This is a genomic window from Bacillus sp. K2I17, assembly GCF_002209985.1.
Lineage (GTDB): Bacteria > Bacillota > Bacilli > Bacillales > Bacillaceae_G > Bacillus_A > Bacillus_A wiedmannii.
Genome location: NZ_NJGF01000001.1, coordinates 1 through 461,373 on the forward strand (window position 1 = coordinate 1; position 461,373 = coordinate 461,373).

The following is a 461,373-nucleotide window of genomic DNA, read 5'->3' on the forward strand; positions in this document are numbered from 1 at the left end:
GAGATTCATTATTTTTATTCAGTATGTTTTTTACTTTTTTTCTTGCTTCAGCTTCTCCATATCAGAGTATTGGAAGGTTTGACCACTGAAAATCTGAAATACAACTTGGAAAATATCAGGTAGATCATACAGAGGAATTGCATTTTTCATTTCTTCTGGTGTACATTCTGTACCACCACTTCGAATCATTGCGTAAATTAAAGAACGCATAAGTTTAGCCTCTTTTTCGCCTAAACTAAATTGTCCCTTTTTCATCATTTCATTCATTTCTTTTTCGAACTCATGATATTCTGTCCCATAAGATTCTTCCACATAAGGGAATGATTCAAATGTAAAGACAACCGGAATTTCTACACCTTGAATCTTAATTGTATTTACATTTATATTAACGTTAACTAAATCACTTAAGCGCGCCATAGTATCCCTCCTACTGTTATTCTGTTTATGCCGCTAATGTAGCCACTTGAGACTCATCACAAATAACTTGTTTTAAGAAGTCTTCAACTTTAATTCCTTTAGCATCAGCTGCACCAGTATCTAATTCAGCTTGTGTAACATCGTTGTATAACAATGGATCGGCTGTAATTGTGTAAGCAATGTCATCCACAGTCATCTCATCACCTTGTGTTTTCCAAGATTCTTCTACGGGTGCTATTGTACATTTTGGATACCAACGTACAAGTTTTGTTCCATCATTTAGAGGAAATACAACACCGACTGCAAATTTAGGATACTCTCTCGCTTTAGCTGTTTCGAAAGAAACACCTTTTGTTCTTTGTTTAGCAAAGATTTTATCCTTAACTTCACGGTTTAGACCAGCAAGATTAAAAGCCAATCCAAATGCCGTATTTTTTACGATGTTAATGATTTTTTTATTTGAAGCCCATTTTGTAAAATTAGTAGATGTAGTAGAAATCGTTAAATCTGAAATATTTGTTTGTTTATAAATTTCCTCTTCATAAGTAGGAAGTTTATCAGTGGATTCATCTCCTGCCATCATGCATAGATATAAATCTTCCACGCCTACACTATATTGAATCTCCTTATTTGTGACTGTCATTTCTATCATCCTCCCATTTTGTTTACTATTTTTTGAGCTAGTATTTCGGCTATCTTGTCGCCCTCTGCATCAAAAGTGTTTTGTACAAAGTGTTTACCTTTCACACGACCTTTGCCACTTACTTTCTTATGGCCATTTTCATATAGATACCAATACCAAGCCTCATCTTCGAATTCCACAGATACAAGATCATTTTTCACAAAGACTTTCAAACTTTCTCTTAAATGAGTTTTCTTGTTTTTATTGGATAAATTAATTTTGGGTTTTAATTTGCTTATGAAATATTCTGCTGCCTCTTCTAAAAACTGCTTTTCTACCTTTTGGTTAACCCTGAGTAATGTATTAATATCTTCCAAAGCTTCAGCAAAACCATTATTATTAGATGCCATTATTGAATACACCTCACATACGTTATAAACTGCGTTATGGTATCATCGTTCTCGTCATAACCCATTCCATCAAATTGAGAATAAGAAACGCCTGCTTCATTAAAAACAGCCTTTAACGGCTCATAATCTTTTTCAGTTCCATTTGTGATAACTGCAATTTGATAAAGCGGCATATCCTTTAGGACCTTATTAGAAGCTCTCTTATGCTGCTCATTCACAAATTCATACACAATATAAGGGTAATCTGTATTAGTAGGAGCACTATCACGAGAAACTGGAATACCAGATTTCTTCATAAGGCTTCGCAATTGTTCAAAATTAATTTGCATAAGACAGTGACACCTCCATCAATCGGTCTTCTTCTTTTACATAAATGCGCTCAATGTCGTAAATACGGCCACCAACTTTTACACGGTAATCCTTTTGATTATTTTCAATGTCACGATCAATCCGGACCTCAATTTTCTTTACAATTTCATTCGTATCTTTTGTCGTGAATTTATCAGTGGCCGTAACCCCAATATTGTTATAACGAATCTTGCGTTCTAATGGATATCCCATCACAACACGGTCTGTTTTTGGATCAATGGTCTCCCCTAATTTAAGTAGCTCACCCATCCATTTGAGTTTATTCGTCTGTCTCTTCGGCATCATAAACCTCCTGGATAAAGAAAGGTGTCATTGCATCAAGTGCCTGACCTAATTCTTTTTCAGCTACACGATATTCATAAAAAATACCTGCACACATAATGACTAGGTATTCTACTTCTCTTCCACATGCTTTTTTTACATATCGTTGACCTTGCTTAATATAAGAAGAGAGCATAGATTCATCCATGCCCTCTTCCCAATGAATATGAGATTTTAATTTCTCAATTAATTCATCCATATTAAACTCCAGTTGTTGCTTTTAAAACATACTTGTAAACTGGATTTTCAAATGGTGAATGAATCAGTTGTGCATCTAGTAAGTTCCAAATACGGAAACCAACACGGTTTGTACGTGAGAATAACTCAACTAGCTTTTGCACTTCTAATGAGCCAATAACATCTTGAATATAGAATTTAGAGAAGTCACCAAAGTAGAAGACTGGCGTATCTGGTTCGCCTGGAATGTCAATTGCATCTTCTACCTCAACAGGGAATCCTAATAATGTATAGCCAATTCCACCTTCTGCTTGATTAAATGGTCGGAGTAATGGGAAGCCATCATCTGTTTTCATTGTTTCAATTTTTGTTAGTGCTGCTGTATTTAGCACCCATCGTGCTTTTTTACGGACTTCTTTAACAGGTGTATTTTTCATTTTCACTAATGCATCATAAAGATTTTTTTCATCCGTTTTAAATTCAACGGCTTTCTTTGCCAATGCACCATCATTTATATTATTAGCTTCATCACCATTAACCATATATTGAGTTTCTTTACGAACATAAGCTTTTTTCAGCTCGTCCATAACAATTTGCTCAATCGGTAAACCTGTACGTGCCAATAACTTTTTCGTTACTGTAGCAAGCGCATCAAACTCTGTTGGAGACAGCTCGATTTCATCGAATTCAATATCCGTTTCTGGAATTTCGTTATTTGTTCGCTCATTTTTATGACCTTGAGCTTCTGCCTTCTTAACTAAAACAGGATACTTAATGTTTTCCTTTGTTTTTACTCCCGTTCCTAATCGACGTAAGAAGTTTTCTTCTTGAGCATACGTAATAATTTCTTTACTCAAGAAATCTGGAATCGTAACAGAACCATTACCAGTAACTAATCCTAATGCACGGGCTTCTTTTTCATCAATATTACCTACAATATAGTTAGCAAATACGGAACGAATTTCTGTTTCTTTGTTTGTATGATGACCTTTAGTAGAAAGAGCTGCTGCGATAGATGCTGAAATAGCTGAACGTTGTTCTTCTGACAGTTCCGTTTTTGCATCTGGATTTTCTTTTGCTGCTGGATTTTCTTTTTTCTCTGGATCCTCATCTTCCTTTTTGTCTGGATCTTCTTCCTTTTCGGCTGCTTCTAATTTCGCTAATTCATCAGCAAGAGTTTTCGCTGCTTCTGTTAATGCTTCTACTTCAGCCTTAACTGCTGCTAATTCTTCCGAACGAACTTCACCCTTCTCTACTTTCCCTTGCAATTCTGCTAATCGGGCTTTATTTCGTGCTTGAGATGCTTTTAAGATTTCTTTTAAATTCATTTTAATTTTCCCCAGGACTTTTTTTATTTGTTTAATAATGTTATTTCTTTCTCCTGTATCATCTTCCACAACTGTTTTTACAGCTGCCTCTTCACTTCTCATTTCAATCATGGCTGTATTTTCTCCCCTGGTTTCAATGGAAGTTGCGACATAGGCTGGTGTCATGTCTAAAATAGAAACTTCTAAAAGCTCTAATTCTTCAATAGATCGCTTTTGAATACCAGATTCACCCTCTTCCCATGAATCTTTTTCAGAAACAAAACCAAATGACCAACCACGTAATTCTTTATTCCTTGCCTTCTGAATTACTTGTTCATCTGTAACTGTAGCAATGGCTCTTACTCCAATACTGTCTTCGTACAATTCCAGATTTCCATTTTTAATAGAGCCAAGATTTCTATTCTTATTGTGGTTAAACAGCAAGTCCACATTCTTTGCCTTCTTTAACGCCTTTTCAAACGCCTTAGGGACAATCTTCTCTTTGAAATATCCCCTTGGTGAAGGAAGCATCCGACTTTCTCTGTCCACAACATTTACATAACCATCAAGTATGACTTGATTCCCTCGGACCTCAATTTTCATTCTCTTCACCTCCTCCCACCGAACCATCTGCCGCTTCTTTCTTACCGATTTCGGTTAAGTCATTTGAAATGTATATAGCTTGTGATTCCTTTGTATTTTGTTTAGGGAATCCAAGCATATCGGCAACATTATCAGGTGAAGTAATAGCTGTACGAACAAGGTTATAACCGATATTTGTCTTGTTGCTATAAGTAACAAAATCAAGAATATTAATTTTGAATTTAATTCGTTTCCCCGAATTCTGGCCATAAAAAAGAAGACTCAAATGGTCTTCAAAATTTTTCATTATCGGTCTCACTGCTTTGTTATGGATATACATCATTGCTTTCTCAATATCTTCTTTGATTAGCTCCGTGTATGTATCCACATTTATGCCTAAAAACTTACCCAAATCCTTCTTATATACATTTAGATATGCCAAGGTCTTTTCATCGTCTAGCGGGCTTTTAAGCGTTTCAATTGAGTATCCTTTTCCAAGTGGAATCATCTTTACAGACCTTGCTTCATCAATTGATTCCAGTTGATCTAAAATTGCATTGATTAACTTTGACTGTGCACCATTCTGTGGATTGATATGAGCATCCAAATTTAACAAGAATGCTAATAGTCCACCCTTTTTATATTTGTCAGTTAAAGTTTTCTCAGCTGACATAACACCCTCGAGTGTATCTCTTCCCAAATCAAGGAGACCTTTTCCTCTTAAATGATCTGCGCCTATATTTTTTACATGCCGAATCATAAAAGGTGGAATCTCGTGACCACCAATATTAAAGTGCTCTACCAAATTATCATCTAACTCTGTAAAAACATTTGAAGCTAAATGTATTTGAGCACCATTTAATATTGGGAAGGTTTCTCCCTCGAGTAAATAGGTATTTGTCATTAATTTAATAAATTCAGATTGTGTTAGATAGTTATTAGGATTCTTTAAAATACGAAGTGCAATATCATCTTTAATTTCATTCCCAAATTCATCTTCCACAACAATATCAGCCAATACCATTTGATTACTAATATCTTGTAGCAATTCGTAAACATCGCTAGATTGCAAAATGTTTGAATCCGTAACATACACACCGCCGTAACGTATGCTTTTTCCTAAAACATCATCGAGATAACCGCGCTTTTCAGCTTTTTTAAATAAAAAATTTGAAAACCTATCTCTTAAACCCAATTTCTCACCGCCTTTTAGGTATAAAAAATAAGCCGTTTATCGCCATGCTTAGGGCGTTTTAGTTTATAATCTTTGTGGCATTCCCTTGTAATATTTATCAATTGTTTTTTCATGTTTTTTCAAATGACTACTAAAGATCTCCATAATTTTCACATATGCTTTATGCTTTTCAAGATAGTCTTGAAGGTTCAACTCATCAATTTCTCCATTAGCTCTTTTCCACTCGGCCTTCAAATAAATCCTTAAAAAATCCTTTAACGCCATAATCTTATCCGCAAGCATAGTTGCATCTATTATTGTGTACCATTGAGAATTAGTAGTTAATGGTTCAACTATACTCGTTACTAAATATACAATTAAATCATTATTCTTATTTGAATCCGGCCCAAAATATAAAATTAATAAGTTCCCATTTTTTTGAACTTCATCTTTTAATCTATTTAACTCTTTTTCCGTTTCACCATCCAAGTTTCTAAAATCATCGTTAGATTGAATAAACTGAACTAAGTTATAACTTGCAGACATAAAATCGACACTCTTTGTTCTTACTTCCTGAATCCATTCAATTCTGGCTTTAGCAACTACATTTCCTTTGAAATTACTTATATTCATCTGTTCTTGTTTTTCTAAAGTTTTTTTGTTGTTATAAATAGATATAAATGGACCTATAATGCCAACAATAAGGGCTGCAAGTGCCGTCATACTTACCCATTGAAAATTCCCATTAACATCATAAAAAATATTTACCAAGTACATTCCTAAACCAGCTCCTTTACTACATCATAGCAAAGGAAACAATGAAAAAATATACTTTTCTATTTTCTATCTGTATATTTCACTAATTAAATTATCCATACCCTCTTCTGTTACGTTATCCATTACCATCATCGTTTCTTTATGAGCAACTAAAAAAGCAACAAATCCATCAATCTTCTTTTTGGACTGTCTTTTACTCGGAGCTTTCATTCCGTTAATATTTGTTACAACTACAACATTAAGAGCGCAATAAACAAATAAAGGATTGTCTGTAATTAAACGCTTTTCATATATTAGTATTTCTGAATCATCAAGCATTGCATTCATAACATTAGGATACTGATTTACCGCAATACATTCTAAACCGAGATTTTCAAGCTTTTCTATTAACTTTTGAGACATCGCTGGGTCATAGTTTATTTGTTGCACATCGTACAAATCCATACATTCAACGATATATTCCATAACTTGATCCTGGTCAATCATTTTCCCGTCACAAAACGTAGCAAAACCTCGTTCAACCATATCAGTGTACGGAACATTATCTTCTTTTTCTTTAAAATCAATATTTTCATTAGGAAGGAAATACATCTGTTTCACTCTCAGAAGTGACTTTCCTTCATCATCATGTGAAGGGAAGTTTAAGCTTACACATGTTAAGTCTGTTGTTTTAGATAAGTCCAATCCTAAATAACAAATTTCACCTGTAAGATCACCCAAGTCTTCTACAAGAACATGTTGTACTTGATCATGCTCAAAATAATTATCAGCACCATTTACGAAAACATTTAAGTGTTTGGAAAGGAACTCAGCTTTTGAATGTGCGGACTGTTTCGCTTTTTTAAATTCAATTTCAAGTTGCTCCATCGTAACGGAAACACCAATATTCGGGTTAACCATTTCCCAAACTTTACGATCTTCCCAATCATAATTTTTATTCGGTTCCCAGATTGCAACAAATAAGGAATCGTCATCATCATTTTCAAGAACTAGTTTCGCATACTTATAAACACGCATACCAACAGACGAAGCGCCCTTACCGGCCGTTGAAATATTAAGCATCATTGGTTGCTCACGAGAAATCTGTGCAGACTTCAAATTATCGTACATGTCCATATTTTCTTGTGCATGAAGCTCATCATTCAACACAAAATAAGGGTTCTTACCTTCAAGACCCTTAGTGTTTTTCGTTAATACTTTAAATTTATTTTGATATGCAATTCCGTTGATGCTATATCGATACATAGCACCACTAACTGTACCATTAACACCTTTATAAATTTGTGTAGGTCGTGCCAGAGGTTCAGAGTTTTCTATTGCTTGTGCAATCGGTTCAGCTGCGTTTTGCGCTTGTTCATAGTCTGATGCCGCACAATAACAATCCGCTCCAAGTTCAAGTTCTCCATACATAGCATAGAGCAATGCACCTGCTGCAATAATTGTTTTCCCGTTCTTCTTTGGTACTTGAACATAGGATTCACGAATAACACGAACTGTCTTTCCCTTTTCATTTTTATGATACCAACCATACATATTTGCAAAAACAAACATTTCCCAAAGCTCTAATTCCATCAATTGACCTGCAAGTGGACCTTTAACATGACGAATAAAAGACTGAACGAAATCCAACATTTCATTTGCGCAATCTACATCAAACCAAATATCCTTACGCTTTTTCCACTTCTTATAACGTTCTACAGCAAGAATGATTGATTTCGGGTATTTCTTTTTATTGCGCATGACGTTGTTCGCATATTTATCAGCAAAGTTAACGCCTGGTGTAATAATCATTTAGATTTCCGCCATTTATTTCGATGAGCTGCTAATTCATCTTTAGGCTCGTTTGATTGAATGTTTTCTGCATTTTTAGACGTTTTTTGTACACTTTTCCCCTTATTCGTCATCCCAAGAGATTCTAACATTTTATTCTTCTTATCATTCCAAGTTTCAACTTGTTGAGCAAGAGGATGCTTCATTTCATTTTTAGCTCCAGCCTTATTCTCATGCGTTTTTGTAGGAGCGAATCCATCATCTTTCCAAGCATCAAACATGTTTTTATAAATAATAAAAGCATCTAAGTAATTTTCAATTAATGGTTCGAGTGAAGGTGTGAAATTACCCTCATCAGTCAATAATTTTATGATTCTATTTCGTTCTTCATCCCTTGCTATATCTAGCATTTCCATCTTTTTCTTCTTTGACATTCGAGCCATTTTCACACCCCCCTTCATTTTTTAAAAATGGTGCAACTATTGACGTGCCCCCTACGCTACCTATCCTCCCCAGAGGACAAATTTTATTTTTTGACAGGGGGGCTTCCAAAATAACTCGGAAAAACTTTTTTTGGTTTGTCTTCATTTTCTTCGATTGTATGGCAAACTGGACAAAGTAATCTGAGGTTATTCTCTTCTAATTTAAGTGTTTCATCTTCTTTAATTGGTATTACATGATGAACATGAGCACGCCTACCAAAGACGAACCTTCCACATCGTTGACAGCAGCCATTCTCTCTTTCATATACCTTTGACCTAACATACTTCCATGCATCAGTACGATAGAATGGTTTGTTCTCGTGATGATAGATGTTCTTCTTATCTTTCTTCTTCCTTGGTCTGTTACGCTTATGTTCTTCACAGTAACGTCCCTTGCTTATCTTGTTATGGCAGCCGTTAAAGTCACAGTACTTCATGATAGTAATTCAATGATGTCTTCTTTCTTTTTAACATCAGCTGGAATCTCAATCTTTAATTCAACAGCATACTCACGTAACTCTTTCACAGTCTTGTTACTCAAGATAAGTTCAGTACCTGATTCACCAATCACTTGTCCCTCATTGTTTGCAGTATAATATCCACCTGTTGCTAATTCTTTATTGGCAATCATACTCTCAGGATTTTCAGTTACTTCGAATCCTGGCTCTTTACCAGTCGGAACAAATAGACTCTTCTTTTTTTCATTATCCCAATACTCTGTACCTGATATTGTTTTTCTTACTTCAGTAATCATTTGTTAACACCACCTATGTAATTTTTGCATAATAAAAAAACACCCAAAAGGATGTTTTTTAAATGCTAAATATTATCATTATCTATTTCTCTTAATTGGTTAGGGTATAAATGCTTTGATATAATTCTTAACGTTTGTTTTTTTTCTTCTAAAATGTTTACATATAATCTATCAAAATGACTTTTAGCTTGGATTATATCGCCTAATTTATAAGCATCCATACTCACATTATATTGTTTAATAGAATTTACTAATTGATGATTAATTTCTTTAATTGAGCCTAAAATCTTATCTATCATTTTTTCATCATCATTGTTTAGATATATTTTTGTCAATTCTAGCGTTTCTTGTAGTTCCGCTACCAACAATTCCATTTCTCTAGCTTTAGAAGTAGTCAATTCAATATAATCCTCTTTATGCTTCTCCGTAACTTCATTATATCTAAATTCCCACATTCTAGGTTCTTGATGTGGATTTAGATATTTTAAATTTAAAGATTTTTTCATTTCAAATCTACCTGTATCTCCACAAAAATATTCCATAGCATGGATAGTTTTTGCTAAGTTTAATTGACACTTACTCATGATATCAATCTTATTTTGAAGCAAAGAACTATTGTACCACTTTATTCTGTCATTCTTACTATTAAGCTTAGCATTCTTATTATTCATATAACCCGTTACATACACACCACCAAGAGCCGCGCCTGCAGTAATAAGAGTCGTGCCCACAGTAATTAGACCGACTACAATTGTATTATCCATTTTGCATTCACCTACTACTCATAATTTTTGTTAGTTATAGGTTTATTATATCGTCTAAATCACTTTCTATAAAAATTACTTTTATGACAAAAGTAAAAGAGCAACCATGCATCAGTTGCCCTTTCGTCAAAATCTTATGTTATTACTATAAATACGGTAAATGAAGTTTTATTCTTCTTCCAATCACCTAATGGCACTGCATCAATCTGTTTGTACATTATTAAGTAACTGGAAGAAGAGCAAAAGCTCTCCCTAATAACGGTATCATTCAATCTCTACCATCTGCTGGTTTCGGATTTTATGTGCCGTCATTACGAACCGTTTAGAATTTCAGAAACAACATAGTAAGTTGTGTTTTCCGCCACTCCTCACAATACAAATATACCACGTTGATTCCAAAACAACCGGCACATTTACTGCCAAAAAGCGGTCATGACTCTGCCATTATACCTTAGAAGCTACACTTCTCCTCTTTGAAATAGCATTGTTTTCCTCAAAAATATTTTTATTAACACCATTATGTTCTATAAAATCTATAAGAGCGCCATCAATTCTTGTTTTCCAATAGCCAGTATAGGATTTTGCAAAATATTTCTCTGCATCTACTATAAGCATTAACCTTCTTAAAACACTGTTAAAACTTTTGGCCTTATGACCTTTTTCTCCATGTATTTTAATTTTTTCAATTAACTCATTTTCATTTATTAAGTTATCTAAATCTAATAAAGTCATTATTCCAAAGTTTAAAACTTCCTTAACTATTAATTTTGAATCACGCATTAATTCGTTTTTTTGAATATATTCCGAAATAGGTTCCAATTTATTAGATAAATACTTTGATAGCGAAATACTGTCAATTGGAATATCAAGTTTCCCCTGCTTTGTATCTTGAATTACTTGATTGCTATAAAGATCTATATCCTTCACAATAGAATCAAACTCCCTATCCGCTAATTCAAGTTGCCCTGCCAATAATGCGAATCTTCTTTTAATTTTCGCATGTTCAGGTAATTCAATTCCTTCAAATTTGTAATTCCGATCATGCTCGATCTCCGCCCAAGCATGCTGAAGTATCGTTCTTACCTGAATTTCAAAAGGAGCATCTAACCTTTTATATTCAGGTAGTTTCGCTCTATTATCATTTAATTTAGCAACATAATGGACAGACCTATATCCGACTTCATTATAATTTAATACATCCGACTTATTAGATGAGTGTTCAGGTATGATTTTAAACTCTTTTTCTAGCACTTCACATATCTTACTGACATCAGATTCCACATAAGCTGTTACTCTAATAGCAGCTAAATCTAATATTTCACATTTTGGATCCGAGTATTTATCTTTGGAGGCTTTCTTTCCAAAACTTTCTATATCTTTTGCTCTCGATGTAACACTATGAAAAGAAATCTTACTACAATCTAAGATTTCTTTAATTATTAGCTCAATTTTCAGTGCGAGTCTCTCATAATAATCTTTATTTTTTCTGTACCATTCAATTGCAGAATCCACTTTTTCATTTGCCTCTTTTTTTACAGCGTTTCTAACCATATACATTACCACCCATTTTGCAATTTTTTATTATTATATTATATTTTACCAATTATTCATATCTTATATTTTGTGTAACTGCCCCTGTCGCTGAAACCCTTGATATTCATAGCTTCATAATACTTTCCCTTTTGAGTTACACAACGTATAAAAAATGGGTAATTATAATGAACAAAAAAATAGAAAGGATATTACTATATTTTAAATCGAGTCATAGCCTTATCCATTGCATCTTGGTTTACACCGATATATCTAAGTGTTACTTTCTCGCTTGAATGATTGAATATCTCCATTAGCAAAGCAATATTCTTCGTTTGCATGTACATATGATATCCAAATGTCTTTCTTAATGTATGAGTCCCTATCTCCTTTAAGCCAAACTCTGCTGCTGTGCTTCTAAGTATCTTATAAGCCATACTTCGTCCAATTGGTCTATTAGTACCTTCGCGGCTCTTAATTACATACTCACCGTCATCTCTTTCTTCAATATACCAACGTAATTCTCTCTTTAACGCTGGAGTTAATTGAATCCGTTTCTGTTTTCCTGTCTTTTTTTCTCTCATTGAAATATGACTACCTTTTAAATCACCTATCCTCAATTTAAGAATGTCACTAATACGTAAACCCGTGTTGATTCCCATTACAAATAAAATATAATTACGTTCATTGTTTTCCTTCAAATATTCTTTAATCTGTTTTATTTGCTCTGGATCTCGAATAGGTTGAACAAAGTTCATAGATTATTCCCTCCATTACGATCTTCTACTTCATATATCTCTAATCTAAGAGCAAAAGCTAAATTATAAAATGCTCTGGACTTCCAACGGCGATAAGTACGTTCAGCCATGCCAATTTCGTTATAAATCATATAATCACATATGTCTTCTTCTTCTAAATAACGCTTATTAATGATGTCTCTCTGAATCTTCCCTGCACGCCCATTACCTAAACGGCTTAAAAACTGATCAATACGAAATGACATATTTTTAAGGTATTGCTCACGTTCACTACGTTTTATATTTTCTAAAGCTACATCTTCTAATGGATTTCCTACTGTATTTGTAGGGCCATGATATCTCACTTCATACGAAGGAGTCACTTTCATTTCTTCTCGAACCATTCCGAACTGTTTGTAAATGCGCACTTCCTCTAGAAGACTCTCTAATTTCTCCTGTGTTGCTGCGCGATCAATTTTAGATAAAAAGGTTAATTGATTCATATATAAACGCTCCTTGTCTATTTTCTTAATAAAATACAAAAAGCGGACACCAAACTACAGAGCAATATTCCTAATGCTCTTTGTAGTTCAGTGTCCGCCGGTTCTTCCAGTAGGACAAAATGTTTAATTGCTACTATTATACCATCTTCTTACGATTTTTTACTTTTAAAAGGATCTTTGCTGGATAAGTCGTTATTTTATCTACCAATTCACAAATCCCTTAAATTCCCACAAATTAATTGACGTCACAAAATAACAGTAATATCATAATATAGTGATGCAAACCTTTATATGATTATCACATAAAAATAATCTATATAATACTACTATTAAATTTTACCTAGGAGGAATAGTAATGAACTTTAAAAGCGTACTTGCAACCGGCTTAATCACAGCAACTTTATTCGGAGCAACAACTACCCACGCACAAACCAAACATTTTACAGATGTACCAATTGGACACTGGGCTGAAAATCCCATAAATTATTTAAATGATAAAGGAATAGTTAATGGATATGGAGATGGGATTTTTGGATTTGGAGATAACGTAACTCGTGGACAAGTAGCTTCCATTATGGCTCGCTACTTCAATTTAAAAGATAACGGAACACAAAAGACGTCTTTTAACGATATTAAGAATCACATGTTTGAAAATAGTATCAAAGCCGTTGCACAAGCAGGAATCATGGTTGGTGATGGGAGTGATAAATTCCGACCAGATGATACATTAACTCGCTATGAAATGGCGGTAATCTTAAAACATGCATTTAATTTAGAGGTAAAAAAGGGTACGCCATTCAATGATGTTCCAAATAATCACTGGGCTAGAGAAGCTATTAAAGCTTTATATTCAAATGGTGTAACAGATGGGGTTGGATTGTATGAATACGGCGGAAAATTCAATGTAACAAGAGAACAATTTGCTACATTTATGTATAAATCTATCTTCAAAGACCAAAACCCAACACCTGAACAAGAACAACAAAACAATGCAAATAAATTAAAACATGTAGCTGAAGAAAATGGATTCTTCCTTAATGACCTTCGTTATACATATAACCCATATGGAAAAGAAGGGAATCCCACGTCTAATATAATGGATTTATTTATACAAGATGGAAGTGTATGGGAAACAAAAATATTTATTCATAATGATGTTTCCGCTGTTGAAAAACCTATAAAAGAATTTTTAAATATCCTTACTCCTACACAAGGTGATGAATTATTAAAAATCATTCATAGTGAAGGACCAATACATGAAGAGCTTGAACTGGATAGAAGAACAGTTGTAATTGAAAGGTATCACACTCTTAGCGTTTTATTTGGTTACAAAAAATAAATAACTTACAAATGAAAATACAAGGTATTAGTAAGGGTGATTTATATGAGCAAGTTCCAAAAGAAGATGATTAAATATTTGCAAACATTTTGGGGATGCATAGCATTCGGTGTATTAATGTTTGCTATCTTCTTAATTATGGATTTAACAGATACACCTTTAAATACATTAGACTGGAGAGACTGGCTAGGTTCTGCAGTAGGCGCAGCCATCTTATCTGTCGGAATGTTTACTTTAAGTAAATTGGATTTAAAATAAATATCCCGTCAATACTATAGATATACCAGTCTCCATTTCCCCTGGAGATGAGCAGTTAGCTTTTGCTAGCTGCTCTTTTATTTGTGACCAAATGAAATTTTTATAGAAAGTTTATTTTAAAACGAAATAATAGAGCCTTTCGGCTCTGAATATTTTCATATATTCATTTATAACTCCTGTCTACTGCTTTAATAAGCTCCCAATCATCTCTCAACCTCTTTTTCTTTGTTTCAATTTCATTCACAGAGTGATTTAGTTCTTTTCGTAAATACTCCAAATCCTCAATCGCTTTCTTTCCAGCTCCATTTTGCGACCAACCTGCTTGTATAAGATTATAAATATCATTTACTCTCTCTTGATTTTTATTTATATCTATAATCAAATTCGTTAAACGCCCTAATGCTGCTTCTATATGTTCCTCATTAAAATACATTTGTCTCATTTTTTTAACCACTCAAATCCTTGAAAATTTTCATCTGCTGCCTTATATTCATCAGCTTTTCTCTTAATAAAAGCTGATACTTCCCCGGCTTTTGTCGCATATACTCTACTGGTTTGATCTAAGCAATGATACAATTCTTCAATCCTTCTCTCCAGACGTTGACTCTTAGTTGAACTAAGATGCTGCATTACTTCTGAAACTACTCGTGGTATCTGATTTTGAAATTCTTCCGCACTTTGTTGCATTTTTTTTGCCGATTCTTCTAAGTATTCCATGAGTACCCTAACTTCTCCAACACCTCCAATTGAAAATCTAGGTGATCTATATATTTTTTCACCTGTATTAGCATCTACTAGCATAGAATTATCTATATTTCCAAACGCATCGACGTGGTAATTCTTTATCCCGTGAAAATCTTTTGCTCCTATTGAATCTAGAAATCTGTCAAATTGATGCATTCCATAATCATTATTTGCTGTTTTAAAATCAGAGTTTACCATATATGTATCACCAATATGTGTTTTATCTTCTCTAAGAGCGCCACCAGAAATTGTATCTTTCGGATTAATATAATTAGTTATTTGTCCTTTATATTCTCCTGCATCTACTTTTTTCTGTATGTCCTTTGGAAGCATATCATAAACACCTGGAGCACTGTAAGTAACAGCGGGCACACCGCATATTGCACTGGCAAATTGAGCATTGGCGCCACCTAAAGAATGACCTGTAGTTGAAATCTTCTGATTAGGATATTCTTTTTTTACTATTTCTAAAAGTGATACTGATTGCGTAAACTGGTTAGCCGCTATTACTTGACTTTTATCATACGGATCTATTTTCTCTCCATCTTGTATGGGATTCTGCCCCATTAAAATATATCTTGCATCAGTTATAAAATCAGGTACTGATCTATCTAATGATTCTCCCCCTTCCGTTCCTCTATAAGCAACAACAACATCACCAGTCACTGTATTTTGATATACTGTCGCATCAAAACCAGTTTCCTTATCATGGAGTTTTGCTCCTTTAGGATGTATTGGTTCCCACACTTCGCTTCCTCTTTTATTATTAATTTCTTTTCTTTCATCACTTTTATATGCTCCATTGGCTAATTCTCGATATGCTTGATCTGAAATCTCATTTGCCATAACATTCCCTCTTTTCTAACTGTTGTTACATCTATTATAATATCAATAGAGGTGATAAGAAATGAAAAAAATCCTTTTAATAACATTATTGGTTGTTTTAGGTTTAGGTTCGTGCACTATATATCAAATTTATAAGGCTACCCACCCTTATAGTGAAAAAGAACAAAATGAAATGAAAGAAAAAGCATCACAAGCCGCTATCGAGTATTTTAAAAAGGAGAAAAATTGGGATATTACAGTGACAAAAGTAGAATTTTCTACAGATATCTCTCGTAGTAGGCTTGAGGTATCTGGCAATATATCTGGTGACAAAAAGAAGAAGGTTTCTGCAAGTATAGATTACAGTAATGATTATACAGTTGGTAGTATAAGTTATTAACATTACAAATTGACTTTTTTCTCTAATAGCATTTTCACCCTCTATAATATCAAATACATAGTCAAAACCCAGATAAAGATTATAGTTAAACTTTGTCTGGGCCTTGTGTTTCATACTCTCCCATTAATTCAATTGCTTTACAATCAAAATAAACGATTATACCCTCTATCTCATATCAATTCGTATAGACCTTTTCACAGTCCTATCATCCTCGCAAATTAAAACATACTTTTTTGAAAATAAAAAACTCATAAAATTAGCACTCCAAGACTCCTTTAAATCTCGATTTTTTCTTAAATCTTCTTTTCTAAAATAGTATTAAAGTAATCTCGTCTTCCGCTCTTCCATCCGAATTACTTTTCCACTTTGATATACAAATGATTGTTCACCAAATCCACTTTGAGGTGGTTCTATTAGCTGAACCTGACCATTTTTAACAATATATATTCCGTTTATTTTCAAATCTATTTCAGCTGTCATTTCAACAAGATTTTCTTTTCTAATTCCCACCAAGATCACTCCCATATGTTATAATTACTTTGTCGAAGTAAGTTGAGAGTAATCTCAGCTTTTTTTATTTGTCTATAGATATTGCACAACATTTTCTGGGACAAATGATTGTTCAAGTGGCAAATGGAGCCGTATTGGAATCGGCTTTTTTTCATCCCTTGCTTGCTTACACATTTTTTCTGCCTCTTCCCATACAAATTGTTTATCCTCCGCTCGTTTGTAACGCCAAATCCCTATTACGTAATCTTCAAACAACTCATACCGCTCATCAGGTGCTGTTGTCGGTTTTAATTCATCAATCGCTTTGGCTTGACGTGGTATTTGCACAACCACATCTGCATACCGTAATTTTGAATTTAAACGTTGAATATGAGCTTTCTTAGGATCAAATGATGCAACTGGTTCCACGTCAAAAATTGTTAATTGCTTTGGCATTGTTTTTCCCCTCCAATACCTGCAAGCTTGTAACTAAGATTCCTTCAAGTTGCGTCAACGTTAGTCGATCTAATGCTTGTCCGTTAATTTCCGATAATCCCAGACCTAATAGTTTGCGAATAATTACTAGTTTTCTACGTTCTACTTCCTGACGTAACAACATGATTAAGCCTCCTGTTGATGATTGAACTTTCTCTCTAAATTTACAAACTTACTAAACTCTTTAATGAATGCTAGTTCAACCACACCAACTGGGCCATTTCTCTGTTTCGCTAAAATAACTTCCGTTATGTTTTTATTTTCTGTCTCGCGGTCATAGTAGTCTTCACGGTATAAGAATGCTATTAAATCCGCATCTTGCTCAATTTGACCATTTTCACGTAAATCTGATAGCAACGGTCTCTTATCTTGCCTACTTTCTACAGCACGGCTTAACTGTGATAATGCAACTACACATACATTTAATTCTCTTGCCATCAGTTTTAACTTACGACTAATCTCACCTATTTCTTGCATGCGGTTCCCTCTATGCTTCGGATCCCCTACAATAAGCTGCAAATAATCAATTGCAATTAAAACCTTTTTATCAGTGTACTTACGCTTTAATTTCCTAGCCTTTGCATAAATCTCTTGCATCGTTACATTTGCTTTATCGTAAATTTCTAATGGCAAATCATTAATTAACCCCATCGCTTGACTAATCTTTTCCCAATCCTTTAAATTACATAGCTTCTTAGGATTCTTTAATTTCGTAGCGTCAATATTTCCAGTACTTGAAATCATCCTCTTAAGTAACTGTTCCTCCCCCATCTCGAGCGAAAAGATTCCTGTTGCTGTATGAGCACTTGCTGCATGAAAAGCAACGTTTAATACAAATGCTGTTTTCCCCATTGAAGGTCGGGCACCAACAATAATTAAATCGCCTTCTTGTAACCCTGCTGTCATTCTATTCAAGTCGTCATAACCAGTTGGAATACCGGTTAAATCCCCTACATCAACTTGCATTTTCTTATACAAATCAACAAGCGTATCTTTCAAGTTAAATTCATCTGAGTAACCCGTTTCTTCAATGGCGCTTAATTCATCAATTGACGTACTAATAGCACTCATATCCCTATCTTGCTGAAGGCGATTATATAAGTTACCAGCAACCTCTTGAGCATGTCGCATTTTCCAGGCTTCGATAACTAAGCCTTCGTGATACGAGAAGTTTTTAGTAGTCGTAACAACTTCTGTTAAGTTTACAAAGAATTCAATTCCGCCAATTTGGTGCATAAAGCTTTCATCGAATTTTCCAATGAGAGCAACAAGATCTATCGGAACCTCAGCATCCTCTAATTCTCTCATCGCCTTGAAAATCACTTGATGCGTTGGTGAAGAGAACTGTTTTACCTTTAGCTGACAATCTTTAATTAAATCGCCTTCTTGGATAATGCTACCTAAAACACTTTGTTCAGCTTCTACATTACGAATCATATCGTTACTCATTGGGCCAACCACGCATTCTGTTGGTTAAGTACTGCAAGTTCTTCTTCTGTTGGAATGTTCTGCTCCCATGCTTGTTGCTGCTGTATTACGCTTTTAGTAGATTCCGATAAGCCTTTTTGTCGATAAGGTGCTTGTGTCTGTTGCTGCGCTTTTGTTAATCGCTGAGTACGAAATGCTTTATCAGCTGCTTCAACGTCCATTATTGTTTTCAATCCCTTAAGGTGCCAATCCCTTAAAATTGTATTTACGTAATTCATGTTTCTTGTATTTTTCTCTAAAGCGATTTCCATAGCTTTTACAACAAGCTCTGCATTTAAATCATCTATCCATGCATGAATACCATCTGCAATAAAAGGTGTAATCAGTCCGAAGTTTTGTTCGTAAAAAGAAATTGGATTAACCTCAACAACTTCTTCCGCGCTTGCGTGTTCTTCTTGTTGTTGTTCTTTTTCTTTTTCTTCTTCCTTGCTAGGGTCTTGGAAGCCCCTTATAAGCCCCTCCAAACGGACTGATAAATACTCCTTAATGCGAGGGATTTTGAAATCTTGTTCACGTTCTAATTGCAAACATGTTTCATAGAAATCAGCTAAAAAATCTTGGTCCTTCACAGATTGAATCTCTTTTAAAACACACTTTTCAATGTTTACATTTTTAATCGGATTGAATTTCAACCAGTTAATTAAGAACAACTCTTTTGTTTTTTGGTTGTAATTAATTTTCCCGTACTCAGCAAAACGTTCTAATAACTTCATAACAGTTTCACGGTTATATCCTGTATCAGTTTCAATGATACGAAGTGGAAGCTCATAGATTCCTGATTGAGATGTCTTACTGTTTGTCATTAAATATAAGTAGAAATACTTTTCCTCAGGTGTAAGATCTAAAACAAATGAATCCTGCCAAAATGAAACGTGTACTGGTCTATAAACTGCCATATTATTCATCCTCCCGTTTACATATCGCGAATCCGTCCTCTACACGTAATAAGCGATAATTCTTGTATCCTATTTTGAGATATTGTTTTACTAAGTAAATTAGTTGTTGCTCTGATGTTGCTTGTTGAGACACTTTAGGATTCAACAACACTCTATATAATGATTTGTTTAAAAGCATGTAGCACACTCCGTTGTTATACGAATGCTAATTTGATATAATTAATCCTAAGATCTTTTGCAAAACCGTTTGTCTATCACTCTGCCAAGTGATAGATCTTTTTATTTTCTACGTGTTACTAACGAAGCGTTAACTCCTCTTGCTCTTAAACCTTTAATCACTACACGATAACTCATCGATGCCTCATGTTCCTCTTTTGTATCACGAAGCATTTTAAATTCCCTCATACATCGCTCCAGCTCTTCTTCCCAGTGATTTGATTCTTCGGTTGATTCTGCATTAAACATGTTATGAACGCATGCAACCATACAATTATGAAGTTTATCCGCAAATGAAAAATCTCCTGGAAGAACTAGATCATGAAGACGATTGTATTTATCATTCATGAATTACATCTCCTTTCTAATTAATTTGATGCTGTACGCATCGTTACAACCAGAAAGGAACATTGTAGGGGTATGGGAGGAACAATCCCCTTTCTGGTTGTAACGACAAGCACAGTGGCTTGTCCAAATGATTTATATAATGTTATAATTGCTTTACGATGTTTTTCAGAGCTACTGTTGTCTAGGCGGTAGCTTTTTCTTTTGCCCATTTATGTTTCAAAATAAATGATGCTTCAATAATTTTGATTCGAATCCCCAACAATTTCTTCTCTTGCTTTAATTCAACTGTTTTTAAATCCTCATTAAGTAATTCTGCTATTTTTATTTCACCAGTTAATTTTGCGTCATATCGAATTAATTCCTTATATTCTTTTAAACTAGGTTTCTTATAATCTACTGTCATTTTTCTTCCTCCTTTACAGCATCTTCGTTAAAGTCATTAAGCTATCCACCGATTGAATAATAACGTTTTCCGCCATAGCCTTTTGCAACCAACTTCTTTGTATTTGTTCCATAATGCCAAAATGAACTTGCTCAAGAGCTTGAACTACACATTGAGTAGCTTGGATTGTATCGAAGATTTCTTTTGCATGAACTGTGTATTCATGTTTCTTCTTTTCATCCAACTTCCATGACCTGGTTGCAACTTGTAAGTTCATGATTTCCTTTGCTGCCGCAATCCCCTCTTCAGCCTGTTTAATGTAGTTCATCAATTGTAGATTTACATCTTGAGTTAAACGTGGATCTGTAGGCGGTAATCCAACACCATAAATATGTTTAATCGCTTGTTGATTCAACTTTGCTCCTGTTGCATGGCACCAATCCATCGCAAGCTCAAATTCTGGTTTAGAAAGTCCAGATTCAATACGGGTTAATCTTTCATGTGTAATACCAAGGTACTTAGATAACCCTTTTTTCGTTTTCAGCTGAACATTATCACAACATTCTCTAGCATTCTGTAATAATTCTCCTATGGCTGAATTGCAGTATATGCTTGTTCCCATATCTGTTCGCCTCCATATTTAGTTTTCAAATGGTTACAATGTATTTAGTACATATGTAACTTGTCTATTTTTCATGTAAAAAGAGAGGAACTATTCCTCAATGTTTTCTTTCACTTGTATTTCTTTGATGATGGCCCAACCAGCCTTGTAATATGCTTGACGGATTTTATCAATATCCTTTTGTGATTTTGGCTCAGGAGCCACAACATGGACTTTCGTTTTTCCAAACTCATAAGTCGCCGCATATTCTTCTTGTTGGCTCATGGTGTCACCTCTTGAAGTGCTTTTTATATGTTTATGCGACGATTCTGTTGGTACTGCCATGTTAGTTGATGGCATTTTCTCACCTACTTTCAACAATATATAATTTTGTTCGTTTTTCGCACGTTTCATTTAAAAATTTTTTCTACGGTACTCTCTAATATTTCTGCAATCCTTAAAGCTACTTCTAAAGATGGCTTATGTTTTCCATTCTCTAAATTTGATAAATATGCTCTAGTTATTCCAACCTCTAGCGATAGTTTCTTTTGAGTTATCCCTTTTTCTTTTCTTAGCATTGTTATCTTATTCATTTTTCTCACCACTCAATGTTCGTTTTCCGCACCTTATAAACATATAATATGTTTTAAAAACACACTTGTTAATAATTATGTTCGTTTTCCGCACTGTTTTTTTACGAACATAACATGATAAAATTTTATTTATAATTAAGGGGGGATAGACTTGTCATTTTCAACCAAATTAAAAGAGTTAAGAGAATCTAAAGGACTTTCACAGGAAGAATTAGCAGCCAAACTAAATATCCCTCGTTCTTCTATTACACATTATGAAAATAGCGATGACCGCTTACCAAGAAAATCACGTTTACTTGAAATCGCAAACTTTTTTGATGTTTCTATAGATTTCCTACTCAATGAAAAATCTGTATCAATAAAAAAAGAGAAAAAAGATATAGATATTGATTTAGAAAAAACACTTAATGATCCAGAACTCGGTCTTTGGTTCAAAGACATTAAAGATGCTTCTCCAGAAAAACAAGAGGAATTAAAACGTTTTTGGGATTTTATTAAATCGAAAGAGAACAAACGAGAACCTGGAGATAAACAATATTAATTTTTGTATAAGTTAGAGTAATTACACGCTTTATTGCGTGTTTTTCTTTACAACACCATTGGTTAATTCTACCTTAGATTCATATATTTCGGCGAAATTTAAATAAACTCAGCATATATAAATGAGTATGTAAGGAAGGGAATCATCATGGGCAAATCTTATTTTATTTGCAAGGCAATTAAATTTTATACTGAAGAATTTAATACCGCTAATCAATTACAATTAGTAGAACCCGATGGAACATCTTTACTAGAAGGAGAACCACGGACACAGCTTACCCCCAACCCCAATGAATATTTACAAAATTTCCGTACATTTGACTGTTATCACGAAACAAAAGAAAAAGTTTTAGGTAGGGTTTTTGGACGAGAATTTGCTTATTATTTAAAGCCTCATAAATTCTATACATTCTGTAATTTAGAGCAGGAATTAGCACTTTTACGCCTTAACACCGATTCATCTGAAGAAGTCATAAAAACATTAAATGAACAAAAAATATATAAGTTATCTAAAATTGATGTAGACTTTTCTAAAATCATTACTAAAGTACCTGAAATATCTGGAATGTGGTTAAAAATACTTAATAGTTTAAATCTAGATTCCGCTGCATATTTCGGGAAAGATGTTGATAGAGACCCTAGAGTAAGAGAAATGATTGAAAAAGGGGAAGTCTCTTATGTACAAATGAAATATGTGAAAGACTTTCAAGAACATTCAATAGGAATCTCTAAAAGAGGGTCTATTACCCTACATAATTCTTACCAAGATATAGAAACAGAATTAGATATAGCTATAGACATATATAAAAAGCTACTTGCTTAACCACCTAATTAATTAGGCGATAAAGCTAAGTAGCTTTTCGCTGTACTTTTTAAGTTCTCATAATTCCCACTACTAATCTCAATTTGTTTTTTATATACATTAATTTGACTATCCTGCATATGAAAACTAACATTAAAACCATCAATATTTTTCGAATCTATTTTCTTTAAAAATAAACCAAAGTATGGGTTCAATTCTTTAAATTCAATACCGACATGATACCTTTCATTATATGGTTGAAATACTCTTCTTAAATCATTAATAAGGATGTCTAATTTATCATCAAAAATTCGCTTACTTCCACGATAACTTACTTCCATATCTTGAATATCAAAAATAAATTCTTTTTTATCTTCATTATAGTTTACTTCAAAACGAATCGCACCTAATTTATAATCCCTTCTGACCATACTGATTTGCCTAATTTTCAATTGATCTGTAGTATAAATCTGCGCTAATTTTAAATCTAATTCATCTAATGAATTTCCTGATGCATTCGTCATCATATACATTCTCATATTCCACACACAATCTGGATTCTGTATCTGAAACTTCATTCTTTTTACAAACATAAAAAATATATCTAAATTATTATAAGTAGTTTGAATGGCTAATAATATCCATCCCAATATTATAGTTCCATTTGTCCAAAAATTAACCCATGATTTTGAAGGTGGGGTTATAAAATTGAGGATAATTAATCCAATAGTCATTAACCAGACCGATATAATAATTATATATCTTTTCATAATACCTCCCCCCTCTTTTTATAATTCTATTAGCTTAATTATATAACAGAACGTACGTTTTTTCATCCATGATTCATAATTTAGCTTTTACTTACTATAACTCAATTCTACAAAGAACTGTTCTAAATGGGTTTACGTAATTAACTATTTCGGTTTAAAATTAGAACAAATGTTCCAATTCGAGATGGAGTGAATAATATGCATAAAACACAGTCCTACTATACAACACAAACCGAAGACTATATAAAAAAATTGTACTATTCTCTATCTATCTTTATTCCTGAACAACTTGATATGATAACTATTTCTCAAAAACTGAATATCTGGTTACATTTTGCTCCGTTTGGTAGTCGCGCTATTTGCAGAAATAATTTGCCCAGTATCATTATTGACAATAGAATCGCTTCTTACCATCAATGGGAGGATTTCGGTCATGAACTTTGTCATGTGCTGTTTCATGCAGGAAATCAACTATGTATACCGAAACTATTTTTAGACTATCAAGAAAACAAGGCTAAGAATTTCATGCTACAGTTTTGCATTCCCACTTTTATGCTAAGAAAACTAGACTTCCCTGAAACAAGAATGGAATCGATACATTTCATTGCACAAACTTTTAACGTTTCATTTCAGATCGCAAGACAACGTTTGTTACATTATGAGAGTCAGTTGTTAGCTAGTCACTTACAAACCGTTTTTTCACAAACATACCTAACTACATAAAAAAACTTCTGATACTCTTTAATACAAAATATCTTAACAACTATTTATAATTTATTCCACTTTCTATTCGTATTATAACTAATAACAAGGAGGTTCCTACTATGAAAACTGCAATCTACCTAAGAAAATCTCGTGCCGATCTCGAAGCTGAAGCACGTGGTGAAGGTGAAACATTAGCAAAACATCGAACTACCCTGCTGAAAATTGCCAAGGAAATGAACTTAAATGTTTTATCTGTCCGTGAGGAAATCGTATCTGGTGAGAGCTTAGTAAAACGCCCTGAGATGTTAGCGCTGCTTGAAGAAATTGAAGATAACAAATATGATGTTGTTCTTTGTATGGATATGGATCGTTTAGGTCGTGGTGGTATGAAAGAGCAAGGAATCATTTTAGAGACGTTTAAACGCTCGAATACGAAGATTATGACACCTAGGAAGACTTATGACCTTAATGATGAGTGGGATGAAGAATACAGCGAATTTGAAGCTTTTATGGCTCGTAAGGAGTTAAAGATTATTACACGCCGTATGCAACGAGGTCGTGTCGCCAGTGTAGAGGCTGGGAATTACCTTGGTACACATGCACCATTCGGATATGATATCCATCGCTTAAATAAGCGAGAACGTACTTTAACGATTAATCCAGAAGAAGCTTCAGTTGTAAGAATGATATTTGATTGGTATGCAAATGAGGATATGGGAGCAAATGCAATTAGAAGCAAGTTAAATGACCTTGGCTACAAAAGTAAGCTAGGTAATGAATGGAACCCCTACAGCATCTTAGATATATTAAAAAATAATGTGTATATCGGAAAGGTGACTTGGCAAAAGAGAAAAGAAGTAAAACGTCCTGACGCTGTGAAACGTAGTTGTTCAAGACAAGATAAATCAGAGTGGATTATTGCTGATGGCAAACATGAGCCTATCATACCCGAGAGCTTATTTGAGCAAGTACAAGAAAAATTAAACTCAAGATATCACATTCCCTACAATACGAACGGAATAAAAAATCCATTGGCTGGTATTATTAAATGCGCTAAATGTGGTTACAGTATGGTACAACGTTATCCAAAGAATCGAAAAGAAACGATGGATTGTAAACACCGTGGCTGTGAAAACAAATCAAGTTATACTGAATTAATTGAGAAGCGTTTACTCGAGGCATTAAAAGAATGGTACATCAATTATAAAGCTGATTTTGAAAAACATAAGCAAGATGACAAATTAAAAGAAACACAAGTTATTCAAATGAATGAAGCTGCATTACGCAAGCTTGAAAAAGAATTAGTGGATGTCCAAAAACAAAAAAATAATTTACATGATTTATTAGAACGTGGCGTTTACACAGTCGATATGTTTTTAGAACGCTCGAATGTAGTTTCTGACCGTATAACTGAAATTACTTCCACTATGAAAAACTTAAAGAAAGAAATTAAAACCGAAATTAAGAAGGAAAAAGTCAAGAAAGACACAATACCTCAAGTGGAGCATGTTCTTGATCTGTACTTTAAAACAGATGATCCCAAAAAGAAAAACAGCCTCCTAAAGTCAGTTTTAGAAAAGGCTGTTTATAAAAAGGAAAAGTGGCAAAGGCTCGATGATTTTGAACTTGTGCTTTACCCTAAGCTTCCTCAAGATGGCGACATATAAGCGTTTATGCTTTGTTGTCACCTTGTTGGTGTAATTAGATTTACTCCATTCAGCCCTAAAGCATCATTCGTCGAAACAGCCAATACGACAGGCTTGCCGTTTCTTAACGTCGCTTTCGCTGCCATTAGTACTGGAGAGTCTGTCATTGCATTTGCAAATTTACTCATAGAATTTCCTGTTAGTGGTGCAATTACCATACAATCTAGTGGAATTTTAGGTCCTAGTGGTTCTGCGCCAACGATTGAATTAATTGCTTTAAATCCTGTTACTTCTTCAATCTTTTTAATCCACTCTGCTCCTTCTCCAAATCTCGTGTTTGTTGATTGAACAGTGTAAGAAACAACGGGGCGTACTTCTGCTCCCTCAGCAATTAATTTTTCTAAATGAGGCATTACTTCTTCGTACGTACAATGTGAACCAGTAAAACCAAACCCTATTCTTTTCCCTTTTAAATTCATTCCCCATTCTCCTTTCTTGCTATTACATCTTCTGCTAGTAACTGAGAAAGAACGTTCGCTAAAATTTGTCCTGCTGTTTTTGGAGCAACAATACCTGGTAATCCAGGTGCTAACAGCGCTTTGACTCCTCTTTTTTCCGCATATCTAAAGTCGGTACCGCCTGGTTTAGAAGCTAAATCAATTACTAACGTATGAGCCGGCATTTTCGAAATAACATTCGCTGTCACGACGAGATGCGGAATTGTATTAATGACAATATCGATATTTCCTACTTCTTTCTCAATATTTTGCATATGAAAAGGAGAAAACATCATTTCTGTAATACGTGCAATATGTTCCGATCGTCTTGCTCCAACTTTGACATGGGCTCCTAATGATTGAAATGCTCTGGCAACACTCATCCCTGTTCTACCAAATCCTAAAACCATTACATTGGAACCATGAATTGTATAGTCGGTATGTTGAATTACCATCATTAATGTACCTTCTACAGTTGGTATAGAATTGTAGATTGCCACATCATCACGATCAAATAATTTAACAAGTTTGCGGTTTGTAGTAGATACGAGATTTTCCAAGTAAGGCGTACCAATACCTGAATATATAGTAAAGTGTTCTGGTGTATTTTCAATTTGTTCTTTCGTTATAGAAACTTTTTCGTTTGAAAAAATAGTATCTACTTCTCCCTTGGCATTTGTACCTGCAACTGGCAAAATAATTGCATCTACAGAAGTGAAATCTAAATTTTGTATACATTCTTTTGCTGCCCCTGTGAAGCCATGATCTAACTGATCAAACCCTATCAATGAAAGTTTCGCATCCAATTCAACTAGCTTGCGAATTACTTCTAGCTGTCTTGCATCTCCTCCTATGACAGCAATATGCATCTCAGTCAACATTCCCTAATTCACCTTCTTTTTCTGTCATTTATAAGAAAAGTGCCTACTTTTTCTTTTTCCTCCACATCATATGTAATGTACGAGTTTTAGGTGATTGAAAAACAAAAGCACGTATGATTTATCCCGCTATTTGTATGCAGTTAGACCTCCATCTCAACATTCGACATATGAGAGGATATTATACGGGAAATTGATTTCCGGTAAACGCTCGATTCATGTGAGCTTTTACTCAGAGGAGAATGAACAAAAAAAGATGACCAAAATGGCCACCTTTCACTTCGAATTTGAATGATCCGTAATATCACAAAGGATCATATCGTGCCCTACTTTCTTAATTTGGCTCCACGTGACTCTTACTTCTTGTGGTTCCTTTTTAAAACCTCCCCATTTCCCAGCCGGTATGATAAGAGCCTGTATTTGGCCATCCTTCTCATCAATCTCTAAATCAACATAACCTAAAACTCCCATTTTTTCTGCTCTTTCTAAATTTACAATCTCTTTGCCACTTAATTCACTTAATCGCATACACTCTCCCCCTACCGAATTATGAATTTAAGTTATCTATAATTAGTACCTATTCTGTATATCCCAAAAAAATAACCGTATCTCATTTAAAAGAGATACGGTTATTTTTACATACTTCATATAAAGCAATTATAGTTTTATTCCTTTTGGAAGTTTTCCATCTGGACTAATTAATGCTGCAGAGAATTCATCTGTAAACATGTTACGAATTAACTCATCAACATTTTCTTTTGTTACTGTGTTTACACTTTCAATAATCTCATCAAGTGAACGATGCTTACGAAGTAGCAATTCATTTTTACCATTACGGCTCATACGGCTATTCGTACTTTCTAAACTTAACATTAAGTTTCCTTTTAATTGCTCTTTACTATTAATAAGCTCTTTTTCTGTAATACCTGTATTTTTCAATGTTTCTAATGTTTCTTGCATTGTTTCATACAGTGTATCTAATTGTTGGCTACCTGTTCCACCATACAGCGTTAACATACCTGTATCTTCATAAGAAGAATGGTAAGAAAATACTGAATAGGCTAACCCGCGTTGCTCACGTACTTCTTGGAATAAACGGCTACTCATACTACCGCCTAAAACGTTATTTAATACAATTAAGTTATAAATATCTTCGTGTCCCATTTGTAAGCCTTTATATCCTAAACATAAATGAGCTTGTTCTGTTTCCTTTTTACGTGCTACCTTATTAAAATGGAAAATTGGGCTATGTACTTGTTCACGATTTGTTGTTCCTTCATAACTACCGAAATATTGCTCTACTGTTTGTAAAAAGGCTTCATCAATATTTCCTGCAACTGAAACAACGACATTTTCAGGTGTGTAATGATCCTTGATATATTGGCGTAGCGTATCACCTGTAAACGTATCAAGCGTTTCTTCTGTTCCTAAAATAGGATATCCAAGCGGATGCGTTTCATATGTTGCTTTCGTTAACATATCATGCACAATATCATCTGGAGCATCTTCGTACATTTTAATTTCTTCACATACGACATTCTTCTCTTTTTTCAGTTCTTCCTCATCAAATGTTGAATTAAAGAACATATCTGCTAATACATCTAAAGCATATTTAGCATGCTCATCTAGCACTTTTGCATAATAACAAGTGTATTCTTTTGAAGTAAAAGCATTCACTTGCCCACCAATGCTATCAAATGATTCTGCAATTTCGCGTGCACTACGTGTTTCTGTTCCTTTAAAGAACATATGCTCTAAAAAGTGGGAAACCCCGTTATTTTTTTCATTTTCATTTCTTGATCCCGCATGGATCCAAATACCAATCGCAACCGATCTTACAGTTGGTATATTCTCCATAACAATTCTTACACCATTTTTACAAGTATATTTTTTAATCAAAAACTTTCCTCCTACTGCCAGTTTCTCTAAATAAGTGCTATTATTTAATGATAACAAGTTTAAGGATGAATGTCATGCAAATGTATTTAATCCACACGTTTTTCATCCAGTAATTCTGTTATATTCCCTACTTTATATCCTTGTTCCTTCAATTTTGTAATCATTGTATCTAATGCTTCTGCTGTAGATGACGTTGGATGCATTAATACGATAGCACCTGGATGTATTTTTCTCATCACTCTCTGCAATAGTACCTCTGGCTCAGGTCGCTTCCAATCAATTGTATCTACAGTCCACATAATCGTTCCCATTTGGAAATCATCTGCAATTTTCACGACTTCATCCCGAAAACTTCCACTCGGCGGAGCAAACCATCTTACCTTTTGATTCGTAGCTGCTTCGATCATTCGATTTGTTTTTTGTAACTGATCTCGGATTTCATCAGAAGATAGCGTTTTCATATTAGGGTGTGTGTAAGAATGATTTCCGACTTCTTGATTTGCATCAACAATCATTTTGGCAAATCGCAAATTTTCCTTCACCCAACGTCCTTCTAAAAAGAAAGTCGCTTTCACATCATGTTTTTTCAATATTTCTAATATACGAGGCAAATACTCGTTTCCCCACGCCACATTTATTGTTAATCCCACCATCTTTTTATTTGGATGTCCCCTATAAATTGGGGCTGGTGATAAATCTTCTAAGTGGACACTCGGTGATACTTCCTTGAATTCAAGATTTCTTTGATCAAATTTCTTTAGTTTCTTCATATTATTATAGGATGCTTCGATATCAACTTGTCTTCCATTATATCCTGGTGTTGATTTCCATATCTTATCAATCATCGCATTTTGAGGTGCAATCTCATATTGTTTTGCATGTTTTTGAATTTCTTCATATAAGTTATCCTGTGCAAAAACGGAATAAGAGCCTACACTGACATATAAAAAGAATATACATATGTATGCCAATAAACGAGCTTTCATATAAACCCTCCCATTAACTATATAAAAACCTTTTTTCTTCTTATCTTTGTTAATTTGAGCGTTATAATGAAAACTATACCTATACTGACATAAAAATATATGTAAATCATATTTTTTACATAACAAAAAAAGCCAGTTTAACTGGCTTTTACTTATTGCTGCTCTTGTTTGTTTTCTTCTTTAGCAGCTTCTTTTTCTTGCTCTTCTTTTAGCAATACTTTTCTAGATAGATTCACGCGACCTTGCTTGTCAATCTCGATAACTTTAACTGTAATTACATCACCGATTTTCACAACGTCTTCTACTTTACCTACACGCTCAAGTGCAAGTTCAGAAATGTGAACTAATCCGTCTTTACCGCTGAATAATTCAACGAAAGCACCGAATTTCTCAACACGTTTCACTTTTCCTTCGTAGATTTCACCTACTTGTACTTCGCGAACGATATCTTCGATAATTTTCTTAGCTTTGTCATTCATTTCTTGATTTATTGAAGAAATGAATACTGTACCATCTTGCTCGATGTCAATTTTAACGCCAGTTTCTTCAATAATTTTATTGATTTGTTTACCGCTCGGCCCAATAACGTCACGGATTTTATCTGGGTTAATTGTCATTGTAATAATCTTTGGAGCATAAGCTGATAATTCAGTACGTGGCTCTGCAATAACAGATAACATATGATTTAGAATGTGCACACGACCAACTTTTGCTTGTTGTAATGCCTCTTCTAAAATTTCACGAGATAGACCATCTATTTTAATGTCCATTTGCAGTGCAGTTACACCTTTTGCTGTACCTGCTACTTTAAAGTCCATATCACCTAAATGATCTTCCATACCTTGAATATCAGATAAAATTGTGTAATGCTCACCAGTTTTAACTAGACCCATTGCAATACCTGCAACTGGAGCTTTAAGCGGAACACCAGCATCCATCATTGCTAAAGTACTACCACAAATACTTGCTTGTGAAGTAGAACCATTTGATTCTAAAACTTCAGATACAAGACGTACTGTATATGGGAAATCTTTTTCAGATGGAATTACAGGCTCAAGAGCACGTTCTCCTAGTGCACCGTGACCAATTTCACGACGACCTGGTCCACGCATCGGTCTTGTTTCACCAACACTAAATGATGGGAAATTGTAATGGTGCATAAAACGTTTTGATTCTTCTACACCAAGACCATCTAAAATTTGTACATCGCCTAATGCACCTAATGTACAAATACTTAATGCTTGTGTTTGTCCACGTGTGAATAAACCAGAACCGTGTGTACGAGATAAAATACCAACCTCTGATGCTAATGGACGGATTTCGTCACCTTTACGGCCATCTGGGCGGATTTTTTCAACTGTAATAAGACGACGTACTTCTTCTTTTACAATTTTATATAAAATCTCACTTACTTGTCCTAATGTATCAGCGTCAGCTTCCTGCGCTTCGTAATGCTCAATTACACGCTTTTTCACTTCGTTAATTGCATCTTCACGTGCATGTTTCTCATGTACTTGAATTGCAGAATGCATATCCTTCTCAGACATTTCACGTACAGCTTGATTAAGATCAGCGTCAACTTCATAAAGTTTCACTTCTGATTTCTCTTTACCTACAGCTTGTACAATCTCTTCTTGGAATGCAATTAGACGTTTAATTTCGTCATGTCCAAACATAATTGCTTCTAACATTGTTTCTTCAGGCACTTGATCTGCTCCTGCTTCAACCATGTTAATTGCATCTTTCGTACCAGCTACAACAAGGTGAATATCACTTTGTTCTTGCTGTTCTACTGTTGGATTAATAACGAATTCGCCGTTAATACGACCAACTGTTGCACCCGCGATTGGGCCTTCAAATGGAATATCTGAAATCGATAACGCTAATGAAGAACCTAGCATAGCTGCCATTTCAGAAGAACAATCTTGATCAACACTCATTACTATGCTGACAACTTGTACTTCGTTACGGAAACCATCTGCGAAAAGCGGACGAATTGGACGGTCGATTAAACGACTTGCCAAAATTGCTTTTTCACTCGGACGACCTTCACGTTTAATGAAACCGCCAGGAATTTTTCCGACTGCATATAAACGCTCTTCATAATTTACTGTAAGTGGGAAGAAATCTACATTTTTTGGTTCTTTTGATGCAGTTGCTGTAGATAGAACCGCTGTATCGCCATATCTTACTAATACTGCTCCGTTCGCTTGCTTCGCAAGCTGACTTGTTTCAACTGTTAGCTGGCGACCAGCTAAATCTATCGAGAAGACTTGCTTTTCTTGACTCATTTAAGTACCCCTCTCAATTTAAAGTATTCAATTCTTCTATGTAAATGGATAGTATATCACAATATTCTACCTCTAGTATTACCGAAAATGAAGTAAGCTATAAAGGGTAGAAGATATATTTTTACCTAACAAAAAAGCGGGAATATTCCCGCTTCTTTGACTATCGACGTAAGCCAAGCTTTGTGATTAATTCACGGTAACGTGTGATATCGCTATTACGAAGGTAAGTTAGTAAGTTACGACGTTTACCAACCATCTTTAATAGACCACGACGTGAATGATGATCTTTCTTGTGAGTACGTAAGTGCTCGTTTAGAGTGTTAATTTGCTCCGTTAGGACAGCAATTTGAACCTCTGGAGAACCAGTATCAGTCTCATGAGTTCTAAATTGTGCAATGATTTCATTTTTACGCTCTTGTGTTAAAGCCATCCTATTTCACCTCCTATTAATTAAACCCCCAATTACCTAGCAAGCGTCGGTGAGTCGCAATGCCAAGCAATGGTTGTCATAAAGTACATAACATAGAATACTACTTTTCATTTGAAAAAGCAAGTATATTCTTTTCGTTCGCAAAATATTCTTGTGCTATTTTCTTATCTTTTGCAATTTGTTCAACTAACTCATCGATGCCATTGAATTTCTTTTCTTCTCTTATACGCATATGCCACTCTACTGTAACATTTTGATCATATATGTCTTTGTTAAATTCAAATAAGTGCACTTCAATAGATAATTGACGCTCATCTTCTTTAAAAGTTGGTTTATATCCAATATTACATACACCATCGTACCATTCATCGTGAACTTTTAATCTCACTGCATAAACACCTACAGGTGGTAATAGATACTCATCACTTAAACCTATATTAGCTGTGGGAAAACCAATTTGACGTCCACGCTTATCACCGTGTACAACTGTTCCCCCTACTGTATATGCTCTACCTAAAATAGATGGAATTTGTTCCATTTCGCCATTTCGAATTAACTTTCGTAATGCTGTAGAACTTACTTTCTCTTCTTGAAATTCAACTTTTTCAATCACAGTCTGTGTAAACTCCCCTCTTGCATGAAATGGTAAAGTCTCCATCTTTCCTTTTCCTAAACGTCCATATGAATAATCAAACCCTGCTACTACATGCTTTACATTCAAACCAATAATATAATCATCTACAAATTGTTGTGGCAATAAGCCTGCAAACGATTCATCAAATTTAATAACATATAATATATCGATCCCTAAGTTTTCGACTATTTTTTCTTTATCACACATTGGTGTAATATACTCCGCATGCGCTTCCTTTTTTCCTAAAACAACAGATGGGTGCGGATAAAATGTCATAACTGCACTTTTATATCCTCGTTCATCAGCTATTTGTTTCGCAGTTCGAATCACACATTGATGTCCTAAATGAATGCCATCAAAAAATCCTAATGCCATTACAGTAGGTGGTAATTCTAATTTATTTTGTTCATGTGGATGAGTTAAATGAATAAGTTTCACGCTTGAATTCACCTTTTTCTGTAATAATCCTTCCAATAATTCATTATAGCTTTAGTTCTTGATTATTCACAAGTACTTTCATCGGCTTTAGCATACCAGGGTGTTTTGGATGGTGCTCATAAATTGCAAGGCAACGATTATTTGTATCAAACACTGTTATAAATGGCGCCGTTATTTGCAATTCATTTTTTAAGAACATACCATTCTTTATTTTCTCTGCTTGCTTTTCATCTACAACCATTTTCGGAAACTTACTTAATGCTTCATCAATTGAAATGAAGATAGACTCTACTGTTCCATTTTGCACGTTTTCTTCAATTTCTTCAAATGATATGCAATCTTCTAATAAAAACTCACCAGAAGCTGTTCTTACAAGGTGAGACATATGTGATGGGAAACCAAGTTTTTCACCAATCATTACTGCTAACGTTCTTACATATGTCCCTTTACTACACGTTACACGGAAACGGAATGAAATATTTTCTCCCTCAAACACTTCACGGTCATCTAGTAATACAAATTCATGAATTGTAATTGTACGAACTGGACGTTCAACTTCTTGTCCTGCTCTTGCATATTCATATAATTTTTTTCCGTTAACTTTTACAGCTGAAAACATCGGAGGCATTTGTTCAATCGTACCTGTTAATGCAGCAAGAGCCCCTTCTACTTCCTTACGAGTAATAACACGATCTACATTTTTCCTTTCAACAACTTCACCAGAAGCATCTTCAGTTGTCGTTGAAAATCCAAGTGTTACTTCACCTTCATATGTTTTCGTCTCACTTGTTAAAAATTGTGCAATCTTCGTTGCTCGTCCTACACAAATAGGTAATACTCCTGTTACATCTGGATCTAATGTTCCTGTATGACCAATTCGTTTCTCACGCAATATCTTTCTTAATTTAAATACACAATCATGTGATGTCATGCCTTTTGGCTTATGTAATAATACTACACCTTCCATATATGTTCACCTCATCATAATTCTTTCATAGTAATTATCCAAAATTAATTTTGCATTGAAAAAATGGATAGACAAATGTCTATCCATTATTCTTCACGTTTACCGTCTTTATTAATTTGATGTAAAAGTGTATCAATTCGATGACCATATCCGATAGACTCATCAAACTCAAAGGAAATTTCCGGTGTTTTACGAAGACGAATACGCTGGCCAATTTCTGAACGAATGAAACCTTTTGCCTTCGCTAAACCTTTTAATGTACTTTCTTTCTGTTCCTCATCACCTAAAACAGAAATATATACTGTAGCAATTTGTAAATCTCCACTCACTTGTACATCTGTTACTGTAACAAATCCAACACGTGGATCTTTAATTTTACGACTGATGATGTCGCCTAATTCTTTTTTCATTTGCTCGCCTACACGGTTTGCACGTAATTTCATAACTCTTCACCTCATTCAATACCATTCCAATTGTGTTATTGTACGTTCAATTTCAGGAAATGAATCGATGTACTCGAGTACACGATTCATTTCTTTTTCACAAATAACACGATTAGAGGATACAGAAACAATTGCAATTTCTGTACGTTGCCATACATCTTGATGCCCTACTTCTGAAACAGCTACATTATAACGCTGCTTCACACGAGTTAGCACCCGTTGCAAAATTGCTCGTTTCTCTTTTAAAGAATGCACATCGTAAATCATACACTCGAATGAGAGTGAAGCGATAATCATCGCTTCACTTCTTCCATAATGTACGCTTCAATGATGTCCCCTTCTTTAAGATCATTATATCTCTCAATTGTAATACCACACTCATAGTTTTGTGCAACTTCTTTTACGTCATCTTTGAAACGTTTTAACGTATCAAGTTGTCCTTCGAAAATTACTACGCCATCACGGATAATACGCACGCCACTATCACGTGTAATTTTACCGTCAATTACGTAACAACCTGCGATTGTTCCAACTTTTGTTACTTTGAATGTTTGGCGTACTTCCGCTTGACCGATTACTTTTTCTTCGAATTCTGGATCCAGCATACCTTGCATTGCTGATTCGATTTCTTCGATTACTTTATAGATAATACGGTGTAAACGAACATCAACATTCTCTAATTCAGCTGTACGCTTCGCATTCACATCAGGGCGTACGTTAAATCCAATTACAATTGCATTAGATGCAGAAGCTAAAATAACATCAGATTCTGTAATCGCACCTACGCCTGTATGGATAATTTTAACTTTAACACCTTCAACATCAATTTTACGAAGTGACGCTGCCATTGCTTCTACAGAACCTTGTACGTCTGCTTTCACAATTAAGTTAATTTCTTTTACATCGCCTTCTTGGATTTGTTGGAATAAATCTTCAAGGCTTAATTTAGATTTTTCACCACGCTGAGCAAGTAACGCTTCTTGTGCACGTGATTCACCGATTTGACGAGCTTTCTTCTCATCAGCGAATGCCATGAAACGATCTCCCGCTTGTGGTACTTCGTTTAAACCTGTAATTTCAACAGGAGTTGATGGACCAGCAACTTTTACACGACGACCAATATCACTTACCATTGCACGAACACGTCCGAATGAAGTACCAACAACGATTGGATCTCCAACTCGAAGTGTACCGTTTTGAACAAGTAATGTCGCGATAGTTCCTTTACCTTTATCAAGCTGTGCTTCGATTACAGTACCAGTTGCATAGCGGTTTGGATTTGCTTTATATTCTTCTACTTCACTTACAAGAAGAATCATTTCTAATAAGTTGTCAATTCCTTCACCTTGAATTGCAGAAATTGGTACGAAAATTGTATCTCCGCCCCAAGCTTCTGGAACTAATTCATATTCTGTTAATTCTTGCATTACACGATCAGGATTTGCCGCTGGTTTATCCATTTTATTCACAGCTACAATAATTGGTACTCCAGCTGCTTTCGCATGGCTAATTGCTTCAACTGTTTGTGGCATAACACCGTCATCAGCTGCAACAACAAGGATTGTAATATCCGTTACTTGCGCACCACGAGCACGCATCGTTGTAAATGCCGCGTGACCAGGCGTATCTAAGAATGTAATCTTCTTGTCATTTACTTCAACTTGGTATGCACCAATATGCTGAGTAATTCCACCTGCTTCGCCTGCAGTTACTTTTGAATTACGGATAGAGTCAAGTAAAGTTGTTTTACCATGGTCAACGTGCCCCATAATTGTAACTACAGCTGGACGCTCTTTTAAGTTCTCTTCATCATCTTGCTCATCGATGAATGTTTCAAATTCAGTTTCACTTACAACTACTTCTTCTTCTACTTCAATACCATAATCAGTAGCAATTAACTCAATTGTATCTTTATCTAAGTCTTGGTTAATTGTTGCCATAATTCCAAGCATAAAGAGCTTCTTAATAATTTCAGATGGCTCTTTGCTTAATTTTTTAGCAAGCTCACCTACTGTAAGACTTCCAGAGAAAGTAACTTTATCTGGTGTTTCTACAGTTTGTGTTTGTTGTCTTCCAGCAAAGTTATCTTGACGTTTGTCTTCATTTCCTTTGCCTTTTTTCTTTTTCTTATTGCTGTTCTTTTTACTACGAACAACTTTTTCTTCTACTTCAAACTCATCTGCAACAGAAGGTTTTTCAGTTTGATACGCATTATCTAATTTATTTACTACTTCATCTTCTAACATTGTCATATGATTCGAAACCTCGATATTCATTTCTTTTAGTTTTGTCATAAGATCTTTACTTGAGATATTATGTTGTTTTGCATATTCATGCACTCGAATTTTACTCATACCTTCACCCCCGGTAATTTGTATCGAGCATGCTACGCAGCTTTTTCGCAAAGCCCTCATCTAACACAGCTACAACGACTCGCTCGTCTCTCCCAATCGCATGCCCTAATTGTTGTCGATTTTCGACCTTTCTCATTGGTACGTTGTAATACGTCGCTTTATCCGTGATGCGTTTTGTAGTATTTGCTGACGCATCTTCAGATAGCAATACAAGTTTTGCTTTGCCACTTCGTACTTCTTTTAAAACAAGTTCTTCACCCGAAATAATTTTCCGAGCCCGGTTTGCTAGTCCTAAAAACGATTTCCAATCGGACACTTATTTCGACTCCTTCTCAACAAGCTCAAGAAGCTCTTCGTATAGAGAACCGTCGATTTTCGCTTTTAGATGATGTTCCAAAACATTTTTCTTTTGGGCTTGAAGAATACTTTCTTTATCTTTTGATAAATAAGCACCTCGTCCTGATTTCTTTCCAGTTAAATCAATGGACACTTCTCCCTCTTTGGAACGAACAATGCGAACGAGCTCTCGTTTTGATTTCATTTCTTGCGTTGCAACACATTTTCGTAACGGAACTTTTCGATTGCTCATACTCATCACCTCTATTCGATTTCGTCTTCAACTGAATCGAATCCGAATGCGATTACGCTATCTTCTTCTGTTACAATACCAAGTTGTTTCGCATCAGACTCACTCTTAATATCAATTTTCCAACCTGTTAATTTAGCTGCAAGACGTGCATTTTGTCCACGCTTACCAATAGCTAATGACAGTTGGTGGTCTGGAACAACAACTGTTGTTGCTTTTTCTTCTTCATCTACAAGCACTTTAACAACTTGTGATGGGCTTAAAGCATTTGCAACATATTCTACTGGATCATTTGACCAGCGAACGATGTCAATCTTTTCGCCTTTTAGTTCGTCTACAATGCGTTGTACACGTTGTCCTTTCGGTCCTACACAAGAACCTACTGGATCAACATCAATGTTCTCTGCATGTACAGAAATTTTAGAGCGATCGCCTGCTTCGCGTGCTACAGAACGAATTTCAACAGTTCCATCATAAATTTCAGGAACTTCCATTTCGAATAAACGTTTTAAAAGACCAGGATGTGTACGTGATACGTAAATTTGTGGTCCTTTCGTTGTTTTTTCTACTTTCGTAATGAATACGCGAATACGATCATGTGGTTTGTACTGTTCGTTTGGCATTTGCTCACTTACAGGTAATAAAGCTTCTACTTTCCCTAAGCTTACATAGATGAAACGAGCATCTTGACGTTGTACGATACCCACCATGATATCTTCTTCACGGTCACTAAACTCAGAGTAAATAACACCACGCTCTGCTTCGCGCACTCGTTGTGTTACAACCTGTTTTGCAGTTTGTGCTGCAATACGACCGAAATCTTTTGGTGTTACTTCAATCTCTAGTACGTCACCATCTTGATAGTTTGGATTAATTTGTCTTGCTTCTTCAACAGAAATTTCAAGACGTGGATCAAACACATTATCAACAACGTCTTTACGTGCTAAAACTTGAATTGTTCCCACTTCTGGGTTAAAGCTCACACGAACGTTTTGTGCTTGGTTAAAATTGCGTTTATAAGCAGAGATTAACGCTGCTTCAATCGCATCAATAATAATATCTTTGCTAATTCCTTTTTCTGACTCTAATACGAGCAAGGCATCTAACAACTCAGTGCTCATGAAGATCCCCCTTCTAACTAAAACGTAACAGCAAGTCGCGCATTTGCAACTTTATCCATTGAAATTTGGATTTCTTTTTTACGTGTTTTAATTGTTAATAATAATGTAATTGTAGTACCATCGTAGGAAAGTAGCTTTCCTTCAAACATTTTTTCACCATCAATCGGCTCATATGTTTTAATTGCCACTTGTTTTCCTACCGCTTGCTGGAAGTCTTTCTCTTTCTTTAATGGGCGTTCCGCTCCAGGAGATGATACATCCAAAAAGTAAAGATGAGGAATTGGATCCTCTTTATCTAAAGCTTCGCTTAAACGTTCACTTACCGCACCGCATTCTTCAATGTCGACTCCCTTTTCAGAATCGATGAATACGCGTAAGAACCAGTCTTGTCCTTCTTGCACATACTCTACATCTACAAGTTCAAGATTTAACTCTTCAACGATTGGCTGCGCAAATGCTTCTACAACTTCTGTGACTTTCTTATCCATAAACAGCCTCCTTCCTGCCGCCATGTACCATTTACAAGAAAAGACCCCGTCCATAAAAACGGTCCATCTTATTCTTTCTCGTTAGCTAACAAAAGCCCCTGCCGTTAAGCAGGGAATATCTGTCTTAGTATTACCAAATTTAAGAAGTAAAACTTGTAACAAAATATGTATATACGACAGAAATTTCTTACCTCTCCACATCAATAAAACGTAGATAGTAACACGAAAGAGTGGGTTTCCCCACTCTTTTTTTTACACAATATACATGACATGGTTATCTCGGTTAATAGTATACCATAGCAAATGTTGATTTGCAAAGAATTTTCCTACCTATTAGAACAGTGATAACTGGTTTTGATCAGGTAGATCGCCTAAGCAACCTTGACTATCTAAATACTCAATAATTGTTTTCGAAACCTTACTGCGCTGCTGTAAATCTTCTTTTGATAAGAAATCTCCATTTTTGCGTGCTTCTACAATACTTAAAGCTGCATTTGTACCAAGTCCAGGCACTGCATTAAATGGAGGAATTAAAGTATCCCCATCAATAATAAATTCTGTTGCATGCGAACGGTATAAATCAACCTTTTGGAATGAGTATCCACGCTCACACATTTCAAGTGTCATTTCTAGTACTGTTAATAAACTTTTCTCTTTCGGCGCTGCATCCAAACCTTTTTGCGCAATTTCATCAATTCTTACACGTATAGATGCTGAACCTTTCGCCATCGCCTCTACATCAAAGTCATCTGCACGAACTGTAAAGTATGCCGCATAGAATAGAAGCGCGAAATGTACTTTAAAGTATGCAATACGTACAGCCATAAGTACGTAAGCAGCCGCATGGGCTTTAGGGAACATGTACTTTATTTTCTTACATGAATCAATATACCAACCTGGTACATTATTACTTTTCATGTCATCTTCCCATTCTTCCGGTACACCTTTACCTTTACGAACTGACTCCATGATTTTGAAGGCTAATGATGGGTCTAAACCTTGATAGATTAAATATACCATGATGTCATCACGACAACCGATAACTTCACTCAGCGTACATGTACCGTTATAAATTAACTCGTTTGCATTACCAAGCCATACGTCTGTACCATGTGATAGTCCAGAGATTTGGACTAACTCAGAGAATGTCGTAGGTTTCGTCTCTTCTAACATCTGCCTTACGAATTTCGTACCAAACTCTGGTATACCAAGTGTACCTGTTTTACAGTTAATTTGTTCTTCCGTTACCCCTAACGATTCCGGGCCTGAGAAAATTTTCATTACTTCCGGATCGTCTGTTGGGATTGTTTTCGGATCAATACCACTTAAATCTTGTAACATACGAATAACAGTAGGATCATCGTGTCCTAGTATATCAAGTTTCAATAAATTATCATGAATGGAGTGGAAATCAAAGTGTGTCGTTCTCCACTCAGCCCCTATTGAATCTGCCGGAAACTGAATTGGTGAGAAATCAAAGATATCCATGTAATCTGGCACAACGATAATACCACCTGGATGCTGTCCGGTTGTACGTTTTACGCCCGTACATCCTGCTACTAAGCGGTCAATCTCTGCATTTCGAATCGTTAAATTATGATCATTTGCATAACCTTTTACATATCCATAAGCCGTTTTTTCCGCAACTGTACCTATTGTACCCGCACGGTATACATAATCTTCACCGAACAGTACTTTCGTATAGTTATGGGCACGTGGTTGGTATTCCCCGGAGAAGTTCAGATCGATATCGGGTACCTTATCTCCTTTAAATCCAAGGAACGTTTCGAACGGAATATCATGTCCATCTTTCACGTATGGAACATTACATGCAGGACATTCTTTATCCGGCAAGTCAAAACCAGAACCTACAGAACCATCATTAAAGAATTCTGATTGCTTACACTTCGGACATACATAGTGTGGTGGTAATGGGTTTACTTCTGTAATTTCCATCATCGTTGCAACGAATGATGAACCTACCGATCCACGCGAACCTACTAAATATCCGTCTACTAACGATTTTTTCACAAGCTTATGTGAAATTAAATAAATTACGGCAAATCCATGCCCAATAATACTTTTTAATTCTTTTTCTAAACGTGCTTCTACAATTTCAGGTAACTCTTCACCATAAATGCTACGCGCCATTTTATAACTCATATCACGCGTCTCATCATCTGCACCTTCAATTTTCGGTGTATATAGATCATCTTTCACTGGATGAACATCACCAATTAATGATGCAATCTTTTGTGTATTCGTTACAACAATTTCTTTCGCTACGTCTTCACCTAAGAATGAAAAACACTCTAACATTTCATCCGTTGTACGGAAATGTACAGGTGGTAATGAATGTCGGTTTAACGGATTGGCTCCGCCCTGCGAACTGACTAAAATCTTGCGATACATTGCATCCTCTGGATCTATATAATGCACGTTTCCTGTAGCAACAACTGGTTTATCTAACGTCTCACCTAGTTTTACTAAGTTAGAAATAATTGTTTTTAATTGTCCCTCATCTCGAACAAGTTCACGCTCTACTAAATGACGTAACACCTCTGGAGGCATTACTTCAATGTAATCATAGAACTGCGCAATTTCTTCTACCTCTTCAGGAGCTTTTTGCATCATCGCCTCAAACACTTCACCTTTATCACAAGCCGTTCCTACTAAAATTCCTTCACGATATTTTTTTAATAGTGACCTTGGTACTCGTGGTACACGGTAAAAGTAATTTAGATGAGAATAGGAAACAAGTTTATATAAATTTTTCAACCCTACATCTGATGTCGCAAGTAACGTCATATGACTTGGACGTCCACGCTTATACGCATCCCCTTGCCCCATGCTATCATTTAATTGATCGTGATATTCAAATCCCTTTTCAATCACATCTTTTAACATTTTCACAAGTAAGTATCCCGTTGCTTCTGTATCATAAATCGCACGGTGATGTTGCGTTAATTCAATATCAAGCTTTTTACACATCGTATTTAATCGATGGTTTTTCATTTCCGGGAATAAGAATCTTGCAAGTTCTAACGTATCAATAACAGGATTATTCGTTTTTTCTAATCCAGCCTTTTTAAAACCTACGTTAATAAAGCCCATATCAAAACTTGCGTTATGAGCAACAAGTGTATGGTCGCCCATCCATTCTTCAAACTTTTTAAACACTTCGTCCACTTCTGGTGCATCCGTTAACATATCATCTGTAATACCTGTTAATTCAATAATCGTCGCAGATAATGGTTGATGTGGATTTGCGAAAGATTCAAAGCGGTCAATAATTTCGCCACCTTTTACTTTTACAGCCGCTAACTCGATAACAGTATCATATACAGCTGATAAACCTGTCGTCTCAACGTCGAAAACAACATAAGTTTCCTCTGCAAGTAAACGATGCGCTTCGTTATATGCAATCGGTACACCATCATTAACTAAATTCGCCTCTACACCATATATAACTTTAACCCCAGCCTTTTTACCCGCAGAATATGCCTCTGGGAAAGACTGCGCAACAGCATGGTCTGTAACAGCGATTGCCTCATGTCCCCATTTACCTGCTTGGGCAACAAGTCTAGAAACAGGAGTAACAGCGTCCATTTGGCTCATCGGTGTGTGAAGATGCAGCTCTACACGTTTTTCACCTTCTGGCGCTTTATCTTTACGAGACGGTCCTGTTATTTCATTTATATCATTTGCAATCATTACTAAATCTCGAACGAATGTATCATTTTGAACAGAACCACGCGCTTTCACCCACATTCCTTTTTTCAAGGATTGCAGCATTGGAATATCTTCTTTGTCACGCGAGAACATTTTGATCATAATTGAATCCGTATAGTCTGTTATTTTTAAAGTTAATAACGTACGGCCACTACGTAGCTCTTTCGTTTCTACATGGAAGACATACCCTTGAACTGTTTTTCTTCTTTCTTCATCTTGAATTTCTCGCATCGGTGTAATCTCTTCATCCGGCTTAATAAGATATCCGAGTACAACCGGTCCTTCATGCACAACGCTACTTTCTTCAGCTTGCTTCTTTGCCATTTCTTCCATAGCTTGTATAACACGTTCACGATCTTCTTGCTGCGTTTGCTCACGAAACTTTTGCATTTCTTCTGTATTTTGCTGTATATGTGTGTCTAACTGAAAACGCGGGAATCCAAAAGTTTCGTATTGATCCCCTACTGGTTTCGCAACGTTTTTCTTTAAAGCAGTAGATTCCAGCTCATTATTCACATTTATTAGCAACTTCACTCCATTCACCTGCGGAAGCTGCTTTTTTAAGTAAGCAAACATAGGTGAAAATGTAATTCGTTCCGTACAAAGTGGCCAATACGCCCTCACTTCTTCTTCTGTAAATTGTTTATTCTCTGTTTCTAATGCAAATGTTGTTCTTGCAATATGAGAAAATGATTGCTTAAGCTTTGTTTCTAGCAATTCATATAATTCTGTAGGCAAAATTCGTGGCACTTGTAAATCAAAATGCCAACTTTTATTCGTTTTATCAATAACGAGCCTTTCAATGCCACCACCTTGTAAATATTGATTTATAAGGTCGTCTGGTATTTGCAACTGCTGGAGCAAAATTTGAAATCGCTCTTGTTGTTCATTTGTTAAAGACATAAGCACTCTCCTTCCATTTGCTATTATAAATTGAAACGTACTACAAAGAAAGATTTCTCCCTTCTTCTTTTACAAAATACGTTTACAAAGAAAGAGAAGGTACCTCATTACGAGGTACCTCTTCTTATTTTAAAATATTTGCAATATATGTTTGAAGTTCTTCTACTTTCACTTCTTCAGACTCGCCTGTAGCACGTACTTTCACTTCTACAATACCTTCGTCTGCTTTTTTACCAACTGTCACGCGAACTGGAAGGCCGAATAAATCTGCATCTGCAAATTTAACACCTGCACGTTCTGCACGATCATCTAGTAATACTTCGTACCCTTGCTCTTGTAATGAGTTGTAGATGTTTTCACCCATTTCACGTTGCGCATCAGATTTCATATTTACTGGAATTACATGCACATGGAACGGTGCAACAGCTTTTGGCCAAACTAAACCGTTCTCATCATTAAACTGCTCTGCGATTGCTGCCACTGTACGAGATACACCGATACCGTAACAACCCATAATAAGTGGTTGTGTTTTTCCGTTTTCATCTAGGAATGTTGCGTTCATTGCTTCACTATAACGAGTTCCTAATTTGAATACATGGCCAACTTCAATTCCGCGTGCGAAAAGAATTGTTCCATTTCCATCTGGAGACTGGTCTCCTTCTTGAATGAAGCGTAAATCTGTATATTGACTTACTTTAAAGTCACGTTCTGGATTTACATTTACATAATGGAACCCTTCTTCGTTCGCTCCTGAACATCCGTTAACAATTGATGCTACAGCATGGTCTGCGATAATTTCGATATCACCTGTTACACCAATCGGTCCTAAAGAACCAACTTCACAGTTTAATAACTCTTTCACTTCTTCATGAGAAGCAAGCTCAACAACTGAAGCGCCGTATACATTTTTCACTTTTACATCGTTTACTTCATGATCACCACGAACAAGTACAACTACTAATTTCTCATCTACTTTAAATACCATAGACTTAATGCACTTGTCAGCTTCAATGTTTAAGAATGCAGATACTTCTTCAATTGCTTTTTGATCTGGTGTTGCTACTTTTTCAAGTGCCTTTTCTGCTTCATCACTCTTCGTATACGTAGCTACCACAGGAGCCATTTCGATGTTTGCTGCATAATTAGATGTATCAGAGTATGCAATTGTATCTTCACCAACTTCAGATAATACCATAAATTCATGCGTATCTTTTCCGCCCATTGCTCCAGAGTCAGCAATAACTGCACGGAAATTCAAGCCACAACGAGCAAAAATGTTAGAGTATGCTTTGTATAAGCGATCGTATACTTCATCTAAACTCTCTTGTGTAGCATGGAAAGAGTATGCATCTTTCATTAGAAACTCTCTTCCACGTAATAAACCGAAACGAGGTCTTTGTTCATCACGGAATTTCGTTTGAATTTGGTACAATGTTAACGGTAATTTTTTATATGATTTCACTTCATCACGTACAAGATCCGTAATTACTTCTTCATGTGTCGCTCCTAATGCGAATTCACGAGCGTTACGATCTTTCATACGCATTAATTCAGATCCGTAAGAATACCAACGGCCTGATTCTTGCCATAATTCTGCAGCTTGCATCGCTGGCATTAATAATTCTACAGCTCCTGCGCGCTCCATTTCTTCTCGAACGATACGTTCTACTTTGTGTAGTACTTTTAATCCAAATGGTAGAAAACTATAAATACCAGAAGCATTTTGACGCATAAAACCTGCACGAAGTAATAACTGATGACTCTTAATCTCCGCATCAGCTGGAACTTCACGTAATGTAGGACTGAATACCATACTTTGTTTCATTTATTCGCACCTCTTCATTTTACTCTTACACGCAGTAAAACCCCTCACCTCGAGTTAGGTGAGGGATTTTATTCTACGAGCTCTATTTCATTATAAGTTTCACTTTATTTTACAAGAAAAACTTACGAATGTCATTCCAAGTTACAACTAACATAAGTAACATTAATAATGCAAAACCAATAAAGTGAACCATTCCTTCTTTTTGGCGGTCAATTGGTTTCCCTCGTAACGCTTCAATTAAGAAGAAGAACAAACGTCCACCGTCTAAAGCAGGGACTGGTAGTAAATTAAATAAACCAAGGTTAATACTTAAAACTGCTGCTAAACTTAATACACGCGTAAATCCATAATCTACGACTTGATCTGTTAGATTATAAATTCCTACTGGACCTGACAACTCATTAATAGAGAATTGACCAGTTACTAATTTCACAAGTGAATCAAAAATTAGTTTTGTCCATTGGTATGTTTGTTCAAATCCTGATTTAATAGAACCCATTACTGTTTTCTCTACTGGAGAGTAAACACCAATTCTACCTACTTCGTCTTTTCCTTCTTTATCGAGTGTTGGCGTTACTTTTACATTAAACTGTTCATTATCACGCTTTACTTGTAACGTAATTTCTTTATTTGGGTTTTCACGTACAATGGTAACAACATCTTTCCATGTACTTGTGTTTTTCCCATCGATTGCTTGAATTGTATCATTTTCTTTTAATCCGGCTTGCTCGGCTGCACTATTCTCCATTACTTTTCCGACCATTGGCTTGTCAACAGGAACACCTTGTACAAATCCAAGAATCACAAAAATAACAAATGCTAAAATGAAGTTCATTGCAGGACCTGCAAAGATTGTTAAGGCACGTTGACCCAATTTCTTGGAGCCGAATTGCCTATTATACGGAGCAATTTGTATTTCTTCACCAGCAGTAATAATACGAGCCTTTTCATTCACTCGGAATGTTTGAAGCTCTTCCTCGTACTCTTCATAGCCCGAAATTGTTAAATTATGCTCTAAATCAGCTTGTTCGACTTCAATGACACGAACATTTGGATACTTTTCATATCCATCAAAAACTAATTTCGCAACTTCGTCTTTTTCATTTAATACAAGGCCAACCTTTTTTCCAGGCTTTAACTCAACTGTGTCTGCATCCTCGCCAGCCATTCTTACATAGCCACCAAGGGGCAGTAATCGAATCGTATACACCGTTTCATTCTTTTCAAATGAGAATATTTTCGGACCAAAACCAATCGCAAACTCACGGCATAAAATACCTGCTCTTTTTGCGAAATATAGATGCCCTAGCTCATGGAAAAATACGAGTGCACCGAAAATTAATATAAAGGCAATCGCTGTATTCAATTCCATACCACCTTTGCTAAATTTGTTCCATCACAAACCGTCTTGTGGTTGCATCAATTTCCAGAATTTCCTCTAAGCTCGGACGTGCAATGACATTGTGATGGTTCATTGCTTTTTCAATGAGGTCTTCCACTGTTAAGAAACCAATTCTCTTTTGTAAAAACGCTTCAACAGCTACTTCATTCGCTGCATTCATTACAGCTGGCATACTTCCACCTGTTTTTCCAGCTTCATACGCAAAACGCAAACAACGGAAACGTTCTTGGTTCATTTTCTCAAAATGCAATGTTCCCATTTCCCATAAATTTAACTGCTTTGTGTCTGAAAGAGGTAATCGATCAGGATATGTAAGTGCGTATTGAATTGGTACTCGCATATCAGGTGAGCCAAGCTGTGCCATCACACTACGATCTTCAAATTCAACCATAGAATGAATAATACTTTCTTTATGTAAAACAACATCGATTTGCTCATAAGGGATACCAAAAAGCCAATGTGCTTCAATTACTTCTAGCCCCTTATTCATCATTGTAGCAGAATCAATTGTAATTTTCGAACCCATTGACCAGTTTGGATGTCGAAGCGCATCTTCTACGGTCACATGATGCAATTCATCTCTCGTTTTATCACGGAAACTTCCACCAGAAGCCGTAATAATTAGTCGAGAAATTCTTTTTTCATTTTCACCATTCAAGCATTGAAAAATAGCTGAATGTTCACTGTCTACTGGAAGTAACGAAACATTATGTTTTCGTGCTGCTTCCATTACAAGATGCCCTGCGGTTACTAACGTTTCTTTGTTTGCAATTCCGATTGTTTTTTTCGCCTCAATTGCACGAAGTGTTGGTAACAACCCTACGCTACCTACAACAGCATTTACTACAATCTCTGCATCTGGATGTAATGCTACTTCTAAAAGCCCTTCACTACCATATACAATTTTTGTATTACCAGAGACAGCTTGTAATTTTAAAACATCTTCCTCTCTTTGCACAGAGACAATTTGCGGAGAAAATTCTTGAATTACCTTTACTGCGTAGTCAATATTTTTCCCTACAGAAAAAGCAACGAGACGGAATTGGTCTGGGTGCGAGCGTAATACATCTAAAGTTTGTGTACCAATTGATCCGCTTGCACCTAATAAACTAATGTTTTTCATGACTCCAACCCCTCGTTCATTTATTAATTGTATTGTAATAAGAAGTAGAGAATTGGTAAAACAAATAACCAACTATCTGTTCGATCTAATATACCACCATGTCCAGGTAAAATTGTACCTGAATCTTTTACGCCATAATGACGTTTAAATGCAGATTGTACTAAATCACCAATTTGTCCAAAAATAGAAATGATAATTGTCAACACAATTAAAATCCCTACATTAGCCTCAACTGGGAAGAACATATTGTAAACAAGTGCCACAACAATCCCACAAACGATGCCGCCTAATGAACCTTCAATCGTTTTATTCGGACTAATTTCTGGCCATAATTTTCTTTTTCCTAATGCTTTCCCTACGAAATATGCGCCTGAATCGGTAGCCCATATAACAAATAATGCGCAAAACACATATTTAATTCCTAAAATTCTCGTTTCATTCAAATATAAGAATCCCATTGCAACATATGTTGTTGCCATTAGTAAAAAGGAAGCATGGTCAAAAGTAAATGTATTCTTAGAAAGGACTGTATATGATAAAAGTAATAAAACAATCACAAATGTGATTTCTAATTTACCTAATCCAATCCAAGTAAACAGTTCTGATGCACTGCTTGGAATTAAAATAACCCATAATAATACTGCAGCTAAAACTGTTGGTATTGAAATAAGCGTAAGCTTATTCATACGAATTAATTCATATAAACCTATAGAAGCAAGTGCATACACTAAAACCGTAAAAGGCACGCCACCGTAAATTACGATGGGAATGAATAGCGCGGCAGCAACCACTCCAGTAATAATTCTCTGTTTCACTACCAAACCCTCTCTTTCTACACGCCTCCGAATCTGCGCCCTCTATGTTGAAAGTCTGTAATCGCATTTAGCAAATGTTCCTCGGTAAAATCTGGCCAATACACATCTGTAAACCAAAACTCCGAATATGCAATTTGCCATAACATGAAATTACTAATACGTAGCTCTCCGCTCGTACGAATTAACAACTCTGGATCAGGTAAAGAACTCGTCATTAAGTAGGAAGAAAGCATTTCTTCACTTACATCTTCAACACGAATTTTTCCTTCCTCACTATCTTTCACCATATGTTGCACAGCAGAAACGATCTCATCTCGACTTCCATAGTTTAACGCGAAATTAAGAATTAATCCCGTATTCTCTTTCGTATCTTCCATGGCCTTTTCCATCGCTCTGCGTGTATGCGTAGGAAGACGATCTTGTTGTCCTATCACTCGGACTTGTACGTTCTCTTCAATCAATTCTGGTAAAAATGTACCTAGAAATTCTTCTGGAAGCCTCATTAAATAGTCAACTTCCTTTTTCGGTCTTTTCCAGTTCTCAGTTGAAAAAGCATAAAGAGTTAACACTTTCACATTAAGTTTGCTTGCAAATTTTGTGATTTTCTTTACAACTTGCATGCCTTCATGATGTCCCGCAATACGAGGCATCGCTCTCCTCTTTGCCCATCTTCCATTACCATCCATAATGATGGCAATATGTTCTGGGATGTATCCTTTTTTCACTTTTTCAACGAGATGATCAAACGATGCGACCTTTTTACTTTTAAAAAAAGGAAAGTTTTTAAACATCATTCATACCCTCCAGCAAGCAGACGTATGCCTAAAAGTGTAAAAAGACCCCCTTAAGAAGAGGGTCATATTTGCGAAGGTATCGCTATTACACTTCCATGATTTCTTTTTCTTTGTTTTTTGCGATTTCGTCAACTTTTGCAATATATTTATCTGTTTCTTTTTGGATATCTTCAGTATATCCTCTTAAATCATCTTCTGTAATATCGCCAGCTTTTTCAAGCTTCTTAAGATCATCGTTACTGTCACGACGTACGTTACGAACAGCAACTTTTGCTTCTTCAGCATATTTTTTCACAACTTTTACAAGATCGCGACGACGCTCTTCTGTTAATGCAGGGAATGCAATACGAATTACAGTTCCATCATTAGAAGGATTTAAGCCTAAATCTGCTTTTAAGATTGCTTTTTCAATATCACCGATAGAAGTTTTATCATAAGGTTGAATTACAAGTAAACGTGCTTCTGGAACTGTAATGTTCGCTAATTGCACAACAGGTGTTGGTGCACCATAGTAATCAACTTGTACCTTATCTAATACAGACGAGCTTGCACGACCTGCGCGAACTGTTGCCAATTCACGAGAGTAAGCAGCAACTGCTTTTTCCATTTTTTCATTTGAAGACTTCAATACTTGTTGTCCCATATTTATTTCCCCCTTACAACTGTTCCGATATTTTCGCCTAAAACGGCACGTTTAATGTTACCTTTTTCCATAACCGAGAATACAATTAATGGAATATCATTGTCCATACATAAAGAAGAAGCTGTTGAATCCATTACACCTAAACCTTCTTTTAATACATCTAAGTAAGTAAGTGTTTCGTATTTCGTAGCTGTTGGGTCAAGAGATGGATCTGCATTATATACGCCATCTACATTGTTTTTCGCCATTAAGATAACGTCTGCTTCGATTTCCGCTGCACGTAGTGCTGCCGTTGTATCTGTAGAGAAATATGGGTTACCTGTACCTGCTGCAAAGATCACAACACGTTTTTTCTCTAGATGACGAATTGCTTTACGACGAATGTAAGGCTCTGCTACTTGACGCATTTCGATTGAAGTTTGAACACGAGTTTGAATTCCAATGTTCTCTAGGCTATCTTGAAGAGCTAATGAGTTCATAACTGTTGCTAACATACCCATGTAATCTGCTCCAGCACGATCCATTCCCATTTCACTTCCGATTTTTCCACGCCAAATGTTTCCGCCACCAACAACAACAGCAACCTCTACATCAAGTTCTGCAATTTCTTTCACTTGTTCCGCAACTGATTTAATAACAGACGGGTTAATTCCAAATCCTTGTTCGCCAGCTAACGCTTCTCCGCTTAGCTTTAATACGACACGATTATATTTCGGTTTACTCATAATGAACCTCCAATTGCTTACATCTTTATTTTAAAAAAGGGAACACAATGTGTTCCCTAATCTTTATTAGTTGCTACCTTTTACTTGGTTCATTACTTCTTCAGCAAAGTTGTCTTCGCGTTTTTCGATACCTTCACCAACAGCGTAGCGAACGAATCCTTTTAATGTTCCGCCTTTAGACTCAACGAACTGGCGAACTTTCATATCAGGGTTTTTAACGAATGCTTGGTCAAGTAAGCAAATTTCTTCGAAGAATTTGCCTAGACGGCCTTCAACCATTTTTGCAACGATTTTTTCAGGCTTGCCTTCGTTTAAAGCTTGTTGTGTCAATACTTGACGCTCATGCTCAACTTCTTCAGCTGTTACAGCATCGCGGTCGATGTATTTAGGGTTAACTGCTGCGATGTGCATTGCTACATCTTTAGCAGCAGCTTCGTCAGTAGAACCTTCAAGAACTGTTAATACACCAATACGTCCACCCATGTGTAGGTAAGCGCCGAATGCATCAGCATCAGTTTTTGATACGATTTCGAAACGACGAAGTGTAAGTTTTTCACCAATTTTAGCGATTGCTTCGTTGATGTGCTCTTCTACTGTTTTGCCGCCTTCGATTGTTTGAGCCATAGCTTCTTCAATGTTAGCTGGTTTGTTAGTTAATAAGTGTGCAGCTAATTCTTTAATTAATGCTTGGAAACCTTCGTTTTTCGCAACGAAATCAGTTTCAGAGTTTAATTCTAAGATTAAACCTTCGTTACCGTTTGTTTCGATGAAAGTTAAGCCTTCAGCAGCGATGCGGTCTGCTTTTTTAGCAGCTTTTGCAATACCTTTTTCACGTAAGAAGTCAATTGCTTTCTCCATGTCGCCATTAGTCTCAGTTAAAGCTTTTTTGCAGTCCATCATACCTGCGCCTGTTTTTTCACGAAGTTCTTTTACCATTTGTGCAGTGATTGCCATATTTTTCATCCTCCTAAAATATGTATTTATACCTTTTATAAAGGTGTTTATACCTTAAAAAAGGTGATAAAAGGCCGAACCCCTTATCACCTTTCCAAATTTGTTACGCAGTAACAGTTTCTTCACCTTGTTTTGCTTCAAGGATCGCGTCTGCCATTTTAGATGTAAGAAGTTTTACAGCACGAATTGCATCATCGTTTGCTGGGATAACGTGATCGATTTCGTCTGGATCACAGTTTGTATCAACGATACCGATGATTGGAATGTGTAATTTGCGTGCTTCAGCAACTGCAATACGCTCTTTACGAGGGTCTACTATGAATAATGCACTTGGAAGACCTTTCATATCTTTAATACCGCCTAAGAATTTCTCAAGACGCTCTAACTCTTTTTTAAGTTGAACAACTTCTTTCTTAGGAAGTACTTCGAAAGTACCATCTTCTTGCATTCTTTCGATGTCTTTAAGACGCTTGATACGCTTTTGGATTGTTTGGAAGTTTGTTAAAGTTCCACCTAACCAACGTTGGTTAACGAAGTACATACCAGCACGAGTTGCTTCTTCTTTAATAGCTTCTTGTGCTTGTTTTTTAGTACCTACGAATAAAATGTCTCCACCTTCAGCAGCGATGTCGCGCATCGTTCTGTAAGCTTCCTCAACTTTTTTCACAGTTTTTTGTAAGTCGATGATGTAGATACCGTTACGCTCTGTGAAAATGTAACGCTTCATTTTTGGGTTCCAACGACGAGTTTGATGTCCGAAATGAACACCAGCTTCAAGCAATTGCTTCATAGAAATTACTGACATAATATAGTTCCTCCTAAATGGTTTTTGATATCCTCCGTTTACTTCATCTCTAAGCGAAACTACAAACGTAGCACCAACACTTAAATCAGCAAACGTGTGTACTTTGTACTGACACCACTGCTTACTATATCATACTGAAATATTACAATCAAGTCGAAAATGCGAACAATGTAAAACTTTCTTTGTTCACACTCGAATTCTAGTATTACCAACCTGCATTTCTTTTAAGCAAAAAAGTGAAATTCAACTCATAGCTTTTCCAAAGAACACGATTATGACGCTTTTTACAGACACCATTAATCTTTTACACACAAAAAACTCTCCTCAAAAAACGAGGAGAGTTTTATAAATTAGTTTGTTTTTAATTTAGCAAGTTCCTGTAGAAACTTGTCGTTTAGCACTTTAATGTATGTTCCTTTCATACCTAAAGAGCGAGACTCAATAACACCAGCACTTTCTAATTTACGTAGTGCATTTACGATTACAGAGCGAGTAATTCCTACGCGATCAGCAATTTTACTTGCAACAAGTAAACCTTCTGTTCCATTTAATTCTTCGAAGATATGCTCGATTGCTTCTAACTCACTGTAAGATAATGAGCTAATCGCCATTTGAACAACAGCTTTACTACGTGCTTCCTCTTCGATTTCTTCTGCTTTTTCACGTAAGATTTCCATACCTACTACAGTTGAACTGTATTCAGCAAGGATTAAATCATCGTCTAAGAACTCTTGACCAAGACGAGCTAACACTAATGTGCCTAGACGCTCACCACCACCAACGATTGGTACGATTGTAGTTAAACCTTGACCGAATAATTCTCTATTTTCTACTGGGAATGCTGTGTAAGCACTGTTTACATCTAAGTTTGAAGATGTTTCTGTAATGTTGAATAAGCTTTGCGTGTACTCTTCCGGGAATTGACGCTCTGCAAGCATTTGTTTCATACGCTCATTCTCAATTTGTTGGTGAATTGCATAACCTAGTAATTTACCACGACGACTTACTACGAATACGTTCGCTTCAATTACTTCACACATTGTGTCAGACATTTCTCTAAAGTTTACAGGCTTTCCTGCTGCGCTCTGTAATAACGCATTTAATTTTCTTGTTTTTGCTAATAATTCCATTTCAAAAGTTCCTCCTACATGTTACTTACATATTTTTTCATCACTTGGAAACTAGGGCGAGTCACCTGATGACACTATTACAAAATAAACTGGCTCACATCTTTATTTTTAGCAATCGTTGCTAATTTCTCCTCAACGTATTGAGGTGTTATCGTTATTTTCTCTAACGTAATTTCAGATGCTTCAAACGATAAATCTTCAAGGAGTTTCTCCATAATCGTATGAAGTCTTCTTGCTCCAATATTATCTGTATCCTGATTAACTTGATAAGCAATCTCAGCAATCTTACGAATAGCTTCGTCTGAAAATTCAATTTCTATACCTTCAGTCGCTAATAAAGCCATATATTGTTTAATTAACGCATTGTCAGGCTCGATTAATATTTTAACAAAATCATCTGTCGATAATTTTGTTAATTCTACTCGAATCGGAAATCTCCCTTGCAGTTCCGGAATTAAATCCGACGGTTTAGACATATGAAACGCTCCAGCTGCAACGAATAAAATATAATCCGTTTTTACTGATCCGTATTTTGTCGCAACATTCGATCCTTCTACAATTGGTAAAATGTCACGTTGCACACCTTCACGTGATACATCTACGCTATTCGACTGCTTACCAGCAATTTTGTCAATTTCATCGATAAAAATAATCCCGAGCTGTTCAGCACGATAAACAGCCTCTTGTGTAACTTCATCCATATCAATTAAGCGCTGTGCTTCCTCATTTGTCAAGAGTTTTCTTGCTTCTTTCACAGAAAGTTTACGTTTTTTTGTTTTTTTCGGCATAAAACTTCCTAATGCATCCTGGAAATTCATTCCCATTTGTTCCATACCAGTTCCTTGTAACATATCGAACATGGAAGACTGTTGCTCAGTCACTTCAATCGATACAATTTCATCTTCAAGAAGTCCTGCAGCAAGCTTTCTTTCCACATCTTGACGTTTCTTTTCGATTTCACCATCTTCCTGTGCATCAGATGTTTGATTCGAATTTTGAGCACCGCCAAATAGCATTTCTAATGGGTTTTTAAATCCAGATTGTTTCTCCGGACTCGGCACTAAAATTTCAACAAGACGTTGGTTCGCTTGTTCTTCTGCTTTGTCTTGTACTTTAATTACCATTTCTTCTTTCACGATACGAACTGACGTTTCCACAAGGTCACGTACCATCGATTCTACATCTCTACCTACATATCCAACTTCTGTAAATTTGGTAGCTTCAACCTTAATAAAAGGTGCTCCAACGAGTTTCGCCATTCGTCGTGCTACCTCTGTTTTACCAACACCTGTCGGTCCAATCATTAAAATATTTTTAGGCGCAATTTCATCACGTAGATTTTCAGCTAATTTACTTCGACGATATCGATTTCTTAAAGCTACAGCAACCGCTTTCTTCGCATCTTTTTGACCGATAATGTATTGATCTAATTTTTCCACAATTTGACGCGGAGTAAAATGTAAATGCATATAAAATGCCTCCCTTACGATTCTACAATTCTTCCACAATTATATTGTGGTTTGTATAAACACAAATATCGCCAGCAATGTCTAAACTCGCTTTCGCAATTTGCTTCGCTGTTAAATGTTCACTTGCATATTGCTTTAAAGCACGACCTGCAGAAAGCGCATAATTCCCACCAGATCCAATCGCTAAAATCCCATCATCTGGTTCAATCACTTCTCCTGTACCTGAAACAAGAAGCATAGTTGTTTTATCCATGACAATGAGCATCGCTTCTAGCTGACGTAACATTTTGTCGCCACGCCATTGTTTTGCCATCTCAACTGCAGCACGCTGCAAGTTCCCATTGTACTCTTCTAATTTCCCTTCAAACATTTCAAAAAGAGTAAATGCGTCAGCAACGGAACCTGCAAAGCCAGCTAAAACTTTCCCTTGGAAAAGTTTACGGACTTTACGAGCTGTATGTTTCATTACAACTGCATTTCCCATTGTCACCTGACCATCTCCAGCCATTGCACATTCTCCATTATGATGAACTGCAAATATCGTTGTAGCGTGGAAATTTCCCATAGAAAAAACTCCTTTATATGTTTTTATAGCTTTAAAAGCAATTTATGCCCGCGGGTGATGCTTCATGTAGACCGAACGCAATCTTTCTTTAGAGACATGCGTATAAATTTGTGTCGTCGACAAATTCTCATGACCGAGTAGCTCCTGTACAGTACGTAAATCTGCCCCTTCATCTAACATATGTGTAGCAAATGTATGCCTTAACATATGGGGACTTATCCGCATTGTCAGTGAAGCCTTCTTAATGAGTTCGTTTAATACATAGCGTACCCCTCGACTTGTTAGCGGCGTGCCTTTCGCATTTAAAAATACCATATGAGAGTGTTCTTCAGTTTTGTGAGCCAACTGTTTTCTCCCGTTCTCTATATAAGTAATTAAAGCATCTTGCGCATAGCTTCCGAACGGAATATACCTTTGTTTTTTTCCTTTTCCCATTACTAAAATTGTTCCCACCGCGAAGTCAATATCGGTAAGTTGTAAATTGACACATTCACTCACACGGATTCCAGTCGCATACATCAACTCTAATAAAGCTTGATTCCTTTGACCTAGCGGTGTTTCCGTATCAGCAACTTCAAATAATTCCTCTAATTCTTCAGCATATAAAAACTTTGGGATTGACAATTCTTTTTTGGGGAGTGACGCAAGTGCAAACGGATTATCTTTCCGATAACCTTCACGCATCAAAAAACGATATAAACTTCGTAAGCTTGATACTTTTCTTGCGACAGATTTACGGGCTAACTTTTCATCGTGCAACGTCGTTAAGTACAAACGAACATCCGCGTATGTAACATCTAAAAAAGAGGATATGCCTTCTCGCTCCATAAATTGCACAAAATGTTCTAAATCATTTTGATAACTTGCAATTGTATATTTTGAATAATTTCTTTCAATTTGTAAATATCCAACGAATAATTGTAACAATTTCTTCACATTCACACAATTCACCTCAATAAAGGCTACTAAATCGTATCACAACTTAGTAGCCTTTGCAAGAAATTTAACTAAATATTTACAAAATTTTGAATTGTTTCTAAAGCGCGTGTTGCATATGCTTCATTTCGTTCTGCTTTCCTCTTAATTTTCTTCTCTAACGGTGCAAACAAACCGAAGTTTGCATTCATTGGCTGGAAGTTTTTCGCGTTTGTCGCAGTAATATAATTCGCCATACTTCCCATTGCAGTTACAGGCGGTAATACAACCGGCTCTTCACCTTTCACAAGTCGAGCAGCGTTAATACCCGCTAGTAATCCTGATGCCGCCGATTCAACATATCCCTCTACTCCAGTCATTTGGCCAGCGAAGAATAAATCATCACGTTGTTTATATTGATATGTTGGACGAAGCAAGTTAGGTGAATTAATAAACGTATTACGATGCATTACACCATAACGTACAATCTCTGCATTTTCCAGTCCTGGAATCAACTGTAACACTTCTTTTTGTGGTCCCCACTTTAAATGCGTTTGGAAACCTACGATATTGTATAACGTTCCTGCTGCATCATCTTGACGTAACTGAACAACAGCATATGGCGTTTTTCCTGTTTTCGGATCTTCTAATCCAACAGGTTTCATCGGTCCAAATACTAGCGTCTGTCTTCCTCTACTTGCCATAACTTCTACCGGCATACAACCTTCAAAGAAAATTTCTTTTTCAAATTCTTTTAAAGGTACTGTTTCAGCAGCAATTAATGCCTCGTAAAAACGGTCAAATTCCTCTTCCGTCATTGGGCAGTTTAAATATGCAGCTTCCCCTTTATCGTAACGAGACTTTAAATATACTTTATTCATATCAATGCTATCTTTCTCAACAATCGGTGCTGCAGCATCATAGAAATAAAAATAATCTTCACCTGTTAATTCTTTTAATTGTGCAGCAAGATCAGGAGACGTAAGTGGACCTGTCGCGATAACAGTAGGCCCTTCTGGAATTTCAGTAATTTCTTCATTCATCACAGTTACGTTCGGATGTTTTTTCACATACTCTGTTACCTTTGCCGCAAATTCATGACGATCTACAGCTAAAGCTCCTCCTGCTGGTACAGAGCACTCATCAGCTGCACGAATAATAACAGAGTCCATTAAACGCATTTCTTCTTTAATAACACCAACAGCGTTTGTTAATGTGTTTGCGCGAAGCGAGTTACTGCATACTAACTCTGCAAATTTATCTGTGTGATGAGCTGGCGTTTGCCTTACTGGTCTCATTTCATATAATTTCACTTGGACACCACGTTTTGCAATTTGGTAAGCTGCTTCACTTCCTGCAAGACCTGCGCCAATGACGTTTACTACTTGTGTTGTCATATTTATCACCTTTCCTTTTCTTCCCGAAAAAAATGTGAGCAGTTACGCTCACATTTGTTGTTCTTCTTCATAATCACACGAAATACATTGTACTTGCACGCCTTTTTTCAACTTCTTCTCTACAAGCATACCTTCGCACTTCGGACATTTACGACCAATTGGTTTATCCCAAGATACAAAGTCACACTCTGGATACGTACCGCATCCATAGAAAAGACGTTTCTTTTTATTACTACGGCGTTCAATAATTTGACCTTTATCACACTTCGGACAAGTAACACCGATTTCTTTCACAATCGGTTTTGTATTACGACAATCTGGGAAATTCGAACAAGCCATAAATTTCCCGTATTTACCCATTTTAAAGACCATTGGGTGATTACACAATTCACAGTCTTCCCCAGCTGGTTCATCTTTAATTTCCACTTCACGCATTTCTTTTTCTGCTTTTTCTAAACGCGGTTCAAAGCCTACGTAGAAATCATCAACAATTTTTACCCAATTCGCATTTCCTTCTTCTACTTCATCAAGACTTTGCTCCATGTTAGCAGTAAATTCAATGTTAATAATTTCTGGGAAAAACTCTAAAATAAGTTCAATTACTATTTCACCAAGTTCAGTTGGAACGAAGCGTTTATTATCCAAACCTACGTATCCACGTTTTTGAATCGTTTCAAGTGTCGGTACGTAAGTCGACGGTCTTCCAATTCCAAGCTCTTCAAGTGTTCTTACTAGACGAGCCTCTGTATAGCGCGGCGGAGGTTGTGTAAAGTGTTGCTTCGGTTCTAAATCCTTCGAAAATACCGTTTCCCCTACTTCTAAAGGTGGCAACATTTTATCCTTTTCTTCAGCCCCGTCATCTTTCGACTCTACATACACTTTCATAAATCCTGGAAACTTTACAACCGATCCACTTGCACGGAACTGAACATTGTTATTAATGAGTCTAGCTGTCACAGTATCCATTATAGCAAACGCCATTTGACTTGCAACAAATCGCTCCCAAATCAGTTTATACAACCGAAGTTGATCACGACTTAAGAAACTCTTTAGTTCCTCTGGCCTTCTCATTACCGAAGTAGGACGAATTGCCTCATGCGCATCTTGCGCGTTCGACTTTTTCGTTTCTTTCTTCTTTTCTGTCCCTATGTATTCCGCACCAAACGCCTCAGTAATGTAAGTACGCGCCTCTGTTTGAGCTGTTTCTGAGATACGTGTTGAGTCAGTTCTCATATACGTAATAAGACCTACAGTCCCTTGCTTTCCAAGATCTATCCCTTCATACAATTGCTGCGCGAGCATCATTGTTTTCTTTGCTCGCATGTTTAACTTACGAGCTGCCTCTTGTTGCAAGGAAGATGTTGTAAACGGTAATGCAGGATTACGTTTTCGCTCTTTTCGCGTTACATTTTCAACTGAAAACGCATTATCTTTCATCTGTTCAATTATTTCATTCACTTGCGTTTCATTCGTTAATTGAACTTTTTCACCATCTACACCGTAAAAACTTGCTTCAAATGTGTCTTTCCCTTTCACAAATTCTGTCTTAATTGTCCAGAATTCTTCAGGCTCAAAGATTTGAATTTCTTTTTCACGTTCGATAATTAAACGAACTGCTACAGATTGTACGCGTCCTGCACTTAATCCTTTTTTTACTTTCTTCCATAATAAAGGACTAATATTGTAACCAACAAGACGATCTAGTATACGCCTTGCTTGCTGTGCATCTACTAAATCCATATTAATCGCACGAGGATGTTTAAATGATTCTTTTATTGCATCTTTTGTAATCTCATTAAACACAACTCGGCAATCTGATTCAACGTCCACATTTAACGTATTGGCTAAATGCCAAGCAATCGCTTCCCCTTCGCGGTCTGGATCGGCCGCGAGATAGACTTTCTTTGCTTTTTTGGCCGCTGATTTTAAATCTTTTAAGACGGGACCTTTACCACGAATGGTAATATACTTCGGGGTGAAGTTGTTCTTTACTTCTATCCCCATTTGGCTTTTAGGTAAATCGCGAACGTGTCCCATAGACGCGACAACTTTGTATTTTTTCCCTAAATATTTCTCAATGGTCTTCGCCTTAGAAGGCGACTCCACGATTACGAGGTAATCTGACATGCTAGTGCCTCCTTAAGAGGTGGATTCAAGTCTTCATCAATCTTATTGATTTCTCTTGTTTTTGTCAATCAAGAATGAATATACCATACAGTGCCTATCTACCATTTGTCAATAATTGTTTAATAAAAACATAAAAATATAAAGTTAATTTAAAACTTCTTCCAAGATATCTTCTGCATTTCTTACTAGTTTTGCTCCTTGTTGAATCAGATGATTCGTTCCTGATGCACTATCTATAAATATAGGTCCCGGAAGTGCAAATACCTCTCTATTTTGCTCTAAAGCAAGGTCCGCAGTAATAAGTGTTCCACTTCTTGATTTCGCTTCTACAACTAAAACACCCTTACTTATACCACTAATAATCCGGTTCCTTTTTGGAAAATACCATTTTTTCGGTGCATAGTGCGGCGGATACTCTGTTAATAACAATATATATTCATTCCACGTTTCATATAAATGTCTATTCTCTTTTGGATACATATACGATAATCCATGTCCTAGTATTGCAATAGTCGGGCAATGCCGTCTTACTGTAATTTCATGAGACATTGTATCTATCCCTCTTGCAAACCCACTGACAATAAGCCATTCCCTTTCTAATAATGGGTGTAAAATAAATTTTAAACTCTCATGTCCATATAAAGTCGGTTCTCTCGTTCCAATAACCGCCAATTTATTCGATTTATTGAGAAAATACTTCTCTCCTTTTCCATATAATACAAATGGGGGATCTTGTATTTCACGTAATAATTGTGGATAATCTTCATCCCATATAGTCATATAAAAAATTCGATTTTTCTCTAAATAAGATATATATTGCGAGAGATTTGAACTTTGAAGAAAATTTACTAATTCTGAAGATTTTTCCGAGGATATTCCAGTGTAGTATTCCATTTGTTTCGTATTAAAAGTGTATATTCCCTTCAATTCAGGATCGACATATAGTAGTCTTTCCATCGCCTTCCAATGATCTGCTAAAAAATAATGAAGATGTAATAATCGTTCTCTTTTCATCTTAATTCTCCTTACCCATAATTTTTATTATGTAAACAAGAATTGCGTAAAAAGACACCTTCAAGCAAGAAGGTGTCTTTCAACAGATTAGTAGTTTTTACAAGTCTCAAATAGCCCTTTTTCTTTTAAGACAGAGATTAGCGTTTCGCCCATAACCGCTGGAGTTTCCGCTACTTTAATACCACAAGCTTCCATCGTTTTAATCTTTTCTGCAGCAGTTCCTTTACCACCAGAAATGATTGCACCAGCATGGCCCATACGTTTGCCAGCAGGCGCTGTTTGGCCACCAATGAAGCCGACAACAGGTTTTGTCATATTAGCTTTCACCCATTCAGCCGCCTCTTCTTCCGCTGTACCACCAATTTCACCAATCATAATTACAGCATGTGTTTCTTCATCTTCATTAAATGCTTTTAACGCATCTATAAAGTCCGTACCGTTAACTGGGTCCCCGCCGATACCTACAGCAGTAGATTGGCCAATACCTTCTTGTGTTAACTGATGTACAGCCTCATACGTTAATGTACCAGAGCGAGATACGATACCTACATGGCCTTTTTTATGAATGTACCCTGGCATAATACCAATTTTACATTCATCAGGCGTAATAACACCAGGACAGTTTGGTCCAAGTAAACGTGTATGTTTACCTGCCATATATCTCTTTACATTTACCATATCTAATACAGGAATACCTTCAGTAATACATACTACTAAATCGATTTCTGCATCAACTGCTTCCATAATTGCATCAGCCGCAAAAGCGGGTGGAACGTATACAACTGAAGCGTTTGCGCCTGTTGCTTTCACTGCATCTTCTACAGTATCAAATACTGGTACACCTTCAATATCAGTGCCACCTTTACCTGGCGTTACACCACCGACAATTTTCGTACCGTATTCAATCATTTGTTTTGTGTGGAATAAACCTTGAGAACCTGTAATACCTTGAACAATAACTTTTGTATCTTTATTAACTAATACGCTCATTTTTCTCCCCCGCTTTCTATTAGCCCACTAGTGAAACAATTTTTTGTGCACCGTCTGCCATAGATTCTGCTGCAACAATATTTAAGCCAGACTCATTTAAAATTTTCTTACCTAACTCTACGTTTGTACCTTCAAGACGTACAACTAAAGGCAATTCAAGACCTACTTGTTTCGTCGCTTCAATAACACCTTCTGCGATAACATCACACTTCATAATGCCACCAAAAATGTTAACGAAGATACCTTTTACATTTTTGTCAGAAAGGATAATTTTGAATGCTTCTGTAACTTTTTCAGCTGTTGCACCGCCACCAACATCTAAGAAGTTAGCTGGATCGCCATGGTAATGTTTAATGATATCCATTGTAGCCATCGCTAAACCTGCACCATTAACCATACAACCGATATTTCCATCTAAAGGAATGTAGTTTAAGTCATATTTAGAAGCTTCAATTTCTTTTGAATCTTCTTCATCAAGATCACGAAGTTCTAAAATGTCTTTATTGCGATATAAAGCATTAGAATCAAAGTTTAATTTCGCATCTAATGCCATAACTTTACCGTCACCTGTTGTAACAAGTGGATTGATCTCCGCGATAGAGCAATCTTTTTCGATAAACGCACGGTATAAGCCCATCATAAACTTCACAGCTTGTCCTACAAGCTCTTTTGGAATATTGATGTTAAACGCGATTCGGCGCGCTTGGAAGCCTTGTAAGCCTACTGCTGGATCAATATATTCTTTAAAGATCTTTTCAGGTGTTTGCTCTGCTACTTCTTCAATTTCTGTTCCACCTTCTTCAGATGCCATTAAAACAACTTGAGAAGTTGCACGATCTAAAACTAGACCAACATAATATTCTTTTTTAATATCGCAACCTTCTTCGATAAGTAAGCGTTTTACTTCCTTACCTTCAGGACCTGTTTGATGTGTCACAAGTGTAGTTCCTAAAATGCTCTCTGCATATGTACGAACTTCATCTAAATTTTTTGCAACTTTTACTCCGCCAGCTTTGCCGCGTCCACCAGCGTGAATTTGTGCTTTTACTACACATACATCCGTTCCTAATTCTTTCGCTGCTTCTACAGCTTCTTCTACTGTAAATGCAACCTTCCCGTTCGGAACGCTAACCCCATAGCTTTTAAGGACTGCCTTACCTTGGTACTCATGGATATTCATGGTCCCATCCTCCCCTGTTTTCCTGTTTTACTCGAAAAGTTTTTAAATGTTTAAAAAACATTACATTGCCATTGTATAAGATGATTGGCACGCTGTCTACAATAAAGTGTCAGAAAACTGAAATCGCTTTATTCTTTTTTAAAAATAATAATGTTCATATACCAAAATAAAAAAATAAGCTGCATATTCGCAGCTTATTTGTGAATCGTATCTTTAATTGGTGCAAACGATTTGCGATGTTCTTCTAATACTCCATGCGCTTCAATCGCTTCTAAATGTTGTTTTGTGCCATATCCCATATGTTGTTCAAATCCATATGCAGGATACTTTTCTCCAAGCTCTTTCATCATACGATCTCTCGTTACTTTCGCAATAATGGATGCAGCTGAAATAGAAATACTTTTCGCATCACCTTTAATAATGGATGTTTGCGGAATTGGTGTAGGAAGTTTCATCGCATCAATTAATAAATGTTCTGGTGCACAAGATAAATTCGCAACAGCATCTAACATCGCTTGTTTCGTCGCTTGATAAATATTTATCTCATCAATAACTTGTGGTGATACAATTCCAACTCCAATTGCAATTGCTTGTGCTTTAATTTCATCATAAAAACGCTCTCGCTTCGCCTCACTCAGCTTTTTCGAGTCATTTAACCCTGGAATATAAAAATCTTCCGGAAGGACAACAGCTGCCGTCACGACAGGCCCAGCTAGCGGCCCACGCCCTACTTCATCTATACCTGCAATAAATGTGAGCCCTTTTTCACGTAATGCAATCTCATACTTGGACATTTCGAAAAACTTTTCTTTTTCTTTCTGCGCTAACTCTTTTTGTTTATGCCACTTCAAAATGAGCTTTTGTACCCCTTTTCGCTCATCTTTCATTAATATTTGAAAGCGGTCGTCCTCTTCACTCATAATTTTTTGCAGTAAATGTTCCGCTTCTTGAATAGTCACTTTTTGCATTCACGCACACTCCTTTTATATACAAAAAAGAAAAGACGTACAAACGCACGTCTTATACTTCTTCTACTTTTTCAACACCTTCTACTTGCTCCGCAAACTCTTCTGGTGTTTCAAACGTCATTTTCCCAAGTTTCCCACCACGAAGCTCACGAAGTATAAGCTCAGATGTTTTATCATAATCAATCATTCCGCCGCCCATTAAACAGCCTCTATTTTTTCCAATTGCATCGAATAACTCCACAATATCTTCTGGAATTTCATTTAAATTATATCGATCTTTCAAACGTTCTGGATAATGTTTTTCCATAAAACGTAAAGCGTAAACAGCAACATCTTGTAAATTTAAAATTGAATCTTTAATTGCGCCTGTTGTCGCTAAACGAAGACCCACTAATTGATCTTCAAATTTAGGCCATAAAATACCCGGTGTATCTAACAGTTCCATTTCCTTCCCAACTTTAATCCATTGTTGAGCTGTTGTTACACCAGGACGATCTCCTGTTTTAGCAATATTTTTCTTCGCCAACTTATTAATTAACGTAGATTTACCAACATTCGGTATACCTACAATTAATGCACGAATTGCTCTCGGTCTAATACCTTTTGCAACCATTTTATCAAATTTTTCTTTCACCAACACTTTACAAGCCGCTGCAATTTCCTTCATACCTTGTCCAGCTTGTGCGTTAATTGAAATTGCCATTTGGCCTTTTTCTTTAAAATATGCAATCCACTGCTTTGTTAAACGATCATCTGCCATATCCGCTTTATTTAAAACAACAAGCCTCGGCTTATGTGTAATAATCTCATCGATCATTGGATTTCGAGAAGATAAAGGTAATCGAGCATCTACAAGCTCAATTACAACATCAATTAACTTTAATTTTTCTGTTACTTGGCGTCTAGCCTTTGCCATATGTCCCGGGAACCATTGAATTACCATGTTGCCACCTTCTTTTTCTTTTATTTCACAATACGAGCATCTTTTAACGGCCAATATAGTATATTTGCTTTTCCAATCACTTGGTCCATTGCAATTGTACCAATCGAACGGCTATCTTTACTAAAACGACGATTATCGCCTAAAACAAATAATTGACCTTCTGGAACAGTTTTCTTCCCTGTCATTTCTTCAAGAGTAAAATCATATGTAAGCGGTCCGTCAGCAATTTGTTTTTTTTGCTTGTCTAAATACGGCTCCTCATAAGCCTTTCCGTTAACATATAGTTTATCATTACGATACTCTATTTCATCGCCTGGCAGGCCGATAATGCGCTTAATATAATCTTTATCTTCCGTTGCTCGGAATACGATAATATCAAATCGTTTCGGATCTCCTATGTGATAACCAATTTTATTGACAATCATTCGATCGCGATCATGTAAAGTAGACGCCATCGATACTCCATCTACGAGAATTGGAGCAAAGAAAAACTGTCTAATAACACCCGCTAATACAACAGCAATCAAAATTGCTTTGATCCATTCCCAAAGTGAACTCTTTTCTTTTTTCATGCATTTCCCCTCCACGATTATGTAAGCTGCTCGTATTATATCAAAATTTTATATAGATTGGAAAAAGGGAGCTTGTGTATTTACAAGCTCCCATACATGTCTTATCGAATTTCTTTAATACGTGCTTTTTTACCGCGAAGGTTACGTAAGTAGTATAACTTAGCACGACGTACTTTACCACGACGAAGTACTTCAAGTTTCGCGATTCTTGGCGTGTGAACTGGGAATGTACGCTCAACACCTACACCGTAAGAAATCTTACGAACTGTGAATGTTTCACTGATTCCGCCACCACGACGTTTAATTACAACACCTTCGAAAAGCTGAATTCTTTCACGAGTTCCCTCAACTACTTTTACGTGTACACGTAAAGTGTCTCCAGGACGGAATGAAGGAAGGTCAGTTTTTAATTGGCCTTGAGTAATTTCTGCGATTAATTGTTGCATATTAAATTCTCTCCTTTAAACAGATGCTCTTATAAAGTCTTAATAAATTACAGCGGAACATCGTTAATACGGCCACTGATTTCAGTAGCACAAGTGTTATAATAGCATATTGCTAGGACTGTTGCAATAGAAAATATATCAAGCCCTTACTTGTCTTCTTTAATTTGTTCTAGCCATTTCGCTTCTTGCTTAGATAATTCTCGTTCTTCCAGTAAATCCGGTCTACGCGTGTACGTACGACGTAGTGATTCTTTGTGTCGCCATTCATCAATATTTTTATGATTTCCTGACATTAGTACATCCGGTACCTTCATACCACGAAAATCAGCTGGACGTGTATAATGAGGATGTTCTAATAAACCTGTACTAAACGAATCCTCGACTTGTGAAGCATGATTTCCTAGCACTCCCGGGAGGAGACGCACGACACTATCCGTAATAACCATAGAGGCTAACTCTCCGCCGGTTAATACGTAGTCACCGATAGAAATTTCATCCGTTACGAGATGCTCACGAATTCGTTCATCGTACCCTTCATAATGACCACACACAAAAATAACATGCTCTTCTTCAGCAAGTTCTTCTGCCTTCTTCTGCGTAAAACGCTCTCCTTGTGGACACATTAGGACAACTCTCGGTTTACGGTCTGTTTCCTTCGTTAACTCTTCCACTGCATCAAAGATAGGCTGGGGGGTTAATACCATCCCAGCGCCACCACCATACGGATAATCATCTACGCTATTATGCTTACTCGTTGTATAATCGCGGAAATTGACAACACGAAGCTCTACCGCTTCTTTTTCTTGCGCTTTCTTTAAAATTGAAGATCCAAACACACCCGTAAACATATCTGGAAACAATGTTAAAATGTCAATTTTCATTATAATAGCCCTTCCATTACATGAATGGTTACTAATTTATTCTCAATGTTAACTTGAAGTACAACATCATCAATATAAGGAATTAATAGATCTTGACCTTTTGGACGTTTAATTACCCAAACATCATTTGCACCAGGAGATAAAATTTCTTTTATTGTTCCTAACGCTTCTCCTTCTTCCGTTACAACACTGCAACCAATAATTTCATGGTAGTAGTATTCGCCTTCAGCTAGTTCACCTAACTGCTCTTCTGGTACTTTTATTAAAGAACCTTTAAACTTCTCTGCTTCATCTACATTGTTGTATCCTTCAAATGTTAATAGATCAAATGTCTTATGTTGACGATGAGAAGTTACTTTCACTGGAAGGTAGTCTGTACTTTTCTCATTACTTATGTATAACGTGTTTCCTACTTTATATCGCTCTTCTGGAAAATCAGTACGAGAAATAACACGTATTTCTCCTCTTACGCCATGAGTATTTACAATTTTCCCTACGTTAAACCATTTTGTCATAAATAGTATGTCACCCCTGGTTTCTATATAAATTAAGCATCTCCATTTCACATATGGAACATGCAACTTCTCTTTAAATGTTAAAAAAGGGAGAGGAAATAACTCCTCGCCCTTTTTACGTTTATTGAATTTCCAGTGTTACTTTTTCATCATTATGATGTCCCACTGAATACAAGAGCATTCGAATTGCTTTCGCAACTTTCCCTTGCTTTCCAATGACTTTTCCAACATCCTCAGGATGTACAGTTAATCGATACTTTATCTCTCCGTTGTAAAGTTCCTGTGTAACTTTTACATCTTCAGGATGATCGACAAGAGGCTTGACAATCGTCTCGACTAACTTCTTCATAGTCATTGCCTCAATTACTTACCTTGTTTAGATAAGTGGAATTTCTCCATGATACCTTGGTTAGAGAATAAGTTACGAACTGTATCAGATGGTTTAGCACCATTTCCTAACCATTTTAATGCTGCTTCTTCGTTGATCTTAACTTCAGCTGGTTGAGCAACCGGATTGTAAGTACCGATTTCCTCAATGAAACGTCCGTCACGAGGAGAACGAGAATCTGCAACAACTACACGATAGAAAGGAGTTTTTTTAGCTCCCATACGTTTTAAACGAATTTTAACTGCCATTTATAAAGCACCTCCGAATTTATTTCACACAGATAATTATATTAGCAAAAAGACTATTGCTTTGTAAAGTATTTTTTCTTAACAGAGCCATCTTTTTTCCTTACATGAATGGAAACTTCAATCCACCTAGTCCTTTTTTCTTACCTTTTTGCATTCCCGTCATCGTTTTCATCATCTTTTTCATATCATCAAATTGCTTGATTAAACGATTGATTTCTTGTACCGTTGTACCGCTACCTTTGGCAATGCGCTTTTTGCGACTAGCATTGATTATTTCCGGTTGTTCTCGCTCTAATTTAGTCATAGAACGAATAATTGCCTCAATATGCCCAATTTGTTTTTCATCAACTTGCGCATTTTTCAGCCCTTTAATTTTATTTGCACCAGGAAGCATTCCTAACAATTCATCAAGCGGTCCAAGTTGACGCACTTGTCCAAGTTGTTCTAGGAAATCGTCAAGCGTAAACGAAAGCGTACGCATTTTTTGCTCAAGTTCTTTTGCTTTCTCTTCATCAACTGTAGCTTGCGCTTTTTCAATTAATGTTAAGACGTCTCCCATCCCTAAAATACGGGATGCCATACGCTCTGGATGGAACGCTTCAATCGCATCTAGTTTTTCACCCATACCAGCAAATTTAATCGGTGTATTTGTTACCGCCTTAATAGATAATGCCGCACCACCGCGCGTATCACCATCTAATTTCGTTAATACAACACCTGTTAAACCTAACTGTTCATGGAAACTTTGTGCAACATTTACCGCGTCTTGTCCCGTCATCGCATCGACAACAAGGAAAATTTCATCCGGTTTCGCAACTTCTTTCACTTTCGCTAATTCATCCATTAGTTCTTCATCAATATGCAGGCGACCTGCTGTATCAATTAAAACATAATCGTGATGATCTTCTTTTGCTTTTGCAATCGCTTGTTTCGCAATTTCAACAGGACTTACTTGATCTCCTAAAGAGAATACAGGCATGTCCAATTGCTTCCCTAATGTTTCAAGCTGTTTAATCGCTGCTGGACGGTAAATATCCGCTGCAACAAGCATTGGTTTACGATTATGCTTTTTACGAAGCAAATTCGCAAGCTTACCTGTCGTCGTTGTTTTACCCGCACCTTGCAGACCAACCATCATTATAACAGTCGGTGGCCTATTAGCAACAGCAATTTTGCTTTGCTCTCCGCCCATCAGTTCTGTAAGTTCTTCCTGTACGACTTTAATTACTTGTTGTCCAGGTGTCAAACTTGTCATTACATCTTGTCCGACAGCACGTTCAGACACACGCTTTACAAAATCTTTTACTACTTTAAAGTTAACGTCCGCTTCTAAAAGAGCTAGACGAACTTCTCTCATCATTTCTTTCACATCGGCTTCAGAAACTTTTCCTTTGCCGCGGATTTTTTGCATTGTCTGTTGAAGTCGGTCGGCTAATCCTTCAAATGCCATATTGCCGCCCTCCTAATCTAATTTTTCGATAGCTTCAACAACTTGTTTCATTTCTTCATTCACATGCTCTTCTTCGCTGATTAGCTGTTTTAGCTTTGCAACAAGTCGCTGTCGCTCTTGAAACTTTTGAAGTAATACTAATTTATCTTCATATTCTTCAAGCATCGCTTCAGTCCGTTTAATGTTATCATACACGGCTTGGCGACTTACATCAAATTCTTCCGCAATTTCACCAAGAGATAAATCATCTAGATAATAAAGCGACATATAACTTCTTTGTTTTTGCGTTAACAACGATTGATAAAAATCAAATAAATAGTTCATTCTCGTTGTTTTCTCGAGCATGTTGGATCATCCTTTGTTAAGTGATTTCCCTTTACATGAATTAGTTTACATGGAGTACAAAAGAGTGTCAAGTTTTTTTCTTAACATCACATATTTTTATAGAAAAAGAAGCGGAAAATACCGCTTCTTTCACTTACACTTCTTCTGTTTCTACTAAGTTCGCAAATAAACCATACACATATTGTTCTGGATCAAACTGCTGCAAGTCATCCATTTGCTCTCCTAATCCAACGAATTTCACCGGTACATCCATTTCGTTACGAATCGCTAATACAATACCACCTTTAGCAGTTCCATCTAACTTCGTTAAAACAATACCAGTAACATTCGTTGCTTCACGGAATGTCTTCGCTTGACTTAAACCGTTTTGTCCTGTTGTTGCATCAATAACAAGTAATACTTCGTGAGGAGCCCCCGGTACTTCACGCTCAATTACACGCTTCACTTTCTCTAACTCTTTCATTAAGTTTACTTTATTTTGTAAGCGTCCTGCTGTGTCACATAGTAATACGTCTACTTTACGTGCTTTCGCGGCTTGTACAGCGTCATACATAACCGCCGCTGGATCAGATCCTGACCCTTGTTTAATCACTTCTACACCAACGCGATCGCCCCATACTTCTAATTGTTCAATCGCTCCTGCGCGGAATGTATCTCCTGCCGCCAATAGGACAGACTTACCTTCTGATTTGAATTTATGTGCTAGTTTACCAATCGTCGTCGTTTTCCCTACGCCGTTAACACCGACAAATAAAACAACTGTTAATTGATCCTCTTGCATATTAATTTCGTTACTAAACTCACTGTCGCCTTTGTAAATTCCTACTAACTTTTCTGAAATAACAGCTTGTACTTCTTTTGGATCTTGGATGTTACGACGTTGCACTTCTTCTTTCAATTGATCAATTAATTCCATTACCGTCGAAACTCCGACATCTGCACCAATTAAAATTTCTTCTAATTCCTCAAAGAAATCTTCATCTACTTTACGATAACGATAAACTAAATCATTTACTTTATCTGCAAACGAATTTCTCGTTTTTTCTAATCCATGTTTAAATTTCTCTGTTACCGTATCTGTTTGTTTTGAAATTTTTTCTTTTAATTTTTTAAAAAAACTCATACTGTCCCATCCTTCCTAATTACTTGCAACTAATTCTTCTCCATCATCCAAACGAACCGAAACAAGTTTAGATACCCCTGACTCTTGCATTGTTACACCGTACAATACGTCAGACTCTTCCATTGTACCTTTTCTATGTGTAATAACAATAAACTGTGTCTCATCACTAAATCTCTTTAAATACTGCGCAAAACGGGCAACATTCGCCTCATCAAGAGCCGCCTCTACCTCATCTAATACACAGAATGGGACTGGGCGCACTTTTAAAATACCGAATAACAGCGCAATTGCTGTTAAAGCACGCTCCCCACCAGAAAGTAAACCTAAGTTTTGCAGTTTCTTCCCTGGCGGTTGCGCTACAATATCAATACCAGTATTTAATAAGTCCTCTGGATTCGTCATGACTAAATCCGCTCTACCGCCTCCAAATAATTCAGAGAATACCGATTGAAACTCCATTCGAATTCCTTCAAACGTAGTAGAAAAACGTTTTTTCATTTCTTCATCCATTTCGGTAATAAGTTGGTGCAATGTCGCTTTCGCTTCTTCTAGGTCATCTTTTTGCTCTAGTAAGAATGTATGACGCTCTGCTACACGCTCATACTCTTCAATTGCCCCTAAGTTCACTGTGCCTAGCTCTTCGATGGATAATTTAATTAGTTTCACCTTTTTACGTGCATCCTCTGCAGGCATCATCATTGTATACTTCAGTTTTGCTGCTTCAAATGAAATCGTATATGTTTCACGTAAATGTTGTAATCTATTTTCTAACTCTACATCAAGTCGGTTTATTTTTACTTCTTGATTTTTCAGCATCTCAAGAATGTATTTATGTTTACCTGTTGTTTCTTTCAGATTACGTTCTAAATGTTCTACTCTCTCTTGTAACGATACGCGTTGTTCACGACGAGAGCGAATTAACTCTGAAGTTTGATTACGATCATATGCTTTCTTCTCAATCATATTCGTAATCTGTTCTTCACCACTTGAATTAGATGTCATTTCTTGTTTTAAGAATGCTAAATCCTCTTTCGTTTTGACAAGCGTTGCATCCGTTTCTTCTTTTTCCTTCGTCAATCGTTCAACTTTTTCTTTTTGATTAGATAAGCGTTGTTGCTTTTCAGCCGCCAACACTTTTAACTCAGTCATTTCTTTTTGCACTTTTTCCTTCGAAGAATGCTGCTCACTTTTTTGTTTTGTTAAAGCGACAATTTTGCTATCTAATTCCGTAATCTCCGCTTGAAGCGTTGCTAAAATCTTTTCTAGCTCTTCTTTACGTCCTTGTATTTTCACTTGATCTTGTAAGAATCCTTCAATCTCTAAATCGTAAATAGATAAACGATCATTAATACGATGTTCTTCTAATTCTAAGCGACTAATTTCTTCTCTTAATTTCTGTTCATCTACACGCTCTGCTTCTACACTTTGCCTTAGTTCCCGTATTTTCACTTCTTTTTCTTGAATCTCTTGCTTTACTGCTTTAACAAAGTTTTCTAACTTTGTCGTTTTTTCTTCCATATCAGTTAACTTGTTCGTCCACTCTTCTAGCTCACGTTGACGTCCTAATAAAGAAGATTTCGCCTGTTTTACCGCTCCACCAGTCATAGAACCACCAGGGTTCACTACATCACCTTCGATTGTTACAATGCGATAACGGTATTGCAATTGTTTCGCCAACTCATTCGCCCCACGTAAATCTTTCGCAACAATAACAGTACCTAATAAATTTGAAACTACATTTTCATATTTATTGTTATATTGCACAAGTTCTGCCGCCACACCTACAAACGATGGGTGTTGATTTACAATACGTAATTGTTCAAATGATAACGATCTACTTTTAATAACAGCTTGTGGTAAAAACGTTGCTCGTCCATGTTTATTTTGTTTTAAAAACGTAATTGCATTACGAGCATGTTCTTCTTTTTGTACGACAATATGCTGCATCGCTGCACCTAGAGCAATTTCCATTGCAATTTCATATTCTTTCGGTACCGTTAGCAGTTCTGCAACAGCACCCTCGATACCTTGCAACCTATCTTCTCTAGCTTTTAATACTTCACGTACCCCTTGATAGAAACCAGAGTAATCCTCTTGCATCTCTTCTAGCATTTCTTTTCGAGAACGTGCCTGTTGTACAAATTGATACGCTTGATACAGTTTTGTTTCATTTTCACTATACTGCGTCTTGCATTTCCCAAGTGCCGCTTCTGTCTTTTGTATATTCGAAAGGATACCAGCTACTTTTTCTTTCACTTGTTCATAACTTTCCACAAGTTTCGTCTTTTTCGCTGTAATTTCCATGCGTATTTCTACATATTTCGCATTTTCTTCATCGAGGCGTTCATTTTTTGAGTTTTGTTGTTTAGATTGTTCTTCAATCATAGATAACTCATTACGATGACTAGCTTGTTGATTTAAAAGTTCAATATAGTCACCTTTTAAATTCTCAATTTGTTCCTCTAAATTGTCAGCAAAAGTTGCAAGCAGTAGCTCATTATCATGCAATTTCGTCTCCAACTCTTTTACTTGATTTACAAATTGCATCAACACTTCTGTACTGGATTCAATTTCACCATCATAACTTGTAGCTTTCTCTGTTAATTCAACAATTAACTGTTCGAGTTGTGCACAATGCGTCGTTGCATTTTGTTTTCTCTCTTTTAATAACTCACGCTGTCCTTCTAACTTTTCTAGCTCTTTACTAGAAAGAAGCAGCACTTCTTGTAAGGAATCTACAGACTCATCTACTGCTTGTAATTGTCCTCGTAATTCCTCAAGCTCTTCTTCACCTTTTTGTAAATGCGTTGACATTTTAGCTTCTTCGTTTTTATTATGCCCAAACTGATTTCGAAGCGCTTCCCATTTCTCATGTAATTCTTCAATTTCATGTACAATAAGCGCCGCTTCTACTTTCTCTAATTCTTCTTTTTTCTCGAGATAATCTTTCGCAATAGAAGCTTGTCTTTCTAAAGGTTCTACTTGACTACTTAATTCGTGAATGATATCTTGTACACGATTTAAGTTTTCTTGTGTGTCTGCTAATTTCACTTCAGCTTTCTTTTTACGAAGTTTGTATTTCAGCACTCCCGCAGCTTCTTCAAATACACCACGACGTTCTTCTGATTTACTACTTAAAATCTCTTCAACTTTCCCCTGGCTAATAATCGAAAAAGCTTCTCTTCCCATACCAGAGTCCATAAATAAATCGATAATATCTTTCAATCTACATGATTGTTTATTAATATAAAAATCACTATCACCAGAACGAGATACACGACGCGTTACACACACCTCATTATATTCAATCGGTAAACGTTGATCTTCATTATTTAAAGTTATTGTTACTTCAGCAACATTAACTGCTCTTCTCGTATCACTGCCTGCAAAAATAATATCCTCCATCTTTGCACCACGTAATGATTTTGCAGATTGTTCACCAAGTACCCAGCGAATCGCATCAGTAATATTACTTTTCCCACTTCCATTAGGTCCTACTACGGAAGTTACACCTGGGACAAAATCAACAGATACACGCTCAGCAAAAGACTTAAACCCTGCTATTTCTAATCTTTTTAAAAACACGAAAGGCCTTCCTCCTATTCTCCGTTGTTATAACTGTTGTCTATACAAAAACAAGCTATTATACGGATTTCCCTTCCCTTTATTCACAAACAAAAAGAAAGTTTCATTCTATGCATAAGGAATCCCCCTCATTCAAAGGGGGATTCCTTATAGTTGTTCTTTTAATTTTTTCAATGCTTCTGCAGCAGCTTGTTGCTCTGCTTCTTTTTTCGACTTGCCACTACCAAGACCTAAAGCCACGTTATTTAACGTAACACGTGACACAAATTCTCGATTGTGGGCCGGTCCTTTTTCCTGCAAAATTTGATACTCAATATTGCCACTACCATCACGCTGAATCAACTCTTGTAATTGACTCTTATAATCCATCACATGAGAAAAAGCACCTTCATTAATTTTAGGGTATACAATTTCTTTTAAGAAGCCCCATACTGTTTCTAACCCTTGATCAAGATAAAGGGCACCAATAAACGCTTCAAAGACATCCGCTAATAAAGCTGGTCGTTCACGTCCACCTGTCATTTCCTCACCTTTTCCTAATAAAACAAGGCTACCAAATGACAACTCGTTTGCAAAACGAACAAGAGATGGTTCACATACAATAGCTGCACGTAGTTTCGTTAACTCTCCTTCGCTCATTGTCGGATATTTTTGAAACAGATACTGTGACACAGTAAGTTCCAATACTGCATCTCCAAGGAATTCGAGACGCTCATTGTCTTCATGCGGTTTTTTTCGATGCTCATTCACATACGATGAATGCGTAAATGCTTGAATCAATAATTTTTCATCTGAAAACGTAATACCTATCTCTTCTTGAAATACTTTAAACGCTTCACGATATTTTGTTTCGTATTTTTTTTCTCTATGTTTTCGGTACGGCATAAGTCCCTCCAGATATAAGCCGAGAAGCCCCGCTAAAAAAACGGGACTTCACTTAAGCATTATAGATGACTCTCTATGTAAGTCACAGCATCGCCAACAGTAGCAATCTTTTCAGCATCTTCATCAGAAATTTCCATTTCGAATTCATCTTCCAATTGCATTACAAGTTCTACTACATCTAGGGAGTCTGCGCCTAAATCTTCTTTAAAGCTCGCAGCTGGTACTACTTCAGTTTCTTCTACACCTAAACGATCAACGATGATTTTTGTTACACGCTCTAAAACATCTGCCATTCCATTCACCTCCCCTCAAATATTATATTAAATATTGGCCAAAAAAACTAGTTGAAATCAATTCTTTTATTACATTACCATTCCGCCATCAACATTTAACGTTTGCCCTGTAATATATTTGCTTTGATCAGAAGCAAAAAACGTTACAGTATTTGCGATATCTTGCGCTTCACCAAACTGAGCTGCAGGAATTAACTTTAACATTTCGGCTTTTATATTTTCATCTAATATATCCGTCATATCAGTCGCAATAAAACCTGGAGCAATTGCATTTACAGTAATATTACGGCTCGCTAATTCTTTTGCTGATGTTTTTGTTAATCCAATTACACCCGCTTTAGCAGCAACATAGTTTGCTTGTCCTGGATTACCTGTCACCCCAACAACAGAAGCGATATTAATAATACGTCCATGACGCTGGCGCATCATGTATCGAGATACTGCCTTCGTACATAAGAATACACCTTTTAGGTTTGTATTAATAACTGTATCCCATTCTTCTTCTTTCATACGCATTAATAAATTATCTTTTGTTACACCTGCATTATTTACAAGAATATCAACTTGTCCAAATGTATCTACAGTTTGTTTCACCATATTTGTAACGTCTTCAGCATTTGCAACATCTGCTCTTACTGCAATTGCATCCGAACCTAATTTCTTTATTTCATCAACTACTTCATTCGCCTTTTGCTCATTACCAGCATAATTTACTACAACATTTGCCCCTTGTTTCGCTAAATCAATCGCAATCGCACGACCAATTCCACGTGAAGCGCCAGTTACTAATGCTACTTTCCCTTTTAACATCAGTTTTCTCCTCTCAAATTTGAAATGGTATCTTTTAATGTCTCTTCATCGTATATCGCATATGCTTTCACTGATGAATCAATTGACTTCATAAGCCCAGCAAGTACTTTCCCAGGTCCAATCTCAATAAATGTATCTACCCCTTGATTCACCATGTTTTCAATGGACGGGTACCATAAGACAGGCGAATAGAGCTGTTCAATTAGCTTTTCTTGAATAAGTGCACCACTTGTAATAACGTCTGCTGTTACATTTGCGATAACAGGAATATTCGTATCTTGAATTGTAATTTCTTTTAAGACACTTTGGAACTTCTCCGCTGCTGGCTTCATAAGCGAAGAGTGGAACGGTCCACTTACCTTAAGCGGAATTGCTCTCTTTGCACCATTTTCTTTCGCTCTTTGAGAAGCAAACTCAACTCCTTGCTTTGTTCCAGAAATCACAATTTGCTTCGTACTATTCATATTAGCGATTTGCACTGCATATCCTTCACTTGTTACTTCTTCTGTAACTTGTTTCAGCATATGTGGATCAGCACCTAAAATAGCCGCCATTGCACCTTCTCCACCAGGAACAGCTTCTTCCATATATTCCCCACGTTTTCTTACAGCATATACAGCGTCTTCAAAAGTTATTGCACCCGCTGCTACAAGAGCGCTATATTCACCTAAACTATGCCCTGCAACAAAGTCTGGTGTAATATCATACTCTTTCAAAGCTGTCAAAATAGCAAAACTCGTTGTTAATAAGGCCGGCTGCGCATTTGTCGTTAACGTAAGCTTTTCCTGCGGCCCTTCAAAAATCACTTCTGAAAGTGAATCTTGCAACACCTCATCTGCTTTCGCAAACACATTTGCAACCTCTTTATTATTCTCCGCTAACTGTTTACCCATTCCAACTGCCTGTGAACCTTGGCCCGGAAAAAGAAATGCTAGTTTTCCCATTTCAAATCCTCCTCTTATTGGAGTGGCTCTTTCTCCATTACGCTTGAAATAGTAGGAATAACTTCTTTCGCTACCATTTCTCTCGTTTGACGAATCGCACTAAATATTGATTGGTCATTGGAAGAACCGTGAGCCTTAATGACTGGAGCTTTCAATCCAAATAATGCCGCTCCTCCATACTCCGAATAATCCATTTTATCTTTTAATACCATAAGTTTTGGCTTTAATACCGCTGCTGCTAATTTGCTCGTAAACGAACTCATTAACTGCTCTTTTAACATAGAAAATAACGCAAGTGCTGTTCCTTCTAATGATTTTAGCGCTACATTCCCTGTAAAACCATCACATACAACAACATCTGCTACACCTTGCAATAAATCTCTTGATTCAACGTTCCCAACGAAATTAATTGGGGCATCCTTAAGCATTGCAAAGACTTGTTTTGAAAGCTCGTTCCCTTTGCCATCCTCTGTTCCAACGTTCAAAAGTCCAACGCGAGGATTTTTAATTCCTCTTACTTTCTCAGCGTATACAGATCCCATTACTGCATATTGATATAAATGAATTGGTTTTGCATCAACGTTCGCTCCAACATCTAACATAACAAAACCTTCTCCATCAACCGTCGGCATTGTAGGGGATAAAGCTGGTCGCTCAATTCCTTCCATACGACCTACAACGAACAATCCAGCCGCCATTAAAGCTCCTGTACTACCAGCTGATATACAAGCATCCGCTACGCCGTCTTTCACTTGCTGCGCTGCTAGTACCATTGAGGCTTGTTTTTTTCGACGAACGGCTCTTACTGGTTCATCTGTCGATTCTATTTTTTCATCTGTATGAAGTATAGTAATTCGTTCTTCACTCGTTAAGTATTGACGAATTTCCTCTTCTTTCCCTACTAACGTAATATGTAAATCAGAATATTCCTTAATAGCTTTCATTGCTCCTAATACGACAGCCTTTGGAGCATGATCGCCGCCCATTGCATCTATTGCGATTTTCATAAGTTGTTACCTTCCTCACTATAATTACTAGATCGATACATTTCAAAAGTGCCTGTAAAAACAAGTTCTTCTCCAACAAAGCTACGCACTTTGACAACGGTCCGTCCTTTATCATTCTCTACATCTTCAACGCGCGCTTTTGCAACAACACGCTCTCCTAATTTTACAGGACGAATGTATCGAATGGTAGACTTTGCAGTTAAAGCTAATTCTTCATCAATAACCGCAACAGCTAGTGAGTTTGCTTGTGCAAACAAATGATGCCCACGGGCAATCTGATTTCTTTTAAATACGTGTTCTACCTTCACTTCAAAGATAGAAATCGCATGTCTATCTAATTCTATATCGATAATTTCTCCGACAACCTCTTCTAACGGTAAAGATTTCACATCTTCTTCATGTTGCTTTGTAGCTACATGTTTAATTCTTTCTCTTAATTCAGGAATAGATAATTCCATACGGTCAAGACGTACGGTTTGTATACTCACTTGAAATTTTTCTGCTAAATCTTCATCCGTAATAAAAGGATTCGTTTCTATTGTTTGTTGTAATAATTGTTGTCTTTCTTTTTTACTTCTTCTTTTTTTCATACCGCACCATCCATTTTTATGACTAGGTACTAACAGTAGTATATAATCATTAAAAGTAGAATGCAACAAAAACTTTCGTTGCCTCCCTTTAATCGAGCTTCTCTCCTTGGAACACACCTGTCCCGTCAAGATAAGTACGCAGCGAAGCATACTGATCATTATGCCAAAACGCTTCTGATTCTACTAGTAACGCCGCATCTTGTCTAGCTGTTTCTAACGCTCGATAATCATGTACCATATCAGCAACCTTGAATTCTGGTAAACCACTTTGCTTACTTCCAAAGAAATCTCCAGGACCTCTTAACTCTAAATCTTTTTCTGACAATACAAATCCATCATTCGTTTCGGTCATAATACGCATTCGCTCTTTTCCCGTTTCCGATTTTGGATCCGCGATTAATAAACAATATGATTGTTCACTACCACGCCCAACACGTCCCCTGAGCTGATGGAGCTGCGATAAACCGAAACGCTCTGCATCATAAATAACCATTACAGTCGCATTCGGTACGTTCACACCTACTTCAACAACTGTTGTCGACACAAGAATTTGCACTTTATTTTCACTAAATTGTCCCATTATCTCTTCTTTTTCTTGAGATGAGAGTCTGCCATGCATTAATCCGACTTGACATTTCCCTTGATAATGATGAGTCAGCATACTATGTAAGTCAATCGCATTTTGTACATCAAGTTTCTCAGATTCTTCAATAAGGGGACAAATAACATATGCTTGCCTTCCTTTTTTTATCTCCTTCTCCACAAAACCGAGAACTCGATCTAACATATCATGTTTTGCCCAGTATGTTTCAATTACCTTTCTACCAGCTGGCATCTCATCGATTATAGAAACATCCATCTCTCCAAATGCAGTAATTGCTAACGTACGCGGAATTGGCGTCGCCGTCATAAATAAAACATCCGGACTTTCACCTTTCTCCCTTAAAACTCGTCGCTGCGCTACACCAAATCGATGTTGTTCATCAGTAATAACGAGACCTAACCTATGAAAGATAACTTCATCTTGAATTAAAGCATGTGTTCCAACAAGGATATCTATTTCTCCTTGTTCTAATTTTGCCAAAATCTCTCGACGCCTTACACCTTTAACAGAACTGGTTAACAATTCAACATTCATACCAAAGTGCGAGAACGTCTCTGCAAGCGATTGATAATGTTGCTCTGCTAAAATTTCTGTAGGAACCATTAAAGCACCTTGATAATGTGCTAACTTCGCTGCATAAAGGCCAATCGCTGCAACGACTGTTTTCCCAGAACCTACATCACCTTGCAACAGACGATTCATCCGATAAGGAGATGTCATATCTTTCATAATTTCATCTACTACCCGACGCTGTGCACCAGTTAATGGAAACGGAAGTGCATCAATAAACTCTTGCAATTCTGCTGAAGGAATTTCTTTTTTCGTCCCTTTCGAATTTTCCCTCTCCATTTTCCGTAATGTTTGCATTTTTAGCTGAAATAAGAAAAACTCCTCATATACAAAACGGCGACGTGCTTGTTTTAAATCTTCCTGTCCTGCTGGAAAATGCAACGCCCGAAGCGCTTCATAACGCGGCAATAATTTATATCGACTTAGCAATCCATCAGGTAACACTTCAACTATAGATTCTCCATACTCCTTGAACGCTTGGGCAATAAAACGGCGCATCTGTTTTACTGTAAGTTTCCCTTTCACTGAGTATACAGGCTCTACTTCTTGTTGACGTACAACTGGTCCAAAATGAAGCTCTGATACCGCAATAGTTTGACGGTGCTGATCCCATTTACCAGTAATCGTTACTGTTTCATTTAAATTTAACTTCTGCTTATAGTACGGCCTATTAAAGCATACAGCTGTAATTAAATAACGACCGACGAGGACACGAACCGTAAGACGCGACTTCTTCTTCCCATAATATTGCAGTAAAGGAGCACTATGAACCTTTCCCTCAACTGTTACACGTTCATCGTGCTTTACTTCAGCAAGATCTTTCATCGCATAATCTTCATAACGGTACGGAAAATGTTCTAATAGATGAGAAACTGTATAAATCCCCATCTCGTGTAGTAATTCAGATGTTTCTCCTCCGATTCCCTTTACATCCGTAACAGGAACTTGTACAACTTCATTCAAGATTCTCACGCTCCGTCACATTATTTTCTTTGATTCATTCATACTATTGACATCTGTAATCGCTCTCTTTCACCCTATATATTCTATCATAGGCATTCTTAGAGAAACTACTCAAATCCCTCATAAACAATACGAAAGAAAAGAGCCTCACTATTAGCAGCAAGGCTCTTTTTTATCTTCAATATGCTAGCCTTTTGAATAAAAACTAGTAATAAACTTCATATTACTACTTCTTATCCATTAGCAAGTAAGTAATCCATTTATTTTCAAAACGAATTTCTTCTTATTCTACAGAGAAGATGAACGAATACACCGGTTGGTTTCCAGCATGTACTTCTACTTCTGCATCTTCAAAATTCTCTTCTACAAATGCAACTAACTCAGCTACTTCTTCGTCAGTTGCATCTTCACCTTGTAGAATCGTTACAATTTCAGAATCTTCATCAATAAGTGCTTCTAGTAATTGCTTTGCAGCTCCTACTTTTGCAGCATTTGTTGATACAATTTTTCCATCTGCAATACACATGAAATCATCTTTTTGAATCGCTACACCATCAATTTCCGTATCACGTACAGCATACGTAATTTGACCGGTTTTCACATGAGATAAAGCTTCTTTCATGTTTTCTTCGTTCTCTTCTAACGTTCCAACTGGATTAAATGCTAACATTGCAGCCATACCTTGAGGAACTGTTTTTGAACGAATTACAATCACTTCTTGATCCACAACTGAAGCTGCTTGTTCTGCTGCCATCACGATATTTCCGTTGTTCGGTAAAATAATGATTTTTTCAGCATTCGCTTCTTCAATCGCCTTCACAATATCCTCCGTACTTGGATTCATCGTTTGGCCACCTTCGATAACTTTCGTCGCGCCAATGCTCTCAAATAAAGTTTTGATACCAGATCCCATAGCAACCGTTACGATACCGTACGGTTGTTTCTCTTTAGACTGGCTAGTTGGCTCAGGCATCATAGTAGGCTCATCTAATAAAGCAGTATGCTGTTCACGCATATTTTCTACTTTAATCTTAATTAAACTACCATAGCGTTGTCCATAATTCATAGGATCTCCAGGATGTTCCGCATGAATATGAACCTTAACAACCTCATCATCTGATACAACAAGTAGTGAATCTCCGTACACACTAATATCTTCACGGAATTTTTGTTCAGAGAAATTATGTTCTTTCATTTTTTCAGGCTCTAATTTCACCATGAATTCCGTACAATATCCATACTTAATATCTTCTGTACTCAATTGGCTTTGTACACTACGGTGATGTTCTGCGCGTACCATGTCATTCATAGATGGTTGGGCAGACACATTAGAAGAAATCGTTTCTCCTTTTAAGTCAGCTAAAAATCCTTCGTATACAACAACAAGACCTTTACCACCGCTATCTACAACGCCAACTTGTTTTAATACAGGTAATAAATCCGGCGTACGATTTAACGATGCATTCGCTTCTTTCACAACGTCTTCCATAAACAAAACAAAGTCGCGCTGTTTTTTCGCAACTGTCACTGCATATTTACCCGTTTCTCTTGCAACCGTTAAAATCGTTCCTTCAATCGGTTTCATAACCGCTTTGTAAGCCGCTTCTACCCCAGCATCTAAAGCTGCAGCAAAATCAACTGTTGTTAATTCTTCTTTTTGTTCAATGGATTTAGAGAAACCACGGAACAACTGAGATAAAATAACTCCAGAGTTACCACGTGCTCCCATTAATAATCCTTTGGCTAAACTTACGCCGACTTTACCAGCATGCTGTGAAGGATTTGCTTTCACTTCACGTGCGCCTGAAGTCATTGATAAGTTCATGTTTGTACCGGTATCGCCATCTGGAACCGGAAATACGTTTAATGCATCAACAAGCTGAACATTATTTGTTAAATTATTCGCTCCTTGCATGATCATTTGTGATAAACGTTTCCCATCAATTTTTTGAATTGACACAGATTTTCCTCCTTAATGCACATTACAAGTTTATTACTTTAACTCCTTGTACGTAGATGTTTACAGAATCTACTGCTAGTCCTACAGTTTGATCTAATGTATATTTCACTTTCGTCTGCACGTTATGTGCTACTTCTGAAATTTTCGTACCATAGCTCACAATAATATACATATCAATATGTACTTCATCTTCATCTTTACGAACAATAACACCTCTAGTGAAGTTTTCTTTTCGTAAAATGTCTGTTAAACCATCTTTTAACTGATTTTTTGATGCCATACCTACGATACCGTAGCAATCTACTGCGGCACCTCCAGCAATTGTTGCAATTACATCTGTACTAATATCAATTTGACCATACTTCGTTTTAATTTCAATTGACATCTCGTTTCCCCCTTCATAAATGGTGAAAGTGAGCTAGACTACTTTAGTTACTATCATATAATCTTTTTAAAGAAAATTCCATCGTTCTTTCTTTTCACTCTCATATTTTATGTTTTAAATCACATTTTTTATGATGAGCAAAATAGTCCATTGTTATTATACAACATGTACCACTATAATATGTCAAGCAATTTTTCTTGATTTCAACTTTTCATCATCGACATATGGTGTCAAGTAATTTTTCTTGATTTCTTTTTTCTACGGTGTTGCATTCTCTTTTTAGTTGTGTTAAATTATAGTAGTGTTTTTAGCATCGCAAAAAAGACTAACATTGAAAAATTACGTATGGTAAGGTATCAAGGGAGGGAAATATAAATGGCTCGTGTTTGTGCTATCACTGGAAGAAAAGCTCGTTCTGGTAACTCTCGTTCTCACGCAATGAACGCTACAAAACGTAAATGGGGCGCTAACCTTCAAAAAGTTCGCGTACGCATCGACGGAAAAGTTCAACGTGTTTACGTTTCTGCTAGAGCATTAAAATCTGGCAAAATCGAACGTGTTTAATAATAAAAAAAAGAGCCGCTAGGCTCTTTTTTTACTATGACAATGGAAAAAGCACCGGTAATAGGTGCTTTTTTTAATCTTTTTTGAAGGTATTTAACATGGCACGAACAATTCCACCAAGAAATTTAGGTAACTTAATTGTATAAAATCTCATGGTTTCCCTCCTAATCCCCATTACTCCACTTGTTCACTATATGATGTAAGGAGCAAAATTGTTTCTTTAATCAGTGCTTCTTATCACCATTAATATGCCAGAAGTAAATGAAAAAGTACCTTTTTCCTCAACGAGTTCATTACTAATACAAAGTGTTGATCCCCATTCTATTGTTTTATTAGTTAGAGGATACTTAAAACCAAGTAATGTAATCCCTTCTACTATTTCAGTAACCGGCACAAAAGATACATAAGGGAAATTTTTATTTTCTTCAATTATATGTGTACCCACTTTTTTCACGCTTATTTCATTTTTATTGTCTACAATACACATTTCTATCCCTACTTCTAACCCTCTTAAAAGCATCTGTATATTTGCTAAACCGTGATCCAGCCTTCCACCGGTGGCACCAAAAATACGAATCAATGTCGGATTTTGTTCTAACGCCCAGTTAATCGCAATTTCTAAATCTGTTTGATCTTTTTCACGAGGAACAATATGTAAGTCATTTGTTTGCTGGCCCATCCATACTAATTCCTCTTCAGTAACTGAATCGTAATCTCCAAATGCAACAGCTGGAGTAATCCCTCCTTTTAATAGACGATATACTCCTCTATCAACTGCCGCCCACACTACTTTCTCATTTTCATATCGAGAAAAATCTGCACAATATTCCGCAGGTCCACCCGCTAAAATATGAATAATCATGTTTCCTTCCCCTTCTATTGTAAAAAGGCAATCTGCCATTCGGTAGATTGCCTTTTTACATATTTTTTCTCTATCCTTTATAAATAGTGAAAACTTACTACACTAGCAGTTTCACTAGGATAAAGACTCGTTCATTCATTATCCACGAATGACACGAATTGCTTCACCACGGTCTTTTTGATTGTATACTGCTGATCCAGCTACAAGTACATTTGCTCCTGCTTCAACACAAAGTCTTGCTGTTTCAGTGTTTACACCACCATCAACTTCAATTTCTACTTCTAGATTGCGCTCTTTAACCATTTCTGCCACTTGTTTAATTTTCGGTAATACAGAATGGATAAATTTCTGTCCACCAAATCCAGGGTTTACTGTCATAAGCAATACCATATCGATATCTTCTAATACATGCTCAATCGTCGAAACTGGCGTATGCGGATTTAATACAACTCCCGCTTTAATGCCATGAGACTTAATTAGCTGAATTGTACGATGCAAATGAGGGCACGCCTCTACATGAACAGTAATAATATCTGCTCCCGCTTTTGCGAAAGTCGGGATATAGTTATCAGGATTTTCAATCATTAAATGTACATCTAATGGTAAAGATGTAATTGGACGGATAGCTTCTACAATTAATGGTCCAATCGTAATATTTGGTACGAAATGTCCATCCATTACATCGACGTGAATGTAATCCGCTCCACCTTTTTCTACATCTTTAATCTCTTCCCCTAATTTTGAAAAATCTGCTGATAAGATCGATGGTGCAATTTTAATCATAACTAATACCTCGGCTTTCTCTCTCTAATTTCTTCTACGAATTGTTTATAATTTTTATAACGATATTCTGTAATCTTCCCTTCTTCAACTGCTGTCTTCACAGCACATTTCGGTTCAGAAAGATGTGTACACCCTCTAAATTTACAGTATTGGCTCGCTTCTTTCAACTCTGGAAAACAATATGTAAGATCTTCTACCTCTATATCTATGAAATCCAGTGAACTAAAACCAGGTGTATCTGCAACTAGTCCGCTTCCAACCGCAATTAATTCCACGTGTCTTGTCGTATGTTTCCCGCGTCCTAAATGCGAGGAAATATCATTCGTTTTCAGTTCTAACTCTGGACGTAAAACGTTAAGCATAGAAGATTTCCCAACACCAGATTGCCCTGCAACGACAGAAATACACCCTTCTAAGAATGGTTTTAAAATATCAATACTTTCCGATGTATTTATAGAAGTAAATAATACATCATATCCCATCTCACGATAGTCATTTGCATAAGATTCAACAGTCTCTCTCATTTTTTCATCCACTAAATCCATCTTACTAATGCAAATAATCGGCTTAATGTTATGATATTCAATCAGCACTAAAAATCGATCTAATAGTCCCGGATTAAAATCTGGTTCTACTGCAGAGAAAACGAGAATCGCTTGATCAACATTAGCAATAGGAGGCCTAACAAGTTCATTTTTCCGATCAAATACTTCAAGCACATATCCTTCAGTTGGATTATCTGCTTGAAAGACAACTTGGTCTCCTACCAGTGGCGTAATTTTATTTTTTCTGAACACACCACGCCCACGGCATTGTGTAATCCCTTCTTCATGCTGCACATAATAAAATCCACTTAGAGCTTTTACAATTTTTCCTTCTGGCATATAATTCTCCTTTATTTTGTATAAAGTGAAGCTGTCATTAATATTAAATGGTTTAAAATTCTTTAAATACTTATTTCAAAACCCGTCATATATACAAGTTAATATATTTAATCTACCATCAAATTTAAAATATTATTTATAACAGTATCACTTTTATAGCTTTTTGAATCATATATTTTTGCCTGTTATACAGTCCACTATATGTAGACAGCATAACAGGCAAGAGTAATACATTCCATCCCCTCTAGAAAGAAAATGGAAGTCATTATTATTGAGTTGGGTATGGTACTTCTTTGTCGATAATTGTTACACCATCTCGTACAATTTTATAGTGTCCTTTTGTACCTTCTTGAATTACAAATTCTAAAGAAATAGTTGCCGACTCTGAAATTGTTCTAGTTTCAATTGGTCTATCCATTTTTTGTTGCATATCTTCTTTATAAATTTCTATTGTTTGCGGTTTTTTCTCACCAATTATAGAAGACTCATACGGAATAGAAATATTATCCACCTTCACTGTTTTCGTTACTTTCGGCTTAGGCCCCTCTGAGATGATAATCGTCACTTTATCTCCTTCTTTTAACGGCGTTCCTGGTTTTGGAGATTGCGAAATTACAAGTCCTTTATCAACAGTATCGGAATACTCTCGTTTTATATCTGGAGTTAGTTTTCTCTCATTCAAATAACCATTTACGCTATTTTCAGTCCATCCTGAAAAATCACCTGGTCTAATTTGATAAGGACCTTTACTTACCCAAATTTTCAGTTCTTGTTCCGCCTCTACTACCATTTGATCAGGCGTCGGAATTTGCTCTACGATTTCACCTTTTGGCCTATCATTTTCAATATAATTTATTGTAACTTGCTTATATTTTTCTTCTAATTCATTCCTTATACTCTCAAAATCTTTTCCTGTGAGATCACTCATCTTACTTTTCTTTTTTCCACCTGATTGATAGATAGTAATTTTAGAGTTTTCTTTCACGACTCTACCTGCCACAGGGTCTGTTTTTATCACATCACCGGTTTCAACATCATCTGTATATACAATATTAGGTTCCGTAACCTCAAAACCCTTTTCAACTAATGTATTTACTGCTGTCGTATACTTCATACCAGCCACATCAGGGACTTTTACATCTTTTGGAATAAAGAATCCCGGAATAACAGTAAGCGCTAACGTTATTCCAATTGCTAAAAGTAAAAATGTCGTAATTAAAACTTTAATCCATTTATTACTTCGTTTTTTCTTCTTATATAATTCCGTTTCTTCTTTTCTTTTCTGTTCATCCACTTTACTTCCTTTTAAAACAATTGTTTCATCAGTTACATTTTCGAATAATTGTTCTTGTTGAATAATCGGAATCGCTTTTGTCGCTTCCATATCTTCCGGTATGTAAAATGGTTGCTCATTTATCCTCTCTGGATATAGCGCAGTTTCAATATCTCGTTTCATCGCATTGGCAGATTGATATCGGTGAAACGGATCTTTCGCAGTTGCCTTTAATATAATATTTTCAACACTTTGCGGAATATTTTCATTCCATCTCTTTGGAGACGGAATTTCACTTTGTAAATGTTTTAAAGCTATAGCAACAGCAGATTCGCCAGAAAACGGTTGTCTTCCTGTTAACAACTCAAACATAACGATTCCTAGGGAATAAATATCTGATTGTTTATTTGCTATCCCGCCGCGTGCTTGTTCTGGTGATAAGTAATGTACCGAACCGAGTACCGAATTTGTATGTGTAATTGTTGTTGCACTTGTAGCTGTCGCAATTCCAAAATCTGTTACTTTTATTACTCCATCAGCTCGAATTAAAATATTGTGCGGTTTAATATCACGGTGCACAATTTCAAAATGATGGGCATGTGCCATGGCGGATGTTAACTGCTCCATAATATCAAGAGCTTCTCCTATAGGTAACATCCCTCGCTCAATTATGTATTGCTTCAATGTTTGTCCTGGTACATACTCCATTACAAGATAATATATACCATCTTCTTCTCCGACATCATACATATTCACAATATTTGGATGCGACAACGTTGTAACAGACTGCGCTTCTCGATGGAAACGTTTAATAAACTCTTCATTATTTGAATAGTCGAGTCTTAATATTTTTACCGCTACATCTCGGCCAAGTATATCATCATGAGCTAAATACACATTGGCCATTCCACCACCACCAATCATTTTCAGCAGCTTATAACGGTCATTTAAGCGTTTTCCAATCAGCACGTTGCACTTCACCTACTTTCGTTTGTCGAACCCGCATAATCAATAAGAACAAGGGTGATATTATCTTCCCCGCCACGATCATTCGCCAATTGAATGAGACGTTGTCCCTTAGTTTCAAGCTGTTCATTTAACTGTAAAATTTGTTGCATATCAGCAATAGAAACTTTGTTAGATAACCCATCCGAGCAAAGAAGTAACTGATCATCTTCCTCAAGCACCAATGTTTTAACATCTAATCCGACTTTTTCTTCTGTTCCTAATGCCCTTAACAAAACATTCTTTTTCGGGTGATATTCTGCGTCTTCTTTTGAAATTTCACCATGTCTTACAAGTTCATTTACAAGTGAGTGATCTTCCGTTACAAGCGAGATTTCTCCCTCTGATACCATATAACAACGACTATCTCCTATATGACCTATTGTCACAAAGTTTGGCGTACAAATCGCTATTATAAGTGTTGTTCCCATACCATTACATTCTACATGTTGCTTAGAGTACTCATATATACGCTCATTAATAATCCCAACACTCGTATGTAACCACTCTTCTACTTTTTTTGGTTCATTCATATTATGCGTTTGCTTCCAATAATCATGAAATAATTGAATGGTCATCGAGCTAGCTACATCACCAGCTCGATGACCTCCCATTCCATCTGCTACTACCGCTAAAATATTTCCATCTAAATTGTGAAAAACTCCCGCACTATCTTCATTATGTTGACGAACTTTTCCTTTATCTGATAGAAACACGGCTTTCATCTCGTCACCTCGTCTCTTCTTTACGCTCCTTCGCACGTAACTGACCGCAGGCTGCATCAATATCATGACCTTGTTCACGGCGAATTGTTACATTCACTCCACGATCTTTTAACGTTTTTTCAAATAAGAAAATTTGTTCACGTGGCGTACGTACATAATCACGTTCAGGTACGTAGTTTACCGGAATTAAGTTTACATGACATTTTACACCTTTTAAAAGCGCAGCAAGTTCTTCAGCTTGCTCAACTTGGTCATTTTCTCCTCCAAATAAGCCATATTCAAACGTAATACGACGCCCTGTTCTATTTACATAGTATTTAACAGCTTCCATTAAGTCTGGTAGCTTATAAGCACGGTTAATCGGCATTAATTTTGAACGTAACTCTGTATTTGCAGAATGCAATGAAATCGCAAAATTAATTTGCATATCTTCTTCAGCGAACTTATAAATTTTTGGAACAATTCCACTTGTTGAAACTGTCATATGTCTTGCACCAATATGAATTCCTTTTTCATGGTTTACAATGCGTAAGAATGACATTAAGTTGTCGTAATTATCAAACGGCTCTCCAATTCCCATAACAACAAGCGAACTTACACGTTCTTCTGTTTCATCAAGTGCACGTTGCACTTCTACTACTTGCGCTACAATCTCTCCAGCCTCTAAGTTTCGTTTTAACCCACCAAGTGTAGATGCACAGAACGTACAACCAATACGGCATCCAACCTGTGTTGTTACACAAATAGAATTTCCATATTCGTGTCGCATTAACACTGTTTCAATAGAATAACCATCATATAATTGGAATAAAAATTTAATTGTTCCATCAGAAGATGTTTGTTTTACTAATGTATTTAAAGTAGTAATATCAAAGGAATTCGACAATTTATCGCGTAATCCTTTAGAAAGATTCGACATGTCGTCATAATTTTTTACACGTTTTTTATATAGCCAATCAAAGATTTGTCCTGCACGGAATTTAGGTTCTCCTTGTTCCTTTAACCAATCTTGCATTTCATGAAGTTGTAAAGAATAAATTGATGGTTTCTTCGTTTCTAGATTTTTCTTTTGTTTTCTCACAGTCGTTTCCACGATGCTACACCTTCTTCCTTAAACAAGCAATATAAAAGCCATCTGTTGCAAAATAATGCGGTAAAATTCGCACTTGACCTTCATCAATATACGGATTTAACTTTTCTGGCATGCGATCTTTTATCGTAGTATCCCATTCAAATTCAGGATGCTCTTGTAAAAATTGCTTTATTACTTGTTCATTTTCTATTTTTTCTATTGTGCACGTACTATAAACAAGGCGACCACCTTGTTTTAATAACGGTGCTATTTTTTCTAGTATCGCAAGTTGAATCGTCGATAATCTTTCACTATCGCCTTTATTTTTACCTAACTTAATATCAGGTTTACGTCTAATCACACCAAATCCAGAACATGGTGCATCTACTAATATTTTATCAAATGTTTCATTCGCAAAGTGTTCTTGCACTTTTCTAGCATCTAGTGCTTTTGTTTCGACATTTTCTAGACCAAGTCTCTCCGCTTGTTGTTTAATTAAACGTACTTTGTGTGCATGTAAATCAAGAGACATAACTTGACCTGTTCCTTTTAATCGCTCTGCAATGTGCGTTGTCTTTCCGCCCGGAGCAGCACAACTATCAAGAACTTCATCTCCCTCATTCGGTTCTAAAGCGCGTGCTACAAGCATAGAACTTTCATCTTGAATAGAAAGAAAACCTTTTTTGAACGCATCTGTATGCGCTACATTCCCTCTTTCAATTTGAATTGCATCCTCTGATAAATCGCCGCGCTTCGCTTCTATACCTTCACCAGCCAACAACTCTATTGCTTCTTCTACTGTTATTTTATCAACATTTACACGCGCTGTTGGTACCGGGGGTAACATGTTCACTTCACACATTTTCTCTGCTGTCTCTAAACCATATTCAGAAGCCCAGTCTTGCACAAGCCACATTGGATGACTTGTTGCAATTGCCAAACGTTCTATTGGATCCTTGATTTCATCTAAAGAAGGTACCCCTTCTCTCTGAATCGAACGTAATACCCCGTTTACCATACCAGCAATCCCTTTATGCCCGCGACGCTTTGCAATTTCAACTGCTTCATGAATAGCCGCTCTTTCTGGCACTCGGTCTAAATAAATCATTTGATATAAAGATAAGCGAAGTAATACTCTTACCCACGCCTCAACCTTCTTTTTTAAAAAAGGCTGTAAATAATAATCTAATGTGTCACGACGTTGAATCGTTCCATATACAATTTCAGTTAACAAACCAATATCTTTTCTATCAATTGCATTTTTTTCAATTAGATTATTTAAAAGTAAGTTACTGTATGCACCACTTTTTTCTACTTGAATTAAGCCATCAAGAGCTAACTCACGAACATTTTGTCTCATGCATTTTCTCCTAACTTCGTTCCAATTTCAGGTTTTGTGCCACGTAAAAATTGCGAACAACTCATACGTTTTTTACCAGAAGGTTGCAATTCAGTGATTTTAACACCTGTCTCATTCCCTGTTGCAACAACAAATCCATCTTCTTCAAGAGCTACTATTGTACCTGGTTCAGCTTTCTCTGTAATAGAGACCTTCTCTCCCCACCATACTTTAATAACTTGTCCTGCCAAAGTCGTATAAGCGACTGGCCATGGATTCAATCCGCGAATGTGATTGTATACTTCTTCACCTGTTTTTGTCCAATCAATTTTCTCTTGCTCACGTTTTATATTATATGCAAACGTTACTTCTTCTTCGTTTTGTTTAATTGGTTCTAACTTACCTTGAATTAATAAAGGTACTGTTTTAGATAGAAGGTGTGCCCCTGCTTCACTTAACTTATCGAATAAAGAGCCTGTCGTTTCACGCTCTTCAATCTCGACTTCTACTTGTGTTAAGATATCACCAGCATCCAATTTCTCTACCATATACATAATTGTAATACCCGTTTTTTCTTTACCTTCCATAATTGCATAATGGATTGGTGCACCACCACGAAGTTCAGGTAGTAAAGACGCGTGGACGTTAATACATCCATACTTCGGTGCTTCTAAAATTTCATTTGGTACAATCTGACCGAAAGCAGCTGTTACAATTAAATCAGGCTCTAATGCCAAGACTTGTTCATATTCGTCTTTTTCACGAATTCTTAACGGTTGTAACACCGGAATACCATGTTTTTCTGCTTCAACTTTAACAGGCGTAGGTGTTAATACTTTTTTTCTACCTACCGGACGATCAGGCTGCGTCACAACACCTATTACATCATAGCCATCTTCGATAAGACGACGAAGCACCGGCACTGAAAAGTCCGGTGTTCCCATAAATACTACTTTTATCATTCAAAAACCGCTCCTTTTAATACCTATTCTAATTCGTTTTCCTCATAATATCTTGTCACTTTCGATGTAAATAACACACCGTGTAAATGATCGATTTCATGTTGAATTGCACGTGCTAAAAATCCTTCTGCTTCTAGTAAAAATACTTTACCTCGGCGATTTTGAGCACGTACTTTAATATAATCCGCACGTTCCACTTCACCATAAAGTCCCGGGAAGCTTAGACAGCCTTCGGGACCTACTTGTTCACCACGTTTTTCTAGTATCGATGGATTGATTAACTCGATTTTCCCCGTATCATCACCGATATCAACTACCGCAACTTGCAAGCTTACACCTACTTGAGGCGCAGCTAAACCGACTCCGTCCGCAATTAACATTGTTTCATGCATATCTTTCAACAATTTCACTAACTTTTTATCAAAGTTAATTACTCTTTCGCATGGTGTTTCTAACACTTCATTTGGATGCTTTACTATTTCTAAAACTGCCATATTTCCCTCCGCTACATTAACATTGTTGGATTAAAATCAATTGAGATTTGTAGCTCTTTTTGCATTTCTGCCTGATAATGTTCATTTACCATTTTGAGCACGTTCTTTAAGTTTGGTTCCCGTTTGTATTTTATCATGCATTGATAACGATATCTATCTTTTATCCTTGGAATTGCTGAAGCAACCGGTCCTAACACCATCGTTTGCTCTGTGCAGTGCGCCCGTAAATGACCGACAATTTTTTCCGTCACTTGCACTGCCTTTAATAATTCTGGATGAGATACTGTTACAAGTACAACATAGTAATAAGGTGGATATTGTCTTGTTCGTCTCATTTGCATTTCTTGGTCAAAAAACACATCATATTGTTGGTTCTTTGCTAACTCTATACTATAATGTTCTGGCGTATACGTTTGAATTATAACTTCCCCTGGCAATTCATGTCTGCCTGCTCTTCCACTTACTTGCGTCAATAACTGATACGTCTTTTCACTCGCTCGAAAATCAGGCAAGTGAAGCATCGTATCTGCAGTTAAAACCCCGACAAGCGTTACTTTAGGAAAATCTAATCCTTTCGCAATCATTTGTGTTCCAAGTAGTATATCTGCTTTTTCTTCCCCGAACGCCTTTAATAATTTTTCATGCATTCCTTTGCGACTTGTCGTATCTACATCCATTCGAATAACTCGTGCCTCTGGAAATAGTTTTGTAATTTCTTCTTCTACCTTTTGTGTACCTGTACCAAAGAAACGAATATATGTACTTTGACAAGCAGGACACGCAGTCGGCATATTCTCTTCGTGACTGCAGTAATGACATTTTAAACGATGGTTCATTTTATGATATGTCAGCGAGATATCACAATGCGGACATTGTACAACATACCCACAATCACGGCACATAACAAATGTAGAATGACCTCTTCTATTTAAAAAGAGCACCATCTGTTCTTTCTTTTCTAATCGATCTGCTATTTTTTCATGCAATGCCTTCGAAAACATGGAACGATTCCCGTCACGAAGTTCCTCACGCATATCAACAATCTCTACTGTTGGTAACGCTTGTTTATTCATACGTTTTTCCATCGTTAGTAATTCATACACACCTTTTTTCGCTCTTGCAAACGATTCAAGTGTCGGTGTTGCACTACCAAGAACGATAGGACATTTATGATATTGCCCCCTCCAGACAGCTACATCCCTTGCATGATACCTCGGATTATCTTCTTGCTTATAGCTCGATTCATGCTCCTCATCAATAATAATAATCCCTAAATTTTCAAAAGGAGCAAATACAGCTGAACGTGCACCAACTACAACTTTCACTTCTTTTCTTAAAATCTTACGCCATTCATCATATTTTTCTCCAACAGACAGCGCACTATGAAGAACCGCAACTTGCGAGCCAAATCTGCCTTTAAAACGATCTACCATTTGAGGCGTTAGTGCAATTTCAGGAACAAGTACAATAGCTTCTTTCCCTTTCGCGAGCACCGCTGCTATAGATTGTAAATATACTTCTGTTTTTCCGCTTCCTGTAACACCATATAGTAAAAATGGATTGTAAGTTTCATTTGTAATTGATGATAAAATCGGTGCAATAACTTGCTTTTGTTCCTCCGTAAGTGGGAATGGTTTCGTTTGTTCAAAATCATCATCGTCATACGGATTTCGGTACACTTCCACATACTTTTCTGAAATTAGCCCCTTTTTAACAAGTGCTTTAATCGGAGCGTCTGTTATTTGCAACTCTTCTGTTATCACTTTCAACGGCACACTTTTATAATTTTCCACAAAATAATAGAGTACATCTTGTTGTTTTTTACTTTTCAGTTCAAATGCTGCTAACTCCAATTTATCTTCTGACAACTCCGGTTGAACGACTCTTTGTTTCTTCTTTTGCACTTTATCTTTTACCTGATAAACAACTTCAATCGTGCCATTTTTAATTTCTTGTTGAATCGTGCGGTATAGATGCGGCTGCGTCTCAATAGCTTCCCAATCTATCGCTTCTTTGTCCTGAAATAAAAACAGTAGTTCAGGTGCTACTACTTCTTGTTTACGAAGTTGTAGACGCTTTTTATACGTAGCTTTTATCGCCGTTGGAAGCATGACTTGAAAGGCTGAAATCATATAACATAACGTTTCGCTTGTAAGCCAATATCCAAGCTTTAATAATTCCTCGTTTAAAACTGGTGTTACATCTAATATTTCATGGATTGTCTTTAGCTTCTTACTTTCTACTTCAGCCGAATCTTTGATCCCAATAATAAAGCCTTGCAATTTCCTTGGGCCAAATGGAACTACTACACGCATGCCTGTCTGGACAATATCTTCCCACTTTTTAGGGATAATATAATCAAATGGTCGATCTGTCTGACGTGCAGGTACATCAACAATTACACTTGCAAATTTCATAGACGATCATCTTCTAACATCATTTCAATTTGCTTTAATATTTCACGAGCAACCTCTTTCTTCGTTAAAAGTGGTAACTCGATGACTTCTCCATCTTTTCTATACATTGTTACAATGTTTGTATCTGTACCAAATCCAGCTCCTTGTGCCTTTACATCGTTCGCAACAATCATATTCGCATTTTTCTCACGTAATTTTTTTGTTGCGTATTCTTCTACCTTTGTCGTTTCAGCCGCAAAACCGATAAGTAACTGTTGATCCTTCATCTCACCTAACGTTTTTAAAATATCTACTGTTCTCTCGAGTTCGATTACAGCATCTCCATTTTTCTTTTTCATTTTATTATCATGAACATATTTCGGGCGATAATCTGCAACTGCTGCTGTTTTAATGACAACATCTACGTTTTGATACTGTTGCAGAACTACTTCTAACATATCTTGTGCAGATTCCACTTGTACCGTATTTACATGTAATGGTGGGTTTAATGCTGTCGGTCCCGAAACAAGTATGACATCAGCACCTAAGTTCGCTGCCACTTCCGCAATTGCATATCCCATTTTCCCAGAAGAAAAATTGGTCATAAAACGCACTGGATCAATCTTTTCACGAGTTGGGCCAGCAGTTATTAATATTTTTTTTCCTTGCAACGGTTTTTGTTCGGAAAAAGCCTCTTCTAACCGTGCAATAATTGCTTCCGGTTCTTCTAGTCTTCCCTTCGCAACATAACCACACGCTAAAAAACCTTCTCCAGGCTCAATAAATGTATATCCTAACGTTTTCAACGTCATCATATTTTTTTGTACAATTTTGTTTTCATACATATGCACATTCATAGCAGGTGCAATCCACACTGGGGCTGTAGTAGCTAACAAAGTAGTTGTAATCATATCGTCTGCAATACCACCAGCTAACTTCCCAATACAATTGGCAGTAGCAGGTGCAACAAGTACTACATCTGCCCAATCTGCTAAATCGATATGTGCAATAACAGCCGAGTCTTTCTCATCGAATGTATCTGTATATACATCATGGCGAGAAAGTGCTTGAAATGTAAGAGGCGTAACAAACTTCATTGCCGACCCACTCATCATTACTTTTACAATAGCACCAGCTTGTGTCAATTTACTAGTTAACGCAGCCGCTTTAAAGACCGCAATGCCTCCTGTTACACATAGAAGTATCTTTTTCCCTTTTAGCATATGGCTCGTCCTCTTTCTTTTTCAAACTTATAATACTGAAACAGAATTCCCAGCTCATCAGTACCAATATTTCTTCCCTATCGTAAAAAAATAACAACCTACTTGTAAATAGGTTGTTACCGTTACATAGAAAATTATAAAGTCTATGTTTTAATTTGTCGAAAAGAATGTCTTAATCGATGATTTTGCCTTCGCTTGGTACATATTTTAATACTTCTGCATCGATTTCTTCTAATGATTTACCTACACATTTATGAGAAACAGGTTGCTCGATAACACAGTTATCAGCAAGTTGCATTTCACGCGCACGTTTTGCAGCTACTGTTACAAGTGTATATTTAGAATCGATTTTTGTTAATAATGAATCAATTGATGGATTTAACATAATTATAGACCCTCCGTCATTTCTTTATAATATTTTGCTACTCTTTCGCGGCGGCAATGTTCACCAACCACAATTGCTTTAATTCTTTCACAAGCTAATTCAACTTGATCGTTTTCTACAACATAGTCGTAAGCGTCCATCATTTCGATTTCTTCTTTCGCTACCGTTAAACGATTTTCAATAACATCTTCAGTTTCTGTACCACGGCCGACAATACGGTTCTTTAGTTCAGATAAACTTGGAGGTGCTAAGAAAATAAATACACCTTCTGGGAAAGCTTTCTTAACTTGAATTGCTCCTTGCACTTCAATTTCTAAGAATACATCTTTTCCTTCTTGTAATGTTTTTTCAACATAGTCAATCGGTGTTCCGTAATAATTACCTACAAACTCAGCCCACTCAAGTAATTTTTCATTACGAATCATTTCCTCAAATTCTTCTCTCTCTTTAAAGAAATAATCCACACCATCTACTTCACCTTCACGTGGCTTACGTGTCGTTACTGAAATGGAGTACTGAAAACGTGTATCCTCATGACTAAACAGCTCTTTTCGAACCGTTCCTTTACCAACCCCAGAAGGTCCTGAAAGAACGATGAGCAATCCTCTTCTACTTCTCATAAATATGTAAAACCTACCCTTCCTCACTTAAATCTTCTTTATTATTCAAACGATGTGCAATCGTCTCTGGCTGAATTGGACTTAATACCACATGCCCATCATCCATAACAATAACCGCCCTTGTTTTTCTCCCATACGTAGCATCAAGCAAAGCATTATGTTCGCGTGCTTCCTGTACTGTTCGTTTAATAGGAGCTGACTCCGGACTTACAATAGCAATAATTCGATGAGCAGATACAATATTTCCGTATCCAATATTTAAAAACCGCATGGCCATAGTTTGCGCCTCCTAGTAAGTCTATCCGATTTCTCCACCACGTATAACTTTATATATTTTTTGAAAGCTACTCAATATTTTGTACTTGTTCACGAATTTTTTCAAGGTTATTTTTCATTTCTACAACATATTTTGAAATTGTTAAGTCATTTGCCTTAGAACCAATCGTATTAATTTCTCTATGCATCTCTTGCACGATGAAATCCATTTTCCTTCCAACAGGCTCTTCAATCTGCAGTGTTTCACGAAATTGCTCTAAATGACTTTGCAAACGAACTAACTCTTCGTGAATATCACAACGCTCTGCAAAGATTGCGACTTCTGTTAACAATCTTTGTTCATCTAGATCTTGATTATGTAATTCTTTTAAGCGATTTTCTAATCGTTCACGATATTTTTGTGTAACAATCGGTACATGCGGAATAATTGCATTTACACAATTGTGAATCTCTTGTAAACGATACGCTATATCTTTATGTAATCGTTCTCCTTCGCCATCTCTCATCGTTTTTAACATATGAGCAGCTTGGCGAACAGCCTCATATAAACCGTTCTCAAATTGTTCATTTACATTTTCTACTTCTTCAATCGCTGTTACTTCTGGCATTTCCATTAATTGCTGAAGTGTAATAGAATCTTGTAATTGAAATTTTCCTTTTATATCTTCCATAATCGATTGGTACTGCTCAAGAAGCGACCAATTCACACTTAATTTTCTTTCAACAAGCCCTTCACCCGTTATACTAATAGACACTTCAATGCGTCCACGCCGAACTTGTTCTGCAATTATTTTACGAATTTTTTCTTCAAATATCATCATTTGCTTCGGAAGTCGAATACTCATCTCTAGGAAACGGTGGTTCACCGATTTCATTTCTACTGTAATTTGAAAAGTATCATTTTCTACTTTCGATCTTCCAAATCCTGTCATACTACAAATCATTTTTATCACATCCAAGCCATGAAATAACTCAATGAAAAAGGTAATAGAGACAAGGCTCTACTACCTTCTGTAAATTATATCACATTTTCATATCATTGACTATTTCAAGTTTAATCCCTTCTTATATAATACTGGCTTTTCCTTCTTCCCCTTTTTCCCTGTTAATAAAGAACCTACTAACAAGAAGGTCGGAATTGATGACAAACCTCCAATTAACAACCAATCTCTCGCTTGTATTGGCATTGTACTAAAGATCGGTTGTAGCGGTGGGTAATATATAACCACTAACATTAACAGTAAAGAAATAATAACCGCTCCTACTAAATACACGTTCCCAAACGGATTACGGTGGAAGATAGAATGTTCACTCCGGCAATCAAATACATGAATAAGTTGTGCAAGTACCAACGTCGCAAACGCCACAGTTTGTGCATATTTCAGTTCATTTGGATGTTGATTATATGCAATAATAAACGCCACTAACGTCACTGCTCCAATTAGAAAGCCACGGCTTATAATTTTCCAGGCAAGCCCTCTAGCAAATACCCCTTCTTTCGGATGACGCGGCGTTCTCTTCATAACGTCTCCTTCCGCCTTATCCAATCCTAATGCCATCGCCGGTAATCCGTCAGTCACTAAGTTCACCCATAAAATTTGAATGGGAACCATCGGCAGCGGTAATGCAAGTAACATTGCAAATAACATGACTAAAATTTCTCCTACGTTCGATGCTAATAAATAACGAATAAACTTACGTATATTCTCGTATATATTTCTACCTTCTTTAATTGCTGATTTAATCGTAGCAAAATTATCATCTAGCAAAACAAGAGAAGAAGCTTCTTTCGCAACATCTGTCCCTGTAATTCCCATCGCTATCCCAATATCCGCTGTTTTTATAGCCGGAGCATCGTTTACTCCATCACCTGTCATCGCTACTATATGCCCTTTATTTTGCAACGCCTTAACAATTTTCAATTTATGTTCAGGTGATACTCGAGCAAATACATACGTGTCTTCTACAACACTTTCTAGTTCCTCTACATCCATATTCGCGAGTTCTACTCCTTCAACAACACGTCCACCAGGTGGTAAAACCCCTAATTGTTCCGCAATTGCCATTGCTGTCACTTTATGATCTCCTGTAATCATCACTGTTCGAATACCAGCTTCTCTGCACTCTTTTACAGCCTGTTCTACCTCTGGTCTTGGCGGATCAATCATTCCCTGTATCCCGACCAACATAAAATCTTTTTCAACGTCTCTTTCATGTTCAATAGAATCTGTTACTTTTAATGGCTTAAATGCAACTGCAATTGTTCGGAGCGCTTGACTACCTAAACTATGAATAGCCGCCTGTACTTCTTTTCTATACAACTCACTTAACGGTTGTTGCTTATCCCCCCATAAAATCGTTTGACTCATTTGCAGGAGGACATCTGGTGCTCCCTTCGTAACAAGAAACTTTTTCCCCTCTCTATCTCGCACAATAACACTCATCATTTTTCGAGTTGAATCGAATGGAAATTCACGAATAATTTCAAATTTCCCTTTCAGTGCCTCACGCGTTATCCCCGCTTTCATTGCTGCAGCTACAAGTGCTCCCTCAGTTGGATCTCCATCTAATACATACGCCTTTTTCTTTTGAATAATATTTGCGTTATTACAAAGTGAACCAAATGTTAGTAGTTGATACAGTGCTTTTGTTTTAGCTGGATCGCATTCTTTTTCACCTTTCAAAAAAGAGCCATTAGGTTCATATCCTTGACCCGTAACTTTCCATAATTCCCCACCTGACCACATATGTGTTACCATCATTTTGTTTTGCGTCATTGTTCCTGTTTTATCAGAGCATATAACAGAAGCGCATCCTAACGTTTCTACCGCTGGTAACTTCCTTACAATTGCTCTCTTTTTAATCATACGCTGTACACCAAGCGATAAAGCTACTGTAACAATTGCTGGTAATCCTTCAGGAATAGCAGCAACAGCTAGCGACACGCCTGCTAAAAACATATGATACACTTCATTCCCTTGATATACACCGGCTAATACAACAAGCGCTGTCAAAATAAGAGCCACAATAATTAATATTTTCCCGAGTTGCTCTAATCTTCTTTGCAGTGGTGTTTCCATTTGCTCTGCATTTTGTAACATATTTGCAATTTGGCCCATCGCTGTATTCATACCAGTTGCTACAACGACCCCTGTTCCAGCTCCTCGTGTAATCATCGTACCCATAAAAGCCATATTTTTTTGATCACCAATTGAAACATCTTGCCCCTGCAGAGCTTCTACCTTCTTCTGCACCGGTACTGACTCTCCTGTCAAAGCTGATTCTTCGATATATAAACTTGATGCCTCAACAAGACGTACATCCGCCCCAATACGATCACCACTAGAAAATTTAATGATATCACCTAAAACAAGTGCTTTAGACGGTGCTTTTACCCACTTTCCATTCCGCATTACAGTAACTTGCGGGGCGGCTAGCTCTTTTAAAGCTTCCAGTGACTTTTCAGCCTTTCTTTCTTGAAAAAAGCCAAGAATACCATTGATAATAACAATCGCAACAATCGCAATAGAATCAATGTATTCACCTAAAAAAGCTGAAACTATTGTTGCACCAAATAAAACAAGTACCATAAAATCTTTAAACTGCGCCAAAAATACCATCAGTGCAGAAGGCCTTTTGGCTTCATCTAATTCATTTGTACCAAATTTTTTTATTCGCCCTTCTGCTTCCTTCTCTGTAAGCCCAACCTTCACATTCGTATTCGTTCTTTCTTCCACTTCGTGTGCGCGCATTCCATACCAGTTCATCCCGCTATCGACCTCCTGATTCCAGACATACTCTATTGAAAGCTTATTCAGCCTCGTCCAAAAAAATGCTATAATTAACTTTTAGTTAGAAAGGAGTGTTCATTTATGGCATTCGATGGATTATTTACAAGAGCAATTACACATGAAATTGCAAATTCTCTTTACACAGGAAGAATTTCCAAAATATATCAACCTTCAAAATACGAGATTTTATTACATATTCGAGCAAACGGAAAAAATCAAAAACTAATTCTTTCCGCTCATCCGACATATGCACGTTTACACTTAACAAATCAAAATTACGATTCACCTGCACTTCCGCCAATGTTTTGTATGCTTCTTCGTAAGCATTTAGAAGGTGGGTTCATTGAAAAAATTGAACAAATTGATTTAGAGCGCATTATTCAAATTACCGTTCGTAGCAGAAATGAAATTGGTGACGAATCGCTAAAAACATTAGTAATTGAAATAATGGGACGACATAGTAACATCATTTTAGTAGACACAAAAACAAACAATATTTTAGATAGCTTAAAACACGTTTCTTTAGCGGTAAACCGACATCGAACTGTATATGCTGGAGCGGAGTACATTGCACCACCAGCACAACATAAAATTAACCCACTCCAGATTGAAACAAATGATGAATTTATTAGACCGCTAGACTTTCTATCTGGAAACATGGATAAACAGCTTGTCGGCACCTTTACGGGAATTTCGCCGTTATTCGCAAAAGAAGTAGTGAAAAAAGCAGGTATGGTAAATGAAAAGGCATTAGCGGACGCATTTTTCTCCATACAAAAACCATTACTAACTCATACATATTCACCAACAATGACTACTTCAAATGGGAAAGAATTCTTTTATCTTTTCCCTCTTGCACACTTGCAAGGAGAAGACAAGACATTCTCATCTGTTAGTGAATTGCTAGACCGTTTCTTTTTCGGAAAAGCAGAGCGCGACCGTGTAAAACAACAAGCTTATGATTTAGAGCGCTTTATGCAAAACGAAAAAAATAAAAATGAGAAGAAACTCATTAAACTAGAAAAAACATTACAAGATGCCGGAAAAGCAGATAAATATCAACTATTCGGAGAACTACTTACAGCCAATATGTACGCTTTGAAAAAAGGTGATAAAGATATTGAAGTCGTTAACTATTACGACGAAAATGGCGGAACTGTAAAAATTACATTAGATCCTTTAAAAACACCATCTGACAATGCGCAACGCTATTTCCAAAAGTACCAAAAAGCGAAAAATTCAGTTGTTGTTGTAGAAGAACAAATCGAAAAAACAAATGAAGAAATTATTTATTTTGATAGCTTACTTCAACAAATGGAAGCTGCTTCTTCAAAAGATATTGAAGAAATTCGCGAGGAATTAGCTGAAGAAGGTTATATGCGCAATCGTAAAGCAAAAAATGCTAAGAAGAAACCAACTAAACCGGTATTAGACAAATATTTAGCTAGTGACGGAACAGAAATTTTCGTCGGTAAAAACAACAAGCAAAATGATTATTTAACAACGAAGTTTGCCCGTCGTGATGAAATTTGGTTACATACGAAAGATATCCCTGGGTCTCATGTTGTCATTCGTTCTCTTGAACCTACCGAAGAAACCGTGTTAGAAGCTGCTAAAATCGCTGCCTATTTCAGTAAAGCAAAAGATTCTAGTTCTGTTCCTGTAGATTTCACCAAAATACGCCATGTCAAAAAACCGAGTGGTGCAAAACTTGGTTTTGTTACGTACGACAATCAGCAAACCGTATATGTAACACCTGATGCTGATACTGTAATGAAATTAAAAGCGTAAATAAAAAATGCGTTGCTTATAAGCAACGCATTTTTTACATTCGTTCACACTAGTTCATATACCCATTCACTAATTCATAACATCTTTCTTTTGTCATCTTGTATTTTTCATCTGCTGCTTCAATATATTTCATCGTTCCATTATTTTCATCCGTAGCAATTGCTTTAACCTTACTTTCCTTTTCTTTAACCCATGCAACTTGTTTCTTTTTCAACGACTGAAACGCATCAGCTGACATCGTATTTTTTAATGTGCTGTAAATTTCATTTAGTTTATTATCCCACAGTTGATAATTTCCTTCTATTTCATTTACTATGTCATTTGTTGACATAACATTTGTATGTTTTTCTTGGTTTTCTAGAGCTGCTAACTCATTTAAAACCTTAGTTTTCCCCACCGCTGACGAAGTTTCTTTTTTTGAACTAGTAGACGTACTAGAATCATTCCCCTTAACTGTTTCTTGCTCTTGAACAAAATCTTTTTTCGTTACCTTTTCTTGCTCTTCATCATCTACATTGTGAGTAATAACCGAGTTTTTTGCGTCGACAGCAACTACTCCGTTACTTTCTTTAAAAATATATTTTTTATTTCCACTATTCTCTTCTCTAACGAAAGAGACATTCTTGAAACCTTGTACTCTAAGAAGTTCTTTAGCTTCTTCTTTAGTTAACTTTAAATCTACTGACGTATTTGATGACCATCTATCCATTAACCATTTTCCATCGGTATACACTAAGACAAATTCCCACATCTCCGCTTCATTACCCATATCATTTGCAAGAGTAAGCGTCTCAATCTTTAAGACATCATTTTTCTGTGAATAAGTTGTCCTCACGTCCGGCTCAATATGAATCGGAAATGGTAACATATCTGTTTCCCTTGATCTATTAAATGTATCAAGCAATCCTGGAAGCTCCTTCTCCACAAACTTATCTGAAACTAGCCCCTCAACGCCTTTTTTAGCTGTAGCTAAATCTCCAGGATTATTTCGGCTCCATCCATTTTCTTTTTCCATCTCACTAAATGCATTTGCTATTGCATCTACACTCTTTCTTACAATCTTTTTCGCTTCTTTTTCTTTCACTTCTGGCGCTTCATCAAGCTGTTCAATCGTTTCATTTACTTGAACTTTGTTTTCACCTTTTTCACAACCTGTTACAACTAGCATACTAGCAGCCAAGCAAAATGATATTACTTTACTTAATTTCTTCATGTACTCACAATCCTTATTCCTTCATATTCGTTACGTTTCCCTATTTCCGAGAGAAATCCAACAATTACCTATTATATCAATAACAGTTATTTATTTATATATTAAATTTTATATCAGAACGAAACAAAGGACATACTTTCAAAATATATACTAAAAACCTCTTATCCTTTTCTTCCATATTGTCAAAAAAATTGACAGCGCTCTTTCGAATTTGTATAAATTTTTTGACACCTTGTAAAGAAACTGAAATTGTGATCGATATTTTTCTCATTCTCCCACTGATAATTGAAATAATCTGTATTTCACGAGCAGCCCACCACCCACAAATAGCGGGATAAAGTGAAACTTTAATCAGTGGGGGTTTTCTTCATCCCCCACCTAACTCCTTTGCTTTCGCTGAATTTTGAGGTGTGGGTCTTACTGCCCATTAAAGCGGGATAAATTCCCTACCTAAAAGATATGCAATTTCTGTTATCTTTTCTCTAACAATATTTTTTGGCACGCTATTTGCTTTATTCAATACTGTGAATAGGGGGAATTAACATGACTTTAAAAATTAATAAAATCCAAAATCAACTACAAAATTATGAAATTGACGGATTGCTTATTACAAAAAAAGAAAATCGCCAATATGCAACAGGCTTTACAGGTAGTGCTGGCGTCGTCTTAATCTCTGCGGATAAAGCTGTTTTTATAACTGATTTTCGCTATGTAGATCAAGCAAAATCACAAATAAAAGATGCTGAAATTATTATGCATAAAGGAAATTTAGAAAAAGAAATTGCAAATCAAGTATCAAAATTAAACATTCAAAAACTCGGAATTGAAGAGAACAACATGACATTGCAACAATATAAAAACTTACAAAAATACGTACATGTAGAAATGGTTCAAGTGTGCGAAATCATCGAAAATATTCGTATTATTAAAGACATGCCTGAAATAGAAACAATGAAAATCGCAGCTAATATTGCTGACGAAGCATTTCACCACATCCTTACGTTTCTAAAACCAGGAATAAGTGAAAATGATGTACGAGATGAGTTAGAATTTTTCATGAGAAAAAAAGGAGCTACATCCTCTTCATTCCAAATCATTGTAGCTTCTGGCGTTCGTTCTTCACTTCCTCATGGAGTTGCATCAAATAAAATAATCGAACGAGGCGACGTTGTTACATTAGATTTCGGTGCACTTTACGATGGATATTGTTCCGATATAACTCGTACTGTAGCAATCGGAGAACCATCAGAAGAATTCAAAAAGATATACAATGTTGTACGAGAAGCGTTAAAACGTGGGACTGAAGCAATTAAGCCTGGAGAAACTGCGAAAAGTATCGATGATATAACGAGGGATTACATTACAGAACATGGATACGGTCAATATTTTGGACACTCTACTGGTCATGGGCTTGGATTAGAAATACATGAACCTCTTCGTCTATCCCAAGAAAGTAAGGCTACTTTAGAAGAAGGTATGGTTGTTACCGTTGAACCTGGTATTTACATACCAAACTGGGGCGGTTGTAGAATTGAAGATGATATTGTCATCACAAAAGACGGATATGAAGTTATTACAAAATCAAATCGGGAACTAATTGTTATCCCTTGTTGAAATCATAGAAAAAAATGCCACCGAATAAGGTGGCATTTTCTTTTATTCATTAGCGAATAGCTTTTCATTTACTTTTTTAGCGACTACCGCTACCAACATTAAAATGCATATTAAATATATCGATTTCGCAATAAATAACCAGCCTTGAAACATTACAATTCCATCTATTATCTCATTTCCTTTCAATAACAAAAATGGAATCGTGCTTATTACAATGACAAACTCGATGCTGAAAACAATTTTCTTTTTTCGGCTATATGCCTTCCATTCTTTCCAGCGATACATAGGTGCAAAAATCAATACTCCTATACATATGCCCTGAAACAACTGATAATAGTAAACAAACGAGCACACCATAATAACCTATTTTCTCTCTCATTCGTACTCCCCCATTCTACTTCTCCTTTAATATGTAACTTACTACGCTTATAACAATTCTTAGAAAAACAACAACGACAATTACAAGATAAAGACCTTTTGCAGAAGACATCCATTCTTGAAAAATAGACATTTTCTCCATTTGCTTCTGCCCTTCTATTAAAATAAACCCTACGAAAAATGAGCAAATAACAATGATACCTATCATCATTCCGATACTTTTCTTACTATATTGTTTCATATCTTCCCAGTTATATAAAAGTATAAATACAAACCCGAAAACAGGTATAATACTGATCCATTCATTACTTGTAAACAGATTCAAAATGATTAATAGACTACAAGAAAGGATGAATCCCCAAAACCCAATTTTTTTGCGCATAAACCCTCCTCGAATTCCATTTTTAGGATTAATTGTATTGTAACATCCATTTCTACTTCTTACCATTACAGTACATGAAATTTCACTTTTTTCTTTTTCCTATACTCACATACTTTTACTGCTTTCATACAATAAACTACACGAATGCCTAAAGGATGTGAATGTTATGGGAGTTGAATTAACGCTGTTGCATGCTCTCTATATTCTTTGTTTACTCACTATTATTACTTTTTTTATTCTCCGGAAAGATACGACGATTATTTGTATCGTTTTTATCTTTTTATTAGCATTAACCGCTACAAGTTCTATCCCTCTTGCCGTTAGCGGTATTTTTCAAAGTTTCATTTACGCTATTACTGAACTATTACCAACTATATTAATCATCTCCATTATCGTATCAATGAGCAATCTACTCGTTCATACTGGCATAAATGATACGATGATTTCACCATTTACAAAGATGATTCGTACCCCTACCCTCGCCTACTGGATTATCGGCCTTTTAATGATGACAATTTCTTTCTTCTTTTGGCCTTCTCCAGCTGTCGCTTTAATGGGAGCTATTTTATTACCCGTCGCTGTACGCGTCGGCCTTCCACCAATTGGAGTTGCCATTGCTATGAACTTGTTCGGACACGGCATCGCCTTATCTGGTGACTTCGTTATTCAAGGTGCACCGAAATTAACAGCGGATGCTGCTGGTCTTCCTGTTTCCAGCGTTGTTTCTGCCAGTGTTCCCCTCGTTATCGTTATGGGTATTGTGACAACTTCCGTCGCATTTTTCTTCTTACGAAAAGAATTCCATACAGGCTTATCTATACAAGAATCTATCCCATCAACTGAGTCTTCTAAAACGCTCACTTCATTATCTCCTCGGACAAAAAAATGGCTCGCTATTTGTATTCCGATCGTATATGCCATCGATATCCTTTGCATGATTCAATTTAAACTACAAGGAAGCGACGCAACTGCACTTATCGGCGGGACGACTGTTATTATGATTATCATTATTTCCCTCATCGCTTACAAAGGAAATGGACTGAATAAAACGACCGATTATTTTATAGAAGGGCTCCAATTTGGATTTAAAATTTTCGGCCCAGTTATTCCAATTGCTGCACTCTTTTATTTAGGAGATAGCGGTTTTGTAAAAATTATCGGAGACTATTTACCGAAAGGTTCACATGGAATCATTAACGACTTAGGGATCGCCTTATCTCAAACTGTTCCTTTAAACCAATATGTATCGGCGGGAACATTAACTATCGTTGGTGTCATAACAGGCTTAGATGGGTCTGGTTTTTCCGGTATATCACTTGCTGGTTCAATTGCCAATCTTTTCGGAACAGCACTTGGGCATGGAACAGCTACATTAACAGCACTCGGGCAAATTGCTGCAATCTGGACCGGAGGCGGGACTTTAATTCCTTGGGCGCTTATTCCTGCCGCTGCCATTTGTAAAGTGGATCCATTTGAACTTGCAAGACGAAATTTTTTACCGGTTGTGATTGGCTTAATTGTCACCACAATCGTTGCGATGTTTATCCTATAACATAAGCAAGTGTTCTCTTGCTTATGTTTTTTTATTGTAAAATTCATCATGAATTACTGGCTTTCAAAAGGAGTTATGTATATGTTAGCGAAATTATATTAAGAGAGTATTTATTCCAAAACGTTTACGAGAAACAGATTACTTCCATTAGAAAAGGGGACATAACTATGAATGAATTGATTTTCGTCTTATTAATTTGTCCATTACTTATCTTTATCGTTTCTGTTATTGGAACGCGCAAGACGAAAACGTATTACGTAATGCCGATTGTAACGTTTGCTAGTTTTTTAATAATAGGTGTTATCGCCTTTACTCCAAAATTTTTCTTTTGGGTTGGCATGTATAGCATTTTCTCATTTATTGTTTCTTATATGACGCTATTGTTTGTAAGAGGATATGAAGTTGCGGAAAATGCTAAATAGTTGTTAGCAAGGAGACAGGAATATGGTTTTCTTTGATATTGATGGAACTTTACTTGATTATGAGGCCGCTGAAAGAAATGGTATTATAGATTTTTTTCAAATATATAATAATATTTTTTCAGGCAATGAATTAGAGGCAACGAAAGTCTGGCATGAATTATCAGAAGAATATTTCAACAAATTTTTATCCAAAGAATTATCTTTTCAAGAACAACAAAGTATGCGAATGTATCATTTATTTAAAGCATATGGAGTAAACTTATCTCCCGAGGAATCTCAGCATAAATTCAATCAATATATAGAACTATATAAGAACAACTGGACCGCGTTTGAAGATGTAAACTATACATTACAGACCTTGCAGGAAAAAGGGCACTCATTAGGTATCATTAGTAATGGTGAATATGAGCAACAAGTCGAAAAGTTAACTACTCTAAACATTCTACAATATTTCAAATACATATTTACTTCTAGTGAAATTGGGATATCGAAACCAGACCCTAAAATTTTTCAAAGAACTGTATTACAATCAAATCTTGAAATGAAAGATTGCTATTATATTGGCGATCGATTAGAAACAGATGCAATTAGTAGTACAGCAGCTGGAATGCATGGGATATGGTTAAATCGGGATAACTTGCAACTCAAGTTTGATGTTCCTACTATCTGTTCTTTACATGAAGTTTTAACAATAATATAAAAAGACGACCGCGTTCCCCCGCGGTCGTCTTTTTCGTGTTACGCTGTGATCCAAGCTTCATTAGCTGGATTTTTACGCCACTCTTGTAATTTTTTCGTTTCAGCTTGTCCGATCATACCTTTTTCTGCTGCTACTTCAGTTAATGCACTGTAGTCGCTTAAAGAGTATGATGCTACGTTAGCTGCTTCTAGTTTTTCTTTTCCTGCTTCTAGCTCGTATGTGAAGATTGATACGATTCCTAATACTTCACATCCAGCTTCGCGAAGTGCTTCTACACATGTAATTGCACTACCGCCAGTTGAAATTAAGTCTTCTACTACTACTACTTTTTGACCTTTTTCAGCTTTTCCTTCAATTTGGTTCCCTTTACCGTGACCTTTTGCTTTACTACGTACGTAGCACATTGGTAAATCCATACGATCGCTTACCCATGCAGCGTGCGCAATACCAGCAGTTGCTGTTCCTGCAATAACTTCTACAGTTGGGAAGTGCTCTTTAATTAAATCTTCTAATCCAGCTGCAATCGCTTGACGTACTTTTGGATAAGATAAAGTTAAACGATTATCACAATAAATTGGTGATTTCATACCTGAAGACCAAGTGAATGGATCATTCGGTTGTAAAAATACTGCTCCAATTTCTAATAAATGCGATGCGATTTCTTTTTTCATACTGTTACACCTTCCCACTGTTGTTTTACTATTTTATACGCTTCAAGCGGATTTTCCGCTTTTGTAATACTACGTCCAACTACGATGTAGCTTGAGCCAAGTTCCCTCGCACGTTTCGGTGTTGCTACGCGCACCTGGTCATTTACATCATCGCTTGCAAGACGAATCCCCGGTGTTACTGTTACAAATTCATTTCCGCATACTTCACGTAATTTCGGAACTTCAAGTGTTGAACAAACAACACCATCAAGTCCACTTTCTTTCGTTAGTTTTGCATAATGAGCAACCGCTTCTTCTAACGTTTTCTCAATGCCAATCTCTTTTTTCATCATAGCTTCCGAAGTGCTTGTTAGTTGTGTAACTGCAATACAAATCGGTCTCTCTTTTCCTTCTTGCTTACCTTCCTCTAATCCCTCAATCGCAGCTTTCATCATACTGCTTCCCCCAGCAGCATGAACATTTACCATATCAACATCTAGACTAGCTAGGCTACGCATAGCGCTTTTTACTGTATTCGGAATATCATGAAGTTTTAAATCTAGGAAGATCTTATGCCCTTTTTCTTTTAAGTACGTAATAATCGCAGGGCCTTCTTTGTAAAATAACTCCATACCCACTTTGACAAATAACTCTTCCCCTTCAAAGTGGTGTAAGAATTGTTCTACATCTTGTTTCCCTGGAAAATCTAGTGCAACGATTAACGACTGTGACATGTTTGCTTCCAGCTCCTTCCTTGACATTCCGAAATGTGATCAAATCCTAATTCATCTAGTAATGCTGGTAATTCTTCAATAATTGTCGGACATACGAACGGATCGATAAAGTTCGCTGTTCCAACTGCAACCGCGCTTGCGCCAGCATAGAAGAATTCAATTACATCTTCCGCAGTTTCAATACCACCCATTCCGATAATCGGAATGTTAACCGCTTGGCTTACTTCATGTACCATACGAATTGCTACTGGCTTAATCGCAGGACCTGATAATCCGCCTGTACGGTTTGCTAAAATTGGTTTAGCTGTTTTTAAATCTAGACGCATACCAAGCAATGTATTAATCATCGTTAAACCGTCCGCACCCGCATTCTCAATTGCTTTTGCAATCTCCACAATGTTTGCCACGTTCGGTGACAATTTCACATATACCGGTACTTCAGAAACCTCTTTTACTCGCTTCGTTAAATCAGCAGCAATTTCAGGATTCGTACCAAAAGCGATACCACCCGTTTTTACGTTTGGACAAGAAATATTTAATTCTAGCGCATGAACATTAGGTGCCTTTGAAATTTCTTTCGCAACTGCTACATAATCCTCAGCTTGTGAGCCAGCAACATTCGCAATAATCGGAAGATCAAATTGCTCGAGAAAAGGTAATTCAGAATTCATTACCTTTTCTAATCCAGGATTTTGAAGCCCGATTGCATTTAGCATTCCGCCTGGTGTTTCCGCAACACGAGGCGTTGGGTTTCCGTAACGAGGCTGTTCTGTTGTCGCTTTAATCATAATTGATCCAAGTACACTTAAATCATAGAACTGTGCATACTCACGACCAAATCCGAAGCAACCAGATGCTGGGATGATTGGATTTTTTAATGATAACCCTGGTAATTCAACTTGCAATCTGTTCATAGTACAACCTCCCCGATTGGAAATACTGGTCCGTCGCTACACACCTTCTTGTAAGAATGTCCACTCGGATCTGCTTGTAAATGGCATACACATGCAAAACATGCTCCAATGCCACAGCCCATACGCTCTTCTAATGAAATGTAGGCTTTTCTCTCTTTATAGCGTCCTTCTAATGCACGAAGCATCGCTAAAGGTCCACATGAGTATAGAATGTCAAAGTCGATTCCATAGCTATCAATTACATCTGTTACAAAGCCTTCTGTACCATGCGTACCATCAACTGTTGCAACATACGTATCACCAAGCTCTGCGAATTTCTCTTCATAGAAGACAACATCTTTCGTTTGGAAACCTAAGATGTGAATAACGCGTACTCCCTTTGCTACAAGACGCTGTGACAATTCATATAGTGGTGGTACACCAATTCCCCCTCCAACTAATAGAGCCGTTTGTCCAGCTTCCGCTTCTTCTACAGGAAAACCATGTCCAAGTGGTCCTAACACATCTACAAGTTCACCTTGTTTTCTTTTCGCTAATGTTTTTGTTCCTTGTCCTTCCGCACGATATAGCATTGTAAATTCGTTCTTGTCTTGATCGACATTACAAATACTAATTGGGCGGCGCAGAAGGGGCGTAATGCCCTCTGCTACCTTAATGTGTACAAACTGCCCTGGATCGTTCATTTGCTGCACTAGATCCCCTTGAAGCACTAATTCGTAAATGTTTTTTGCGATTTCTTTTTGGTTAACGACGATCATATTTTGCTTTTGCATCATGCATGTACCACCTCGTGACGCTTCGTTTGCGTAATTTCTTTCATTGAATGAGCTGAGAATGTCATAGATTCTAGTACTCGTAAGATTGCTCTCGTTGTATCAAGTGATGTTAAGCAAGCCACACCATTTTCTACTGATTCACGACGAATGCGGAAACCATCACGCGCTGGTTGTTTGCCTTTTGTTAATGTATTGATTACAAACTGTGCTTTTCCTTGACGGATAATATCAAGTAAGTTGTATTCTTCAGAATCAATTTTATTTACAACTTGCACTGGAATGTTTTGCTCTGCTAACGATTGTGCTGTTCCAGCTGTTGCTAATAAGTTATAGCCGATTTCGTGGAAACGTTTTGCAATTTCCATTGCTTCTTCTTTATCTTTATCCGCTACAGTGATGATTACTGATCCGTGCGTTGGGATGTTAATTCCTGAAGCAACTAACCCTTTGTATAATGCTTTTTCAAGTGTTAAGTCTTTACCCATTACTTCCCCTGTTGATTTCATTTCAGGTCCTAATGTTGTATCAACTGAACGTAGCTTCGCAAATGAGAATACCGGTGCTTTTACATACACTTCTTTCTCTTCTGGGTGATAACCAGTTCCATATCCTTGTTCTACAAGATCTTGACCTAAAATAACTTTCGTTGCAACATTCGCCATCGGTACGCCTGTAATTTTACTTAAGAATGGTACTGTACGACTCGCACGTGGATTTACTTCAATTACATACACTTCATCTTTGAATACTACAAACTGAATGTTTAGTAATCCAACAATGTTTAAACCTTTTCCAAGTGCAATTGTATGTTCAATAATTTGTTCTTTCAGTTTTGCAGATAAGCTTTGCGGTGGATATACTCCGATTGAGTCACCAGAGTGAACTCCAGCGCGTTCAATATGTTCCATAATACCTGGAATGAATACATTCTCACCGTCTGAAATTGCATCTACTTCAATTTCTTTACCAACCATGTAACGATCGATTAATACTGGGTGATCTGCGTGAACTTTAACCGCATTTTTCATGTAGTGCAGCAGTTCTTCTTGACGATATACGATTTCCATCGCGCGTCCACCTAGTACGTAAGATGGTCTTACTAATACTGGGTAACCAATTTTGTCAGCGATTGCTACCGCTTGCTCTACAGTCGTTGCTGTTTTACCAACTGGTTGCGGAATACCAAGTTGTGTTAGAGCTGCTTCAAACTTATCACGATCTTCTGCACGGTCTAAATCTTCAAGTGATGTTCCTAAGATTTTCACACCGTGAGCCTCTAATTTAGCAGCTAAGTTAATTGCCGTTTGTCCACCGAATTGGACGATAACACCTTCTGGTTTTTCTAAATCGATAATGTGCATTACATCTTCGATTGTTAATGGTTCAAAGTATAATTTGTCAGAAATACTGAAGTCTGTTGAAACTGTTTCTGGATTGTTATTAACAATGATTGCCTCATATCCCGCTTCTTTAATTGCCCATACAGAGTGAACTGTTGCATAGTCAAACTCAACACCTTGACCGATACGGATTGGACCAGATCCTAGAACTACTACACTCTTACGATCTGTTCTAACTGATTCATTCTCGTCACCATATGTGCTGTAGTAGTATGGTGTTGCAGATTCAAACTCTGCCGCACAAGTATCTACCATTTTATAAACAGGAGTTATGTTGCTTTCTTTACGCATATCGTAAATTTCACGCTCTGTTTTGTTCCAAGCATTGGCGATGTAATGGTCACTGAAGCCCATTTCCTTCGCTGATTGTAATACTTCCATATTTCCTACATTTGCTTTTACTTCGCGTTCCATGTTTACGATATTTTCAACTTTTTGTAAGAAGAAGAAGTCCATTTCACACCAATTGTTGATTTCTTCTTTCGTTACACCTTGACGAATTGCTTCTGCTACAATAAACAGTCGCTCATCATCAGCTTTTATAATGCGTTTTTTCATTGTCTCTTTATCAAGCTCTTTTAAATGCTCTAACTCTAAGTGATAAACACCAAGTTCTAAAGAACGAATCGCTTTTAATAATGATTGCTCTAAGTTACGTCCGATTGACATAACTTCACCAGTTGCCTTCATTTGTGTACCCAGTGTTCTGTTTGCTGATTCAAACTTATCAAATGGCCAGCGTGGAATTTTTGAAACAACATAGTCTAATGCTGGTTCGAAACAAGCATATGTTTTTTGTGTTACTGGATTTATAATTTCATCTAATGTTAAACCGACTGCAATTTTTGCCGCTAGCTTCGCAATTGGATATCCAGTTGCTTTAGATGCTAGTGCAGATGAACGACTTACACGCGGGTTTACTTCGATTACATAATATTGGAAGCTATGTGGATCAAGTGCAAGCTGAACGTTACATCCACCTTCAATTCCTAATGCACGAATAATTCGTAATGAAGTGTTTCGTAACATTTGATATTCACGGTCACTTAATGTTTGGCTCGGTGCTACAACGATAGAATCACCTGTGTGAACCCCAACTGGATCGATATTTTCCATGTTACATACTACAATCGCGTTATCATTTGAATCACGCATTACTTCATATTCAATTTCCTTACAACCAGCAATGCTCTTTTCTAATAAACATTGTGTTACCGGACTATGTTTTAATCCACCTGATACGATTTCAATTAGTTCTTCTTCATTACTACAGATTCCGCCACCTGTTCCCCCCATTGTAAATGCTGGGCGAACAATAACTGGATATCCAATTTCTTTTACAAATTCATGTGCTTCTTCTAGCGTATGAATAATGGTACTAGATGGAATTGGTTCATTTAATTCCTGCATTAAGGTACGGAATAAATCACGATCCTCCGCTTGCTCGATTGCTGATAATTTTGTTCCTAAAATTTCAACTCCGCACTCTTCAAGTATGCCTGATTTCGCAAGTTCAACAGCCATATTCAGGCCTGTTTGACCACCTAATGTTGGTAAGATTGCATCTGGACGTTCTTTACGAATGATACGGCTTACGAATTCTAGTGTTAATGGTTCTATATATACTTTATCTGCCGTTGCAGTATCTGTCATAATTGTTGCTGGGTTAGAGTTAACAAGGATTACTTTGTAACCTTCTTCTCTAAGAGATTGACAAGCTTGTGTACCAGAGTAGTCAAACTCTGCTGCTTGCCCAATTACAATTGGTCCTGATCCGATTACTAAAATTGTGTTAATGTCTAGGCGTTTTGGCATAACTCTTCCCCTTCTTTCTTGAAGTTTTCAATCATTGCTAAGAAATCTTCGAACAAATCGTTTGCATCTTCTGGTCCTGCAGAAGCTTCTGGATGGTATTGTACTGTAAATGCTGGGAACTTCGTATGACGAAGACCTTCTACTGTTCCATCATTTAAAGCAACATGTGTAATTTCAAGTTCTGTATTTTTAACTGATTCTTCTTCTACTGCGTAACCATGATTTTGAGATGTAATTGCTACTTTTCCAGTTGCAAGATGTTTTACCGGATGGTTTAAACCACGGTGACCGAATTTTAACTTACTTGTATTCGCACCAGATGCTAGAGCGAATAGTTGATGTCCTAAGCAAATTCCGAATAAAGGAACTTTACCGATAATGTCTTTTAACATTTCAATTGCTTCTGGTACATCTTTTGGATCTCCAGGTCCGTTACTTAACATAATTCCATCTGGGCTAAGACGTAAAATTTCTTCTGCTGTTGTATTGTAAGGTACTACAATTACATCACAGTCACGTTTATTTAATTCTCGTAAAATACCATGTTTCATTCCGAAGTCTACAAGTACAACTCGGTGTCCACGGCCTGGGCTTGGGTATGGATCTTTCGTTGATACGCGTTTCACGTGATCTGTAAATACTGTCGCTTTTAATTGGCTCACGATGTATTCCACATCTGCATCCATGTTACATAGACGTCCACGTAATGTACCGTATTGACGAATTTTTCTCGTTAATTTTCTTGTATCAATTCCTGCTAACCCTGGGATATTTCTTTCTTTTAAGTAATCATTTAACGAAATTTCATTACGGAAGTTTGATGGATGATCACAAATTTCGTTTACGATTAAACCATTTACAGATGGGTGAATTGATTCAAAATCGTCACGGTTGATGCCGTAGTTTCCGATTAATGGGTACGTGAATGTTACGATTTGACCGCAATATGATGGATCAGATAATGTTTCTTGATATCCAGTCATTCCTGTTGTAAATACAACCTCACCTGACTTTTCGATTTCTCCTCCGAAACCTTTTCCAATTAATACTGTTCCATCTTCTAAGATAAGTTGTCTTTTCATACTAATGCACTCTCCTTTTGCCATGCGATCTTACCACTAACGATTGTCATTACCGGCCATCCTTGGCATTTCCAACCTGCGAATGGTGTATTTTTTCCTTTTGATAAGAATGTTGTTGGGTCAATCTCTTCTTCTTGTTCTAAATCAATGATTGTAATATCAGCTGTTCTACCTTCTTTCAGGCGACCTGCTTCTAAGCCGAATGTATCAGCTGGTTTTTCTGTTAAGAATTGAATTAACTGCTCTAATGTAATAATTCCTTTTTTCACAAGGTTTGTGTATAGAAGTGGGAATGCTGTTTCAAAACCAGTAATTCCGAATGGTGCTCTTTCAATTCCTTGCGCTTTCTCTTCCGCTGTATGCGGTGCATGATCAGTTGCGATCATATCAATTGTTCCATCTAATAAACCTTCAATTAGTGCTGCGTGATCTTCTTTTCCACGAAGCGGCGGGTTCATTTTAAAGTTAGGATCAGCTGATGGGATATCATCTTCACATAACACTAAGTGATGAGGTGTTACTTCTGCTGTTACTTTAATTCCAGCGCGTTTCGCATCTCGAATTACGCGTACAGAACCTTTCGTACTTACGTGACATACGTGATAGTGACAATCTGCCGCTTCAGCAAGCAGTATATCCCTTGCAATATGTACAGATTCACATACTGATGGGATACCGTTTAATCCGTGTTTCTCAGAAAACTTCCCTTCATGTACACAACCTTTATTAATAAGAGTATTCTCTTCACAATGCGCAACTACTGCCATATTTAATTTCGCTGCACGCTTCATAGCAGCTAACATCATGCTAGCATCTTGTACGCCTACACCGTCATCAGTGAAAGCAAATGCTCCAAGTTCTTTTAATGTTTCGAAATCTGTCATTTCAGAACCAGCTTGGCGTACTGTAATTGCTCCGTATGGTAGTACGTTGACATGCGCTTTTTCTTTAATACGATTTTGCAAGTCTTCCATATGTTCTCTGCAATCTGGTACTGGGCGTGTATTTGGCATTGCACAAATTGTAGTGAATCCACCTTTTGCCGCTGCTAGTGTACCTGTTTCAATTGTTTCTTTATGTTCACCACCTGGTTCACGAAGGTGTACGTGTACATCTACTAATCCAGGTGCGATTAACTTTCCGTTCACATCGATTACTTCAGCATTATCTGCCGTAATATTTTCTGCTACCTTAGCGATTTTACCGTCTTGTACGAGAAGATCTGTTGCTACGATTTTTCCTTCTTCATTCATATAACGACCATTTTTAAACAAGTAATTCATGTTTCATTCCTCCTAATACATTTGGTAAGGCGCGTTTTAGTACAGCCATTCTTACGTAAACTCCATTTTCCATTTGTTTAAATATGCGTGAACGCTCACACTCAACAAGTTCACTTGCAATTTCAACATCACGGTTTACAGGAGCTGGATGCATAATAATGCTTCCTTCTTTCATACGCTTTTCTCTTTCCACTGTTAATCCGTGTTTCTCATGATACTCTTTCATAATGTCTGTTTCATAATGATCATGACGCTCATGTTGTACACGAAGTAACATCATTACATCCACTTCTGGAACAAGTTCATCTAATGGTTTGTATGTTCCAAACGTGCTGTCTTCATCTTTCCACTCTTCTGGACTTGCAAAGTAAATTGTTGCACCCAGTTTCGTTAATGCTTCTGCATTAGAACGTGCTACTCGGCTATGACGAATATCTCCTACTATCGCAATCTTTAATCCTTCAAATCTTCCAAACTCTTGTTTAATTGTAAGAAGATCGAGTAGGCACTGCGTTGGATGGTTTCCACATCCATCTCCAGCGTTTAAGATTGGGATATTTACCTGTTCTTTTAGTTCATCGAAGTAGCGATCTTGCTCATGGCGGACGATCACCGCTTTTGTTCCGATTGATTCCAGTGTTCTTATCGTATCGTATAAAGTTTCTCCTTTTTGTACGCTTGATGCATCCGCTGAAAAGTTTAAAACTTCAAGTCCTAATCTCTTCTCAGCAACTTCAAAGCTAAATCTCGTTCTCGTACTATTCTCAAAGAACAAGTTCGCAACAAAAGTTTGCTCTGTCGTTTTGCTCTCTTTTCCATTCGCGAAATCTTCTGCGTCTTTTAGGATTTCTGAAATTTCTACTTCCGATAATTCACTCATCGTTAACAAATGGCTCATCGTCATCCCTCATCTTTCTGATTTTTATGTTACCACTTTTGTATTTTTATAACAACTTTTGTATAAAAATACCCTAGTCATTTGAGACTAGGGTGCAAGGAAGAAGCCACCCTTTCCAGTCTCACAGGACTGAATTAAAAGGTTATTATTATGAAGCAATCTGCTTAGATTGTTTTATTTGTTTCGTTTCTGGTAGTAGTAGATTTAATAGTACACCCACAATTGCTGCTAGTGCCATTCCTTCTACTTGGAACGATTCTCCTACGTGGAGTACCGCTCCACCAATACCGATTACTAGTATTACTGATGCAATCATTAAGTTTCGTTTGTCACTTAGGTCTGTTTTATCATCTACCATCATGCGTAATCCGCTTGATGCAATTACACCGAATAGTAAGATTGATACACCACCCATAACTGGTGTTGGGATCGAATGAATCAGTGCAGAAATCTTACCGATAAATCCGAACATGATTGCAAACACTGCTGAGCCGATGAATAAGTATACACTGTATGCTCTCGTAATTGCTAACACACCGATGTTTTCACCATACGTTGTATTCGGTGGTCCACCTATTAGTGATGCAATCAATGTTGCTATTCCATCACCGAAGATTGAGCGATGTAAACCTGGTTTTTCAATTAAATCTCTTTTAATAACATTTCCTAGTACAATTTGATGTCCGATATGTTCTGAAATTGTTACTAATGCTACTGGTACCATCAAGAGTACAATCTTCCACGAAAACTCCGGAGTATATGTTACAAATGGTACTGTGAAATCTGGTACAACAAACCATTTTGCCTCAGCTACCGGCTTTAAGTTTACTAGCCCTTGGAAGTAAGCAAAGATATATCCGCCGATAATGCCCAGTAACACTGGTATGATACTGAAAAACCCTCTTCCGAATATAGAGCAGATAATTGTAATTGCTAATGTTACTAATGCTACTGAAAAGTGTGTAAAGCTATATTTGCCATCCGCACCGTTCATCGCCATGTTAACTGCTGTATGTGCTAAAGCTAGACCGATTACCATTACGACTGGACCAACTACGATTGGCGGAAGTAATTTCATAATCCACTCTGATCCTGACTTCTTAATTCCGAGTGAGATTAAGATGTACACAAGTCCTGCAAACAAACCACCAAGCATTGCTGCTCCAGGTCCACCTGCTGTTTTCGCTGTTATAATCGGTGCGATAAAGGCGAATGATGATCCTAGATAGGCAGGTACTTGACCTTTCGTTATAAGAAGAAACGCTAGCGTTCCTAATCCACTTGATATTAATGCTACTGACGGATTCAATCCTGTTAAAAACGGAACAAGCACTGTTGATCCAAACATCGCGAACAAATGTTGTATACTTAAAAATAACCATTTTCCCGGTTTCGGTACTTCATTAACGTCTAACACTGGCTTTTGTTCCATTGTTACATCCTCCTTCAGTTTAAATCTTTGCAATAAAAAAACTCTTTGTGCCTGTGCACAAAGAGTCCTACACTTTCGTATGCCAAATTTGACATATGAAAGCCAAGACCCTTTGGCAGCCTCACAGGACTACATTTAAAAGGGCTTTACTTATCGTATATGCTTACTCGATCTTGTTGATCTGTCTCTTGCAAATCAACTTCGATACGCTCTTCACTTGATGTTGGAATGTTCTTTCCTACATAATCAGCGCGAATTGGTAGTTCACGATGACCTCTATCAACAAGAACCGCCAGTTGGATTTGTGATGGTCTACCTAAATCCATAAGAGCATCCATTGCTGCTCGAACTGTTCTTCCTGTATATAATACATCATCCACAAGGATAACTTTTTTCTTCGTAATATCTACAGGGATATCAGAACCTTTTACAAGTGGTTCTTCATTTTTCGATTGTAGTGTTAGATCATCACGATATAACGTAATATCTAGCTCTCCAACTTCCATTTCTTTTCCTTCAATTTGACCAATTCGTTCTGCCAAACGTTGTGCAATAAAAATTCCACGAGTTTTAATTCCGACAAGAACACAATTATCGACACCTTTATTTCGTTCCACGATTTCATGACTAATTCGTGTTAAAGCGCGGCGAATCATTTGGTCATCTAAAACGACAGCTTTCTCTTGCATGCTCTACACCTCCAAGCTTTTTTCTTGCGTGAGAGTAATGGTATAAAAAAAGTCCTCTCAGCGTGTGCGAGAGGACTTTTGAAAAAAGGGTACAGCATACCCTATATATTTCAAACCGTTACCTTCTCAACCTCACGGGGCTGTGTTAAAGGATCATTATTTAACTGTTGTCAGTATCTCAGTTTTCTTATGATTTGTCAATACTATTTCCGTAAAATATTTAATGCGTCTTCAAACACTTCTGGAATCGGTGCCTCAAACTGAATATATTCACCAGTACGAGGATGGTCAAACCCTAAAATACCTGCGTGAAGTGCTTGTCCATTCATGTCTAATGTTTTCTTCGGACCATACTTCGGATCTCCTGCAAGTGGATAGCCAATATATTTCATATGAACACGAATTTGGTGCGTACGTCCCGTTTCTAAGCGACATTCTACAAGTGTAAAATCTTTAAAGCGTTCTAACACCTGGAAGTGTGTAACAGCATTCTTACCATTTTCATCAACTGTCATGCTTTGACGTTCTTTCTTATCGCGACCAATTGGCGCATCGATCGTTCCTTTATCATGCGGAATCACACCGTGTACAATCGCTTTGTAACGTCTTGTTACTGTTTTTGCTACAAGTTGATTTACAAGTGACTCATGCGCCACATCATTTTTAGCAACCATTAATAGTCCAGATGTATCTTTATCAATACGATGCACAATACCAGGACGCATTACACCGTTAATACCTGACAGGTCTGTACAATGGTGCATAAGTCCGTTTACAAGCGTACCGCTTGTATGCCCTGGAGCTGGATGTACAACCATACCACGTGGCTTATTTACAACGAGTACATCTGCATCTTCATAATAAATTTCTAAGCCCATATCTTCTGCTTGGATATCTAACTCTTCTGGATCAGGAATCGTTACTGTAATTTCATCGTTTTCTTTAACTTTATAATTCACTTTTACCGATTTTCCATTAACTGTAACGACATCATCTTTAATCCATTGTTGTACTTGTGAACGTGACCATTCACTGTTTATTTCTGCAACGAATTTATCAATTCGCTCACTTTTTTGTTCTTCTGCAACTGTTACTTGTACTACTTCACTCATTCAATTACTCCTTCGTTTTCTTGCCTTCTAATAATGTTTGAATAATAATTAATACAACACCAATACATAATGCTGAATCAGCTATATTGAATACTGGATAGTTGTACGAGAAAATATACACGTGAATGAAATCCACTACTTCTTGTCTAAATACACGATCAATGAAATTACCAATTGCTCCGCCTAATATTAGACCTAATGAAATCCCTAGAAGTTTGTCTGTTTTCGCATATTTTTGCATATAAATTACGATAAATACTACAAAAACGACTGTAATAATGTAGAAAAACCACATTTTATTTTCTAAAATCCCCCAGGCAGCTCCTCTATTTCGATGTGATGTTATGTATAATACATTATCGATAATCGGAATGCTCGTACCCAATTCCATGTTCTTTACAATTAGCCATTTCGATATTTGATCGATGGCAATGACAAATAACGCTATTACATAATATATCATTTTCATTTCCCCCACAAAGACAGTGTACCTCAAAATTTTAGCATAGCTGCAACCTTTTCACAATGAACCTTTATAGAAGAATAAAATAAATTAAAAAAAGGTAATATAATATCGTTGTGCGCATTCATACATTTACTTTTTCATAGAAAAATTCATGAATGGTACGGGCAGTCGGCATCGTCTTCATTTGTTTTACCGAAATGGCTCTCCCCGTTTCTTCACAAATACCATACATATCTATTTCCATTTTAAATAATGCACGTTCTACATCTTTTAAGTCCTCTTTTATATCATGTAATAGGAGTTTTTTCTTTATCTCTTCCTTAATTTCATATCCAAGCTCTTCGCTAAACTCTGTATCATATTTGTGCATGACCTCTTTAGCTAGCCTCTCTTGTAACTCTTTTCGCATCAATTGCAATTCTTCTTTGATTTCCATATACATTTCATTCACGTGTACATTCCTCCCAGCTGCAATGTACGATTAGTGTGTCCGAAATTTCTATGCTTACCTCACACACATTTTTCCTTCATAGGAAAGAGAGTGAAAGTTATTTTAATATATCATCAACAAAAAAACTGACTGTACTTACGCACAGTCAGTTTTTTTATTATTTTACATAGTTTTCTTTAACAACTGTTGCACAACGCTCACATAACGTTTCATGTTCAGCGTCTTTACCAATTGTTTCTGAAACTACCCAACAACGTTCACATGTTTCACCAGTTGCTTGAGCAACAACAACCGCTGTATGCTCATACTTCGGCGCATCTGCTGGCGCTTCTTCCATCATACCACCAAGTTTATACTCAGAAACGATGAATAATTGCTTTAAGTCTTCGCTAATAGACTCTAACATAGTTTTCATTTCTACAGTCGGATATAGCGTAATACTTGCATTTAATGACTTACCGATTACTTTCTCATTACGAGCTACTTCTAACGCTTTTAATACGTCATCACGCAGCGTCATAAATGCATCCCATTTTGTTTTTAATGCTTCCGCACCATCTAATTGTACAGCTTCTGGCATATTAGTTAATTGTACACTTTCTTCTGTTACACCCGGAATGTATGGCCATACTTCATCAGCTGTATGCGGTAAGATTGGTGTTACAAGTTTCGTCAATGCAACAAGAACATCATATAATACAGTTTGAATTGCACGACGATCTTCATGGTTTGCACCTTCAATGTATAAAATGTCTTTTGCAAAGTCTAAGTAGAATGAACTTAAATCAATTGTACAGAAGTTATGAATTGCATGATACACAGCAGCGAAGTCGTATGTTTCATATGCTTCTTTTACTTTTGTAATTAAGTCATTTAATTTCACTAACATGTAACGATCTACTTCACGAAGTTCAGCTACAGCTACTGTATTTTCACTTGGCTTAAAGTCATCTAAGTTTCCTAATAAGAAACGGAATGTGTTACGGATTTTACGATACACTTCTGCTACTTGTTTTAAAATATCATCTGAAATACGTACATCAGATTGATAGTCAACAGAAGATACCCATAAGCGTAAAATATCTCCACCTAATTGATCCATAATTTTCTTCGGTACGACGATGTTTCCAATCGACTTACTCATTTTACGACCTTCACCATCTAATACGAAACCATGGCTTAGTACGCCTTTATATGGAGCTTTACCTGTTACAGCAACTGCTGTTGATAATGAAGAGTTAAACCAACCACGATACTGGTCAGATCCTTCTAAATATAAATCAGCTGGACGTTGTAAGTCTTCGCGCTCTTCTAATACTGCTTGGTGAGAAGAACCTGAATCGAACCATACATCCATGATGTCTGTTTCTTTACGGAATTCACCATTTGGGCTACCTGTATGTGTAAATCCTTCTGGTAATAGATCTTTCGCTTCACGCTCAAACCATACGTTAGAACCGTGCTCACGGAATAAATCTGCTACATGGTTAATTGTTTCATCTGTAATAATTGGATCACCATTCTCTGCATAGAATACAGGGATTGGCACACCCCATGCACGCTGACGAGAAATACACCAGTCACCACGGTCACGAACCATATTATGAAGACGAGTTTCTCCCCATGCTGGTACCCATTTTGTTTCCGCAACAGCTTCTAATAATTCTTTACGGAACGCTTCAATAGATGCAAACCACTGTGCTGTCGCACGGAAAATAATTGGTTTTTTCGTTCTCCAATCATGTGGGTATGAATGCGTAATGAATGTTAGCTTCAGTAACGCGCCTACTTCTTCTAATTTTTCTGTAATTGGCTTGTTAGCTTTATCATAGAATAAGCCTTCAAATCCAGGTGCTTCATTTGTTAATACACCTTTATCATCAACTGGGCAAAGTACTTCTAATCCATACTTTTTACCAACAACGAAGTCATCTTCCCCGTGTCCTGGTGCTGTATGAACACAACCTGTACCTGCATCTGTTGTTACGTGATCTCCTAGCATAACTAATGAATCACGATCGTAGAATGGATGTTTTGCAACTGTATACTCAAGTTCGCTACCTTTTACCGTTTTCACAACTTCAGCATTTTCCCACTCTAACGTTTTTGCAACTGTCTCAAATAGTTCAGAAGCAATAATATATTTTTCAGCATTTACTTTTATAATAGCGTATTCAAGTTCTGGGTGAACAGAAATACCTAAGTTTGCAGGTAACGTCCAAGGTGTTGTTGTCCAGATAATGAATTTCTCATCACCTTCTAATACGTTCTTTCCGTCTTTTACAGGGAATGCTACGTAAATAGATGCTGATTTTTTATCTTGGTATTCAATTTCAGCTTCTGCTAAAGCTGATTCACTCGTTGGAGACCAGTAAACTGGTTTCTGCCCTTTATAGATATAACCTTTTTTCGCCATATCACCGAACACTTTAATTTGTTGCGCTTCATAAGCCGGCTCTAAAGTAATATATGGGTTATCCCAATCTGCACGTACACCTAAACGCTTAAATTGTTCACGTTGACGTTCTACTTGTTCATATGCATACTCTGCACATAACTTACGGAACTCAGCAACTGTCATTTCTTTACGCTTTACACCTTTATTTGTTAAAGCTTGCTCAATTGGTAAACCGTGTGTATCCCAACCCGGTACATATGGTGCGCAGTAACCAGTCATTGATTTATAACGAACAATAAAGTCTTTTAACACTTTATTTAATGCATGTCCCATATGAATGTCACCATTCGCATATGGAGGTCCATCATGCAGTACAAATAAAGGACGACCTTTTGTATGTTCTTGTACCTTTTCATAAATATTCATTTCAGCCCACTGTTCTTGCATTGCAGGCTCACGTTTTGGTAAATTCCCACGCATTGGGAACTCTGTTTTTGGCATTAGTAATGTATTTTTGTACTCCATGCTCAATTCCTCCTTACATGTATAAAAGAAACACTTAAAAAACGGAATAAAAAAGAGACCTTCTCATCCCAAAAAGGGACGAGAAAGTCTCCCGCGGTACCACCCTAGTAGATCCTATACGTATGTATACAATCCTCTTTATATTCTTAACGCGAATATACGCCTACGCTTACTCTATTTGTTCAGCGCGGAACTCCAGGGTGATATTCCCATTATCTCCTTATCCTGAGCTTACACCATCCTCAGTTCGCTATATAAGGTATGAAAAAGGTACTTATCCCTATCTTCGTTTTTCTTAATAAATATGTTGTTTAAAATTATATGTAATAATGAGAAAAACGTCAAGCTTACACTGTTTCTTCTTTTTTCAACAGTTCATCTACTTCGTCTTCTAACTCAATTAGTTTATCCCAATCATCGTTGTTTAACATTTCAAGCTGTGTTTCTAATAACATACGGAAACGAGTGCGGAATACTTTCGCTTGTTTCTTTAGCTCTTCAATATCAAAGGCAACTTTTCTTGATTTTACTAACGCTTCGTTAATAATACGGTCTGCATTCTTTTCAGCTTCACGTACGATTAATTTTGCTTCTTTTTGCGCATTACGTTTTACTTCTTCCGCTGCTTCTTGTGCAACGATGATAGATTTGTTTAACGTATCTTCAATATTAGAGAAATGATCTAACTTCCCTTCTAATTGCGCAACTTTTTCTTCTAGAGCTTTTTTCTCACGAATGACTAATTCATAATCTTTGATAATTTGATCAAGAAACTCATTTACTTGATCTTCATCATAGCCACGGAATCCGCGACCAAATTCTTTGTTATGAATATCTAATGGTGTTAACGGCACAACGCCACCTCCAAGTAGTTATCTAAATTTCCTATTTCAATTATATCTTTTCTTCGACAAAATAGGAGGATTTCCTTCTAAAAAACCAATCATTTTAGTATACCATACAAAATTCTCCATTTGTCGCGCTTTGTTCTACCTTCTACAGAAAACAATTTACTTCGTCCATATCCTCTCACTGAAAAAACATCTCCTGGATAACATTCATAAGAAGTTTGCTCCACTGTTTTCCAATTAACTTTTACTAAACCATTTTTTATGAAAGGTTGTACTTTTTGTCTGGATATATGTAACATTTCAGCTAACATAACATCTAAACGAAGTGAAGAAACCGTTCCAGATTTCTCTCCCCACGTTTCTTGCATCTGTAGAATTTTTTCTCCTTGCACTGGTGATAAGGAGACTTTCACTTTCCCTATAGATTGTAAGTTCATCTCAATATAAGATACAACTTCTTTCGCGACTACAATTTGGGCACGATCTTCTTGAAGCAAAATATCACCACATTTTTCTCTCGTTAGACCAAGAGACATAAATGTACCTAATATTTGCCTATGTTCTAGCGTATAAAACTTGGAAGGATAGTCAATTTCCAATACTTCTACTTGAAATTCCTCTTCATTTACTACTAGATAGTCCGGATAAATGAGTGCTCTCTTACGCTCTGCATGAGGCGTTGCACCATCAAACTGTACAGCAACATCCCCTTGTCCTATTACCATAGTGACAATTTGTTGTTGTCTTGGATCAAGGAAGTCTGTTAACTTCACTTGATGGTACTCCGCTGCTCGCTTCCACTCTAACACCTTATCCACAAAGACCTCTTCATCGGGTCTGAAATGTTCATAGATGCTCATGTATTTAACCTCTTACTATAAGAAATAGTTGAATATACTTATTAAACCATTCGTAGCAAGCTTTAACGTGAAAATCGCAACGAGTGGAGAGATATCAATCATACCAAGCGGCGGAATAAATCTGCGAAATGGTTCTAAATACGGTTCACAAATACGCGCAAGAATTTCTCCAAAAGTTGATTCCTTTGCACCAGGGAACCATGATAGAAGAATGTAAATAATAAGTGCCCACGAGTAGATCTCGATAGCAGTAATTAAAACGTTTAAAACTGTTACCATGGCGTATTACCACCTCTTTATATTTGTGTCTTCTTCTTCACCGAATAACTCTGAAATTGCACCAACAATATCTACATTTTCAGGGGTACACATAAATGTTTTCGGTCCTATTTTTTGAATGTCCCCGCCTATAGCGTATACAGTACCACTTAAAAAGTCAACGATACGTACAGCTTGATCAGTAGACATTCGTTGTAAATTAATCACAACAGCTCGTCTACCTTTTAAATGGTCCGAAATCCCTTGTGCTTCCGAATATGTGCGTGGTTCTAATAAAACAACTTTTGAAGATTGCTTTGCCGTTTCAATGCTCACAACATTTTGTTTCGGTTGCGCTTTTGGAAACGCAACATCTTGTTGTTCTGGCGGATCTTGCTGCTTCTTCATGTCTGTTTGCTCCTTTTCATAACTATATTGAGCTGCTTCTTTTTCTTCCGGTGTATCAAAAAAGAAGTATTTTACTTTTGACCAACTCATAATAAGATTCTCCTTCCTTTTACGCTTTTCCTACTAAAATCGTCCCCAAACGAATATATGTAGCACCTTCTTCAATTGCAATCGTGTAATCATTAGACATTCCCATTGATAATTCTTTACATGGCGCATGTAATAATTCTAGCTCCTGCACCTCTGTTTGTAGCATACACAACTCCTTAAAACAGCGTCTGATTTCTTCCTCTTCTTCTGTAAACGGAGCCATTGTCATTAGTCCCACCACTTCAATCTTATCCAATTCTTGCAAACTTTGAATAAAAGAAACGGTTTCTTCTATTGCCAATCCTTGCTTTGATTCTTCAGATGATGTTTTCACTTGAATAAAACATTTCACTTTCTTATCAGCACGTTTTTGAATTTCTTTTGCAAGTGAAAGACGATCTAACGAATGTAAATAATCAATTTCATTAATGATTTCTTTTACTTTTCTCGTTTGTAATGATCCAATAAAATGCCAATTCACTTTTGAACCGAAATGTTCGTACTTCTGTAAGAAACTTTCATTTCTATTTTCACCTAAATCGATAATTCCAGCTTCAATTACTTCGTTTGTTTTTTCAATTCCTACCGTTTTTGTAACCGCAACGAGTTTAATATCTTGCAACGAACGTCCCGCTCGTACGCAAGATTGTTTAATTGCTTCATTTACAGTTGTTAAATTTTTTTGTACTGTCACTTGCTTTCTTCCTCCTTAAAACCTATGAAACTCAACATTCTTCCTGTCTTACCTTGATCACGACGATGAGAGAAAAATAGTTGTTCTTCACAGCTTGTACAAAGAGATGACATTACAATATTCTCTTCTTTTATGCCTGATTGTACACATAATATACGATTAATTTCTTTTAAATTAATTGCGTACTGCCCATCAGAAATTTTTTTATAAGGGACAGAGCCGTTTACTACTTGCTCTGCTGCTGTTAACACTCGATCATCAACAACGTAACAACAAGATCCAATTGCTGGTCCAATTGCAACATGAATTTCATCACTTGAAATCCCTTCTGCATTCCATTTTTGAATCATTTCCTTTGCAATCTCTTTTACAGTCCCTTTCCATCCAGCATGCGCAAGTCCTATCATACCATGTGATGGTGCATAAAAATAGAGTGGAACACAATCCGCGTAACATGATGTTAGAAGAACATCATTATTAGTCGTATAAATGCCATCTGTTTTTGAAATGCCGTCTTCATATGAATAGACGCCACTTCCTTTTTCCTGTTGTCCTACTTTTTCAACATGATGATCATGAACTTGTTCAGAGCAAATCCAGTTTTCTAATGGTTTTTGTAACTTATTTGCTAAAATGCGTCTGTTTTCATGAACGTTCTCCACGATATCATTCACATGTAATCCTAAATTCATCGCATGAAAGGAGCCCGTACTTACCCCACCATCTTTTGTCGTAAATCCAGCAGTAATGTTTCCAAGTTCTTTCCACGCTTGTAAATACAGTATACCGTCCACATATTTAAATGGTTGTCTCATAAAGTGACTCCTTTTAATTAAAATAACATAAAAAAGCATGGTACTTCCTGTCTATTTTACCATACTTTTATTTTTTCATAATGCCAACAGAAAAAAAAGAGGAATTTGTAATATTCTTTATGAAATTGTCGGTGTTTGTATTGATTCTGTTACAGAATTAACAGGATTTACTCTAACAAGTATGACATCTTCCCCAATTTTCATAATTTCCTCCCAAGGAATTACAATTTCTACATCCTTCCCAAAGATCCCTAACATACGTGCCTGTTTGGAAATAATAATAGACCCGATCTTCCCTGTGTTCATATCAATTTCAATATCTCCAATATTCCCAAGCCTTTTTCCATCTGAAACATTTATTATCTCTTTCATCTGCAACTCCGAAATTCTTATCATTTTCATCCTCTCCCTTATATATGACGAATTGAAAAAACACTGTTTCTCAAATTAACAGGAAGCACCCTCTACTAATCCCATATTATTTTCATTATATGAACACAGCTTCCCTACTATGAGCGAAGACAAACTATATTACATATAAAAAGGTTTCACCATAAATGGTGAAACCTTATCCTTGAATCGTCTTATTCATTTGTTTAATAGCTGATTTCTCTAAACGTGACACTTGTGCTTGAGAAATCCCAATTTCTTCTGCAACTTCCATTTGTGTCTTTCCTTGAAAGAAACGTTTTCGAATAATCATTTTCTCACGATCATTTAAACGCTTCATCCCTTCTTTCAGTGCTAACTCTTCAACCCACTGCTCGTCCTTTTGTTTTTCATCACTTAACTGATCCATAACAAAGATAGGATCTCCCCCATCGTTATAAATCGGTTCAAATAATGAAACTGGATCTTGAATCGCATCTAATGCAAAAACAATTTCTTCATGAGTCACTTCAAGCACTTTTGCAATATCCATTGCTGTTGGTTCTTTTGAATTTTCTGCAATCAATTTCTCTCTTACTTGTAACGCTTTATACGCAATATCTCGTAATGATCGAGATACGCGAATCGGATTATTATCACGCAAATATCTGCGTATTTCCCCAATAATCATCGGCACAGCATACGTTGAAAATTTTACATTTTGGCCTAAATCAAAGTTATCAATGGATTTCATAAGTCCGATGCAACCAACTTGAAATAAATCGTCAACATATTCTCCTCTGTTATTAAATCTTTGGATGACGCTCAGTACAAGACGTAAGTTTCCATTCACTAATTTCTCTCTTGCGCTTATCTCTCCACTTTGCATTTCACGAAATAATTTACGCATTTCATCATTTTTTAGTACGGGAAGTTTAGCTGTATCAACACCGCAAATTTCTACTTTGTTTCTCGTCAAAGTGTTCCCTCCTATCGGGAGTTGCTGTACAGTGTAAAGTATTTCCTTTGAAGGGGATTTTATGCATGCGGTTTTCTCTTCATTTTTCATTTTCGTTGTCTCTTCTCATACAACGAAAGAGAATAAGACCAGCCTAGATAACGGCTGGTCTTATTCTTTACACCATTTTATTAAATTCTTTTCGTAATCTTTTTATGATTCTTTTTTCTAAACGCGAAATGTATGACTGTGAAATCCCAAGCATATCCGCCACATCTTTTTGCGTCTTTTCCTCTTCTCCAGCAAGCCCAAACCGAAGTTCCATAATTTGTTTTTCACGATCATTTAATTGATGCAATGCTTTCATTAGAAGATGACGATCTACAGTAGCTTCTAAATCTTTTGTAATAATATCATCATCTGTACCTAATACATCTGATAACAAAAGTTCATTCCCATCCCAATCGATGTTAAGCGGTTCGTCAAAAGAAACTTCTGAACGATTCTTATTATTCCGACGCAAATGCATTAAAATTTCATTTTCTATACAACGTGAGGCATATGTCGCTAATTTTATTTTCTTTTCCGGATTAAATGTATTCACTGCTTTAATAAGGCCGATTGTTCCTATACTAATCAAATCTTCAATATTTATCCCTGTATTTTCAAACTTTCTTGCTATATATACAACTAACCGTAAGTTGCGTTCAATCAGTAACGATCTTGCTGCCTGATCTCCTTTTGGCAATTTATTCAAAAGAACTTCCTCTTCTTCTTTCGTTAACGGTGGTGGCAACGCTTCACTTCCACCGATATAATAAATTTCATCGGTCTTAATTCCTAATTTCAACAATACTTTATACCAAAGGTATACTAAATAAAATTTTAATTTCATCATATTATCCCGCCTCCCATTATTAAGCAATTACCATTTTTTGCGAAATTAACATTTTCGGATGCACAATACATTGATACTCTCCATTGGTTGACAACTGTTGTGTATTTAATCCAATCAATACTTTGCTGACTACAATAGAACTACCTTCATGATAAATTTGCACACTGTCTGGCTTAATTGCCCATAAAAATTGATTCTCTACTCCTACTGCTCTGAAAGGAATTAAGCGTAATTTTGTCGCCCAGCCAGAATCATTTTCTGGTATTTGAGGAATCTCTGTTTTGGAATAAATTTGTTCTGTTAACCAAGCTGGCAAGCAATGCTCTAATGATGAAATATGCATAATCATAACGGGTGTTTTTGTTAACGGGTCGTAAAGTTGGTTCCCACTATCAATTAAACCTGCGAGTTCTAGTTCCTCTTCAGCTAATTGAATTTTCAATTTCACAATTTGGTCATAGTGTATTTTTGTAACCTCTACGCTTTCAATACGCTTTTTAGAAAAATAATAAATTACTGGAAAACCAAAAACAACAAACAGCCAGCTAATTGGATCACCGTAAGAAATTGATTGAGATTGAACCAATCCATTTACCATTTCATTCGTTTGCAAAAAGAAATGAGTCCCAATTAACCCTCCGCCAACCATAAAGGTTACAAAGTAAAAAGTAAAAACAGTTTGTGCATAGTTTCTAAACGTTGTAAACCCAAATGCTGTATACACAATAAGTAACGAGTACAGTAGTTTCATAATTGGATGTGTCATCATAGAAGCAAAAGGAGTAAAGGCAAAAATAACAATGGTTGAACCTATAAATGCCCCTAACACAAGCCTCCATCTTTTGATCTTCTTTTTTAACACGGTTGCTGTTAATAAAAGTAAAAGAAAATCAATGCAGGCGTTTAACAACCAAACAACGTCGGCGTAAACAACCAAACAATTCACCTCTTTTTTTAAGTTGAGACTAGTATAATGCATATCCAATAGGAAAGTGTGTCAATTTGCGGAGGTGTTTTTTTGTTATTTTGTGCTTTCTAGACAAAATCTGTCGGTAAAAAATAAAAGTATATGTTTCATAGAATACTATATCTTTTTACTTATATATTAAGTGAAACTTTAATCACCCCGCACCAATCAGGCTGCCCAGCAAATAGCGGGCTAAATCGAAATATATAAAATAAAAAAAGACCTGCTTAGCAGATCTTTTCCCTGTATAAAACAAAAAAGGAGCATAAAAGCTCCTTTTCTTTTATCGTCTACGACGGTTACGTAAGAATGCTGGAATATCGATGTCATCTGAATCTGTATGACGCTCATGCACAACCGGCTCTTCACGTTTCATTTCACGCTTAACTTCACGTTGTTTTGAAGGTTGAGCTACTTGCTGTTGCTGTTGTTGCGTGTGATTCGCAGTCGGACGGATAATTGGTTTTGGTTGCTGCGTCGAAGCACTATCATCAAAACCAGTTGCAATTACAGTTACAACGATATCATCTTTTAATCCTTCATTAATAACAGAACCGAAGATCATATTTACTTCTGGATCTGAAGCTGAAGCTACAATGTCTGCCGCTTCTTGTACTTCATATAAGCTTAAGTTAGCTCCACCCGTAATGTTCATGATAACACCTTGAGCTCCATCAATAGATGTTTCTAATAATGGACTAGAAATCGCTTTTTTCGCAGCTTCAGCAGCACGATTTTCTCCATTACCAGAACCAATACCCATTAAAGCAGAACCTCTATTAGACATAATTGTCTTTACGTCTGCGAAGTCTAAGTTAATTAAACCTGGTGTTGCAATTAAATCAGAAATACCTTGAACACCTTGACGTAATACGTTATCTGCTTCACGGAATGCTTCTAACATCGGCGTATTTTTATCAACAATCTCTAATAAGCGATCGTTTGGAATTACAATAAGTGTATCTACATTTTCTTTAAATGCCGCAATACCAGATGCTGCTTGCGTTGCACGTTTACGTCCTTCAAATGTAAATGGACGTGTCACAACACCAACTGTTAATGCACCTAATTCTTTTGCAACTTGAGCAACAACTGGAGCTGCACCAGTTCCAGTTCCGCCGCCCATACCAGCAGTTACGAAGACCATATCCGCACCACGAAGTGCTTCTTGGATCTGTTCTTTACTTTCTTCTGCAGCTTTTTTCCCTACTTCAGGGTTTGCACCTGCACCAAGTCCACGTGTTAATTTTCCACCAATTTGCATTTTTGTTTCAGCTTTTGATAGATTTAATGCTTGTGCATCAGTATTCACAGCGATAAAGTCTACACCTTGTACACCGTGTTCAATCATACGGTTTACAGCATTGTTTCCGCCACCGCCGACACCGATAACTTTTATATTCGCTAATTGATCTTGAGTAGTATCAAACTCTAACATGTCGAAATCCCCCTAGAACCTCATTTTTCGTGTCCAATTTTAATCCCATAAATAACGGAATACACGTTTTACTTTTGACATCATACGTTCATCATTTTGATTATTATTGTTTTGATTACGAGTTTTTTGTTTCGCAGGTTGCTGTTGTACCGGCGTTGGTGCTGGTGCTGGTACTGGTTCAAAATGTTCTTGCTTTTCCTGCACATTTTTTCCACGTAATTTAGCTTTTTGATAAGAATGTTTAATTAATCCTACTCCACTTGTATATTGGGGCTCACGCACACCAATATAATCAGGAGTCGCTATACGAACATTTTCATGTAAAATATCATATGCAAGATCAAGAACACCCGGCATAGAAGCAATTCCACCAGTTAGTACATAGCCAGAAGCTACTTGCTTTACTCCTAACTTACGCACTTCATCTTGAACAAACATTAAAATTTCCTCTACACGAGCCTCTATTATATCCGATAATTCCAACTGAGAATATTGTTCTGTTTGATCGCTTCCCATAATAGGAACCGTAAACATCTCTTCTTCAGATGCTGTATCATAAAAAGCATGTCCATATTTCAACTTTATTTGATCTGCATTGTCTGTTGAAGTTTTCAACCCAATCGCAATATCCTTCGTTATATGGTCTCCACCTAACGGTAATACACTCGTCGCTTGTAACTCTCCATCTTTAAAAATAGATAAAGTTGTAGATCCTCCCCCCATATCAACAAGGGCTACTCCTCTATTTTTTTCATCTGAAGATATAGCAACTGTTGCAGCCGCTAAAGGTTGAAGACAAATATCAACTATTTCAAGACCTGCTTTTTCTACACAACGAAGTAGGTTATGTAGTAAAGTTCTCGAGCCTGTTATAAGTGTACCTTCCATTTCTAATCTTACACCGATCATCCCGCGTGGATCGTTAATCTCGTCAAGACCGTCTACGATGAACTGTCGAGGTACCACATCAATAAACTCACGCTCTGGAGCAATTGACACAACTTGTGCTGCATCTAGAACGCGTAAGACATCTTCATTCCCGATTTCACGATCTTCATTTGAAACAGCGACTACTCCGTGACAAGGAAGTAGCTGTACCTGGTTTGCATTGACACCTACTACAACTTGCTCAATGTGGATTCCCACCATGCGCTCAGCTTGTTCAATTGCTTTTTTAATTGATCGAACAGTCTCGTCTATATCAACTATCGATCCCTTCTTTAAACCATTTGATTTTACATTTCCAACACCAATAATGTTTAAGCTGTCATTAACCATTTCACCAATGATGACTTTAACATTGGATGTACCGATGTCAAGACTAACATATATTTCATTGCTGTTCATTCTTTGGCACCTCCTTCTTTATTTATACCATACAACTCAATATATGGAACAACAATCGCAACTTTACTATTTATAAGAAAAATATTCAACGTCTTTATACGTTTCCCTTTTTTAACCCTATATTTTTCTTATTTTTATTTAACATTCATTTAAGAATATCGCAGTAAACTGTGAATAACTGCTTATCTTGAAATAATTCTATTTCAAGTGTAAAGATTACCGCCAAGTATAAGTCTACACTAAGATGTACTCATAGAAAAGTGAAACTTGTACCAATCCTAGTATGAATCTAAGAATTTTTACATCTTTTTCATCAAATGAACCATTCTTGTAAATTCAGATGCATTCAATAGAACGTTCGTTTCGTTTTTTCTACAGGAACGTAGTAAAAACTATCGTTCTATTCTTTTTTTTCTTCCGCTCCTAATTCTTTCGTATATGCCCCTACTTCTAAATCAATTAATACCTTTTTACCCGGCTCAATTGTTTTTAAGATAAGCGGATAAGCTTCCATACGCTTTGCGAAATTTTGAATCGTAGTGCTCACTTCGTACCCTTCGTTCATATATAAAGTAAGATGATCTTCATTCGCATTCGTCGGTGAATAACGAATTTCAGAAATAGACCTTAAAATAGTTGGTGTTAATTTTTCAAGCTCAGCAATTAACTCCTTCATTTTTTCCTCTTTAAAAGGTTCAAAAATTGGTGCTGCAACAGGAAGTTTTCCGTTCGGAAGTACATCAAGTGTTTTCCCGTTCTCTAGTAACGGTTGTAATTTCCCATCTTTGTTTATATAACCAATCGTTAAATATTCTTCAATATGAACATCAATTTTATTTGGAAAACGTTTTTTTACATTTACTGCTTTAATTTCTTTTCGTTTCGTTAGGTTTTCTTCTGCTTTATGTGCTGTCACTCGGAAATAACTTGTATCATACGTCACACCTGATTCCTTCATCACTTGTTCATCTGTCATATAATGATTTCCAAACACACTTATCTTTTTGATATTGCTTAGCGGAGACCGAAAATAAATTAAAAAGAGCACTAATAAAAATAAAATTGATATGTATAAAATCAACCGATGATTAACATTTTTCTTGTTTTTCTTCTGTTGATTTTTTAACTTTGGTACACGATCCTGTAGTTTAATCACTTTACTATTTTTCATGTACGATCCCCCTACGTAACATAAAAAACGGCATGTTCCTCATGCCGTTCTTATCTTCTTATTATAACATAAATGATAATGAGCGGAACGAATAACCGTTATCTTCCAATGATTTCTACTTCTGTATGCATTTCTACGCCAAATTTATCCTCGATTGTTTGTTTTATTAATGCAATTAAAGATAAGACATCTTGCGCACTGGCTCCCCCAGTGTTAATAATAAAATTCCCATGCATTTCAGAAATTTGAGCTCCGCCTATTTGATAACCACGAAGCCCCGCCTTTTCTATTAAGTCTCCTGCAAAGTATGGGATTGGATTCCGAAATATGCTTCCTGCACAAGGATGATTCCACGGCTGTGTTTCACGACGGTAGTCTTTATTCTTTTGCATGACGCTTACGATTCCCTCACGCTCCCCTACCTGCAATTGAAACTCAGCTTCCAAAACAATACCAGGACGTTTCGTTTGCAATACAGAAGTACGATAGGAAAACTCCATTTCTTCATGTGTTAACCAATCAATTGTTCCGTTTTCAAACAAAATAAGAGCTTTTGATAATATGTTTGATATATCCGATTTATGTGCTCCTGCATTCATATACACTGCACCACCAACACTTCCTGGAATACCACTGGCAAATTCCAGGCCGGATAACCCTTGACGACTAAGTAAAGTTGATAATTTAATAAGGGGATACCCACTACCAACTCTTACTCTATGTTTTTCGACTTCTAAGTGGTCTAATCCTTCTCCTAAACGAATAACGACACCTTCTATACCTAGATCAGATACAAGAAGGTTCGAACCTCGACCAATTACAGTCCACTTTGTTTTATATTTTTTTACTAACTGCAACGTTTTTTCAATACTGGCAACATGCTTTGGCACAATTAAAATATCAGCTGGTCCACCTATTTTCATAGTGGTATAACACGCTAACGCTTCATTCACTAACACGCGACCAACATTTGCTTCTATAAGCTCATTTACTAATTGCTCCATAAACAATCTCCCCCATACTAAGTATCCTTATTACAGTAGTATGCAGGGCGTTCACCTAACGTTATTTTTTTACAAGCTTATTCATTACTTCATACAGCTTATTTGCTGCATCTGGAATACCTAATTGCCCCGCAGCCAGCTTCATATTTTGTAATGTTTGTGCATCCAATAAAATCTCATCAATATCACGAATAAGCGTTTCTGCTGTTAAATCTTTTTCAAGCAACATTTTTGCTGCTCCTTTATCGACAACGGAACGTGCATTCTTTTCCTGATGGTTATTTGTTACGTAAGGACTCGGTATTAACACACTTGGCTTACCTAACGCGGTTAATTCTGCAAGTGTTGTTGCCCCCGCTCTTGAAACAACAAGATCTACACCTGTAAGTACCTCTGGCATATTATGAATGAAAGGTTTAATAATAACATTATTCGGATTCCCTTTTTGCTTCACTGCTTCCATCACTTTGTCATAATGAACTTCACCTGTTACATACAATATTTCGTAACTTTTATTTCCAAACTGTTCAATTGCCTCTACGAAAGCATCGTTAATCGGTCTAGCCCCACGACTTCCACCAAAAATAAGTACCGATTTTTTAGGAAGAGATAAACCTACTGAACGTTTTCCTTTCATTCCATTCTGATCCATTACTTCTGATGCTCTTGGATTTCCTGTCATCACCACTTTTGACTGTGGAAAATGTTCTGCAGCCGCTTCAAAACAAACCGCAACTTTATCAACATAGCGGCTTAAAAATTTATTCGTTACACCAGGTACACTATTTTGTTCATGTACAATGGTTGGAATACCTAATTTTGCTGCAGCATATACAACTGGTCCACATACATATCCACCCGTTCCAATCACAATATCTGGATTAAAACGACGAATATATCGTTTACTATCTTGTACACCCTTTAGGAAACGCATCACCGTTTTCACGTTATCTAACGATATTTTACGCTTAAATCCACTTATAACAATAGATTGAAACGGTATGCCTGCTTTTGGAACGATCGTGCTCTCTAATCCACTCTCCGTACCAATATATAAAAACCTTGCTTCCGGATTTAATTTTTTTATTTCTCTTATTAGAGCAAGAGCCGGATAAATATGACCTCCAGTGCCCCCACCACTTACTAATACACGCACTACTAACTCCTCCGCTTCTCTTTTCTTATTTCAGTCGTATTTATTTCTATATACATCATGTTTCTTCGCGCACATACGAAAAACCCTGTCTTATAAAACAGGGTTTAGTAGCGAGAATGGCGACTTATATTTAATAATACACCTACTGCCATTAACATTAATGTCAAACTTGATCCACCATAACTTAAAAACGGCAAAGTAATACCTGTTACAGGCATCAATCCTGTTACAACACCAACATTAATCATTACTTGAATCGCAATCATCGCCACAATACCTACTGCTAAAAACGTACCATATAAATCTGGCGCTCCTAAAGCTATACGAATCCCACGCCATAATAATAGACTAAATAATAATAACACAAATGAACCACCAATAAAACCTAATTCCTCCGATAAGATCGCAAATATAAAGTCTGTTTGCGGTTCAGGTAAATAAAGAAACTTTTGTCTACTTTGTCCAAGTCCAAGCCCGAATAATCCACCAGGTCCAATTGCGAGTAACGATTGAATAATTTGAAATCCACTTCCAAGCGGATCTGACCACGGATCTAAATATGATGTAATACGTTTCATTCGATACGGTGCTGATGCAATTAGCCCTACAAATCCTGCTACACCAAGCAAACCAAACATTGCAAAGTGAAAGACCCTTGCCCCCGAGATAAATATCATAATAATACATGTCCCAACCATTACGGTTCCTGTGCCAAGATCTGGCTGTAACATAATCATCCCAAAAGCAAGAAATACAAAACTAAGAGCTGGTAGTAAACCACGTTTAAAAGAGGTAATTAATTTTTGTCGTTCCGCTAAAAATTTTGCTAAGAAAATAATCATCGCAAACTTCATAAATTCTGACGGTTGAATGGAAAATGCCCCGATTCCAATCCAACTTCGCGCCCCTCCTCGAACAAGTCCTACCCCAGGAATAAGAACAAGAATAAGAAGAATGAAGCAAACTAGCAAAATTACTTTTGAATACGTACGCCACACCCAATAATCAATTTTCATAATTAAAAACATAGCCACTACACCAATACTTGCAAATAGCAATTGCCTTTTTGCAAAAAAGAATGAGTCCCCCATTTTATAAGAGGCCCAAACCGCACTCGCACTATACACCATAACCATTCCGATTGTTAACAACGCAAGTGTAACGATGATGAGAATAAAATCAGGCGTTTTCTTCATTACCCATAAACACCACCTCTTTAGGCAGAAACTTTTGCCCTATGTAACAAAACATCAGTAGGTGTTAGCCTACTGATGTTTTGATTTACTTTATATAAGTTTATGCACAGCTTGTATAAAAATGTCTCCTCTTTCTTCAAATGTTTTAAATTGATCCCAGCTTGCACATGCTGGAGAAAGAAGAATTACATCGCCATCTGTAGAATGAGCATAAGCTTTCACTACCGCTTCATCTAAAGTATCGACACTTTCAATTGTATCTAATCCCGCTTTTTCTGCAGCTCTTACTAGTTTTGGAGCTGTTTGTCCAAATGTTACAATTGCTTTTACATTTTTGAAATATGGAATTAAATCATCGAATTCATTTCCACGATCAAGCCCACCTGCTAATAACACAATCGGTTGTGTAAACGCAGATAAAGCTTTCTCAGTCGCTAACATATTCGTTGCTTTTGAGTCATTATAAACCTTACGATTGTTAATAGTTGTTACATATTCTAAACGATGTTTTACACCTGTAAAACGTTTTAATACCACCGTAATCGCTTCATTAGAAACACCCAATAATTTTGCGATACTCATCGCTGCTAAAATATTTTCTAAATTATGTTGACCAGGTAAAACGATATCGCCTACTTCAACAACTTTTTCACCTTTAAAACAAAGAGCATTCTCTTTTATACACGCACCATCTTCAATTTCTTTCTTTGTCGAGAATAGTACTTTTTGCCCTTTACTATAAGCAGATAAAGCCATCACATCTGCATCATCTGCATTTATTACACTATAATCATTTTCTGTTTGGTTTTTAAAAATATTTGCTTTTGCTAAACCATATTCCTTCTTCGTCCCGTGATAATCTAAGTGGGCCTCAAATAAATTTAAAAACGCAGCAATTTTAGGTTGGAACAATTCTACTCCCATCAGTTGGAACGATGAAAGCTCTGTAACTACAACTTCATTTTCTTTTGCACCCTGTGCTACTTCACACGCTACAGTTCCTATGTTCCCTGCAATTATAGGATGCTTTTGTCCTTCTTTTAGCATTTCAAATGCAAGCATTGTCGTCGTCGTTTTACCGTTAGACCCCGTAATCCCAACAAATGGCGCTTCTGAAATACGATATGCTAATTCAACTTCCGTAACAATTGGGATTTGCTTTTCTTTCGCAGCAACTAATATTGGATTAGAATACGGGATTCCTGGATTTTTTACTACAAGAGAAATATTTCTCTCTAACAATTCTAAAGGATGACCACCGCATACAACGTCCATTCCTTTTGCTTGTAATTCTGCAGCAAGTACATTATCTGCTAAAGGCTTTCCGTCATTTACAATAACATTTGCCCCTAATTTTTGTAACAACGTAGCTGCTGCATAACCACTTTTTGCAATGCCTAATACAAGAATATTTTTATTTTGAAATTCAGTTACAGTTTTCAATTACATCCACACCCCGATATAAATTCCTAACACAGCTAATAAAAATCCTACAGACCAAAATGTCACAACAACACGCCACTCTGACCAACCACATAATTCATAATGATGGTGTAAAGGACTCATTTTAAAGACACGTTTTCCTGTTGTTTTAAAAGAAATGACCTGAATAATAACAGATAAAGTTTCCATTACGAATACTCCACCAATGATTACAAGTAGTAATTCTTGTTTTAATAAAATCGCTACAGCTGCAATGGCTCCACCTAAAGCTAAGGAACCTGTATCTCCCATAAACACTTTCGCTGGATTTGCATTGAATACTAAAAATCCAAGTACAGCTCCTACAACTGCCATACAGAATATCGCTACTCCAAATTGCTCTTGCGCTACTGCAATAATACTAAAAGCTCCAAATGCAATAGCAGCTGTTCCTGATAATAAACCATCTAAACCGTCAGTTAAGTTAACTGCATTTGATCCACCAATAAGCATAAATAATACAAGTACAAAATACGCCCAACCTAGTTCAAACTTAACATCTGTTCCCGGAATCATGATGTATGTGTGGAGCGCTTGCCCTTTTCCAATTAAAAAGAACGCAATAGCAATAACAAGCTGACCTACTAATTTTTGTTTTGATGTTAAACCAAGATTTCTCTTCTTAACTACCTTTATGTAGTCATCTAAAAATCCAATTAATCCGTAGCCAAATGTCACTAATAATAATAACGAAACCTCTGCACCTAAATGATTAAACTTAATCGCCATAATAAGTGAAGTTACCATCATAGATACATATATGACAATACCACCCATTGTAGGTGTCCCTGATTTTTTTTGATGTGACTTTGGTCCCTCATCACGAATACTCTGTCCGAACTTTAATTTCCTTAAAAATGGTATAAACAATGGCGAAAGGGCAACAGAAATTAAGAATGCTACCCCAGCCGTTACTAATAAACCTTGCTCAAGCACATGTAGTCCTCCTCTCACGTTGTTACTCTTCGTTGTTTAAACGCTCTGTAATTGCTTCTTTAGCGACTTCACGATCGTCAAAATGATGAACGTCTTTACCAATAATTTGATACGTTTCATGACCCTTACCAGCAATAATGATGATATCTTCAGCTTTCGCGTTAGCAATTGCATGGTATATCGCTTCTTTTCTATCAATAATTACTTCATAATTATTCCCATTTGCACCCTGCACCATATCATCTAAAATAGCCCCTGGCTCTTCACTTCTTGGATTATCTGAAGTGTAAATTGCATGAGTTGCATATTTTGTTGCAACACTTGCCATGATTGGTCTCTTTGTTCGATCTCTATCTCCACCACAACCGACGATGCAATATACATCGCCTTTTGCAAACTGTTTTGCTGTTTTTAATACATTCTCTAAGCTATCTGGTGTATGTGCATAATCAACAATAACTGTATAATTTTGTCCACCATCAACTACTTCAAAACGTCCTGGAACTCCAGCTAGTTGCTTTATTACATCAATAACCGTTTCTAAACTTACACCAGAAACAAGTCCTGCCGCTGTTGCCGCTAGTACGTTATATACATTAAATTTCCCAATCAATTTCATCGTAACATTTACACTTTCATACGGTGTTACAAGCGTAAATGTAGTTCCAGCACTCGTCATAACGATATCTTTGGCCATAATATCACTTGTTGTATCAATTCCATACGTTACAACAGTTGCCGCAGTACTTCTCATATATTCCGCAGTTACAGCATCATCGTTATTCAGTACCGCGTACTTTTCACGATCATGGTTATAACTATTGCCAAGTTGTGCAAATAGCAACCCTTTTGCATGTTTATATTCTTCCATCGTTTTATGATAGTCTAAATGATCTTGTGTTAAATTTGTAAACACTGCTACATCGTAATCACATCCGTGTACACGACCAAGATCTAAAGCATGTGACGAAACTTCCATTACTGTACTATCTACACCGTGCTCAACCATTTTTAAAAATGTCTGTTGAAGTGTTAGTGCATCTGGTGTTGTATTTTTCACCTCAAATGTTTCATCACCGATTTTCATATTAATCGTTCCAATTAGCCCCGTTTTATGACCATGTGCGCGCATAATCTCATCCATAATATGCGATGTTGTTGTCTTTCCATTTGTACCTGTAATTCCGATTAAATGTAACTTGTGTGTTGGTTGACCATAAAAATAATCAGCTAAAACCGCTAACGAACGAAAAGTGTTTTTCACAAGTACAACTGGAACGTCAACATCAATTGGTCTTTCCGCAACAATAGCAGCCGCTCCTTGTGCCGCTGCTTGCTTAGCAAAATCATGGCTATCAACCGTATATCCTTTCATACATACAAATAAGCTTCCCTCTTTCACTTTACGTGAATCAGCTTCTATAGATGTGATTTCTGGATTTTCTTTTGGAACAACTGGAAAATCATGCAAACATGATAAAAGTGTATGCAACTTCATTTCACTAAACCCTCTCTACATTGTGTATTTATCTCTTTTTTAATAAGCAACACGTTACCTCCTAAATATGTAAAATAGGAGGTAAGTGCTACTGTGTCTAATAAATAGACTTATTTATAATTGGGGCTCTTACAGCCTCAAATTAAGTAACTCTTCTATAAAGAACTCACTTCCACCAATTGTACCATAAAACGTACTAGGTTACCTTTAATTCCCGAAGTAAATTCTAATTTTTGAGCCTTCTTTCACTTTAGCTCCTGCTTCTGGGGATTGTTTAATTACTTTCTCTCCGTCTCCACTTATATCAAGCTTCAAATCGACGAGTTGTGTCTGTAAGTCTTTCTTTTTCATACCAATTAAATTCGGAACTTCCACAGTTGGTGTATCGCCCCATTTATATTCTCTCTCAACTTGTTCTTTTCTCGGTTTCACTCCCATAACAGGAAGTGCATCCCGAAGAATATTCCCAACAATTGGAGCTGCTACTACTCCACCAAATTGCGTTACACCTTTCGGATTATCAACAGCAACATAGACAACAATTTCCGGATCATCCGCTGGAGCAAAGCCGATAAAAGATACTATATAATTATTCTCTAAATATTTACCATCTTTCACCTTTTGAGCCGTACCTGTTTTTCCACCTACACGATACCCATCAATGAAAGCACCTTTACCAGATCCCTTTGCTACAACATTCTCTAATGCATACCGAACTTTTTCTGAAGTTTCCTTGGAAATAACTTTTCTTTTTTCCACAGGTGTCTTTTTACTTACAATTTGATTATTTTTCGGATCAATAAATTCCTTAGCTATATACGGTTGATACAATGTCCCACCATTTACAGCCGCTGCTACTGCTGCTACTTGTTGAATTGGTGTTACAGAAACTCCTTGACCAAATGAAGTAGTTGCTTGCTCGACTGGACCGACTTTATCTAAATTAAATAAAATCCCACTACCTTCACCTTGCAAATCAATTCCGGTTTTCTGTCCAAAGCCAAAATTACGAATGTATTTAAACAATCGGTCTTTACCAAGACGATCACCAAGTTCAATAAATCCTGGGTTACATGAGTTTTGAACTACTTCTAAAAACGTTTGGCTACCATGGCCTCCCGCTTTCCAGCATTTCAATCTAGCTCCACCCACTTCAGCTGCTCCATCATCATAAAACGTATCTTTCTCTAAGTCTACTAAATTTTCATTCAAGGCTGCTGCTAACGTAATGATCTTAAATGTTGAACCAGGCTCATACGTACTCCATACTGGTAAATTTCTATTATACACTTCTGGAGAAACACTTTGAAAATCTGCTGGATCAAAACTCGGCCGACTCGACATACCTAAAATTTCACCATTTTTCGGATTCATTGCAATCGCAATCATACCATCTGGATTATATGTCGACTCTGCAATATTCATTTCTCTTTCCATAATTCTATTAATACGTGCATCAATTGTTAAACCTAAATTCAAACCAGCTTCTGGTTTTTTGAAATCATCGCCAACATTAGGCATCCTTTGTCCTTTTGCATCTGCAAAAAAACGCACATGACCTTCATCACCATTTAGCTCTTTATCATAATATTTTTCCAGTCCCATAAGACCTTGGTTATCACTACCTGCAAACCCTAATACGTGTGATAAAAAGTTGCCAAATGGATAGTACCGGATAGAGTCCTCTGCGATATAAACACCTTTCAAACTTAATCCTCGTACCTCTTTCGCTTTATCATGTGATATTTTCCTTCCGCCTTTATCTAACCTTACAATTGATTCTTTTTTTGTAATTCTCTTATAAATCTCATCTTTTTCCACACCTAATACTGCAGCTAACTTCTCTGCAGTCTCTGCTGGTTTTTCAATTTGCCTCGGTACAACAAAGACAGTTGGGGCACTTTTATTCGTAGCAAGTTCCACACCATTCCGGTCTAAAATTTTCCCACGTTCAGGTTCAAAAGTAATATTTCGACTCCATGAATCCTTCGCACGATCCGTTAACATATTGCCAAGAAAAAATTGCACATATCCAAGACGAATATCGATGATAGTGAAAATAAGTATACCTGATATGAGTATAAAAATAAGTCGTTTTCTAACCGTTACATTTGATACACGCATATTGGAACAAGCCTCCCTTACGCCTAGCTTGTTCCAATATATGCTTGTACTTATTTAATTAGAACTTCTTCTCTTTTACCATTACTGTTCTTCTGCTTCTTGTTGTGGTTCAAGTGGCGGTACAAGCGTTACACCTAACTCTGTACCAGGTTGTAACAATGTTCCTTCTGCCACACTTTGTTCGGTTACGTATCCGGTACCAGTAGGTTTTAGGTTAAGCTTTAATGTTTTTGCTAAATTCATAACATCACGAAGCGCCCAGCCTTGTATATTTGGCATTGTAGGTTTATCTCCCACTAAGAAGACTCGGTCACCCTTCAATGTTTGTTCAGTCGCTTTCGGTACTTGCTGCTGTACTTTCCCTTCACCTAATACGATTGGACGAAGTTTTGCTTTATCAATAGCTTTTTTCGCTTCTTCCATCGTTTTTCCGGTTACATCTGGAACAGCAGTTTGCTGCTCTTTCACATATTTCTTCGGATCTTTCACTTCATTAGGCTTAATCTTTAAATACTCTAAACTATTCTTCGTTACATATTTAAAAATATCAGCTAAAGGTTGTGCGCCACTCTCATCATCTTTCAATTTCGGTTGTTTAACAGCTACATATACAACAAGTTGCGGATCATCCATAGGTGCCATACCTAAGAACGAGAATATATAATTCTCTCTCCCTGTCATATAGCCACCTTTTCCATCCGGAATTTGGGCTGTTCCTGTTTTACCACCAACTGAATAACCATCGACTTTATAAGCGGTTCCTGTTCCTTTCGGCGATGTAACAACACGTTCTAATAACTGTCTTACTTGCGCTGCTGTTTCTTTTGTAACAGGTTTTCCCACTTCTTCTGGCTTATGTTCTAATTTTACTTCCCCTGTTATTGGATTTACAATTTTATCAACTGTATAAGGCTTCATCATTTTTCCGTCATTTGCAATAGCAGTTGCAGCTTGCACAAGCTGCATTGGTGTTACAGTAGAACCTTGTCCAAAAGCTGTTGTTACTTGCTGTATTTGCTGATCGAATATAATTGTATTTGAACCTTCACCAGGTAAATCAATCTTCGTTTTTTCATCTAATCCAAAACTATGAATATATTTTCGGAATCGTTCTGGTCCAAGTTTTTGATCCCCTAAAATTGCAAACGCTACGTTGGAAGAGCGCTCTACCCCTTCATCAAATGTGATAGATCCCCATCCAGCGCCACCGTTATGATCTTTTATTTTTCGGTTTCCGACTTGATATGTACCAGACTGATAATAATCTTGTCCTTTGTACACACCTTCATTAATAGCTGCTGCTAGCGTGAAAATTTTCATTGTTGATCCAGGTTCAAATGCATTTGCAATTGCGTCATTATAAAAATATTTAATATCCTCTCGGTTCGGATCATAACTAGGTTTAGTAGACATTCCTAATATTTTCCCTGTTTTTGGATCCGCAACAATCCCTATTAAGCTTTCTGGTTCATAATGTTTACTCGCTTCTTTCATTGCGTCTTCTAAAAAACTTTGAATACGCTGGTCAAGCGTTAAATATACATTATCTCCATTTTTAGGTGCCTTTACATTCACTTTTCCGCCGTCAAGAGATACGCCTCTACGATCGCCTGTATAAGCTACTTCTCCGTTAGAAGCTCCTAAATACTTATCCAAACTCTTTTCTAAACCAAATTGTCCTATAGCAATCCCCTTATCATCAGGTCTCGCATGACCTACGACATAAGATGCGAAATCACCGTTTGGATATACTCTGGCATTTTCAGTAATAAAAGATATACCTGGCAATTTTAATGCTTCTATTTGATCTTTCTGTTCTTTCGTCAAGCCCTTACCTAATTTCCCGAATTCCACTTGACTTTTATCTTTATTTAACGCAGCTAAAATATCCTCTTCGCCTTTTCCAAGTACTCCTGCAATTTTCTTTGCAGTGTCCTCTTTATTCTCAACCGGCTTCGCACCTTTTAATTCCGCTACAAGTTTATAAGAGTTTGCATCTTGCGCTAATACATGACCATTTTGGTCATAAATCGTTCCTCGATTTGCTTCGAGAACTCCTGCTTTACTATGTTTTTGCTGAGCGAGTTTATCCAAATCTTGATTATGCACTGTTCCTGTTGCTTGTATGTAAAAAAATCGGGCTAATAATAGCAAAAAGAGCAGGAGGAATAAAATCATAAAATACCCTGCTCCCTTATTGGTATGAAATTTAGTCATATTTCTCTTCATTTTCCCTTCACACCTATTGCCTTATTTGAGGCCCTTCACATTATTCGCATTAATTTCTAGCCCGTGTTTTTTTGCAACTTCAGCGATTCGTTCATAGCGACTTAACTTCTCTACTTCAGCCTGTAACTCTTGATTTTCTTTTTGCTTCTGTACAATTTTTTGTTCTATCGTCGCTGCTTCTACATTAACTTGATAAAGGCCTGCTTTATTTCCAATAAACGCTACACAGGCATACAATAAAAAGCCAATAAATGCTACATACAACAGTTTTTCGATTCTTGTAATCTTCGCTTTAGCTTTTGGCTGAACCATCTGCTGTGGGGGCGTTTGAATCTGTATCTCTTCTTGCGCTTGTTGTTTGTACTTTACAGCTAAGTTACTCATACCTCTCTCCCCTTTTTATCGTTTTTCAGCGATTCTCAATTTCGCAGAACGCGCTCGATTATTTTCTTCTAACTCTATATCAGAAGGTAAAATCGGTTTTCTCGTAATAAGCTTTAATTTTGGCTTAAATTCATCAGGAATAATCGGTAATCCTGGTGGCAATTGTGGCGTTGTGCTATTTCGTTTAAACGTCGTTTTACAAATACGGTCTTCTAAAGAATGGAATGTTATAACACTAACTCTTCCGCCCGGTTTGACCATCTCAATTGCAGATTCCAACGCTTCTTCAAATACTTTCAATTCATCATTTACCGCAATACGGATTGCTTGGAACACTCGCTTCGCAGGGTGTCCACCCGTTCTACGAGCAGGAGCTGGAATACCCTCTTTAATTAGTTCTACTAATTCTCCTGTCGTTTCAATAGCTTTATTCTCACGATACGCTTCAATTTTCCTTACTATTTGTTTTGAAAATTTCTCTTCACCATACTGGAAGAAAATTCTTACAAGTTGCTCATATGACCAGCTATTTACAACATCATATGCTGTTAATGGGGCATCTTGATCCATCCGCATATCTAACGGTGCATCATGATGATAACTAAAGCCACGCTCTGGTGTATCTAATTGTGGGGATGAAACACCTAAATCAAATAAAATACCATCTACTTCTGTTATACCTAATTCCTGTAGTTTTTCAGATAAATAACGGAAATTACTTTTTACTGTTATGAACTGCTCACCGTATGAAGAGAATCTTTCTTTCGCATTTTGAATCGCTATCTCATCTTGATCAAACGCGATTAATCTTCCACCTTCAGTTAATTGGGATAATAAATAAGAACTATGTCCTCCTCCCCCCAGTGTACAATCTACATATGTACCACCTGGCTTTATATCTAAGCCGTCTACTGTTTCCTTCAAAAGCACTGTTACGTGTTTAAACATTGTTGCACCTACTCTTTTTCCAATTAATTATGTTGAATGCATCTCCTCCTCCAAACGCATATTTCACGATTAGAGAACGAAATACTATGAAAGAACGACTCATTTAACTTGCCTACAAAGGCAGCATACTATACAAATCGCTATTTTCTTTTATTATATACTAAATTTTATCATCTTTTGCGGGAATTTAAATAAAAAACTGTCGAAAAAGATGATAATACGTTTACATTTTGTGCTATTTTGTCATATATTTAAGTATCCTGCATAATTACGATATTCACTTTTTTAAAATTGATAATTCAGAAAAATTTCACTTCACAGTAAATTCAACAAGACAAAAATAAAATCCTGCTCCTAAGAGCAAGATTCTATAGTTTTATAACATGATGTTTTCCGTCCCAAGAAAACGATTTTTCCATTACACGATCAACGAAATCCAAACCAAACTGATTTAAATAGTAACATACATTCCACACACGCTCTTGCGGCGCCCCTAATGGACGAAGTGCAAATTGTATACGACGGAATTTATTTAGCTGTACTTCATGTTTTTTCTCAACATTTCTTTTCAACATTCTTTCCAACAGTTCAATTTGTTCATTAATTTTGAATTCATTTTTCCCTGCAAACGCACTTAATCCAGGATCTATTTTCTTCACAAACTGTTGTAATGACGTATGGATATCAATTATTTCTTTTTTCGCCTCTACAAATCGATTATCTATCGGTTCCTCTATTTGATTAGATAACCAGTTTTCACGCAACTTATCTACGTTATTTAAAAAAGGATCACTGTCTTGCAATTGCAAATCGTATAAATCTGTCGCTATATCCCTCTCTACATAAGTGATTGTAATACGCGGAACGACAGGCGGCATTTGGAAACCAATCGTATGGAAAACTTGTTGCAATTCACTCCAGTAAGCTAATTCCCCTGGTCCTCCAATAAACGCGAGCGTAGGAAATAGATACTCTTGCATAAGAGGGCGCGTTACAACATTATTACTAAAGCGTTCCGGACTTCTTTCCATCTCTTCCATCAATTCCTCATATGAAAAGGAATACGCTCCATCCTTCCCTACAAACTTCCCTTGATCGTCTTCAAGTAATACTCGCTCATTATCAATTTCCATGAATATATGTACTGCATTATACTTTGTTTCAATAATCGGTTTATATCCTAATTCTTTAATTATTTCCTGTTGGTTATAAAGCCCCTCTTGCACTTCTTTATACTTACCTATAATTTGCTTAAAAAACGGCACTTCTAATTTTCTTAATTCAGGATGATGCGAATCAACAAGAATTAAACCAGAATTAACGAACATTTTCATAATAAGATGGGCAAAGAAATCTACATACGTATTCGATTTCCCCAAAGAATCATCAATAAATTGCAGTACATCCTTTGTAAAATTCGTTTCAGGGTATGTTTTGAAAATTTCTTCAATCCACTTTCTACAGTCTTCCAAAGAAAGCTCGGACTCTGAAGCACTCGCCACTTTCGGATTACGGTCATGAAAAATAGTCTTTTTTATTTTTTTATTCTTCGTTACAAAAGTATGATTAATTTCATCCATATCATGGTCTTCACCAGCAATCCAGAAAACAGGAACGACTTTAACACCTAAACTTTCTTCCTTTTCCCTCGCAAGCTGTAAAACTGAAATAATTTTATGAATTGTATAAAGTGGTCCAGTTAATAACCCAGCTTGTTGTCCAGCTATAACAACATATGTATTTTCATCTCCAAGCGCTTTTACATTTTGAATCGTAGCTTCTCCCGCTTGTAATTTTGTATTATATTCTAATAAATGCGCTACTAAACCTTGGCGGAAAAACTCCCTCTCACGCAAATCATGTACACGCTGTTTAAAAGCATCTTCTGTTAACATATAGTCAAAACACGACTGTATCTCTTTTTTACCGTTCATATAGTCCGCTACAACACCTTGTTGCGGAACAGAGATTTCTTTTATCTCCATATAATTCTTCCTTTCGTATCCTGTTCTCTCACCAATCCACATTGTAGTCAATGTTGCACGTAAAAGCAAAGAATTACACTTATTCTTTTACTTCTAATCCTTTTATTGCATCGAACAAAAATTGCAGTGTCGGAACAGATCGTTGCTGTTTCTTAGCTTCTTCTAATACATATCCAACAATCGCACCGATTTCCGTTTGTCTATTTGCCCTTACATCTGCCAGCATAGATGATGTATTACGAGACGTTCTTTCACATACGTGACGTACCATTTTCCATACCATTTCTTTTTCTTCTTTAACAAGAAAAACGACTTCCTGAAAAACTTGCTCCATCAATCGATAAAAAAACGGGTTCGTAATCAACTCTCCGTTCTGGACTTGTAATAATGCTGTCAATGGATTGATACATACATTAACTACTAATTTTTTGTGCATGACATCCTTCCAATCATCTTCTATTTGAATCGGAAAATGAGGAAATGGAAAGCAATTAAATATTTTTTCAAAATGTATAGACTGGCCGTGCACGATTCCAAACTTCGTTACACCTATCCCCGTATGATAAACGATATGTCTTTCTTCTTTTTTTGCACCATGCTCTACAATCCCAACCGCAATATTTTCATTCCTTATTTGCTGCATAGCATGAAGGTGCGACATTCCGTTTTGCAAAAAGATTAATGAGGATTCCCCTCGCACAAAAGGTAGTATGTCAGTTATATGATATTGCTTAACAGCAATAAATATATAGTCTAGCTTCTGGTCTAGCATACTTTCTATTGGTAAAGCAGGTGGGAATACGGTTTCACGTTTTTCCTCCCTCATACAAGTTACACCCGTTCTATTCAATTCCTCAGCCTGTTTAGCTGTCCTTGTAAACAACGTAACATCTTGATTACTTTTTTGTAAATAAAATGCATATAACAGACCGATAGCTCCTGGTCCCACAACTCCGATTTTCATTTTCACACAAGGAACTCATATAAATACGTTACACAAGTCCCTTTTCCCTCCCCCTTTTTATCCCGCAAACGCCTGATTGGTGCGGAATCATAATTAACTAAAGGTGAACAAATCCCACTGATTACAGTTTCACTTTACCTTTCTCAATTCCATGAACATAGTTTACAATTTCATTACTCTTTAACAAACAAATGCAACCTCTACTTTCAATATGTATATACTACCTATTAATATGTTTCTACTCTTAGTTTAGCAAATCCTCAAAAAAATAATAAAAGAAATATACTATCTTCTTCATAAAAATAAAAAAATGAGTTATAATATTATTGTAAATATTTTTACTTTTCTGCATTCAACGAGACAAGAAAAGGATGTGATGTTATGGGATTCCCAAAAGTTGAGCGCTTGCTCATCAATTATAAAACATTAGACGAATTTAAAAAATTTAAAGGTTGCGGAGCTCAAGAACTATCCATGTTAGAAGAATTACAGGCAAACATTATTGAAAACGATAGTGAATCTCCATTTTACGGTATTTATTATGGCGGATCACTAATTGCACGTATGAGTCTATATATGAAAAGGAACGGCGGAGAACCATTCGAAATTACAGGTACTTACCTAGAACTCTATAAACTTGAAGTGTTACCAACTTTCCAAAAACAAGGATTCGGAGAAATGCTTGTAAATTATGCGAAGGGGCTACAGTTCCCAATTAAAACGATCGCACGTATCCATTCAGCTGGTTTTTGGGATAAATTAAATTTCCAGCCTGTATCAGTACCTGATGGTGATTTTTATGTTTGGAACCCAGAAACAAATTTGAATACGGTTACAAACGAAGAGTCTGCATAAGAAATAAAAAAACAGCTACATAGCAGCTGTTTTTTTATTTCTTTAACTTTTCTAATTTCCCATTTGAACGAGCGCTATTTCTTTCCGCTACCATTACACTTCTTTTTTGATCGATATAATCAAGCAATGTTCTATACTCTTCCTCATATACTGATAATCGCTCCAAAAGACTCTCTCTCTCTGTTTGTAACGATTCAATTTGCTGTTGCAACACCATTAAAGAGTTTTCATCTTTATAATTTTGCAAGAAATCAATAACATCATTCAATGTAATTGACGTAGGCTCTACTACCTTTGTCTCTTTTACTTCATAATTTTCTACTTTACGTAGTTGCTTCGCTTCTTCAATACGTTCTTTGTATTGCTTTCTAACGTAAGAATTCCATCTAAAGCCACATGCTGCTGGTGTACGAGATAAATGTCTTCCCACTTCTTTAAAGGCAGATAATTGCGTTCCACCTTCTCGAATATGCCGGAGTACTACTTCTGCCAGAAGCAAATCTTCATCATCAGTCCAAGCATCTTGTCTTGTTGTCGCCATCTCTCTAGTCCTCCCTATGCATTTTTTATTAAGCATATGCAGTTACTAGAAAAGATAGAATACAACAAATAAAGAATAAGACAAAAAAATAAACGCAGAAGATATCTTCTACGTTTATTTTCCCGCAATTACTTGCTGATTACTTCTTTACCTTTGTAAGTACCGCATGCTTTACATACACGGTGAGCTAATTTCGCTTCACCACAGCTTGGGCACTCTACCATACCAGGTACTGATAATTTGAAATGCGTACGACGCTTTCTTTTTACTGTTTTAGAAGTTCTTCTAAAAGGTACAGCCATTCTTCCCACCTCCTTAAAAGAAATAGTTATTTTCATATGAAGGCCTAAACCAGTCTTCCGATTATTTGTCAAAAAACTTTGCAAGTCCTGCTAATCGTGGATCAACAGTCTTTTCTTTGTTTTCTTCCGAAATCACTTGCCAGTCTTGACCTTGCATCGGTGCTCCACCAGAAACATCATCACTGAAAATTTGCATTGGAATCTCCAAAAGTATATTTTCCTTGATTACGGGCAGTAAGTCAAGTACTTCTCCTTCTAAACAATGAATTTCAGCTTCAGTTTCAAATTCTTCTTGTGAAGTTTGGAACACCTCAGTTGTTTTAATGTCAAATGGTAATGTCACATCTACTAAAGAGCGAGAACATGGTAAAACCATGCTTCCAGTTATATGTAGATGGAACGTAAACTTACCGGAGCCAAAATCAACTCTTCCTGTTACATGAGCAGGATTAATTTCACGAATATCTTTCTCGACCTCTTGTAGCTCACTTACATCTACCATCTCATCCAATGTCAATCCTTTATTTCTCAATTTATTCAATTGATGGATGGACCATTTCATATCATATCACCTCAAGGCAACAAACAAAATTATAGCTAGCCATTTTATATTTGTCAATGTTTTTTCTTTACACTATAATGAAGTCATCATAGTAAATAATATATAGAGTATCACGTTTTTGAAAAAGATGCTACATCGAAAGGAGAGATTACCATAAAAGCCAGTGGTATTGTTGTTGAATATAACCCTTTTCATAACGGTCATGATTATCATGTGCAACAAACAAAAAAGTTAACACACGCCGATATTACAATCGCTGTTATGAGTGGCCCTTTTTTACAGCGTGGTGAGCCAGCACTCATATCCAAATGGTATCGTACCAAAATGGCCTTATCATGCGGTGTAGACCTTGTTGTAGAGCTTCCATACGCCTTCTCAACACAAAAGGCTGAAACCTTTGCAAATGGCGCTATTTCTATTTTAAACGCCCTGCGTGTTTCTGAAATTTGTTTCGGTAGTGAAGATGGGCAGATTGAAAATTTTCATAACACCATCTCTGTGCAAAAAAATGAAGAAGATACTTTTAATCGTCTTGTAAAGCAATTTATGAATGCAGGTAACAGTTACGCAAAAGCTACATCTGAAGCCTTCCTACACATTTTACCATCCGAAAAAAACATAGACATGTCACAACCGAATAACATATTAGGATTCCAATACATGAAATCAATTTTCTTACAAAATAGTTCTATGCAAGCACAAACGATAAAAAGATTCGCATCTCATTATCATGATGAAACATTTAGCGACCAACATATTGCAAGCGCAACTAGTATTCGTAAAAAACTTTTTAGCGAAAATAGTTCTTTTACAGAAATTGAGCCTTTTATCCCAAAAGCGACTGCTTCTCTTTTAGCAAGTTACAAACAAAACTACGGGATATTACATAATTGGGAACAATACTTTTCATTTTTCAAATACAAACTCATGACGATGTCTCCAGAAGACTTACGACATATATATGAAATAGAAGAAGGTTTAGAGCATCGTATTTTATCAAAAATACAAAACAGTTCCTCCTTCCATTCATTCATGGAAGCATTAAAAACGAAGCGTTATACATGGACTAGATTACAAAGAGCTTGTACACACATTTTAACAAATACAACAAAACAAGAAATACATAGCGCAAATATAGAGCAGCATGCACCGTACATTCGTCTACTAGGCATGTCACAAAAAGGACAAACTTACCTTTCAAAAAACAAGAAAAAAATAGAACTTCCCATCCTTACCCATACAAAAACATTTGACCATCCTACTTTACATATAGAGCGAAAAGCCAATTCTGTATATTTCTCCATCATGCAAGAACCATTACGAACACAACTACTAAAACAAGATGCAACACACCATCCAATTCGTTATGATGAAACAACTGCAAAATTTCTATAAAAAACCTCTCTTTTTCAGAGAGGTTTATTTTTTCTCGCCCATTTTTTCCAAATACAGCAATGCATCATCCAGCGTATCAACTGGTACAACTTTCATTTTTGTTTTAATATCTTTCGCAGCCTCAAGCGCATCTTTATAATTCGATTTCTCCGCACCTTTTTCATTTGGCGCAAAGAACACTTCAGCACCAGCATCACTTGCAGCAACCACTTTTTGCTGAATACCACCAATCGGACCAATTTCTCCCTTTTCATTTATCGTCCCTGTTCCAGCTATTTCATGCCCTCTTGTTAAATCATCTTCCACAAGTTGATTATATATTTCTAATGTAAACATTAGGCCTGCCGATGGTCCGCCTATTTCATGAGAATCAATTTTCACTTTCGGATCTACCATTAATTCTCTTTCAGTAACGATAGAAACCCCTATACCAACACGCCCATTTCCATTCGGAATGGTCTTTACATTTAAATTTTCTTTTAACTGTTTTCCATTTCTCTTGTACTCAATATTTACTGCTTCCCCTTCTTTTTTCCCTGTCATATATTCAATAAATTGCTCCGTCTTTTCAAATGTTTTTCCGTCGACAGCTATGATGACATCTCCAAGCTTAAGCTTTCCTTCTGACGGCATCCCTTTCGCTACTCCTGCAACCAATACACCTTTATTTTCAAAAGAAACAGTACGGTTTGCACGTTTATACGCATTATAGATTGCTGCATTTTGCGAATCTTTCATCGCATAATTTTGGCGAAATTGATATTCTTCATCACTCTCACCTTTTTGCAATATTTCTTCCGCTTTCGAAATATGTGTATATTTATTAAACTGTGCCGCTATTAAATTCACCACATTTGCTGGTCCCATTGAAACCGTAACAAGCATAAAATCACCGGATTCTTTCGTTCCACCCTCAACTTGAACGTAAGGCTCTAATTTAGCCGCCATTCCTGGTTTTGTTACATAATACGGTAAACGTACGTAAACAAGTAACATCGCCAATATAACCCCTATTAAAATTGCATATATAAACCGAAAACGCTTAAACATTATGTTTCTCCTTCCACTGCTCAATTAATAAATAAATATTTGCAACATGTTTTTCCGCCTCTACTTCTCCAACTCGAATAATGTCTTCAATGTTTGTAAAAGCACGTGAACTAAATTGTTCTACAGCTGGTCGCATCATTAAATCCGATGCAATTTGTCGATTCATCACCAGCTCATGTTGCATAATTTCAATACTCTGCATAATTACATCATAAATAGACGTAACCTCTCCATTCACTTTAATCGGCGATACATCAACAGCAATAACAATATCGGCACCTAACTCTTTCACAACCGATACTGGAATGCGATCAATTACTCCGCCATCCACCAATAATCGTCCATCTATCTTTTCTGGTACAAACACTCCAGGTACAGATATGCTAGCTCTCACAGCCTCTGCAACAGGACCACTTGTAAAAACTACTTTTTCCCCCTTCAAGATGTCAGTAGCCACAACAGCCGTCGGGATATCTAACTCTTCTAAATTTTTATTATATGTAAACATTTTAATCATATCTTTGACACGTTTTCCAGCAATAAATCCCATTTTTGGAACTGTAAAATCTAAATAATATTTCCTCTTAAAAACATTTGCCAGTTTATACAACCTTTCAACGTTTGAGCTAGCTGCATAAAACGTACCTACTAAAGCCCCCATACTACTTCCTGCAATCATATGAATCGGTATACCATTTTCTCTTAAAACTTTTATAACACCAATATGCGCAAACCCTTTTGCGCCCCCAGATCCAAGAGCTAAACCAATTTTCGGTTCTTTCATTTTTCTCACCCTTTAATTTTTTTCATTCCTTTTTCATACTTATGGTCTAAATGCACTACGTATCCACGTATACTGAAATGAACGTTTTTTGGGACAAAGGGGGATTCACTTACATGTATGAAAAATGGAAAACGGCTTTTCTTACCCTATCAACACTATTTTTAACCTTTTCTCTTGTACTTCACCCCCAAGCTGCTTTGCAAGCTTCCATTCGAGGGTTAAATATATGGTGGGAAGTTGTATTCCCTTCACTTTTACCGTTTTTCATCATTGCGGAACTTCTAATTAGTATTGGTGTTGTAAAATTTATAGGTGTTATATTAGAACCACTCATGCGACCACTTTTTCGCGTTCCAGGGATAGGCGGATTTGTTTGGGCAATGGGAATGGCTTCTGGATTCCCTGCTGGCGCCAAATTAAGCGCTAGACTACGTAAAAGTAATCAGCTAACACAAATCGAAGCAGAACGCCTCGTATCTTTTACAAACTCATCTAATCCACTTTTTATTTTTGGAGCTGTTTCTATCGGTTTTTTCAATAATCCGAAATTAGGAATCGTATTAGCTGCTGCACATTATTTAAGTAACTTTGCCGTCGGGTTATTGATGCGTTTTTACGGCAATAACAATATTTCCACGAAGGATCAACATCCTACTAAAAAACGTCCTTTTCAAAACCCTTTTTCAGTCCTACACGAGACGCGCATGCAAGAAAAAAGACCATTAGGAAAATTACTTGGGGACGCTATCGTTTCTTCTATTCAAACGTTACTTATGATTGGTGGATTTATTATTTTATTCTCTGTTTTAAATAAAATGATTACTGTATTTCATATTACAGCAGCACTTTCTTTTATTATGCAACATATTTTATCATTCTTCCAACTAACTACAGAATTTAGTATTCCAATCTTATCAGGCATTTTTGAAATGACACTCGGTAGCCAAATGATTAGTCAAATAAATGAAACACCCCTCCTGCAGCAAGCTATGGTAACAAGCTTTATTTTAGCGTTTAGCGGCCTTTCTATTCAGGCACAAGTTGCTAGCATATTAGCTGAAACAGACATCCGATTTAAGCCCTATTTTTTCGCACGAATTATCCAAAGTATTCTGGCTCCTATTTTTACTTTTATATTTTGGAAACCATTTTATGAAAAAGTAAGCTCTTTTTCACCTATGCAAAAAGATATCCCCGTATTTTTATCGAATCATTCTTCTATACTGCAAGAAATTTGGACATCTTTTGTACACTATGGACCGATCTTTACTTTATTTTGTTTATATGTATATGTTATCTTATTATTTTTTCGTAGCAACAAAGAAAAACCCCGTTCACTTTAACGGGGTTTGAAACTTTTCTTTTAAAGCACGTTCTACAACAGGAGGTACAAGATCTACTACGCTTCCTCCATATCTCGCAACTTCTTTTACAATGCTCGAGCTTAAAAATGAATATTGGTTATTTGTCATAATAAAAAAGGTTTCAATATTTTCATCTAATTTTCGATTCATAGAAGTAATTTGCATCTCATATTCAAAATCAGAAACCGCTCGTAACCCACGCAAAATCGCGTTTGCATTACGCATTTTCGCATACTCCACTAGTAGTCCACTATGTGAATCTACTTTTACATTCGGGATATCCTTTGTTGCTTCTCGAATTAAATCTAAGCGCTCTTCAACTGAAAAGAACGGTTTTTTTGACGAGTTGTTTAAAACTACTACGTATACCTCATCAAATACTTTTGCTCCCCTTTTAATAATATCCAGATGCCCAAGGGTAATTGGATCAAAACTTCCCGAAGAAATAGCTATACTAGTCATTCCGTCCCCTCACCTTCATACTTATAAATCGATATTGCTGTAATCCCATAATTTTCAGCTCTTACTTTTACAAGACCCCCTATAGAATCAGGTAAAACCACATCATTACCATGCTCTGACATAATTAATCCATCTCTATGTAGCAATCCATGTTGATCCATCACACTAATTAAAGATACAATTTTTTGATCTTTATATGGAGGATCAATTAATATAAGATCGAATGATATTTCACGTTTTATAAGAGCCTTTACCGCACGTTCTGCATCATTTCGATATACTTCAGCTTGTTCCTGTATTCGACAACTTTCTAAATTTTGATGGATTACTTTTATCGCTTTATTATCTCGATCAACAAAAATTGCTTTATCAATCCCTCTACTTATAGCCTCGATTCCAAGACCACCACTACCGCCAAATAAATCAAGAGCGATACCACCATCAAAATAAGGACCTATCATATTAAAGATTGATTCTTTTACTTTATCTGTCGTTGGACGTGTTGTATTACCTGGCACCGCTTTTAGTGGATGCCCTTTACATTTTCCTGAAACTACTCTCATCTGTTGTCACTACCTTTATTTCAATCTATCGAGCAATTATAGAAAACCTTTCTCCATTCGGTAACCGCTACCAAACTATACTATTCCATGAAATTTTCCATTCATTTCTCAACGAACAATAGGAGAACTTTGGCTTAAAATAATCGCTCTGCATTTTTATGTATTCATCTCACCATGCGCTAACACGAACCCATTATGTATATTCGTTTCACTTTATCTTTTTTATCCTATCATAAAATAAAAAAAAGAAAAATAAAAAGCCAAACATAAAATTTAATTTCATGATGTATATCTTCATTTAGATTGGACATAAATAATTATAACAACATCACCTTCGATGTTGTTGCCAACCGCGGAGAAGACTTACGTTTCCCCATAAGTTCTTCCTCCGGTTTCTCCTCTCCCTTTGCCTTCTTACTAGTACATGCTAGTATAAGAAGGGCCCTGCTTTGCAGGGTTTTTTTTCTTTGTCTACTTTTCATTTAAAAAGTGAGATGGTACAGTAAGTAAAAGAAAGAGGAGGAAAAAATATGATTCAACGCTTTATAGAACTCGGAGAAGGCTACTCTGATTTATATGAATTACTTGAAATTGCCAAAGCAAATCAAGAACGTATAACACATATGTTACAATTTGAAACGATTAAAAATGAAAAAAAAGTGTGCTCACTTGTTGTAATATTAAAACCAACTACTACTGGTGATTTCCAACCATTATACATATGTCGTGAAGGCATTCCTGTACTTGAAAATAAAAAAAGTAAACGCGGCATTTTATTTGAAGAAACGGCAGAACAACTAGGAAGAAAAGTGACTACCTTTACGGTAAAACCATCCACAACTTTCCCAGAAAAAGAACTGTTTTTCAATCATTTAATTGGTATTTTACGAATGAATAATTTCATTCCTCCAATGAAATAAAGTGTTATTTCAAGTAAAAAAATCCCCTACTAAAATTAGCAGGGGATTTTTTCTATTAACTATAATCGTATTCTTTTGCCCGATCAGGACGTGAATTTTCAAATTCCGTTTTTAAATACGGGCGGTACGACTGTTCTATCTTCTTCACAAAAGGAAGTTTGTTCAACTTTTGCATCATATGCTCAATTTGTTCCATATCACAATATACTACTGCGTATTTTAAGCGTTTTGATATGTAATGTATGTTACCATATTTCCTTAAAATCTTGGCATGTTTCAATGAATGTAAATAAACAATCATACTTTGTCGTTGCCCGAACATAATCTTCTCCATCTTCTCCTTTTAAAAACATATATTTTATATTTTATGAAAACCAATCAGAAATTTATGACATTACAGGACAAACTCTGTATACGTTTTCTTCTATCTTCTAAAAAACGGGGTAATTTACCCCGTTTTACAGCCACAACCTCCGCCGGTACCACAACCGCCACCACAGCCACCAGCATCAAAAAATGGATTTCCTGTTGGAACTTTAATGGAAGAAGATACCTCAGAACCGATTGCTACACTAACTTCATCTAACAACTTTTGCAAAGCTGTTTCTACTCGTTTAAAAGCTGCAACCTTATCATGTAAGTCTACAGAACGCTTTAACTCCCTCATTTTCGTCGAAACGAAAGTATAATCAGGATGGTATTTACCGAAACGTTGCACTTCTTCATATCGTTCTTTCATCGCTGTAAATTGCTGAATTAACGTCTGAACTTCCATATCTTCATGCAATTCTTTATAACACTTACGATAGTCTTCTGCTATATCTGAACAGATAATCGCTTTTGCAAGCTGCTCTGCCTTATCTAATATCAATACGCTTTCCAGCGTCGCTACAATCATGAGAGACACCTCCGAGTATTCATCATACCACATTTAGAATAGAACTACTAATTGAAGTGTCTCACTAAACAGAAAGATATCACTCTAACTATTTTCCGTATAATCCCAGCACATACTTATACATTAATATGTTCCGCAATATTATATTTCAGAACATCCCATTTCCCACTATTTTCTTTCACATAACTAATACATGCATTTTTTAATGGTGTCTTAAACGAAATATCTTCCGGTGCAATTGCATGTAAAATTGCTTTTATCGCATGTGAATGAGCTACAATGATAATACGTTTGCCAGAATGGGTTTCTGCAACATCTTTTATAGCAGCAAAGCAACGAGTTACAATCTCTTCATCTTGCTCCATACCTTCTACTTTACCTTCTGCAATTAGCTCCCTAACAGTCGCAACCGGCTTCCCAGAAGCTTCACCAAAATTACGTTCAACAAATCGCTCATCTAATAAAATCGATTGCAATCCTGCAGCCCCTGCAATTTCCTTAGCTGTTTCGTGCGCTCTAATTAATGGGCTACTTATAATTACATCCCATGCTTCCGCTTGCAAAGCAACTGCACTTTGACTTGCTTGCTTCTTTCCCACTTCATTAAGTGGAATATCTTCACGTCCCTGAATAATCTCTTGAAAATTCCAATCAGTTTGTCCATGTCGTACTAAACAAATTTCCGTCATGCTCATGCTGCAACTCCTTTTTAAATAATCCGCTTCTATTGTATCAAAAGTTCTGCATGACGGACATAGTTTTCCCTTCCAATTATGTTGTATTTTGCTGCTTCATATACTGAAACATATCGATCATAATGGAGGCAACTGCCAATTGGTTTTGAAATTTCTCAACTTTATCTGGTATCGTTTTTTTGAAATGCTGCATAGCCGCTAACTCAAATGCCTCTTTTTCTTCAGGGTTTCGCGTTAGTTTTCTATACCAGTACGGTTGTTCCCTAATATAGCGAGATAAATCCTCATCAGCCTTTATAAACTCCATAATTTCTGCTCTCATCCGCTTTCCCCCTAATCCTTCTGAAAGAAAAATGGATTATTTTCGGAAGTACTTTCTTCTTGCCGCGCGGGCTTCCCTTGAAATTGTTGAAAAACTTGTTGCACACTACCAATAGCACTCGTCACATTAGCTAAATGGTGTTGCATCTGTTCCATATCTAGCTTTTTAAAGAAAGAAAGCATTTGTCCCATCACATCAGCAGTTTTTTCCTCTTCAGTTCGATTATCTTTTTCTTTTTCTTTTTCTTGTTTATTTTCTTTTACCGAAGAAAAAGCTGGCGCTCCATCAGGCCTAAAAGTTGCCCATATCGGATCTTCTTCACCAAGTAAGTACCATTCTTCATAAAACTGTTGCCAAGTTTTGTGACCACTTCTAACCTCATGAACCATTTTAGGGTGATGGTTTACAAACTCTTTAAACTGTTGAACCGATGGATGTAACGGTCCTTTTGTTGTTGGCATAATCCTCACCTCTTCATGTATATCTACTATATAGTAAGAAAAAAAAGGCACATGGTTCGCCTATTTTTAGACGATTCATGCACCTTTTTATCCTGCTATTTGCATACGGTAAGATTCCGACCTACACTTCAGTGAATACGAAGTACTTAAACGTGAGGTTTCCCCTACACAACTTAAAATTTCACTTTATTTTCGAATAAAGTTTTGTGTATAAAACTTATCGTATACCCCAACACCTAATCCTGTAAATTGTTCATTTAATACATTCTTTCTATGCCCTTCACTATTTAACCAACCTTGCACCGCCGCAATTCCATCACTATGTTGCGCCGCTATGTTCTCACCAGCAAGTTGAAACCCTACTTTCCCGCGCTGTAAACGATCTCCTAACGTACCTAGTGTAGGTGAATCGTGTGAAAAGTAATTATTATCCTTCATATCTTTACTATGCCCTATAGCCACCTCTGCTGTTTGTTGATCCCAAGCTAACAGCGGTAACTTATGGCGACTTCGAATAATATTTGTTAAATCAAAAATTTGTTGCATATTCCCATTCTCTATTTGTTTCATTTTATCTGGAGTCAATGGTTGTTCAGCTAGTAATTCACCCGAATAAACAAGCTGATACGGTCTTTGGCGTAATAACGTTTCATCATCCATATAACGAACACCAACAAGCTCATGTGTAAAATGATCAAAATATAATTGTGCCCAGCCATCTTCTACAGGTATTAATGGTTGTTCCATCACTTCCGTGTCAGATAACTCAAATTGATAACTATTTTTCCCTCTTTTTAACGAAATCTCATGCGAGAGTGGATTCTTTTTATACACTTCTTCATACTTTTCATTTATATAATAAGGCGGCACCTTAACCTGCTCACCAGCAACATACGCCGTTACAACTTTTCGTTCTGCAACTCCAAATTGAACATACTTAGTTAAATCTTGATTATATACCCACCATTCATATCCGTAAGCAGATGGCTCTATTCGAGATGGTTCGCCCCATTTTGCTAATAAATTTTCAGAGTCCCCACCAATCATATTTAAAACAGTATCGGAAGAGTCTTCATTTACTTGTTTTTTCTTTTTCACAATTTTATTTTCTTGCTTTGATTGAGATGGGGTTAATATATATTGTGAAACGAGTAATTTCCCGTATAAATCAACAGCTAAAATTAAAAATGTAATCATTACGATACGCAATAATTTCTTCAATCGATATACCTCCTGCACAAAACATAAAATTGAGATATACACAAATCCTTTTCTTTCCTTTTTTGTGTGTACCGTACTCTTTTCACTATATCATATTTTCGCAAAAAAAGTCTGGATTCTACCTTTTCTCTCAATATGAATTGCACTTTCTTATTATTCATACTATTATAAAAATGATGATGTAACATGAAAAGAGGAGGTATTATATGCAATTTACAAATACGAAATTTAATGGGGCAGTCGTTGATTTAACACTATTAACAGAGATTATGGAAAAGAACCATTTTGTACTTGCTGGACAGTGGGATTATGAACGAGTTACATACGATTATAAATTTGAAATATTAAATGATATTTATTATTTGCGCGTACAAGGTTTGGCTGTTGAAGGTGATGTTGGTAGCAGACACGCTGAAATAAAGCTACTTCCTCCCTTATTAGGAAAACATTATTATCCTCACGGCGTTGAATATGGTGATGGTGAAACTTTCCCAACGAATGTACTTCAAAAAAGCGAACAACTCCTACAAAATATCGAAAAAGAGTTAAAAGAGTTCCAAATCATTGAGTAAATAGAAAAAGCGCATCATATTGATGCGCTTTTTCTATTTATCTTACTTAAGAATGAATCGTCTTTTTGACTGGATACCCATAAATAGTTCCATCCTTTACTTTAATCTCATCTTCCCAAGGAACCTTATATTTACCTTCAGCTAAATCTTTTACAAACGTATACGGGTTTTCTTTCACCCCTCCAGGAGTCGCTACATATCCCCTTGAACCTAAATTATATATATTATTTTCGAGACCCCATCCTAATCTAGCCTGATCTGCTAGCTCTGGATATACTTCGGCAGTAACAATCTCCCAAGGATTTCGGTGTCCCTGCACTAAAGTAGTCCCATCAAAATTACAAACTTGTCCTTCACCAAAGTAATAAAATACCCCATCATAACCCGCTAAGTTCACTGACAATGTATACATTAAGTTTTGCCATGCATTCGAACGATTAGTTAACATCCATTGTTCACTAACTTGTGTGCTATATCCAGAAATACGAATCAAGACATTTGCACCTTTATAAGCTGCTTCACGAGCTACTTCAGGAAACATACCATCATGACAAATACAAACAGCTAATTTACTTCCTCCAGGTCCATCACAAACAGGTAAGCCTAAATCTCCAGCTTTCCAAGGTTCGACTGGCACCCAAGGATTTAGCTTACGATACTTCAAAATCATTTCACCTTGTGGATCAATAATTATTGCTGTATTATACGGTTCTCCACCATCAGGGTTTCTTTCCATTATAGAAAAAACACCATATACCTCAGACTCTTTACATGCCTCAGCAAACAAGTCTATTTCTGGCCCAGGAACTGTACATAAAAACTCTTCTGTAGTCCATTTTTTTGTATTAAGCCCTTGTGTACTATATTCTGGAAATACTATCAATTCCAATCCAGGATACCCTGATTTAGTTGAATGAATTGTTTTTATGATCTGTTTAATTTGTTTATCAATGTCTGCACGTGACTCTACTACCGGTACTGGATATTGTATTAATGCTGTTAAAAAACCACTAATTGGCTTTACCATACTTCCACTACTACCCATTTAAATTCCCCCTTAAAATAGTTCTTGTTTATTAAAGATAACAATATAAATTTGTAACTCTCTAAAAAACTTGCACTACACATGGAATCATTACGTATTAAAGCTAGTAGTAAATCTTATATCCACTTTTAGTACATGCCTACACTAACTTAACATGAATAAATTGAAAATTCAATCTTTTTATAGTTTACTAAAACTAAAAAAGTGTATGGAAACCCATACACTTTTTTACTTAGTCTGTAAATATGGCGGTAATTGTTGCAACTGCTCTTTATCTTTTTCACGTTCTCTACGTGCCCACCTAAAAAATACATAACCAATAATCGTACCGTACACTATTTCCTGGACAATTTTCATAATGATGCCACCTGTTTGTTGATCTTGTACGACTGGCATCCAGTGTAAAAATTCTGGTCCAGTTATATTTAAATCAGATAAAGTTCCCGCTGGTACACATAGTTCCATCGCCTTCATCCAAGCAGCCGGATCCGTATACGTTGCAAATAATGGCGCCGTCGCAAAAATGATTAACGCGCAAGCTGGCGTTAATAATATACCGTTAGCAAACATATAACCCAGTTTCTTTATATCACTTAACGTTTGATATTCTGGTAATGGATTTAGCATCGGCCACCACATCATGATTGCCGTAAAGAACAATATAGCGAGACAAATAGGATGAGCAATTTGACTTTGTTTTACTGTATCAAAAACAACTGGTAAATGATAAAAAGAAAACAGGCCATTAAATACAAACAATGCAATAAGTGGCTTAGCAAATATCTTCAATATAATTTGAACGAACTTAAAAGAAGTAATATAACGATATAACCAAACTGGTATACCAAGCAACAATAACGGTGGAACTGCAATATACATAACTGCCATTTCAAACATATGTGCACTAAATATAATATGACCAATTAAATCAATAGGCCCTCCCTTTACAAAATACAAAAGAACAATCCCGGTCGTAAAATAAAAAACTTGCTTCTTACTTACCTTTTTCGCATGTTCAAATCGCATTCTATATGGCCCAATAATTAAAAAGTACCCGATAAGGATCGAAAGCATAAATAGTAAAAAGATTGGACTCCATAGAGCTTGAAAACCAAATATCCACAAGTTACTCATTGTCACACCTACCTTCTTAAGGTTATCCTTTCACATAACATGAAGAGGGAGCTGTGACGACACAAGCTCCCTTATTCTTCACTTTTCAAATCCACACAATTGTCATAAAAGCTAAAATTGTAATTAACCCGATCAACAGACCAGAATAAAGAAAGAAACTTGCCGCTTCATGTCCTTTATGACTCATATGCATAAAATAATACAATTGAAAAATTACTTGTACCACTGCTAATAGTAAAATAAATGGTACTGAGAAAGTCGGACTAAAAGTTTTCGGATATGCGACTGCTGCAAATGCAACTAATGTTAAAAAAATCATTAATGCAAATGTAATAACTTGATGCTTCATTTCCTCCGCACTTTTTCTCTTCCGATAAACAAGATCAACTTTAGGATTATTCATTTGCTTTATCGCCATTGTTTATCCCACCATTCCCATCAAATATACTACAGTGAAAATAAACACCCAAACTACGTCAATAAAGTGCCAATAAATCGATGCAACATAAAACTTCGGTGCATTGTATAAATTTAGACCTCTCTTCGCATTTCTAAAGATTAATGTTAAAATCCAACATAATCCAAACAATACGTGGAGACCATGTGTACCAACAAGAGCATAAAACGCGGAACCAAATGCACTACTTCTCATAGTATGCTTAAATTCATGCGTATAATGATAAAACTCATATATCTCAAATGCTAAAAACCCTAAACCTAGCAACACTGTTACTAATAGCCAAAGTTGCATTTTCTTAAAGTTAAAGTTTTTCATATGATACATCGCATATACGCTCGTTAAGCTACTCGTTAATAAAAGCATCGTCATAATGAAAACGAGTGGCATTTGGAACATCTCTTGAGATGTTGGTCCACCATTTGTAGAATTCTTTAACGCTAAATATGTGCCAAACAAGGAAGCGAACAATACTGTTTCGCCTCCAAGAAATAACCAAAAACCGACGAACTTATTTTTTCCCTCAAGGGTTGCTTTTTCAGGCTCTGCTGGAAATGTTTCATTCGTTAATTTTTCATCTACATGCATTATGCCTTGCCCCCCTTATCTTCTAAATCTTCCTTATGAATATGATATCCATGATCATCGATTACTGAACGTAGGAACATTGTACCAAATGCAATGATTAAACCGATAATTGCTACTAATAACCAAAACTTATCTTTTCCACCCTGCATATACATTGCACCGAATGCCGCTATAAACAATCCTAAAGAAATGATAAATGGTGAAAACGATGGATTTGGCATATGAATATCACCAATTGGTTCCGCCGCTGTCATCTCTTTATTCCCTTCACGTTTTTCAATCCAAAACGGATCTAACCCGCGAACAAATGGTAATTGTTTAAAGTTATATTCTGGTGTTGGTGCTGGCATTGTCCATTCTAATGTACGTGCATCCCATGGATCACGACCAGCCTTTTCTTTTGAAACTGTCGTTTTAATTACATTGAATAGAAGAACAATCGTTCCAAGAGCCATAAATACCGCTCCAATAGAACTAATCATATTCCCCATTTCCAGCCCTTGGCCTTCAAGATATGTGTAGTAACGACGTGGCATACCAATTAAACCAAGGAAATGCTGTATGAAGAACGTTAAATGGAAACCGATAAAGAATAGCCAAAATGTTATCTTTCCTAATGTTTCATTCAATACTTTATTAAACATCAGTGGCCAATAATAATGAGCTCCTGCAAGTAAACCAAATACAACACCGCCGACAATTACATAATGAAAGTGAGCTACTACGAAATAGTTATCATGAAATTGATAATCCGCTGGTGCAGATGCTAGCATAACACCTGTAACTCCACCCATTACGAATGATGGAATGAAAGCTACTGCCCACATCATCGGTGTCGTAAAACGAATACTTCCTCCCCACATCGTAAAGAGCCAGTTGAATATTTTAATACCGGTCGGTACTGCAATCGCCATTGTTGCAACTGAGAAAATAGCATTTGCAACTGGACCAAGTCCAACAGTAAACATATGATGCGCCCATACCATAAATCCTAAGAATCCAATTAATACTGTCGCGAACACCATCGACGAATAACCAAATAATCGTTTTTTCGAAAATGTCGCGAAGATTTCTGAGAATATTCCGAAAGCTGGGAGTATAAGAATGTATACTTCTGGATGACCGAAAATCCAGAATAAATGCTCCCATATAATTGTATTCCCGCCCAATGCTGGATTAAAGAAACTTGTTCCAAATAAACGATCTAACATTAAAAGTCCTAATCCTACAGTTAACGGTGGAAAAGCGAATAATATTAGAGAAGATGTTACAAATGTCGTCCATGTAAACATCGGCATACGCATATACGTCATTCCTGGCGCACGCATATTAATAATGGTTACAAGGAAGTTAATACCTCCAATTAATGTACCAATACCGGAGATTTGCAAGCCGAGTACATAAAAATCAACACCATGGCCTTTAGAGGCTAAAGCTAAAGATGCATAAGATGTCCAGCCTGCATCAGGTGCTCCACCTAAAAACCAACTTAAATTTAAAAATACTCCACCAAAGAAAAATAACCAAAATCCGAGTGAATTCAAAAACGGGAACGCTACATCACGTGCACCAATTTGAAGTGGTACAGCGGCGTTCATAAATGCAAACACGAGTGGCATAGCTGCGAGGAAAATCATTGTTGTACCGTGCATCGTTAATACTTGATTATAAGCATCCCCAACAAGAAAAGCGTTGTTAGGAATCGCTAATTGAAGGCGAATAAATAGAGCTTCTATTCCGCCTATTATAAAAAACAATCCACCTGCAATTAAATAGAGAATGGCAATCTTTTTATGGTCTACTGTCGTTAAATAATCCCATATGACAGCACCCATCCCCTGTTTTTTTGCTACAGAACTCACGTTTTCAACCTCCCCTTCGCGAATAATCCCTCTTTACTTTTCAACTTTTAACGTTTGTAAGTATGCATTTAATGCATCAATTTGATCATCCGTTAAGTTGCCATATTTACCAGTCATTTTATTTCCTGGTTTCATATTTTCAGGATCTTTCAGCCATTTTTTTAAGTTTTCTTCATTGTTTTCGGCAATACCGGCAACCATATCGCGATCCGCAAAGTTTGCTAAGTTTGGTGCGATACGAGCGGAAGGTGGTCTACTATCATTAGATCCAACTGCGTGACAACCAATACAGCTTTTATTAAATATTTCTTGGCCCTCTTGCGCCTTTGTTGAAGCTACTTCTTTCTTCCCATCAATCTTCTTCATATCAGCAAGCCACTTTTTGTACTCGCTTTCATCTAAAGCTTTCACTTTGAATTGCATTAAAGAATGTGATGGGCCGCAAAATTCTGTACAAAAACCATTATAAGTGCCCGATTTATCTGCCTTTAACCACATTTTGTTCACATTGTCTGTATTTGTATCCATTTTCCCAGCTAAAGATGGAACCCAAAACGAATGTTTAATATCGGCACCCTTCAAATTCAAATACACTTTCTTACCTGTGGGGATGACTAAATCTTGAGAAGTTACTATTTTTTCTGATTTATAAGAAAATTCCCACCAATAAAGATTCGCTGTTACATCAACAACGATAGTATCTTTATCAATATTCTTTTTCTCCATCGCACTTACATCAGCAAGTTTGAATGTATATGTAACCGTCGGAACAGCTAAGATTAACAAAAGAATAATCGGAATAACTGTCCAAATAATTTCTAGTTTGTGATTCCCTTCAACTTGCTCTGGAATATAATCTTCCTGACCTTTCTTTTGTCGGAAACGCACAATTACATATAAGAAAATAATAGTAACTACTAGTACTACTCCTACCATAATCGCAGTTGCTAGTAAGAGCAAATCATATTGCATTTTTGCTACTTCTCCTTGCGGAATTAAAGTAGATTGAAAGGCTTTACCGCATCCCCCTAACAGTAAAGCCAGCAGTGAAACGAACGAAAGCAGTCGCCACTGTTTCTTCATACAAACAACCCCCACTTTCCTTGTGAATTAGATTGTACTTTATAGTTAAGTAAAGTAAATCTCAACGTAAAGAAATCCAATTATGTCGTTGTCTTAGAAGAATGTAACTACAATCATTGATACAAATAAGATTGTTAAATAATTTAGGGAATAAACAAACATTTGTACGGACCATTTGATGTCATCTTGCTTACGGAAGCCATAAAATCCTAAAACGATCCATCCGATGTTTAACAATGTTGCAATTACCATAAATGTTATCCCTAGTCCACTCATATAAAATGGTAGTGGTAATAAACATACTGTCCAAATCATAATTTGGCGTTTCGTAATTTCAAATCCATGAACTACAGGAAGCATTGGAATTCCTGCATTTCGATATTCATCAACACGTTTCATCGCTAATGCGAGGAAATGTGGGATTTGCCAAATAAACATAATTAAAAATAACATCCAAGCAATTGGATGGCCTAAAGATGGATCGATTGCTGCCCATCCAATTAAAGGTGGAACTGCTCCAGATATACTACCTACAACAGTATTTAGTGTATACTTTCTCTTTGTCCATAACGTATATAAGACAACATATGTGAAAGCACCAATAAATCCCATTAATACTGCCATTGGTGTTGTTAATAATAAAAATACAAATCCAAGAAGTAATATAACTAGTCCAAATGTAAGTGCAAATCCCGGTTTATACTTCCCAGTAACTGTTGGACGGGTTTTTGTTCTTTCCATTAACGGGTCGATGTCTCGATCAATGTAGTTATTTAAACAACATACCCCTGCCATAATTAATCCAGAACCAACGATTGTAAAGAATAACTTATCCAGATTGTCCATCACACTTAATCCATTAAAATGTAATGCCAACCAAAATCCTGTAAATACAGTAAGTGTATTTGAGTTTACAATCCCCATTTTAACGAGCGCTGATAAATCTTGTAGCCGAGTTGTTTCCGGTACACTTGTAACAGCTGACTCATCATGCAGCTCACTTGTTGCATGGCTCATCACTTTAACCCCCTCTTAAAACTTTCATCTTTCTTTTTGCGCCTATTTCGAATGAAATATTTCGCTTCTATATAGCAATATTATTACAGTAGAAATATTGTTAATCCATTCTACTACTAATCTACGCCCATACTCCAATATATTAAATCATATTTCCCGAACATTTTGTGAAGAAAACATGAACTTTTTGTGTCGAATATAAAAACTTAATTCTTACTTGTCCTTATCATAACATGATGTTACCTTCTATAATAAACTTTTTTGTCATATTTAACACGTATTCTCCCCATATCTTTTCAAAATAGCCTGTTTTCCACCTAAAAATTCCCTTATATATCCTATTTCCACACCCATTTTCTCTCCCCTGTCTGCCCCCGCCATTTCTTTGCTATTTTATTATTTTTTATATATCATAGGAACTAGCGCTTTTTATTCTATACATAATGGAATGAAAATATTTCGCAATAACTTCATAGCAGAAAGATGGTGAAATAGATTGCAACGCTTTATTAAATGGTTAGCAGTCATTACGAGTCTTGATTTATTAATAGTTTTACTAGGAGGCGCCTTAGTTACAAAAACAGGTTCTGGCCAAGGGTGCGGTAAATCATGGCCACTTTGTAACGGTGAATTTGTTCCATCTAATTTATCAATGGAAACTATTATTGAACTAAGTCACCGCCTTACATCAGGATCAGCAGGAATTCTTGTCACTCTCCTTTGTATTTTGTCCTGGAAATATTATAAACATGTGCGCGAAACAAAAACGTTAGCAATTTTATCCTTCGTATTTTTAGTTGCGCAAGCATTAATGGGAGCGGCAGCAGTTGTTTGGGGACAAATGCCAGCTGTACTTGCTATCCATTTCGGTATTTCCTTAATTTCATTTGCTTCTGTCATTTTATTAACGTGTCTTATCTTTGAAATTGATCAGAAATTTGATGCACGTTCACTTATTATGGACAAAAAAATGAAATTTCATATTTATGGTGTAACAATTTACAGTTATATTGTCGTCTACACAGGTGCTTTAGTACGTCACGAACGAGCTAGCTTAGCCTGTCCAGACTTTCCTTTATGTAGCAAAAATAGACCTATGCCAACTCAACTACATGAATGGGTTCAAATGGGACATAGAGTTGCAGCGATGTTAATTTTCGCTTGGATACTATACGCGATGATTCTCGCTATTCGCCATTACAAGCAGCAGCCTGTCGTATACTGGGGATGGATCATTTCATTTATCCTTGTTACACTTCAAGCTATCGTAGGAATTTTAGTCGTATTTACAAATGCTAATTTAGTAATGGCATTATTACATTCACTATTCATTTCTTGCTTGTTTGCTGTACTATGCTATTTAGTTATGTTAGGTACACGAAGTAAAGTGAATGCAAAAGAAGCTGAATCAACTTCTAAACAAACAAAATAAATTTAAATTAAAATACCTTGCTGAATTGGCAAGGTATTTTTTGCAATAAAGTGAAACTTTAATCAGTGGGGGTCTTCATCCCCCACTGATTATTAGCCCGCACCAATCAGGCTTTTATGGGCAGTTGATCCCCCATCTAACTTCTTTGTTTTCGCTGAATTTTGAGGCGGGTGTCTTACTGCCCGGCGAATAGCGGGATAAAGAAAAAGAGCTGCATTTACACAGCTCTTTTTCTTTTTTAGTGATCTAATTCAATCAGTAAGTCACCCGTTTGAATTGCATCTCCATCGTTAACATATACTTTTTTCACTTTACCATTGAACGGCGCTTGAACTGTCGTTTCCATTTTCATCGCTTCTGTAATTGCCATAGAATCGCCTTTTTTCACTTCATCGCCTTCTTTAACAACTACTTTAATAACCGTTCCTGGCATTGTTGCACTAATGTGGTTTGGGTTTTCACGGTTTCCTTTCACACGTTGTGCCACTGTTGCTTTCACACTTTCGTCTTTCACAACTATCTCACGTGGTTGACCGTTAAACTCCAAGTAAAGAACACGATTTCCATCTGGCTGAGGCTCTCCGATTGATACTAGTTTAACCATCAATGTTTTACCTTGTTCGATTTCAACATTGATTTCTTCACCAAGTCTCATACCATAGAAGAATGTCGGTGTATCAAGCACAGATACACTTCCATAAAGCTCAGCAACTTTTTCGTAATCCATAAATACTTTTGGATATAATGCATATGCAACTACATCAAAAATCGTCACTTCGCGTCCAAGCTTATGGAATAGCTCTTCTTTTAACGCGTCGAAATCTACTGGCTCTAATAATTCACCCGGTCTTACTGTTAATGGCTCTTTCCCTTTTAAAATAATTTCTTGCAACTTTTTCGGGAAACCACCATATGGCTGTCCTAAATCTCCTGAGAACATTTCAACAACAGATCCTGGGAAGTCCATAGAATGCCCACGCTCTAAAACATCTTGTTCTGTTAAGTGATTTTGAACCATAAATAATGCCATATCACCGACAACTTTAGATGATGGCGTTACTTTAACAATATCGCCAAACATGTCATTCACACGGCGGTACATTACTTTCACTTCATCGAAGCGATCTCCTAAACCAACCGCTTTCGCTTGTTGTTGTAGATTACTATACTGTCCGCCTGGCATTTCGTGCATATATACCTCTGTATGAGGTGCATTCATACCACTTTCAAACGGTGCGTAGTATTTACGTACATCTTCCCAATAATGAGATAGTTTTTCTAATGAATCTATATTAACGTCTGGCTGTCTTTCGTTTCCACCTAATGCATAGTATAGCGTGTTCGCACTTGGTTGTGACGTTTGACCAGCCATAGAACTTACTGCTACATCGACAATGTCAACACCTGCTTCAATTGCCTTTGTATACGTTAATATACCATTTCCACTCGTATCGTGTGTATGCAAGTGAATCGGAATCGATACCGTCTCTTTTAATGCAGAAACTAAATCATATGCCGCATTAGGTTTTAATAAGCCTGCCATATCTTTAATTCCTAATATATGTGCTCCTGATGCTTCTAACTCTTTTGCTAAGTTTTTATAGTAATTTAAATCATATTTACTACGTAACGGATCATGAATATCTCCTGTGTAGCACATTGTTGCTTCTGCAATTTTACCAGTATCTCGTACAGCATCAATCGCAACTCTCATACCTTCTACCCAGTTTAAGCTATCAAAAATACGGAACACATCAATTCCTGCTTGAGCAGAACATTCCACAAATTTTTGAATTAAATTATCCGGATAGTTTTTGTAACCAACTGCGTTTGAAGAACGAAGTAACATTTGGAATAAAACGTTTGGCATTTTTTCACGAAGATCTAGTAATCGTTCCCATGGATCTTCCTTTAAGAAACGATATGCAACATCAAACGTTGCACCACCCCACATTTCCGCTGAGAATAGGTTTGGTAACATTCTCGCTGTCGGCTCTGCAATTTGATGTAAATCTTTTGTACGAATACGCGTCGCCAGTAATGACTGATGCGCATCACGGAATGTTGTATCCGTTAAAAGTACACGCTTTTGATCTTGTACCCATTTTACTAATCCGTCCGCTCCACGCTCATCCAAAATTTGTTTCGTTCCATTTTGAACCGGCTCTGAGTGTAATACATTCGGTATACGAGCATCCGGGAAAATTGGTTTCTCTTTTTTCCCTACTCCTGGGAAGCCATTTACTGTTACTGACCCAATGTAATTTAACATTTTTGTTCCGCGGTCTTTACGTTTCGGGAACAGGAATAGTTCAGGTGACGCATCAATAAATGAAGTGTCATATTCTCCTGATAAGAAGTTTTTATGTTTTACTACATTCTCTAGGAATGGAATATTTGTTTTAATACCACGAATACGGAATTCTTTTAAGTTACGTTCCATTTTCGCAGCAGCTTGTTCAAAAGTAAGTGCCCATGTTGTAACTTTTACGAGTAAAGAATCATAGTACGGTGTAATAACAGCACCTTGGAAACTATTACCTGTATCAAGACGAACACCGAAACCACCGCCTGATCGGTATGCCATAATTTTCCCTGTATCCGGCATGAAATTATTTAGTGGGTCCTCAGTCGTTACACGAGATTGGATCGCAAATCCATGAACAACTACTTCCTCTTGCTTCGGAACACCTACCATTTTACTATGTAATGCATGTCCATCAGCTATTAAAATTTGCGATTGAACGATATCTACCCCTGTGATCATTTCTGTAATTGTATGTTCAACTTGAACACGCGGATTTACTTCAATAAAGTAAAACTCATCACCTTTTACAAGAAATTCTACTGTTCCTGCGTTTAAATAATTTACATTTTTCGTTAATTTCACAGCAGCATCACAAATACGCTGACGCAAATCATCTGAAAGCGACACACTAGGTGCGATTTCTACCACTTTTTGGTGACGACGTTGTACAGAACAGTCACGCTCGTATAAATGAACAACATTGCCCTCTTCATCTGCTAAAATTTGAACTTCTATATGTTTAGGTTTTTCAACGAATTTTTCAACGTATACTTCATCATTACCAAAGGCTGCTTTCGCTTCTGACTTCGCTCGATTATACGATTCTCTTAATTCTTCACTACTACGTACAATACGCATACCACGACCGCCACCGCCAAGGGAAGCTTTAATAATAATCGGGTAATCATACTTTTCAGCAAATTCTCCAACTTCTTCTACTGAATTTACCGGCCCATCACTACCAGGAATAACTGGAATTTGTGCTAGCTGCGCTTGTGTTCTTGCTTTCACTTTATCTCCAAACATATCTAAATGCTTACTCTTTGGACCAATAAAGATAATCCCTTCTTCTTCACAACGTTTTGCGAATTGAATATTTTCTGACAAGAAACCATATCCAGGGTGGATTGCATCTACATGATTACTTTTCGCAATCTCAATAATGCCCTCAATATCTAGATAAGCATCAATTGGCTTTTTCCCTTCCCCAACTAAATAGGACTCATCGGCTTTATAACGATGATAAGAACCACTATCCTCTTTAGAATAGATTGCAACTGTTTTTAATCCAAGTTCCGAACAAGCTCGAAACACACGAATTGCAATCTCTCCACGGTTAGCTACCAATACTTTTTGAATACGTTGCAGCTTTGTCATGATTTTCCCCCTCTACTTTCCTACCACTCTAGAGATAAAATATATACACACCATAAAGAGCGTGAAGTTCTTCACTTTCTACATTATATTATACTTAGAAAGCTTCACTTTATTTTTATCCATCATACCTTATTTTTTAACAAATGATAAGTTTTCTGATCAATTTGTTTCACAAAAATAGTATAGCATACCTCTTCCTTTTCTAACAACTTAATTGTATATCACATTTAATTTAATGTGATATATTTTTTAGTGTATATACCAATTAATGCATCCTATTTAATGTTTCTTGCACATAAAAAAAACACATCGCGCTCTAAAGCACAATGTGTTTTTTATTTTACTACAACAAGACGCGGTCCATCTTGCTCTCTTTCTTTCATTATCTCATTTTGTTGTTTCTCTTGTCGTTTTACATGACTAGCAACATTTAATAATATACCCATCGCAATTAAATTAGCCAATAAAGAACTACCACCATAACTAATAAACGGTAAAGGTACTCCTGTAAGTGGTATTAATCCAGACATACCACCAACATTAACAAAAGTTTGTATCCCAATTAAACTTGCAATTCCGATTGCAATTAAACTTCCAAATGGATCTTTACACTTCTGTGCTACTCTAAACGAACGAATGATAATAAGTAGTAAACAGATTAAAATGATAGCTACACCTATAAAACCTAGTTCTTCAGATATAATCGCCATAATAAAATCCGTTTGCGGCTCTGGTAAGTAGCCATACTTTTGTATACTATTTCCTAGTCCTCTACCATTTAACCCACCTGAGGCAATTCCAATAAATGAATTTATTAATTGAAATCCATCTTTTTGCGGATCGCTAAATGGATCAAGAAAAACTGAAAATCGAGCTTTTTGGTATAGACTTAATTTATAGTTTCCAATAAAATACAACGCCGGAACCCACACGACAGATGTTAATAAAAATCTTTTAATCCACAAGTTAACATTAACTCCTGAACAGAAGAACATAATTAACACTGTTCCACCTATTAATATGTCAGTCCCTAAGTCATTTTGTAATAAAATTAATACCATCGATCCACCGACAACAAATATAGGAGGTATTATCCCTTGAAAAAAAGGGGTTTGCCTCTCTTGTTTCTTAGCAAAAAAACTTGCTAGCGTAATAATAACTGCTATTTTTACAAACTCAGCTGGTTGTATACCTAGTATCCATCCTTTTGCACCATTGATTACCTTACCGAAAAGAAAAGCTGCTGTTAGTAAGCCCAGACTCCCTAACCCCATCGCTGCAAGAACTATTTTTTTCCTCCACAATTTGTAAGGGATTATAACGGCAATCACAAGTATTACGGTTCCAATAGCAAGAGCAACTAATTGTTTTTTAAAAAAGTGATCTGCTGGCCAGTTATATTTCGACGAAATCGCGACAATGGAACTAGAACTATATACCATTATAACTCCCAACACACATAAGATAACAAGAGGAAGTAATAATGAATAATCCATTGATTTCCATACTCTTTTCATTTCATTTCCTCTTTCTGTTTCAATTTAATTATTGTTGTATTCCATATGTACATTGATTCTTCCTGCTTTATTATACAAATAAAAAGCCCAAACTATTTCAGTTTGAGCCCCCCTATTTGAACCCGTTATTGTTGTTTGTTCGTAAATGCTTCATGAAGTGCAGATAACTCACGTTCAAGCTCTCCTAACATTGCTTTCCCTTGTTCTTCTGCAATAAGACCAAGGCGAACTGCAAAATCGACCTCGCGGGATAGTCCAAACATTTGTGTGTCTAACACTTCTTCATATAATGGACATTGCGGCATTGTAAGATTGTCCATTTGCACCTTAATAAGTCTTAAAATCTTCTCCGCATCCGCTTGTAGAAGGGCTAGTGCCTTTTCCTGATGATTTGATACTGTCTCAGACGCCAAATTGATTCCCTCCGTTTCCGTCCTACTCTCTCCTATCTATTAATATTAGCGATAGTTTTAGTAAATTGCAATAGAAACATTTTTTGTGACAACCGTGTCTAATGCTATTATACTGAAAAGTGGGAGTATAACACAAATGGGGGAACAACAATGAGCGAAATTTTATTTATTAATGGAAAAGTTCGTTTTCCAATCACTATCGATCCAACTGTTTGGATCTTTGATGATCGAAAAGTAGATTTGACAACTTACTTTGATGAAACAAGAGAAAACACTTCAGAACTAGAAGCTTATTTAAAAAACACTTCAGAGCATTGGGATCGCGAAATCCGTGATGGTGCTGCGTTTCCACCGATACAACAAAGTGTAAAGAAATATAAAAAAGAACAACTAATTACTGGAACGTTCGGTATACCATTTCATCCATTTCTTGCTAACGCCGAAATTTCAGAGGACGCTACGCAAGTCGAAATTGAAACAGTAGATCAAACAATAATACTTCCATTAGAAACTGTAGAAAATGCTATTCTTGGTTTTTCAAAAGAAGGAAAGCCATTAAAAGAGGATGGACCTGTTCATCTATATTACAATGATGGATCTAATAGACAAAATCCAATCCGTAACATCCGTAAATTCACAATTATTTAAAGTGTATACTTGGAAGAAAAAGGAGTGAGCCTCAGCTCACTCCTTTTATAATAAATCCGCTGCAAGTTGAGCTAAATTAGACCGCTCCCCTTTAACAAACTTTACATGACCACTAATACGTTGCTCTTTAAACTTCTCTACAACATATGTTAAACCATTATTATATTCATCCAAATACGGGTGATCAATTTGCTGAGGATCTCCCATTAATACAATTTTACTTTTTTCTCCTACCCTTGTTAATATCGTTTTCACTTCATGCTTCGTTAAATTTTGTGCTTCATCAATTATAATGAACTGATCTGGAATACTTCTCCCACGTATATAGGTAAGGGCCTCTACTTCAATCGAACCCATTCCAGCTAAAATAGCATCTAACTCTCCTGGCTTTTTCGTATTAAATAAGTACTCTAGATTATCAAAAATCGGTTGCATCCATGGTCTTAACTTTTCTTCTTTTTCTCCTGGTAAATAACCGATATCTTTTCCGACTGGAACAATTGGCCTTGCAACGAGTAGTTTTTTATATAGTCCTAAATCTTCCGTTTGCATGAGTCCTGAAGCCAACGCGAGTAATGTTTTTCCTGTACCAGCTTTCCCCGTTAACGTTACTAGCGGAATATCTTCACGAAGCAACAATTCTAACCCCATAATTTGCTGCACATTTCGTGGTCGTATCCCCCATACTTGTTCATTGTGAAAAATAAGTTTCTTTACCTTCTTACCTAAATGATCCACAATGCCAAGTGCTGAACTAGATCCCCCTAATGCATCTTTCATTACTACAAACTGATTTGGATAAAAAGGGTGATTTGCAATTTCGGATAAAGGCAATTCACCTTTTTCATAAAAATAATCTAATTGCTCTTTTGATATATACCCTTCTAAAAATCCTGAATATATATTATCTACTTCAATTACACGATCACTTAAATAATCTTCCGCCTTCAAACCAATTGCATCAGCTTTTACCCTTACGAGCACGTCTTTACTTACTAAAATAACAGACTTCCCGTCCTCTTTTTCTTGTTCTTCTAAAGATAGATTTTTTGCTACAGCTAAAATTCGATTATCATTTGTTTTTTCTACAAAAATATCTTGTAGTTGAACAAATGAACGATGATTTAATTCAATACGAAATGTACCGCCGTTTTCTAACGGAATACTTTCATGCAGCTTTCCTATTTCACGAAATTTGTCTATTAACTTAGATACATAACGAGCGTTTCGTCCTACTTCATCCATATAACGTTTTTTCGAATCAACCTCTTCTAATACAACTGCTGGAATCACTACTTCATTTGTTTCAAATGAAAAAATAGATAAAGGATCCTGCAAAAGTACATTCGTATCTAACACATAAATTTTATCCAACCTGTTACCCCCTGACTCCACTTTTAAATTTGTAGAACAAGGGTTTCATCCATAAAATATGGACGAACCATTGTTATAATTATATGTACCGTATAAACGAGGTAGAATCGAAATTCATAACCATGAAACCTTTTATTTATTTTTTATTCATTTCTATTCAATATATTACTTTTAATTATAATTATTAACATAAAATCACAATAACTGATTACAAAAGTTAATAACTTATTTTCTTATTTATCACATTTATAATTCTTTTATTCCTACTAACACTTGGTTATCCAGCTTTTTCGCTGCGCGAATATCATATGTTTTTTCATAGGTTGGCTCAGTTGCAAGCTTCGCTCCATAAAACATAACATCACGTACTTCTTGTACATTTACTTCTATTACAGTTAATTTTAGAGGAATGCCTTCCATTCTATCAGTCAAAATTTCACCTGCACCACTTATGGAAAATACGGATTCATTCGCCATTATAGTCAATACTAGCCCAGTACTATGCCGTATATTTTCCACAATACGTGAACGTTGATCTACTGCAAATCGAATACTAGTTTTACTCACTGCATACACCCAAGAAATAGCACTTACGTTAGGAACTTGTTTTTCGAAGTCTGTTGTTGCTACCATAACAATACATTCTTTACGTAACGTTTGTACTAAATCATCTGTTAATGTAGGATCTACTACATTCGCCATATTTCCACCTCCAAATATACTTACTATATCCTTATCATAACTTATTTTTCGAATTGCGAAAATATTATTTTTTCCCGCTATTATTCAAAAATATTACACTTCCATGATATACTTATACTGATAGAATTCGTATTGAGGTGACGAAATGAGAGTCAAGTGTATGATTTGTGATAAAAAAGATATGTTAGATGATGAAAATCCTATGGCAAAAAAACTACGTAACCGCCCTATTCATACATATATGTGCATGGAATGTTCGGAACGAATTGCAGAACGTACGATGGAACGTCATGCAAGTGGTAATTTCCGATTATACCGTGATAAAAAAGTCGAAGACGATTGGTAAAATGTAAATAAGTCCTTAATCATATAGATAAGGACTTATTTATATTTTTCAGGTTCACGATTCATTTGATCCAAAAAACAATCAATAGCTTCTAACGGAAACCTTGCAGATTTTCTTTCTCCATTCATTTCATATGTAATCAAATACATTTCTTCATTCTTTTTAACTTCCACATTCTTTAATTTATGTTCTTCATATATCATATTTTCAAATAACAAATACGTTTCTTGTGCAGCACGATCATCTGGACGTGCTTCGGCAACTGTTTTAATTGTTAACCAATTATATAACGCATCTTGTACTGAACGCATAAAAATTTGCCCCCTCACCCTGCTTTTTGTTGTCTCGCTTGACGTAAACGCAACCTATAAATCCCAAGTACAATTGCCGCTACAACAAGGCCCTCTCCAACAGGTAAAAAAACTGCAAAGAAAGTTAAAACTGTACATCCAATCGCTAACGATATATATATCACTATATTTTTTATTATTGATAGTTTTCTTGCAAAACCTAAATTATACACAAGTGCACTTAATATAATAATGATGCCATACAGCAACCACATCCCTAGTTCCGGATTTTCATCAACTTTACATAATTTCGCAAAAAACGACATTCTTTCTAACATCATTCATCCCCCTTTCTCACAAGAAACAAATTTTATTTATGTACTTAATACAAGAGTAACCCGCAAAAAAAATACTGTCCACAAAAAAGAGTAAATATTCCAAAAATAAATACAATAAAAAACAGCCACCCCTCAAAGGTAGCTGTTCTATTATTTTACGCTTCTACAGATTTCTTTTTCTTAGCAGCTCTTTCGCGCTCGCTCTTATCAAGAATCTTTTTACGTAGACGAATTGATTCTGGAGTTACTTCACAGAACTCGTCATCGTTTAAGTACTCTAATGACTCTTCTAAAGTCATTAAGCGTGGTTTTTTCATTGTTGAAGTTTGATCTTTCGTCGCAGAACGAATATTAGTTTGTTGTTTCATTTTTACAACGTTAACTGTTAAGTCATTCTCACGAGTATGTTCTCCAACAATCATACCAGCATATACTTCTGTACCTGGTTCAACGAAGATTACACCACGGTCTTCAACTTGCATAATACCGTATTGTGATGCTTTTCCTGTTTCAAGTGAAACTAGAACACCTTGGCGACGTCCACCAACTTGTCCAGCGTGTACTGGTTGGTAGCAATCGAATGTATGGTTTAAAATACCGTAACCACGAGTTAATGTTAAGAATTCTGTTGTGTAACCAATTAAACCACGTGCTGGAACCATGAAAGTAAGGCGAACTTGACCGTTTCCGTTATTCACCATATCTAACATTTCACCTTTACGTGCACCCATAGATTCCATAATAGAACCAGTGTATTCTTCAGGTACATCGATTTGCACGCGCTCTACAGGCTCACATCTTACGCCATCAACTTCTTTAATAATTACTTCAGGCTTAGATACTTGTAGTTCATAACCTTCACGACGCATGTTTTCAATTAGGATAGATAAATGTAATTCCCCGCGTCCAGATACGATCCACGCATCAGGAGAATCTGTATTATCTACACGTAAACTTACATCTGTTTCTAATTGTGAACGAAGACGCTCTTCAATTTTACGAGATGTAATGAATTTACCTTCACGACCTGCAAATGGGCTGTTATTTACAAGGAATGTCATTTGTAGTGTTGGCTCATCAATACGTAATAATGGTAAAGCCTCTTCATGCTCAACCGGACATACCGTTTCACCTACGTTAATGTCTTCCATACCCGAAACAGCTACTAAATCTCCAGCTTTTGCTTCTTCAATTTCTTGACGTTTTAATCCAATGTAACCAAATAATTTCGTTACACGGAATTGTTTTACAGTTCCATCAACTTTCATTAATGCAACTTGTTGTCCTACTTTCATTGTACCACGGAATACGCGTCCAACCCCGATACGACCAACATAGTCATTGTAATCAAGAAGTGCTACTTGGAATTGAAGTGGCTCTTCGCTGTTATCAACTGGTGCTGGAATATGTTCAATAATTGTGTCAAACAATGATTTCATATTCTCTTCTTGATTTGCTGGATTTGAATCTAAGCTTGCTGTTCCGTTCATTGCTGATGCAAATACAACTGGGAACTCTAATTGATCTTCGTTTGCACCAAGTTCGATGAATAAGTCAACTACTTCATCAACTACTTCATCAGGGCGAGCGAAGTCACGGTCAATTTTGTTTACAACAACGATTGGAGTTAAGTTTTGCTCAAGAGCTTTCTTTAAAACAAATCGTGTTTGTGGCATACAACCTTCATATGCATCAACAACAAGTAGAACACCATCAACCATTTTCATGATACGTTCTACTTCTCCACCGAAGTCAGCGTGACCAGGTGTATCTAAAATGTTAATTCTTTTATCTTCATAGTGAATCGCAGTATTCTTCGCTAAAATTGTAATACCACGTTCTCTTTCTAGATCGTTTGAGTCCATTGCGCGTTCTTCAATATGTTCATTCGCACGGAACGTCCCCGCTTGACGTAATAACTGGTCAACAAGTGTTGTTTTACCATGGTCAACGTGGGCAATAATTGCTATATTTCGTAAATCTTGTCGTTTTTTCAACATGTCCAACTCCTAATGTCTTTTTAATCCTTCTCTATTATAAGAGCGAAGGGGATACAATGGCAATCAAAATAAAATCAAGAATGAAAATATAGTTGTATTCTTACTTTTGTGAAAGTAAAATGAGATTGGAGGGTGAAGAAATGGAACACATTCAATATCGCTTTTTATTAACTGCAATTATCGGTGTTATTTTCTTAATCGGTATCGGCATTATGGTTGCTGAAAATAGTCCCATCGGTATTATTATTTGCATTATCGGCACATTTGTTACAGTTGGATACGGTTTTGTAACAAAAAGAAAAATGCGTAAATCGAAATAACGTCAAAAAGTAAGAAGCGCTTATACAGCCTCTTACTTTTTTTGTTACTCCTCTATAAATCGTAACAACTCTTCATACACTCCTGGTTTTGCAACTAATACGCTGCTCTTCTCTACGATAGAAAGCGGGGATCCAGAAAAAGTTGTCACCTTGCCTCCAACTTCCTCTACAATTATCTGTCCCCCACCAAAATCCCATGGTGATAATCTCGGCGTTACATATGCATCTATTCTTCCTGTTGCAACATATACCATCTCTAACGCTGCACAGCCATATGATCTCGTGCCTCTTGCTTTCTTAACCAGTGCCATCATACTTTCCTTATTAAGCATTGGATTGTCGGTAAGCCATATCGCATTTAAAGCTACAATACCTTGCTCTACAGTTCCTTTTTCCAATAAAGGTATTGGTACTTCATTACAAAATGCTCCAGCTCCCTTTACCGCATGGTATAATTCATCATGAACTGGATCATAAATGAGTCCAACCTTTCCGATACCGTTCTCATAAATTCCAATTGAAATTGCGAAATTTCTTTTTTGATGAACAAAGTTCATCGTGCCATCAATTGGATCAATTAACCAAACAACCCCATCAGAAGAAGTTACCTCATCTCCATAACCTTCTTCTCCTAAAATATTATGGTTCGGGAATGTTTCTTTAATTTTCCCAATTAAAAACTGTTCTATTTCTCGGTCCATATTTGTTACTAAATCAGCTGCATTGGATTTCGTTTCTATAATAAGTGCTTTTTCCATTGATGCCATTAAAAACTCTCCTGCATCTCGAATCCACTGTTTGGCGTGTGCATCGATGTCTTTCCATACTTCTTGCATGTTTAAACACTCCGATCTATACTGTTCACAGAAAAAACGAACCCTTTATAAGGTTCGCACCAACTAATTTTTTATACATATACTATTATTACGCTTCTAAACGAATCATTTCAAGTCTTAACACTTCTAACTTTTGTACACACTCTTCTTTTTTCAGTTTATCATTTTCCATCATCGCATCATATAAAGTTGCTAATTCATAATCTAGCTCCAAACGTAGCACCGGTATTCTCTTTTCAGCATCTGTTCTCTTTAACGCATTAATCACCTGTCTCATATTATTTGCCTCCTCCCAATATTCGTCTGCCCTCGGACTAGAATTGATTCAATTTTCTGATTTTTTGTTTTATACTATACTATGTTGGATAAATCATCTATGCAACAAAATTATATTTTTTTATTTAAATTTTTTTGTGCTGTTTTTTTTTATGAATAGTACAAGCTATGCTAAAATAAAAGCAAAATAGGAGTTGGAGGAACAATCATGACACTACAAACATTCAAGTCAACTGATTTTGAGGTCTTTACAGTTGATGGTCTCGAAGAACGAATGAGTGCAATTAAAACGAACATTCATCCTAAGCTTGAAGCTTTAGGGGAACAGTTTGCAACGTATTTATCCAAACAAACTGATGAGAACTTTTTTTATCATGTAGCAAAACATGCACGCCGCAAAGTCAATCCACCAAACGATACTTGGGTTGCTTTTTCAACAAATAAACGCGGTTATAAAATGCTGCCACATTTCCAAATTGGATTATGGGGTACTCATGCCTTCATATACTTTGGTTTAATCTATGAGTGTCCACAAAAAGTGGAGACGGCTCACGCCTTCTTAGAACATTTAAATGATTTAAAAACAAATATTCCAAATGACTTCGTTTGGTCCATTGACCATACTAAACCAAGTGTAAAATTACATAAAACACTTGAAACAGAAGACTTACAAAAGATGATTGAACGTCTAGCTACTGTGAAAAAAGCAGAATTATTAGTTGGTATTCATATATCACCAGAGGAGTTTTCAGCAATGACCAACGAACAATTCCTTGCTAAGATTGAATCTACGATGCAATCACTCCTTCCTTTATATGCACTTTGTAATCGATAGTAGAAAACGGACAATTTATATTGTCCGTTTTTAGTTGTTATCACATTATATCACTTCAGTTTTCATTTTTCAAAATTTTTTTACATTTTCACAAGCTTTTGTTCTTCAGTTTCTTTCGCCCTTTGAATCGCACGGTATATAGAATATCCACTTACTTCTTGAAACTCTTTATCAATTTTCTTCTCTTCTGCTTTAGATGGAACAATCTCTTTAAAACGACGATATAATCCCATTAATTCTTCTCTTATAATTCCTTTTTCATATGCTTTCTCAATTGCTTCATAAAACTTCACAATTACAACCATTTCCTCATTTGACCAATTATAATCTAACGGATATTGATATTCCATTTCGCACCTCATTTATCATTTCTTCTTATTTCAATATGCTATCTTAAAGGGATTTTTTTCTTCTTCACTATAGCCACTTTGCATTATACACTATTTATTCATTGTGATGGAATTGTCTTCCTCTATAAGTGGATTAGAAATAACTATTTAACATACTCACTGTAAAAATATTTTTTTCTATACATCTATAATTATTGGTGATATAATGCTTTTGTTTTATAGAAAATAAAGTGAACCTACCATCTCAAAAATGCTTTTGTGATTGGCAGAAAAACAAGTCTCTTTCTAAAAAGCACTTAACTTTTTTAGAACAAGATTATATAAAACAAACTCTAATAAATATTATGAAAAAGAAGGGGTGTATAGATTGTCCCAATACGAAACACCATTGTTTACCGCTTTAGTTGAGCACAGTAAGCGAAATCCAATTCAATTCCATATTCCTGGTCACAAAAAAGGACAGGGCATGGATCCTACATTTCGCGAATTTATTGGGCATAATGCATTAGCAATTGATTTAATTAATATTGCGCCGCTCGATGATTTACATCATCCAAAAGGTATGATTAAAGAAGCACAAGATTTAGCAGCCGCTGCATTTGGTGCAGATCATACTTTCTTTTCTATTCAAGGTACAAGTGGTGCAATAATGACAATGGTGATGAGCGTGTGCGGTCCTGGTGACAAAATCCTAGTGCCACGAAACGTGCATAAATCAGTAATGTCAGCTATTATTTTCTCAGGTGCAAAACCGATTTTCATGCATCCTGAAATCGATCCAAAACTTGGTATTTCACACGGAATCACAATTCAATCTGTCAAAAAGGCACTTGAAGAGCATTCAGATGCGAAAGGCTTACTTGTTATTAATCCAACATACTTTGGCTTTGCTGCGGACTTAGAACAGATTGTCCAATTAGCCCATTCTTATGATATCCCTGTACTAGTTGATGAGGCTCATGGTGTTCATATTCATTTTCACGATGAATTGCCGATGTCAGCGATGCAAGCCGGTGCAGATATGGCAGCAACAAGTGTTCACAAATTAGGAGGATCTTTAACGCAAAGTTCTATTCTTAACGTGAAGGAAGGCCTTGTGAACGTTAAACATGTTCAATCTATTATTAGCATGCTTACGACTACATCAACTTCTTACATCTTGTTAGCATCCCTAGATGTTGCTAGAAAACGTCTTGCTACAGAAGGAACAGCACTCATAGAACAAACAATTCAATTAGCGGAACAAGTTCGTGATGCTATTAATGCTGTTGAGGATCTTTACTGTCCTGGGAAAGAAATGCTAGGTACAGATGCTACTTTTAACTACGATCCTACAAAGATAATTGTATCTGTAAAAGATTTAGGTATTACAGGCCATCAGGCTGAAGTATGGCTTAGAGAGCAATATAACATTGAAGTAGAACTCTCGGATTTATACAACATACTATGTCTTGTCACTTTTGGGGATACAGAAAGTGAGACAAATACACTTATTGCAGCATTACAAGATTTAGCAGCAACATTTAGAAATAAAGCCGATAAAGGTGTTCAAATACAAGTAGAAATTCCAGAAATACCAGTGCTAGCACTTTCTCCTCGAGATGCTTTTTATTCGGAAACAGAAGTCATTCCGTTTGAAAATGCAGCAGGTCGTATTATAGCTGATTTCGTTATGGTTTATCCGCCAGGGATTCCAATCTTTACTCCGGGGGAAATTATTACACAAGATAACTTAGAGTATATTCGTAAAAACTTAGAAGCGGGTTTGCCTGTACAAGGTCCTGAAGATATGACATTACAAACATTACGTGTGATTAAAGAGTACAAGCCTATCAGTTGATAGGCTTTTCTTTCACCTTTTTTCTCTTTTCCCATACGATATTAAGTAATGTAACGTATAGGTGGGGATACTATTATGATTGTAATAGGCCGTTCTATTGTACATCCTTATATCACAAATGAATATGAGCCATTTGCAGCTGAGAAACAACAAATTTTATCGATAATGGCAGGAAATCAAGAAATTTATTCCTTCCGAACATCTGATGAACTCAGCTTTGATCTAAATTTGCGAGTGAATATTATTACTTCTGCATTAGAACTTTTTCAAAGTGGATTTCAGTTTCGCACATTTCAACAATCCTTTTGCAACCCCCAGTATTGGAAAAGAACACCACTTGGAGGATTCGAGCTACTACCAAACATACCCCCTTCCATTGCCATACAAGATATTTTCAAAAACGGAAAACTATATGGAACTGAATGCGCCACCGCTATGATCATTATTTTTTACAAAGCTTTACTATCATTATATGAGGAAGAAACTTTCAACCGTCTCTTTGCAAACCTTTTACTTTATACGTGGGACTACGATCAAGATTTAAAGCTCATAACAAAAACGGGTGGCGATCTTGTTCCAGGTGATCTCGTTTATTTTAAAAATCCACAAGTGAATCCAGCTACGATCGAGTGGCAAGGAGAAAATACAATCTATCTAGGAAATTTCTTTTTTTACGGACATGGCGTAGGTGTAAAAACAAAAGAGGAAATTATATACTCATTAAATGAACGACGAGTCCCTTACGCTTTTATTTCAGCTTTCTTGACCGATACTATTACCCGTATTGATAGCCGTCTCATGAGCCACTACGCCTCTCCTAGCACTCCACAGACATCGATAGGATTTATTCCGATTAGAGATGATGCAATCGTTGCAACAGTTGGCCATACAACTACAATTTATTAAAAAAAGCGCCTACATATGTAGGCGCTTCTTCTTATTTAAGCTTTTGTATGTTCTTTATGGTCACATTCGCAATGAGATCCACATTTTCCGTATAGTACTGTTGATTTTTCATCTTCAAAATGTCCGATTGTTCCTTCACATACTTGGCATACGATTGTTCCCACTTTTCATTTCCCCCTGAGTTTTAATAATAATCTACTTATTTATAATTAAGCTTTCGCCTTGTCTCTATTAGCACAGTCACAATTTGTACCACATTTTCCGTAAAGCACTGTCGTTTTTTCATCTTCAAAATGTCCGATTGTTCCTTCACATACTTGGCATACGATTGTTCCCATTTTTCATTTCCCCCTAAGTTTATGGTCCTAAAAACTTTTAGCTGTCCATTTCCTATCAATTATTGGGCTTTTGTATGCTCTGTGTGATCACATCCGCAAGATCCACATTTCCCGTAAAGTACCGTTACTTTCTCATCCTCGAAGTGTGCAATTGTACCTTCACAATCTTGACATACGATCGTTCCCATTTTTCATTTCCCCCTAAGTTTATAATCCCAAAAACTTTTGTAACCGCTTAACTTTCTGTCTTTATTTTAATATGTTATACTTTTTACGTCAATAGGTTTTTAGTATAACACATTAAATATTTTTAATTTAAATTAGTATGCGATATTCGAACAAAAAAACAGCCATATTTATACGTACGACTGTTTTACATTAATTATTCTTCATATTCCGCATGCAAAGAAGTAGATGGGACTAAAAATTTAAAAAACTGAGCTAACTCTGCTGCTTCCTCTTCTGACCCTAATTTAAAAACTTCCTGTATATGTTGCACATTCTCTACATCATCTCTTCCAAGTAAAGTAGACCTTCCTGTTTGCATACAAACAATGAGCAGCTTTCCAAAAAACATATTTGTATAAATAACACCAAAATCATAACGAGTATCATGTGTCATAAACCCCAAAAATCGTACCTTCACACTTTCATGCTCATCATACAATTTTTCAAACATCGGTTTCCACCTTTCTACATCACCTTTCATTAGTATATTAAACAAAAAAAGGAATACTCCTTTTAATTGTCAAAAAATTCAGTAGGATGTAGAATGATAGTATTCTACTAAGTTAGGAGGAACTTATATGCAACATGCCTTTATTACGCTTGTACCTAAATCCAATCAACAAACTGTTTCAACAGATGATATAAAACAACTTTTTCAGTACTATAAAACAGTTACTTCCAAAACTGGTGTTCAAATTAATTACGCTTATACAAATACCGCTTTTCCTTATGAAATTTTAGATACATCAGCAACAACATTAAAACTACAAGCTACTCACGATCGATATGACTCCATATATGTTGGTGTTGGTATAGAAAAGGAACAATCTTTTATTCAGATTTCTTTACCACCTAATGCAACATTCGGTGATAAAGGAAAAGCAAATGAATTTTGCCGTTTTCTAGCGAAGAAATTAGAAGGAGAATTACAATTATTTAATGGAAGAACAATGTATTTCTATAAACGTTAATTTAAAAACAAAAATAAATGATTAGAAAGATCATACTATTTGTGCAAGTAAGAAGCATCGCTTTTCTCCTTGCACTTAGTATGACATACGCTATTACATACGCTAAGTACAAAAATATAAGAAAAAGAAAAATTTTATAATGAAGTTTATCACGACTTGACAATAATAACACTACTGAAAATCCACTCCATAAAACTAGATGAAAAAATGAAGCTAGTGTAATTTTCATAGCGTTACCTCCTTTTTCTTCCTATTATATGCTTCAGCTCTTCCCTCTTAACATTTTGAAGGTAGACTTTTCCAAATCCCACCTAATTCATCGTTGTATTTTTCTTTTTCAAATTCTCCAACTATTCTAATGCGAATATTCCTCGTTTTTAACAATACATTCTCTCATATCTCCTATAAGATAGATTATTCATTCATCGCATGGCATACTCCTTAAAGAGAAAAGATAGAAAGGATTTAATGATACATGTTATTTAGCAATTTGTTTTTCTTATGCCTTTTTTTACCTGCAATTCTTTTCGTGTACTACTTAGTACGGAAAGAATTACAAAACATAGTTCTTCTATTATTTAGTTTATTATTTTATGCTTGGGGAGAACCAATATATGTCTTCCTAATGCTTTTTTCTATTTTCATCAACTATTGGTTCGAAATATGGCTTAATAAAGACCGACTGTCTAGTACAAATAGAACAGTTATTCTGACTATAGCAATCGTTGTCAATACTGCTATACTCGGATATTTTAAATACGCTAATTTCTTAGTAGATAATATAAATGACATTTTTCATACAAACATTGTACTAGAAAAAATCCCCTTACAATTGGGATTTCATTTTTCACTTTCCATGCAATGAGTTATATTATTGACATATATAAGAAAAAAGTAGAAGCTCAGCGAAATCTATTTGACCTTGCACTATACTTTACTATTTTCCCACAATTAGTAGCAGGACCCATTGTTCGATATAATACAATCGCTTTTCAATTACATGTTAGAACAGTTACTGCTGATAAGTTTTCAGAAGGAATTCGTCATTTTATCATTGGATTAGGAAAGAAGGTTTTAATTGCGAATCAATTAGGAGCTATTGCCGATAAAATATTTGCGATGGATCCAGCGACAATGAGCGTATCTACCGCTTGGATTGGTGCGATCGCTTACACATTACAAATTTATTTCGATTTTTCAGGTTACAGTGATATAGCAATCGGATTAGGAAAAATGTTCGGATTTGATTTCTTAAAAAATTTCAATTACCCATATATTTCAAAATCCATTTCTGAATTTTGGTGTCATTGGCACATTTCACTTCGTTCTTGGTTCCGTGATTATGTTTATATTCCATTAGGTTGGAATCGCGTATCCACTTGGAAAATCTATCGTAATCTCTTCATTGTATGGGCGTTAACCGGATTTTGGCATGGAGCTAGTTGGACATTTATGATTTGGGGTATTTATTACGGATGTTTAATCGCTTTAGAAAAGGCTGGTTTCGAAAAATTATTACAAAAATTATGTTGGCCGATTCAACACGTATACGTTATGTTTTTAGTGATTATTGGTTGGATGTTCTTCCGCGCTGATAATTTTAGCTACTGTTCTAAATTTTCACAAGCAATGTTCGGATTAAATAGATCGTTGACTGACATTACGAGTTATTTCTATGTGATGAATTATTGGGGAATCTTTAATACTTGCTATTATTACATCCGCTCCATTTTTCTCTTGGATCAAGAATCAATTAGCAAATAAAAAGGTAGTCATTTTATCTCCACTTTATTACTTGAGTGTCTTAATCATAACTATGATGTATTTAACGAATGCAACTTACAATCCATTTATTTACTTCCGCTTCTAAAGGAGGGCTAACTATGAAAAATTTCACTAAAGGAATTTACTCATGAACAATTAGAAGATCTATACTTTAAGACCGATCATCATTGGAATATGAAAGGTGCATTTTATGCATACGAGCAAACAATGAAGCACATTGCTAATGAATCTAAAACATTTAAAGGTAATGCTGTTAATCGAGATGATTATAAAATAACTATAGAAAAACCGAATGGACACTTTATCGGTAGTTGGAATAAACAACTGTATAATTTAATAGAAACACCTGAAACAATCCCATATGTACAATTAAAGCAAAACCCAAATATGTGGGATAATTACACTGTATATCTCGGTCCAAAATCAGAAGAATCGATGAAAATGCCGATGAAGGAATTCTTTGCAGTGGACAAAAATAAGCTTTCACCAGACTATAGTTCCGTTTACAAAACAGACTATGCACAGATAAATATTTTAAATCCAGATGCAAAAACCAAACTACATGCTGTCATTATTAAAGATTCTTATGCAGATGCAACTTATCCTTTATTTGCACAAGAGTTTGAACAAACAACATTTATTGATCCACGATTTGCGGCAAGCAAAAATGTAAAACAAGAACTCGAAAAACTAAATGCTGATATCGTGTTATTCCTTTATAATGACACTAGTACAAATAAAAAATGTATCAATTTGAAAATAAAGAATAAAAAAAACGTCTTCTAAATTTAGAAGACGTTTTTTTATAATTATTTTACAATGTGAATTGGCATTCCAAGAGCAACTTCAGCTGCTTCCATTGTGATCTCACCTAATGTTGGGTGAGCGTGGATTGTTTGAGCGATATCTTCTGCTGTCATTCCTGCTTCGATAGCTAAACCAATCTCAGAGATAATATCAGAAGCGCCTGCACCTGCAACTTGAGCACCTACAAGAAGACCATCTTCTTTACGTGTTACAAGTTGTAGGAAACCGTCAGTGCTGTTTAATGATAATGCACGACCGTTAGCAGCGAATGGGAACTTAGATACAGCTACTGTCATTCCTGCTTCTTCAGCTTGTTTCTTAGTGTAACCAACAGATGCTAATTCAGGATCAGTGAAGCATACTGCAGGAATTCCGATATAATCGATTGCTGATGCATGGCCACTAATTGCTTCAACAGCTACTTTACCTTCGTAAGAAGCTTTGTGAGCCAATGGTGGTCCAGGAACGATATCACCGATTGCATAGATGTTTGATACGTTTGTACGACATTGCTCATCGATTTCGATGATGCCGCGGTCAGTCATTTTAACTCCAACTTGCTCAAGACCAATTTCTTGAGTGTTTGGACGACGACCTACAGTTACTAATACGTAATCTGCTTCTACAGTTTGGATTTCACCTTTAACTTCAAAGCTAACTTTTACGCCAGTTTCTGTTTCTTCAACGCCTTTAGCCATAGCTTTTGTATGGATATTTACGTTACCTTTCTTTTGAAGAGCACGTTTAACAACAGAGCTCATAGCTTTTTCGAAACCAGCTAAGATTTCGTCGCCAGCTTCTACTACAGTAACTTCTGTACCGAAGTTAGCATATGCAGTTCCTAATTCCATACCGATGTAACCGCCGCCGATTACAACAAGTTTTTTAGGAATTTCAGGTAAGCTTAAAGCACCTGTAGAGTTGATAACACGTTTAGAGTATTTGAATCCTGGAATTTCGATTGGTGTAGAACCAGTTGCAAGAACAGCATTTTTAAACGTATACGTTTGTGCTGCATCTTCAGTCATTACGCGTAATGTGTTAGCATCTACGAAGTAAGCTTCACCGCGAATGATTTCAACTTTGTTACCTTTAAGAAGGCCTTCAACACCGCCAGTTAATTTCTTAACTACGCCGTTTTTCCATTCTTGAACTTTTGTAAAGTCAACTTTTACGTTCTCTGCAGTGATACCCATGTCATCAGAATGCATTGCATTCTCATAACGATGACCTGCATTGATTAACGCTTTTGAAGGAATACATCCAACGTTTAAGCATACGCCACCAAGGTTAGCTTTTTCGATAATTGCTACCTTTTGACCTAATTGTGCTGCACGAATTGCCGCAACGTATCCACCAGGACCTGCACCAACAACGACTGTATCTAATTCAATTGGGAAATCTCCTACTACCATTGTTATTACGCCTCCATTACTAATAATTGTGGGTCATTCAATAGACGTTTAATTTGGTTTAATGCTTTTTGAGCAGTTGCGCCGTCAATTAAACGATGGTCAAAGCTTAGAGATAATGCTAATACTGGAGCTGCAACGATTTCACCGTTTTTCACAACTGGCTTCTCAGCGATACGGCCGATACCAAGGATTGCTACTTCTGGGTGATTGATAACTGGAGTGAACCATTGTCCACCTGCAGAACCAATGTTTGTGATTGTGCAAGAAGCACCTTTCATTTCAGCCGGAGCTAAACGACCATCACGTGCTTTACCAGCAAGATCATTGATCTCGTTAGAAATAGTGAAGATAGACTTGCGATCTGTATCTTTAACAACTGGTACTAATAGACCTTTGTCTGTATCAGCTGCGATACCGATGTTGAAGTAATGTTTATGAACTACTTCTTGAGAAGCATCATCTAAAGAAGTGTTTAACATTGGGTATTCACGTAATGCAGATGTTAAAGCTTTAACAACGTATGGAAGGTAAGTTAATTTAATACCTTTGTCAGCTGCAACAGCTTTGAACTTCTTACGGTGAGCAACAAGTTCTGTTACATCTACTTCATCCATTAATGTTACGTGAGGAGCTGTATGCTTAGAGTTAACCATTGCTTTAGCAATCGCTTTACGGATACCACTCATTTTCTCACGAGTTTCTGGATATTCACCAGCTGGGATTGGTTGTGCTTTTGGTGCTTCTTCTTTCGCTGCTGCTGGAGTAGCTTCTACTGCTGCTGGAGCCTCAGTTGCTGCTACTGCTTGTCCACCATTTGCAAATGCATCGATGTCAGCTTTTACGATACGGCCGTTCTTACCAGAACCAGCTACTTTATGAATGTCTACGCCGTTCTCACGAGCATATTTACGAACAGATGGCATAGCGATTACGCGCTCATTTACTACTTCTGCAGTTGCTGCTGGAGTAGCTTCCGCTGCTGGAGCTTCTACTGCTGCTTCTTCAGCTTTTGGAGCTGCATCATGATCGTCACCTTTAAATTTAAGGTTTTCGTATCCAGGAGCATCAAATTTAATTAATGTATCTCCTACAATTGCAACTGTTCCTTCTTCTACAAGTACTTCAAGTACTTTACCTTTAACAGGAGAAGGGATTTCTACTACTGCTTTATCATTTTGTACTTCAAGAAGTACATCGTCTTCGTTTACTTCATCGCCTGGTTTAATAAACCATTTTACGATTTCACCTTCGTGGATACCTTCACCGATATCTGGTAGTTTAAATTCAAATGCCACGGAATTCAGCCCCCTGATTCATTTCATTATTATGGAATATGTACAAAAGAAACCAGCATGTGCTGATTTCTTTTGCACATGAAAAGCTAAAAATTAGAAGTTCATTACTTTGTTAACAGCTTCAACAATATCTTTATGGTTTGGTAACCATACGCTCTCAGCTTGAGAGAATGGGAATACTGTATCAGCAGCTGCAACACGTACAACTGGAGCTTCTAAGTTTAAGATTGCACGGTCGTTAATTTCCGCTACAACGTTAGCTGCAATACCAGCTTGTTTTTGTGCTTCTTGAACTACAACTACGCGGCCTGTTTTTTCAACAGAAGCGATGATTGTTTCGATATCTAATGGTTGAACTGTACGTAAGTCAACTACCTCTAAAGAGATACCTTCTTTTTCAAGTTCTTCAGCAGCTTTTAATGCAGCATGAACCATAGCACCGTAAGCGATAACAGATACATCTGTACCTTCACGTTTGATATCAGCTTTACCTAAATCAATTGTGTAATCGCCTTCTGGTACATCTTGACGGAATGAACGGTACAATTTCATATGCTCTAAGTAGATAACTGGATCGTTGTCACGAATCGCAGAGATTAAAAGACCTTTTGCATCGTATGGAGTAGATGGAATAACAACTTTTAGACCAGGTTGTTGAGCCACTAATCCTTCTAAGCTATCAGCATGTAGTTCAGGAGTATGAACACCGCCACCGAATGGAGAACGAATTGTTACTGGAGCAGTCCAACGTCCACCAGAACGGTAACGCATACGAGCTAATTGACCAGAAACTGAATCCATTACTTCATAAATGAAACCGAAGAATTGGATTTCTGGAACTGGACGGAAGCCTTCTAATGCAAGTCCAACTGCAAGTCCACCAATACCAGACTCTGCAAGTGGAGTATCCATTACACGATCTTCACCGAATTCAGCTTGTAAACCTTCAGTAGCACGGAATACACCGCCGTTTACACCAACGTCTTCACCAAACACAAGTACGTTAGGGTCATTTTTCATTTCAACGCGTAAAGCATCAGTGATTGCTTGAATCATTGTCATTTGAGCCATGGCTTACTTCGACTCCTTTTCTTTGTAAATTTCATATTGTTCAGCTAAGTTGTAAGGCATTTTTTCGTACATGATTTCCATTAAATCAGTAACTTTTTGTTTTGGAGCTTGGTCAGCCTTAGCAATTGCTTGTTTGATATCTTCTTTTGCTTCTTCGATTACTTTCTCTTCAACTTCTTGAGACCATAGGCCTTTGTTTTCTAAGAATGCACGGAAGCGTACGATTGGATCTTTTTGTTCCCATTCGTTCTCGATATCTTTTGTACGGTAACGAGTTGGGTCATCACCAGCCATTGTATGTGGACCGTAACGGAATGTTAAAGTCTCGATTAAAGTAGGGCCTTCTCCGTTTACTGCACGCTCACGAGCGAAAGCAGTTGCTGCGTATACAGCTAATGGATCCATACCGTCTACTTGAATTCCGTAAATACCTGCTGCTACTGCTTTTTGTGCTACAGTTTTAGCTGCAGATTGCTTTTCTACTGGAGTAGAGATTGCATAACGGTTGTTTTGTACAACGAAGATTGCTGGAGCTTTGAATGCACCCGCAAAGTTCATACCTTCGTAGAAGTCACCTTGTGAAGCACCACCGTCACCAGTGTAAGTAATTGCAACAGATTTTTTACCACGTAGTTTCATACCTAACGCAACACCAGCAGTTTGGATGATTTGCGCACCGATAATGATTTGTGGAGCAAGTGCATTTACATTCTCAGGCATTTGGTTACCCATGAAATGTCCACGAGAGAATAAGAATGCTTGGTATAATGGTAAACCGTGCCATACTAATTGTGGCACATCACGATATCCTGGTAAGATGAAATCTTCTGCTTCAAGTGCGAAATGACTTGCTAATTGAGAAGCCTCTTGTCCAGCTGTTGGTGCGTAGAAACCTAAACGTCCTTGACGGTTTAAAGAAATAGAACGTTGATCTAGTACGCGAGTATACACCATACGGCGCATTAATTCTTTTAATTGATCATCAGATAATTCAGGCATAGCCGCTTCATTCACAACTTCGCCTTTTTCATTTAAAATTTGTAATGTCTCAAATTGAGCTGCGATAGCTTTCATTTGCTCATCAACATTAAATAGGGTCTTTTTTGTTTTAGTACCCATTCCGTTCACCTCTTCCTCTCTTGAACCATATTCTGAAACGCTTTCACTATCTATTAGCTAGACTGAAAACGCAACAATGTAAACCAACAAATTTATCTGTCGGTTGAGAATAATTTTGTGTACCTAACAATCTGTACTAATGTTTTTTCAGAAACATATTAATACAATCTTGATCACGTTTTTTAGTTTACAACTATTCTAATTACGATGTCAATTACTTTGGATACGTTTTTTTATAAATAATCTGCAGGTTTCTTCTACACAAACGTGTTTTTATTTTTCACATCTGTATTAGTAAGCATTAACCTACTGTTATATTATTCCCTTTTCAACTTATTTTTTCTCTTAGAATAATATGTAAACGATTTAATTCTCTTTAGTTTTTCTCTCTTCTTAGCAAAAATATACAAACTCTTCTTCCTTTTATAGGTAATTACCCATACATTTCTATCCTTCCCTCCATACATTATAGTAACCGCAGTGTTAGCGGGAAATGATAAAGGAGGTCATCTCATGTACGGATACTCATATTGCTATCCAACTTGTTCAAATCCTTCCTACGGTTATGGCGGTTCTTGTGGCGGGTCTGGACGCGGATTCGCCTTAATCGTTGTGTTGTTTATTCTTTTAATTATCGTTGGTGCTGCTTGCATTCGCTAATGTAAAATGAAACAACTATGGAAAGAAACAGACGGCTTTGCCGTCTTTTCTTTTTATTACATACATAAATATTCTATAGTAAAACACTTTCCAAAGTGCTCCCCTACTTGTCGATGACTTTTTCCACCTCCTTTGGTAGACTAAAGAAGAAAGGAGAGATTACATATGCTTACAATGAAAGATGTAATTCGCGAAGGAGATTCTATTTTGCGAAACGTTGCAGAAGAGGTATCAATGCCGGCGAGCGAAGAAGATACAACTACCCTTAAAGAAATGATTGAATTTGTAATAAATAGCCAAGATCCTGAAATGGCTGAAAAATATAGTTTGCGCCCTGGAATCGGATTAGCGGCTCCACAAATCGGTATTTCGAAGAAAATGATTGCGGTTCATGTAACTGATACGGACGGTACGTTATATAGTCATGCATTATTCAACCCAAAAATCATTAGTCATTCTGTTGAACGTACATATTTACAAAGCGGGGAAGGCTGTCTATCAGTAGACCGCGAAGTACCTGGTTATGTCCCTCGTTACACAAGAATTACAGTGAAAGCAACATCTATCAACGGCGAAGAAGTAAAATTACGTTTAAAAGGTTTACCAGCAATCGTATTTCAGCATGAGATTGACCATTTAAATGGTGTTATGTTCTATGATCACATTAATAAAGAAAATCCATTTGCTGCTCCTGACGATTCAAAACCTTTAGAGCGATAATAAAAAAAGGCGGAAGTTAATCTTCCGCCTTTTTTTATATGAAATGGGTTCCATATTCACTTATAGCAATCCAGCCCATTTTAATCCATGATATATGCCGTCTTCACTAACATCCTTTGTCACGTGATTTGCAAGTTTTTTCAAGTCTTCATGACCATTACCCATCACAATACCTGTCCCAACTGCTTCGATCATTTCTAAATCATTTAAACCATCTCCAAATGCATACACTTGTTCACGGTTAAATCCTAATTTTTCAATGAATTTCTCAATTCCTTTTGCCTTCGAACCACCATTCGGAATAATATCCATTGAATATGCATGCCAGCGAATAAAATGAAAGTCTGGATAATGATTAATAAACTTTTCTTCTTCATTCACTTCACAGAAAAGAAGTGTTTGATAAATATTACGTTTCTCATAGAAATCAGGTTCATATGCCGGATGCTCAAAATTTAAGCTTCCAAAACCTTCCTTCACATAATCATGATATTCCACCGATGCTCTCATTTCTTGATGATCAAGATATACAAGTGGATATCCTTCTTGTTTTGCAAACTGAGTAAACTTATGTAAGGCAGCTGGATGTAACGGGTTATTAAATATTACCTCATCTTCAAATACAACGTACTGTCCATTAAAGCTAACATAATTATGTATATTGAGTTCCTCACGAATATCTTCAAACATAAATGGCGCACGTCCTGTCGCAATTGCTACATGCACACCTTTCTCTTGTAAATGTCTTACTGCATCTCGTGTAGATTGCGGAATCTTCTTATCATGATCTAATAATGTTCCATCAATATCAAAAAAGACAATTTTATCATTCATTTGTCAAAATCCTTTCTGTTACTCTATATTCCTATTTTGATTATCGCTTTTCAAATTCTAAAAAAAAGTATAACATATTAAACATCTGTGAAGAAAGCGTTCACTTTCTGACCTTATTTATGAAACCTGCATATATATATTAGTAAAAAATGTGGATACTTGTTCGTATGAATTTTCTTTTCTATTCTTTCTCATACTATACCTATAACTAACGGCTACTAATCGTTACTATAGAATAACTTTCCCTGTATGAGAAAGGACAAGATTCAACATTCACTTTTGTCTTCTTTCTTATATCAGAGACGGAGTTTTCACTAGTAATATGCATGTTTTAAATAAGGAAAGGAAGGAGTAATCATGCTGAAGAAGCTGAAGAAAAAGCTCAAGCGTTATTTAAAAGATCTAGTCCGTAAAAAGACAATCGCTTAAATTGTGCCCATTTCGGGCTTTTTCTTCATTCTCATTCGAAAAAACATGAAAATCGTGACTGTTTGCTTTATAATAAGTAACAGATAATGCAAAACATAGACAAGGAGAGGTTTTCCAAATGATTTTTAAAGTATTTTATCAAGTAAAATTGACTGAGGTTCCAGTACGTGAAAATACAAAAGTTTTATATTTAGAGGCTACGTCTGAAAAGGATGTTCGTAAGAAATTAAATAAGTTCGCATATAATATCGAGTTCGTTCAGTCTGTTACTGGTGCTCATCTTGAATATGAAAAAGAAAACGCTGATTTAATATTAGCGGAAATCGTATAGTCATATGAAATTTCTAAAGAATGATCAAGCTGCCGTTTTTGCTTTAGGTGGACTTGGTGAAATCGGTAAAAATACATATGCTGTTCAATTTCAAGATGAAATTATTATTATTGATGCTGGAATTAAATTTCCAGAAGACGAACTCCTCGGAATCGATTATGTAATACCAGATTACACTTATTTTGTGCGAAACGAAGATAAAATTAAAGGATTATTCATTACACATGGTCACGAAGATCATATCGGTGGAATTCCTTACTTATTACGTCAAGTAAACATCCCGATTTATGGCGGAAAATTAGCAATTGCACTAATCAAAAACAAATTAGAAGAGCACGGATTACTTCGTAAAGCAAAACTTTATGAAATTCAAGAAGATGATGTTATTAAATTTAAAAAGACATCTGTTTCCTTCTTCCGTACAACTCACAGTATCCCAGATTCATACGGAGTTGTTGTGAAAACACCTCAAGGACAAGTTGTTCATACTGGCGATTTCAAATTTGATTTCACACCAGTCGGTGAACCAGCGGACTTAACAAAAATGGCTGAAATCGGAAAAGACGGCGTACTTTGTCTCTTATCTGACAGTACAAACAGTGAAGTTCCAAACTTTACAATGTCTGAGCGCCGTGTTGGTGATAGTATTCAAGATATTTTCCGCAAAGTAGAAGGTCGTATTATCTTTGCAACCTTTGCATCAAATATCCATCGTCTACAACAAGTTGTTGAAGCGGCTGTTGAAAACAATCGTAAAGTGGCTGTGTTCGGTCGCAGTATGGAAGCGGCGATTGAAATCGGACAAAACCTTGGTTATATTCGCTGTCCGAAGGATACATTCATAGATACAGCTCAACTAAACCGCCTACCGGCTAATAAAGTTGTTATTTTATGTACAGGTAGTCAAGGTGAGCCAATGGCAGCACTTTCACGTATTGCTAATGGTACTCATCGTCAAATTCAAATCATTCCTGGCGACACAGTTGTTTTCTCTTCTTCACCAATCCCTGGTAATACAATTAGTGTAAGCCGTACAATTAACATGTTGTATCGTGCTGGTGCTGATGTAATCCACGGAAAACTGTCAAACATTCATACGAGTGGACACGGTGGACAAGAAGAACAAAAACTAATGCTTCGTCTAATTAAACCGAAGTATTTCATGCCAATTCATGGTGAATACCGCATGCAACGTATGCATATGAAGTTAGCAAACGATTGTGGTATTCCAGAAGAAAACTGTTTCATCATGGATAATGGAGATGTTCTTGCTCTTCGTTCTGATGAAGCAAGCGTAGCTGGTAAAATACCATCTGGATCTGTCTATATTGACGGAAATGGTATTGGAGATATCGGTAATATCGTGTTACGCGATCGTCGTATTCTTTCTGAAGAAGGACTTGTTATTGTAGTTGTAAGCATTGATATGAAAGAATTTAAAGTTGCAGCAGGACCTGATATTATCTCACGTGGTTTTGTGTATATGCGCGAAAGTAGTGATTTAATTAATGATGCTCAAACATTAATTACAACTCATTTAGAAAAAGTAATGGAGCGTAAAACAACACAATGGTCTGAAATTAAAAATGAAATTACAGACACATTAGCACCATTCCTATATGAGAAAACGAAACGTCGCCCAATGATTTTACCAATCATTATGGAAATATAAGAAAAAGGACAATACCTTCATGGTATTGTCCTTTTCTCTTATCTTAAAAAGTGTTTAAAACGATCTACTTCATCGTCATGACCAATTACAATTAATATATCTCCCGCTTGAATATTTTCCGTAGCTCGAGGAGATACAATAACTTCTTTACCACGTTTAATCGCTACAATATTCAATCCAAACTTCGCACGAATATCTAATTCGATTAAAGAATGACCATCAATTTTTTTATTTGCAATAATCTCTACAATACTATGCTCATCTGAAAGCTCAAGATAGTCTAATACATTACTTGATGCAATATTATTAGCAATCCTTTTTCCCATATCACGCTCGGGGTGCACAATGTGATCTGCCCCTATTTTACTTAACACTTTTTCATGGTAATCATTTTGAGCTTTTACAGTAATATTTTTTACACCTAACTCTTTTAAAATTAATGTTGTTAAAATACTTGAATTTAAATTGTCTCCAATAGCAACGACTACATGATCAAAATTACGAATACCAAGACTTTTTAATACCATCTCATCTGTTGAATCTGCAATTACAGCATGTGAAGCTATATTTGCAAACTCATTAATTTTATCTTCATCTGAATCAATTGCCATTACTTCCATACCTAATTGAGCGAGTTCTCGGCAAATGCTTCCACCAAAACGTCCAAGGCCAATGACAGCAAATTCTTTCTCTTTTTCACCCACAGGAATTCCTCCAATAACATCGAATACTATGTATTTTTATTGTAACATACTTTAGATTTGCTACAAAAACCTGTATATCATTCTTATTTTTGTTTTTGCATATAAAAATACTGTTGTAAATAAAATGCGATACTGAAAATTAACATACCAAATACAAATATATTTCCAAATGAACTAAATGTTTCAAAAACGAATAATAACGTTTCTTGTCCGAAGAAAGCAAATAATAGTTGTGTAAATGCGAATAGCAATGCCAATATATAATGATGTTGATGGAATAAATAATGTGTTGCACCTAAAAAAGCGATAAACGAAATAATGAAAATCCACCAATTTTCTAAAAACAGTTGCCAATTAGTAAATTGATATCCATTTACTAATATCGCAATAATTCCTATAACAGCCATCGTTGGCACACTCCAAAATAATGCTCGCCCTCTAAAGAAGCGTGTTCCTTTAACATCACCTTTTTCATGTGCAATGTATGTGAGTACTACCGTACTTATGTACAAAACTGAAAGAATTGTTAAAACGATAATAAGCCAAAAATGTAATTGATAATACTCATGCTCTATGTTTGTCACGATAGCCGCTAACATACACGGGATTAACATTCCAGTCCAACCATCTACTTTTCTTTCATTCCAAAACACTGTGTTACCAATCCGTATCCCTAACAACATAAAAATAATGATACCTAGTACAAATAATGTCGTTTTATTCCCTACTAAACTCGTCGAGAAAGCAATTAATCCAATAAATAAAAAGAGCACAAACCCATTCATAATTTCTAATACAGGTGATAAATATCTTTTCACCCATTTATATGTTTCGTCATATTCGTGATTATCTACTAAACGGTAGGCATAAAAACTTATCCCAAAATACACCGCCGCAATAATAACATACGCATATAAGACGAAACACAACATTGCACTGCTAATTTGCACGTAATTCCCCACCCTTTTTTCTATGTTTCACCTTGATTTTACACACTTTCTACACGAAATGTAAACATATATAAGCTAGTTAACTAATCATCTTCTCAATAAGCGATAATGAATAATGAGCAGCGGCTCAAAACCGCTGCTCATTACTTTATCCATTTGTATGCCCATGTGTATCCAAAACAAATATGAAAGATGTTTTCGTCTTGGAACTAACAAGTACCCACTGTAAGTTTTTTCAAAGTTGGCGAGCGAGTTTACTTTCTAGTTCCTTTCCACTTTACATATTGATCTAAAAATGCGATAGCTTTCTCAATAACCTCTTCATCTGGTTTTAATTTTGCATGGTGTAAACCATATTCTGAATTTACCCCAAGCCAAAACATAAATCCAGGAATCTCTTGAAGCATATAACCAAAATCTTCCCCTGTCATTGCCTCAGTACATGTAATTACATTCATATCAGTTTGTTCACTTACAAACTGCATAAACTCTCTCGTTAATACTTCATGGTTATATACTTGATGATACATCGCCCCATAGTCAATAACAGCTTCACATTGGAAGGAAGCTTCTATACCTGCAACAATTGCCTCAATCCTACTTTTAACACGCCTCATTGATTCCACTGATAAAGTTCGAATCGTTCCTTCTAACCGAGACTTTTCTGCTATGATATTTTGAACTGTACCACCTGTTATTTTTCCGATTGTAATCACTGCACTATCAAGAGGATTCACATTACGACTAATAACGGATTGAAGTTGTGTAACAAGGTGACTTGCCGCTACAATCATATCATTTGCAGTATGCGGGTAGGCTGCATGTCCACCTTTCCCTTTCAAATCAACATATAACTCTGATGTATTTGCAAATAATAGCCCCTCTTTTGTGGCAATTGTTCCTACAGCGTATTCAGGTGCAATATGAAGACCAAGAATTATATTCGGCTTCCATTCTTTTAACTCTTCACTCTCTAACATAGGAAGAGCCCCTCCTGGCCCTTCTTCAGCTGGTTGGAATAGAAACACAAGGTCATCATCTATTCTTTCTGTTACAGCTGCTGTTAGAAGGCCTAAACCGATTGTTGTATGCAAATCGTGTCCACATGCATGCATCATTCCTTCATGAATAGAAGCAAACTCATATCCAGTTTCTTCGGTAATTGGTAAACCGTCTATATCTGCGCGATAACCGATAATTTTTTCTGGATTTTTTCCATTTACTTTAACAATGACACCCGTTTTCCATACTTTCACTTCCACATATTCATTCGAAAGCGTTCCTATGTAATCTAAAATATACTGTTGTGTTTTCCACTCTTTAAATCCAATTTCCGGTATTTTGTGTAAGTCTCTACGAATTTGAACGAATTTGCTTACTGCCATTTTTGCACCTCTATCTATAAAAAGCGCAAGAGCCTGTTATGCTCTTACGCTTTTTTTTGTGTTTATTTCTCTGGGTTTAATTGACGAAGCTCTTGTTTAATTTCAGTTTTTGCTTTTGTCTTCTCATCAATCTCTTTAATTACACGTGCTGGAGTACCGGCAACAACTGTATATGGAGGTACATCTTCTGTTACAACAGCTCCTGCTGCTACAACTGCACCCTTACCTACTGTAACTCCCTCTAACACAACTACGTTTGCACCAATTACAACATCATCTTCAACGATAACTGGTTTTGCTGAAGGCGGCTCAATAACACCTGCAAGTACTGCACCTGCACCTACGTGACAGTTCTTACCAACAGTTGCACGTCCACCAAGTACCGCGTTCATGTCAATCATAGTACCTTCACCAATTACAGCACCGATATTAATTGTTGCATTCATCATAATAACAGCGTTGTCGCCGATTTCAACGTGATCACGAATAATCGCGCCTGGCTCAATACGAGCTTTAATACCTTTTAAATCAAGCATTGGAATTGCAGAATTACGACGGTCATTTTCAACAACGTAATCAACGATGTGCTTGCTATTTTCATCAAGAATTGTCTTAATTTCAGACCATTCTCCAAATAATACACCAGACTTTTTATTTACAAATGCTTGTACCGTTTCAGGGAATGTTACTTCTTTTAAATCCCCTTTTATGTATACCTTTACAGGAGTTTTCTTTTCACTTTTTTGAATAAACGAAATAATTTCGTTAGCGTCCATCATTTTCATTCTTGTTGCCTCCTAAATCCATTTATAATGTTACTCTACCAAACGATAGAGCGAGTAGCAAGATAATAATCCTATTTTTCCATTTGAATTTCTTCTATAATTTCTAAAAATGCCCTTACTTGCTTCAATTGTCTGGCCGATTCACTCGTCAATAACCATGTTTCTCTCGTTAATTGAACAGGTGTTTTATACATATTTTCCTGTACTTCTTTTAAAACAGTAGAAGGTAAAAGAGCATAACCTATACCATTTAAAACGAGTTGCTTGCAAGTCTCAATTTGATCAACCACAATTGTTCTCTTAGGTGGATTAGAAAATAAACCATACCACCAATTTTGTATTTGTCCATAATAAGTCGAATCACTTTTAAATTGAATAAATGGTCTATTTGTTTCTTTTAACATCGTAATATCTTTTATTTCTTTATCCACTAAATAAAGTTCATCTTCAAATAATTGTTGCTTCTGACCTTTATATTCTTGTGTTCCTCTCAATATAGCAACATGAACGTCCCCTTCATAAAATTGCTTTTGTACTTCACTACTCCAGCCAGTAAACAGCGATATTTTCACAGAAGGGTATTTATGTACAAACTTCTTCAAAACAGGAGGAAGCCAATATTGACCAATAACTGATGCAACAGCTATTTTTAACGTTCCGTGAGTTTCTGTTCTAAAAACAGCTAGCTCACTTTTAATATCCTCTTCCTTTTGCAGCATTTCTTTTGCATAATTTGCGACTTTTTCCCCTTCAGGTGTAATTGTCAATCCTTTTTGTGAGCGAATAAAAAACTTCATTCCCCATTGTTTCTCCATAGATTGTAATCGTTGACTAAGCGCAGGTTGTGAAACAAATAAACGTTCCGCCGCTTTTCTCATATTTGATTCCTGAGCTAACACAACCATCATTTGAAAATCATCAATTTGCAACTTTCTCCCTCTTTCCTTAGCTTCCATACACCTTATCTCAATAAGCTTTTCATCCTTAATTTAACTATATACTCTTATATTTTTTATCTTTTTAAATATAATACATACACAACTGATATGCACGAAAAAAAAGTGACTTCTCCGCTTCTATGAAGTCACTTTTCTCACATTATCGATTATGTTGCCTTACTTTTTTATTCAACAATTTTAAAATAGCCCGACGTGTTAAAATCCCCTCAAAATACCCATCTTCATTGACAGCGCAAATAAAAGGATGATCAATTGTCATTTCTAAAGCTTTTGCAAACGAATCTTCTAACTTAAGAACCGGAATGTCTTCCTTCATCACCTGTTCTACTTTCATTTCGTCAAGTCTTTCAAACTCAATACGTTCTAACCCTAACATACCATCTAAAATCATAGCAGTACTAATTAACCCATGCAATTTATACATCGGGTCCAAAACAGGTATCGCCGAATATCCAGATTTCACAAGAACGAGTAAAGCATGCTCTAAACCATTCCCCATTTGGACATGTGCTACTTTTTCTGATGAAATCATTAAATCTTTCACAAAAATTTGTTGAAACTCGTCTTTCGGAATACTAATCATATTACATCCCCCATTTTCCTACTTTTAATCACCGAATCTATTCATATTTTATGACAGCGTTTTCATATTATTATTTTGTCCTTACTTTATTTCAATAAAAACAAAATTACACAGCTATTTTAGCATACAACACAAAAAAAAGACTACCATCCCGGTAGCGCTTAATACCCCTTATTTTTTAATCTGTAAAATAACCTTGTGATTTTTTTATATTGTGTCACATCTGTCTGTTTTAAACCATTCTCAATATCTGTAATTTCCACAGCTAAAATTTCACTCGCATAATTTTGCTGAAATAGAATATCTAGTAACAAACTCTCTTCTTCTTCTGTTAAAACAAATTCCCTTTTCATATACCCCTCTCCTTATACTCGCATCGTTACTCTTATTATATATAATTTCCAACCTATTTAATAGATGTAATATTCAGTTTTTAGCAAAGGATATATAAAAATTGTTTTTTATTTCGTATATCGATTTGCATAACTAAACGCCGCATAAGCATCTGGCTTAATTTTTGCAGTTAATCCCATCGCTTGAATTTTCGCTGTCATATCTAGAATAAATTCTTTTGTTAAACCATCATTTCCGATATCCAAGTGAATTTCCATTATAAATCCAGCTCCCTCTTGAGCATATGGATGCAATAAATCCCATATTGTTTGTATATGATTTGGAGTAAATAGGCATGCGATCTCTTGGCTAAACTGCGTTTCTAAATATATTTTCTCACGTAAAGTTGCTGGCTTATCTTTCACTGATTTATGGTGTAAACACCCCCAGGCACCTTTTCCAACGCGATGAATATGAATTGCCGTAATAAACCTCGTATCCTTTTGATGTGCTTGTGAGTCTGTCCCAATGGATAAGCGATATAAATTTCGTGGATCCTTTTCAATGAAACTACAAATACGGCTAAAGACCATATCAAAATTTAAATGTCTCTCTGAAACATTATAAAATGTATGTTCACCGGCCACATAGTCACGTCCTTTCAATTAGACAGACTTTTCGTATTCTCATTGTATGGGACAAAAATAAAAATTATAACTTCCTATCCTTTATTCGTTTCAATATTTCGAATTACATAATGGCAAACTTGGCACGTATAAATTACATTTTGATTCGATTGAGCTGTTAATACATGAATAATCTCAGCAGAATTGTGACATTTAGGACAAAGCACAACTGGTAAACGTTCCATACAACACACCTCCTCGTTATTTTTATCTCGCTTTTGCTATCTGTAAACAACCAATTGGTGATGACTAATATTCAGTATAGGACGAAGAAGCCCCACTGATTACAATTTCACTTTATTACCATTGTAGGAAAAATGAAAACTCCCTATACATATATGCTAAAAAGTAATAGAACTAAAAAAGGTGTTGCCATATGGCAACACCTTTTTTATATGTATCAAGAAATGATATCGTAAATCTCAATTGCAACCATATCGATATTATCGAATTGATACACTTGAGGTTTTTCACCTTGTTGATACACTTCTAACTCATACATTTCACTTTTATCGAAAAATTTCACGCTACATTTGCGCTCACCGTTCACTTCAAAATAGCGTTGTGCTACTTCACCGCTTTCAGCTTGTTCTTGTAGACTAACAAGTCGAGTTAAAATTCCTTGGAGTAGAGACATGAAATCTCTCCTTTCTCTGATCTTCCTACCAATAGGTTTTACAGCTATACTCATTCTATCCGTCATAACAGAAAAAATGTTCCACAGTCTAGGATAAAGGTTATTGGCCAGAAACTCAACTAAAAATTTGTCGAAATGCGAAGGAAAAAACAGAAAGAACATCTTTTCCCTTCTTTATTGCGATTTTTATACTGGAAGAATATAATAAAAAACAGAAAAAAGGAGGAATTACAATGAGAAAAATTGAGGTTTACACACAACCTGATTGTCCGCCATGTGTCATTGTGAAAGAATTTTTAAAGCATAATAACGTTGTATATGAAGAATTTGACGTAAAAAAAGACGCTGCTGCACGCAATCGTCTTTTATACGACTATGATTCGTATTCAACTCCAACAGTTGTAATTGATGGAGAAGTTGTTGCTGGTTTTCAAATTGAAAAATTACAACAGCTACTCAATATTGAATAAGAATAGGTAAAGACCTATTCTTATTTTTATCCCACTATTTGTGGGCAGTAATAGCCCGATTGGTGCGAGCTATTAATCAGTGAGAGATGAACATCCCCCACCAATTACAGTTTCACTTTATAATTGTTGTAATCGTTTTATTTCAGTTAAAAGTTCTTGGCTTTCATGATATCCGGCCAATTTCCATTTCCCTTGATCTCTTTGCAATGTTACAATTTGATATTGTCCACTTTTCGCCCGCTCATATACATATAAAATTTTATGCTCTTCATCATATGACATTTTCGTTTCTGAATGAAAAGAAAACGGCGCTTCTTTTGCTGGAAGTAAATATTCACCACTTTGTTTATCACTTCTACTATTTTCATCTGTAAATACTTGAAGGAAATTCTCTGTAAAATATGGTGATAACTTTTCTATCATCTTATTCATCGGCAAATGCTTCCCACGAATTGAAAATTGGGTTTCATAGCCCTTTTGTATCGTTGTAAACACTTCTTCCCGATCGACTTTCACTTCCTCTTTTCCTAAAACAGTTGTGACACTATAACCAACTAGAAAGGCAACGCATACAAATAGAACTAACCATATTCCATATTTCCTCATTTTTTCACCTTCCTTTTAAGAAAACTTGTCTTTGTAGTATTCATTGTAACAATGATTATGCAAAGACAGGGGTGGTTTCGTTCGTAAAATCTTTACAACGATAGACAGCATTTTCATCACCATTTTCACTATTACCAATTTATGATAAAAACAAACAAAAAATGCACGAATCTCTTCGTGCATTAAAATAAAACATCTTCTTCATATAAATATTCATACGATAAATCTATAAATAAAAAGTTTTCATCATCAATTGGGAAGGAAAATGTTCGTACCATCTCACCGGTTTCAATATCAGCATATAAATCTGAAAGTCTTGCCTTATTCTCAAAACGCATTTTCATAATATTTTCTAGAAAATACGGACGCCAACTCCAGTTCTTCATATAATACTCAGGCATCACAATCCATTCCCCATCTTTTTTCATAACGTTTCCTGATTGTTGGAAACCATCTTCGTTACAAATAAATATGCGGAAACTACACTGTGATACACTTTGGCTAAATTGTAATAACCAATCATTTATATCTTCATTCTTTTTCTGTTTGGCTAGAACATCACCAATTCGATCACGTAACATTTCTGTTAAATTATAAATTTTTTGTAATTTCTTCTTCTCATGTTGAATAAATTGATGACACTCATTACCAAGTCGTTCTTTCAAAACATTCGTTTCAATAAAATCAGGTAAGCACTCTTTCAAATAATTCCCTTGATAATATCTACCACCGTTTTTCCAAGCATATTGTAGTTGATAAAAAGCATCTATTTCTTCATATAACAATGTTGCACCAATTCTTCTAGCAAGTAATGATAAAGAATATAAAATATCTTGATAAGATTGTAAAAGTGCAGTTTGCCTTAAGTTTGTTAAATCTACTTTTAAAATATCCGGTGCTAACACGCTAATACGTTCTAAATTACTTGTACCCGTTCCGACTTTATTAATCGAAATTTGAATACCATATGTACGATAATACATAAGCAAATGATTAAATTGCTCTATATCTTCTTTACATTCATGTTCTGTAATTTCTAAAACAATGTGTTTCAAATTTAAACCTTGCTCTTCATACATCAATAAAAGTTGAAGTAAACTTTCATCATCATCGTTCATTAATACGTTAGCATTCCGATGTATAAATAATAATAGTTTTTGATCACTTTCTAAATAACGATTTAAAGCTTTTTCTACTATAATGTTATCCGCTTCCAGTTGAAACTCACTCGGAATAGAATCATCATGAAAGAAAGAAGCTAAACTTTGTATGCCCTCTTCTGTTTGAATACGTCCTACTACCTCATATCCAATTACAGTATGCTCATCAGCACTAAAAATAGCTTGATAATAAGGAAGGACTTTATCCAAGTTACTCATTACATCTAATGCATCTATCAATGTACTTCCCTCCCTTTACTTTTCAAAAATTATAACATGATATTTACGGAAAAATAATAAAAAATCCCTTCAGTTTTCCTGAAGGGATTAGAGGGGTAAAATGCTAAGGGGAATTAGCAATTCTACTATGAAGAAAAAAGAGGTCTTAAATATAACGTATATATGACCTCTTGTAAACACTTTTCTTTCACATGTCACAATTCCGTCACATTTAACCGTGAGAATATGAATCAAACATTCATTTTCTTATCCCTTTTAAAATGGATATTGATGTAAATGTTGTCCTCCATCCATTGTCATGCAAGTTCCATTTATGTACGCAGCTTCATCTGAACATAAATAATAAGCTAGACCTGCAATTTCTTCTGGCGTGCCCAGTCTTCCAAGCGGAACACTTTGTATCGTACGCTTAGCCATTTCTTCTGAAATCCATAATTTATCAGCACCGCCCGTACGTTCAATTGGTCCTGGCGCGATAGCATTAACTCGTATTCCATATTTACGGCCCCACTCAACAGCGAGTGTCTTCGTCATTGCTAATACTCCAGCCTTCGCAGCAGCCGAATGAATAACTCCCGGACCTGCATCCCATGCATATGTTGCTACCATGTTAATGATATTCCCTTTTATGCCTTTTTCAATCCAATATTTTCCGACAGCATGGCTGCAGTAAAATGTACCGTTTAATACAATATTAATGACTGAATTCCAGCCATTCACGGATAAATCTTCTGCTGGACAAATAAAGTTTCCAGCTGCATTGTTTATTAAAACATCAATTCGACCAAACTTCTCATCAATCTCTTCAATCATTTTCTGAATGTCATCAGTATTTCTTACATCCATTTGTACGGGTAATACTTGCCCCGGAAATTGTTCAATTTCCAACTTTGTTTCCTCTAGTTTTTCCTTTGTACGTCCTGTAATAACAACTCGTGCCCCTTCTTTTGCAAAACGGGTCGCCATTCCTTTTCCCATTCCGCTCGATCCACCTGTTATAATAACTACCTTTTCTTTCACATACATCCCCTCCCAAAAATGAATACACATTCATTTTATCATTTTATTTAATAGAAATCTTTATATTTTTAAACTTTTCTGATATTTTAACGTAAAGAGGTTTCTTTTTATTCGTTTTTTTCGTAATCTATACTACTTTTTTATTATTTAAAATATATTTTAAATAAACTGAAAGGAGATTTGAGTAACCTATAAATGTAACGAAAACATGTGATATAAGTTAAATAGGTATACTCATATTTTTATGAAGAAAATTACAAGAAGAGATTTTTTTAAAGCTGGAATGCGCACTTGTCTATATTCATTTATAACCACTAGCATCGGATACTATTACGCTAAATATATTGAGCCTCATTTACTCTCTTTTACAGAGCATACACTTAAATCACAACTCATACCCAAAAGTTTTCATGGTATGAAGATTCTTCAATTTAGCGATTTACATCTCGGATACTATTTCTCTCTCCAACATTTATCTCAAATCGTTTCTAAAATTAATGCTGTAAAACCTGACATTGTTCTTTTCACTGGTGATCTCATTGATAATTATCAAACATATACTGACACTCCTTTCGTTCCATCTATTTTAAAAAATATACAAGCACCCTTCGGTAAATTTTCTATTTATGGTAACCATGATCACGGCGGATATGGAACGGAATACTACGAGCACATCATGCGTGAATCTGGATTTGAACTACTACTAAATAGCGAAAAGAGAATTCGTCTACTGGATAATAGTGAAATTTCAATTTTCGGTCTTGATGATATACTACTAGGCAAACCCAAAATAGAGAAAACACTACAGCACGCGAGGCAAAACACTTATAACATTGTTCTTGTTCACGAGCCAGATATTGCACCACAAATCGCTAAATATCCAGTTAACTTACAACTTTCTGGTCATAGCCATGGCGGACAAGTACAAATTCCCTTTTTAGGTGCTATTATTACCCCATCACTTGCTAAAAACTATGTTGAAAGTTTCTATACGATTCAAGATTTAGCTCTCTATGTCAATCGAGGTCTTGGCAGAACACGCGTCCCATTCCGATTTATGGCAAAACCTGAAATTACAATTTTTACGCTCCAACATTCGTAATAATTCGCCTATTTTCTTACATATCCTTTCTTGTACGCGCTCATCCACGTTTCATTTACCATATGATAAAAATGAGTCCAATAAAGGAGGTTTGTTCATGTATCCATATTATCAACCAATCCCAGTCCGTTCAGCACCTATTGGTCCAGTAGGCGACTCACGCTTCTTTCCGTTTTTTGGTGTTCCATTTCTAGCTGGGATTGCTGGTGGACTGCTCGGTGGAGCATTAGCTTTCGGTCCTAGACCGTATTACCCACCATATCCACCACCTTTCCCACCGCCAACACCTTATCCTTGTTATGGCGGACCTTGTCAACAACCATTCTATTATTAATGTACTCCAACAATTCTACCAATGTTATTCCCTCTCTTAACTGATCCATTAACATGCTTACAATAAAAACTATTCTCTCTACGCATCCTTCTATTTAGAGAATGTATAATAAGTAGAGAACAAAGTAAAAAAACCTCTTAAAAAAAGAGGTTTTTTTACTTTGTTCTCATTATTCAGCATCCGTGTTTTGATACGCCATCTTAAACAACTTCACTTGGCTATCAATTTCTTCTGTACTACTATTAATAACATAGTAGTACTCACCAGATTTATTCTGTTCACGTGTTTTCACATTATCAGCTAATATAAGTTGTAAAATCGCCTTAATTCTCGCCTTCATTTCAATATCTAATATTGGGAAAGATATTTCTACTCTCTTCTCCATATTCCGCGTCATCCAGTCAGCTGAAGATAAGTATATTTTCTCTTCTCCATTATGATGGAAATAATAAATTCGGCTATGTTCTAAATATCTCCCGACAACACTAACTACCCGAATATTTTCACTTACATTTGGAATACCAGGCCTTAAACAACACGTTCCTCGAACGATGAGCTCTACCTTTACTCCAGCTTGTGATGCTTCATACATTTTTTTGATTAATGGTTTATCTGTTAATGAATTCATCTTAGCGATAATATATCCATTTCCATATTGCCTATGATAACGGATTTCTTCATCTATTAAATCCATAAATTGCTCTCTTATATCAAATGGTGCAACCGATAAATGATGAAAATGTGGCTTGGTTGTATAACCACTCAAATAATTAAAGAAATTTGTTGCATCGACCCCAAAGTCTTTTCGTGATGTAATATACCCAAAATCAGTATATAACTTTGCTGTTGCGTCATTATAATTTCCAGTCCCGAGATGTACGAACCTTTCGATTTTTCCGTTTTTTCTTCTTACAACTAGCGTAATTTTACTATGTGTTTTCAAATGACTTACACCGTAAATAACGTGACAGCCTGCCTTTTCTAATTCTTTAGCCCAATGCACATTATTTTCTTCATCAAATCTTGCCTTCAATTCAACTAATACCGTAACTTGCTTCCCTTTTTCAGCTGCTACCTTTAGCGCCTGAATAATCGGTGAATCCCCACTTACTCGATATAATGTTTGTTTGATTGCAAGTACATTCGGATCGTCTGCCGCATCACGGACAAAATCAACTACTGGCTGAAATGATTCAAAAGGATGATGTAATAAAATATCATGCTCAATTGCTTTTTCGAATACATCTTCCGCATCCCCCAAGTCTTGAGGCCGTTGCGGAATAAGAGCCGGATATACTAGATGTTCATATAAAGGAGCTAGTTTTTTATATAAAGAAAATAGACATGTTAAATCTAATGGTCCATCCATTATATACACATCTTCATCTTTTACTTCCAACACCTCATATAATAATGCTAATACTCTTTCATCAATATGCTCTTTGCCAACTTCTAAACGTACAGCAGCTCCCCACTTACGCTTTTTTAATTCTTTTTCAATTACCTTTAATAAATCCCTCGCACCTTCTTCATGAATCGTTAAATCCGCATTGCGTGTAATACGGAAACGAGTAACAGACGATACTTTATATCCTGTAAATAATTTATGAGTAAAACCACTAATTACATCTTCTAATAAAATAAATTTATGCTTTTGCCCCTCACTCGGTAAAAATATGAAACGTTCAAGTAATGAAGGAACTTGTACAATTCCTAACTTCGTGCGGTTTTCTTCCTCCACTTGTTTCTCATCATATAAAAGAGTAGCTAAATTCAAACTTTTATTTAATAACATCGGAAATGGACGATATGCATCAATAGCTACAGGTGTTAAGACTGGAAAAATCTGCTCATCAAAATACTCTTCTATAAATTCCCTCTGTTCTTTCGTCAAATCGTGGAATGTTAAACGTTCAATCCCCTCTAACTCCAGCGCTGGCAACACATAATTTTTAAACGTATCATATTGTACAGTCATTAATTCATGGGCCTTTATCGCAATTTTATTTAATTGCTTTTTTGGTGTTAAGCCAGCCTTATTTTCTGGTTGGTTAAACCCAGCACTCACTTGATCCTTCAATCCTGCTACGCGTACCATAAAGAATTCATCTAAATTGGAACCGAAAATGCTAATAAACTTTAACCTTTCCAAGAGCGGATTTGTTTCATCCTGCGCTTCTTGTAGTACACGTTCATTAAATGCTAACCAACTTAATTCTCGATTATTGTAATAAGCTGTATCATTTAAATTCACTATATTCCCCATCAACATTTCCATCCTCTTCACACTTCCCCTGAAACTTTTTTACTATAATTTAGTTACTTTTATTTTAGCAAATTACAATATTCCAAGGTGTTAATTTTTTGTAAAGACATCCGTACAACTTAACGTTTTGATTCGAAGGATAAATTAATAGTCGTTTTCAACACTCTTTCCAGCTGCTTTTTTTGTTTTTCAGCTTGCACTTTTTCCGCTAATGCCGATTGCTCACATACAATTTTAAATGTTAATCCTTCTTTACTTTCTGTTATAGATATCGATTCAACAAGCGATCTTTGTCTTATATTCAGAGCTGCTGAAAACTGTAAAACAGCCCCTAATAGGCGGATTTTTTTTTGTTCATTTTTATCAAACCATCCTTCAAATGGGGACAAATGTTGTTTGAATAACATTTTTGATTTATAAGACGCAATAAGCGCTAATCTAACTCGCTCTTTATGCATCATCCCATCAATTGTTTTATTCGCTAATAAATAAAACGTATGTAAGCGGCTCGCTTCTTCGTCTATATATTTACCTATATTAAATACTTTCGCTGCTTGATGGAATACTTCCCAGTCTTTTACTGACATAGAAATCAGCCCTGTTTCTTCAAGTTGTTGACAAATGAGTCTTCCATGTTTAATAAGCTGCTTTACAAATTCCATATCCATTTCATATTCATGTGATAATAAATACAAACTTTCTTCGACTACGTTCGGATAATATGAAATCCCCAAATCTTTTGTCAACTCTTCATAGAAAACACCTTCTCGTAACCCTTTTCTACTTAACACAAATGCTGGTGCCTCTATAACATTAACAAGCGTATGAAAAACTTCGACTGCTGGAATAATTGTATCTGCTCGATCTTTTGCCAATCCTTCCAATTTTTGAAGTTCTATGAACGACAATGCTTCCAATTCTTCTTTCACATTTTTAATATCTTCTTCTTTCATTTTATATAAATGTACCCCTGCTATAGGATAACAAATTAAATTTTGATGGATTTTCACTAAGTTCCTCGCACTACCACCAATTGCAATAAGAGGCAATTTCTTATCAATTAACCATGGTAATGTTCGAAATTGATATTCTAAGTACGTTTGAATCTTTTCCAACTCGTCTTCAGTAGGTATATCCTCTTTAATAAATTGTTGCTTTAAAGAAAGTGCTCCAAAGGGAAAGCTATGGTACTCTAGAATCTCTCTATTTCGAAAATATGTAACTTCTGTACTTCCTCCACCAATATCTACTGTAATTCCTTCAGAGAACGAAGTTGAATTCATAACCGCTAAATAGCCGTAACGTGCTTCTTCATATTCTGATAAGACTCTAAGAGTAAAGTCTGTTTGTCCTTCAACCAGTTTTTTAATTGCCTCTTGATTCTCAGCCTGTCTAATTGTTGCTGTTGCAACACAAAGTACATGATGCAACTGGTGGAATCGTGTACTTTCTTGAAATTGAAATAACGTTTGTAACAATACCTCTATTCCTTCTTCATTTAACACACCATCAATTAAGTAATTCCTTAGCCGAGCAACCACTTTCGTATTTTCAATCTCCTTATAAAAACCTCCGTTTTGCTTTTCATAAATAACTAAACGCATTGTATTAGATCCAATATCTATAATGGCATATTGCTGTTTTAATATTTCTTTCAAACTTCTCACTCTTTCATTATCAAATTTCTAAAACACGTTCTATTACTATTATACAAAATAGTTGTTTTTTGTAACAATATTGCTTTAATATTGAAAATATATACAATCACTTTTTGCATATAATAAAAACCTCTTTTATTTATGTTATAATAATGAAAAATTGAAAGGAGATTCAATATGAAGCCTTCACAACCACAATCTCAATTACAAAACCAACATTCTATTAATCGACTAGCTCAATCTATTTTCGTTGTGAATCGTCATGCTAAAGCTGCAACTAATCCGAAGTATTTATACTGGTTAAAAAAGACGGCTTTAGAACGCTTAATTGCTGAGAAAAAAGCTATTAAAGAAGGATTACATTTTTCTAGAAATCCACGTTTTAGCCAACAACAATCTGATGTTCTTATACGTTTAGGTGATTATTTTTTCCATATTCCTCCTACCAAAGAAGATTTTCGAATCCTACCACATCTTGGTCATCTTGAATCCTCCTATCGAAATCCGAAAACAACCTTATCTTTAACAGTAGCAAAAAAAACACTTCAAGATTATATTGGTCCTGAAGCATTGAAACAAGAAAAAAAATTAAGTGAACCTGTTCCATGGTATAGTCGTACTTATACAAAAAAATAAAACAGTTTGGCCAATTGTAGGCCAAACTGTTTTATTTTTTCTCTTCTTTAATTTTAATATTTGCTTGTTTATAAAAAGCTATTTTTTCTGTATTATAAGATTTCGTAAATTCATTAAACTTGTCTTTTTCTGATTCAATATCCTTATAAGATTGATTTACTACTTTTACCTTTTCACTAATATCTTTTAATTTTGTACCTTTATCTTGTAACATTGTATATAATTCTTTTTCTTGTTTTAACGATTTATTATAGCTATCATACATCTTGTTAAATGAATCTTGTCGTTTCTCATATGTGCTTTTCACTTTACCTGCTTGATCTTTCAATTTCTTATCTTCAATTTTCTTCACATATTTATCTACTGATTTCACTTCTTCTTGTGCCTTATTTAAAGATTCTTTTTCTTTTTTTAGCACTTTTTCTCGTTCATCTGTATTTTTCACTGCTTGGTTCAGTTTTTCCTTAACAGTTTGATTATTATCTTTTCCTTCTTGAACAATCTGGTTATATAATTCTTGTCCTTCTTTCTCTAAAGTTTCAAGTTTCTTTGCATCTTCAAACATTGTTTTTTCTTGCTTTGCAGCATTTTCAAACGCAACATATAATTCCTCTTCTGGTTTCGGCCCGAAACAACCGGCTAATAAAGTCATTGATAATGCAGTTACAATTGCTAATTTACTATACTTCAACATCTTTTTCCTCCTACTTATATACGATCATCGTGTAAAAAGCTATGAAAATTATATACCCTTCTATAAACTCCACACTCGCACCTTTTTTACGAAAATCATTGTTATTATTTATTATACTTGTCAAATTGTATTACTTGAAATTACATTTTACGTCTTTGAACTCAATAGCAGTTTCGTATCCATCTTTACATATACTTTTACTTGGTACTTTTTAAAACTTGTTCATACTATGTATTACATAAAAGTACAACGGAATTCATCACAGCCATCATAATTTGAAGAACAACAGTAATAATTCACCTGATAAAGGATGTTCGTTGTTCTCTCACGTCTATCATTCTATCATTCCCTTTCCGCTTTCCATCAAATAATTTCTTTGTTCATTTTACACAGTTTAAATGCTAACTTGCAACAACTTACAATTATTCTTGTCATTCCCTAAAAAGGAAAAGTGTAGAGCATGCTTCCCTCTACACTTTTAAAATGAAACACATTGTGCAAAATGCATTGACACATCCATCATAATTATATGCTTATTCCATATATTTTTAAAGACTTTTATTACAATAAAAGTTCTTTTTGTAATAAAAGTCAAAAAAATGTTACATTAAAAACTTCTTCATATCATATTTCTTTAAATCAAAGTTTCACTCATTTTCTTACAAATCCCTATGCTGGTACAATTGATTTTGTGCCTTTCTTAACAATTCTTCAAAAGTTTTTCCTCCTATTGGATAACTAGCAGCTCCAAATAATAGCGTCATACTTAACAAACCATTTTCTATTTCACTTTCAATATTTTTCATTAATCGATTTGTTATTGTCGACTTTTCATGTCCGTTATCAATCGCCACAATAACATACTTATTTTCATCCCACCTAGTAACGACATCTCCTTTACGAATTGTCTTTACAATCGTACTCTCCAATTTTTGTACTAACACCTCCAATTTTTTTTCTTGCACTGTTTCTTTTAGTTCTTTCCATTCTTTCACAGAAAGAATGTACACTGTAATATTATGAGAATCCCGTTCTGACAAAGCAGCTACTTTCTCAAAGAAATCAACTACAAAATCATTACTTGCCATTCCCCCTACTTCCGTATCCATACGCCCACTCGCTCTTTTATCATACCAATGTCCAAAATAATAGCTGAGTATCATTTGCAATATATAAATAATAAAGACGGTATAAAATGATCGCGAATCCAGTTTTGTAATTACATCCTGAAGCGCAATCCATTCTGTAACTGCCACTGTATTCCCAAGTAATAACCCACTAATTTTCCCTTTATGTTTCATACTTCTCCTCCTTTCTATACCAATATATGTTTCTATAACAATTATGTTTTTCTACAAAATAAAAAATGTACATATTGAGTGTACATTTCCGCTTAAGCTTGTCTACCATTTCTATTCTATTTCATATATATACTATATATCGTTTTAGAAAGAGGTGACTTATATGCTACAAAAAGAGAATCTATCAGATATTATACGTTTACTAGCAGGTTTTCTATTATCATTAAAATTACTGTTTAATTCTTTCGGAGTGAACTTTATTACAAACGATCAAATTGATGCTATTGTAAATGTTGCTTCCTTTCTTTTCATTTTATATTTTGGTTATAAAAATAATTATGTAGGAAAAAAAGGAATCGAGCAAAAAAAAGTACTCAAAAAACACAATCTTCATTAAAAAAGGAACCTTTCTTACAGGTTCCTTTTTATCATTGCCGCACAACAACTTCATTTGTTTGCAGTGGACCATATGATACTCCTTTATATTGAAATGTATATGTAGCCTGAAATAATGCGTTTTTAAGTGCTTTATCTTTATTTGCTTTTATTTTACAAATTAGTTCTACCTTCTCATTCGGTAATAAATTATCAATCCGCCACCTTACAAGCTGGAACAGGAACTCACTCATCCCCTTATCAGCCTTTAATGAGTTTGGAATATAGGCAAAATAATCTCGAATCATATGACTTACTACAACTCGTGAAATCATTTCCATTCCTTTATTTTCAACTTCAATTCGAATAATAAGTATGTCATTTACATCATAGGTCAGTTCATATGAAAATTTTTCTTTATACATACTACGGATTTGCAATGTAACTGCTACATTAGGACATTCATTTTCTTTTTTTGAGCCATCAATCCATAACACCGGTTGTAGCGGCATTGAACGCCTACCTTGATCTGAAATTCGTTTCCATATTTTCATAATAATATTCACCCCATTTCAGATGCATCATATCCATACGACCTTATTCTGCCTCTCCACACAATATTAATAAAGCTTGTTACAAACGATATATAGTTATTACTCTTTCTTTTATCCTATTCGACAATATAAAGAAAAAACCATTTTTCCTCTGTTAACAGAAGGTATTCTTACTGAAATATTTTTTTACAATTTCCTTCATTGACTTTACACCAATACTAAGTATTGCTCACTCTTTCTCTGTCCATACAACAGAATATTTTGGCGGAAGAAAAAGTTTGCCTTTTAGTCAAATTTGACTATAATATTCTTTATGGCTTTGTCAGTGCACTTATGTAAATTAATTTAAAAAACTATATTTCAAATTTTTATGCGCTGCACTCAAAACTTCATATAGTTTACTTATTATTAAAGGAGGGTTATATTTGGAATCTCAATTATCAAAAAAAGACTCCAACAATACAAAATTTGTTGTTGCAGGTTTATTACTTGGTATTTTAATGGCGGCAATGGATAATACAATCGTTGCAACAGCAATGGCAACGATTGTTGGAGACCTAGGAGGATTTGACAAGTTTATTTGGGTCACGTCTGCATATATGGTAGCAACAATGGCAGGGATGCCTATCTTCGGAAAACTTTCTGATATGTACGGACGGAAACGCTTTTATATTGGTGGTCTCATTCTTTTCTTATTCGGTTCTGCACTTTGCGGGACAGCATCTAGTATTGAGCAACTAAGTATTTATAGAGCAATTCAAGGGATCGGTGGCGGTGCTCTTATGCCTATCGCCTTCACGATTATGTACGATATATTCCCACCAGAAAAGCGAGGAAAAATGACAGGGCTATTTGGTGCGGTTTTCGGGACATCTAGTGTATTTGGCCCTTTATTAGGTGCTTATATTACAGACTATATAAGTTGGCATTGGGTCTTCTATATTAATATTCCATTAGGAATTATCTCCTTCTTCTTCATTACTAAATACTACAGTGAATCTCTAGAATTTAGAAAACAAAAAATTGATTGGGCTGGCGCTATTACACTTGTTATTAGTATCGTTTGCTTAATGTTCGCCTTAGAACTTGGTGGTAAAGAATACGCATGGAATTCCACTGTAATTATCGGTTTATTTACAACAGTTGTTATTATGCTTATTATTTTCTTCTTCGTAGAACGAAAAGCAACTGAGCCTATCATTTCTTTCCATCTATTTAAAAAACCTTTATTCGCAGCTAGCCAAGGCGTTGCCTTTTTCTATGGTGCCGCTTTTATTATCTGTACAGTTTATATCCCAATCTTCGTTCAAGGTGTTCTCGGTGGTTCAGCCTCCAATGCTGGATTAATTTTAACACCTATGATGGTTGGCTCTGTAATTGGAAGTCAAACAGGTGGACAGTTAGCTTCTCGAACAAGCTATCGTAACATCATGATGGTATCTGGCATTTTCTTCGTAATTGGTATTTATTTACTAAGCACTTTAACAATGGATACACCTCGTCTACTTGTAACGCTATTTATGGTTCTCACTGGACTTGGAGTTGGTTTCTCGTTCTCAGTTTTAAGTATGTCTTCTATCCACAAGTTAGAAATGCGAGACCGTGGTTCTGCTACATCAACAAACTCATTCTTCCGTTCACTCGGTATGACTCTTGGTGTAACGATTTTTGGTACAATTCAAAACCATATTTTTACTACTAAATTAAACACTGTGTTCCCTCCAGAACTAGCTAAATTAGCTCCAAAAGGCGGAGACACAAGTTTCTTATTATCACAAGGTGCTACCGAGAAGATTCCAGCTGAAATATTAACTGGTATTAAAGATGCTCTCGCTACCTCTATTGCCAGTACATTCTTCTGGGCACTGATCCCGGCTGTACTAAGTGTTATTTGTATTTTACTTATGGGAAATGAACGCCTCTTTACAGGTCCAAAAACGAAACAAAAACAAAAGCAAGTAAGTTAATATAGAGAAAAGAAACGGCATATCCCTTTATGAAAACGGATATGCCGTTTATACTATGTATAAAGTTTTTATTTATAGGAGTTGAGACAGCATGAGCATGAAACTAGTCATTCTCGGCTTGCTACTCGAAGGGGATAAACATCCATATGAAGTGCAGCACATCATGAAAGAACGACAAATGGATTGTTATATTAAATATGCAAAAGGATCACTTTACTACGCCTTCGAGCAATTAGAAAAGCAGGGTGCAATTCGTATTACCACGATTGTTCGAGATACGAATAGACCCGATAAAACAATCTTTCATATAACAGAAGAAGGTAAACGGTTATTTCACACGTTACTATTAAAACAATTCGAGGCAAAAAATCAAATATATAAACCAATTTATTCAGCACTCTCTTTCGCTCATTTTGGTGATGATCAAGAGTTAATTCCTATTTTAGAAAAAAAGAAAAATGATACCGTTCAATATTTACATAAAATGCAAACTATATATGATTGTAGTAAAGGACAAATTCCACGTGCACAACTATATATTTTACAAAGCGTTATTGAACATATTACAGTTGAATTGCAATGGTTAAACACCCTCCTTACAGATGCAGTTGCAGGGCGACTGTCGGAAATTGATATAGATACAAATTAAACTTATAAAGAAGAAACTGTAAAAAGACAATAAAGTTATTTCTTTTTACACCCTAAAACAAGCATAGCCCCGTTCTAATTTAGGACGGGGATGCTTGTTTTATTTTCGCTATAAGATACTTATTTCACTGCACTCAAAAATATAACAAAGATTTATTTATCACCGGCATCCCATAATAGAAGATTATTTCTTAAAATTCTATATAAAAAGGTTGTTGATTTTCATCCAAACTGTATTCAATTCTTTGTCTAAAATTCATAAAATTCACCATCTCTAACGCCTGCTCAATAGGATAGAACCCTACTTCCAAACTTTCTGGTGTAGTCGTTAATTTACCTCCAACTGGTCTAGCTAAAAACAACGTATTACATATTGAATGGTTCACATTTTGGAATACTCCACAAAATTTTAAAACTTCAATATCAACACCTGTCTCCTCTTTAGTCTCCCTTATTGCAGCATCCTTCAAAGACTCTCCTTCTTCAACTTGTCCACCTGGCATTTCCCATCCTCTTCTAGGTCCCTTAATTAATAAGATTTCTTTTTGTTCATTAATTACAATTGTCGCTGCTGAAACTATATGTTTTGGTGGTGAATAAATATTTTGTGTACTTTGTTCCAATTGAAATTCCCCATTTCTATAAACTTAGTATATGTATCTTTATACAGAAACCTTTTTCTTTCTTGTGATAACTTACTATTTCAAAATGAACCATTCAATCCCCTTCCTCATTCCAGAATATGGATTAATTTTCAAATAACATAACTAGCATCTTAGCTCTGTACAAGTACATACTTTTTTGTATGTTTAATCGTACTTACTTTCAATTCCTCTTACTTTTCTTCGCCTTATAAAAACCAGAATAATCCGAATAATAAAAATAAAAAACTTTAGAATTTTCTTATTTTAAAACAGTAGACAAAATTCCAAAAATTGTGTTAGAATTTGTTTCAATATCATATCGCTTGTTAACTTCCTTTCAAAAGGAAAATAGGTACACGAAAATTTTGTTTCGTGTTTAAAAGGGAAGCTTGGTGAAACTCCAACACGGTCCCGCCACTGTAAATGCTGAGATTTCTTTTCTATGCCACTGTGAAAACGGGAAGGTAAAAGAGATTATATGAAGCATAAGTCAGGAGACCTGCCTGTTTTAACAACACTGATAGATTCACGGATGATGATGAGGTGTTAAAACAAAAAGGAAGGCTTATTTTCTATGCCTTTATGCTTTTTGTTATAGGTATTTCCTAGTAAACGGAAATGCTTACTTTCAATTAGGGAGGAATTTAAAATGGCAATTCAAACAAGTAACTTAGGTTATCCACGTATCGGACTACAACGAGAGTGGAAAAAGACATTGGAAGCTTTTTGGTCCAATAAAATCGATGAAGAACAATTTTTAACAAAGATGAAAACAATTCGCCTTCAACACGTAAAAGTACAGCAAGAAAAAGGGATTGAACTCATTCCAATTGGCGACTTTACATATTATGATCACGTTTTGGATACTGCTTATATGCTAGGATTTATCCCATCACGTTTTTCTGAGTTTACATCTTACCTTGATGTATATTTCGCAATGGCGCGTGGCTCTAAAGATCACGTAGCTTCTGAAATGACAAAATGGTTTAACACAAACTATCATTATATCGTTCCTGAATATGAAGAGGGATTACAAATCTCTTTAAAAGATAATCGTCCACTTCGCTTATACGAAGAGGCAAAACAAGAATTAGGAGTAGATGGAAAACCTGTTATTTTAGGACCATATACTTTCTTAAAATTAGCTAAAGGCTACACACAAGAGCAATTTGCTACGATTTTAAAACAGTTAGTTGCACCTTACGTACAACTGATTTCAGAACTACATGCAGCTGGTGCACAAGTCATTCAAGTTGATGAACCGATTTTTGCTTCTTTAACGAAAGAAGAAGTTCAACAAGCAAAAGAAATTTATGAAGCTATTCGTAAAGAAGTTCCAAATGCGAATCTTCTTTTACAAACATATTTTGATAGTGTAGAAGAAAACTATGAAGAAATTATTACATTCCCTGTATCCGGTATTGGATTAGATTTCGTTCATGGTAAAGAAGGTAATCTAAATGCTATTTCAAAATATGGATTCCCAGCTGATAAAACTTTAGCTGTCGGTTGTATAGATGGCCGTAACATTTGGAGAGCTGACCTTGATGAAGTTCTTACGTTATTTACAACGTTACAAAAACAAGTCCAAACGAAAGATTTCATCGTTCAGCCTTCTTGTAGCTTATTGCATACGCCAATTGATAAAACAGAAGAAACTCACTTATCAACTGAGCTATTCGATGCGTTAGCATTTGCAAATCAAAAATTAGAAGAGTTAGTTCTTATTCATTCCGCTCTTACTCAAGGTACAGAAAGCATTAGTAATGAGCTGGAAACATACCGAAATGTACATCATACAATTCGTTCATCTGCTGCACGTAACCGAGAAGATGTTAAAGCAGCACGAACAGCACTAAAAGAAGAAGATTTTTCACGTCCTCTTCCATTTGAAAAACGATACGAATTACAACAAGTTGCCCTGGAATTACCGTTATTACCAACAACGACTATTGGTAGCTTCCCGCAAACAACTGAAGTTCGTCAAACTCGAAAAGAATGGCGTAACGGTGTTATTTCAAATGAACAATATGAACAATTTATTGAAAAAGAGACAGAAAAATGGATTCGTTACCAAGAAGAAATTGGTCTTGATGTTCTTGTACATGGTGAATTCGAAAGAACTGACATGGTCGAATATTTTGGTGAGCGCCTTGCTGGTTTCTCATTCACTAAAAACGGTTGGGTACAATCATACGGTTCTCGCTGCGTAAAACCACCTGTTATTTATGGCGATGTTGCCTTTATTAACGGAATGACTATTAAGGAAACAGTTTATGCACAAAGCTTAACAGAGAAAGTTGTAAAAGGAATGTTAACTGGACCTGTTACGATTTTAAATTGGTCCTTCGTTCGAAATGACATTCCAAGAAAAGAAGTTTCGTATCAAATTGCATTAGCTCTTCGTCACGAAATTGAACTACTTGAATCTTCCGGAATTCGAGTAATCCAAGTCGATGAGCCAGCACTTCGTGAAGGAATGCCACTAAAAGAAAAAGATTGGGATGCTTATATTACATGGGCAGTACAATCCTTCCTTTTAGCAACTTCTTCTGTAGCAAATGAAACACAAATTCATACGCATATGTGTTACAGTAACTTCGAAGATATTGTTGATGCGATTCGCGCATTAGATGCAGATGTGATTTCTATCGAAACATCAAGAAGTCACGGTGAATTTATTGACACATTAAAACATACAACATACGAAAAAGGCATCGGTCTAGGTGTATATGATATTCATAGCCCACGTGTACCGAGTAAAGATGAAATGTATAAAATCGTAGAACAATCTTTAGAAGTATGTGATCCTAAATATTTCTGGATTAATCCTGATTGTGGTTTAAAAACGAGAAGAACGGAAGAAGTTATCCCGGCTTTAGAACACATGGTGCAAGCAGCAAAAGATGCTCGTTCCCTGCTAAAAACAAACGCATAACAAAAATGGGTTATCCTTTTTGAGGATAACCCATTTTTTATTCTTTACTTTCAAAAAAGAATTCGTATTGTATTTTATATAATTCATCATCCGTTGGTTCTTCAAGAGGAGTTGCCTGTAATACAACCGTATACTCACCATTCGGAATAGGGATTTGGAATTTATTCGAAAGAATACTTGTTACAACGATACATTCATTTTTAACTGTAAAAGGAACTGTAACCGTTCTAATCACCTCTTCTTTCTCAATATGTTTCCCAGGGGTCACTTTTACTTCACAAGTATAATCAGAGAGTGCTTCAAAAATAACAGTTCCATCCACCTTCGCATAACCTCTTTCAAAATCTTCATCCGTCCAGTCTACGTAAGGCTGATCACCGTCATAGTTCATCAACATTAATTGCGAATAAGAAATTGTTAACTCCATCGTTCCCCTTCTCCTTCATTATGAAATATGCAACTACTACTTTACGTCAAATTTCACACGCGTACCATCTGGGTATTTATCTAACTTATTTCCTACCCAAGACCCTGCTCCGCGGTTATCTGCTGGACTTATATATTCAATATGTGCTCCTTTTCCGCCTTCTTTACACATCGCCATTGGCCATTCATCACGATCATACCCTTTTTTTGATGGGTATGGAGCTAACGATAATTTTCTTCTATCCGCAGCACCACCACGGTCGATTGTACAAACTTCTGAATGTCCTTCTTTTATAGCATCCGTAATATGTTTCCCTGTCTCTGGATATCGCTCTTTCGGAAATTCTAGAACTTGATCATATGCATTCGTTTTTTTGATACTTGTTTCCTCTGGAACAAGTACTTCATAAACCGCTACTACAATAGAAAGAATTGCAATAATTGAAATGATAATACCTTTTAATTGCTTCATGTATACCTCCATGCTTCTACCAGTTTCTTTTCCTCAGTTATTATAACAAACTTCTCCTGTATATGTTTTCAGACATTATTTTAGCTCTTCTTCGCCATTCCGCCAAAAACTCTCATTTTTCTTCATCTTTTCACTAATGCTGTAGAAAACTAATAACCTTCCGACATTCTTTTTTAAAGGAAGTCCTCATAAAAGATTGAAATGATATATACGATACTTTTTGGGGAGGAAATAACATGGAAGCTATCTATAAAACGAAAGATGTCACGAATAAAACAGGCATCCCAAAACATATAGTCCGTAAATATAGCCAACTGTTAGAGGAACATGGTTATATCATTTCAAAAACAGCTGATGCTCGTATTTATAAACTGGATGATTTAAAACTATTGAAATCTATACATGAAAGAGCTGCTAAACTGCAAGAAGATATTTCAGAAACGATACCTATTATTTTAAAAGAAAAAGAGGCCCCGCCTGTACCCGCTATACAAGATAAGCAAGAAATACAAACGAAAGAAAAAGAAGATGGGCGTAACTTTGAGGAGTTCATGTTAAAACTTGAAATGCTCGCTCAATTAAATGAAGCAATTATTCATCAAAATTCTACCCTTATTACCCAAAATCGTTTAAAAGATGAAAAGCTAGATGAATTGATGCAACAAGTTTATGTAAAAGAAGGCTCTCAAGAAAAAATGCTACAAGAGTTAGTAGATCATGCCGCTCAAACAGATGCCCTGCAAAAAGAAAAGATGGACTTATTAATGAATCATATGTATAAACGAGAATCCAAGCAAGAGGAAAAAATGAATAAACTCGTAAATCAAATTTATAATAAAGACAGCAACCGGGATGCACAACTTATGCAAGTGATTCGCGAAATTCAAGAAACAAAAAGATTAGTCGCAGCTTCGAAAGAACAAAGTTTTTTTCAATCATTTAGAAGTTTATTTAGCCGATCAAAACAAGAAAAAACATCTGAATAAAATAATATTTTTTTCCTATATAAAATAAAAAGTTACCTTCCATCGGTAACTTTTATTCCTTATTTCTTACAGCTGGCAATATAATAATCGCTTCAGTTCCTTTCCCACTTTCGCTTTTATATTCCAGCGTACCATTATGCGCTTGTAAAATACTAAATGTTACCATAAGTCCTAATCCTGTCCCTTTTTCTTTTAAAGAATAATACGGTTGTCCCAGTCTTACTAACTGTTCTTTCGTCATTCCAACACCACTATCTTTAACTCTTATTACTATCGTTTCATCTTTTTGCATAGCCGTTACTTTTAAATATCCTTTATTTCCTTGGATTGCTTCAATACCATTTTTAACAACATTCATAATAGCTTGCTTCAATTTCGTCTTATCACCGATCGTATAAAGACTTTCAGAAATCTCAACTTGCAAATATACACCTTGCATCGCTGCAAATGATGACATAAGAGTTGTCATTTCAATTAATTGAGCGGATAAGCAAATGTGTTCTTTTTTCTCAATTTGCGGCCTTGCTAAATTCAAATAATCTGAAATAATTTGTTCTGCCCGATCCAATTCGGCTAATACGAGACGCATATAATCCTTATTCTTCACATCTTCCGTACTTTCTAACAATTGAATAAAACCACGAACAACAGTGAGCGGATTTCGAACCTCATGTGCAACACTTGCTGCCAACTCACTTACAATATTAAGCTTTTCTGACTTTTGCATCTCTGTACGTAATATTGCATTTTCGTTTAAATATTCTGTTAAGTACACTTGAAATACCATAGTCATAACCATAATAAGCGAAGCAAATATATATCCGCTATATAAGTGTGAAATGTGTGGTGTAAACCCCGTTTCTAACAGAACGTTAATCATACCAATCACTAAAGAAACAAGTACGTACAATGATGAAATCATAAATGCTAAAATTAGCTTCTTATCCCTTGAAAATAGAGACCATTTCTTTGATAAAAATAATGGAACTATCAATAGAAATATTACTTCTATGACCGGAAGAAGGCTCATTCCCTTTAGCGCCCATTCATATGCAACAAAAATAACGGCCGGGATTAAACCAACAATCCCACCATATAAAAAACCACTAACAATCGGGATTGGGTGAAAATTATACCCACAAATGTCACCAAAACAAATAGAGTATGTCATGGAGAGAATGAGTGTAATGCTGGATAAAAACATAATAAAGTAGCGGTTCGGCTTCGGAGGCATTTCTTGATAACGATTTAAACGAATCGCTTCATATAAAAATAGTGGCAAAATAATGATGGCAATTTGGATCATTAAATCACGGATCAGCTCCATAGCCTCTCATCCCCTATATGTATTTTGATATGATTATATCATTTTACGGGTTTATTTGTTTTAAAATTTTGATTTTTCTTAACATATTTGTTAATTCTTTGTTAACAGCACATAATAATTGTTACAGATTTTCGAAATGAATGTAAACCCTGTACCAAATTTCTGCCTGACAGTATACAATGAATACGGATTACAAAGAAAATAAAAAATACTTCATGAGACGGACAACTATAGCAAAATACAGCATATAATCCATACTATCTATGTTTACAAATAAGTGATCATTATTTTAGTAGGAGGAAGATAAATATGGCGGGTACTACGCTTGTTTTAAAAGAAGAAAATTTGGTCGTTCTAGAAAATGTTGAAAAATCAGTATATGAAGAGTTACAGCATAAAACCGGAGAAGAAAATTGCACATGTGCTGTGAATGAATCAGTTGTTCACCTTGGCAAAGTATCCTCTGTACTTTGGAATGAAGATGAAATAGATTGGGAGTACGGATATTAAAAAGTCGCTTACAGCGGCTTTTTTTCTATTATCCCTCTCTTTCTACATAACATATACGCAAGCGAAATCATAGAAAATATGTTAAAATGAACTTAATTTTCACACGGAAGAAAGGGAGATACAATGGAACAATTCATTAATCCTAGAGTGAAAGACATCCAAATTTCTGGAATCCGTCAATTCTCTAACATGATTCAAAACTATGATAATCTTATCTCTTTAACAATTGGACAACCCGATTTCCCTACGCCTTCTCTCGTAAAAGAAGCGGCAAAACGGGCTATTACAGAAAATTATACAAGCTATACACATAACGCTGGTTTACTAGAATTACGCAAGGCAGCTTGTAACTTTGTAAAAGATAACTACGATTTACAGTATTCACCTGAAAACGAAACCATCGTTACAATCGGTGCTAGTGAAGCAATTGATATTGCATTCCGAACGATTTTAGAGCCAGGAACAGAAGTTATTTTACCTGCCCCTATTTATCCAGGATACGAACCAATTATTCGATTATGCGGTGCTACACCTATTTTTATCGATGTTCGTGAAACTGGCTTCCGTTTAACAGCCGAAGCGCTAGAAAATGCTATTACAGAAAAAACAAGATGCGTCGTACTGCCATATCCTTCTAATCCAACTGGTGTAACTTTATCAAAAGAAGAATTACAGGGTATTGTAACTGTTTTAAAAGATAAAAATATTTTCGTCCTTTCTGATGAAATTTATAGCGAACTTGTATATGAACAAAAGCATACATCTATCGCTCATTTCCCAGAAATGCGTGAAAAGACTATCGTCATTAACGGTTTATCAAAATCTCATTCTATGACTGGCTGGCGTATCGGTCTATTATTCGCACCAAGCTATTTAGCAGGACATATACTAAAAGTTCATCAATACAACGTAACGTGTGCTACTTCAATCGCTCAATATGCTGCAATTGAAGCATTAACAGCTGCTAAAGATGCACCAAAAATGATGCGTCATCAATACAAGAAACGCCGCGATTATGTATATAATCGACTCATTCAAATGGGCTTAACAGTTGAAAAGCCAACAGGTGCATTTTACTTATTCCCATATGTTGGTCATTTAACATCTTCATCATTTGATTTTGCACTTGACCTTGTCAAAGAAGCTGGACTAGCTGTCGTTCCTGGAACTGCATTTTCTGAATATGGTGAAGGCTATCTTCGCTTGTCCTATGCGTATAGTATTGAAACTTTAAAAGAAGGCTGTGATCGATTAGAGGCCTTTCTACAACAAAAAGCTAAGAGTTAAACTCTCAGCTTTTTGTTGCATAATGATCGCAAGTTTGGCGCTTTAGTAATTTATGAGGAATAATAATACACTTTGCAGTAGACTCTGCATTCTCTACTTTATCCACTAAAGCTTTTGCTGCCTCATATCCTAGTTGATAAATATTCACATCAACTGTCGAAAGTGGCGGACTCGCAATTTCTGATAATAAAGCATTGTTAAAGCTTATAATGGAAACATCCTTTGGTACAACGAATCCTTTTTTAGAAAGAGCACTTAACACACCAAGTCCAATTAAATCATCCGTTGCCACAATTGCTGTCGGTGGTTGCTGTAGTCCCATTAACTCCTCAACGGCTTGTTGACCACTTTCCCTCGAAAAATCAAAATGTAAAATATACTCTTTTGGTAATACAATGTCCGCTAATTTTAAAGCATCACTCATACCAGCCAAACGATCTCTCGTTACAAGTAAATCTGATCCACCGCCGATGAACGCGATTTGTTTATGACCTAATGAAATCAAATATTCTGCTACTTCTCTTGCAGCTGTATAATTGTCATTATCTACATATGTAATTTCATCTTTTCGATCATACGGTTTCCCAATTAAAACAAACGGGAAATTTTGTTTATGCAAATATTGAATAATCCGATCATTCTCTCTTGAATATAAAAGAATAATGCCACCAATTTGGCGCCCCTGTACCATCTTTACAACACCATTAAAAATTTCATCTTCCGTCTCACCTGTCGACATATAAAGCGCATACCCTTCCACATGTGCAAATGAACTAATCCCTCTTATAACTTCTGGGAAAAACGGATTTTGAAAAGCTTTACTTGCAGAACTTGGCATAACAAGACCAAGTGTTTTTGTTGTTTGGTTAGCTAGGTTTCTTGCGTTTAAATTGGGATGATACCCTAGTTCACTCATTACTTTCCGAACACGACGCTTTGTTTTTTCACTTATACTTGGATTATCAGCAATTACACGAGAAACGGTAGATGGTGCTACATTCGCCTTCTTCGCCACATCTTTAATTGTAACTGTCATAAAAATCCCCCTCCTCTCACTTCTCTGCCATTTTGTTATATATTTTAATCTTGCACCCGTTGCAAGTAATAGGAGCAATCATAAACTTTCATTGATTCTATCTTGTAATACCTATCATATTCTCCCTCTCCATGTATTGTAAGGGATATAGCTCTTTTTTCCTATACTATAATATACTATTTATTTCACTTCTTTTCATATGTGATGTCAAATCTCTTTTCATCTCCCTATAAAGCTTTTTATAGGGAGATGAAAAGAGAAATGGGACATAATGTCCCATTTTTCATCCTTTCGTACCTCCAGCAGTTAAACCAGAGATAAAGTATTTTTGTAGTGATAGGAATAAAATTGAAATTGGGATTGCAATCAATACTGAACCCGCTGCGAACGTTGTGAATTCATTACCAAATTTCTTCGCTACCATTTCATATAACCCAACTGCTAACGTATAATTTTCTGGTGTGCGCAAAATAACACTCGCTAAAATAAAATCTGTAAATGGACCGATGAAAGTGAATAACGCCACAACCGCTACGATTGGCTTTGCAAGTGGCATAATGATTTGCCAAAAAATACGGAAATGTCCTGCCCCATCCATACGAGCTGACTCATCCAATTCTTTCGGAATCGTATCAAAATATCCTTTCATAAGCCATGTATTCATTGGAATTGCTCCGCCTACATAAATTAAAATTAATGCAAGGTGCGTATCGATTAACCCTGTTAACTGTGCTAATACGTATAGAGCGATTAGCGCCGCAAAGTTTGGAATCATTTGCAGAATTAAAAATGTTAATAAACCATTTTTTCTTCCAACAAAACGGTATCTTGAAAATGCATAAGCAGTAAAACTAATTGCTAACACTGAGAAAATCATTGTTATAACACTTACTTTTAATGTGTTTTTATACCATAGTAAATAATTACTATTCTCTAAATCTAATAACTTACGATAATGATCTAACGTTGCATTTTGCGGAATAATACTTGATCCAGATAAACTATCACCCGGATTAAACGATGAGCCAATAATCCATAATAATGGATAGAAAATGATGGCACACATTACGAAAATAACGAGATAACTTAATGAGAGACGTAACATCTTTTGTCTTTTAATATTCATTTACATCATATCCTCTTCTTGGAATGATTTTGTTCTCTTAAATTGCCATAACGCAACTGTAATAACGATTAACGATAAGATCATTGTAAGAGCTGCCGCTTTCCCGTACTGCGCCGAAGTCATCGTTAACTTATAAATCCATGAAATTAAAATATCTGTTCCACCTGCGTCTTGTCCAGCTACAGCAGGACCTCCGCCGTTAAATAGATAGATGATACTAAAGTTATTAAAGTTAAACGTATATTGCGTAATTAATATTGGTGCTGTTGCATATAGAACAAGTGGCAATGTAATTTTACGAAACTGTTGCCAAGCTGTAGCTCCATCTACTGTAGCAGCTTCATATAACTCCCCTGGAATCGATTGCAGTATACCTGTTGTCATTGCAAAGACGAACGGGAATCCAAGCCACGTTTGAATCATAATTAAAGCAATTTTTGCCCAAAATGGATCTGTCATCCAAGCAATCTTTTCGATTCCAAATAAAGCTAATACTTGATTGTTAATTGCTCCAAATGTCTCATTAAACATACCAGAGAAAACAAGAATAGATACGAATGCTGGAACCGCCCACGGTAAAATGAAGATTGTTCGAATAATTGCCTTCCCTTTAATACCAGGCTGATTTACGATAATCGCTAAGAAAATACCAAGCGCAACTTGTAATGTCGTTGCAACGAATGTCCAAATGACAGTCCAAGAAAATACGCTTAAAAATGTCTCTCTCCACATCGGTAATGTAAAGATATCAATAAAGTTTTTGAAGCCCACCCAATCTACTAATTTAGCTGGAGGAGAGTGGTATAAATCATAATTCGTAAATCCAATTAAAATTACGAAGATGATTGGAAATACAACTACAAAGATAAGTAATAGAAAACCTGGTGAAACCATTAAATATGGAAAACCTTGATCTAGTAAATTACGGTATTGCTCTTTTACAGAGTTTAAAGGTGTTCCTATATCACGTTTCTTCCCATTTTGGTATGCATCATATAAATTAAATGCATATATTCCGAGTCCAAAAACGATGACGATGAGTGCCAAGATTCCTTCTACTAATAGAAAGACAGAATGATCACGTGGAACTTCTGTACCTAGCGTTACAATTCCCCATAATCCCATATTTAATAAATCAGCAAAGGCTACAATAAATGAACCTGTTAATACTAGAAAAATAAGCCCTTTTACAAATTGCTTATTATACATTTGGCCCACGCCTGGAATGATAGATAACATGGTTGCCATTTTCCTATGCTTTGAACCGTTTAAACAGTTTGCTGGTTCCATAGATGTTTGCATGTTCCTTCCCCCTTTTTTCTGGGAGAGAATTCATGCCCCTCATATGAGAGGCACGAATTTCACCTTATTTTTTCTTACTATGATTTGCCTCAATATTACCTTTAATTTGCTTCACTGCATTGTCAAGTGCTGCTTTTGGTGCCTCTTTTTCCGTAACAACTAATTGAAGCGCATCTCCAGCTGGTTTCCATACTTCTTGCATTTCTGGAATGTTCGGCATTGGAATTCCATTTTCAGATTGTGTTGCAACTGCTTTTGCAGCTTCATTATCTTTAATGATTGGATCTTCCATTACTGCTTTTACTGGAGGAATTTCTTTTGTTTTCTCAAATCGAATTTTTGCGTTCTCTTCATTTGTTACCCATTCAGTGAACTTTGTAGCTAAATCATTTTGTTTAGAGAAACTTGTTACATGCCACCCTTTAACCCCAACAAATGTTTTCATTGGTTGACCGTTTGGTAATTTCGGCATTGGAGCAACGCCATAATCAATTCCGTTCTTTTCCATTGCTTGGAACGCCCATGGACCATTCATGATAGATGCTGCTTTTCCTTCGTTAAATAGTCCATCAGCAGCAGGTCCACCAGATTCACCGATAATACCTTTCGGGAATAACTTTTCTTTGTACCATTTTTGAAGATATTCAGCACCTTGTACTGCCCCACTATTATTTAATCCAACATCACTTGCATTTGGCTTTCCATCTTTTTCACCAAACACATAACCACCCATACCTGCCATGAATGCATTAGCAAAGTAGAAGTTATCTCCTAGTGTTAAAAATCCATACTTGCCATCCTTCGTAAATTCTTTTGAGAAGTTAAACAGCTCGTCCATCGTTTCTGGTGCTTTTGGCATTAATTTTTTATTGTAAATAAAGACTGGTGTCTCAATTGCTTTTGGTAAACCATATAATTTCCCGTTATATGTCTGTGCTTCTATTGATGATTCAGTAAATCTACTCTTCACAGCATCATCAGCTTTCACTTCAGAAAGTAAACCTTCTGTTACTGCGTTTCCAATTTGATCATGTGGCAATGTTACAACATCTGGTCCCGTCCCCGCTGGTCCATCAAGGCGTAACTTCTTCACTTGATCTGTCATTTGCATTTCAACGACTTTTACTTTTACTTTATATTTTTCCTCAAAACTTTTCACTGCTGGTTCTAAACCAACACCTTTTTTATCATCTTCCCAAACGAGAAGATCGTAATCTTTCTTCGCTTTACTTTCTTCTTTCTTCCCTGAATCTTTCGGTCCACATGCAGATAACATACCAATTGATAATGCTGAAACCGTTAATAATGATAATGCTTTCTTCATCCCAAAAACCTCCCTAAATTGTATATGTACCTTACTAATTGAAAACGTTTGCATTAAATGGTTTAATAGAAGCACAAACAATATCTCAATCTATGAAAACGTTTGCGCTATTTGTCTCTCATTATACATTCTTTTATTCATTTTGCAAATATTAATTTTAAAATATTATTACTACACTCCTTATACATTGACTTTATATGAAATGAATACTACTCTTATAAGCAATATTAAAGCTATGCAAAAAGCAATCGTTTGCAACATATACTTTATTATTATACTTAAGGGAACAATATGCATGGAGATATTAAAGGGGGATTTTCTATATGCTTAAAGAAGCTATTTATCATAGGCCAAAAGATAATTACGCATACGCTTATGATGAAAAAACGATTCATATCCGAATACGTACGAAAAGAGAAGATGTTCAAAGCGCCACTCTTATTTACGGTGATCCTTATGAATGGAAAGACGGGAAATGGATTACATCAAGCACACCGATGAAAAAAACTGGTTCTACTGCATTGTTTGATTATTGGTCCATTTCCATCGAGCCTAAATTTAAGCGCTTACGTTATGGATTCGAATTAAAAAATGATACAGAAACGCTTATTTATGCAGAGCGAGGATTTTTTTCCAGTATTCCAAATGATGACGTTGGTAACTTTTTCTGTTTGCCATTTATTCATGCAAATGATGTGTTTCAAGCACCTTCTTGGATTAAAGACACCGTTTGGTATCAAATTTTCCCAGAACGGTTCGCTAATGGAGATCGTGCACTAAATCCAGAAAACACTCTTCCTTGGGGAAGCGCTGAGCCAACTCCAACTAATTTTTTCGGCGGAGATTTTGCTGGTATTATTCAAAACCTCGATTATCTTGTTAAGCTTGGAATTTCGGGAATATACTTCACACCTATTTTCAAAGCACATTCAAACCATAAATATGACACAATTGACTACATGGAAATCGATCCGCAATTCGGGACGAAAGAAACGTTCAAAGAACTCGTTCAGGCATGTCATACACACGGTATAAAAGTAATGCTCGATGCCGTGTTTAATCATAATGGATACTTTTTCGATAAATTCCAAGACGTACTAGAAAACGGTGAGAAGTCTGCTTATAAAGAGTGGTTCCATATTCATGAATTTCCAATTGTAACGGAGCCACTCCCGAATTATGATACTTTCGCGTTTACACCGTATATGCCTAAATTAAATACAGCACACCCAGATGTAAAAGAATACTTACTTGAAGTAGGGCGTTATTGGGTAAGAGAATTCAATATAGACGGTTGGCGCCTTGATGTAGCAAATGAAGTAGACCACAGCTTTTGGAGAGAATTCCGAAGTGAGATAAAGGCATTAAATCCTGAAGTATATATTTTAGGAGAAATTTGGCACGATGCACTTCCATGGCTACAAGGAGATCAATTTGATGCTGTAATGAGCTACCCTGTTACAAACGCTCTACTGTCTTACTTTGCTAATGATTCCATTAAAGCAAATGAATTTATGAAACAAATTACAGAATCTCTACATTCCTACTCTATGAATGTAAATGAAGCAGCGTTTCATTTATTAGACAGTCATGATACACCAAGAATATTGACAACATGTAACGGAGATAAAAATAAGTTACAGTTACTTTATGTATTCCATCTTTCCTTCATCGGCTCTCCTTGTATTTATTATGGAGACGAAATTGGTATGGACGGTGGTATGGACCCAGATTGTCGCAAATGTATGGTTTGGGATACGAAAGAACAAGATCATCTATTATTTACACATATACAAACATTAATTTCATTACGAAAGCAATATAAAGCATTTGGAGGACATGGTACTTTCCAATTCATCGAAGCAAATGATGAACATAATTATATTTCTTATACGAAAACATATGAAGATGAAACTATCTTTTTCGTTTTAAATCCGACTAATAGTGATGTTACAGCTTCACTCCCTCTCCATGTTACTGGAAAGAAAATTATTAACATTTATACAAACGAAGAATTTTCAGCGGAAGCAAGTGTATTACAAGTTACACTTCCTCCATATGGATTCTCAATCTTAAAATGGTAATAAAAAATCCTTATGCCAAGGTGTGGCATAAGGATTTTTCTTATTTTAATTTAAATACCATCGCTTCATATGGACGTAATACAATGTTATCTATTAATCCACTCTCTACGTCGTAATTGTGTATTAATAACTCTGATTCACTATAACTAATGTCCTTAGGCAATTCAAATACACATTCTTCCGCCGTAAAGTTTGCAATAACAAGAAGTTTTTCTTCTTCATATGTTCTTACGTATGCAAAAATAGAAGGATTATTATCTAATATTAAATCATATGATCCGTACACAACTATTTCATTATTTTTGCGTAGGTCAATTAATTTTTTATAGTAATAAAAAATTGAATCTTTATTTTGGATTGCTTGTTTCACATTGATTTCTTTGTAGTTAGGGTTTACCGTAATCCAAGGCTCACCTGTTGTGAATCCAGCATGTTCTTTATCATTCCACTGCATCGGTGTTCTAGCATTATCTCGGCCTTTTATATAAATAGACTGCATCACTTTATCTATATCTTCACCGCACTCTATCACTTTTTCCTTATACATATTTAACGTTTCAATATCTCGATATTCATCAATCGAATCAAATCGAACGTTCGTCATTCCGATTTCTTCTCCTTGATAAATATACGGTGTTCCTTTCATCATATGAAGCACCGTCGCTAACATTTTCGCAGATTCAATGCGATACATTCCATCATTACCAAAACGAGATACAACGCGTGGCTGATCATGGTTATTCCAATACAGGCTATTCCACCCTGTATGCTCTAATGCTTTTTGCCACTTCGTTAAATTCTCTTTTAAAGTATGAAGTGAGCATGGTTTTACATCCCATTTTCCGCCTTCTCCCGAATCTAAATCCATATGTTCAAATTGGAATACCATCTGCAGTTCTTTTCGTTCTTCTCCAGTATACATTTTCGCTTCTTCTGTCGTTACACCAGGCATTTCACCAACCGTCATAATATCATAATGAGACAATACTTCTTCATTCATTTCATGTAAATATTTATGAATGTTTGGACCGTTCATAAAATGCTTATGACCTGAAACATACCCCTCTTCTTCGGTTTCAACAGCTGGTAATCCCTCTTCTTTAGAAATAAAATTAATAACATCCATACGGAAGCCATCAATTCCTTTTTCTAACCAAAACTTCATCATTTCATAAACATCTTGTCTTACCTTTTCATTATCCCAATTTAAATCCGGCTGTTTTTTAGAAAACAGATGTAAATAATATTCATCTGTCATTTCATCATACTTCCATGCAGATCCACTAAAAGCTGCTCCCCAGTTGTTCGGCTCTTTTCCTTCTTTTCCAGGACGCCATATATAGTAGTCTCTATATTTATTATCTTTTGATTTACGTGATTCAATAAACCAATTATGTTCATCAGAAGTATGGTTAACAACTAAGTCCATCATAAGTTTCATATTACGTTCATGCATTTCATGTAATAGCTCATCCCAATCTTCCATTGTTCCGAACTCATTCATAATTTTACAATAATCACTTATATCATAACCATTATCATCATTTGGAGATTCATAGACCGGTGATAACCAAATGACATCAATCCCTAATTCTTTTAAGTAATCTAGCTTTGAAATAATCCCACGAAGATCCCCAATACCATCACCGTTACTATCCATAAAGCTACGAGGATAAATTTGATATACTACACTTTCTTTCCACCACTGTTTTTCCATTATGCTACCCCATTTCATTAATAATTCGATTTTCTTTGTTTTAAGGCGCAAACGTTTTCATTAATGAATGATAACAGATTCTATCTTAATTTAAAATAGCGCTTACAACTTTTATTCTTATTTTTCTAAGAAAACATATGCAAATTACTAATATTCCTCTAATAAATGAAAACGTTTTATTTTTTTGTTTATTTTTTGAATCTATTAGTTTATAATGAACTCAAAGAAAACGTTTGCATAATTTTTTCTAGGGGGCAATACCATGGCAGAATTGAAATTAGAAAACATTTATAAAATATATGATAATAATGTAACAGCTGTAACAGATTTTAATTTACACATTCAAGATAAAGAGTTTATCGTATTTGTCGGTCCTTCTGGATGCGGAAAATCTACAACATTACGAATGGTGGCTGGACTTGAAGATATTTCAAAAGGAGAGTTTTCAATTGATGGTAAGCTAATGAATGATGTCCCTCCAAAAGATCGCGATATCGCAATGGTCTTCCAAAACTATGCTTTATATCCACATATGAGCGTGTATGATAATATGGCATTTGGATTAAAACTTAGAAAAATACCAAAAGATGAAATCGATCATCGTGTGAAAGATGCAGCAAAAATTTTAGGACTGGAACAATATTTAGATAGAAAACCGAAAGCGTTATCTGGTGGACAACGTCAACGTGTTGCGTTAGGGAGAGCGATTGTTCGAGACGCGAAAGTATTCTTAATGGATGAGCCTTTATCCAACTTAGACGCTAAATTACGTGTTGCAATGCGCTCAGAAATTTCTAAATTACATCACCGTCTTGGAACGACAACAATTTACGTAACACATGATCAAACAGAAGCAATGACAATGGCTTCACGTCTCGTTGTTATGAAAGACGGAAAGATTCAACAAATCGGAACTCCAAAAGAAGTATATGAAACACCTGAAAATATTTTCGTTGGTGGATTTATTGGCTCTCCAGCAATGAATTTCTTCCGTGGTAAATTGACTGAAACCGATTTCGTTATAGATAATTCATTAAAAGTCAAAGTAACTGAAGGAAAAATGAAGATGTTACGTGAACAAGGCTATGTAAATAAGGAAATTGTTTTAGGTATTCGTCCTGAAGACATTCATGATGAACTATTATTTTTAGAAGCTTCACAATCTACTGCCTTCACAACAAAAATCGAAGTTGCTGAGTTACTAGGTGCTGAATCTATTTTATATATGAAACTTGGAGATCAAGATTTTGCAGCACGTGTTGATGCAAGACATACATTTTCACCTGGAGATCAAATTAAACTAGCATTTGATATGAATAAAGCACATTTCTTTGATAATCAAACTGAACAACGTATTCGCTAAAAAATAATTTTCCTCTGTATAACATACAAAAAAACCGTCCACATACTTTGAGGGCGGTTTTCATTATTATACGAGGGCTTCTACTGTATGAAATGATTGTCCTTTCGTGCCAATAATACCGAAAATCGGTAAGTCACTCAGCACCACTTCTTCTTGCTGTTTCATAAAAGATGACGTTAATTGTTTTATCTCTATCCAAACGTCATTAATACAAAGTACATTGGAATCGTTCTCTTGTTGGCGAGAAAAAATAGAATCTATTTTATATAAACCAGCATTTTGAAAAAGCATATCAATGCGACTAAATGCATTCAAAGTAATACTGATAACGCGTTGCCAATCTCCTTGCTTTCCCATATCATAGGATACAAAAAGTGCTTCTCCGCCTAGATTCGTAATTTCTTCCACTGTTGCTTGTCCACTTTCTTGATCAATGTCCGTCACAATTACTTTTGCGCCTTGTTTAGCCAACAAAAGAGCTGTATTACGTCCAATACCGATGCCACCGCCAGTTACGATAGCAACTTTTCCTGCAAGCTTCATTTTCATTACCCCTTCTGTAAGTCTTACCGTCATTCAGTATACTCCTTTATGAGATTAGTCTGCAAGCAAGAAAAGTTGCTTATTAATTTGTAAGCGATTACTTTTTTACTCCTTCTTTTTTCTTACTATTACGCTGATCGAAAACTAAACCGATGAAAATTAAAATCCCCCAAAAGATTACGCTACCCCCAGTCATTTCAATTTCCCCCTTATTATATAAAGATATTATTTTAATCATTGTAACATTTTCTTAATTTTCAATCTATTGAAATCAAAAATGATATGGATTAACTTTTTCTTATTATATATCCTTTAAAATATATTTATATAATTAAAAAAGACCTTCTTATTTTATGTATAAAAAGGTCTCTGTTTTATTATACAAGACTTATCACTTTTGTTTTTGTAATTAAATCTTGAAAACCACAATTATCTTTGCGGAATAACATCATATATACGTTACATAATATCGGAATTCCAAGTAGCAATATGTTCGGTAATAACAATACAAAAAATCTTATAATTAATGTTTGTAATGTTAACTTTTCACTCTTCAATGAAATTAATTTTATTCTCGTTACCTTTTTACCAAGTGTAACACCGTTCCAAATAAAGGGTACCAAAATAAAATATATCGCCATTAATATAAAAACTACTGCGAGATCATATCTATAATCACCAAAACTAATATTAAAGCGATTAAAAATAGCACTATAATTTCCGGTCATAATAGCTACTACTGCACCATACATAACCGAGATTAAAAACATGTCAATTAGGGAAGCACCTATGCGATTCATTACAAGCGCTGGACGATGCATCTTTAACTTCATTTTATGTCGACTCCTTCATATCCTTCTTTACCCATCTCATCGTACCACTTCTAAAAAACATTGTAAACTAGCGTTTCTCTTACTTTTCTTGTACAATGTGTTACAACAGCATTGTAAAGGAGGTTCCCATATTGAAAAAATGGATAATCCTATTCGTCGCATTCCTATTAGCCGGTTGTGCTGGAAATACAAATCATATAACTTATACGATTAACGATGAATACGAACTCATACGTACTTCTGGAAATGCATTTGAACTTTTCCCATCGCAAGATGCTGTATATGCCACACAATACATTCCTGCAAAAATTACAGACATAGCTTGGGATGATAAATACATTATTGCAAAACAAATTGAGGAAAAGTCAGATCCGAATAACCCTGACGGAGCAATTGCAAATAAAAAAAGTGAGCATTATTGGATTATTGACGTAAAGCATAATAAACGTTTTGGTCCTTATAATGAAAAGCAATTTAATGAACAAAAAGATGCATTTAAAATTAAGGTACCTTTTCAAAATGTAGATTCATACATAAAAGAAAAGAAAAAACAGTCAGCATAATATTTTTAACGCTGACTGTTTTTTCTTTTATGTTTTTAAAAATCCCCTACTCAGAAAGTGAGATATTAAAAGTTTGTGCCTCTTTTACAACATCTTGCGTTTCTGTATCTGCTGCGACTACATTATCTGTTGTAAACTTAATATCCTTTACCTTTTCTTTTCCATCATCAAGTATTAAGCCGATAATACCATCTCTTGTTTCACCAGGCTTATAGTCTTCCCTTGATACATTTTTTGTACCAACGAGCGTATCTTCATCATATAAAAAGTTTTGAGTTGCTACTTTAAAATGTTGCTTATCATTAATCGTAACATCATTCATAGAGAAAAATTGCATATTTTTATTCCCGCTATTTTCCACCTTATATGTAATTTCAACGTAACGAATCGTATCACTAATCTCTGTACCACTTATCGATGCATATAACTCCGCATCTTCTTGACTTACTTTATCTCCTAATCTACGCTTTACTTCTTCAGGAGTTAATGCCGTAAATACTTTTAATGCATTTTTTGCATCTTTACTCATCTGCGATAAAGAGATTACTTTTACATCTTGTATGTGAATTTTCATTAGTGCTACTTCAAATGTTTGATTTACAGATTGAATCTGTTCTAACTTAAAAGTACCCCACCCTGTTTCTTTCACTTTTTGTCCTACTTTTTTCAGCTCACGCCCACCATATTCTTTTGTTTCAGGAATAGATTCTTTCTTCTTCGGTTCAACTTTCTTTTCTTCTTGATGGAAGCAACCACTTAACATAAGAAGAAAACTACATAAAACAAAAATATTTTTCCATGCTTTCATCATATAATTTCTCCTAACACTATCATTCATTAATATAAATTAGTCCTTTGCTTTGTAGACTATAGAAACAATGAGAATTCCACAAAAGGAACTTGTCAGTCCAGATACTATTATACCCCCTATTTGGAAAATATGAAAATAGGGATCTACTAATGCGTGAACGATAAATACTAGAGCTGCGAAAATGATTGCCGAAACCCAATACTTCCTTTTTTCTGAAGCTATCATAACATCTTTCCCTGTTTCATCTTTATACTTCCATAGTACGTATAATAGTAATAAGAAACCAACACATGTACTCCCGTGTTGCATATATTTATACACCGGGATACTATGTAATCCTCTTTGTAACAATGGTATCTTCGTAACAAAATAGCCTGTATTATGAGTAAATGCATCCCAAACGACATGCGTGAGCATACCAAATAAAGCAGAATAGCAAAATACAAAAAAATCCTTCCATGTATGAAGCCCCCACCTCTCATCTACTGCATATGCAAAATAGCCAGCAAATGGTTTAGGTAAATGTGTTATAAACGGCTTTTTTAAAATGTAATGATACATATATGCTAACAGAAATACAAGTGGTAAATTTAAATATAAGAATCCAAGCCATGTATGACCAATAACACCATACGGTCTAAAGTGTAAAAAATATTCAAAATCAGGCGCCATACTGCCTAATATAAGAGCCGTTACTGAAATATATTGAGAACGCTTTTTCACAAAAGGAAGAACTGCTGCTGGATGCGCAAATGTAAACGGCATGTTTTAACTCCTTTTCATATCTTCAATAGAATACCATCTATCATAACGAGAGAATTGATCTTGATGCAATATTTATTTTCACATTGGAATATGATAGTTTACATGTTATAATCCACATAAAATATTCAGAAAATAAGGAGAGGTTCACGTGTCATTAACACTTGCCTTTTTTCTCATTCTGCTTATCTTCTTTGTACTTACATACATCGGCTTTTTTCTGTGGAAGCACTTAAAAATTATAAAATATATGCCTGCTCTCGTTGGTTTTATAAGCGTTCTTTTTATTTTCATATGGAAGAGAATGACTTTAGGCTGGGAAGGTCTTGGCTTTGGCGCACTTCAATATACAATACTATTTGCAAGCTGTCTTACCCTTGTATTTGCTGCTTTTTTAGAATCAAAATCCGTTATGAATTGAGGTTTATATATTGATTGACGTACCCTTTTTAAAAAATGTCACATTAAAAAAAGAAAATATCCCTAGTTTTTCCGCATATCCTTACTGTCTACCCGCTATCCGAACTTTACAATCACTTGCCTTCCATCCAAATGTAACATTCATTATTGGAGAAAACGGAACGGGAAAATCAACATTACTCGAAGCAATTGCAATCGCTTTAGGATTTAATGCAGAAGGTGGAACGAAGAATTTCCGCTTTAGCACAAACGATTCACATTCATCTTTACATGAATACCTTCGAATTTCTAAAAGTTTCAATACACCAAACGACGGTTTCTTTCTTCGTGCTGAATCATTTTATAACGTTGCTTCTTATATTGATGAGATGGATGCTGATCTAGAAGCACGCGGGAATCCAGTTATTGACTCATATGGTGGTATCTCACTACACAAACAATCACACGGCGAATCATTCTTTTCCTTATTTATGAACCGTTTTTCAGGACAAGGTTTATACATTTTAGATGAGCCTGAGGCCGCTCTATCACCAATGAGGCAACTTTCCATGCTTATTCGAATGCACGAACTAGCGGAACAAGGTTCACAATTTGTTATCGCGACGCACTCTCCTATTTTAATGGCTTATCCTGAATCCACTATATATTCTTTAACACAAGAAGGGATTCATGAATCCACATTAGAAGAAACCGAGCATTACCAAACGACAAAACTTTTCTTTGAAAATCGTGATCGATTATTTCATCATTTATTTGATTCTTAATAAAAAAGAAGCAGCGATTGCTGCTTCTTTTTTATAGTGCTTCTATAAATAATGCTACCCCAATACCGCCACCGACGCATAGAGAAGCAATTCCTTTTTCTAAACCGCGTCTCTTCAATTCATGAATTAAACTTACAGTAATACGAGCTCCTGTACAACCGATTGGATGTCCAAGTCCTACACCGCTACCGTTTACATTCACTTTTTCACGGTCTAAACCTAATTCTTTCTCTACAGCTAGGTATTGAGCCGCGAAAGCTTCATTAATTTCCAGTAAATCAGCATCTTCTAATGACCAATCTACTTTTTCTAACCCTTTACGAATTGCTGGTGCTGGTCCAATACCCATAATTTTCGGATCTACTCCAGCTACTGAATATCCAACAATTCTAGCTAACGGTTGTAAGCCTTTTTCTTTCGCTTTTTCTTCGCTCATTAATACTAGAACCGCACTTCCATCATTAAGGCCAGATGCATTCCCTGCCGTTACAGATCCATCTTTACGGAAAGCTGGTTTTAATCCTGCTAATTTTTCCGCTGTAATATCTGCACGTGGATGTTCATCCTTCGAAAATACTATTTCTTTTCTACGTTCTTTTATCGTAATAGGAACAATTTGCTCGTCAAAATATCCAGACTCGATGGCTTGCAGTGCCAATGTATGACTACGAAGCGCAACTTCATCTTGTTCCTCTCTTGTAATTTCATATTGGTCAACTAAATTTTCAGCCGTTTCACCCATCATAATATGATGAATCGGATCTTCTAGTACTTCCCACACCGTATCACGAATTTCTCCGTGCTGTAGACGTTGTCCCCAGCGGTGCTGTTTTAATGCATAAGGGCTTGAACTCATTGCTTCTACTCCACCTGCAATAACAACATCACTTACACCTAATTGAATTTGCATTGCAGCTGACATAATTGCTTGCATACCTGAAGAACATTGGCGTTGGATTGTATAACCCGTAACTGTGTCAGGAAATCCTGCCGCTAATGCAGCTGTTCTTGCAGTATTTGCTTCATCAGTTCTTTGAATACAATGACCTAAAATTACTTCATCAACTTCGTGTGGTTCTACCCCGCCTCGTTTTACAGCTTCCTGAAGTACAGGAACCGCTAATTCTACTGGCGTTACATTTTTTAGCGCTCCTCCAAAAGTTCCAATTGGCGAACGAACTGCAGCTGTAATAACAACATTATGCATTTTGCACTTGCCCCTCTCTTATGTACCCTAGTCAGTTTTTAGGTGAAATTCCATAAGATGTATGTCTGCATCTATCATACTATAAACATACTAAAAAATCAAAATATTTAATATAATAAAAATAGAAGGAATTAACCTTCTATTCTGTTAATGCATATAAAAATTTTTGTGAAATTTTCTCTGTCGTTTCATTCAATTTTGGTAACTTATCTACCGGAAAATATTGAAGCTTCAATCCCTCATGATCAAGCCTTAATTCTCCACTCACATGATGCCCCTGATACAGATGAATAACATTAAAAATTTCATCCCCATTAGGATAACGGAAATATACTTCCTTTCCTGATAAGACACCTAGAAATTGCATTATTTTTGCAGTTAATCCCGTCTCCTCGAATAATTCTCGGCGAGCAGTTTCTTCCGTCGTTTCTCCTAGTTCCATCGCGCCGCCAGGTACACCCCAATCATATGTATCTGAACGATATTGAAGCAATACTTCCTGATTATCATTTAGTATAATTATTGCTGATCCAACGAGAATAAGTGGTCTTGTCCCAACAACTTTGCGTAACTCTTCAATATACCCCATTATGTAAATTCTCCTTTCCTCACCCTCCCTTATCATAACAAAATTCTTCTCCTTTTGTTGATGTAATTTCCAAGAAAAAAAAGGAAGCTTTCGCTTCCTTTTTTCCATTTTTATTTCTTAAAACTTTCATATTTTACAGCTTCAAAAGCTTCTTCAATTTCATCATTACGATAATGAACGTATGTAAAACGCCCTAATTCTACTAATCTTGCTATTTCTTGTAACGCTTTATGTTGCTCATATGTTTCCTCCAGCTTAATATGTACATAAAACTTCATTAATGGATGTTCATATAAAGGTTCTCCCACCTCTACATATACATCTTCAACCCCTTGTACAACTCTTACATAACTCGCAAATTGATAAAGTGCTTCTCTGTCTGAAACGATTTTTAATGTATACATATATTCTCCCCCTTTTCTTTACTATATCAAAAAGATGACCACACCATGTTATAGAACTATGAAATTTTTTCGACTTGTAATAAACAAGGCTTTTATCCATACATAGGGTCTTTTCCCAACATATATTATAGAAAGAATTTTTTCAGTTGAGGTGTTCCTTATGGATCCATACGTCAATATATGTATTTGCATTACTCCAGGCGCCGATATTTCTGATGACCGTATCGCAAAAGATTTAGCAGTTGCAGAATCAATTTGGCACCCCATTACATTTCAAATTAAAGACGTAATTATTTTAAATGAACTTTTTCGTTTTTCTGACCGTGAAATTAGTTATAAAAATTCTATTCAAAGTCAGGAAAAATTAGCATCCTTTTTCCAAACATGTGTAAATGAAGCTCCTGAATGCGACCTTTACATTTGTTATATTGGCAGTGATTATTTCAAAGAAACAGCCGTAATTGCCTGCGCGTACTCTTTAGCCAAACAACAGCAACTTACTGGTTATATCGTTTTAACAAATTCGGCTGCTCCCATGAAAAATATATATACGCTCGCTCACGAAGTCGGTCATATTTTATTTACAAGACGTGTTCACGGAAAACTTACTCACGCAGATCCTCATTCCCCAACTGGCTCGGAGCACCATCCTTCTCCAACAAATCTTATGTACCCTATCGTACCTCGTCCTGAAAACGTCCATATTCAATCCTTATTAACAAACGAACAAAAAGCACTCTCTTTACAAAGTTCTTTATTACAAAGAAAAAAACAGTAACTGTCATGTTACTGTTTAAAACAATTTATTCCAATTAATAAACGATATACCGGCTGCAAAGGATACACTATACACCTAAAACGAATCCCTCTAAAAATCAAAATATAGTATTTCTTTGGAAATAATTTTTTGTATATCCAGAGCAGCCACTTTTTTGAAATACTAGTTTACACTTTTTCTCTCTTCAATTTTTAAAGACCATCTCATTAACCCATATATACTTCCATACATAAGTAATATCTTTGCAATTCCCCAAAATACATTTTTTTCTTCTAATCCTTTAAATATAAACATAATCGCTAAAGGAACAATTAGCACCAAAACACCCATCCAACCAAGGACATACACTTCTCCAACGAAAAGTAATAAAAAGATACTTGCTGCTAATATATATGTTTGCATTGTCGATAATTGCAAAATAGGTGTACCGTACCATTTATCAACAAACATCAATAATACTAATAATAAAATGGGAACCATTACTATTATGTAAATAATTCCGAACTCTACAAATTTATTTTTAAAAGAAGACATTCTAAACGCAACAATGGTTCCAATAATCGTAATGATTAAGACGATAGGATAGCCAATTAACTGTATATTCGTTAGTGTAAATTGCTGATTTGGATTATTAAATAAAATATGAGTTAATATCCAATACCCGCCAATACCAATTATCATCGCAAGAATACTCTTTATACTCCCACCTTTATCCTTCTCCATCTCTTTCGCCAATTCTTCCGCATACTCTTTTGGTGAATCACCAAATATATCCGTTACCGTCTTTCCCTCTTTCTCACCTTCTATTAAATGAAGCTCTGCATCTTCTATAAAAGCGTCCACATCTTCTTCTTTCATTCCTTTTGTTATTAAATACACTTTCGTATCGATTAAAAACTTTTCTCCTTCTTTAGAAATCTGCATGATAACCCCTCCCTTATTTAACCACTTCTCTTCTATTCGTCTTCATCATAATTTCAAGGAAAATTAAAATAAACAAACTTCCGTATAAACATATAACTTGAAATAACATTGGCACGAGATCTTCTGATGTAAATGTTTTAAACAGTAACATAATCGAAAATGGAATAATTAAATATAAGTTTTTAAACCATCCTTCAAAATATATATTTATCGCTACTGTGATCATAAAAATAGCTCCAGCTAATATATAACTTTGCGTTTGGGTGAATGTAAACGTTTTGGTAGGATAGATTACATCTAATATCGTAACAGCCCCCATTAAAAACATTGGCGCTACCATAACTAAAAACCACATAGAAAACCACGTTTTTGTAAAGCTTGTTACGAAGGTCATTTTGCGAAGTAAAAAATTAGGACCTATAACAACTAAAATCAATGACAAACTATACCCAACGCACTGAATAAGTGAGATCTGTAATAATCCGTTATTCACTATTAGGATAGAAGCAATAATCCAAAACGATACGATATTCATTACTGTAAAACCAATTTGTCTCCACGTTTCCTGTCTATCTCTTTCCATTACTTTTACAAGTTCATTTGCATATTCTTTCGGTGAGCTTCCGAAAATATCTTCTACACTTTTCCCATCACTCTCACCCTCGATTAAATGAAGTTCTGCATCTTCTATAAAATTTTCAATATCGCTTTCTTTTACACCCTTTGCCACTAAAAATAATCTCATATCTAATAAAAACTTTCGTGCTTCACTTGATAACATTATTTTTTCTCCCCTTCCCCTCAAGTAGACGCTCTACACTACTTTGCATCGTTTCCCAGCGATCCATAAATTCATTAAGTGCTTCCTCGCCTTTTTCTGTTAATGTATAATATTTCCGCTTTGGACCAGATGGAGATTCCTTCATTACACTTGTTATTAATCCTTCCTTTTGCATTCGTATTAATAGCGGATAAATACTTCCCTCACTCGCCATAGTAAAGCCATACTTCGCTAGCTTTTCACTCATTTCATAACCGTATATTTCACCTTCAGAAATAATAGCAAGTAAGCATCCTTCTAAAATCCCTTTCAGCATTTGACTTGTCGACATAATTCAAATCCTCCCACTATCTTGTTTTACAAGATAGATAAGCGTAAGTATCTTGCTTTACAAAATAGTATAGCAGAGGCTATTTTGCAAAACAAGATAGCTAACAATATTTTTCCAAATCTTTGCAGGATTTTTATTATCTACTCTCTAAATAGAGCAATATGAGAATTTTATTACGAAGGGATGTTTTTCACCATGGTTACAAATCGAGTTGTCTTTTTAACAGGTGCTGCAAGCGGTATTGGTTATGAAATGGGAAACGCTTTCGCAAAAGAAGGTGCAAAAGTTGTCATTACCGATCGTCTTGAAGAACGTGCAAAAGAAGCTGCTGAACAATTACAAAAAGAAGGCTATCAAGCTATCGGTTTAAAATGTGATGTTACATCTGAAGAAGAAATTACCGCTGCAATTTCTCAAACCGTTACTCATTTCGGTTCATTACATATATTAATTAACAACGCAGGAATGCAGCACGTTTCACCAATTGAAGACTTTCCAACTGAAAAGTTTGAACTACTTATTAAAATTATGCAAATCGCTCCTTTTATCGCAATTAAGCATGCCTTCCCAATCATGAAAAAACAAAAGTATGGCCGAATTATTAATGTAGCCTCCATTAATGGCCTCGTTGGATTTGCAGGAAAATCCGCCTACAATAGCGCGAAGCATGGCGTAATCGGATTAACAAAAGTTGCCGCTTTAGAAGGCGCTACTCACGGAATTACCGTTAATGCGCTTTGTCCTGGTTATGTCGATACCCCACTTGTACGTAATCAACTACAAGATTTAGCTACTACACGAAATGTACCACTTGAAAATGTTTTAGAAGATGTTATTTATCCACTTGTACCACAAAAACGCTTATTGCAAGTACAAGAAATCTCTGATTATGCTATGTTTTTAGCAAGTGAAAAAGCAAGAGGTATAACTGGACAAGCCGTTGTTATCGATGGTGGTTATACTGCTCAATAAAGTGAAGGCTTTTACTGCCCATTAATGCGGGGTAAAAAATAAAGTTTGCTCACGAAGAGCAAACTTTATTTTACTTTCTATCACGAGGACCTTCCTACTTTAGTAATTGTTTAGGGAGTTTCTCGATTGCAACAATTACCCCATCTAATTTACTTTCAATACGATGGAGTAAATATAATGTTACAACAATCGGAAACCCTACATTACCTACCATCCTGATCCACTCTTCCATCTTTTCCGCCTCCTTCCATTATATAAATAAGAGAAAAGAAAACATTTAGGCATAAAAAAAACAAGCTATTATGTATTAGCTTGTCTTTCAAATAATGATGCAATTTCCCGTTTATAATCTCCGTGTATGATGCCGTTTTCAGTAATAATACCTGTAATTAATTCATTCGTTGTTACGTCAAATGCAGGATTATAAACATCAGTTCCAATTGGCGCCACTTGTTTTCCAAAAATTTTCGTAACTTCGGTTTCATCTCTTTCTTCAATAACAATTTCTGTACCTGTTTGTTTCGTAATATCAAACGTAGATAACGGAGCTGCAACGTAAAATGGAATATCGAAATAATTTGCTAATATAGCTAAATTCATTGTTCCGATTTTATTTGCTGTATCTCCATTTGCGACAATTCGGTCCGCTCCTACAATAATCGCGTTTATTTCTTTCGTTTGAATAGCATGAGCTGCCGTATTATCGGTAATAAGTGTTACATCAATATTTGCCTGTTTTAATTCCCAGGTCGTTAAACGCCCGCCTTGTAAAACCGGTCTCGTTTCACACGCATACGCATGTAAACGTACACCTTTTTCTTTCCCAATATAAAACGGTGCTAATGCAGTACCATATCTAGCAGTTGCAATGCTTCCAGCGTTACAAATTGTTAAAATGTGATCACCATCTTTAAAACATGTTAATGCATGTTCTCCAATACTCCGGCATACTGCTTCATCTTCTTGCTGAATGAGAAGCGCTTCTTCTTCTAATTTTTTTTGTGCTTCTTTTATTGTAGTAATTTCTCGAATTGATTCTCTCATACGATCGATTGCCCAAAATAAATTGACTGCTGTCGGGCGTGACGTTCCTAAATAATTACAATCTCTATTAAACTTCTTTTGAAATTCTTCCATATGTACAGTATTATATTTTTTTGATGCAAGTGCCAAGCCAAATGCAGCTACAATTCCAATTGCAGGTGCTCCTCGTACTTCTAGCATGACAATACTTTTCCATACCTCTTCAATCGTCGTTAATGTCTTGTATTCTGTACTATGCGGCAAATTTGTTTGATTTAATACTGCAATGGCATCACCTTTCCAACTGACAGATCTCGGAACCGTAACAATTGTACTCATGCTTTTATCCCTCCAGAAACTGTCTGTTGAAATAATGTTCGGAACAGTTGAATATCAGCACTCTTAGATTCATATTTTATTAGTTCTTTACCTAAGGATAACGCTTGTTTCTTAGCTTGAATTCTCGTTTCTTTATTTGCTATTCCATCTAAATCAGCTACATGCGCTAAGCCAATTGTTCTACGGATAAGCTCACATCCGGCAAATCCAACGGCATCTGTAAAAATATTTTGCAAAATAATTGGCAACCATTGTTTCTCTTTCGTATATGCTTCTACACCTTCTCCAATCCATAACTTCGTAAAAGCTTCTACAAAATAACTCCATGTTTTCTCAATATGGAAAAATAGCACACTTCTTTTTTCCTCTTCACGGGATAGTGCATTTAATAATAAATTTGCAATAAATTGGCCAAGATCAAATCCAAATGGACCATATGTTGCAAATTCTGGATCAATTACTTTCGTTTCAGCAGGGGATGAAAAAATACTACCAGTATGTAAATCACCATGAATAAGCGCTTCTTTTCTCGTTAAAAATTTATATTTATACTGTGCTACTTTTAATTTTAAATTTTTGTCACTCCATAGTTCATCCACCGCTAGTTGTAACTCTGGTTCATACTCATTCGTATCATAATGACTAAACGGATCTGTAAACACTAAATCTTCCGTGATTTTACTAAGATCTGGGTTTACAAATGCACCTTCTAGTACCCTTTTCTCTTCTGATTGTAAACCGAAATCTGAAGTATAAAACAACACATGTGCTAGAAAGCGACCAATATGTTGGGATAAAAGCGGGTACTCCTCTCCATCTATTAATCCTTTTCTTGCAATTATTAGCCTTGATAGATCTTCTATGACTGTTACTGCTAACTCTTCATCATGACTGTACACTACCGGCACATATTCCGGCACATACTTCGCAAAAATTTGTAATGCTTTACTTTCAATCGTCGCTCTTTTTATAGACAGTGGCCAGCTCTCACCAACTACTTTCGCATATGGCAGTGCTTGTTTTATTATAATAGACTTCTCTCCATCATCTAATTTGAACACGTAATTTAAATTTCCATCTCCAATTTCATGACAAACTACATTTGCTTTCTTTTCAAAATAACCGTGTTCTTTCGCATATTGTATAGCTGTCGTTTCAGTTAATGAATAATATCCCATCGTCTTCTCCCCCTTTTTTAATTCAGAGGTTTTTCTGACGTAGAAAAACCTCTTTCCACAAAGAAAGAGGTTTGAAGTTTATCTTCTCCCCTCTTATCTGCCAGAAAGGTTTACTTTCTGCTGGAATTAGCACCGTGCCTTTTGGCGTAAATAAACGCCCCATTTCACAATGGTATTACGGTCGGTTGCTGGGCTTCATCGGGCCAAATCCCTCCACCTGCTCTTGATAAGAGTTGTATAATTTTTCGAATTTTTAACTTTATGTTGAAGACTATACCAAGAATAAAAATCACTTGTCAACATTTTATTTGTATAATTCTGGACGACGATCTGCAAAAACTGGAATTCCTTTGCGTACTTCTTTAATTTTTTCAAAATGAAGCTCTCCCAATAAAATTGATTCTTCTTCATTCGCTTCTACAACAACTTCGCCCCAAGGATCGACAATTAAAGAATGACCGGCAAACTCATTATTCGGATCCTTTCCTGCCCTATTACATGCAACAACATAACACTGATTTTCAACTGCTCTTGCTTGCAATAACAAACGCCAATGCGCTAAACGAACCAATGGCCATTCTGCTACAACAAATAAAACTTTTGCACCTTTCGCAGTATGAACGCGCATCCACTCTGGAAAACGAATATCATAACAAATTGTGCCGGCGCACTCTACATCATCTAACTTAAATTCACCTGTACTATTTCCAGCGATTAAATATTTATGTTCATCCATAAGCTGAAATAAATGCACTTTACTATATTCATTGACTAGTTCTCCTTCCTTGTTTACCACATACATTGTATTTGTAACACCTTGCTCTGTTTGCTTCGCTATAGACCCACCGACAATATGTACACCATATTGCTTCGACCATTCTTTCAGCTTTTCTTTCGTTTGCAATCCATCCCTATCTGCAATTTCAGTAAGCCTCGTTAAATCATATCCCGTTGTCCATAGTTCTGGTAAGACAATCACATCTGGTCTTTCCTTCATCGCTTCGCTTATTTTATTTTTAGCATTCTCAATATTTTTTTCTACATCTCCAAAGACAATATCCATTTGAATACATGCGACTTTCATTTTGTCAGCCCCATTCTTAATTTTTTCTTTACAAAATACTGGAAAGATTATATCATTTGTCACTAGAATTGTAACAACTTTCAAAAGAGGTGGAAAGTATGAAATTATTTCAACCTTCTGAGATAGTAACATCATTGCCTACACAATTTTTTGCTTCACTTGTTGCAAAAGTTAACAAAGTCGTTGCAGATGGTCACGATGTTATTAATCTAGGTCAAGGTAATCCAGATCAACCAACACCACAGCATATCGTAAAAGCTTTACAAGATGCTGCTGAAAAGACCATTCATCATAAATACCCACCATTTCGCGGACACGAAAGTTTAAAAGAAGCCGTGGCAACATTCTATCAACGCGAATATGATGTAGTAGTAAATCCAAAAACAGAAGTTGCTATTTTGTTTGGTGGAAAAGCTGGATTAGTAGAATTACCACTTTGTTTTACAAACCCTGGTGATACTATTCTCGTTCCAGATCCAGGCTATCCAGATTATTTATCAGGAGTTGCTTTAGCAAAAGCACAATTTGAAACAATGCCGCTTATTGCAGAAAATAATTTTTTACCAGATTATACAAAAATTGATGCCACTACCGCTAAGCGTGCAAAGTTAATGTTTTTAAACTATCCAAATAATCCTACCGGTGCTACTGCATCAAAAGGTTTCTTTGATGAAACCATTCATTTTGCTAATGAACATAATATATTAGTCGTTCATGATTTTGCTTACGGTGCTATTGGATTCGATGGTCAAAAACCTGTTAGTTTCTTGCAAGCAGACGGTGCTAAAAATACAGGTATTGAAATTTACACTCTATCGAAAACTTTCAATATGGCTGGATGGCGCATCGCTTTTGCTGTGGGGAATGAAAGTGTGATTGAGACAATTAACTTATTACAAGATCATATGTATGTTAGTATTTTTGGTGCAGTTCAAGATGCTGCCCGCGAAGCACTATTAAGTTCACAGTCTTGCGTAATAGACCTTGTAAATAGTTACGAATCTCGAAGAAACGCTCTTGTTTCAGCTTGTCACTCAATTGGTTGGAATGTAGACATTCCAACAGGCTCATTCTTTGCATGGCTTCCTGTTCCGAAAGGATATACATCTGAGCAATTTTCTAATATTTTACTAGAAAAAGCACACGTTGCAGTTGCTCCTGGTGTTGGATTTGGTGAACATGGCGAAGGGTATGTCCGTGTTGGTCTCTTGCATACAGAAGATAGGTTAAGAGAAGCCATTAATCGAATTGATAAATTAAATTTTTTCAAAAAGTAATTGACAACATGAAAAATATCTGACAAAATTCAGTTATCTTAAAAATTTAAACATTTCTAAATACTTCTTATCAAGAGCAGGTGGAGGGACGAGCCCGACGAAACCCGGCAACCGATCTACAATTGTAGACACGGTGCTAATTCTCGCAGCATTATGCTGACAGATAAGGAGCTGGTTGTAAAAAAACCTCTCCTTAGCTGAGAGGTTTTTTTATTTAACTAGGAGGTTTTAACAATGAGCGGAATTATAGCAACGTATTTAATCCATGATGATTCACATAACTTAGAAAAAAAAGCCGAGCAAATTGCACTCGGTTTAACAATTGGCTCTTGGACTCATTTGCCACACTTATTGCAAGAACAATTAAAACAGCATAAAGGCAACGTCATTCATGTTGAGGAACTAGCTGAACAAGAACATACCAATTCGTATTTACGTAAAAAAGTTAAACGCGGGATTATTAAAATCGAATATCCGTTATTAAACTTCAGTCCGGACTTACCAGCAATTTTAACAACTACATTCGGAAAGCTATCACTTGATGGTGAAGTGAAATTAATCGACTTAACATTTTCAGACGAGTTAAAACAATATTTCCCTGGTCCAAAATTCGGGATAGATGGTATTCGAAATCTTTTACAAGTGCATGAGCGTCCCCTTTTAATGAGTATTTTTAAAGGAATGATTGGACGAAATATTGGGTATTTAAAAACGCAATTACGCGATCAAGCAATTGGTAGTGTAGATATAGTAAAAGATGATGAAATATTATTTGAGAATACATTAACACCACTTACGAAACGCATTGTATCTGGAAAAGAAGTTTTACAATCCGTATATGAAACATACGGACATAAAACGTTATATGCCGTAAATTTAACAGGACGAACTTTTGATTTAAAAGAAAATGCGAAACGCGCAGTGCAAGCTGGGGCAGATATTCTATTATTTAATGTATTTGCTTACGGACTAGATGTACTACAATCACTTGCAGAAGATGATGAAATCCCAGTTCCTATTATGGCACACCCTGCTGTAAGTGGTGCTTATTCATCATCCAAGTTATATGGAGTTTCCTCTCCATTATTACTAGGAAAGCTACTACGTTATGCTGGGGCTGACTTTTCATTATTCCCATCTCCATACGGAAGTGTTGCACTAGAAAAAGAGGAGGCTCTTGCCATCTCAAAACATTTAACTGAAGACGATGCATTTTTCAAGAAGAGTTTTTCTGTTCCGTCTGCTGGTATTCACCCTGGTTTCGTTCCCTTTATTCTACGAGATTTCGGTAAAGATGTTGTTATTAATGCTGGCGGCGGGATACATGGACATCCGAGTGGGGCGCAAGGGGGCGGTAAAGCTTTCCGTACTGCAATTAATGCTACTTTGCAAAATACACCACTCCATGAAGTAGATGACATAAATTTGCATAGTGCACTACAAATATGGGGAAATCCCTCTCATGGGGTGAAATTATGAGTATTCAAGTATTTTGTGATTTCGATGGCACGATTACAAATAATGATAACATTATGTCCATTATGGAAAAATTCGCACCACCAGAAGCCGAAGAAGTAAAGAATAAAATTTTATCACAAGAGCTGTCTATTCAAGAAGGTGTTTCTCAATTATTTCAATTAATACCTACTAGTCTACACGATGATATGATTCAATTTTTAATAAAAACTGCTGAAATCCGTAGTGGTTTTCATGAATTTATACAATTTGTAAATGAAAATAACATTTCTTTTTACGTTATATCAGGTGGAATGGATTTCTTCGTCTATCCACTCTTACAAGGAATCATTCCAAAAGAGCAAATTTACTGTAATGAAACAGACTTTTCAAGTGAATTCATTACAGTTAAGTGGCCTCATCCTTGTGATCATCATTGTCAAAATCATTGCGGATTATGCAAATCATCTTTAATCCGTAAATTAAGTGATACGAATGACTTCCATATTGTGATTGGAGATTCAATTACTGATTTACAAGCTGCGAAACAAGCAGATAAAGTATTCGCTCGCGACTTCCTTATTACAAAGTGTGAAGAGAATTATATTGCTTATACACCGTTTGAAACATTTCACGATGTTCAAACCCAATTAAAACATTTGTTGGAGGTGAAATCATGAAACAACTTTTTCGTCAATGGTATGACTTAAGCGAGATAAAAAAAGAATTAACAACACGAAATTGGTTTCCAGCAACGAGTGGTAATATTTCTATAAAGGTTAGTCATGAGCCACTTACTTTTCTTATTACAGCAAGTGGTAAAGATAAAACAAAAACTACTCCAGATGATTTTCTATTAGTAGATCATCTAGGGGTTCCCGTATTAGAGACTGAATTACGCCCTTCAGCAGAAACAATATTGCATACACATATTTATAACAATACGAATGCTGGGTGCGTACTTCATGTTCATACAACTGATAATAATGTCATCACAAATTTATATAGTGATACAGTCACCCTTCAAAATCAAGAAATTATTAAAGCTCTCGATATTTGGGAAGAAGGTGCAACAATTCACATTCCTATTATCGAAAACCATGCCCATATCCCAACGCTTGGAGAAAACTTACGAAAGCACATACAAGGAAATTCGGGAGCAGTATTAATTCGTAACCACGGTATTACCGTATGGGGCCGAGATAGCTTTGATGCAAAGAAAAGATTAGAAGCTTATGAGTTTTTATTCCAATTTCATATAAAACTATTATCAATTCAAGGAGGCGTTTCTAATGGCGCAAATTCGTATTCATGAAGTAAATACTCGCATAGAAAATGAAGTAGAAGTATCTAAATTTCTACAAGAGGAAGGCGTTTTATATGAGAAATGGAACATCTCTAAACTTCCTACTTATTTAAATGAAAATTATTCGTTAACAGATGAAAACAAGGCTGAAATATTAGCTGTGTTTTCAAAAGAAATCGCTGATGTTTCAGCGCGCCGAGGTTATAAAGCACATGATGTAATTTCACTTTCAAATAGCACACCTAACCTTGACGAATTATTAATTAATTTCCAAAAAGAACACCATCATACCGATGATGAAGTTCGCTTTATTGTTAGTGGACATGGCATCTTTGCCATTGAAGGAAAAGATGGCAAATTCTTTGACGTTGAACTTGAGCCAGGCGATCTCATATCTGTTCCAGAAAATGCAAGACACTATTTTACCTTGCAAGATGATCGTCAAGTTGTAGCTATTCGTATTTTTGTTACAACTGAAGGCTGGGTTCCAATTTATTAAGGTAGTTAGTTGAATAAAAGGACTTGGATCCCCTTTTCCAAGCTTTTATTCACTCTACATATATACATCCTCCTATGGAACAGGCTTATTTCAAAAAATGAAATAAGCCTGATTTTTTATGTACCTAACCATACGATTCCTTTCGTTCAAAAAAAACAACCTCCCCCTTCTATTTTTTAAGTGTATTTCTGAACACTTTTTGAACATTTATTGAACTTTTTTTGTATTTTTTCTGAAAATTCTGTTTTACGTATGGTATACTACTATTAAATAAAAAGGAAAAGAATATCGCAAACAGAGGGGGATAATCATGAGTTTACTTATCGCACTTATACTAGGGGTTACGTGTGGAGCACTTCCTGTTATTCTAGGAGCTATTATGGAAGAGTTAGAAGTTGGTGTTTTAGGTTTTGTCGCATCTTGTGTAAGCGCTTTATTTTTCGGTTTATTCGGCGCTATTCCTGTTTCAATTCTGTGTGCATTTTATATAGTACGCCATGCTCGTGCAAAACAATTTGGTCCTAATCACATCGCGCAAGTTATTCCATTCCCAATTGAACGATGCCGCCGAGCTTCTAGCTTATAATTATAAAAATTAAATATACCTAAATAAATAAAAGTCCTCAAATGAGGACTTTTATTTATTTTCTTCTAGAAATTGAAACAATTCTTGTAAATGTAGGACATCTTCACTATAGCTAACAGATACGTGACATATACCGTCAATCTCTGCTTGCATATAAAGATCAACCCCATCTCGATCATATTTCAATGCCAAATAAAAATCCATTTCTTCTAACATCTTTTTTGAAGCTCGAATAACATAATGCCCCTTCTCATCTCTTCCATATTCGAATTCCGGCTCAAAATCATATTTTTGTTTAAAAGCTTCTTTTTGTTTTGCACTAATTTGTATACAAGTTGCTCGCTGAACAGTATCAATCATCTCATCAAATTTTTGAAGATCCATTTCATTTACCCCCTTATGTATTTTTTGTATAAAACTTGTGTTCCGCTATTCTCTTCCCCATCTTTCATTAACTCTTCATACAATTCCTTCGCCAAACTTAAACCTGGTACTGGCAATTGCAATTTTTCAGCCTCATCTAAAGCTATCTTCATATCTTTCATAAAATGCTTTACATAAAACCCTGGTTCAAAATCTCCCTTTAACATTCGAGGAGCTAAGTTACTCAATGACCAGCTACCTGCTGCTCCCGTTGAAATACTCTCTAATACTTTATCTGGGTCTAGTCCAGCTTTTTTCGCATAAGCAACAGCTTCACATACTCCAATCATGTTAGAAGCAATCGCAATTTGATTGCACATTTTTGTATGTTGTCCACTTCCAGCTAGTCCTTGCAACTGAATATTTGTCCCTAGTTTTTCAAATAACGGTAAACATTTTTCATATATTTCTTTTTCGCCACCGACCATAATTGCGAGCCTTGCTTCTTTCGCACCAACGTCTCCTCCAGATACAGGCGCATCTAACGTATATACATTCTTACTTTTACCGGTTTCGTTAATACGTTTTGCCAATGTTGGTGTAGATGTCGTGAAATCAATTGCTATCGTACCTTCATTTGCATTCTCCAAAATTCCATCTATCCCAAAATACACTTCTTCTACATCATGTGGATATCCAACCATAGTCATTACAACATCAACTTGCTTCACTAACTCTTTCGGTGTATCACACCAATTCGCACCATCTTGCACTAAAGAGTCTGTCTTCGTTTTCGTTCTATTATATACATATACTTTATAGCCGTCTTGCATTAAATGACGCACCATACTTTTTCCCATTACACCAATACCGATGAAACCTATTGATACATTTTTACGTTCCATTTTCTCATCCCCTTTGTTCTAATAAATCACTTACCATCTTTCGAAACTCATTATTAAAATCATCATCTATACTATTTTTCACATTTGAAAATAATATAACAAAAGTGCCTTTTTCTTTATTAAAATTATTGAAAGTGTTCCAACCAGATAGTACACCATGATTATGAAAATAATCCGGATATATGTAAAAACTATATGCATATTTTCGTTCTGTTGAAGGTGAAAACATCGCTTGTCTACTTTGTTCAGAAAGAAGTTTCCCATTTATAATCGCTTCGTCTAACTTCTTCATATCACCAACTGTCGTATACATCTCACCGCACCCGTATAACCACTCCATTAACAATTTTTGTGCAGGTTCAAGTACATTCTCTTTCTTTACATATCCTTTAGTAAAATGCTGATCTCCCTGAACCATATTTCCCATACCAGATTCATGCATTTCTGCTTTAGTAAATATATTTTCTTTTATGTAATCTCCTAAAGGTTTTTTTGATATACTTTCTATAATATAGGCAAGCACCATATAATTATAATCTGTATATCTCCAACCTGAGCCTGGTGGAAATTCTAATTTTTGACTTCCAATCCAATTTACTAAATTTATACGAGAAGCGGCATTCACTTTCCCTTTTCCACTTTCCGGTAAACCTGATGTATGTGTTAACAAATGATATAAAGTAATATTTTTATCTACTGGAAAAGAGGGAATATATTTATTTACATTATCTTGAATATTTAACTTCCCTTGTTCCTGCAGCTGTAAAATAGATGTTGCCACAACGGTTTTCGTAATAGAACCGACACGATATTTTGTTTGAGGCGTATTCTCTATCTTATATTGAACATCAGCATATCCATATCCTTTATTCAATATAACATGCTCTTTATCTGTTACTAAAACTGTCCCATTAAATTGCTTTCCTATTAAATATTGATCTAACTTTTGAGATATACTAGCATAATCAATTTGTTGTTCTTTTTTTTCTTCTATATTCTCCTGTACTTCTGATTCAATAGTAGGATTCACCTTAGTTGTCAATACAGTGCTTCCCTTTATATTGGGGTTATAGAAAAAATAGTATACTCCACCACAAACTACAGCAGACAGCGAAGTCATCGTCATTATTTTTTTTATCATGTTGTTCCTCCATAATTCCTTCGTTCAAAATCCCCCTACATTCTATTATCAAACAATAAAAAAAAATCGCAACAATTTGTTGCGAAAAATCACTTTTTTTCTTTTCTATATACACACACTTGATTTTTTCCATTTTTTTTCGCTTCATATAATGCAATATCCGCTCGTTGCATTAATTCTTCTCTTGTAATCCCTTGTTCATATAACGCGACTCCAAAACTCGCTGTTAATTTCGAAATTCCGGAGAACTGCTTTGTTTCAATGAAAAATCGTAATGATTCCGCAACCTGAAATGCTTCTTTTTCTACTGTGTTAGTTACTAATATAATAAATTCTTCTCCTCCCCACCTTGCAAATACATGTTGGTGCTCCACTTTAGATTTCATAAGCTCTGCAAGCTGAATTAATGCTAAGTCACCAAAATCATGGCCATACGTGTCATTTACTGTTTTAAAATTATCTATGTCAAATAAAATAAGTGCTATTTTTTCATCGTTACGCATTGCATTATCCCATTCTGCCTCTAGTATTTGTTGGAACTTCAAACGATTATAAATCTCTGTTAACGAATCTATCATAGCAAGCCTTTCTTGTTCTTGATAGATTTCATCTAATTCTGTAATCTCTGTACACTTCACAATAAATCTTGATAAATCTTCTGGCAGTGGTGCCGCGCGCAATAAAAAAGTTGACACTTCCCCTTCATAATTGGACATCTTAATTCTTCTATCATATGATAATGTATCATCTAACCATGTTATATCGTGAGTTGTTGAATAGTATCCGTTTTCTCTAATAAAATGTTCAGCAAATACTAAATGTTGCTCACGATAGGCAAATAAATTTTCATATCCAAAAAACTCTAAAAAATTTGTATTACAATCAACAATCTCATCGTCTTCTACTATAAATAATAGATCATTTTGAAAATCAAACATCGTTTGAAGTAATTCTTGTTGCAAACTTACTTGCCGCACTAAAGAAAGCTGATACAAACTCTTATTCACTTCCTCTAACACCATTTGTGGAGTCACAGGAGCTATCACAATATTACGTATTCCTAACGTAAGCACCTCTGCAAACTCGCTTGTTATCTGTTGATCCCAAATGACAATAAATGTACTCTGTGGATTATACATATTCTTTATATATTTTATTTGAGAAAAATCTGTTACATACATAATTACAATATGTGGTTTTGTTCTCTGAAACAATAATTCTCCTTCTTCAAAACTATTTGCTATAAACATACATTTTGGATGAATATTTTCTATCGTTTGTTGATGTGTACATCCATTTTCTATATAAAGGACATTTAACTGAAGATCTTGTAATACATTTTGGAAAACCGTATTCTCTAATAAAAAATGTAGTATGTTCATCACTAGTCTTCACTCACTTCATATATCTTGTTCTACTGCATTCCTCACAAACATTTTATAAAAAGACTGTTCTCTAAATACTTTAATGAGTGAGGGATACATATTAACAAGCTAATTGAGAATGCTCTTTTCGCTTTTTCTCTATAAATTCCTTTTCTAGTGTATGATTATAGGAATTGTATCGTTTGTATGAATGCCCTAGCTTCCTCTTTAAAACTTGACAATTAAAATAAAGATATTATATTCTTAAATTCGACAACTTACAAAATGTAAGTAGAATATATTACATGTATTTTTTTATAATTTGATATGTTACTTGGAGGATATATAATGACAAACGACAACTTTTTTAATGTTCTATACGAACGCACATCTACACGTGCATTCAACCCAGAGAAAGAAATTTCATCTACAGAGTTACACGAGATTTTAAAGGGAGCTGCTCAAGCACCTTCTGCTTGGAACTTGCAGCACTGGAAATTCCTTGTATTCCAAGGTGAAGATGTACAGAAACGATTGCATCCAATTGCTTATAACCAGCAACAAATACTTGATGCTTCTGCTGTAGTCGCTATTTTAGGTGATTTAGAAGCTTATAAAAACGTTGAACCAGTTTATGGTCCAATTGTAGAACAAGGATTTATGAAAGAAGAAGCAAAAGAACGCTTAGCTAAAAATATTGAGTCTGCATATGCTCGTGAGCAATTTCCAAGAGATGCAGCCTTTTCAAATGCATCTTTAGCAGCAATGCAACTTATGCTTGCGGCTAAAGCAACTGGCTGGGATACTTGTGCTATTGGTGGTTTCAACCCACAAGCACTTACAGAAGAATTCAATGTTTCATCTCGTTACGTACCAATTATGCTTATTACAATTGGTGAATCAACTTTAAAAGGTCATCCTGCACCACGAATGAGCGTAGAACAAGTGAGTGAATGGGCAAAATAATAAAGTGAAACTATAATCGGTTTTTATGGACAGTTAATCCTCCGCCTAACTTCTTTGCTTTCGCTGAATTTTGAGGTGGGGGGCTTACTGCTCTTTAATACAGAATAAAAAAGAAACGAAGGTAATTTCATTACCTTCGTTTCTTTTTTATCCTGTCACACATCCGTAATATTACAATGTATTATTCGACATCTATACATAAAAAAACAGTAAACTTCATGCTATTCCCATACACATAAATGGCGTTTCGTGTCGAATTTTGTTAAAGTATCGAAATATAACCGTGTGTTTTTGTTACAATTATGATACAATGATAACAAATAGATAACAAGAGAGGGATTTTCATTGAGTTCATACGGAAGCTTTATCGCACTTTTAAGTTACATAGTAACTGTACTGCTGTTATATTTTATTGGCGATGCTACAAACATATCAGTGTTACAATTCCCAAAAGAAGAAGCGTTCAAATTAGACGCAGAAAAACATACTGCAAGATCCATTGCACCACTACTCTTAGCTCTCCCTGTATATATCATCGTTTTATATAAAAGTAAAAAAGTGTAAAGCCTACCTATTTCATTCATTTCGGTGGTCTTTACACTTTTTTGTGATATTTCCCCTATTTTAAACATCATTCCGTACTAAACACCCAGCTAGTCTTTTAAAATGAGAAAATCCCCCAGAAAAAATTCCACTCTCTGTCCAGTCACTCACTACCGAACTTACATAGATTATAAGTGTGAAGGGGGTGATGAGGATTATGTTTGGATCATTTGGATGCTGTGATAACTTTAGAGACTGTCATCATCGTGAAAGAGAGTGCGACCATCGTGACCATCGCGAGAAAGAGAGAGAGGAAGTTAGACCACAACGACCTGCTGTATGTAACGTGCTTGCTAACATTTCAGTTGGAACAGAACTTTCTCTTTTAAGCATTAGAGGTAACGGAACATTCAACAATGTAATTTTTGAAGGTTTCGCTAACGGCGTTGCTCTTTTCTCTGCTTTAGCTCGTAATAACAAAGACGATAAAGATAATAATAAAGACGATAAGAACAATCAAAATCGAAATACTTTTACTGGTATTTTACGTGTATGCCCAACTGATATCGTTGCTATCGCTATCTAATTCCGTTCCTTATCCTCTATAGTAAGAAAATAAGATTTACTTTTCTCATAGAAAAAACCTGAGACCGATTTCAAATCGACTCAGGTTTTTTTATTGATTATATGCTTTTAACTAGTTCAACAACTTCTTCTGCAGTTGACATCATTAATGCTTTTTCTGCTAATGTTTCCATTTCTGCTTTTGACAACTTGCTTAGTTGTGTTCTTGCAGGAAGAATAGATGTTGCACTCATACTGAACTCATCTAAACCTAATCCTAATAATAATGGGATAGCAAGTGAATCTCCCGCCATCTCACCACACATACCAGCCCATTTGCCTTCTTTATGAGCCGCATCGATAACCATTTTTACAAGACGTAAAATAGATGGGTTATATGGTTGGTATAAGTAAGCTACTTGTTCGTTCATACGGTCTGCAGCCATTGTGTATTGGATTAAGTCATTTGTTCCGATAGAGAAGAAATCAACTTCTTTTGCGAATTGATCTGCTAATACTGCTGAAGCTGGGATTTCAACCATCATACCGACTTCAATAGAATCAGAAACAGTTGTACCCGCTTCTACAAGTTTCGCTTTCTCTTCTAATAAGATTGCTTTCGCTTGACGGAACTCATCAAGAGTTGCAATCATTGGGAACATAATTTTTAAGTTACCGTATACGCTAGCACGAAGTAATGCACGAAGTTGTGTGCGGAACACATCTTGCTCATCAAGACATAAGCGAATTGCACGGTATCCTAAGAATGGGTTCATTTCTTTTGGTAAATGTAAGTATGGAAGCTCTTTATCTCCACCGATGTCAAGTGTACGAACAACAACAGGTTGACCTTCTTTTACACCTTCAAGAACTGCTTTATACGCTTCGAACTGCTCTTCTTCTGTTGGAAGATTGTCACGGCCCATGTATAAGAATTCTGTACGGTATAAACCAACGCCTTCTCCGCCATTATCGATAATACCTTGTACATCATTTGGTGTTCCGATATTTGCAACAAGCTCAACGTGATGTCCATCACTTGTTACAGTAGCTTGGTCTTTTAATTTTGCCCATTCAGTTTTTTGCTCTTCAAATTTCGCTTTCTTTTCTTCAAAAGAACGAAGAGTTTCTTCTGATGGATTTACAATTACTTCTCCATCTAAACCGTCGATGATTACGATATCGCCGTTTTGGATTTTCTCCATAACAACTTTCGTACCAACAACTGCAGGAATTTCCATAGAACGAGCCATAATTGCAGAGTGAGATGTACGTCCACCGATATCAGTTGTAAAACCTTTTGCATACTTACGGTTTAACTGAGCTGTATCAGATGGTGTTAAATCTTCAGCAATGATGATTACTTCTTCAGAAATTGTACCAGGGTTTGAGAAGTTAATTCCTAGTAAATGTGCAAGAACGCGTTTTGTTACGTCACGAATGTCCGCAGCACGTTCTTTCATATATTCGTTATCCATATTTTCAAACATAGAAATAAACATTGATGCAACTTCATCCATTGCAATTTCAGCATTTACTTTTTCACTATTTACTTTATCTTTTACTGGGTTTACTAGTTCTGGATCATTTAACACTAATAAATGTGCTTCAAAGATCGCAGCTTTATCGGCACCCAGCTCAGCAAAAGCATGGTCCTTAATTGCTTCTAATTCAGTTTTTGCTTTCTCAAGCGCAGCGTCTAAGCGTGCAATTTCAGCAGCTTCGTTTGTAATTGATTTCTTTTCGATGTTAAATTCAGGATTCTCAAGTCTGAAAGCCTTTGCAATAGCAATCCCACTTGATGCAGCGATCCCTTGAATGTTAAGAGTCATTATTCTCCTAATCCTTCGTTTTTCATAGTTTCTTCGATAGCTGCTAGTGCTTGAGCTGCATCATCACCATTTGCAGTGATTTTAATTTCTGCGTTTTGTTGAATGCCTAAAGACATAACGCCCATGATTGATTTTAAGTTAACGTTTTTTCCGTTATACTCTAAGTTAATGTCAGAACCAAATTTGCTTGCAGTGTTTACAAGTAGAGTTGCTGGACGAGCATGAATTCCTGAGTCGCTAGTTACTTTAAAGATTTTTTCCATGATAATTTATCTCCTTTAAATTACAGTATTTTTTTAGTTGTATAGACGTGAGTACTACATCATCTATTGTATATAATAGGCGATGTTCGGTCAACCACATCGCCTATTATAATTATAAACATTTTGCGTCAAATTCCTACTGAATGTCAATAATAGCGTTTTCGCCCTTCTTAACATTTCCATCTTTTTTCAATTCGACTTGTTGTCCTTGTTGTAAATTCGTAAAGACAATTGGTGTAATGATAGATGGTGCATTTTCTTTTACAAATGCAAGATCTACTTTTAATAATGGTTGTCCTTGTTTCACTTTGTCGCCTTGTGCTACAAGTGCTTCAAAACCCTCACCATTTAATTTTACAGTATCAATACCGAAGTGGATTAAAATTTCTTTTCCGCCTTCAGATTGAATACCAATCGCATGCTTTGTAGGGAATACGTTGACGATCTCACCGTTAACTGGAGAAACTACTGTTCCTTCTGTTGGCTCGATTGCAAATCCGTCTCCCATCATTTTTCCTGAGAATACTTGATCAGGTACTTCTGTAATCGGTAAGATTTCCCCTTCAATTGGTGATACGATTGTTTCGTTTTCATCAACTTGTTTAGGAGTTTCTTCTACCTTTACAGGCTCTTCTTTTTCAACATGAGGTGTACGACCTGACATAATATCATGAATTTGTGATTTTAATGTGTCAGATTTCGGTCCAAAAATAGCTTGAATGTTATTTCCAACTTCAAGTACACCAGCTGCTCCAAGCTCTTTTAAGCGATCTTTGTTTACATTCTTTTGTTCGTTAACTTGAACACGTAAACGAGTAATACAAGCGTCTAAAGAAGCAATGTTTTCTTTACCACCAAGTGCTACTAATACTTCACGTGGAAGTTCTCCTGCTTCTGTTTTACCTGCGCCGTCATTTGCATTTGCTACTTCACGACCAGGTGTTTTTAAATCCCATTTACGGATTGCAAAGCGGAATCCGAAGTAGTAAATAACTGCTAGTACAAGACCAACAATAATTACCCACCACCATGCTGTACGGCCTGGCAGTACACCGAATAACATAAAGTCGATTAAACCACCAGAGAATGTCATACCAATTTTAACACCTAAAATTTGCATTGTCATAAATGATAGACCAGCGAATACTGCGTGAATTCCGAATAGTACTGGTGCTACGAATAAGAATGAAAATTCAAGTGGTTCTGTAATACCTGTTAAGAAAGATGTTAATGCAGCAGAACCTAAAATACCAGCTGCTAATTTTTTATTTTCTGGACGTGCTTCATGGTACATTGCTAATGCTGCTGCTGGAAGACCGAACATCATGAACGGATACTTACCAGTTGTAAATGTACCTGCTGTTAATTCTACACCGTCTTTTAACTGTGCCATAAAGATTTTTTGGTCACCACGGATTAATTCGCCAGCTGCATTTGTATACTGACCGAATTCGAACCAGAACGGTGAATAGAAAATATGATGTAATCCAAATGGAATTAATGAACGTTCAATTAAACCGAATATGAATGCTGCTAATGTTCTATTTGCATCAATCATTTGATGTGAGAACGTATTTAAGCCACCTTGAATATATGGCCAAATGAAACACATGATTATACCTACTACTAAAGAGAATGTTGCAGTTGCGATCGGTACGAAACGCTTACCTGCGAAGAAACCTAAGTATGATGGTAATTCAATGTTGAAGTATTTATTGTAGCAATATGCCGCTACTATACCGACGATAATACCACCAAACACTCCCGTTTGTAGCGTTGGAATTCCTAATACGTTTGCATATGCTGGATCTGTAAATCCAATTTTTACTGGGTCTGCTCCAGAACTTGTTACTTTTACTAGCTTATCTACTTCTAAGAACACACTCATCGTTTTGTTCATAATTAAGTAGCCGACGAACGCTGCTAATCCAGCTACTCCGTCTCCACCAGCTAAACCAATTGCTACCCCAACTGCGAATAATAATGCAAGGTTAGCGAAAATAATATCACCAGATTGTTCCATAATTTTTGCTACCATTACGAACCAATCTGCTTTTAAAGCAGGAATAACATTTGTTAACTGTGGATTTTGAAATGCATTACCAAATCCAAGTAAAATACCTGCTGCCGGTAAAATCGCTACTGGAAGCATTAACGCTTTTCCGACTTTTTGAAGAACACCAAAGATCTTCTTAAACATGGAAACCCTTCCTCTCTTATCTATATTGATACCTTCCGACAAACGCCAAAAAGACATGAGGAAAAAAAGATAGAACGATAGCTATACAAAGGGTAGTATATCCCTTTCTCAAGCTTACATTCCTTGCTTTTCTCCACTCATGCCTGATCGAATCAGTAACACGTGTCAAAAATAGGTTTACGTATAAGTTCACTATAATTAAGGCAAACGTTTTCGTTACTTACCTTAATGTGTTTGTCGAAATTTGTATAACTTTGCAATAGTTATTATACATAACTATTGTAAGCGATTCAATGATTTTTTTTAACGTTTTCATTTTAGACAAAAATATATGTCTTTTTACACATGCTCTGCTTTCACTAAGCGCTGCAGGTGCATCGTTAAATATATGCTCTCTGCTTCATACACAGGAAGTTGCAATTCTTTTTGCATGACCTTAACTAGCTTCCAAGCTAAATTATAACAGACAGGATATTCTGCCTTTAATAAATCAGCAAAACTTTGTGATTCCTCTACTTTTTCCCCTTTTTTTACCCGTTCAATTGCGTATTGTAAATGACGGATAAGGCGTAAATAGTGGATACTTTCTTGGTCTAATGTAATTTGTAAGTTTGTCTCAATTAAAGATACGAGCTGTGCAATGAGACGAGAGTTTTGATTAACTGAAGATAAATCTGAATTTGTAAGCGAACTGTAAATATGGAGTGCAATAAAACCAATTTCTCCTTCTGGCAATGTAATTTGTAAACGAGAATTTAAAAGGTCTACAACACCTTCAGCAATTTCATATTCCTCTGGATAGAGCATTTTCGTTTCAACTAAAAAAGGATTATCAATTGTAAGTCCTTGTTTTAACCGCTTAATCGCAAAAGAAATATGATCTGTTAAAGCGATATGAATATGTTCATTCAATGGTGATTTTGCTTTTTCTTGAATGTAGAACATAATATCATTCATTAATTCAATTAGTTTTTCACTCACATGCGGCACTAACAGTTTGTATTGTTCACGATCACGTTCATTTTTTAAAACAAACATTTTTTCAATTTGTTCTTGCTCCAATACATCTTTCGCTTTTTTCCCAAATCCAATTCCTTTACCAATCACTACTACTTCCTCATGTTCAGGATGGCTAGCAATGATGACATTATTATTTAAAACTTTTTTAATTTCTAGATAATTATTCATATAACACCACCCTCGTACTTAAATAGCCTGCTTTTATGTTACAGAACATTCTTCTTTGTCGTCAATGTAAAACATCTACCATTTTATAAAAATTCATTTTTTAGACATGTTTATATATGATGCGTATAATGTAAGAGCAACTGTACATAGAAAGGAGATAACAACATGATTAAAATGTTTGTAAGTGATATCGATGGTACAATGATGCAACACGGAGGGTTAATTGACGAACAAGATATTGAAGCACTTCGTAGTCTTGCTGAGCAAAATGTTATTCTTTGTTTCGCTTCTGGCCGATTGGATAATGAAATTGCAGACTTAATGAAAACTGTAAATACAAATTTCCATCGTATTAGTGTAAATGGTGTTTTCGTGTACACACATGAAAACAAGCAACTATTATCCGCAACATTCGATTCGAGTATTCTACCTGATCTGTTAGCAATGACAAATGAAGATCCTTATTTTCGTTATGTAAGTGATGAGCATAATTATTACATTGAAGAGAAAACACCGTTCATTCAAGAGCTTGAACAACAAGTAACGATGACTTCTGTTGAAGAACCGCATCTATTACAGAAAATTGATGATACAATTTTCCCAAATAAAATCTCTGTCGGTGGAACAAAGGAAAGCTTACAACTCCTTCAGAAAAAAATTGATGAAAAATTCCACGGAAAAGTTAGTACATTCATTTCAGCAGAACAATGTTTAGATGTAATGCCACCTAATATTAGTAAAGGGGCTGCTATTTCTGTTTTATTAAAAGAGTTTCAACTACAACCAGAGGAAGTTGCTTGCATAGGGGATTCTTATAATGATATCCCGATGTTTTCTTTAACTCCTCACAGTTTTGCTATGTCTCAAGCAGATGAAGCAGTAAAAGAACACGCTCACTATGTAGTAAATACAGTTAAAGATGCTGTTAACCACGTAATTACTCATAATAAAAATACGACTCACTCCTTGTAAGGATGAGTCGTATTTTTTCTTTACATGTTAAACAATTTGACATTAACTGTACTTCACGAACTGAAATATATTATTTGTTACGTGCGATGTTTGTAATAAACTTATAACGATCCCCACGATAAATACATTTCACATACTCTAACGGTACTTCACCTTCTGAATATGACCATTGACGCATTACAAGCACTGGCGCCTTTTTAGGAATATGCAGATGTTCAGCTTCATTATCCGTTGCAATTGAAGCTTCAATTGATTGAGTAGCGCTAACAAGTTTAAAGCCCAGTTTTTTCTCTAAATGTTCATATAAAGATTGTTGCAATATTTCTTCGTTAATATCTTTTACAAGAGCTGGCGACAAATATGTCGTCTCAAAAGCAATCGGTTCATCATCAGCTAAACGTATACGCCTCACTTCATAAACCGACTCTCCCTCCTGTATTCTCAACCGGTCTGCTATTTTCGCAGTAGCTGGAACTAGGCGGAAACTAAGTAATTGACTACTTGGGTTCATCCCACGAGAAATCATATCTTCTGTGAATCCCGTCATTCCTTGCAATTTTTGTTCCACTTTCGGAAGTTGGACAAACGTACCGATTCCACGTTTCCGATATAAATAACCTTGTTCCACTAAATTATTAATCGCCTGTCTGATTGTCATACGACTCACTTCGAACTTATCGCAAAGTTCATTCTCAGATGGGATTTTATCTCCCGGCTTCCATTCGCCGTCCTCAATTAGCTGTTTCACCCACTCTTGAATCTGATAATAGATCGGAAATGGTGAATACTTGTCGATGTTCATCAGCAATCGCCTCACTGCATAAAGATAGAGCTTCTTGATCAGCGATTACGGTTACATTCGGATGACGTTGTAAAACTGTAGCAGGACACGCTTCGCTATATTCACCTTGCAATAATTCTTTCACAGCTTCTGCCTTTTTAGAACCCATAGCAACAAGTAGAATTTGTTTCGCTTTCATAATGCTTCCAATTCCCATTGTAATCGCATGCGTTGGCACATCTTCTTCTTTTTCGAAGAAGCGAAGGTTTGCTTGGCGTGTAGATTCTGTTAATTCAACAATGTTTGTTGGAGAATTAAACAGTGTTCCTGGTTCGTTAAATCCGATGTGACCGTTTTCACCGATTCCAAGAATCTGTAGGTCAACTGGGTTAGCAGCTAGAATGCCCTCGTAACGTTTGCACTCTTCCTCTAAATCACTTGCCATCCCGTTTGGTACATAAGTTTGTTTAAATGGAAGATGATCAAACAACTGTTCTTGCATGAAATAGTGATAGCTGTTTTTATCTTCATGTGGTAAATTTACGTACTCATCTAAGTTTACAGTGGTTACACGGCTTGTATCAAGTTTATTTTTTCGCATTTCTGCATAAATACCTAATGGAGAGCTTCCTGTAGCCATTCCTAATGTTGGATTTTCTTTTGTTTTTACAACTTCTTCAATTAATTTATATCCTGCTTCTGCTAGTTCTTCTGGAGTTTTTACAACAAGAATATTCATTTAATTACTTCCCTTCCTTCATATGAATTCCTAAACGAACCGTATCATATACATGTAAATCTTCATTCATCACAACAAAGTCTGCATCTTTTCCTACCGCTAATGCACCTTTATGATTTAATCCAAACTCTTCTGCTTGGTTAACTGATGTCATCAGTACTGCATCTTCGATTGAACAACCTGTAAATTCAATTACATTTCGGAAAGCTTGATCCATTTTTAGAATACTACCAGCTAACGTTCCATCTTCTAATCGAGCACTACCATCTTTTACATGTACTGGCTGTCCGCCAAGCTCATATAATCCATCTTCAAGACCTTTTGCACGCATTGCGTCAGTAATAACACTTACTTTTTTCGGTCCTTTTAATTTATATGCTAATTTCACCATATCAGGGTGAATATGAATACCATCTGTAATTACTTCAACCATTACATCTGGATTTAATAACACATGACCAACAACTCCTGGTTCTCGGTGATGTAATCCACGCATTTGATTGTATAAATGCGTTGCATGTGTAATGTTTCTATTTTTTAGTTGCGCATCAATTGCATCTGTATGCCCCATTGTGCCAACAACACCAGTTTCAGCAAGATACTGCTCAAACTCTAACGCACCTTCTTCTTCAGGTGCATATGTTACTAATTTAATTAGATTCCCGCTTGCTTCCTGCCATTGTTTAAATTGTTCAATATTCGCAGGAACAATATGTTCAAGTGGTTGTGCACCTGCACGTTTTTTTGAAACATACGGTCCTTCTAAGTGAATATATTCGAAATGTGCTCCTTTTTCTTTCGCTTCCTTCGCAGCATGTAGTGCCGCTTCGATTGCTTCTGGAGCTTGTGTCATTGTTGTTGGAAAGTAAGTTGTAACTCCTTCTTTTAACATTTCTTTACCTAGAGTTACTAATCCATCGCTATTTGCATCCATCGCATCAATATCGTATCCACCATGAATATGAACATCAATCATACCTGGAATCACAATCTTCCCTGCTGCATCTAAAACCGCTTCATTTTCTTGTGATACATATTGAGCCATCAAACCAATTTCTTTAATTGTTTCTGCGTAACGAATAAATCCGTTTTCCACTACTTCTTGACCTGTATAAATTTTGGCATTGATGACAACTTGCGTTTTCATTTTCATCGATCCTTTCCCATGAAATACCTACTTGTTATTATTACCTTATTCGCCTAATTCCATCTTAATATATGCACGAGTAGTTGTCTAGACATTCGAATGAAATTTCCTCTTTGTTTAACAAAAAGGAAACTTAGTACGTCTCTTGCAATTATAATATATGTTATTCAGTTTTCCAAAAAGGGAGAATATCCCCTATCATATTACTCACTTAAGTAATGGCATTAATCCACTAGAGCCTATTGTAATATGCTCGCCGTCTGTTTCCATTTCTACTGTACGTTTATTTGTTCCATATATCATTATACCATGCTGTTTTAAGCGTCTCACTACACTTTGATGCGGATGTCCATACGGATTTCTGCTTCCATATGAAAGAATCGCAAACTGTGGTTCTACTTTTTTTATAAACATTTCACTTGTTGAAGTATAGGAGCCATGATGTCCCACCTTTAACACATCTGCATGTACATCAAATTGCTTTAATATTTCAGTTTCCGTCCGCACATCAGCATCACCCATTAGTAAAAAATCCGCTTTTCCGTATCGTACCTTCAACACAATTGAAGATTCATTATTTTCATCTTTTGATTTCCCATTGTTTAATACTTGTATGGAAACATGCGGATCTAGCGGTATGTATTGTCCCTCTTTTACTGAAACGAAAGGAATTCCTCTTTTTTTAATATGATTCCGGTATGTGTGATACGTAAAAGAACTATATGTTTTTCCACTATCTAATATAAGCGATACCGGCATTTGCTCTACAATCGGAATAAGTCCTCCAATGTGATCCATATCAGGATGCGTACTGACGATAGCATCTAAATGGTTAATCCCTTTTTCGATTAGTTTTTGAATGATAACCTCTCCGGCTTCATAAGGTCCCCCGTCAATTAACATCGTTTGTCCATTTGGCAATGTAATAAGTGTCGCATCACCTTGTCCAACTTTTAAAAAACTCACTTTCATTTTACCAAAATGTTGCCGCTGCATATGTAAAGGAGACGCGGTATGAATAGACATCATATATCTTTTAGCCGATGCACTATTTAAAGAAAGGCATAACAAAACAGAAACTAACAATAAAATACCTCGCATACTTCTCATAACTCGTCTCCTTTTTTCAATTAGTATGGCACGGTATATAATTGATATACAAAAAAAGCTTAGCAAAATGCTAAGCTTTTATTTCGATATCTCCTGTAAAGAACCAAAGAATAAATCTGCTTCATTCATTTGTTCATTCTCTTCAGAAAGTGCCGGTAAATCTTCTAATGTTTTCAATCCAAATGTATCCAAAAATTCTTTCGTTGTTCCATATAAAATAGGACGCCCTGGCCCTTCTGCTCTTCCCATTTCTTTTATAAGTAAGTGTGAAACTAACGTTTGTAACGCCTTATCGGTTTTCACCCCTCTAATCTCTTCCATTTCAGTCCTTGTAAGAGGTTGACGATATGCCACAATCGCTAACGTTTCTAAAGCAGCCTGAGAAAGTGAAGCAGCTGTTGGGATATCTATTAATTTTTGATAGTACGAAGCATGTTCTTTCTTTGTAGCAAAACGATACACTTTTGCATACTGTACAATTTGCAAACCGCGGTGTGCACCTTCACATTCTTTTTGCATTTCTTCTAAAATATCGATTACTTCATTTCCTTCAATCTCAAGCACTTTCGCTATTTGTTCTGGATAAATCCCTTCATCACCAGAAACAAATAAAAGCCCTTCAATGATTGATTTCTGTTCTTTTCTATCCATTTTACGAGCTCCTTCCTCCAATTTTCTCCATAAAAATACACATCAAAAAACCGAATCACAATCAATGCGTTCGGTTCAATATTTTTTCTCTTGTTCCAAACGATACATTCAAACCTAGCATGAGATATATTATTCCCATCCCATTTTCCATACTAAATCTATGCAGATTTAGTAGAGCTTGATACGAAAATTTCATCAAAATTATGTTCTTGTTCAATTATGATTTGTTGATTTTTCATAAGCTCAAGAACCGCTAAAAATGTTACAACCATTATTTCCCGTTCATCATCAACAAACAAATCATAAAAACTTTGACGACCACCTTGTATTTCTAACTGTTTTAAAATATCAATCATGCGCTTTTCAATTGGTATTTCTTGACGAGTAATACGTGTTGTTACAGGTTTCTTTGCTTTTTTACGGCGCATTAATTTTTGAAATGCCGCTAGCATATCATATAACGTAACATCAAGAGGCAAGTTTGTCTCCTCTTCTTGTTGTAACGATGTAAAATCAATTGGCGGACGTGTATATAGCTGTGCTCTTTCTTGTTCTCTTTCTTTTAGCTCAGTAGCAACTTGCTTATATTTCTTATATTCAATTAACCTCTCCATCAATTCTTGACGAGGATCATCTATAAAGTCATCACCGTTATCAAGTACATCTTCTTCATGTTTCGGCAACAACATTTTACTTTTAATTTGTAATAAAGTCGCAGCCATTACTAAATACTCACTCGCAACATCTAATTGTAGTTCTTTCATCGTATGAACATAAGATAAATATTGCTCTGTAATTTCCGCTACAGGAATATTATATATGTCAATTTCATAACGATGTATTAAATGTAACAATAAATCTAAAGGCCCTTCAAAAGCCTCTACTTTAAAATTATACTGCACAAAGCATCCCACCACATTTTTTCTATAACAACATAAGTATAGAGCATACTCATGTTCTATCCAACCTTTTTAAGAAATTTAATTAAAAATAGACCTATGCCTATATCATCATGCCCACCGCTTCATATGATAACAGTGTAGTAAGAACAATGTAGGAGGTCAAAAAACTATGGGTCACGTTGATTGCGGTTTTAGCGGTGGGTTCGCATTACTTGTTGTATTGTTTATTTTACTAATTATTGTAGGGGCAGCTTGCTTCTGCTAATATGAACAATAACGACTAGGGACAATTCCCTAGTCGTTTATTGTTTATATTTCTATGATACACTTGTATTTATAACCGTTAAACAGGGGTGAAGAAAATGTATCCTACCGAATACATACAATTTTTAATTCATTTTCACGGAGATTATGATTATTTTGAATGCCACGAAACACTGGAAGAATATTGGAAAACAAAACCGAGAGGAAATCGTGATAATTATTTAGTCGGTCTTATTCAAATTGCAGTTTCTTTATACCATCAAAGACGCTCTAACTGGAATGGCTCAGAAAAGATGATGAAAAGCGCCATAACGATTTTAGAAAAAAACAGTGCACCTTTACTACGTTTAGGAATAAATCAGACACAACTTCTATGCTTACTCCAGGATAGATTGCAATCTATACAGAAAGAAGAGAGTTTTACACCGTTATTTTTACCGTTATCGGATACAGCATTAGAAAAGCACTGCATGGAATTATGCCAGAAACAAAACCTTCCTTGGAAAGACGTGAATGCTACTTCTAATGAATATATAATACATAAGCACACATTACGTGATCGAACAGAGGTTATCGCTGAACGAAACGAACAATTACAAAAAAGAAAGCAGAGATAATAAACCACTTATCTCTGCTTTTACGAATGTATATTTTGTTCTAGCCCTTTACACTTTTTGCAAAAACTTGCTGTTTGCTCATTTCCGCAAATTGTAAACTCAAGAAATTTACTCTTTAACTCTTGAACCATCTTCGTTCCAATACCCATATGACGATGAGACGGGTTCACACTCAAATGCTGAATTTCCAACACTTGATTCTCTTTTTTTACAATCCCCATTATCCCAACAAAATCTTCGTTTTGTTTCCACAAATACAATTGCCAATCATCCTTTGCTTCATAATCTTTCATAGTCAATTGTAATGTTTTCACATCTTTTTCAGTTGGCATAAATGAAAGAAGCCCCATTGCAATCTTTTCATAACTTTTTTTAAAACGAATTAACATAACCCTTATCCCTTCTTACAAAAGTTACAAACTATTAATCCCCTCAACCACTCTTTTCATATCACATTCATTTTACAATATTTTCAACAGAGTGAGAAGGGCCTAAAACAACTTGATAATCATACAAAGCGAAAAGAAGAAAGTCAAATATATGTTTCAGTACTATTTTTTCTAAGTAGATTAACAAAGAAACGCTGTTATATGAAAGTAAAAAGAAACATCCACCGCTCATTACCACTCCAATATTCATCACCTGAGAGCAAATGAATTCTAGCAAAATTAATGTAATAAAAATATTTATTGAAACATGAAATCTAATGTATTCTATGTAATTTGTTAAAATTTTGTTCTTATAAGCGCCATATTTTCGCTACAATAACAGTACTACTTGTATCATGTACTGCAAACGAAATACCCGTTCCTATTAAAAAACAAAAAAGAGAGCCATAGCTCTCTTTTCCCATTAACTTATTCTTCCCAAACTTTAACTTCTTTCATTACATCGCCTTGACGCATGTTTAATACTGTTTCAATACCGCTTGTTGCTTTACCGAATACAGTATGTACACCATCTAAATGCGGTTGTGGCTCATGAACAACAAAGAATTGGCTACCGCCTGTATTACGGCCAGCATGAGCCATAGAAAGTGAACCTACAAGGTGTCTATGAGGATTTCCATCAGTTTCACATGGGATAGAGTAACCTGGGCCACCTGCACCTGTTCCTGTTGGATCTCCACCTTGGCTTACGAAGCCAGGAATAACGCGGTGGAATGTCACACCATCATAAAATCCTTGCTCTGCTAGTTTTTTAAAGTTTTCTACTGTTTTTGGTGCCTCTTCTGGGAAAAATTCTAACTCGATTTTTTCACCATTTTCCATTAATATGTATCCTAAAGTTTTCATACGTATATGTCTCCTTTCAACTATCTCAGCACTATATTACCACATTCATGACTAGAAACAAAAAGAATCCGACAATCTAGATACTTCTTTTTCGAAATGTGGAAAAAGCTAGGTGACAAATAAGAAATATATACTATAATAACTGTGTTGCCCGAAAATTTTAGAAAGAGAAAGGGAGCGATTTTTCGTGAAAACGAAATTACTAGCTCTGCTATTGGCTGTAACGGTATTTATGATGCCAACAGCTTCGTTTGCAGACATCATCGAAGGAGAATCAATTGTTACACTAGGAGAAAACTTGTCTGAACAACAAAAACAAGATCTGTTAAAAGAAATGAAAGCACCAAAAGATGCTACAATCATTACTGTGTCTAATGCGGAAGAACATAAATTTCTAGAAGGGATTGTTCCAAAATCCCAAATTGGTACGAGAGCAATTTCCTCTTCTATGATTACATACACAAAGCCAGGTTCTGGTCTCATTGTACGTTCAAAAAACATTAATTCGATAACAGATGCAATGTACACAAACGCACTTATTACAGCAGGTGTGAAAGATGCAGAAATTCAAATTACTGCACCATTTAAAGTTTCAGGAACTGCTGCTTTAACCGGTTTAATGAAAGCCTATGAAACAACATCGAACAAAGCAATTCCTGAGGAAGTAAAAAAAGTAGCCAATGAAGAAATGGTGCAAACAGCCCAGCTCGGCGATAAAATTGGTGAAGAAAAAGCAGTTCAACTTGTTGCAAAAATTAAAGAAGAAATTGCCAAAGAACAGCCAAAAACGACTGAAGATTTACGTTCATTAATTAAAAAAATTGCGGATCAACTTGGTATTACATTAACGGATGAACAGTTAGATAATTTAGTTGCGCTATTTGATAAAATGAAAAATCTTAATATCGATTGGAATCAAGTTGGCAGTCAGTTAAATAAAGCAAAAGAACACGTTTCTGCCTTTTTAGGATCTGAAGAAGGGCAAGGTTTCCTAGATAAAGTTAAAGATTTCTTCTCAAGTATCATTGATTTTGTTAAATCGTTATTCAAGTAAAAAGAAGCTCGTCAGTGACGAGCTTCTTTTTTTATACAAGTAATGGCAATTTCATAACAGCTTCTTCGACCGAACGAACAATATGATTTGCCTTATTCTTCACATATGGATGAGCATGATGTAGAGTAAATGAATGCGGAGTTACTTCAAACATAGAAATATCATTGAAAGAATCTCCAATGCATGCAACTTCATTTGCTTCAATTTGTAAATGTTCCATTAGTCGCCTTAAAGCACTCCCTTTACTTACTCCCCTTGGCATAATGTCAACATAGCGTTTACCAGACATAAAAACTTCCGCTTCGCTCTGAAATGTATCTCGTAACTCTTGATCTAATGCTGCAATTGTCTCTTCTTCCCCAAAAACAAACAATTTCGCAGGATGTACAGTCTTACCAAATTCCTCTTCTAATGCTTCTATCTCAGCAATATGCACGCCCATATACGTTTCAAAAGTATGATGATGTTCATTCTTTCTTTTTGTATACCGTTGCTCATTTGCACAAACAATATCTGCTAGTCCCTTTTTATGGATATATCGATATATTTCCTGGGCAATCCCATCTTCAAAACTTGATTCATGAAATATTTTTCCATCCGGCAGTAACATCGTTGCTCCATTTAAACTAGTTGTGTAATACGGGAATGCAAACCTATTTACGACTTCATCAATTCGATGAGTAAAGCGGCCAGAGGCAAAACAAATATTTGTCCCTTTTTCAGCTAACCAACAAAGTGCACGTTCATCTTCTTTTTGCATATGATTCACATTGTAAACGAGCGTATCATCTAAATCACTTACAAATAATTTAATCATGTCCTCTTCCCCTTCCATACACAATATCTACTCTAAGTGTACACAAAAAATGTTTGATTTTTGTTAAAAAACAATAAATTTTTGCTAAAAAAATAAACGGGTGTATAATCCCGTTTATTTTTGTCTTTTTACATTTTGAGGTCTTACAATACTTGGTCGTACTTTTAAACTAGACATCGTCGGGCGAAGTAGAATTTTTGTTAATGCACCCCAATCAAATGGTAAAAACGGCCATAAATAAGGCGTTTGTAAACTTTTTATAGACGTTAAAAATAAAATCAATATCGTCATACCAATTACAAATCCCATCTCATGGAAGAGACCTGTTAAAATAATAACAAACAATTTTCCAACTTTATTTCCTAATCCTAATTCATAACTCGGTGTTGCATATGCACCGATCATAGAAACTGCTACATACAAAATAACTTCTGGTACAAACAAACCTACATCGATTGCTATTTGACCAATTAATATGGCGGAAATTAACCCTGCAGCAGAAGATAACGGCGTTGGCGTATGAATGGCTGCCATCCTTAAAAACTCAAGTCCGATTTCGGCCATCAACACCTGTAATAGAATTGGTAAATGTGTCATCTTAGTCGGTCCAATGAAAGCAAGTTTTTCTGGTAAAAGAGTTGGATCAAATACAAACACTAACCAAAATGGTAGTAAAAATAAGGAGAATAAGACACCTAAAAAGCGTACCCAACGTAAAAATGTACCGACAGCTGGATTTTGTCTAAACTCTTCCGCATGCTGTAAATGGTGGAAATATGTTGTTGGAGTAATCATAGCACTCGGTGATGTATCAACTAGTACTAACACATGTCCTTCTAATAAATGATTCGCCGCTACATCCGGTCTTTCTGTATATCGAATAAGCGGGAATGGATTATAGCTTTGCTTTACAACAAATTCTTCCACTGTTTTATCCGCCATCGTAATTCCATCGACATCAATGTTATTTAATTCTTGCTTTATAATCTTTACTAAATCTGGATTTGCAACATCTTGAACATATGTAATACAAATATCAGTTTGGGATCTATCTCCTACTCGAATCATTTCATTTCGAAGACGTGGATCTCGAATTCTCCTACGAATTAACGCTGTATTTACAACGATATTTTCAACAAATCCATCCCTCGCACCGCGTACTACTTTTTCAGTATCAGGTTCTGTCGGTGTTCGTCCTGGATAGCTGCGAACATCTATTGCGAACGCTTCCGTTTCACCTTCCACAAATATAACAATAAGTCCTGATAATACTTGGAGCATTACCTCATCCATCGTTTTCACTTTGCTTACTTGTTGATGGATTAAACGATTCTCTAAAAGCTTCACTGTATCTTCTTCTACATCCCTTATCTCATTTGTATCCACCGCTTCTTCTAAAATAGGGATAATATAATTTGTATCACAAAGTCCGTTTACAAATAACACACCAATTTCTTTATTTAAAATTTGAAATTTACGAATGCCAACGTCGTATGTAACACCCAGTCCAGCTGTTTGCTTTAAGTAATTTTCATTATCACTTATGAAAGATGAAATAGGGATATCCACTTTTTTAGGCTTCGTCATAAAAACCACTCCTTTCCAAAATTAATTGAATCGCTTTTCTAGTAATAGGTGATCCTCTCTCCCATTCATCGTTTCCACACATCTTACCAATATCACCAACTCCCACAATGACAGGAACATTCAGATCATCTAAACAATAAATTGTATCTCCGCTAATTCTGCCAATTTCACCATCTGGAAGTCCAAATTTATCAACACCGTATTCGGTTAAATTCCCGTTTCGATCTACACTGACATCTACACGTGCCCATTCCCAATGATGTGTATTAGACGCTACTGCCAAAATCCCCAGTACATCAATTTGTTTATGTGTGGCTACATATTTTAAAGCCTTTTCACCAGATCCTTCTCCAATAAATCCACTGTCATCAAACATGACAAATACAGGGTCATATGGCGTTTGCATAATAAGCTCAACAACTTTCTTCCCTGTCAATTTGGTTGGATTACTTTGTGATGCTGAAATACACCTTCCCCCAAATTCCTTCGTTAAAAGCTCAATTGTTCGCTTTGCATATTCATCTCCATCTGTGACCAAAACAACCCTTCGTCTCATTTGATTTATCCTTTCGGTTTACATATAAGTGCTACAAAAAATGAAAATAATATCGCTGCAGAAATGCCTGCAGACGTTAAACTAAACATACCCATACCAATCCCAATATATCCGTGTTTTTCTGCCGCATGCATTGCCCCATGTAATAGTGAATGTCCAAAACTTGTAATAGGAACTGTCGCCCCAGCACCAGCAAACTTTATAAGCTTATCGTACAATCCAAATCCATCTAAAACTGCTCCTATAACTACAAAGGTAGCCATTAAATGGGCTGGTGTTAACTTTGCGAAATCTAACAATACCTGTCCAATTACACAAATGGCGCCTCCTACAAGAAATGCATATATAAAATCCACAATTCACTCTCCCTTCACTCTCTCAAATACGACACCATGTGCAATTGTTGGAATGGTTTCTTTCTGCTGCATCATCATCGGACTTAATAACGCACCAGTAGCAACGACAAAAATTCGTTGTAAATTCCCTTTTTGCATCTCGCTTAATAAATGACCATATGTGACAACAGCTGAACAAGCACAACCACTACCACCGGCAAATACTTCTTCTTGACCGGGATCATAAATCATTAATCCGCAATCATTATATATATGCCCAAGATCATAACCTTCTTCCAGTAACAGTTGTTTTGCTATTGGTGTCCCAATAGCTGATAAATCACCGGTAAGAATCAAATCATAATCTGCTGCACTTCTCTTCAAATCTTCAAAGTGTTGTTGAATTGTATGAGCAGCAGCAGGTGCCATCGCCGACCCCATATCTAAAGGATTCGCAATCCCTAAATCTTGCACTTTTCCAATCGTAGCTGCCGTAATTTTAATAGCACTTTTTTCTTTACTAATTAATATGGATCCCGCACCTGTAACAGTGGAATTTGCTGTTCCTGGTTTTTGTCCCCCATACTCTGTTGGATAACGGAACTGTCTTTCAGCCGTTGCATTATGACTACTTACCGTCGCTAAAACACGATTTGCGAATCCACCATCTATAAAGGCTGATCCAACCGCTAAAGTCTCCATCGAGGTTGCACAAGCGCTAAACATCCCTAAAAAGGGAATCCCCCACTTACGCGCAACATAATTTGCTGTCACTGTTTGATTTAATAAATCACCCGCTAAAAAGAAATCAATTTGTGATGTTTTTACATTTCCTTTTTGCAAGACTTGTTGAATTGAATCTGACATTAACCTTCGTTCAGCAAGTTCCCAGTTTTCCTCTCCGCAATGTAAATCATCATATGAAATATCAAAATCCTTCCCAAGAGGGCCCTCAGCTTCTTTTGGACCGACAGCAGTACCGGTTGCATTCACATAAATATCATTTTGAAATACCCACGTTTGTTTTCCGGTCAACCTCATACTAGCCCCTCCTTTAAGACATAAAAATGTTAAAAGTATATCTTATTAATCCAATAACGTATGCACCAACGACCCCAAAAACGATAACACTTCCCGCTAGCTTAAACATATTTGTAGCAACCCCAAGCACAATTCCTTCACTCTTATGTTCTAGCGCAGCGCTCGCCATAGAATTCGCAAATCCCGTAACAGGTACGGCCGATCCCGCTCCAGCAAATTGACCGATTTTATCATATACACCACAACCTGTTAAAATCGCCGATAATAATACAAGCGTTGCAACTGTCGGATTTCCTGCCTCTTGTTCACTGAAATGAAAATAATGTATATAAAATTTCATCAATACTTCTCCGACAGTACAAATGAATCCACCTACAAGAAATGCCTTGACACAATTTAGGAAATAGTTTGGTTTTGGATGGTACTCCTTCACTTTATTTATGTAATCATCCTTTAGTTTTCGCCCTGTCATTTATATACTGCCTCCTACTTTACGAAATAAATCCAGTGAAACAATGAGCCTATTACTTTGCCAAGTACAAGAGCAACGAGTAAAACAACGATTTTCCCTTCTACCCCTACTCGTTTCGCTAAAATAGGTAAAACATTTAACACTTCTGTTAATGCGGCTGCAAGCATTCCAATGAATGTGCCACAAAATATTCCTAATATAACAAGCCAATATTGCGACGTTTGAAATGTAATGTTTTTCAAACTACACCAAGCTCCTGTTAACGTACCTGCAATAACTGCCCACTCAAAATATTGAATGTGCTTTCCACTTCTCGTTAATTGAGCTAGACGGGGGATTATACCAAGTACAGCTAAAAATGCGACATATCCGCTACCCACTGCAATTCCTCCCGCTAAACCAATTAAAATAACAAGCCCAGACTCAATCATCGGCAAGTTGTTTCATATTGTCCTTGTTTTCATGAACAATTACATATTGGTCAAGTGACTGCTGATATTGGAACATCTCCACTTCTAACGGACTCGGCTCTTCATTAATTCGCTTTTGAAATACATGATTAAAAAATAAGACCATACCTAACCCAAGACCTACTGAATAAGGAATTTGAAATAGCAGTGGCTGCGCCTTAAATTCTCCCGTAATCATGTAATATAACCGCTGGTGCACTTGTTGCATGCTTACATCTTCATGGAAATAAATGATCGCAAGAGCCGCTCCAATAAAAAGTAACAACCATACAAGCCCGAAGAAAACCGGATGTACTTTCTTTTTTTCATATATAATTTCAACAAGAGTTTGTCCAGAACCGAGTAAATTAATTTGTATATGAGCCGCTTTTCGCCTAATAATCTCAATAATTTTCATAACATCAATTACAACATGTGTCTTATCATGCGCTGTTATTTTGTAAACTACCTCATCCTGTAACGACTCAACTACCTCAGTATCTCCGGCAAGTTGAGCGACATCACGTAGTTTCACTTCATACGTAGGAGAAACTTTTAATCGATTACGCATTTTAATATAAATTGTTTGTTCCAATTTCTATTCACCTCTTCACTCTTCCTCGTAGTTGTAGTATGGTTATTGAATTTTTTTCTAATACAATTTTTTCATAAAAAAACATCTGTACCGTTTCGGTACAGATGTTTTTTAGTTTATGCCTTTTTCTTAAATAAATTTGCAATACTTAATGCGAGTCCTCCCCAAATGACTACCATACCAATCACCATCATCATAATCGCTGATCCGCTCATTATGAAACACCCCGATCTTTCCATTCTTTTTCAAGCTTAGCAGAATCTGAATGTATTTGTGCATTCCATTTCTTTATACTAATGATTAGTGCAACGATAAGGAAGGCTGCTGCAATTGACCAACCATATGTTACGACAAACTCCGTTGGATAATCTCCGTAGTTCTTTTTAATATTTTGGATTGTGCCATCAATTAACATGTACCCTAACATAAGCGGGGTAATAACGAGTAAACTTACTCTCCAAAACGTCCCTAACTTAATATCAGATACGAAGTTTGCATGATTTTGGTAAACTGGTAAACGGCGTAGAATGAGCCCTATCGTAACCACTTCCGCTAATGCAATTGAAATTAATCCGAAGTTATTAGCGAAATAATCAACAACATCTAGGAACATAAGCCCGCCACGTGTTGCAAAAACAAGAGAAACTAGTACGAGAAGCGTCCCCATAATTCCAATTGTTTTTTGGCGACTTAAGCTGAACTTTTCAGATACGGCAGCAAAACATACTTCCGCAAGTGAAATGAGGGATGTAATTCCAGCAACCGTTAATGATAAGAAAAATAATACGCCAAATAACGGTGACATCGGTAACTCATTAATGATTTGCGGGAATACTACGAATGCAAGTCCTACACCAGCACTTGCTACTTTATCAACTGGTACTCCCATATTATTTGCCATAAATCCAAGAGCTGCAAAGACCCCAATCCCAGCTAACAATTCAAATCCTGAGTTTGCAAAGCCAGTAATAAAGGCATTATTTGTTGTATCTGAGTTTTTCGGTAAATAACTAGAATACGTAATCATAATTCCAAATGCTAAAGATAAGCTAAAGAAAATTTGACCATAAGCAGCAAGCCATACTTTCCCATCAAAAATACGACTCCAATCTGGTTTGAAGAATGCATCCAACCCTTGCATTGCACCTTCCATCGTCACTGCACGAACTACGATAATAAGGAACATAACAACTAATAAAGGGATGAAAATACGATTAACAACTTCGATTCCTTTTTTAACTCCTTTAAATGCTACACCGAGCACGATAATCCAAACGAGAGCTAATGGAATTAATACTTCCGGTACGAGCCCTCCAAACTGTCCAGGCTTATCTGCAACATGCAAATACTCTTTAAATAAAAATGATTGCGTGTCTTTCCCCCATGCTCCAGTAATTGCAAAGTACGTATAGGAAATAGACCAAGCAATAATTACTGCATAATATGTTGAAACGATAAACGTTACACACATTTGCCACCATCCGATAAATTCAGCACGCGGACTAATACGGAAGAATGTAAGTGGCGCCGAACCACGATGACGATGCCCAAGAGCAAATTCAAACGCCAATAATGAAATACCAGTCGTTAATAATGCGAATAAGTACGGTAAAAAGAATGCGCCTCCCCCATTTTCATACGCTGTATAAGGAAAACGCCATATGTTTCCTAATCCAACGGCAGAGCCGACCGCTGCGAAAATGAATCCGGCCCTCGTTCCCCATTGTTGCCTCGTTTCCATATTTCCTTCCCCCTTTGTGACAAGTTCATACTTGGATTATATTTTAAATTTACTAAATTATCAATAAATTCTGTTAATTCTTACGAAAGTTTACAATCCCTACTAAATTAAAGTCATAAAAAAAATCGAATAGATAGCTACTCATCTATTCGATCTTTCATCTGTTTTAATATTTTCTTTTCAAGTCTTGAAACTTGTACTTGCGAAATACCTATGCGCTCCGCTACTTCTGATTGGGTTTGGTCTTTATAATAGCGTAAATATACAATTAAACGTTCTCGATCATCTAATTCTCTAATTGCTTCTTTTAAAGCAATTTTATCAAACCATTTCGTTTCAGATTGATCAGCAATTTGATCTAAAATAGTGATTGGATCTCCATCGTTTTCATACACCGTTTCATGTATGGATGAAGGAGCACGACTCGCTTCTTGCGCCAGAACCACTTCTTCTGGCGTTAGTTCTAACGCTTCGGCTACTTCGTTAATTGTTGGTGCCCTTCCGAATTCTTTCGAAAGCTCGTCTCTCATCTTTCGAATTTTATTTCCTGTTTCTTTTAAAGATCTACTTACTTTCACTGATCCATCATCACGTAAAAATCGTTGTATTTCTCCAATAATCATTGGAACTGCATATGTTGAAAATTTCACGTCGAAAGATAAATCAAATTTATCTACCGATTTTAAGAGCCCAATACATCCAATTTGAAATAAATCGTCTGGTTCGTATCCTCGATTAAGAAAACGCTGCACAACCGACCATACGAGACGCATATTACTTTGAACGATTGTATCTCTCGCTTGTTGATCTCCATCTTGACTTTGTTGAATTAACGCTTTTAGCTCGTGGTCCTTTAACTGAGGTTTCTTCTTCTCATTTTTGACCTCTATGTCCATAGGCTATTCTCCTTAATTGCATAGAGCGTTACTATTTGATAAGTATTTTGTCAAATGGATTGTTGTCCCGAAAGATTCGTTTGAAATAACTTCTACTTCATCCATAAAATTTTCCATGATAGTAAATCCCATTCCGGAACGCTCTAATTCAGGTTTAGTTGTAAAAAGGGGTTGTCTTGCTTCATCTAAATCAAAGATGCCAATCCCTTCATCTCGAATCGTGAGTTTCACCATTGCTTCTTCCAAAATTACAGAAATATAAACAACACCTTCTGCATTTCCATCGTATCCATGAATAATTGCATTCGTAACTGCTTCTGACACAACTGTTTTAATCTCCGTAAGTTCTTCCATCGTTGGATCTAGTTGCGCAATGAAAGCAGCTACTGTAACGCGAGCGAATGATTCATTTTGACTTAATGCTGAAAATTGAAGGTTCATTTCATTTCTCATTTATGCCACCCCCAACGTCGCGAGCGCATGCGCTTCACTTTCTTCTAAGCGAACAATTTTAAATAAGCCCGACATTTCAAATAAACGCTTAACAGGCGGTGAAATTGCACAAACAACCATTTCTCCACCTAATCCCTTTACATGCTTATATCGGCCTAATATAACACCTAAACCAGAACTATCCATAAACGATAAGTTCTCTAGGCTCAAAACAATATGATGAACACCATGTGTCTCAATCATATCTGTTACTTTCGTTCGCAACTCTTCAGCAGTATGATGATCTAATTCACCCGCTAGTCTCACACATAGGACGTCACGCTTTACTTCTAATTGCATGGAAAGACTCACACGATTTCCTCCTTATGCTCAAACTTTACTCATTTACATACATAAAGATTTTCGTGATACAACATAAGAATCCTTCCTGCTGACAAAAGAAGAACTATTTCGCCATAAAGTGAAAACATTCGGCAATTATTTACTTTCATACGAATAGAAAAGCGGCAAAATGTTTGCCGCTATTTTGATGTTGAAAACATCCCAAAACTTCTTTTAAATAACTCCCACCAGCTCGCTGCAGCAACATCTTCTTTTGCTACAATTGTTTGTTTTAATAAAACATCTTTATCTTTTTTAATAACAAGTGTACCAAGCGCGTCACCTTTTTTAATCGGCGCTTTCACTTTCTTTTCAGCAATTACTTCTTGCTTTACTTTGTCCATATTTTCGCCCTTCTTCATAAGAAGAGACACATTGTCTGACGCAACTAAATCTACTTTTTCTTTTTTCCCTTTTCCTACTTGTACAGTCTTAATTTTTTCGCCACGTGTATACAATTTCTTTGTCATATATTGTCCAAATGCATAGTCAAGAAGCTTTGTTACTTGATTATTCCGTTCTTTCGATGTAGGTGCTCCCATAACAACTGAAATAACACGCATGCCATTTTTTTCAGCCGATGCTGTTAAACAATATTTTGCTTCTGTCGTAAAGCCCGTTTTCACACCATCTACTCCAGGATAAAAACGTACTAACTTATTCGTATTCACGAGCCAAAACTTCTTATCCGTATCTTCTCGTAAATAGTCTTCGTATTTACCTGTATATTTGCGAATAAGTGGGTACTTCATTAATTCTTTTGCCATTATAGCCATATCATTTGCTGTGGAATAATGGTCTTTAGCCGGAAGACCTGTTGGATTTTGAAAATGAGTATTTTTCAGTCCTAAATCTTTCGCTTTTTTGTTCATCATATTTACAAAACCTTCTTCTGAACCCGCGATATGCTCCGCTACTGCAACAGACGCATCATTTCCAGATGCAATAGCAATACCTTTTAGCATTTCATTTACAGTCATCTCTTCTCCAGGCTCTAAAAAGATTTGTGATCCACCCATTGAAGCTGCATGCTCACTTGCTCTAACTTTATCGGTCAGTTTTAGTTTTCCTTTTTCAACTTGTTCCATAATTAATAGCATTGTCATAATCTTCGTCATACTAGCAGGTGGTAACTTCTCATTTGGATTTTTATCAAACAAAACTTTACCTGTATCTTGTTCAATTACAATTGCTGATGACGCTTGTTCCGCTAACTTCGGCGTTGTTTCTTCTGTTTTTTCCTGCTTCGTCTTCTCAGATTGTGCGAAACTAACTGAAGTACCAGAAAGCAATAACATGAAACAAACAAGTATTCCAAAAACTCGCTTCATGACTAACCCTCCATTCTATATCAAACCTATTTTTTCCAATTTATTATTTTTTAATACCATATTTTTCTAATATTTTCAGTTGACAAATATATTCATCACCTATATTGTATTAAGCGTACTACATACAGTAGTACACTTAATACAAGTCAGAAAGGAGACATTGCTCTTGCATATTCAACTTGATCCAAGAAGCAACACTCCGATATGGGAACAAATTGTTCAAAATATAAAAGAACTCGTATTGAAAAACATGTTAGCTCCAAGTGATAAACTTCCTTCTGTACGCGAACTCGCTTCTTTACTCGTTATAAATCCAAATACAGTGAGTAAAGCGTATCAAGAGTTAGAGCGACAAGGGATTATTGAAACATTACGAGGAAAAGGAACATTTGTATCCCAATCGATTACCCCAACATTAGACGAAAGGAAAATCGCTATGGTTGAAAAGCAATTTCATCAATTACTATTAGAAGCCTCTTATCTTGGTATTACGAAAGATAAAATTCATGATTGGATAGATTCATACTATAAAGAGATTGGAGGAAATACGGATGCTGAAAGTGACAAGCCTCAAGAAAACAATTGATAATCAAACAATTTTAGACGATGTTTCTTTCACATTACAAAAAGGAAGTATCATCGGATTACTTGGAAGAAACGGTGCGGGCAAAACAACTTTATTACGAACGATGGTCGGCATTTTAGACCCTGATGCAGGGACTGTTACATATGAGGATACAAACATTCATCATTGTCCTGAAATAAAGCAAAAAATCGTATATGTTCCGGATTCTACTAACATATTGAACGGATATACGGTAAAAGAAATTGTAAAGTTTTATAAAGAAGTTTATAACGCATTTGATGAAGCATATTTCTATGAACTGTTAGAACGTTTTAACTTACCAAACAAACGAATTCGTAGTTATTCAAAAGGGATGAAAGCATTGCTTGCCATCATTTTAGCCGTTTCTACAAAAGCAGAATATATCATTTTGGATGAACCGACAAACGGACTTGATCCTATCGTTAAAAGGCAGATTTTACAGTTTCTCGTTGGAGAAGTGGCAGAAAAAGAGATTACCATTTTCATCTCAACTCACCATTTAGATGAAGTGGAACAAATTGCAGATACAATTATTATATTAAAAGGCCATACTATCTCGTCTATTACATCACTAGACGATGCCAAATCACGATTTGCAAAAATACAAGTAGCTTACGAACGTTCATTACCTCAAAAACTAGAAAACTTAAGCAATATTAAAATATTAAATCAAACAGGAAAAGTATATACAATCTTAATTGAGGGAAATGTGGCTGCAACATTGGAGAAGTTTTATAAAGAACAACCTATACTCATTGAAGAATTAACAATGTCACTTGAAGATGTCTTCGTTACGACACTAGAGGAGGATGGTTATGTTTCATAAGGCGTTGTGGACGTGGAATTGGAAACGCGGGAAATATGCTGTACTACTGTTCTTCTTTTATACACTTTATCTTCTATCTTTCGGATACTATAAAGCAGCTCAGCAACAACTTGCTAATTATTATAAATTACATGAAAAGGGAACGTTCTATTATGATTATGCTTTTTGGTCAAATACAGGTAATAGTTTTTGGATAACTATCCTTATTATTTCTATTGCTTGTCTATTAATAGGGTGGGAACGTAGCAGCCAGTCTAATGCACTACTTTTAACAATGCCATTTAAAAGAAAAGATGTTTTCTTATCTAAATGGGCTTTCGGTTCATTTTGGATTATTGGGTCTCTCCTTGTAAACTGGATTCTTATGTACTTTATTTATAGAACAACGATTCATTTTGATTATCAATCATTCGGGCCATTTCATCGATACTTTCTTTATGCAATTGTTTCATATGTTGCAGTATATACAGCTGCATTATGTATCGGTGCCTTTACTGGAAGCGTTGTTTCACAAGTTGTTTTTTGTATTCCTTGGTTACTAATGGGTCTTACATTTATTTCATTGCTGTACAATTTTACAATAAATCATTTAAATGTTCAAAATAATAGAAACTCTCACTTATATGAAAGTCTTTCTGAAATAAATAATAAAACAAATATTGTTGCACCAATATATAATTTTTCTATTTATTACGATTATGATCCAAAATCACGTAAAAAAGAAAACGATCCAAACACTTTAAGAGATCCAGCATCTTATAGATATTATTCAGCTAAATCCATATTGGTCCCGATTTTTTATACAATATTTTACTTACTACTTGGCGCATATTTATATACAAGATCACCAAATGAAAACACTCAAAAGATATTTATTTTCCAAAAACATTTAAAAATATGGATATGGGGGACAACCATTTACTTTGCATTACTAGGTGGCTATAAAATAAATCAATTTTATTTCTTACCTAACTACTATATCAGTTTGTTTCTCGCTGGAATCATTACTTATGTTGTATTATCACGCCTAACAAATTATAAAGTTTTTTAAAGGAGAGATCCTATGTTTCAAAAAGCACTATGGCTAAGAACATATCAACAAAGTAAATATGTTGTATGGTTATTTTGGCTCGTCAGCTTCTATACTTTGTCATATAAATACTATATGACTTCTATTCAACAGCAATATTTTCTAAATATGAATAAAAAATGGAAAGTTATATATCATTACAGTTTTGATTTAACACTTCTAGATTCTATCATGCTGTTAGGTAGTGTGCTAATCGTTCTAGCTTGTACGTTAATTGGATGGGAAAGACAAAATAACGCTAGCGACTTGTTATGGTCTATGCCATTTAAACGTTCACACCTTTATATAACAAAGTGGTTGTTTGGAATCTGTAATATCGCCGCTGTTGTCGTTTTAAACTGGGGGCTATTTGCTATTATGAAAAAGTTAACTTTTCATAATAAATATCAAGTATTTTCCCCTTTTCATAGTTACTTTATATACATGTTAATTGTATTAATCGCTATTTATACACTTACCTTATGTGTAGGTACAATTGCAGGGAATATTATATCGCAAGGATTTCTTACTGCAGCTATATTAATCTTCCCAGTGTTACTTCCATCTCTAATATCAGGAGTCATTGCTGTTCACTCGAATGCCGACTTTCATGAGAACAATGGCAGTATACATGATATTATGGAAAACATACGTATTTCTGGTCCAGCAGAAGAGTTTACTATTAGCTTTAATTACGATCCTCAAAACGCTTATACTGATAAGGATGGAGTACGTCATAATGAACCAAACTTTACAACAATCCCGCCGGCAAAAACATTGATTGCACCTATTGCACATATTATTATTTTATTATCACTCGGTATATATTTATATGCCCGTTCAGTCAATGAGCGAAATGGTAACTACTTATTGTATCCGAAACTACAAAAAGTAGTTATGGCTTGTGCGATTTTCTTTGGTGGAATCGTTGGAGGCTTAATGCTAAGTCGCGCGCATTCATTGTCCAGCTTTTACATCGGATTTTTAGTTACTAGTTTAATTATGTATTTCTTCCTGCCAAAAATATTAAAATGGAAGTTTACTTGGAATATTAACTAAATTCAACATAATCACATGTTGGGCATTGGAGGAATAACATGTTTTATAAGGCTTTATGGTTACATCATTACAAGCAAAGTAAGTACATTCTTTTACTCTTTGCTTGTAGTAGTTTTTGGTTTTTACCTATTAGCTATTTTAATGATTTACAGATTCAACTAACAAGTCTTTCAGCAAACCAAGATAACTATTTCAGCTATAGTTTAAATGGGGATACTCTTATCATCCCCTTCATTCCAACTTTCATATTACTCGCTTGTTCATTAATAAGTTGGGAAAAACGAAATCAAACAGATCATCTGTTATTCGCAATGCCATTCACGAGAAAAGAACTTTTTCTTTCTAAATGGCTGTTCGGGACAATTGTAATTATATTCATAATGAGCCTTAATATCATCTTAATGTATTTTATCCTAACGGTTAATCTGTTTAACCAATATCAATCCTTCGGGCCAATACTTACATTATTATGTTATGTTACCATTACATGGATTGCGATTTTTACAATAGCAATTTTTATAGGAACAATTGCTGGTAATGTCATTTCACATAGTATATTAAGCTTAGTTTTTATTATATTACCATCTGGACTAAGCATGTTGCTGTTTCATTTCACTTGGATTCACACAAATATATCTACAACTGAATTTTTCCTTAAGAAAGCGAATTACACATCATATGTAGAGAACATTGAAGTTTTTGCACCTACTAATAATACTTATATATCTTATACATTTAATCCAAAAGTAAAAGAAGTAAACATTAATAATCTAAAAGAATCCGTTACGGTGCAACACCAATTCCAGCCCACCTGGAAACTTATCACTCCGATTCTATATATTCTTTTTCTTTTACCATTAGGAGTATTTTTCTATAATCGGACAAAAAATGAAAATAACGGTAAACTATTATTATTCACTAAACTACAACGTCTATTTATACCGTGTGTCACGATATGTTTCGCACTATTAGGAGGCTGGTTAACAGGTGAAAAAAACGATCCAATATTAAGTTATTACGCTGGATTCATAATAATAGGAGTATTTAGCTATGTAGTACTTAACTATTTCATAAATAAAAAATTTTTACTTCGCACGAAATAACCTCCTTCAAAAGGAGGTTATTTCACATTCTCTCTTCTTTTCCCATACTCTTTTTCTTGCTTCGTTCCAAAGCCGTCACCATTTGCCACGATTTGATCTGTTGGAGCGACTATGCTTTCAGCAATTCTCCATTCTCCCCCTTGTTGAATAAACACTTGCATAAAATAATTCATTCCATTTAACTGATACGGATTTTCTTTTTTCACTTCATAACGAGCTGCAACATAATACACTTGCACATTCTCAGCTTCAAACTTAGAAATATATTGCGATAATCTCGGGATGTACTGTGATGCTTTCTGAAGTGGAAGTTGTTTTACTTTTATAAGAGAAGACTTTGTCACATTGCTTATCGTATCTTCATGCCGAATGTTATCACTATGATGAAATAAAATAGCATTCTGCATAGAACGAATCCATAGTTTTGAATATAAAACAGGTTGCTTATTTGAAATATGTTGTAATTCTTTCTGAACGACTTGAAGAGGCGTTGCAGCGTCCACGAATTGATTAAAGCAGAAAAAACTTCCAATCATAATGAAAAGCATACAAATACGTTTCATAATTTTTCACTCCGATTCTTTTTAATTAAAGTATTGGAGTTTCAAAATGTTTTTATTCAAAAGAAAAAGGATAGGAAAGCTTTCGCTTCCTATCCTCATTTATTATAATACGCGGCCAAATAGCTCTAACACCATTTCGATTTCTTGGTCGCTCCAACCTTTAAATTTCTCTTTATAATATTCTTTACGCACAGCTTCAAGTTTTTCAGTTACTTCTCTTCCGTGTTCTGTAATTTCTAGGTACACGATACGACGGTCTGAATTTGAACGCTTTCTTTCTACAAACCCTTTTCGTACGAGACGATCAGTAACAGCTGTAATATGACTAGAGGTTACGTTTACTTCACTCGCAATTTGCGAAGCCATCTGTGGACTCTTTAAAAATAACGCGCGTAATACAGAAAATTCATTGTATGGCATATGTTCTGCAAAACGTGTATTAATATCATTTTGTAATAAACGTATCATCTTTCGAAATGATCCGGATAACTCTAAAATCAGTGTTTCTCTTTTTTCGTTCACTAGCCTCGTCCCTTTTTTATCATATTTACACATATTATAATCTATAAATACCCTTATTGTATATGCTTTCTTTCTTTAACATTCTCATTTATGTAACTTTTTCATACAAATTTCTTTTTTGTTCACACATATACATATAAATAAGGATGGTGATGGAAGATGCAAGGTGGAATGAATCCTTATTTACACAACGTACGTACAGCTAATACTGGTAAAGAAGCTACCATTACGGTGCAAGGTGAAGGCGTTATAAAAGCAAAACCAAATGTTGTTATATTAACGATTGGTATTCGTACAGATCATAAAAATGTAAAACAGGCACAAGAAGAGAATGCAGTGCAATCAAAACAATTATTGGATGCACTAAAACAACTAGGTATTGCCGAAAAAAATATAGAAACCATTTCATATACGATTACGCCCCAGTACGAATATGTAAATGATAAAGCATTACTACAAGGATATCGTGTGGAACATTTGTATGAAATTACCGTTTTAAATGTACAAAAAGCAGGGGAAGTATATGATATAGCCGTTTCAAATGGAGCAAACTTAGCAAAAGGGTTACGTTTTCGAATATCTCATCCAAATAAATATTATGAGCAAGCTCTTATTCAAGCTCTGCAACAAGCGGTAGAAAAAGCTCGTGCTATTGCGAGTACATACAATTTAAACATTAATCCAGTTCCACTCTCATTCGTTGAAGAATCCGCCCAATTACCACGGGAAGTGACGTCCTATGCTACTTTACATGCGCAAGCAGCTCCGCCCATTCAATCAGGAGAATTAGAAATCATTTCAACAATACGAGCCATTTTTACGTATTTATAAATAATTTCTTTTATAAGTAAACGTTATCATTTTCCTTGTTGTAAAAACATGATGTTCTGATATAATAAAGGACGGTGAGCTCTTACAAAAGAGATATCACGGGTGGGAGAGGGATATGAAAAAGAAGGTTTAACATGAAAGGAATACTTGAAAGAACATTTAAATTAGGTTTACACGAAACATCACCAAAACAAGAAGTTTTAGCTGGAGTTACGTCATTTTTCACAATCGTATATATTATGATTGTAAATGCATCAATTTTATCGGATGCTGGCATTCCTCTTGAAGCTGGAATTTTAGCAACTGTTTTCAGTTCATTTGTCGGATGTCTGCTCATGGCATTTTGGGCAAATGCACCTGCTATTCTTGTCCCTGGTATGGGCGTAAATGCATTCTTCACGTACACTGCTGTGCATACGCTCGGATTAGCTTGGCAGGAAGCATTAGCAGCTGTCTTCATCTCTGGTATTATTTTTGCAATTGCTGCGTTTACACCAATCGCTCGCTTGCTTTCAGTATCGATTCCAAAGTCATTAAAGGAAGCTATTACTGTCGGCATCGGATTATTTTTAGCATTTATCGGATTGCAAAAAGGTGGTTTAGTCGTTTCGAATCCAAATACTGCTGTTGCAATGGGTAAATTAAGTAACCCTGTCGTTCTTGCGACACTACTTACTCTTATCGTTGCACTTGTACTATTTATTCGTAACGTACGTGGAAGCTTTTTATGGACGATTGCAATAGGAACTGGTATTGCATGGCTATTTGGTCTTGTTGATACAAGTCAAATCGGAAATAGTTCATTCTCATTCGCTAATTACGGCGATGTGTTTGGAGCTATGTCATTTGGCAAACTTTCTTCCTTACCGTTTTGGATTGCAACATTCTCCTTAAGCATGGTGCTTATTTTTGAGAACATGGGACTTCTGCACGGTTTATTAGAAGATGACCGTAAATTCCCACGTGCTTACCAAGCCAATGCAATTTCAGCAATGACATGTGGTCTATTTGGCACAAGCCCTACCGTATCAACAGTAGAGAGTGCTGCAGGTATTACTGCAGGCGGAAAGACAGGTCTGACGTCTATCGTTACAGGGTTGTTATTCTTCGCATCACTGTTTGCACTTCCGTTTGTGAAACTAATTCCTGATAGTGCCATTGCACCAATCTTAATTATTATTGGCGGCCTGATGATTACAAGCATTCAGCAAATTCCTCTGAACGATTTTTCAGAAGGATTTCCAGCGTTCTTAATTATCGTCATGATCCCGCTCACATATAGTATCGCTGATGGCATTGCGTTCGGATTTATTGCTTATCCTATCTTAAAAGTTGCTCTTGGAAAGCGTAAAGAAGTCGCACCGTCTATGTATATCGTTACATGCTTATTCTTAGCCATGTTTGTATTACATGCTATTGGTTAAGTAAAAACACCGAGGAATTTTCCTCGGTGTTTTTTTACTTAAACCATCCTTTTTTATAAAACCAAGCCATCATCCCACCGCCAATTAGCGCCATTAGAAGTAGACAAATAAAATAACTATATTGTCCACCAAGCTCTGGCATATGCGTAAAGTTCATTCCGTATACTCCCGCAATAAATGTTAATGGCATGAAAATAGTCGAGAATACAGTTAATGTTTTCATAATGTTATTCATATGATGTGAGTTTAATGAAAAATAGCTATCCCGAATATCTGCCGTTAACTCGCGGCTTGCTTCAATCATTTCTGTCAGTTTAAGCAAATGGTCATGTATATCTTTAAAATAAATCTCATGATCACTTATACCGTAAAAACGAGTCGAATTTAAAATACGATACAATAAATCACGCATCGGAATGATTGTGCGCCTTAGCTTCGATAAATCTGTACGTATATCAAATACTTCTTCTAATACACTTCCTGCTGTCTCACCCGTTAAATTATCATCAATTGCATTTAAATGATCCTCAATGTAATATACAGGCGCAAAATAGTCATCTACAATTTGGTCGATAATTGTATGCGCTACGTGTAAAGGACTATTTTTAATACGCTTCTTTTCTCCAAGTGTTTTCCATACTCTTTCGATTGCATTGTTATGAGAAAAGTGGAAAGAAACAATAAAACGATCACTAATAAATAAATCAATCTCGTGCGGTTCTAATCCATCCTCACCAAATGCATGAAGAACTAAAAAGTTATATCCATCATAAAAATCAACTTTTGGTCTCTGTACATATTCTATACAGTCTTCAATTGCAAGGGGATGGAACTTAAAATGATCTTGTAAAATGTATGTATACTCTTCTTTCGTTGGCTTATATAAATCTAGCCAATACCATACAATATGGTCTTTCGATGTTTCTTCTAGCGAAACATCATATAATACTTCATCTGTTTTTGTTATTGCACAAATTCTAATCATAATTTCACCCATTATTATTATAAACAAAAAATAGCAAAAAAAGCCAAGGAGAAATACTCCTTGGCCCTTTTTTATTATTCGGTAACGATGCCGTGCACTAACGTTGGTGCATCTACATGTTCGTTAGCAATCTTCATGTTCTCATAAATTTTTGCTTTTACATCGTCCACATTTTCACGGTTTGCGTAAATTGTAACGAGGGATTCACCTTTTTTCACGCTGTCCCCTACTTTTTTGCGAAGCATTAAGCCAACTGCTAAATCAATTTCAGATTCCTTCGTCGCACGTCCTGCTCCTAAAAGCATTGCTGCTGTTCCGATTTCATCTGCAACGATTTCTGATACATAACCGTCTTCCTTCGCTTCTACTTCAATTTTAAATTGTGCTTGTGGTAATTTAGAAGGATCATCAACAACAGAAGCATCGCCGCCTTGCGCTGATAAGAACGTTTTAAATGATTCTAGCGCTTTACCGTTGTTCATTACTTCAATTAATTTCTCACGTGCATCTTCTAAAGATGAAGCTTGTCCAGCAAGGTATACCATTTGACTTCCAAGCGTTAAACATAACTCTTCTAAATCTTTCGGTCCTTTACCTTGTAATGTATCAATTGCTTCTTGTACTTCAAGTGCGTTACCAATCGCCTCACCAAGTGGTTGACTCATATCAGAAATAACAGCCATCGTATTACGACCAACGTTATTACCAATGCGCACCATTGCTTCTGCTAAACGTTTTGCATCTTCATCTGTTTTCATAAATGCACCTGCTCCAGTTTTTACATCAAGAACAATTGCATCTGCACCAGCAGCAATTTTTTTACTCATAATCGAACTTGCAATAAGCGGAATTGAGTTTACTGTTGCCGTTACATCACGAAGTGCATATAACTTTTTATCCGCAGGTGTTAAGTTTCCACTTTGACCAATAACTGCGATTTTGTTTTCATTTACAAGTCGCATGAATTCATCATTTTCGATTTCAACATGGAATCCTGGAACTGCTTCTAATTTATCAATTGTACCACCAGTATGTCCTAACCCACGTCCAGACATTTTTGCAACCGGTACACCTAAAGCGGCTACTAATGGACCTAACACAAGTGTTGTTGTATCACCAACACCACCTGTTGAGTGCTTATCTACTTTTACCCCTTCAATAGCTGATAAGTCGATTGTATCACCGCTATTTACCATTGCCATAGTTAAATCAGCACGTTCTTGACCGTTCATATCTTGGAAGAAAATTGCCATTGCAAGTGAACTTACTTGGTAATCAGGAATATCACCATTCGTATATCCTTCAACAATAAAGTTAATTTCTTCTGTCGTTAGTGCATGTCCGTCACGTTTTTTTGCAATTAGGTCCACCATTCTCATTGTGAGGTCACCCCTTCATTTGTTTTACGATTGCTTTTACTAATGCTAAGAAGTTAGCTTTAACACGTTCTGTCGTTTCGATTACTTCATCGTGATGAAGTGGCTGATCTAAAATACCAGCTGCCATATTTGAAATACAAGAAATACCAAGTACTTTCATACCAGCATGACGCGCTACAATTACTTCAGGTACTGTTGACATACCAACTGCATCTCCGCCAAGTGTACGAAGCATACGAATTTCAGCAGGTGTTTCATATACAGGACCTGTCATTCCAACGTATACACCTTCTTGTACTTTAATATTTAAGTCCGCTGCAACTTGTTTCGCCATTTCACGAAGTTCTGTCGTATATGATGTAGACATATCAGGGAAACGTACGCCCATTTCAGAATCATTCGGTCCGATTAATGGATTTGTACCCATGAAGTTAATGTGGTCTGAAATTAACATAAGATCGCCTGGCTCAAATGATGTATTTACACCACCAGCTGCATTTGTTACAACAACTGTTTCTACACCTAGTTCTTTCATAACACGAACTGGGAATGTTACTTTTTGCATGTCGTATCCTTCATAGAAGTGGAAACGTCCTTGCATTGCTACTACTGTTACACCTTGAAGTGTACCGAATACTAGTTGACCTGCATGACCTTCTACAGTTGATACTGGGAATTCAGGGATTTCACTGTAAGGTACTGTTACTGCGTTCTCGATTTCATCTGCTAATACACCTAGTCCAGATCCAAGGATTAGTCCTACTTGTGGCGTTTCTTGAAATTTCTCTTTTAAGTATGAAGCTGATTTTGTAATAAGTTCACGATTCATTTGTTTATCCCCCTATTTCTTTAGCTCGTTTAAGAAGCTTGTTCCGTGTTCTGGCATTTTCACGCCGAAGTTTTCTGCTACCGTTGCACCAATATCAGCAAATGTTTGGCGAATTGATAATTCTTGTCCGCCATCTTTCATGCTTGGGCTATATGCTAATAACGGTACATATTCACGTGTATGATCAGTACCGTGGTGAACTGGATCATTACCGTGGTCTGCTGTAATTAATAATAAATCATCTTCTTTTAGTTTTTCGAATACTTCTGGAAGACGAGCATCATACTCTTGCAGAGCTTCTCCGTACCCTTGTGGATCACGGCGGTGTCCAAATAATGCATCAAAGTCAACTAAGTTCAAGAAGCTAAGACCTGTAAAGTCCATATTTAATGTATCTACAAGCTTATCCATTCCATCCATATTAGACTTCGTACGAAGTGACTCAGTTACACCTTCACCATCATATATGTCAGAGATTTTACCGATAGCAATAACATCGTAGTCACTATCTTTTAATTCATTCATTACCGTACGGCCGAATGGTTTTAATGCATAATCATGACGGTTTGGTGTACGTGTAAAGTTTCCAGGCTCACCAACGAATGGACGAGCGATAACGCGACCTACCATGTATTTCTCATCTAATGTTAATTCACGTGCAATTTTACAAATTTTATATAACTCATCAAGCGGCACTACTTCTTCGTGTGCTGCGATTTGTAATACGCTATCAGCAGAAGTGTAAACGATTAAAGATCCTGTTTCCATTTGCTCTTGACCAAGCTCATCAAGAATCTCAGTTCCAGAAGCTGGTTTATTACCGATGATTTTACGACCTGTTTTTTCTTCTAATTCATCAAGTAATTCTTTCGGGAAGCCTTCAGGGAAAACTTGGAATGGTGTATCAATGTAAAGACCCATAATTTCCCAGTGACCTGTCATTGTATCTTTACCAGTAGATTTCTCTTCCATTTTTGTATAATATCCAAGTGGTTTTTCTACTTTAGAGATACCTTTCATTTCACGAATGTTACCAAGACCTAATTTCACCATGTTAGGCATTTGTAACCCATTCATATGTTCAGCAATGTGACCAATTGTGTCAGATCCTAAATCACCAAATTGCTCAGCATCTGGTGCTTCACCGATTCCAACAGAATCCATTACGACTAGGAATATACGTTTATATTTATTCATAACTGCGACCTCCTATAAGTTCAGTTCTACTTCTTGTAGTATGTTCAAAACGCTATAAAGTGAAACTGTTCTCCATAAGAATTCTCTTTCGTTCTCATTGTCAAACAGTACTTCTTTAATTGATTCTCTAACCTATTTCGTTTACTTCGAAACGACTCAAAAACATTTCTAGTTTTTTCTAAGTCAGATGTCAGACATCTGATACAGATATCATAACATGTTTACGCTTTCTTTTTAATACATTTTCGTAGAATTTCTCATTTCCTTCACACTTCTATTGTAATCCATTATGCAAATAAGTGCTAATTATTTTATGATTTATTTCTTCATATAAAGTGAAACTTTGATTAGTAGGAGTTTAGTTCTTCTCCACTGATTATAAGCCCTCATCAATTGGACGTTTACGGAATAAAAATAAAAAGCAGCTCTAAAGAGCTGCTTTTTATTTTACTTCTACTGTTTCTTCTTTATGTTCATGTAGTTCGCCTTTTTTAACATGAACTTTCACTTTGTAAGAACCATTTTCTTTGAAAGTATGTTTCGTTTCATACTCTCCTTTATTTCCTTCTTTCGCTGGAATAAATTCGTGTTTTTCAACACCATCTTTCCAAATCTCAAGTTGTACTTCAGCACCAGTTAACGCTTCTTCTTTTTGTTTTAAATGAACTTTCATAGTCGATTCAGCATTTGCTTTTATATCACCAGCCATAAGATGGATCATTGTATCGCTTTTATGATCGCCATGCCCTGCACCGTGATGACTATTTTCTTTTTTCGCATCTTCTACTTTCGCATTTCCTACAGCCACTTTTACTTCTGGCATAACATGCATTTCACGTGCATTTGTGTGAGCGATAATATGGTATACTCCATCCGTCTCGAACGTTTTCTCTACTGCATAAACACCTTTTCCTTTATGCTTACCATCTAACATCTCGTGCTTTTCGTCGCCAGCTTTCCAAATTTCAAACTTTACATCATCAGCATCTGTTACTTTTTCTTTTCCTTGTGTAACAAGTGCTTGTACTTCTGTTTTTTCACCAGGTTTAATTTCTTTCGGATTTGTTTGAACTGCTACTTTTACAGCTTCTAGTTTCTGTTCTTTTTTCGGTTCTTCTTTGTTTGTATTACAGCCAGCCAATGCTAGCATCGCGATAAATAAAGTCATAATAAGTTTTTTCATCATCATTTCCTCCTTCATACCTTATTTAGTATAGAGGAAATACATTGTAATATTCTAGTCTTCTGCTGAAAACAATGTACGAAATGTTTGTGAAGTTTTTGTGAAGTACTGTAGCCTTTTGAATCTATGAAAAAAGAGCATAGTAACTATGCTCTCGGATGAAACTGTTTATATACATCTTTTAATCTAGCTTTTGAAACATGCGTATAAATTTGCGTCGTTGAAATATCTGCATGTCCAAGCATTTCTTGCACAGCACGCAAGTCTGCTCCATTTTCTAATAAATGCGTAGCAAAAGAATGGCGCAACGTATGCGGTGTAAGCTCTTTTTCAATATTTGCTTCTTTCGCCAATCGTTTTAAAATTTTCCAAAATCCTTGTCTTGATAATCGATTCCCATGATGGTTTAAAAAGAGTGCATCTACTACTTTTTTACCCATCAATTCTCTTCTTCCCTTTTCAATATACTTTTGAATCGCTTCCGTCGCTAAACTTCCTAGTGGAATAATTCTTTCTTTATTCCCTTTCCCTATGCAACGAACAAATCCCATCGTTAAATGTACATCTTCTAAATTTAAGGCAATTAATTCCGAAACACGAAGTCCTGTTGCATACAATAACTCTAGCATCGCCTTGTCACGAACCCCAAAAGCACTCGTCATTTTCGGTGTCTGAAGTAACGCCTCTACTTCATCGATTGATAGTACTTTCGGTAATTTCCGTTCTCCTTGCGGCGTTTCAATATGTACGGATGGGTCGTGCTCTACCGCCCGTTCACGAAGTAAAAATTGGTGAAACGAACGAATCGATGCAATATGACGTGCTAATGTTTTCGAAGATTTTCCGTTTTCTTTTAAGTGCTGCAGAAAATTAACAATGTGCAAGCGTGTTACTTCATGAAAGCTTTTCGCCTGTTCTACATTTTGCAAATACTTTACATAACTTTTTAAATCACGTTCATAAGATACTACTGTATTTTTCGCTAGCCCTTTTTCGACAACCATATAATGAATAAAATCTTTTAATTGATCTTCCAATCTACACTACTCCCCATTTTCATAGAAAAACATCATTCTATTTACGAAAGCATCCTTTGCCGGCTCTTCATTCCCTGATACTTTTTCTACAGTCTCTTCTTTTGGCTTTTCATAACGATGATAGCTTTCATATTCTTCATTTATCCATAGTATAGCGAAATAAAACAAAATCGTACAACTTGTAAATAATAAAAATACTTTTATCCCATCAAAAGTTAATTTTAAAGCTCGGCGCATTGTAAATTCCTCCAAAATATAAGTTATTACAACATATGCCAAGCTTTCACCAATTTATACCTTATTCAAATAAAAAACCTCTTCCTAGTTAAATAGGAAAAGGTTATTTTTCATCCGTTTCATTTTCTTGACAATTTTTACAAATCCCATGGAATGTTAAACGATGATCCTTCACCTTAAAGCTCCAGTCATGTTCTACTTTCCTTTCCACTTCACCAAGTAAATCTTCTTGTATTTCTTGTACAGCACCACATTGTGTACAAATCAAATGATGGTGGAAACGCTGCGCACCTTCTTGGCGTAAGTCATAGCGTGAAACACCGTCTCCGAAGTTAATCTTATCGACAACTTTTAACTCAGATAATAGTTCTAAAGTTCGATAGACGGTTGCTAATCCGATCTCTGGCGACTTTTCTTTTACAAGGAGGTAAACATCTTCTGCGCTTAAATGATCTTCTTCATTTTCTAGCAGCACACGAACTGTTGCTTCACGTTGCGGTGTTAATTTGTAGCTCGCTGCATGTAATTGCTTCTTAATTCGTTCAATTCTTTCTTCCATTCGGTACTACTCCCTCCTCGCCACTCTTACACCATTATATCAGAAGAAGGGCTTCTGTCAAAAGAAAAACAATAAAAACAAATTGATAATTATTCTCAAAAAGTATTTATTGTTTATTAATAGCCTCAACGACTTCTTTCATTAAAACTGGTGATGCATAAGCTTCTACACTAGAAGCAAGAGCTAACACTACTCCGATTACAAGAAAGAAGCATGTATAACGAATTAATAATGGTAATAGCGGTTCGGTTATTTTCCGAATAAATTGATGTCTAATCATGCGTAAGGAAAAGCTTGCAGCAATTGTTGTCATAACGAGAAATACTGGAATAATAATGAGATTTTGTGGCAATACAGAAACGAATGCTAATAATAATCCATTCCATCCATGCTGACTTACTAAAAAACCTACTGTAAATCCGACAACTACTCCTTTTACAAATAATAAAATAAAAATAAGTGGCAATCCAATAATTGAAATCCCCAAAATCCAAATAAATCCAATGTATTTTAATTGCGAAAAGTAACTTTCTCGAAACATTTCGCTCGCAACAGCAAATTCTCCTTTAGAAACTTGTCCAAAAAAACGTTGTAAATAAAATGATAAATCTTGTTTTTGATTTAATTGTAAACTATTTACAAGAATGGCCCCAAATATTACTCCCATCAATAATAAAACAGCGTTAAATATATATAATGAAGAGTTTTCCTGTATGTGAGACATTACACGGTCTTGCCAAGTTTTTCTCCACATTTTTCTTCCCTCCGTTCACACTCTTATTAAAAATGTATGAAAGAAAGAAAAAAGTATGACGAATTAACATTGAAATTCCGCTCTACTTTGCTAAACTAAAAAGTAGAGAATAGGAGGGATTTCTCTTGAAACCATTATTATTAGATTTTCCAACATTATTTCAAACTGAACGCTTACAAGTTCGTAAGCCATTTCCAGGTGATGGTGCAGAAGTGTATGAAGCAATCCAAGCTTCTCTAGAAGACTTAGTACCGTGGATGCCAATTAACGCTGAAACAGAAGAAAGTGCTGAAGAAATCGTTCGTAACGCTCACGGGCAGTTTTTACTTCGTGAAACACTTGATTTTCACTTATACGATAAAGTATCTGGTACATTCATCGGAGCTATAACGCTCAAGCCTGAAAACTGGGATATTCCAAAGTTTTCACTTCACTTCTGGCTGCATAGTGCTTATACAAAACAAGGCTATATGACTGAAGCCATTAAAGGTGCCATTCAATTTGCCTTTGATAAGCTAAGTGCTAGAAGAATTGAAATTCGTACTGATGCAACAAATGCAAATGCATGTAACCTAGCAGAACGTTTAGAATTTATTCTAGAAGGTACAATGGAAAATGATTTTATAGCACCAGATGGTAGCTTACGTGATGCACGCGTATACGCAAAAATCAATTAAAAAACACTCGCCTTTGGCGAGTGTTTATTTTTGTAGTTGTAAATATTGTACTGCAAACATCGTCTTCGCATCATGAATACGAAGATCTTTCATAAGAATAATCGCTTCTTCTAACGATACTTCCATCAATTCTACGAATTCATCTTCATCTAACTCGGCTTTATTTTCTTTTTTCGTCAAACCTGTCGCTTTATATACATATAAAATTTCATCTGCAAATCCTGGAGATGTATAGAAAGAAGTAATAAGCTCCATATTTTCACATACATATCCTGTTTCCTCTTCTAATTCACGAACTGCTGTCACCTCAGGTTTTTCACCAGGTTCTAACTTGCCGGCCGGAATTTCTATAATCGCCTTTTCAAGCGCTTTACGATACTGCTCGACAAGCACAATTTTCCCCTCATCAGTAATAGCAATAATAGCAACTGCACCAGGGTGATTTACAATTTCACGTTTACTCATTGCTCCATTTGGTAATACTACATCATCAACACGAACTTTTATAACTCTACCATCAAAAATCGGTTCAGTTTTTACTGTTCTCTCTGCAAGATTACTCATACTACTTCATCTCCCTGTTCTATTTCCTATTCTTTCCTCATACATTTTACCACATTGAAAGGAGCGTGATAGAAATGAAAGTTTATATTTTACCAAATCGCGTCACTTTAGTCGGAAAAGCATGGCAAATTCGCCATAAGCTAAAACAATATGGAAAAGAGTATACAACTGTACAAGAGTGGATTACAGCAAATAAAAAGTAAACGTTTGTCAACCTCTTTTCCCTTGCGTACAATAAAGGTAAGGAGGTTGACCTATGAAAAAACGTCAATTAGGAAACTCAGATTTGTTTGTGACAGAAATGGGACTTGGCTGTATGTCTCTCGGTACATCTGAAACAGAAGCTATGCGTATTATCGATGAAGCAATCGATTTAGGAATCAATTTTTTTGATACAGCGGATTTATATGATTATGGATTAAACGAAGAATTTGTTGGAAAAGCCTTAAAAGGGAAACGAGACCAAATTGTTCTTACAACAAAAGTTGGAAATCGATGGACAGAAGAAAAAAACGGGTGGTCTTGGGATCCTTCTAAAAGTTACATAAAGGCTGAAGTGAAAGAAAGTTTACGTAGACTTCAAACTGATTATATTGATCTTTATCAACTTCACGGCGGGACGATTGAAGATCCAATAGATGAAACAATTGAAGCCTTTGAAGAATTAAAAAAAGAAGGTATTATTCGTCATTACGGTATTTCTTCTATACGTCCAAATGTTATCCGTGAATATGCTAAACGTTCCAATATCGTTAGTGTGCTAATGGAATATAGCCTTTTAAATCGTCGCCCTGAAGAATGGTTCCCACTTCTAAGTGAACATCAAATTAGCATTATTGCTCGTGGGCCACTTGCAAAAGGAATTTTAACTGATAATAATGCAAGAAAGATAGAAAGAGTAAAAGAAAAGAATTATCTTTCTTATTCTTACGATGAATTATATGTGACACTTGCGAATGTAAAAGAAATAATCGGAGAAAGCTCTTTAACAGGAACAGCTATTCAATATTGCTTACATAACGAAACTGTTGCAGCTGTTATACCTGGTGCAAGCTCTATTGGGCAATTGAAAGAAAATGGCCAGGCTAGTAAACAAACACAGTTAACAACAGCTCAATATATACAACTTCAGCAAATTGCTAAATGTGATACTTACGCTTTACATCGTTAAAAAGACGCTACCATACTGGTAGCGTCTTTTTATAGCGTATCATATTTATCCGGATTCGTTCCTACATGTAAATTACGATTTAACGTATTAATTTGAGTCATCTCTTCTTCCGTTAATGAAAAATCAAAGATAGAAAAATTCTCCTTAATGCGAGATGGTGTAACAGATTTAGGAATCGTCACTACCCCGCTCTGAATATCCCATCTTAATATAACTTGCGCAGGTGTTTTTTCATATTTCGTAGCAATGGCCTGAATAATCGGGTTCTCGAATACTTCCCCGCCTCTCATTAATGGGCTCCATGCTTCCATTTGAATTTGCTCACCTTGACAGAAATTACGCAATTCAAATTGCGCTAACATCGGATGAAGTTCCACTTGGTTGACCATCGGCTTCACTTTACAATTTGGTAATAACAGTTCTAAATGATGTTTATGAAAATTTGAAACACCAATTGCGCGCACTTTACCTTCTTCATACAGTTTTTCTAGCGCTCGGTACGTATCGACATACTTCCCTCTTATTGGCCAATGTATTAAATATAAATCTACATAGTCCATTTGTAATTTCTTTAAGCTTTTTTCAAACGCCTCAAGTGTTTCCTCGTATCCTTGATCGTCGTTCCAAATTTTTGTTGTAATAAATATGTCTTCTCTCGGAATCCCTGATTCACGAACCGCTTCTCCGACACCGCTTTCATTTTCATATACAGTTGCTGTATCAATCGAACGATATCCAACTTCTAACGCTGTTTTTACTGCTTGTTTTACTTCATCGCCTTCTTTCGCTTTATAAACGCCTAGACCAATCATCGGCATTTTTACGCCATTATGAAGTGTAGTTGTTGGAATGTGCACAGTCGTCTCCCTTTCATTCTTACATTTTTTATAAGCTACCACTTTATTTCAACAAGATTCAACCAAAAAGTCAAAACATATGTACAGTTTACATAATAATTTTATACACTAAAACGCAAACTCAATTATTCATATTTCCTTCTCTCCATTCTTTCGCTTTTTCATCAACACTACGCACAAACTCATTTTTTCCTTCCGTATATAACGTGCCATCATATGTATATTTTTCGGCTAATTCTTTCTTTAAGGTTGCATATGCCTCTGCTTCTTCACAATGAGCCATCATATAATCACGAAACGCTAAATGCCTTACTATCTCAGGATTTCCTTTTTCAAAAACGTGTAAGTGATACGAGCGTTTTTCCTCAGTTCCATGAATAAAATAACGACGTCTTGAAATACCATTTTCCCCTTTTACGATATAACCAAGCTCTTCAAAACGTTCATTCCAATGATCTACTCTGTCGATACACTCTACTTCCATAATCATATCTATAATTGGTTTAGCTGCCAGTCCTGGCACTGATGTACTTCCAATATGATGGACTTTCACCCTTTCTGGCATCGCCGATTTTAATCGTTCGGCCTCTATTTGAAATTTTTCATTCCAATGATTTTCATGCGGAACGACTACAATTTTTCTCATTAAAACTCCCCTTTTCTTACAAGCTCGTCAAAAAAATGATCAGCGGTATGCACTGATCATTTTTTATATTATTTAAAGTCTTTCCAAGTAAGGCTACTTTCACTTAACAGTTCTTCAAATGATTTATTTTTTTCACGTTCTTTTTGTTCTCGGCGCTTTCTTTCCAGTTCAGCTGCCTCTTTTTCTTCTTCTCTCACTTGCAATTCTTTCTTCTTATTCTTTAATTGCTGCATGAGTGAATCATTTAATTGATCGCCTAATGTAAGCGACTCTTTCTCTGGTCTATTCACTTGCGATTGTCTTTGCATTTGTCTTTGTTTCTTTTTCTTCATGCTACTCACCTTTTACTTTTTTCTCCATTATAGTAGATATACAATGAACTCGACAATAAAAAAGGTTCGTTACTCTATCATTCACTTTTTGTAAATGTGTTAATTTTTCGAAAAAACTAAATTTTTATATAGATATAATCCTATGAATCTATTAAAATTATGTCGTATGATGTCAGATTATAAAAAAGGAGAATTAAATTATGTGGAAAAAAATCATTCCTGCTGTTGCCGTTTTAAGCACCATTACTTTTTCAAGCGTATTTGCCGCTCCCCCATCCCAGACTCCAGCTGAACAAAACCGCTACGTAGACGTACAAATGCTTGGTATTAATGATTTCCATGGACAACTAGATACTGTTAAAAAAATTAATAACAAAGAAGCTGGTGGCGCTGAGTACTTAGCTACTTATTTAAAAGAACGTAAAAAACAAAACCCTAATACACTTCTCGTACATGCTGGCGATATTGTCGGAGCTAGTCCACCAGTTTCAGCGTTGTTACAAGATGAACCAACAATTGAATTTTTAAATGACTTAAAATTCGATGTTGGTACAATCGGAAACCATGAATTTGATGAAGGTATCGATGAAATGAAACGCCTCATTTACGGTGGATATCACGAGAAAACAGGTAATTTCAAAGGTGCTAACTTCCCTTATGTCGCTGCTAACTTCTATAACAAATCAACTGGTCGCTTATTTTTACCACCATTTACTGTAAAAATGGTAGATGGTGTTCCTGTAGGATTCATTGGCGTTGTTACAACTGATACGCCAAATGTCGTGATGCCTACTATGCTTAAAAATGTACAGATCACTGACGAAGTAGAAGCAATTAATAAATCAACGCAACAATTAAAGCGTCTCGGTGTTAAATCCATCGTCGTCCTTGCCCATGTCGGCGGAACAACTGATGAGTCTGGCGTGACAAATGGAGACCTTACTCGAATTGCAAATGAAACAGACTCGGAAGTTGATGTTATTTTCGGTGGACATAGTCACACGTATGTAAATGGTACTGTAAATAATAAACTAATCGTCCAAGCGAACTCTTATGGAACAGCTTTCTCAGACGTAGATGTAACAATTGATCGTAAAACAAAAGATATTGTAAAGAAAAAAGCTGAAGTGATTACAACATATCATGAAGGTGTGGAACCTGATAAACAAGTAAAACAAAAAATAGATCAATATAAAGAAACAATCGCACCACTTGTAAATGAAGTTGTAGGAAAATCTACAGCACCTATCGACCGTAAACAAAATGATGCTGGTGAATCTACTCTTGGGAATGTAATTGCCGACGCACAGCGTCAAACGATGCAAGCTCAAATCGCACTTATGAATCCTGGTGGCATTCGTAATGACTTAGATGCTGGCGATATTACTTGGGGCGAATTATATGGCATTCAGCCTTTTGGAAACCAATTGATTAAAGTAGATTTAACAGGTCAAGATATTCGCGACATTTTAAATCAACAATGGCAAAAAGGAACAACAAGAATGCTTCAAATTTCAGGTATTCAATATACGTGGGATGCAAATAAACCAAGCGGTGAAAAGGTTACGAATATACGCTTAACAAATGGCGAAGAGTTATCTCCATCTAAAACGTATAGCGTAGTTGCGAATGCTTTCTTAGCTTCTGGCGGTGACGGATTCGTATCATTTAAAAATGGGAAGAATTCAGAAACTGGTCCAAACGACTTTGAAGCGCTAGTCGATTATGTAAAACAATTAAAAGAACCAATTCAGCCAGTTATTGATGGAAGAATTCAAAAGATAAATTAAGTATTTCCCTAATATGCGACCCAGATTTTTATTGTAAAGGATACGCACTTATACTTAATCCACAACATTAGTAAAACCTAAAAAGGATACTCGTTCTTACAATGAACATAGTATCCTTTTCTTTAGTTATCAAAATGTGATGTTTTGTTAAAATCATATTGTTGTAAAAATTGTTGTAACGCCTCTTCTACAAGTTTAGATTTTTGAATTCCTTTCGCTTCTGATATAATGTCTAGTTTTGCTAATATTTCTTTATTAATAGAAAAGGTACGTTTCTTTTTTTCTGTACTTATACTCATAATGGGCACAATTACTTCTTCTCTCTTTCTTAATAACTCATAAATACTTTGTAATTGCTCATAAATTAATAATTGATAATCCGTTGTCGCATATTGAAGGGCTGTCGCTTCTTGGAGTTGTAAGTGACGCGGTTCTTCTCCATCTCCTACAAAAATACGTTTCTTCTGTTCTCCATCATATTCGTATCCAATCAATCTTAATTTCTTTGATAATGTATATGGGCTTATTTCAAGACGTTTTGCTATAATAGCGATGGATTCACGTCTATTTAAGCAATCTATAATTTCTCCAATCGTCACAATTTCCCTCCTCCCGTGTTGAAATGACACTAGTATGGTATGTTACAATGATTTTCTAACAGTATATGCAAAACGAATAGCCTGTGCGATTCATACGATTTCAGAAAAGGAGGATTTCCATATGCTTTTTCGTAGCTATACCCCACAGTTTTATAATGAAAATAAACAACTCATTCCTAATAGTATTGCTACGATGGAAAGCGTTATGATCCATAATCGAAAACAAACTCTCCTTATGCGCGGGCAAAACATAGAGCAGCCAATTTTATTATGCTGTCATGGCGGACCTGGCATGGCACAAATTGGATTTATTCGTCATTTTCAAAAAGAATTGGAGAAACACTTCATCGTTATTAATTGGGATCAGCGCGGGGCAGGTAAATCCTTTTCAATGAAAGATTTCGGAGCAAATTTTACAATCGAACAATTCGTTTCCGATGCAAAAGAAGTGATTCAATATGTACTTAAAAAGTTCAATAAACAGAAACTATTTCTCGCTGGTCATTCTTGGGGAAGCATTATTGGGCTTAACATAGCACATCAATATCCACAGTATATCGAGGCTTACATCGGTATTGGGCAGATTGTACATATGAAACAAAACGAAGAATTGCTATATCAGCATTTAATTCGTTCTGCAAAAAAACATGATCATAAAAAAGCATTAGCGTCCCTTTTGAAATTAGGCAAACCACCATTTTTAGATACAAGACGCCTTATTATTCAAAGAAAGTGGCTTGGCACATTCGGCGGAGCAATCCAAAACGGATCTTCCTTTTCTTTCATACGAAAAGGCTTCTTTTCCCCTGAATATACGCTATTAGATTGGTTCAAGTTTCTCGCAGGAAATTTAAAATCTGGCGTTTTATGGGAAGAAATGTTGACAATCGATTTCTTTTCTTCTATTTCAAGCTTATCTATTCCGGTTTATTTTTGTTCTGGTCGCTATGATTATCAAACTCCTTATGCTCTCGTTCAGGAATATTGTGATGTGATAGAAGCCCCCATAAAAAAAATGATTTGGTTCCCAAATTCAGCACATTCTCCTGATTTAGAAGAACCAGAATTATTCGCCAATTCTTTACAATCAATTAAACAAGAGCTAGCTTTTCAACATTAGTAACAAAAGGCTCTTTTACATTTCATAGAAAACAATTTATAATAATATGTCGCAACTATGTATAAATCTAGCAAAGTGCTTCATATTTACTTGCCTTAACACAATAAAATTTTAGGGAGATTACATTTATTATGAATGCTGTACTCGTCGCAGTAGCAGTTATGCTATTGCTTAGTTTGTTACGTGTCCAGGTCATTGTCGCCATCATTGTTGGAGCTTTAACAGGCGGAATTATCGGTGGACTCGGTATTTCAGAAACTATTAACACTTTTACAACTGGCCTTGGAAACAGTGCTCCAATCGCTTTAAGTTATGCAATGCTTGGCGGTTTCGCTATTTCCCTTTCCAAAACAGGACTTCCAGATGCCATGATTCAAACTGCACTAAAATGGATTGGCAATGAACAAGACACGAAAAAACAAGTTTATTCTAAAATACTTATTTTATTCATCATTTTAACGATGGCTTGTTTCTCACAAAATGTGATTCCTGTTCATATCGCTTTCATCCCTATCTTAATTCCAGCACTTTTAAAAGTATTAAATGAGCTGAAAGTGGATCGCCGACTTGTTACATGTATTATTACATTCGGATTGATTACTCCTTATATGTGGATTCCAGCAGGGTTCGGAAAAATTTATCATGACGTATTGCAAACAAATGCTGCGCAAAGTGGTCTTACATTTGATGTCGCACTTATTCCAAAAGCAATGACTATTCCAGCAATCGGTATGATTATTGGATTATGTGTAGCGGTATTCATTACGTACCGGAAACCTCGTACGTATGAAACAGAACAAGTTCATACTACCTCAAATGAAATCGTTCCCTATACAAAACGTAGCATTACTTTCGGATTGTTATCTATCATAGCCACATTAACTGTTCAATTAGCAACAGAATCAATGATTTTCGGTGCTTTAGCGGGGATTATCGTCTTATCAGTAAGTGGTAGTCTACCTCTTAAAGAAGCAGATGCGATATTAACAAGCGGAATGCGCATGATGTCCTTTATCGGTTTTGTTATGATCGCTGCCGCTGGATTTGGCGCTGTTCTTCGAAAAACAGGACATGTTGAATCTCTTGTGCAAACGAGTGCACATATAATTGGAAATAACAAACCACTCGCTGCATTTCTTATGCTTGTGATTGGACTTCTCGTTACGATGGGAATTGGTTCATCCTTTTCAACCATCCCTATTTTAACAACAATTTTTGTGCCTCTTTGCATGCAGCTTGGATTTAGTCCAATGGCCACAATTGCAATTATCGGTACAGCTGGAGCGCTAGGCGATGCGGGATCTCCAGCATCAGATAGTACACTTGGGCCAACATCCGGTTTAAATGCTGATGGTCAACACCATCATATATGGGATACATGTGTACCAACTTTTCTGCATTATAATATACCGTTACTTATATTCGGCTTTATTGCCGCAATTACATTATAAAAGGTGCGTTTTATACGCACCTTTTACTTTTTTATTTTTTCTTTTAATTGTTGTAAAGCTATTTTCCCATTTTCTTCGGCGCAACTTTCAATTTTCATGAGTGACGAGCCTATCCATTCACTGTCTATGCTCCCGTTCGGTCCAATAATTTTCAACTTATCCGGTATACGGATATTGAAATTTTTCGCTGCTTGAATTAACTCAAAAGTAACCTTTTCACTTGAAGTTACAATTCCATCTATATACGGGTAAGTTTGTAAGAATGTAATAAACTGTTTATTCGTATACCCTTGTACACATACTTCTCGATAAGAGATCCCTTCCTCCCAAACAGCGTCTAAAAATCCTGATATGCGCTCTTCCATTTCTTCACTATCTTCTCCCTCATCGAAATAAGCAAGAAATTGACAGCCTTTTTCTTTTAATAAAGAAACCGTTCTTTGTCCACTTTCATAATAATTTGCATGGGATTTTTGTTCATCAATCACAACAAACGGAAGTGGAATTTCTCCTATACTTTTAAAAACGGATCTTGTTAAAATAACACCTGCAACGTTATTTTCCTTCAACATATATATGTATCTATCTTTATTCTCTATATTACAAACAATGATTTGATATCCTTCTTTATATGCTATTTCCTCAATACAATGTAGCAAAGGGATGTTTGATAGGTCATATAGATTATCTACAAGTAATGCAATTATCGTTGAATTCTCTTTAAATAATGGCTTTGCTGCATTATTTGGCCTATAACGTAATTCCCCAATTGCTTCCTTTACTTGTTTTACTGTGTCCTCATGAACGTATCCTTTTTCATTAATAACTCGTGAAACGGTTGCGACTGAAACACCTGCCAATTTTGCAACATCACGTATAGTTGCCACATCGTCACCCCTTAATATGGTAATAGATTACAATTTTACGGTAACCTAAATTACAATATTCGTCAAGGTTAATAACTTATATTTCTGAAAATTGTTACATCAATTTATTAAACGATACTCCAACTGTATTTCATGTAAAATTGGGATGTTATCATATCCGATACGCGGAATTTCTTTCTTTATTTTTCGTGCCTCTTCCACTGCATTCACATATAAATTAGTCATCACAAAATTACGTTTTTGGTAAAAACGTAACGCATTCATATTATCATTTGTTGTTATGAGCCAAACCCGCCCGCACCGTTCTTCTTCTGCAAATTGTAATACACAATCTACAAGTTTCGTCCCTATTCCTTTTCTTTCTTCAAAGCTATCTAACGATACAATTTCACAAATATTTCCGGTCACTTCATACGTTATAATTCCGATTATTCTGTCATCCAAGAGCGCAACAAATCCTGGCAACTCTTCTAACTGATGCCCCTTACCACGTGAAACCATCAATGAACTCCCCCAGTTCTCACACATGAACATTCGGATTGTTTCTTTCATCGCTGGCGTAATTTTTTGTATATACACCATTTCCTATTTCTCCCCTTTTCTATCATTGTGATACAATGTAAGTGTATCACATGTAACGGTATTTGGAGGATGAGGTAAAGTATGAAACGTTTTTTTGCAGCATTGTTTACTATACTAGGTGCGATAACTGCCCTTGGGATTTTCTTTACAAATAAAGTGATGTACTTAAAGAAAAAAACAGAGGAAGAAGTACTCGAAAGAGAAACGAAAAAACATTTTCGTTTAGAGGATTTTGATGCTCTTCATAAAGAAGAAATTCATATTCCTTCGCAATTCGGATATGATCTTCACGGATATTACATTCCTGCTGGTCATTCCAATAAGTTTATGATTTTTTGTCACGGCGTAACTGTAAATAAAATGAACTCTGTAAAATATGCAAGGTTATTTTTAAACAGAGGGTATAATGTCGTTATTTATGACCATCGTCGTCATGGTAAAACTGGCGGAAAAACAACAAGCTATGGATACTATGAAAAACATGATTTAAAATCTGTAGTTGACTGGCTAAAAAGTCGCTTTGGAACAAATATAACACTCGGTATTCATGGTGAATCTATGGGAGCTGCAACACTTCTTCAATACGCAGGACTTGTAGAAGATGGTGCTGATTTCTATATTGCAGATTGTCCTTTTTCTGATTTCTACGGGCAATTACAACACCGTTTAAAGGTTGAATTCCATTTACCTAAATGGCCTTTATTACCTTTAGCAAATGCTTTTTTAAAAGTACGTGACGGTTATACGATTCGCGAAGTTTCACCAATCGATTGTATAAAAAATATTAATAATCCCGTCCTCTTTATTCATAGTAAAGATGATGATTATATTTTAGCTGATATGACGAAATCACTATATGAAGCAAAAGAAAACAATAAACAACTTTATATTGCAGAACGCGGTGCACACGCTTGCTCTTATAACGAAAATAAAGAAGAGTATGAAGCAGCCGTTGATCAATTTTTAAACTCATATGTAAAAGAAACAAAAAACAGGCTTGCATAAGCCTGTTTTTTTATTGCGCTAAAACGTCTGTAACTTGTTCCATATTTACAGAAATCCATTGCATTGCATCATCTAACGTTGGAAATTCTGTCGTTTGAAATGTTACTTCATCTTGAAGTAACCAAACATCCTTTGCCTCTTGCCCTACACCTGCAATGGACCAATGTAACAAACTATATGGATGATTATCATTCAAAAATGATGCCCACGTGCGCTCATTTGCAATGTTTCGTAATGTATGTAATTGTTTATCCATCTCTCGTCACCTTACTCTAGTCAGTTATAAAAAACATTATAACACTCTCTTCTCTCCCAAAGAAAGTGCTCATTTTATATTGTCAAGTACTTCTCTTAATTATATGATGAAATTAAGCGTTTGGGAAGGAGGGATAGCGTTGGCGAAAGTACAAATTAAAGTAAATGATAATGGCTCTTTTCGCGTTACAGGGGACGTGGAATTAGTCGATTCACAAGGGAATGTATTCCCAGCAAAACCGGCATTTTCTTTATGCCGTTGTGGTTTATCAAAAAATATGCCTTATTGCGATGCTTCGCATAAAGGGAAATTCGAGTCTGTCGTTAGAGCACCAGAGGCAGAATAATTTTACATGTGACATGCACATTTTTTTGTGCATGTTTTTTCTTTTCATTAACTCTCGTCCCCCTTTTCCTTACAACATTCCTCGTACTTTTGTCCTCATTCCAACTTACATATATTTTCACACAATTCTTCACATTCGAATATTTTTTTCTAGCCTTTTATTTTTTTTGTGCTATAATTTGAGCAAACAACATCCTTCGGGGTCGGGTGAAATTCCCAACCGGCGGTGATGAAGTGCAAACTTCTAAGTCCGTGACCCGTTTTCAACTCGAAAACGGTGGATCTAGTGAAACTCTAGGGCCGACAGTATAGTCTGGATGGGAGAAGGATATGTTTTCTAGTAATTTTATATAGCGAATACACTTTTATTTCAGTATGCATATTTTTAAAGTTTCGTTTTGAATCTTTATATATGTTTTATTTTGTATACTTATGTTTCTATACTGAAATAAAAAGATACGACTAGCGTTTGAAAAATTCGATATTTTTGCTAGGTTTTTTCCTTATGCAAAAATACCAATCAACGTTAGGTTTCTTTCCTGTACTTTCGTATTCGAACTATATTTCTAGAAATCACGTCTCCCAAACCCCAAGGATATAAAATCCTTGGGGTTTTTTGATTTTTTCAGGAGAGGTGAAGAGAATGACAGATCAAGAATATATGAGGATTGCCCTACAGTTAGCAGAAGGGACATCTGGACAAACAAGTCCAAACCCTATGGTTGGTGCTGTTGTTGTAAAAGAAGGAAACATCGTCGGTATTGGCGCTCATTTACGTGCTGGTGAAGAACACGCAGAAGTTCACGCGCTTCATATGGCTGGTGAAAAAGCAAAAGGAGCTACCGTGTATGTAACACTTGAACCGTGTAGCCATTTTGGAAAAACACCACCTTGCTGTGAATTACTCATCAAAAAAGAAGTTAAGCGCGTTGTAATCGCTACTCTTGATTGTAATCCGCTCGTTTCTGGTAATGGAAAAAGGAGATTAGAAGAAGCTGGAATCGAAGTAACGACTGGTGTTCTTGAAGCGGAAGCAGTTTTACTAAATCGTTTCTTTTTTCACTACATGAAAACGAAGCGTCCATTTGTAACAATAAAAACAGCGATGAGCTTAGATGGAAAAACAGCAACTGTCACGGGTGAAAGTAAGTGGATTACAGGTGAAGAAGCACGAGCTGATGTTCACCAATATCGTCATACACATGATGCAATTCTCGTTGGAGTGAATACAGTTATAGCTGATAATCCGCATTTAACGACAAGAATTCCTAACGGAGGTAAAAATCCTATTCGTGTTATTTTAGATACCCATTTACGAACGCCACCATCTTCTCATGTCATAACAGATGGTTTAGCACCGACATGGATTATTGTCGGTAAGGATGTAAATAAAGAGAAAATAGCTTCTTATGAATCTGAAAATATAGCTATATTCCAAATGAAAACAAAACATATAGAAATCAAGGACCTCCTTTTCTTTCTTGGAGAGAAGCAAATTCTTTCTCTATTCGTTGAAGGTGGTCAAACAGTTCACGCAAGCTTCTTACAAACAAAGCATTTCAATGAAATTATAACTTATATAAGCCCGATATTAATTGGTGGGAATGATGCCCCTACTTTATTTGGTGGAAATGGTTTCGCAGCATTGCAAGATGCACTTTCCTTGGAAATTCAAGAGATGAAACAAATTGGTGATGATATAAAAATCGTTGCGAATGCCCGAAGTGAGGTGACGGAATGTTTACAGGAATTGTAGAAGAATTAGGAACGATTGCAAACATGCAACAAAGCGGAGAAGCGATGAAGTTAACGATCCATGCGAATAAAATTTTATCAGATGTTCACTTAGGTGATAGTATCGCGGTTAACGGTATTTGCTTAACTGTAACGAGTTTCACAACAGCTTCATTCACAGTGGATGCAATGCCTGAAACGATGCAATCAACATCACTTCGCATGCTTAAACAACACTCTAAAGTAAATTTAGAGCGGGCGATGGCTGCAAACGGACGATTCGGTGGGCATTTCGTTTCAGGACATATTGATGGCATTGGAACGATATTAAACAAAAAACAGCACTATAATGCCGTCTATTACAAAATAGCTATTTCTGATGAATTGCTGCGCTATTGTTTGCATAAAGGTTCCGTTGCTGTTGATGGAACGAGTTTAACAATATTTGATATAGACGAATCTTCCATCACAATCTCACTCATCCCGCACACAGTAAGTGAATCTGTTATCGGAGCAAAGAATGCCGGTGACATCGTAAACATTGAGTGTGACATGATCGGTAAATATATCGAACGCTTTATTTCTAAACCTGTAAAACGAACAGGTTCAATGAGCGAAAGCTTTTTACAAGAAAACGGATTTCTATAAGGGGGAAGCATTATGTTTCATCGTATTGAAGAAGCTCTAGAAGATTTAAAACAAGGAAAAGTCGTTATCGTATGCGATGATGAAAACCGTGAAAATGAAGGCGACTTTATCGCTTTAGCAGAGTATATTACGCCAGAAACGATTAACTTTATGATTACACATGGGCGTGGTCTCGTTTGTGTACCGATTACGGAAGAATACGCAGAACGTCTACAATTAGAACCAATGGTAGCTCATAATACAGATTCGCATCATACTGCATTTACAGTGAGTATTGATCATGTTTCTACAACAACAGGGATTAGCGCTCACGAACGGGCAACTACGATACAAGAATTATTAAACCCTGCATCAAAAGGTGCTGATTTCAATCGTCCTGGACATATCTTTCCATTAATCGCGAAAGAAGGCGGTGTCCTACGCCGAGCTGGTCATACAGAAGCTGCTGTCGATTTAGCCAGACTTTGCGGAGCAGAACCAGCTGGAGTCATTTGCGAGATTATTAATGAGGACGGTACGATGGCACGCGTACCTGATTTACTACAGTGTGCAAAACAATTTGATATAAAAATGATTACAATAGAAGATTTAATTGCTTACCGCCGCCACCATGAAACACTAGTGACGCGAGAAGTGGAAATTACATTGCCTACAGATTTCGGTACTTTCCATGCAATTGGCTATTCTAATTCATTAGATACGAAAGAACATATCGCACTCGTAAAAGGTGATATTTCAACAGGAGAGCCTGTACTTGTACGCGTTCATTCAGAGTGCTTAACAGGAGATGTATTTGGCTCGTGCCGCTGTGATTGCGGACCACAACTCCATGCTGCACTTGCTCAAATTGAGCGTGAAGGAAAAGGCGTTCTTCTCTATATGAGACAAGAAGGACGAGGCATTGGCCTTCTTAATAAGCTTCGCGCTTATAAGTTACAAGAAGAAGGATTCGATACTGTAGAAGCAAACGAAAAACTTGGGTTCCCAGCTGATTTGCGTGATTACGGTATTGGCGCTCAAATTTTAAAAGATTTAGGTTTACAACATTTACGATTATTAACGAATAATCCACGAAAAATTGCTGGCTTACAAGGTTACGATTTAGAAGTAATCGAGCGTGTACCATTGCAAATGCCAACAAAAGAAGAGAATAAAACGTATTTACAAACGAAAGTAAACAAATTAGGACATTTATTAAACTTATAATTAAGGGAGAGGTTTATTATGGTATTCGAAGGTCATTTAGTTGGTACAGGATTAAAAGTTGGGGTTGTTGTTGGACGTTTTAATGAATTTATTACAAGTAAGTTACTCGGCGGAGCTTTAGATGGATTAAAGCGTCACGGTGTAGAAGAAACTGATATCGATGTTGCTTGGGTTCCTGGCGCATTCGAAATTCCTTTAATCGCTAAAAAGATGGCTAATAGCGGAAAGTATGATGCTGTAATTACGTTAGGTACTGTAATTCGTGGTGCTACAACACATTACGATTACGTTTGTAATGAAGTAGCAAAAGGAGTTGCATCTTTATCACTACAAACAGACATCCCAGTTATTTTCGGTGTATTAACGACTGAAACGATCGAGCAAGCGATTGAACGCGCGGGCACGAAAGCAGGTAATAAAGGCTATGAATCCGCCGTTGCTGCGATTGAAATGGCTCATTTATCAAAACAATGGGCATAAAAAATAAAAAAGAGGCTGCGGCCTCTTTTTTATTTTTTTACTTTTTTCCGTACATCTTTTATTAATTCATCCATTGTTTTTCCTTCTGTTTGTATACGAAGCGTTTGTGCTGTTCTCCATACATTCTCTCTTTTCTTCGCTTCTTCTATAATAGTAATTTCTTTTCGCACTTCCTTTAAATCTTTCCCTTCTGTTTTCAATCCAAAATGTTCAGCTTTCGTTCGAAAATGTTGTTCAATTCGTTGTTGCATTTCTTTTTGTTCAGGATTTTCGGCAGCCTTAACTGGATCAGCACTTATTGCTTTTAGTAAAATTAGACAAGTCATAATCGCTAATATATATTTGTGCATGTAAAATCCTCCAACCCAATATAAATTACATATTTACTATGTACAATTGGGGCTTGGAAAATTCGTCCACCAAAATTCTTTTTTTCGCTCAAAAACCAATAGTATCAAGCTTTCAAAACTATTTATTACATTTTATTTACAAAAAAAGCAAACTCTTTTACAAGTTTGCTTTTTATCTATCTTATAATGCACATTCTTCAATCTCAAACCCTAAATCTTCAATCATACCCCAGTCTGCAGTCGGTTCTTGTCCAGCTGTCGTTAAGTAATCTCCAACAAAAATAGAATTTGCTGCAAATAAACCGATTGGCTGCACAGAGCGTAAATTGATTTCACGTCCTCCTGAAATACGAATTTCTTTCGTTGGGTTTACAAAACGCATCATCGCCAGTACTTTTAAACATTCTATCGGCGTTAATTCTTTTTGTCCTTCAAGCGGCGTACCCTTTACAGCAACAAGGAAATTACATGGAATTGAATCTGCATCTATACGTTGTAATTCAAATGCAATTTCAGCACGTTCTTCTATTGTCTCCCCCATTCCAAAAATTGCCCCAGAGCATGGTGAAATGCCTGCTTGTTTCGCTTTTTGAACTGTATCAACACGATCGTCATACGTATGAGTGGAGCAAATACTTTCGTAATTATTTGCATGTGTATTTAAGTTGTGGTTATAACGATGTACACCCGCTTCTGCTAAACGTCCTGCTTGATCTTCGTTTAAGAAACCTAAACAACAACAAATCTTCAAATCTGTCGTTTCACGAATCTCCTTAACTGCTCCAATTACGTGATTCACCTCTTTATCCGTCGGGCGACGACCAGATGCTACAATACAATATGTACCCGCTTTACGGCGAATTGCTTCGTGTGCTCCTTCTACAATCTTTTCCTGCGTTAGCCATGCATATTTATCAATCGGCGCCTCTGAAATAATAGACTGTGAACAATATCCGCAATCTTCAGGACATAATCCAGATTTCGTATTAATAATCATATTCAATTTTACTTTCTTACCAAAGTGATGATGGCGAATGATGTAAGCTGCATTCATAATTTCTAACACTTCTGTATCATCAGCTTCTAATATTGCAATTGCATCCTCTTTCGTAATCATTTTCTCTTCTACTACCTCATGTGCAAGTTTTTTCCAATCCCTTTTTGTTTGTACTTGTTTCATTTCATCTCTTCCCCTCTTTTGTTATATGCATAAATAAAGCATGATACGTCGCCATTATCCCTTCATTTTCCGTGAAGTCTCTTTCGTATATGCGAAGCATCGCACGAAAGAGTGAGGGACTTTGACAATATGATTCTTCATTACTATTGGTCGCTCCTACTTTTCGAATAGAGTGTAGAAACTCCCTAACTTCTGTAAATCTCTCTATGTAACATGTTTCAGAAACATGCACATCCCCTGTTTCTATTTCACACATATGGCGCAACTGATTTTTCGAATAAAAAAGTTGCCCAATCGATGTTTCATTTTGTATATTTTTTTCTTCTTTCGCCCGCTGGAACGAAGCATGCAATTCTTGAAATGTTTCATGTCCAAACGTTGAAAAGAGTAATATCCCATCTATAGACAAATGATGAAATAAATTTCTTATCACTTGTTTTAAATCATTTAGCCATTGAAATGTGGCATTTGAAATAATGACATCATATGTTTCTTCTAGTCGTAATCTTTCGATATCCTCACAGTAAAACGTTACATTTTTCACATTTTGTCTAGTTTTCGCAACTGCAATCATACTTTCAGCAAAATCAATGGCTGTAATATGTGCTTTCGGAAATAAGTTTGATAATTGCTCTGTAACATATCCTGTTCCGCATCCAAGTTCTAAAATACGTATCGATGAATTTGCACTATATCGCCGATTCAATGTAGAAAGTAATGAATGTGCCATCTTTTTTTGTACATTTGCATATTGATCGTAGGATACAGATGCCGCGTTAAACCGTTTTTGAAGTAACGTTTTGTTGATCATGTCGTATCCCCTCTACAAATTGAATTATCTCATTTCCGCAATATTCGAAATTCGTTACGCATAATGCGTGTCCAGCCTCACTTACTACCTTGAGCGTGGCAGTCTCATTCTCAGCCATACTACGCGCTGCAGACAATGGACAAATTACATCCTGCTCTCCGTGAATAAGTAGTATAGGGACTTTAATTTCTTTCAGTTCTTCTCTCATATCTGCTTCTATTAAATACTCCAAACCTAATTGCAAAGACTGAATAGAATCACCTTTAAAGCGTTTTATCATATCTTCAAACCTTTTATTCTCTTTCAGCTCATCTTTTGTAAACATATTTTCATAAAACCGCTTGAGCGTATCTTCTTTCTTTCTCGCTAAATTCTTTTTCAGCCGTTCTACATGCAGAGTATTCCATCCACTCGTATAATCGCTCGTATTTGTAAATTTGGCAGTACCACCAATTAGTACGATACCTTTTGCCTTAACCTTTTTATGAGCTTGAACTGCTGCTAACGCTCCTAGTGACCATCCAACTAAAATTACATTTTCATCTTTTGCTACATCTATTATTCGCCCCGCAAATTCACTTTGTTCTTTCACATTACGCCAATTGATACATTGAACAGAATATCCTTTAAAATACGGCAGAACTAAAGTCCAAACACCTTCTTCCATTCCCCATCCAGGAATAAAAATAACCTTTAGCTCTTTCATACGAAAAACCCCTCTTCTTTACCAATGCGTATAATATGCTGAATAGCCCATTTCAAATCAGCTATTGTATGTTGGGACGTAACTGCAAAACGGACCCGTGAACTATTAACTGGAACCGTTGGTGGACGAATTGCAATTGCTGCAATACCTACCTCTTGCAGCCTTCTACTAAACCGTAAAGCTGCTTCATTTGAACCGACTACAATCGGTACAATATGAGTTGAGCTATTCCCAATATCAAAACCAGCTTCTTGCAAATGTGTCCTAAAATATGCTCCATTCTCTATAAGCCTCTCTCTTCTTTCATTATCTTCTTTCACAATTTCAATTGCTTTTTGCACTGCTCCTAACGTTCCTGGTGGTAAAGCTGTTGTAAAAATAAAGCTTCTCATCATATTTTGTAAATACTCTATATACATTGTATCACCTGTCAAATACGCACCATAACACCCTAGAGCTTTGCTAAACGTCCCCATATGTATATCAATTTTTTGAGCAATATCTTTTTCTATATGAGACAACCCTGCTCCATCAATTCCATATATTCCACTCGCATGTGCTTCATCGACTATAATGATTGCCCCGTATTTCTCTTTCAGCTCCACTAACTCTCTCAAATACGCAGTATCACCATCCATACTAAAAACAGTATCCGTTACGATTAATTTCTTCTTTTTGGGCGGCGCTGCTTGCAACAGCTTCTCTAAATGATCTAAATCATTATGACGATACCTTTTATGCTCTGCTCCGCTTAATATAATCCCATCAACGATGCTTGCGTGATTTAATTTGTCACTAAACACAATATCGTGACGACAGGCTAATGAAGAAATCACTCCAACATTTGCGGTATATCCACTATTTACAACTAAGGCTTTTTCAGTGCCTTTCCATTCGCATATACTTCTCTCAACCTCTTCATACAGTGAATAATTTCCTACAACGAGCCTTGATGCTGTCGCTCCAGTTCCATATTTTCTTGTGCATGCAATAGCAGCTTCTTTTAACCTCTCATCTCCAGCTAACCCTAAATAATTATTTGACGCTAAATTTAGCATCCTTTTTTCATCTCGAATAAGCCATGTCTCTTCTGCTTGTTCTGTTACATGCAAATTGCGATACTGTCCTTGCTCATTTAATTGTTGCAATTTAGATTGAAGATGTGTGCGCCACGTTTGATTCATTTCGGATGAACTCCTCTAATTTTGAAATCATTATATACTCTTTTGCAGATTCCAAGACTTCTTCTTTTGTAAACGCACCTTCAAAGAATGGCAATAAACCTAAAACCGGTACCCCACTTATCTCTTCAATCATTTCTTTATTTTCTTGTACTCTTTCCATTTCACATTCTTTGCAGCCGGATAAAATTACACCTGCTACTGTTAAGCCCTGTGCCTTTGCATAAGCAATTGTTAAAACTGTATGATTTACTGTTCCTAATGTAGGGCGTGCGACTATAATAAGAGGAAGCTGTAATTCCTTTGCGAAATCAATTACTAAAGCGTCTTCTGTATATGGAACAGCCAGTCCACCTGCTCCTTCTACAAATAGGCTATTAAACTCTTTCAATCGTTCATTATAATGATCCATAATGTCTTTTAAATGTACTACTCTTCCAGCTCTTTTCATGGCAAGTCTCGGAGCAAGAGGTTCTTCAATAGAATAAGGGCAAATTTCATCTTCTTTTGTTGGTACACCCGATAATGCTTTTAACCTTGCTGCATCTCCCTCTGGATTTGATGCAACATGTCCACTTTGCAACGGTTTATATACCCCGATGTTATATCCCAATTCTCTAAATACACCTGCTAATGCACCCGCAACTACAGTTTTCCCCACTTCAGTATCCGTTGCTGTAACAAAAAAACCGCCCATTATTCTCCCTCCGTAACATCCGAGATTGCTTTATACAAAATACGTAACATATCATCAATCTCATCAATTGTAGAAGCAAGAGGAGGCATAAATACAATCGTATTACCGAGTGGTCGCAAAATCATGCCCAGCTCTCTTGAACGTTTACATACTTGAACACCGACTCTCTCTGTCCATTCAAACGCTTCTTTCGTTTCTTTATTCTTCACAAGTTCAATTCCAACCATTAACCCGCACTGACGAATATCCCCTACATGTTTATACGCAAAGAGCGATTCTAATTGCGTCGCTACATATTCTGTCTTACTTGCCACTTCTTCTATTAAATTTGTTTTCTCGTATAGCTCTAGATTCGCAATGGCTACCGCACACCCTAACGGATTCCCTGTATAACTATGACCGTGGAAAAATGTTTTTTGTTCTTCATAGTCTCCTAAAAAGGCATTATAAATTTCATCTGTCGTTACGGTGATTGCAACTGGTAAATATCCACCTGTTAAACCTTTTCCGGCTGTTAAAATGTCCGGCGTTACATTTTCATGTTCACATGCAAACATTTTCCCGGTACGCCCAAATCCAGTCGCTACCTCATCTGTAATAAATAAAACATTATATTTTGTACATAAATTACGGAGCCCTCTTAAGTATCCTTTTGGCATTGTAATCATACCGCCAGCACCTTGCATTAAAGGCTCTACAATAATCGCCGCAATTTCTTCATGCTTTTCTTTCAGCAGCTCTTCCATTTCTTCTAAATGTTTTTTCACAATTTCCTCCTTATTATTTCCATAAGGAGAACGATATGTATATGGATACGGCATTTTAATTGCCTCAAATAAAAGTGAACTATACACTTGGTGAAACAAGTCTATCGCTCCTACTGAAACAGCTCCAATTGTATCACCATGATACGCTTCTTTTAATGTAACAAATCTTTGTTTCTTCGGTTTTCCTTTATGCTGCCAATATTGAAAGGCCATCTTAATTGCAATTTCAACGGCGCTAGAACCGGAGTCTGAATAGAATACTTTCTTCAAACCTTCTGGCACAACTTCAATTATTTTTTCTGCTAATAAAATAGATGGAACGTTAGCAAGTCCTAACATAGTAGAATGGGCAATTTTATTTAATTGCTCACGAATTGCTTCATCTAATTCTGGTACTTGATGTCCGTGAACATTTAACCAAATAGATGAAACACCATCCCAATATTCATTTCCATTTACATCGTATAGCTTTCTTCCCTCTCCACGTTCAATAATGACAGGGTCTTCTTCTAAATAATCTTTCATTTGTGTAAACGGATGCCATACATAAGCTTTATTTTTCTCCGATAATTCTTCATATGTATAAGACGATTTTTCAGTCGTATTACTATTAACAGTCACAATTGCCACCCCTATTGTTAACTAATTTATAAATAAAGTTAACATTAAATTTAAATGACTGTCAATTATTTTTAAATCAAATAGTTCTTAAAAAAGAACAACTTATCATACGATAAGTTGTTCTACTTTCCGTGTTGTACCTTTCCGATTTCTAAAATAATCTCTTCATCTTTTTTTCCTTCTGTATCAATTCCAAGTTGTTTTGCATGTTCAATTAATAAATCATGGCGCTTCTCAAATCTTGCGGTATTTACTTCTTTCGTAACCTCTTCTTTTGTTTTCCCTTCAGTAGAAACTCCTAGTTTCTCAGCTGCTTTTTCCATCGACTTCTTCTCTTCCGTTTCTTTCGCTTTCTTCACTTCTAACTGCTGTATTTGCTTTTGTTTCGCCTGCTCTGATTCAGCTGCAAAAGCTGTGTAAATTCCAGCACTTCCGCCAATGACTAGTAAGGTGGTAAAAAGAATTATTTTTTTCTTCACTCTTTCCTCCCCTTTCAAATTCATTATAACGTACAAATTTAGAACATTAAAAACATTTAACCTTTATTTCCCTAAAAAAATATTGAACATTTTTATTGACATATAAGATGAAAATGTGATAAAAATTTAACTAACATCATATGAATCGGCATTGATAGGATTTAGTAGTATTTCGATTTCTGATTTCAGAGAGCTGGTGGTCGGTGCGAACCAGTACAGAGCGAATTATGAATTACCCCCTGGAGCTTCTTTTGCGAAACGTAAGGAGTAGTGAAAGACGGTTATAGACCGTTATATCTAAAGAGTGGTGAAACGAAACTGTTTCACAATTTAGGGTGGTACCGCGAATTTTTCGTCCCTGCATATATTGCAGGGGCGTTTTTATTTTATTAGCGCATATCATACGACCCTTTATTTTGTGATACATTCATTTCACAAGCTAGGGTGGTACCGCGATATCTTCGTCCCTGCATAATTATATGCAGGGACGTTTTTTTATCCAATCATTTCCGTATCATATTGAAGGACCAACAATTACCGATAATTTGTCACAAAATTCTAAATTTTAGAAGGAAATACACAATATTGGCGAATTTTATATAAAAAAGAGCTATTTTAAATTACTTAGGAGGGGAAAACAATGGTTTCAAAAATTGAATCTGTTCTTTTAACATTATTTATCTTTTTCTGTATTGGCTTTAGTGTTATTCAATTAGAAGTTTCACCACACATCCCAATTTTATTTGGTATCGTTCTTTTATTAGCATTTGGATTTATGAAAAAAATCTCTTGGTCTACTATGGAAAAAGGGATGATCAGTAGTATTTCAGCTGGTATTCCATCTATTTTTATTTTCTTGCTTGTAGGCGTATTAATTAGTGTTTGGATCGCTGCTGGAACAATTCCAACTTTAATGGTATACGGCTTCCAGCTTGTATCTCCAAAGATTTTCGTTCCAACTGTTTTTGTTGTTTGTGCAATTGTTGGAACAAGTATCGGTAGTGCCTTTACAACTGCCGCAACTGTAGGACTTGCCTTTATGGGTATGGGTAGTGCTCTCGGATACGATCCAGCTCTAATCGCTGGTGCAATTATTTCTGGTGCATTCTTTGGAGATAAAATGTCTCCTTTATCTGATACAACAAACTTAGCTCCTGCTGTAACGGGTGTAGATTTATTTGAGCATATTCGTAACATGCTTTGGACAACAGTTCCAGCTTTCATTATTGCTTTTATCGCATTTTTCATTTTAGGAGGCGGTACTAGCGGAGACGTTGACTTCACAAACTTTATTAGCACTTTAGAGAAAAATACGACGATTTCTATCGTTACACTAATTCCAATTTTATTACTGTTCCTATTCGCATTTAAAAAAGTTCCAGCAGTTCCAACATTACTTGCAGGAATTGTGGTAGGAATTATTATTCTCTTTATTTTTAAACCTAGCACTTCTTTAGCTGATTTAATGAAAATTATGCAAGACGGATACGTTTCTAAAACTGGTATTAAAGACATTGATAGCTTACTATCTCGCGGTGGTCTACAAAGTATGATGATGTCGATTGCACTTATTTTCCTGGCTCTTTGTATGGGAGGATTATTACAAGGAATGGGTATTATTACGCAGCTCATGAATATCATCTCTAGCTTCGTAAAAAATAGCACACGTTTAATTATTTCTACTGCTTCAACTGCAATTGGTGTAAACTTCTTACTTGGTGAGCAGTACTTATCCATCGTTTTAACAGGACAAGCATTTGCTAATAAATACGATGAAGTCGGTTTAGAACGTCGGAATTTATCACGAGTACTAGAAGATGCAGGTACAGTTATTAACCCTCTCGTACCATGGGGAGTAAGTGGTGTATTCTTATCGAACGTCCTTGGCGTTCCGACATTTGATTACCTTCCATTCGCAATTTTCTGTTTAGCTTGCCCAGTCTTAACAATTATTGTTGGTTTCACTGGATTTGGCCTTTCATGGAAGAAAGAAAAAGCTGTAACACTTTCATAATATATTAAAAAGGATTACCTGAATCGGTAATCCTTTTTATATTTCTCCACTATCTATTTGCTTTCTTTCTTCTAAATAACAGAAGTAATCCCGCTCCAACAAACGCCAAGCCTGCTCCAATTGTAGAAGCAACACTTGTACCTGTTTTCGGTAAATCACGGTCTTCTTTATTTTCACTTACAGTTGTTGTTTCTTTTGAGTTTTGATTATCCGTTGTAGTTTGTCCAGATCCTGCATTATTTGCTTCATTTGTTGGTGGTGTCGTTGGATTTTCTCCATTACTACCTTCATCTGTTGGTGGTGTCGTTGGATTTCCTCCATTATTCCCTTCACCTGTTGGTGGTGTCGTTGGATTTCCTCCATTATTCCCTTCACCTGTTGGCGGTGTCGTTGGATTCTCTCCACCAGTTTCCTTATCATCATCGTTCTTCTTTGTTATATCAATTGCATATTTAGCAAATTCATTTTCAGATGGTCCAACATATGATATTTTCCCATCTTTCTTTATATACTTTTGTGCATTTGGTGAAGAATCGAATGTTGTATGTAATTTATCTGCAACAATCGGTTTAAACGTCCAATTTTTATCTGCTGCTGGATTAATAACTGGTGTTTCTTGCATATACTTCACAATGATTTGACGTGTTTCATCTTGTGATTGGTATACAACTTCGCCTTTACTTACACCTGGGAACGTTTGGCTACTTCCGCGATAGTTATTTGTAGCGACGATGAACTCTTGATTGTCAGCTACTGGCTTACCTTCATATGTCATATTTATAATACGATTCGTATTTGCATTTACAACTTTTCCATCTTTATCGTATTTCGTTGGTTGTGTTACATCAATTTCGTATTTTAAGCCATCTAAAATATCGAAGTTATATGTAGGATAGCTTATATTTACTAACGGCTGTTCTTCTGTTTTCTTTGGATCAATTTGGTTAAACTGACCTGCAGACATTTCAAGCCATTCTTTCACTTGTGCCCCATTTACTTTTACAGCATATAACGTATTTGGATATACGTATAAATCTGCAACGTTTTTAATCGCTAACGTTCCAGCTGGAATATCCGTATAATATGTAGCACCGTTTCGGCCACCTGCTTTAAATGGTGCGCCTGCAGATAAAACTGGAATTCCTTTATATTTGCTATACTGTCCATTTTCAGCAAATAACTTTTCTACATACCATTTTTGTGCATTTGTCACAAGTTGTACAGAAGGATCATCTTGTACTAATGAGAAATAACTATTAATTGGCGCTGTCGTTTTTCCTACAGCTGTATTCACATAATCAATTGTCGCTTGATGATCATCTTTAATTTCATTAACTAATTCTTGATCAGATTGTACTAATGGGTTCCCTTTACTATCAGCAATCGGACGAAGTTGCGGCTTCGATTGCTCTTTTTGTATTTCCCATTTTCCGTTTACCTTTTTCAATTGCATATCAATAATACCTAAGTTACTTCCAAAGACACCAGGCATTACAACTGGAACACCATTAAATACATCCTTCACTTCAGTATGTGAATGTCCCATTAATACTGCATCTACACCAGGAACTTCTGTTAAATAATACGAAGCGTTTTCCATGCCAACGTTGTATCCACTCTTATCAACGCCCGAATGCGCTAGTGCAACGATAACATCTGCACCTTCTGCTTTCATTTTTGGCACCATTTTCTTCGCTGTTTCAACTATATCTTTCGCTTTCACTTTTCCTTCTAAATTTGCTTTATCCCAGTTCATAACTTGAGGTGGAACAAATCCCATTACGCCAATTTTCACTTTTTGTTTTTGTCCTGATTCATCTTCTACTTCTTTTTCAAAAACATGATATGGTTTAAAGTAATTTTGGTCGTTCTCTTCATTAGTATCTTTATCATCTTTATAGACGTTGGAGTTAATAACCGGGAACTCTGTTTTACTAATTACTTTGTTTAAATAGTCTAAACCGTAGTTAAATTCATGATTCCCAAGAGAGATGACGTCATACTTCATTAAATTCATTAAACGATATAATGGATGTGTATAACTAGGATCCACAGGCTTCTTCGGATCATTTATTTTATTCGCTACATAATCTCCAAGTGGTGTCCCTTGCAATGCATCCCCATCATCAAATAGGACAGAGTTCTTCGCTTCTTCACGTGCTTTATTAACAAGTGTTGCCGTTTGCACGAGACCTACTTTATTATCTGTTTTCGTTTGATAATAATCGTAATTCATTAAGTTAACGTGAATATCTGATGTTTCTAGAATTCGTAAGTTAACCGTACTCTCCCCGTTGTTCTCATCCGCATGAGCTGTTGCTGGCAATACTTGCGGCGCTATTACACCTATAGCAAGAGTTGCTCCAGCTAGCATTTTTTTTGACTTTTTCACAAAAAATCCCCCTTATACAATTACCAAAAATAATGAAATAAACTTCTATTTGCCTCTAACCACATACCTTTTTTCTTCTATTAGAGACAAGATTTTCATTTCATCCTGCGCTAATGAGTAGTCCCCTTAAACGCCTGATTAGTGAAACTTTAATTAGTGGGAAATAAAGCCCTACTCATTAAAATTTCACCTTATCTGACATTATCATATATAATGTACTTTCATATCGTCAATATTTTTTGACATACTTCTACAAATTTTCTGTAAAGTTGTTGTAAACTTTTCATAAACATATAATATGCCCTTACATTGTTAATACTGCTGAATATGATACAATTACCAATTACAAGGAGGATGAATATATGAAAAAAGTCATCTTAACAATTGTTTGTCTCCTCCTTCTAATCATTTCTTATTCTTATTTTGAAAAGAACGATGAGACAAAACAAAATGAACCCGAAGAAAACACAGAAAAAACATCTACTCCAAGTTGGATTGATAAGCAAACAAACGATTCCTTTTATCATCTCGTACTAGGTGATTCACTCGCCAAAGGATATGGATCGACACAAGGGGGATTTGCTGAATTAGCTTCTAGACAAATAGAAGCACAAATTCATAAGCCAATTACAGTAGAAAACCTTGGGATAAACGGTCTTACAACAGATCGTCTCGCTAAAAAAGTGCAATCAGAAGATGTAAAGCAAAAAATTAGAGCAGCAAATATCATTACAATTAATATTGGAGGAAATAATTTATTCCGTTTAAATCGTGATGTCGGTGTTATAGATGGTATTAAAATGTTAAATAAAGAAAAAGCTCATTTTGAAGCGGATATAAAAAATATTGTAAAGACAGTTCGAGATCAAAATCCGAACGCTTTACTCATTCTCTCAGAACTCTATAATCCGTTACAACTCGATGACTCCATCGCCAGTTATGCAGATATGTTTTTAGATGGATGGAATGAATCCGTTTATTCCATTTCAAAAGCAAATCAACCATCTATCGTTTTACCAATTCGTAAATTAATATCAAATGATAAAAAAGATTTACTCTTTGACCAAGTGCATCCAAATGATAATGGCTACGCGATTATTGCCGATTCATTTACAAAAAAAGTGTTGGCCTACAAATATTAAAATTTCCATGAAACAATTCTATTTTTATAACATGTCTTTTTTGTTACAATGATAGTGGAAGGGGGCCTTTATATGGAATCACGCGAGTGGGAACGTATTGTTGATCATCTTCTTTCGCTAGTGCCTCTTTTTTATCGCAAATTTATGCTTCCTGGAGAATTTTCTTCTCAAAGACATATGCCGCCATCACATACACAAGTATTGCTACTTCTGCATGAAAATGGTACATTAGCAGTTTCCGAAATCGGCAAGCGGCTAGCGATTTCACGGCCTAACATGACACCTCTATTAAACAAACTGATTCAAGAAGAACTAATAGAGCGTCATTATAGCGAAAAAGATCGACGGGTCATTTTAATTTCCCTAACAGCTGAAGGGAAATTGTTAGTAAATCAGTATCAACAATTCATTTTAGACAAATTAAAAGAAAATTTCCAAACATTATCTGAGGAAGAGCGCGAAAAGCTCATTCACTCTCTTCAAACCATTCAAAATTTAATTTTGAAAACAAACGCATAAAGCTGCTTCTACATAGAAGCAGCTTTATGATTCGTAATAATTACCATAGTATACATTTGAATATGGCCATGTCGTTAAATACGGCTTTCGTTCTTGAACAGGTTGCTGCCCGGGCTGTTGAGGCTGCGGCTGTTGCATTTGCTGTATTTGTTGCTGCGGATATACGCCGAATTGCTGCCTCATATCATTTACAGGATAATAATTTATATATGGATATACTTGAGGTACATAGTAATAATACATTCATTCTCTCCCCCTTTTCCTTAAACATATTCAAAGGAGAAAATGAATGTGACATTCTTTATATTTGCACAAGTGGTTCTCTAACTTGTTTCTTTCTTTTCTTCAAACGTAACTTACGATTCTTTTCATATAAATAATGCACAACGAAATATGAAATTACCCCAAACACAATTCCTATTATCGTCATACCAATTAATACATATACTTCACTCTGTAATAAGCTCTTTAACATCGTAAAAATATGACTCGAAAACAAATCTGATATCGTAAATGGTTCATGATGTATTTTCTGTACATCAAATGGATAAATCATTTTCCCTAACGCATAAGCAAACGGAAATAAAAATACTGGGAGAAACGATATTTTCCCAATAATATTACCAATGACTGCGGCTGGAAAAGATCCTTTTACTAACCTGACAATTGGATAAAATATTAAATATACGAGCGATGCCGTATAAATTACCAACATTTCTAAACCAAATCCAATGGCAAAACCTAACGACACTTTCTTTGCTCCTTCTGGTGATCGAAGCAACTTATAATATTGAAACTTTAATATTCTCCACATCCGCTGAAAAAACGAATATGTTTTCTTAGTTGTTTTCAAATTCATCATCTCTTTAACTATATTTTTTCTATCTAGTATGTCCTTACATGATATGAAAAACAAATTTAGTTTACTCTTTTTATTATAAATGATATAGAGATGGTTAACCAAATATACATACGACATTTCAATATAAAAAAGCACCCCTCCAATTGTTATTCGTGTCTAACAATTGGAGGGGTATTTCAGTTTGGCGACTTTTTTCTTATTTATTCTCCTAATGTTTGTCCCATATCATTTATTTTTATATCAAGACGAAAAAAGCACTTGTTGCCTTTAATCGACAATCAAGTACTTTCAGTTCATATTGTTTTTAAATTGCTCTAGATTTTATCGTAACCTTAAAACTTGTATATCTTGACGATTAATATTCATTTTCTTTTCTGTTCACTTCAAATATATTTTGCTTTAGCCGTATTAGTATTTATGTTTTTATAGCCGCACATTAACATACACTTAAAAAACACGATTGCATAAACTACCCCTTTAAAGCTAATATCTCTTCTCTATTATAGTCGATCATTGCTAAAAAGTACTCGTCAAAATTCTCAAATCTATCTATTTCTTCACCCGCAAACCAAATTATCTCTCCTGGTCTAGAAGAATTAGGTAAACATAAAACAAATAAATCCCTATCAAATTCAGAAACTGCTATTGGTAATAGCTCCTGTCTTAAAACACCGCTTTCTTCTAAAACAACATCATCTATAGCTTCTAATAATACCTGAGCATAATCCATTATAGATGATTCCTTTAATTGCTCCGTACCAAATAAATCCACCGTTTGATAAAAGCCTGCCCAACCATTGGCATATTGAAGAAATTCTCGATACATTAAATCAAGCTTATATCCCAATTCTTGTTCAATAATGCGAATAGATTTTTCATTTGCTCCCACCTCTGGAAAATGGTGTGGCCATATTTTTTCTACATCTTGTTTCATTAGCTCCTGCTTCACTAAAATCATTGTAGCTATCTTATCTTTCCAATTATTCATCATCTACTCCTCCTCTACAAACTTAAATTTTGTAGGTTTATAACCAATTGGATATTTATTAGCCTGTCCACCTATGCTCATATTAACTTTTGGATCAAGGTCTAACCAACTATGAGGCTCCGGTTTCCCCATCCAAGTTGTATCAGGAACATGACCAACATGTCCCTTGTATGCTTCTCCATTATCAGCAGCTCGCTTACCTTCTAGCCTTGCCGCACGTGAAGCTTCTTGTCTTAATTTACCTTTAGTTGATACCCTTCCTGTTGGTGATAAAGCACCAGCTTCTAAGGCTTTATTAGATCCCTCAACATAAGCCTTAACTTGCGCTATCTGTTCATCTGTCGCTCCAGGAGGTGCTTTGACCTCTACAGGTCCCCCAGCTTTACCGGCCCCCTTAACTCCATTGACTTTCTCCACAGGTACTTTTTTAGCTTTATTCACAGCCTCAGTAGCCTTAGCAGTCATTTTAACTCCTTTGCCTACTTTAGCTATCTTCCCAAAGGGTGTAATCCCTGCTACTGCCATTCCTCCAGCAAATACTCTATCCAAAGTAGATAGTTTTTCGCCAGTAGATGGATCAATCCCATCCCAAGCACGACGAATATCATACTCACCACTTATTTCACCTACTATATCCCTAGCAAGTTTTTCACCATCAAAATCCTCTTTTTCTGCTGATAGTGGTCCACACATCGCTCCTTGTTCCATTGTAACATCTTGATTATCTGTATTGCGGAATTTTTCAGCAATTCGTTTCAAATCTTCTTCTACTTTTACAAGTGAATGAATAGATGTAAAAGCTTTTAGTCTCGCATCATTGAACATTTGAATGAACTGTTGATTAGAGGCACCAATCCACTGAAAACACAATTGATCTATTTCATTACATAAATTATTATGTATAGATTCTAATGCGATTCGGGTATTGCTTGCACGATTCGCAACTTCTTCTAGCATTTCAGGTGTAACTTTAATTTGAACCATTTTTTTCCTCCCTCTCCCAATTAAAATTATGAGATAAAAAGAAAAAAATGTAAATACAGAAATTTTAGAACATCCAAAAATCTTTATACAACATAAAGCCTGCTTAACAGCAAATGAAGCCTATGTGTATGTGAAGTAAAGAGTCTTCTTAGTAAACTAGGCACAAAAGGTTATACAAAAAATTTAGTAGCTGTTTCTCTAATAGATATCCCCCCTCTACCCATATAATTAAGTACATTCAGTATATACTCAAAGTAATATCTTTTTATTGTATTTACTTTCTCTTCTAAAAAGAATTTAACCATAAAAAACACCCCAATTGTTATTCGTATCTAACAATTGAGGTGCACTTCATTTAAGAAAGCTCTTCTACATTTTTAAATAAACTTACTAATAATGCTTTTTGCGCATGCAATCGATTACCCGCTTGCTCAAAGACGATAGACTGTGGTCCATCTATAATTTCTCCTGTTACTTCCTCTTCACGATGGGCAGGTAAACAGTGTAAGAAACGATATGTTTGCTTCGCATGCATAACAAGTTCTTTATTGATTTGGTAAGGTTGAAATAAAGTATATTTCTCTTCTTCTCCCTCTTGCCCCATGCTCATCCAAACGTCAGTATAAATGAAATCTGCTTCACTCACCGCTAGTTCAGGGTTATGCAAAATTTCAATTTTCGCTCCTGTTTCTTCAGCAATCGTTAACGCTTTTTTTACAATTTCCTCATTTGGTTCATATCCTACAGGCGTTGCAACAGTCATATGCATTCCAACTTTCGCACTTGCTAGCAACAATGAATGACATACGTTATTTCCATCACCTACATAAGCCAATTTTATTCCTTTAAATGTATTTATTTCTTCATATATTGTCATTAGATCCGCCAGTGCTTGACAAGGATGATGATCGTCCGTTAAACCATTAATTACAGGTATGCTCGATTCTTTTGCAAGCTCTTCTACATCGGCATGTGAGAATGTACGTATCATGATCCCATCAATATAATGAGATAATACTTTCGCAGTATCTGAAACGCTCTCCCCTCTTCCAATTTGCATCTCTTTCCCACTTAAAAACATACCATGTCCTCCGAGCTGTACCATTCCTGCTTCAAAAGATACGCGAGTACGAGTCGAATGTTTATCAAAGATAAGCCCTAATATTTTTCCTTGTAATAAAGGCTCTTGCTTATTCTTTTTTAAATAGATAGCGAACTCAATTAAAGAAATGATCTCTTCTTGTGTCAGTTCTTCTAATGTTAAAAAATCTTTCGTATTTAATTTCGGTACTTGTACAGTTGACATAGAATTTCCCCCTTATATGATTGATACGTTTTTTGTACAAACTACTTTTTTTATCATATATACTGCCTGTTCTAACTCTTCATTCGTTACAATAAGTGGTGGTAATAGTCTAATCACATTAGGTCCTGCTTGTAATACGAGAAGTCCTTCTTTCTCTAGTTGTTCTATACAACTTGCAACTTCATGCTTACACTCAATCCCAATCATAAGCCCCTTACCACGTATATTTTGAATACATTCAACATGTCGTAATTCCTCTCGCAACTTCTCTAATACGTATTCGCTCTTTTCCTTTACTTCTTTTAAAAACGATGGTTTCTTACTTACTTGCAATACTTCTTTCGCTGCAGCCATTGCAATATAATTCCCACCAAACGTTGAACCATGTGATCCTGCAGTAAACGATGTTCCAAGTTCCTTCCGGCCAATCATCGCTCCAACGGGAATGCCATTTCCAAGCGCCTTAGCGGCAGTAACGATATGAGGATCTATTCCCATTTGTTCGTAAGCAAATAATGTCCCTGTTCTTCCAATCCCTGTTTGTACTTCGTCTATAATAAATAAGGAACCGAACTTATTACATAATGTTTCAATTGCTTTCAAAAAAGATAAATCAGCAGGAATGACTCCTCCCTCTCCTTGAACAACTTCTACCATTACCGCCGCTACTTCTTCATTCATTACTTCCTCTAATGCCTTTATATCGTTAAACGGGGTATGTAAAAAAGACGGAAGGAGCGGACCAAATCCTTCTTTCACTTTATTTTGCCCCGTCGCACTCATCGTTCCGAATGTTCTACCATGAAAAGACTGCTGACATGTTATGACGAGAGATTTTCCAGTATGCTTACGAGCTAGCTTCAAAGCAGCTTCATTCGCCTCTGCCCCGCTATTACAGAAAAAAACAGAATCTAACGCTGTATTTTCTGTTAATAATGACGCTACTTCTTCTTGTAAGCTGTTTGTAAACAGGTTAGATATATGCCATATATCATGAAGTTGCTCTTGGACAGCTTTCATAACCTTAGGATGACAATGTCCTAAATTACATACGCCAATTCCTGATGTGAAATCTAAATATTGCTTACCATTTTCATCAATAACTTCCGTTCCACTTCCCTTTACAAGCTCAATATTTCTTCTCCCATACGTTTGAAAAAGATGACTTGTCATACGATACTTACTCCTTTCGTTACCGTCGTTCCGATACACTCGCCCGTAACTTCAGTAAAATCTTTTGTACCGTTCACAATACTTATCTTTTGCACTCCCATTTTTAATGACGTTAGTGCCGCCTGTACTTTCGGAATCATCCCGCCTGTAATAACTCCTTTTTCTATTAAAGTAGTAATTTCCGATTCATCCGTTTTCTTTACTAATTTCCCTTCATGTAATATCCCATCTACATCCGTAATAAAAATGAGTTCTTTTGCGGATAATGCGGCCGCAATTCCAGCTGCAGCTGTATCCGCATTTATGTTATAAATCTCATTATCATGTATCCCGACCGGAGCAATAACAGGAATATAATTCAAATTTATCAATCCTTTTAGTAAGGTTGTTTCGACATAACTTACTTCTCCCACATATCCTATTTCTTCGCTGACAGGTTGAACTTGAAGTAAATTGCCGTCACACCCTGAACAACCTACCGCAAGTAAATTATGCCTTTGCAACTTCATTACAAACTTTTTATTCGTACTTCCGCATAGCACCATTTGAACAATATCCATAACTTCTTTTGGTGTTACTCGTAATCCATCTCTTTTTTCTACTTTGATGTTACAATCTTTTAATTGGGCATCAATTTCTGGGCCGCCGCCATGGACAATCACTACTTTATACTTCTGTTGCAATTTCTTTATGCAATCAAAAAACACATCATTTAATTGATCCAACATACTACCGCCGCATTTCACTACAATATAATCGCTCATCTTCCCTCTCCTTATGTACGATAACAAGCGTTTATTTTCACATATTCATAGCTTAAGTCACAGCCCCAAGCTGATCCTGTCTCTTCTCCTAAATGTAAATACACATCAATCATAATTTCATGTTCTTTTAATTTCTTTTTCATTTCCTCTTCAGAAAACATTTGAGGTTCACTATTTTTCAGCACCGTAATAGATTGAAGAGTAATATCAATTGTATTTGGGTTAATCGTGACTTCACTTTGTCCAATACTGCTAATAATTCGCCCCCAATTTGGGTCTTCACCATGTATTGCTGTTTTCACAAGACTCGAACCGACTATTTGCTTTGCAATTTTCTTTCCCTCTTCATTCGTTCGAGCTCCTAACACATTTACTTCTATTAACTTCGTAGCGCCCTCACCATCTTGTGCGATTTTTTTCGCTAAATCTTCACATACCTTCTGTAAAGCAAATACGAAAGTTTCCCAATCTGCATGTTCCATATTGATTGGTTTCGTTTCTGATAATCCACTTGCCATAACGATGACCATATCATTCGTAGAAGTATCTCCATCTACCGTAATTTGATTAAATGTACGATTCGTTATTTGTGATAATACTGTTTGTAATACGTCATGCTCTATATGAGCGTCTGTCGTAATAAAACTTAGCATCGTCGCCATATTTGGATGAATCATCCCTGAACCTTTCGCAACACCAGCAATCGTCACTTTCTTCCCATCAATCATCATTTCATAGCAAGTTTCTTTCGTTATAAGATCCGTCGTTAAGATTGCTTCAGAAAAAGAATGAGCTTCACTTTCTTCCTTCGTCGGGATAAGAGTTGCAATTCCCTTTCGGATTATATCCATCGGTAAAGGGACACCAATTACACCTGTTGAAGCTACTGCAACGTAATTTTCTTTCAATCCAAAATGTTCCGCTCCTAATGCACGCATCTCGTAAGCATCTTGTAACCCTTTCATTCCTGTACAAGCATTTGCATTTCCACTATTGACGATAATTGCCTGCAATTTCCCCTCAGCTGTTATACTGTCTTTCGTTACTTGCAGGGGAGCTGCTTGTATTTGATTCGTTGTATAAACGGCAGCACATGATGCTGGCACTTCACAAATGATTACACCTAAATCCTTTTTGTCTTTTTTCAAACCATTTGCAGTACCGACTGCCGAAAAGCCTTTTGGCGTTACAATTGAACCATTATCTAATTTTGTAATAGACTCTACTTTAATCATCATGTCCCCCTTATAAATAAAGCGGCATATGCTGTAAACCTGTTGTTTCTTCTAGTCCCGCTACTATATTTGCATTTTGAATCGCTTGCCCAGCCGCACCTTTCATCATATTGTCTATAACAGAAACGACTGTCACTCTTCCGGTTCTTTCATCGTAAGCTATCCCCATATCACAATAATTTGAGCCCCTCACTTCTTTCGGACTTGGAAACTCTCCTTGCGTACGAATTCGAATGAAAGGCGATTGTTCATACGTTTCTTCATATAATTTTTGAAGTTTCCCTATTTCCATTTCTCGTTTTACTTTCGCATAAAGTGTAACCATAATTCCCCGTGATATCGGTATTAAATGTGTACTAAACGTGATTGGCTTCGTTTCCCTATTCCACTCCGCGAGCATTTGCTCAATCTCAGGAACATGTTGATGCTCATTTACTTTATAAATACGCAGGTTATCGTATAACTCAGGAAAGTGAGTCATTGTCGTTGGCGTTTTGCCTGCTCCAGATACTCCTGATTTCGCATCAATAATAATGGAATCTTCTTCAATTATGTCGCTACGAACTAACGGCAATACCGCTAATAATGCAGCTGTAGCAAAGCATCCTGGGTTTGCAATTAAATTTGCATTTTGAATCTCGGACCTTTTCCATTCACTTAACCCATATACAGCTTTACTAAGAACTGCTTCTTTTGCAGCTGTCCTTTTATACCACTGTTCATATATGAAAGGATCTTTCATACGAAAGTCTCCAGATAGGTCAATTACTTTTAAACCTACTGCTAATAATTTTGGAGTTAGCTCTGCTGATACTCCTGCTGGGGTTGCCAAAAATACAATTTCTGCTTCTTTCACTATTTCTTCCGCATCAATTTCTTGTAACGTATGAACAAGAACATTTTGAAAATGCGGATATACATTTGTTATACACTCACCAACTTGCGAAAAAGAATGAAGAGATGCTATCGAAAAATATGGATGTTGCTCTAATAACCGAATTAACTCAATACCTCCATACCCAGTTGCTCCAATAATCGCGACTTTCATATGCTCCTCCTCATATCAATTCTTTAAATTAAGTATGATTATAATATTGTATATTTATAGAGTCAATTAAATATTTATAAATTTTACAAACTTAAAAAACTTAATTTTACTAGAAAAACAATATACACAATAGAATTTTTATACACAAATAGTGTATAGTAGTTTTTTCATTTCACTTCAAGTACAATAAAGTGAAACTATAATCAGTGGGGTTTTGTTCATCCTCCCTGATTATTAGTTGAACCAATCGGGCGTTTAGGGGCAGTCGATCTCCCACCTAACTTCTTTGCTCTAGCCGAATTTTAAGGTGGGGGTTTTACTGCCCGTTAATGCCGGGTAAAACAATACATGTATACATACAGGCGGGGAAAAACATGAATGAGAAATTAATTGAGAAAATGATTATAAAAAGTTTTCAGCAATATCAATGTAATCCTATGTCAAATGAGGATCAGGAAATGCTTATTAAACATATTCAAACGATAATTCATTCAAATACTGAAATTGATGTATACGAGGCAGTTGAGGATATCGTTTACGATTATGTGACTGGAAAATAAAAAATAGGAGATTTCCATATGGAAATCTCCTATTTTTTATTTAATGATTTACCTGCAACACGCTCAAATAAACCTGGGAATAGTGCATAAAGTTTCGGACCAATGCCCATCCACTTCGGTAAGTTTACTTCACGCTTTTTCGTTTGCATCGATTTTACGATCTGCTCTGCTACATATGTTGGTTTTAACATGTACCGTCCCATATTTTTCACATATGTACCGGATTGATCCGCTATTTCAAAAAAGTTTGTATCTATCGGACCTGGATTAATCGCTGTTACGAAAATATTTGTACTAGACAACTCCATGCGTAAACTATTCGTAAATCCTAATACTGCATGTTTCGTCGCTGCATACGCACTCGATTTTGGAGTTGCAATTTTCCCAGCAAGTGAAGCAATATTAATAATATGTCCTTCGTTCCTTTTCACCATATAGGGTAGTACCGCTTTCGTACAAGCTACTAATCCAAATACATTTACTTGGAACATACCTTTCACTTCATCCATTGACGCATCTTCAAATGTTTTAAAAATACCAAATCCCGCATTGTTTACTAATATATCAATACGTCCCACTTCTTGTAATACCTTTGAAAAAACAGATTGTACTTCCATCTCTTCACTTACATCTAATACATAATAATAGCAAGGCGTATTATAAGTTTCTTTAATTTTCTCTGCTAACGCTTTTAATTTCTCTTCTGTTCTAGCCATTAATACTGGAGTCGCCCCCTGCTCTGCAACTTGCATTGCAACTTGCTCTCCAATTCCACTAGAAGCACCTGTAATGACGATTACTTTATCTTGTAAACGTCCCGTCATTGCTGTCACCTACTTTGCATAATAAATCAATTGTTGCGAAGATTCATCAATCATCACTTGTTGATTATATGCTAAAAAGTCTAATTGTCCAACAGTTTCTGAAATAGTAAGCGGCAATTGCTCCTTATATAATACCGGAAATAGTTTTACACATACTTCAAATGCTGTCATTGGTTTTTCCTTTAATAACTCAAGCACTTTAAACGCACGTGTTTCTTGCTTTTGTAATCTCGTTTCAATAAGTTGTTTCACATTTAGAACATCTTCTCCATGTCCTGATAAAATGCGCGAAATATTCATTTCACTTAAACGCTTTAATGTTTGATTATATTGTAATAACGGGCGCGCCCTTTCTGTTTGTCCTTCATATGGTGGTTCTAATATGGGATTCGAAGAAATATGGCTAATGAGAGCATCCCCGCCAATTAATATTCCATCAGATTCTCTATATAATGAAATATGAGTGGAAGCATGACCTGGTGTTTCGATTACTGTAAACCCAGGTAAAGAATCAATACGATCTCCCTCTCTCACAGTATGCGTTAACGATCTATTACAAGAATATTTAAGTGTCTTCGTCGTCAATAACGCCTCGTCCTTCAAAAATGCCGCTGGAACACCAAATTGCAAAGCTGTCTCTCTAAAAAACTCATGATACCACTTTAAAAATTCTGGATTTTGCGTGATCCAAGGCTCATTCCAAGGATGTCCAATAATGTTCGTTTTCTCAGAAAATATATTTAAAAGCCCACAATGATCCGCATGATGATGCGTAATGACTACTGTTTTAATATCTTCTATCGCATATCCTAATGTACCTAATTGCCTTTCTAAAGCACTTCTTGCCTCTTCTGTATTCGTCCCTGTATCAATTAATGTTAATGTCTCCCCCTCAACTAAAAACACATTCACAGTTTCAACTGCAAATGGCACAGGAATCTCCATTCGGTGAATCGCCGTCATGCTTAGCCCCCCTGTCTCTTTCCGGTTCAAAAATGAATACTTCTTCAGTTTACAACTTCTATATATATTTGTCATTATTTTCAGATAAAAAGAGGTGTTTCCTGTAAAAAAACGAATGTATGTACATTTATAAGAATTTCTAACCAAATTTAAAGGAGGAACATCATGTCTATTCAAAACATTTCCTTTCTCGGTGCAGGCTCTATTGCTGAAGCTATTATTGGTGGCTTGTTACATGCAAATGTTGTGAAAGGCGAACAAATTACCGTAAGTAATCGTTCTAACGAGACAAGATTGCAGGAGCTACATAAAAAATATGGCGTAAAAGGTACGCATAATAAAAAAGAGCTACTTACTGATACAACTATTCTTTTTCTAGCAATGAAACCAAAGGATGTTGCAGAAGCGCTTACTCCTTTTAAAGAAGATATACATAATAACCTGCTTATTATTTCCTTATTAGCAGGTGTTTCTACTCACTCGATTAGAAACCTACTTCAAAAAGATGTTCCGATTATTCGTGCGATGCCAAATACATCTGCAGCTATTTTAAAATCAGCTACTGCTATCTCGCCTTCAAAACATGCAACAGCGGAACATATTCAGACTGCCATAGCTTTATTTGAAACGATCGGTCTCGTCTCTGTTGTAGAGGAAGAAGATATGCATGCTGTCACTGCATTATCTGGAAGTGGGCCTGCTTATATTTATTACGTAGTGGAAGCGATGGAAGAAGCCGCAAAAACAATTGGCTTAAAAGAAGATGTTGCAAAGTCACTTATTCTTCAGACGATGATTGGTGCTGCTGAAATGCTAAAAGCAAGTGAAAAACACCCTTCTGTTTTGCGAAAGGAAATTACTTCTCCTGGCGGAACGACCGAAGCAGGCATTGAAGTATTACAAGAACATAAATTTCAACAAGCACTTATTTCTTGTATTACACAGGCTACACAACGATCACATAATCTTGGGAAAACATTAGAACAACTAACAAAAGAAAAATAAAAATGGAGCTCAATCTTACTTGAGCTCCATTTTTTTATTAACATATATTGTTTAGTTATTAGTCTTCCCAAAAATCTCTTCTTGCAGACGGCGACCAGTTGGTGTTGCTGCAAGTCCACCTTCAGCTGTTTCACGAAGTGCTACTGGCATCGTTTGTCCGATTCTAAACATCGCCTCAATCACTTCATCACATGGAATTGTACTCGTTACGCCAGCTAATGCTAAATCAGCTGAAATCATCGCATTCGCAGCTCCTGCTGCATTACGTTTTACACAAGGTACTTCTACAAGCCCTGCAACAGGATCACATACTAAACCAAGCATATTCTTTAATGAAATCGCCATCGCTGTAGCTGCTTGATCTTGTGTTCCACCAGCCATCTCAACTGCTGCTGCTGCTGCCATTCCACTTGCTGAACCTACTTCAGCTTGGCAACCTCCTGCCGCGCCGGAAATACAAGCATTATTCGCAACAACCATACCGAAAGCTCCTGCTGTAAATAAAAATTCGATCATCTCTTCGCGTGTCGGCTGTAATTTTTCTTGCAGTGCAAACAGTACACCTGGCACTGTTCCAGCAGACCCTGCTGTTGGTGTTGCACAAATAATTCCCATCGCTGCGTTTACTTCATTTGTTGCAACAGCTTTACTCACCGCGTCCAAAATCGTATCTCCAGATAAGCCTTTTCCGCTATTCATATACGCCTGAACTTTTACAGCATCTCCGCCAGTTAAACCAGTTGGTGATTTCACTCCGCGAATACCACGTTCTACTGCTTGCTCCATCACGACTAAGTTCTTTTCCATACCAGCAATTACTTCTTCACGTGAAATACTTCTTGTTTTCATTTCACATTGAATCATAATTTCTGCGATTTTTACATTTTGTTCTTTAGCTTGCGCCACTAGTTCCGCTGCGTTCCGAAACATGGTGTGTCCCCCCTGCAATTATTCCATAATAGTTACTTGACAAATATTTTGTTGCGCGTTTATTTCTTCAATCACTTCATCTGCTAATAATTCATCTGTTTCGATAACCATAAGCGCTCTTCTTCCTTTTTCTTTACGAGAAACACTCATTGTACTAATGTTAATTTCATGTTTCGCAAGGATTGAAGCTACTGCTGCAATAGCACCGAAGCGATCGTTATTTACAATAAGTAGTGCTGGACTCGTGCCTGTTAATTGAAGATCGAATCCGTTTAATTCTACAACTTCAATTTTACCGCCACCAATTGAGCAAGCAACAACTTCAATTTCTTCTTCACCTTTATACAAACGAATTCTCGCTGTATTTGGGTGAGGTGCATTTGCATCTTCTTCAATAAATTCTACTTCGATTTTGCGCTCTTTTGCTATGTCTAGCGCTTCTGGAATACGTAAGTCATCTGTTTCAAACCCTAATATCCCACCTATTAACGCTACATCTGTACCATGCCCACGATACGTCTTTGCAAATGATCCATATAATGAAATGCTTACTCTTTCTGGTTCATGACGAAACAGCTGGCGAGCAACTTGCCCCATTCTTGCTGCGCCTGCTGTATGTGAACTTGATGGACCAATCATAACTGGACCAATAATATCAAATACTGAGCGATACTTCATCATAACTCCCCCTAAACCTCTGTGCAAAAATTTTTTACTATTCTATTAAGCTACCGAATCGGTTGCTTTTCCAGTTGTACGACGAATTTGTTCCGCTATACGAATTGGATAGTTTTTGAATAACAGTGAAACAATATATCCTGAAATAATACCAATTATCATAATAAATAAGAAACTTAGCATTACCTTCATTTACTAATCATATAAGCTAATCCACAATAAAGTCTTGTAGCAATCCAAAGTTTAACACAGAACCCCTTACAAGCATAGCATAAACAAGTGAAACTCCCATTGCTTTCATACCTTTTAGTGCTTTAAAGCTAAAAAATGAAAAAAGACTTAGTACAAATAATAGTAATATCCTTCTTATTTATAATTCTCATGTTTCCCTCTCACGATTTAGTCAACTCCACTTGTTACGACAAATGGCTAAAACGCATGTAGCCTACAATAAATTATAATCTGCCCTCATTATATCTTGTTTTTAATAAAACGCTTACTTTTAATAAATTTTAAAAGTTCTGAATAACGATCCGTTTTTGCTATTTGTACCACTCGTATGTCGTCTGACTTATATAACAGTTTCTCTAAACAATCGGTACTATGTATTTTTATCCTATTTCTTCACATCATTAAAACTTTCTGTTTCATCCAATATAAACATAAAATGATAACAGTTTTATTTTAAATTTTTTTTAGAAATAAAAAAATGGCAACCTTTCGTCACCATTTTTTCACACCATTATTATCTATCTACTGGAAATGATTTCAAATCCGTAGCTATTTCTGTATTAGAAAATAGCTCTCTTGCCTCTTTCCATAATTCCTTATATGTATCTCCTTGATAACGAGAACTAATATGAGTCAATATTAATCGTTTTGCATTTGCCTGAAGTGCAATACTCGCAGCTTGCTTAGATGTAGAATGAAAATAATCATATGCTTGTTGTTCATCCTCTGCTGCAAAAGTGGCTTCATGAACAAGTACGTCAGCGTCTTGTGCCAGCTCTCTACTCGCTTCACAATATCTTGTATCACCTAAAATGGTAATAATTCTTCCCTTTTGAGGTGGACCAATAAAGTCTTTTCCATTTAGTATCGTACCATTTTCTAATTCAACTACTTCTCCATCTTTTAAACGTTTAAAGAGCGGGCCAGGTTTCACACCCATCTCCAGTAATTTATCGACTAAAAGAGCACCTTGTATATCTTTCTCTACAATACGATACCCAAAACATTCAATACCATGTGACAATCTTTTCGTTTCCACGTGAAATTCATTATCTTCAAATACAGTACCTTCTTCTATTATCTCCACAATTTCAAGTGGGTATTTTACATGTGTCGTACTTACTGATAATGCCACTTCAATAAATTGTTTAATTCCTTTTGGTCCATACACTGTTAAAGGTGTAGTCCCTCCTTGAAATGAACGGCTTCCTAATAAACCAGGCAAGCCAAAAATATGATCACCATGTAAATGCGTAATAAATATTTTTTCAATGCGGCGTGGGCGTACTGATGTATGTAATATTTGATGTTGCGTCGCCTCGCCACAATCAAATAACCAAGTCTGTCCTCGTTCTTCTAACAATTGCAAAGCAATTGCCGAAACGTTCCTTCCTTTCGAAGGAACACCTGCACCAGTTCCTAAAAATACAAATTCCACTTTCTTTCCTCCAGCTCTTTATATAATCTACCTTTCATCTTACGGAATGTTATTTCAAATGGCAAATCGAATTTACATAACCGATCATCTAGACAACTATATATCACGAACGTTATACTCAAAAAACTTAGTAATCGTTCGTGTTTTATGTTAAAATGATTATACTACATTTTAAGGGAGCGTTTTATTATGAAAGAAGCATTTCGTTTACAAACTGATTTTTCATCTTCATTTGATCGCTGGGTAAGTTCTTTCGTTTCTGATCACCCAGCACAATTAGAATGGACGACTTTGAAAGAATTAATCCATGAATATACAACAACACATACAAATGATTCATTACCAACATATATTTCTTCAGCTTTAACATATTACGCACAACGCGTTTCAACAACAAACAGTTCAGAAATTGTTATTTTTGAAAATGCTACAATCTCATAATCTATAATAAAAAGCACTGGTTACAGTGCTTTTTTTATTTATACTTATTTAGCAAATCGTCATATTCCGTCAAAAAATTTGTATACATACTTTGATCAAACTCATCTAAATTTATCCTTTCACTTGATTTATTAAATAATTCTTTTGCTTGTAGTGCAAAAGAAACAATTTATTTTCTATAAAAACTTTATAGTAAAAAATTTCATAGTTAATTGTAAAAATAAAAGGTGTCATGATATTTACAGCTTCATGACACCTTCTACATAAACTTATTTTCTAATTTTTGCTGAAAAGACTTTTCTTGCTTACGTAATAATTGACTACCTCGTTGTAAAATCGGCATTCCATACTTATCATTAATTTGATCGATGACAGCAAGTAGCGGCTCTTCTTTCGCATCTTCTTCAAATGAAAACAAATCTAATTGTTTCACCGATTCTGTCTTCCACTCTATTTCAGTGGCTGTAACACCTAGTAAACGAACAGAATCACCGTCCCAATGTTGCTTCCATAAACGAGATGCTGCCTGAAAAATATCTCGTTCTTCCCAAATCGCATTTTTCAATTGCTTACTCCGTGTTACTGTCCGCCTATCATGATATTTAATCATAATTTGAATATTATAGCTGACAAGAGTTCGCTTTTGTAATCTTTTACTCACTGATTTTGATAGCCGTTCTAACATATCAAGTAATTCTTTCTCTTCATCCATATCCTTTGAAAAAGTCATCGAATTACCGACACTTTTATGTTGTCCCATTTGACTCGGGTCAACTTCCCTATCATCCATACCTTTTGCCCGCCTTTGTAAATCAACGCCATGCTTTCCAATTTTAGCGCGAATGATATGTTCGTTTCCTTTTGCTAACTGCTCAATTGTTTGTATATGAATATCATTTAATTTTTCAGCTGTTTTTTCTCCAATTCCATGCATTGCTTCAACTGGAAGTGGCCAAATCATTTCTGGAATATCTCGTTTTCGAAGCACGGTAATACCGAGAGGCTTTTTCATATCAGAAGCTGTTTTTGCTAGGAAAAGGTTAGGAGCAATTCCGATGCTACACGGAAGCTGTAACTCTGTTAATAACGCCTGCTGAATCATCTTTGCTATTTCAAGAGGTGAACCGAGTGCGTAGCAATCTGTAATATCTAAATACCCCTCATCTATAGAGACTGGTTGTATTTTTTCCGTAAAACGTGAAAGAATTTGAAACATTTGAAATGAAGCTTCACGATATAATGTAAAATTAGGACGCATTACAACTAATTGCGGGCATAACCTTTTTGCTTCCCAAAGAGGCATCGTTGTACGTATTCCATAGTCTCTTGCCTCATAACTACATGTTATAATAATTCCTTTTCTTTCTTTTTCATTTCCAGCAACTGCTAACGGCTTCCCTTGTAATGATGGGTCATGAGCAATTTCAACAGATGCGAAAAAACAATTCATATCTACATGCAAAATAACACGACCATTTTTCGGATACATTTCTCGCATAGTACTCACTCCCTAATCAGAACGTTCGTTCTTTCATTATATCAAATTTTGCATAATAGTTATAATAATTACTTGTTCTTTTCCTTTCATAGATTTGATACAATTTACATAAAATGTATCAAATTACAAAAAGGGGTGATTATGATGAAATCAACTAATAAACTCAACTATACGTTCCTTGTGATTATATTAATCATAGCCATTAATTATTTACTGCTTCCTATTTTCAACTTTAATACATTTGGATTCTTCCCTCGTCTAGTACATATAGCAACAACTTATATATTGCCATGGATTTTCTTGTATTGGCTGATCCGCCTTGTAAAAGCAATCGAATCAAAATAAAAAGCGTGTAAATCAATTGTGATTTACACGCTTTTTCTATTACATTACTTCGCTACTTCTTCAATAATTGCTATAACTAATTCTGCTGTTTTCGCTAATTCTTCAACAGGAATCTTTTCGTTTGTTGTATGAATTTCTTCATAACCAACCGCTAAGTTAACTGTTGGAATACCGTGTCCTGCAATTACGTTTGCATCACTTCCGCCACCACTTTGGTGAAGAGAAGGTGTACGACCAATGTTTTCAGCTGCACGTTTTGCAACTTCTACAACGTGATCGCCCTCAGCAAATTTAAATCCTGGGTACATAACGTTTACTTCAACGTCTGCATGACCACCCATTTCTTTTGCAGTTGTTTCAAATGCTTCTTTCATTTTCGCAACTTGTGCTTCCATTTTTTCATTGATTAAAGAACGCGCTTCTGCAAAGATTTGTACATGATCGCAAACGATATTTGTTTGTGTACCACCTTCAAAACGTCCAATATTTGCAGTTGTTTCAGAATCAATACGACCAAGTGGCATCTTCGCAATTGCTTTCGCTGCGATAGTAATTGCAGATACACCTTTTTCTGGTGCTACACCAGCATGAGCTGTTTTCCCACGAATAATTGCATTCACTTTCGCTTGTGTTGGAGCTGCAACAACGATTTCACCAACTTTTCCATCGCTATCTAATGCGTAACCGTATTTCGCTGTAATGCGCTCACGATCTAATGCTTTTGCACCAACAAGACCAGATTCTTCTCCAACTGTAATAATAAATTCAATTTTACCATGAGGGATGTTTTTCTCTTTTAAAACACGAATTGCTTCGAACATTGATGCTAATCCAGCTTTATCATCCGCACCTAAAATCGTAGTACCATCTGATACGATATATCCATCTTTAATAGAAGGCTTAATTCCATTACCAGGAACTACTGTATCCATATGAGAAGTAAAGTAAATTGTATCAACACCATCTTTTGTTGCTGGTAAAGTACAAATTAAATTACCTGCACCATGCCCAGTAACAGCCATTGTGTCATCTTCAAATACTTCTACACCTAAATCTGTAAACTTCTTTGTTAATACTTTACAAATTTCTGCTTCAAATTTCGTTTCAGAATCTACTTGTACTAATTCCATAAATTCATTTACTAAACGTTCTTGATTAATCATAAGACTGCGCCTCCTGCACTACCATTATGTATGTAACACTATTAATTATAACAGAATTTCGCAAAAGTTTCGAAATACAAGACAAAAAACAGACGGTTTATATGTCTAGATAACCATCTGCTTTCTATTACTCATTTAACAATACCCAGCGCATATGATCTTCCCATACTCCATTAACCATTAACATTTTCCTAGACACGCCCTCATATTGAAAGCCTATCTTCGTCACTACTTGTATAGATGCTAAATTTCGTGGCATAATCGGTGCTTCTATACGATGTAACTGAAATTCCTCAAAAGCAACTTGAATCGATTTTCTAAGCGCTTCTGTCGTATAACCTTTGTTCAACTCTGCCTTATCTAATTTATAGCCGAGTACACAAGATTGATAAATTCCGCGAACAATTAAATTAAATGAAATACATCCAATTATTTTCGTATCATCACCCTTTTTAAAAATCCAAAGCCTGATGATTTTACCTTCTGCAAACTCTTTTCTATCCTTTTGTAACTTTTTCTTCTGATAATCTAACGTAAAAAAATCATCCGGTCTATACTCTTCCCAAGCTTTTAAAAATTCACGATTTCTGTCGTAATATTGAAGAACTTTTTCAGCATACGACTCATCAATTTCCCTTAAATGTAAACGATTTGTTTCATATATTTTCATCATCGTATCTCCATTCTTCAGCTTGCATAACAAAAAACTTATACTCTATCATTAATTATATATTCTCTACATACATACAAATTTCCTGTTATACTTTACACGCACTTCTCGAATTTTGTCACTTCTCTCCCCTTGTCCACAATATCATTTCTCGTTACAATAATATTGTACTGATTTGCAAGGAGGCTTAACGATGCATAAAAAAGCTCAAAAAGTTATGATTTATGTAATGCTAATTTCTATGCTTGTAACAACATTACTTGCTGGCGCAAGTATGTTTTGGTAAAAAGGACGATGTGTTCGTCCTTTTTTTACTTTTTACACATAACATAATAAAATAAACCATCTCGATATCGAGATGGTTTATTTTATATAAAGCACAATCGCTACAATACTAAAGGAGAATGACATTACAAGTGCTGTTATAAAACTTGTATATTGTTTCTGCTGAAATGCTCCAATAACAAAAGTAAGATTGAGTAATGCCATACATACAATTGCTACAAGATAAGAACATATATTAAAAGTTGCCAATATGAATGTAATAACAAATAGAAATCCCATAAAAAATTGCATATACGAAATTTTTGGATTCAAGTACATATGAGCAACCCCTTTATCTAATTTTTTATCCCGATTGGTGAGGGCTGATAATCCGCGGGTAAAAAACATCCCACTGATTAAAGTTTCACTTTATCTTTCTATACTCTCATTAACTCATGGTTATGTACACATGTCAAGACAACTTATTACAGTAGAAAAAGCCAACCTTTTCGTTGGCTTTTTCATATGCAATGGCTCCTTTTTGTTTTGCCAATTGCTGAAATGATTTTTTCGACTTCACAATCCATACTTTCGTTCCAATTGGAATGCGGTCAAATAAATATTCCACATCGTTTTTCTTCATTCTTATACATCCTTGTGAAATATACTTTCCAATTGAACTAGGTTGGTTTGTTCCATGTATTCCATATTTACTTCCATCAGTTTCTCTTGCATTAAATCCAATCCACCTTGACCCAAGTGGATTTTTCGGTGACCCACCTGGAATATCCTTCGCAATATAATACGGATCCTTTGCTTTCATTACAACATCAAAAGTTCCCTCTGGAGTTAATTCATTTGTTTTCCCTGTCGCTACTGGAAAAACCTTTTGAATCTTTCCATCGTCAATATAAGCTAGTTTATTCGTCGCTTTATTTACAATAATAAAAGGATCTCCAGCACGTGGATTGTCACCAAGAGGCCAAATAGGCGATAAAGAAAGACATAATATGAAAGAGAGAAGATACGGCATAATAATTCCTACCTTCTATATAAGTTCTTTTATATTATCCTTTCCCTTAAAACGGCTTTTAATGAGTAAATATTGTTCCATTTCATACACAAGTTGAACAAGCTTCGCACGTATCTCAAATTCTTCACGTGTAACGGGCAATGGCATGTCTCTAAATAATTCTCTCATTTCTTGAAGCTGTCTTAAGGAAATAACCCCAGTACTCTCAGGGCTAATAGCATTTCCAATGTTTTCAACCACATCCGCAATCATATCAGCTTGTTCATATGTCCATGATAAAGAAGCTGCTAATGGTATCATCCGTTCTAAAATTTCGAATTGTTGCATGCGCATATTAAAATAACGATAGTAATAGCCATCTTCTCGCATAAATGCATTCTCAAGTTTCTTAAACGATAAATCCCTTGCTTCATTTAGCATATTTTCAGTTTCAATAAGTTCTGCCCCGCTCCAGCTACTTTCTCTGTTTCGTAAATACACGACCATTTCAAACAAAATTGTTTTAAAATTACTTTCTATTGTATCCTGATACTCTTTTAGCTTATTTTCACTACTTGGCATATACATATTCACTAATAAAGCCACGCTAATTCCTATCGTTAATATCGCAATTTCATTCCCAACAATAAGCCATGTAATTTGTTTCAATGAATATAGATGCATCACAATAACTGAACTTGTGACAATACCTTCTTGAATTTTAAGCATAACTGCAGTCGGAATAAATGTAAGTAATAATATACTAATTGCAAGTGGTGTATATCCAATTGTTTCAAAAATACAAAAAGCGAATACCATTGATAATACACAAGCTAAAAAACGATGTAACGACACTTGAAGTGATTTACGTTTCGTATTTTGTACACATAATATAACTAAAATGCCCGCTGAACTATAAAATTCTAATCCTAATAACTGCGCAATAAAAACGGCTGCGCCTGTCCCTATTGCTGTTTTTACTGTACGGTATCCAATTTTGAACATAGCACTGCTCCTATATGTATAAACGTATTTACAGTTAGTATAAAAAAAGGATGACACAATGTCATCCTTTTCTACTTATTATTCACGCAACCTTTACATATTACAATATTTTTTGTAAAAATTGTTGCGCACGTTCACTTTTCGGTGCTACAAAAAATTCTGTTGGCGCGCTATCTTCTACAAGCTTTCCACCATCTAAAAAGAGAACACGATCTGCTACTTCTTTTGCAAATCCCATTTCATGTGTAACAATCACCATTGTCATTCCTGTCGTAACTAATGATTTCATAACTTCTAACACTTCTTTTACCATCTCTGGATCTAGTGCTGATGTTGGTTCATCAAATAACATAACTTCTGGTTCCATCGCTAACGCTCTCGCAATTGCTACACGTTGCTTTTGTCCTCCCGAAAGACGATTGGGATACGTATCTTTTTTATCTAATAAACCGACCTTTTCTAAAAGTTTCTCGGCTTTCTTGTCAGCTTCTTGTTTCGTTACTCCTTTTACATTGATAGGAGCATACGTAATATTTTCGAATACAGTCATATGAGGAAATAGGTGAAAATGCTGAAATACCATTCCGACATTTTCACGAACGTGCATAATATTCGTTTTCGGATTCGTTACTTCTTCTGTTCCAATCCAAATGTGACCATTTGTCGGTGCTTCTAGCACATTCATACAACGTAAAAATGTTGATTTCCCTGATCCAGACGGTCCAATAATTGCTACTACTTCCCCTTTTTCAATCGTTGTTGTAATCCCTTTTAATACTTCGTTTTTTCCAAATGATTTATGAAGGTTTTCAATTTTAATCACTTTTCTTCATTCTCCCTTCAATTGCCTTCCCGACTAATGTAAGAATAATGACTAGCATATAATAAATGAGTCCAACAAAAAGTAATGGTTCAAGATATTTAAACGTTTCACCGCCTACAATGTAAGCACGGCGCATTAAATCGGTCGCTCCTATTACTGTTACTACAGCCGATTCTTTCGTAAGTGTCGCAAACTCGTTCACAAGCGCTGGTAATATATTTTTTAATGCTTGAGGGAAAATGATATTTCGCATCATTTTCCCGTAAGGAATTCCTAAAGCCATCGCTGCTTCTGTTTGTCCTTTATCAACCGCTTGAATGCCGGCACGAATTACCTCTGACATATATGCACCTGAATTTAAGCTAAATGCTAATACAGCTGCTACGAATGCTGGTATTTCATAACCAATTATTTGCGGGACACCGAAATAAATAATCATTAATTGCAATACAAGTGGTGTACCACGGAAAATTGATGTATAAAAATCTGCCGCTATATTTAATACTCGTATTCTAGCAATTTTGCAAAGCGCTAATAACGTTCCTAAAATAAACCCAACTAACGCTGATACTGCTACAATTTTTAAAGTAACTTCTAGGCCTTTTAGTATATATGGTATCGAAGGCGTAATCGCCGAAAAATCTAAGTTCATTCTTTTCATTCCCCTCACAGAAAAGTGAAAGGCAGCTTATTTTTCGCTGCCAAACCATTTCTTCACTAATTTATCCATTTCTCCATTTTCTTGCATTTTTTTAATTACTTTATTAAATTCTGCTGTTTTATCACTGTTTTTCGGAAGGGCAATTGCTGCTCCTACTTCTTCTGGTGCTTCTTTAATTTCAATTCCTTGTAATTCTTTCATTTTTTCTAAATAATTTTTAGCAACTGTGTCTTCTATAATTGCAGCGTCAAAACGACCAGCTTTAATTTCTTGTACGATTTCTGGTATACGGTCACGTCCCTCAACTTTGAAATCTACTTGTTTTTTAAATTCTGCTGCTTTCTCTTCTTGGATAGATCCTGTTTGTACCCCTACTTTTTTCCCTTTTAAATCCTCTACAGATTGAATATTAGAATCCTTTTTAGAAACGACCATGTTTTTCGCAACAAAATATATATCTGTGAAATCAACATTATTTTTACGCTCTGCCGTTGGCGTCATACCTGCCATTACGAAATCAACTTTTCCTGAGCTAAGGGATGCTAATAAACCACCAAAATCCATATCTTTCACTTTCACTTCATAACCAAGTTCTTTTCCGATATATTTAGCAACATCAACATCAAAGCCGATAATTTCATCACTTTTTGAAGCTTCTACGTATTCATATGGTTTATAATCTGCTGAAGTCCCCATAACCATTACTTTCTTATTTTTTCCAGTAGCCTTTTCTTCCCCATTACTACAAGCACTGAACATACTTACAATTAAAATAAGTGCAAACGATATTGATAACAACTTCTTCATCTTTCTTCCCCCTAATAATGTATATTTAAAAGTTTAATAGAATATTTATTCGATGTTTGTATTGTATCAGCACTTTAATTTTTATGCAATATATAAAATAAAAATAAATAAAACATCAATACAAACACCATTTGTTATGTATAAAATATTGCATAAAACAACAAAACTATGCATGTCCCATAAATTTTAATACTAAATAAAAAAAGGCGGTACATCCACTTCATTGTGGACGTACCGCCTTTTCGCTTATATTTATAGTTCTTCACAATTCTCTTCGAAATAAGATTGTAGTTTTGCAATAACTTGCATTGGTTCATGACCTTCAATTTCATGACGTTCTACCATCGTTACAATTTTTCCATCTTTTAATAAAGCGAATGATGGAGAAGAAGGTGGATATCCTTCGAAATATTCACGAGCTGTTGCTGTCGCTTCTTTATCTTGACCTGCAAACACCGTTACAAGATGGTTAGGACGTTTATCATAATGTACGGAATGCGCAGCAGCAGGACGAGCAATACCACCTGCACAACCACATACAGAGTTTATCATTACAAGTGTTGTTCCATTTCTTTTAAACGCTTCTTCTACTGCTTCCGGCGTCGTCAATTCTGTATATCCAGCAGAGACAATCTCTTCACGCGCTTGGCGGACAACATCATTCATAAAAAAGTTAAAATTAATCAATCTTTTCCCTCCTCTAAAACTATCTATTTGTATCTTACCAGTTAATGTTTATGAAATACAAGTAAGTTTACTTGTATTTCGGCATAGAAAAGGTGTTAGAGCCCTTGCTCTAACACCTTTTTTTAATGGCCACGATGCTTTTGCTTTGCTTTTTGTACTTTAATTAAACGTCTTCTTTGTTTTTCAGCTTCTCGCTTCTCTTTAGACTGCACTTTCTTTTCTTGTTTATACAATTCATAAGATAAACTAATCGCTTCTTGTGCCTTAGTAAAACGCTTTACATTTACTTCTTTTGCCGCTTGTCGTATGATACGTTTTATATTTTTTGGACGCTGTTTTTCTTCCACTTCCACACCGCATTTTGCAACATGCTGGAAATATGCTAACATTGGACCATTCACAAATATAAGTACTTCTTCATCTGAAGGTTCCATTCCAAAAATATACCTTGCTCCATACAATTTTCCTTTTTCTTTATGCGTAATAATTCCTACGAAAAATTGACCATCGTGATATACTGTCAAATCCATTGACAGCCCCTCCTTTAAAAAAATTAGAAATACTGGACATCCCGGAGGGGAAGGTTACTGACATGAAATCATGTGTCTGGACTACCGACCAGAACTGTGTTTTTGTATCTCTTTCATTATATTATATCTTTTTTTCCATAATTTTCATATATTCAGTAATCATTTTTTTATGCGATCCTACAATATAGTCAGGTAGTTCTGTTAGTGGGAAGAATGTAAGCTGAACCGCTTCTTCTTTATTCATAACAAACTCCCCTTCATATTCATCCGTATAATAGGCTGTCGTTACGGATTGAAATTCATCACCATTTGCTAGTTTTGTAAAATAATTCGCTCCCGAAAATACATTAATTAATCGCAAGTTCTTCACTTCTATTCCTGTCTCTTCATATACTTCACGGCAAGCTGTTTCTTCTGGTGATTCGCCAAGCTCCATTAATCCGCCAGGCAATCCCCATTTTCCGTAAGGCTCTGTTCTTTGCTGTAATAAAACATCCCCATTTTCATTTATAACGAGTACAACAGCACCAACTAAAATTAAAGGGCGATGACCAACTATTTTTCGTAATTCTTCTACATATCCCATCGTATCGCCTCCTTTTTCGTTGTCCACACTATTGTATCATATGTATGAAACGACAAAATGCGTATATTTTTCATTTTTTTAACAAAATATTTATTTTATGTGCTTCATCTACTGTAGCTAACATAATGGATTCAACTTCTGCGTTTTTCTCTAGAAATTCTCTCGCCCACTCTTCTGTTTTTCCTACTAAAGCTAGAACATCTTGCTGAATCCTCCCGTCCTTTACTAATACAAAAGAAACTGGAGATCTTCTTCCCGCCACTTTCAGATCAAGCCGCGAAACTGCTTCATATTCTGGATACTGAAATATAGAAACGACACCGTTCGCTTCCCATAATGCTAATTTAATCTTTTGAATATCACTCACATTTCGCATACGAAGTTCCGAAAATAAATATTCCACCGTAATTCTCGCTTTTTTCAAATTGCTAAAATCAATGGAACCATTGTGTATAAGAATAATAGGTGCTGGCTCTAAAAAGCGTCTCCATCTATCCCATTTCAACATTAAGACTGAGCTTATAATGTGAAGTACAACGAGTATGAACGTTGTAATCATTGATCCGAGTAATCCTACTTTTTCATCAGATAATGCGTTAGAAATATTTCCACCAAGCAATAATACTAATACGACATCTAAAAAACGAAGTTGCGCGATGGATCTTTGCCCCATCGCTTTCGCAACTAATATTAAAAATATGTATGCTATAATAGCCCGAATAACCCATTCACTATTGGAAAGATGCCGTGCCCCTTCAAAAATATGCATATGCATCACTTTGCACTCCTTACCCGTCTCAAACTGCTACTTTGTTTTAGTTTGCAACGTTTAAGAGCATATATGTAAAAAAGCTGATTCGTTTTTAAACGAATCAGCTTTTCTTACTTGACGGAAAACATATACTTTTTATACGTTTTTCGTACGGATAATATGAGACCCATCATAATCATATTCGAGAACAAGGAACTTCCCCCATATGATAAGAACGGTAATGCAATCCCTTTTACAGGCATTAATCCAACGATCATACCGATGTTTTGGAATATTTGAACCGTTAATATTCCGATTGATCCAGCACATAATAATGTACCGAATAAATTATCAGCAGAATAACCGATAATAATTGTTCGATATAGTAGTAATAGGAACAAGAATACAACTAACGCTGCTACGATAAATCCACCTTCTTCGGCAATTGTAGCAAAAATAAAGTCAGTATGCTTCTCAGGGATATAGACGTTCCCTTCGCCAAATCCTTTCCCTTCCATACCGCCACTACCTACAGCTAAGATCGATTGCTGTGTTTGATAACCTTGATCTGTATGTTCAAATGGATCTAACCAACCTAAAATACGTGATTGTTGGTGAGGTTTTAGTAAAGTAACTAAATTATTAAAGAAGAAATCCTCATACCTTACGTAAATAAATATTAACGCCGATACTATGGTCACCGGAATAATTGTACATAACGCTATCAATTTCTTCTGAATACCTGACATAAATAAAATACATGCAATTGCAGCAGCATATAAGAACACCATACCTGTATCCGGTTGGCTATATACAACAGCCGTAGGAGGAATAGCTACTAACATTACCTTTCCTATTAATATTAGGTCTGTTTTAAATGTTCGAACCATATACTGTGCATTATGTTTTACTGCTAAATTTGCTACTAACATAACCAGTGCAATTTTGAAAAACTCCGACGGTTGAATAGATCCAATTACCGGAAACCTAAACCATCTTTTCGCCCCAAGTATTTCAGGTGTAAAGTTTGAAACTGGTAATATCTTCAACAAAATAATCGAAGCAAATGTAGCAATATACAATGGCCAAGATAGTTTTTGTAGCTGATCTGAATCAACACTTGCAACAAGAAGTAACATTACAATCCCAATTATGTAGTTAACACCTTGTTTCAGAGCAAAATTCTCAGCCCCATATTGTCCAGTTTGCTGACTGCTATATATAGCAGCTATACTCGTAACACATAATGCTAACAAAATTAATATTAATTTTACATCTAAACTTTTTAGAAACTCGGTACTTCTTTTCATGACATCCTCCTGAAACATTGTTACAGCAAAATAAAAAACCAGGAGTCAACATTCTTCATGTTTTGACGACTGATTACACATTATCTATAAAACACTTATATAGAATAACTCTCTTTTTCATACAATACAATATATTATACTACAGTTTCGTCAGTAAGATTTGCCAAAAAAATTATTCTTTTCTTATTTTATATCCATATACCATATATCAGCAATGTATTTTCATAAATTCCTAATACATAATCGTTCATTGTAAGATTACTGGGGAAGATATTATACATATAGTAGGATGTAGATGAAGAAATAAGATGATAAAAAGCTCGCATAAGCGAGCTTTTTATTAATATACAGATGTATTATTTTCTGACGTATTTTCTAAAATTTCTTTTACACGTCCTAAGAACTTACCACAAATTAAGCCATCTAGTACACGGTGATCAAGTGATAAACATAAGTTAACCATGTCGCGAGCACCGAACATACCATTATCCATAATTACTGGGCGTTTTACAATTGATTCAACTTGTAAAATAGCCGCTTGTGGATAATTAATAATACCCATAGATTGAACAGAACCGAATGATCCTGTGTTATTAATTGTAAATGTTCCACCTTGCATTTCGTCCGCTTTTAACGATTTCGTACGTACTTTTCCTGCAAGCTCTGTAATTTCACGAGCGATACCTTTAATCGTCTTCTCATCCGCGTGTTTAATTACTGGTACAAATAGTTCGTCCTCTGTTGCAACAGCGATAGAAAGGTTAATATCTTTCTTCTGAACGATCTTATCGCCAGCCCACATTGAATTGATTTGAGGATACTCTTTTAACGCTTGCGCTACTGCTTTTACGAAGAAAGCAAAGAACGTTAAATTAAAGCCTTCGCGCTTTTTGAAATCACCTTTAATTGAATTACGGTATGACACAAGGTTTGTCACATCTACTTCAATCATCATCCAAGCATGTGGCGCTTCGTGTTTACTACGTAACATGTTCGCTGCAATTGCTTTACGCACACCTGTTACTGGAATTTCGATATCGCCAGGCATTGTTGGTACAGAAACTGGTTTTGCAGCTTCTACTTTTGGTGCTACTGGCGCTGCTTTTGGTGCTTCTGGACGTGCTTCTGGACGCGCTTCTACTACTGCTGCTACCGCTTCCTCTTTCTTCGCACCTGCTTGCGGAATATTTCCAGATTCCACTAGCTTTAAAATATCTTTACGAGTGATACGGCCATTTGCTCCCGTACCTTCTACTAAATCTAAATCAACATTATGCTCACCTGCAAGTTTTAAAACAGCTGGTGAAAAACGTGGTTTTCCATCAGTTGGCTGTTTTGCCTTCGGTGCTTTTTCAGACGTAGCTACTTCTGACTTTGGTTCTTCTTTTGTTTTTTCCTCAACAGCTGTCGCTGCTACTTCATCTGCGCCTTCTACTTGAATAACACAAACTACTTCACCTACAGCTAACGTCTCACCTTCACCAGCAATTAATTCTTTCACAATACCAGTGAAAGAAGATGGTACTTCAGCATTTACTTTATCAGTCATTACTTCTGCAAGTGGATCATACTTGTTTACATGATCGCCAACATTAACGAGCCATTTACTAATTGTACCCTCTGTAACGCTCTCCCCGAGCTGAGGCATTGTGATATTTTCTACAGCCATGTATAGTCCCCCCGATTAAAATTCCGCAAGTTCACGCATTGCTTTTTCAACTTTATCTGGATTTACCATAAAGAATTTTTCCATTGTTGGTGCATATGGCATTGCTGGAACGTCTGGACCTGCAAGACGTGCGATTGGCGCATCTAAATCAAACAGACAGTTTTCAGCAATAATTGCTGCCACTTCACTTATAATACTTCCTTCTTTATTGTCCTCTGTTACAAGAAGAACTTTACCTGTTTTAGAAGCTGCTTCAATGATTGCTTCTTTATCTAATGGATATACAGTACGTAAATCAAGAACATGTGCAGAGATGCCATCTTGCGCTAACTTTTCAGCTGCTTGAAGAGCAAAGTGAACACATAATCCGTACGTGATAACAGTAATATCATCACCTTCGCGTTTTACATCTGCTTTTCCGATTGGTAATACGTAATCATCCTCTGGCACTTCACCTTTAATTAAGCGATATGCACGCTTATGCTCAAAGAATAATACTGGATCTTCATCACGAATTGCTGCTTTTAATAAACCTTTTGCATCATACGGTGTAGAAGGAATGACAATTTTTAAACCTGGTTGGTTCGCAAACATCGCTTCCACAGATTGTGAATGATACAATGCACCGTGAACACCGCCGCCAAATGGCGCACGAATTGTAACTGGACAAGTCCAATCGTTATTAGAACGATAACGAATTTTTGCTGCCTCAGAAACAATTTGGTTTACTGCTGGCATGATGAAATCAGCAAACTGCATTTCAGCGATTGGACGCATACCATACATTGCCGCACCAATTGCTACCCCAGCAATTGCAGATTCTGCAAGCGGTGCATCAAGCGCACGATCTTCACCAAATTGATCATATAATCCGTGTGTCGCTTTAAATACGCCACCTTTTTTACCAACATCTTCACCTAAAACAAATACTTTCTCATCGCGTTCCATTTCTTCGCGCATTGCTAATGTAATAGCATCAATATAAGACATTACAGCCATGAAACGTTCCCCCCCTATTCTGCGTATACGTGCTTCAATGCATCTTCAGGTGCTGCATACGGAGCATTTTCTGCATATTCTGTTGCTTCATTTACGATATGCATAATTTCGTCTAACATTTGTTTTTCAAATTCCTCAGTTAACACGCCAGCTTCTTTTAAATAAGCTGCAAATGTTATAATTGAATCTTTTTTCTTTGCTTCTTCTACTTCTTCTTTATCACGATAAACACGATCATCGTCGTCACTAGAATGTGCTGTTAAACGATATGATACTGTTTCAATTAAAGTTGGGCCTTCACCACGACGGCCGCGGTCTGCTGCCTCTTTTACAGCTTTATATACTGCAAGCGGATCGTTTCCGTCTATTGTATATCCAGGCATACCGTAACCAATTGCACGGTCTGATACGTTTTTACATGCTAATTGTTTTTCAACTGGAATAGAGATTGCGTATTTATTATTTTCACACATGAAAATAACAGGTAGTTTGTGTACACCAGCAAAGTTTGCCCCTTCATGGAAGTCACCTTGGTTTGAAGAACCTTCTCCAAATGTAACGAACGTTACTAAATCTTTCTTTTCCATTTTTCCAGCTAATGCAATACCAACTGCATGTGGTACTTGCGTTGTTACTGGAGATGACCCTGTCACAATACGATTTTTCTTTTGACCGAAGTGACCAGGCATTTGACGACCACCAGAGTTTGGATCTCCAGCTTTCGCGAAAGCAGACAACATAAGCTCTTTAGCTGTCATACCGAACGCTAGTACAACACCCATATCACGGTAATATGGTAATGCATAATCTTTCTCTCTATCAAGAGCGAATGCTGCTCCAACTTGTGCAGCCTCTTGTCCTTGACAAGAAATTACGAATGGAATTTTACCCGCACGGTTTAATAACCACATACGTTCGTCGATTTTACGTGCAAGTAACATCGTACGGAACATTTCTAATACTTGCTCATCACTTAAGCCAAGCTCTTCATGGCGCTTTTCTTTTACTTCTGCCATTTTCATAACCTCCTAAATCCACATTTTTATGCGTGTAACGCTTTTCCATCTACAGCTAATGCTGCTTCACCAATCGCCTCAGATAATGATGGATGCGGATGAATTGTATGTGCTACTTCCCACGGTGTTGCATCAAGTACTCTTGCAAGACCAGCTTCAGAAATCATATCTGTTACATGTGGTCCAATCATATGAACACCAAGAATGTCATTTGTTTCTTCATCAACTACAAGTTTTACGAAACCATCTGATTCGCCGTATACAAGTGCTTTTCCGATTGCACGGAATGAGAACTTACCTACTTTTAACTTATAGCCTTTTTCTTTCGCTTCTTGTTCTGTTAAACCGACAGAAGCAACTTCCGGACTGCTATATACGCATTTTGATACCATAGAGTAATCAATTGGTGTAACTTCTTTACCAGCAATATGTTCTACTGCAACAATTCCTTCATGAGAAGCAACGTGAGCAAGTTGTAAGCCACCGATTACATCTCCGATTGCGTAAATATGAGATTCTTTCGTTTGATAAAACTCATTTGTTTGAATGTATCCTTTTTCCACAACGATATCCGTATTCTCTAAACCAATATTTTGCGTATTGGCTTGTCTTCCTACAGATACAAGCATTTTTTCTGCTTTAAATTCTTTATTCTCACCGTTATGTTCAGCTTGAATTGTTACTCCATTATCTTTTACCAATGTTTCTGGTAATACTTTTGCACCAGTTACCACTTTAATACCTTTTTTCTTGAATAGACGTTGCATTTCTTTTGAAACGTCCTGATCTTCTAGTGGTAATATCGTTTTCGCATACTCTAATACTGTAACTTCTACACCGAAGTCAGCAAGCATAGATGCCCACTCAATACCGATTACACCGCCACCAACGATAATAATCGAGCTAGGAAGCGTTTCCATTTTTAGGGCATGATCGGAAGACATAACATACTCTCCGTCTAATTCTAAACCTGGTAATGAATTCGGACGAGAACCTGTTGCAACAAGTACATTTTTTGGAATTAACATTTCATTCTCTTCTCCACTTGCAAGTTCAACTGAAATTGTCCCTGGCATTGGAGAGAAAATAGATGGGCCAAGAATACGGCCAATACCTTCAAACACATCAATTTTACCTTGTTTCATTAAGTGTTGAACGCCTTTATGAAGTTGCGTTACAATCTTCTCTTTACGCTCTTGCACTTTCGCAAAGTTTAGTTCTACATTACTTGCAATAACTCCGAACTCTTCGCTTTTTTTAGCAGTTGCGTATACTTCCGCACTACGTAAAAGAGCTTTACTAGGAATACATCCTTTGTGCAAACAAGTACCACCAAGATTTTCTTTTTCAACAAGTGCAGTTTTTAAACCTAGTTGTGACGCTCGAATAGCAGCAACATATCCACCAGTACCGCCGCCAACGATGACTAAATCATATTCTCTTGCCATTATCTCAACCCCTAGCTACTGTTTGTTTTTCTCGTACAACATACTCTTTCGGCGCTTCTTCTTCACGTAATACACGAAGTGCTCCTTCTGCTAATGCTTGTAATTCATCTTCTCCTGGATGTACGATAACATCTGCAATCCAGTCAACACGTTCTTTTATTTCATCAACAAGAATTTTACTGTACGCAAGTCCACCAGTTAAAACGATTGCATCAATTTTCCCGTGAAGTACAGCGCTAGCTCCGCCAATCTCTTTTGCAACTTGATATGCCATTGCTTTATAAATAAGAGTTGCTTCCGGATCACCTTTTTCAACCATTTGTTCTACTTTGATCGCATCATTTGTACCGATTAGGCTTACAAGTCCACCTTGTCCAACAAGTTTTTTAACCATTTCGTCACGGTAATACTCACCAGAGAAACACATCTCAACTAATTGCCCTACCGGTACTGTACCCGCACGCTCTGGACTAAATGGTCCTTCTCCGTTTAAGCCGTTATTCACATCAATAACTTTTCCTTTTTTATGAGCACCAACTGTAATACCGCCACCCATATGTGTAACTAATAAATTTAAATCCTCGTATTTGTGATTTAATTCTTCAGCTACTTTACGGGCAACCGCTTTTTGGTTTAATGCATGGAAAATACTTTTACGTTCCATACCAGCAATACCGCTTATACGAGCAATCGGCTCCATTTCATCTACAACGACAGGATCTACTATGAATGCCGGAATATTTAATCCAGAAGCGATTTCATATGCTAAAATGCCTCCAAGGTTTGAAGCATGATGACCGCTAAACCCATTTTTTAAATCTTCTAACATCGAATCGTTTACTGTGTATGTTCCGCCTTCGATTGGACGAAGTAATCCCCCACGCCCACAAACTGCGTTTAATTTTGAAATGTTAATACCGTGAGAATGTAGAACTTCTAAAATCGTTTCTTTGCGAAACTCATACTGATCGATAATTCTCTTATATTTTCCAATTTGTTCTTCGTCATGACGAATAGTTTCTTCTAAAACAGGTCTTTCATTATCAAAAACACCAATTTTTGTGGATGTACTACCCGGATTAATAACAAGAATTCGATTTAAAGACACTGTTGCTACCTCCACTAATAAATTCAAAAGGAGGTGGAAACCTCATAAGAGGTAACCACACCTTTTGTAAAAGTAATATATGAATGATTAGCGACGGCTAATAATGTCATGACCGTTGCGTAAGTATGTGCTACGAGAGTTTTTCAAGCTTGCAATGCGCTCTTCAGCTAGACGATCTGCTGCTACATAAGTTGCTATGCCATCACGTTTTGAAATTTCGATTACTTTTGCAATTGTGTCATAAATAGACTCAACACGTTTTAGTGCACGTTCTCTATTGTATCCATATAATTCGTCTGCTACGTTAATTACACCACCAGCATTAATAACATAGTCTGGTGCGTATACAATACCCATTTCATGAATCATGTCGCCGTGACGATTTTCTTTTAATTGGTTATTTGCAGAACCTGCGATTACTTTTGCTTTAAGTTGTGGAATAGTTTCGTCATTAACTGTTGCGCCTAATGCACATGGTGCGTAAATATCACATTCAACACCGTAAATTTCATTTGGCTCAACTGCTGATGCACCGAATTCTTCTACCGCGCGTTGTACAGCTTCTTTATTAATATCTGTAACGATTAATTTTGCTCCTTCAGCATGTAAATGTTTGCATAGGTGATATGCTACATTACCAACGCCTTGAACCGCAATTACTTTTCCTTCTAAATTATCAGTACCGAAAGCCTCTTTCGCAGCTGCTTTCATACCACGGTAAACACCGTATGCAGTTACTGGAGATGGGTTACCAGAAGAACCGAATGATGGTGAAATACCTGTTACAAAATCAGTTTCTTCGTGGATAATATCCATATCATCTACTGTTGTACCAACATCTTCAGCTGTAATGTAACGTCCGTTTAGTCCTTGAATGTAACGTCCTAATGCACGGAACATCGCTTCGCTCTTATCTTTACGTGGATCACCGATAATTACTGTTTTCGCACCACCTAAGTTTAAGCCAGCTGCTGCGTTTTTGTATGTCATCCCTTTTGCAAGACGCAATGCATCTTCAATCGCCGCTTCTTCAGAATCATATGTCCACATTCTTGTTCCACCAAGAGCTGGTCCAAGTGTTGTATCATGAATTGCGATGATTGCTTTTAAACCAGATTCTTTATCTTGACAAAATACTACTTGCTCATAATCATATTTTTCTAAGTATTCGAAGATTTCTAATGTCATTGTCGTTTCCCCCTAGTGTTTTACCCTTTTTGGTTTATTTTGAAGCAGTCGCAACTGCCAATGCTAATGAATATACTTTTGTTTCTGCTGAATCAGCACGAGATGTTAAAACAATCGGTGCTTTTGCGCCAGCAATCATAGCTCCTACTTTTGCATCCGCAAAGTATACGAGTGATTTGTATAGCACATTTCCAGCTTCAATCGTTGGGACGAGTAAAATGTCTGCCTTACCTGCTACATCACTTACTATGCCTTTATGTTCTGCTGCAATTTGTGATACTGCATTATCTAAAGCAAGTGGTCCATCAACGACACAATTTTTAATTTGTCCGCGGCGATTCATTTGAGTTAACATCGCTGCATCAATTGTCGCTTGCATCGCAGGATTAACAACCTCTACCGCTGCAATTGGTGCTACCTTTGGCAAATCCATTCCTATTGCCTGGGCAACTTCTACAGTATTCTGTATAATAGCAGCTTTTTGTGTTACATCAGGTGCAATGTTCATCGCTGCATCTGTAACAAAGATAAGACGATCGTAATTTGGAACTTCAAATGCTGCAACGTGTGAAAGTGTGCTACCTTTACGAAGTCCCCACTCTTTATTTAATACAGCTTTCAAAATATTTGCTGTTGGGATGTTTCCCTTCATAAGCACATCTGCTTCGCCATTTCTTACAGCTTTAACAGAAAGTTCTGCAGCCTCAGCACTTGACACTGCTGCAATCACTTCAATGTGTTCTGAAGTTTGTAAACCATGTTCTTGTAGCATCCCCATTATTTTTTCTTGATTTCCATATAGACGAAATTGAGCTAGCTGTAATTTAATTGCTTTCGCTACAGCTTCAATTACTTCATGATCTTCAGCTACTGCTACAGCCACAGTTTTTTTAGGCTGTCCTGCTGCTTGATCAATTAAGTGTTCTAACTTCATATTTTGTAATCAACCCTTTCCGTCGTCCCTCGTCTATTTATAAAGCAAATACCGTGCCAACTTTTAAAAGTGGTCTTACCAATAATGAAAACGCATTCAAAATGCAGTAAAATCAATACTTTGGAAAATAACAAAACATTCTGTCTTGTTTTGTCGCATTTTGTATACCATGCAATAAATTGCACGGTACGCAATTTATTGCATGCTATTTTTTGCACACTCATACTTTTCTAGCTTGTAATATAAATTTCGAACCGAAATTCCTAATGCTCTTGCAGTTTTTGTTTTATTTCCATCAAACCTCTCTAAACATTCATGAATGATATGCCCTTCAAACTCTGTCACTAATTGTTCAAGTGGCTTTTCTTCTAATTCAGGTAATAAGTTATTTTGTTTTACCTCAGTCTGCTCTTCTGTATGTAAAGGTGGTAAATGATGGACATCAATATATATTTCGTTATAATTCATAAAGATAATAGCTCGTCCTAAAATGTTTTCAAGCTCCCTCACATTTCCTGGCCATTCATATGATTGTAAATATGAAATAGCCGAATCAGTGAGCCCCTCTACATTCCGACCATAATCTTGGTTAATTTTTTGAATCAATCTGTCTGCAATTGCCGGTATATCTCCTTTTCGCTGACGAAGAGACGGAATGTGAATTGGAATTTTATTTAATCGATAATATAAATCCTCTCTAAACTCTCCTTCTAGAATGCCCTTTTCTAAATTCACATGTGTCGCTGCAATTACCCGGACATTTATAGGTATCGCTTTCGTTCCACCAACTTTTACAATTTCTTTTTCTTGCAACACGCGAAGGAGTTTCGCTTGCGTATTTGCAGACAATTCTCCTATTTCATCTAAAAAGATACTACCGTTATTCGCTTCCTCAAAAAAACCTCGTTTTCCGCCTCTTTTTGCTCCTGAGAATGCACCTTCCTCATAACCGAATAATTCACTTTCTAATAAAGTCTCGGAAATAGCAGCACAGTTTACCCGGACGAATTTATTATATTTTCGATTACTTCCATTATGAATTGCATGTGCAAACAATTCTTTACCCGTTCCAGATTCTCCGCGTAGTAATACTGTTGCTGGTGTATTCGCTCCAAGTTTCGCCTGTTCAATAGCGGCCGTTGTTTCATCTGAATTTCCGACAATGTCATCAAATGAATATTTCGCTTCTAACGTTCGAATAATTTGCCTTGCTCTATTCAATTCATTTGTTAACTTTTGAATTTCTGATACGTCACGAATTACACCAACGCTTCCTTTCAATATCCCATCCACTATAACTGGCGCTACGTTTACAATTACATCACGCTTCTTTTGTCCAATCTTCATATGTATTCCGCGTACCGCCCTACGCGTTCGAAGTACTTTCATATGCATACTTTCACCTTCTACAATATCAGTTGTAGCCGGTTTCCCAATAATGTCCTCTTCTGTTAAACCTGTTAATTTCGTATAGGCAGGGTTAATTACTAATCCTCTTCCCTTTTCATCCACGACCGAAATTGCTTCCTCAGACGAGTTGATAATCGCCTCAAGTAACGTTTGAATCTCCTTTAAATCTGTAACTTCTTCCGCAAGATCTACAACCTCTGTTATATCTTTAAAAATCGCAAATGCTCCTTGTACCTCTCCTCCCTCTTTTAATATTGGAATACGGGTTGTAATAATTTTCTTTTCATTTTCTAATGTCAGTTCATAATTTACTTCTATTTGTTTCGTACGTATAATACGAAGCAACTTACTAGTCGGAATAACTTCTAAAATATATTTCCCTACCGCATCTTCTTTTTTATATCCGATAATACGCTCTGCACTTTTATTAAATAGGCGTACTTGTCCCTCTCGATCAATCACAATCATACCGTCATGCGTAGAATTTAAAATTAAATCCCCTTGCTGCGTCTGTTCTTCTAACTTTCCAATTAAACCTTCCTTCTCATGTGCTAATCTCGTAACAATTTTCGCAATATCACCTGGTATAAGAAGAGTATCTTTATGCTTTTTCTTTATTAAATCTTTATGTAATTCATCGTCACCCGTCATATCAAACATTACATCAATATGCATAGAAAGAAACGGCGTTACACTCTCTCCAATTGCAACCCCATATTCCTTAGCCATTTGTAATCCCTTTGCTATCGGCTTTATATCAATAATTCCTATAATTTGAAATATATTTGAACTTTGTAACAGATTCAGCAGTGTACTACCACCTTCACCTGCACCAACAATTAAAACTTTTTGTTTCATATATTACACTTCCTCTCGAAGTATCTCTGCAAAATTTTTCACACCCTTATCTTACTCGTTCAGCCCCCTCTTGACAAACCCCCTTTTCATATAACATCATTGAAATAAACAAAATAATCTGAAAAGGAGCGTTTATATGCAGCGTTACCTTGCTCTATCATTAGCACTCATCCCTATTTCATTAGCTGTGTTTGGCATTAAGTTAATGAGAGATACTGTATTCGGGATTCTATTTCCTCCACTCTCTATACTGTGGTTACAATTTTTAATTGGCGCTCTTTGCTTCGCGCTCGGGTTTTATATTTTTGGCGGCTTCGTCTTACACCGAGACCGTAAACGAAATAAAGTACAAGCTCGCTTTAAAAGATAGGAAAGCTCCACTATTTATAAATAAAAAATGAGACCGTTACACGCGGTCTCATTTTTTTATTGGCAATAACATTCTTGCCGTTTCAGGATAATCAGTAATAATCGCCGAAATATTCATATCAAAATATTTACGCATAAGCGTTTCTTCATTAATTGTATAAGGGCGAACCTCTACACCACTCTCCATCGTTAATTCAGCAACAGCATCTTGAAGATAACGATAATTAGGGTGCACTGCTGTAGCGCCCATTTTTTTCGCATATGCCCACGGACTATGTAAACCTTCGCGATATAAAATCGCTGTTTGAATATCAGGAGCCATCATATGACACCTTTTCATACTGTAGTGATTAAATGAAGAAAATATAACACGATCTTCTAGATTACATTTCCGTACAAGCGTTATAACTTCTTCCTCTAAACCTCTGTATGGAACTTTATTATTTTTCAGTTCAATATTAAGTAGCAACTCTGTTTTATCAATCCATTCTAACACCTCTTCTAAAAGAGGTATTTTACAAAAGCCTACTTTATCACCGAATTTATAGCTGGCATCTAATTTACATAAATCCTCATATAAATAATTACGAACCGCACCTTTTCCATTTGTTGTCCGGTCCACTGTTTCATCATGAATGACGACAACTTTTCCATCTTTCGTTAATTGAACATCAAGTTCAATTCCATCTGCTCTAAAAGATTCAGCTGCTTCAAATGAAATCATTGTATTTTCTGGGTACGTTCCCGCTGCACCACGATGTGCAAATATAAGAGTCATCCTCACTCCCCCAATCTTATGCTATACTATACGAAAAAGGAGGTACTTCTATGAGACCATTACAAATTTCTCCAGACACTGCAGTCCGCCTATCAAAAGCATTAGGTGTTCCACTTGAACAACTTATGCATATGCCGCAGCACATTCTAATTCAAAAGTTAGTTGAATTAGAAAAACAAAATAAAGACGAAGAATAATACAGTCCTGTTTTGCAGGGCTTTTTATTATTTTCTATTATATCACGGATGACTTCCCTACTAAAATCCTTTAACAGATATACTATGATGCGATTTAGCATTCACTTCATCATTTAATAATGAATGATATATCTTCTTTTTTGTTACAATTCATAAAGAAAGAAAAATATTTATTCACAAGTACCCATTGCGCCCTTAAAGCAAGGTAATAATAAAACTAGAAGCCCTTATATTATTTTTTATTGAACGTGCGGAGCATCTCCTGAATCGTATAGTTCTTTCGCTTTTTCCTCCCCGAATGTAGTTAAAATATAATGTTGCTCTTCTACCGCATCCATCGCTCTAGTGGCTTTACAAGTGCTACCTTCTTGGGCATCCGAGAAATAATTGTGATCTTCTACAATTTGACTAAAATCTTTTTTCGCCCATCTATCAGCAATCTCTAAAAACTCATTTTTTTTCGCAAAGCCACTCTTATTTATGATATTTTTTAATTTTTCAGCATTATTTTGAATCATTGGAATGGATTCTGATTTTCGTTCTGCTACTACTTTTTGATGAGTCATGTGATGCATCACTGTAATGACTTCGCTTTCAGTAGAATTTTCAGTAACATACACATCAACAAAGACTCCATCTACCTCTCTACCTACTATCGTTGGATTTTCTTTTTTATCTATTTGAGCATTCACTTCTTTATCTACTGGGTTATCGGCAAGTTCTAACATTCCAAATGTAACTGCAACAGCAAGAACTCCCATAGCTGCTACTATTCCTAGCCAAGTTAATATTTTATTTTTCATTCCCCTTCTCCCTATCTATACCTATTTAATTGTCTTATAAAAAACTCACTTATATGTAATATTACTAAAAACAGGATTTATTTTCCATAATATCAAACGAGCCATTTTCATCTATCCAAATAATTTCGATAAAATCGATATTACTTCCCCCTCTTTTTCTCAACAAAATAAAAAGACCAACGAATTCTAAAATTCATTGGTCATTAAATAAAAAGTTCATTGGTTTTACATTTAATATCGAGTATAAATTTAAAGAATGATTAAGCTTTACTAAAACTTAAATCCCTTACTATCTTTACTCTCAGCTAGCCTTATGTTCAAGTCTCAGCTTATCCGCAACCATTGCGATGAACTCGGAATTCGTAGGTTTTGCTTTTGACATGGATACTGTATAACCGAATAAGGACGAAATAGAATCAATATTCCCACGACTCCATGCTACTTCAATTGCGTGACGGATTGCACGCTCGACGCGGCTTGCTGTTGTATTATATTTCTTCGCGATATCTGGATACAATACTTTCGTAATAGATCCAAGTAATTCGATATCATTGTACACCATAGAGATTGCTTCCCTTAAGTACATATACCCTTTAATATGAGCAGGCACACCGATTTCATGAATGATACTCGTAATGCTCGCGTCTAAGTTTTTCGGTTTTCCATCTATTGTAGTTGCTGAACGGAAAGATGGAAGTGGACGTTTAATGGTAGCGTTCGCCTTACCGCTCACTTGACGAATATGACTCGTTAAATTCTCCATATCAAATGGTTTTAATATGAAATATGAAGCACCTAAGTCAACAGCTTTTGTCGTCACATCTTCTTGTCCAAATGCTGTCAACATAATTACGCTAGGCTGTCTTAGCCTTTCAATATTTCGCATTTTCTCTAGTACAGCTAAACCATCTAAATGTGGCATAATAATGTCTAAAACAAGTACATCCGGCTGCTTATCATTTAATAAATTTAAACACTCTTGACCATTATAAGCAGTACCGATTACTTCCATATCATCTTGAGCAGCTACGTAACTCTCTAGCATTGATACTAATTCTTTATTATCATCTACAAGACAGACTTTAATTTTCTCCACAGCTTTTCCTCCCTTACCGAATCGATTCTCCGACATGTGTATCCTTCTAGGCTACATGAATTGTTCGACAATTGTGTGAAAATTCCCTTTTAAAGTTTGTTACTTTCCGATAAAATCACAAAAAAATATGTTTATCGTTCATTTATTCCCTTTCGCAACACATTCCATCATAGAAATACAACGAAACGTTCAACCCTTTTCTTTTATTTTACAACAAAAAACACCTCTTGCGGAGCTTTTACAAAATTTCAACGAATTTTTCAAAAGAAAAGCGAGCTAATTAATAATTAGCTCGCTTTTCTTTCTTGTTCATAAATGTTAATTCCAGCCTCATGTAACATCCATTCAATATGAACACCATATCCTGACGTTGGATCATTTACAAATACATGTGTAACAGCACCAATTACTTTCCCGTTTTGTACAATTGGACTTCCGCTCATGCCTTGTACGATACCACCCGTTTTCGCTAATAAACGTTTGTCTGTTACTTTTATTACCATGCCTTTTGTAGCTGGAAACTTTTGCGGTACTGTACTTACAACTTCAATATCAAACGCTTCCACTTTATCTTTATCAATAACTGTTAATATTTTTGCCGGTCCCTCTTTGACTTGATGAGATAGTGCAATAGGCATCGCTTTATCCATTACGCCATTTGGTATATTTGTATTCAATTTCCCGAATATACCAAATGGACTATTTATTGTAATATTACCAATCACTTCACGATCTGGTGAGAACCTCGCTAATTTCTCTCCTGGATTCCCATGACTACCTCTTTCAATTGATGTAACTGTCGAACGCATAATTTGTCCATCTTCGACTTGAATCGGCTTTTTCGTATCGTTATCAGAAATGACATGACCAAGTGCCCCATATTTCATAGAATCAGGATGAACAAATGTCATTGTTCCGATTCCAGCTGCCGAATCACGAATATATAAACCAATACGATAAGACGATTCTCCACTGTCTTTTTGTGGTGTTAACTTAGTGCGGATATGTTTTCCATCTCTTAACAAAACAAGATTAAGCGGTTCACCTGTTTCACCACTATTATGAATAAATGGTGCTACATCACTCATTCTTTCAATTGTTTTACCATTAATTTCAGTAATCATATCTCCAATTTGCACACCAGCTGTTTCACCAGGAGATACTTTCCCTTTTTCAGTTTGAATTAAATGATGGCCTACAACAAGTACCCCTTTTGTATTTAACTTCACACCAATTGATTGTCCACCTGGAATAACTTTAAAATCTTTCAATACTTTCACATTTACTTTTTTCACTGGAAAACCAGCAAGCTGAAACACCATATCTGCTTCACCATTTTGATGAGGATTTACCATAAGTCCTTGTTTTTGTTCATTGGAACTTACTGTAAACACATGACGATCTGTAGATGAAGCGTGAAAAACTGGTAATGAAGCTATTTCTGATTGTTGCCCTTCAAAAACAACAAGTTGCTTCGGGGATGAAATAAACGTCCGAAGCGGTTTAAAACACCCAATAAAAACTAAAGAAACAAGGAGACAAAGACCTATTATTTTGCGAAATCTTTCTAATCTCAATTTGTTCACTCTCCTCGCTCCTACCCCACATTCAGCCTCTTGGCTTCACTTTTTAATCTCTCCTTGCAGTGCTTTATTTATAACCGGAAGAATTAAGAAATCATTATTTGAGAAAAAAAGCTATCCATTACTGGATAGCCTCTGCTGTCTGTTTAAAATGATGCGCTTGCGTAAGTAATTCTTTCGCATGTTCTGTCGTTAAATCTGTAATTTCCACACCAGAAATCATTCGAGCTATTTCTGTTACTTTATCCTCCATAGTTAAAACGGTAACTGATGTAATTGTCCGATCATTCGCTACTTGTTTTCGAATAAATAAATGTGAATCCGCCATTGAAGCTACTTGAGGTAAGTGCGTAATACAAAGTACTTGCGAGTTTACTGATACTCGATAAATTTTTTCCGCAATAGCCTGTGCAACCCGACCACTTACACCAGTATCCACTTCATCAAAAATAACAGATGCAACACCTTGATGCTTAGAAAAAATGCTTTTTAAAGCTAAAATAATACGAGATAACTCTCCGCCGGAAGCGACCTTTGAAAGTGGTTTTAGCGGCTCACCTGGATTTGTTGAAATATAAAATTCCACATGATCGTAGCCATCCGCCGTAAGTCTTACCGGGGCACCCTCAACAAGAGGCTCTTCAGCATTTCCTTCTCTCTTCATGATTCTCACTTCAAATTTTGTTTTCTCCATATATAATTCTTTTAATTCCTGATGAATGGCATTTGTAAGATGCTCTGCAAGCTCATGACGCATATTACTTAACGACGTTGCTTCTTGCAGAATAACACTTTCTAATTCCTTTAATTGCTTCTTCGTCGTTTCAATATGAACGTCTTTATTTTCAATCGTAAAAATTTCTTGTTCAATTTTATCAGCATACGCTAAAATCTCTTCTACAGTATTTCCATATTTTCTCTTTAGCATACGAATTTCATTTAAACGCGTTTCAATTTCGTCTAAACGCTTCGGATCATATTCCATCATATCGAGCTTTTCTCTAAGTTGATATGCAACTTCTTCTAATAAGTAGTAGCTATTTGCAATTGAATCATGATTTTCTTGATAAACTTCATCTAAATGTGTAATACTCTCCATTTGTCCCATTGCGCTTCGTACATTATCTAACCCTTGTCCGTCAGCGCTTAATGAGCGATATGCATCGCCTAATGCTTTGTAAATTTTTTCGAAATTAGAAATTTGCAATCGTTCTTCAGTTAATTCAATTTCTTCATCCATCTTTAAATCCGCCTTACTGATTTCTTCATGCTGGAATTGAATTAAATCTAAGCGATGCGCCATTTGTTGTTCATTTTCACTTAACGATTTTAACTGTTTTTTTAATTTCTCATAGTCAGCGTATACATTTTGATATATACCCAATTGTTTAACAATGCGATCTCCATCAAAATGATCAAGCATAAACATATGACGCTCTTCATTCATTAAATCTTGTGTTTCGTGCTGCCCATGAATATCAACAAGTGTTTTTCCAATTTCCTTTAATATACTAAGGGTGACCAGTTTCCCATTTACACGACATACACTTTTTCCGTTTGCAGCGATATCACGCTTCAAAATAATCATGCCGTCTTCTATTTCTATATCCAACTCTTCTGCCTTTTCAATACACGGATGCTTATCATCTTCTACATAAAATAGTCCTTCTATCTCAGCTTTTTCTGTTCCGTATCGAACAAATTCCGCTGAACCACGGCCACCTACAAGTAAACTAATCGCATCAATAATAATCGATTTTCCGGCCCCTGTTTCACCACTTAAAACCGTTAACCCTTTTTGAAAAGAAATATTTAATGCCTCAATAATAGCAAAGTTTCTAATCGATAATTCCGATAACAATGCCCCATTCACCTCGTTATAAACTAATCCCCTATTAAGGGCTTTTCTCAGTTCTTCATTCAAATAGTCAAACTATATGTTTGTATGTATAAATTACTTTTCTAACCGCTCCATTGTACCAAACATTCGTTTTACGGGTCAATCCACCTATTTTCTAATTTTATTCAAAGAAAATATTATATTACAATTAAGAATTCACATTTTTAACCAATAAAAAAATCCTGTTCACTTTCCACTTTACAGAGGAAAGCAAACAAGATTTTTTTTTACAACATATTTAAGAAACGATCAGAGACAACACCTGTATCTTCAGGTGTACGGCAAATAATTAAGCAAGTATCATCACCACAGATGGTTCCGATGATCTCATCCCACTCTAAATGATCAATAAGTGCTCCAAGTGAATGAGCGTTACCAGGCAATGTTTTTAGCACAAGCATATGTCCTGCCGTGTCTAATTTTACAAATGAATCCACTAGATTGCGTTTTAATTTTTGTAACGGGTTAAATCGTTGATCTGCTGGCAAGCTATATTTATAGCGCCCATCATGTAATGGCACTTTCACTAAGTGCAGTTCTTTAATATCGCGCGATACTGTTGCTTGCGTTACATTAAATCCCTCATTACGTAAAATATCAACTAATTCATCTTGTGTTTCAATTTCTTTGTTCGCAATAATTTCCCTGATTTTAATATGGCGCTGACCTTTATTCATACATTTGCACCTCACACTATCTCTTACCATAGTTTAAACATTGGTATACTTCACTTATTTATGTTAACTTATAATTCGTTGCTTGTACACAATTGTTTTTACAATCATTATACAATTACAACAAAAAGAGGAACAACATATGTTATTCCCCTTTTCCTTTTTGTTTTAGGACATCATGCGCCTCTGTAACTACTTGCTCAACAGAAACTGGAGAATGATTTTCGCCATTCTCACGTTCACCATGCCATTTCAGATGAATTAAAAATTCAATATTACCATCCCCGCCCGTAATTGGTGAGAATGTTAAACCTTCTACGTCGTATCCTTCTTTTATAGCAAAGTCGACAATCATTTCTACGACAGCCTCATGTACTTTTCGATCACGAACGATACCTTTTTTCCCAACTTGCTCTCTTCCAGCTTCAAACTGTGGTTTAATTAACGCTGCTACATCCCCATTAGGCATAAGCATTGTTTTTAAAACCGGCAGTATAAGCTTTAATGATATAAATGAAACATCGATACTAGCAAATTGCGGTAAACCACGTTCTAAGTCTGCTGGTGTCACGTAACGGAAGTTTGTCCGTTCCATTACGACAACACGCTCATCTTGACGCAATTTCCACGCAAGTTGATTGTATCCTACATCTAATGCATAAGATAATTTCGCTCCGTTTTGAAGCGCACAATCTGTAAAGCCACCAGTTGATGAACCAATATCTATCATAACTTTATCTTGTAAATCCAGGTGAAATGTCTCCAATGCCTTTTCAAGTTTATAACCACCACGGCTTACATACGGCATAACTTGTCCCTTCACCGTAATCTCTGTATCTTGTGGGATCTTCTCTCCTGGCTTATCAAGTCTCATCTCATTCGCATATACAAGTCCGGCCATAACGGCGCGTTTTGCTTTCTCACGTGTTTCTATAAGTCCTCGCTCTACTAATAGTACATCTACTCTTTCTTTTTTTGCACTCATTTGTTACGCCCTTTTTTGTTTTGATGGAATCATTGTATGAATACGGTCTACAACAGCATCTGTCGTTAAACCAATTTCTTCTAATAATTTTGTTACACTACCGTGTTCTATGAAACGGTCTGGAATACCCATTCGTTCAATTAACGCACTATGGTACCCGTTCTCAGATGCAAATTCAACTACTCCCGTTCCAAAACCACCAATTAAGCAAGCTTCTTCAATCGTTAAAATCGGTATATTTTTCCCTAAGAGATCATGTAAATATGCTTCATCCATCGGTTTAATAAAGCGAGCGTTCACTACTTTCACTGAAACTCCAGCCTTTTCAAGACGCTCAGCTGCTTCCATTGCCATTGGTATTGTCGTACCAAATGTTAAAATAGCCGCTTGTGTACCTTCTTTTAACGTTTCCCAAGTACCGATTGGAATCGCCTTTAATTCTTCATCCATATGAACACCAAGTCCATTACCGCGCGCATAACGTAATGCGATTGGTCCATCTTCATATTGCATCGCCGTATATACTAAATGTTGCCCTTCATTTTCATCTTTCGGCATCATAAGTACCATATTCGGCAAATGACGTAAGAATGAGATGTCAAATACACCTTGATGCGTTTCACCATCTGCTCCTACTAAACCAGAGCGATCGATTCCGATGAAGACATTTAAATTTTGGCGACATATATCATGAACAACTTGATCATATGCTCTTTGTAAAAATGTTGAATAAATCGCTAAGAATGGCTTCATTCCTTGCGTTGCCATACCCGCCGCCATTGTTGTAGCATGCTGTTCTGCAATACCTACATCAATCATACGATCCGGGAATTCTTTTTGGAATTTCTCAAGTTTCGATCCAACAGGCATTGCAGGTGTAATTGCAACGATACGCTCATCCGTTCTCGCTAGCTTAAGTACTGTATCACTAACAACAGCACTCCATGCTGGTGCAACTTCTTTCGGTTTAACGAAGTCACCTGATTCAATTTTATAAGGTCCTGTTCCATGCCAAGTTCCAATAACATCACTCTCAGCTGGTTTATAACCTTTTCCTTTTTTCGTAATAACATGAACAAGCACTGGGCCTTTTGTTTTCTTTGCATATTGCAACGTTTCGAATAACTTTTCATAATCGTGCCCATCAACTGGACCTAAATATGTAAAGCCTAATTCTTCGAAAAAGACACCGGATACTAGTAAATATTTAAGACTATCTTTTATTTTCTCTGCTGTCGCAGCAACTTTCCCACCGACTGCTGGGATTTTCTTTAATATATACTCTAGTTCATCTTTTACCCAATGGTATTTCCCTGCGGTACGTAGACGTCCAAGTACATTATGAAGCGCACCAACGTTTGGTGCAATTGACATTTCATTATCATTCAAAATAACAATCATGTCTGTTTTTTCATGCCCAATATGGTTCAATGCCTCTAAAGCCATTCCGCCGGTTAGAGCACCATCTCCAATGATTGGTATAACATATTCTTTCGTTTTCTTTAAATCACGTGCTAGAGCCATTCCCATTGCAGCAGATAATGATGTTGAGCTATGGCCAGTTTCCCATACATCATGCTCACTCTCGCAACGTTTTGGGAAACCACATAGACCTTGATATTGCCTTAATGTACCGAATTCCTTTGCACGTCCTGTTAAAATTTTATGTACATAGGATTGATGTCCTACGTCCCATAAAAATTTATCTTTCGGACTATCAAATAATTTATGCAGAGCAATTGTGAGTTCTACTACACCTAAATTAGGTGCAATATGTCCACCTGTTTGAGAGAGCTCTTCAATTAAAAACTTACGAATATCCTCACTCAATCCCTCTAGTTCACCGATAGACATATCTTTCAAAAAACTAGGGTTTTGAATTTGCGTTAGATCCACATGGATCACTCACTTTCATTTCATAATCTGTCAACATGTCAAATATTATAAAAAACATTTACACAAAACAAGAAATTATCTTTTTTTATTTTTCACCTTGTCCTGCAATTAACCAGTCTATTGCGCCCTAATCCTATTATAAACCATATTTCTTTAGGCGATGAAAAAAATAGCCGCTAACACGAAGTGATAACGGCAATGTAATCTACATATATTTTTGCCAATAACAAGAAAAGAAAAACCTTTTCCTACATTTATATCATAAAATGATGAATGACTCAACAAATGGAAACGCTGTTATATTAGTTATTACGTTTTGCAATCAAATCGCAAATAGATAGTAAATATTCATCTTGTAATTGCAAGGAACCAATAGCACCTTTTGCTTTTGCAATTGTTTCTTCTAAAATATCCTTTGCTCTATCTACAGTAAATAACGTCGTATATGTGCTCTTTTCGTTGGAAACATCACTACCAATCGGTTTTCCAATCTCTTCTTCGGTTCCTTCCACATCTAAAATATCATCTCGAATTTGGAAAGCTAGGCCGATATATTTTGCAAACGCAAGTAACTTTTCTTCTTGTTCTTCTGTGGCATCAGAAAGTATCGATCCTGCAAGTACAGCGAATTCAAGTAGTTTCCCAGTCTTATGCTTATGAATATACTCCAACTCATCAATCGTAAGCTGTTTCCCTTCAGCTTCCATATCTGCCACTTGTCCGCCAACCATTCCTTCTGGTCCTGCCGCTTTTGCAAGCTCAAGTACAAGTCTTACTTTTTTTTCAGCAGAGATTTCCTTTTGTTCATATGCCATAATAACTTGAAAAGCATACGTCAACAAACCATCGCCTGCTAAAACTGCCATCGCTTCACCAAATACTTTATGATTTGTGGGCTTACCTCTTCTTAAATCATCATCATCCATACAAGGTAAATCATCATGAACTAACGAGTATGTATGTATCATTTCAAGAGCACAAGCTGCACCTATTCCAAGATTTCTTTCTTTACCAAACGCTTGTAATGTCGCAAATAAAAGTAACGGGCGGAGACGCTTTCCACCCGCTTCCAAAGAATATGCCATCGCTTCACGAAGTACATTTGGACATTGTAATTCATTTGCATAGCTTACAAGCTTCTCTTCTACGAAAGTTTTACTTTCTTTCAAAAAAGTATCAAAAGCAATAGTCACTATGCTTCATCTCCTAAAGCAGTAAACGGTTCAAGCTCTCCATCTTCCCCAAGAATAACTGCCATTTGTTCTTGTACGTTCTTCAACTTCTCATCACAAAGCTTAGATAATTCCATACCCTCTTTAAAATAAGAAATTGCTTCTTCTAAAGGTACGTCACCTTGCTCTAGCTTAGAAACGAGGTGCTCAAGTTGCGAAATTGCCTCTTCAAAGCTTAATTTATTTTCCATTATTCAATTCACGCTCCTCTATGCCTGATACGCTACAATCTAGTATTCCATCTTGTAATTGAACTGAAACAGCATCTCCAAGGCTGACATCTTTCACACTTTTTAACACTTGCTTCTCTTCATCATATACAAGCCCGTACCCTCTCATCATTACTTTAAGCGGACTTAACGCTTCAAGTTTTTGAGCAGCTCTTACAAAGGCAAATTCTTTCGTTTGAAGTAATGTTTGCATTTCACGTTGCAATTGCTTTTGCAATGTTTCAACCGCTACCTTCGTTTGCATAATTTTTTGAGCTGGGTGGTGCTTCTCTAAATAAAATGAAAGCTGTTTTAACTGATTTACCTTTTTATCAATATAGCGCTCTTTCGCTAAAACAAGCTGTTCTAACGCTCTATCTAATTGCTCTTCTTTTTGCTCATATACTTGTCTTGGATAACGGAACGCATAAGATTTTTGCAATACTTGTAGTTTTTCTTCTTTTTTATGTACTAACTCTCTCATTGCTCTTTGCAATCTTAGAGTTCTTTGTAATACCTTTTCTTGTAACTCTATAATGTTAGGCGCTGCCAGCTCAGCTGCTGCAGTCGGTGTTGGCGCACGTAAATCGGCAACAAAATCCGCAATTGTAAAGTCTGTTTCATGGCCTACTGCCGAAATAATAGGGATCTCACTCTTAAAGATTGCCCTTGCTACCATTTCTTCATTGAAAGCCCATAACTCTTCAATAGAGCCTCCCCCTCGCCCAACGATTAGGACATCTATCTCTCCCATTTCATTCGCTGTACGAATCGCTTGTACAATTGAGGGAGCTGCTGACTCCCCCTGTACAAGTACCGGAAACACAATAACATTTCCAATTGGATAACGACGTTTAATCGTTGTTATAACATCACGAATCGCTGCCCCTGTTGGCGACGTAATCACACCTATTGTTTTAGCATAAGGAGGAATTGTTTTTTTATAAACTTGAGAAAACAAACCTTCTTCCTCTAAACGAACCTTTAATTGTTCGTAAGCTAAATGCAGGTTTCCGACTCCGTCAGGCTGCATGTCTTGAATATAAATTTGATAAGAACCACTCGCCTCGTAAACGGAAATTTTCCCTTTCACAAGTACCTTCATCCCATTTTCAGGTCTGAATTTAATATTACGATTATGACCCGCAAACATAACCGCTGCGATTCTTGCATTTTCATCTTTCAATGTAAAGTACATGTGGCCACGACTATGATTTTTAAAGTTGGAAATTTCACCTTTTAACCAAACAGACTGCAAATGCGGATCATATTCTATTTTTGTTTTTATATAGCGTGTTAACGCTGTAACGGTTAAATATTGTTTTTCCATTTCTCTCTCCTCATAGCCGACTCAAATTATTTACAAACGACACCTGCACGCTTAGCAGATTCAACAGTATTATGAAGAAGCATTGTGATCGTCATTGGACCAACACCCTTTGGCACAGGTGTAATATACCCTGCAACATCTAACACGTTGTCAAAGTCAACATCACCACAAAGTTTACCTGTTTCTAAACGGTTCACACCAACGTCGATTACAACCGCTCCTTCTTTAATATAATCAGCTGTTACCATTTTAGGTCGTCCAACAGCTACGATTAAAATATCAGCTAACTTCGTTAACTCTTTCATATTTTGTGTTTTAGAATGACAATATGTGACAGTTGCATTTTCATTTAAGAACAATTGCCCCACTGGCTTGCCGACAATATTACTTCTTCCAATTACTACAACATGTTTTCCTGAGATATCAAGATTTGTTTCTTTTACTAATTCTACGATACCGTGCGGTGTACATGGAAGGAATGTATCTTGTCCCGTCATCATACGTCCCACGCTGATTGGGTGAAATCCATCTACATCTTTTTCTGGTGAAATTCTTTCAATGATAGCTTTTTCTTCAATATGTTTTGGTAAAGGTAATTGCACTAAAATGCCATTAATACGGTCATCGCCATTTAAGCGATCGATTTCAGCAAGCAAACGCTCCTCAGTAATTGTTTCAGGAAGTTCAATTAGCTCTGAATAGATTCCTACTTGTTCACAGCCCTTTTCTTTTCCTTTTACATAAGAACGAGATGCTGGATCTTCTCCAACTAGAATAACTGCTAATCCTGGTTCAATCCCTTGCTCTTTCAACTTCACAACTTCTTCTGTTAATTGTGCTCGTTTTTTCTCCGCAACTTCATTTCCTTTGATGATTACTGCTACCATTTTAAGATTCCCCCTTAAAGAAATTACAGTGTATCTTTTATATTAGATAAAACGCCGTTAATAAAACGACGAGATTCCTCATCCCCAAATGTTTTAGCAATTTCAATCGCTTCGTTAATTGTTACGTTGTGTGGAATTTCTTCCATGTATTTCATTTCATACACAGCTACACGTAAAATACTGCGATCAACAATACTAATACGCTCCAGCTTCCATTTTTTTAAGTTTTGACGAATCGCTTCATCAATTACTTCTTTATTTTCTACAAAACCTACTACAAGTGATTCTAGAAAATCATTTGTTTCTTCACCTTCATCTAGCGTGTTTTCCACCGCTACTTTCGGTTCTAATTCACCTGTAATATCCATTTGGTATAATGCTTGCATAGCTCTTTCTCTAGCCGTCCTACGTTTCATTGTAACTCTCCTTTATGCTTCAAGTCTTTCCTTATGCTTTGTTATATTATTATAATTTATAAGCCGTCAATTCACTTACTCTTACAGTTTTCATTGATTTTCCAACCTTATAATACAATGATAATAACACAATTTATCGTTTCATACACGGGTTACAAGGCTGAAAAATAATAAAAAGATTAACTTCAAGTTCCATATCTTATCACAATGTACGTTTTTTGGAAAAACGAAACATCTTCTTTTTGATTTCTTATTTTTTGAAATAGTATAATAATTAGAGGGTTTTAATTTGTGAAGAAATGAAACGATAAAAAAGATGCCTATGTTACTAGGCACCTTTTTCATTCTTACACTGGTTCAATTTCTGTTTTTTGTGTTTCGAATGTTACGCCAACGATGTGAACATTCACTTCTTTTGGCTCAAGCCCTGTCATTGTAAAGAGTGCCTGGCGAATGTTGTCTTGAATCTTTTGTGCAACAACTGGAATTGCTACGCCAAAATACATTACAACATAAAGGTCAACGATAATATCTTCGTTTGCTAATTCAACCTTTACACCTTTACCATGATTTTTCTTACCTAACTTCTCAACAACATCTGTAGCAAAATTACCACGCATTGCCGCTACACCTTCTACTTCAGCAGCTGCAATACCTGCGATTACTTCAATTACTTCTGGTGCAATTTCTACTTTACCAAGAGTTGTATCTTGACCCATATCTAACATATGTTCAGCCATGAAAAAAAACCTCCTTTAATGTATCACTGCGTCACAAGTTCATGCTCTTCCAAAAACTTCGTATTAAACTCACCTTTTACAAAATCAGGATGATCTAGCAATTGCAAATGGAACGGGATTGTTGTATGTACGCCTTCAATGACAAACTCACTGAGTGCACGCTTCATTTTTGCAATTGCCTCTTCACGTGTTTTTCCGTGAACAATTAATTTAGCAACCATCGAATCATAGAAAGGTGGGATTGAATATCCCGGATATACAGCTGAATCGACGCGAATACCAAATCCGCCTGGTGGCAAGTACATTTCTACTTTACCTGGGGATGGCATAAATTTTTTGGCAGGGTTTTCCGCATTAATTCGGCATTCAATTGCCCAACCATTAAATTGTACTTCTTCTTGCTGTAACGATAACTTTTCTCCAGAAGCAACACGAATTTGTTCTTTAATTAAATCCATCCCTGTTACCATTTCAGTAACTGGATGCTCAACTTGAATTCTCGTATTCATCTCCATGAAATAAAAGCTTTTCGTTCTATATTCATAAATAAACTCAACCGTACCAGCACCTGTATAATCAACCGCTACCGCCGCTTTAACTGCCGCATCACCCATCTGCTTGCGAACATTTTCATCAAGTGCAGGTGATGGACTTTCTTCTAGTAGTTTTTGCAAGCGGCGCTGAATTGTACAATCACGCTCTCCTAAATGAATGGCATTTCCATGTGTATCTGCCATTATTTGAATCTCAACATGGCGGAAATCTTCAACGTACTTTTCTAAGTATACACCAGGGTTCCCAAAAGCGGTACTAGCTTCTTGCTGTGTAATTTGAATTCCTTTTACAAGCTCTTCTTCATGGCGTGCAACACGAATACCTTTTCCGCCGCCACCTGCAGTTGCTTTAATAATAACTGGATATCCAATTTGATTAGCAAGCTCGATCGCTTCTTCGGTATTTTTAATAATCCCTTGTGAACCTGGTACAATCGGAACCCCTGCTTCTTTCATTGTATCACGAGCAACGTCTTTTGTGCCCATCTTTGAAATAGCTTCTGGACTTGGACCGATAAAAATCAAGTTACATTCACGGCATAGCTCTGCAAAATCTGCATTCTCTGCTAAAAATCCGTATCCTGGATGAATAGCATCACAGCCTGTTAACTTCGCAACACTAATAATGTTCGTCAAATTTAAATAGCTTTCTTTCGAAATCGTTGGTCCTACACAATACGCCTCATCAGCAATTTGTACGTGAAGTGACTCTTTATCTGCTTCTGAATAAATTGCGACTGTTTCAATATCCATTTCTTTACAAGCACGAATAATTCGTACAGCAATTTCCCCACGATTGGCTATTAATACTTTTTTTATCATCACAAAGACTCCCTTATTACGCTTTTACAAGAAATAGCGGTTGTCCATACTCAACAAGCTGTCCATTATTAACAAGAATCTCAACAATTTCCCCATCTACATCTGCATCGATTTCATTAAATAACTTCATAGCCTCAACAATGCATACGATAGAATCTTTTGATACTCTGTCTCCTACACTTACATATGCAGGTGTATCAGGCGAAGATGAAGAATAGAATGTACCTACCATCGGTGATGTAATTTTATGTAGGTTTTCATTTTGAACCACTTTTTGCTCTTCTTGTTTTGGTACTTCCACTTGTGCTGCCGCTACTGTTGTTTCAACTTCAACAGGTGCTACTGGTTGCACGACTTGTTTTGCTACAGGTGCTTGCACCGCAACAACTTCATTACCACGCTTTTTCATTTTGATTGTCGTACCATCTTTTTTGTATTCAAATTCATCAATATTAGAGCTATCAATTAATTTAATTAATTCACGAACTTCTTGAATTTTAAACATGTAAAATCCACTCCCATACTCTTGTTTGTCCCGTTTTTACAGATTATCGTCACTAAAACTAGATTGACTGTAAAAATACGATGTACTCTATTAGAAAATGCATTTCATTTACTAATAGAAATAATTGCTATTTCCATCTTACGATAAATTTTTTAAACATTCCAATTTATATTTCTTTATAATAAATCGAAACTCCTGTAAAAATATTATTCCAATAAAAATTTATTACCTAGTAATAATACCAAGTTTCACACAAAATTGGCAAGACCACTTCTAAAAAAACATTCCTTACTTTTTTCACAATGCTACACAATAAACAAATCATTACCGCTCCACTCTTCACCTCATCTATAGTCAACAACATATTTTTACCAAATATTTTTTTTTTGTTTACACACCGTTCATCATTCCTTCATATAAGAATAGTATGTTCAAAGTGTAGAAAATATATCGTATCGAGGTGTGGACATATGATATGGCTCATTCTCTTCTTACCTGCCGTAATGGTCTGGGCATTCGTTCTCTTCATCCACGTCAAATCCGGAAAAAGTAATCATCATTACCATGAACCGCTAATCTTTTACTCACAGCGTATTTCTCCGTTCCGAGTTGAACATAATAAAAACAACTACAAAGACGAAACAGAAAAAAGCTATCGAAAATGATAGCTTTTTTTCTATAACTATTTTCAAACAATCCGATTCGTAAAAACTAATAATCCGCGAGGGATTCCCCCGCGGATTATTAGTTTTTATTTTGTTGGTGGATCAAATTTCACACCTACATCTTTTGATCCGCCTTCACTTCTTACAAGCTGTATAATTTTATTCGCTTCTTTTTGTGAATGCTTTGCTGCTTTCACAGTTACTTTAATGTCAGTTCCATCAGCTCTTACAAGGGCATCTTTATATCCTCCTTGAGACTTAATCACTGTCTCAAGTAATTCTTGCTTCGTTTCCATTGTAGTAATTGCATCAAAATTATCTTTCGCTTTACTCTTTTCTGTTGCTGAAGATTTTGCTGAATTCATGACTTCTTGTAATCTTGATTTTTGTTCACTTAGCTGATCTTCCATTTGCATACGTAACGCTGTGAAATTTTCATCACTTGATTGAACTGTTACGTTAGCATCTTTTTTACTTGTTTCTTTGTTAGCACTCTCTTTTTTGTCTGTTTCTTTATTTGTTTCTTTATTTGATGTTTCCTTGCTTGTATTTTCTTTTTTTGGCGTTTCTTTAGGTGCTTCATTTGTTACTGCTTTGTCAGTACCTTGTTTTTCTTGTCCAATCTTTTCACCTGTTGCCGGCGATGCTGTATTCATTTTGTCAGGAGTTGTTACGTAATAAACAGATAGTACAACAACTAAACTTAACATCGTTAATAGCCAAACCGTTTGTTTTTTTAACACTTTATTTCCTCCCTATCAATTTTTCGGTGAAACTGAAACGCGATGGGCTGGTACATCTAGCAGCCGTATGACAGCTTCTTTTACCATCGCTTTAACTTGTATATTATCCACTCCCTTTGCTACGACAAGAACACCTCGCACTTTCGGTTTCTCTGTTCGTAAAACAACGGGAGTTTCTTTATCCCCTTCACGTATAATGACGGTCTTTTCATCAAGGGACTCATCTTCTACTTTCCTCTGACCGCCTGTTTTATCTGTTTCACCTGTTGTTTGTGAACGTTTCACTGTATTTTTTTCTAATATTTTTTCTTCAGATGAATCTAAATTCACTTTAATCGTTACATTTTTTACTCCCGCTATTTCTTCTAAAGCTGCTTTTAATTCTTGTTCATACGCTTTTTCATACTTTTCTACATTTGACATACTATCATTATTTTTTTGTCCAAAAGTTGGTACGTCTTTTTCTTGGTTTTGCGTTTTTTGTTCTTTAAATACAGGTACTTCTTCTTTTTTACTTGAAAAAAGACTACTAGAAAACATAAGCAAAATCCCAAGTATGAGTAGGACAAGTAAAAACTTAGGTGTTATCTTTTTTCCCTTCTCATTGCTTTCTTTTTCATCCCCATTCAATAAGTTTCGAAAAAATGAGAACTTCGAATTTTTATCTTTATTGTCCATTTACTCTACCTGTCCTCCCTTCCATTTGAACTTGGATTTGTTTATTCTCTAGTTGCCATCTGCTTGAAAAGAAATCTTTCATTTCCACATTCGTTTCTTCTACTTTTTTCGGAGGTTCCTTCGTGTTAATTTCAACTGGTTTTACTGTTTCGATTGCATCATTTTTACTACGTTCTTTTTCTTTCAACGTCACAACAACAGTTTGAATATCTTTTGCTGACTTTACTTCCGCTGTACTTTCCGCTGCGACTATTTGTATTTCAGAGACTGTCATACCATACTTTTTCTCGAATTCTTTTCCTACTTCTTTTTTCATTTTGGTAGCCATCTCTTCTAAACTATATGCACGTGTTAGAGCTTGTATTTCTTTTTTCTTCGAATCTATTGAATTTTTTACAGATCCTTCTGCTACGTACTTCTCTTCATTAAAATTTGCGATTACTTCATTCACATCTGTTTGCAGTAGTTTAAAAAGGGGCGTTAAGATTAAAACAACTAATAATAGACTTACAACGAATTTAACGTACTTTTGCAAATTTGAATTTGGAAGAATAAGATGAAGCATTGTCGCTAAGAGTAAAAAAACGATAATATTTCTAATCCACTCTGTAACAAATTGCATACCCTTCACCTCCTACCGCATCATAAGTGTAATGTTCCCCGCAGCAATAATAATTGTGATACTTAAAAAGAACATAAATGATACGATAGCTAAGCAAGCAAATACATAAATGATGCTTCGCCCGATAATATCTAAACATTGAATAATTGCTCCGCTGCCAACTGGCTGTAATACTGCTGCTGCGAATTTATAAATAAACGCGATACAAAAAATTTGAATCGCTGGAAAAGCAACAATTAAGCATAGAATGACGAGCCCGATAATTCCGACTGTGTTTTTTAATAATCCCGATGCACTAATAACAGTATCCGCCGCCTCTGTAAACATTCTTCCTACTACGGGAATAAAGTTCCCTGTTACAAATTTAGCAGTTTTCACAGCTATTCCATCAGCAACAGCTGTCGCTGTTCCTTGTACAGATAATACCCCTAAAAAAATCGTTAAAAAAATACCGATAATCCCAACGCTAACGTTTTGCAGAAGCTTGGACAATTTCGTAACTTTATATTGATCACTCATCGTACTTACAATACTTAATATCGTTGCAAGTAATAAAAGTGGTAGAACGATATAATTCATCAAAAGCCCGCTCGTGTTCATTAAAAAGATGATAATCGGATGAAAAAACGATACAGATACAACACCACCTCCAGTTGCTATGAGTGCAAGCAAGATTGGCAATAGCGCTAATATGAAATCTACCATTGTTTGTATCGTTTCTCTTGCATATGTCATGACGACATAAAAACTATTTAAAGCGAAAATAATAAGTACCATATATACAACTGCATCCGCAATTTTACTTACACTACTCTTTGAAAATGCAGATTGCAGTGATTGCAACAATGCACTAAAAATTGTAAGCATAATGAGCGTTCCCAGCAGCTTCCCATTTGCAACAAGCTCGTGAAATAAATACTTTAATAAACCTAGCATCCACTCTTTTATAGAAATTTCTTTTTCTCCCTTTACAAACTCCATAAAACTACCTTTTTGACTCTCTGGTAAATAACCTCCATATTTTGTAACAAGCCCGTCCCAAAATTGCTTCACATCTTCAATTCCGAGCTTATCCAATTGTTGATCAACGACGTTTGTTTCTACAGGAGAAGCTTGTACAACAACCGGTAAAGAAAAGAAAAGGAAGCAAGCAAATAGCAGCTTAGCTCCAAACCCCCTCAACATTCACTCCCCCTTATCCCGTCGGTAAAAATCCGAGAATAGTTTCAATGACAACCGTCAAAATAGGAATCGCCATTACTAAAATCAAGATTTTTCCAGCTAATTCAATTTTCGAAGCGATTGCCCCCTGCCCTGCATCTTTTGTAATTTGTGCTCCAAACTCAGCAATATAAGCAATTCCAATAATTTTTAGCAACGTTTCTACATATACGTTGCTAACTTTTGCTTCACTCGCTACTCTCTCAATCATTTGTAAAATAGAGTGAATTTGATCAATTAAAAGAAGAAACATCACGCTACCTACGAACACAATAAATAACGACGTAATGCTAGATTTATGCTGATTCAATACAGCTGCTAAAAACGTAGCAACGAGGCCTAATCCGACAATTTGTATAATTTCGATTCGAACCGCCTCCTTTACTGGAAGAGAAAGACACTCTTAATCTTGTCGAATAGCGTATTAATTAAAAATGCCACATGAAATAAAATAACGACAAAACCGACAAGGATAACCCAATTTGCAATATCCTCTCGCTTTAATTCTTTTAGTACGGTATGAATAAAAGCTAAAACAATGCCGATTCCGGCGATTTGAAATATTAATCCAACATCAATGGACATCGCCTTTCTCCCTCCTATAGCAGTAAAATTACGATAAGTAGACCCGCTAGTACCCCTAAGCTCTTGATCATTTTTTCGTATTGCAGTTGTAATGCTTTCGCTTCCTCTTCTTCTCTCTCTAAATGTGTAATACATAAGCGAATATGTTTTTGTTGTGATTCTCGATCATGTTGTCCGAGCGTTTCGCCAAATTGCTGCAAAATTTCGTACTCAGTTTGTTGAAATGCTGTTAGCTTCCAATTTTCTTTCAAACTATCTATCCAAGCTTCTCTTACTGTTTGTTCTCCGCCTTCTAGCCTTCTAGCAAAACTTTGAAATATCCAATTTAACGGCTTAGGCATTTGTTTCACTAATCGCTCGGCAGCTTCAGACAAAGGTGTGTGCCCATACATAATTTCTGCCTCTAATGATTGAAGTGCCGCTTTTAATAATCTAAGTTGCCTTGGTCTCTCACTGTATCTTTTAGCGTATGAAAATCCGAAAAAGGTGCTGACCGCAACGATTAACACTGCACCAAATATTTTTACCATACGCCCTCAGCCTTTCTATGAGGTAATACCGATTTTCCATATTTATCTTTTACTTGCATAACTGTTCCTGGCCCTCTTGCTTTTGATAGCTCCACAAACCTATCAAATATACCGAGCTCCAGCACCGCTTTTAGTGATGGACGTTTCACAACATCATCATAAGAAAATCCATGTGCGCTTATAAAAAGCTGAACCCCAGCATGCACCGCCTCCATAATTGCTTCACTATCTTCTTTACGTCCAATTTCATCTACAATCAAAACATCTGGACTCATAGAACGAATCATCATCATCATTCCTTCAGCTTTTGGACATGCGTCTAACACATCTACTCGTGTGCCGAAGTCATATTGCGGAATACCTTTCACGCAGCCTGCAATTTCTGACCGCTCATCAACAATCCCCACTTTACAAGAAGGAATTTTCGAAACACTTACACCTTGACTCATGCAACGTGCTACATCTCTTAAAAGTGTTGTTTTCCCCGTTTGCGGTGGGCCAATTACCATCGTGTTTAACCATCGTGATTCATACAAATACGGCAAAAGTGGTTCAGCAATTCCTATTTTTTGACGAGCGATACGAATATTAAAGGAAGAGACATCTCGAATCATTTTCACTGCGCTTTTTTCTGTAATGACTTTTCCAGCTAAGCCGATTCTATGTCCTCCTCGAAGTGTCACATACCCACGTTTTAATTCCTCTTCCATCGTATAAATTGAGAATTGACTTAACTTATTCAATAAGTAAATGGCATCCTCTGCTGTAACGATATAGTCATAAAAAAACACTTCGCCATGAGCAATACACTCTAGCGGTCTTCCAATTCGAACACGAATTTCCTCTAGAGCATCGTATTGCTTACAACTTTCCACTAGCTGCTTCATCGTTTTCGGTAAAACTTCTAATACTTCTTTCATCAGCTTCTCCCCACTATACTCGACTTACTATTTCAACAACGCGATAAAAATGCAGCCAATTCCAAGCGCTAGAAAAAAGAGTTTCAAGAAAGAAATCTCACTTGCCACACTCGCTATGCCTATTGTCATTGTTAAAATTAATACGGTCGGTCCAACAAACGCCAACATACCATTTATAAACAATGCTTTCTTCGCATCATTCACATAAAGCATAAGCAAAGCGGCGAATATTTCCGCGCTACCTGAAAACAACCGAAGTAACCCCATTACAAGCACGGATGTTTCCATTGCCGCTAGCCACTGTTTCATTCTCCCACCTTCTCCCATAACGGTTACTAATGCTATATGCTGAAAAAGAATATATTTGTACAACCATATGCAGGGGTTGTCTATTTCAGAAGTAAAAACATAATATTTCTCTATCCGTAGTCCGAATATTCGTATTGTCTAATGGGGTATTATGGTATATTCAGTAGTGATGGGGAGTATAGACGATGCAGCATGAGAGATAGAACTAAAGTCATCTCGTGTACTACATATCGTATCGCGCCATTTTTTAAAAATTGACTATATGTGCAAAATGAGGGGGGAAAGTATGAAGGTATTGAAAATTAGTTTAACAATTGTAATAGAATTAGCTCTTATTTATCTTTTTTCAAAATTGGTCAGTTGGTCATTTATGGAGACCTTTTTCCTTGGTAGTTTAGCGATATTTGCAATTATGTGGTTAATTATTATGAATACTCATAGAAACAACATTACGGATCACGCAATAAGTAAAACACTGACTGGCGTTGAGACTGGCGAAATAAAACCATTTCAAATTGTTTTCACTCCATATATGGCGGGTACTCTTTCACTTGTTTTAGTTAGTTTTATTATCACTGCTATTTACTATCTACCCTATTTCCTATAAAAAAAAAGCACTCGTGATGATCACGAGTGCTTTTCTACTATGCACGAGAAACGTATTTACCTTCACCAGTGTTGATGATAAGCATTTCGCCTTCGTTAATGAAGATTGGTACTTGTACAACAAGACCAGTTTCTAATGTAGCTGGTTTTGTTACGTTAGAAGCTGTATCGCCTTTAATACCAGGCTCTGTTTCTGACACTTTTAATTCAACTGTGTTCGGAAGTTCAACACCAAGTACTTCATCTTGGTATGTCATAATAGATACTTCCATGTTTTCTTTTAGGAATTTAAGTTCGCGCTCGATTTGGTTTTCACCAAGTTCGATTTGCTCGTAAGTTCCGTTATCCATAAATACGTGAGACTCACCGCTCGCGTATAAGTATTGCATACGACGGTTTTCGATGTGTGCTTTTTCTACTTTTTCACCTGCACGGAATGTTTTCTCTTGAACAGATCCTGTGCGAAGGTTACGTAGTTTAGAGCGAACGAATGCAGCACCTTTACCTGGCTTTACGTGTTGGAAATCCATTACTTGCCAAAGGGCATTGTCCACTGAAATTGTTAAACCTGTACGAAAATCGTTTACTGAAATCATGTAAAAAAATCCTCCTGTATATTACAAAATAATAAGTTCTTTTGGTGATTTCGTAATTACTTCATTACCTTCACTTGTTACAATGATATCATCTTCAATACGTACGCCGCCAATACCTGGAATATAAATACCTGGTTCTACTGTTACAGCCATTCCTGGTTCAAGTACTGTATCAGAACGGAACGCTAAACCTGGTGCTTCATGGATTTCAAGACCAATTCCATGACCAGTAGAGTGTCCAAAGTATTCACCATATCCTTTTTCCGTTATGTAATCGCGCGTTAACGCATCCGCTTCACGGCCTGTTAAACCAGCTTTAATACCGTTCACACCACGTAATTGTGCTTCTAAAACGATATTATAAATTTCTTTCAATTTATCAGATGGTTCACCAACTGCAATCGTACGAGTAATATCAGAACAATATCCTTTGTAATAAGCGCCGAAGTCTAATGTAACGAAATCTCCTGTTTCTATCACTTTTTCAGATGCCACGCCGTGCGGTAATGCCGAACGAAGACCTGAAGCAACGATAATATCAAACGAAGAAGATGTTGCTCCTTGTTTTCTCATGAAAAATTCAAGTTCATTTGACACTTCAATTTCAGATACTCCCGGGCGAATGAATGATAGAATATGTTCAAAGGCAGCATCTGCAATCTGTGCAGCTTCCTTTAATATCTTAATCTCTGAATCAGTCTTTATCAAGCGTAACTTTTCTACAAGCCCAGAAGTTGGGATAAATTCAGCATCGATTACTTCTTTATGCGCTGAATAAGAACTATATGTAAGAGTATCTTGCTCAAAGCCAAGCTTTTGAATTCCCAGTTCCTTCACTTGCTTTGCAACTTCATCAATGATTAATCCTGCATGCTGTACAATCTCGTATCCAACCGCTTGTTTACTAGCCTGCTCTACATAACGGAAATCTGTAATAAATTGAGCACGATTTTTCGAAATCAGTACAACACCAGCTGTTCCTGTGAAGTTAGCCATATATCTACGACTATGTTCATTTGTTAACAAAATACCGTCAATACCAGCCTCATCAAATGCACTTCTTACTCTTTCGACTTTCTCCATTACTTTATGCCTCCCTCAATTTCTCCATTAATGCAAATAACGCTAACTTATAGCCATAAAAACCAAATCCAACAATTTGTCCCGCACAAACAGCTGCCGTCACAGATTCGTGACGGAACGACTCACGCTGGTGAATGTTAGAAATATGTACTTCAATAACAGGAATCGAAATGCTCGCAATTGCATCTCGAATCGCATAGCTATAATGCGTAAATGCTCCAGGATTTAAAATGATCCCTTCATATATATCTTCCGCCTCATGAATACGATCGATAATCGCACCTTCATGATTCGATTGGAAACATTCTAACTCCACTCCCATTGTTTCTGCTTCTTGCTTCATATCTGCTTCAAGTGTCGCTAGCGTGCCCTTTCCATATACATTTACCTCCCTGACACCGAGGCGATTTAGGTTAGGACCGTTTACGAGGAGTACCTTTTTCATATGTTTAAAACTCCTTAATATTAAATATCTATACAACATTTTAACATAGGAGTCACTTATTTGAATAGTTTGTCTTCTCTTCCCCTTCTCGCTCAGCTTTATTGGTATTTACTGCGTAGGAAACAGAGTATGCTATAAACACACCATACAATATAAAAATACATATCGTCGTCACAATTGTTTCTTTCGGTAAATGGAGTGCACTTTTAATGGCAGGCGCTATTAATCCCATTCCGAAAAATAGTAACGCCCACCAAAATAGCCCATAAATCATCCCTGGAATAATTCCTTCAAACTTTGCCAAAAACGCTTTATACAAAAAGGCAATTAAAATCGAAAGTAGTCCCATACAAACAATTCCTGACACATTGCCCCATACCCCTTCTTTCCAGCTTCCAAAGGCAAATGGTAAAAGTAAATAGTTCGGTCCTGCTTCCGTAAATGAAAATATATGAAGGAAATACCATATCCCCCCCCAAAAGATTCCACCAAATAAACCAATTTGTACAAAATTCCTTGTTCCTAATTGTTCTTGACTCACATCGACACCTCCGCTCAATAGTATGCCCGAAACTATTTTGAACCATGTTTAAATACTGCGAAATTTGTCTATAAAAAGAATAAGAAATATCCGACTCTCGTAACATTTTTCCTTGTCATATACTTGTATTTGTCGATAAAATAAAGGAAACTCGGTGATTGTCTTATTTCAAAATGACAGAACCCAGTATGACAATTGCCTCTTTTTCTACATAAGAGAGAAACAAATACAGGTTGGTGTTAACATGGCAGAAGAGTCAAAACAAATATATGGCGGGCAAGCAGTCATAGAAGGAGTTATGTTTGGCGGTAGAGAATATACTGTTACAGCGGTTCGTCGTAAAGACAAATCGATTGAATTTTATCGATTACCACGCGTTCGTAATAAAGCATTATCTATCCTGAAAAAAATTCCATTTTTACGAGGGATTGCCGCTATTGTGGATGCAAGTGCGAATGGAGCAAAACATTTAAACTTTGCTTCAGAACGATTTGATGTCCACCCAGAAGAAGACGAACAAATTGCAAATAACAAAGAAGAACAATCGAAATTAACGATGGTATTAGGAGTTGCAGCAGTTGGCGTTTTATCTTTCATATTCGGTAAAGTCATTTTCACAGCAGTTCCTGCACTACTAGCTGAATTAACAAGACCGATTTTCCCTTCTCATACAGGGCAAATCATTGTCGAAAGTGTCATTAAGCTCATGCTATTATTGAGCTATATATACTTTATTTCTTTAACCCCACTTATTAAGCGGGTATTTCAGTACCATGGTGCGGAGCATAAAGTAATTAATGCCTATGAGAATAATCTTCCAATGACTGTAGAAAATGTTCAAAAACAAACTCGCCTTCATTATCGCTGTGGCAGTAGCTTTATTATATTTACAGTCATTATTGGAATGTTTGTTTATTTCCTTGTCCCTACAGATCCACTTTGGGCCAGAGTCGTAAACCGAATTTTATTAATTCCAGTCGTTCTCGGCATTTCTTTTGAAGTGTTACAATTTACAAATCGATTACGCGATATTCCAGTATTACGCATACTTGGATATCCCGGATTATGGCTGCAACTATTAACAACGAAAGAACCAACAGATGATCAAGTGGAAGTAGCCATTGCATCGTTTGAAGAATTATTACGTTTAGAAAACAAACAATAATTATTTAAAATTGGTGTTCAACTCCTTTCCTCATCGTTAATATACTAATTTAATATATGTTTTTAGGAGGTGTCCCTTATGAACGGTCGTTCGTTTACATTCGCTATAGTTATGCTTATTATCGGATTAGCAATATTCGGCCTTGTCTCATCTGTCATTACAAATCCAATGGGTGTATTAAGAAATATTGGGTACATGTTACTTGTTGTCGGTATCTTTTATTTGCTATACAAGATGTTTACAAATTCTAGTGGTTCTGCAAATTCGCAAAGCTCTTATAAGCGTGCAGCGAAACAATCGAACCGCAAACATGGGAAACAAAATGTAGCACCCCTAAGCAATTCTTTCTTGAAATCAAACGCTTCTAATGACAAAGGTAAGAAAGGCGCTCCTTCCACTTTGAAGCGAAAAAGAAAACAATCTCATTTAACTGTCATTGAAGGTAAAAAAAACAAAAAGAAAGACCGTGCTTCCTTTTAGGAAATACGGTCTTTTTTTATATTTTGTAGTACTTCTTTCAAACTTTTATCTTTCATACTTTCAATTCGAAGATGATGATTTTCAAATGGTAAATTCCGTGTCACATCATTAGGTACAACAACGCACTTTAATCCTGCTGCAATCGCTGCTTTTAATCCGTTTAACGAGTCTTCAAATACAACAGCTTCAGACGGATCAATCCCTAAATCTTCTATCGCAATTCGATAAAGTGCTGGATCCGGTTTTACCTTCTCAACATCTTCCCTTGTTTTAATGACTTCAAAATAATCTCGAATTTGTAGCTCTTCCAAAAAAGAAGTAACCCATTCTCTAGATGAACTGGAAGCTAATGCGATTTTCAATCCCATTTCTTTCGCTTCCTCTAAATATTCTTTTACCCCGTCACGAGCTTCTGGTATTTTCATTTTCTCTTTATGTAAAGTTTTCACTTTTTCTTTTAATGCATCCTTGTTAAACTTCTCTTTTAATTGCTCATTTAAATATGCATATAGTACATCATCTGTCGTTCCAATACATTTTGCAAATTCCTCTAAAGGTAACTCCCCACCGTACTCACGAACGGCGTCTCTGAAAGAGTGAAACCATATTGTTTCTGTGTCCACAATTAATCCATCAAAATCAAAAATAATTGCTTTCATAATTTCCCCATCCTTTTCGGTTGAAATAAAAAAGGAAACGACATACGTTCCCCCTTAATTACTTTTCTCTTCATTTGCTTTTTGAACGCCACGAAGTGTTTCCACTCGAATCTCATCTTGTTCAAAATATTGCACTAGATCACCAATGCGGTCAATTGCTTCCCAACTTAAATGATGTTCAATTCCTTCTACATCATTGTAAATTTTACTTTCATCCAAACCGATAATACGCATAAATTGCTCTAGCAAGTCATGACGGTATACGAGACGCTCTCCGATTTTTTTACCTTTTGATGTTAATACAAGCCCTCTATATTTTTCATAAATTAGATATTCATCTTTGTCTAATTTTTGCACCATTTTTGTTACAGAGGATGGATGTACACTCAGCGCTTCAGCAATATCAGATACGCGGGCATAACCCTTTTCATCAATCAACAAATAAATTTGTTCAATATAATCTTCCATACTAGGGGTAGGCATCGGTTTCCTCCATCCAATTTCATTTTGCTCATTCCGTACGAAGCAATCAATAAAATGATACACCAGAAAGAATAACGTGACAAGTTGAAAACAAGCCTAAATATTTAAAAGAAAAAAGAACTTGCATTCCAATACAAGTTCTTTTCATGTAAAATATTGAATTTCTGCGTTAGGAAAAAAGTGATGAATATATCCTCTAATCGTTTCTTCCAATACTTCTGCATCATCTTTTTTATATACGTATTTCCCGATGCCATATCGTCCCCATTTATATTTGCGCTTCTCTTCATCCATTTCAAGCTTCGTATTCGGATAACGCTCTTGAATGACCTTTTTTGCTGGTTTTGTAAAGCGATGTTGAATTAATTCAAATGTTAAATTCGGTATCGACAAATCTTTTAGCGCATTGTACAGTCGCTCAAATAGTTCACGGTATCCTTCTTCCCATCCTTCATGCATATAAAGTGGCGCAACTATAAACCCAAGTGGATAACCCGCGCCCGCTACTTTACGAGCTGCTTCAATTCGTTCTTCAAAAGGTGATGTCCCCGGCTCAAAATTTTTGATTACATACCGTGAATTAATACTAAATCGAAAACGAGTTTTCCCATTATGTTTTGCATCTAATAAATGATCAACGTGCGAATATTTCGTAACGAAACGTAAACGCCCATGCTCACTTTCTCCAATGAATTCAATCGCCCGCTTTAATGCATGTGTTAAATGATCAATTCCAACAATATCTGATGTACAAGCCGCTTCAAACCTTGTTATTTCTGGTGCTCTTTCATCCATATACTGCTTTGCCTTCTCAAATATTTCATCAAGATTGACATACACGCGAACGTAAGGCTTACTCCCAAGTGTTGTTTGCAAATAGCAATAATGACAATGTCCCATACACCCCGTTGCGAGCGGGATTGCATATTCAGCTGACGGTTTTGACGTATCAAACTTTAATGTTTTCCTCACCCCAACGACAAGTGTTGCCTTTGCATTACGATACTTTTGCAAGTCATTTTCACCTGGCAAATTTCTAATTTGATTATGGGATGTCGTTTCACGAATTTCTAATCCCATCTTCGTAAACTTCTCATACAGCTCTTTTCCAAGCGGATATTCGAGTGCCTTCGGTTCAAAGTAAACGAGTTTTGGCATAAATGGTTTCATATACTTCCCTCCTCTCGTTAGTATGGGAAACGATGAAAAATTAACACTCATTAAAGTTTTCCACTCCAGTAACTTGCGTTGCAAGTTACTGAATGTTATAATTTGGATAACAGCTACCTTGCAACGCAAGTTACCTGAGTAAAAGGTGGTGAAATCATGCACAGCCAAATGTTAAAAGGTGTGCTCGAAGGTTGCATCCTATACATCATTTCACAAGAAGAAGTGTACGGATATGAACTGAGTACAAAATTAAATAAACACGGATTTACATTCGTAAGCGAAGGAAGCATATATCCGTTATTGTTACGTATGCAAAAAGAAAAATTGATTGAAGGAACATTAAAAGCCTCCTCACTCGGTCCAAAACGTAAATATTATCACGTAACCGATAAAGGATTAGAACAGCTTGAAGAATTTAAACAAAGCTGGGGAATGGTTTCAACAACGGTGAACAATTTATTACAGGGAGAGTGATAGGGATGAAGGCGAAAGATTTAATCGAACTAAATAACGAAAAGCGTAAATTATTAACTATAGAAAATGAAACCGCCTATAGTGACATGTTAATATACATCCGCTTAGCTAAAGTACCCGAATACCAAACGGAAGAACTGCTAATTGAAATTCTAGATCACCTTATTGAAGCACAACAAGAAGAAAAAAATGCTTATGATATTTTTGGAAAAAACTTACAAACATACTGTGACGAACTAATTGCCGCCCTGCCGAAGCCAAGTTTATGGGAACAATTATCGATTCCTTTATTTATAACTAGTTATCTATTAGCAATATATTTTGCTGTTTCTTCCGTAATTGCATTGGTATTACCCTTATTTTCAAATGAAACACGTTTTAAATTTGTACACATTGATTTCATTTATCTGCTTGTATTTATACTGTCCATACATCTCATCATACGTTTTATCTTCGACTTTATTAACATTGATTTATTTAAAAACAAAACAACTATTTGGAGACATGTAGGGATTTTTTTAATACGCCATAGCCTATGGATACTATTAATCGGGATTTCCTTTTTATTTATTAAACAGCCCTATACTACATTACAAACCTCACCTTGGATTGGTGCTTTACTGGCTATCTCTTGCTATGCACTATACAAAATCTTCTTCAAAAAAGAATATTTTGACTTTAAAAAGGAGTAACGATACGATGACCGAAAAAGAAATGGTTAAGTTAAACAATGAAAAAAGAAAGTTATTAACAGCTGAAAACGAAGCTGCTTACGGTGATATGCTTATTTATTTACGCTTTACTAACGTTCCACAAAAGCAAATGGAGGAATTACTTTTAGAAATATTGGATCATCTTTTAGAAGCACAAGAAGACGGTAAAAATGCACATGATATTTTCGGAAAAGATTTAAAAACTTACTGCGATGAATTGATTAGCTCTTCAGAACATCAGAATACTTTGCAACAAACTGCCGTTATTGGATTTGCAGTTAGTTTATTATTAGCTATTCAAATTGGATATGATACATTCGCTACTCTTATGCAAAAACTATTTTCAGATACAAACGCTTCGGGAATTCCATTTAGTATTCCTGGAACAATATTATCTGCTATCGTTTTAGCAATTGGTGCTTTCATAACTTTTTCTTTATTTAGACGTTTTTCTTTTACAATACTGGTTTCCTGGAAACAAAAAGCAATTCTCTTATTATCAGTATTCGTACCCTTTATCTTATCAGTTTTTTTAAACGTATTTTTTAAAACGAAACCGTATTTATTTTATAATTTATCTATTTGGCAAGGTGCTCTTGTTACACTTTCTTTTTATATTTTGTACAAATTTTTATATAAAACATCTAAATTTTAACAGCCTTTCAAAAGGCTGTTTTTCTTCTGTCTAATTTTACAAATTGAAAAATTTCATAAAGAAAATAAGAAAAATGCAAAATAATTAAAGTTAATTGTTGACGTGGTGCTTTTATTATCGGTATCATAAATCTTCGTGAGCAATTATTTTTCGTTATACGATTTTTTTATTATTACTGAATTTTTGAGAGGAGAAATTAAATGTCAGTTAAGAAGAAAACGCAAGTACGCACCGGCAAAATGGTACGTGAACTAATGTTAGCAGACGAAGATGTAAATGCTTCGCTAATTATGGTATATAGTGAAAACGGTGTAAACGCAGAAATTAAAATCGAGGGCTTAACGCCGAAATGTAACGAAGAATTATTTTTGAGCGGAAACGTGGATTGGAACAAGAGTGTTATTTATAAAATTGTTGATTTCACTGGGAACGCTGAAGTTGGTAAAGTTACATTAACAGCGATGAACAAAAATAATGTTTCTCTAGAAGTTGAACGCGTTATGTGGAGCAAAGAAAATAAAGAAGCTGCTGAGCAAGAAGAAACTGTTGTAGAAGCTACTCCGAAAAAAGAAGTAGTTGTAGAAGCTCCAAAAGCAGTTACACCTGCTCCAAAACCTGTTACGCGAGTAGAAACACCTGCAGCATCTAAACCTACTCCGGTACCGACACCGAAGCCAGTAAGTGTAGAAGCAGCTGTGGAATTATCTACTCCAGCACCTGTGAAAAAAGCAGCACCAACTCCAGTTACAAAGCAAGAGACAGCACCGGTCGCTCCTGCAAAACCGAAGCAACCTGCTTTGACTGAAACAAATACAAAACTACAAGAAAATTATGTGAAACTTGTGAAAAAGACAATTGAAGTTTGTCAAGATTACGAGCTTGGCATCGACATAGATGATTCTATTGAAAGCTTAAAAAAAGAACTACAAAGCCAAGGTATTAGCGTTACATTTGACAAAGAAATTATGGACGTTGTAAATCGCCTTCGTTCTTTACAAGATAAAGGAATCAAAGTAGAAAAAGTACTTAATTTACTATAAAATAATAAGAGGTGGCAATTGCCACCTCTTATTTTTTATAATTCCATTCCTTACTCTCATACTTCTCTTTTGCTAATGTTTGCACTTCATGTAACTGTTCTTCTGTTAATTCATACGGAACAAGCTCTACATCTAATCCTTTTTCAAACCCAACCTCAAACGCTTTAATTAACTGTTCAATTGTAAACGTACGGTCTGTTAATTCATTAATTGCTACCGCTTTAGAAGAGAACATACTCTTCATACGCTCTTTTACACGTTCATTCGGGAATAAAAACAGATCGTATAATTCATCTAAATCTATTTCTAACGGAATCGATCCGTGCTGTAAAATCACACCTTTTTGACGTGTTTGAGCACTACCTGCGATTTTTCTTCCTTCTACTACAATTTCATACCAAGATGGTGCATCAAAGCATACTCCTGAACGTGGATTTTTTAAATTTTCACGGTCTGCTTCTGTTTTTGGAACTGCATAATATGCTTCTAATCCTAATGCCTTAAAACCGTCTAATAAACCTTGCGAAATAATACGATACGCTTCTGTAACTGTTTTTGGCATATTTGGATGATCTTCAGACACAATAACACTGTACGTTAATTCTTTATCATGTAGTACACCCCTGCCGCCTGTTTGACGACGAACGAATCCATATTTCTTTTCGTTAACTACATCCATATTAATATCTTTTTCAACACGCTGGAAATACCCAACTGTTAATGTTGGTACTTCCCATTCATAAAAACGAATGGTTGGTGGCATTTTCTTTTCACTTTGCCAATTTAATAAACATTCATCTAACGCCATATTAAATGCCGGTGAACATTGACCAGAGTTAATATAACACCATTTTTCTTTTCCCATCCTGCACCTCATATAACCAATTATTTTTCACATTCTCTAGTCTACCAAATTCGACAAAATTTGTGAAAGAATACGAAATTTCTTCTTATATGCAAATGAATCTGTTGCATAAATACATACGGGCATTATAATATTGAAAGTAGGATAAGAAAAAAGGGAGCGATAGAACCGTGTCAACAACTTGGATTATTTTATTAGCCGTAATCGTAGCGTTCATCGGCTACACTGTATGGATGTATTTCTATCAGAGAAAATTAATTAAAACACTTTCAGAAGAAGAGTTTCGCGCTGGCTACCGTAAAGCACAGCTTATCGATATTCGCGAAGCAGACGAATATACTGCAGGACATATTTTAGGCGCACGTAACATTCCGTTATCACAAATTCGCCTTCGTCATAAAGAACTTCGCAAAGATCAACCAGTTTACTTATACTGCCAAAGCGGATTCCGTACTGGTCGTGCAGCTCAATACTTAAAAAAACAAGGCTACAAAGATTTCTACCAATTACAAGGTGGATTCAAAACGTGGACTGGAAAAATTAAAAAGAAATAATAACATACAAAAACTAGCTGAATCATTCAGCTAGTTTTTTCATTCCATATTATTTGCAATGTATAATAAATTTTGCTTAATCACATCTTTATCATTCTCTTGTGCATTACGATACAGCAGCTGATATTCAAGTCCTTTCTCTTTCCAAATAAGCGTAGCGAATTCATCTCCTCGCCCAGAGTCATCTTTATTTTTAAAATAAGCGAATGCTCCACTATTCAATTTCATTTGTTCTTGAACTCGCTTCTCTTCCACGAGATTTGGAAAACTATAAGGAAAGTTCGCAACATTTAACTCAATATATTCATGTCTACCTGGCTCCTGCTGTTTATATTTAATCATGACAACAGCCTTCTTTTTTCCAATCGTTCTGACTTCCCCCTTCACATCACTCGTAATGTCATACGGTAAAAACGCTGGCACTTTAAATTTCACTGGAAAATATTTTGGAAGCTCCTTCAGCGGAATTGGATCCGTAACACGATCCATAGTTCCTCCTGTTGTTCCCACAAAGTGTTTTTCTTCTTGCATCGTTTGCTGAAACGAACATGAACTTAGTACGAAACTAGAAAACACGAAACAAATGATTCTTTTTTTCAATTTGTTTCCGCCCTTTCATACCGCCCTCTTAACGAACGAAGCGTTTATATGCTCTTCATATTCGCTTCGCTACCAAACTCCACCTTTGAAAACTTTCCACGTTATTCTCACACATTTTGACAAAACTATTTTGCAAACAAAAAGACCCCTATCATTCTTACGCCCAAGTGAAAAGGTTACGCGAATAAAAAGAAGCCTTATTCATACCATAGTTTGTGAAAAGCTTTTCAGGTCAAGATTTTTTCATTCTTATTATTTTCCCCTTATAATAAGGGAGAGAGGTGATACATATGGCCAATATAAAACAAATTGCAAAAACCGCTGGTGTATCCATATCAACTGTTTCCCGCGTCCTTAATAATCACCCTTACGTAAAAGAAGAAAAACGTAAGCGTGTTCTAGATGCTGTTGAAGAATTGAACTATGCAAAAAATATAAATGCTATTCATTTAATAAAGGGAAAAACATATACAATCGGGGTTATGCTCCCTTTCATTAATCTTCCATACTTCAGTACAATTATTGAAGGAATCGGAAACGAAGCGTTAACAGCTGGATATCACATTAATTTATGTCAAACAAATTACGATAGCCTCGAAGAGATTCGTGTTCTTGAAATGATGAAAATGAAACAATTCGACGGAATGATTATTTGCTCTCGAACGAGTTCTTGGGAACAAATTGAACCTTTCGCAAAATTTGCCCCTATTATTTCATGTGAAAAGATAAAGCATCCCCTCATTTCATCCGTCTACGTAGATCACTATGAAGGCTTCCGTCTCGGCACTGCCTATTTACTCAGTAAAGGCCATGAAAAAATCGGAATCTGTTTAGCAAGAAAAACGAGTGCAAATTCTATGGAGCGCGAAAAAGCATTTGCTGATACGCTGCATAACGAAGGTAAAACGGTACATCCAGATTGGATTTTTCATCAATGCTATACGATGCAGGATGGTGCAAAAATACTTCATCGCATTTTAAACATGAAAAATCGCCCAACCGCTATTTTTACAGCGAACGATCAAGTTGCAGCTGGTTTATTAACAGAGGCGCGAAAACATGGCATTCGGGTCCCTGAAGAACTTGCTATCCTTGGATTTGATAATCATGAAATTTCAAAGGCGTTAGAAATTTCCACAATTGAACACCCCGGTCTCGCAATGGGCTCACATGCTTTTTCTTTATTCCATAAACAAATCCAAAGCGAGCAAATTGCCGGGAAGGCAGAAGAGCTTTCATTCCATTTAATTGAGCGAGATACTGTCTAAAAAAAGAGCGTTACCTGTAGCGCTCTTTTTCAGCTCTTCACCTATTGACTTTATATTTTCCATCTCATATAATGAACCTAACGAACGGTAGGTAGGGGATGAAAATGACAGCAAACCGCATTAAAGCTGTAGCACTTTCTCATTTCGCACGCTACGGCTATGAAGGAACTTCATTGGCAAATATTGCTCAAGAAGTTGGGATTAAAAAACCATCGATTTACGCACACTTTAAAGGAAAAGAAGAGCTATATTTTATATGTTTAGAATCTGCTCTTCAAAAAGATTTACAGAGCTTCACAGACGATATCGAAAAATTTTCAAATTCGTCTACTGAAGAATTGCTCTTACAGTTACTAAAGGGCTACGCAAAACGATTTGGTGAAAGTGAAGAATCAATGTTTTGGTTACGAACTTCTTATTTTCCGCCTGATGCATTTCGCGTACAAATTATCGAAAAAGCGAATGCACACATTGAAAACGTCGGAAAACTTTTATTCCCTATATTTAAACAGGCAAACGAGCAAAGTGAACTGCATAACATTGAAGTAAAAGACGCTCTAGAAGCTTTTCTATGCTTACTGGACGGACTTATGGTTGAACTACTATTTGCAGGTTTAAATCGCTTTGAGACTCGTTTAAACGCCTCTTGGCAAGTATTTTGGCGAGGTCTTTCAAACTGACGGATTGCTCCTTTGCAATGCGTCGTTTTTAAGCCCTTTACCTAACGACTGGTAGGAAGGAGAAATGACATATGGCATGGATTTATGTAATCATAGCTGGTATTATTGAAATCTTTTGGGTGATTGGACTAAAAAAAGCGGAGGCACCACTTGAATGGGCTGGTGTTGCGTTATTAATTACAATTAGTTTCGTCTTATTATTTAGAGCTTATAAAGATTTACCTGTCGGCACTGTATACGCAGTCTTTACAGGAATTGGAGCTGGTGGGATCGTTCTTACAGAGATTTTCGTCTTCGGAGAACCTTTCTCTATTGTAAAAGTTTTATTAATCGGTTTAATCTTCTTCGGAGTAATTGGGCTAAAACGAGTAACAGAAGAAAAAGAAGCGAAGGAGGCCGCATAAAATGGCTTGGGTATTTTTAATTCTAGCTGGTATTTGTGAAATTATTGGTGTACTCTTTATGAAAGTAGCCACTGAAAAGAAAGGCTGGGCACCAAAAGTTATTTTAATCGCTAACTTCGGCGTAAGTTTCTTCTTCTTATCCCTTGCGATGAACACGTTACCGATGGGAACTGCTTACGCGATTTGGACTGGAATCGGAACTGCGGGAAGTGCACTTCTAGGTATTCTTATTTTCCGCGAATCAGCGGATTGGCGTCGTCTTGCCTTCTTAAGCTGCATTCTATGCGGCGCTGTTGGCTTAAAACTATTAAGCTAACGTGAGGTGAATGTCATGTGGAAAGAAAAAGGAAAACAAATGTTAGCATGGATTACACTCGGGAGTGTCATTCTATTGCAAATCAGTTTTCATATAATAGAATGGTTGTTTCATAAAATAGTATCCATTCTTACCTTCCTTCCTAGCATGGCACTTGAAATTGCATCTATTGCTTGGTCAGTTATTGCCTCCATTGCAATCTTCATTATATGGAGTATCGCCAAACTATGGAATAAATTATTTAAAAAGGACAGTACTTCTGAAAAAGAGTAACTGTCCTTTTTTACATTCATTCAGACTTTCTATAGAAGTTTGATGTGATAAGACAAAGAAGACCAACTATGACAATACTTATACCAATTCCTTTATGTAAATTAGGAAATGGTGATGGTATATCTGAGTAAAAATTTGCTAAAATGAGACCGATTGAAAATAAAAATATCCCTATTCTATATAACCATTTTCTTTTGTTCATCATTCTCCCCCCTAAAATTTTTCATACACTCCTTTCTTTTGGACATACTACCTAAAAAAGGAGTGAATACTATGCAAAATTCTATACATAAGCAGATCCTATTTTTATTTTTCCTCTTTCTCATTCTCGTTATCGTTTTCAGCTTTATATTACATACTCCAAAAGATGTTGTACCGAATAGCCTCTCTGTTTATAAACTCTTACTTTCATATTGTCGTTATTGAATAAGGTGCCTTCTATAAGGCACCTTTTAAAATTCTCTCTTCTCATACAATTTCACTGAAACGAAGATAGATACTATGAACATGCATATTGAACTACTGAATAACAAGCTGTTATATAGTTGAATTTGTTCCATGCTGATTTCAAAGAACATAGTACCAATTGCTGTCGGTGCTATTAGTATGAAAACAAAGCCAGAAATCGTAATTACTGTTGTCGTTATAAATTCAAAAGTTCCATCTTCAAATCGATTGATTACTACAGGACTAGACACTATCATACTTATAATAAAAATAATAAGTGCCATTATGTATTTAGCTAACACAATTTGCTTTCTCGCTAGCGGCAAACTATTTACTATTACTTCACTATTATATTTTTTATCGTCATTAAATGTTTTTAAAATTGCTATTACTGGAATTATGGCTGACATAATTATGTAAAAACTTTTCATGTCTATTAATGTCATATACAAGAAAAGAGGGTATATTAAGTGCCATATTAAATACTTCCATTGCACGATAAAGTCTTTAATTATAAGTTGCTTCACAATCACTCCCTCCTTATAAATCACGCTCATTATACAAATGAATTGAGAAAAACATGGACATAACATATAAAAGAAGCAGCCCTGCTATAAAACAAATATTTACGACTAAACTCGTGTTCCAAGCATTTTCTACATCTAACCAGACGTTACTTACAATCAGTCCACTTAAATACCCCAATGCAAGTCCGGCGAACGGAGCAATTTGTTTTACACTGCTATATCCTACTGAGAATTCAATCGGAAGTACAATTATGCTACAAACAACCCCACCTGTTATACCTCCGAGAATTTCTCCACACAGCATAAATCCAGTCATATATTCATTTTGTAGCTGTAGTAAACCAACCACTAGTGAGAAACATCCACCTAAAGCAACTAAAATACTTACAAATACGTATCTCCCTATGACAATATCTTTACGGTCAAACGGTAAACTATTTACTATCAGTTCGCTTTTATTTTTCCCCTCATAACTCATTGACAGTATCATACCAAGAGTAGGTACAAACATGCTAAATGTCATCAAAAAACTATCACTACGAAAATCAACAATGAGCAGGAACAAGAAACATATAAGATAAACAAACCCTAACTTTCTTTGCATCATCATATCTTTTAAAACTAATTGCTTGATCATGTATTACACCCCCTAATATGAAAATGTCCCTTCTATAACTCTGCCTCCTGAAACATTTTCATTGAGAGAAACATTGATATGACTATACTTACTAACACTCCGATACCAAGAACACTCATTGCTAGTGTAGCCTCTTGAGAGTGGAGTACTTTTAACATAATTGTTTTATCCCCAAAAATATTGCACATAAGACCAATCATACCCATTAAAGGAAATAGCATAATCACATTCAAGACAGTAATAGCTTTATATCCCCCAATGTAATTAGCAGGTATCGTTACTACACAATAAATCAAAGTTGCTACTATTGCTGAAAATATTGCATATCCAGGAATAACTATATCTCTGTTCAACAAAATATTTCCTAATATTACGACTATAGAAGTTATACTCAAACCGACTATAATAAATAATGTGCTTGAAATATATTTAGCTATAACTATCTCTTTTCTCATTATAGGCAAACTCACTAATACTTTTTCTGTTTTACTTTTTTCTTCATAATAAAAAGAAATATATATAATCGTACTACATGTTATAAATAATCCTATTGCAATCCCCATCGGTTCTACGGAATTTCTAAAAACAGATAAAATAGGTATTAAAAAATATAAAGGAAACATCTTCTTCTGTAAGAAAAACTCCTTCAAAATCAACTGTTGCATATGAATTCCCCTCTCTATAAATCACGCGTTTCATACATTTTAATTGTAAGAAACATAGAAACGATATAGACACTAGCTAATATAATTCCTCCAACTATAAATACACCAATATGCATAGGATTCATAATCCACTCAAGGAATGAAGGTGTTGTTTCATTCAGCCCATCACTAATAAATATCCAAAGTATACCCCCCACTCCTATTGATGCTGCTGATACTAGACTTCTTGCTACCTTCGATTTTGTACCATAATAACTAGGGAAAAAAGTGACAACCAAAAATACGGCGTAAACAGCTCCATTTATTACTTCATACCATGGAATTTCAATGTATAGATTCGGATGATAGGCACCGATATCACCAATGACCACAATGCCTCTTACAAGAAAAACAACTAACATCGTAGAGAGTATGCCACCAACAATAAATATTGCACTGGAAACATATCTAGCAATTATGATATCCTTTCGGCTTACCGGTAAACTATTTATAATAATGTCACTGTTATTCCTTTCATCCATAAAAGTTAACGTCATAACGGAAGAAAGGGTTATAAATAGACAACTCATCGAAAATAACAATTCACCACTTGGATCTAACATAAATAATACAAGAGGCATAATTAGATTCACTAACCACGTTACCCGAAAAAAGAACAAATCTTTATAGATGAGCTGACGCATAAGCACCTCTCCCTTTTGCGGTGTAAACGATAATATCATCTAATGTAGGCTTTTCTAGTACAACCTCATTTCCAAACCAATCGATAATTGCTTGTTTATCCTTCGCTAAACCTTCGAAACCAAATTTATTTTTTCGTAATCCAACAAATAATTCTTTTCCTTCTCGGTCTAATAAATCATTACTTCCTTTTACGATTACGTAGTTCTCCATTAGTTCATCTTTCTCACCAGTAAATATAATTTCTCCATCATTGATGAACGTAATATAATCTGCGATGCGCTCTAAATCTGTTGTAATGTGCGTTGAGAATAATACAGATACTTCATCCTCCATTACAATTTCTTGCAAAATATCAAGTAATTCACTTCGAACAACTGGATCTAATCCTGCTGTCGGTTCATCCATAATGATAAACTCTGCGTGATGTGAAAGTGCGATAGCAATCGCAAATTTCATTTTCATCCCTTTTGATAGTTCTTTAATTTTTTTATACTTCGGAACTTGTAATCTGTGCATATACGATTGATACTGCTCTTCGTCCCACTTTTTATATAACGGTGCAATAATACGTTTCATTTGTTCACACGTTAAATCTTCGTAGTAATGATTTTCATCATATACAAAACCAATATTTTGTTTTATTTCCTTTTCAGCTTTCTTATTGTCTTTGCCAAAAATTTTTATATCACCGCTATCTTTTCGAATTAAATTCATAATCATTTTGATTGTCGTACTTTTCCCTGCGCCATTCGGTCCGACAAATCCCATAATATATCCGCGTGGTAACGTAAAACTTATATTTTTCACTACAAAATCTTGATAACTTTTACAAACATTTTTTAGCTCTAACATCTCTTATTCCCCCTCATATAAACACGCAATCATCTGCTGTAAATCTTCAAGTGAAAGCTGCAACGCTTTACTTTCATTTACAATCTCTTCCGCTTTACTTTCCAATAGACGAAGCCTTTGTTCTTTTAGTAGTTCATTATTTTTACGTGAAACATAAGTCCCCTTCCCAGCAACAGTTTCTATATATCCTTCTTTTTCAAGCTCCTCGTACGCACGCTTCGTTGTAATTACACTAATTTGTAATTCCTTCGCTAAGCTACGAATAGACGGTAATTGGTCTCCACCCTTTAAACCACCATTTAAAATAAGCTGGCTTAATTGTTTTCTTATTTGTACATAAATAGGGTCTTGGGAAGAATTCGAAATAATAATATTCATGTTTTCCTCCAGTGTGTATATACTGTATATACCTTATATATACAGTATATACACAACATCCTATTTTTGGCAAGAAAAAAAGACCAACATTTTCCTGTTGGTCTTTCGTATATGTATCACTTTTCAAAGCGATCTAACATCTCATCTCTCATTCCGAAACTCACTACCGCAATTCCTACATACATAAACAGAAGGAACGCCGGATGAACTGTGTTGTACCAAGTGCTATCAACAATTAAATAAATCGTTAATGCTACAACAAGAACAAACGCTAAGATAAACATATAAAAGTGTCTTGTACTACCCATAATAAACTCCTCTCTTCTCTCGTCACCATTCAACAGTATATTGTATCGAATAATTCGATATGACTCAAGGTTAACTTTCTGTTATGTAATCAAGTTCCACCTTTACAATGTCCTCACATGCTATTGAAATGATTGTTCCTTTCTTATCAATTGCCGTCACTTCTCTATTATCCATTACACGATGTGCTACTCTTTCTAATACTTTTCCTTGATCTCGATAACAAAATTCTTTTACATCTTTAATCGTTTTTCCGTTTTCTAAATGGTATATCATTCTATAACACCGATATCCCACATTTTCACCCCCAACTTGCTCGTTTTTTCACATATACATAAAAATGAGTCATTCCTATCTCATTGCATCTTCTTAATTTCAATAAAATTCTAACAAAAATAAATACTTTTATCAAACTGACTTTTTCAACAAAATCACCTATGAAACTACTTCTTTACACCATTATGAAACAAAAAATATAAAATTTTAACATTTTCTTCACTAGTTCTGCATAAAGTGAAACTTTAATCAGCGGGGGATTTTTGTTCATCCCCATTGATTATCAGCCCACAAATCGCGGGACAAATTCTCCATACAAAAAAAGAACCCGCATATAGCGAGTTCTTCCTTTGTTATTCTAATTAAACTTGTACAGGAGCTAGCTTTTCATAACGTAAAACTGGTTTACGAGCGGCCAATGTTTCATCCAAACGTTTAATTACCGTTGTATGTGGCGCTTCTTGTACAACTTCTGGATTTTCTTCTACTTCTTTAGCAATTTGAATCATCTTATCAATGAAACCATCTAATGTTTCTTTTGATTCTGTTTCTGTCGGCTCAATCATAATACATTCTTCCACATTTAATGGGAAGTAAATTGTCGGTGGATGGTAACCGAAATCAAGCAGGCGTTTTGCGATATCTAATGTACGTACGCCAAGTTTCTTTTGGCGACGACCTGATAATACAAACTCATGCTTACAATGTCTATCGAACGGAAGATCATAGAATGGTGCTAATCTTCTCATCATATAGTTCGCATTTAATACCGCATACTCCGTTACTGCACGTAGTCCATCTGGACCCATAGAACGAATGTATGTGTATGCACGAACGTTAATTCCGAAGTTACCATAGAATGGTTTTACGCGTCCAATTGCTTCTGGACGATCATAGTTAAAGTGATAGCCATTTTCCGTTTTCTCTAAAATTGGTTTTGGTAAGTACGGAATTAAATCAGCTTTCACACCTACTGGACCCGAACCTGGGCCACCGCCGCCGTGAGGACCTGTAAATGTTTTATGAAGGTTTAAATGCACAACGTCAAATCCCATATCTCCTGGGCGCGCTTGGCTTAATACCGCATTTAAGTTTGCACCATCATAGTATAATTTACCGCCTGCGTTATGGACGATTTCTGCCATTTCTAAAATATTTTCTTCGAATAGACCTAATGTATTAGGATTTGTTAACATAAGTGCTGCTGTTTCTTCGTTTACAACACGTTTTAAATCTTCTAAGTCAACAAGACCATGTTCATTTGATTTTACTGTAATTGTTTCAAAGCCAGCTACAGTTGCAGATGCTGGATTCGTTCCGTGAGCAGAGTCAGGAACAATTACTTTCGTACGGTTAAAGTCACCATTTGCTTCATGGTATGCACGAATTAACATTAAGCCTGTCCATTCTCCGTGTGCACCAGCTGCTGGTTGCAATGTAACAGTATCCATACCTGTAATCTCAATTAAGTGCTCTTGTAAGTCGTACATTAATTCCATTGCACCTTGTACTGTCTTTTCATCTTGTAATGGATGAATATTTGCAAATCCTGCGAAACGAGCTACATTCTCATTAATTTTCGGATTATATTTCATCGTACAAGATCCAAGTGGATAGAATCCAGAATCTACACCGTGGTTACGGTTTGAAAGTGCTGTATAGTGGCGCATAATGTCAAGTTCAGATACTTCTGGTAGCTCTGCATCTTCTACTCGAATATAATCGCTCTCAAACACATCTTCTAGTTTCACTTCTTCTACATCTAATTTTGGTAGGCTATATCCTATGCGTCCTTCTTTACTCACTTCAAAGATAAGTGCTTGGTCTTGATTCTTCATTGGATAGCCCCCATTTCGTTTACAAGTGTGTCAATTTCCTCTTTTGTACGAAGCTCAGTTACTGCTACAAGCATATGGTTCTCATGCTCTTTATAATCACGGCCTAGGTCGTAACCGCCGATAATATTCTTTTGTAATAATGCATCGTTTACTTCCTTCACTGGACGCTTGCAATCTACAACAAACTCATTGAAGAATGGTCCAGCAAATGTTACAGTGAAGCCTTTCGCTTCAAATTGACGTTTTGCATATTGTGCTTTAGAAATGTTTTGACGTGCCATTTCTTTCACACCTTGTTTACCAAGTGCCGTCATTGCAACTGATGCTGCTAATGCATTTAACGCTTGGTTTGAACAAATGTTAGACGTCGCTTTATCACGGCGAATATGCTGTTCACGTGCTTGTAACGTTAATACAAATCCACGTTTACCATCTGAATCTACAGTTTGTCCAACAAGACGTCCTGGAATTTTACGCATAAATGCTTTCGTTGTTGCAAAGTAACCACAGTGTGGTCCACCAAACTGCGTTGGAATACCAAATGGTTGTGCATCACCGATTACAACATCAGCACCAAATTTTCCTGGTGGTGTTAATGCGCCTAATGATAATGGGTTTGAAGAAACGATAAATAATGATTTTTGTTGATGAACGATTTTTTCAATATCAGCTAATTTTTCAACTTGTCCGAAGAAGTTTGGATATTGAACGATTACACAAGCAACTGTATCATCTACTTCACTTTGTAATACGTCTAAATCTGTTACACCATCTTTATGATTAATTTCAACAACTTCAAGATGTTGACCTTTTGCATACGTTTCAAGTACTGCTCTTGATTCTGGATGAACTGCACTAGATACAAGAATTTTCTTTTTGCGAGTATGGCCAGCTGCTAGCATTGCCGCTTCAGCTAAAGCTGTACCTCCGTCGTACATAGAAGAGTTTGCTACATCCATTCCTGTTAATTCACAAATCATTGTTTGGAATTCAAAGATCGCTTGTAATTCCCCTTGTGAAATTTCTGGTTGGTATGGCGTGTAAGCTGTATAAAATTCCGAGCGAGAGATAACGTGATCTACAATTACTGGAGCGTAATGATCGTATACACCTGCTCCTAAGAAAGAAGCATATTCTTTTAAGTTAGCATTTTTACTAGCCATTTGAGTTAACTCTTTTAAAAGCTCTGGCTCTGATTTTGCTTCTTTAATTTTTAAATCCCCTTTAAAACGAACACTCTCTGGAATATCAGAGAATAACTCATCGATCGTTTGAACGCCGATCGTTTGTAACATTTCTTTTTTGTCTTCTTCTGTCATTGGAAGATAACGATGCAACATGAAATCTACCCCTCTCCCCGTTACTTTGAACGTTTATAAAATGGTGTTGGAACAACTACTGCTTTGACGCGTTTATTACGAATTTCAATTTCTACTTCTGTATCAACTGCTGCGTATTTTACATCAATTAGTGCTAAACCAATGCTTTTCTTTAACGTTGGAGATTGTGTACCACTCGTTACTTCCCCGATTTTTTCTTCTCCAATAAATACAGGGTAATGTGTACGAGGAATTCCACGTTCGATTACTTCGATGCCGACTAATTTACGAGGCGCACCGTTTTCTTTTTGCTCTTTTAACGTTTCTTTTCCAAAGAAGTCTGCTTCTTTATTTGGTTTTACCGCAAAGCCGATGCCAGCTTCAATTGGTGTAATATCTTTTGATAATTCTTGACCATAAAGTGGTAATGTTGCTTCGAAGCGAAGTGTATCGCGAGCACCTAAACCACATGCTTTTAAGCCTTCTTCTGCTCCAACTTCAAGAAGTTTTTCCCAAAGTTTTGCAGCATCTTCACTCTTACAGTAAATTTCAAATCCATCTTCACCTGTGTAACCTGTACGAGATACAAGTGCTGGAATTCCATCTACAAGAATATCGTTTTTAAATTTAAAGAACTTAATTTCTTTCAAATCTTCTGACACAACTTTTTGTAAAATGCCTTCTGCTTTTGGACCTTGAATTGCAAGCTGTGCAACTTCACTAGAAACATTGACTACTGTCGCATCGCCAATTACATGGCTAGCTAACCATTCGTAATCTTTCTCGATATTTGATGCATTGATTACTAATAAATAGTCTTCTTCACCACGTTTGTAGATTAATAAATCATCTACTGTACCACCATTTTCGTAGCACATAGCTGTATATTGTGCGCCTCCTACCTTTAAGGTAGAAACGTCATTTGTAACAACACGTTGTAAAAATGCTAAACTATCTACACCTTTTACCTCAACTTCTCCCATATGAGACACATCGAACAAACCTGCAGCCGTACGTACAGCTTCATGTTCTTCTTTAATGCTTGAAAATTGAACTGGTAATTCCCAACCACCGAAGTCGATTGTTTTTCCACCATACTTCGCGTATACATCAAATAACGGTGTACGTTGTAATGTAATCATGCTCTCTCCCCCTTATGCTTTGACAAATCAATAAAAGTTGCTCGCCATATCTAAACATTTTCACTCTGAAAAGATAGGATATACGGAATCTCATTATATTTTTTTATGAAAGCGTAAATAAAAAATCACTTTCTTGGATAAAATACGAAAGATTCCACACATTTCACACCATTATCCTAACATTATTCGCTATATTTCATCAATATTCTAGCATAAAAAATAATTTAGAATTTTTCATTCTTAATCTTATTAAATACAATTTTCAAAATTTAGCCCTTTATCTTTTCCTATTCTTTAATTTTCAGCAAGTGTAATAGAGCCTTATTACAAGGCTTATATAATAAAGATTTTTTTAATAATTACTTTAGTTTATAAAAGGTGGGAGAGTCGTAATGAATGTCGATATTTCCGTAGATAGAACGTGGCAAAACAATTTTTTAAATAGAATTAACGAAGATGGTCCTTGGACAAATTGGGATTTATATCATTTAGCTTATAAAACAGAAAAATCGTTACTTGTTCCTACTTTCGATGGATTACAAGCACCGAAGCATTTATCTCATTTCACACCACTTCCTCATCAATTAGAAGTCGCTCAAAATGTCATTGAACAAATGAATGGTAAAGCGATACTAGCAGATGAAGTGGGACTTGGGAAAACGATTGAAGCTGGGCTTATTTTAAAAGAATATATGGTCCGCGGCCTTGTGAAAAAAGTACTTATACTCGTCCCTGCCTCTCTCGTATCACAATGGGCATACGAATTAAATACAAAGTTTTTTATTCCAGCTGTAGCCCAAAAGAAAAGCTACTCGTGGGAACAAGCCGATGTGATTGTATCATCAATTGATACTGCAAAACGTTCACCGCATCGCGATATCGTTTTGAATTTAGAATATGACCTTATTATTATCGATGAAGCACATAAACTTAAAAATAATAAAACAAAAAACTATGAATTTGCACAACGATTAAAAAAGAAATTTTGCTTATTATTAACCGCTACGCCTGTTCAAAATAAGATTGATGAAATTTTCAACCTCGTTTCTTTATTAAAGCCAGGACATTTAGGCAATCAATCCAACTTTGAAGAATATTATGCTTCAAAAAATCGTTCCGCCGAATCTGATGAAGATTTAAAATCTCTTATTAACAAAGTGATGGTCCGAAATCGACGTCATAATACCGGAATTGATTGGCCAAAGAGACATGTACGTACAATTTTTGTTGAGTTTAATGAAGAAGAGCAAGCTTTGTATAATGGTATTGAAAATTGGCGAGGACAAGATGCCTTCACATCTGCTTTCTCATCGTTAACTTTAAAACGGGAAGCGTGTAGTAGTCGTGAAGCTGTTTACTATTCATTAAAAAAACATGTGGAAAAAAGGCAGAAAGAAAATGAGCATTACATAAAAGACCCGCATATTGATGTGCTAATGGACAAAATTAATCATATTCCTTTCAACTCAAAAGCGAATAAAGCACTAGAACTTATAAAAGAAATTGACGATAAAGTCATTATTTTCACTGAATATAGAGCTTCACAAATGTATTTACAATGGTTTTTACAACAACACGGTATTTCTTCCGTTCCATTCCGCGGCGGGTTTAAACGTGGGAAGAAAGATTGGATGAAGGAGCTTTTCCAAAACCACGCACAAGTATTAATTGCAACTGAAGCTGGTGGTGAAGGGATTAACTTACAGTTTTGTAGCCATATGATTAATTATGACTTACCGTGGAATCCAATGCGTCTTGAACAAAGAATCGGACGTATTCACCGTCTTGGTCAAAAGAATGATGTTCATATTTATAACTTAGCTACAAAACATACTGTTGAAGAACATATTTTGAAACTGTTATATGAAAAAATCAATTTATTTGAGCGTGTTATCGGTGAACTTGATGAAATTTTAACGAGAATTAATATGAAAAACATCGACGCACATATTCAAGAAATATTTGCGCAGTCAAAAAGCGAAGGAGAAATCCGAATTAAGATGGAAAACTTAACATCTATTATCGACTTCGCGAAACGAAATGAAGCTGAGGTGCAAGGCTATGCAGCAACATGAAATTCATAATTACTTATACAATTTTTTTGAGGCGAATAACTGCGAAATTTTAAAGCGCTCCCCTCATCTATTAGATGTACAGTTAACAATTGAGATGGATAAATTATTAATGAACCGTCCTTTTTATTGGCACTATCTTGAGAAAACAGGAGGCGTACCGAATCCGATGCGCCTTACTCTTCTTACAAATCCAGAAAGTGAAGAAAGCGATGGTGAGCTTATTCACTACGGTTCACCACGTCTTCATCAAATTTTCCAAACGACAAAAGAATTAGGCTCTTACATACGTTTATATGAGGAAGTACGGCATAGCGGAGCGACACATACACCACTCCATCCTTGGCTCGGTGTAAATATTAAAGTTTCCTATCAATGTGATCGAAAAAAAGACATCCTTCACTCCATTGGGATTCATCTCATTTCTGGCACAATGATTGCAAACTTTCATGAAACATTAGCTAAAATTAAACTTACACCGAAAATACCTGACTTTTGCTTTACGCTCTCGCCTATCATTAAACCGCAAAGCGGTTTACAACGTATAGAGGATGCTTTAAAAAATATTATTGCAGAAGATGACCATACGTGGGCGAAAGAAGCAAGAGTGCGCTGGAATCACGATTTAGATCTTTTAAATCGTTTTTATGAAGAAAGTGATGAACTCCCCGAAAGCTATGAAATTGAAAAACAAGCCTTGCAAGAGCAATATGAACCACGCATTACAGTACAAATTATTAACGGCGGACTCTTTTATGTTACCGCGAATCATTTTCTTTCTTAAAAAGCCCCTTCTGTTTTAGAAGGAGCTTTTTTTGAGTTATCCTCTATCGCCATTACGCTCTTGTTGTTTTTGCTTTGCCATACGTTTTTGATGCGCACGATCCTTTGCGCTCACATGATTAGCATCAGTTGGAAGATTTTCTTTTGAACGACCAATTCCATTACTCATCTTTATCACTCCTTTTTATATCTTTCAAAATACATCCTTATTTTCAGCTAGAGATACAATCCTTATACAAAAAAATAAGAGCAGCCATTGGCTACTCTTACTCACTCACATATTTTTGAAACATATCATGGATGCCTTTATTTACGAGGTTCGAGATCTGCTCGTCAGATTTATTCGGATAACGATCACGCAATCTGATAGATGCCTTCACCATTAAATTTTCTAATACAGAACGGCCACCTTCTCCATAAATAATTTCAGCATACTTAACAAGCCTTCCATCCTCTACTGTTGCTGGATTATGATTGAAGAAAAATTTACTCATTGTCTCCACCTCTCTATTTTGATAACGTTTACATTTATATAGATTATTTATGTTATTTATTTCACAATATTGTATGCATGTATATTTAATTAGTTTCATTATAAAGCAACATATCGATAGTAAATATGTGATTTTCCGTCCATTTTGTGAACAAACCAAAAAATGAAAGCGTTTCCTTTATTATATACTAAAAAAACTTACTACGCTAGGGGCAATTTTTTCAATCTACTAATCCCTCAAAAAGTGATATATTTTTTCTTTTCCCATTAAACATTATACAATTTTCAGAAATTATATTATAAAATATATGTATGACTTAAGGAGGATTTATATGAATCAAAATAAAAAAGCTATATTAGATCTTGTCTTTTATCTCGTAATCCCATTCCTCATTTGGAAATTTGCAAAACCTTATATCGATCCTTATTACGCGATGTTACTTTCCTCTGTTCCGGGGATTATTTATACACTGTATACCTTTAAAAAAGAAAAACAGTTTAACGTAACAGGATTCTTTATTTTAATTACACTCATTTCTAATACAACGGTAGACCTATTATCTGGATCAGCTGAACGAATGTTATGGAACGATGCGTATTATCACATCGTGCTCGGTATTATCGTTATATGTACCATTTTTATAAAAAAACCACTTATGTTATATTTCGCAGCAGATATTGCCGCATTGCAAGGCCATGACCGTGATAAAAGTCGTGAACTGTATCGTGATAGTCGTATCTATCCAGCACTACAATATTTAACGCTATTTTTCGGGCTACAATTCATATTAAAAAGCTTCTTAAAAATTTATTTCATCTCTGTTTTCGGTGTAGATGGCTATGGTGAAATGAGAGCGATTATGACCGCTGTTGGATGGGGCATTTCCATTTGTATCGGAATTGGATTTGTTTGGGTAAACAACAAAATACATGCTGTTACAGAAGAAAAAGAATCTGTACAGTAAATGAAAATCCCCTAGTAGCATCATACTACTAGGGGATTTTCATTTACTACACATATTACGAAATCGTTAACTTGATTTTTTTCTTTTATTTTTTACGTTTCGATAAAACAAAGCAGCACTAAGCGGCATAACACCAAACCACTTATTCATAAATGGCTCTTTTTCAGCACGGCGTTGTTCTTTCTTTTGTTTACGATCTTCTTTTGGAGCATCCATATACGACACAAACTGCTGTGTCACAAAGCGAACATAATCATTAGTAGACATATTATCATCACCTCTACTTGATTAGTATGTCCACTTTTTTATTCATTAATCTTTTCTTTTAATTCATTCATGATTTGTTTTACCGATTTATTCGTCGTATCGATATGAATATGAGCCTCTTCATAATGAGCTCGGCGCGATTCAAATTTTGCCACAAATGCCTCTATATCTTTCTTCTGAAATAGTGGACGTGTCGTATCTTCACGAAGCCTTTCTGCAATTACATGTGGATCACAATATAAATACACGACAGTTCCATTTTCCTTCATCCACTTTCGGTTTTCCTCTCGCTCAATGATTCCACCACCAGTTGTAATAATTACATTACAACTGGGTAGTGAACGTAACATTTCACTTTCATATTCCCGAAAAGCGATTTCCCCTTCTTCGGCAAAAATATCACGAATTGCCTTCTCTTGCTTCTCTTCAATCTTTTGGTCGGTATCGACAACATCCATATGAAGTTCTTTACTTAATTCTTTTCCAATTGTTGTTTTCCCAGCTCCCATATAACCGGTTATGTATATAGATTTCATGTTCGTTCCTCTCAATCATCCGTTATTATTTGTTATTATAACGAAAGATTACATTATTTAATAAAAAAACGTTTTGTTCTCCTTGTACAATGAAGAACAAAACGTCACATACACGTTTTTACTTATAAGTGCCCCTTCTCACCCACTGCGTTGCAATCCATTTCTCACCTTTCGTTACAGGTGCCCCTCCATGTAACGTAAGCTCATTTAGTGATTGATCTTGATAAAAATACTCAAAGTATACTGCCATTCCCTTTCTAGGGTGCACAGAAAGATTTAATTTCGGGAAGAACGTTTCTCCGCCTTCTTCTACATCATTTAAGTACATGATAAGCGTACTGATACGATTATTAGCAGCTGATCTACTATGTTCCGCAAAATAATCATAATGCGCTTTATATTGTTGATCCACTTCATAATTTAAAATGTGCAATCCTTCTCCATGTGCTACAGGAACATTCATGATAGATGAAATTCGTTTTTCAATCTTTACAGTAAGCTCATTGTCTTCCAAAAATGCACCGCTACTCGTTCGAATATCATTTACATCACGTGATGAACCAACTTTAGAACGTTTCATTTTACTTTTAGACAATTCAATCAATTCGTCGCATTCTTCATCACTTAATACATTTCCTAACACGACAATAAGAGGTTCTTCGAATTTTGAAATAATGTGTATTTCCCTATCTTCCGTCATAATTGCATTTCCTTTATGATCAAAAATAGTTTGTTCCTTATTTTCACCTATTTGATTGTTATTTGTCATTTCCCTATTCTCCCTAAAAAAATATGTTTGGATAGCTTGAATATATCATATTCTTTCTACCTTTCTCTTTTTTGAGAAAATTTAAACTTTCAATTGTTTTATTTATCCATTTCCTATAAAAAAATAACCTATTTTAAAATAAGAAATTATGGTTTTCATCCGTATATTTTACATGCTATCCTTCTATCCAATCAAATATTTTCTCATCCTTTTTTCTATACCGGAAACTAACCTTGTAGAAAACTTCTTGTTTTATTTTACACTGCAACGAAACGAGTATAACATCGTTTTCAAAGACGTAATTCCCACTTGCTTCGCCTTTTTCATATTGAAAGAAAAAAGTATCTTCCTTTTCTTTTTGCTGTAAGTCTTTTTTTATATTTGTAATAGATCGATTTAGTAGTTCTTCCAGTACAAACTTTTGCTTTATTTCAATATAAAATTTTTTATCTATAAGCAACATATTCGTTTCGTATACAAAGAACGAAGTTAATAATACAAGAAAAATGATTGTTCCTGGCATCGTAAATCCATCTTGTTTTCTCATATATTTATTTCCATTTCGCTATATCTTACAGCTACACCTTCATATATTTTCCCACTCCTATCTTTCACATTTATAAAGAGCAGATGAGGTGTTACTTCGTACGAAACCATTTCAACATTTTGTAATATAACTTCTCTTCCGCGCATATTCACTTTTCTTATAAGATGATTATTCAATTTTTCATACGTCACTTCATCTCCAGTGCGAAGACGGAAGCGCAAAAGATTATCTTTATTTTCAGGGACTATTTTTTCTACAAAAGATACTTCACGAAACTCTAACTGTACTTGTCCTATAAACACATCCCATTCCCAATTATTTAATCCTTTTGATTGGTTGTTTTCTATTCCAATAAAATTCAAACGTGGTAAAAGTAAAAAGAACAGTGATAACAGAAAAAAACATACGATCATTTCTATTAATGTAAACCCAACTTCTAATTTATTTTTTCTCCTGCATAAAAGCATTGTTCCATCATTCTTCCTTTCACATCTTTCCACGTAGCACAAACTTCATTTCCTCCCCAATATGTGTAATATACATTTCCGTTTACGACTTTTTCTTGCGGTCGTTTCGCCCCATTCTCATACATATATAAAGCTGCTTCCCTTTTTAATAATACAAATGCTTTATAACGAATTTGTATGTTTTTTCGTTCCTGCATAACCAATACTGTTTGCGGAAGTAGAAAAGATACTGCCATCATTACTATACTTAATGCTACAAGCATCTCAGCCATCACTGACCCTTTTTGACATTTCACGATACGTAAATCTCCCTCTCCCAAGCTGAAATACAATCTCATATTTATAACTTCGATACGAAAGTAAAATAGTGCCACCTCTATTAATATTTCCACTCGGATTATATGTCATCGGATTTGGAAAAGTATTCAAATCAATTTGTATATCGCTATCATATTCTCTTTTAATGATAGTAAGATTCTCACTTAGCTCCCCTATATAATACGTATGTCTATCTTTATACCATCGTAATGTATAGTGTTTTTGACGGTTTATCGCTAATTGTTGCATATACAAAATATCGTTTGAAAACTGTCTTAAAAATTGTTCCACTTTTTGTTTTTCATATAATGAATGTACGTTAAAATACGTGACCATACTTAGTACAGAAATTGCAAATAGAACGAGTAGCATTTCTAAAAGAGTAAAACCTTTTTGTTTCACAGTTTCCCAGTTGTTACTGTGCCATCATTTGAAATATGAATGGATTCACCATTCGGACACTCATCAGCTGTAATATATTTTTCATCCCTTAGCTCTTTTAGCGAGGGAATTTTATTATGTTGTAAATGGTATGCTTGTATTTGAGCTTCTATAGATTTCACATAGGCTTTACATCCTTTTCCTTCGACGGATGAACGCTGTGTAACTACATTCGGAATAATTAATAGTAATAATACAGTTATGACGACCATAACTAATAACATTTCTAAAAGGGTAAACCCTTCTTCATTCTGCATGTAAATGCCTCCTAAATAGAATTCATCATTTGAAACATTGGCATAATCATCGCTAAATACAAAAGAACGACTATTCCTCCAATACACGTAAATAAAATTGGTTGAATGATCACTAACATACGTTTAACTTTTTGCTCCATCTTTTCCATAATAAGATCGCTATAGTCACCTAATTCAATCGCCAAATTACCGTTTGCTTGTCCATGCGTAATAATATAAGAAAGTTCTTCCTCATAATATCCGCTTTTAGCAATAATAGATTGCAACGGTTCTCCTGCAATTAATTGGCGTTCAATTCGACCCGCTTCATATTGAAAGAACGGATGATAATTTTGCTCCATCATTATTGTTAGGGCCTCAAGTACTGATAGTCCACCTTGTAATAAACCGCTCAATTGAGTGGCGAAATAATGTGAATGCTTTAAAATAAGAAATGTTTTTACGAGGGGGATACGAAGCATAATTTTTACCTGCTTCATATGCGGGAGTTTCCGAAAGTAAAACATATATACACTACATCCAATCATAATGATAAAAATAGTGCTAAAAATAAGGCTGGGTAGCTGCTTAATTACACTTAATATTTGTTCTGTAAATAACGGTGCTGTAGAACCGAATGAACTATATACCATGTCAACCTGCGGTAATAAAATGCGGTTAAAAACAAAAATCATGATTATTAAAAAGAACGCCAAAAACATAGGATACTGCATTATTTTCATCATATCTTTCCTATACTTATCCTTTTTATAAAGAAGTGCGCTCCCTTGTTGCAACGCAAAAGAAATATCACCATGTTGCTCAGCATAAAATAAATAACTTAACACCTCCTGATGAAACATTAATTGATGAAAAGAATCGTGTAGACTTTTTCCATCTTTTAATCCATCAATCATGCACTGCAATTGTACTTTCTTTTCTAAAGGTAATTGAAACCGTAAAAATTCTAATGCCTGCAAAAGGGAGTATCCTTTTTCTAATAGTTCTCCTAATCGTTTCAGCAATACTACTTGATCACTTAAACTCCATATTTTCTTAAACATACACATCCTCTTCTAAAAATCCTAAAGCGTATCCTTTTCGTATCGAAGATTCTAATGTTTCGTGCTTGTACGTGACACATTCCCCGTTTGCTTCTTTAATTGCTTGTTTTAACTCATATCCATATAACAACTCATAAATACTCGCTTGTCTTACCTGCCTCATTGATTTACATAAAGTTGAGCACTTTCTTTGACAAAACGGACACTTCAATTCGACAAGTCGCTGTGCAGCTATAGCCAATAAAGATTGTTCAATCTCTTGCCTCGTTATACCGAAATCCATAAATCGGAGTATCGCCCCTTTCGCATCACTAGTATGCAGTGTCGTCATTACTAAATGTCCAGTCAAACTTGCTCTTATAGCGATTTTCGCTGTTTCTTCATCACGAATTTCACCGACTAAAATAATATCTGGATCATGACGTAAAATGGCCTTTAGTCCCGCCTCATATGTGATACCTGCTTTTTCATTTATTTGAATTTGTAATACATCGTCATTTCTTTTTTCAACTGGATCTTCAAGTGTAACGATGCGACGTGTTTTCTTTTTTTTAATTACCTCTAATAAAGCATACATTGTTGTTGTCTTCCCCGAACCAGTCGGTCCAGTAAATACGAGTAACCCATGTGAATAATGCAAAAAAGAAAGTAGTTTCTTCGCTGTACTTGGAAATAACGAAAGATGAGATAACGGCTGAATAGATGCTTGTAAATGAAGACGAATAACGAGACTTTCTTGGTATACGGTTGGAAGCGTGGAAAGGCGTAAATACACTTCTTGTCCATCCATTTGTAAATACAGTGAACCATTTTGTGGCTTCCGTCTCTCCCCTATATCCATGGATGCTAAAAATTTAAAGTGTGAAACAAGTTTTTCTCCAAATTCCTTTTCGATACAGCGTTTCGTCATTAAATCTTTTCCTATACGCAGTTGAACCACTACATCCTTCTTCCTGGGCACAATATGTAAATCCGAAGCTTGTACCCTACACGCCTCTTTCAAAATCATATTTGCAAAGCTTTCAATTCCATTCATCATTTTTCCCTCCCCACTATGTATATAGCATGAAAAAATCCATCTGAAAAATCGGTATTTTTACATTTTCACTAGAGAGAAAAGGAAAAATATGTTTGTGAAATTATGAACAATTTCCGAATTATTGTCTGAAATTACCTATATGGAAGTTTATCTGTATTATAATGTTATTATCTTGGATAAAGTGATAAAGGTGGAGATCCTCATGGAACAAGCTTTAAAAATTACAGGCGTATTATCTGACCCAACTCGTTATTACATTTATAAATATATTTCTCAAAAACATAGTTACGTAACTGTACAAGAAATTGCAGATGAGTTTGAGATTCATCCAAACGTAGCACGTTTACATTTATCTAAATTAGAAGATGTTCATATGCTGAAATCGGAAACGAAAAAAACTGGAAAAGGCGGAAGACCAAGCAGATTATATGTATTATCTGAAGATGTGATTCAATTACAATTTCCATTCCGCGATTATCAATTGTTAGCAAGAATAGCATTTAATTCTTTACTTAGCCTTGGCGCCGCTGGTGAAAAAGCGCTATACGAAACAGGAAAACAATTCGGGGCCGAGTTAATGCAACAACATATGCAGCGTTTACATGTGAATGAAGATGCTTTAACAGTAGAGCAAAAAGTCCAAATTGCAAAAGAAGCTTTCTCAACAGCTGGTTTATCACCTGCATTTGAATTAAGTGCAGATGGAACGAAAATTTTCTACGATGTACACAATTGTCCATTTAAAGAAGTTGCTGTTCATCACCCAACTGAAATTTGTAATATGCACGGAGATATGATGAAAGGGATTTTTGAAATCCTATTCCCTAACACGGAATTAACACGAAATGATAGTCTACTAGATGGATGTAAATCTTGTAATTACAAACTAACAATTTAATTTTCTCATATAAAAAGAAGCCAATTATAATTGGCTTCTTTTTATATGAACGAATATTTACAATAGTAAGAAAAATGAACTATAATGAGGTGAGGTTTACTTTTTTTAGAAAAGGAGGGAGATGGCATGGAGCGCATGTTTCGCGTTCTCGGCTTTTGGACTGGAATTTTCTCGGTTATGTTTTACGTAGGGGATATGCAACAGGCTGCACTACTATTTTTAGGACAAACGGGTTTCTTCGTACTTTTAAGCTATTTAAATTTAACAGAGCGTATGTATATATACGTATTCGGGGCATATTTAACTGTTTTCTTCATAGGATTTACATACTACACGACGTTTTTACTTGTCCCTGGAGCTGGACATTAAAGATGGCATTTTGCCATCTTTTTTTTAATTCCGCAATTCCCTAGTTGACTTATAGGTTTTATTGCCTTATATTCTATATAACAGATTGGAATTAGGGGGAATCAATATGAATACACTGCTTGTCGGAATTAACGTTGCAGTCATGATCATCTTAGTTGGCGTATTATATTATATGCAACGTAAGCATGTATCTTTTAATAAACGTGTATTTACTGCTTTAGGAGTCGGAATTATATTCGGTCTTATATTACAATTTATTTATGAGCCAACTTCTAAAGTAATTATTGAATCAAATACTTGGTTTGGATTAATCGGTAGCGGTTATGTGAAATTACTTCAAATGATCGTTATGCCACTTATTTTAGTATCTATTATTTCCGCATTTACAAAATTACAGTTAACGAAAAACCTTGGTAAAATTAGTGGTCTTATTATCGGAATTTTAATTCTTACTACAGGAATCGCTGCAGCTGTCGGTATTGCTGCAAGTGCAGGATTTGATGTATCAGCAACAGGCTTGCAACAAGGTGATGCAGAATCTGCTCGTCTGAAGCTAGTTGAAGAAAGATTTACTTCTATTGAAAAAACAACAATTCCAGATAAATTATTAGAGCTGTTACCTACAAATCCGTTTCTTGATTTAACAGGAGCTCGTCCAACATCAACAATTTCTGTTGTAATATTTGCAGCCTTTATCGGTATCGCCTTTATAGGTGTAAAACGAAAATATCCAGAACAAGCAGAGCTATTTAAGAAAATGGTTGATGCTGTATATGCAATTGTAATGCGTATGGTAACACTAATTTTACGCCTTACTCCATACGGCGTATTAGCTCTTATGGCAAAAACAGTTGCTGGTAGCGATATAAATGCTATTTTAAAACTTGGTAACTTCGTGTTAGCGTCTTACGTGGCACTTATCGTAATGTTCGTTATCCACTTATTATTAATTGCTCTATCTGGTTTAAATCCAATTCAATATTTAAAAAAGGTGTTCCCTGTATTAACATTTGCATTCACATCTCGCTCTAGTGCTGGTGCAATGCCATTAAATATTGAAGCGCAAAAAGAAAAGCTTGGTATTTCCGAAGGGATTGCAAACTTTGCGGCATCATTCGGAGTATCCATCGGACAAAACGGTTGCGCAGGTATTTATCCAGCAATGCTTGCAATGATGGTCGCTCCAACTGTAGGAATCGATCCATTACAACCACAATTTATTTTAACTTTAATCGCTGTCGTTGCGATTAGTTCATTCGGTGTTGCCGGTGTTGGTGGTGGTGCAACATTCGCAGCGTTAATCGTACTATCTACAATGAACTTACCGATCGGCATTGTCGCTCTTGTTATCTCAGTTGAACCATTAATTGATATGGGTCGTACAGCTCTTAACGTAAGTGGTTCTATGACAGCAGGCCTTATTTCTAGTAAATGGCTTGGTGAATTAGATCAAGATACGTACAATCAAGATGATACAAAAACTGGTAAAATTGCTTCTTAATAAAAAGGACGCTAACAAAAATGTTAGCGTCCTTTTTTAGTTCTTTCCATCTTCCTCTTTTTCTTTTATACATAAGGCATAACATATTGTCTCAAACACTATGTAAAATCTCGTTCTTTATACTTCATTTCCGTCTCCTTACACATAGAAAAAGAGAATACAATAATATATTCTCTTTTCTCAAATATATTTCATTATCTCACAGCCCGTCCTTTTCACAAATAACCATTTTGTTCGCACCATTTATGAAATTGTCCTACGTCTACTCCAACTAACACGATATCCTTTAGCTCTACATCAATGATTTGTTCTCCAATTACAATAGCAAACTGCGATTCTAATTTTGTCTCGCTGTTCTTTACAATTCCAATTCGGTTCCGATGCGGTCCATCTTTTATATATGCTTTTTGTCCTACAATATCAAAGTTCAAGTCTCTCACCTCTTTTATTGCGCTTAAATTTGAAATACGAACTCAAATTCGGAAATTTTCCTTTCCTTGCACTATTTCTCTATATATATGACGAAACAATAAAAGAGTCCTCCCTTCTTTACAATTATTTTTTCTTTGTTTCATTTTTGTGATTGAAACGTAAAGTTTATAATAAAATACACTTGGAAGCGCTTTCTATGTAATTTTTTATGTTATAATATATAAGTAGAACTTCGCAAAGAGGGTTAAAAAAATGAATACAAAAATGATTAAAAAAGTAATTGACGCATTAAAAGTATATGGCTTTCAGAATGTATCATTCTGTGACAAAACGAAACAATTTTTATTTCATAACGAAATGGATATTATGAGCGGCTATGCAGAAATAACATATAGTAGTCAATTTGAAAAATTCAACGTACAAATTCATCCGATTGAAACACATCACCAAGCAGAGTTACAAGAGGTTGAAAGACATATACAGGCCTGTATAAGAAAAGTGGAATATTTAAACGCACTTCTTAGCGGACAAACAAAACTAGATGACAAAATTATTATAATGTAAAAAAAGAACGTGAGGATATCACGTTCTTTTTTTACATTATACGTTCATCTTTTCCTTCAGTTGTAATCCTGTAATGGATTGTAATACATCCATTGCTTCTCCAAATGTCATATCAAAAATTGTCTTATCTTCTATGTATGGAAATTGTCTAAAGCGTTTTTCTAACATTTTCACGGCGTCCGACGTAAAGTGTACACTATCAATGCCAAATTCTGTTTCAAGAAGAACGATCCAATCTAACACATGAAAACCTAATCCATTTACGAATGAAATAAGTTTTTCTTCTGGCTGTGAAGATAAGAATACGTGTCGTTCCATCTCATCGAAAAGTTCTTCACCTAAAACTTCTGCTAATTCATCATCATGTTCGCGTTCAATAATCTCTTCATATCCGTAATCATCCACAAGCTCTTCTACTTCTTCACTGTCCTCACAAAGCAATTGACTAAGAACGGCCCCTTTCTTAAATTCGCTATTTTGTACAACTTCTAAAAAGCTCGTTTCCCATCCATTTTCTAATTTCATATTATATACTCCTTTATATACGTTTCTTATCATCACTGTTCCCAAAAGATCACTTTTATAACCTTTTAGGTCGTTACTATTATTTCACATGATTCATAACATAAGATGCATATTCAGTTGCATCTCCTTCAAAAATATTTATTTCTGGCAAATGATAGAACGTTGTTTGAAGCGGGTTTCTTTCATGATATACATATATCTTTTTCTCTAGCGCAATCGCCATTCCAAACTCTGTATGGCTCCCGTTTCCGCCATCTAATATAAGTAAAAAGACATCCGCTTCTTTAATAGCATTCTTTTCTGCCTGACCAATTTCTCTTAATTGATCTTGATTCACTGCTCTTTCGTTTCTTGTCCAATCATATGTATGGTGCCATCCTGCATGTTTCAGTTCATTTGCTATAGAACGTACAAGATGTTTATTTTGGAATCCTGAGGCGACATAAAAATTCATTTATATACACTCCTTCATTATGTACGGGAAACTCCTTTTAGCGTTACTTGCTATAAACATAATAAAGAACTAAAGAACGACTTCAAAAAAAAATCCCCATCTTTAAAACTTATTTGCGTTTAAATGATGGGATTCTTCATGCTCTTCTTTTATTTTCTTCTTTTTATAACTTTCATCAGCTAACATTTCTAGTTCAGCTGTTATTTCTGATTTTTCAAGCTCTCTTTCTTGCGAAAATTTCCTTGAAATATAAACAATAACACTACCAACGTACAACACAAAGCATATAATAAGTGCAGTATTTTCATAGAGACTTAGCTCCAACACAGTCACTCCTAATCCATTCGTATTTTCACGCTTCATTAATTGGAATTTCCCTACTAATCCATTTGTTATTGTAACATAAAAATATCAATCCTTGGAATCTTTCATCCTACTAAAAAAGACATGATTGTTTCATCATGCCTCTGAAATATGTTGAATGATTGTTTGAATTGCTTCTTTTCCATTATATTTTTTTAGTGCTGTTTTATACATCTCATTATTTTGATTTAATTCTTCGACATGCTTTATAAGTGATTTCACAGTCACATCTTCTTCATACAATACGGAAGCATATCCTTGTCTTTCAAAAGACTCTGCATTTAGTATTTGATCTCCACGACTTGCAAATTTCGATAGCGGAATTAAAACCATCGGCTTTTGCAATGTTAAAAACTCAAAAATGGCATTAGAGCCCGCACGTGAAATAACAAAATCTGTTATCGCTAATATGTCTGGCAGTTCCCCATGTATATATTCAAATTGTTTATATCCTTCTTTATTTTGTAAGCTTTCATCAAGATTACCTTTTCCGCAAAGATGAACAATTTGATATTTTTTCAGAAGTTCTGGTAACGCTTCTCGAACCGTTTCATTAATTTTCTTTGCGCCCAAACTTCCTCCCATAATTGTAATAACTGGCTTTTTACGTGAAAAACCTAAAAACACTAAACCTTTTTCACGATTTCCCTTTAGCACTTCTTCACGTACAGGAGATCCTGTATAGATTACTTTTTCTTTCGGTAAATGTTTCGCAGCTTCTTCAAATGTAACAAATATTTTCGAAGCAAAACGGAGCGCAATTTTGTTTGCTAGTCCTGGCGTCATATCAGATTCATGTAATAAAACAGGGACTCTATTTAGCCAGCCTCCAATTACGACTGGTACAGATACGAAACCACCTTTTGAAAAAATCACATCCGGTTTTAGTTTTCGAATCCTTACATACGCATCCATAACACCCTTCATTACAAGAAAAGGATCTTTTATATTTTTTAAATCAAAATAACGACGTAGCTTTCCACTTGAAATACTATAGTACGGAATGCCTTCCTTTTCTATAATCGTTTTCTCAATCCCTTGATGAGAACCAATATACGAGATATCCCAATTCTGTTCTTGTAAATGTGGAATGATGGCTAAATTAGGTGTTACATGCCCTGCCGAACCGCCACCTGTAAAGACTATTTTCTTCATACGTCTCCCCCTTCTACACTATAATACACTAAAATATCTTGCCTCAGGGTGAGAAAATACCATAGCCGTTACAGATGCTTCTGGCTCCATCATAAATCCTTCTGTTAATGAAATACCTATTTCTTCTGGATGAATAAGGCGAAATAACTTTTCTTGATCCGCAAGTTCTGGACATGCTGGATAACCGAAAGACACTCGTATCCCTCTATATTTCGTACGGAAACGTTCTTCCATCGTCAGTTCTGGTGAATCTGGAATACCCCAGCGATCACGAATGAGCATATGTGTTTTTTCAGCAAGACCTTCTGCTAGTTCAAGCGCTAACGATTGGATCGCATGACTGCGTAAATAATCCCCCTTCGCCTTCCACTCTTCAGCAATGTCCCGAACGCCTTCTCCAACCGTAACAGATAGGAAAGCAACATAGTCCATCTCATCTCCAACTGGTCGTAAATAATCACCTAAAGTACGATATGGTGCTTTTCCTTGCCTTGGGAATGTGAAACGCTCTATAACACGTGTATGATCTTCTGGATCATATATTACAATGTTTTGTCCGTCACTTTGCGCTGGGAAAAATTGATACACCGCTTTCGGTTTTAACCAAGATCGTCCTTCCTGCAATAATTCATCTATTAAATCATTTAATTCGTGTGCTCTCTTATCTCCCTCTCGCAAAAGCTTCTTCACATTTCCTTTTAATCCAAGGTGATGTCCAAGTAGCATTTGTCTATTTAAAAATGGAGCGAGATGTGCAACTGGAATATCTCGTAATACAATTCGCTTTGTTGAATCAGGTATCATAACCTCAGCCTTCGGTAATGGTTCAATTACTGCTGGAATTTCTACTTTCTTCTCCTCTTTTTTTACGATATGAAGATGACGCTCTTTTTTATCTTGTTTCATCTTCTCGCGCTCTTCTTCTTTTTGAAGCTTATTAATAATATCAAGCCCGGTCATCGCATCACTCGCATAGCATACGAGCCCTGTATATGATGGGGATATACGGTTATCTGTAAACTTTCTCGTTAACGCTGCCCCGCCTACAACGATTGGAATATCAATATTTGCCGCTTTTAAATCTTCAGCAGTCGTTACCATTTGTTGCGCTGATTTTACTAATAAACCAGAAAGGCCAATAATGTCAGGCTTCTTTTCTTGTACTTCTTGTACAATTCGATCTGAGCGAACATTGATTCCTAAATTAATAATCTCATATCCGTTATTCGATAAAATAATTTCAACGAGGTTTTTCCCAATATCATGTACGTCACCTTTAACAGTTGCTAATAATACTTTCCCTTTTTTCGCACTCTCGCTAGATTCCATATATGGCTCTAAATAGCTTACGGCAGCTTTCATACTTTCAGCACTTTGCAATACTTCGGCAACGATAAGCTCATTATTATTAAATAATCGTCCCACCTCATCCATTCCTGTCATAAGTGGGCCATTAATAATATCCAAAGGTTTTCTTCCTTCTGTAAGTGCGAGACTTAAATCTTCTTGTAGCCCTTGTTTCGTACCTTCTACAATGTAATTTGCCAGCCTTTCATCAAGAGTTAATGTTTCTTGGATAACGACATCTTTCTTTTTTGCCGCACGATAGAAATTTGTAAATTCTTCTAACGTCTCTTGCGTCGTTTCAAAAAGTAATGCATCTGCAAGACGTTTTTCTTCCTCTGGAATTGACGCATACCGTTCTAATTTTTCCGTATTCACAATTGCGTAATCTAATCCTGCTTTCGTTGCATGATATAAAAAGACGGAATTTAATACTTCTCGGCCAGCTGGTGGTAAACCAAAAGATATGTTACTTACACCTAAAATCGTTAAACACTCTGGCAAGGCTTCTTTAATAAGGCGAATTCCTTCTATCGTCGCTGCCGCTGAACCAATATATTCTTCATCACCTGTACCTACAGGAAATACAAGTGCATCAAAAATAATATCTGACGGGCGTATACCATATTTCGTCGTCAATAACTCATAACTTCTTTTCGCGATTTCGAGTTTTCGTTCTGCACTAACCGCCATACCATCTTCATCAATTGTTCCTACAACAATAGCAGCACCATATTTCTGAAGAAGCGGCGTCACTTTTTTAAATCGTTCTTCTCCATCTTCTAAATTAATTGAGTTAATAACAGCTTTACCTTGAATATAAGTAAGAGCTCGCTCCATCACATTTTCATCTGTTGAATCAATCATAATCGGTACTTTTAACACTTTCGTAACTTCTGCCAAGAAGTTTTCCATATCTTCTATTTCATCGCGATCAGGATCTGCCATACAAATATCAATAATATGAGCATTTTTCTTCACTTGCGCTCTTGCGACTTCAGCAGCCTCTTCAAATTTCCCTTCTGCTACTAATCGTTTAAATTTACGTGACCCAATAACGTTTGTTCTTTCACCAACAAATAATGGTCTCATAGAGTCATCATATTGAAGTGCCTCTAATCCACTAACCCCGTGTCCATCTCTTTCGTGGTGTTCACGCGGCTTAAGAGAAGCTAACGCGGATTTCATTGCTTTTATATGTTCTGGTGTTGTGCCACAACAACCACCGATAATATTAACCCATCCTTCTTCAGCAAATCGCTTCACTTTTTCAGCGAGAGAAGATGGAGATTCATGATAATGTCCATCTTCATCAGGAAGACCTGCATTTGGATAACAAGAAATGTAACACTCCGACAAATCAGATAGTGAACGAATATGGTCTCTCATAAACTCCGGACCAGTCGCACAGTTTAATCCAACAGATAGTGGCTTCATATGTTCTACTGATAAGTAAAAAGCCTCAATTGTTTGCCCAGCCAGAGTCGTTCCCATCGGTTCAATCGTTCCTGAAATCATAATAGGTACAATTATATTTAGCTCGTCAAAAGCTGCTTGAATTCCAATATAAGCAGCCTTCACGTTACGCATATCTTGACTCGTCTCAACGAGTAATACATCTACGTCGCCATTCAATAAGCCTCTAGCCTGCCGTGTATAGGCTTCAATTAATTCTTCAAACGTCACACCACCTGTAACACTAATCGCTTTCGTTGTCGGCCCCATTGCTCCCGCAACATATACTTCCTTCCCGCTTGCTTTGACCGCTTGCTTCGCTAAACGTGCTGCCTTCTCATTTAATTCCTCATCTAAATGAGACAACTCATAATCACTTAATACAATATTCGTCGCCCCAAATGTATTTGTTTCAATAATATCCGCTCCAGCTTCAATATAAGCTTTATGAATCTTTAAAATGACATCAGGCCTTGTTTCTACTAAATATTCATTACAGCCTTCGTACTCTTCTCCTCCGAAATCTTCCGCAGTTAAGTCCTCTTGCTGGATCATTGTTCCCATTGCACCATCTAATATTAAGATGTCATTTTTTAATTTTTCTTCTATACATTTCATCAGTTAATACCTTCTTTCACTTCTTGCTTTTCTCTCACATATTTAACAAGATGTTCTGTAATTTCATATTTTAGAAATGGTGTAATAAGATAAATGCCGTTAAAATATTTCATCGCCGCATCGATCAATTCTTGTGAAATGCGAATCCCTTCCTCAATTGCTGCCTCTTTCGTTTCATGTCCATCCATTCTCTCCCTTATTTCTTCAGGTAGAGTAATACCCGGCACCTCAAAATGAAGGAAATCTGCATTCCTTTTACTTATTAATGGCATAATCCCAATAAAAATAGGTTGTTCCAAATACTTTGTCGCTTCATACACTTCTTCAATTAACGCGATATCATAAATTGGCTGCGTTAAGAAATATTCCGCTCCAGCATCTATTTTCCGTTCCATTCGCTTAACCGCTGCTTTTAAATGTCTTACATGCGGATTAAACGCACCTCCCACTGAAAACCTTGTTGCTGGACCAATTGATTTCCCTAAAATCGAGCGCCCGTCGTTCATTTCTTTAATCATTTTAATGAGCTCAATAGAGGACAAATCATATACAGAAGTAGCACCTGGAAAATCACCAACGCGTGCTGGATCACCAGTTAAAGCTAACACTTCTTCCATACCTAACGCCGATAAGCCTAATAAATGAGACTGTAGTCCAATGACGTTATGATCTCTACACGTTAAATGCGTCAATACCGGAATATCGTGCTTCGTTAATAATGCCCCCATTGCCATATTCGAGATGCGAGGCGATGCTAATGAATTATCTGCTAGAGTAATAGCATCTGCACCAGCTCTTTTCAATGCTCTTGCGCCTTCAAAAAATCGCTGCGTATCTAACGTTTTCGGTGGATCTAATTCCACTACTACTGTCGTTTGTTTTTTTGCTTTCTCTGCTAATGTGACATGAGCTTTTGAACGTTTCTCGTGTGTATGAACTACTTTCGGTCTTTGAATCGTATCCTTTTCTATTACAGGTGTAACATTTGCAATTGCACGTTTCATACTTTCAATATGTTCTGGAGTCGTGCCACAACAACCACCTAATAACCGAATACCTTGCTCAATAAATTTCGGTGTCATCGCTTCGAAATAAGCTGGACTTCCCTCATATACGTAACGTCCCTCCACATAATTTGGGAGACCTGCATTCGGATATGCTGACAAGTAGCCATTTTGCGGAATCGATATCATTTTAAAAGCTTCCGTCATGTGAAGTGGTCCTAGTTGACAGTTCAATCCAACGACATTTGCACCGTAATCTAAAAGCTGTTTTAATATTTCATTTACATCATTTCCATTTTGAGTCGTACCTGCCTCATGTAACGCTAATTGAGCTACAATTGGAATATTCGTTTGTTTTCGTAACACCTGAACAGCATGAAGTAATTCAAACTCATCATAGAAAGTCTCTAATAGCAGTCCATCAACCTGTTCTTCTAGTAATGCACTTGCCTGTTCCAGTAACATAAATTCTCGCTCCATATCAGTTGTCGTAACAGCTCCGATATGTTTCATACCACCAATTGTCCCTAAAATTGCATTTCTATCTGTAACAGATGCTTTCGCAATCTTCACTGCCGCTTTATTAATTTGAACAACTTGATTCTCTAAGCCATACATACGTAATTTCGCTTCATTTGCTCCGTACGTATTTGTTTGAATCACATCTGCCCCAGCAGCTACATATTGTTTATGAATCGATATAATTAAATCTGGATCAGATATATTCAATTCTTCAAAACTACTTTGCAAACCATGTGAATGTAATAATGTCCCAACCGCACCATCACCTATTACAATTCCTTTTGATAATAAATCTAGTAATTTCACAAATCTCCCTCATTTCTATCAATATAAAAAAACCCCTCTTCACTTTGAAGAGGGGGACATAATCGTTCCTCCTCTTATTATGCAAAACATTCGTTTTGCAGGTATTAGCACCGTTTCAAACATTTCGTTTAAAGGTTGCCGGGTTTCACAGGGCCTTTCCCTCCACCGCTCTCAATAAGAGTTTGTCTTTATTATTTTATTTATGTAGCTAAAAGGAAATACGTTCCCCTTTTAACAATGTTTGTTAATTTTTTAATAAATTTAGCATGCACAAATGCAAAAGTCAATGACACTTGCGGAAAAATAAAAATTATTTAAAATAAAGTTGCAATTCAATTATCTTTTGTTGTAAAGTTAAAAACATAATAAAATTTCATACGAACATTCTTATCTAGAGAGGTAGAGGGACTGGCCCTTTGACGCCTCAGCAACCATTAACATTTGTTAATAAGGTGCTAATTCCAGCAAATTGTGAAAGATTTGACAGATGAGAAGAAGACTCTATTCAAACCGAAAGCCTTCTTCTTTAGAAGGCTTTTTTTATTTTACATTCACTTAATTGTTAATTTAAAAAGGAGGAATTTTCACATGTCAACTATTGAAACAAAACTAGCACAAATCGGAAACCGGAGCGAAACTACAACAGGAACTGTTAACCCACCTGTTTATTTTTCAACTGCTTATCGTCACGAAGGAATTGGTAACTCTACTGGCTTTGACTATTCACGAACTGGCAATCCAACTCGCGGTCTTTTAGAGCAGGCAATCGCAGATTTAGAGTACGGTGAACAAGGTTATGCCTGTAGTTCAGGGATGGCAGCTGTTCTCCTCGTCCTTTCCCTATTCCGTTCCGGAGACGAACTTATTGTATCTGAAGATTTATACGGGGGCACTTATCGATTATTTTCTGAGCACGAAAAAAAGTGGAATGTTCGATGTAGATACGTAAATACACAATCTATTAAACAAATTGAGCAAGCTATCACAACTGAAACGAAAGCTATTTTCATAGAAACTCCAACTAATCCGTTAATGCAAGTTACTGATATTGCCGCTGTCGCAACTGTAGCGAAAAGACACGGACTCCTTCTTATTGTAGACAACACATTCTATACGCCTTATATACAGCAGCCATTAACAGAAGGTGCCGACATTGTACTTCATAGCGCAACGAAATATTTAGGGGGACATAACGATGTCCTAAGCGGACTTGTCGTTGCAAAAGGAAAGGAACTTTGTGAGGAAATCGCTCATTATCATAATGCCTCTGGTGCGGTCTTAAGTCCATTTGACTCATGGCTATTAATTCGTGGTATGAAAACGTTAGCGCTTCGCATGAGACAACATGAAGAAAATGCAAAAGCAGTTGTTGCTTATTTAAATGATGAAGACGGGGTGACAGATGTATTTTATCCTGGAAGAGGCGGCATGATCTCATTTCGTCTGAAAGATGAAACATGGATTAATCCATTCTTACAATCTTTATCCTTAATTACATTTGCTGAAAGTCTTGGTGGTGTTGAAAGTTTAATGACGTATCCAGCAACGCAAACACACGCTGATATTCCTGAAGAAATCAGAACAGCAAACGGTGTATGTAATCGTCTTCTGCGATTTTCCGTTGGCATTGAAAATAGTAACGATTTAATTCAAGACTTAAAGCAAGCCATTAAACTTGTAAAAGAAGGTGTAAGAATATGAGTTATTCTATAGATACACTCTTACTGCACAACCAATATAAACATGACTCGCAAACAGGAGCTGTTAACGTTCCCATCTATAATACATCAACATTCCACCAGTTTGATGTAGATACGTTCGGAAAATATGACTATAGTCGCTCTGGTAATCCAACTCGTGAAGCTCTTGAAGATATCATTGCTTTATTAGAAGGAGGAACAAAGGGATTTGCCTTCGCATCAGGAATTGCAGCGATTTCTACTGCATTCCTCCTTCTTTCACAAGGCGATCACGTACTCATTTCAGAAGACGTATACGGAGGAACTTACCGAATTATAACTGAAGTGCTCTCCCGTTACGGTGTGTCACATACATTTGTTGATATGACAAATGTAGAAGAAATAAAGCAAAACATTAAGCCAAACACAAAACTCTTTTATGTGGAAACACCCTCTAATCCACTTTTAAAAGTGACAGATATTCGTGCTGTTTCTAAACTTGCAAAATCTATTGACGCCCTTACTTTTGTTGATAATACATTTTTGACACCACTATTCCAGAAACCACTTGATCTTGGCGCCGATGTCGTTCTTCATAGTGCCACAAAATTCATTGCCGGTCATAGTGATGTTACTGCCGGATTAGCGGTTGTAAAAGATGCCGAACTCGCTCAAAAACTTGGATTTTTACAAAATGCATTCGGCGCTATTTTAGGTCCTCAAGATTGTTCTCTCGTACTTCGCGGTCTAAAAACATTGCATGTACGTCTTGAGCATTCAGCTGCAAACGCCAATAAAATTGCACATTATTTACAAGAGCACGCTAAAGTTAAAAATGTCTATTATCCTGGCTTACAAACATATCTTGGATTTGATATTCAACAATCTCAAGCTACATCAGCCGGAGCTGTCCTATCTTTCACTTTACAATCAGAAGACGCACTCCGCCAATTTTTATCAAAAGTAAAATTACCTGTCTTTGCAGTTAGTTTAGGAGCTGTCGAATCGATTCTTTCCTACCCAGCTAAAATGTCACATGCAGCACTGTCGCAAGAAGCTCGTGATGAAAGAGGGATTTCTAATTCATTACTTCGGTTATCCGTCGGCCTTGAAAATGTTGACGATTTAATATCCGATTTTGAAAATGCCCTTTCTTATGTAGAAGAACCTGTAAATGCATAGAACGAACAGAAGATATGAAATTAAGTTTTCATATCTTCTTTTTTATACCGTTAAGTATATTTTTTACTTTTCGTATAGTCCATAAAAAAACAAAAGAGCACCATCTATTTCTAAATAATGAATTAATTGATATATTAAGAAGTAAAAAAGGGGGCAAAAATAATGGATACTTGTGCAGATGTTTTAATCGTTATCGATTTACAAAATGGAGTATGTTATAGCGAAGAGCATTTATTCGATTTACAAAATTTACTTACAAAAGTAAATAAAAGAATTTCTTCATACAGAAAATCAAATAAACCAATCATTTTTATTCAACATTGTGACGATGATTTAGTACCCGAAAAAGAACTTTGGGCTATTCATGCTGATCTAGATGTTCAGGACCAAGATTTTTTTGTAAGAAAAACACATGCCAATTCATTTTATAAAACAAACTTGAAAGAGATTTTAGAACAATTATCTGTACACCGTATTGAATTTTGTGGTGCCCAAACAGAGTACTGTATGGATGCTACGATTAAATTTTCCCATGGACTAGAATACGAAAACTTCATGGTACAGAAAGCAACCTCTACGTTAAATAATCCATTTATGTCCGCAAAAGAGACAATTGATTTTTATGAGAACATATGGAACCGCAGATTTTTAAAGCTGATAAAAGATGAACTCTAGAATATATAACTAATGTCTTGGTAATTCTAAAATTTATCAGCTATACTCAAATATTTTGTTATCACCATAAAGAAGCTGACTATATTCAGCTTCCTTTCTTTTAACCTGTTTTATATTCTATATATAACATTATAATTCCTTTTTCTTATTATTTTAAAAATTTTGTATATTCATTTGAAAGAATAAGAAAATCATGATAAAATTGTGTTACAAATATATCTATATCTTTCAATTTTTAAAACGCATCGAAATTTTCGCCCAAAAATGTCATTTTACAAAACCATGCAAATTTATCTACTTTATTTACATCAGGGTCTCTTTTCTTACAATTTCTTTACTTTAGGACTTTTTTTCTGCAACAACTGTTTCCTTTTCTTTAATTTTTTGGTATGTATAGTATGGTATAACAGCTCACACGGAGGTGGAAAAGAACATGTTAGAAACCTTTCAAAAAGAAATAGAACTATATGAAAGCAATGCAGAATTATTGAAAGTACTTGCTCATCCTGTTCGCTTATGTATTGTAAAAGGATTAATTGAACGTGGTCCAAGCAACGTTTCTACAATGTACACTGGCTTAAACATGCCACAATCTACAATTTCACAGCATTTAGCAAAATTAAAAAGTGCTAAAATCGTTTCAAGTGAAAGAAAAGGATTGGAAATTTATTACAAAGTAGAAAACGAGACAATTATTCAACTCGTTCGCGTATTATTAGGTTAAGAGCTCATAAACAGAGAAAAAGGGCGTATTTTATATTTTTTATCTCATATCTTTAATATAAATATATATCATGAGAGGAAATATATGATGCTACATAATTAAAAAGTCGTATTAAAAAACAAGACACAGAAATATGCTGTGTCTTGTTTTTTTATATTTTCAAATACTGATCCAAGTGTAACTGTTGCATATGTTTCGTATGTATCACAACATCAAATGCACTCCCTAATCCTCCGCTCAAAATCATAGAACGAACTGCACGATTTTGTTTTTGAGTTTCAGAAAAAGGATTTCGATCTTGGTGACCCGTAAGCTGATCTAATATTCCTGCTGCTAACAAAAACTCAGATTGCTTCTTATGCCATACTATATTCATGCCTTGCAGGCTAAACATCTCTTTCAGTTCGTCCCAATGAATATGAGTAGTAAGATCCATTTCACCTGGATGCTCTAAAGGATTACGGATTAACTTATGCTCGTAATATCCTCGTAAACTTCCTTCTTGATGTGCAGGATGCATCCATTCTTCTTTTGTGTATCCATAATCAACGGTAATACATACACCTCGTTGAAACCATTTCGCAATTTCTACTATATATTCTTCCATCGCAAGTGGCACTTCAAAACGCTGACCTTCAGCAAGATGAATATTATATTTCAATAAGTATCGACCAATATTTTTCTGTAGCGGTCTACATACTTCTGCGAGTTTCCCTTCCTCTGTGTACGTAACGCGTACTTCATACAATATTCCATTTCTCTTCTCAATTACTTCAACAGGAAATGCATCAAATAACTCATTCGAAAAAAGAATCCCTTCGAATGATTCTCCCATTTCACTATGCGACGTATAATACGACACATTAGAAAACGAACAAAGATTTTTCTGCTGTAAGTTTCTATGAAAAGGGCTCATTTCAATCATTGAATAGTTTAAATCAATAAAGGTTTTTGGAGATACTTGCTTCCACTCTTGTAAAACATCATAGGCAAACCTTCCTGTTCCCCCACCAATCTCACAAATATTCGGAGCAACTTCACCATTTTCAACAAGACGAATAAAAAACTTAGCAAATGTTTTTGCAAAAACAGAGGATACGTTGCTACTTGTAAAAAAATCCCCTTGTCTTCCAATTTTTTCACGTTCCTTCATATAATAGCCATGTCCCTCTGTGTACAATACGAGGTTCATATACGTACTATATGAAATTGAATAATCCTTCTCTTTCTCCATCCATTCTTTTAAAATGAGCTCCATCTCCATACTAGCTCCTTACTGTAAAAATGGATTATTTTCTTTTTCAAAACCAATGCTTGTTTCTGGACCATGTCCACATAGCACCGCTGTTTCATCTGGTAATACAAATAATTTTTCTTCAATACTTCCAATCAATTCAGCAAAACTTCCACCGGGTAAATCTGTTCTTCCGATGCTCATTTGGAACAATACATCACCAGAAAATACAGCATTCGCCTCTTTACAATAATAAGAAATACTGCCTGGAGAATGTCCTGGCGTCTCAAAAATCTCAAAATTAAATGAACCAATTGCTAATGCACCTTCTGCATTAATAATATGATCTGCTGGTTTTGCTGTAATACTGCGATTCATCATAAAAATTTGAGAGCCATTTACAGTTGCATCGCCTAACCAATCTGCTTCTTCTTTATGTACGTACACAGGAATATGAAAAGCGTCTCTTACCGCGTCAACAGCACCAATATGATCAAAATGAGCATGTGTTAATAAAACAGCAAGTGGCTTTAATTGTTCTTCTTGTAAATATGTAACGAGCTTCTCTCCTTCGTGACCAGGATCAAAGATAATACACTCATTTTGATCATTCGTTAAAATATAAGCATTCGTTTGTAATGGGCCTAACGGCATTTGTATCCATTTCATATGAAAATCTCCTCCAATTATTAAACTTACTTTCAATGATACAACATTTTTTTCTCTTAGGAAAAGAAAGGATGCTATCTCGACAATCATTTTTAAAACATGTACAATATAAAAGAGTTAATATTCTAAAAACTCATATTGAGGAATGGGTAGACAGAGGAGGATATTGTATGGGCCTTGTTATTATTTTTGCGCTAGTCACTCTGTTAGCTGTATTCGCTACGCTTAGAACTCTTCGCGAAAAAAACTTATTCGCGGGCGGCTTTGCAATTGCAACTGTACTCGTTTTCGGATGGTTTACGATCATGACTGTTCTATATAACGGGTACCCACCAGCAGCTTAATTCATTTACATGTTATTCTTCATCAAGATTTCACACAAAAAGAGGAAGGGTTTCCCCTTCCTCTTTTCATATTTCACAACTTATACCATCTTCGCTTCGTATTTGTGCTTTTTTACAAGCCAAGCTCCTCCGATAACACCTGCATCATTACCAAGTATTGCAATCGCTAACTTTGTGCTCTTTACAGCACGTGAGAAAGCATATTGCTCGAAATAACGTTGAATTGGCTCTAATAGTGCATCTCCAGCTTTAGACACGCCCCCGCCAATAACAATTTTCTCTGGGTTCAACGTACTAGCAAGGTTCGCTACAGCTAACCCTAAATAAGAAGCTACTTTTTCTACTACTTCGCCTGCTAGCTCGTCACCTTGTCCAAGTGCTTCAAACACATCTTTTGATGTAATACGCCCTTCTTCTGCTAACATAGAACGTAGAACACTCTCTTTATTAGTCTCTTGTATTTTTTGCATAGCAACACGCACAATACCCGTTGCAGATGCTACAGTTTCTAAGCAACCAGACTTCCCGCAATTACATGGGAAAGCATTCTCTGTAACTACTGTAATATGTCCAATCTCACCAGCAGCTCCGCTTACGCCGTGTACAATCTCACCATTGGCGATTACACCACCACCAACACCAGTGCCAAGTGTCATACAGATTAAATCTTTTGCTCCTTCACCAGCACCTTTCCACATTTCACCAAGCGCCGCTAAGTTTGCATCATTATCAATAACAACAGGTAATCCTGTTTCTACTTCTAATAAATCTTTTAACGGATAGTTTTTCCATCCTAAATTGACCGCTTCATAAATCATTCCAGACGCCACGTGTACAGGACCAGGAGCTCCCATACCAATACCGATTAACTTGCTTTTCAATTCACCTAACTCTTCTAACTTTTTATCAATAGCTTTCGCTACATCAAGCGTAATATGTTTTCCTTGCTCATTTGTATTCGTAGGGATTTCCCACTTATGTAAAATTTCACCGTACACATTAATAAATGCTAATTTAATTGTTGTACCACCAAGGTCAACCCCAACTAACCATTTCTCTTCCATGTTGCTTACCTACCTTTATCTAATTCTTATTTAGCTCTTTTTGAATTTCTTGCTTCAATAAAAATAAAGCTGTTTGATAGTCTTGTGGATCGATTAACTGTGATTGATTTAATTCACGCAATTCATCTTGCATTAATTGTAAATCTGCAATTCGATCACCCGTATAAATAATCGTACCAAATTTCTTTAGCAATTGCTGAATATCATAAATAGATACCATTTTATCACCCTCTATGCTCACTTACTATAAAAAATTATAATAAGAAAACGTTCACATATTTTATTATAATCAAGAAGAAAAAGTCTCGTCAATTTTTATTTGTCTATACAAGCCCATTTTTAACCATTGTTCCTTTTTCTGTAATAATTTTTTCTACGTTTTTATCAAACGGCTCTACTGGAATATGTTCTACTATTTGAAAACTATAAGCTAATGATAGCGTTTTCCCTTTATAATGCAAGAGATAACGATCATAATACCCACCGCCATATCCAATCCGTTCTCCTCGCTCTGTATAAGCTACACCTGGCACGATTTGAAGATCAATGTCATCTGCATTCACTTCTTCCGTACGCGCTGGAATTGGTTCACGTAAATTCATATACACTATTTCTAATTGATCAAAATTACTAATTTGCCGGAAAGACATTGTTCGTGTTTCTTTATTACACTTTGGAACAACAACTTTCTTTCCTTCTTCCCAAGCTTTTTCGATAATAGCATATGTATTCACTTCATTTTCCATTGAGAGAGTGATTCCAACTGTTTTAGCTTCAACCCACTCTTTTTGCGCATACAACGAAAATGCAATTTGCTCTGATAAAGTTGTATACCGTTCTTCTGATAAAGAATTCATGTGCTCTATTATTTGTTTACGTAAACGTACTTTCTCTTCTCTCACACACTTTCCCCCTCACAGTGATACTTTTCTCTACGATGATAGTGTATCACTTTTAACAGAGGAATCGAATAAAAAAAGAAACAGTAGGAAAATATTCCTACTGCTTACTTTGTTTCACGGTGTAACGTAGACTTCTTGTCACGCTTGCAATACTTTTTAAGCTCGATACGCTCAGCGTTGTTACGTTTGTTTTTCTTTGAGATATAGTTACGATCTCCGCATTCTGTACATGCTAGAGTAATATTCACACGCATTCTTATTCCCTCCAGTACTAATAACTTAAATCAGACTATACTATAATACCACTTTTAAAATAAAAATTCTACACCTTTTGATATTGTCTAATTTTTTCTATAAGATTTTTCATGTTTTCCCTTGCTATTACTGGGTTTCTGGCATGCGAATACACTAAAAATTTCGGTTGTTTTGTGTCAGAAACGATATAAGACCACTCTTTTTCGGTATATCTGAACTGTACTCCTTCAAATATACCTTCTTCCTTTCTTTCCATATCAGCCAATAATTTCCTCATTACTTTTCCTTTTTCATTCCATGAACATACAACTTCATCACAAAGTAGATAAAGCGGCGGTGATTGCTCTACTATGCTGAGAAATGTTTTCCCCTGCAATGCTATTAACTCGAATAATTTTCCAATTCGATATAAAATATCTCGCTTCCATCTCGCTTGAAACGACTTTTTTTCATCCTGCGTATAAAATAGAAGGTAACATTCGCCTAATTTCAAAGACATCGGGTAAATATTTCCTGCTGATTCAAGTAATAAATCTGGAATATCTACCTCTTCAAAATCTGTTCCTTGGTAAATATTACTATGATTATCATATAACTCGAAATAATTTCCTTGCTCTGAAAACATAAGTGCCATATTTGCTTTGCTTGATTTCATCAAAGCTTTCACATGATCCTTTTGTTCGCCCGCATAAATCCATGTAACTGTGCATCCGAGCCTTTGTAAAAAGAGCATCAATAAATGTTGTAACATATCATTCCTCTTATTAATAAGAAGATGAAACTTTTGTTTTTGTATTTTCTCAATATCAACGCGCTCTAATACAGCCTCTATATAATCATGTAAAGAAACGTGGACTAGCTTATTCCGCCCCATTTCTTTCTCACATACGTAATAAAACGACTCAGACATATATACTTGTTCTATCGCTTTTTGCTGCTTATACGTTAATTGTACCCCCTCCTTACCATATAACTTTATAACAACCTCTTTTTCGTTTTCCACTTGAATGAAAACCCCACCTGCACATTGTAAATCCTGAATGCTATACTGAAAAAGTGACTCGTTTATTTCTTTGCATTCCATCGTATGAATCCCGATACCATGAATCGCATGAAGAAAGAGATTTTTATAAGAAGTC

General features: G+C 35.9%; 510 protein-coding genes, 8 pseudogenes, 6 riboswitches and 2 other annotated features (1 of these 526 only partly in view). Of the genes and pseudogenes, 119 read left to right on the top strand and 399 right to left on the bottom strand.

Annotated features, from left to right (window positions below):
* Positions 1 to 30 precede the first annotated feature (30 nt).
* The 18 genes and pseudogenes from CER22_RS00005 to CER22_RS00090 all read right to left on the bottom strand — a co-directional run bounded on the left by CER22_RS00005 (position 31) and on the right by CER22_RS00090 (position 12,696).
* Positions 31 to 417, bottom strand: a complete 387-nt coding sequence (locus tag CER22_RS00005; protein WP_088608026.1) for a hypothetical protein — start codon at positions 415 to 417, stop codon at positions 31 to 33.
* 25 nt (positions 418 to 442) lie between these two features.
* Positions 443 to 1,060 (bottom strand): phage tail protein, encoded by a 618-nt coding sequence (locus tag CER22_RS00010; protein WP_088608027.1) that lies wholly within the window; start codon positions 1,058 to 1,060, stop codon positions 443 to 445.
* 5 nt (positions 1,061 to 1,065) lie between these two features.
* Positions 1,066 to 1,449, bottom strand: coding sequence for an HK97-gp10 family putative phage morphogenesis protein (locus tag CER22_RS00015; RefSeq protein WP_088608028.1), 384 nt, complete (start codon positions 1,447 to 1,449; stop codon positions 1,066 to 1,068).
* Positions 1,449 to 1,778, bottom strand: coding sequence for a hypothetical protein (locus CER22_RS00020; RefSeq protein WP_088608029.1), 330 nt, complete (start codon positions 1,776 to 1,778; stop codon positions 1,449 to 1,451). Before CER22_RS00020 ends, CER22_RS00015 begins: the two co-directional genes overlap by 1 nt.
* Positions 1,768 to 2,100: a hypothetical protein gene (locus tag CER22_RS00025; RefSeq protein WP_142293411.1), complete on the bottom strand. Its 333-nt coding sequence runs from the start codon at positions 2,098 to 2,100 to the stop codon at positions 1,768 to 1,770. The genes CER22_RS00020 and CER22_RS00025 overlap by 11 nt, the downstream gene beginning before the upstream one ends.
* Positions 2,078 to 2,338: a head-tail connector protein gene (locus CER22_RS00030; RefSeq protein WP_088608031.1), complete on the bottom strand. Its 261-nt coding sequence runs from the start codon at positions 2,336 to 2,338 to the stop codon at positions 2,078 to 2,080. Before CER22_RS00030 ends, CER22_RS00025 begins: the two co-directional genes overlap by 23 nt.
* Position 2,339: 1 nt before the next feature.
* Positions 2,340 to 3,644, bottom strand: a complete 1,305-nt coding sequence (locus tag CER22_RS00035) for a phage major capsid protein (RefSeq protein WP_088608181.1) — start codon at positions 3,642 to 3,644, stop codon at positions 2,340 to 2,342.
* Positions 3,645 to 3,656: 12 nt separating this feature from the next.
* Positions 3,657 to 4,226, bottom strand: a pseudogene (locus CER22_RS00040) (HK97 family phage prohead protease); the annotation flags it as partial.
* The gene (locus CER22_RS00045) at positions 4,216 to 5,400 is read right to left on the bottom strand and encodes a phage portal protein (RefSeq protein WP_088608032.1); all 1,185 of its coding nucleotides are present in this window, start codon (positions 5,398 to 5,400) and stop codon (positions 4,216 to 4,218) included. The pseudogene CER22_RS00040 and the gene CER22_RS00045, both read right to left, overlap by 11 nt.
* Before the next feature lie 63 nt (positions 5,401 to 5,463).
* The gene (locus CER22_RS00050) at positions 5,464 to 6,156 is read right to left on the bottom strand and encodes a hypothetical protein (RefSeq protein WP_088608033.1); all 693 of its coding nucleotides are present in this window, start codon (positions 6,154 to 6,156) and stop codon (positions 5,464 to 5,466) included.
* 66 nt (positions 6,157 to 6,222) lie between these two features.
* Positions 6,223 to 7,947, bottom strand: coding sequence for a terminase large subunit (locus CER22_RS00055; protein ID WP_088608034.1), 1,725 nt, complete (start codon positions 7,945 to 7,947; stop codon positions 6,223 to 6,225).
* Entirely contained in the window at positions 7,944 to 8,369 is a 426-nt protein-coding gene (locus CER22_RS00060; RefSeq protein WP_142293412.1) for a P27 family phage terminase small subunit, read from the bottom strand. The genes CER22_RS00055 and CER22_RS00060 overlap by 4 nt, the downstream gene beginning before the upstream one ends.
* Positions 8,370 to 8,452: 83 nt before the next feature.
* Positions 8,453 to 8,845, bottom strand: coding sequence for an HNH endonuclease (locus CER22_RS00065; RefSeq protein WP_088608035.1), 393 nt, complete (start codon positions 8,843 to 8,845; stop codon positions 8,453 to 8,455).
* Positions 8,842 to 9,162 (bottom strand): Rho termination factor N-terminal domain-containing protein, encoded by a 321-nt coding sequence (locus CER22_RS00070; RefSeq protein WP_088608036.1) that lies wholly within the window; start codon positions 9,160 to 9,162, stop codon positions 8,842 to 8,844. The genes CER22_RS00065 and CER22_RS00070 overlap by 4 nt, the downstream gene beginning before the upstream one ends.
* A gap of 65 nt (positions 9,163 to 9,227) precedes the next feature.
* The gene (locus tag CER22_RS00075; protein WP_088608037.1) at positions 9,228 to 9,926 is read right to left on the bottom strand and encodes a hypothetical protein; all 699 of its coding nucleotides are present in this window, start codon (positions 9,924 to 9,926) and stop codon (positions 9,228 to 9,230) included.
* Between the two features lie 444 nt (positions 9,927 to 10,370).
* Complete coding sequence (locus CER22_RS00080) at positions 10,371 to 11,477, bottom strand: GTP pyrophosphokinase (protein WP_179211907.1); 1,107 nt, start codon at positions 11,475 to 11,477, stop codon at positions 10,371 to 10,373.
* Positions 11,478 to 11,671: 194 nt separating this feature from the next.
* Positions 11,672 to 12,214: a site-specific integrase gene (locus tag CER22_RS00085; protein WP_088608039.1), complete on the bottom strand. Its 543-nt coding sequence runs from the start codon at positions 12,212 to 12,214 to the stop codon at positions 11,672 to 11,674.
* The gene (locus CER22_RS00090) at positions 12,211 to 12,696 is read right to left on the bottom strand and encodes an ArpU family phage packaging/lysis transcriptional regulator (RefSeq protein WP_088608040.1); all 486 of its coding nucleotides are present in this window, start codon (positions 12,694 to 12,696) and stop codon (positions 12,211 to 12,213) included. Before CER22_RS00090 ends, CER22_RS00085 begins: the two co-directional genes overlap by 4 nt.
* Positions 12,697 to 13,051: 355 nt before the next feature.
* Between CER22_RS00090 and CER22_RS00095 the strand changes: the two genes are divergently transcribed.
* Positions 13,052 to 14,035 carry an S-layer homology domain-containing protein gene (locus CER22_RS00095; RefSeq protein WP_088608041.1) on the top strand — a complete coding sequence of 328 codons (984 nt, stop codon included), beginning with the start codon at positions 13,052 to 13,054 and terminating at the stop codon, positions 14,033 to 14,035.
* Between the two features lie 45 nt (positions 14,036 to 14,080).
* A complete protein-coding gene (locus tag CER22_RS00100) occupies positions 14,081 to 14,293 on the top strand; it encodes a hypothetical protein (RefSeq protein ID WP_088608042.1) in 213 nt (70 codons plus the stop codon).
* A gap of 163 nt (positions 14,294 to 14,456) precedes the next feature.
* Here the strand turns inward: CER22_RS00100 and CER22_RS00105 are convergent, their stop codons facing one another.
* Both CER22_RS00105 and CER22_RS00110 read right to left on the bottom strand, forming a co-directional pair.
* A complete protein-coding gene (locus CER22_RS00105; RefSeq protein WP_042516336.1) occupies positions 14,457 to 14,735 on the bottom strand; it encodes a hypothetical protein in 279 nt (92 codons plus the stop codon).
* Positions 14,732 to 15,883: a lipase family protein gene (locus tag CER22_RS00110; protein ID WP_088608043.1), complete on the bottom strand. Its 1,152-nt coding sequence runs from the start codon at positions 15,881 to 15,883 to the stop codon at positions 14,732 to 14,734. Before CER22_RS00110 ends, CER22_RS00105 begins: the two co-directional genes overlap by 4 nt.
* Before the next feature lie 61 nt (positions 15,884 to 15,944).
* Here CER22_RS00110 and CER22_RS00115 point away from each other — a divergent pair, with 61 nt between their 5' ends.
* Positions 15,945 to 16,262 (top strand): hypothetical protein, encoded by a 318-nt coding sequence (locus CER22_RS00115; protein ID WP_088608044.1) that lies wholly within the window; start codon positions 15,945 to 15,947, stop codon positions 16,260 to 16,262.
* 318 nt (positions 16,263 to 16,580) lie between these two features.
* Here CER22_RS00115 and CER22_RS00120 read toward each other — a convergent pair whose 3' ends face one another.
* The 11 genes from CER22_RS00120 to CER22_RS00165 form a co-directional block, all read right to left on the bottom strand.
* Positions 16,581 to 16,772, bottom strand: a complete 192-nt coding sequence (locus CER22_RS00120; RefSeq protein WP_088608045.1) for a DUF3954 domain-containing protein — start codon at positions 16,770 to 16,772, stop codon at positions 16,581 to 16,583.
* Positions 16,773 to 16,844: 72 nt separating this feature from the next.
* Complete coding sequence (locus tag CER22_RS00125; protein WP_088608046.1) at positions 16,845 to 17,207, bottom strand: cell division protein SepF; 363 nt, start codon at positions 17,205 to 17,207, stop codon at positions 16,845 to 16,847.
* A complete protein-coding gene (locus CER22_RS00130; RefSeq protein ID WP_088608047.1) occupies positions 17,182 to 17,370 on the bottom strand; it encodes a hypothetical protein in 189 nt (62 codons plus the stop codon). Before CER22_RS00130 ends, CER22_RS00125 begins: the two co-directional genes overlap by 26 nt.
* Positions 17,371 to 17,372: 2 nt before the next feature.
* Positions 17,373 to 18,695, bottom strand: a complete 1,323-nt coding sequence (gene dnaB / locus CER22_RS00135) for a replicative DNA helicase (protein ID WP_088608048.1) — start codon at positions 18,693 to 18,695, stop codon at positions 17,373 to 17,375.
* Positions 18,692 to 19,630, bottom strand: a complete 939-nt coding sequence (locus CER22_RS00140) for a DnaD domain-containing protein (protein WP_088608049.1) — start codon at positions 19,628 to 19,630, stop codon at positions 18,692 to 18,694. Before CER22_RS00140 ends, dnaB begins: the two co-directional genes overlap by 4 nt.
* A gap of 1 nt (position 19,631) precedes the next feature.
* Positions 19,632 to 19,808, bottom strand: coding sequence for a hypothetical protein (locus tag CER22_RS32890; protein ID WP_179211908.1), 177 nt, complete (start codon positions 19,806 to 19,808; stop codon positions 19,632 to 19,634).
* A gap of 101 nt (positions 19,809 to 19,909) precedes the next feature.
* On the bottom strand, positions 19,910 to 20,194 hold the full coding sequence (locus CER22_RS00145) for a hypothetical protein (protein WP_088608050.1): 285 nt from the start codon (positions 20,192 to 20,194) through the stop codon (positions 19,910 to 19,912).
* Between the two features lie 181 nt (positions 20,195 to 20,375).
* Complete coding sequence (locus tag CER22_RS00150; RefSeq protein WP_088608051.1) at positions 20,376 to 20,597, bottom strand: RNA polymerase subunit sigma; 222 nt, start codon at positions 20,595 to 20,597, stop codon at positions 20,376 to 20,378.
* A 13-nt stretch (positions 20,598 to 20,610) separates the two neighbouring features.
* Positions 20,611 to 21,198, bottom strand: a complete 588-nt coding sequence (locus CER22_RS00155) for a sporulation sigma factor-processing peptidase (RefSeq protein WP_088608052.1) — start codon at positions 21,196 to 21,198, stop codon at positions 20,611 to 20,613.
* Positions 21,199 to 21,288: 90 nt separating this feature from the next.
* A complete protein-coding gene (locus CER22_RS00160; protein WP_088608183.1) occupies positions 21,289 to 21,537 on the bottom strand; it encodes a hypothetical protein in 249 nt (82 codons plus the stop codon).
* 50 nt (positions 21,538 to 21,587) lie between these two features.
* Entirely contained in the window at positions 21,588 to 21,770 is a 183-nt protein-coding gene (locus CER22_RS00165) for a helix-turn-helix transcriptional regulator (RefSeq protein WP_088608053.1), read from the bottom strand.
* A gap of 151 nt (positions 21,771 to 21,921) precedes the next feature.
* Here CER22_RS00165 and CER22_RS00170 point away from each other — a divergent pair, with 151 nt between their 5' ends.
* Positions 21,922 to 22,311 carry a helix-turn-helix domain-containing protein gene (locus CER22_RS00170; RefSeq protein ID WP_088608054.1) on the top strand — a complete coding sequence of 130 codons (390 nt, stop codon included), beginning with the start codon at positions 21,922 to 21,924 and terminating at the stop codon, positions 22,309 to 22,311.
* A gap of 147 nt (positions 22,312 to 22,458) precedes the next feature.
* Positions 22,459 to 23,133, top strand: coding sequence for a hypothetical protein (locus tag CER22_RS00175; protein ID WP_088608055.1), 675 nt, complete (start codon positions 22,459 to 22,461; stop codon positions 23,131 to 23,133).
* Positions 23,134 to 23,141: 8 nt separating this feature from the next.
* Here the strand turns inward: CER22_RS00175 and CER22_RS00180 are convergent, their stop codons facing one another.
* Positions 23,142 to 23,882, bottom strand: a complete 741-nt coding sequence (locus CER22_RS00180; RefSeq protein WP_088608056.1) for a hypothetical protein — start codon at positions 23,880 to 23,882, stop codon at positions 23,142 to 23,144.
* Between the two features lie 198 nt (positions 23,883 to 24,080).
* On the opposite strand from CER22_RS00180, the gene CER22_RS00185 reads away from it, so the two are divergent.
* Both CER22_RS00185 and CER22_RS00190 read left to right on the top strand, forming a co-directional pair.
* On the top strand, positions 24,081 to 24,605 hold the full coding sequence (locus CER22_RS00185; RefSeq protein WP_088608057.1) for an ImmA/IrrE family metallo-endopeptidase: 525 nt from the start codon (positions 24,081 to 24,083) through the stop codon (positions 24,603 to 24,605).
* Positions 24,606 to 24,706: 101 nt separating this feature from the next.
* The gene (locus CER22_RS00190; RefSeq protein ID WP_088608058.1) at positions 24,707 to 26,254 is read left to right on the top strand and encodes a recombinase family protein; all 1,548 of its coding nucleotides are present in this window, start codon (positions 24,707 to 24,709) and stop codon (positions 26,252 to 26,254) included.
* 32 nt (positions 26,255 to 26,286) lie between these two features.
* Here CER22_RS00190 and dpaB read toward each other — a convergent pair.
* The 56 genes and pseudogenes from dpaB to CER22_RS00470 all read right to left on the bottom strand — a co-directional run.
* Positions 26,287 to 26,712 (bottom strand): annotated as a pseudogene (gene dpaB, locus CER22_RS00195) (dipicolinate synthase subunit B); the annotation flags it as partial.
* A complete protein-coding gene (dpaA, locus tag CER22_RS00200) occupies positions 26,709 to 27,611 on the bottom strand; it encodes a dipicolinic acid synthetase subunit A (protein ID WP_088608059.1) in 903 nt (300 codons plus the stop codon). The pseudogene dpaB and the gene dpaA, both read right to left, overlap by 4 nt.
* A 273-nt stretch (positions 27,612 to 27,884) precedes the next feature.
* Entirely contained in the window at positions 27,885 to 28,136 is a 252-nt protein-coding gene (locus CER22_RS00205) for a YlmC/YmxH family sporulation protein (protein ID WP_001239751.1), read from the bottom strand.
* A 129-nt stretch (positions 28,137 to 28,265) separates the two neighbouring features.
* On the bottom strand, positions 28,266 to 29,507 hold the full coding sequence (locus CER22_RS00210; RefSeq protein WP_000593006.1) for a M16 family metallopeptidase: 1,242 nt from the start codon (positions 29,505 to 29,507) through the stop codon (positions 28,266 to 28,268).
* 86 nt (positions 29,508 to 29,593) lie between these two features.
* A complete protein-coding gene (locus CER22_RS00215) occupies positions 29,594 to 30,493 on the bottom strand; it encodes a polysaccharide deacetylase family protein (RefSeq protein WP_088608060.1) in 900 nt (299 codons plus the stop codon).
* A gap of 152 nt (positions 30,494 to 30,645) precedes the next feature.
* Positions 30,646 to 32,784 carry a polyribonucleotide nucleotidyltransferase gene (gene pnp / locus CER22_RS00220; RefSeq protein ID WP_046957398.1) on the bottom strand — a complete coding sequence of 713 codons (2,139 nt, stop codon included), beginning with the start codon at positions 32,782 to 32,784 and terminating at the stop codon, positions 30,646 to 30,648.
* 160 nt (positions 32,785 to 32,944) lie between these two features.
* Entirely contained in the window at positions 32,945 to 33,214 is a 270-nt protein-coding gene (gene rpsO / locus CER22_RS00225; protein WP_001229392.1) for a 30S ribosomal protein S15, read from the bottom strand.
* A gap of 100 nt (positions 33,215 to 33,314) precedes the next feature.
* On the bottom strand, positions 33,315 to 34,286 hold the full coding sequence (gene ribF / locus CER22_RS00230) for a bifunctional riboflavin kinase/FAD synthetase (RefSeq protein ID WP_088123292.1): 972 nt from the start codon (positions 34,284 to 34,286) through the stop codon (positions 33,315 to 33,317).
* Between the two features lie 43 nt (positions 34,287 to 34,329).
* A complete protein-coding gene (truB, locus tag CER22_RS00235; protein WP_046957399.1) occupies positions 34,330 to 35,253 on the bottom strand; it encodes a tRNA pseudouridine(55) synthase TruB in 924 nt (307 codons plus the stop codon).
* 86 nt (positions 35,254 to 35,339) lie between these two features.
* The gene (gene rbfA / locus CER22_RS00240; RefSeq protein ID WP_000776445.1) at positions 35,340 to 35,696 is read right to left on the bottom strand and encodes a 30S ribosome-binding factor RbfA; all 357 of its coding nucleotides are present in this window, start codon (positions 35,694 to 35,696) and stop codon (positions 35,340 to 35,342) included.
* Positions 35,697 to 35,711: 15 nt separating this feature from the next.
* Positions 35,712 to 35,993: a DUF503 domain-containing protein gene (locus CER22_RS00245; protein ID WP_000582364.1), complete on the bottom strand. Its 282-nt coding sequence runs from the start codon at positions 35,991 to 35,993 to the stop codon at positions 35,712 to 35,714.
* Entirely contained in the window at positions 35,990 to 38,050 is a 2,061-nt protein-coding gene (gene infB / locus CER22_RS00250; protein WP_000036353.1) for a translation initiation factor IF-2, read from the bottom strand. Before infB ends, CER22_RS00245 begins: the two co-directional genes overlap by 4 nt.
* A gap of 4 nt (positions 38,051 to 38,054) precedes the next feature.
* Positions 38,055 to 38,366, bottom strand: coding sequence for a YlxQ family RNA-binding protein (locus CER22_RS00255; protein WP_001286521.1), 312 nt, complete (start codon positions 38,364 to 38,366; stop codon positions 38,055 to 38,057).
* Entirely contained in the window at positions 38,367 to 38,639 is a 273-nt protein-coding gene (gene rnpM / locus CER22_RS00260) for an RNase P modulator RnpM (RefSeq protein WP_000071127.1), read from the bottom strand. It abuts the gene before it with no gap.
* Positions 38,640 to 38,650: 11 nt separating this feature from the next.
* Positions 38,651 to 39,757 carry a transcription termination factor NusA gene (gene nusA, locus CER22_RS00265; RefSeq protein ID WP_000102596.1) on the bottom strand — a complete coding sequence of 369 codons (1,107 nt, stop codon included), beginning with the start codon at positions 39,755 to 39,757 and terminating at the stop codon, positions 38,651 to 38,653.
* A 17-nt stretch (positions 39,758 to 39,774) separates the two neighbouring features.
* Positions 39,775 to 40,245 (bottom strand): ribosome maturation factor RimP, encoded by a 471-nt coding sequence (gene rimP / locus CER22_RS00270; protein WP_000359099.1) that lies wholly within the window; start codon positions 40,243 to 40,245, stop codon positions 39,775 to 39,777.
* 333 nt (positions 40,246 to 40,578) lie between these two features.
* Positions 40,579 to 44,880 carry a PolC-type DNA polymerase III gene (locus tag CER22_RS00275; RefSeq protein ID WP_048545990.1) on the bottom strand — a complete coding sequence of 1,434 codons (4,302 nt, stop codon included), beginning with the start codon at positions 44,878 to 44,880 and terminating at the stop codon, positions 40,579 to 40,581.
* 124 nt (positions 44,881 to 45,004) lie between these two features.
* Positions 45,005 to 46,705: a proline--tRNA ligase gene (locus CER22_RS00280; RefSeq protein WP_046956487.1), complete on the bottom strand. Its 1,701-nt coding sequence runs from the start codon at positions 46,703 to 46,705 to the stop codon at positions 45,005 to 45,007.
* 109 nt (positions 46,706 to 46,814) lie between these two features.
* Entirely contained in the window at positions 46,815 to 48,071 is a 1,257-nt protein-coding gene (gene rseP, locus CER22_RS00285; RefSeq protein WP_001090238.1) for an RIP metalloprotease RseP, read from the bottom strand.
* A gap of 16 nt (positions 48,072 to 48,087) precedes the next feature.
* A complete protein-coding gene (dxr, locus tag CER22_RS00290) occupies positions 48,088 to 49,230 on the bottom strand; it encodes a 1-deoxy-D-xylulose-5-phosphate reductoisomerase (protein ID WP_000790363.1) in 1,143 nt (380 codons plus the stop codon).
* Positions 49,231 to 49,253: 23 nt separating this feature from the next.
* Positions 49,254 to 50,045: a phosphatidate cytidylyltransferase gene (gene cdsA / locus CER22_RS00295; RefSeq protein ID WP_048545995.1), complete on the bottom strand. Its 792-nt coding sequence runs from the start codon at positions 50,043 to 50,045 to the stop codon at positions 49,254 to 49,256.
* Between the two features lie 17 nt (positions 50,046 to 50,062).
* Positions 50,063 to 50,839 (bottom strand): isoprenyl transferase, encoded by a 777-nt coding sequence (gene uppS, locus CER22_RS00300; RefSeq protein ID WP_000971311.1) that lies wholly within the window; start codon positions 50,837 to 50,839, stop codon positions 50,063 to 50,065.
* A gap of 85 nt (positions 50,840 to 50,924) precedes the next feature.
* Complete coding sequence (gene frr, locus CER22_RS00305; RefSeq protein ID WP_000531506.1) at positions 50,925 to 51,482, bottom strand: ribosome recycling factor; 558 nt, start codon at positions 51,480 to 51,482, stop codon at positions 50,925 to 50,927.
* A gap of 2 nt (positions 51,483 to 51,484) precedes the next feature.
* Positions 51,485 to 52,207: a UMP kinase gene (gene pyrH, locus CER22_RS00310; protein WP_000042666.1), complete on the bottom strand. Its 723-nt coding sequence runs from the start codon at positions 52,205 to 52,207 to the stop codon at positions 51,485 to 51,487.
* Positions 52,208 to 52,273: 66 nt separating this feature from the next.
* Positions 52,274 to 53,161 (bottom strand): translation elongation factor Ts, encoded by an 888-nt coding sequence (tsf, locus tag CER22_RS00315; protein ID WP_048545999.1) that lies wholly within the window; start codon positions 53,159 to 53,161, stop codon positions 52,274 to 52,276.
* A 103-nt stretch (positions 53,162 to 53,264) separates the two neighbouring features.
* Positions 53,265 to 53,966 carry a 30S ribosomal protein S2 gene (gene rpsB, locus CER22_RS00320; protein WP_048546000.1) on the bottom strand — a complete coding sequence of 234 codons (702 nt, stop codon included), beginning with the start codon at positions 53,964 to 53,966 and terminating at the stop codon, positions 53,265 to 53,267.
* A gap of 350 nt (positions 53,967 to 54,316) precedes the next feature.
* A complete protein-coding gene (gene codY / locus CER22_RS00325; RefSeq protein ID WP_000421290.1) occupies positions 54,317 to 55,096 on the bottom strand; it encodes a GTP-sensing pleiotropic transcriptional regulator CodY in 780 nt (259 codons plus the stop codon).
* Between the two features lie 77 nt (positions 55,097 to 55,173).
* On the bottom strand, positions 55,174 to 56,565 hold the full coding sequence (gene hslU, locus CER22_RS00330; RefSeq protein ID WP_060488429.1) for an ATP-dependent protease ATPase subunit HslU: 1,392 nt from the start codon (positions 56,563 to 56,565) through the stop codon (positions 55,174 to 55,176).
* A 22-nt stretch (positions 56,566 to 56,587) separates the two neighbouring features.
* On the bottom strand, positions 56,588 to 57,130 hold the full coding sequence (gene hslV / locus CER22_RS00335; protein ID WP_000526271.1) for an ATP-dependent protease proteolytic subunit HslV: 543 nt from the start codon (positions 57,128 to 57,130) through the stop codon (positions 56,588 to 56,590).
* Between the two features lie 42 nt (positions 57,131 to 57,172).
* Complete coding sequence (gene xerC, locus CER22_RS00340; RefSeq protein WP_001101235.1) at positions 57,173 to 58,072, bottom strand: tyrosine recombinase XerC; 900 nt, start codon at positions 58,070 to 58,072, stop codon at positions 57,173 to 57,175.
* A 65-nt stretch (positions 58,073 to 58,137) separates the two neighbouring features.
* Complete coding sequence (gene trmFO / locus CER22_RS00345; RefSeq protein ID WP_060488428.1) at positions 58,138 to 59,442, bottom strand: FADH(2)-oxidizing methylenetetrahydrofolate--tRNA-(uracil(54)-C(5))-methyltransferase TrmFO; 1,305 nt, start codon at positions 59,440 to 59,442, stop codon at positions 58,138 to 58,140.
* Positions 59,443 to 59,490: 48 nt separating this feature from the next.
* Positions 59,491 to 61,569, bottom strand: a complete 2,079-nt coding sequence (gene topA, locus CER22_RS00350) for a type I DNA topoisomerase (protein WP_088608061.1) — start codon at positions 61,567 to 61,569, stop codon at positions 59,491 to 59,493.
* Positions 61,570 to 61,713: 144 nt separating this feature from the next.
* On the bottom strand, positions 61,714 to 62,583 hold the full coding sequence (gene dprA, locus CER22_RS00355; RefSeq protein ID WP_088608062.1) for a DNA-processing protein DprA: 870 nt from the start codon (positions 62,581 to 62,583) through the stop codon (positions 61,714 to 61,716).
* An 87-nt stretch (positions 62,584 to 62,670) separates the two neighbouring features.
* The gene (sucD, locus tag CER22_RS00360) at positions 62,671 to 63,573 is read right to left on the bottom strand and encodes a succinate--CoA ligase subunit alpha (RefSeq protein WP_000115178.1); all 903 of its coding nucleotides are present in this window, start codon (positions 63,571 to 63,573) and stop codon (positions 62,671 to 62,673) included.
* Positions 63,574 to 63,592: 19 nt separating this feature from the next.
* Positions 63,593 to 64,753 carry an ADP-forming succinate--CoA ligase subunit beta gene (sucC, locus tag CER22_RS00365; protein WP_001020778.1) on the bottom strand — a complete coding sequence of 387 codons (1,161 nt, stop codon included), beginning with the start codon at positions 64,751 to 64,753 and terminating at the stop codon, positions 63,593 to 63,595.
* 194 nt (positions 64,754 to 64,947) lie between these two features.
* Complete coding sequence (locus tag CER22_RS00370) at positions 64,948 to 65,721, bottom strand: ribonuclease HII (protein ID WP_088064287.1); 774 nt, start codon at positions 65,719 to 65,721, stop codon at positions 64,948 to 64,950.
* 52 nt (positions 65,722 to 65,773) lie between these two features.
* Entirely contained in the window at positions 65,774 to 66,664 is an 891-nt protein-coding gene (ylqF, locus tag CER22_RS00375; protein ID WP_048546006.1) for a ribosome biogenesis GTPase YlqF, read from the bottom strand.
* Between the two features lie 20 nt (positions 66,665 to 66,684).
* Positions 66,685 to 67,236, bottom strand: a complete 552-nt coding sequence (gene lepB, locus CER22_RS00380) for a signal peptidase I (RefSeq protein ID WP_087981660.1) — start codon at positions 67,234 to 67,236, stop codon at positions 66,685 to 66,687.
* A gap of 101 nt (positions 67,237 to 67,337) precedes the next feature.
* Positions 67,338 to 67,682 (bottom strand): 50S ribosomal protein L19, encoded by a 345-nt coding sequence (gene rplS, locus CER22_RS00385; protein WP_001186518.1) that lies wholly within the window; start codon positions 67,680 to 67,682, stop codon positions 67,338 to 67,340.
* Between the two features lie 146 nt (positions 67,683 to 67,828).
* A complete protein-coding gene (trmD, locus tag CER22_RS00390; RefSeq protein ID WP_000686894.1) occupies positions 67,829 to 68,563 on the bottom strand; it encodes a tRNA (guanosine(37)-N1)-methyltransferase TrmD in 735 nt (244 codons plus the stop codon).
* Positions 68,563 to 69,078, bottom strand: coding sequence for a ribosome maturation factor RimM (gene rimM, locus CER22_RS00395; protein ID WP_000170282.1), 516 nt, complete (start codon positions 69,076 to 69,078; stop codon positions 68,563 to 68,565). The genes trmD and rimM overlap by 1 nt, the downstream gene beginning before the upstream one ends.
* A 121-nt stretch (positions 69,079 to 69,199) precedes the next feature.
* The gene (locus CER22_RS00400) at positions 69,200 to 69,427 is read right to left on the bottom strand and encodes a KH domain-containing protein (RefSeq protein ID WP_000737397.1); all 228 of its coding nucleotides are present in this window, start codon (positions 69,425 to 69,427) and stop codon (positions 69,200 to 69,202) included.
* A gap of 14 nt (positions 69,428 to 69,441) precedes the next feature.
* Positions 69,442 to 69,714 (bottom strand): 30S ribosomal protein S16, encoded by a 273-nt coding sequence (rpsP, locus tag CER22_RS00405; RefSeq protein WP_000268750.1) that lies wholly within the window; start codon positions 69,712 to 69,714, stop codon positions 69,442 to 69,444.
* Positions 69,715 to 69,814: 100 nt separating this feature from the next.
* Positions 69,815 to 71,164, bottom strand: a complete 1,350-nt coding sequence (gene ffh / locus CER22_RS00410) for a signal recognition particle protein (RefSeq protein ID WP_000863466.1) — start codon at positions 71,162 to 71,164, stop codon at positions 69,815 to 69,817.
* A 12-nt stretch (positions 71,165 to 71,176) separates the two neighbouring features.
* Positions 71,177 to 71,509: a putative DNA-binding protein gene (locus CER22_RS00415; RefSeq protein WP_000891061.1), complete on the bottom strand. Its 333-nt coding sequence runs from the start codon at positions 71,507 to 71,509 to the stop codon at positions 71,177 to 71,179.
* 133 nt (positions 71,510 to 71,642) lie between these two features.
* Positions 71,643 to 72,632 (bottom strand): signal recognition particle-docking protein FtsY, encoded by a 990-nt coding sequence (ftsY, locus tag CER22_RS00420; protein WP_000007644.1) that lies wholly within the window; start codon positions 72,630 to 72,632, stop codon positions 71,643 to 71,645.
* 15 nt (positions 72,633 to 72,647) lie between these two features.
* Entirely contained in the window at positions 72,648 to 76,217 is a 3,570-nt protein-coding gene (smc, locus tag CER22_RS00425; protein ID WP_000478993.1) for a chromosome segregation protein SMC, read from the bottom strand.
* A gap of 147 nt (positions 76,218 to 76,364) precedes the next feature.
* On the bottom strand, positions 76,365 to 77,102 hold the full coding sequence (rncS, locus tag CER22_RS00430; protein WP_001146867.1) for a ribonuclease III: 738 nt from the start codon (positions 77,100 to 77,102) through the stop codon (positions 76,365 to 76,367).
* A gap of 59 nt (positions 77,103 to 77,161) precedes the next feature.
* Positions 77,162 to 77,395, bottom strand: a complete 234-nt coding sequence (gene acpP, locus CER22_RS00435) for an acyl carrier protein (RefSeq protein WP_000786062.1) — start codon at positions 77,393 to 77,395, stop codon at positions 77,162 to 77,164.
* 69 nt (positions 77,396 to 77,464) lie between these two features.
* Positions 77,465 to 78,205: a 3-oxoacyl-[acyl-carrier-protein] reductase gene (fabG, locus tag CER22_RS00440; protein ID WP_000911777.1), complete on the bottom strand. Its 741-nt coding sequence runs from the start codon at positions 78,203 to 78,205 to the stop codon at positions 77,465 to 77,467.
* On the bottom strand, positions 78,205 to 79,149 hold the full coding sequence (gene fabD / locus CER22_RS00445; protein WP_088608063.1) for an ACP S-malonyltransferase: 945 nt from the start codon (positions 79,147 to 79,149) through the stop codon (positions 78,205 to 78,207). Before fabD ends, fabG begins: the two co-directional genes overlap by 1 nt.
* A 14-nt stretch (positions 79,150 to 79,163) precedes the next feature.
* Positions 79,164 to 80,156 (bottom strand): phosphate acyltransferase PlsX, encoded by a 993-nt coding sequence (plsX, locus tag CER22_RS00450; RefSeq protein ID WP_000684108.1) that lies wholly within the window; start codon positions 80,154 to 80,156, stop codon positions 79,164 to 79,166.
* Positions 80,153 to 80,746: a transcription factor FapR gene (gene fapR, locus CER22_RS00455; protein ID WP_048546022.1), complete on the bottom strand. Its 594-nt coding sequence runs from the start codon at positions 80,744 to 80,746 to the stop codon at positions 80,153 to 80,155. Before fapR ends, plsX begins: the two co-directional genes overlap by 4 nt.
* An 88-nt stretch (positions 80,747 to 80,834) precedes the next feature.
* Positions 80,835 to 82,883: an ATP-dependent DNA helicase RecG gene (gene recG, locus CER22_RS00460; RefSeq protein ID WP_001006889.1), complete on the bottom strand. Its 2,049-nt coding sequence runs from the start codon at positions 82,881 to 82,883 to the stop codon at positions 80,835 to 80,837.
* Positions 82,884 to 83,166: 283 nt separating this feature from the next.
* Positions 83,167 to 84,843 carry a DAK2 domain-containing protein gene (locus tag CER22_RS00465; protein ID WP_000027123.1) on the bottom strand — a complete coding sequence of 559 codons (1,677 nt, stop codon included), beginning with the start codon at positions 84,841 to 84,843 and terminating at the stop codon, positions 83,167 to 83,169.
* Positions 84,844 to 84,865: 22 nt separating this feature from the next.
* Entirely contained in the window at positions 84,866 to 85,228 is a 363-nt protein-coding gene (locus CER22_RS00470; protein ID WP_000021109.1) for an Asp23/Gls24 family envelope stress response protein, read from the bottom strand.
* Between the two features lie 375 nt (positions 85,229 to 85,603).
* Between CER22_RS00470 and rpmB the strand changes: the two genes are divergently transcribed.
* Entirely contained in the window at positions 85,604 to 85,792 is a 189-nt protein-coding gene (rpmB, locus tag CER22_RS00475) for a 50S ribosomal protein L28 (protein WP_000124776.1), read from the top strand.
* A gap of 73 nt (positions 85,793 to 85,865) precedes the next feature.
* Here the strand turns inward: rpmB and spoVM are convergent, their stop codons facing one another.
* From spoVM to CER22_RS00560, 17 genes are all read right to left on the bottom strand, one after another.
* Entirely contained in the window at positions 85,866 to 85,946 is an 81-nt protein-coding gene (gene spoVM, locus CER22_RS00480; protein WP_001213599.1) for a stage V sporulation protein SpoVM, read from the bottom strand.
* A gap of 66 nt (positions 85,947 to 86,012) precedes the next feature.
* Positions 86,013 to 86,693, bottom strand: a complete 681-nt coding sequence (locus CER22_RS00485) for a thiamine diphosphokinase (protein WP_060488423.1) — start codon at positions 86,691 to 86,693, stop codon at positions 86,013 to 86,015.
* 99 nt (positions 86,694 to 86,792) lie between these two features.
* Positions 86,793 to 87,437: a ribulose-phosphate 3-epimerase gene (rpe, locus tag CER22_RS00490; RefSeq protein ID WP_000589963.1), complete on the bottom strand. Its 645-nt coding sequence runs from the start codon at positions 87,435 to 87,437 to the stop codon at positions 86,793 to 86,795.
* A 2-nt stretch (positions 87,438 to 87,439) separates the two neighbouring features.
* Positions 87,440 to 88,321 (bottom strand): ribosome small subunit-dependent GTPase A, encoded by an 882-nt coding sequence (rsgA, locus tag CER22_RS00495; protein ID WP_001113945.1) that lies wholly within the window; start codon positions 88,319 to 88,321, stop codon positions 87,440 to 87,442.
* Between the two features lie 268 nt (positions 88,322 to 88,589).
* The gene (prkC, locus tag CER22_RS00500; RefSeq protein WP_088064291.1) at positions 88,590 to 90,563 is read right to left on the bottom strand and encodes a serine/threonine protein kinase PrkC; all 1,974 of its coding nucleotides are present in this window, start codon (positions 90,561 to 90,563) and stop codon (positions 88,590 to 88,592) included.
* Positions 90,564 to 90,571: 8 nt separating this feature from the next.
* Positions 90,572 to 91,324, bottom strand: a complete 753-nt coding sequence (locus CER22_RS00505; RefSeq protein ID WP_000648694.1) for a Stp1/IreP family PP2C-type Ser/Thr phosphatase — start codon at positions 91,322 to 91,324, stop codon at positions 90,572 to 90,574.
* A gap of 4 nt (positions 91,325 to 91,328) precedes the next feature.
* Positions 91,329 to 92,417 (bottom strand): 23S rRNA (adenine(2503)-C(2))-methyltransferase RlmN, encoded by a 1,089-nt coding sequence (rlmN, locus tag CER22_RS00510; protein WP_000450539.1) that lies wholly within the window; start codon positions 92,415 to 92,417, stop codon positions 91,329 to 91,331.
* Between the two features lie 4 nt (positions 92,418 to 92,421).
* Positions 92,422 to 93,756 (bottom strand): 16S rRNA (cytosine(967)-C(5))-methyltransferase RsmB, encoded by a 1,335-nt coding sequence (rsmB, locus tag CER22_RS00515; RefSeq protein WP_088608064.1) that lies wholly within the window; start codon positions 93,754 to 93,756, stop codon positions 92,422 to 92,424.
* Entirely contained in the window at positions 93,753 to 94,697 is a 945-nt protein-coding gene (gene fmt / locus CER22_RS00520; RefSeq protein ID WP_000598793.1) for a methionyl-tRNA formyltransferase, read from the bottom strand. Before fmt ends, rsmB begins: the two co-directional genes overlap by 4 nt.
* Before the next feature lie 23 nt (positions 94,698 to 94,720).
* A complete protein-coding gene (gene def / locus CER22_RS00525) occupies positions 94,721 to 95,191 on the bottom strand; it encodes a peptide deformylase (RefSeq protein WP_000279468.1) in 471 nt (156 codons plus the stop codon).
* Between the two features lie 11 nt (positions 95,192 to 95,202).
* The gene (gene priA / locus CER22_RS00530) at positions 95,203 to 97,608 is read right to left on the bottom strand and encodes a primosomal protein N' (RefSeq protein WP_088064293.1); all 2,406 of its coding nucleotides are present in this window, start codon (positions 97,606 to 97,608) and stop codon (positions 95,203 to 95,205) included.
* On the bottom strand, positions 97,605 to 98,810 hold the full coding sequence (gene coaBC, locus CER22_RS00535) for a bifunctional phosphopantothenoylcysteine decarboxylase/phosphopantothenate--cysteine ligase CoaBC (RefSeq protein WP_088064294.1): 1,206 nt from the start codon (positions 98,808 to 98,810) through the stop codon (positions 97,605 to 97,607). The genes priA and coaBC overlap by 4 nt, the downstream gene beginning before the upstream one ends.
* 172 nt (positions 98,811 to 98,982) lie before the next feature.
* On the bottom strand, positions 98,983 to 99,195 hold the full coding sequence (gene rpoZ, locus CER22_RS00540) for a DNA-directed RNA polymerase subunit omega (protein WP_000933965.1): 213 nt from the start codon (positions 99,193 to 99,195) through the stop codon (positions 98,983 to 98,985).
* 2 nt (positions 99,196 to 99,197) lie between these two features.
* On the bottom strand, positions 99,198 to 99,815 hold the full coding sequence (gene gmk, locus CER22_RS00545; RefSeq protein WP_001257740.1) for a guanylate kinase: 618 nt from the start codon (positions 99,813 to 99,815) through the stop codon (positions 99,198 to 99,200).
* Positions 99,816 to 99,828: 13 nt separating this feature from the next.
* Complete coding sequence (gene remA / locus CER22_RS00550; RefSeq protein WP_001251456.1) at positions 99,829 to 100,092, bottom strand: extracellular matrix/biofilm regulator RemA; 264 nt, start codon at positions 100,090 to 100,092, stop codon at positions 99,829 to 99,831.
* Between the two features lie 67 nt (positions 100,093 to 100,159).
* On the bottom strand, positions 100,160 to 101,035 hold the full coding sequence (locus CER22_RS00555) for a YicC/YloC family endoribonuclease (protein WP_000563111.1): 876 nt from the start codon (positions 101,033 to 101,035) through the stop codon (positions 100,160 to 100,162).
* Positions 101,036 to 101,134: 99 nt separating this feature from the next.
* Positions 101,135 to 103,858, bottom strand: coding sequence for a calcium-translocating P-type ATPase, SERCA-type (locus CER22_RS00560; protein ID WP_088608065.1), 2,724 nt, complete (start codon positions 103,856 to 103,858; stop codon positions 101,135 to 101,137).
* Between the two features lie 105 nt (positions 103,859 to 103,963).
* Between CER22_RS00560 and CER22_RS00565 the strand changes: the two genes are divergently transcribed.
* Positions 103,964 to 105,673, top strand: coding sequence for an Rqc2 family fibronectin-binding protein (locus tag CER22_RS00565; RefSeq protein WP_087985060.1), 1,710 nt, complete (start codon positions 103,964 to 103,966; stop codon positions 105,671 to 105,673).
* Positions 105,674 to 105,722: 49 nt separating this feature from the next.
* Here the strand turns inward: CER22_RS00565 and CER22_RS00570 are convergent, their stop codons facing one another.
* Entirely contained in the window at positions 105,723 to 106,886 is a 1,164-nt protein-coding gene (locus CER22_RS00570) for a lysozyme inhibitor LprI family protein (protein WP_088608066.1), read from the bottom strand.
* 543 nt (positions 106,887 to 107,429) lie between these two features.
* On the opposite strand from CER22_RS00570, the gene CER22_RS00575 reads away from it, so the two are divergent.
* Positions 107,430 to 108,500, top strand: a complete 1,071-nt coding sequence (locus tag CER22_RS00575; RefSeq protein WP_088064298.1) for a M24 family metallopeptidase — start codon at positions 107,430 to 107,432, stop codon at positions 108,498 to 108,500.
* Between the two features lie 42 nt (positions 108,501 to 108,542).
* On the opposite strand, the pseudogene CER22_RS00580 reads toward CER22_RS00575, so the two are convergent.
* Both CER22_RS00580 and CER22_RS00585 read right to left on the bottom strand, forming a co-directional pair.
* Positions 108,543 to 108,879, bottom strand: a pseudogene (locus CER22_RS00580) (YoqO family protein).
* A gap of 15 nt (positions 108,880 to 108,894) precedes the next feature.
* Positions 108,895 to 109,326 (bottom strand): YoqO family protein, encoded by a 432-nt coding sequence (locus CER22_RS00585; protein WP_142293413.1) that lies wholly within the window; start codon positions 109,324 to 109,326, stop codon positions 108,895 to 108,897.
* Between the two features lie 100 nt (positions 109,327 to 109,426).
* On the opposite strand from CER22_RS00585, the gene CER22_RS00590 reads away from it, so the two are divergent.
* The 3 genes from CER22_RS00590 to CER22_RS00600 all read left to right on the top strand — a co-directional run bounded on the left by CER22_RS00590 (position 109,427) and on the right by CER22_RS00600 (position 111,934).
* The gene (locus CER22_RS00590; protein ID WP_064474986.1) at positions 109,427 to 110,812 is read left to right on the top strand and encodes a hypothetical protein; all 1,386 of its coding nucleotides are present in this window, start codon (positions 109,427 to 109,429) and stop codon (positions 110,810 to 110,812) included.
* A 167-nt stretch (positions 110,813 to 110,979) separates the two neighbouring features.
* Positions 110,980 to 111,234 carry a YbeF family protein gene (locus CER22_RS00595; protein WP_001003934.1) on the top strand — a complete coding sequence of 85 codons (255 nt, stop codon included), beginning with the start codon at positions 110,980 to 110,982 and terminating at the stop codon, positions 111,232 to 111,234.
* A gap of 22 nt (positions 111,235 to 111,256) precedes the next feature.
* Positions 111,257 to 111,934: an HAD family hydrolase gene (locus CER22_RS00600; protein ID WP_088608067.1), complete on the top strand. Its 678-nt coding sequence runs from the start codon at positions 111,257 to 111,259 to the stop codon at positions 111,932 to 111,934.
* 38 nt (positions 111,935 to 111,972) lie between these two features.
* Here the strand turns inward: CER22_RS00600 and pyrE are convergent, their stop codons facing one another.
* From pyrE to panE, 39 genes are all read right to left on the bottom strand, one after another.
* On the bottom strand, positions 111,973 to 112,605 hold the full coding sequence (pyrE, locus tag CER22_RS00605; RefSeq protein WP_088608068.1) for an orotate phosphoribosyltransferase: 633 nt from the start codon (positions 112,603 to 112,605) through the stop codon (positions 111,973 to 111,975).
* Positions 112,602 to 113,318, bottom strand: coding sequence for an orotidine-5'-phosphate decarboxylase (gene pyrF, locus CER22_RS00610; protein ID WP_088608069.1), 717 nt, complete (start codon positions 113,316 to 113,318; stop codon positions 112,602 to 112,604). The genes pyrE and pyrF overlap by 4 nt, the downstream gene beginning before the upstream one ends.
* The gene (pyrD, locus tag CER22_RS00615; protein WP_001081053.1) at positions 113,303 to 114,232 is read right to left on the bottom strand and encodes a dihydroorotate oxidase B catalytic subunit; all 930 of its coding nucleotides are present in this window, start codon (positions 114,230 to 114,232) and stop codon (positions 113,303 to 113,305) included. The genes pyrF and pyrD overlap by 16 nt, the downstream gene beginning before the upstream one ends.
* Positions 114,229 to 115,008 (bottom strand): dihydroorotate oxidase B electron transfer subunit, encoded by a 780-nt coding sequence (pyrK, locus tag CER22_RS00620; protein WP_000983346.1) that lies wholly within the window; start codon positions 115,006 to 115,008, stop codon positions 114,229 to 114,231. The genes pyrD and pyrK overlap by 4 nt, the downstream gene beginning before the upstream one ends.
* Positions 115,005 to 118,223: a carbamoyl-phosphate synthase large subunit gene (carB, locus tag CER22_RS00625; protein WP_046957415.1), complete on the bottom strand. Its 3,219-nt coding sequence runs from the start codon at positions 118,221 to 118,223 to the stop codon at positions 115,005 to 115,007. The genes pyrK and carB overlap by 4 nt, the downstream gene beginning before the upstream one ends.
* A complete protein-coding gene (locus tag CER22_RS00630) occupies positions 118,208 to 119,305 on the bottom strand; it encodes a carbamoyl phosphate synthase small subunit (RefSeq protein WP_000828668.1) in 1,098 nt (365 codons plus the stop codon). The genes carB and CER22_RS00630 overlap by 16 nt, the downstream gene beginning before the upstream one ends.
* Positions 119,302 to 120,588, bottom strand: a complete 1,287-nt coding sequence (pyrC, locus tag CER22_RS00635) for a dihydroorotase (RefSeq protein WP_088608070.1) — start codon at positions 120,586 to 120,588, stop codon at positions 119,302 to 119,304. Before pyrC ends, CER22_RS00630 begins: the two co-directional genes overlap by 4 nt.
* On the bottom strand, positions 120,572 to 121,486 hold the full coding sequence (pyrB, locus tag CER22_RS00640; protein WP_048546070.1) for an aspartate carbamoyltransferase: 915 nt from the start codon (positions 121,484 to 121,486) through the stop codon (positions 120,572 to 120,574). The genes pyrC and pyrB overlap by 17 nt, the downstream gene beginning before the upstream one ends.
* A gap of 148 nt (positions 121,487 to 121,634) precedes the next feature.
* Complete coding sequence (gene uraA, locus CER22_RS00645) at positions 121,635 to 122,918, bottom strand: uracil permease (protein WP_000435919.1); 1,284 nt, start codon at positions 122,916 to 122,918, stop codon at positions 121,635 to 121,637.
* Between the two features lie 146 nt (positions 122,919 to 123,064).
* On the bottom strand, positions 123,065 to 123,607 hold the full coding sequence (pyrR, locus tag CER22_RS00650; protein ID WP_001156490.1) for a bifunctional pyrimidine operon transcriptional regulator/uracil phosphoribosyltransferase: 543 nt from the start codon (positions 123,605 to 123,607) through the stop codon (positions 123,065 to 123,067).
* Between the two features lie 203 nt (positions 123,608 to 123,810).
* Entirely contained in the window at positions 123,811 to 124,719 is a 909-nt protein-coding gene (locus CER22_RS00655) for an RluA family pseudouridine synthase (protein ID WP_000005846.1), read from the bottom strand.
* A gap of 4 nt (positions 124,720 to 124,723) precedes the next feature.
* Positions 124,724 to 125,182: a lipoprotein signal peptidase LspA gene (gene lspA / locus CER22_RS00660; protein WP_000642186.1), complete on the bottom strand. Its 459-nt coding sequence runs from the start codon at positions 125,180 to 125,182 to the stop codon at positions 124,724 to 124,726.
* A 124-nt stretch (positions 125,183 to 125,306) separates the two neighbouring features.
* Positions 125,307 to 125,636 (bottom strand): hypothetical protein, encoded by a 330-nt coding sequence (locus CER22_RS00665; protein ID WP_001004658.1) that lies wholly within the window; start codon positions 125,634 to 125,636, stop codon positions 125,307 to 125,309.
* A gap of 157 nt (positions 125,637 to 125,793) precedes the next feature.
* Positions 125,794 to 128,559, bottom strand: coding sequence for an isoleucine--tRNA ligase (gene ileS2 / locus CER22_RS00670; protein WP_088608071.1), 2,766 nt, complete (start codon positions 128,557 to 128,559; stop codon positions 125,794 to 125,796).
* Between the two features lie 71 nt (positions 128,560 to 128,630).
* Positions 128,631 to 128,855, bottom strand: a binding site (T-box leader).
* A gap of 51 nt (positions 128,856 to 128,906) precedes the next feature.
* The gene (divIVA, locus tag CER22_RS00675) at positions 128,907 to 129,413 is read right to left on the bottom strand and encodes a septum site-determining protein DivIVA (protein ID WP_001131609.1); all 507 of its coding nucleotides are present in this window, start codon (positions 129,411 to 129,413) and stop codon (positions 128,907 to 128,909) included.
* An 89-nt stretch (positions 129,414 to 129,502) separates the two neighbouring features.
* Positions 129,503 to 130,270: a YlmH family RNA-binding protein gene (locus CER22_RS00680; RefSeq protein WP_000029706.1), complete on the bottom strand. Its 768-nt coding sequence runs from the start codon at positions 130,268 to 130,270 to the stop codon at positions 129,503 to 129,505.
* Between the two features lie 15 nt (positions 130,271 to 130,285).
* Positions 130,286 to 130,549 (bottom strand): YggT family protein, encoded by a 264-nt coding sequence (locus tag CER22_RS00685; protein ID WP_000259082.1) that lies wholly within the window; start codon positions 130,547 to 130,549, stop codon positions 130,286 to 130,288.
* A 6-nt stretch (positions 130,550 to 130,555) separates the two neighbouring features.
* Positions 130,556 to 131,026, bottom strand: coding sequence for a cell division protein SepF (locus tag CER22_RS00690; protein WP_000119131.1), 471 nt, complete (start codon positions 131,024 to 131,026; stop codon positions 130,556 to 130,558).
* 19 nt (positions 131,027 to 131,045) lie between these two features.
* Entirely contained in the window at positions 131,046 to 131,720 is a 675-nt protein-coding gene (locus CER22_RS00695) for a YggS family pyridoxal phosphate-dependent enzyme (RefSeq protein WP_000218035.1), read from the bottom strand.
* Positions 131,717 to 132,535: a peptidoglycan editing factor PgeF gene (pgeF, locus tag CER22_RS00700; RefSeq protein WP_046956465.1), complete on the bottom strand. Its 819-nt coding sequence runs from the start codon at positions 132,533 to 132,535 to the stop codon at positions 131,717 to 131,719. Before pgeF ends, CER22_RS00695 begins: the two co-directional genes overlap by 4 nt.
* 117 nt (positions 132,536 to 132,652) lie before the next feature.
* The gene (locus tag CER22_RS00705; protein WP_000619414.1) at positions 132,653 to 132,931 is read right to left on the bottom strand and encodes a YlmC/YmxH family sporulation protein; all 279 of its coding nucleotides are present in this window, start codon (positions 132,929 to 132,931) and stop codon (positions 132,653 to 132,655) included.
* A 172-nt stretch (positions 132,932 to 133,103) separates the two neighbouring features.
* On the bottom strand, positions 133,104 to 133,883 hold the full coding sequence (sigG, locus tag CER22_RS00710) for an RNA polymerase sporulation sigma factor SigG (RefSeq protein ID WP_000197753.1): 780 nt from the start codon (positions 133,881 to 133,883) through the stop codon (positions 133,104 to 133,106).
* 157 nt (positions 133,884 to 134,040) lie between these two features.
* A complete protein-coding gene (gene sigE, locus CER22_RS00715; RefSeq protein WP_000976947.1) occupies positions 134,041 to 134,760 on the bottom strand; it encodes an RNA polymerase sporulation sigma factor SigE in 720 nt (239 codons plus the stop codon).
* Positions 134,761 to 134,779: 19 nt separating this feature from the next.
* Positions 134,780 to 135,697 (bottom strand): sigma-E processing peptidase SpoIIGA, encoded by a 918-nt coding sequence (gene spoIIGA, locus CER22_RS00720; protein WP_000261976.1) that lies wholly within the window; start codon positions 135,695 to 135,697, stop codon positions 134,780 to 134,782.
* Between the two features lie 313 nt (positions 135,698 to 136,010).
* Positions 136,011 to 137,165 carry a cell division protein FtsZ gene (gene ftsZ / locus CER22_RS00725; protein ID WP_088608072.1) on the bottom strand — a complete coding sequence of 385 codons (1,155 nt, stop codon included), beginning with the start codon at positions 137,163 to 137,165 and terminating at the stop codon, positions 136,011 to 136,013.
* Between the two features lie 39 nt (positions 137,166 to 137,204).
* Positions 137,205 to 138,512, bottom strand: coding sequence for a cell division protein FtsA (gene ftsA, locus CER22_RS00730; protein WP_048546087.1), 1,308 nt, complete (start codon positions 138,510 to 138,512; stop codon positions 137,205 to 137,207).
* Positions 138,513 to 138,912: 400 nt separating this feature from the next.
* On the bottom strand, positions 138,913 to 139,683 hold the full coding sequence (divIB, locus tag CER22_RS00735; RefSeq protein ID WP_000798232.1) for a cell division protein DivIB: 771 nt from the start codon (positions 139,681 to 139,683) through the stop codon (positions 138,913 to 138,915).
* A 98-nt stretch (positions 139,684 to 139,781) separates the two neighbouring features.
* A complete protein-coding gene (gene murB / locus CER22_RS00740) occupies positions 139,782 to 140,687 on the bottom strand; it encodes a UDP-N-acetylmuramate dehydrogenase (protein ID WP_088608073.1) in 906 nt (301 codons plus the stop codon).
* 61 nt (positions 140,688 to 140,748) lie between these two features.
* Entirely contained in the window at positions 140,749 to 141,843 is a 1,095-nt protein-coding gene (murG, locus tag CER22_RS00745; RefSeq protein ID WP_001265424.1) for an undecaprenyldiphospho-muramoylpentapeptide beta-N-acetylglucosaminyltransferase, read from the bottom strand.
* Between the two features lie 104 nt (positions 141,844 to 141,947).
* The gene (gene spoVE, locus CER22_RS00750) at positions 141,948 to 143,039 is read right to left on the bottom strand and encodes a stage V sporulation protein E (protein ID WP_000753516.1); all 1,092 of its coding nucleotides are present in this window, start codon (positions 143,037 to 143,039) and stop codon (positions 141,948 to 141,950) included.
* Between the two features lie 90 nt (positions 143,040 to 143,129).
* A complete protein-coding gene (murD, locus tag CER22_RS00755; RefSeq protein WP_088064307.1) occupies positions 143,130 to 144,482 on the bottom strand; it encodes a UDP-N-acetylmuramoyl-L-alanine--D-glutamate ligase in 1,353 nt (450 codons plus the stop codon).
* Complete coding sequence (mraY, locus tag CER22_RS00760; protein ID WP_088064308.1) at positions 144,483 to 145,457, bottom strand: phospho-N-acetylmuramoyl-pentapeptide-transferase; 975 nt, start codon at positions 145,455 to 145,457, stop codon at positions 144,483 to 144,485.
* 22 nt (positions 145,458 to 145,479) lie between these two features.
* Complete coding sequence (murE, locus tag CER22_RS00765) at positions 145,480 to 146,955, bottom strand: UDP-N-acetylmuramoyl-L-alanyl-D-glutamate--2,6-diaminopimelate ligase (RefSeq protein ID WP_048546093.1); 1,476 nt, start codon at positions 146,953 to 146,955, stop codon at positions 145,480 to 145,482.
* A 207-nt stretch (positions 146,956 to 147,162) separates the two neighbouring features.
* Entirely contained in the window at positions 147,163 to 149,079 is a 1,917-nt protein-coding gene (locus CER22_RS00770; RefSeq protein ID WP_088064309.1) for a stage V sporulation protein D, read from the bottom strand.
* Between the two features lie 81 nt (positions 149,080 to 149,160).
* Positions 149,161 to 151,308, bottom strand: coding sequence for a penicillin-binding protein (locus tag CER22_RS00775; RefSeq protein WP_088608074.1), 2,148 nt, complete (start codon positions 151,306 to 151,308; stop codon positions 149,161 to 149,163).
* Positions 151,309 to 151,329: 21 nt separating this feature from the next.
* Positions 151,330 to 151,692, bottom strand: a complete 363-nt coding sequence (gene ftsL, locus CER22_RS00780; protein WP_000067078.1) for a cell division protein FtsL — start codon at positions 151,690 to 151,692, stop codon at positions 151,330 to 151,332.
* Positions 151,693 to 151,707: 15 nt separating this feature from the next.
* Positions 151,708 to 152,640, bottom strand: coding sequence for a 16S rRNA (cytosine(1402)-N(4))-methyltransferase RsmH (rsmH, locus tag CER22_RS00785; protein ID WP_000472512.1), 933 nt, complete (start codon positions 152,638 to 152,640; stop codon positions 151,708 to 151,710).
* A 368-nt stretch (positions 152,641 to 153,008) separates the two neighbouring features.
* Positions 153,009 to 154,625, bottom strand: a complete 1,617-nt coding sequence (gene bshC / locus CER22_RS00790) for a bacillithiol biosynthesis cysteine-adding enzyme BshC (protein ID WP_088608075.1) — start codon at positions 154,623 to 154,625, stop codon at positions 153,009 to 153,011.
* 79 nt (positions 154,626 to 154,704) lie between these two features.
* Positions 154,705 to 155,595 carry a 2-dehydropantoate 2-reductase gene (panE, locus tag CER22_RS00795; RefSeq protein ID WP_088064312.1) on the bottom strand — a complete coding sequence of 297 codons (891 nt, stop codon included), beginning with the start codon at positions 155,593 to 155,595 and terminating at the stop codon, positions 154,705 to 154,707.
* Between the two features lie 375 nt (positions 155,596 to 155,970).
* On the opposite strand from panE, the gene CER22_RS00800 reads away from it, so the two are divergent.
* Positions 155,971 to 156,444 carry an N-acetyltransferase gene (locus tag CER22_RS00800; RefSeq protein ID WP_000506704.1) on the top strand — a complete coding sequence of 158 codons (474 nt, stop codon included), beginning with the start codon at positions 155,971 to 155,973 and terminating at the stop codon, positions 156,442 to 156,444.
* A 34-nt stretch (positions 156,445 to 156,478) separates the two neighbouring features.
* Here the strand turns inward: CER22_RS00800 and CER22_RS00805 are convergent, their stop codons facing one another.
* The 3 genes from CER22_RS00805 to CER22_RS00815 all read right to left on the bottom strand — a co-directional run bounded on the left by CER22_RS00805 (position 156,479) and on the right by CER22_RS00815 (position 157,849).
* Positions 156,479 to 156,985 (bottom strand): RsfA family transcriptional regulator, encoded by a 507-nt coding sequence (locus CER22_RS00805; protein ID WP_000246481.1) that lies wholly within the window; start codon positions 156,983 to 156,985, stop codon positions 156,479 to 156,481.
* Positions 156,986 to 157,113: 128 nt separating this feature from the next.
* Positions 157,114 to 157,287 (bottom strand): 50S ribosomal protein L32, encoded by a 174-nt coding sequence (rpmF, locus tag CER22_RS00810; RefSeq protein ID WP_001984764.1) that lies wholly within the window; start codon positions 157,285 to 157,287, stop codon positions 157,114 to 157,116.
* A 61-nt stretch (positions 157,288 to 157,348) separates the two neighbouring features.
* A complete protein-coding gene (locus CER22_RS00815) occupies positions 157,349 to 157,849 on the bottom strand; it encodes a YceD family protein (protein WP_000872150.1) in 501 nt (166 codons plus the stop codon).
* Between the two features lie 153 nt (positions 157,850 to 158,002).
* On the opposite strand from CER22_RS00815, the gene CER22_RS00820 reads away from it, so the two are divergent.
* Entirely contained in the window at positions 158,003 to 159,244 is a 1,242-nt protein-coding gene (locus CER22_RS00820; protein WP_176546123.1) for a nucleotidyltransferase, read from the top strand.
* 24 nt (positions 159,245 to 159,268) lie between these two features.
* On the opposite strand, the gene CER22_RS00825 is transcribed toward CER22_RS00820, so the two are convergent.
* A complete protein-coding gene (locus CER22_RS00825; RefSeq protein WP_000476311.1) occupies positions 159,269 to 160,294 on the bottom strand; it encodes a SepM family pheromone-processing serine protease in 1,026 nt (341 codons plus the stop codon).
* Positions 160,287 to 161,078 (bottom strand): patatin-like phospholipase family protein, encoded by a 792-nt coding sequence (locus tag CER22_RS00830; RefSeq protein ID WP_000662602.1) that lies wholly within the window; start codon positions 161,076 to 161,078, stop codon positions 160,287 to 160,289. The genes CER22_RS00825 and CER22_RS00830 overlap by 8 nt, the downstream gene beginning before the upstream one ends.
* Positions 161,079 to 161,191: 113 nt before the next feature.
* Between CER22_RS00830 and ylbJ the strand changes: the two genes are divergently transcribed.
* Positions 161,192 to 162,421 (top strand): sporulation integral membrane protein YlbJ, encoded by a 1,230-nt coding sequence (gene ylbJ / locus CER22_RS00835; protein ID WP_088064314.1) that lies wholly within the window; start codon positions 161,192 to 161,194, stop codon positions 162,419 to 162,421.
* Here the strand turns inward: ylbJ and coaD are convergent.
* Together coaD and rsmD are read right to left on the bottom strand one after the other, a co-directional pair.
* Positions 162,413 to 162,904 (bottom strand): pantetheine-phosphate adenylyltransferase, encoded by a 492-nt coding sequence (gene coaD / locus CER22_RS00840; protein WP_000200598.1) that lies wholly within the window; start codon positions 162,902 to 162,904, stop codon positions 162,413 to 162,415. The genes ylbJ and coaD overlap by 9 nt on opposite strands.
* Positions 162,901 to 163,467, bottom strand: a complete 567-nt coding sequence (rsmD, locus tag CER22_RS00845) for a 16S rRNA (guanine(966)-N(2))-methyltransferase RsmD (protein WP_088123314.1) — start codon at positions 163,465 to 163,467, stop codon at positions 162,901 to 162,903. Before rsmD ends, coaD begins: the two co-directional genes overlap by 4 nt.
* A gap of 530 nt (positions 163,468 to 163,997) precedes the next feature.
* Here rsmD and CER22_RS00850 point away from each other — a divergent pair.
* A complete protein-coding gene (locus CER22_RS00850; RefSeq protein ID WP_088608076.1) occupies positions 163,998 to 164,387 on the top strand; it encodes a DUF7147 family protein in 390 nt (129 codons plus the stop codon).
* A gap of 55 nt (positions 164,388 to 164,442) precedes the next feature.
* On the opposite strand, the gene CER22_RS00855 is transcribed toward CER22_RS00850, so the two are convergent.
* The 6 genes from CER22_RS00855 to CER22_RS00880 form a co-directional block, all read right to left on the bottom strand.
* The gene (locus tag CER22_RS00855; protein WP_002080814.1) at positions 164,443 to 164,709 is read right to left on the bottom strand and encodes a YlbG family protein; all 267 of its coding nucleotides are present in this window, start codon (positions 164,707 to 164,709) and stop codon (positions 164,443 to 164,445) included.
* A 126-nt stretch (positions 164,710 to 164,835) separates the two neighbouring features.
* Positions 164,836 to 165,285 (bottom strand): YlbF family regulator, encoded by a 450-nt coding sequence (locus CER22_RS00860; protein ID WP_000634355.1) that lies wholly within the window; start codon positions 165,283 to 165,285, stop codon positions 164,836 to 164,838.
* A gap of 116 nt (positions 165,286 to 165,401) precedes the next feature.
* Positions 165,402 to 165,974 carry a histidine phosphatase family protein gene (locus CER22_RS00865; protein WP_033657734.1) on the bottom strand — a complete coding sequence of 191 codons (573 nt, stop codon included), beginning with the start codon at positions 165,972 to 165,974 and terminating at the stop codon, positions 165,402 to 165,404.
* Between the two features lie 82 nt (positions 165,975 to 166,056).
* The gene (locus CER22_RS00870; RefSeq protein ID WP_001200991.1) at positions 166,057 to 166,302 is read right to left on the bottom strand and encodes a YlbE-like family protein; all 246 of its coding nucleotides are present in this window, start codon (positions 166,300 to 166,302) and stop codon (positions 166,057 to 166,059) included.
* 11 nt (positions 166,303 to 166,313) lie between these two features.
* A complete protein-coding gene (locus CER22_RS00875) occupies positions 166,314 to 166,763 on the bottom strand; it encodes a YlbD family protein (protein ID WP_088608077.1) in 450 nt (149 codons plus the stop codon).
* 186 nt (positions 166,764 to 166,949) lie between these two features.
* The gene (locus CER22_RS00880) at positions 166,950 to 167,984 is read right to left on the bottom strand and encodes a CAP domain-containing protein (RefSeq protein WP_000735384.1); all 1,035 of its coding nucleotides are present in this window, start codon (positions 167,982 to 167,984) and stop codon (positions 166,950 to 166,952) included.
* A gap of 206 nt (positions 167,985 to 168,190) precedes the next feature.
* Between CER22_RS00880 and CER22_RS00885 the strand changes: the two genes are divergently transcribed.
* Positions 168,191 to 168,556, top strand: coding sequence for a YugN family protein (locus CER22_RS00885; RefSeq protein ID WP_001160938.1), 366 nt, complete (start codon positions 168,191 to 168,193; stop codon positions 168,554 to 168,556).
* A 46-nt stretch (positions 168,557 to 168,602) separates the two neighbouring features.
* Here the strand turns inward: CER22_RS00885 and CER22_RS00890 are convergent, their stop codons facing one another.
* The 7 genes from CER22_RS00890 to ctaB form a co-directional block, all read right to left on the bottom strand.
* A complete protein-coding gene (locus CER22_RS00890; protein WP_088608078.1) occupies positions 168,603 to 169,601 on the bottom strand; it encodes a formamidase in 999 nt (332 codons plus the stop codon).
* Between the two features lie 228 nt (positions 169,602 to 169,829).
* Entirely contained in the window at positions 169,830 to 170,735 is a 906-nt protein-coding gene (gene ctaG, locus CER22_RS00895; protein WP_000069010.1) for a cytochrome c oxidase assembly factor CtaG, read from the bottom strand.
* A gap of 85 nt (positions 170,736 to 170,820) precedes the next feature.
* Entirely contained in the window at positions 170,821 to 171,153 is a 333-nt protein-coding gene (gene ctaF / locus CER22_RS00900) for a cytochrome c oxidase subunit IVB (RefSeq protein WP_000985692.1), read from the bottom strand.
* Between the two features lie 3 nt (positions 171,154 to 171,156).
* Positions 171,157 to 171,780, bottom strand: coding sequence for a cytochrome c oxidase subunit III (gene ctaE / locus CER22_RS00905; RefSeq protein ID WP_000557858.1), 624 nt, complete (start codon positions 171,778 to 171,780; stop codon positions 171,157 to 171,159).
* A complete protein-coding gene (ctaD, locus tag CER22_RS00910) occupies positions 171,780 to 173,615 on the bottom strand; it encodes a cytochrome c oxidase subunit I (protein ID WP_179211909.1) in 1,836 nt (611 codons plus the stop codon). The genes ctaE and ctaD overlap by 1 nt, the downstream gene beginning before the upstream one ends.
* Before the next feature lie 60 nt (positions 173,616 to 173,675).
* Positions 173,676 to 174,725, bottom strand: coding sequence for a cytochrome c oxidase subunit II (gene coxB, locus CER22_RS00915; RefSeq protein WP_000745278.1), 1,050 nt, complete (start codon positions 174,723 to 174,725; stop codon positions 173,676 to 173,678).
* 93 nt (positions 174,726 to 174,818) lie between these two features.
* On the bottom strand, positions 174,819 to 175,742 hold the full coding sequence (gene ctaB / locus CER22_RS00920; RefSeq protein ID WP_000017546.1) for a protoheme IX farnesyltransferase: 924 nt from the start codon (positions 175,740 to 175,742) through the stop codon (positions 174,819 to 174,821).
* A gap of 496 nt (positions 175,743 to 176,238) precedes the next feature.
* Between ctaB and ctaA the strand changes: the two genes are divergently transcribed.
* Positions 176,239 to 177,174 carry a heme A synthase gene (gene ctaA / locus CER22_RS00925; protein ID WP_001188735.1) on the top strand — a complete coding sequence of 312 codons (936 nt, stop codon included), beginning with the start codon at positions 176,239 to 176,241 and terminating at the stop codon, positions 177,172 to 177,174.
* A 238-nt stretch (positions 177,175 to 177,412) separates the two neighbouring features.
* On the opposite strand, the gene pyc is transcribed toward ctaA, so the two are convergent.
* The 3 genes from pyc to CER22_RS00945 form a co-directional block, all read right to left on the bottom strand.
* Positions 177,413 to 180,859 carry a pyruvate carboxylase gene (gene pyc, locus CER22_RS00930; protein WP_048546114.1) on the bottom strand — a complete coding sequence of 1,149 codons (3,447 nt, stop codon included), beginning with the start codon at positions 180,857 to 180,859 and terminating at the stop codon, positions 177,413 to 177,415.
* Positions 180,860 to 181,194: 335 nt separating this feature from the next.
* Positions 181,195 to 182,376: an FtsW/RodA/SpoVE family cell cycle protein gene (locus tag CER22_RS00940; protein WP_088608080.1), complete on the bottom strand. Its 1,182-nt coding sequence runs from the start codon at positions 182,374 to 182,376 to the stop codon at positions 181,195 to 181,197.
* Between the two features lie 125 nt (positions 182,377 to 182,501).
* On the bottom strand, positions 182,502 to 182,789 hold the full coding sequence (locus CER22_RS00945; protein ID WP_000135698.1) for a YlaN family protein: 288 nt from the start codon (positions 182,787 to 182,789) through the stop codon (positions 182,502 to 182,504).
* A gap of 150 nt (positions 182,790 to 182,939) precedes the next feature.
* Between CER22_RS00945 and CER22_RS00950 the strand changes: the two genes are divergently transcribed.
* Positions 182,940 to 183,437 carry a hypothetical protein gene (locus tag CER22_RS00950; RefSeq protein ID WP_088123318.1) on the top strand — a complete coding sequence of 166 codons (498 nt, stop codon included), beginning with the start codon at positions 182,940 to 182,942 and terminating at the stop codon, positions 183,435 to 183,437.
* Between the two features lie 45 nt (positions 183,438 to 183,482).
* Here the strand turns inward: CER22_RS00950 and CER22_RS00955 are convergent, their stop codons facing one another.
* Both CER22_RS00955 and CER22_RS00960 read right to left on the bottom strand, forming a co-directional pair.
* Positions 183,483 to 184,811 carry a PhoH family protein gene (locus CER22_RS00955; protein ID WP_000358079.1) on the bottom strand — a complete coding sequence of 443 codons (1,329 nt, stop codon included), beginning with the start codon at positions 184,809 to 184,811 and terminating at the stop codon, positions 183,483 to 183,485.
* 246 nt (positions 184,812 to 185,057) lie between these two features.
* Positions 185,058 to 185,513 (bottom strand): pyridoxamine 5'-phosphate oxidase family protein, encoded by a 456-nt coding sequence (locus CER22_RS00960; RefSeq protein ID WP_000024571.1) that lies wholly within the window; start codon positions 185,511 to 185,513, stop codon positions 185,058 to 185,060.
* Between the two features lie 145 nt (positions 185,514 to 185,658).
* On the opposite strand from CER22_RS00960, the gene CER22_RS00965 reads away from it, so the two are divergent.
* Positions 185,659 to 185,859 carry a YlaI family protein gene (locus tag CER22_RS00965; RefSeq protein ID WP_001995040.1) on the top strand — a complete coding sequence of 67 codons (201 nt, stop codon included), beginning with the start codon at positions 185,659 to 185,661 and terminating at the stop codon, positions 185,857 to 185,859.
* A 35-nt stretch (positions 185,860 to 185,894) separates the two neighbouring features.
* On the opposite strand, the gene CER22_RS00970 is transcribed toward CER22_RS00965, so the two are convergent.
* The 3 genes from CER22_RS00970 to typA all read right to left on the bottom strand — a co-directional run bounded on the left by CER22_RS00970 (position 185,895) and on the right by typA (position 188,487).
* Positions 185,895 to 186,170: a hypothetical protein gene (locus CER22_RS00970; protein WP_046956451.1), complete on the bottom strand. Its 276-nt coding sequence runs from the start codon at positions 186,168 to 186,170 to the stop codon at positions 185,895 to 185,897.
* Between the two features lie 14 nt (positions 186,171 to 186,184).
* Positions 186,185 to 186,487 (bottom strand): YlaH-like family protein, encoded by a 303-nt coding sequence (locus CER22_RS00975; RefSeq protein ID WP_000893656.1) that lies wholly within the window; start codon positions 186,485 to 186,487, stop codon positions 186,185 to 186,187.
* Positions 186,488 to 186,642: 155 nt separating this feature from the next.
* Positions 186,643 to 188,487, bottom strand: a complete 1,845-nt coding sequence (gene typA / locus CER22_RS00980) for a translational GTPase TypA (protein WP_000914755.1) — start codon at positions 188,485 to 188,487, stop codon at positions 186,643 to 186,645.
* A 140-nt stretch (positions 188,488 to 188,627) separates the two neighbouring features.
* On the opposite strand from typA, the gene CER22_RS00985 reads away from it, so the two are divergent.
* Entirely contained in the window at positions 188,628 to 188,807 is a 180-nt protein-coding gene (locus CER22_RS00985; RefSeq protein ID WP_000400128.1) for a DUF5325 family protein, read from the top strand.
* A 44-nt stretch (positions 188,808 to 188,851) separates the two neighbouring features.
* Here the strand turns inward: CER22_RS00985 and CER22_RS00990 are convergent, their stop codons facing one another.
* Complete coding sequence (locus tag CER22_RS00990) at positions 188,852 to 189,643, bottom strand: inositol monophosphatase family protein (RefSeq protein ID WP_088608081.1); 792 nt, start codon at positions 189,641 to 189,643, stop codon at positions 188,852 to 188,854.
* A gap of 88 nt (positions 189,644 to 189,731) precedes the next feature.
* Entirely contained in the window at positions 189,732 to 189,920 is a 189-nt protein-coding gene (locus CER22_RS00995; RefSeq protein WP_001250166.1) for a hypothetical protein, read from the bottom strand.
* Positions 189,921 to 190,127: 207 nt separating this feature from the next.
* Between CER22_RS00995 and CER22_RS01000 the strand changes: the two genes are divergently transcribed.
* Positions 190,128 to 190,754: a YktB family protein gene (locus CER22_RS01000; protein WP_000175087.1), complete on the top strand. Its 627-nt coding sequence runs from the start codon at positions 190,128 to 190,130 to the stop codon at positions 190,752 to 190,754.
* A gap of 80 nt (positions 190,755 to 190,834) precedes the next feature.
* Here CER22_RS01000 and CER22_RS01005 read toward each other — a convergent pair whose 3' ends face one another.
* A complete protein-coding gene (locus CER22_RS01005; RefSeq protein WP_000456567.1) occupies positions 190,835 to 191,104 on the bottom strand; it encodes a UPF0223 family protein in 270 nt (89 codons plus the stop codon).
* Positions 191,105 to 191,471: 367 nt separating this feature from the next.
* Between CER22_RS01005 and speA the strand changes: the two genes are divergently transcribed.
* Entirely contained in the window at positions 191,472 to 192,944 is a 1,473-nt protein-coding gene (speA, locus tag CER22_RS01010) for an arginine decarboxylase (RefSeq protein WP_000084901.1), read from the top strand.
* Positions 192,945 to 193,019: 75 nt separating this feature from the next.
* Positions 193,020 to 193,850, top strand: coding sequence for a protein-glutamine gamma-glutamyltransferase (locus CER22_RS01015; protein WP_000635322.1), 831 nt, complete (start codon positions 193,020 to 193,022; stop codon positions 193,848 to 193,850).
* Positions 193,851 to 193,885: 35 nt separating this feature from the next.
* Here CER22_RS01015 and CER22_RS01020 read toward each other — a convergent pair whose 3' ends face one another.
* The 4 genes from CER22_RS01020 to CER22_RS01035 all read right to left on the bottom strand — a co-directional run bounded on the left by CER22_RS01020 (position 193,886) and on the right by CER22_RS01035 (position 194,867).
* Positions 193,886 to 194,014 (bottom strand): GapA-binding peptide SR1P, encoded by a 129-nt coding sequence (locus tag CER22_RS01020; RefSeq protein ID WP_000536796.1) that lies wholly within the window; start codon positions 194,012 to 194,014, stop codon positions 193,886 to 193,888.
* A gap of 45 nt (positions 194,015 to 194,059) precedes the next feature.
* Positions 194,060 to 194,188: a GapA-binding peptide SR1P gene (locus tag CER22_RS01025; RefSeq protein ID WP_000536801.1), complete on the bottom strand. Its 129-nt coding sequence runs from the start codon at positions 194,186 to 194,188 to the stop codon at positions 194,060 to 194,062.
* Between the two features lie 59 nt (positions 194,189 to 194,247).
* Entirely contained in the window at positions 194,248 to 194,376 is a 129-nt protein-coding gene (locus CER22_RS01030; RefSeq protein ID WP_000536778.1) for a GapA-binding peptide SR1P, read from the bottom strand.
* A 194-nt stretch (positions 194,377 to 194,570) separates the two neighbouring features.
* Positions 194,571 to 194,867: a DUF3055 domain-containing protein gene (locus CER22_RS01035; RefSeq protein WP_088064496.1), complete on the bottom strand. Its 297-nt coding sequence runs from the start codon at positions 194,865 to 194,867 to the stop codon at positions 194,571 to 194,573.
* A 127-nt stretch (positions 194,868 to 194,994) separates the two neighbouring features.
* On the opposite strand from CER22_RS01035, the gene CER22_RS01040 reads away from it, so the two are divergent.
* Positions 194,995 to 195,387, top strand: a complete 393-nt coding sequence (locus tag CER22_RS01040; RefSeq protein ID WP_001163318.1) for a DUF1885 family protein — start codon at positions 194,995 to 194,997, stop codon at positions 195,385 to 195,387.
* Position 195,388: 1 nt separating this feature from the next.
* On the opposite strand, the gene CER22_RS01045 is transcribed toward CER22_RS01040, so the two are convergent.
* A complete protein-coding gene (locus tag CER22_RS01045; protein ID WP_048546134.1) occupies positions 195,389 to 195,616 on the bottom strand; it encodes a hypothetical protein in 228 nt (75 codons plus the stop codon).
* Between the two features lie 246 nt (positions 195,617 to 195,862).
* Here CER22_RS01045 and CER22_RS01050 point away from each other — a divergent pair.
* Positions 195,863 to 197,257 (top strand): annotated as a pseudogene (locus CER22_RS01050) (MBOAT family O-acyltransferase).
* 29 nt (positions 197,258 to 197,286) lie between these two features.
* Positions 197,287 to 197,942 (top strand): annotated as a pseudogene (locus CER22_RS01055) (DHHW family protein); the annotation flags it as partial.
* A 39-nt stretch (positions 197,943 to 197,981) separates the two neighbouring features.
* On the opposite strand, the gene lpdA (CER22_RS01060) reads toward CER22_RS01055, so the two are convergent.
* The 4 genes from lpdA (CER22_RS01060) to pdhA all read right to left on the bottom strand — a co-directional run bounded on the left by lpdA (CER22_RS01060) (position 197,982) and on the right by pdhA (position 202,879).
* Complete coding sequence (gene lpdA / locus CER22_RS01060) at positions 197,982 to 199,394, bottom strand: dihydrolipoyl dehydrogenase (protein ID WP_000260106.1); 1,413 nt, start codon at positions 199,392 to 199,394, stop codon at positions 197,982 to 197,984.
* Between the two features lie 5 nt (positions 199,395 to 199,399).
* Positions 199,400 to 200,689: a pyruvate dehydrogenase complex dihydrolipoyllysine-residue acetyltransferase gene (pdhC, locus tag CER22_RS01065; protein ID WP_000863412.1), complete on the bottom strand. Its 1,290-nt coding sequence runs from the start codon at positions 200,687 to 200,689 to the stop codon at positions 199,400 to 199,402.
* Positions 200,690 to 200,782: 93 nt separating this feature from the next.
* Positions 200,783 to 201,760, bottom strand: a complete 978-nt coding sequence (gene pdhB / locus CER22_RS01070) for a pyruvate dehydrogenase complex E1 component subunit beta (RefSeq protein WP_000068162.1) — start codon at positions 201,758 to 201,760, stop codon at positions 200,783 to 200,785.
* Between the two features lie 3 nt (positions 201,761 to 201,763).
* Positions 201,764 to 202,879, bottom strand: a complete 1,116-nt coding sequence (pdhA, locus tag CER22_RS01075; protein ID WP_000536893.1) for a pyruvate dehydrogenase E1 component subunit alpha — start codon at positions 202,877 to 202,879, stop codon at positions 201,764 to 201,766.
* 513 nt (positions 202,880 to 203,392) lie between these two features.
* Here pdhA and CER22_RS01080 point away from each other — a divergent pair.
* Positions 203,393 to 203,539 (top strand): YjcZ family sporulation protein, encoded by a 147-nt coding sequence (locus tag CER22_RS01080; RefSeq protein ID WP_000274561.1) that lies wholly within the window; start codon positions 203,393 to 203,395, stop codon positions 203,537 to 203,539.
* A gap of 165 nt (positions 203,540 to 203,704) precedes the next feature.
* Entirely contained in the window at positions 203,705 to 204,259 is a 555-nt protein-coding gene (gene def, locus CER22_RS01085) for a peptide deformylase (protein WP_076539891.1), read from the top strand.
* A gap of 60 nt (positions 204,260 to 204,319) precedes the next feature.
* On the opposite strand, the gene CER22_RS01090 is transcribed toward def (CER22_RS01085), so the two are convergent.
* The gene (locus CER22_RS01090) at positions 204,320 to 205,093 is read right to left on the bottom strand and encodes a Cof-type HAD-IIB family hydrolase (protein WP_000998280.1); all 774 of its coding nucleotides are present in this window, start codon (positions 205,091 to 205,093) and stop codon (positions 204,320 to 204,322) included.
* 547 nt (positions 205,094 to 205,640) lie between these two features.
* Between CER22_RS01090 and CER22_RS01100 the strand changes: the two genes are divergently transcribed.
* Both CER22_RS01100 and rnjA read left to right on the top strand, forming a co-directional pair.
* The gene (locus tag CER22_RS01100; RefSeq protein ID WP_048546139.1) at positions 205,641 to 205,853 is read left to right on the top strand and encodes a DNA-dependent RNA polymerase subunit epsilon; all 213 of its coding nucleotides are present in this window, start codon (positions 205,641 to 205,643) and stop codon (positions 205,851 to 205,853) included.
* Between the two features lie 4 nt (positions 205,854 to 205,857).
* Positions 205,858 to 207,525 carry a ribonuclease J1 gene (gene rnjA, locus CER22_RS01105; RefSeq protein ID WP_000670370.1) on the top strand — a complete coding sequence of 556 codons (1,668 nt, stop codon included), beginning with the start codon at positions 205,858 to 205,860 and terminating at the stop codon, positions 207,523 to 207,525.
* Between the two features lie 38 nt (positions 207,526 to 207,563).
* Here rnjA and CER22_RS01110 read toward each other — a convergent pair whose 3' ends face one another.
* From CER22_RS01110 to CER22_RS01155, 10 genes are all read right to left on the bottom strand, one after another.
* Entirely contained in the window at positions 207,564 to 208,229 is a 666-nt protein-coding gene (locus CER22_RS01110) for a potassium channel family protein (RefSeq protein ID WP_000504032.1), read from the bottom strand.
* An 83-nt stretch (positions 208,230 to 208,312) separates the two neighbouring features.
* Positions 208,313 to 209,179, bottom strand: coding sequence for a hypothetical protein (locus CER22_RS01115; protein WP_046956446.1), 867 nt, complete (start codon positions 209,177 to 209,179; stop codon positions 208,313 to 208,315).
* Positions 209,180 to 209,433: 254 nt separating this feature from the next.
* On the bottom strand, positions 209,434 to 210,564 hold the full coding sequence (locus CER22_RS01120; RefSeq protein WP_000301171.1) for an N-acetyldiaminopimelate deacetylase: 1,131 nt from the start codon (positions 210,562 to 210,564) through the stop codon (positions 209,434 to 209,436).
* 62 nt (positions 210,565 to 210,626) lie between these two features.
* On the bottom strand, positions 210,627 to 211,349 hold the full coding sequence (gene dapD, locus CER22_RS01125; protein WP_000783245.1) for a 2,3,4,5-tetrahydropyridine-2,6-dicarboxylate N-acetyltransferase: 723 nt from the start codon (positions 211,347 to 211,349) through the stop codon (positions 210,627 to 210,629).
* A gap of 71 nt (positions 211,350 to 211,420) precedes the next feature.
* Positions 211,421 to 212,305 carry a LysR family transcriptional regulator gene (locus CER22_RS01130; RefSeq protein ID WP_002008407.1) on the bottom strand — a complete coding sequence of 295 codons (885 nt, stop codon included), beginning with the start codon at positions 212,303 to 212,305 and terminating at the stop codon, positions 211,421 to 211,423.
* A gap of 142 nt (positions 212,306 to 212,447) precedes the next feature.
* Entirely contained in the window at positions 212,448 to 212,891 is a 444-nt protein-coding gene (gene cbpB / locus CER22_RS01135) for a cyclic-di-AMP-binding protein CbpB (protein ID WP_000623572.1), read from the bottom strand.
* A gap of 161 nt (positions 212,892 to 213,052) precedes the next feature.
* Complete coding sequence (abbA, locus tag CER22_RS01140; protein ID WP_048546142.1) at positions 213,053 to 213,244, bottom strand: antirepressor AbbA; 192 nt, start codon at positions 213,242 to 213,244, stop codon at positions 213,053 to 213,055.
* Between the two features lie 108 nt (positions 213,245 to 213,352).
* Complete coding sequence (locus CER22_RS01145) at positions 213,353 to 213,871, bottom strand: ribonuclease H-like YkuK family protein (protein ID WP_000896655.1); 519 nt, start codon at positions 213,869 to 213,871, stop codon at positions 213,353 to 213,355.
* Between the two features lie 74 nt (positions 213,872 to 213,945).
* The gene (locus tag CER22_RS32895) at positions 213,946 to 214,095 is read right to left on the bottom strand and encodes a hypothetical protein (protein ID WP_087985092.1); all 150 of its coding nucleotides are present in this window, start codon (positions 214,093 to 214,095) and stop codon (positions 213,946 to 213,948) included.
* Between the two features lie 215 nt (positions 214,096 to 214,310).
* Positions 214,311 to 214,547, bottom strand: a complete 237-nt coding sequence (locus CER22_RS01155) for a YkuJ family protein (RefSeq protein WP_000055151.1) — start codon at positions 214,545 to 214,547, stop codon at positions 214,311 to 214,313.
* A gap of 233 nt (positions 214,548 to 214,780) precedes the next feature.
* Here CER22_RS01155 and CER22_RS01160 point away from each other — a divergent pair, with 233 nt between their 5' ends.
* Complete coding sequence (locus tag CER22_RS01160) at positions 214,781 to 215,017, top strand: glutaredoxin family protein (RefSeq protein ID WP_001225788.1); 237 nt, start codon at positions 214,781 to 214,783, stop codon at positions 215,015 to 215,017.
* A gap of 117 nt (positions 215,018 to 215,134) precedes the next feature.
* Here the strand turns inward: CER22_RS01160 and CER22_RS01165 are convergent, their stop codons facing one another.
* From CER22_RS01165 to fadH, 3 genes are all read right to left on the bottom strand, one after another.
* The gene (locus CER22_RS01165; RefSeq protein ID WP_088608082.1) at positions 215,135 to 215,623 is read right to left on the bottom strand and encodes a DUF3993 domain-containing protein; all 489 of its coding nucleotides are present in this window, start codon (positions 215,621 to 215,623) and stop codon (positions 215,135 to 215,137) included.
* Positions 215,624 to 215,805: 182 nt separating this feature from the next.
* On the bottom strand, positions 215,806 to 217,023 hold the full coding sequence (locus tag CER22_RS01170) for an EAL domain-containing protein (protein WP_000564300.1): 1,218 nt from the start codon (positions 217,021 to 217,023) through the stop codon (positions 215,806 to 215,808).
* A 255-nt stretch (positions 217,024 to 217,278) separates the two neighbouring features.
* A complete protein-coding gene (gene fadH, locus CER22_RS01175; protein WP_000660912.1) occupies positions 217,279 to 218,043 on the bottom strand; it encodes a 2,4-dienoyl-CoA reductase in 765 nt (254 codons plus the stop codon).
* A gap of 244 nt (positions 218,044 to 218,287) precedes the next feature.
* On the opposite strand from fadH, the gene CER22_RS01180 reads away from it, so the two are divergent.
* Positions 218,288 to 219,145 (top strand): metallophosphoesterase, encoded by an 858-nt coding sequence (locus CER22_RS01180; protein ID WP_088608083.1) that lies wholly within the window; start codon positions 218,288 to 218,290, stop codon positions 219,143 to 219,145.
* A gap of 97 nt (positions 219,146 to 219,242) precedes the next feature.
* Positions 219,243 to 219,479 (top strand): hypothetical protein, encoded by a 237-nt coding sequence (locus CER22_RS01190; protein ID WP_000283744.1) that lies wholly within the window; start codon positions 219,243 to 219,245, stop codon positions 219,477 to 219,479.
* A 169-nt stretch (positions 219,480 to 219,648) separates the two neighbouring features.
* On the opposite strand, the gene CER22_RS01195 is transcribed toward CER22_RS01190, so the two are convergent.
* Together CER22_RS01195 and ppx are read right to left on the bottom strand one after the other, a co-directional pair.
* Positions 219,649 to 221,757: a polyphosphate kinase gene (locus CER22_RS01195; RefSeq protein WP_088064322.1), complete on the bottom strand. Its 2,109-nt coding sequence runs from the start codon at positions 221,755 to 221,757 to the stop codon at positions 219,649 to 219,651.
* A gap of 107 nt (positions 221,758 to 221,864) precedes the next feature.
* On the bottom strand, positions 221,865 to 223,403 hold the full coding sequence (gene ppx / locus CER22_RS01200) for an exopolyphosphatase (protein WP_088608084.1): 1,539 nt from the start codon (positions 223,401 to 223,403) through the stop codon (positions 221,865 to 221,867).
* Between the two features lie 177 nt (positions 223,404 to 223,580).
* Here ppx and CER22_RS01205 point away from each other — a divergent pair, with 177 nt between their 5' ends.
* Positions 223,581 to 224,039, top strand: a complete 459-nt coding sequence (locus tag CER22_RS01205; RefSeq protein WP_000804864.1) for a YkyB family protein — start codon at positions 223,581 to 223,583, stop codon at positions 224,037 to 224,039.
* A 31-nt stretch (positions 224,040 to 224,070) separates the two neighbouring features.
* On the opposite strand, the gene CER22_RS01210 is transcribed toward CER22_RS01205, so the two are convergent.
* Positions 224,071 to 224,733: a YkyA family protein gene (locus CER22_RS01210; RefSeq protein ID WP_088608085.1), complete on the bottom strand. Its 663-nt coding sequence runs from the start codon at positions 224,731 to 224,733 to the stop codon at positions 224,071 to 224,073.
* Positions 224,734 to 225,392: 659 nt separating this feature from the next.
* A complete protein-coding gene (locus tag CER22_RS01220) occupies positions 225,393 to 226,034 on the bottom strand; it encodes a diguanylate cyclase domain-containing protein (RefSeq protein WP_087985096.1) in 642 nt (213 codons plus the stop codon).
* Between the two features lie 163 nt (positions 226,035 to 226,197).
* Between CER22_RS01220 and CER22_RS01225 the strand changes: the two genes are divergently transcribed.
* Complete coding sequence (locus CER22_RS01225) at positions 226,198 to 226,431, top strand: SPP1 phage holin family protein (RefSeq protein ID WP_000939452.1); 234 nt, start codon at positions 226,198 to 226,200, stop codon at positions 226,429 to 226,431.
* 31 nt (positions 226,432 to 226,462) lie between these two features.
* Here the strand turns inward: CER22_RS01225 and CER22_RS01230 are convergent, their stop codons facing one another.
* On the bottom strand, positions 226,463 to 226,963 hold the full coding sequence (locus tag CER22_RS01230) for a hypothetical protein (protein WP_000708184.1): 501 nt from the start codon (positions 226,961 to 226,963) through the stop codon (positions 226,463 to 226,465).
* 425 nt (positions 226,964 to 227,388) lie between these two features.
* Between CER22_RS01230 and CER22_RS01235 the strand changes: the two genes are divergently transcribed.
* Both CER22_RS01235 and CER22_RS01240 read left to right on the top strand, forming a co-directional pair.
* Entirely contained in the window at positions 227,389 to 228,930 is a 1,542-nt protein-coding gene (locus CER22_RS01235; RefSeq protein WP_088608086.1) for an MDR family MFS transporter, read from the top strand.
* A gap of 91 nt (positions 228,931 to 229,021) precedes the next feature.
* A complete protein-coding gene (locus CER22_RS01240) occupies positions 229,022 to 229,579 on the top strand; it encodes a PadR family transcriptional regulator (RefSeq protein ID WP_060488391.1) in 558 nt (185 codons plus the stop codon).
* A 190-nt stretch (positions 229,580 to 229,769) separates the two neighbouring features.
* On the opposite strand, the gene CER22_RS01245 is transcribed toward CER22_RS01240, so the two are convergent.
* Positions 229,770 to 230,201, bottom strand: a complete 432-nt coding sequence (locus CER22_RS01245) for an NUDIX hydrolase (protein WP_046957439.1) — start codon at positions 230,199 to 230,201, stop codon at positions 229,770 to 229,772.
* 354 nt (positions 230,202 to 230,555) lie between these two features.
* Positions 230,556 to 230,743, top strand: a riboswitch (cobalamin riboswitch).
* A 128-nt stretch (positions 230,744 to 230,871) separates the two neighbouring features.
* Here CER22_RS01245 and metE point away from each other — a divergent pair.
* Positions 230,872 to 233,160, top strand: coding sequence for a 5-methyltetrahydropteroyltriglutamate--homocysteine S-methyltransferase (metE, locus tag CER22_RS01250; RefSeq protein WP_088064326.1), 2,289 nt, complete (start codon positions 230,872 to 230,874; stop codon positions 233,158 to 233,160).
* A 37-nt stretch (positions 233,161 to 233,197) separates the two neighbouring features.
* On the opposite strand, the gene comJ is transcribed toward metE, so the two are convergent.
* Positions 233,198 to 233,587: a competence protein ComJ gene (comJ, locus tag CER22_RS01255; RefSeq protein ID WP_048546163.1), complete on the bottom strand. Its 390-nt coding sequence runs from the start codon at positions 233,585 to 233,587 to the stop codon at positions 233,198 to 233,200.
* A 36-nt stretch (positions 233,588 to 233,623) separates the two neighbouring features.
* A complete protein-coding gene (nucA, locus tag CER22_RS01260; protein WP_000811502.1) occupies positions 233,624 to 234,058 on the bottom strand; it encodes a DNA-entry nuclease in 435 nt (144 codons plus the stop codon).
* Positions 234,059 to 234,294: 236 nt separating this feature from the next.
* Between nucA and CER22_RS01265 the strand changes: the two genes are divergently transcribed.
* Positions 234,295 to 235,044 carry a DUF3967 domain-containing protein gene (locus CER22_RS01265; RefSeq protein WP_000387495.1) on the top strand — a complete coding sequence of 250 codons (750 nt, stop codon included), beginning with the start codon at positions 234,295 to 234,297 and terminating at the stop codon, positions 235,042 to 235,044.
* Between the two features lie 52 nt (positions 235,045 to 235,096).
* Here the strand turns inward: CER22_RS01265 and kinB are convergent, their stop codons facing one another.
* On the bottom strand, positions 235,097 to 236,371 hold the full coding sequence (gene kinB / locus CER22_RS01270) for a sporulation sensor histidine kinase KinB (RefSeq protein ID WP_000420378.1): 1,275 nt from the start codon (positions 236,369 to 236,371) through the stop codon (positions 235,097 to 235,099).
* A 309-nt stretch (positions 236,372 to 236,680) separates the two neighbouring features.
* Here kinB and CER22_RS01275 point away from each other — a divergent pair, with 309 nt between their 5' ends.
* Positions 236,681 to 236,881, top strand: a complete 201-nt coding sequence (locus CER22_RS01275; protein ID WP_000929285.1) for a hypothetical protein — start codon at positions 236,681 to 236,683, stop codon at positions 236,879 to 236,881.
* 123 nt (positions 236,882 to 237,004) lie between these two features.
* Complete coding sequence (locus CER22_RS01280; RefSeq protein ID WP_088608087.1) at positions 237,005 to 238,168, top strand: aminotransferase A; 1,164 nt, start codon at positions 237,005 to 237,007, stop codon at positions 238,166 to 238,168.
* Between the two features lie 4 nt (positions 238,169 to 238,172).
* Here CER22_RS01280 and malR read toward each other — a convergent pair whose 3' ends face one another.
* From malR to CER22_RS01300, 4 genes are all read right to left on the bottom strand, one after another.
* Positions 238,173 to 239,204, bottom strand: coding sequence for a maltose operon transcriptional repressor MalR (gene malR, locus CER22_RS01285; RefSeq protein ID WP_048546170.1), 1,032 nt, complete (start codon positions 239,202 to 239,204; stop codon positions 238,173 to 238,175).
* Between the two features lie 283 nt (positions 239,205 to 239,487).
* A complete protein-coding gene (gene malD / locus CER22_RS01290; protein WP_001022607.1) occupies positions 239,488 to 240,330 on the bottom strand; it encodes a maltosaccharide ABC transporter permease MalD in 843 nt (280 codons plus the stop codon).
* Complete coding sequence (gene malC / locus CER22_RS01295) at positions 240,331 to 241,632, bottom strand: maltosaccharide ABC transporter permease MalC (protein ID WP_088608088.1); 1,302 nt, start codon at positions 241,630 to 241,632, stop codon at positions 240,331 to 240,333.
* 64 nt (positions 241,633 to 241,696) lie between these two features.
* Complete coding sequence (locus CER22_RS01300; protein WP_000709925.1) at positions 241,697 to 242,956, bottom strand: extracellular solute-binding protein; 1,260 nt, start codon at positions 242,954 to 242,956, stop codon at positions 241,697 to 241,699.
* 323 nt (positions 242,957 to 243,279) lie between these two features.
* Here CER22_RS01300 and CER22_RS01305 point away from each other — a divergent pair, with 323 nt between their 5' ends.
* Positions 243,280 to 245,040, top strand: coding sequence for an alpha-glycosidase (locus CER22_RS01305; RefSeq protein WP_088608089.1), 1,761 nt, complete (start codon positions 243,280 to 243,282; stop codon positions 245,038 to 245,040).
* Positions 245,041 to 245,080: 40 nt separating this feature from the next.
* Here CER22_RS01305 and malL read toward each other — a convergent pair whose 3' ends face one another.
* Complete coding sequence (gene malL / locus CER22_RS01310) at positions 245,081 to 246,757, bottom strand: oligo-1,6-glucosidase (RefSeq protein WP_088608090.1); 1,677 nt, start codon at positions 246,755 to 246,757, stop codon at positions 245,081 to 245,083.
* A 262-nt stretch (positions 246,758 to 247,019) separates the two neighbouring features.
* Between malL and CER22_RS01315 the strand changes: the two genes are divergently transcribed.
* Positions 247,020 to 248,120: an ABC transporter ATP-binding protein gene (locus CER22_RS01315; protein WP_088608091.1), complete on the top strand. Its 1,101-nt coding sequence runs from the start codon at positions 247,020 to 247,022 to the stop codon at positions 248,118 to 248,120.
* Positions 248,121 to 248,186: 66 nt separating this feature from the next.
* Here CER22_RS01315 and CER22_RS01320 read toward each other — a convergent pair whose 3' ends face one another.
* The 3 genes from CER22_RS01320 to CER22_RS01330 all read right to left on the bottom strand — a co-directional run bounded on the left by CER22_RS01320 (position 248,187) and on the right by CER22_RS01330 (position 249,496).
* Positions 248,187 to 248,696 carry an SDR family NAD(P)-dependent oxidoreductase gene (locus tag CER22_RS01320; RefSeq protein WP_087985103.1) on the bottom strand — a complete coding sequence of 170 codons (510 nt, stop codon included), beginning with the start codon at positions 248,694 to 248,696 and terminating at the stop codon, positions 248,187 to 248,189.
* A gap of 64 nt (positions 248,697 to 248,760) precedes the next feature.
* Positions 248,761 to 248,859, bottom strand: coding sequence for a hypothetical protein (locus tag CER22_RS01325; protein ID WP_000145657.1), 99 nt, complete (start codon positions 248,857 to 248,859; stop codon positions 248,761 to 248,763).
* A 181-nt stretch (positions 248,860 to 249,040) separates the two neighbouring features.
* Positions 249,041 to 249,496, bottom strand: a complete 456-nt coding sequence (locus CER22_RS01330) for an RDD family protein (RefSeq protein WP_000769076.1) — start codon at positions 249,494 to 249,496, stop codon at positions 249,041 to 249,043.
* Positions 249,497 to 249,627: 131 nt separating this feature from the next.
* Between CER22_RS01330 and CER22_RS01335 the strand changes: the two genes are divergently transcribed.
* The gene (locus CER22_RS01335; RefSeq protein ID WP_000758773.1) at positions 249,628 to 250,059 is read left to right on the top strand and encodes a DUF3997 domain-containing protein; all 432 of its coding nucleotides are present in this window, start codon (positions 249,628 to 249,630) and stop codon (positions 250,057 to 250,059) included.
* Positions 250,060 to 250,105: 46 nt separating this feature from the next.
* Here the strand turns inward: CER22_RS01335 and CER22_RS01340 are convergent, their stop codons facing one another.
* Complete coding sequence (locus CER22_RS01340; RefSeq protein ID WP_088608092.1) at positions 250,106 to 250,870, bottom strand: hypothetical protein; 765 nt, start codon at positions 250,868 to 250,870, stop codon at positions 250,106 to 250,108.
* A gap of 36 nt (positions 250,871 to 250,906) precedes the next feature.
* Positions 250,907 to 251,635 carry a DUF4184 family protein gene (locus CER22_RS01345; RefSeq protein ID WP_088608093.1) on the bottom strand — a complete coding sequence of 243 codons (729 nt, stop codon included), beginning with the start codon at positions 251,633 to 251,635 and terminating at the stop codon, positions 250,907 to 250,909.
* Between the two features lie 148 nt (positions 251,636 to 251,783).
* Here CER22_RS01345 and CER22_RS01350 point away from each other — a divergent pair, with 148 nt between their 5' ends.
* Positions 251,784 to 252,053, top strand: a complete 270-nt coding sequence (locus CER22_RS01350; RefSeq protein ID WP_000059857.1) for a hypothetical protein — start codon at positions 251,784 to 251,786, stop codon at positions 252,051 to 252,053.
* Between the two features lie 10 nt (positions 252,054 to 252,063).
* Positions 252,064 to 252,816 (top strand): AAA family ATPase, encoded by a 753-nt coding sequence (locus CER22_RS01355; RefSeq protein WP_000567977.1) that lies wholly within the window; start codon positions 252,064 to 252,066, stop codon positions 252,814 to 252,816.
* A gap of 31 nt (positions 252,817 to 252,847) precedes the next feature.
* Here CER22_RS01355 and CER22_RS01360 read toward each other — a convergent pair whose 3' ends face one another.
* From CER22_RS01360 to CER22_RS01370, 3 genes are all read right to left on the bottom strand, one after another.
* Positions 252,848 to 254,023, bottom strand: a complete 1,176-nt coding sequence (locus tag CER22_RS01360; protein ID WP_000552069.1) for an acetyl-CoA C-acetyltransferase — start codon at positions 254,021 to 254,023, stop codon at positions 252,848 to 252,850.
* Positions 254,024 to 254,162: 139 nt separating this feature from the next.
* Entirely contained in the window at positions 254,163 to 254,612 is a 450-nt protein-coding gene (locus tag CER22_RS01365; RefSeq protein ID WP_142293415.1) for an NUDIX hydrolase, read from the bottom strand.
* Between the two features lie 110 nt (positions 254,613 to 254,722).
* The gene (locus CER22_RS01370; RefSeq protein ID WP_000288327.1) at positions 254,723 to 255,016 is read right to left on the bottom strand and encodes a DUF3928 family protein; all 294 of its coding nucleotides are present in this window, start codon (positions 255,014 to 255,016) and stop codon (positions 254,723 to 254,725) included.
* 160 nt (positions 255,017 to 255,176) lie between these two features.
* Between CER22_RS01370 and CER22_RS01375 the strand changes: the two genes are divergently transcribed.
* Complete coding sequence (locus CER22_RS01375) at positions 255,177 to 255,794, top strand: DUF955 domain-containing protein (protein ID WP_087985107.1); 618 nt, start codon at positions 255,177 to 255,179, stop codon at positions 255,792 to 255,794.
* 15 nt (positions 255,795 to 255,809) lie between these two features.
* On the opposite strand, the pseudogene CER22_RS34080 reads toward CER22_RS01375, so the two are convergent.
* The 4 genes and pseudogenes from CER22_RS34080 to CER22_RS01395 all read right to left on the bottom strand — a co-directional run.
* Positions 255,810 to 255,946: pseudogene (locus tag CER22_RS34080) on the bottom strand (DNA-binding protein); the annotation flags it as partial.
* Positions 255,947 to 255,956: 10 nt separating this feature from the next.
* Entirely contained in the window at positions 255,957 to 256,718 is a 762-nt protein-coding gene (locus CER22_RS01385) for a DUF1129 domain-containing protein (protein ID WP_088064332.1), read from the bottom strand.
* 13 nt (positions 256,719 to 256,731) lie between these two features.
* Positions 256,732 to 257,499 (bottom strand): DUF1129 domain-containing protein, encoded by a 768-nt coding sequence (locus CER22_RS01390; RefSeq protein ID WP_088608095.1) that lies wholly within the window; start codon positions 257,497 to 257,499, stop codon positions 256,732 to 256,734.
* Positions 257,486 to 257,830 carry a PadR family transcriptional regulator gene (locus tag CER22_RS01395; protein WP_088608096.1) on the bottom strand — a complete coding sequence of 115 codons (345 nt, stop codon included), beginning with the start codon at positions 257,828 to 257,830 and terminating at the stop codon, positions 257,486 to 257,488. Before CER22_RS01395 ends, CER22_RS01390 begins: the two co-directional genes overlap by 14 nt.
* Before the next feature lie 195 nt (positions 257,831 to 258,025).
* On the opposite strand from CER22_RS01395, the gene CER22_RS01400 reads away from it, so the two are divergent.
* Positions 258,026 to 258,802 (top strand): 3-hydroxybutyrate dehydrogenase, encoded by a 777-nt coding sequence (locus CER22_RS01400; RefSeq protein ID WP_000258444.1) that lies wholly within the window; start codon positions 258,026 to 258,028, stop codon positions 258,800 to 258,802.
* 94 nt (positions 258,803 to 258,896) lie between these two features.
* On the opposite strand, the gene CER22_RS01405 is transcribed toward CER22_RS01400, so the two are convergent.
* The 4 genes from CER22_RS01405 to CER22_RS01420 form a co-directional block, all read right to left on the bottom strand.
* On the bottom strand, positions 258,897 to 259,034 hold the full coding sequence (locus CER22_RS01405; RefSeq protein ID WP_000393345.1) for a YvrJ family protein: 138 nt from the start codon (positions 259,032 to 259,034) through the stop codon (positions 258,897 to 258,899).
* Between the two features lie 68 nt (positions 259,035 to 259,102).
* Positions 259,103 to 260,164: an S-methyl-5-thioribose-1-phosphate isomerase gene (mtnA, locus tag CER22_RS01410; protein WP_088608097.1), complete on the bottom strand. Its 1,062-nt coding sequence runs from the start codon at positions 260,162 to 260,164 to the stop codon at positions 259,103 to 259,105.
* Positions 260,161 to 261,342 (bottom strand): S-methyl-5-thioribose kinase, encoded by a 1,182-nt coding sequence (mtnK, locus tag CER22_RS01415; protein ID WP_088608098.1) that lies wholly within the window; start codon positions 261,340 to 261,342, stop codon positions 260,161 to 260,163. The genes mtnA and mtnK overlap by 4 nt, the downstream gene beginning before the upstream one ends.
* 90 nt (positions 261,343 to 261,432) lie before the next feature.
* Positions 261,433 to 261,575, bottom strand: a riboswitch (SAM riboswitch).
* Between the two features lie 71 nt (positions 261,576 to 261,646).
* On the bottom strand, positions 261,647 to 262,510 hold the full coding sequence (locus tag CER22_RS01420) for a carbon-nitrogen family hydrolase (RefSeq protein WP_142293422.1): 864 nt from the start codon (positions 262,508 to 262,510) through the stop codon (positions 261,647 to 261,649).
* A 14-nt stretch (positions 262,511 to 262,524) separates the two neighbouring features.
* Between CER22_RS01420 and CER22_RS01425 the strand changes: the two genes are divergently transcribed.
* From CER22_RS01425 to CER22_RS01450, 6 genes are all read left to right on the top strand, one after another.
* Positions 262,525 to 263,703 carry a pyridoxal phosphate-dependent aminotransferase gene (locus CER22_RS01425; RefSeq protein WP_046957453.1) on the top strand — a complete coding sequence of 393 codons (1,179 nt, stop codon included), beginning with the start codon at positions 262,525 to 262,527 and terminating at the stop codon, positions 263,701 to 263,703.
* Between the two features lie 64 nt (positions 263,704 to 263,767).
* Positions 263,768 to 263,873, top strand: a riboswitch (SAM riboswitch).
* 64 nt (positions 263,874 to 263,937) lie between these two features.
* Positions 263,938 to 265,182, top strand: a complete 1,245-nt coding sequence (gene mtnW / locus CER22_RS01430) for a 2,3-diketo-5-methylthiopentyl-1-phosphate enolase (protein WP_088608099.1) — start codon at positions 263,938 to 263,940, stop codon at positions 265,180 to 265,182.
* Positions 265,179 to 265,838: a 2-hydroxy-3-keto-5-methylthiopentenyl-1-phosphate phosphatase gene (locus CER22_RS01435; RefSeq protein WP_088608100.1), complete on the top strand. Its 660-nt coding sequence runs from the start codon at positions 265,179 to 265,181 to the stop codon at positions 265,836 to 265,838. The genes mtnW and CER22_RS01435 overlap by 4 nt, the downstream gene beginning before the upstream one ends.
* On the top strand, positions 265,835 to 266,473 hold the full coding sequence (locus CER22_RS01440) for a methylthioribulose 1-phosphate dehydratase (protein WP_088608101.1): 639 nt from the start codon (positions 265,835 to 265,837) through the stop codon (positions 266,471 to 266,473). The genes CER22_RS01435 and CER22_RS01440 overlap by 4 nt, the downstream gene beginning before the upstream one ends.
* Entirely contained in the window at positions 266,451 to 266,963 is a 513-nt protein-coding gene (locus tag CER22_RS01445; RefSeq protein ID WP_000057324.1) for a 1,2-dihydroxy-3-keto-5-methylthiopentene dioxygenase, read from the top strand. The genes CER22_RS01440 and CER22_RS01445 overlap by 23 nt, the downstream gene beginning before the upstream one ends.
* Before the next feature lie 310 nt (positions 266,964 to 267,273).
* Positions 267,274 to 267,549, top strand: coding sequence for a hypothetical protein (locus tag CER22_RS01450; protein WP_000054671.1), 276 nt, complete (start codon positions 267,274 to 267,276; stop codon positions 267,547 to 267,549).
* Positions 267,550 to 267,600: 51 nt separating this feature from the next.
* Here the strand turns inward: CER22_RS01450 and CER22_RS01455 are convergent, their stop codons facing one another.
* From CER22_RS01455 to CER22_RS01470, 4 genes are all read right to left on the bottom strand, one after another.
* Entirely contained in the window at positions 267,601 to 267,933 is a 333-nt protein-coding gene (locus CER22_RS01455) for a DUF3909 family protein (RefSeq protein WP_088608102.1), read from the bottom strand.
* 5 nt (positions 267,934 to 267,938) lie between these two features.
* A complete protein-coding gene (locus tag CER22_RS01460; RefSeq protein ID WP_088608103.1) occupies positions 267,939 to 268,817 on the bottom strand; it encodes an NAD(P)-dependent oxidoreductase in 879 nt (292 codons plus the stop codon).
* Positions 268,818 to 268,821: 4 nt separating this feature from the next.
* Positions 268,822 to 269,958, bottom strand: coding sequence for a serine hydrolase domain-containing protein (locus CER22_RS01465; RefSeq protein WP_142293416.1), 1,137 nt, complete (start codon positions 269,956 to 269,958; stop codon positions 268,822 to 268,824).
* 89 nt (positions 269,959 to 270,047) lie between these two features.
* On the bottom strand, positions 270,048 to 271,340 hold the full coding sequence (locus CER22_RS01470; protein WP_142293417.1) for a GGDEF domain-containing protein: 1,293 nt from the start codon (positions 271,338 to 271,340) through the stop codon (positions 270,048 to 270,050).
* A 330-nt stretch (positions 271,341 to 271,670) separates the two neighbouring features.
* On the opposite strand from CER22_RS01470, the gene CER22_RS01475 reads away from it, so the two are divergent.
* The 3 genes from CER22_RS01475 (at position 271,671) to CER22_RS01485 (ending at position 273,417) form a co-directional block, all read left to right on the top strand.
* Positions 271,671 to 272,288 carry a nitroreductase family protein gene (locus CER22_RS01475; protein WP_000180385.1) on the top strand — a complete coding sequence of 206 codons (618 nt, stop codon included), beginning with the start codon at positions 271,671 to 271,673 and terminating at the stop codon, positions 272,286 to 272,288.
* A gap of 345 nt (positions 272,289 to 272,633) precedes the next feature.
* Positions 272,634 to 272,852, top strand: coding sequence for a hypothetical protein (locus CER22_RS01480; RefSeq protein WP_088064340.1), 219 nt, complete (start codon positions 272,634 to 272,636; stop codon positions 272,850 to 272,852).
* A 196-nt stretch (positions 272,853 to 273,048) separates the two neighbouring features.
* Positions 273,049 to 273,417: a DUF3915 domain-containing protein gene (locus CER22_RS01485; protein ID WP_088064341.1), complete on the top strand. Its 369-nt coding sequence runs from the start codon at positions 273,049 to 273,051 to the stop codon at positions 273,415 to 273,417.
* A 97-nt stretch (positions 273,418 to 273,514) separates the two neighbouring features.
* Here CER22_RS01485 and ptsP read toward each other — a convergent pair whose 3' ends face one another.
* The 4 genes from ptsP to glcT form a co-directional block, all read right to left on the bottom strand.
* Positions 273,515 to 275,227 carry a phosphoenolpyruvate--protein phosphotransferase gene (ptsP, locus tag CER22_RS01490; RefSeq protein WP_088608105.1) on the bottom strand — a complete coding sequence of 571 codons (1,713 nt, stop codon included), beginning with the start codon at positions 275,225 to 275,227 and terminating at the stop codon, positions 273,515 to 273,517.
* A complete protein-coding gene (gene ptsH / locus CER22_RS01495; protein ID WP_000411080.1) occupies positions 275,227 to 275,490 on the bottom strand; it encodes a phosphocarrier protein HPr in 264 nt (87 codons plus the stop codon). The genes ptsP and ptsH overlap by 1 nt, the downstream gene beginning before the upstream one ends.
* Positions 275,491 to 275,626: 136 nt before the next feature.
* Positions 275,627 to 277,690 carry a PTS glucose transporter subunit IIABC gene (gene ptsG / locus CER22_RS01500; protein WP_088608106.1) on the bottom strand — a complete coding sequence of 688 codons (2,064 nt, stop codon included), beginning with the start codon at positions 277,688 to 277,690 and terminating at the stop codon, positions 275,627 to 275,629.
* 339 nt (positions 277,691 to 278,029) lie between these two features.
* The gene (gene glcT / locus CER22_RS01505; RefSeq protein ID WP_001067321.1) at positions 278,030 to 278,878 is read right to left on the bottom strand and encodes a glucose PTS transporter transcription antiterminator GlcT; all 849 of its coding nucleotides are present in this window, start codon (positions 278,876 to 278,878) and stop codon (positions 278,030 to 278,032) included.
* 165 nt (positions 278,879 to 279,043) lie between these two features.
* Between glcT and CER22_RS01510 the strand changes: the two genes are divergently transcribed.
* Entirely contained in the window at positions 279,044 to 279,850 is an 807-nt protein-coding gene (locus CER22_RS01510; RefSeq protein WP_088608107.1) for a Cof-type HAD-IIB family hydrolase, read from the top strand.
* A gap of 70 nt (positions 279,851 to 279,920) precedes the next feature.
* Here CER22_RS01510 and phnF read toward each other — a convergent pair whose 3' ends face one another.
* From phnF to scpA, 6 genes are all read right to left on the bottom strand, one after another.
* The gene (gene phnF / locus CER22_RS01515) at positions 279,921 to 280,652 is read right to left on the bottom strand and encodes a phosphonate metabolism transcriptional regulator PhnF (protein ID WP_002194085.1); all 732 of its coding nucleotides are present in this window, start codon (positions 280,650 to 280,652) and stop codon (positions 279,921 to 279,923) included.
* Positions 280,582 to 281,370: a glucosamine-6-phosphate deaminase gene (gene nagB / locus CER22_RS01520; RefSeq protein WP_001024205.1), complete on the bottom strand. Its 789-nt coding sequence runs from the start codon at positions 281,368 to 281,370 to the stop codon at positions 280,582 to 280,584. Before nagB ends, phnF begins: the two co-directional genes overlap by 71 nt.
* Positions 281,371 to 281,374: 4 nt before the next feature.
* Complete coding sequence (gene nagA, locus CER22_RS01525; protein ID WP_002107769.1) at positions 281,375 to 282,517, bottom strand: N-acetylglucosamine-6-phosphate deacetylase; 1,143 nt, start codon at positions 282,515 to 282,517, stop codon at positions 281,375 to 281,377.
* A gap of 207 nt (positions 282,518 to 282,724) precedes the next feature.
* Positions 282,725 to 283,627 (bottom strand): ComEC/Rec2 family competence protein, encoded by a 903-nt coding sequence (locus CER22_RS01530; protein ID WP_088608108.1) that lies wholly within the window; start codon positions 283,625 to 283,627, stop codon positions 282,725 to 282,727.
* Between the two features lie 78 nt (positions 283,628 to 283,705).
* The gene (scpB, locus tag CER22_RS01535) at positions 283,706 to 284,278 is read right to left on the bottom strand and encodes a segregation/condensation protein ScpB (RefSeq protein WP_088608109.1); all 573 of its coding nucleotides are present in this window, start codon (positions 284,276 to 284,278) and stop codon (positions 283,706 to 283,708) included.
* A 158-nt stretch (positions 284,279 to 284,436) separates the two neighbouring features.
* On the bottom strand, positions 284,437 to 285,180 hold the full coding sequence (gene scpA / locus CER22_RS01545; protein ID WP_001199757.1) for a segregation/condensation protein A: 744 nt from the start codon (positions 285,178 to 285,180) through the stop codon (positions 284,437 to 284,439).
* A gap of 169 nt (positions 285,181 to 285,349) precedes the next feature.
* On the opposite strand from scpA, the gene CER22_RS01550 reads away from it, so the two are divergent.
* The gene (locus CER22_RS01550) at positions 285,350 to 285,445 is read left to right on the top strand and encodes a YjcZ family sporulation protein (protein ID WP_000510194.1); all 96 of its coding nucleotides are present in this window, start codon (positions 285,350 to 285,352) and stop codon (positions 285,443 to 285,445) included.
* A 97-nt stretch (positions 285,446 to 285,542) separates the two neighbouring features.
* Complete coding sequence (locus CER22_RS01555) at positions 285,543 to 286,061, top strand: DUF309 domain-containing protein (RefSeq protein WP_088064344.1); 519 nt, start codon at positions 285,543 to 285,545, stop codon at positions 286,059 to 286,061.
* Between the two features lie 20 nt (positions 286,062 to 286,081).
* Here the strand turns inward: CER22_RS01555 and ribT are convergent, their stop codons facing one another.
* The gene (ribT, locus tag CER22_RS01560; protein ID WP_000908397.1) at positions 286,082 to 286,450 is read right to left on the bottom strand and encodes a GNAT family N-acetyltransferase RibT; all 369 of its coding nucleotides are present in this window, start codon (positions 286,448 to 286,450) and stop codon (positions 286,082 to 286,084) included.
* Between the two features lie 468 nt (positions 286,451 to 286,918).
* A complete protein-coding gene (locus tag CER22_RS01570) occupies positions 286,919 to 287,356 on the bottom strand; it encodes a peptidylprolyl isomerase (RefSeq protein ID WP_000853789.1) in 438 nt (145 codons plus the stop codon).
* Positions 287,357 to 287,543: 187 nt separating this feature from the next.
* Between CER22_RS01570 and CER22_RS01575 the strand changes: the two genes are divergently transcribed.
* Positions 287,544 to 288,410: a DUF1002 domain-containing protein gene (locus CER22_RS01575; RefSeq protein WP_088608110.1), complete on the top strand. Its 867-nt coding sequence runs from the start codon at positions 287,544 to 287,546 to the stop codon at positions 288,408 to 288,410.
* 31 nt (positions 288,411 to 288,441) lie between these two features.
* Here the strand turns inward: CER22_RS01575 and CER22_RS01580 are convergent, their stop codons facing one another.
* The 14 genes from CER22_RS01580 to dacF all read right to left on the bottom strand — a co-directional run bounded on the left by CER22_RS01580 (position 288,442) and on the right by dacF (position 299,064).
* Entirely contained in the window at positions 288,442 to 289,245 is an 804-nt protein-coding gene (locus CER22_RS01580) for a Cof-type HAD-IIB family hydrolase (RefSeq protein WP_002008448.1), read from the bottom strand.
* A 96-nt stretch (positions 289,246 to 289,341) separates the two neighbouring features.
* A complete protein-coding gene (gene spoVAF / locus CER22_RS01585) occupies positions 289,342 to 290,814 on the bottom strand; it encodes a spore germination protein SpoVAF (RefSeq protein ID WP_087985122.1) in 1,473 nt (490 codons plus the stop codon).
* The gene (locus CER22_RS01590) at positions 290,801 to 291,370 is read right to left on the bottom strand and encodes a stage V sporulation protein AE (protein WP_001254416.1); all 570 of its coding nucleotides are present in this window, start codon (positions 291,368 to 291,370) and stop codon (positions 290,801 to 290,803) included. The genes spoVAF and CER22_RS01590 overlap by 14 nt, the downstream gene beginning before the upstream one ends.
* A gap of 5 nt (positions 291,371 to 291,375) precedes the next feature.
* Positions 291,376 to 291,726: a stage V sporulation protein AE gene (gene spoVAE, locus CER22_RS01595; protein ID WP_000345909.1), complete on the bottom strand. Its 351-nt coding sequence runs from the start codon at positions 291,724 to 291,726 to the stop codon at positions 291,376 to 291,378.
* Positions 291,727 to 291,729: 3 nt separating this feature from the next.
* Complete coding sequence (gene spoVAD, locus CER22_RS01600; protein WP_088608111.1) at positions 291,730 to 292,746, bottom strand: stage V sporulation protein AD; 1,017 nt, start codon at positions 292,744 to 292,746, stop codon at positions 291,730 to 291,732.
* A gap of 13 nt (positions 292,747 to 292,759) precedes the next feature.
* Positions 292,760 to 293,218 carry a stage V sporulation protein AC gene (spoVAC, locus tag CER22_RS01605; protein WP_000147730.1) on the bottom strand — a complete coding sequence of 153 codons (459 nt, stop codon included), beginning with the start codon at positions 293,216 to 293,218 and terminating at the stop codon, positions 292,760 to 292,762.
* A gap of 14 nt (positions 293,219 to 293,232) precedes the next feature.
* Positions 293,233 to 293,649, bottom strand: a complete 417-nt coding sequence (gene spoVAB / locus CER22_RS01610; protein ID WP_000572948.1) for a stage V sporulation protein SpoVAB — start codon at positions 293,647 to 293,649, stop codon at positions 293,233 to 293,235.
* A complete protein-coding gene (gene spoVAA, locus CER22_RS01615; protein WP_087985124.1) occupies positions 293,642 to 294,262 on the bottom strand; it encodes a stage V sporulation protein SpoVAA in 621 nt (206 codons plus the stop codon). The genes spoVAB and spoVAA overlap by 8 nt, the downstream gene beginning before the upstream one ends.
* A gap of 116 nt (positions 294,263 to 294,378) precedes the next feature.
* Positions 294,379 to 294,477 carry a methionine/alanine import family NSS transporter small subunit gene (locus CER22_RS01620; protein WP_000016829.1) on the bottom strand — a complete coding sequence of 33 codons (99 nt, stop codon included), beginning with the start codon at positions 294,475 to 294,477 and terminating at the stop codon, positions 294,379 to 294,381.
* On the bottom strand, positions 294,477 to 296,003 hold the full coding sequence (locus tag CER22_RS01625) for a sodium-dependent transporter (protein ID WP_000450092.1): 1,527 nt from the start codon (positions 296,001 to 296,003) through the stop codon (positions 294,477 to 294,479). Before CER22_RS01625 ends, CER22_RS01620 begins: the two co-directional genes overlap by 1 nt.
* Before the next feature lie 137 nt (positions 296,004 to 296,140).
* A complete protein-coding gene (sigF, locus tag CER22_RS01630; protein ID WP_000350733.1) occupies positions 296,141 to 296,899 on the bottom strand; it encodes an RNA polymerase sporulation sigma factor SigF in 759 nt (252 codons plus the stop codon).
* A gap of 12 nt (positions 296,900 to 296,911) precedes the next feature.
* Complete coding sequence (gene spoIIAB / locus CER22_RS01635) at positions 296,912 to 297,352, bottom strand: anti-sigma F factor (protein ID WP_048546248.1); 441 nt, start codon at positions 297,350 to 297,352, stop codon at positions 296,912 to 296,914.
* Positions 297,353 to 297,703 carry an anti-sigma F factor antagonist gene (gene spoIIAA / locus CER22_RS01640; RefSeq protein WP_000059133.1) on the bottom strand — a complete coding sequence of 117 codons (351 nt, stop codon included), beginning with the start codon at positions 297,701 to 297,703 and terminating at the stop codon, positions 297,353 to 297,355. It abuts the gene before it with no gap.
* A 170-nt stretch (positions 297,704 to 297,873) separates the two neighbouring features.
* Entirely contained in the window at positions 297,874 to 299,064 is a 1,191-nt protein-coding gene (gene dacF / locus CER22_RS01645; RefSeq protein ID WP_000831992.1) for a serine-type D-Ala-D-Ala carboxypeptidase DacF, read from the bottom strand.
* 166 nt (positions 299,065 to 299,230) lie between these two features.
* Between dacF and CER22_RS01655 the strand changes: the two genes are divergently transcribed.
* The 5 genes from CER22_RS01655 to CER22_RS01675 are packed head-to-tail and all read left to right on the top strand — an operon-like array spanning position 299,231 to position 303,728.
* Positions 299,231 to 299,650 (top strand): GntR family transcriptional regulator, encoded by a 420-nt coding sequence (locus tag CER22_RS01655; RefSeq protein ID WP_046957464.1) that lies wholly within the window; start codon positions 299,231 to 299,233, stop codon positions 299,648 to 299,650.
* On the top strand, positions 299,616 to 300,497 hold the full coding sequence (locus CER22_RS01660) for an ABC transporter ATP-binding protein (protein WP_087985125.1): 882 nt from the start codon (positions 299,616 to 299,618) through the stop codon (positions 300,495 to 300,497). The genes CER22_RS01655 and CER22_RS01660 overlap by 35 nt, the downstream gene beginning before the upstream one ends.
* A complete protein-coding gene (locus CER22_RS01665; protein WP_088608112.1) occupies positions 300,487 to 301,548 on the top strand; it encodes an ABC transporter permease subunit in 1,062 nt (353 codons plus the stop codon). Before CER22_RS01660 ends, CER22_RS01665 begins: the two co-directional genes overlap by 11 nt.
* A gap of 12 nt (positions 301,549 to 301,560) precedes the next feature.
* Positions 301,561 to 302,625, top strand: coding sequence for an ABC transporter permease subunit (locus tag CER22_RS01670; RefSeq protein ID WP_088608113.1), 1,065 nt, complete (start codon positions 301,561 to 301,563; stop codon positions 302,623 to 302,625).
* A gap of 38 nt (positions 302,626 to 302,663) precedes the next feature.
* Positions 302,664 to 303,728: an ABC-2 transporter permease gene (locus CER22_RS01675; RefSeq protein WP_088608114.1), complete on the top strand. Its 1,065-nt coding sequence runs from the start codon at positions 302,664 to 302,666 to the stop codon at positions 303,726 to 303,728.
* 17 nt (positions 303,729 to 303,745) lie between these two features.
* Here CER22_RS01675 and CER22_RS01680 read toward each other — a convergent pair whose 3' ends face one another.
* A complete protein-coding gene (locus CER22_RS01680; protein WP_000820916.1) occupies positions 303,746 to 304,291 on the bottom strand; it encodes a hypothetical protein in 546 nt (181 codons plus the stop codon).
* Between the two features lie 102 nt (positions 304,292 to 304,393).
* On the bottom strand, positions 304,394 to 304,813 hold the full coding sequence (locus tag CER22_RS01690) for a MarR family winged helix-turn-helix transcriptional regulator (protein WP_001003308.1): 420 nt from the start codon (positions 304,811 to 304,813) through the stop codon (positions 304,394 to 304,396).
* 159 nt (positions 304,814 to 304,972) lie between these two features.
* Between CER22_RS01690 and CER22_RS01695 the strand changes: the two genes are divergently transcribed.
* Together CER22_RS01695 and CER22_RS01700 are read left to right on the top strand one after the other, a co-directional pair.
* The gene (locus CER22_RS01695; RefSeq protein WP_060488353.1) at positions 304,973 to 305,644 is read left to right on the top strand and encodes an SIMPL domain-containing protein; all 672 of its coding nucleotides are present in this window, start codon (positions 304,973 to 304,975) and stop codon (positions 305,642 to 305,644) included.
* A gap of 134 nt (positions 305,645 to 305,778) precedes the next feature.
* A complete protein-coding gene (locus tag CER22_RS01700) occupies positions 305,779 to 307,068 on the top strand; it encodes an NCS2 family permease (protein ID WP_060488352.1) in 1,290 nt (429 codons plus the stop codon).
* Between the two features lie 34 nt (positions 307,069 to 307,102).
* Here the strand turns inward: CER22_RS01700 and corA are convergent, their stop codons facing one another.
* The 9 genes from corA to spoIIM form a co-directional block, all read right to left on the bottom strand.
* Entirely contained in the window at positions 307,103 to 308,065 is a 963-nt protein-coding gene (gene corA / locus CER22_RS01705) for a magnesium/cobalt transporter CorA (protein WP_141542698.1), read from the bottom strand.
* 62 nt (positions 308,066 to 308,127) lie between these two features.
* On the bottom strand, positions 308,128 to 309,432 hold the full coding sequence (locus tag CER22_RS01710) for a pyrimidine-nucleoside phosphorylase (protein WP_088608116.1): 1,305 nt from the start codon (positions 309,430 to 309,432) through the stop codon (positions 308,128 to 308,130).
* A 7-nt stretch (positions 309,433 to 309,439) separates the two neighbouring features.
* Positions 309,440 to 310,261, bottom strand: coding sequence for a purine-nucleoside phosphorylase (locus CER22_RS01715; RefSeq protein WP_001078444.1), 822 nt, complete (start codon positions 310,259 to 310,261; stop codon positions 309,440 to 309,442).
* 12 nt (positions 310,262 to 310,273) lie between these two features.
* Positions 310,274 to 311,458 carry a phosphopentomutase gene (deoB, locus tag CER22_RS01720; protein WP_048546267.1) on the bottom strand — a complete coding sequence of 395 codons (1,185 nt, stop codon included), beginning with the start codon at positions 311,456 to 311,458 and terminating at the stop codon, positions 310,274 to 310,276.
* 442 nt (positions 311,459 to 311,900) lie between these two features.
* Positions 311,901 to 312,644, bottom strand: a complete 744-nt coding sequence (locus tag CER22_RS01725; protein WP_137013664.1) for a FixH family protein — start codon at positions 312,642 to 312,644, stop codon at positions 311,901 to 311,903.
* Positions 312,645 to 312,787: 143 nt separating this feature from the next.
* Positions 312,788 to 313,678 carry a site-specific tyrosine recombinase XerD gene (gene xerD / locus CER22_RS01730; protein WP_000390083.1) on the bottom strand — a complete coding sequence of 297 codons (891 nt, stop codon included), beginning with the start codon at positions 313,676 to 313,678 and terminating at the stop codon, positions 312,788 to 312,790.
* Positions 313,679 to 313,684: 6 nt separating this feature from the next.
* Complete coding sequence (locus tag CER22_RS01735; RefSeq protein ID WP_001250432.1) at positions 313,685 to 313,915, bottom strand: YqzK family protein; 231 nt, start codon at positions 313,913 to 313,915, stop codon at positions 313,685 to 313,687.
* Positions 313,916 to 314,018: 103 nt separating this feature from the next.
* Positions 314,019 to 314,474, bottom strand: coding sequence for a ferric iron uptake transcriptional regulator (gene fur, locus CER22_RS01740; protein WP_000392655.1), 456 nt, complete (start codon positions 314,472 to 314,474; stop codon positions 314,019 to 314,021).
* 106 nt (positions 314,475 to 314,580) lie between these two features.
* Positions 314,581 to 315,198 carry a stage II sporulation protein M gene (spoIIM, locus tag CER22_RS01745; protein WP_223261357.1) on the bottom strand — a complete coding sequence of 206 codons (618 nt, stop codon included), beginning with the start codon at positions 315,196 to 315,198 and terminating at the stop codon, positions 314,581 to 314,583.
* Between the two features lie 155 nt (positions 315,199 to 315,353).
* Here spoIIM and CER22_RS01750 point away from each other — a divergent pair, with 155 nt between their 5' ends.
* The gene (locus CER22_RS01750; protein WP_000803489.1) at positions 315,354 to 315,905 is read left to right on the top strand and encodes a GNAT family N-acetyltransferase; all 552 of its coding nucleotides are present in this window, start codon (positions 315,354 to 315,356) and stop codon (positions 315,903 to 315,905) included.
* A 24-nt stretch (positions 315,906 to 315,929) separates the two neighbouring features.
* Here CER22_RS01750 and CER22_RS01755 read toward each other — a convergent pair whose 3' ends face one another.
* Complete coding sequence (locus CER22_RS01755) at positions 315,930 to 316,469, bottom strand: NUDIX domain-containing protein (protein WP_000067040.1); 540 nt, start codon at positions 316,467 to 316,469, stop codon at positions 315,930 to 315,932.
* Positions 316,470 to 316,543: 74 nt separating this feature from the next.
* Between CER22_RS01755 and mciZ the strand changes: the two genes are divergently transcribed.
* Both mciZ and lolS read left to right on the top strand, forming a co-directional pair.
* On the top strand, positions 316,544 to 316,672 hold the full coding sequence (gene mciZ, locus CER22_RS01760) for a Z-ring formation inhibitor MciZ (protein WP_000870295.1): 129 nt from the start codon (positions 316,544 to 316,546) through the stop codon (positions 316,670 to 316,672).
* Between the two features lie 53 nt (positions 316,673 to 316,725).
* Positions 316,726 to 317,640 carry an aldo/keto reductase gene (gene lolS, locus CER22_RS01765; RefSeq protein ID WP_088608117.1) on the top strand — a complete coding sequence of 305 codons (915 nt, stop codon included), beginning with the start codon at positions 316,726 to 316,728 and terminating at the stop codon, positions 317,638 to 317,640.
* A gap of 29 nt (positions 317,641 to 317,669) precedes the next feature.
* Here lolS and CER22_RS01770 read toward each other — a convergent pair whose 3' ends face one another.
* The 3 genes from CER22_RS01770 to CER22_RS01780 form a co-directional block, all read right to left on the bottom strand.
* Positions 317,670 to 318,497, bottom strand: a complete 828-nt coding sequence (locus CER22_RS01770; protein WP_088064352.1) for an aldo/keto reductase — start codon at positions 318,495 to 318,497, stop codon at positions 317,670 to 317,672.
* A gap of 121 nt (positions 318,498 to 318,618) precedes the next feature.
* On the bottom strand, positions 318,619 to 319,143 hold the full coding sequence (locus tag CER22_RS01775; RefSeq protein ID WP_088064353.1) for a GrpB family protein: 525 nt from the start codon (positions 319,141 to 319,143) through the stop codon (positions 318,619 to 318,621).
* Between the two features lie 68 nt (positions 319,144 to 319,211).
* Positions 319,212 to 319,475 (bottom strand): YqkE family protein, encoded by a 264-nt coding sequence (locus CER22_RS01780; protein ID WP_000727564.1) that lies wholly within the window; start codon positions 319,473 to 319,475, stop codon positions 319,212 to 319,214.
* A 200-nt stretch (positions 319,476 to 319,675) separates the two neighbouring features.
* Here CER22_RS01780 and CER22_RS01785 point away from each other — a divergent pair, with 200 nt between their 5' ends.
* Positions 319,676 to 321,265 carry a bifunctional metallophosphatase/5'-nucleotidase gene (locus tag CER22_RS01785; RefSeq protein ID WP_088064354.1) on the top strand — a complete coding sequence of 530 codons (1,590 nt, stop codon included), beginning with the start codon at positions 319,676 to 319,678 and terminating at the stop codon, positions 321,263 to 321,265.
* Between the two features lie 122 nt (positions 321,266 to 321,387).
* On the opposite strand, the gene CER22_RS01790 is transcribed toward CER22_RS01785, so the two are convergent.
* Positions 321,388 to 321,864, bottom strand: a complete 477-nt coding sequence (locus CER22_RS01790; RefSeq protein WP_088064355.1) for a ribbon-helix-helix domain-containing protein — start codon at positions 321,862 to 321,864, stop codon at positions 321,388 to 321,390.
* A 121-nt stretch (positions 321,865 to 321,985) separates the two neighbouring features.
* Between CER22_RS01790 and CER22_RS01795 the strand changes: the two genes are divergently transcribed.
* Together CER22_RS01795 and CER22_RS01800 are read left to right on the top strand one after the other, a co-directional pair.
* Positions 321,986 to 322,984 (top strand): alpha/beta fold hydrolase, encoded by a 999-nt coding sequence (locus CER22_RS01795; protein WP_048546285.1) that lies wholly within the window; start codon positions 321,986 to 321,988, stop codon positions 322,982 to 322,984.
* A 131-nt stretch (positions 322,985 to 323,115) separates the two neighbouring features.
* On the top strand, positions 323,116 to 324,435 hold the full coding sequence (locus CER22_RS01800; RefSeq protein ID WP_060488344.1) for a Na+/H+ antiporter family protein: 1,320 nt from the start codon (positions 323,116 to 323,118) through the stop codon (positions 324,433 to 324,435).
* A gap of 23 nt (positions 324,436 to 324,458) precedes the next feature.
* Here the strand turns inward: CER22_RS01800 and CER22_RS01805 are convergent, their stop codons facing one another.
* Positions 324,459 to 325,322 (bottom strand): LacI family DNA-binding transcriptional regulator, encoded by an 864-nt coding sequence (locus tag CER22_RS01805; RefSeq protein ID WP_060488343.1) that lies wholly within the window; start codon positions 325,320 to 325,322, stop codon positions 324,459 to 324,461.
* Between the two features lie 99 nt (positions 325,323 to 325,421).
* Positions 325,422 to 325,904 carry a GNAT family N-acetyltransferase gene (locus CER22_RS01810; RefSeq protein ID WP_060488342.1) on the bottom strand — a complete coding sequence of 161 codons (483 nt, stop codon included), beginning with the start codon at positions 325,902 to 325,904 and terminating at the stop codon, positions 325,422 to 325,424.
* Positions 325,905 to 325,985: 81 nt separating this feature from the next.
* Here CER22_RS01810 and CER22_RS01815 point away from each other — a divergent pair, with 81 nt between their 5' ends.
* A complete protein-coding gene (locus tag CER22_RS01815; RefSeq protein ID WP_000819238.1) occupies positions 325,986 to 326,909 on the top strand; it encodes an alpha/beta hydrolase in 924 nt (307 codons plus the stop codon).
* 10 nt (positions 326,910 to 326,919) lie between these two features.
* Here CER22_RS01815 and CER22_RS01820 read toward each other — a convergent pair whose 3' ends face one another.
* On the bottom strand, positions 326,920 to 327,165 hold the full coding sequence (locus tag CER22_RS01820) for a DUF2552 family protein (protein ID WP_000360794.1): 246 nt from the start codon (positions 327,163 to 327,165) through the stop codon (positions 326,920 to 326,922).
* 139 nt (positions 327,166 to 327,304) lie between these two features.
* Here CER22_RS01820 and CER22_RS32410 point away from each other — a divergent pair, with 139 nt between their 5' ends.
* The 5 genes from CER22_RS32410 to ribH all read left to right on the top strand — a co-directional run bounded on the left by CER22_RS32410 (position 327,305) and on the right by ribH (position 331,578).
* On the top strand, positions 327,305 to 327,511 hold the full coding sequence (locus CER22_RS32410; RefSeq protein ID WP_001151582.1) for a CDGSH iron-sulfur domain-containing protein: 207 nt from the start codon (positions 327,305 to 327,307) through the stop codon (positions 327,509 to 327,511).
* 188 nt (positions 327,512 to 327,699) lie between these two features.
* Positions 327,700 to 327,843: riboswitch (FMN riboswitch) on the top strand.
* Positions 327,844 to 328,153: 310 nt separating this feature from the next.
* A complete protein-coding gene (gene ribD / locus CER22_RS01830; RefSeq protein WP_060488341.1) occupies positions 328,154 to 329,266 on the top strand; it encodes a bifunctional diaminohydroxyphosphoribosylaminopyrimidine deaminase/5-amino-6-(5-phosphoribosylamino)uracil reductase RibD in 1,113 nt (370 codons plus the stop codon).
* Positions 329,248 to 329,892 (top strand): riboflavin synthase subunit alpha, encoded by a 645-nt coding sequence (gene ribE, locus CER22_RS01835; protein ID WP_088608118.1) that lies wholly within the window; start codon positions 329,248 to 329,250, stop codon positions 329,890 to 329,892. Before ribD ends, ribE begins: the two co-directional genes overlap by 19 nt.
* A gap of 12 nt (positions 329,893 to 329,904) precedes the next feature.
* Positions 329,905 to 331,098 carry a bifunctional 3,4-dihydroxy-2-butanone 4-phosphate synthase/GTP cyclohydrolase II gene (gene ribBA, locus CER22_RS01840; RefSeq protein WP_060488339.1) on the top strand — a complete coding sequence of 398 codons (1,194 nt, stop codon included), beginning with the start codon at positions 329,905 to 329,907 and terminating at the stop codon, positions 331,096 to 331,098.
* 18 nt (positions 331,099 to 331,116) lie between these two features.
* Complete coding sequence (gene ribH / locus CER22_RS01845) at positions 331,117 to 331,578, top strand: 6,7-dimethyl-8-ribityllumazine synthase (RefSeq protein WP_000230900.1); 462 nt, start codon at positions 331,117 to 331,119, stop codon at positions 331,576 to 331,578.
* Between the two features lie 29 nt (positions 331,579 to 331,607).
* Here the strand turns inward: ribH and CER22_RS01850 are convergent, their stop codons facing one another.
* From CER22_RS01850 to CER22_RS01885, 8 genes are all read right to left on the bottom strand, one after another.
* Entirely contained in the window at positions 331,608 to 331,928 is a 321-nt protein-coding gene (locus CER22_RS01850) for a hypothetical protein (protein WP_000549778.1), read from the bottom strand.
* Positions 331,929 to 332,109: 181 nt separating this feature from the next.
* Positions 332,110 to 333,108: a biotin synthase gene (gene bioB, locus CER22_RS01855; RefSeq protein WP_088608119.1), complete on the bottom strand. Its 999-nt coding sequence runs from the start codon at positions 333,106 to 333,108 to the stop codon at positions 332,110 to 332,112.
* Position 333,109: 1 nt separating this feature from the next.
* The gene (bioC, locus tag CER22_RS01860; protein WP_087985142.1) at positions 333,110 to 333,919 is read right to left on the bottom strand and encodes a malonyl-ACP O-methyltransferase BioC; all 810 of its coding nucleotides are present in this window, start codon (positions 333,917 to 333,919) and stop codon (positions 333,110 to 333,112) included.
* Complete coding sequence (locus CER22_RS01865) at positions 333,885 to 334,625, bottom strand: alpha/beta fold hydrolase (RefSeq protein WP_087985143.1); 741 nt, start codon at positions 334,623 to 334,625, stop codon at positions 333,885 to 333,887. Before CER22_RS01865 ends, bioC begins: the two co-directional genes overlap by 35 nt.
* A complete protein-coding gene (gene bioF, locus CER22_RS01870; RefSeq protein WP_088608120.1) occupies positions 334,622 to 335,809 on the bottom strand; it encodes an 8-amino-7-oxononanoate synthase in 1,188 nt (395 codons plus the stop codon). Before bioF ends, CER22_RS01865 begins: the two co-directional genes overlap by 4 nt.
* Complete coding sequence (gene bioD / locus CER22_RS01875; protein WP_088608121.1) at positions 335,775 to 336,503, bottom strand: dethiobiotin synthase; 729 nt, start codon at positions 336,501 to 336,503, stop codon at positions 335,775 to 335,777. Before bioD ends, bioF begins: the two co-directional genes overlap by 35 nt.
* Positions 336,503 to 337,891, bottom strand: coding sequence for an adenosylmethionine--8-amino-7-oxononanoate transaminase (gene bioA, locus CER22_RS01880; RefSeq protein ID WP_000217828.1), 1,389 nt, complete (start codon positions 337,889 to 337,891; stop codon positions 336,503 to 336,505). Before bioA ends, bioD begins: the two co-directional genes overlap by 1 nt.
* A gap of 122 nt (positions 337,892 to 338,013) precedes the next feature.
* Positions 338,014 to 338,370 (bottom strand): hypothetical protein, encoded by a 357-nt coding sequence (locus CER22_RS01885; protein ID WP_137011333.1) that lies wholly within the window; start codon positions 338,368 to 338,370, stop codon positions 338,014 to 338,016.
* 142 nt (positions 338,371 to 338,512) lie between these two features.
* Positions 338,513 to 338,733: a binding site (T-box leader), on the top strand.
* A gap of 277 nt (positions 338,734 to 339,010) precedes the next feature.
* On the opposite strand from CER22_RS01885, the gene nhaC reads away from it, so the two are divergent.
* A complete protein-coding gene (nhaC, locus tag CER22_RS01895; protein ID WP_000253742.1) occupies positions 339,011 to 340,384 on the top strand; it encodes a Na+/H+ antiporter NhaC in 1,374 nt (457 codons plus the stop codon).
* Between the two features lie 49 nt (positions 340,385 to 340,433).
* Here nhaC and cpdB read toward each other — a convergent pair whose 3' ends face one another.
* Positions 340,434 to 342,776: a bifunctional 2',3'-cyclic-nucleotide 2'-phosphodiesterase/3'-nucleotidase gene (cpdB, locus tag CER22_RS01900; protein ID WP_088608122.1), complete on the bottom strand. Its 2,343-nt coding sequence runs from the start codon at positions 342,774 to 342,776 to the stop codon at positions 340,434 to 340,436.
* Between the two features lie 362 nt (positions 342,777 to 343,138).
* On the opposite strand from cpdB, the gene CER22_RS01905 reads away from it, so the two are divergent.
* Positions 343,139 to 343,918: a GDSL-type esterase/lipase family protein gene (locus CER22_RS01905; RefSeq protein ID WP_087985149.1), complete on the top strand. Its 780-nt coding sequence runs from the start codon at positions 343,139 to 343,141 to the stop codon at positions 343,916 to 343,918.
* 72 nt (positions 343,919 to 343,990) lie between these two features.
* The gene (locus tag CER22_RS01910; RefSeq protein WP_000445817.1) at positions 343,991 to 344,437 is read left to right on the top strand and encodes a MarR family winged helix-turn-helix transcriptional regulator; all 447 of its coding nucleotides are present in this window, start codon (positions 343,991 to 343,993) and stop codon (positions 344,435 to 344,437) included.
* 24 nt (positions 344,438 to 344,461) lie between these two features.
* On the opposite strand, the gene CER22_RS01915 is transcribed toward CER22_RS01910, so the two are convergent.
* From CER22_RS01915 to argC, 9 genes are all read right to left on the bottom strand, one after another.
* On the bottom strand, positions 344,462 to 344,680 hold the full coding sequence (locus CER22_RS01915; protein WP_088608123.1) for a hypothetical protein: 219 nt from the start codon (positions 344,678 to 344,680) through the stop codon (positions 344,462 to 344,464).
* Positions 344,681 to 344,738: 58 nt separating this feature from the next.
* Positions 344,739 to 345,290 carry a DUF2062 domain-containing protein gene (locus CER22_RS01920; protein ID WP_141490867.1) on the bottom strand — a complete coding sequence of 184 codons (552 nt, stop codon included), beginning with the start codon at positions 345,288 to 345,290 and terminating at the stop codon, positions 344,739 to 344,741.
* 478 nt (positions 345,291 to 345,768) lie between these two features.
* Positions 345,769 to 346,287, bottom strand: coding sequence for an SMI1/KNR4 family protein (locus CER22_RS01925; RefSeq protein WP_088064500.1), 519 nt, complete (start codon positions 346,285 to 346,287; stop codon positions 345,769 to 345,771).
* Positions 346,288 to 346,290: 3 nt separating this feature from the next.
* On the bottom strand, positions 346,291 to 347,271 hold the full coding sequence (locus CER22_RS33570) for a WXG100 family type VII secretion target (protein ID WP_088608124.1): 981 nt from the start codon (positions 347,269 to 347,271) through the stop codon (positions 346,291 to 346,293).
* Positions 347,272 to 347,626: 355 nt separating this feature from the next.
* Positions 347,627 to 348,577 (bottom strand): ornithine carbamoyltransferase, encoded by a 951-nt coding sequence (gene argF / locus CER22_RS01935; protein ID WP_088608125.1) that lies wholly within the window; start codon positions 348,575 to 348,577, stop codon positions 347,627 to 347,629.
* A 12-nt stretch (positions 348,578 to 348,589) separates the two neighbouring features.
* Positions 348,590 to 349,750: an acetylornithine transaminase gene (locus CER22_RS01940; RefSeq protein WP_073516430.1), complete on the bottom strand. Its 1,161-nt coding sequence runs from the start codon at positions 349,748 to 349,750 to the stop codon at positions 348,590 to 348,592.
* A complete protein-coding gene (argB, locus tag CER22_RS01945) occupies positions 349,747 to 350,514 on the bottom strand; it encodes an acetylglutamate kinase (RefSeq protein ID WP_088608126.1) in 768 nt (255 codons plus the stop codon). The genes CER22_RS01940 and argB overlap by 4 nt, the downstream gene beginning before the upstream one ends.
* An 11-nt stretch (positions 350,515 to 350,525) precedes the next feature.
* Positions 350,526 to 351,749, bottom strand: coding sequence for a bifunctional glutamate N-acetyltransferase/amino-acid acetyltransferase ArgJ (gene argJ / locus CER22_RS01950; protein ID WP_142293418.1), 1,224 nt, complete (start codon positions 351,747 to 351,749; stop codon positions 350,526 to 350,528).
* 10 nt (positions 351,750 to 351,759) lie between these two features.
* Entirely contained in the window at positions 351,760 to 352,797 is a 1,038-nt protein-coding gene (gene argC / locus CER22_RS01955; protein ID WP_088064375.1) for an N-acetyl-gamma-glutamyl-phosphate reductase, read from the bottom strand.
* Between the two features lie 374 nt (positions 352,798 to 353,171).
* Between argC and CER22_RS01960 the strand changes: the two genes are divergently transcribed.
* A complete protein-coding gene (locus tag CER22_RS01960; protein WP_001003210.1) occupies positions 353,172 to 353,357 on the top strand; it encodes a YqzH family protein in 186 nt (61 codons plus the stop codon).
* 29 nt (positions 353,358 to 353,386) lie between these two features.
* Here the strand turns inward: CER22_RS01960 and CER22_RS01965 are convergent, their stop codons facing one another.
* Together CER22_RS01965 and CER22_RS01970 are read right to left on the bottom strand one after the other, a co-directional pair.
* A complete protein-coding gene (locus CER22_RS01965) occupies positions 353,387 to 354,181 on the bottom strand; it encodes an SDR family NAD(P)-dependent oxidoreductase (RefSeq protein WP_088608128.1) in 795 nt (264 codons plus the stop codon).
* 9 nt (positions 354,182 to 354,190) lie between these two features.
* Positions 354,191 to 355,144: an MBL fold metallo-hydrolase gene (locus CER22_RS01970; protein ID WP_064474854.1), complete on the bottom strand. Its 954-nt coding sequence runs from the start codon at positions 355,142 to 355,144 to the stop codon at positions 354,191 to 354,193.
* Positions 355,145 to 355,309: 165 nt separating this feature from the next.
* Here CER22_RS01970 and proI point away from each other — a divergent pair, with 165 nt between their 5' ends.
* Positions 355,310 to 356,149, top strand: a complete 840-nt coding sequence (gene proI, locus CER22_RS01975; RefSeq protein ID WP_000027261.1) for a pyrroline-5-carboxylate reductase ProI — start codon at positions 355,310 to 355,312, stop codon at positions 356,147 to 356,149.
* Between the two features lie 51 nt (positions 356,150 to 356,200).
* Here proI and sdaAA read toward each other — a convergent pair whose 3' ends face one another.
* From sdaAA to rnz, 4 genes are all read right to left on the bottom strand, one after another.
* Complete coding sequence (gene sdaAA / locus CER22_RS01980; protein WP_000489470.1) at positions 356,201 to 357,079, bottom strand: L-serine ammonia-lyase, iron-sulfur-dependent, subunit alpha; 879 nt, start codon at positions 357,077 to 357,079, stop codon at positions 356,201 to 356,203.
* 18 nt (positions 357,080 to 357,097) lie between these two features.
* Positions 357,098 to 357,757 carry an L-serine ammonia-lyase, iron-sulfur-dependent subunit beta gene (sdaAB, locus tag CER22_RS01985; protein ID WP_000877441.1) on the bottom strand — a complete coding sequence of 220 codons (660 nt, stop codon included), beginning with the start codon at positions 357,755 to 357,757 and terminating at the stop codon, positions 357,098 to 357,100.
* A gap of 45 nt (positions 357,758 to 357,802) precedes the next feature.
* Positions 357,803 to 357,949: a hypothetical protein gene (locus CER22_RS33575; protein ID WP_179194447.1), complete on the bottom strand. Its 147-nt coding sequence runs from the start codon at positions 357,947 to 357,949 to the stop codon at positions 357,803 to 357,805.
* A 553-nt stretch (positions 357,950 to 358,502) separates the two neighbouring features.
* Positions 358,503 to 359,426, bottom strand: coding sequence for a ribonuclease Z (rnz, locus tag CER22_RS01995; RefSeq protein ID WP_088064377.1), 924 nt, complete (start codon positions 359,424 to 359,426; stop codon positions 358,503 to 358,505).
* Positions 359,427 to 359,615: 189 nt separating this feature from the next.
* Here rnz and CER22_RS02000 point away from each other — a divergent pair, with 189 nt between their 5' ends.
* Entirely contained in the window at positions 359,616 to 359,867 is a 252-nt protein-coding gene (locus tag CER22_RS02000; RefSeq protein WP_000656495.1) for a DUF3932 family protein, read from the top strand.
* Between the two features lie 34 nt (positions 359,868 to 359,901).
* Here the strand turns inward: CER22_RS02000 and CER22_RS02005 are convergent.
* Positions 359,902 to 360,036, bottom strand: a pseudogene (locus CER22_RS02005) (DNA polymerase IV); the annotation flags it as partial.
* Between the two features lie 90 nt (positions 360,037 to 360,126).
* Positions 360,127 to 361,365 carry a DNA polymerase IV gene (locus tag CER22_RS02010; protein ID WP_088064378.1) on the bottom strand — a complete coding sequence of 413 codons (1,239 nt, stop codon included), beginning with the start codon at positions 361,363 to 361,365 and terminating at the stop codon, positions 360,127 to 360,129.
* A gap of 144 nt (positions 361,366 to 361,509) precedes the next feature.
* Between CER22_RS02010 and CER22_RS02015 the strand changes: the two genes are divergently transcribed.
* Positions 361,510 to 361,710 (top strand): hypothetical protein, encoded by a 201-nt coding sequence (locus tag CER22_RS02015; RefSeq protein WP_046956380.1) that lies wholly within the window; start codon positions 361,510 to 361,512, stop codon positions 361,708 to 361,710.
* A gap of 44 nt (positions 361,711 to 361,754) precedes the next feature.
* Here CER22_RS02015 and CER22_RS02020 read toward each other — a convergent pair whose 3' ends face one another.
* Positions 361,755 to 362,873 carry a tripeptidase T gene (locus CER22_RS02020; RefSeq protein ID WP_048546358.1) on the bottom strand — a complete coding sequence of 373 codons (1,119 nt, stop codon included), beginning with the start codon at positions 362,871 to 362,873 and terminating at the stop codon, positions 361,755 to 361,757.
* A 127-nt stretch (positions 362,874 to 363,000) separates the two neighbouring features.
* On the bottom strand, positions 363,001 to 363,546 hold the full coding sequence (locus CER22_RS02025; protein ID WP_142293419.1) for a GNAT family N-acetyltransferase: 546 nt from the start codon (positions 363,544 to 363,546) through the stop codon (positions 363,001 to 363,003).
* Positions 363,547 to 363,736: 190 nt separating this feature from the next.
* Here CER22_RS02025 and prli42 point away from each other — a divergent pair, with 190 nt between their 5' ends.
* Complete coding sequence (gene prli42 / locus CER22_RS32905; protein ID WP_000549038.1) at positions 363,737 to 363,829, top strand: stressosome-associated protein Prli42; 93 nt, start codon at positions 363,737 to 363,739, stop codon at positions 363,827 to 363,829.
* A gap of 77 nt (positions 363,830 to 363,906) precedes the next feature.
* Here the strand turns inward: prli42 and CER22_RS02035 are convergent, their stop codons facing one another.
* The 19 genes from CER22_RS02035 to CER22_RS02135 all read right to left on the bottom strand — a co-directional run bounded on the left by CER22_RS02035 (position 363,907) and on the right by CER22_RS02135 (position 382,609).
* Positions 363,907 to 364,146, bottom strand: a complete 240-nt coding sequence (locus tag CER22_RS02035) for a DUF3894 domain-containing protein (RefSeq protein ID WP_000281162.1) — start codon at positions 364,144 to 364,146, stop codon at positions 363,907 to 363,909.
* A 133-nt stretch (positions 364,147 to 364,279) separates the two neighbouring features.
* A complete protein-coding gene (locus CER22_RS02040) occupies positions 364,280 to 364,840 on the bottom strand; it encodes a L,D-transpeptidase (RefSeq protein WP_064474843.1) in 561 nt (186 codons plus the stop codon).
* 15 nt (positions 364,841 to 364,855) lie between these two features.
* Complete coding sequence (locus tag CER22_RS02045) at positions 364,856 to 365,824, bottom strand: aromatic acid exporter family protein (RefSeq protein ID WP_000472675.1); 969 nt, start codon at positions 365,822 to 365,824, stop codon at positions 364,856 to 364,858.
* Between the two features lie 100 nt (positions 365,825 to 365,924).
* Positions 365,925 to 366,647, bottom strand: a complete 723-nt coding sequence (locus CER22_RS02050) for an amino acid ABC transporter ATP-binding protein (RefSeq protein WP_088608130.1) — start codon at positions 366,645 to 366,647, stop codon at positions 365,925 to 365,927.
* Complete coding sequence (locus CER22_RS02055; protein ID WP_088608131.1) at positions 366,640 to 367,299, bottom strand: amino acid ABC transporter permease; 660 nt, start codon at positions 367,297 to 367,299, stop codon at positions 366,640 to 366,642. The genes CER22_RS02050 and CER22_RS02055 overlap by 8 nt, the downstream gene beginning before the upstream one ends.
* A gap of 36 nt (positions 367,300 to 367,335) precedes the next feature.
* Positions 367,336 to 368,115, bottom strand: a complete 780-nt coding sequence (locus tag CER22_RS02060; protein WP_088608132.1) for a transporter substrate-binding domain-containing protein — start codon at positions 368,113 to 368,115, stop codon at positions 367,336 to 367,338.
* A gap of 252 nt (positions 368,116 to 368,367) precedes the next feature.
* Positions 368,368 to 368,781, bottom strand: coding sequence for a BrxA/BrxB family bacilliredoxin (locus tag CER22_RS02065; RefSeq protein WP_162862814.1), 414 nt, complete (start codon positions 368,779 to 368,781; stop codon positions 368,368 to 368,370).
* A 143-nt stretch (positions 368,782 to 368,924) separates the two neighbouring features.
* Positions 368,925 to 369,332, bottom strand: a complete 408-nt coding sequence (locus CER22_RS02070; protein WP_073516449.1) for a YjdF family protein — start codon at positions 369,330 to 369,332, stop codon at positions 368,925 to 368,927.
* A gap of 121 nt (positions 369,333 to 369,453) precedes the next feature.
* The gene (locus CER22_RS02075) at positions 369,454 to 369,918 is read right to left on the bottom strand and encodes an NUDIX hydrolase (protein WP_088608133.1); all 465 of its coding nucleotides are present in this window, start codon (positions 369,916 to 369,918) and stop codon (positions 369,454 to 369,456) included.
* Between the two features lie 70 nt (positions 369,919 to 369,988).
* On the bottom strand, positions 369,989 to 370,693 hold the full coding sequence (locus CER22_RS02080; protein WP_088608134.1) for a DUF421 domain-containing protein: 705 nt from the start codon (positions 370,691 to 370,693) through the stop codon (positions 369,989 to 369,991).
* Positions 370,694 to 370,800: 107 nt separating this feature from the next.
* On the bottom strand, positions 370,801 to 371,979 hold the full coding sequence (locus tag CER22_RS02085; RefSeq protein WP_088123370.1) for an FtsW/RodA/SpoVE family cell cycle protein: 1,179 nt from the start codon (positions 371,977 to 371,979) through the stop codon (positions 370,801 to 370,803).
* 340 nt (positions 371,980 to 372,319) lie between these two features.
* The gene (locus CER22_RS02095) at positions 372,320 to 373,648 is read right to left on the bottom strand and encodes a dihydrolipoamide acetyltransferase family protein (protein WP_088608135.1); all 1,329 of its coding nucleotides are present in this window, start codon (positions 373,646 to 373,648) and stop codon (positions 372,320 to 372,322) included.
* A 15-nt stretch (positions 373,649 to 373,663) separates the two neighbouring features.
* Positions 373,664 to 374,647 carry a 3-methyl-2-oxobutanoate dehydrogenase subunit beta gene (bfmBAB, locus tag CER22_RS02100; RefSeq protein WP_000290073.1) on the bottom strand — a complete coding sequence of 328 codons (984 nt, stop codon included), beginning with the start codon at positions 374,645 to 374,647 and terminating at the stop codon, positions 373,664 to 373,666.
* A gap of 14 nt (positions 374,648 to 374,661) precedes the next feature.
* Positions 374,662 to 375,663 (bottom strand): 3-methyl-2-oxobutanoate dehydrogenase subunit alpha, encoded by a 1,002-nt coding sequence (bfmBAA, locus tag CER22_RS02105; protein ID WP_000852549.1) that lies wholly within the window; start codon positions 375,661 to 375,663, stop codon positions 374,662 to 374,664.
* A gap of 26 nt (positions 375,664 to 375,689) precedes the next feature.
* On the bottom strand, positions 375,690 to 377,111 hold the full coding sequence (gene lpdA / locus CER22_RS02110) for a dihydrolipoyl dehydrogenase (protein WP_000090438.1): 1,422 nt from the start codon (positions 377,109 to 377,111) through the stop codon (positions 375,690 to 375,692).
* 4 nt (positions 377,112 to 377,115) lie between these two features.
* The gene (gene buk, locus CER22_RS02115) at positions 377,116 to 378,219 is read right to left on the bottom strand and encodes a butyrate kinase (protein WP_000056195.1); all 1,104 of its coding nucleotides are present in this window, start codon (positions 378,217 to 378,219) and stop codon (positions 377,116 to 377,118) included.
* Positions 378,220 to 378,306: 87 nt separating this feature from the next.
* Entirely contained in the window at positions 378,307 to 379,407 is a 1,101-nt protein-coding gene (locus CER22_RS02120) for a leucine dehydrogenase (protein WP_000171359.1), read from the bottom strand.
* Positions 379,408 to 379,441: 34 nt separating this feature from the next.
* On the bottom strand, positions 379,442 to 380,341 hold the full coding sequence (gene yqiS / locus CER22_RS02125; RefSeq protein WP_088123373.1) for a phosphate butyryltransferase: 900 nt from the start codon (positions 380,339 to 380,341) through the stop codon (positions 379,442 to 379,444).
* Positions 380,342 to 380,536: 195 nt separating this feature from the next.
* Entirely contained in the window at positions 380,537 to 382,609 is a 2,073-nt protein-coding gene (locus CER22_RS02135; protein ID WP_088608136.1) for a sigma-54 interaction domain-containing protein, read from the bottom strand.
* A 136-nt stretch (positions 382,610 to 382,745) separates the two neighbouring features.
* On the opposite strand from CER22_RS02135, the gene CER22_RS02140 reads away from it, so the two are divergent.
* A complete protein-coding gene (locus CER22_RS02140; protein WP_001190196.1) occupies positions 382,746 to 382,979 on the top strand; it encodes a DUF2627 domain-containing protein in 234 nt (77 codons plus the stop codon).
* Positions 382,980 to 383,027: 48 nt separating this feature from the next.
* Here the strand turns inward: CER22_RS02140 and CER22_RS02145 are convergent, their stop codons facing one another.
* The gene (locus tag CER22_RS02145; RefSeq protein ID WP_000172569.1) at positions 383,028 to 383,756 is read right to left on the bottom strand and encodes a glycerophosphodiester phosphodiesterase; all 729 of its coding nucleotides are present in this window, start codon (positions 383,754 to 383,756) and stop codon (positions 383,028 to 383,030) included.
* Between the two features lie 50 nt (positions 383,757 to 383,806).
* On the opposite strand from CER22_RS02145, the gene CER22_RS02150 reads away from it, so the two are divergent.
* Positions 383,807 to 383,953, top strand: a complete 147-nt coding sequence (locus tag CER22_RS02150) for a YycC family protein (protein WP_001247671.1) — start codon at positions 383,807 to 383,809, stop codon at positions 383,951 to 383,953.
* 239 nt (positions 383,954 to 384,192) lie between these two features.
* On the opposite strand, the gene CER22_RS02155 is transcribed toward CER22_RS02150, so the two are convergent.
* From CER22_RS02155 to accB, 15 genes are all read right to left on the bottom strand, one after another.
* Positions 384,193 to 384,756, bottom strand: a complete 564-nt coding sequence (locus CER22_RS02155) for a PRK06770 family protein (protein WP_088608137.1) — start codon at positions 384,754 to 384,756, stop codon at positions 384,193 to 384,195.
* A 301-nt stretch (positions 384,757 to 385,057) separates the two neighbouring features.
* Positions 385,058 to 385,852, bottom strand: a complete 795-nt coding sequence (gene spo0A / locus CER22_RS02160; protein WP_033658812.1) for a sporulation transcription factor Spo0A — start codon at positions 385,850 to 385,852, stop codon at positions 385,058 to 385,060.
* Between the two features lie 287 nt (positions 385,853 to 386,139).
* The gene (spoIVB, locus tag CER22_RS02170) at positions 386,140 to 387,438 is read right to left on the bottom strand and encodes a SpoIVB peptidase (RefSeq protein ID WP_048546381.1); all 1,299 of its coding nucleotides are present in this window, start codon (positions 387,436 to 387,438) and stop codon (positions 386,140 to 386,142) included.
* Between the two features lie 118 nt (positions 387,439 to 387,556).
* A complete protein-coding gene (gene recN, locus CER22_RS02175; protein WP_000947743.1) occupies positions 387,557 to 389,296 on the bottom strand; it encodes a DNA repair protein RecN in 1,740 nt (579 codons plus the stop codon).
* A 266-nt stretch (positions 389,297 to 389,562) separates the two neighbouring features.
* Positions 389,563 to 390,012: an arginine repressor ArgR gene (gene argR / locus CER22_RS02180; protein WP_001032581.1), complete on the bottom strand. Its 450-nt coding sequence runs from the start codon at positions 390,010 to 390,012 to the stop codon at positions 389,563 to 389,565.
* 142 nt (positions 390,013 to 390,154) lie between these two features.
* The gene (locus tag CER22_RS02185; RefSeq protein WP_001274751.1) at positions 390,155 to 390,994 is read right to left on the bottom strand and encodes a TlyA family RNA methyltransferase; all 840 of its coding nucleotides are present in this window, start codon (positions 390,992 to 390,994) and stop codon (positions 390,155 to 390,157) included.
* Positions 390,995 to 390,997: 3 nt separating this feature from the next.
* On the bottom strand, positions 390,998 to 392,890 hold the full coding sequence (gene dxs / locus CER22_RS02190; RefSeq protein ID WP_046956368.1) for a 1-deoxy-D-xylulose-5-phosphate synthase: 1,893 nt from the start codon (positions 392,888 to 392,890) through the stop codon (positions 390,998 to 391,000).
* A gap of 302 nt (positions 392,891 to 393,192) precedes the next feature.
* Positions 393,193 to 394,083 (bottom strand): (2E,6E)-farnesyl diphosphate synthase, encoded by an 891-nt coding sequence (gene ispA, locus CER22_RS02195; RefSeq protein WP_000150365.1) that lies wholly within the window; start codon positions 394,081 to 394,083, stop codon positions 393,193 to 393,195.
* On the bottom strand, positions 394,083 to 394,313 hold the full coding sequence (gene xseB, locus CER22_RS02200; RefSeq protein WP_000428423.1) for an exodeoxyribonuclease VII small subunit: 231 nt from the start codon (positions 394,311 to 394,313) through the stop codon (positions 394,083 to 394,085). Before xseB ends, ispA begins: the two co-directional genes overlap by 1 nt.
* Positions 394,303 to 395,661 carry an exodeoxyribonuclease VII large subunit gene (gene xseA, locus CER22_RS02205; protein WP_000415269.1) on the bottom strand — a complete coding sequence of 453 codons (1,359 nt, stop codon included), beginning with the start codon at positions 395,659 to 395,661 and terminating at the stop codon, positions 394,303 to 394,305. Before xseA ends, xseB begins: the two co-directional genes overlap by 11 nt.
* A 26-nt stretch (positions 395,662 to 395,687) precedes the next feature.
* The gene (gene folD / locus CER22_RS02210) at positions 395,688 to 396,548 is read right to left on the bottom strand and encodes a bifunctional methylenetetrahydrofolate dehydrogenase/methenyltetrahydrofolate cyclohydrolase FolD (RefSeq protein WP_088064388.1); all 861 of its coding nucleotides are present in this window, start codon (positions 396,546 to 396,548) and stop codon (positions 395,688 to 395,690) included.
* Between the two features lie 23 nt (positions 396,549 to 396,571).
* On the bottom strand, positions 396,572 to 396,964 hold the full coding sequence (gene nusB, locus CER22_RS02215; protein ID WP_000830244.1) for a N utilization substance protein NusB: 393 nt from the start codon (positions 396,962 to 396,964) through the stop codon (positions 396,572 to 396,574).
* A gap of 347 nt (positions 396,965 to 397,311) precedes the next feature.
* Positions 397,312 to 397,704: an Asp23/Gls24 family envelope stress response protein gene (locus CER22_RS02220; protein WP_000807630.1), complete on the bottom strand. Its 393-nt coding sequence runs from the start codon at positions 397,702 to 397,704 to the stop codon at positions 397,312 to 397,314.
* Positions 397,705 to 397,727: 23 nt separating this feature from the next.
* Positions 397,728 to 399,080 carry an acetyl-CoA carboxylase biotin carboxylase subunit gene (gene accC, locus CER22_RS02225; protein ID WP_000592872.1) on the bottom strand — a complete coding sequence of 451 codons (1,353 nt, stop codon included), beginning with the start codon at positions 399,078 to 399,080 and terminating at the stop codon, positions 397,728 to 397,730.
* A 16-nt stretch (positions 399,081 to 399,096) separates the two neighbouring features.
* Positions 399,097 to 399,585, bottom strand: coding sequence for an acetyl-CoA carboxylase biotin carboxyl carrier protein (gene accB, locus CER22_RS02230; protein ID WP_000472875.1), 489 nt, complete (start codon positions 399,583 to 399,585; stop codon positions 399,097 to 399,099).
* A 470-nt stretch (positions 399,586 to 400,055) separates the two neighbouring features.
* On the opposite strand from accB, the gene CER22_RS02235 reads away from it, so the two are divergent.
* Positions 400,056 to 400,250, top strand: coding sequence for a hypothetical protein (locus CER22_RS02235; RefSeq protein ID WP_002107729.1), 195 nt, complete (start codon positions 400,056 to 400,058; stop codon positions 400,248 to 400,250).
* Between the two features lie 86 nt (positions 400,251 to 400,336).
* Here CER22_RS02235 and CER22_RS02240 read toward each other — a convergent pair whose 3' ends face one another.
* From CER22_RS02240 to CER22_RS02280, 9 genes are read right to left on the bottom strand one after another with little or no spacing between them, the layout of a single operon-like run.
* Complete coding sequence (locus tag CER22_RS02240) at positions 400,337 to 400,993, bottom strand: SpoIIIAH-like family protein (protein ID WP_087985166.1); 657 nt, start codon at positions 400,991 to 400,993, stop codon at positions 400,337 to 400,339.
* Positions 400,994 to 401,008: 15 nt separating this feature from the next.
* Entirely contained in the window at positions 401,009 to 401,671 is a 663-nt protein-coding gene (spoIIIAG, locus tag CER22_RS02245) for a stage III sporulation protein AG (protein ID WP_087985167.1), read from the bottom strand.
* Complete coding sequence (spoIIIAF, locus tag CER22_RS02250) at positions 401,661 to 402,293, bottom strand: stage III sporulation protein AF (RefSeq protein WP_001161039.1); 633 nt, start codon at positions 402,291 to 402,293, stop codon at positions 401,661 to 401,663. The genes spoIIIAG and spoIIIAF overlap by 11 nt, the downstream gene beginning before the upstream one ends.
* Before the next feature lie 12 nt (positions 402,294 to 402,305).
* Positions 402,306 to 403,478, bottom strand: a complete 1,173-nt coding sequence (gene spoIIIAE / locus CER22_RS02255) for a stage III sporulation protein AE (RefSeq protein WP_000943696.1) — start codon at positions 403,476 to 403,478, stop codon at positions 402,306 to 402,308.
* A gap of 10 nt (positions 403,479 to 403,488) precedes the next feature.
* On the bottom strand, positions 403,489 to 403,872 hold the full coding sequence (gene spoIIIAD / locus CER22_RS02260; protein WP_079998460.1) for a stage III sporulation protein AD: 384 nt from the start codon (positions 403,870 to 403,872) through the stop codon (positions 403,489 to 403,491).
* 23 nt (positions 403,873 to 403,895) lie between these two features.
* The gene (gene spoIIIAC / locus CER22_RS02265; RefSeq protein WP_000020914.1) at positions 403,896 to 404,099 is read right to left on the bottom strand and encodes a stage III sporulation protein AC; all 204 of its coding nucleotides are present in this window, start codon (positions 404,097 to 404,099) and stop codon (positions 403,896 to 403,898) included.
* 14 nt (positions 404,100 to 404,113) lie between these two features.
* On the bottom strand, positions 404,114 to 404,629 hold the full coding sequence (gene spoIIIAB / locus CER22_RS02270; protein WP_000238693.1) for a stage III sporulation protein SpoIIIAB: 516 nt from the start codon (positions 404,627 to 404,629) through the stop codon (positions 404,114 to 404,116).
* On the bottom strand, positions 404,623 to 405,549 hold the full coding sequence (spoIIIAA, locus tag CER22_RS02275; RefSeq protein WP_088608138.1) for a stage III sporulation protein AA: 927 nt from the start codon (positions 405,547 to 405,549) through the stop codon (positions 404,623 to 404,625). Before spoIIIAA ends, spoIIIAB begins: the two co-directional genes overlap by 7 nt.
* A 27-nt stretch (positions 405,550 to 405,576) precedes the next feature.
* Positions 405,577 to 405,858, bottom strand: coding sequence for a YqhV family protein (locus tag CER22_RS02280; protein WP_000816054.1), 282 nt, complete (start codon positions 405,856 to 405,858; stop codon positions 405,577 to 405,579).
* Between the two features lie 286 nt (positions 405,859 to 406,144).
* On the opposite strand from CER22_RS02280, the gene CER22_RS02285 reads away from it, so the two are divergent.
* Positions 406,145 to 406,465, top strand: coding sequence for a hypothetical protein (locus CER22_RS02285; protein ID WP_060488302.1), 321 nt, complete (start codon positions 406,145 to 406,147; stop codon positions 406,463 to 406,465).
* A gap of 37 nt (positions 406,466 to 406,502) precedes the next feature.
* Here the strand turns inward: CER22_RS02285 and efp are convergent, their stop codons facing one another.
* The 4 genes from efp to CER22_RS02305 are packed head-to-tail and all read right to left on the bottom strand — an operon-like array spanning position 406,503 to position 409,129.
* Positions 406,503 to 407,060: an elongation factor P gene (gene efp / locus CER22_RS02290; RefSeq protein ID WP_000626521.1), complete on the bottom strand. Its 558-nt coding sequence runs from the start codon at positions 407,058 to 407,060 to the stop codon at positions 406,503 to 406,505.
* A gap of 21 nt (positions 407,061 to 407,081) precedes the next feature.
* Positions 407,082 to 408,143: a Xaa-Pro dipeptidase gene (pepQ, locus tag CER22_RS02295; protein ID WP_088608139.1), complete on the bottom strand. Its 1,062-nt coding sequence runs from the start codon at positions 408,141 to 408,143 to the stop codon at positions 407,082 to 407,084.
* Between the two features lie 4 nt (positions 408,144 to 408,147).
* Positions 408,148 to 408,588 carry a type II 3-dehydroquinate dehydratase gene (aroQ, locus tag CER22_RS02300; protein ID WP_000757087.1) on the bottom strand — a complete coding sequence of 147 codons (441 nt, stop codon included), beginning with the start codon at positions 408,586 to 408,588 and terminating at the stop codon, positions 408,148 to 408,150.
* Between the two features lie 52 nt (positions 408,589 to 408,640).
* Positions 408,641 to 409,129, bottom strand: a complete 489-nt coding sequence (locus CER22_RS02305; RefSeq protein ID WP_000076890.1) for a YqhR family membrane protein — start codon at positions 409,127 to 409,129, stop codon at positions 408,641 to 408,643.
* A 244-nt stretch (positions 409,130 to 409,373) separates the two neighbouring features.
* On the opposite strand from CER22_RS02305, the gene CER22_RS02310 reads away from it, so the two are divergent.
* On the top strand, positions 409,374 to 410,294 hold the full coding sequence (locus CER22_RS02310; protein ID WP_000807116.1) for a DUF1385 domain-containing protein: 921 nt from the start codon (positions 409,374 to 409,376) through the stop codon (positions 410,292 to 410,294).
* A gap of 78 nt (positions 410,295 to 410,372) precedes the next feature.
* The gene (locus tag CER22_RS02315) at positions 410,373 to 410,774 is read left to right on the top strand and encodes an SA1362 family protein (protein WP_001014467.1); all 402 of its coding nucleotides are present in this window, start codon (positions 410,373 to 410,375) and stop codon (positions 410,772 to 410,774) included.
* On the opposite strand, the gene CER22_RS02320 is transcribed toward CER22_RS02315, so the two are convergent.
* The 3 genes from CER22_RS02320 to splB form a co-directional block, all read right to left on the bottom strand.
* Positions 410,771 to 411,433, bottom strand: coding sequence for an HAD family hydrolase (locus tag CER22_RS02320; RefSeq protein ID WP_048546402.1), 663 nt, complete (start codon positions 411,431 to 411,433; stop codon positions 410,771 to 410,773). The genes CER22_RS02315 and CER22_RS02320 overlap by 4 nt on opposite strands.
* A gap of 54 nt (positions 411,434 to 411,487) precedes the next feature.
* Positions 411,488 to 411,916, bottom strand: a complete 429-nt coding sequence (gene mntR / locus CER22_RS02325; protein ID WP_001143070.1) for a transcriptional regulator MntR — start codon at positions 411,914 to 411,916, stop codon at positions 411,488 to 411,490.
* A 144-nt stretch (positions 411,917 to 412,060) separates the two neighbouring features.
* Entirely contained in the window at positions 412,061 to 413,086 is a 1,026-nt protein-coding gene (gene splB, locus CER22_RS02330) for a spore photoproduct lyase (RefSeq protein ID WP_000802100.1), read from the bottom strand.
* Between the two features lie 156 nt (positions 413,087 to 413,242).
* Here splB and CER22_RS02335 point away from each other — a divergent pair, with 156 nt between their 5' ends.
* The 4 genes from CER22_RS02335 to CER22_RS02350 all read left to right on the top strand — a co-directional run bounded on the left by CER22_RS02335 (position 413,243) and on the right by CER22_RS02350 (position 415,968).
* Entirely contained in the window at positions 413,243 to 413,560 is a 318-nt protein-coding gene (locus CER22_RS02335) for a PadR family transcriptional regulator (protein ID WP_000556083.1), read from the top strand.
* A 5-nt stretch (positions 413,561 to 413,565) separates the two neighbouring features.
* Positions 413,566 to 414,252, top strand: a complete 687-nt coding sequence (locus CER22_RS02340; RefSeq protein ID WP_088608140.1) for a DUF1129 family protein — start codon at positions 413,566 to 413,568, stop codon at positions 414,250 to 414,252.
* 7 nt (positions 414,253 to 414,259) lie between these two features.
* Entirely contained in the window at positions 414,260 to 414,928 is a 669-nt protein-coding gene (locus tag CER22_RS02345; protein WP_088123385.1) for a DUF1048 domain-containing protein, read from the top strand.
* A gap of 200 nt (positions 414,929 to 415,128) precedes the next feature.
* Positions 415,129 to 415,968, top strand: coding sequence for a hypothetical protein (locus CER22_RS02350; RefSeq protein ID WP_000111931.1), 840 nt, complete (start codon positions 415,129 to 415,131; stop codon positions 415,966 to 415,968).
* A gap of 28 nt (positions 415,969 to 415,996) precedes the next feature.
* Here the strand turns inward: CER22_RS02350 and CER22_RS02355 are convergent, their stop codons facing one another.
* Positions 415,997 to 416,833: a lipoate--protein ligase family protein gene (locus CER22_RS02355; RefSeq protein ID WP_000514071.1), complete on the bottom strand. Its 837-nt coding sequence runs from the start codon at positions 416,831 to 416,833 to the stop codon at positions 415,997 to 415,999.
* 170 nt (positions 416,834 to 417,003) lie between these two features.
* Between CER22_RS02355 and CER22_RS02360 the strand changes: the two genes are divergently transcribed.
* Positions 417,004 to 417,387: a rhodanese-like domain-containing protein gene (locus CER22_RS02360; protein WP_000108656.1), complete on the top strand. Its 384-nt coding sequence runs from the start codon at positions 417,004 to 417,006 to the stop codon at positions 417,385 to 417,387.
* Between the two features lie 39 nt (positions 417,388 to 417,426).
* Here CER22_RS02360 and CER22_RS02365 read toward each other — a convergent pair whose 3' ends face one another.
* Positions 417,427 to 417,963: a DNA polymerase III subunit delta gene (locus tag CER22_RS02365; RefSeq protein WP_142293423.1), complete on the bottom strand. Its 537-nt coding sequence runs from the start codon at positions 417,961 to 417,963 to the stop codon at positions 417,427 to 417,429.
* A 314-nt stretch (positions 417,964 to 418,277) separates the two neighbouring features.
* On the opposite strand from CER22_RS02365, the gene CER22_RS02370 reads away from it, so the two are divergent.
* The 5 genes from CER22_RS02370 to CER22_RS02390 all read left to right on the top strand — a co-directional run bounded on the left by CER22_RS02370 (position 418,278) and on the right by CER22_RS02390 (position 420,928).
* A complete protein-coding gene (locus CER22_RS02370) occupies positions 418,278 to 419,255 on the top strand; it encodes a LacI family DNA-binding transcriptional regulator (protein ID WP_001273975.1) in 978 nt (325 codons plus the stop codon).
* 98 nt (positions 419,256 to 419,353) lie between these two features.
* Positions 419,354 to 419,935 (top strand): TetR/AcrR family transcriptional regulator, encoded by a 582-nt coding sequence (locus CER22_RS02375; protein WP_002107720.1) that lies wholly within the window; start codon positions 419,354 to 419,356, stop codon positions 419,933 to 419,935.
* Positions 419,936 to 420,006: 71 nt separating this feature from the next.
* Positions 420,007 to 420,339 carry a DMT family transporter gene (locus tag CER22_RS02380; RefSeq protein WP_000312344.1) on the top strand — a complete coding sequence of 111 codons (333 nt, stop codon included), beginning with the start codon at positions 420,007 to 420,009 and terminating at the stop codon, positions 420,337 to 420,339.
* 1 nt (position 420,340) lies between these two features.
* Positions 420,341 to 420,655, top strand: a complete 315-nt coding sequence (locus CER22_RS02385; protein WP_000312623.1) for a DMT family transporter — start codon at positions 420,341 to 420,343, stop codon at positions 420,653 to 420,655.
* Positions 420,656 to 420,670: 15 nt separating this feature from the next.
* Entirely contained in the window at positions 420,671 to 420,928 is a 258-nt protein-coding gene (locus tag CER22_RS02390; protein ID WP_088608141.1) for a DUF3975 family protein, read from the top strand.
* 16 nt (positions 420,929 to 420,944) lie between these two features.
* Here the strand turns inward: CER22_RS02390 and CER22_RS02395 are convergent, their stop codons facing one another.
* From CER22_RS02395 to gcvT, 12 genes are all read right to left on the bottom strand, one after another.
* Positions 420,945 to 421,130, bottom strand: a complete 186-nt coding sequence (locus tag CER22_RS02395) for a hypothetical protein (protein WP_048531110.1) — start codon at positions 421,128 to 421,130, stop codon at positions 420,945 to 420,947.
* Between the two features lie 250 nt (positions 421,131 to 421,380).
* A complete protein-coding gene (locus CER22_RS02405; protein ID WP_088608142.1) occupies positions 421,381 to 421,902 on the bottom strand; it encodes an ABC-2 transporter permease in 522 nt (173 codons plus the stop codon).
* Between the two features lie 13 nt (positions 421,903 to 421,915).
* Positions 421,916 to 422,539 (bottom strand): ABC-2 transporter permease, encoded by a 624-nt coding sequence (locus CER22_RS02410; RefSeq protein WP_088608143.1) that lies wholly within the window; start codon positions 422,537 to 422,539, stop codon positions 421,916 to 421,918.
* A gap of 32 nt (positions 422,540 to 422,571) precedes the next feature.
* On the bottom strand, positions 422,572 to 423,204 hold the full coding sequence (locus CER22_RS02415) for an ABC-2 transporter permease (RefSeq protein WP_088123390.1): 633 nt from the start codon (positions 423,202 to 423,204) through the stop codon (positions 422,572 to 422,574).
* A 14-nt stretch (positions 423,205 to 423,218) separates the two neighbouring features.
* The gene (locus tag CER22_RS02420) at positions 423,219 to 423,887 is read right to left on the bottom strand and encodes an ABC-2 transporter permease (RefSeq protein WP_001249437.1); all 669 of its coding nucleotides are present in this window, start codon (positions 423,885 to 423,887) and stop codon (positions 423,219 to 423,221) included.
* Positions 423,868 to 424,740, bottom strand: coding sequence for an ABC transporter ATP-binding protein (locus CER22_RS02425; RefSeq protein ID WP_088123391.1), 873 nt, complete (start codon positions 424,738 to 424,740; stop codon positions 423,868 to 423,870). The genes CER22_RS02420 and CER22_RS02425 overlap by 20 nt, the downstream gene beginning before the upstream one ends.
* 3 nt (positions 424,741 to 424,743) lie before the next feature.
* The gene (locus CER22_RS02430; protein ID WP_001021351.1) at positions 424,744 to 425,118 is read right to left on the bottom strand and encodes a GntR family transcriptional regulator; all 375 of its coding nucleotides are present in this window, start codon (positions 425,116 to 425,118) and stop codon (positions 424,744 to 424,746) included.
* A gap of 116 nt (positions 425,119 to 425,234) precedes the next feature.
* The gene (locus tag CER22_RS02435) at positions 425,235 to 425,426 is read right to left on the bottom strand and encodes a hypothetical protein (RefSeq protein WP_000535935.1); all 192 of its coding nucleotides are present in this window, start codon (positions 425,424 to 425,426) and stop codon (positions 425,235 to 425,237) included.
* Positions 425,427 to 425,496: 70 nt separating this feature from the next.
* A complete protein-coding gene (locus CER22_RS02440; protein WP_000639158.1) occupies positions 425,497 to 425,700 on the bottom strand; it encodes a DUF3929 family protein in 204 nt (67 codons plus the stop codon).
* Positions 425,701 to 426,062: 362 nt separating this feature from the next.
* Positions 426,063 to 427,538, bottom strand: a complete 1,476-nt coding sequence (gene gcvPB / locus CER22_RS02445) for an aminomethyl-transferring glycine dehydrogenase subunit 2 (RefSeq protein WP_000795689.1) — start codon at positions 427,536 to 427,538, stop codon at positions 426,063 to 426,065.
* On the bottom strand, positions 427,535 to 428,878 hold the full coding sequence (gcvPA, locus tag CER22_RS02450; protein WP_000903246.1) for an aminomethyl-transferring glycine dehydrogenase subunit 1: 1,344 nt from the start codon (positions 428,876 to 428,878) through the stop codon (positions 427,535 to 427,537). The genes gcvPB and gcvPA overlap by 4 nt, the downstream gene beginning before the upstream one ends.
* 20 nt (positions 428,879 to 428,898) lie before the next feature.
* Positions 428,899 to 429,999 (bottom strand): glycine cleavage system aminomethyltransferase GcvT, encoded by a 1,101-nt coding sequence (gene gcvT / locus CER22_RS02455; RefSeq protein ID WP_000631766.1) that lies wholly within the window; start codon positions 429,997 to 429,999, stop codon positions 428,899 to 428,901.
* Positions 430,000 to 430,391: 392 nt separating this feature from the next.
* Between gcvT and CER22_RS02460 the strand changes: the two genes are divergently transcribed.
* Together CER22_RS02460 and CER22_RS02465 are read left to right on the top strand one after the other, a co-directional pair.
* The gene (locus CER22_RS02460; RefSeq protein ID WP_046956347.1) at positions 430,392 to 432,074 is read left to right on the top strand and encodes a DEAD/DEAH box helicase; all 1,683 of its coding nucleotides are present in this window, start codon (positions 430,392 to 430,394) and stop codon (positions 432,072 to 432,074) included.
* A complete protein-coding gene (locus CER22_RS02465; RefSeq protein ID WP_001183978.1) occupies positions 432,061 to 432,855 on the top strand; it encodes a YqhG family protein in 795 nt (264 codons plus the stop codon). Before CER22_RS02460 ends, CER22_RS02465 begins: the two co-directional genes overlap by 14 nt.
* A gap of 36 nt (positions 432,856 to 432,891) precedes the next feature.
* Here CER22_RS02465 and CER22_RS33580 read toward each other — a convergent pair whose 3' ends face one another.
* On the bottom strand, positions 432,892 to 433,023 hold the full coding sequence (locus tag CER22_RS33580; RefSeq protein ID WP_000064661.1) for a hypothetical protein: 132 nt from the start codon (positions 433,021 to 433,023) through the stop codon (positions 432,892 to 432,894).
* Positions 433,024 to 433,120: 97 nt separating this feature from the next.
* A complete protein-coding gene (locus CER22_RS02475; protein WP_000032702.1) occupies positions 433,121 to 433,348 on the bottom strand; it encodes a hypothetical protein in 228 nt (75 codons plus the stop codon).
* 73 nt (positions 433,349 to 433,421) lie between these two features.
* On the opposite strand from CER22_RS02475, the pseudogene CER22_RS02480 reads away from it, so the two are divergent.
* A pseudogene (locus CER22_RS02480) lies at positions 433,422 to 433,539 on the top strand (GTP pyrophosphokinase).
* Between the two features lie 140 nt (positions 433,540 to 433,679).
* Entirely contained in the window at positions 433,680 to 434,312 is a 633-nt protein-coding gene (locus CER22_RS02485; RefSeq protein ID WP_001073110.1) for a VC0807 family protein, read from the top strand.
* Positions 434,313 to 434,378: 66 nt separating this feature from the next.
* On the opposite strand, the gene CER22_RS02490 is transcribed toward CER22_RS02485, so the two are convergent.
* The 10 genes from CER22_RS02490 to comGA form a co-directional block, all read right to left on the bottom strand.
* On the bottom strand, positions 434,379 to 434,579 hold the full coding sequence (locus tag CER22_RS02490; protein WP_000106081.1) for a YqzE family protein: 201 nt from the start codon (positions 434,577 to 434,579) through the stop codon (positions 434,379 to 434,381).
* A 38-nt stretch (positions 434,580 to 434,617) separates the two neighbouring features.
* A complete protein-coding gene (locus CER22_RS02495; RefSeq protein ID WP_088123393.1) occupies positions 434,618 to 435,115 on the bottom strand; it encodes a shikimate kinase in 498 nt (165 codons plus the stop codon).
* 118 nt (positions 435,116 to 435,233) lie between these two features.
* Positions 435,234 to 435,884 (bottom strand): 2OG-Fe(II) oxygenase, encoded by a 651-nt coding sequence (locus CER22_RS02500; RefSeq protein WP_046957539.1) that lies wholly within the window; start codon positions 435,882 to 435,884, stop codon positions 435,234 to 435,236.
* A 175-nt stretch (positions 435,885 to 436,059) separates the two neighbouring features.
* Positions 436,060 to 436,431: a competence type IV pilus minor pilin ComGG gene (comGG, locus tag CER22_RS02505; RefSeq protein ID WP_088123395.1), complete on the bottom strand. Its 372-nt coding sequence runs from the start codon at positions 436,429 to 436,431 to the stop codon at positions 436,060 to 436,062.
* On the bottom strand, positions 436,428 to 436,898 hold the full coding sequence (comGF, locus tag CER22_RS02510; RefSeq protein ID WP_098189913.1) for a competence type IV pilus minor pilin ComGF: 471 nt from the start codon (positions 436,896 to 436,898) through the stop codon (positions 436,428 to 436,430). The genes comGG and comGF overlap by 4 nt, the downstream gene beginning before the upstream one ends.
* Positions 436,868 to 437,170 (bottom strand): competence protein ComG, encoded by a 303-nt coding sequence (locus CER22_RS02515; protein ID WP_142293424.1) that lies wholly within the window; start codon positions 437,168 to 437,170, stop codon positions 436,868 to 436,870. The genes comGF and CER22_RS02515 overlap by 31 nt, the downstream gene beginning before the upstream one ends.
* Complete coding sequence (comGD, locus tag CER22_RS02520; RefSeq protein ID WP_088608144.1) at positions 437,163 to 437,618, bottom strand: comG operon protein ComGD; 456 nt, start codon at positions 437,616 to 437,618, stop codon at positions 437,163 to 437,165. Before comGD ends, CER22_RS02515 begins: the two co-directional genes overlap by 8 nt.
* Positions 437,615 to 437,914: a competence type IV pilus major pilin ComGC gene (comGC, locus tag CER22_RS02525; RefSeq protein WP_001178693.1), complete on the bottom strand. Its 300-nt coding sequence runs from the start codon at positions 437,912 to 437,914 to the stop codon at positions 437,615 to 437,617. Before comGC ends, comGD begins: the two co-directional genes overlap by 4 nt.
* An 11-nt stretch (positions 437,915 to 437,925) precedes the next feature.
* A complete protein-coding gene (gene comGB, locus CER22_RS02530; RefSeq protein ID WP_088608145.1) occupies positions 437,926 to 438,957 on the bottom strand; it encodes a competence type IV pilus assembly protein ComGB in 1,032 nt (343 codons plus the stop codon).
* A complete protein-coding gene (gene comGA / locus CER22_RS02535; RefSeq protein WP_075308031.1) occupies positions 438,950 to 439,993 on the bottom strand; it encodes a competence protein ComGA in 1,044 nt (347 codons plus the stop codon). Before comGA ends, comGB begins: the two co-directional genes overlap by 8 nt.
* A gap of 205 nt (positions 439,994 to 440,198) precedes the next feature.
* Between comGA and CER22_RS02540 the strand changes: the two genes are divergently transcribed.
* The 3 genes from CER22_RS02540 (at position 440,199) to CER22_RS02550 (ending at position 442,764) form a co-directional block, all read left to right on the top strand.
* Entirely contained in the window at positions 440,199 to 440,894 is a 696-nt protein-coding gene (locus tag CER22_RS02540; RefSeq protein WP_075308029.1) for a helix-turn-helix transcriptional regulator, read from the top strand.
* 126 nt (positions 440,895 to 441,020) lie between these two features.
* Positions 441,021 to 441,263, top strand: a complete 243-nt coding sequence (locus CER22_RS02545) for a DUF2626 domain-containing protein (protein WP_000440719.1) — start codon at positions 441,021 to 441,023, stop codon at positions 441,261 to 441,263.
* Positions 441,264 to 441,369: 106 nt separating this feature from the next.
* On the top strand, positions 441,370 to 442,764 hold the full coding sequence (locus CER22_RS02550) for an L-cystine transporter (RefSeq protein ID WP_088608146.1): 1,395 nt from the start codon (positions 441,370 to 441,372) through the stop codon (positions 442,762 to 442,764).
* 215 nt (positions 442,765 to 442,979) lie between these two features.
* On the opposite strand, the gene CER22_RS02555 is transcribed toward CER22_RS02550, so the two are convergent.
* On the bottom strand, positions 442,980 to 443,195 hold the full coding sequence (locus CER22_RS02555) for a DUF3912 family protein (protein ID WP_001008334.1): 216 nt from the start codon (positions 443,193 to 443,195) through the stop codon (positions 442,980 to 442,982).
* 253 nt (positions 443,196 to 443,448) lie between these two features.
* On the opposite strand from CER22_RS02555, the gene CER22_RS02560 reads away from it, so the two are divergent.
* Entirely contained in the window at positions 443,449 to 443,760 is a 312-nt protein-coding gene (locus CER22_RS02560; protein ID WP_001093232.1) for a hypothetical protein, read from the top strand.
* A 36-nt stretch (positions 443,761 to 443,796) separates the two neighbouring features.
* Here the strand turns inward: CER22_RS02560 and CER22_RS02565 are convergent, their stop codons facing one another.
* The 6 genes from CER22_RS02565 to CER22_RS02590 all read right to left on the bottom strand — a co-directional run bounded on the left by CER22_RS02565 (position 443,797) and on the right by CER22_RS02590 (position 451,506).
* Positions 443,797 to 444,285, bottom strand: coding sequence for a hypothetical protein (locus CER22_RS02565; protein WP_000764277.1), 489 nt, complete (start codon positions 444,283 to 444,285; stop codon positions 443,797 to 443,799).
* Positions 444,286 to 444,364: 79 nt separating this feature from the next.
* Positions 444,365 to 444,739, bottom strand: a complete 375-nt coding sequence (locus CER22_RS02570) for a nucleoside 2-deoxyribosyltransferase (protein WP_088123399.1) — start codon at positions 444,737 to 444,739, stop codon at positions 444,365 to 444,367.
* 102 nt (positions 444,740 to 444,841) lie between these two features.
* Positions 444,842 to 445,102, bottom strand: a complete 261-nt coding sequence (locus tag CER22_RS02575) for a DUF3966 domain-containing protein (protein ID WP_000817963.1) — start codon at positions 445,100 to 445,102, stop codon at positions 444,842 to 444,844.
* A gap of 96 nt (positions 445,103 to 445,198) precedes the next feature.
* Positions 445,199 to 446,257 (bottom strand): undecaprenyldiphospho-muramoylpentapeptide beta-N-acetylglucosaminyltransferase, encoded by a 1,059-nt coding sequence (gene murG, locus CER22_RS02580; protein ID WP_088064408.1) that lies wholly within the window; start codon positions 446,255 to 446,257, stop codon positions 445,199 to 445,201.
* Between the two features lie 18 nt (positions 446,258 to 446,275).
* Positions 446,276 to 449,674, bottom strand: a complete 3,399-nt coding sequence (gene metH, locus CER22_RS02585; protein ID WP_088608147.1) for a methionine synthase — start codon at positions 449,672 to 449,674, stop codon at positions 446,276 to 446,278.
* Positions 449,674 to 451,506: a bifunctional homocysteine S-methyltransferase/methylenetetrahydrofolate reductase gene (locus CER22_RS02590; protein ID WP_088608148.1), complete on the bottom strand. Its 1,833-nt coding sequence runs from the start codon at positions 451,504 to 451,506 to the stop codon at positions 449,674 to 449,676. Before CER22_RS02590 ends, metH begins: the two co-directional genes overlap by 1 nt.
* Before the next feature lie 71 nt (positions 451,507 to 451,577).
* A riboswitch (SAM riboswitch) is annotated at positions 451,578 to 451,687 on the bottom strand.
* 203 nt (positions 451,688 to 451,890) lie between these two features.
* Positions 451,891 to 452,000, top strand: a riboswitch (SAM riboswitch).
* Between the two features lie 94 nt (positions 452,001 to 452,094).
* Here CER22_RS02590 and metI point away from each other — a divergent pair.
* From metI to CER22_RS02610, 4 genes are all read left to right on the top strand, one after another.
* Positions 452,095 to 453,207, top strand: a complete 1,113-nt coding sequence (gene metI, locus CER22_RS02595; protein ID WP_000103901.1) for a cystathionine gamma-synthase/O-acetylhomoserine thiolyase — start codon at positions 452,095 to 452,097, stop codon at positions 453,205 to 453,207.
* Entirely contained in the window at positions 453,204 to 454,367 is a 1,164-nt protein-coding gene (metC, locus tag CER22_RS02600; protein ID WP_088608149.1) for a cystathionine beta-lyase, read from the top strand. The genes metI and metC overlap by 4 nt, the downstream gene beginning before the upstream one ends.
* A 162-nt stretch (positions 454,368 to 454,529) precedes the next feature.
* The gene (locus CER22_RS02605) at positions 454,530 to 455,042 is read left to right on the top strand and encodes a cysteine hydrolase family protein (protein WP_088608150.1); all 513 of its coding nucleotides are present in this window, start codon (positions 454,530 to 454,532) and stop codon (positions 455,040 to 455,042) included.
* A 433-nt stretch (positions 455,043 to 455,475) separates the two neighbouring features.
* Complete coding sequence (locus CER22_RS02610) at positions 455,476 to 455,766, top strand: ArsR/SmtB family transcription factor (protein WP_000894375.1); 291 nt, start codon at positions 455,476 to 455,478, stop codon at positions 455,764 to 455,766.
* A gap of 151 nt (positions 455,767 to 455,917) precedes the next feature.
* Here CER22_RS02610 and CER22_RS02615 read toward each other — a convergent pair whose 3' ends face one another.
* Complete coding sequence (locus tag CER22_RS02615) at positions 455,918 to 457,030, bottom strand: class I SAM-dependent methyltransferase (RefSeq protein ID WP_088123403.1); 1,113 nt, start codon at positions 457,028 to 457,030, stop codon at positions 455,918 to 455,920.
* A 9-nt stretch (positions 457,031 to 457,039) separates the two neighbouring features.
* Positions 457,040 to 457,669 carry an MBL fold metallo-hydrolase gene (locus tag CER22_RS02620; protein ID WP_000871245.1) on the bottom strand — a complete coding sequence of 210 codons (630 nt, stop codon included), beginning with the start codon at positions 457,667 to 457,669 and terminating at the stop codon, positions 457,040 to 457,042.
* Between the two features lie 170 nt (positions 457,670 to 457,839).
* On the opposite strand from CER22_RS02620, the gene CER22_RS02625 reads away from it, so the two are divergent.
* Positions 457,840 to 458,013: a DUF2759 domain-containing protein gene (locus CER22_RS02625; protein ID WP_000524847.1), complete on the top strand. Its 174-nt coding sequence runs from the start codon at positions 457,840 to 457,842 to the stop codon at positions 458,011 to 458,013.
* Positions 458,014 to 458,093: 80 nt separating this feature from the next.
* Here the strand turns inward: CER22_RS02625 and glcK are convergent, their stop codons facing one another.
* The 5 genes from glcK to CER22_RS02650 all read right to left on the bottom strand — a co-directional run.
* Positions 458,094 to 459,077: a glucokinase gene (gene glcK / locus CER22_RS02630; RefSeq protein ID WP_000391711.1), complete on the bottom strand. Its 984-nt coding sequence runs from the start codon at positions 459,075 to 459,077 to the stop codon at positions 458,094 to 458,096.
* 19 nt (positions 459,078 to 459,096) lie between these two features.
* Entirely contained in the window at positions 459,097 to 459,297 is a 201-nt protein-coding gene (locus CER22_RS02635; protein WP_000253699.1) for a YqgQ family protein, read from the bottom strand.
* Positions 459,298 to 459,400: 103 nt separating this feature from the next.
* The gene (locus CER22_RS02640) at positions 459,401 to 459,979 is read right to left on the bottom strand and encodes a 5-formyltetrahydrofolate cyclo-ligase (protein WP_088123404.1); all 579 of its coding nucleotides are present in this window, start codon (positions 459,977 to 459,979) and stop codon (positions 459,401 to 459,403) included.
* Between the two features lie 104 nt (positions 459,980 to 460,083).
* Positions 460,084 to 460,233 carry a 50S ribosomal protein L33 gene (gene rpmG, locus CER22_RS02645; protein ID WP_001265616.1) on the bottom strand — a complete coding sequence of 50 codons (150 nt, stop codon included), beginning with the start codon at positions 460,231 to 460,233 and terminating at the stop codon, positions 460,084 to 460,086.
* A 68-nt stretch (positions 460,234 to 460,301) separates the two neighbouring features.
* Positions 460,302 to 461,373, bottom strand: the end of a protein-coding gene (locus CER22_RS02650; protein WP_088608151.1) for a sugar phosphate nucleotidyltransferase. It continues 1,283 nt past the right edge of the window; only the last 1,072 of its 2,355 coding nucleotides appear in the window; its start codon lies beyond the right edge, outside the window; it ends in the stop codon at positions 460,302 to 460,304.

Coding starts and splice junctions, on each gene's coding strand:
- CER22_RS02390 (WP_088608141.1), top strand. CDS start 420,671: ATGTGGAAAGAAAAAGGAAAACAAATGTTAGCATGGATTACACTCGGG.
- CER22_RS00115 (WP_088608044.1), top strand. CDS start 15,945: ATGAAAAAAATCCTTTTAATAACATTATTGGTTGTTTTAGGTTTAGGT.
- mtnA (WP_088608097.1), bottom strand. CDS start 260,164: ATGAGTACAATTGTTACGGTTCCGAGATCTGTCAGTTGGAAAGGTGAT.
- sucC (WP_001020778.1), bottom strand. CDS start 64,753: ATGAATATCCATGAGTACCAAGGTAAGGCAGTCCTTAAAAGCTATGGG.
- rsmD (WP_088123314.1), bottom strand. CDS start 163,467: ATGAGAGTAGTTTCAGGAAAATGTAAAGGGCATCCACTAAAAGCGGTG.
- cbpB (WP_000623572.1), bottom strand. CDS start 212,891: ATGATTAGTATTCCGAAAGACGAGTTTCAACAAATTTTTGTGAAAGAT.
- ffh (WP_000863466.1), bottom strand. CDS start 71,164: ATGGCATTTGAAGGATTAGCCGACCGACTTCAACAGACAATGCAAAAA.
- CER22_RS02310 (WP_000807116.1), top strand. CDS start 409,374: ATGGCAGAAGAGTCAAAACAAATATATGGCGGGCAAGCAGTCATAGAA.
- CER22_RS00825 (WP_000476311.1), bottom strand. CDS start 160,294: ATGTTTAAGCGTTTTCGGTTTATATATGCAATTTTAATAGGGGTTATA.
- murG (WP_088064408.1), bottom strand. CDS start 446,257: ATGAAGAAAATAGTCTTTACAGGTGGCGGTTCGGCAGGGCATGTAACA.
- pyrK (WP_000983346.1), bottom strand. CDS start 115,008: ATGATGCAAAAGCAAAATATGATCGTCGTTAACCAAAAAGAAATCGCA.
- CER22_RS02035 (WP_000281162.1), bottom strand. CDS start 364,146: ATGTACTTGAATCCAAAAATTTCGTATATGCAATTTTTTATGGGATTT.
- CER22_RS01425 (WP_046957453.1), top strand. CDS start 262,525: ATGAAATTATTTCAACCTTCTGAGATAGTAACATCATTGCCTACACAA.
- CER22_RS02485 (WP_001073110.1), top strand. CDS start 433,680: ATGAATCAAAATAAAAAAGCTATATTAGATCTTGTCTTTTATCTCGTA.
- CER22_RS01465 (WP_142293416.1), bottom strand. CDS start 269,958: ATGATAAAAAAAATAATGACGATGACTTCGCTGTCTGCTGTAGTTTGT.
- divIB (WP_000798232.1), bottom strand. CDS start 139,683: ATGAAAAATAGTAAAGTGATTAAACTACAGGATCGTGTACCAAAGTTA.
- CER22_RS02625 (WP_000524847.1), top strand. CDS start 457,840: ATGGGCCTTGTTATTATTTTTGCGCTAGTCACTCTGTTAGCTGTATTC.
- ylbJ (WP_088064314.1), top strand. CDS start 161,192: ATGTATGAAAAATGGAAAACGGCTTTTCTTACCCTATCAACACTATTT.
- CER22_RS01925 (WP_088064500.1), bottom strand. CDS start 346,287: ATGAATAATTGGAAAGATAAGATAGCTACAATGATTTTAGTGAAGCAG.
- CER22_RS01455 (WP_088608102.1), bottom strand. CDS start 267,933: ATGGATCTTCAAAAATTTGATGAGATGATTGATACTGTTCAGCGAGCA.
- coaD (WP_000200598.1), bottom strand. CDS start 162,904: ATGACTAGTATAGCTATTTCTTCGGGAAGTTTTGATCCAATTACCCTT.
- CER22_RS00890 (WP_088608078.1), bottom strand. CDS start 169,601: ATGGGTAGTAGTGGAAGTATGGTAAAGCCAATTAGTGGTTTTTTAACA.
- comJ (WP_048546163.1), bottom strand. CDS start 233,587: ATGGAGTTAACAATTTCTTATTCGCAATTAATGTTGATGAACTATGAC.
- CER22_RS02120 (WP_000171359.1), bottom strand. CDS start 379,407: ATGACATTAGAAATCTTCGAATACTTAGAAAAATATGATTATGAGCAA.
- pnp (WP_046957398.1), bottom strand. CDS start 32,784: ATGAGTCAAGAAAAGCAAGTCTTCTCGATAGATTTAGCTGGTCGCCAG.
- CER22_RS00185 (WP_088608057.1), top strand. CDS start 24,081: ATGCATAAAACACAGTCCTACTATACAACACAAACCGAAGACTATATA.
- gcvT (WP_000631766.1), bottom strand. CDS start 429,999: ATGATTACATTACAACGTACACCGTTATTTGATGTATACGCGAAGTAT.
- CER22_RS02430 (WP_001021351.1), bottom strand. CDS start 425,118: ATGAATATTATTATTTCGAATTCTTCCCAAGACCCTATTTATGTACAA.
- uppS (WP_000971311.1), bottom strand. CDS start 50,839: ATGATGTTTAAAAACTTTCCTTTTTTTAAAAGTAAAAAGGTCGCATCG.
- CER22_RS00415 (WP_000891061.1), bottom strand. CDS start 71,509: ATGCTCGAGAAAACAACGAGAATGAACTATTTATTTGATTTTTATCAA.
- CER22_RS00600 (WP_088608067.1), top strand. CDS start 111,257: ATGGTTTTCTTTGATATTGATGGAACTTTACTTGATTATGAGGCCGCT.
- CER22_RS01210 (WP_088608085.1), bottom strand. CDS start 224,733: ATGTTGAAGTATAGTAAATTAGCAATTGTAACTGCATTATCAATGACT.
- CER22_RS00080 (WP_179211907.1), bottom strand. CDS start 11,477: ATGGTTAGAAACGCTGTAAAAAAAGAGGCAAATGAAAAAGTGGATTCT.
- bioC (WP_087985142.1), bottom strand. CDS start 333,919: ATGATCAACAAAACGTTACTTCAAAAACGGTTTAACGCGGCATCTGTA.
- CER22_RS02065 (WP_162862814.1), bottom strand. CDS start 368,781: ATGAATGATGTTGTCCGCCAAGCGCGTGAAGAGATTGTCTCTGCTGGA.
- CER22_RS00005 (WP_088608026.1), bottom strand. CDS start 417: ATGGCGCGCTTAAGTGATTTAGTTAACGTTAATATAAATGTAAATACA.
- CER22_RS02575 (WP_000817963.1), bottom strand. CDS start 445,102: ATGAAGCGTGAAAATACGAATGGATTAGGAGTGACTGTGTTGGAGCTA.
- CER22_RS00705 (WP_000619414.1), bottom strand. CDS start 132,931: ATGATAAGAATTTCGGAGTTGCAGATGAAAGAGATAATAAATGTTTCA.
- CER22_RS00940 (WP_088608080.1), bottom strand. CDS start 182,376: ATGAAAAGAGTATGGAAATCAATGGATTATTCATTATTACTTCCTCTT.
- CER22_RS01165 (WP_088608082.1), bottom strand. CDS start 215,623: ATGAGGAAATATGGAATATGGTTAGTTCTATTTGTATGCGTTGCCTTT.
- pgeF (WP_046956465.1), bottom strand. CDS start 132,535: ATGAGACAACCATTTAAATATGTGGACGGTATACTGTATTTACAAGCG.
- CER22_RS00800 (WP_000506704.1), top strand. CDS start 155,971: ATGGGATTCCCAAAAGTTGAGCGCTTGCTCATCAATTATAAAACATTA.
- nusA (WP_000102596.1), bottom strand. CDS start 39,757: ATGAGCACTGAGTTGTTAGATGCCTTGCTCGTATTAGAGTCAGAAAAA.
- CER22_RS02605 (WP_088608150.1), top strand. CDS start 454,530: ATGGATACTTGTGCAGATGTTTTAATCGTTATCGATTTACAAAATGGA.
- kinB (WP_000420378.1), bottom strand. CDS start 236,371: ATGGAGCTGATCCGTGATTTAATGATCCAAATTGCCATCATTATTTTG.
- dprA (WP_088608062.1), bottom strand. CDS start 62,583: ATGAAAAGAGAACGATTATTACATCTTCATTATTTTTTAGCAGATCAT.
- CER22_RS01800 (WP_060488344.1), top strand. CDS start 323,116: ATGAATGCTGTACTCGTCGCAGTAGCAGTTATGCTATTGCTTAGTTTG.
- CER22_RS00815 (WP_000872150.1), bottom strand. CDS start 157,849: ATGAAATGGTCCATCCATCAATTGAATAAATTGAGAAATAAAGGATTG.
- CER22_RS01675 (WP_088608114.1), top strand. CDS start 302,664: ATGTTTTATAAGGCTTTATGGTTACATCATTACAAGCAAAGTAAGTAC.
- comGF (WP_098189913.1), bottom strand. CDS start 436,898: ATGCTTTTATGCAGGAGAAAAAATAAATTAGAAGTTGGGTTTACATTA.
- CER22_RS01180 (WP_088608083.1), top strand. CDS start 218,288: ATGAAGAAAATTACAAGAAGAGATTTTTTTAAAGCTGGAATGCGCACT.
- pyrH (WP_000042666.1), bottom strand. CDS start 52,207: ATGAGTAAACCGAAATATAATCGTGTCGTATTAAAGCTAAGCGGAGAA.
- CER22_RS02460 (WP_046956347.1), top strand. CDS start 430,392: ATGAATGTCGATATTTCCGTAGATAGAACGTGGCAAAACAATTTTTTA.
- CER22_RS02570 (WP_088123399.1), bottom strand. CDS start 444,739: ATGAATTTTTATGTCGCCTCAGGATTCCAAAATAAACATCTTGTACGT.
- spoVAF (WP_087985122.1), bottom strand. CDS start 290,814: ATGACGAAGCCTAAAAAAGTGGATATCCCTATTTCATCTTTCATAAGT.
- spoIIIAE (WP_000943696.1), bottom strand. CDS start 403,478: ATGTTGAGGGGGTTTGGAGCTAAGCTGCTATTTGCTTGCTTCCTTTTC.
- CER22_RS00575 (WP_088064298.1), top strand. CDS start 107,430: ATGACTTTAAAAATTAATAAAATCCAAAATCAACTACAAAATTATGAA.
- CER22_RS00965 (WP_001995040.1), top strand. CDS start 185,659: ATGAGAGTCAAGTGTATGATTTGTGATAAAAAAGATATGTTAGATGAT.
- rpsB (WP_048546000.1), bottom strand. CDS start 53,966: ATGTCAGTAATTTCTATGAAGCAATTGCTTGAAGCTGGTGTTCATTTC.
- malC (WP_088608088.1), bottom strand. CDS start 241,632: ATGCAAACATCTATGGAACCAGCAAACTGTTTAAACGGTTCAAAGCAT.
- CER22_RS02315 (WP_001014467.1), top strand. CDS start 410,373: ATGAACGGTCGTTCGTTTACATTCGCTATAGTTATGCTTATTATCGGA.
- CER22_RS01965 (WP_088608128.1), bottom strand. CDS start 354,181: ATGACGGGACGTTTACAAGATAAAGTAATCGTCATTACAGGTGCTTCT.
- CER22_RS01815 (WP_000819238.1), top strand. CDS start 325,986: ATGAAACGTTTTTTTGCAGCATTGTTTACTATACTAGGTGCGATAACT.
- CER22_RS02085 (WP_088123370.1), bottom strand. CDS start 371,979: ATGAAAAGAAGTACCGAGTTTCTAAAAAGTTTAGATGTAAAATTAATA.
- fapR (WP_048546022.1), bottom strand. CDS start 80,746: ATGAAAAAAAGAAGAAGTAAAAAAGAAAGACAACAATTATTACAACAA.
- CER22_RS02235 (WP_002107729.1), top strand. CDS start 400,056: ATGATATGGCTCATTCTCTTCTTACCTGCCGTAATGGTCTGGGCATTC.
- hslU (WP_060488429.1), bottom strand. CDS start 56,565: ATGCATTTACATTTTACTCCGCGTCAAATTGTGGAAAAATTAGATCAA.
- CER22_RS00030 (WP_088608031.1), bottom strand. CDS start 2,338: ATGGATGAATTAATTGAGAAATTAAAATCTCATATTCATTGGGAAGAG.
- CER22_RS02490 (WP_000106081.1), bottom strand. CDS start 434,579: ATGTCTACTAATGATTATGTTCGCTTTGTGACACAGCAGTTTGTGTCG.
- CER22_RS01850 (WP_000549778.1), bottom strand. CDS start 331,928: ATGCACAAATATATATTAGCGATTATGACTTGTCTAATTTTACTAAAA.
- CER22_RS00105 (WP_042516336.1), bottom strand. CDS start 14,735: ATGAGACAAATGTATTTTAATGAGGAACATATAGAAGCAGCATTAGGG.
- argB (WP_088608126.1), bottom strand. CDS start 350,514: ATGAGCGATTATATTGTAGTGAAATGCGGCGGTAGTATGTTGGATCAA.
- CER22_RS00875 (WP_088608077.1), bottom strand. CDS start 166,763: ATGCCAACAACAAAAGGACCGTTACATCCATCGGTTCAACAGTTTAAA.
- CER22_RS01940 (WP_073516430.1), bottom strand. CDS start 349,750: ATGACAAGTCATCTTTTTCAAACGTATGGGAGAAGAAATATTGAGCTT.
- CER22_RS00175 (WP_088608055.1), top strand. CDS start 22,459: ATGGGCAAATCTTATTTTATTTGCAAGGCAATTAAATTTTATACTGAA.
- CER22_RS01960 (WP_001003210.1), top strand. CDS start 353,172: ATGAATGAGAAATTAATTGAGAAAATGATTATAAAAAGTTTTCAGCAA.
- ptsG (WP_088608106.1), bottom strand. CDS start 277,690: ATGTTTAAGAAGATCTTTGGTGTTCTTCAAAAAGTCGGAAAAGCGTTA.
- pyrE (WP_088608068.1), bottom strand. CDS start 112,605: ATGAAAAAAGAAATCGCATCGCATTTATTAGAAATTGGAGCAGTATTT.
- spoIIIAA (WP_088608138.1), bottom strand. CDS start 405,549: ATGAAAGAAGTATTAGAAGTTTTACCGAAAACGATGAAGCAGCTAGTG.
- CER22_RS00190 (WP_088608058.1), top strand. CDS start 24,707: ATGAAAACTGCAATCTACCTAAGAAAATCTCGTGCCGATCTCGAAGCT.
- CER22_RS33570 (WP_088608124.1), bottom strand. CDS start 347,271: ATGGTTCAAATTAAAGTTACACCTGAAATGCTAGAAGAAGTTGCGAAT.
- CER22_RS01305 (WP_088608089.1), top strand. CDS start 243,280: ATGCTTAAAGAAGCTATTTATCATAGGCCAAAAGATAATTACGCATAC.
- CER22_RS01400 (WP_000258444.1), top strand. CDS start 258,026: ATGGTTACAAATCGAGTTGTCTTTTTAACAGGTGCTGCAAGCGGTATT.
- CER22_RS00245 (WP_000582364.1), bottom strand. CDS start 35,993: ATGATTATCGCTTCACTCTCATTCGAGTGTATGATTTACGATGTGCAT.
- CER22_RS00485 (WP_060488423.1), bottom strand. CDS start 86,693: ATGGCAGATTGCCTTTTTACAATAGAAGGGGAAGGAAACATGATTATT.
- priA (WP_088064293.1), bottom strand. CDS start 97,608: ATGAAATTTGCAAGTGTAATTGTTGATGTACCTGCACGTCAGACAGAT.
- CER22_RS02385 (WP_000312623.1), top strand. CDS start 420,341: ATGGCTTGGGTATTTTTAATTCTAGCTGGTATTTGTGAAATTATTGGT.
- CER22_RS33575 (WP_179194447.1), bottom strand. CDS start 357,949: ATGAAGGTAATGCTAAGTTTCTTATTTATTATGATAATTGGTATTATT.
- CER22_RS02150 (WP_001247671.1), top strand. CDS start 383,807: ATGAGACCATTACAAATTTCTCCAGACACTGCAGTCCGCCTATCAAAA.
- CER22_RS01625 (WP_000450092.1), bottom strand. CDS start 296,003: ATGGAAACGAGGCAACAATGGGGAACGAGGGCCGGATTCATTTTCGCA.
- CER22_RS01580 (WP_002008448.1), bottom strand. CDS start 289,245: ATGGAAGGGGAAGAGGACATGATTAAATTATTTGTAAGTGATTTAGAT.
- CER22_RS02040 (WP_064474843.1), bottom strand. CDS start 364,840: ATGCCGTATCTTCTCTCTTTCATATTATGTCTTTCTTTATCGCCTATT.
- pyrB (WP_048546070.1), bottom strand. CDS start 121,486: ATGAGCCATTTGTTAACGATGAGTGAATTATCGGAAGTAGAAATTTCA.
- CER22_RS01030 (WP_000536778.1), bottom strand. CDS start 194,376: ATGGGAACGATCGTATGTCAAGATTGTGAAGGTACAATTGCACACTTC.
- CER22_RS02010 (WP_088064378.1), bottom strand. CDS start 361,365: ATGCGAGAAATGTATCCGAAAAATGGTCGTGTTATTTTGCATGTAGAT.
- argF (WP_088608125.1), bottom strand. CDS start 348,577: ATGTCAACTGTACAAGTACCGAAATTAAATACGAAAGATTTTTTAACA.
- rpe (WP_000589963.1), bottom strand. CDS start 87,437: ATGATTAAAATTGCACCATCGATCTTATCAGCAGATTTTTCAAAATTA.
- CER22_RS01755 (WP_000067040.1), bottom strand. CDS start 316,469: ATGAGTAATCTTGCAGAGAGAACAGTAAAAACTGAACCGATTTTTGAT.
- CER22_RS02320 (WP_048546402.1), bottom strand. CDS start 411,433: ATGAAAGCAATTATTTTTGATTTTGATGGATTAATTGTGGACACAGAA.
- CER22_RS01665 (WP_088608112.1), top strand. CDS start 300,487: ATGTTTCATAAGGCGTTGTGGACGTGGAATTGGAAACGCGGGAAATAT.
- comGB (WP_088608145.1), bottom strand. CDS start 438,957: ATGTTTAAGAAAATATGGAGTTTAAGTGATCAAGTAGTATTGCTGAAA.
- CER22_RS01475 (WP_000180385.1), top strand. CDS start 271,671: ATGACAAACGACAACTTTTTTAATGTTCTATACGAACGCACATCTACA.
- ptsP (WP_088608105.1), bottom strand. CDS start 275,227: ATGACTCTTAACATTCAAGGGATCGCTGCATCAAGTGGGATTGCTATT.
- remA (WP_001251456.1), bottom strand. CDS start 100,092: ATGGCCATGCGGTTTTTAAATATTGGATACGGAAATATTGTATCTGCT.
- CER22_RS01470 (WP_142293417.1), bottom strand. CDS start 271,340: ATGAACATACTACATTTTTTATTAGAGAATACGGTTTTCCAAAATGTA.
- def (WP_076539891.1), top strand. CDS start 203,705: ATGCTTACAATGAAAGATGTAATTCGCGAAGGAGATTCTATTTTGCGA.
- rpmG (WP_001265616.1), bottom strand. CDS start 460,233: ATGCGTGTGAATATTACTCTAGCATGTACAGAATGCGGAGATCGTAAC.
- spoIIM (WP_223261357.1), bottom strand. CDS start 315,198: ATGTCTCACATACAGGAAAACTCTTCATTATATATATTTAACGCTGTT.
- nucA (WP_000811502.1), bottom strand. CDS start 234,058: ATGAAGCAATTAAAAGGTATTATCATTTCAATTATTGCAATTCTTTCT.
- CER22_RS01710 (WP_088608116.1), bottom strand. CDS start 309,432: ATGAGAATGGTGGACCTAATTGCAAAAAAACGTGACGGACATGCACTA.
- CER22_RS02075 (WP_088608133.1), bottom strand. CDS start 369,918: ATGGGATATGTAGAAGAATTACGAAAAATAGTTGGTCATCGCCCTTTA.
- CER22_RS01530 (WP_088608108.1), bottom strand. CDS start 283,627: ATGAGAAGTATGCGAGGTATTTTATTGTTAGTTTCTGTTTTGTTATGC.
- CER22_RS02355 (WP_000514071.1), bottom strand. CDS start 416,833: ATGGGAAAAGAAAAATGGTGTTATATTAACTCTGGTCAATGTTCACCG.
- CER22_RS02335 (WP_000556083.1), top strand. CDS start 413,243: ATGCACAGCCAAATGTTAAAAGGTGTGCTCGAAGGTTGCATCCTATAC.
- ftsY (WP_000007644.1), bottom strand. CDS start 72,632: ATGAGTTTTTTTAAAAAATTAAAAGAAAAAATTTCAAAACAAACAGAT.
- CER22_RS32890 (WP_179211908.1), bottom strand. CDS start 19,808: ATGCTTTTAAACAAATCATTATATAGAGTGTTGTTGAATCCTAAAGTG.
- coxB (WP_000745278.1), bottom strand. CDS start 174,725: ATGAAGAAACAGTGGCGACTGCTTTCGTTCGTTTCACTGCTGGCTTTA.
- sucD (WP_000115178.1), bottom strand. CDS start 63,573: ATGAGCGTATTAGTTAATAAAGATACAAAAGTTATTGTTCAAGGTATT.
- frr (WP_000531506.1), bottom strand. CDS start 51,482: ATGGGACAACAAGTATTGAAGTCTTCAAATGAAAAAATGGAAAAAGCA.
- comGA (WP_075308031.1), bottom strand. CDS start 439,993: ATGAATGGAATTGAAAGCTTTGCAAATATGATTTTGAAAGAGGCGTGT.
- CER22_RS01015 (WP_000635322.1), top strand. CDS start 193,020: ATGATTGTAATAGGCCGTTCTATTGTACATCCTTATATCACAAATGAA.
- spoIIIAC (WP_000020914.1), bottom strand. CDS start 404,099: ATGTCCATTGATGTTGGATTAATATTTCAAATCGCCGGAATCGGCATT.
- CER22_RS01395 (WP_088608096.1), bottom strand. CDS start 257,830: ATGTCGACAAGTCAAATGCTGAAAGGGATTTTAGAAGGATGCTTACTT.
- fabD (WP_088608063.1), bottom strand. CDS start 79,149: ATGGGAAAACTAGCATTTCTTTTTCCGGGCCAAGGTTCACAGGCAGTT.
- nagA (WP_002107769.1), bottom strand. CDS start 282,517: ATGAAAACGCAAGTTGTCATCAATGCCAAAATTTATACAGGTCAAGAA.
- CER22_RS00025 (WP_142293411.1), bottom strand. CDS start 2,100: ATGCCGAAGAGACAGACGAATAAACTCAAATGGATGGGTGAGCTACTT.
- metE (WP_088064326.1), top strand. CDS start 230,872: ATGGCAATTCAAACAAGTAACTTAGGTTATCCACGTATCGGACTACAA.
- dxr (WP_000790363.1), bottom strand. CDS start 49,230: ATGAAAAACATTAGTTTATTAGGTGCAAGCGGATCAATTGGTACACAA.
- CER22_RS01100 (WP_048546139.1), top strand. CDS start 205,641: ATGATTTTTAAAGTATTTTATCAAGTAAAATTGACTGAGGTTCCAGTA.
- ctaE (WP_000557858.1), bottom strand. CDS start 171,780: ATGCATGTAGATGAAAAATTAACGAATGAAACATTTCCAGCAGAGCCT.
- CER22_RS02545 (WP_000440719.1), top strand. CDS start 441,021: ATGGAGCGCATGTTTCGCGTTCTCGGCTTTTGGACTGGAATTTTCTCG.
- ribD (WP_060488341.1), top strand. CDS start 328,154: ATGACAGATCAAGAATATATGAGGATTGCCCTACAGTTAGCAGAAGGG.
- CER22_RS02185 (WP_001274751.1), bottom strand. CDS start 390,994: ATGAGTGCAAAAAAAGAAAGAGTAGATGTACTATTAGTAGAGCGAGGA.
- CER22_RS00685 (WP_000259082.1), bottom strand. CDS start 130,549: ATGGTAACAGTTTTAAACGTTTTAATTACTGCTATCGAGATCTACTCG.
- CER22_RS00960 (WP_000024571.1), bottom strand. CDS start 185,513: ATGGCGAATGTAGTAGATCCTACATTAACAGATGATTTAGTACAAACG.
- rimP (WP_000359099.1), bottom strand. CDS start 40,245: ATGGATAAGAAAGTCACAGAAGTTGTAGAAGCATTTGCGCAGCCAATC.
- CER22_RS01735 (WP_001250432.1), bottom strand. CDS start 313,915: ATGCGCCGAGCTTTAAAATTAACTTTTGATGGGATAAAAGTATTTTTA.
- spoVAB (WP_000572948.1), bottom strand. CDS start 293,649: ATGATTGAGTCTGGGCTTGTTATTTTAATTGGTTTAGCGGGAGGAATT.
- bshC (WP_088608075.1), bottom strand. CDS start 154,625: ATGGAGATAAAAGAAATCTCTGTTCCGCAACAAGGTGTTGTAGCGGAC.
- fur (WP_000392655.1), bottom strand. CDS start 314,474: ATGGAAGAAAGAATTGAACGAATTAAGAAGCAATTACATGCAGCGAGC.
- CER22_RS02500 (WP_046957539.1), bottom strand. CDS start 435,884: ATGACAAATAACAATCAAATAGGTGAAAATAAGGAACAAACTATTTTT.
- CER22_RS02440 (WP_000639158.1), bottom strand. CDS start 425,700: ATGATATACCATTTAGAAAACGGAAAAACGATTAAAGATGTAAAAGAA.
- CER22_RS02145 (WP_000172569.1), bottom strand. CDS start 383,756: ATGACTCTTATATTTGCACATCGTGGTGCAGCGGGAACGTACCCAGAA.
- CER22_RS00770 (WP_088064309.1), bottom strand. CDS start 149,079: ATGCGTGTATCAAATGTAACGGTTAGAAAACGACTTATTTTTATACTC.
- CER22_RS00050 (WP_088608033.1), bottom strand. CDS start 6,156: ATGTACTTGGTAAATATTTTTTATGATGTTAATGGGAATTTTCAATGG.
- CER22_RS01160 (WP_001225788.1), top strand. CDS start 214,781: ATGAGAAAAATTGAGGTTTACACACAACCTGATTGTCCGCCATGTGTC.
- CER22_RS01190 (WP_000283744.1), top strand. CDS start 219,243: ATGTATCCATATTATCAACCAATCCCAGTCCGTTCAGCACCTATTGGT.
- CER22_RS00680 (WP_000029706.1), bottom strand. CDS start 130,270: ATGAGCATCTATGAACATTTCAGACCCGATGAAGAGGTCTTTGTGGAT.
- CER22_RS02425 (WP_088123391.1), bottom strand. CDS start 424,740: ATGTTAGAGCTAAAAAATGTTTGTAAAAGTTATCAAGATTTTGTAGTG.
- CER22_RS01390 (WP_088608095.1), bottom strand. CDS start 257,499: ATGTTATCAAGTGAAGCACGAAAGTTTTTATTAGATATGAGATTATTT.
- CER22_RS02550 (WP_088608146.1), top strand. CDS start 441,370: ATGAATACACTGCTTGTCGGAATTAACGTTGCAGTCATGATCATCTTA.
- CER22_RS00155 (WP_088608052.1), bottom strand. CDS start 21,198: ATGGGAACAAGCATATACTGCAATTCAGCCATAGGAGAATTATTACAG.
- CER22_RS00860 (WP_000634355.1), bottom strand. CDS start 165,285: ATGATTGTAGCGACGCTGGAAAGCGTATTGATATTAGATAAGGCAGAG.
- CER22_RS01130 (WP_002008407.1), bottom strand. CDS start 212,305: ATGGAAGCTAAGGAAAGAGGGAGAAAGTTGCAAATTGATGATTTTCAA.
- trmFO (WP_060488428.1), bottom strand. CDS start 59,442: ATGACAACACAAGTAGTAAACGTCATTGGCGCAGGTCTTGCAGGAAGT.
- CER22_RS00035 (WP_088608181.1), bottom strand. CDS start 3,644: ATGAATTTAAAAGAAATCTTAAAAGCATCTCAAGCACGAAATAAAGCC.
- CER22_RS00100 (WP_088608042.1), top strand. CDS start 14,081: ATGAGCAAGTTCCAAAAGAAGATGATTAAATATTTGCAAACATTTTGG.
- scpB (WP_088608109.1), bottom strand. CDS start 284,278: ATGGATAGAAAAGAACAGAAATCAATCATTGAAGGGCTTTTATTTGTT.
- murE (WP_048546093.1), bottom strand. CDS start 146,955: ATGAAGTTGCATACACTTTTATCATGTTTGCATGATTTTCCAGTTGTT.
- ctaG (WP_000069010.1), bottom strand. CDS start 170,735: ATGAGTAACTTGTGGATATTTGGTTTTCAAGCTCTATGGAGTCCAATC.
- CER22_RS01970 (WP_064474854.1), bottom strand. CDS start 355,144: ATGACGGCGATTCACCGAATGGAGATTCCTGTGCCATTTGCAGTTGAA.
- CER22_RS01550 (WP_000510194.1), top strand. CDS start 285,350: ATGGGTCACGTTGATTGCGGTTTTAGCGGTGGGTTCGCATTACTTGTT.
- rpsO (WP_001229392.1), bottom strand. CDS start 33,214: ATGGCTTTAACACAAGAGCGTAAAAATGAAATCATTGCACAATTTAGA.
- CER22_RS00205 (WP_001239751.1), bottom strand. CDS start 28,136: ATGCGATTAAGTGAATTAAGTGGCAAAGAGATTGTAAATTTAGAAAGA.
- CER22_RS02015 (WP_046956380.1), top strand. CDS start 361,510: ATGAAATCAACTAATAAACTCAACTATACGTTCCTTGTGATTATATTA.
- CER22_RS02345 (WP_088123385.1), top strand. CDS start 414,260: ATGACCGAAAAAGAAATGGTTAAGTTAAACAATGAAAAAAGAAAGTTA.
- ctaB (WP_000017546.1), bottom strand. CDS start 175,742: ATGAGCCATGCAACAAGTGAGCTGCATGATGAGTCAGCTGTTACAAGT.
- CER22_RS01345 (WP_088608093.1), bottom strand. CDS start 251,635: ATGCCGTTTACATTTGCGCATCCAGCAGCAGTTCTTCCTTTTGTGAAA.
- CER22_RS00130 (WP_088608047.1), bottom strand. CDS start 17,370: ATGTTGTTACGTCAGGAAGTAGAACGTAGAAAACTAGTAATTATTCGC.
- CER22_RS02140 (WP_001190196.1), top strand. CDS start 382,746: ATGCAGCGTTACCTTGCTCTATCATTAGCACTCATCCCTATTTCATTA.
- rsgA (WP_001113945.1), bottom strand. CDS start 88,321: ATGCCAGAAGGAAAAATTGTAAAAGCTCTAAGTGGATTTTATTATGTG.
- CER22_RS01280 (WP_088608087.1), top strand. CDS start 237,005: ATGGAACAATTCATTAATCCTAGAGTGAAAGACATCCAAATTTCTGGA.
- CER22_RS00125 (WP_088608046.1), bottom strand. CDS start 17,207: ATGCCAAAGCAATTAACAATTTTTGACGTGGAACCAGTTGCATCATTT.
- CER22_RS00150 (WP_088608051.1), bottom strand. CDS start 20,597: ATGACAGTAGATTATAAGAAACCTAGTTTAAAAGAATATAAGGAATTA.
- ftsA (WP_048546087.1), bottom strand. CDS start 138,512: ATGAACAGCAATGAAATATATGTTAGTCTTGACATCGGTACATCCAAT.
- rsmH (WP_000472512.1), bottom strand. CDS start 152,640: ATGTTTAAACACGTAACAGTGCTTTTGAAGGAAACAGTAGACGGCTTA.
- CER22_RS00090 (WP_088608040.1), bottom strand. CDS start 12,696: ATGAATCAATTAACCTTTTTATCTAAAATTGATCGCGCAGCAACACAG.
- CER22_RS01670 (WP_088608113.1), top strand. CDS start 301,561: ATGTTTCAAAAAGCACTATGGCTAAGAACATATCAACAAAGTAAATAT.
- CER22_RS01905 (WP_087985149.1), top strand. CDS start 343,139: ATGAAAAAAGTCATCTTAACAATTGTTTGTCTCCTCCTTCTAATCATT.
- CER22_RS02025 (WP_142293419.1), bottom strand. CDS start 363,546: ATGATGAAAATATATGAAACAAATCGTTTACATTTAAGGGAAATTGAT.
- ribH (WP_000230900.1), top strand. CDS start 331,117: ATGGTATTCGAAGGTCATTTAGTTGGTACAGGATTAAAAGTTGGGGTT.
- sdaAA (WP_000489470.1), bottom strand. CDS start 357,079: ATGTTTCGGAACGCAGCGGAACTAGTGGCGCAAGCTAAAGAACAAAAT.
- CER22_RS01265 (WP_000387495.1), top strand. CDS start 234,295: ATGGAAGCTATCTATAAAACGAAAGATGTCACGAATAAAACAGGCATC.
- CER22_RS01000 (WP_000175087.1), top strand. CDS start 190,128: ATGACACTACAAACATTCAAGTCAACTGATTTTGAGGTCTTTACAGTT.
- typA (WP_000914755.1), bottom strand. CDS start 188,487: ATGTTGAAAAAACGACAAGATTTACGAAATATAGCAATTATTGCCCAC.
- ylqF (WP_048546006.1), bottom strand. CDS start 66,664: ATGGTAATTCAATGGTTCCCGGGACATATGGCAAAGGCTAGACGCCAA.
- rnjA (WP_000670370.1), top strand. CDS start 205,858: ATGAAATTTCTAAAGAATGATCAAGCTGCCGTTTTTGCTTTAGGTGGA.
- CER22_RS01045 (WP_048546134.1), bottom strand. CDS start 195,616: ATGAAAATTACACTAGCTTCATTTTTTCATCTAGTTTTATGGAGTGGA.
- CER22_RS01155 (WP_000055151.1), bottom strand. CDS start 214,547: ATGTCTCTACTCCAAGGAATTTTAACTCGACTTGTTAGTCTACAAGAA.
- rsmB (WP_088608064.1), bottom strand. CDS start 93,756: ATGAGACAAAATGTTCGTGAGTTAGCTCTTGATGGCTTAATTCAAGTA.
- CER22_RS01240 (WP_060488391.1), top strand. CDS start 229,022: ATGAGCATGAAACTAGTCATTCTCGGCTTGCTACTCGAAGGGGATAAA.
- CER22_RS00140 (WP_088608049.1), bottom strand. CDS start 19,630: ATGGCAGTTTATAGACCAGTACACGTTTCATTTTGGCAGGATTCATTT.
- CER22_RS00165 (WP_088608053.1), bottom strand. CDS start 21,770: ATGAATAAGATAACAATGCTAAGAAAAGAAAAAGGGATAACTCAAAAG.
- CER22_RS01810 (WP_060488342.1), bottom strand. CDS start 325,904: ATGGTGTATATACAAAAAATTACGCCAGCGATGAAAGAAACAATCCGA.
- carB (WP_046957415.1), bottom strand. CDS start 118,223: ATGCCAAAACGCCTAGACATTAACACAATTTTAGTAATCGGATCAGGA.
- rnpM (WP_000071127.1), bottom strand. CDS start 38,639: ATGAGCAATCGAAAAGTTCCGTTACGAAAATGTGTTGCAACGCAAGAA.
- CER22_RS00690 (WP_000119131.1), bottom strand. CDS start 131,026: ATGAGTTGGTCAAAAGTAAAATACTTCTTTTTTGATACACCGGAAGAA.
- CER22_RS00585 (WP_142293413.1), bottom strand. CDS start 109,326: ATGGTAAGAAGTAGAAATGGATGTTACAATACAATTAATCCTAAAAAT.
- CER22_RS00010 (WP_088608027.1), bottom strand. CDS start 1,060: ATGACAGTCACAAATAAGGAGATTCAATATAGTGTAGGCGTGGAAGAT.
- CER22_RS00570 (WP_088608066.1), bottom strand. CDS start 106,886: ATGAAGAAATTAAGTAAAGTAATATCATTTTGCTTGGCTGCTAGTATG.
- CER22_RS02560 (WP_001093232.1), top strand. CDS start 443,449: ATGAATACAAAAATGATTAAAAAAGTAATTGACGCATTAAAAGTATAT.
- CER22_RS00950 (WP_088123318.1), top strand. CDS start 182,940: ATGAGCGAAATTTTATTTATTAATGGAAAAGTTCGTTTTCCAATCACT.
- CER22_RS02135 (WP_088608136.1), bottom strand. CDS start 382,609: ATGAAACAAAAAGTTTTAATTGTTGGTGCAGGTGAAGGTGGTAGTACA.
- splB (WP_000802100.1), bottom strand. CDS start 413,086: ATGAAACCATTTATGCCAAAACTCGTTTACTTTGAACCGAAGGCACTC.
- CER22_RS00855 (WP_002080814.1), bottom strand. CDS start 164,709: ATGTTCGGGCAACGACAAAGTATGATTGTTTATTTACATTCATTGAAA.
- comGC (WP_001178693.1), bottom strand. CDS start 437,914: ATGCAGAATGAAGAAGGGTTTACCCTTTTAGAAATGTTATTAGTTATG.
- xseA (WP_000415269.1), bottom strand. CDS start 395,661: ATGGAAAAACAATATTTAACCGTTACAGCGTTAACACGCTATATAAAA.
- CER22_RS02060 (WP_088608132.1), bottom strand. CDS start 368,115: ATGAAGAAGTTGTTATCAATATCGTTTGCACTTATTTTAATTGTAAGT.
- rncS (WP_001146867.1), bottom strand. CDS start 77,102: ATGCCGTACCGAAAACATAGAGAAAAAAAATACGAAACAAAATATCGT.
- CER22_RS02395 (WP_048531110.1), bottom strand. CDS start 421,130: ATGAACAAAAGAAAATGGTTATATAGAATAGGGATATTTTTATTTTCA.
- CER22_RS00565 (WP_087985060.1), top strand. CDS start 103,964: ATGGCATTCGATGGATTATTTACAAGAGCAATTACACATGAAATTGCA.
- metC (WP_088608149.1), top strand. CDS start 453,204: ATGAGTTATTCTATAGATACACTCTTACTGCACAACCAATATAAACAT.
- CER22_RS00085 (WP_088608039.1), bottom strand. CDS start 12,214: ATGAACTTTGTTCAACCTATTCGAGATCCAGAGCAAATAAAACAGATT.
- spoIIIAF (WP_001161039.1), bottom strand. CDS start 402,293: ATGCAATTTGTTACAGAGTGGATTAGAAATATTATCGTTTTTTTACTC.
- acpP (WP_000786062.1), bottom strand. CDS start 77,395: ATGGCAGATGTTTTAGAGCGTGTAACAAAAATCATCGTTGATCGTTTA.
- CER22_RS00975 (WP_000893656.1), bottom strand. CDS start 186,487: ATGTTAGAAAGAATGTCGTTTTTTGCGAAATTATGTAAAGTTGATGAA.
- ptsH (WP_000411080.1), bottom strand. CDS start 275,490: ATGGAAAAAATCTTTAAAGTAACTAGCGACTCAGGAATTCATGCTCGT.
- dpaA (WP_088608059.1), bottom strand. CDS start 27,611: ATGTTGACTGAGATGCATATTGCTGTCATAGGAGGAGATGCAAGACAG.
- CER22_RS02045 (WP_000472675.1), bottom strand. CDS start 365,824: ATGTTCAAAATTGGATACCGTACAGTAAAAACAGCAATAGGGACAGGC.
- mciZ (WP_000870295.1), top strand. CDS start 316,544: ATGAAAGTTTATATTTTACCAAATCGCGTCACTTTAGTCGGAAAAGCA.
- bioD (WP_088608121.1), bottom strand. CDS start 336,503: ATGGGCGGTTTTTTTGTTACAGCAACGGATACTGAAGTGGGGAAAACT.
- spoIIIAB (WP_000238693.1), bottom strand. CDS start 404,629: ATGGTAAAAATATTTGGTGCAGTGTTAATCGTTGCGGTCAGCACCTTT.
- CER22_RS01910 (WP_000445817.1), top strand. CDS start 343,991: ATGGAATCACGCGAGTGGGAACGTATTGTTGATCATCTTCTTTCGCTA.
- dnaB (WP_088608048.1), bottom strand. CDS start 18,695: ATGAGTAACGATATGATTCGTAATGTAGAAGCTGAACAAAGTGTTTTA.
- lolS (WP_088608117.1), top strand. CDS start 316,726: ATGAAAAAACGTCAATTAGGAAACTCAGATTTGTTTGTGACAGAAATG.
- spoVE (WP_000753516.1), bottom strand. CDS start 143,039: ATGAAGAAAACGCCTGATTTTATTCTCATCATCGTTACACTTGCGTTG.
- CER22_RS01660 (WP_087985125.1), top strand. CDS start 299,616: ATGCTGAAAGTGACAAGCCTCAAGAAAACAATTGATAATCAAACAATT.
- CER22_RS00020 (WP_088608029.1), bottom strand. CDS start 1,778: ATGCAAATTAATTTTGAACAATTGCGAAGCCTTATGAAGAAATCTGGT.
- CER22_RS00075 (WP_088608037.1), bottom strand. CDS start 9,926: ATGGATAATACAATTGTAGTCGGTCTAATTACTGTGGGCACGACTCTT.
- CER22_RS01205 (WP_000804864.1), top strand. CDS start 223,581: ATGAAGCCTTCACAACCACAATCTCAATTACAAAACCAACATTCTATT.
- CER22_RS01025 (WP_000536801.1), bottom strand. CDS start 194,188: ATGGGAACAATCGTATGCCAAGTATGTGAAGGAACAATCGGACATTTT.
- sigF (WP_000350733.1), bottom strand. CDS start 296,899: ATGGACATAGAGGTCAAAAATGAGAAGAAGAAACCTCAGTTAAAGGAC.
- CER22_RS02340 (WP_088608140.1), top strand. CDS start 413,566: ATGAAGGCGAAAGATTTAATCGAACTAAATAACGAAAAGCGTAAATTA.
- CER22_RS02540 (WP_075308029.1), top strand. CDS start 440,199: ATGGAACAAGCTTTAAAAATTACAGGCGTATTATCTGACCCAACTCGT.
- CER22_RS00505 (WP_000648694.1), bottom strand. CDS start 91,324: ATGAAAGCCGTGTTTCTATCAGATAAAGGAAAAGTTCGTCAACATAAT.
- CER22_RS02565 (WP_000764277.1), bottom strand. CDS start 444,285: ATGAAATTAGAAAATGGATGGGAAACGAGCTTTTTAGAAGTTGTACAA.
- CER22_RS00400 (WP_000737397.1), bottom strand. CDS start 69,427: ATGAAGAAGTTAGTCGAGACGATTGTCAAGCCTCTTGTCGATCATCCT.
- sigE (WP_000976947.1), bottom strand. CDS start 134,760: ATGATGAAATTAAAATTTTATTTAGTATACCTTTGGTATAAAGTATTG.
- CER22_RS02095 (WP_088608135.1), bottom strand. CDS start 373,648: ATGGCTGTAGAAAATATCACAATGCCTCAGCTCGGGGAGAGCGTTACA.
- CER22_RS01570 (WP_000853789.1), bottom strand. CDS start 287,356: ATGAAAACTTTAGGATACATATTAATGGAAAATGGTGAAAAAATCGAG.
- lspA (WP_000642186.1), bottom strand. CDS start 125,182: ATGATATATTATGTAATAGCGTTATTTGTCATTGCCATCGATCAAATA.
- comGG (WP_088123395.1), bottom strand. CDS start 436,431: ATGAGAAAACAAGATGGATTTACGATGCCAGGAACAATCATTTTTCTT.
- CER22_RS01915 (WP_088608123.1), bottom strand. CDS start 344,680: ATGTATTATTACTATGTACCTCAAGTATATCCATATATAAATTATTAT.
- mntR (WP_001143070.1), bottom strand. CDS start 411,916: ATGCCTACCCCTAGTATGGAAGATTATATTGAACAAATTTATTTGTTG.
- argC (WP_088064375.1), bottom strand. CDS start 352,797: ATGAAAGTCGCGATTATTGGAGCAACTGGGTATGGAGGTATTGAGTTA.
- lpdA (WP_000260106.1), bottom strand. CDS start 199,394: ATGGTAGTAGGAGATTTCCCAATTGAATTAGATACAGTCGTTGTTGGT.
- CER22_RS00850 (WP_088608076.1), top strand. CDS start 163,998: ATGATTCAACGCTTTATAGAACTCGGAGAAGGCTACTCTGATTTATAT.
- CER22_RS01325 (WP_000145657.1), bottom strand. CDS start 248,859: ATGACTGGGGGTAGCGTAATCTTTTGGGGGATTTTAATTTTCATCGGT.
- glcT (WP_001067321.1), bottom strand. CDS start 278,878: ATGAATAATTATCTAGAAATTAAAAAAGTTTTAAATAATAATGTCATC.
- pyrR (WP_001156490.1), bottom strand. CDS start 123,607: ATGCAAGAGAAAGCTGTCGTTTTAGATGACCAAATGATTCGCCGCGCT.
- coaBC (WP_088064294.1), bottom strand. CDS start 98,810: ATGCTAAAAGGGAAAAAGATACTTCTATGTGTAACAGGAGGCATTGCG.
- yqiS (WP_088123373.1), bottom strand. CDS start 380,341: ATGAAGTTAGAACACTTAATTGATCAAGCAGCAGGACAGCCTAAAAAA.
- CER22_RS02070 (WP_073516449.1), bottom strand. CDS start 369,332: ATGGATTTGACAGTATATCACGATGGTCAATTTTTCGTAGGAATTATT.
- CER22_RS02220 (WP_000807630.1), bottom strand. CDS start 397,704: ATGGCTGAACATATGTTAGATATGGGTCAAGATACAACTCTTGGTAAA.
- CER22_RS00555 (WP_000563111.1), bottom strand. CDS start 101,035: ATGATTTGTAGTATGACAGGATTTGGAAGATCGAAAGTAGAAAATGAT.
- CER22_RS00370 (WP_088064287.1), bottom strand. CDS start 65,721: ATGCAAAAAGTGACTATTCAAGAAGCGGAACATTTACTGCAAAAAATT.
- tsf (WP_048545999.1), bottom strand. CDS start 53,161: ATGGCAATCACTGCACAAATGGTAAAAGAACTTCGTGAAAAAACAGGC.
- CER22_RS01320 (WP_087985103.1), bottom strand. CDS start 248,696: ATGACGGTAAGACTTACAGAAGGGGTAATGAAAATGAAGCTTGCAGGA.
- CER22_RS01725 (WP_137013664.1), bottom strand. CDS start 312,644: ATGATGAAAAAACTTATTATGACTTTATTTATCGCGATGCTAGCATTG.
- CER22_RS01440 (WP_088608101.1), top strand. CDS start 265,835: ATGAAACAACTTTTTCGTCAATGGTATGACTTAAGCGAGATAAAAAAA.
- CER22_RS01435 (WP_088608100.1), top strand. CDS start 265,179: ATGAGTATTCAAGTATTTTGTGATTTCGATGGCACGATTACAAATAAT.
- CER22_RS01485 (WP_088064341.1), top strand. CDS start 273,049: ATGTTTGGATCATTTGGATGCTGTGATAACTTTAGAGACTGTCATCAT.
- prli42 (WP_000549038.1), top strand. CDS start 363,737: ATGCATAAAAAAGCTCAAAAAGTTATGATTTATGTAATGCTAATTTCT.
- CER22_RS02475 (WP_000032702.1), bottom strand. CDS start 433,348: ATGAGTAAATTTTTCTTCAATCATAATCCAGCAACAGTAGAGGATGGA.
- CER22_RS00095 (WP_088608041.1), top strand. CDS start 13,052: ATGAACTTTAAAAGCGTACTTGCAACCGGCTTAATCACAGCAACTTTA.
- CER22_RS02415 (WP_088123390.1), bottom strand. CDS start 423,204: ATGCAACAGTTGATTTTGAAGGAGTTTTTCTTACAGAAGAAGATGTTT.
- CER22_RS01120 (WP_000301171.1), bottom strand. CDS start 210,564: ATGGCAGTAAGCAAATTCGTTCAAATTCGTAGAGACTTACACAAAATA.
- CER22_RS00055 (WP_088608034.1), bottom strand. CDS start 7,947: ATGATTATTACACCAGGCGTTAACTTTGCTGATAAATATGCGAACAAC.
- CER22_RS02375 (WP_002107720.1), top strand. CDS start 419,354: ATGAAAATGACAGCAAACCGCATTAAAGCTGTAGCACTTTCTCATTTC.
- CER22_RS00470 (WP_000021109.1), bottom strand. CDS start 85,228: ATGTCAATTGAAATTAAAACGAAGTATGGTCAAATTGATATTAGTACA.
- CER22_RS01220 (WP_087985096.1), bottom strand. CDS start 226,034: ATGAAACATAAAGGGAAAATTAGTGGGTTATTACTTGGGAATACAGTG.
- CER22_RS02285 (WP_060488302.1), top strand. CDS start 406,145: ATGAAGGTATTGAAAATTAGTTTAACAATTGTAATAGAATTAGCTCTT.
- CER22_RS02370 (WP_001273975.1), top strand. CDS start 418,278: ATGGCCAATATAAAACAAATTGCAAAAACCGCTGGTGTATCCATATCA.
- CER22_RS01365 (WP_142293415.1), bottom strand. CDS start 254,612: ATGGGGTATATTGAAGAGTTACGCAAAGTTGTTGGGACAAGACCACTT.
- CER22_RS01780 (WP_000727564.1), bottom strand. CDS start 319,475: ATGAAGAAAAAGAAACAAAGACAAATGCAAAGACAATCGCAAGTGAAT.
- corA (WP_141542698.1), bottom strand. CDS start 308,065: ATGGGTGAAATTATGATTAGAATTTGTGCAATAACAAAAACAGATGAA.
- nagB (WP_001024205.1), bottom strand. CDS start 281,370: ATGAATATTCTTGTTGTAAAAACTCCAGAAGAACTAGCAGAAGCAGGA.
- CER22_RS01360 (WP_000552069.1), bottom strand. CDS start 254,023: ATGCATAATGTTGTTATTACAGCTGCAGTTCGTTCGCCAATTGGAACT.
- CER22_RS01375 (WP_087985107.1), top strand. CDS start 255,177: ATGGATCCATACGTCAATATATGTATTTGCATTACTCCAGGCGCCGAT.
- ftsZ (WP_088608072.1), bottom strand. CDS start 137,165: ATGTTAGAGTTTGATACTACTCAAGATCAATTAGCGAATATAAAAGTT.
- CER22_RS00995 (WP_001250166.1), bottom strand. CDS start 189,920: ATGAGACAGGTGATTAATGCGTTAAAGAGAACAGATGCTGAAAAGAGA.
- CER22_RS00060 (WP_142293412.1), bottom strand. CDS start 8,369: ATGGCTCGAATGTCAAAGAAGAAAAAGATGGAAATGCTAGATATAGCA.
- CER22_RS01300 (WP_000709925.1), bottom strand. CDS start 242,956: ATGAAGAAAGCATTATCATTATTAACGGTTTCAGCATTATCAATTGGT.
- CER22_RS00805 (WP_000246481.1), bottom strand. CDS start 156,985: ATGGCGACAACAAGACAAGATGCTTGGACTGATGATGAAGATTTGCTT.
- CER22_RS00160 (WP_088608183.1), bottom strand. CDS start 21,537: ATGCCATCAACTAACATGGCAGTACCAACAGAATCGTCGCATAAACAT.
- rimM (WP_000170282.1), bottom strand. CDS start 69,078: ATGACAAAATGGTTTAACGTAGGGAAAATTGTAAATACTCATGGCGTA.
- rpmB (WP_000124776.1), top strand. CDS start 85,604: ATGGCTCGTGTTTGTGCTATCACTGGAAGAAAAGCTCGTTCTGGTAAC.
- bfmBAB (WP_000290073.1), bottom strand. CDS start 374,647: ATGGCTGTAATGTCTTATATTGATGCTATTACATTAGCAATGCGCGAA.
- pdhB (WP_000068162.1), bottom strand. CDS start 201,760: ATGGCTCAAATGACAATGATTCAAGCAATCACTGATGCTTTACGCGTT.
- CER22_RS01005 (WP_000456567.1), bottom strand. CDS start 191,104: ATGGAATATCAATATCCGTTAGATTATAATTGGTCAAATGAGGAAATG.
- deoB (WP_048546267.1), bottom strand. CDS start 311,458: ATGAATAAATATAAACGTATATTCCTAGTCGTAATGGATTCTGTTGGA.
- CER22_RS02610 (WP_000894375.1), top strand. CDS start 455,476: ATGTTAGAAACCTTTCAAAAAGAAATAGAACTATATGAAAGCAATGCA.
- CER22_RS02350 (WP_000111931.1), top strand. CDS start 415,129: ATGTCAGTTAAGAAGAAAACGCAAGTACGCACCGGCAAAATGGTACGT.
- CER22_RS01590 (WP_001254416.1), bottom strand. CDS start 291,370: ATGAGACGAAGGGTTGTTTTGGTCACAGATGGAGATGAATATGCAAAG.
- trmD (WP_000686894.1), bottom strand. CDS start 68,563: ATGAAAATTGACATTTTAACATTGTTTCCAGATATGTTTACGGGTGTG.
- mtnW (WP_088608099.1), top strand. CDS start 263,938: ATGAGCGGAATTATAGCAACGTATTTAATCCATGATGATTCACATAAC.
- CER22_RS01450 (WP_000054671.1), top strand. CDS start 267,274: ATGAGTTTACTTATCGCACTTATACTAGGGGTTACGTGTGGAGCACTT.
- CER22_RS00280 (WP_046956487.1), bottom strand. CDS start 46,705: ATGAAACAAAGTATGGTATTCAGTCCTACATTACGTGAAGTTCCAGCT.
- pepQ (WP_088608139.1), bottom strand. CDS start 408,143: ATGGAGAAAGTCGAAAGAGTAAGAAGTGCATTTGATGAGGCTGGTATT.
- ctaF (WP_000985692.1), bottom strand. CDS start 171,153: ATGGCGATAAAGCAAATGAATAATCCTAAAGTTGATCTTGTTTATCGG.
- rplS (WP_001186518.1), bottom strand. CDS start 67,682: ATGCAACAATTAATCGCAGAAATTACTCAAGGCCAATTAAAAACTGAC.
- pyc (WP_048546114.1), bottom strand. CDS start 180,859: ATGACAAAGCTGCAACGTATTCAAAAAGTATTGGTAGCTAACCGTGGA.
- bfmBAA (WP_000852549.1), bottom strand. CDS start 375,663: ATGGCAGAAGTAAAAGAAAAGCGCCATGAAGAGCTTGGCTTAAGTGAT.
- CER22_RS01035 (WP_088064496.1), bottom strand. CDS start 194,867: ATGTTTGAAAAATTGTATGATGAGCATGAAAGTGTGAAGGTACGATTT.
- plsX (WP_000684108.1), bottom strand. CDS start 80,156: ATGAAAATCGCAATAGATGCAATGGGCGGCGATCATGCTCCAAAGGCT.
- bioF (WP_088608120.1), bottom strand. CDS start 335,809: ATGAATCAAACGTGGCGCACACATCTTCAATCTAAATTGCAACAATTA.
- CER22_RS00830 (WP_000662602.1), bottom strand. CDS start 161,078: ATGAAAGAACCGAAAATTGGTTTAGCTCTTGGATCTGGGGGCGCAAAA.
- CER22_RS01700 (WP_060488352.1), top strand. CDS start 305,779: ATGAAAGGAATACTTGAAAGAACATTTAAATTAGGTTTACACGAAACA.
- CER22_RS00180 (WP_088608056.1), bottom strand. CDS start 23,882: ATGAAAAGATATATAATTATTATATCGGTCTGGTTAATGACTATTGGA.
- rpmF (WP_001984764.1), bottom strand. CDS start 157,287: ATGGCTGTACCTTTTAGAAGAACTTCTAAAACAGTAAAAAGAAAGCGT.
- spoIIAB (WP_048546248.1), bottom strand. CDS start 297,352: ATGAGAAATGAAATGAACCTTCAATTTTCAGCATTAAGTCAAAATGAA.
- CER22_RS01820 (WP_000360794.1), bottom strand. CDS start 327,165: ATGGATAAACAATTACATACATTACGAAACATTGCAAATGAGCGCACG.
- mtnK (WP_088608098.1), bottom strand. CDS start 261,342: ATGGGATATTATTCATTAACTGAAACGACAGCTATACAATATGCGAAA.
- nhaC (WP_000253742.1), top strand. CDS start 339,011: ATGGTTTCAAAAATTGAATCTGTTCTTTTAACATTATTTATCTTTTTC.
- malR (WP_048546170.1), bottom strand. CDS start 239,204: ATGACAGTTACAATTAAAGATGTGGCGAAGAAGGCGAATGTAGCACCA.
- CER22_RS00015 (WP_088608028.1), bottom strand. CDS start 1,449: ATGGCATCTAATAATAATGGTTTTGCTGAAGCTTTGGAAGATATTAAT.
- ileS2 (WP_088608071.1), bottom strand. CDS start 128,559: ATGGAGTACAAAAATACATTACTAATGCCAAAAACAGAGTTCCCAATG.
- xseB (WP_000428423.1), bottom strand. CDS start 394,313: ATGGAAAATAAATTAAGCTTTGAAGAGGCAATTTCGCAACTTGAGCAC.
- CER22_RS01080 (WP_000274561.1), top strand. CDS start 203,393: ATGTACGGATACTCATATTGCTATCCAACTTGTTCAAATCCTTCCTAC.
- ribE (WP_088608118.1), top strand. CDS start 329,248: ATGTTTACAGGAATTGTAGAAGAATTAGGAACGATTGCAAACATGCAA.
- CER22_RS02435 (WP_000535935.1), bottom strand. CDS start 425,426: ATGGGTAGTACAAGACACTTTTATATGTTTATCTTAGCGTTTGTTCTT.
- CER22_RS00275 (WP_048545990.1), bottom strand. CDS start 44,880: ATGTCTTTAACAAATGAACAACAAGAGCGATTTCAAATTTTGCTCCAG.
- spoVAC (WP_000147730.1), bottom strand. CDS start 293,218: ATGACAGGGCGAAAACTAAAGGATGATTACATAAATAAAGTGAAGGAG.
- argJ (WP_142293418.1), bottom strand. CDS start 351,749: ATGATTAAAGTAGAGTCTATTACAAAATTAGATAATGGTTCAATTGTA.
- CER22_RS02465 (WP_001183978.1), top strand. CDS start 432,061: ATGCAGCAACATGAAATTCATAATTACTTATACAATTTTTTTGAGGCG.
- CER22_RS33580 (WP_000064661.1), bottom strand. CDS start 433,023: ATGAGTAATGGAATTGGTCGTTCAAAAGAAAATCTTCCAACTGATGCT.
- CER22_RS01865 (WP_087985143.1), bottom strand. CDS start 334,625: ATGAAAGAGCTAAAGGTTATTTTTATTCCTGGATGGGGAATGGAAGAA.
- spoIIIAG (WP_087985167.1), bottom strand. CDS start 401,671: ATGGACAATAAAGATAAAAATTCGAAGTTCTCATTTTTTCGAAACTTA.
- CER22_RS02615 (WP_088123403.1), bottom strand. CDS start 457,030: ATGGAGATGGAGCTCATTTTAAAAGAATGGATGGAGAAAGAGAAGGAT.
- CER22_RS01385 (WP_088064332.1), bottom strand. CDS start 256,718: ATGCAGATTTCTAAAGAAGGAGAAAAGTTTTTAATCGATACGAAAGTG.
- ftsL (WP_000067078.1), bottom strand. CDS start 151,692: ATGAGTAACTTAGCTGTAAAGTACAAACAACAAGCGCAAGAAGAGATA.
- pyrD (WP_001081053.1), bottom strand. CDS start 114,232: ATGAACAGATTGCAAGTTGAATTACCAGGGTTATCATTAAAAAATCCA.
- metI (WP_000103901.1), top strand. CDS start 452,095: ATGTCAACTATTGAAACAAAACTAGCACAAATCGGAAACCGGAGCGAA.
- CER22_RS00985 (WP_000400128.1), top strand. CDS start 188,628: ATGGAACACATTCAATATCGCTTTTTATTAACTGCAATTATCGGTGTT.
- pyrF (WP_088608069.1), bottom strand. CDS start 113,318: ATGTCACAGTCGTTAATCGTTGCACTAGATTTTCCAGGGAAACAAGAT.
- ribT (WP_000908397.1), bottom strand. CDS start 286,450: ATGTTAATTCGTTTTAAAAAAAGTTATGAAAAGATTGCAATGGGGCTT.
- CER22_RS01680 (WP_000820916.1), bottom strand. CDS start 304,291: ATGAAACGTATTTGTATGCTTTTCATTATGATTGGAAGTTTTTTCTGC.
- ctaD (WP_179211909.1), bottom strand. CDS start 173,615: ATGGGTGCTGTCATATGGGATTATTTAACGACAGTAGACCATAAAAAG.
- abbA (WP_048546142.1), bottom strand. CDS start 213,244: ATGAAAAGGGAATTTGTTTTAACAGAAGAAGAAGAGAGTTTGTTACTA.
- CER22_RS00885 (WP_001160938.1), top strand. CDS start 168,191: ATGCAATTTACAAATACGAAATTTAATGGGGCAGTCGTTGATTTAACA.
- murB (WP_088608073.1), bottom strand. CDS start 140,687: ATGGAGCAATTAGTAAATGAGCTTATAGAAGCAAATGTTGGTCGCGTG.
- gcvPB (WP_000795689.1), bottom strand. CDS start 427,538: ATGAAGAATCAAGACCAAGCACTTATCTTTGAAGTGAGTAAAGAAGGA.
- CER22_RS01510 (WP_088608107.1), top strand. CDS start 279,044: ATGATTAAAATGTTTGTAAGTGATATCGATGGTACAATGATGCAACAC.
- CER22_RS01195 (WP_088064322.1), bottom strand. CDS start 221,757: ATGGAAATGTTGATGGGGAATATAGTGAATTTAAATGATACAGCTTAT.
- CER22_RS02080 (WP_088608134.1), bottom strand. CDS start 370,693: ATGCATATGCATATTTTTGAAGGGGCACGGCATCTTTCCAATAGTGAA.
- CER22_RS00630 (WP_000828668.1), bottom strand. CDS start 119,305: ATGAAAAGACAACTTATCTTAGAAGATGGAACAGTATTAATTGGAAAA.
- pyrC (WP_088608070.1), bottom strand. CDS start 120,588: ATGAATTACTTGTTTAAAAATGGTCGTTATATGAATGAAGAAGGAAAA.
- ribBA (WP_060488339.1), top strand. CDS start 329,905: ATGTTTCATCGTATTGAAGAAGCTCTAGAAGATTTAAAACAAGGAAAA.
- CER22_RS02620 (WP_000871245.1), bottom strand. CDS start 457,669: ATGAAATGGATACAAATGCCGTTAGGCCCATTACAAACGAATGCTTAT.
- malL (WP_088608090.1), bottom strand. CDS start 246,757: ATGGAAAAACAGTGGTGGAAAGAAAGTGTAGTATATCAAATTTATCCT.
- CER22_RS02155 (WP_088608137.1), bottom strand. CDS start 384,756: ATGAAAAATAAAATATTAACTTGGCTAGGAATAGTAGCAGCTATGGGA.
- rpsP (WP_000268750.1), bottom strand. CDS start 69,714: ATGGCAGTTAAAATTCGTTTAAAACGTATGGGAGCTAAAAAAACTCCT.
- accB (WP_000472875.1), bottom strand. CDS start 399,585: ATGTTTAAAATTCAAGAAGTTCGTGAATTAATTAAATTAATTGATAGC.
- spoVAD (WP_088608111.1), bottom strand. CDS start 292,746: ATGAGGTTGACCGGAAAACAAACGTGGGTATTTCAAAATGATATTTAT.
- CER22_RS00560 (WP_088608065.1), bottom strand. CDS start 103,858: ATGAACTGGTATGGAATGCGCGCACACGAAGTGGAAGAAAGAACGAAT.
- CER22_RS00865 (WP_033657734.1), bottom strand. CDS start 165,974: ATGACGGAAATTTGTTTAGTACGACATGGACAAACTGATTGGAATTTT.
- CER22_RS00145 (WP_088608050.1), bottom strand. CDS start 20,194: ATGAATGATAAATACAATCGTCTTCATGATCTAGTTCTTCCAGGAGAT.
- CER22_RS00110 (WP_088608043.1), bottom strand. CDS start 15,883: ATGGCAAATGAGATTTCAGATCAAGCATATCGAGAATTAGCCAATGGA.
- CER22_RS00870 (WP_001200991.1), bottom strand. CDS start 166,302: ATGAGAGCAGAAATTATGGAGTTTATAAAGGCTGATGAGGATTTATCT.
- rpoZ (WP_000933965.1), bottom strand. CDS start 99,195: ATGTTAAATCCATCAATTGATTCATTATTAACAAAAATCGATTCTAAA.
- CER22_RS00595 (WP_001003934.1), top strand. CDS start 110,980: ATGAATGAATTGATTTTCGTCTTATTAATTTGTCCATTACTTATCTTT.
- CER22_RS01620 (WP_000016829.1), bottom strand. CDS start 294,477: ATGAGCGGATCAGCGATTATGATGATGGTGATTGGTATGGTAGTCATT.
- CER22_RS01445 (WP_000057324.1), top strand. CDS start 266,451: ATGGCGCAAATTCGTATTCATGAAGTAAATACTCGCATAGAAAATGAA.
- lpdA (WP_000090438.1), bottom strand. CDS start 377,111: ATGGCAAGAGAATATGATTTAGTCATCGTTGGCGGCGGTACTGGTGGA.
- CER22_RS01340 (WP_088608092.1), bottom strand. CDS start 250,870: ATGATGAAAGCATGGAAAAATATTTTTGTTTTATGTAGTTTTCTTCTT.
- CER22_RS01315 (WP_088608091.1), top strand. CDS start 247,020: ATGGCAGAATTGAAATTAGAAAACATTTATAAAATATATGATAATAAT.
- CER22_RS01460 (WP_088608103.1), bottom strand. CDS start 268,817: ATGGAACGTAAAAATGTATCAATAGGTTTCATCGGTATTGGTGTAATG.
- infB (WP_000036353.1), bottom strand. CDS start 38,050: ATGAGTAAAATTCGAGTGCATGAATATGCAAAACAACATAATATCTCA.
- proI (WP_000027261.1), top strand. CDS start 355,310: ATGTCTATTCAAAACATTTCCTTTCTCGGTGCAGGCTCTATTGCTGAA.
- CER22_RS02000 (WP_000656495.1), top strand. CDS start 359,616: ATGAAAGAAGCATTTCGTTTACAAACTGATTTTTCATCTTCATTTGAT.
- CER22_RS02055 (WP_088608131.1), bottom strand. CDS start 367,299: ATGAACTTAGATTTTTCGGCGATTACGCCTTCGATACCATATATACTA.
- codY (WP_000421290.1), bottom strand. CDS start 55,096: ATGGAATTATTAGCAAAAACAAGAAAATTAAATGCGTTATTACAGAGC.
- CER22_RS00215 (WP_088608060.1), bottom strand. CDS start 30,493: ATGAAAGCTCGTTTATTGGCATACATATGTATATTCTTTTTATATGTC.
- CER22_RS32895 (WP_087985092.1), bottom strand. CDS start 214,095: ATGGAACGTTTACCAGTTGTGCTTTGTCCTAAATGTCACAATTCTGCT.
- CER22_RS00655 (WP_000005846.1), bottom strand. CDS start 124,719: ATGAGTGAAGTAGTACAAGTAACAGTTGCAGAAGAACAAAAAAGTGAG.
- pdhA (WP_000536893.1), bottom strand. CDS start 202,879: ATGGGTACTAAAACAAAAAAGACCCTATTTAATGTTGATGAGCAAATG.
- CER22_RS01370 (WP_000288327.1), bottom strand. CDS start 255,016: ATGTATACATTAAAAATCGTTTCAGACAGAGAAGCACTTTATCAATTT.
- accC (WP_000592872.1), bottom strand. CDS start 399,080: ATGATAAAAAAAGTATTAATAGCCAATCGTGGGGAAATTGCTGTACGA.
- spoVM (WP_001213599.1), bottom strand. CDS start 85,946: ATGAGATTTTATACAATTAAGTTACCTAAATTTCTTGGTGGAATTGTT.
- CER22_RS02280 (WP_000816054.1), bottom strand. CDS start 405,858: ATGAAACAGTGGCTAGCGGCAATGGAAACATCCGTGCTTGTAATGGGG.
- CER22_RS00070 (WP_088608036.1), bottom strand. CDS start 9,162: ATGATTACTGAAGTAAGAAAAACAATATCAGGTACAGAGTATTGGGAT.
- gmk (WP_001257740.1), bottom strand. CDS start 99,815: ATGAGAAGTAGAAGAGGATTGCTCATCGTTCTTTCAGGACCTTCTGGG.
- CER22_RS01275 (WP_000929285.1), top strand. CDS start 236,681: ATGGCGGGTACTACGCTTGTTTTAAAAGAAGAAAATTTGGTCGTTCTA.
- CER22_RS01225 (WP_000939452.1), top strand. CDS start 226,198: ATGCTACAAAAAGAGAATCTATCAGATATTATACGTTTACTAGCAGGT.
- CER22_RS01795 (WP_048546285.1), top strand. CDS start 321,986: ATGCTTTTTCGTAGCTATACCCCACAGTTTTATAATGAAAATAAACAA.
- phnF (WP_002194085.1), bottom strand. CDS start 280,652: ATGAACATCGACAAGTATTCACCATTTCCGATCTATTATCAGATTCAA.
- argR (WP_001032581.1), bottom strand. CDS start 390,012: ATGAATAAAGGTCAGCGCCATATTAAAATCAGGGAAATTATTGCGAAC.
- sdaAB (WP_000877441.1), bottom strand. CDS start 357,757: ATGAAGTATCGCTCAGTATTTGATATTATTGGTCCAGTTATGATTGGT.
- CER22_RS01330 (WP_000769076.1), bottom strand. CDS start 249,496: ATGAAGTTAAAGATGCATCGTCCAGCGCTTGTAATGAATCGCATAGGT.
- CER22_RS01040 (WP_001163318.1), top strand. CDS start 194,995: ATGCAACATGCCTTTATTACGCTTGTACCTAAATCCAATCAACAAACT.
- CER22_RS02020 (WP_048546358.1), bottom strand. CDS start 362,873: ATGATTAATCAAGAACGTTTAGTAAATGAATTTATGGAATTAGTACAA.
- CER22_RS02380 (WP_000312344.1), top strand. CDS start 420,007: ATGGCATGGATTTATGTAATCATAGCTGGTATTATTGAAATCTTTTGG.
- efp (WP_000626521.1), bottom strand. CDS start 407,060: ATGATTTCAGTAAACGATTTTCGTACAGGTTTAACAATTTCAGTGGAC.
- fabG (WP_000911777.1), bottom strand. CDS start 78,205: ATGTTAAAAGGGAAAGTAGCATTAGTAACTGGCGCTTCACGTGGAATT.
- rbfA (WP_000776445.1), bottom strand. CDS start 35,696: ATGAAATTACGTGCAAACCGTGTAGGCGAGCAAATGAAAAAAGAATTA.
- dapD (WP_000783245.1), bottom strand. CDS start 211,349: ATGAAAATGATGGACGCTAACGAAATTATTTCGTTTATTCAAAAAAGT.
- CER22_RS01715 (WP_001078444.1), bottom strand. CDS start 310,261: ATGAATCGTGAACTTATTACAAAATCAGCTTCATACTTAAAAGAGAAA.
- CER22_RS01775 (WP_088064353.1), bottom strand. CDS start 319,143: ATGAGAAAAATTGTAGTCGTTCCGCATGAAAATCATTGGAATGAAAAA.
- glcK (WP_000391711.1), bottom strand. CDS start 459,077: ATGGAAGAGAAATGGTTAGTTGGGGTTGACCTTGGTGGTACAACAATT.
- uraA (WP_000435919.1), bottom strand. CDS start 122,918: ATGGAACAAAAGCCAGTGTTAGACGTTAATGAAGTACCGAAACCGGGA.
- CER22_RS00065 (WP_088608035.1), bottom strand. CDS start 8,845: ATGAAGTACTGTGACTTTAACGGCTGCCATAACAAGATAAGCAAGGGA.
- CER22_RS01405 (WP_000393345.1), bottom strand. CDS start 259,034: ATGGAAGAGTGGATCAGGATGGTAGGTAATGTAGGGTTTCCGATTGTT.
- folD (WP_088064388.1), bottom strand. CDS start 396,548: ATGGTAGCAGTAATCATCAAAGGAAATGAAGTTGCGGAGAAAAAACGA.
- bioB (WP_088608119.1), bottom strand. CDS start 333,108: ATGAAACAAGTACAAACAAAAAGGGATTGGAAAAAACTTGCACATGAG.
- CER22_RS00990 (WP_088608081.1), bottom strand. CDS start 189,643: ATGCAAGAAGTATGGAAAGACATCGATGCACACGCCAAACAGTGGATT.
- gcvPA (WP_000903246.1), bottom strand. CDS start 428,878: ATGTTGCATCGTTATCTTCCAATGACAGAAGAAGACAAAAAAGAAATG.
- CER22_RS02410 (WP_088608143.1), bottom strand. CDS start 422,539: ATGATCAAGCAATTAGTTTTAAAAGATATGATGATGCAAAGAAAGTTA.
- aroQ (WP_000757087.1), bottom strand. CDS start 408,588: ATGAAAAAGGTACTCCTCGTAAACGGTCCTAACCTAAATCGCCTCGGT.
- lepB (WP_087981660.1), bottom strand. CDS start 67,236: ATGAAAAAAGAAAAGAGTTCACTTTGGGAATGGATCAAAGCAATTTTG.
- CER22_RS01785 (WP_088064354.1), top strand. CDS start 319,676: ATGTGGAAAAAAATCATTCCTGCTGTTGCCGTTTTAAGCACCATTACT.
- CER22_RS02515 (WP_142293424.1), bottom strand. CDS start 437,170: ATGGCTGAGATGCTTGTAGCATTAAGTATAGTAATGATGGCAGTATCT.
- fmt (WP_000598793.1), bottom strand. CDS start 94,697: ATGATAAAAGTAGTATTTATGGGAACACCGGACTTTTCAGTGCCGGTG.
- nusB (WP_000830244.1), bottom strand. CDS start 396,964: ATGAAACGTAGGACGGCTAGAGAAAGAGCTATGCAAGCATTATACCAA.
- truB (WP_046957399.1), bottom strand. CDS start 35,253: ATGGAAGGTGTAGTATTATTACATAAGCCAAAAGGCATGACATCACAT.
- CER22_RS01230 (WP_000708184.1), bottom strand. CDS start 226,963: ATGAAAATATGGAAACGAATTTCAGATCAAGGTAGGCGTTCAATGCCG.
- def (WP_000279468.1), bottom strand. CDS start 95,191: ATGGCAGTTTTAGAAATAGTAAAGCATCCAAATGAAGTGTTAGAAACA.
- topA (WP_088608061.1), bottom strand. CDS start 61,569: ATGTCAGATTACCTCGTAATCGTGGAGTCGCCTTCTAAGGCGAAGACC.
- CER22_RS01090 (WP_000998280.1), bottom strand. CDS start 205,093: ATGAATGATAAAATTGTCTTTTTTGATATTGATGGAACATTATTAGAT.
- CER22_RS00590 (WP_064474986.1), top strand. CDS start 109,427: ATGGGAGTTGAATTAACGCTGTTGCATGCTCTCTATATTCTTTGTTTA.
- CER22_RS02495 (WP_088123393.1), bottom strand. CDS start 435,115: ATGAAATCTATATACATAACCGGTTATATGGGAGCTGGGAAAACAACA.
- CER22_RS00775 (WP_088608074.1), bottom strand. CDS start 151,308: ATGAAGAGAAATATGACTAAATTTCATACCAATAAGGGAGCAGGGTAT.
- CER22_RS02420 (WP_001249437.1), bottom strand. CDS start 423,887: ATGCGTCAGCTCATCTATAAAGATTTGTTCTTTTTTCGGGTAACGTGG.
- metH (WP_088608147.1), bottom strand. CDS start 449,674: ATGAAATGTATAGAAGAAAAATTAAAAAATGACATCTTAATATTAGAT.
- CER22_RS02635 (WP_000253699.1), bottom strand. CDS start 459,297: ATGGTATCTATTTATGATATTCAGCAATTGCTAAAGAAATTTGGTACG.
- hslV (WP_000526271.1), bottom strand. CDS start 57,130: ATGGGAAATTTCCACGCTACAACGATATTTGCAGTTCATCATAATGGA.
- CER22_RS01695 (WP_060488353.1), top strand. CDS start 304,973: ATGCAAGGTGGAATGAATCCTTATTTACACAACGTACGTACAGCTAAT.
- CER22_RS01555 (WP_088064344.1), top strand. CDS start 285,543: ATGTATCCTACCGAATACATACAATTTTTAATTCATTTTCACGGAGAT.
- dacF (WP_000831992.1), bottom strand. CDS start 299,064: ATGAAGCGAGTTTTTGGAATACTTGTTTGTTTCATGTTATTGCTTTCT.
- malD (WP_001022607.1), bottom strand. CDS start 240,330: ATGAATATTAAAAGACAAAAGATGTTACGTCTCTCATTAAGTTATCTC.
- CER22_RS00970 (WP_046956451.1), bottom strand. CDS start 186,170: ATGCGTTCAGTACAAGATGCGTTATATAATTGGTTAACAATTAAAACA.